The organism is Streptococcus agalactiae (assembly GCF_949788565.1).
Classification (GTDB): domain Bacteria; phylum Bacillota; class Bacilli; order Lactobacillales; family Streptococcaceae; genus Streptococcus; species Streptococcus agalactiae.
The window spans coordinates 1,212,400-1,673,772 of sequence record NZ_OX460931.1 but is presented as its reverse complement, the minus strand read 5'-3'; the positions used below and the strand labels follow the sequence as shown (position 1 = coordinate 1,673,772).

Sequence of the window (461,373 nt, the reverse complement as noted above, 5' to 3'; positions counted from 1 at the left end):
GAAGAATGTGTGGAAAAGAATAGTAAAGGCGTTACAGTTGTTAATCGTGATGGCTTGATTAAATTGGAAGAAATCTATAAAAAAACTATTTTGGAAGAGGAACCAATTGACGAAGAAGCATCAAGACGAGAACTTTTAGAAATTCTTGTTGATGAGAAGAATACTGAAATCACACGTTTATATGAACAGTTAAAAGCAAAAGATATTCAGATTGCTTCAAAAGACGAGCAGTTACATGTAAAAGATATTCAAATAGCAGAGAAAGATAAGCAATTAGATCAACAACAGCAATTGACTTTAACTGCTATGGAAGATACGCAACGTCTGCAACTTGAGTTAAATGAAGCTAAAGCAGAGGTTGAAGAGATTCAAGAAGCCAAAGAAGAAAAAATTCAAGAATTAGAAGCTGTTAAAAAAAGTTTCTTTGGACGTTTCTTCAATAAAAAATAGAATAAAAGCGTAAGGAGTTTCCTTGCGCTTTTTAGGAGAAATAATGAAACAATTACAAGAATATATAGCTTTTGATTTAGAGTTTAACACGGTTGGTGAGCATAGCCATATTATTCAAGTATCGGCCGTTAAATATTCTAATCATCAAGAGATTGCTTTATTTGATACTTATGTTCACACAAAAGTTCCATTACAAAGCTTTATTAATGGTTTAACAGGTATTACAGCTAGAGATATTATAGGGGCTCCTAAAATTGAGATAGTTTTGACAGACTTTCAGAGTTTTGTTGGAGATACACCACTGATTGGTTATAATGGGTATAAATCGGATTTACCCCTTTTAGTTGAAAATGGTTTGGATCTAACTAGTCAATATCAGGTGGACTTATATGATGAAGCTTTTGTGAGACGCAGTACAGATTTAAATGGTATTGTCAACCTTAAATTGACTACTGTTGCTGACTTTTTAGGAATAAAGGGTAAAGCACATAATAGCTTAGAGGATGCCCGTATGACTGCGCGTGTTTATGAAAAATTTCTGGACTTGGATGAAAATAAAATCTATTTAAAACAGCAAAAAGAGGTAGCAGTTGATAGCCCATTTGCGACTTTAGGAAATTTGTTTGATTAATTGTTGTAGTTTTATTTAAAGTTAAAAATACTTAGCGTTATTACTTGCTTATTACCTTAGGTCATTTGATATAGTAAAGGTGTTTCTGATAAAGAAGTGTTTACTATATTAAAGGAGGTGTGAAACATGTCAGAAAAATATTCCACTGGTGACTTAGCTAAAGAAGCAGGAGTTACTGTTCGTACTGTTCAGTACTATGACAAAAGAGGAATTTTATCCCCATCAGAACTATCTGAAGGAGGTAGGAGGGTTTATAGTATTGCTGATTTAGAAAATCTTAGACAAATTATTTATTTACGAGATTTAGATTTTTCAATTGATAATATCAAAAATCTATTTACTGAAGACAATGCTAGTCAGGTTTTAGAGCTTTTTTTACAAGTGCAGATAAGAGAATTAAGGCTATCTATTGATAGTAAAAAAGACAAACTTGACAAAGCTGTCAATCTACTAAAAACTGTAGAAAAACAAGACAGTAAAACATTAGGCTATCTTTCTGACATTGTGCTTATGGAAGAAAACAAAAGAAAATGGGGTAAACTACAAAAAAGCATAGTGCTACAAGTCATTATGATTATTATGGTCTATATTACGTTAATAATAGCAGCGGTTTCTCTAAATCAAAGATGGCTTATGTGGATAGCAGTAATAGTATTCTTAATAGCTATGAATGGTATGGTTTGGTATTTTAAACAACAGGTTGTTTATCTTTGTCCAAATTGTCACCAAACCTTTACACCGACATATCAAGCATTTAATCTAGCGAAACATACCCCTAAGACGCGAAAAGTATTCTGTCCACATTGTCACCAAAAGTCATATTGTATAGAGTTAGCCAGAGAAGAACGTTAAAGAACTCCCTTGAATTCAAGAGAGTTCTTTTTATTTAGAATAAGTTGGAATACTATAATATTAACTATATCAATTAGCAGAATACATATAATCGCGTGTCATAGGCATAGTGTCTTTTGAAACACCTTTTGAAAGCAAGTATTGAAAAATATCAATATTGCCAGATTCAAAAGAGGCCGCACAAGATTGAAGATAGAGGTCCCACATATTGATAAAACGATTATCATGAGTTTTCCGAACTTCAGGAAGGGCATTGTGGAAATTTTTTGTCCATAATTCGAGAGTCTTTTGATAGTGACGACGAAGCGGTTCTAAGTCAGCAATTTGAAGTCCAGCACTAGCTATATGATTTAAATTTTCAGTTAAACGAGGGATATATCCTCCTGGGAAGATATACTTATTAATCCAAGAATTAGTTCCACTACCATGATTACCACCCACTTGTCCAGTAATACCATGAATAAGAGCTAGACCATTGATGTTGAGTCTTTTAGAAATGGTTTGGAAGTATTGAGATAAATTTTCTTTTCCTACATGTTCAAACATACCAACACTAGTGATATAATCGTATGTTTCATGAATGTCACGATAATCTTTAATGAGGACTGTTACTTTATTTTCCAACCCTTCTTCCTTGATACGCTTAGTAATGAAAGAAGCCTGCTCTTCACTTAAGGTGATACCTGTCGCATTTAAGCCATATTCTTTAGCAGCAGTAATGATAAGTGTCCCCCAGCCACAACCGATATCTAGTAATTTCCCTCCCGGATGAGCATTTAATTTATTAAGAATATGGTGTACTTTGTTTAGTTGAGCTTGCTCTAGACTGTCATTTTCATGTTTAAAATAGGCGCATGAATAAGTCATGGTATCATCAAGCCAAAGTTTATAGAAATCATTTCCGATGTCATAATGCTTTTGAATGTCGGATTTACTGTGTTTTTTATCATGAAATTGTTTAGGAATCAATTTGCTAAATTTACTATTACGTAGAAAGCTGTCTCCACAGCGGTAAGCTGATAAAATTAATTCTTGTATAGAACCATAAATTTCAATGTCTCCATCCATAACAGCTTCACCCAATACTATAGAAGGATCTTTTGATAGCTCCGAGACGGAGAAATTTTTGTTTAGTTTAAGTTTGACGTGGGGATTGTTACCATTATAAGTTTCAATATTCCCATTTGGATAAGTGACTTGTAAGGGTATATCAAATGTACTCTTAATCAACTGTTTTATGATTAGACTATCCATAACCATGGTTAGTCACCTTCTCTCTAATATTTTCAATGTTATTATACCTCTCTGCTGATTTTTTGCAAATATTTTTTTGAAAATAAAACTTGTTTTCGTGAAAGATGAAAGTGATTTGAAATAAAAAAACACATTTACAGGTGATTCAGTAAATGTGATTTATTTTTTAGAATGGCATTTTACCCGCAAATGCTCCCATAATTTTTTTTGTAGCATCGTCAACTTGGCTTAAAGCGTCATTGATAGCTTGAGTTGTCATGTCTTGTAGTGTTTCAATATCTTCAGGGTCTACCACAGCTTCTTTGTAATCAATTGAAATTAGCTTTTTATCGCCTGTAAATGTCACAGTAACGAGCTCTTGAGCAGATTTTCCAGTAAACTGGCTAGCTGCTAAATCAGCTTGCTTTTGTTCCATTTGTTTTTGAAGCTTTTGTGCTTGACGCATCATATTTTGCATATTCATCATAAGATTAATAAATTCCTTTCATATCAAGGGATTAGTCCTTGTTGTTAATTTATAATTGCCTTACACTGCCTTATTGTTAAAAATGATCAAAAGCAGATGCAATCTTTTTTTGTACGACATTCATTATATCATTTTCACCTAATAACTCAATTCTAGGTTGCTTTTTAAAAATATATAAAGGTGTTTGTTTTATTCACTTTTTGAAACATATCTGAGAAATAAGAGGTTATATCTTTTTTGATTCAACTTCAAAATTGACTGTTGGGAAGTTTGACACATGCCTGATTATTATTTTCTAAAAGCATCCAATTCATCTTGGGCTTCCTTAGTTGTTCCGACTAATTGTTTCATGAGTTGATCTAGTTTGGCATTTGTTTTGGCAATTTCTTGATCAATATCACTGAGTTGTTTAGCTAATTCTGGAAGTGGCTTAACAGGAACTTCCTCAAAAGTATCGACATAGCGTGGGATATTTAAGTTATAGTCATTTTCAATGATTTCATCAAATGAGGCTAAATATGAAAACTTATCAGAATTATCACGACTCTTATAAGCATCAAGAATCTTCTTGATATGAGCATCTGTCATTGTGTTTTGATTTTTGCCCTTATCAAACTCTTTTGAAGCATCTATAAAGAAGACATCTTTGTTGGTTCTGTTTTTCTTTAATATGATAATAGTCGTAGGGATGCTTGTATTATAAAAGATATTTGATGGAAGTCCGATAATAGTATCGATAGCCCCTTGTTCGAGTAGTTTTTGGCGGATCTTACCTTCTGCAGCTCCACGGAAAAGAACTCCATGAGGTAAGACAATTGCCATAGTTCCGGTATTTTTTAAATGATAGAAACCATGAAGTAAAAAGGCAAAATCGGCTTTTGATTTTGGTGCTAATACACCATAACTTGAAAAACGTGGATCCGTTAAGAAACCAGCAGTCGCTGACCATTTTAAAGAATAAGGTGGGTTCATCAACACCCCGTCAAAGTTGGTTGGTTCATCTGTTGGCCAGTCCGCATCCAAGGTATCAGCGTTACTTAAGTGTTGGTTTTCGATGGCAACACCATGAAGCATCATGTTCATGCGAGCTAAGTTATAAGTAGAAGTATTGATCTCTTGACCATAGTAAGAAACGGTATCGGATTGATGACTATATTTTTTAGCATTTAGAAGGAGTGATCCAGATCCCATAGCGGGGTCATAGAGGGTCATTCCTTTTTGATCTTCACGACCTGAAAAGACAATCTGAGTCATTAAGTGAGAGACAGCTTGTGGGGTATAGAACTCACCTGCTTTTTTTCCTGACTCACTGGCAAATTCACCAATCAAGTACTCATAAGCATCGCCTAAAGTATCCCCATCTATTGACTCAAAGTCAATCTCATTTAATGTTTTCATGACATTGGCAATGGTTTGGTTTTGTTTTTGAGGCGTTGAGCCTAGTTTTTTAGAGTAAAGATCAATATCTTCAAATAAGTTTTCAAAGTCTTCACCACTTTGTTCAATATCGCGAAAACCTTGAGCTAATGATTCTAATTGGAAAGTATTGTGATAAATATCTTGGATTAGCTTTTCAAAGGTCAGTGTCGGTTCGATAAAGTAGCCTAAATCACCAGTAACAACAGAAATGAGGTCATCTTTTAGGTCTTCATCTTGATAGGCATCTTCAAAGATTTTTTGAGCATCTGTAAAGGTATTAAAGTGTTGATCTAAATTATCACAAACAGATAAGAGTAATTTATCAGATAAGTGTTTGTAAAAGATGAGTCCAAGTAGATAGTTCTTATAGTCATTGGCATCCATTTGACCACGTAATTGATCGGCCGAATTCCATAGTGCTTGCCGTAGTGAAGTTGTTTTCTCTGCCATGTGAGTCCTTTCTTATACGAATAAACGATTGAGTAATGTTTGTTTGAGTGCTTTAAGTTCTGTTAGTTTTTCTTCCGTTTGACTCATTTGTTGGTCTAAGGTTTGGAAGAAGTCACCGATGGCTTCTTGTTCGGAGAGAGAAGGGAATAAAAATAGGCGTTCTTCTATCATACTTTTAGTTACATGAACCATAGTTGTTCCATTGGTATTTTGCTTGATTTTTTCTTTATCAAAATATAACCAGGTAAATAAAAAGTTTTTATCTAATGATTTATTATTTTTAATATTCAACTTCCAAATATGATAATGATAAATAATTTTTTCGCCATACCAAAATTTTGGACCAAAATTTGTAGCCCATAAGTAGAGTAAATCACCATTATTTGCATACTTATCTTGGTCTAATTCTAAGTTAGAATAATACCATGTTTCATTTGTATTAAAATTACCTACTCTAACAACTTTATACTTACCCGATTTAAGTAATTCATTTTGCTTATAAGCTCGACCATTTAAAAATGTTACTGCTTCCCCCAATTTCTTCTCTTCCCACTCACCATCAAAACCTTGTAAACGGATTTCAGGGACTTTTTGTCCTTGGGCTGGGAACATCTTTCTGAGGAAGGTTTGCTTTTGTGCTTTCAGGGTTGCTAGCTTTTGATCCTGTAACTGAAGCAGTTGATCAACCGTTTGGAAGAGTTGGCCAATTGATTCTTGTTCGGGGAGGGAGGGGAGATTGATAACTTGATTTCGAACTATTTCAGAATTCAGATTCACTTGGCTTCCTGGTTGACCATATTTATTCCAATATGGTCTGAACATATCTAACCACTGAAACATAAATTCACGGCTGAATTTAGGATCTAAAAAAACAAGAAATCCATCGTGTATTCCAGTCTTAACATAATTGATAACTGGTTTACCTACTGTAGCTGCAATACTTAATAGTAAATGTGAATCTTTTAACAATCTAGTCTTTTCTTGACCAAGCTTAGATATTCTTTGTTGTAAATAAGTAATACGACCTTCTTGTTCAGTAACATCAGAAATTCTTAACCAACCTACATCACTTTCGGTATCAAACCATTTTGGATCTTGTATTGGTCTAGGACTGGCACCACGAACTATATTAGAAAGTTCTCCTAATTTCTTCTCTTCCCACTCACCATCAAAACCGTCAAATCGATATTGGGGTTGTTTTTGTTTTGTCATCTCTTTCCTTTCTTAGTGTCCTTTTAAGGGTTGGATTTGATTTCTAATGAATTGGACTAATTCCCGTTCAAATTGACTCTTGTATTTGAGTTTATTCATGGCAGAATCACCTTGTTTTTCTTTATAGGCTTTGTAGTCTAAGGATTCTTTTAAGGTTGACATGCCCACTTGTTTAGTCGTGTTAGCACTATGATAATTTGTCGCCACAAAGGCTAATTTATCAGGGTCTGCCTTCCATTGGTCCGCAAAATGTTCAATGGCTCTTTGAATCTTGTCATCAATGAGGCTATCCAACTCATAAGCAATGTTTTTCCCTTCATAGGCTTTGGGGTCTTTCTGGATATCGTGCCATAATTCAGCTAGGGAGTTAGCCATAGCAGGATTTGATTTTGCCAAGTCCTGGATGTATTGATCCAAGGGATTGTCATTAAGCCTTTCTTGAAGGGCTTCTTGTTCTTGATCGACAAAGGCTTGGATTAAGGTCAAAATATAGTGATAGTTGATATCATCCATCTGAACACTTTCTAGCTCATAGTCGATATTGATTTCTTGAATACCTTCGTCAACCGGTTTTCGTTTTCGTAATTCTGCGATGACATTTTGGTAAGTGCCTGTATAAGAATTAATCACTTCATCTGATAGCCCAATCTCACTCAAGAGTGTTTCATTAAAGTCGCTATAGACCTGTACAGATGCATAGAGCTTATCAAATGCTTGATAGGCTTTGGCAAATTGTTTGAGGAAGAGGTCGTCTGCACTCTCAATGGTTGGAAAAGTATTTGGATCTGGTGCAATCACTTGTAATGCGCTGACAGTTTCAAGGAATCTTGCTTTTTCTTCTTCCCAAGAAGGTGCTAAAACATCATTTTGACCACCATTGGAGTATAGACTTAGTGCCGTATCAACAGCTTCTTTAAAGTGAATGGGTGTTTGGAAGGTTACGATTTGGCCGTAGTTTTTGCCATTTTCAAAGATACGGTTGGTTCTTGAAAAAGTCTGGATAATGTGTTGTGGTTTCATCGGCTGACGATCAATAAAGATCGTTGATAAACATGGCGCATCAAATCCCGTTAGAAGACGATCAACCACAATCACGAGGTCTAATTGTTCATGCCGGTCTTTGAATTTATCTTTTTTACGGGCTAAGCGATCATTTAAATCTCTGTTATAGCCTTGTAAGTTATCAATGGCAAAGTTGGTGCCAAAGAGGTTGTTATAATCTTCAAGATTTTCAGTCATTTTATCTTGCCGGCTGACTGAATCATTCTCATTTTCAGTGACGGAATAAGTAATAGCGACCTTTGGAAAGTCTGGCAGTTTTTCTTTGACCTTCTTAGAAATGACTAAATCCGTTTCACCAGCTTTGACTTTCTTAATCAGATCATAATAGGCTTGGGCACGAGCAATACTCTTAACGGTTAATAAGCCTTCGAATGTCTGACCAATCCCATTATTAAAACCAAGCTTCTTACGTGATTGATTAATGATACTATCTAAGACAGCTAACATGTGTTCTTCATGATCATAAGCTTCTTCAGGAATACTGTCTTCAGACATATCAGGAATGGTTGTCTTATACTCAACTTGGAAGCCTAGAACCGCTTTATCGTGAATGGCTTCTTTAACGGTGTATTGATGGAGACATTTGCCGTATTGTTGTTCTGTTGTTTGGGCTAGATCACCTAATTGTGTCCGTTTATTTTCCGCAAAGATTGGAGTACCTGTAAAGCCATACCAGAGACTGTTTCGAAAAGTATTGGTAAGATGACGTTGCCGTTCTGGTGTGACAGCACGGTGACATTCGTCTACAACAAAGACGACATTTAGGTGTGCAAGACGCTCTTTTAGTTTCTTGAATTTTGGGGTGTCATAACTTTCCATCTGACTGATCATAGCATTGAGTTTTTGAATGGTGGTAACCACAACACGACGATCACTGGATTCTAAATTTTTGATGAGTTGCCTCGTATCTTCCGTTTCATCGATATCAAAGATATCATTTTGGGCATAAGATTGAAAAGCAGAAGTGGTCTGATCATCTAAATCTTTTCGGTCAATGACAAAGATGGATTTTTCAACGGCCGGTATTTGAAGGATATTGCGAGCTACTTTATAGGAAGTTAAGGTTTTTCCAGAACCAGTTGTGTGCCAGATATAACCAGACTTGTGTTGCCGACTCGCTTCAGCGACAGCTTCGATTGCATGAATCTGATAAGGGCGAAGGAGAATTAGTGCTTTTTTATCATCATCAATGACAGAGTAAGTCATGACCATTTGGTGAGCACGAGGGATAGACAAGGCTTCTTTGGCAAAGGCAAAGAGATCTTTTTGTGGCTTGTTGTTTTGATCTACCCATTGTGTCAAGAAGTTTGGATTTAATTTATTTTCTTTAGCTGCAGCGATATACCTTGTATCTGTTTTATTTGAGACCACAAACATTTGTAAGGTTGAAAAGATACCTCTAAATTGCCCTTCTTTATCATACTTTTTGACTTGGTTAAAAGCTTCAATGAATTGATGATTTTGAGATTTTAATTCAATTTGGATCATAGGTAAGCCATTGATGAGAAGTGTCACATCACCTCGTCTATCACGAGAACCAGAGAAAGCAACTTGATTGGCAATCTCATAAACAGAAGTTCCACCAGCCACATTGTCTGCTTTAACGACTTCTAAACGAATCGTTCCTAGTTTTGCATCTTCTCTTTGAACTTGTACTTTAGCAATCCCATTTTCTCCAGCTAACCATTTAGCCGCTTCATAGTAATTGACAAAGTTAAGTTGATTCTTAATCTGCTCTTTTTCGCTAGCTGTTAAAGGCTCCTCATTCAGATATTGCGTGTTATTTTGCGCTAAGATCTTAAAAAAATTATCCCATAAAGCATCTTCAGTTTTTAATTCTTTACGATATGTCCATTGACTTTCACCTGTTTCTAAGAGATGGATCAACTCTTTTTCAAGTTCAAGTTCTTTTTGTGTTCGACTTCCCATTTTTAATCCCCATTCCAATGATATAGTAGTATTATATCATTGAAATGATTAGTTTAAATAATCTATTTGAAGAAATAGGATTTTTTACCAAAGGATAATATAGTATTTTCATGTCTACGTTTATATTTGTCGTTTGTTAAACAAATATCCTATTTTGTAGGAATCATTATAATACACCAGGGCTAATTCCAAACTAGATGCAAATATAATTTATTCATTACTAGCTCAGAAGTAAAAGCCTTTATTCTACCTTTACTTTTGATCTAGATAGCCAATTTTTTGTTAGTGTATGATTTTATGGTTTCCTAAGAATGACTTAAGAATTATTTTATATTTAGTTTAACCTTACTTTATTTCTTGTTGTTATACTTAGTTCATAAAATAAATAACCCAAAAGAAAGAGGTAATTCTTATGAAAAAACTTATTACAGAAAAAAAAGTCAACAACGTCTCAACTGTTAACTATTTGAAACTCGGTCTTGTCTCAGCAATGTTTGCTGGAGGAGCATTCGTAGCTCTTGGTTCTACACAAGGTGTTTCAGCTTCAACTTTCACAGCACCGCAAGCAACACCTCCAAAAGCAGAACGTCAGTTAACAGATTCAGAAATCTATGAACGTGCCCAAAAACAAGTATTACCAAAATATATCCAAGGTTCTCTCTCAGGTATCCTTAACCAACATTCAACACTTTACAAACAACAAAACGCAGCAGTGACACCGCAAGTATCAAGCCCCAAAGCAGAACGTCAGTTAACAGATTCAGAAATCTATGAACGTGCCCAAAAACAAGTATTACCAAAATATATCCAAGGTTCTCTCTCAGGTATCCTTAACCAACATTCAACACTTTACAAACAACAAAACGCAGCAGTGACACCGCAAGTATCAAGCCCCAAAGCAGAACGTCAGTTAACAGATTCAGAAATCTATGAACGTGCCCAAAAACAAGTGTTGCCAAAATATATTCAAGGTTCTCTCTCAGGTATCCTCAACCAACATTCAACACTTTACAAACAACAAAACGCAGCAGTGACACCGCAAGTATCAAGCCCCAAAGCAGAACGTCAGTTAACAGATTCAGAAATCTATGAACGTGCCCAAAAACAAGTATTGCCAAAATATATCCAAGGTTCTCTCTCAGGTATCCTTAACCAACATTCAACACTTTACAAACAACAAAACGCAGCAGTGACACCGCAAGTATCAAGCCCCAAAGCAGAACGTCAGTTAACAGATTCAGAAATCTATGAACGTGCCCAAAAACAAGTATTACCAAAATATATCCAAGGTTCTCTTTCAGGTATTCTCAACCAACATTCAACTTTAAATGTTTAAATAGATAAAGTAGATTAATGATTAAATAGTTAAGCTATTTAAAACAAATTGGAGCTAGTGTTACACTTTTCAAAGTGTAACACTAGTTTTTTTAGTATGCTGATGGCTCTTAGAGACCATACAGCTGATGAAAATACTAACTAAGCAGTGCAATCAGAGGACTTTCAAAGGCTGGTGCCAACATAAGGAGTAATTGAAGGTTGCAATACTATTTTTCCGAATATTACATGGCATAGTATGATGAATAGGACTCCTCAAAATAGTATTTAGTGTTCTAAGTGTGATTAACTCATTTTAAGAAAAATTTTTTGTATTTTTAATCAAAAATCAAGCCCTATTGTTTTAAAAATGGTAGAAATTGCATTATAATAGTATTGTTGAAGATTATGTATAGAGAGGACTTTAATAATGACATTACCAATCTTTCTAGAGTTGGTAGAAATGAAAGCCAAAACAGCTAGTGTTTTACCATTTTTGATTGGTTTGTGTTTTAGTGCTTATTACTACAATTCAGTACACCCTGTATATGTCGGTTTATTCTTCGTTGCTATGTTTTTATTCAATATGTTCGTTGACATTTGGAATAATTACAATGATTATCGGAATGCTGTGGATTTGGATTATAAGAATGACACTAACATTATTGGTCGTGAGAACCTATCCCTACGCCAAATAGAAGTTATTATGGCAAGTTTAGTCATTACTTCTAGTATGATTGGTTTAGTTTTAGTTTCCCAAGTCGGTCTGCCTCTTTTATGGATGGGACTTTTTTGTTTTGGAATTGGTGTTTTATATTCCTTTGGTCCAAGACCTTTATCTAGTCTGCCCTTAGGAGAAGTATTTTCTGGCTTGACAATGGGATTTATGATTAGTTTAATTTGTGTATATCTAAACACTTATCAAAACTTTTCGTGGGATATCCTCAACTTAAGCAAAATTTTCTTGATTTCCTTGCCGAACACCTTATGGATTGCCAACCTAATGTTGGCGAATAATCTGTGCGACAAAGAAGAAGATGAAAAAAATCATCGCTATACCCTTGTACATTATACAGGGATAAGAGGTGGACTCTTGCTGTTTGCTATTTCTAATAGTATAGCTTTATTGGCAATTGTTTTTGAATTTCTTTTTGGACTTGCGCCTGTTACAGTACTCTTGAGTTTGTTATTAATACCATTTATTTATAAGCAGACAAAACTATTGTGGCAAAAACAGGTTAAGAGAGAAACATTTGTTTGTGCGGTACGTATTCTAGCACTGGGATCTGCAACCCAAGTCTTAACGTATCTAATTGGAATCATTTTTTAGAGGAGTTTTATCATGAAAGAAATCCTAGTTTTAGGTGCTGGTTATGCCGGTTTGAAAGCAGTTCGTAATTTACAAAAACAATCAGGTGATTTTCATATTACCCTTGTTGACATGAATGATTATCACTACGAAGCTACAGAATTACATGAAGTAGCTGCAGGCTCTCAGCCAAAAGAAAAAATTACATTCCCAATTAAGGATGTTATCAACACTAATAAGGTTAACTTCATGCAAGATGAGGTGCTTAGAGTCGATGCTGAAAATAAAACAGTAACAGTTAAAAATAACGGTGAACTCCATTATGATTATGTCGTAGTTGCCTTAGGCTTTGTATCTGAAACTTTTGGCATCAAGGGTGCTATGGAGAATGCTTTGCAGATGACCAATATTTCGCAAGCAGAAAACATCCATAATCACATTGTTAATACAATGAAGTTGTATCGTGAGACAAAAGATGAAAATCTTCTCAAACTCTTAGTATGTGGTGCTGGTTTTACAGGTATTGAGTTAGCCGGAGCTATGGTTGATGAGCGACCAAAATATGCTGCTTTAGCGGGTGTAAAACCTGAACAAATTGAAATTATTTGTGTAGAGGCAGCAACTCGCATCCTACCAATGTTTGATGATGAATTAGCGCAATATGGTGTCAACTTAATTAAGGATTTAGGTATTAATTTGATGCTTGGAAGTATGATTAAGGAAATCAAACCGGGTGAAGTTGTTTATGGTACTAGTAAAGAGGATGAAGAACTCAAATCTATTACCGCAGGTACTATCATTTGGACAACAGGTGTTAGTGGAAGTCCGGTTATGGGAGAATCAGGATTTGATCAACGTCGTGGACGTGTAATGGTCAACAGTGATTTGCGTGATCCAAAATACGATAATGTTTATGTTATCGGTGATGTGTCTGCATTTATGGACACTGAGTCTGGTCGCCCATTCCCAACAACAGCTCAAATTGCAACTCGTATGGGAGCTCATGTTGCTAAAAACCTTTTACATCAAATCAAAGGTGAGGCTACAGAAGACTTTTCGTATAGTCCGCAAGGCACAGTTGCTTCAGTAGGAAATACGCATGGACTTGGTGTTGTTGGAAAAACTAAAATTAAAAAATACCCTGCGTCGGTTATGAAGAAGATTATCATGAACAAATCACTTGTTGATATGGGTGGACTTAAAGAACTTCTAGCTAAGGGACGTTTTGATTTATATCATTAAGATATTAAAGTAAGTTATTTACCAATTGTTACGAAGCTAGGAAACTAGCTCTTGCAGATATTTCTATAAAAGAAATGATTAAAACAAAATAAGAGGTTTTGTATGACAATTGAAACTTTAGCTCGTTTTCAATTTGCGATGACTACAGTTTTCCACTTTTTCTTTGTACCATTTACAATTGGTACATGCCTAGTGGTTGCTATTATGGAGACAATGTATGTTATCACAAAAAATGAAGAGTATAAAAAATTGACAAAATTTTGGGGTAATATCATGCTCCTTAGTTTTGCAGTTGGTGTTGTGACAGGTATCATTCAAGAGTTCCAATTTGGAATGAACTGGTCAGACTATTCACGTTTCGTAGGTGATATTTTTGGAGCTCCATTGGCTATTGAAGCTTTATTAGCTTTCTTTATGGAATCTACTTTCCTTGGTTTATGGATGTTTACATGGGATAACAAGAAAATTAGTAAAAAATTACATGTGACATTCATTTGGCTAGTGGTTTTTGGCTCATTAATGTCAGCGATGTGGATTCTTACTGCTAATAGCTTCATGCAACATCCTGTTGGTTATGAAGTTGTAAACGGTAGAGCGCAAATGACTGATTTTCTTGCACTTGTAAAAAATCCACAGTTCTTCTATGAATTTACCCATGTTATTTTTGGTGCCATTACGATGGGCGGTACAGTGGTTGCTGGTATGTCAGCCTTCCGCCTCTTAAAATCAGAACAGCTGAAAGATACAACGGTTGAACTTTATAAGAAATCAGTTCGTATTGGTTTAGTAGTAGCACTTCTTGGTTCAATTTCAGTTATGGGAGTTGGGGATTTACAAATGAAAGCCTTGATTCACGATCAACCAATGAAATTTGCTGCTATGGAAGGTGATTATGAAGATTCGGGTGATCCTGCAGCTTGGAGTGTAGTTGCTTGGGCAAATGAAGCAGAACACAAACAAGTTTTTGGGATCAAGATTCCCTATATGTTGAGTATTTTATCTTACGGGAAACCATCTGGTTCTGTGAAAGGTATGGATACAGCTAATAAAGAATTGGTTGCTAAGTATGGTAAAGATAACTACTACCCAATGGTTAACCTACTTTTCTATGGTTTCCGTACAATGGCGGCGATGGGAACAGCTATTATGGGTGTTTCTGTTTTAGGACTCTTTTTAACTCGTAAGAAAAAACCAATTCTTTATAAACACAAATGGATGCTTTGGATTGTTGCTTTAACAACCTTTACACCTTTCTTAGCCAATACATTTGGTTGGATTGTGACAGAACAAGGACGATACCCTTGGACTGTCTATGGTCTTTTCAAGATTAAGGACTCTGTCTCTCCAAACGTTTCAGTTGCATCATTATTTGTTTCCAATACTGTGTACTTCTTGTTGTTTGGTGGTTTAGCGGTGATGATGATAAGCCTAACAATAAGAGAATTGAAGAAAGGGCCAGAGTATGAAGATGAACACGGACATCATGGTGCATATACTTCAATTGATCCCTTTGAGAAAGGAGCATACTAAATGAGTGCTTTACAATTCTTTTGGTTTTTCCTAATCGGCCTCCTATTTTCAGGATTCTTCTTCCTTGAAGGATTCGACTTTGGGGTTGGGATGGCTGTTCAAACTTTAACACATAATGAGCATGAAAAAGACCAAGTAGTAGAAACTATTGGCCCAGTTTGGGATGGTAATGAAGTTTGGCTTCTTACCGGTGGTGGAGCAATGTTTGCTTCTTTTCCATACTGGTATGCTTCACTATTTAGTGGTTACTATTTGATTCTCCTTACGATTCTCTTTGGATTAATTATTCGTGGTGTTTCCTTCGAATTTAGACATAAAGTTCCTGCAGAGAAAAAGCAGTTTTGGAACTGGACCTTAACAATTGGTTCCGCTATTGTTCCATTCTTCTTTGGGATTATGTTTATAAGTTTGATTCAAGGTATGCCACTTGATGCCAGTGGTAACTTATCAGCTCAATTCAGTGATTACTTTAATATATTCTCGTTGGTGGGTGGAGTTGCAATGGTATTGCTAGCCTATCTTCATGGTTTAAACTACATTGCATTGAAGACAGAAGGGCCGATTAGAGAGCGTGCCCGTAATTATGCTCAGTTGCTTTATTGGGTACTCTATCTTGGTTTAGCCTTGTTTGCAGTTCTCTTGTATCTCAAGACAGATTTCTTCAGCAATCATCCGATAGTTACGACAATTATGGTTTTGGTTATTGTTGTATTAGCTGTATTAGCGCATGCTTCAACTTTTAAAGGAGCAGAGATGACAGCATTTTTAGCGAGTGGTCTCAGTCTTGTTTCAGTGGTTGTTCTGTTGTTCCAAGGTCTATTCCCACGAGTTATGATTTCATCAATTAGCCCTAAATATGATTTGCTGATTCAAAATGCGTCCTCAACGCCATATACTTTAAAAGTAATGTCGATTGTCGCAATTACTCTAGTTCCCTTTGTTCTAGCTTATACAGCATGGGCATATTATATCTTTAGAAAACGTATTACCTTGCCAGTGATTGTGACAGGAGAAAAATAATGCTAGATAAAGCGGTTATGCGCTTGTCAGGTATTCATAAGTTGTTAGGATTGCTTGCGGGACTTGATGTTCTTCAAGCAATCTTTATTATCGGACAAGCTTATTATTTGAGTCTTTCTATAACTGGTTTGTGGGAAGGGCAAAAACTTTCTTCTCAAACGGTTTATATTTTGTTATTTATGGTCTCATATTTAGGCCGTCATGTTATTGATTACATCAAAAATAGAAAACTTGATGACTTTTCAACAGCACAATCTAGTCTTTTGAGACGTCAATTATTAGATAAGTTATTTGATCTAGGTCCTAAAGTCGTTCAAGAACAAGGAACTGGTAATGTTGTTACAATGGCATTAGATGGCGTTTCTTTAGTTGAAAATTATTTACGTTTAGTCTTGAATAAGATGATTAACATGTCTATTATCCCATGGATTATTCTAGCTTATATTTTCTATTTAGATATTGAATCAGGTGCAATTTTACTTATCGTTTTTCCTTTAATTATCATCTTTATGATTATTTTAGGCTATGCGGCTCAAGCTAAAGCAGATAAACAATATGAATCCTATCAAGTACTTTCTAATCATTTTTTAGATTCATTACGAGGCATTGATACTCTCAAATATTTTGGTCTTAGTAAACGTTATGGTAAAAGCATTTATCAAACTAGTGAATCTTTTCGTAAAGCAACAATGAGTACTTTGAAAATTGGTATTTTATCAACGTTTGCTTTAGACTTTTTTACAACTTTATCCATTGCTATCGTTGCTGTTTTTCTAGGTTTACGATTATTAAATGAGCAGATTTACCTTTTACCGGCTTTAACAATTTTGATTTTATCCCCTGAATACTTTTTACCCGTAAGAGATTTTTCTAGTGATTATCATGCAACGTTAGACGGGAAAAATGCATTTCAAGCGATTCAAAAAGTTCTAAACAAAACTGGTATTAAAGGTGAGCAATTAGTCATAGATGATTGGTCTAAAGAGAGTCATTTGGATTTAGAAAACATTGCTATTGCGTACGACCAAAAACGTGTTGTTGAGGATGTAACCTTACGATTTAGAGGACATCAAAAGGTTGCTTTAGTAGGAGTTAGTGGTTCAGGTAAGTCTAGCTTAATTAACCTTCTGAGTGGTTTTTTAGGGCCTGATAAAGGTTCTTTAAAAGTGGATGGTAGAGAAGTGGTTAACCTTGATCAAGAAGATTGGCATAAACAGATGATCTATATTCCTCAAACTCCTTATGTTTTTGAAATGTCATTACGTGATAATATTACCTTCTATACTCCCAATGCTAGTGACGAAGAGGTGATAAGAGCGATTCATATGGTAGGTTTAGATAGCTTACTAAGCGAGTTACCCGATGGTTTAGAAACGCGTATTGGTAATGGAGCGCGTCCACTTAGTGGAGGACAAGCCCAGCGTATAGCTCTGGCTCGTGCTTTTCTTGATCAAAATCGTCGTATTATGGTTTTTGATGAACCAACTGCTCATTTAGATATTGAAACAGAGTTAGAATTAAAAGAGAAAATGTTGCCACTGATGTCAGATCGTTTAGTTATCTTTGCAACTCATCGTCTTCACTGGTTGAACCAAATGGATGTTATAGTCGTTATGGAGAAGGAGAGAGTTGCAGAAGTAGGCTCTTATCAGGAATTATTAGCTAAAAAAGGATATCTCTATCAACTGAAGCATGCTATGGGAGGAAATAATGTTTAAAATCCCTTTGTTTAAAGAATTAAAGACAGATCAATGGGTAAAACCATTTTTCAAACAATATAAAGTTTCCTTAGTAATTGCTCTTTTCCTTGGTTTTATGACTTTCTTTTCTGCCAGTGCTCTTATGTTTAATTCGGGCTATCTGATTAGTAAGTCAGCTTCACTACCGAGTAATATTCTTCTAGTGTATGTTCCAATTGTACTAACACGTGCTTTTGGTATTGGACGTCCTGTTTTTCGTTATATAGAACGCCTAACGAGTCACAATTGGGTATTACGAATGACTTCACAACTGCGCTTGAAGCTTTACCATTCCTTAGAAAGCAATGCTATCTTTATGAAGCGTGATTTTCGTTTAGGAGATGTTATGGGGCTTTTAGCGGAGGATATTAATTATTTGCAAAATTTGTATCTTAGGACAATATTTCCAACGATTATAGCGTGGTTATTATATAGCTTTATTATTATTGCAACAGGCTTCTTTTCTCTATGGTTTGCTTTAATGATGTTGCTTTATTTAGCTATTATGATTTTTGTTTTTCCACTTTGGTCGATTTTAGCTAATGGTGCTCGTCAGACTCGTGAAAAAGAATTAAAAAATCATCTTTATACTGATTTGACGGATAATGTCTTAGGTATTTCAGACTGGATTTTTAGTCAACGTGGTCAAGAGTACGTCGCCTTGCATGAGCGTTCGGAAAGTGAACTCATGGCTGTTCAGAAAAAAATTCGTTCCTTTGATAATCGTAGAGCTCTTATTGTGGAATTAGTTTTTGACTTTCTAGCTATTTTGGTTATTATTTGGGCTAGTAATCAGTTTATTGGTCACAGAGGTGGCGAAGCTAACTGGATTGCAGCATTTGTTCTAACAGTATTTCCCTTGTCAGAGGCATTTGCTGGTTTGTCTGCTGCTGCTCAAGAAACAAATAAATATTCTGATTCAATTCATCGTCTTAATGAATTATCAGAAACGTATTTTGAAACAACTCAAAATCAATTGCCTAATAAGCCATACGATTTTTCCGTCAAGAATTTAAGTTTCCAGTATAAGCCACAAGAGAAATGGGTTTTGCATCATTTAGATCTGGATATTAAAGAAGGAGAAAAAATTGCTATTTTAGGGCGTAGTGGTTCTGGCAAGAGTACCTTAGCTAGTCTACTTCGTGGCGACTTGAAAGCAAGTCAAGGGGAGATTACCCTAGGCGGTGCTGATGTTTCAATAGTTGGTGATTGCATTTCTAACTATATTGGAGTGATACAACAAGCGCCCTACCTTTTTAATACAACCCTGCTAAATAACATTCGCATTGGAAACCAAGATGCTAGTGAAGAAGATGTATGGAAAGTTCTTGAACGAGTTGGATTGAAAGAGATGGTCACTGATTTATCAGATGGTATCTATACAATGGTTGATGAAGCTGGACTTAGGTTTTCAGGTGGCGAAAGGCATAGAATTGCTTTGGCTAGAATCTTACTAAAAGATGTCCCAATTGTTATCTTAGATGAGCCAACTGTTGGACTTGATCCTATTACTGAACAAGCCTTACTAAGGGTATTTATGAAAGAATTGGAAGGTAAGACCTTAGTTTGGATTACACATCACTTAAAAGGTATTGAACATGCTGATCGTATCTTATTTATAGAAAATGGGCAATTAGAGTTGGAAGGTTCTCCTCAAGAATTGTCTCAAAGTAGCCAACGTTACCGTCAGCTGAAAGCCGCTGATGATGGTGATCTATGATAATTGATAGGTGCGATAAATAAATGATAGTAAAAAAACATTCCCTAACTGCTTTTCTAGCATTGTGGAATGTTTTTTTATTATTTAAATTTTGCGTTTTAAAAGGTAATTAGTTAATTGTAGCAACTGTTTTTTTGCAGAGCTCTGGGGTAGCTTATTTATGTCACTAATAGCTTTTTCAGTAAATTTACGAGCTAGATGGCGAGCTTTGTCAACACCTCTATGGGAAACGACGAGATAAGCAATTTTTTCCATATCTTCAGTAGCCATATCTGTTTTTTTATCTAAAATAGGTTTGAAAATATCAGGATTTTCTTCAATGGCAAGAAGTAGAGGAAGGCTGTAAACGCCTTGTGCTAAATCCTCTAAGACAGGCTTGTTAAATGTTTTTTTATCTGCAGTATAATCCAGGATATCATCCAAAATTTGGAATGTCATACCAATGTTAAAGCCAATATGGCCTGCTAGACGAACAACCTCCTTCTCTGCACCACCAAAGTAAGCTCCTTCTTTGCTAGCTAATTTAAAGAGTTCGGCTGTCTTACCTGAAATCGCACGTAAATAGTGATGGATACCTTGTTGTTGATTGTAACGAAGGTGCATCTGGTCCAATTCTCCCATGAGAATTTTACGCATAGATTTTGCATTAATCCTCATAAATGGTGTATCAGCCATAGATTCTAAAATAAGATCGAAAAAGACTGTGAAAAGTAAATCCCCAGTATAAACTGCGATGTCTTTGCCAAACTTGCTTTGAATGGTCATATTTCCACGTCTTAGTGGTGAGTCATCAATGACATCATCATGGATTAATGTAGCAACGTGAAGGATTTCTAAAGAAGCAGCGATTTTCTTTAGTTGCTGAGTATCTTGATTCTCCTTATTACCAAGTTGAGAAAAAAGGTAAAAGAATGCTGGTCTGAGCTGTTTTCCTCCCGCAGCTGTGAGTTGGCTTAGCGCCGCTTCAATATCTTTATTTCTGACCTGTATTCTTTCTTGAATTAGTTGATTGGTTTCATCAATATTTTTTTTAAGTTCAGGATAGTTATTCCAATAAGATGACATTAATCAGTCTCCCTCGCGTTGCTTTGTCACTCCATTCTACCTTATTTATTGAAATATTGCTAGGGTATCGTTTAGAGCTTCAAGTTGAGTTTGGAGGAGACTCTTCCAATTATTTATAGCTATTAAATTGAGTGCAAAGTCAAAGTCCTTTAAATTAACCTGAATATAGAATTTTCGATTTAAATGAGCAATCATAAGGATGGAAGTATCAGTAGTATTGCCAAAATACCAGAAATGATTCGAACTTCCAGAACCTTGTAAATCATCAACAATAGTTGCAACAACCTGTGGAATGTTTTTATTATCATGGTCAAAAACTGCTCCGAAGTTACTCTCTTGTAATAAATTGATCTGGTACCAAAAGTGTTGAGAATCATCAAACCGTTCTTTAGTGAGAAGTTTCATAAGTTAATTTCCTTGATTAGTTGGGATAGTTAAATAAGATTGACTCAAATCTACTGTTATAGAGTAACTAGCATTATCTCGAATGGTATGTTCAAAATCAGTTGTATAAAGGATAATCCTTAGATTATCACCTTTACTCAATTGATATATACTTGGTTGGAGGCTAAACTCGATATCAAACCATTGTTCTGGCTCGATAGCCTCAATTGTAAGTAAGTCTGTACGATTTTGAAGGTTCAAGACACCTTTACTGATGACACGATAATGATCTTTAGTAAACGGGAGTTCACGTAAAGCTTCTCTGGCAAAATTTTTACCATTATCAAGGCTGTTTAAGAATTTGATGGTTGGTGTATCTTTGAATCGTTTTTTAGGACCATAGTCTAAGATTTGGGCTGATAAAATAGCCTTTTTGTCACTAGTTTTAACACGTAGATGGAGTTTGCACTGTCCATTCAGGAGATAATTTTTCTTTAGAGGAAGATTAATAGTGATTTGATTGGTTTTATTATTTCCCTTGAAAAGATCATTTTTGAACACATTGAAGTCTTTACAATAAGTATCAAAGGCTTCTTTGTCATAATGGTTATCAATAAGTTTTTTACTATCACCTAAGCCAATTTGCTCTTGATGGTTTCCTCCGAAAGCATCTAAAACTTGCCAAGTTTGCTCAGTAGTATTATCTTGCCAAATGACCTCTTCTAATTGGAAATGATTGTCAATGCCAAGTAGTTCTTGGCTTAGTAAGGCATTCATGCTTTCACGAAAATCAATCGACTGCCAATTATGCATATACACATGTTGACCTTGATGTAAAAAAAGGTGTTTTTTGATGGTTTGAGGCAATGCATTGAAAATTTTGTAGACATGTCTTGGCTTAACATTCCAATCCTGTAGTCCATGAGTGTAAACTACTCGACTTTTGACATTATTGACGTGAGTTAGGTAATTACGGTCATGCCAGTATTGGTTGTAATCCCCACTTTGACGGTCAATTGTTTTTGATTGTTCATTTAACAATGCTTGATAGCAATCGTTGTTTTTGATGTAATCACCAGCTAAGAGGTTTCGTGAGTATGTTAATTCTGTTAAAACGTCTAAATCTTCACCGGGGTAGCCGCCTGGACTACACACAAGCCCATTTTCTCGATAATAATCATACCATGTGGAGATTGCGGCTTCAGCGATAATGACTTTCAACCCCTCAACGCCAGTTGTTGCTAAACCAGTTGACATGGTACCGAGATAAGATTTACCTGTGGTTGCTACAAGGCCATTTGACCAATCAGCCTTGACTTGTTTATCTCGTTTATGACTTGTGAATGCAGTAACCTTACCATTTAACCAATCAATGACTGCTTTAAAGCTTTGTATTTGTTGGTAATCCCCACTGGTCATGAAACCCGTAGAGCCAGCAGTACCCACACCTGAAACGTATATATTAGCAAAACCACGAGAAAGAAAATAGTCATTGAGACTATAACTGTCAATGTGTGTGAAGCTTTCAGTTGCAGGGCTGATGGGTAATTTTGAAGGATGTTTTACTTCTTCTTTAAATGGTTTTGTGTCAACTTGTATGTGTTTAGGTTGTTTAACTGCTAGCGCACCCTCCATTTGGTATGTTTTTTGATCTGCGGCAGGATCATTGATACCTTGATGATAGGGGCTAGCTGTCATCATCGTAGGGATAGTATGCTCGGTAGTGGGTCTGATAATGTTAACTTTTACTAAATCATGTTCACCACTAGACATAGTATCTAAGGATGTTTCAACATAGACAACTTCGCGAATCAATTGGTTAGTATTGAAAGTGGCCAGAGACTTTCCATTGAAAAAATGGTAGTGATTATCTGCATGAAGTAAACCATCAGCAACTAATTGGTCGATTAATGTATTGCCAGATTTTCCACGACAGGCGAGTAAGTGATGTAGACTTTGAAAAATATTGTCATATGAGACTGGGAAGTTAATATCTTGTAAGAAAGCTTTAGGGTCTTTAAAGTCTACAAAGGGGACAAAGCCTAATAACTGTAAATAAATCCATTGTAAATTTTCTAGTGTTAAGTCACTATTTGATTTAAAAAAGGTTAGAGCATCGGTTTTTGCATCAACGATAAGGAGACTAAGAGCGTAATCAGTATCAGTTTGATTTAAAAAAGAATGTCTGAGAAAAGCTTCCAAATTAGCTTTATCAGAATTCTTTTTGTTTAATGGAAGACCTAGTCCTTTTAGCTCTTCAAAAGCTTCGTTAGGTTTAGTTGGAATGTAGCTGAATTGATTATAACGCATAATATATCCTTTCTATTGTTATATTAAAATACAATATGATCTTTTAATTTCTCAACATTTGTAATAATGATATGTTGTTTTTCAATACGAATAATATGATCGTCTTTTAGTTGTTTCAAAATGCGGCTCACGCTACTTCCTGTGGATATACCGCAAAATTTGCCAAGTTCTTCGTTCGTGATAACAAAATTAATATAGATATCACCGTTATCTCGTTCTTCACCAAACATCTTACTGAGGTCATATAATTGTGTGGATATAGCACCAATTCGACCATTAGTGAGCATGCACTGCATTTTTTTCATAGATTTTTCAAGGCGGTTATGATAGAAATCTTTCACATATCCTTGCAGTTCAATATCATTATTGATATCTTTTAGGAAGGTAGAGCGACGTACTTTGTAAAAGTGGGCAGTTTCGGATTCGATCCGAACGTTGTAAGGTTCTCCCATGTGTTGGGAGTAGTCTGTATTTAGGATAGAAGTGATTTCTAAGCCTGTCACATAACGCAGATTGAACTCAGTACCATATTTAGAGAGAACACTTTGTTTAACAATACCATCTTTTAGGATATAAGTATAGTCTTCTTCTAAACTTTCAAATGTAAGGTATTTATGGTAGTCTTTTTCGATAATTGGAAGATTATGACTATTAATGTAATTTTGTAAAATTTGATGATTCATGACTTCCTCCAAATGTTTTAGGTTTGATAGACCACCTTAACATTTGTTAATGCAGTCTGATACTAGCACTTATATTATACCATTGAAATATCGTATCTTCTAATATTTTTGTAAAATGTTTATGAAAATGAAATTGAAAAAAGGAGCCATTTGCATTGGAAGACAAATTATTCAACAAACATTTTATAGGCATTACTATTTTAAACTTTATTGTTTATATGGTCTATTATTTGTTTACCGTTATCATAGCTTTTATTGCGACTAAAGAGTTAGGTGTTAGCACTAGCCAAGCAGGATTAGCGACGGGGATTTATATTGTAGGGACTTTGATTGCTCGTCTTATATTTGGCAAGCAATTAGAAGTTCTAGGACGTAAGTTAGTTTTACGTGGAGGGGCTATTTTTTACTTACTAACAACTTTAGCTTATTTTTATATGCCAAGTATCGGAGTAATGTATTTAGTTCGTTTCCTAAATGGTTTTGGTTATGGCGTCGTGTCAACAGCAACTAATACTATTGTAACAGCTTATATACCAGCTGATAAAAGAGGTGAGGGGATTAACTTTTACGGTCTATCAACAAGTTTAGCCGCAGCTATTGGTCCTTTTGTAGGAACATTTATGCTAGACAACCTTCATATTAACTTTAAAATGGTTATTGTATTATGTAGTATTTTAATTGCGATTGTAGTGTTGGGAGCATTTGTTTTCCCAGTCAAAAATATTACTTTAAATCCAGAACAGTTAGCTAAATCAAAATCATGGACTATTGATAGTTTCATTGAGAAAAAAGCAATTTTTATCACAATTATTGCATTTTTGATGGGTATCTCCTATGCTTCCGTGTTAGGTTTCCAAAAATTATATACAACAGAAATTAATTTGATGACAGTAGGAGCTTATTTCTTTATTGTTTATGCACTTGTCATCACTTTAACCAGACCATCTATGGGAAGATTAATGGACGCTAAGGGAGATAAGTGGGTGCTTTATCCAAGTTATCTGTTCTTAACTTTGGGACTTGCTTTATTAGGGAGTGCTATGGGAAGTGTTACCTACCTTCTATCAGGTGCTTTGATTGGTTTTGGTTATGGCACCTTTATGTCTTGTGGCCAAGCAGCATCAATCAAAGGTGTTGAGGAACATCGTTTCAATACAGCCATGTCAACTTACATGATAGGTCTTGATTTAGGGTTAGGTGCTGGACCTTACATTTTGGGACTTGTTAAAGATGGTTTTCTTGGAGCTGGTGTGCAATCCTTTAGAGAATTATTCTGGATAGCAGCGATTATTCCTGTTGTTTGTGGTATTCTATATTTCTTAAAATCATCTCGACAAGTTGAAACTAAAACTATATAAAAGGGAGGAATTAAGCTATGACACAAAAATATGAGCGTATTCTTATTGCTATCGATGGGTCTTACGAGTCAGAATTGGCGGTAGAAAAAGGGATAAATGTTGCTCTTCGTAATGATGCTGAATTACTGCTAACGCATGTTATAGATGCTCACGCTTACCAAAGTGAGGGAGTCTTTAGTGACTATGTTTTTGATAGGCAAGAACAAGAGTCAGCAGATGTGCTAGCCTATTTTGAGAAATTAGCACATTCAAAAGGCCTTACAAAGATTAAAAAAATTACTGAAATCGGAAATCCTAAGACTCTTTTGGCAAAGGATATCCCCATAAGGGAAAAAGCAGATTTAATTATGGTAGGCGCAACAGGATTAAACACTTTTGAAAGACTATTGATCGGCTCAACTTCAGAATACATTTTACGTCATTCGAAAGTTGATATGCTAGTCGTTCGTGATAGTAAGAAAACCTTATAAACTAAATAAAATAGAGTACTAGGTAGTCCGAACCTAGTACTCTATTTTTTTATCAAATATATTTGGTTAAAAATTTTATTAATTTTATTTTGTGATAAGCTTTACAATATTAAGCTTACTTGGTAGAATGGTTAATGTTGTAAATATTTTTTTGGGAGGAAACAAGGATTGATCGAAATCACTTGGACTGTGAAGTATATCACAGAATTTATCGCAACCGCTTTTCTTATCATCTTAGGAAATGGGGCTGTTGCTAACGTTGACTTAAAAGGCACAAAAGGAAATAATTCAGGTTGGATTATTATTGCAATTGGTTATGGTTTAGGTGTTATGATGCCAGCGCTTATGTTTGGTAATGTCTCTGGAAACCATATTAACCCAGCTTTCACACTTGGATTGGCATTTTCAGGTCTTTTCCCTTGGGCACACGTTGGACAATACATTCTTGCACAAATTTTGGGAGCAATGTTTGGACAGTTAGTTGTCGTTATGGTTTATCAACCTTACTTTGTTAAGACAGAAAATCCAAATCATATTCTTGGATCATTTTCAACTATTTCTGCATTAGATGATGGACAGAAATCAAGTCGTAAAGCGGCTTACATTAATGGTTTCTTAAATGAATTCGTTGGTTCTTTTGTTCTTTTCTTTGGAGCTTTGGCTTTAACGAAGAACTATTTCGGTGTAGAACTTGTTGGTAAACTTGTTCAAGCTGGTTATGACCAAACGACAGCGGCGACAAGGATTTCACCATACGTAACTGGTTCACTTGCTGTAGCTCACTTAGGTATTGGTTTCTTGGTAATGACTCTAGTTGCTTCTTTAGGTGGACCGACTGGACCTGCATTGAACCCTGCGCGTGACCTTGGTCCACGTATTGTTCACCGCTTATTACCAAAACAAATTCTTGGACAAGCTAAAGAAGATTCAAAATGGTGGTATGCATGGGTGCCAGTTTTAGCACCAATCGTAGCAAGTATACTCGCTGTAGCCTTGTTCAAACTATTATATCTTTAATAGTTAAGGAAAGATCGGTTTGCCGGTCTTTTTTGTTTTAAATATAAAAATCAGCCAGTCTTGCTAGCTGATTTTGTTTAATGATGACTTTTGGGCATAGTTTTTTTAAAGGAAGAACGTATTAACATTGCTCCAGTAAATAAAACAATACCTACAACCAGTGTCTTCAAGCTATTAAGGTCAAGGTTAGTTAAGAAGAGAACAGCGACAATAACGCCTAATATTCCCCCAGTAACCAGACCGGCAAAGCCGTTCCAATTAACACGACCACTCTTGATAAATTGTGTACTAGAAGCTGTCATTATCATAGCTGCATCTAGCATCATGACAGGCATAGCAACTGCAGGACTCAGTCCCATTAGGGAGAAGAAGATAAGTTCAGGAGCATAATTACCTAGTCCCATAGTCATTAATACACCAATAATAAAATTGAAGACGATACCAACAAATAACCAAATGCCGTGTAGACCATGCACTGAATCTGAAATACCAGCTCCAGGGTTAGTGATCATACGATAGAGCATAATAATAGCAGCTGTGATGAGCAGTGTTCCTAGAATACGTTGAACAGTAGGAGCGTGCCAATTTTTAGTCATTTTAGCTCCAACAAAAGCCCCAATAAAAGCTGCACCAGCCATTGTTATTAGTGTTAAAGCCTCTACTTTTACAACAAAAATAAAACAGAGTGACTGCAACAAAACTGGAAGTACGTGTGCAGCTGTCATTGTTGCGGGTATCTTACGATCGTCTTCAACAAGCTTAGTTAGTTTAAAAAATGTGGTCGTTGTTGCAAAAGAGCCGATACCAAGAGTATCGAGAGCATCAGTTACAAAACCGATCCACAAACCAGTGAAAAATCGTTTGAAAGGATTTATTTTTTGAGACCTAATATGTCTAACAATCTGATAAAAAGTGATAATCATGGCGATAATCAGAATAAGCTGAATCCCATGTAATAGTAGTGTTTCATTCATAATATCCAGTCTACAAAAAAATAGTGAAACTGTCAATTTGACTTTATGGTATTGAGAGCACAAAGATTCTTGCTAAATTATCTAAAATTATCTAAAATAGACTAGACTGAACAAGGAGGAATTTATGACGTTATTTCATTCATTGACATTTAAACACCCAGTATTACGTGTTAATAATAGAGACTTGAATATTGCATTTTATCAGGAATCTCTTGGATTTAAATTGATAAGTGAAGAAAATGCAATCGCAGTTTTCTCAGCATGGCAGAACAAAGAGGCTAGCTTTATTATTGAGGAATCCCCAACTTATCGTACTCGTGCGGTGAATGGTACTAAGAAGTTAGCAAAGATTATTGTTAAGTCTCAAGATGCAAAAGATATTGAAAAGCTTTTGGCAAATGGTGCGCAAGCCACTCAAGTATATCAAGGTCAAAATGGTTATGCCTATGAAACAGTTTCGCCCGAGGGAGATCTTTTCTTACTTCATGCCGAAGATGATTTGTCACAATTAGTAGCAATTGAGCGCCCAGAGTTAGAAAAAAATGATGACACTACAGGTCTATCAAACTTTGTTTTCCAATCTATTAGTTTGAATGTACCTGATGCCGTGAAAGCTGAAGCTTTTTACGATAAAGTATTTGCTAGGAAGTTCCCAATTAATTTATCTTTCAAAGAAGCACAAGGACAAGATTTGCAAATTGCTCCAAATGAAACTTGGGATATTGAGATACTAGAATGCTGTGTTAATGAAGATACTAATTTAAATGACTTGAAATCAACTTTTGAATCATTGGAACTTGGTGTTTACCTTGATTCTAAAGAAAAGATTTTAGTCATCTCTGACACTAGTAATATTGAGATTTGGATTTCAAAAGAATGATTAAAACTAATACCGTTTTAGAACTCATTAAAGAGCAAATCAAAGATAATCTTTATCATGGTGCAAGCTTAGCTATTTATGAAAATGGAGAGTGGCACGAACATTACTTGGGGACAATTGATGGCAATGAGAAAGTTAAAGCGGGATTAGTCTATGATCTAGCCAGTGTATCAAAAGTTGTCGGCGTGGGAACTTTACTAGCAAAGTTAGTTTATCACGGGACTATTGATATTGATAAGCCATTAAGGTATTATTACCCTACGTTTCATCATCAGACGTTAACTGTAAGGCAACTAGCTACACATAGCAGTGGGATTGATCCTTTTATTCCAAATCGTGATCAGTTGAATGCTACTCAGCTGAAAGATGCCATTAATCATATCAAGGTTTTGGAAGATAAATCGTTTAAATACACTGATATTAATTTTCTTTTACTTGGTTTTATGTTAGAAGAGGTATTAGGGGATAGTTTGGATAAACTTTTCAAACGTTATATTTTTACTCCTTTTCAGATGAAAGAAACCTCTTTTGGTCCTAGAGTAGAAGCTGTTCCAACTGTAGCTGGTATTAACGATGGTATTGTACATGATCCTAAAGCGAAGGTATTAGGAAAGCATACTGGTTCTGCAGGTTTATTTTCAACTATTGATGATTTACAAAGATTTTCTATTCATTATTTAAAAGATGATTTTGCGAAGCCTTTGTGGAATAATTATAGTTTGAGTAAATCAAGATCATTAGCTTGGGATATAGATAAGGATTGGATAAACCATACTGGTTATACTGGTCCTTTTATTGCACTAAATTATCAAAAGCAGGCAGCAGCTATTTTTTTGACAAACAGAACCTTTTCCTATGATGACCGTCCACTTTGGATTAAGAAACGACGACATATACAAGGGGCGATAACATCGTACTTTGAATAAAAAACTTCTCCTAGAAAATTCTAGGAGAAGTTTTTTATAAAAGTTGGATAACATTTATGGGAGTTACTTCCAATACTTTACGCAGAAAAGGGTATTTTTCTTTAACAATTTCAAAATCGCTTCCGGCTTCTAATAGCTTAGCAGTTCCTTCAATTCTAAAGCCTGTACCTTGATAACCATCACGCCCCTCGACTTCACGGCTGCCCAGAGTCATAATAATTTTAGAATTATTATTGAGATCATTTTCAAGATGAGTCATTCCTGCTGCAGGAGCTAATATACGCTGGTCATCTGTAATAGTCAGGTAACTATTCCAAGTGTTTGTAACGTGAGGAGCTAATTCAGTCCAGCTTGTTATCGAAACGACACCCTCATATTTTAGAACTTGAAGAAATTTGTGATTTAACATTGTCCCCTCCTTGAGGTTATATAAAGAAGTAATTAGTACTATTGATAATATAGATAAAAGTAGGTTTGATTATATCAAACCTACTTCATCGAATACAAACTAGTTAGTTAATGCATCGTCCATTGAAAGTACTTCATGGAAGACACGTTGTGTTAACTCAGTTTTTTGCTCAGGAGTTAGATATTTAGTATTGACACAGTAACCTGAGATACGAACGATAACATCTTCACCATTCATAATCTTGTCATAGACATCTTTAAGGTCCATGACATTCAAGTTAACGTGTTGACCACCGTTTTCAAAGTAACCATCAAGGACTGTTACCAAGTTATCAACTTGTTCATCAAATGTTTTACCAAGAGCGCGTGGAGAAACTTGAGTTGTCAATGAAATACCATCATTTGCATGAGCGAAATCAAGTTTAGAAAGTGAATTCAAGTTTTGTAACCAGCCACCTTTAGCTTTGTTAGAAGGGTTAGCACCTGGTGAGAAGAATTCTACTTTAGAAAGGTTTACACTACCATCTTCATTGAGATATACTCCTTTATGTACCGGTGAGTTACCAGTTTGTTTAGAGTAAGCAACGTTTGATGTGATTGTAAGAAGAGAAACAGTTGCTTCAGCATCTTTATAAAGTTTGTGTTTAGCAAGGCGTCCATGGAAGGCTTCAAGTAACCATTCAGCGATTGAGTCAACACGATCATCATCTTCACCATAACGTGGGAAGTCACCAACTGTTTCGTAGTCGTAGATGTAACCATCTTCGTCACGGATTGGTTTAACAGTAGCGTATTTAATTGCAGATAATGAATCGACAGTATTTGCAAAACCACAGATACCAAATCCCATATTAGCACGTACATGTGAAGGTAAGAATGCCATTTGTACAGCTTCATAGTTGTATTTATCAGTCATGTAGTGGATGATATTCATCGCATCAACATAAGTATCAGTCAACCAGTCAAGAGATTTTTCAAAGTTAGCTTTTACAGTGTCAAAGTTGAGTACTTCGTCACGAATTGGGTCGATGTCAAATACTTTGTAATCTTTATGAACATCATCATAACCACCGTTAAGACCAGTAAGAAGTGCTTTCATAACGTTAACACGAGCACCAAAATATTGAAGGTTGTGACGTTTGTCTTCGTTTTCTGGATCAAGTGGAGATACACAACATGAAATACATGACATTTCACCGTAGCCTTCTTTAGCCATTGTTGATACACCTTCATATTGGATTGAAGAGTGTTTATGACTCATTGACATACAGTAGCGACGGAAAGCATATGGTAATTGGTCTGACCAAAGAACAGTTAAGTTTGGTTCTGGTGAGTTACCGATATTGTCAAGTGTATTTAAGAAACGATAGTCCATTTTGGTAACACGATGACGTCCATCAGCTCCCATACCTGCCATTGAAGTTGTGATAAAGGTTGGGTCACCTGAGTAAAGGGCATCATAAGCTTTAGTACGAGCAAATTTTACAGTACGGAGTTTAAGGACAAAATCATCAACAAATTCTTGGATTTCTGATTCTGTGAATGTACCGCGAGCGAGGTCACGTTCTGCAAAGATATCAAGGACAATAGGAACACGTCCAAGTGATGTTGCAGCACCATTGATAACACGACATACAGCCATGAAAGCAATGTTCACCCATTGAATGGCTTCTTTAGTGTTCATGGCTGGTTTACGAACATCTACGCCGTAAAGGTCACCAAGTTTTACAACTTCACCAAGAGCTTGGTATTGAAGGTTGATTTCTTCACGAAGACGAATTGACTCTTCATCAATATCATTCAATGCATTCCAGTCATTAACTTTTTCTTGCATCAAGTAGTCAGCACCGTAAACAGCTAGACGAGCATATACACCAATGATACGTCCGCGTGAATAAGCGTCTGGAAGACCAGTAACAGTGTGTGCATGGCGAGCACGACGAATGTTAGAAGTATAAGCGCGGAAGATACCATCATTTACTGTTGTAGCGTACTTAGTGAAGATTTCGTGAACAGCTGGATCAGGTTCATAACCATTTTCTTTAAGTGTAGTTTCCGCCATACGGATACCACCTTTAGGCATGAAGTTCAATTTGAAAAGCTCGTCGTTTTGAATACCAAAGATAAGCTCGTTATCTTTGTCGATAAAACCAGCTGGTAATTCAGAAATTGAAGCAACACGAGTATCCATTGGGAAGCGAGTTTCTTCATAGTGAGCTTTTGTTTCTTCAATCACTTTTTTGATGTGAAGTGAACGTTCAGTTGCTCCAGCTAAGAAGCTTTCATCTCCATCGTAAGGTGCATAGTTTGCTTGAACGAAGCGAGCAATACTTGCTTTTTCTTTCCAATCAACACCTTTAAAGCCTTCCCAAGCTTGTTCAAAGATATCTGTGTTTGTTTTAACTGTTGCCATAGTTTTCTCCTTAAACATTGTGACAGATTTAATTTTGTTTACATATCCATTTTAGGAAAAAGTAAACGTTTTCGCAAGCATATTTCTTGACAAAATTATTATTCTTTTATAATACAGTTTTTTTAATCTGTATCATTAAGTTGTAATCTGTTATAATGGAGTAGAGAGAATGGGGGAGAGAACAATGTTAATTTTTCCTTTAATAAATGATACGTCGCGTAAAATTATCCACATTGATATGGATGCTTTTTTTGCATCTGTGGAAGAGCGTGACAATCCCTCTCTTAAAGGAAAGCCTGTTATTATTGGTTCTGATCCCAGAAAAACCGGCGGCAGAGGGGTTGTTTCTACTTGTAATTATGAGGCTCGAAAGTTTGGAGTTCATTCAGCTATGTCTTCAAAAGAAGCGTATGAACGATGCCCTCAAGCTATCTTTATTTCGGGAAATTACCAAAAATATCGCCAAGTAGGAATGGAAGTACGAGATATATTTAAAAAGTATACGGATTTGGTTGAACCGATGAGTATAGACGAAGCTTATTTAGATGTAACTGAAAATAAAATGGGAATAAAATCTGCTGTTAAACTTGCTAAAATGATACAATACGATATTTGGAATGATGTCCATTTGACCTGTTCAGCGGGTATTTCCTACAATAAATTTTTGGCAAAATTGGCTTCTGACTTTGAGAAACCAAAAGGACTTACCCTCATCCTACCAGATCAAGCTCAAGATTTCTTGAAGCCCTTACCAATAGAGAAATTTCATGGTGTTGGTAAACGCTCCGTCGAAAAATTACATGCTTTAGGGGTTTATACTGGTGAGGACCTCCTTTCCTTGTCTGAAATTTCTTTAATTGATATGTTTGGTCGTTTCGGGTATGACCTTTATCGTAAAGCAAGAGGGATTAATGCTTCCCCGGTAAAACCTGATAGAGTTCGTAAATCAATAGGAAGTGAGAAAACCTATGGGAAATTACTATATAACGAAGCAGATATCAAAGCTGAGATTTCAAAGAACGTTCAGAGAGTTGTTGCTTCTCTGGAGAAAAATAAGAAAGTTGGTAAGACAATCGTTTTAAAAGTTAGATATGCGGATTTTGAAACATTGACGAAACGTATAACATTAGAAGAGTATACTCAAGATTTTCAAATCATTGATCAAGTTGCTAAAGCGATATTTGATACCTTAGAAGAGTCAGTTTTTGGCATACGACTCTTAGGTGTTACAGTAACGACCCTGGAAAATGAACATGAAGCTATCTATTTAGATTTTTAAAAGTTGGGACGATGACTATATTTAACTCTCTTTGAAAAGAAAAAAGCACTAGATTCTAGTGCTTTTACTTTTAGTTAGTCTCTTCAAGATCACGTTCGTTGAGTTTTTGTGCTTTTTGATAAGCATGGAAATAAAGAAGACCGAAAATAGCTTGGAAGACGATATTTATAGCTATTGCCCATGGTGCTTTAGTAGTTAGAAAACCCAAAATAACAAGTCCTACAGTAATGGCGAAGCCAAGGTAATAAGGAAGGTAATTAACCATTTGATTTCTTTTAATTGCTCTTAAATTTTTAATACAGAAAATAACAATGGCAATGTTGACTAATACTATTAAAGCAGTGACAAATAGCATAAATGGTGTTGTGGCGCTCAAGACTGCTTCGATATGTTCTTTAGGAAGATTCCCTGTGTTCCCTTTATTAATTTCAGTTTTGGCTAGCTGCACTGAAATTCCTGTAAACAATCTGAATACTAAAGACAAACTATTTAATACAATGATAGTGATTGTAGCTGTGCGCAGAGAGCGGCGGACTTTTTCATATGAAACCATAATATCTCCTTTTTCTAAATAAACCTTAATAAAAGTATTAAATTTGAACTACGTTCTTAATACAATGATATTATAACATATTTGGAAGAGTTTTCAAGATTTTATGAAAAAATTTATTTACTATCAAAAATTGCACTTATATCTTGTTGATTAATACCAATCATTGGATCGATTGTTAAATAATTTTCTTCAGTTAGGCGATAAGTTATTTTTGAAAGATTAGTCTGCTCAATTGGCGTTGCTGTTTTTGGAATGGACGTATTAATTATTGTGCTGTCAATCTTTTGATCTATTGAGCTATCTTCAATTTTTTGAGAATTAGCTATTTCTTGCTTGTTTTCAAATCTTTCTATCAGATAAGTATTGCGCTTTGCCCCCTCGTTTTTAACAGCGAAATCAAATGCACCAATTTCTCCTAAAAGTATTAGTTTACTTTTAGATCTCGTAATAGCTGTATAAATAAGGTTTCGCTGTAACATTCGACCACTCTGTCTCGTTATTGGCAGAATAACAACTTGAAATTCAGACCCCTGTGATTTATGAATACTCATAGCATAGGCTAGTGTTATTTTAAGCCATTCTTTGCGTTGATAGATAACTTCTTGACCATCAAAAGTCATATAAATCTCATCTTGCTTGCTCTCAGTATATTTGGCTGGTATAAGATCCGTTATGTAACCAATATCCCCATTAAAAACATTAAGCTCTGTATCGTTGACTAAATGTAACACTTTATCTCCTATTCGGAAATTTATATCATTAAAAGTAAATTGGTTATTATCTTTTAATGGATTGAGAAGATTTTGCATGATAAGGTTAAGATTATTAATACCTGCTTGGCCGCGATACATAGGAGCTAAAATTTGAATTTCATGAGCTTCAATACCGCTCTTAAGTGCAGATTGAACAATTTTAGAAATCATATTTGGGATGATATTAGCAGATGCTTCAAAGTATGAGCGATCGGCTTTTTTAGCTGTAAAGTCCTCTGGCAAAAAGCCCTGTCTCATTTGATTAGCTAAAGTCACAATAGTTGATTCTTCTGATTGTCTAAAAATCTTTTCAAGTTTAACGTGTGGAAGTGCATTTATATTTAAAAGATCTGCTAGAACTTGTCCTGGACCTACAGACGGTAATTGATCACTATCTCCGACAATAATAACTTGTGTGTGCGAGTCCAAAGCGTCAAATAATTGATTAGCAAGCCAAGTGTCAACCATTGAAAATTCATCAATGATAATTAAGGAACAATCTAGATAGTCATCTAGACTTTGATAGTCACTATCTCCGTTTAATCCCAAATGCCTATGAATAGTAGCACTCGGTAAACCGGTAAGTTCATTCATGCGTCTAGCAGCACGACCTGTAGGAGCAGCAAGTACAATAGGAATATCATTTTTGTTTAAATCAATATGATGTAACTCGGAATAGGCTTCAATAATACCATTTATAACTGTTGTTTTACCTGTTCCTGGGCCACCAGTCAAGATAAATACCTTACTTAGTAAAGCTTCTCTAATAGCTTTTTCTTGGATATTATCGTAGTGGATATTTAAAGATTTTTGAATATCTCTGATTTCATGGTCAATATCTTTGTGACTTAGTTGTTTATCAAGGGGCTGATTTAGTATTCGTTGTAAGTTTTTTTTGATGCCTTCTTCGGCAAAAAATAGAGTATTACTAAAAATTTTAGTTCCAATATGTTGCACTTTATCTTCTGCAATTAAATTTGTCAATTCCTTAGCAACAATTGAAGGATCTAGTTCGATTTGACGAGCTTCTTCAAGGAGAGTAATGGTTTTTTCCAAGAGAGTACGAGCCTCAATATAGGTATCACCTTGCTCCATAGAAGACTCAACTAAAGTATGAATAATAGCAGCACGAAAGCGTTTAGGAGAATCACTTTCAATACCGACTTGTTCAGCAAGTTGGTCAGCTATTTTAAAACCGATACCTTGGATATCCTCAACAAGTTGATAAGGATTTTCGTTTATCACTTCAAGCGATTCTTCTTTATAGTGATCAAATATTTGAATAGCATCACGATTGCTTAACCCATATTCAGCGAGTTTAGCTAAAACTTGCTCTGTTCCATAATTGAGTTTCAGTTTAGCGATGAATGCTTCTCTATTAATTTTTGATAGTCCTGAGATTGTACTTAACTGTTCAGGGGATGCAAGGATTTTATCAATGGTATTATCTCCATAGAGTTCTACGATGCGTTGGGCAGTCTTTTTACCAATTCCTTTAAATTGTTCGCTAGAAAAGTATTTCACAAGGCCACCTGAAGTAGGCTTGGCTCTTTCATAGCGTACACTTTGTAGTTGCTCGCCGTATTTTGGATGTTGGGTTAGTGTTCCCCAAAAAGTATATTCTTCTCCCTCTATAACGTCGGCCATAGTACCAGTAATAATTACTTCTACATCATCAAAATCGCTATCCGTATCTTCGATTTCCAGAAGTAATATTTTAAAAAAATTGCTGGCATTTTCAAATATAATGCGTTCAATGGTTCCTGTAAAAAATACTTCCATTGTACCTTCCTTTTTAATAAACAGTTAAAGGGAGTGATTGTAAATCCCTATTTTAAATGGATTTGTCACTCCCTATTTTCAATATAATATGCTATTTCAACTTTTGTCAGGTGAATTTTTAATTTCCTTTAGTTGATAGTTCCAAAACGACGAATTGGCCAGAAGCGGAATTTAACCTCTCCCACAATCGTTGATTTTTTGAAGGGACCGACGGCACGACTATCTTTAGAGACAATTCGGTCATCACCAACAAGATAGTAGTGGCCTTTAGGCACGACAGTAGTAAATTCGCTGCTGCCATTGCTGTCAGTAGTGAAAGCGGTAGAGCTTTGTGCTAGGTCTTGGAAAAGTGGGTTATACGAATATTTTTCCTGTAATTTATCCTTTTTAAATAATTTAGTATATTCCTTGAGGTAAGGTTCTTCTGTTTTTTTATTGTTAATAGTTAAGGTGTCATTTTTATATTTGATGACATCACCTGGCATACCAATGACACGTTTAACAATTTTTTTCTTTTGGCCGCCTTCTTCTTCGTTAGCCACTACAATATCGAATCGATTGATTTTTGTTTGTTTGAGAACTACTAGCTGTTCCTTGTCAGCTAAAGTTGGATCCATGGAGTGTCCGTCAACTTTAACGAATTGCCATAAAAAGATACGCGATAGTAAAAAAAGTGAGAGGATGAGGATAAAGACACCCCATTCTTTAATAAATTCTTTCATAATTTTCCCTGCTATTTATTTTAATAATGCTTGTGCTTTTTTGGTGTTGGCAAAATGAAGTTTTGCGCAGTGTTCAAGCGAAGAGATACCATAAGCTTTGAGCAATTGGGTAGCGACCTTATCAGATTGGTGACCAGCTCCACTTGGAAGTTTATATCCAACGTCGTCGCTTAATTTGTTAAGATTTTCTAAGAATAGATTACGTGCAATAATAGAACTGACCGCTACAGCTAGATATTTATTTTCAGCTTTTTCTTCCAGAGTAATCGTTTGTTTAAATTGATTCTTTTCATTTTTCAAATAGTTTTGATAGTTTTTGGAGCTAGTAAAAGCATCAATAACGATTTTTTCTGGTTCAAAACCATCTTGAAGAAGAAGGAAGATAGCTTGATTGTGTAAAGCAACTTTTACGGAGACAGCATTATGTTTGTTATTTGGACCAACCACTTGATTATATTTTTGAGGCGATAACAATAATGCTTTGTGTGGAATTGCTTTTTCCAAAAGGGGCGCGATTTGCTTAATTTTTTGATCAGTAAGTGTTTTTGAATCACCAACACCTAATTTTTTGAGGTAAGCATGGTCCTTAGGAGTTACAAAACTAGCTACCACTGCCAGTCCACCAAAGTAAGAGCCATTTCCCACTTCATCAGTACCAATTATGGGAATATCTTGAGTCTCAGAGGAACAACTTTCTTTTCGCTCAATATAACCATACTTTTGGGCGATATGTGAAGCGTTAGAACCCTGGAAGACAAGTTTTCCAGAAGTATATAAAAGAACAGTAGTTCCTGATATTTTAGCTGAAAATACCACATAAGGATTATTATTACTTATATGATGTTGAGCTAAATCGGTTCTTATCTTTTCTTGCAATTTTTTATCTGCTTGCATGACGATTGTGTTCATAGACAATATTCTATCATAAAAAAGAGGAATAAGGGAATAGACAAGTAATGATAAGGGGTAGAATTTTACGAAAGCCCTATTTTACGGTATAATGCTAGCAGAGGTATAGTATGGAAACAAAAATAAATAATAGTCAGAAAAATCGTTATAAATTTGTCTTTGGAGATAAGCCTCTCACATTGACGACAGATAAAGACAACCTTTTTATGGAAGAGATTGAGCGTGTAGCTACAGAAAAGTATGAAGCTATTAAAGAAAAATTACCTAATGCTGATAATGAAACGATTGCTATTCTCATGGCAATTAATGCTTTATCAGTGCAACTAAGTCGAGAAATTGACATTGAAAAAATGGAAGATGAGCTCAATAAGTTACGCTCCAAAACGATTTCGGACATTAAAGAAAAAGTGAGTGAGGATTAATCATGCTATCATTGCTTTTGCTGATTATTGTTATTTGGCATTTTTATATTGGCTACAGTAGAGGTATTTTTTTACAAGTCTTTTACGTGTTAATGTCAATGGTATCTTTGATGATTGCTAGTCAATTTTACCAAGAATTAGCTAGTCAGATTACGTTATGGGTACCGTATTCTAATCCTGTACAAGGAGTGGAAGTTTACTTTTTTAAAGATATTAGCAAATTTCAATTGAGTCATGTTTATTATGCAGGTGTTGCCTTTGTTTTTATCTACAGTTTATCTTACTTAGTAGGTCGCTTGCTAGGTGTTTTACTACATTTAGCACCAGTTGAACATTTTGATAGCTTGCAAAATAATATTATTAGTGGTTTTTTAGCCGTTCTGGTTTGTCTCTTATTTATGAGTATGTGTTTGACTATTCTGGCAACAGTCCCTATGTCATTTGTTCAAGAAAAGTTATGGAATAGTCTGTTTGTTAGATTTTTAATTAACGACTTACCATTCTTCTCTCAGTTTTTGGTAAGGACTTGGGCGGTAGGTCTTTGAATATAATGTTTAGTAAGGTTGGAGTAAGAGTTCCAACCTTTTTAACGTTGTCATTTTGTGATAAATTTAGGTATAATGAAGAGTATGAATAACAAGATTTTAGAACAGTTAGAATTTAACAAAGTTAAGGAATTGATATTACCTTATCTCAAGACAGAACAATCACAAGAAGAATTATCAGAGCTGGAGCCGATGACGGAGGCTCCTAAAATAGAAAAAAGTTTTAATGAAATTTCTGACATGGAACAGATTTTTGTTGAACATCACTCATTTGGCATAGTCAGCCTAAGTTCAATCTCTGAGAGTTTAAAACGCTTAGAGCTTTCAGCTGATCTTAATATTCAAGAACTTTTGGCTATCAAAAAAGTTTTACAGAGTTCTTCGGATATGATTCACTTTTATTCTGATTTGGATAATGTTTCTTTCCAATCTTTGGATCGTTTGTTTGAAAATTTGGAACAATTCCCTAATCTGCAAGGGTCTTTTCAAGCTATCAATGATGGTGGTTTTTTAGAACATTTTGCGAGTCCAGAATTAGAGCGTATCCGTCGTCAATTAACAAACAGTGAACGACGGGTTCGTCAGATTTTACAGGATATGCTTAAGGAAAAAGCAGAGCTTTTATCAGAGAATCTAATCGCTAGTCGTAGTGGACGAAGTGTCCTACCAGTAAAAAACACTTATCGGAATCGTATTTCTGGTGTGGTTCATGACATCTCTTCTTCAGGAAGTACTGTTTATATTGAGCCTCGTGCTGTAGTTACACTAAACGAAGAGATAACGCAGCTTAGAGCTGACGAACGTCATGAAGAAAGTCGTATTTTACACGCATTTTCAGACTTGTTAAGACCCCATGTCGCCACTATTAGAAATAATGCATGGATTCTTGGGCATCTTGATTTTGTAAGGGCTAAATATCTTTTTATGTCTGATAATAAGGCGACGATACCTGAGATTTCTAATGACAGCACGTTAGCACTAATCAATGTTCGTCATCCTCTGTTAAGTAACCCTGTGGCTAATGACTTACATTTTGATCAAGATTTAACTGCAATTGTCATCACTGGTCCCAATACTGGTGGTAAGACGATTATGCTAAAAACACTCGGTTTAGCACAATTAATGGGACAGTCTGGTTTGCCAGTATTAGCGGATAAAGGTAGTAAAATTGCAGTATTTAACAATATCTTTGCAGATATTGGCGATGAGCAATCTATTGAACAAAGTCTATCAACTTTTTCTAGTCATATGACGCACATAGTTAGTATTTTAAACGAGGCTGACCACAATAGTTTAGTTCTCTTCGATGAACTGGGAGCAGGAACGGATCCTCAAGAAGGTGCTAGTTTGGCTATGGCTATTTTAGAACATCTTAGGTTAAGTAATATCAAAACGATGGCGACCACACACTATCCAGAATTAAAAGCTTATGGGATTGAGACAAATTTTGTAGAGAATGCGAGCATGGAATTTGATGCCGAAACGCTTAGCCCTACGTATCGCTTTATGCAAGGAGTTCCTGGACGATCAAATGCATTTGAAATTGCTTCTCGCCTTGGTTTAGCTCCATTTATTGTTAAACAAGCTAAGCAGATGACAGATTCTGACTCAGATGTTAACCGTATTATTGAACAGTTAGAGGCACAGACACTTGAGACACGTAGAAGACTGGATCATATTAAAGAAGTTGAACAAGAAAACCTCAAATTCAATCGTGCGGTTAAGAAACTCTATAATGAATTTTCGCATGAGCGCGATAAAGAGTTAGAAAAAATCTATCAAGAAGCTCAAGAAATTGTAGATATGGCTTTGAATGAGAGTGATGCTATCTTAAAAAAACTCAATGATAAGAGCCAATTAAAACCTCACGAAATTATAGATGCTAAGGCACAAATAAAAAAATTAGCACCTCAAGTTGATTTATCAAAAAATAAAGTCTTAAATAAGGCTAAAAAAATCAAAGCAGCTCGTGCCCCTAGAATTGGTGATGATATTATAGTGACTAGCTATGGACAGCGAGGTACCTTAACTAGTCAATTAAAAGATGGACGTTGGGAAGCACAAGTGGGAATTATCAAAATGACATTAACACAAGATGAATTTACCCTCGTTAGAGTCCAAGAAGAACAGAAAATCAAAAGTAAACAGATTAATGTGGTTAAAAAGGCTGATAGTTCTGGACCAAGAGCTCGACTTGATCTTAGAGGTAAAAGATACGAAGAAGCTATGCAAGAGTTAGATAATTTTATTGATCAAGCATTGCTTAACAATATGGGACAAGTTGATATCATTCATGGTATTGGTACAGGCGTTATCCGTGAGGGAGTGACAAAATATCTTCGTCGTAATAAGCACGTTAAACATTTTGCTTATGCCCCACAAAATGCAGGGGGATCTGGCGCCACAATTGTAACGTTAGGGTAAATTATGGAATCATATGAACAATTTTATGCCAAACTATCTCAACCTTTTAGAAAAAAACCACAGTTAATAATTCTTTTAAATTTTTTACTAAAAATAGTCACAGGAATGATGTACATACTCTATCCATCTTTTCTGATATTTACTCTTTGGCAAGGGATGACATTTCAATTATGGTTAAGGCTATTAATTATCCCTGCTGTTGGCTTTATAGCTTTGTCTTGCATTAGGAAACGCCTTGATTTTCCACGACCATATGAAAAATGGAATATTAAACCTTTAATTTATAAGGATACTGAGGGAAGGTCAATGCCTAGCAGACATGTTTTTTCAGCTACGATGATTAGTATGTGTTTGTTACGATATTATGTTTACTTTGGAATAGTTTGTTTAATATTATCGGTTCTATTGGCAATTTGCCGTGTGATAGCAGGTATTCACTATCCTAAGGATGTTATTGTAGGTTACCTTATTGGCTTGATTTTAGGGCTTTGTTTATTTATTTAGCGAGTTCGTAGCAAATAGTTTCAAAAACAACTAAATTCTTGTACAATAGGCTTATCATTAAGATGAAATGGAGAAAAAAGATGGCATTAGAAGTAACAGATGCTACATTTGTAGAAGAAACTAAAGAAGGTTTAGTACTCATTGATTTTTGGGCAACTTGGTGTGGTCCATGTCGTATGCAAGCACCAATCTTAGAACAGTTATCTCAAGAAATCGATGAAGATGAACTCAAAATTTTGAAAATGGATGTTGATGAAAATCCGGAAACTGCCCGTCAGTTTGGTATTATGTCAATTCCAACATTGATGTTTAAAAAAGACGGAGAAGTGGTTAAACAAGTTGCAGGTGTTCATACTAAAGACCAACTGAAAGCTATTATTGCTGAATTGAGTTAAATAAAATAAAGCCCAGTGTCACGCTGAGCTTTATTTTATTATCTACTAACTTAAATGGAATAACCATGTAAAAATAAAACGACTTGCAAAAAAGGTGGCAACAGTAATGAGGAAAAATACAGTGACAATAAGGGGTTTCTGATAAGGAAGTTTTGCTCTTTCTTCCCGTTTTTCGATTTCGTCTAATAATTTTCCACTTGAAACAGCTAGGATTTCCTTATAAGTTTGCACATCATATTTTTTCTTAAAACGTTCCACACGATTAGCATAAGTCATAGTAATTATCGATAATAAAACAAAAATGCCAAGTCCTAGCCACTCTAAGAAATAGACTAATGGATAACTTGAAATCATTAATAGTATCATCAATGTTACCATTACTTTGGTATCTCGTTCAAAATTCTTTTTATCAACCTGAGTGATGGTATATTTCATTTTCTCAATGTCTCCTTTAATTAGTTGGTCTAAGCTCACTTGAAAAAATTGACTTAGGAGTAAGAGGCTATGGATGTCTGGGTAGGTTTTGTCATTTTCCCAGTTAGATATGCTCTGACGGCTTACATAGACTTTCTCGGCTAATTCTTCTTGCGAGAGCGCTTGTTGTTTACGGTAGCGAATAATTTGCTGACCAATTTCCATAAATATCTCCTTTCATAATATTAGTATAAGGATGATAAGCTAACGGGTCTATCAAATGTATTTGACATTAGGGATAGACCACTATTTATAGGGTATTAAAAGATAATCTGAGGAAAACTTTACAGCGACGTAAAGGAATTGTAAACAAAAAGTGAACCGTCATAGTTCACTTGTGATTAAGCATTTTTATGTTTTAAGTAGGTCTCTAGCATTTTCTTTTGTGGTGTTGCAAAGGGATACAGAGAAAAGTCCTCAATTGCTACCCACTTTAGGTGAGGAGCATTAGGTAAATCTGTTGCTTTGACCACCCCCTCTATGAGTTCTATTGTCCACTTCTGGTGACTAAAAGTGTGCTTAATATTTGGAAAGTGATTATCAGTCCATTGGGGCTTTAATTGATATTCTCTTTGGAAAGTTTCATTTTGGGTTTGCCAGATTATGGGGTTGGATTGATTGTCATCAAATAAATCTAATTGTTGAGAAAGAGGTGACGTTTCGATAATAGGAAATGACCAAAACCCTCCTAGAAGTCTCCCTTTAGTATTTTTCTCCAGTAGATATTGGCCATTTTGGTTACGAATGACAAAAGCCTGAATTCGCATTAGTTTAGGCTTTTTCTTAGGATTTTTTATGGGATATTTACCATAAGTACCATTCAAATAAGCAGCATTAAAGAAACGAATAGGGCTTTCATCAGGTCTAGGTGTCTTAGCGGATTCGATGTCTGTACCCAGATCCATAAGTGCTTGGTTAAAATCACCGGGTCTGTCAGGGTCAATTAGTATTTCCATAATAGCTTGAAAAATTTTACGATTTTTAGGGTCACCGATGTCATAATTAACTTCAAACAAACGAGCCATGACACGCATCACATTGCCATCAACGGCAGGCTCTGGTAAGTTGAATGAGATGCTGGCGATAGCACCTGCAGTATAAGGACCAATCCCTTTTAATGAAGCAATATCATCATAAGTGTGAGGAAATATGCCACCAAAATCAACCATCACTTGCTGTGCAGCCTTTTGCATATTACGCACCCGAGAATAATAGCCTAGTCCCTCCCATGCCTTTAGTAATTGTTCTTCAGGAGCGTCTGCCAAATCTTTTATTTGAGGAAACCACTCTAGAAAACGTTTATAATAAGGGATTACCGTATTAACTTGTGTTTGTTGCAACATGATTTCAGAAACCCAAATATAGTATGGATTAGTAGTTCTTCGCCAAGGGAGATCACGTTTTTCTTGGTCATACCACCCTAAAAGTGTGCGACGAAAAGAAGCGATTCTATCTTTAGGCCACATCTCAATTCCATAGTCTTTTAAATCTATCATAGATTAATTGTATCAAAGAAAGAGGATTTGACAAAGAGGTATGTTGACTAGATCGTAATTAATGATGAAGAAAAATGTTGCATCAATATTTTTTTCTTGACTTAAGGAAGCGTTTACACTATAATTAAATTATAAAGATAAAGTTTAAATCAAGGAGGTTATCCATGATCTATTACAATATCTCTAGGTATAAGAATGGAGACTAGTCTCCAAAAGAAAGATTGGTAGGCAAGCTAACTTTAGTTAATGGAGGTAGCGCTTATGTTAATTTTTAATATGGGTCGCTATAAGAATGGCGATACGCTAAAATTGTTATCAATGCATTGATGTTGCAAACAGTCACAAGGATTTGAAGTTTTCTTCATTTCCTAGAAATAGTTGGAGGGGCACTTATGTTAGGTTTAGATGTAGGTCGCTACAGTAACGGTGACACATAAGTCCTTATATAATTTAAGGAAGACAGACAATGTGGTAATAGTTCATTACCATTAGCGCATGCTCGCTTGAGGTAATCATGAACAAATATAAACTAGGGTATACCCCTAGATGTGTTAGTAATTTTTGTTAGTCAAGGAGGTATTGCTAATCAAATATCTCAATATGAAAGATGTAAAATGGTAACACATATGAATAAAAGTTCGTGTATGTTTTGGTGTTACCAAAGGTAATAAAAAATAAAGAGGGACTCCCTAAATAGTATTTTAATATTTAAAAATATAAAATCGGAGACACTGAATTTTTCTCCAACGAAAACTTAAACCAATAAAGAATTCTTTAAATAATATGTTGAAGGTGAGGTGTAAACCTCGCCTTTTTATTTTTTAATTGAATTATAGAATGGGGATTGAACATAAGTCAGTAAAAGAAAATGGCTACATAGGTTTGATATAAGGCATATTTCAATAAAGAAAAATAAAAAATGTCTTTAAATGATATCAGGGAAATAAAAACATAAAAACCTTGCATTATTAACTTATTTCTACTATAATAATATCTTGTGAGCATAACCTCACTTACTCATGAAAAATTCATGAGTCATTAGACCAAAAGGAGGAACATATCAATGGCTAAATACGAAATTCTTTATATTATTCGTCCAAACATTGAGGAAGAAGCTAAAAACGCTTTGGTAGCACGTTTTGATTCTATCTTATCTGACAACGGTGCAACTGTTGTTGAATCAAAAGATTGGGAAAAACGTCGTCTTGCATACGAAATCCAAGATTTCACTGAAGGACTTTACCATATCGTTAACGTTGAAGCTGAAGATGCAGTAGCTCTTAATGAGTTTGATCGTCTTTCAAAAATCAACGGTGACATTCTTCGTCACATGATCGTTAAAGTAGACTAAGAAGGTAGTTTATGATTAATAATGTAGTACTTGTAGGTCGCATGACCCGTGATGCAGAACTTCGTTATACACCAAGTAATCAAGCGGTAGCCACTTTTTCACTTGCAGTTAATCGTAATTTTAAAAATCAATCTGGCGAACGTGAGGCTGATTTTATTAACTGTGTTATTTGGCGCCAACAAGCTGAAAACTTGGCTAACTGGGCAAAAAAAGGTGCTTTGGTTGGAATTACAGGTCGTATCCAAACACGTAATTATGAAAACCAACAAGGTCAACGTGTCTATGTAACAGAAGTTGTTGCGGAAAGTTTCCAATTATTGGAAAGTCGTGCTACACGAGAAGGTGGTTCACCTAACTCTTATAATAACGGTGGCTATAACAATGCTCCGTCAAATAATAGTTATTCAGCTCCTTCTCAACAAACACCTAATTTTAGTCGTGATGAGAGTCCGTTTGGTAACTCAAATCCAATGGATATTTCAGATGATGATCTACCATTCTAATATAATAGATGGACAGAATTTAAAACTATAAAGGAGAAATAAACATGGCTCAACAACGTCGTGGCGGATTCAAACGCCGTAAAAAAGTTGATTATATCGCAGCTAACAAGATTGAATATGTTGATTACAAAGATACAGAGCTTCTTAGCCGTTTCGTTTCAGAACGTGGAAAAATTTTACCACGTCGTGTAACAGGAACTTCAGCTAAAAACCAACGTAAAGTAACAACAGCAATCAAACGTGCTCGTGTTATGGCTCTTATGCCTTACGTAAATGAAGATTAATATAAAATAGCCCTAGCGGCTATTTTTTTATTCTTTTTACCATTATTATTGGTATTTACGAGTCAAATAATAGAAAAATTTAGGATACCACCGTATTAACCGTGCAAAACAAATGGTTTTCCTGTATAATACTAAGGTATGGATTTTTTATAACAAAGGAGGAATCGCCATGAAGCAAATGTTTCTTTCAACGGCAATTGAATTTAAAGAAATTGAAACATTCGAGCCAGGTGCTTGGATAAATCTGGTTAATCCCTCCCAGGAAGAATCCGAACAAGTAGCTAATCAATTTGGTATTGATATTGATGATTTACGTGCTCCCCTCGATGTGGAAGAAACTTCCCGTATCTCGGTTGAAGATGATTATACTTTAGTTATTGTTGACGTTCCTACCTATGAAGAACGCAATAACAAAAGTTATTATATGACTATTCCTATGGGCATTATCGTTACTGACAACGCTGTTATTACTACTTGCCTAGAACATTTGACGCTGTTTGATCACTTTTATAGACGACGTGTCAAAAATTTTTATACCTTTATGAAGACACGTTTTGTTTTCCAATTGCTTTATCGCAATGCCGAATTATACTTACAGGCTTTGCGTACTATCGATAGGCAGAGCGATAAAATTGAAGCACAACTAGAGAGTGCAACTCGAAATGAGCAATTGATCGACATGATGGAATTGGAAAAATCTATTGTCTATCTAAAGGCCTCTTTAAAATTTAATGAGCGAATCGTCAAAAAATTGACCAGTAGTACCAGTAGTTTAAAAAAATACATTGAAGATGAAGATCTGCTTGAAGATACATTGATCGAAACTCAGCAGGCTATTGAAATGGCAAATATCTATGAAAATGTCTTAAATGCCATGACAGAAACGACTGCTTCAATCATCGGTAATAATCAGAATACCATTATGAAAACCTTAGCCCTAGTAACCATGACATTGGATATTCCAACGGTTATTTTTTCGGCGTATGGGATGAACTTTCAAAATAATTGGATGCCTTTGAATGGTCTCGCACATGGCTTTATCTATGTTGTTCTTTTGGCCTTTTTGATGAGTTCATTTGTTGTATTTTATTTTATTCGTAAAAAATGGTTTTAATAGTATATTAATCAAGGAGTTCACATGACTTTACAAGACTTAACTAAAAAGAATCAAGAGTTTGTTCATATTGCAACTAATCAACTTTTAGCTGATGGAAAATCAGATGCAGAAATCAAAGCTATTTTAGAAGAACATCTCCCAGAGATTATAGATAATCAGAAAAAAGGAATTACCGCACGCTCACTCTTAGGAGCACCAACTACTTGGGCAGCCTCATTCACTGAGCGACCTGAGGATAAAGCTAGAGTATCTGTACAAAAAAATACCAATCCTTGGTTGATGTGGTTAGATACTTCCTTACTATTTCTTGGCTTAGTAACTGCTTTGAATGGTTTAATGTTGCTATTTGGTCAATCTAATGTCAATACAGGGCTTATTTCAATTTTAACTCTTGGTTTTGGTGGTGGTGCGGCCATGTACGTTACTTATTACTATATTTATCGCCATATGGGTAAACCAAAATCTGAAAGACCAGGCTGGCTTAAATCTTTCGCAGTACTGGCACTAGTTATGTTAGTTTGGTTTGCCTTATTTGCAGTAGTACCTCTTCTACCTGCAACTATTAATCCTAAACTTCCTGAGGTTGTTTTGTTTATTATTGCTTTAGCATCGTTTGGTTTGCGCTTTTATTTACAACGTAAATATAATATTCAAAGCTCAATGGCACCAGTGGCACCACAACAAAGAAGATAATAACAAAGAGTATGAACGTATTAGTTCATCTCTTTTTTCTATGAAATTTAAAACTAAAAAAATACTGACTTTATTAAAATTTGATATAATAAGTCAACACTATTCAAAAAGGAGTGCTGAGGCACAACATTATGCAAGATAAATTAATGATAAGAGGAGCAAGAGCTCACAATTTAAAAAATATAAGTGTCGACATTCCACGAGACAAGTTAGTTGTCGTTACGGGACTATCAGGATCAGGTAAGTCTAGTTTGGCCTTTGACACTATCTATGCAGAAGGACAACGTCGTTACGTTGAAAGTCTTTCTGCTTACGCGCGCCAATTTTTGGGAAATATGGAAAAGCCTGATGTAGATTCTATTGATGGCCTTAGTCCAGCTATTTCTATTGATCAGAAAACAACAAGTAAGAATCCTCGCTCTACTGTTGGGACTGTAACAGAAATTAACGATTATTTACGTTTGCTTTATGCTCGTGTTGGAACTCCATATTGTATCAATGGTCACGGAGCCATCACAGCATCTTCTGTAGAGCAAATTGTGGATAAGGTACTAGCGCTTCCAGAGCGAACAAAGATGCAAATTTTAGCCCCAATTATACGTCGAAAAAAAGGACAACACAAATCAACATTTGAGAAAATACAAAAAGATGGTTACGTTCGTGTTCGTATTGATGGTGATATTTACGATGTTACTGAAGTGCCTGAATTATCAAAAAGTAAGATGCACAATATTGATATTGTAGTAGATCGATTAATTAATAAAGAGGGCATTCGTTCCCGCTTATTTGATTCCGTTGAAGCGGCTCTACGTTTGTCGGATGGTTATGTCGTTATTGATACAATGGATGGCAATGAGTTATTGTTTTCAGAGCATTATTCTTGTCCTGAATGTGGTTTTACTGTTCCTGAATTAGAGCCACGCCTTTTTTCTTTTAATGCTCCCTTTGGTTCTTGTCCGACCTGTGATGGCTTAGGAATTAAGTTAGAAGTAGATATAGATTTGGTTATTCCAGATAAAAGCAAGACCCTTAGAGAAGGGGCCTTAGTTCCTTGGAATCCAATTTCATCAAATTATTATCCAACGATGCTAGAGCAAGCTATGACTCAATTTGGTGTTGATATGGATACGCCATTTGAAAAATTAAGCAAGGCGGAGAAGGATCTAGCTCTATATGGTTCAGGCGAACGAGAGTTCCATTTCCATTATATTAACGATTTTGGAGGTGAGAGAAATATTGATTTGCCTTTTGAAGGGGTTGTCAATAATATTAATCGTCGTTACCATGAAACTAATAGCGATTACACACGCAATGTTATGCGAGAATATATGAACGAGCTAAAATGTAACACTTGTCATGGTTATCGTCTAAATGATCAAGCACTTTGCGTAAGAGTTGGGGGAGAAGAAGGTCTTAATATTGGCCAAGTCTCAGATTTATCGATAGCAGACCATTTAGAACTTTTAGAAACGTTGCGTTTATCTTCAAATGAACAATTAATTGCTCGACCAATTATCAAAGAAATCCATGACCGCCTAAGCTTCTTAAATAATGTTGGGCTTAATTATTTAAATCTGTCACGTTCTGCAGGAACGCTTTCCGGGGGCGAGAGTCAACGTATTCGTTTGGCTACTCAAATTGGGTCTAATTTATCAGGTGTCCTTTATGTACTTGATGAACCGTCCATTGGACTTCATCAGCGAGACAATGACCGTTTGATTGATAGTCTTAAGAAAATGCGTGATTTGGGTAATACGCTTATTGTTGTTGAACATGATGAAGATACAATGATGGCAGCTGATTGGTTAATCGATGTGGGACCTGGCGCTGGTGCGTTTGGTGGTGAGATTGTGGCCTCTGGCACACCGAAGCAAGTAGCTAAAAATACTAAATCTATTACAGGACAATATTTGTCAGGTAAGAAAGTGATTCCTGTACCATCTGAACGAAGAGTAGGCAATGGTCGCTTTTTAGAAATCAAAGGTGCGGCAGAAAACAACCTACAAAATTTAGATGTCAAGTTCCCTCTCGGTAAATTTATTGCCGTAACTGGTGTCTCAGGTTCTGGAAAATCAACCTTAATTAATAGTATTTTGAAAAAAGCTGTTGCGCAGAAGCTTAACCGTAACTCAGATAAACCAGGTAAATATGTTTCTTTAGAAGGCATTGAATATGTTGATCGATTGATTGATATTGACCAAAGTCCAATTGGTCGGACTCCACGTTCTAATCCCGCAACCTATACAGGTGTTTTTGATGATATTCGTGATCTTTTTGCTCAAACTAATGAGGCAAAAATTCGAGGTTATAAAAAAGGACGCTTCTCATTTAACGTCAAAGGTGGACGTTGTGAGTCTTGTTCTGGCGATGGTATCATCAAAATTGAGATGCATTTTTTACCAGATGTCTACGTTCCTTGTGAAGTATGCCATGGCACGCGCTATAATAGTGAGACTCTGGAAGTACATTACAAAGAAAAAAATATTGCACAAATTCTTGATATGACAGTGAATGATGCAGTTACATTTTTTGCAGCTATTCCTAAAATTGCTCGTAAGTTACAGACTATTAAGGATGTTGGTTTGGGATATGTCACTTTGGGGCAACCAGCTACAACCTTATCAGGAGGAGAAGCTCAGCGAATGAAGCTGGCAAGTGAATTACATAAGCGTTCGACAGGTAAGAGTCTTTATATATTAGACGAACCAACAACGGGGCTTCATGCAGATGATATTGCTCGTTTACTTAAGGTTTTGGATCGTTTTGTAGATGATGGTAATACAGTGCTTGTTATTGAGCATAACCTTGATGTTATTAAAACTGCTGACCACATTATTGATCTTGGCCCTGAAGGAGGTATTGGTGGCGGACAAATTGTAGCTATCGGAACACCAGAAGAAGTTGCTGAAAATCCTAAATCCTATACAGGATATTATTTAAAAGAGAAGTTAGCAAGATAGTTTATCGGGAGCTGAGTAATATTACTCAGTTCCTTTTTGTAAGCTAACATTGCGTAGAAGTCATTAAATGGAGAACGCTTTATTAGGAAAAATAGTGGGGAGATATTTTAGAAAAAGGAAATAATGATGTTTTGAAAAAAATAGTTTCTATGAGAATCTTTTTCTTGACAATAAAATTTAGCTATTATAAAATAGTTCTCACGATAACTAAAATAATGATTTTTTCAGAAAATAATATTTTTTCTTGATTAAAAAATCAAAAAATAACCTTATAAGACCTATTTGTTATTCTTAAAAGATATTAGTTAAAATCAGAAATAGAGATTGGAGATAAAATGACTACAAAAGCAAAACATGATATTCATGGCAAACCATATAATCGTACAGCCATGATCACCTTATTGTTGATTGCTACATTTGCAGGGGTGTTAAATCAGACAAGTTTGGGAACGGCTATTCCAACTTTGATGAATAGCTTTAACATTTCGTTGTCAACGGCTCAACAAGCAACAACATGGTTTTTATTAGCGAATGGGATTATGATTCCTGTTTCAGCTTATTTAGCGACACGTTTTTCAACAAAATGGTTGTATGTGACATCCTACGTTGTTTTACTTATTGGACTGTTAATGACAACGTTAGCACCTACATCTAACTGGAACCTTTTTTTAGTAGGGCGTATTATTCAAGCGATTTCTGTAGGGATTTCTATGCCTTTGATGCAGGTTGTTATGGTGAATGTTTTTCCTCCAGAGCAGCGTGGTGCCGCTATGGGACTTAATGGTTTAGTGGTTGGTCTTGCCCCAGCTATTGGACCTACATTAGCAGGGTGGATTTTAAAACAAGAATTTCATTTTGCAGGGCATGATTTGACATGGCGTGCAATTTTCCTTCTTCCTTTACTAATTTTAACGGTCACTACAATTTTATCCCCCTTTGTTCTAAAAGATGTGGTTGATAATAAGTCAGTTAAATTGGAAGTGCCTTCCCTTATCCTTTCAATAATTGGTTTTGGTAGCTTTTTGTGGGGCTTCACAAATGTGGCAACTTATGGATGGGGAGATATTGGATATGTTATTTCTCCTATTGTGGTTGGTATTATTTTTATCGCCTTATTCATTCATCGTCAATTAAAACTAGAAACACCGTTCTTAGATATCCGTGTTTTCAAAAATAAACAATTCTCAGTAACAACAGCAGCTATTGCACTTTCAATGATGGCGATGATGGGTGTTGAAATGATGCTACCGCTTTACTTGCAAAACGTTCATGGTCTCTCTGCACTTGATTCTGGTTTAGCTTTATTACCAGGTGCCTTGATGATGGGGATAGTTAGTCCAATTTCTGGAGCTGTATATGATAAAGTTGGTGCAAGACGTATGGCTATGATTGGTTTTACAATACTAGGTGTAGCGACGTTACCTTTTGTTTTCTTAACGACTACAACACCAGATCATTTTATTACCCTCTTATATGCAGTACGTATGTTTGGTATTGCTATGGTTATGATGCCATTGACAGCAAGTGCGATGAGCGCACTTCCACCACATGAGGCCGCACATGGAACAGCAGCTAATAATACTGCTCGTCAAATTGCTTCAGCAGTTGTAGTTGCATTGCTTTCAAGTGTTGCTCAAAATATTATCACCAACAATAAACCATCAAAAGATTTGCTAACAATGAATCCTTTAAAATATGCAAATCAGATGTTGAATGCTAGTCTTGATGGCTTCCATGTTTCTTTTGCCATTGGTTTTGTATTTGCGGTTCTTGGTTTACTGGTATCTCTTTTCCTGAGAAAAGGGAAAATTATTGAGACGGAAAAGGAGGTATAGCATGATTATTTTGATTATTGCACTGGCAACTATTTTGACATTTGTCACATGGATGTTGATTCGTCCAAAAGCTCTACGGTATACTCTAGGTTTTCTCTCACTAGCTCTGTTGTTTGCCTCAGTTTGGATGTTAACGGATCACTTTGTTAATCATACAGGTATGACTATTGAAACTAAGACAAAGACACGTGAGATTTATAGTGCGGGTGATAGTAACGCTCCATTTGGTCTCATGATTTATAAAGAGATTGGTACTCATTCGAGTAATAATGTTTTAGTTTATCGAACAGATTTAAATCAAAAAGAAGCAAAAGCTCACTTTGTTCCAAATACAAAAGAAGTGACAAGTGCTGTGAAAAAATCTGCTAGCTACCAATTAGCTGATGTGAAAAAAGCCACAGTAACAACAAAGACTAAACGTTATGTGTGGAAAGATAGTCTTTCGAAACTACTTTATGGCTTTGCAGGTGAAAATGGAGAATTGATTTCTCAGAAATCAGTTGCTAAAATACCACGAAAAACTTGGTTAGTTTTGACTAAAGAGCAGTCTGAACACTTAGAATCGGCTGCGGCTAAACTAAAAGAACAGATGACTTTGCAAGCAAAAGTAAACCCAGTGAAAGCTATGGAGATAAAGGCATTAGCTAAGACAAATCCAGAAGCTTATGCTGAGATGCAAGTTAAAGCATTAAAAGAAGCTCTTAATATAAAAGAATAGTGAAGTAAAAGCAACTGAAATGAGTTGCTTTTCTTATAGCTAAATGTTTTAAAAGATGATAAAATTAACCTAATTAAGGTTAGAATAGCGAGGTTTCTTATGGGTTTTGAACAACGTCTAACTAGATGTCAAACAGCAATTTCACAATTATCATGTGACGCACTCTTAATAACAAATTTAACAAATATTTTTTATTTGACTGGTTTTTCAGGAACTAATGCAACGGTACTCATTAGTCCAAAACACCGGATTTTTGTTACAGATTCACGATATGCCTTGATAGCAAAGAATACTGTAAGAGAGTTTGATATTATCATTAGCAGAGAACCACTTGCGGCTATTTTGAAAATTATTCGCGATGACGCCTTGAAGGCGATTGGTTTTGAAACTGATATCTCTTATCATATGTACAAACATATGGTGGAAGTTTTTGAAGATTATCGCTTGATAGAAGCTCCATCTGTTGTTGAAAAGTTACGTATGATTAAAGATGCAACAGAACTTGCGATCATCCGTCAAGCCTGTCGTATTTCGGACCAAGCTTTTTTAGATGTGTTGGATTTTATAAAACCTGATCGAACAACTGAATTGCAAGTTGCTAATTTTTTAGACTTTCGCATGAGAGAATTAGGAGCAACTGGTCCTTCATTTGATTTTATTGTAGCATCTGGACATCGATCAGCGATGCCACATGGGGCTGCGAGTCAGAAGACTATTCAATCGGGAGAAACTCTGACTTTAGATTTTGGTTGTTACTATCAGCACTATGTTAGTGATATGACACGTACGATTCATATCGGTCATGTCACTGATCAGGAACGCGAGATTTACGATATCGTTTTGAAAAGTAATCAAGCTATTATTGATAATGTAAAATCAGGAATGAAGCGTTGTGATTATGATTACTTGGCGCGACAAGTCATTGAAAATTCTGGATACGGTAATCATTTTACCCACGGTATAGGGCATGGTATGGGGCTTGATGTTCATGAAATTCCTTATTTTGGCAAGTCAGAGGGAGTGATTGCATCTGGGATGGTAGTGACTGACGAGCCAGGAATATATCTCGATAATAAATACGGTGTTCGTATTGAAGATGATTTATTAATAACGGAAACAGGTTGCGAAGTATTGACATCTGCACCTAAAGAATTAATTGTACTTTAAAGGAAAATAGAATGAATAGACTTTCTTGGGAAGATTATTTTATGGCAAATGCAGAGTTGATTTCTAAACGTTCTACCTGTGACCGTGCTTTTGTTGGAGCTGTTTTAGTCAAAAATAATCGCATCATTGCTACAGGTTATAACGGAGGAGTCTCTGAGACAGATAACTGTAACGAAGTGGGACATTATATGGAAGATGGTCACTGTATTAGAACTGTTCATGCTGAGATGAATGCCCTTATTCAGTGTGCTAAAGAAGGTATTTCTACTAATAATACAGAAATTTATGTGACGCATTTTCCTTGTATCAATTGCACCAAGGCGCTCTTGCAAGCAGGGGTTAAGAAAATTACTTATAAAGCTAATTATCGCCCACACCCATTTGCTATTGAACTCATGGAAGCAAAAGGAGTTGCTTATGTTCAACATGATGTTCCAGAGGTAACACTAGGGATGGAAGAGTAAAGAGGAAGATAGAGTATATGCCTATCTTCCTTGAAGGTTTTATCGTTTAATCTAAGGGCCAGTTATGTTAAATATATTGAACGAGATAATTCTCAAAATTGGTCAATTGTTAGTTATGGGACTGCTGAAAATGGCCTAAAAAGGTGATCACCAGTTAATAGTCATTATTCCTAATGATTTTTCACAGAAAGTTTTAGATGTTGATAATAGAACAGCTGATCCCTCTATTATCAACATCTAAAATTAGTACTGCTGGGAATCTCGAATTGCAAAAATAATTTACAAAAAAGAGAAAAGATATTGTTGCTGACCTCAATAGATGTAAATCCAGTTTATGCTAATATGGCATTTGATTGGGTGTATGATAACTATAAAGATGATATCATCAATATGGACAAGGAACTATCAAAAATATTGGTAAGTCCATTTCAACTAATAATAGTTTAGGTACTTTATATAATTAAGGAGCAAGATTTGAAAACGGAAATAGAAACAAATAATCTTATTAATTTAGGATGGTTTTATGATAATGCTGTTTATTATGATATGAAAACGAAAAAATTATATAAATCTAATCTAAAAAAAATAGCACAGGTATAATGCTACTAACTCCTATTATTTCAACTATTATTGGAAAAATAATTCAAAGTATAAGTGAAAATCTAGAAATTTCAAGTTTTTCAATTTTATTTTCTATTGTATATTTATCTTTATTGATACTAGTTTCAGGATTTACAGTAAAATTGATGAGAAGAAAAAATGATTATGAAGAGCTAGAAATTTTCCCTGGACAGTTAAAAAAATTTATTAAAGATGCTAAAGTACATAATATATTAATAATTTCAATCTCTTTCATATTAAGTTTTAGTATCCTACTTTTATTTAAATTATTTCTACAAGTTTTAGATTTCAATTTATTCATTATTTTGGGAATACTTTTTGTGTCTGTACTAATACTAATATTGGAATATAGACCTTATAAAAAAAAGGTATTGATCGAATTAGAAAAAAATAGTAATAGTGGAACCAATATATAAAAGGAGTTGTGATTAAATAAGATATTAGCAATTGGTACTGAAATAGCACCTGTGATAGGAGCAGTTGCTTCGATTGGTGTAAAAGCATTATATAATAATTCTAAATCATTTAGAAATGTTATAAGTAGTACAGGAAATGTAATTAACAATATTGGTAAACATTTTACAAAAATAAATAGTTAGGTACGTGAACTAATGGGAATAAAAAGTTATAGACGGGTTGAGCTTGTAGCAAAACTTAATTTTAGATATTATCTAGTTAGTATTAGTGGACGTTATTACATTATTGATTATGCCAATCCTAGTGATATAAAAGATTATTTTATAGGTATTTTTCCAGAAAGAGTAGAAAAATATCAAATTTATGATGTGACTGCGGATTATAAGACTTTTTTTAGTAAACAAAAAAAGTCGCCTTTATCTTTAAAAACTTTTACAATTTTATTTTTATTTTATTTAGTTCATATCTCAATTTTTCCAAAAAATATAAATATTGCATACTTAACAAGATCGCATTTAATATTAGAACATTTTTATCTTTTTATTTTATTGAGCATATTTAGTCTTGTTTTAGCTATATGTATATTAAATCGGAGAAATAAAGCATTAGATCTTTCCAAATATAAATCTAGTTTTTTGAAATATAATAATCAAAAATGGAAGAGCCCATTTATAGTAATATTATCAATCATAATTTCTTATATCATTCTATGGGGAATGGCATTGTGGGACGAAAACTTTTCAAACTTATTTTTATTTGGATTTATTTTTTCAAACAGTTTATTTTTTATAAAGTTCATTGAGTTTCAACCATCGTTAAATGGGAAAAATTATTATATTGGGGAGAACTGAAGTATGTTATTACCAGTAGGGAGTGTTGTCTATCTTATTGATGGCAATCAAAAATTAGTTATTGTAAATAGAGGTGCAATTGTTGAGCAAGAAGGACAAGAAGTTTATTTTGATTACCTAGGTGGAATTTTTCCTGAGGGTTTAAATCTTGAACAAGTTTACTATTTTAATCAAGAAGATATTGATGAGGTTGTTTTTGAAGGTTACCATGATGAGGAGGAAGAAAGAGTTTCTCGTCTCATTGAAAAATGGAAAAATAAAGAGGGAAAGAATCTTCCAAAGGGAAAGACTAGTGTAGAATAGAAATAATCTAAAAAGTAAATTCTACTCAAAAACAAATCAATATGCTACTAGTGTGAATATGCTATTGATAGATGTCATGATACACTTATCAGAAGAAAACGAAAAAGGCTTTACTAAATTACAATTCTTTACTCGACAAATTGTGGTTGGTGTAAACTGGTATGTACTTCCCAAAATTGATAACTATTTCAACCCCTAAAAGATAAGAAAAAATACTTTTGAAAATAGACTGTACTTTAGGAAAATCCCGTATAAAAGAATAGCTAATAAAGCCAGCGCAGGTATCTGTACGATTAGAAAACGACATAGTTGTAACTTTCTATAATGAGACATATTAAAATTCATTATTCCACCTCCTAAATTAGTAATTCAATGATCAGTGGACTAGAGCTCCTTCAATACCAATGACAGCTCTTATTCCAATTGCATATGGCACTAAAACAGAGAGCTACCTGATGTAGTAAGCAAGATTGGTATCATCAAAATCAGTACCAATGCTTAGCGCACGTCCACCAACACCCCCTGATTTCCTTTACAGCTTCAATAGAGCAAATTAAGTTCGTATCTAAAACTTATATCGAGAATAGCTACATTTTCATACGAATAGCTCCGTAGGTGATTTATTTTATCTGTTTCAATAAGACAACTATAGTTTACTACCTTTATCAAAATTTACTAAAAAGTCACTAAAAACACCTAAACAGTCTTTCAATTTTAGTCAAGATATCGGTATAATATTAAAACTGTTATCAAAACTGAAGTAAGAGGAAAGTGTCAAGTGCTTCAGTCTTATTTACGCCCTCTTGGTGATTTTATTTATTTATCAAGAAATCAGACACATACCAAATCAATAAACTATTTGAGAAAGCAGGTTATTTGTGATAAAATGAGTTGATAAATAATTTTTACAAAGAGGTATTAATAAATGATTGAAGCAAGTAAGCTTAAAGCAGGCATGACTTTTGAAACGGCTGATGGGAAATTAATCCGTGTTCTTGAAGCTAGCCACCACAAACCAGGTAAAGGTAATACAATCATGCGTATGAAATTGCGTGATGTTCGTACTGGTTCAACTTTTGATACAAGTTACCGTCCTGAAGAAAAATTTGAGCAAGCTATTATTGAAACTGTACCTGCTCAATACCTTTATAAAATGGATGATACAGCTTACTTCATGAATAATGAAACTTACGATCAATATGAAATTCCAACTGTTAACATTGAAAATGAATTACTCTACATTCTTGAAAACTCAGAAGTCAAAATTCAATTCTATGGAACAGAAGTTATTGGTGTTCAAATTCCAACAACTGTTGAATTGACAGTTGCTGAAACTCAACCATCAATCAAAGGTGCTACTGTAACTGGTTCAGGAAAACCTGCAACTATGGAAACAGGACTTGTTGTTAACGTTCCAGACTTTATTGAAGCTGGACAAAAGTTAGTAATCAATACAGCAGAAGGAACTTACGTTTCACGCGCCTAATGACTCTCAAAAAAGTGTTAAGTAGATTCATGATGAATTTACTCTACTAAGGAAAAACCTTAGTAAACACTAAAAGAAAGGATAAGCTATGACAACTGAAAATCTTGGAGAAATTGTCATTTCACCACGTGTACTTGAGGTAATTACAGGTATTGCTGCAACTAAAGTTGATGGTGTTCATTCGTTACGTAACAAAGCGGTAACGGATAGCCTTAGTAAGAAATCTCTAGGTAGAGGTGTCTACCTTAAAAATGAAGAAGATGATACAGTAGCTGCAGATATTTATGTTTACTTGCAGTATGGTGTAAATGTACCAGCAGTTTCAATTGCTATTCAACAAGCTGTCAAAACAGCTGTATATGACATGGCAGAAGTAAAAATTTCTTCGGTCAATATCCATGTTGAAGGTATTGTTCCAGAGAAAACACCAAAACCAGACTTGAAGTCATTGTTTGATGAGGATTTCTTAGATGACTAGTGTATTTAAAGATTCAAGACGTGATTTACGTGAACGTGCTTTTCAAACACTATTTAGCTTAGAAACTGGTGGAGAGTTTATTGATGCGGCTCACTTTGCTTATGGTTATGATAAAACAGTATCTGAAGACAAAGTTTTAGAGGTTCCAATCTTTTTACTTAATCTTGTTAATGGTGTTGTAGATCACAAAGATGAATTAGATACTTTGATTTCTAGTCACTTAAAATCAGGATGGAGCTTAGAACGTCTAACATTGGTTGATAAATCTCTCTTACGCTTAGGCCTCTATGAAATTAAATATTTTGATGAAACGCCTGATCGTGTAGCTCTAAATGAGATTATCGAGATTGCTAAAAAATATTCAGATGAGACGTCAGCAAAATTTGTCAATGGTTTATTAAGCCAATTTATAACAAATGAAAATTAAAAATGTGGAAGAAGATTCTTCCACATTTTTAATTTGCTTTGAAAAATAACTATCGGTGCTAAAAATTATTTTATAAATATGATTTCCTAAACGCTACTACCAGGGATGAGACTGACTGGTAAAATATAATCCTTATTTGTCTTTTGCCCCTCAATCTTAGCTAGGAGTATTTCAACCATCAATTGCGCAATTTCTCGAATAGGTTGTTTAATAGTGGTTAGATGTGGGACGTAATCTTGAATGAAACTTGTACCATCATATCCAATCACTTTGATATCTTCTGGAATGGACAACCCTAGTTGGCTGATAAGTTTGATTACTAATAAAGCAGTTAAGTCGTCTGATGTAAAAATACCATCTGGTTTGTGAGTTGAGATAATTGATTTTAATTCCATCTCACGTCTCATGTTAGATAGCCCATTTGTGACTGTGATAACTTTGGATTCCTTTGATTCATAGGAAAAACCTAGCCGCCTAAGTCCAGTAGGAGAATCTGAATTATCATTCCCTGTAATCATAATCATCTTTTGACAGCCATGTTTTTTAAGGGTTTGAGCAGCCATTTTTCCTCCAAAGAAATTATCAGATGAGACGATAGGGATGTGTGGAGCTAAATTTCTATCGAATGCTACTATGGGAGCCTCAACTTTCTCGTAATCATCAATTCCTAGGTTGTGACTACTTGAAATGATACCGTCTACTTGATTTGCTCCTAGCATTTCGAGGTATTCTTTTTCTTTGATAGGATCCTTTTCACTATTACATAAGATAGTTTTATAACCATGCTTAAACAACTCAATTTCAAGGTGTTCAATTAATTCAGCGTAAAAAATGTTACGGATGTTGGGGAAAATGAGTCCAATTAATTTAGCGGACTTTCCCTGTAAGCTACGTGCTAAATTATTAGGTTTATAACCAAGGGTTCTCATGGCTTCATTGACTTTGGTGACTGTTTTTTGAGATAAATAGCCTTTTTTGTTAATAACGCGTGATACAGTCGTTGGGCTAACACCGGCAAGTGCAGCAACATCTGTTAATTTTGCAACCATATTAATATTTTAATTCAAAATATTTACCATGAACGTGTCCTTCTTTTAGTTGAATTCCTGATTGTTCTGCATCTGGAAAGACTCGTCCCGTAAATACTTTTTCTCCTTTATTTATAAAGATTTCAAAGATGGACTTATCGACAAAAATATTGACACTAGTAGCATCTTTTGGAATGTCACACTGGCGACTAGTACCAAATTCTGTGGCGTACTGCTGTCCGGCTTGTGAGCGGTCAACGATAACTTTCCCCTTTGCAGTATCAATAGTAATGGATAGTCCTTGTCCTTTCGGATTAGCAAAGAGAATAAATGAAGAAAGATCATTTCTAGGAACCAGTAATTCTAATTCATAGGTGTTGTTAGTTTGAAGTTGTGTTTTAAATTCTGCTTGATGTTGACGAAGATTTTTCATAGCAGGAACGGGATATTGATAAAGGTTCCCATTTTTTATACTTAACTCTTTAACTAAACTCATAGCTCCTTGATAATCAAATTGATCGCTAGGATAATCAATATCTGGCAAGCCTATCCAACTCACGATAAAGGCACGACCATCAGAAGTGTTAAATCCTTGAGTAGCATAGGCTTCAAAACCATAATCTAAATTATAGATAGGGGATGGTTCAACTATCTTAGATGAGTTAGCATCGAAATATTGTCCGATTTTGTAGGTATTTGGATAAATGTTTTGGTAGTCCAATTCGTTTTTATCTAGTCCTTGAGGACTATAAAGTAATACAGGTTTTCCTTTGACAAAAATAATATTTGGACATTCAATCATATACTCAGATCCAGTACCACCAAAATCTAAATCTCCCACAAACTCCCAATGATGGATGTCATTATTAAGTGCTTTATATAATTTAATGAATCCGCATTTTTTACTATTTTGTGCCCCGATAACAGCATAGAATTGATTATCATAATTGAAAATCTGAGGATCACGAAAATGCTCAGTAACATCATTTGGTTGTGAAATAAGGACTTTATCAAATTTTGTAATCTTGCCATCACTTGTCATCCATGCTCCAATTTGGCGGGGGTCACGGTTCCATTTCATGTCACGGACATTACCAGTATAAAAAAGAAAAAGCTTATCGTCAATGGCTAATGCAGAACCGGAGTATGCACCATGGCTATCATTGACATGGTCAGGTTTAAGCTTGATTCCTGTTTCTTTGAAATGAACTAAATCATCTGATTCTGTATGTACCCATTGTTTTAAACCATGTGCAGCTCCAAAGGGCCAATTTTGATAAAAAAGATGGAATTTTCCATTAAAGTAAGAGAAGCCATTTGGGTCATTTAAAAGCCCTGTTTTAGCTTCTAAGTGATAAGTTGCTCTCCAAGGGGATTTTGAGACATTCTTTACAATATTTTCCTTATCTTCTTCAGTCCATTCATCATAAGGACGATAGCGGATTTCAGTGGGTAAATTCATTTGATACTCCTTGACTGTCTTAATATCTAATAACTATATAGTAAACGTTTTCTCTTTTGAAATCAACTCTTAATATCAAAAAATATTATTTTATGTCAAACGCTTGACATATATTTATGAGACGTGCTAGAATATTAGAGTAAATAAAATGAAACGCTTTCAAAATATCAAAGGAGATTTATAGATGGCTTCAAATACAGAAATTGCTAAACAAGTCATTAATGCGATTGGTGGTGCTAGTAATGTGCGTAGCGTAGCACACTGTGCCACTCGTCTTCGTGTTATGGTAAAAGATGAGACAGTCATTGATAAAAATACTGTTGAAAATATCGAAAAAGTTCAGGGAGCATTTTTCAATTCAGGTCAATATCAAATTATTTTTGGAACTGGTACTGTTAATAAGATTTATGATGAAGTAGTGGCTCAAGGTTTGCCAACTTCGTCAACCTCTGATCAAAAGGCAGAAGCGGCTAAACAAGGGAATGCTTTTCAACGAGCTATTCGTACTTTCGGTGATGTTTTTGTTCCATTGTTGCCAGCCATTGTTGCTACTGGTTTATTTATGGGGATTCGCGGTGCGATTAATAATGATACAGTTTTAGCTTTATTTGGGACGACTTCAAAAGCATTTTCAAGTTCTAATTTTTATACCTATACTGTCGTTTTGACTGACACGGCCTTTGCTTTTTTTCCTGCCTTGATTTCTTGGTCAGCTTTTAGAGTTTTTGGTGGAAATCCTGTTATCGGTCTCGTATTAGGATTGATGATGGTCAACTCTGCCCTTCCAAACGCTTGGGCAGTAGCCTCAGGTGATGCCCATCCCATAAAATTTTTCGGCTTTATTCCAGTAGTTGGTTATCAAAATTCAGTATTGCCGGCATTCTTTGTAGGTTTACTTGGTGCTAAACTTGAAAAATGGTTGCATAAGAAAATCCCAGATGTTCTTGATTTACTATTAGTGCCGTTCCTAACTTTTACAGTTATGTCAATTTTAGCACTTTTTGTCATTGGTCCTATTTTCCATTCAGTTGAAAACTATGTTTTAGCAGGGACAAAATTTGTCCTTAATTTACCTCTTGGCCTATCAGGTCTTATTTTAGGTGGTGTTCATCAGATAATCGTTGTTACAGGTGTTCATCATATCTTTAATTTACTTGAAGCTCAGTTAATTGCTGCTGATGGGAAAGATCCATTTAATGCTATTATTACAGCTGCTATGACAGCACAAGCAGGTGCTACTTTGGCAGTTGGTGTTAAAACAAAAAATAAAAAATTAAAAGCCCTTGCTTTTCCAGCAGCACTTTCAGCTGGACTTGGTATTACAGAACCGGCTATATTTGGAGTAAACTTACGTTTTGGTAAGCCATTTATTATGGGATTAATTGCAGGAGCAGCAGGTGGCTGGTTAGCTTCAATATTGAAATTAGCAGGAACTGGTTTTGGTATTACCATTATCCCAGGAACATTACTTTATTTAAATGGTCAAATTGTTAAGTACCTTATTATGGTGATTGGAACTACGGCTTTGGCTTTTGTATTAACTTATATGTTTGGATATGAAGATAAAGATGAAAAAGTAGTAGCTGAAGTTAGTCCTTTGGTTGAAGAAACAGATGACAATCCAACAATTACTCAAACTAGCCAATTAAGGGCAGAAACGATTGTTAGCCCTCTTGATGGACAGGTTATTGCTCTTGATACAGTAAGTGACCCAGTCTTTTCATCAGGTATTATGGGAGATGGCCTTGCTATTAAACCAAGCGGTAATACAATTTACTCACCTGTTGATGGTTTTGTCCAAATTGCTTTTGAAACAGGTCATGCTTACGGTATCAAATCAGATAAAGGTGCAGAAATTTTGATTCATATAGGTATTGATACTGTCACCATGAATGGCACAGGGTTTACTTCTAAAGTAAAGGCAGACCAAAAAGTGAAAAAAGGTGATATTCTTGGCACCTTTGATTCAGCCAAGATTGCAGAAGCAGGTCTGGATAATACAGCTATGATTATTGTGACTAATACAGCTGATTTTGCTGATGTTATACCATTGGTAAAAGAGGGTGTTGTTACTACAGGTGACATGATTATTGATGTTAAGTGAGGATTAAAGGTTGGGATAATTATCCCAACCTTTGTCTTTGAGATAGAGATTATAGATAGGAAAAAAGATGACAAAGTTATATGGTAGTATTGAAGCAGGTGGGACAAAGTTTGTTTGTGCAGTTGGTGATGAGGAATTAAAAGTTGTAGAAAAAATGCAATTTCCAACAACGACGCCTCAAGAAACGATTAAAAAGACTGTTGATTTCTTTAAAAGATTTGAAAAGAAGTTAGAGGCAGTTGCTATTGGTTCTTTTGGCCCCATTGATATTGATAAAAAATCAAAGACATACGGTTATATCACAACGACCCCAAAGTTACATTGGGCTAATGTTGATTTACTCGGCTTAATTTCTAAAGATTTCAATGTTCCATTTTATTTCACAACAGATGTTAATAGCTCTGCCTATGGTGAAGTTATAGCTCGTAACAATATTGATTCACTTGTTTATTACACCATTGGTACAGGAATTGGTGCAGGAGCTATACAAAAGGGTGAATTTATAGGAGGAACTGGTCATACTGAAGCAGGTCATACTTATATGGCGATGCATCCGCAGGACCAAGCAAATGATTTTAAAGGTATCTGTCCGTTTCATAATAGCTGTTTAGAAGGTTTGGCATCTGGTCCAACTCTAGAAGCTAGGACTGGTATTCGTGGTGAATTGATTGAAGAAAATTCAATGGTTTGGGATGTTCAAGCCTATTATATTGCTCAGGCTGCGATGCAAGCAACTGTATTATATCGTCCACAAGTCATTGTATTTGGTGGAGGCGTCATGGCACAAGAACACATGTTAAGACGTGTTCGCCAGACATTTGCAACTTTATTAAATGGGTATTTACCAGTTCCCGATTTGTCTGATTATATTGTGACACCAGCTATAGAAGAAAATGGTTCTGCAACGTTAGGAAATTTTGCTTTAGCAAAGAAGATATCAAAAGGTTAATAAAACCCTTAAGTCACTACTTAGTTTAGTGAGCAAATAAAAGATTAAAAAAAGTAAGCGATATGATGGATAAAATGCTATAATAGGCTTGAATTTTACAAAAGATAGGGGATTCTTATGTCGGAACCATTATTTTTAGAAGCAAGCATGCACGATAAAATCTGGGGTGGAACAAAGTTAAGAGATGAATTTGGCTATGATATTCCAAGTGAAACAACAGGAGAATATTGGGCTATTTCAGCTCATCCTAACGGTGTCTCAAGAGTTAAGAATGGTCGCTTTAAAGGTTGTTTTTTAGATAAGCTGTATCAAGGTGAAAAAAGCTTATTTGGCAACCCTGATGATACTGTCTTTCCTTTACTAACTAAAATCTTAGATGCTAATGACTGGCTTAGTGTACAGGTACATCCGGATGATGCTTATGCTCTTAAACATGAAGGTGAACTTGGTAAAACAGAATGTTGGTATATTATTTCTGCTGATGAAGGATCTGAAATTATCTATGGTCATAATGCTAAAACTAAAGAAGAACTTCGCCAAATGATTGAATCTGGAGATTGGGAACATCTTTTAACCCGAATTCCTGTTAAATCAGGGGATTTTTACTACGTTCCAAGTGGGACAATGCATGCTATAGGTAAAGGGATATTAATTTTAGAAACACAGCAATCTAGTGATACTACTTATCGTGTTTATGATTTTGATCGTCCAGATGCTTTAGGAAAATTACGTGATTTACACATTGAACAATCAATAGATGTTCTTACGATTGGTAAACCTGCCAATACTGTTCCTGCCAATATGAAGTTAAAACATCTATCTTCAACTTTATTAGTTTCAAATGATTTCTTTACAGTTTATAAATGGGAAATTTCTGGTGTTACCAACTTTAAACAATTTGCACCCTACCTTTTGGTTAGTGTCTTAGACGGAGCGGGTCACATTACAGTAGATAACAAAGTTTATACACTTAAAAAAGGTGACCACTTTATCTTGCCAAATGACGTTGTCAAATGGGATATTGATGGACAGTTAGAAATTATAGCAAGTCATGTTAAAAAATAATGAGAGTGGGGATACCACTCTTTTTAATCTCGATTAAAACGACCATTTATTGAAAGACAACATTATTTATGGTAAAATGTGGTGATAAGAGTATCGAAAGGAATTAGAATGGCAAATATTCTACGCACTGTTATTGAAAATGACAAGGGTGAATTAAAAAAATTAGATAAAATAGCTAAGAAAGTTGACTCTTACGCAGATCATATGGCTGCGTTATCAGATGAAGCTTTACAAGCAAAAACTCCAGAATTTAAAGAACGTTATCAAAATGGTGAAACTTTAGATCAATTGTTACCGGAAGCGTTTGCGGTAGTTCGTGAAGCTTCTAAACGTGTATTAGGTTTATACCCATACCATGTCCAAATTATGGGGGGGATCGTTCTTCACCATGGTGATATTCCAGAAATGCGTACTGGTGAGGGAAAAACTTTAACAGCGACAATGCCTGTTTATCTAAATGCTATCTCAGGATTAGGTGTTCATGTTATTACTGTTAATGAGTACTTATCAACACGTGATGCGACCGAAATGGGTGAGGTTTATAGTTGGCTTGGATTATCTGTAGGGATTAACTTAGCAGCTAAGTCACCATTTGAAAAACGCGAAGCTTACAATTGTGATATCACATACTCAACTAACGCAGAAGTCGGATTTGACTACCTCCGAGACAATATGGTTGTTCGCCAAGAAGATATGGTGCAACGCCCACTCAACTATGCTTTGGTTGATGAGGTTGACTCTGTATTAATCGATGAAGCTAGGACGCCATTGATTGTTTCAGGTCCTGTAAGCTCTGAGATGAACCAACTGTATACACGTGCGGATATGTTTGTAAAAACGCTTAATAGCGATGATTATATCATTGATGTTCCAACAAAAACAATTGGTTTATCAGATACAGGTATTGACAAGGCTGAAAACTATTTCCATCTAAATAACTTGTATGATCTCGAAAATGTTGCCTTAACTCACTACATTGATAACGCTCTTCGAGCTAACTATATTATGTTGTTAAATATTGATTATGTGGTTAGTGAAGAACAAGAGATTTTAATTGTGGACCAATTTACCGGTCGTACGATGGAAGGACGTCGTTTCTCAGATGGCTTACACCAAGCTATTGAAGCAAAAGAGTCAGTGCCAATCCAAGAAGAATCAAAAACGAGCGCTTCAATTACTTACCAAAATATGTTCCGTATGTACCATAAATTAGCAGGAATGACTGGTACTGGTAAGACTGAGGAAGAAGAGTTTCGTGAAATTTATAATATGCGCGTTATTCCTATCCCAACAAATCGTCCTGTTCAACGTATAGATCATTCAGATCTACTTTATCCAACTCTTGACTCTAAATTTAGAGCGGTGGTAGCAGATGTCAAAGAACGTTATGAACAAGGACAACCTGTACTGGTTGGTACAGTAGCTGTTGAAACGTCAGACTTAATTTCTAGAAAATTAGTTGCTGCTGGAGTACCACATGAAGTTTTGAATGCTAAAAATCACTTTAAAGAAGCTCAAATCATTATGAACGCTGGGCAACGTGGTGCTGTTACAATCGCAACCAACATGGCTGGTCGTGGTACTGATATCAAGCTTGGTGAAGGGGTTCGTGAACTTGGTGGTTTATGTGTTATTGGTACAGAGCGTCATGAAAGCCGTCGTATCGATAACCAGCTTCGTGGTCGTTCAGGTCGTCAAGGAGATCCGGGTGAGTCACAATTCTACCTTTCGTTAGAAGATGATTTGATGCGTCGCTTTGGTACGGATCGTATTAAAGTGGTTCTTGAGCGAATGAATTTAGCTGAAGATGATACAGTTATTAAATCAAAAATGTTGACACGACAAGTTGAATCAGCTCAACGCCGCGTTGAAGGTAATAACTATGACACACGTAAACAAGTCTTGCAATACGATGATGTTATGCGTGAACAACGTGAGATTATTTATGCTAACCGTAGAGAAGTGATTACTGCTGAGCGTGATTTAGGACCAGAGCTCAAAGGGATGATTAAACGTACAATTAAAAGAGCAGTTGATGCACATAGCAGAAGCGATAAAAATACTGCAGCAGAAGCTATTGTTAATTTTGCAAGATCTGCGTTATTAGATGAAGAAGCTATCACAGTTTCAGAACTTCGTGGTCTAAAAGAGGCTGAAATTAAAGAACTTCTTTATGAACGTGCCTTAGCTGTTTATGAGCAACAAATTGCTAAATTAAAAGATCCAGAAGCTATTATCGAATTCCAAAAAGTCTTAATCTTGATGGTAGTGGATAATCAATGGACAGAGCATATTGATGCCTTAGATCAATTACGTAACTCTGTTGGACTTCGTGGTTATGCTCAAAATAACCCAATCGTTGAGTATCAATCAGAAGGTTTCCGTATGTTCCAAGATATGATTGGTTCGATTGAGTTTGATGTGACACGTACATTGATGAAAGCTCAAATTCATGAACAAGAGCGTGAACGTGCTTCTCAACATGCTACGACAACAGCAGAGCAAAATATCTCGGCACAACATGTACCTATGAATAATGAATCACCAGAATACCAAGGGATTAAACGTAATGATAAATGTCCTTGTGGCTCTGGCATGAAGTTTAAAAATTGTCATGGTCTGAGATGTTTACAATAACAATGATTTTAAAATAAAAATAAAACAGTCTGAGAAGACTGTTTTATCATTACTTGTCTAATAGTATGACGACTATATTGTATAGCAGAGCTTATTAATAGACTTAGGTTGTATTAGGAAAAAACATGGGATTTCATCAGTTAAGTGATAAAGTTAATATTGAAATATTGAAGCAGAAAACTAGCTTAGATCTAGAAGTTAGCCAAAAAAAATTAGCTAAAGAAGAAGAGTTAAAAAATATCATAAAAGGTGAGGATCAGCGGTTTCTAGTAATAGTAGGTCCTTGTTCTGCGGATAATCCAAAAGCGGTGCTAACTTATGCAAAGCGTTTAGCTAAATTGGAAGCTGCCTTTAAAGATAAAATGTTTTTGGTCATGAGAGTTTATACCGCTAAGCCAAGAACGAATGGTGATGGTTATAAAGGCTTAGTTCACCATTCTGACAAACTAGGAGCTTTTTTTCAAGCACGTAAGATGCACTATGATATCATCAGAGAGACTGGACTCCTGACAGCTGATGAATTACTTTATCCAGAGATGCTATCAGTGATGGATGATTTAGTTTCTTACTATGCTATTGGTGCGCGTTCAGTGGAAGATCAGGGTCACCGTTTTATATCTTCAGGTATAGATGCACCAGTAGGTATGAAAAATCCAACGTCTGGTAATTTAAGAGTCATGTTTAATGCGGTCTATGCAGCACAAAATCAACAGGAATTATTCTATCAAAATAAGCAAGTTAGAACAGATGGTAATTTGCTATCACATATTATTTTGAGAGGATATCATAATGCCGACTATCGAAGTATCCCTAATTATCATTATGAAAACCTTTTAGAAACTATTACTCATTATGAAGAGACTGATTTGCAAAATCCCTTTATTGTTGTTGATACAAATCATGACAATTCAGGTAAGCAATTTTTAGAACAAATTCGCATTGTGAAATCAGTACTTGCAGACCGACAGTGGCATACTAAAATTAGAAACTATGTTCGTGGTTTTTTGATAGAATCTTATTTAGAAGATGGAAGACAAGATAAACCAGACGTTTTTGGTAAGTCTATCACAGATCCATGTCTAGGTTGGGATAAAACAGAAATGCTAATTAGAGATATTTACAATAGTTTGTAAGTATCGAACTTATAGGAGTTACACATGATTGTTGGACACGGAATTGATTTACAAGAGATAGAGGCGATTACCAAAGCATATGAGCGTAATCAACGTTTTGCAGAACGCGTTTTGACCGAACAAGAATTGCTTCTTTTTAAAGGAATTTCCAATCCCAAGCGTCAGATGTCTTTTTTAACAGGGCGATGGGCAGCAAAAGAGGCTTATAGCAAAGCACTTGGAACAGGAATTGGGAAAGTTAATTTTCATGATATCGAAATTTTATCGGATGATAAAGGAGCGCCTTTGATTACAAAAGAACCGTTTAATGGGAAATCTTTTGTTTCAATATCTCATAGTGGTAATTATGCACAAGCTAGTGTTATTTTGGAGGAAGAAAAATGATTTCAAGTTATCATAGACCAACCAGAGCCTTGATAGATTTAGAGGCGATTGCAAATAACGTTAAATCTGTACAAGAGCACATTCCAAGTGATAAAAAAACATTTGCTGTAGTTAAGGCTAATGCTTATGGGCATGGTGCTGTTGAAGTTTCAAAATACATTGAGTCTGTTGTAGATGGTTTTTGTGTATCCAATTTAGATGAGGCTATTGAGCTACGTCAAGCAGGAATTGTAAAAATGATATTGGTATTGGGTGTTGTTATGCCTGAGCAGGTTATACTAGCCAAAAATGAAAATATTACTCTAACAGTTGCTAGCTTGGAGTGGTTACGTTTATGTCAGACATCAGCAGTAGATTTATCTGGTCTAGAAGTACATATCAAAGTTGATAGTGGAATGGGACGTATAGGTGTTCGCCAGTTAGATGAAGGAAATAAGATAATTTCTGAATTGGGGGAAAGTGGTGCCTCTGTCAAGGGGATTTTCACTCATTTTGCAACAGCTGATGAAGCCGATAACTGTAAATTCAATCAACAACTTACTTTTTTTAAAGACTTTATTTTAGGATTAGATAATTGTCCGGACCTTGTTCATGCTAGTAATTCTGCTACAAGCCTTTGGCATAGTGAGACAATTTTTAATGCCGTTAGATTGGGTGTTGTTATGTACGGCTTAAATCCAAGTGGGACTGATTTAGATTTACCTTACCCTATAAAACCTGCTTTAAGTTTAGAGTCTGAGCTAGTACATGTTAAACAACTACACGATGGTTCTCAAGTTGGCTATGGCGCAACCTATCAAGTTACTGGAGACGAATTTGTTGGAACAGTACCGATTGGCTACGCTGATGGATGGACACGAGATATGCAAGGATTTTCAGTTATAGTAGATGGAGAACTTTGTGAAATTATTGGGCGTGTCTCGATGGATCAAATGACTATCCGTTTACCTCAAAAATATACTATTGGAACCAAAGTAACCTTGATTGGTCAACAAGGTAGTTGTAACATTACAACTACGGACGTCGCTCAAAAAAGACAGACGATTAATTATGAAGTACTTTGTCTTTTAAGCGATCGTATTCCGAGATATTATTAAAAACAAATGACACAGTAGTTAACTGTTTTAAAAAATTTAAAAATATGTTAGACTAATCAGTGACAATTTTTATAGAAGGAAATCATTAGTATATGTCAAAACAAAAAGTAATGGCAACTTTGTTGTTATCCACTTTAGTCTTATCGCTATCATCACCTATAGTGACCTTAGCAGAAACTATTAATCCAGAAACAAGCCTGACAATGGCAACAGCATCAACAGAAAGTTCTTCTGAAGCAGAGAAACAGGAAAAAACACAACCTACAGATTCAGAAACTGCTTCACCTTCAGCCGAAGGAAGTATCTCAACAGAAAAAACAGAGGTTGGTACGACAGAGACATCATCAAGCAATGAATCATCATCAAGTTCATCACATCAATCTTCTTCCAAGGAAGATGCTAAAACATCTGATTCTGCTTCAACAGCATCTACTCCTAGCACTAATACTACAAACAGTAGTCAAGCAGACAGTAAGCCAGGTCAATCAACAAAGACTGAATTAAAACCTGAGCCTACCTTACCATTAGTAGAGCCTAAAATAACTCCCGCTCCGTCTCAGATAGAAAGTGTTCAGACAAATCAGAATGCTTCTGTTCCTGCTTTATCCTTTGATGATAACTTATTATCAACACCGATTTCACCAGTGACAGCAACGCCATTCTACGTAGAACACTGGTCTGGTCAGGATGCCTACTCTCACTATTTGTTGTCACATCGTTACGGTATCAAAGCTGAACAATTAGATGGGTACTTAAAATCTTTAGGGATTCAATATGATTCTAATCGTATCAATGGTGCTAAGTTATTACAATGGGAAAAAGATAGTGGTTTAGATGTCCGTGCTATTGTAGCTATTGCTGTCCTTGAAAGTTCATTGGGAACTCAAGGAGTGGCTAAGATGCCAGGTGCTAATATGTTTGGTTATGGTGCCTTTGATCATGACTCTAGCCATGCTAGTGCTTATAATGATGAAGAAGCAATTATGTTGTTGACAAAAAATACAATTATTAAAAACAACAACTCTAGCTTTGAAATCCAAGATTTGAAAGCACAGAAATTATCTTCTGGACAACTTAATACAGTTACTGAGGGTGGTGTTTATTATACAGATAACTCTGGAACTGGTAAACGTCGTGCCCAGATTATGGAAGATTTAGACCGCTGGATTGATCAACATGGAGGGACACCAGAAATTCCTGCTGCCTTGAAAGCTTTATCGACAGCAAGTTTAGCAGATTTACCAAGTGGTTTTAGCTTATCAACAGCAGTTAACACAGCTAGCTATATTGCATCAACTTATCCATGGGGTGAATGTACATGGTATGTCTTTAATCGCGCTAAAGAGTTAGGTTATACATTTGATCCATTTATGGGTAATGGTGGAGATTGGCAACATAAGGCTGGTTTTGAAACAACACATTCACCAAAAGTAGGCTATGCTGTATCATTTTCACCAGGACAAGCTGGTGCTGATGGCACTTACGGTCACGTAGCTATTGTTGAAGAAGTTAAAAAAGATGGTTCAGTTCTCATTTCAGAATCTAATGCAATGGGACGTGGTATTGTCTCTTACCGTACTTTTAGTTCAGCACAAGCTGTACAATTAACTTATGTTATTGGCCATAAATAATTAGACATAATAAAGGCGCTCTTGAGGCGCCTTTTTGGTGATCTTTTAGTATAATAAAAGATATTAGAAGGAGAATCTTATGCTATTACAATCACCAATTTCTAATCTTAAGGGATTTGGACCAAAATCAGCAGAAAAATTTCAGAAATTAGATATTTATACAGTAGAAGATTTACTTCTTTATTATCCGTTTCGCTATGAAGATTTTAAATCAAAATCTGTTTTTGATTTAGTGGATGGTGAAAAAGCAGTCATTACAGGCTTAGTCGTTACTCCAGCTAATGTACAATATTATGGTTTTAAACGTAACCGTTTAAGTTTCAAATTGCGTCAAGGGGAAGCTGTCTTAAATGTTAGTTTTTTTAATCAACCCTATTTAGCTGATAAAATAGAACTTGGTCAAGAGGTAGCTGTCTTTGGTAAATGGGATGCAACTAAATCAGCTATTACTGGGATGAAGGTTTTAGCTCAAGTTGAAGATGACATGCAACCTGTTTATCGCGTATCTCAGGGAATTTCACAGTCTACTTTGATTAAAGCTATTAAGTCAGCTTTTGAAATCAATGCGCATTTGGAATTGAAGGAAAATTTACCAGCTACTTTATTGGGAAAATACCGATTGATGGGTCGTAGTCAGGCTTGTTTAGCCATGCATTTCCCAAAAGATATCACAGAGTATAAGCAAGCGCTCCGTCGGATTAAATTTGAAGAATTATTTTACTTTCAAATGAACCTTCAAGTTTTGAAAGCCGAAAATAAATCTGAAACAAATGGTTTGCCTATTCTTTATAGTAAATATGCTATGGAGACAAAGATTTCCTCTTTACCTTTTATTCTAACGAATGCTCAAAAGCGCTCTTTAGATGAAATATTATCTGATATGTCATCGGGAGCTCATATGAATCGTTTATTGCAAGGAGATGTAGGATCAGGAAAGACAGTCATTGCTGGTCTATCAATGTATGCAGCTTATACAGCAGGTTTTCAATCGGCTTTGATGGTCCCAACGGAAATCCTAGCTGAACAACACTACATTAGTCTGCAAGAATTATTTCCAGATTTATCAATTGCTATATTAACTTCGGGTATGAAAGCAACTGTCAAGCGTACGGTTTTAGCAGCTATTGCAAATGGCTCGGTTGATATGATTGTAGGAACTCATGCTCTTATCCAGGACTCGGTACAGTACCATAAACTGGGGCTTGTAATTACAGACGAGCAACATCGTTTTGGTGTTAAACAGCGTAGAATTTTCCGTGAAAAGGGAGAAAATCCTGATGTTTTAATGATGACAGCCACCCCAATTCCCCGAACTCTAGCAATCACAGCTTTTGGAGAAATGGATGTTTCTATTATTGATGAATTACCTGCCGGTCGTAAACCTATTATTACACGCTGGGTGAAGCACGAGCAGATAGGTGCTGTGTTGGAATGGGTAAAAGGTGAATTGCAAAAAGATGCTCAAGTGTATGTCATTTCACCGTTGATTGAAGAATCAGAAGCTTTAGATTTAAAGAATGCAGTAGCATTGCATGCTGAATTATCTACTTATTTTGAAGGAATTGCTAAGGTTGCTCTTGTACATGGACGTATGAAAAATGATGAAAAAGATGCTATAATGCAAGATTTCAAGGATAAAAAAAGTCATATTTTAGTATCCACAACAGTTATTGAAGTAGGGGTAAATGTCCCAAATGCAACGATCATGATTATTATGGATGCCGATCGTTTTGGATTAAGCCAGCTACATCAACTTCGTGGGCGTGTTGGTCGTGGATATAAACAATCATACGCTGTTTTAGTGGCTAATCCCAAAACTGATTCGGGGAAAAAACGAATGACAATCATGACAGAAACGACAGATGGTTTCGTTTTGGCTGAGTCGGATTTAAAAATGCGTGGTTCTGGTGAAATCTTTGGTACTCGTCAGTCTGGAATTCCAGAATTTCAAGTAGCTGATATCGTTGAGGATTATCCTATTTTAGAAGAAGCCAGACGTGTTGCTAGTGATATTGTCAAAGATAATAATTGGAAAGAAAATACAGAATGGGCACTTATTCTAGATAATTTACGCCAACATTCAGATTTTGATTAAGCTTCTACTAAGGCTGTGCTAAGCTCAGTTTAAGCTTGATGTCATATGATATTCCTATCACAGAAGTGGAGGTATGTTATGACAATAACGATTACTGTAATTTATAATAGTACTTTTCAGAATAGATTTTTCTTACCGACTTATTTAGTCAATAATGAGTATCAGAAAAAAAGTTGAGTTAAATTTACTCAGCTTTTTGCATTTGTAATAGTAAGCCTTTTCATAGAAATTTTGTTATAATGAATTGATTAATCTTTCTGTTAATACAAACAGATTAGAATGGGGTGCATATGTTACAAAACATTGGACAAACAGGTATTCAAGCAACTCGAATTGCTTTAGGTTGTATGAGAATGAGTGACTTGGAAGGAAAACAAGCTGAAGAAGTAGTTGGAACAGCATTAGATTTGGGTATTAATTTTTTTGATCATGCTGATATTTATGGGGGAGGGCTATCTGAATTACGCTTTCGAGATGCAATCAAACATTTAAATGTCAATCGTGACAAAATGATCATTCAATCTAAATGTGGGATACGAGAAGGTTACTTTGATTTTTCTAAAGAGTATATTTTATCATCAGTAGATGGTATTTTAGAAAGATTAGGGACAGAATATTTAGATTTTCTCATTCTTCATCGTCCAGATGTATTAGTTGAGCCTGAAGAAGTAGCTGAAGCATTTACCAAACTAAGGGCAGAAGGTAAAGTAAAACACTTTGGTGTTAGCAATCAAAACCGGTTTCAAATGGAGTTGTTACAATCCTACCTTGACGAGCCCTTAGCAGTGAATCAACTTCAGTTATCGCCAGCACATACACCAATGTTTGATGCAGGGTTAAATGTTAACATGTTAAATAAAGCTTCAATTGAACATGATGATGGCATTGTTGATTATTGTCGTCTTAAAAGAGTTACCATTCAAGCTTGGTCTCCATTTCAAATTGATTTATCTCGTGGTTTATTTGTTAATCATCCGGATTATAAGGAATTAAATGAAACCATAGCTAAACTGGCAAAAAACTACAATGTTAGCAGCGAAGCTATTGTGATTGCATGGATTTTACGTCATCCTGCCAAAATACAGGCGATTGTTGGTTCAATGAATCCATCTCGTTTAAAGGCAATTGATAAGGCTAATGATATCGCTTTAACCCGTGAAGAATGGTATGATATTTACCGTAGTGCAGGTAATATATTGCCTTAAACTAAGGGAGAGAGTATAAATTACATACTCTCTTTTTAATTGAGTCAGTTTTTGGTAAAATGAACTGAAATAAATTGTTAAGAAAGAAGATTATACAATGAATTCATTAAATGGGGAAACTTTACTAACTGGTCTAATTGCCAATCCTGCACGCCATTCTCTATCCCCGTTAATGTGGAATACCTCTTTTCAAGAAAAAAACATGAATTATGCCTATCTGACATTTGAAGTAGAAGAGGGTAAATTAACAGAAGCTGTTCGAGGTGTCAGGGCATTGGGTATTCGTGGTGTTAATGTTTCAATGCCATTTAAACAGAGTGTTATCCCTTTGCTAGATGATTTATCTCCTCAAGCTAAATTAGTGGGTGCTGTAAATACTATCGTTAATCAAGGTGGAACCGGACGTTTAGTAGGCCATATGACAGATGGCATTGGTTGTTTTAAAGCTTTAGCAGCTCAAGGTTTCAGTGCTAAAAATAAAATAGTTACAATAGCTGGTATTGGTGGTTCAGGTAAAGCAGTTGCAGTTCAAGCAGCTATGGAGGGAGTTGCGGAAATTAGATTATTTAATCGTAACAGCTCAAATTACGATAAGGTCATTGACTTATCAGATAAAATTAAAAAACAGTTTCAAATAAAGGTAGTCGTTGATTATCTAGAAAATAAGACAGCATTTAAAGACGCTATTAGAACTAGTCATTTTTATATTGATGCTACTAGTTTAGGAATGAGGCCATTAGATAATTATAGTTTAATTAACGATCCAGAAATTTTAACACCCAATTTAGTAGTTGTCGACTTGGTTTACAAGCCTAAAGAAACAGCATTGTTGCGATTTGTTAGACAAAATGGAGTGAAACATGCTTATAATGGTCTAGGGATGCTGATTTATCAAGGAGCAGAAGCGTTTCAATTAATAACGAATCAAGAAATGCCTATTAGCAGTGTTGAGAGAGTATTACAAACTGAAAATTAATAAAAAACTCTAGAAATATTTCTAGAGTTTTTTATCAACCTTCAATATAGTCTTTTAGATTTTGCCCTGTGAGACCTGCATTGAGTGCAATGAGTAATTTGAGTCTGGCTTTGGGAGCGTTTAGTTCTTTAACAAACATGACACCAGATTCTTGTAATCTTGCTCCGCCACCTTCATATCCGTAAACCGGCTCAGCAATACCGTTAAAACAGCGAGACACTAGAACAACAGGGACACCTTGCTCAATTAATTCTTCGATTTCTTGTGCAGCTTTTGGGGGCATATTCCCTGCACCGAGTGCTTCAATAACTAATCCGCTAATATTTTGAGAATTTAAAAAGCTAATGATACCACTATCACCCATGCCAGCATATGCTTTCACGATAGGAACAGTTCCTGTAATTTTATCTAAATCAAAACGAACTCTCTCTTCAGTTGCTTTAAAGAAAAGCAGGTCTTGTTTCATAATAATCCCAAGGGGCCCATGTGTAGGGGTTTGGAAGGTCGAAACGTTTGTTGTATGTGTTTTTGTGACATATTTAGCAGCATGTATCTCATCATTCATGACAACTAGCACCCCCTTGTCGGCAGCTTTAGTACTATTAGCGACACGGAGGGCTGATAGGTAATTATAAACGCCATCGCTACCAAGTTCATTTGTGCTTCTCATAGCACCGGTAATGATGATTGGGATTTTAGGGAGTATCATTGTATCTAAAAAATATGCTGTTTCTTCTAAGGTGTCAGTCCCATGCGTAATGACAACACCATCAAAATTACTGGCATGTTGTTTCAGATAGTGATAGATATCAAGCATATGATGAGGGGTGATTTGGGGACTGGGAAGATTTAGAAAATCTACAACAGTCAAATCAAGGTCATCTAATGATAAATCAACGTATTTCATTGGGTTATCGACGCTGGACATGACCTGTCCCTTCTCGTTAGCATTCATGGAAATCGTTCCACCTGTGTGTAGAACAAGGATTTTTTTCATTGATTTTATACTTCTTTCAAGTTGTGATATAATTTATTTTATCATAAAAAAGAGGGGATGTTGACCCAGTGGCAATTAAGGCAGTATTTTTTGATATTGATGGTACACTTCTTAATGATCGTAAGAATGTACAAAAGTCAACAATTAAAGCAATTCGAAATTTGAAAGACCAAGGAATACTAGTCGGTTTAGCAACGGGGCGAGGTCCTAGTTTTGTACAACCTTTTTTAGAAAACCTTGGTTTAGATTTTGCTGTAACCTATAATGGTCAATATATCTATAGTAGAAGTGAAATTATTTATACCAATCAATTATCTAAGACAACTGTCTATCGTCTGATTCGTTATGCTGGAGCAAGAAGAAGAGAAATTTCATTAGGAACAGCCTCAGGATTACTCGGTTCAGGTATTATTGGTCTAGGAACTAGCCGTTTGGGGCAGATTGTATCTAGCCTTGTTCCGAGAAAATGGGCAAAAGCGATTGAACGAAGCTTTAAGCATTTTATTCGTCGGATTAAACCTCAAAATATTGATAGCCTCATAGTTATCTTACGAGAACCTATTTATCAGGTCGTTTTAGTTGCAACAGAGGGCGAATCAGAGCGAATTCAAAAACAATTTCCTCGTGTTAAATTAACAAGAAGCAGTCCTTACTCAATGGATGTCATTTCTGAAGGGCAGTCAAAAGTTAAGGGAATTGAACGTGTTGGTCAACGCTATGGTTTTGATTTATCAGAAGTGATAGCATTTGGAGATTCTGATAATGATATTGAGATGTTATCTCAAGTTGGCATTGGTGTTGCCATGGGGAACGCTAGTCAGCAAGTGAAAGAAAATGCACGTTATACAACTGCTGACAATAATGATGATGGTATCTCTAAGGCATTAGCCCATTATGGACTTATTCAATTTGAGATTGAAAAAACATTCAGTAGTCGTGACGATAATTTCAATAAAGTAAAATCCTTCCATCTATTAATGGATGGTGAAACTATTGAAACGCCACGCTTATATGACAGTAAGGAAGCTGGTTTCAGGTCAGACTTTAAAGTAGAAGAAATCGTTGAGTTCTTGTATGCTGCTAGTCAAGGTAACCAAAAAGTATTTGACCAATCTATCCGTAATTTACACTTAGCTATTGATAAAGCAAGAGATAAGGTTATTTCTAAAGACCATCCAGAAACACCATTAGTGGGAGAAGTGGATGCCTTAACAGATTTACTTTATCTGACTTATGGCTCCTTTGTTCTTATGGGAGTCGACCCAAAACCTCTTTTTGATACAGTACATGAGGCCAATATGGGTAAAATCTTTCCAGATGGCAAAGCTCATTTTGATCCTGTTACTCATAAAATTTTAAAACCAGACGACTGGGAAGAACATTTCGCTCCTGAGCCATCAATTCGACGTGAATTAGATAGCCAAATTCAGAAATCCTTAAATCGAAAATAAAAATATCCTGAGTTAATATAACTCAGGATATTTTAGAAAGTGAGCGTATTTAAATTTACATTGTCTTATTAGGGTCACGTACAATGAGTAAATCTACTTTAGCGTGACGAAGGATGTATTCTGAGGAAGATCCGATAAGGAAACGTTCAAAGGTATTAAGACCTGTTGCACCAACCATAATCAAGTCTACTTTTTCTTTTTCTGGAATATCATGTGCAAGTAATGTTTTGGGATTACCAAATTCAATGACTTGTCTAACTTTATCTGCTCCTTTTTCACGAGCTTGTTTTTCATATTCCTCAAGGACATCTTTTGCTTCTTTTTCTAATTTTTCATAGATATAAGTATCAAATGTCGCAAAGCTTTGTAGAGCACGTGTATCTATAACATGTGTCAAGATTAATTCAGAATCATTGCGAAGAGCAACGTTAACTGCCTTTTCAAAAGCAAGTTCAGATTCTGTTGATCCATCAATAGCGACAAGGATGCGTTCATATTTTTGTGACATAAGCCTGTCCTCCTCTAAATATAACCAAAAGAGATAACCTCTTGCACTCAACTAGCAATCTTATCAGAAGGAGTGAGTGATGAGTAAGTTAGATATGTTGGTTATTCATTTTATAGCTATATTATAACGTTTTTTCTAGAAAAATGAAAGCGTTTTATGTTAGTTTTCTGAAATAGCTTAATATTAACTTAATCGCTTGATAAACCGCAGTAAATGTTTCAATTTTGAGAATATTTGTTTTATAATGGAAGATACGAGGTATTTTTATGAAGATATTTGATAAATCAATGAAGCTGGAACATGTGGCTTATGATATTAGAGGCCCTGTTTTAGAAGAGGCGGACCGCATGAGGGCAAATGGTGAAAAGATATTGCGGTTAAACACTGGAAATCCAGCTGCCTTTGGCTTCGAAGCGCCAGATGAAGTCATTCGTGATTTAATTACGAATGCGCGTGAATCAGAAGGTTACTCTGATTCGAAAGGTATTTTTTCAGCTCGTAAGGCTGTTATGCAGTATTACCAGTTACAAAACATCCATGTTGACATGGATGATATATACATTGTTAATGGTGTTAGTGAGGGAATCTCTATGTCAATGCAAGCTTTGCTTGATAATGATGACGAGGTTCTAGTTCCAATGCCAGATTACCCGTTATGGACAGCTTGTGTTAGCCTTGCTGGTGGAAATGCTGTGCATTATATTTGTGATGAGGAAGCTAATTGGTATCCTGATATTGATGATATCAAATCAAAAATCACATCCAAAACAAAAGCAATTGTCCTCATTAATCCAAATAATCCAACTGGAGCAGTCTATCCGCGTGAAATTCTGCAAGAGATTGTGGATATCGCTAGACAAAATGACTTGATTATTTTTTCAGATGAGGTTTATGACCGTTTAGTTATGGATGGAATGGAGCATATCCCAATTGCTTCTATTGCAGAGGATATTTTTACAGTTACTTTATCTGGCTTATCTAAATCACATCGCATCTGTGGTTTCCGCGTTGGTTGGATGGTATTGTCTGGTCCGCGACAACATGTTAAAGGTTATATTGAAGGTTTGAATATGTTAGCTAACATGAGGCTGTGTTCAAATGTTCTTGCTCAACAGGTTATTCAAACATCGTTAGGCGGACAGCAATCTATTGATAGTATGTTGTTGCCAGGAGGTCGTATCTACGAGCAACGTAATTATATCCATAAAGCAATTAATGAAATACCCGGTCTATCTGCTGTAAAACCAAATGCTGGGCTGTATCTTTTCCCTAAAATTGATACAGATATGTACCGTATTGATAATGATGAAGAGTTTGTGCTTAATTTCTTAAAACAAGAAAAAGTATTACTAACACACGGTAGAGGATTTAATATGAATACCGCTGACCATTTTAGAATTGTTTACTTACCACGTGTTGATGAATTGGCTGAACTACAAGAAAAAATGGCTCGCTTTTTAAGCCAATACAAGCGCTAGAATGAATTTTTATTAGATAAACATTAAATTAATAATAGAAGTTCTTAAAATGTACTGATATCGATTTGCAAAAGCTAAAATGCTTTGATATAATTGTAACGCAAAACATACAAAGGATGAAGGAAATGCCGAATTTATTAGAAAAAACTAGAAAAATTACATCCATCTTACAGCGTTCCGTAGATAGCTTAGATGCCGAATTACCATATAATACAATGGCGGCTCAATTAGCTGATATTATTGACTGTAACGCATGTATTATTAATGGTGGTGGTAACTTACTTGGCTATGCCATGAAATATAAAACAAACACTGACCGTGTGGAAGAATTTTTTGAAACAAAACAATTCCCAGATTACTATGTTAAATCTGCTAGTCGTGTTTATGATACAGAAGCTAACTTATCAGTAGATAATGATTTGTCAATTTTCCCAGTTGAGACAAAGGAAAACTTCCAAGATGGTATTACAACAATCGCTCCAATTTATGGTGGTGGAATGCGCTTGGGAACATTTATTATCTGGCGTAATGATAAAGAATTTAGCGACGATGATTTGATTTTAGTTGAAATTGCAAGCACCGTTGTTGGTATTCAATTACTTAACCTTCAAACAGAAAATCTAGAAGAAAATATTCGTAAACAAACAGCGGTGACAATGGCTATCAACACTCTATCTTATTCAGAAATGAAAGCTGTAGCTGCTATCTTAGGAGAATTAGATGGACTTGAAGGACGCCTAACGGCATCTGTTATTGCAGACCGTATTGGGATTACACGTTCCGTTATTGTAAATGCTCTTCGTAAATTGGAGTCTGCGGGAATCATTGAGAGTCGCTCACTCGGTATGAAGGGAACATACCTCAAAGTTATTAATGAAGGTATTTTTGACAAATTAAAAGAATATAATTAATCATAGCATGGGACTGGGAGTAGCTTTCAGTTCCTTTTTTGAAATCAAGAGGAGATAAGAAGAAAAATGACAAAAGCACTCATCTCAATAGACTACACATATGATTTTGTGGCAGATGATGGGAAATTAACGGCAGGTAAACCAGCGCAATCTATCGCTTCGGCTATAGCTGACGTTACAGAGAAAGCATACCGGTCAGGGGATTATATTTTTTTTGCGATTGATAATCATGATATTGGAGATGTTTTTCATCCAGAGACCAATCTTTTTCCTGAGCATAATATTAAAGGGACTTCTGGTAGAAAACTATATGGTCCTTTGGGAACTCTATATGAAACTATTAAGGAAGATAGTCGTGTTTTTTGGATAGATAAGCGCCATTATTCTGCCTTTTCTGGCACTGATTTAGATATTCGCCTACGTGAAAGACGAGTAGATACTTTGATATTGACAGGAGTACTGACAGATATTTGTGTATTACACACAGCAATTGATGCTTATAACTTAGGTTATAAAATTGAGGTCCCAGCAGCTGCTGTAGCCAGCTTAAATGATAGTAATCATCAATGGGCTTTAAATCATTTTAAAACTGTTCTTGGTGCAACTATTCTTTAGTTGAATTATAAAAGAGGTTAGATTTTTATCTAACCTCTTTTATAATTTAGTCGTAATCATAAAATCCGTGTCCAGCAGCTTTACCGGTACGTCCTTTATCAATGAATTCTTCTTTAAGCATTTTTGCAAGGTGAGCATGTAAACTATTAGGATCGCTGGTGGTATCTGAATAATTCTTCATGATATTATAAGCGGTATCGATGCCAATAATATCTAAAATTTCTAAAGGTCCCATCGGTGCTCCTGTTCCTAACTTCCAGGTTTTATCAATAGTTTCAGAATCAGAAACCTTATTATAGTACAATGCTAATGCACTCTCTAAGAATGGAACTAGTATTGAATTAAGAATATAACCAGGTTGTTCTTTATGAATATGTAAAGGTACCATACCAATATCTTTTGAGAATGCCAAAGCTTCTTTGACAACCTCGTCGTCAGTTCCCTTATGTCCCATAATTTCAACAATATTATTTTGCCAAATATTGTTAGCGAAATGCATTGCTAAAAATTTGTCAGGCCGTCCTGTTATATCAGCAAACTGACTTGGAACAAGTGTTGAAGAATTTGTTGCAAAGATTGTCTTTGAAGGTGCCACTTTAGCTAATTGTTTGTAAAAATCTTCTTTTATACTAACTGTTTCTGGGACAGCTTCGATTACTAAATCGGCGTCACTTACAGCTTGGTCTAAGTTTTTTGAAAAAGTAATTTGGTTTGGTAAATCAGCAATCAAGTCTAATGAATCGGCAACTTTTGAAAGAAAAATATGGTCTAAGCTAGGCAATAAGTTTTTATTATACTTGATACTTTTAGCTTTATCACTATATGCTTCTTTTGCTGTTTCAATTTCTGATTGATAGACTTTAGCTAATTTTTTGATGCGTTCTTTTCCCTTATTTAAAGCTTCATCGTTAATGTCATAGATGGTGACAGACATTCCTTTGTAAGCTGCTTGAAAGGCGATTTGACTACCTAGAACGCCACTTCCTGCAACAGTGAGATTTTTAATTGTCATATTACAACCTCCGATACTTATATTCGAAAACGTTTTCGAAGAAAGTTTAACAAAAGATATGTCTAAAAGCAAATATATAGTATGATTATTTTTAAAATAGTATCTTTTTTTACTTGATTTCAGTAAAAAAAGATATATAATATAACATATAAAATAAATAGTATACAATATATAAAGAAGGTGATCTTATTCAATTAAATCAAAGGCAAGAAAGAATTATTGATATTATCAAACAGTTTCAGCCCATTACTGGTGAGCTAATAGCTGAGAAATTAGGAGTAACAAGAGCAGCACTAAGGTCTGATTTGGCGGTTTTAAGTATGCTAGGTATCATAGATGCAAAACCTAAGGTTGGTTATTTTTATTTAGGACAGTATCATGCTTCAATAGGGACAAGTCATTTTGAAAAGATGACAGTTTCAGAAATTATGGGGATCCCTCTGACAGTTCATCAAAAAGATTCAGTTTATGATGTTATTGTACATATTTTTATGGAAGATGCTGGTTGTGCTTTTATCTTGGATGATGATGATTTTCTCTGTGGAGTCGTGTCACGTAAAGATTTACTAAAAACCAGTATTGGCGGAGGAGATCTTTCTAAAATGCCAATAGGAATGGTGATGACACGTATGCCACACGTGACAACTGTTTTAGAAAATGAAAGTCTTTTTGCGGCAGCTGATAAATTAGTGAGCAGAAAAGTGGATAGTCTCCCTGTCGTTCGTCATGATAAGCAATATCCCGAAAAATTTAAAGTGATCGGGAAATTATCTAAAACAATCCTCGCTAGTTTGTTTTTAGAAATAAGAGATTATTAGGAGGAAACTGATGGAAGATCAACTCACTATATTTATTATTTCAGATTCTTTAGGGGAAACAGCCAAAGCTATTGCGAAAGCATGTTTGTCACAATTTCCAGGACATGATGATTGGCATTTTCAACGTTTTTCCTATATTAACAGTCAGGAACGCTTAGAACAAGTTTTTGAAGAGGCTAGCCAGAAGACAGTATTTATGATGTTTAGTTTAGTTGATGTTGCTTTGGCTTCCTATGCACAGAAACGATGTGAAAGTGAACATTATGCTTATGTTGACTTATTAACAAATGTTATTCAAGGAATATCAAGGATATCGGGTATAGATCCTTTGGGAGAACCAGGGATTTTACGACGCTTAGACAATGATTATTTCAAAAGAGTAGAATCAATAGAATTTGCAGTAAAATATGATGATGGGAGAGATCCGCGAGGTATTTTACAAGCAGATTTAGTTATTATAGGAATTTCAAGAACTTCCAAAACGCCATTAAGTATGTTTTTAGCAGATAAAAATATTAAAGTTATTAATATTCCTTTGGTTCCAGAGGTTCCTGTTCCTAAAGAATTACGTATGATTGATTCTAGGAGGATTATCGGACTAACTAATTCGGTTGATCATCTTAATCAAGTCCGAAAAGTTCGATTAAAGTCCTTAGGTCTTTCTAGTACGGCAAATTATGCCAGTTTAGAACGGATTTTGGAGGAGACGAGGTATGCTGAAGAAGTTATGAAAAATTTAGGTTGCCCAATCATTAATGTATCTGATAAAGCAATCGAAGAAACAGCAACGATTATTTTAGAAATCTTAAAAACAAATGGACAAGTAGCTAAAAATCTGTAAAAGGAGACGCTGATGGAAACTAAGTTTGTGTATCATTTTGATGAAGGTTGTAAGGAAATGAAGGAACTGCTAGGTGGTAAGGGGGCTAATCTAGCTGAAATGACGAGTATTGGGTTACCGGTACCACAAGGTTTTACTATTACAACACAGGCTTGTAATGATTATTATGATAATGCTTGCCATATCCGAGAGAGTATTCTTAGTCAAATTGATCAAGCAATGGCACAATTGGAGGTTGAACAGAACAAGCAATTAGGAAGTGTTGATGATCCTTTGTTGGTGTCAGTTCGGTCAGGATCAGTTTTTTCAATGCCTGGTATGATGGACACAGTTTTAAATTTAGGGTTAAATGATCGTAGTGTCCAAGGTTTAGTGAAAAAAACAGAAGACGAGCGTTTTGCTTATGACAGTTATCGTCGTTTTATCCAAATGTTTGCAGATGTGGTTACAGGCATTCCAAAATATAAATTTGATACCATTTTAGATCGACTTAAGACAGATAAAAGTTATCAAGATGACACAGAACTAACTGGTTCAGATTTAAAGAGACTTGTTGAATTTTACAAAGAACTATATCAAAAAGAAGCAGGAGAAAAATTTCCGCAAGACCCTAAAAGGCAGCTTTTGTTAGCAATTGAGGCAGTTTTTAAATCATGGAATAATCCAAGAGCTAAGATTTATCGTAAATTAAATGATATTTCGGAGACGCTTGGAACAGCCGTTAATATCCAAGCTATGGTTTTTGGGAATATGGGAAATAACAGCGGAACGGGAGTTGCTTTTACACGAAACCCATCAACTGGAGCAGCAAATTTATTTGGTGAGTATTTGATTAATGCACAAGGAGAAGATGTTGTTGCAGGTATCAGAACACCACAATCCATATCAAAATTGGCAGAACAAATGCCTATTATTTACCAAGAGTTTGTAAGCGTTACCCAAAAGTTAGAAGCTCATTATCGCGATATGCAAGATATGGAGTTTACAATTGAAAATGGTAATCTTTATATGCTTCAGACGAGAAGCGGTAAGCGTACAGCGAAGGCAGCTATTAAAATAGCAGTAGATCAAGTAAATGAAGGCCTAATTAGTAAAGAAGAAGCTATACTACGTATCGAGCCTAAACAATTAGATCAGTTATTACACCCTTCTTTTGACTTGAAAAGTTTAAAGAAAGCTATTCTTTTGACGACAGGACTTCCAGCCTCTCCTGGAGCTGCTTATGGGAAAGTTTATTTCCATGCAGAAGATGTTGTTCAAGAGATGAAAAAGGGAAATCCAGTGCTATTGGTCAGACAAGAGACATCACCTGAAGATATCGAGGGGATGGTTAGTGCAAACGGGATTATAACAGCAAGAGGCGGAATGACCTCCCATGCGGCAGTAGTAGCCAGAGGAATGGGGAAACCATGCGTTGCAGGTTGTAGTCAATTATTGGTTGATGAAGTAAGACGAGAAATTTCTATTGGGCATCAAACGATAAAAGAAGGTGAGATGTTATCAATCGATGGTGCTACAGGAAATGTTTATATAGGACAAGTTCCGATGGCAGAGACTAGCGTAGATCGTGATTTTGAGATATTTATGAAATGGGTAGATGAAAATCGAGATATGATGGTGTGTTCAAATGCAGATAATCCGAGAGATGCTCAAAAGGCCTTGGACTTTGGAGCCGAAGGAATAGGTCTTTGTCGCACGGAACATATGTTTTTTGACGATGAACGTATTCCAGTCGTTAGAGAAATGATTTTAGCAGATGATGTATTGAGTCGAAGGAAGGCTCTAGAAAGGCTTTTATCTTTCCAAAGAGACGATTTTTATCAAATTTTTAAAGTATTGAAAGGTAAAACTTGTACGATTCGTTTGCTTGACCCTCCTTTACATGAATTCTTACCCCATGATAAAGAGTCTATAGAATCTATGGCAAGACAAACGGGGATATCTACTTTAGCTATTGAAAAACGGATTCAAACATTAGAAGAATTCAACCCTATGTTAGGTCATCGTGGTTGTAGACTTGCGATTACCTATCCGGAAATTTACCAAATGCAGGTGAGAGCTCTTGTACAAGGCGCTATACTTGCAATGAAAGAGGGATATGAGGCAAAGCCAGAAATTATGATTCCTTTAGTGTCAGCGCATGAAGAAATCTCTATAATACGTGATCTGATTGAAGAGACAATTGTTGAGGAGAGTAAATCTAAAAAAATTAACTTATCATTCCCTATTGGGACAATGATTGAAACACCAAGAGCTTGTATGATAGCGGATGATATTGCAAAGTTTGCGGATTTCTTTAGTTTTGGGACCAATGATTTAACACAAATGAGCTTTGGATTTTCACGAGATGATGCTGGAAAATTCTTAGGAGAATACGTTGATAAAGGACTTCTAAAAAAAGACCCTTTCCAAGTTTTAGATCAAAAAGGAATAGGAAAGTTTATTGAGCAGGCAGTGAGGTTAGGAAAAGAAGTTAAGCCAAACCTTAAAATAGGTATCTGTGGAGAGCATGGTGGAGAACCATCATCTATTGAGTTCTGTTACCAACAGGGGTTACATTATGTATCGTGTTCGCCGTTTAGGATTCCTATTGCTAAATTAGCGGCTGCACAGGCTAAAATCAAACAAAGCAGAAATGATATAACAATAGATAAATAAACAGTAAACGCTTCTTATCATAGGTAAGAAGCGTTTATTATGAAAAGCTAGGATAATGTGATAACATTGAGAGTTTAATATGCTATAATAGTAGAGACTATCTTAAAACGAAAATGATACAGAGATAAGGAGAACTCATGAAAATTTCTGAAGAAGAAGTGCGTCATGTTGCCAATCTGTCAAAATTGCGCTTTTCTGATCAAGAGACTAAAGAATTTGCGTCAAGTTTGTCAAAGATTGTTGATATGATTGAACTCTTAAATGAAGTTGACACAGAAGGTGTACCAGTAACAACGACCATGGCAGATCGCAAAACCGTGATGCGTGAAGATATTGCTCAACCAGGCAATAATCGTGATGACTTATTTAAAAATGTACCACAGCATCAAGATTATTATATTAAAGTACCTGCAATTCTTGAGGATGGAGGAGATGCCTAATGTCGTTTAATAATCAATCAATTGATCAGTTGCATGATCTTCTCGTTAAAAAAGAAATTTCAGCAACTGAATTAACAAAAGCTACATTGGAAGATATTCATGCGCGTGAACAAGCGGTTGGATCTTTTATTACTATTTCTGATGAGATGGCAATAGCTCAAGCCAAAGAAATTGATGATAAAGGAATTGATGCTGATAATGTTATGTCAGGTATTCCCTTAGCAGTTAAAGATAATATTTCAACAAAGGGGATTCTTACAACAGCTGCTTCTAAAATGCTCTATAACTATGAGCCGATCTTTGATGCTACGGCTGTTGAAAAGTTATATGCTAAAGATATGATTGTGATTGGTAAAGCAAACATGGATGAATTTGCCATGGGAGGCTCTACAGAAACATCTTATTTTAAAAAGACAAATAACGCTTGGGACCATAGTAAAGTTCCGGGAGGATCATCAGGTGGTTCTGCAGCAGCAGTAGCTTCAGGACAAGTACGTTTGTCATTGGGCTCTGATACAGGTGGTTCAATTCGCCAACCGGCTTCATTTAATGGAATCGTTGGTATGAAGCCAACTTACGGACGTGTATCACGCTTTGGTTTGTTTGCTTTCGGTAGTTCGCTTGACCAGATTGGACCGATGTCTCAAACAGTAAAAGAGAATGCACAGCTTTTGACAGTTATTTCTGGACATGATGTAAGAGATTCAACTTCTTCTGAGCGTACTGTAGGCGATTTTACTGCTAAAATTGGTCAAGATATTCAAGGAATGAAAATTGCTTTACCAAAAGAATATTTGGGAGAAGGAATAGCGCCAGGAGTTAAAGAAACGATTATTAGGGCCGCAAAACATCTGGAAAAACTAGGTGCAGTTATTGAGGAAGTTAGTTTACCGCATTCTAAATACGGTGTTGCTGTTTATTATATTGTTGCTTCATCGGAAGCTTCTTCAAACTTACAACGTTTTGATGGTATTCGTTATGGATACCGTACAGAAAATTATAAAAACTTGGATGATATCTATGTCAATACACGATCTGAAGGTTTTGGAGACGAAGTTAAGCGTCGCATTATGCTGGGCACGTTCAGTTTATCTTCTGGGTATTACGATGCTTATTATAAAAAAGCAGGTCAAGTTCGTAGTTTGATTATTCAAGATTTTGAAAAAGTTTTCGCAGATTATGACTTGATTTTAGGTCCAACAGCTCCAACAACAGCCTTTGACTTAGATTCTTTAAATCACGATCCAGTTGCAATGTACCTAGCTGATATTCTAACAATACCAGTTAATTTGGCTGGTTTACCAGGTATTTCAATCCCTGCTGGTTTTGATCAAGGCCTACCGGTTGGTATGCAGTTGATTGGTCCGAAATTCAGTGAAGAAACAATATATCAGGTTGCTGCTGCTTTCGAAGCAACGACAGATTATCATAAACAACAACCTAAAATTTTTGGAGGTGAGAACTAATGAATTTTGAAACAGTCATTGGACTTGAAGTCCATGTTGAATTAAATACGAACTCTAAAATTTTCTCACCTTCTTCCGCTCATTTTGGTCAGGAACAAAATGCTAATACAAATGTAATTGACTGGTCTTTCCCAGGTGTTCTTCCGGTTATGAATAAAGGAGTTATTGATGCAGGAATCAAGGCGGCACTTGCCTTGAATATGGATATCCATCAAAACATGCATTTTGACCGTAAAAATTATTTCTATCCAGATAATCCTAAAGCTTATCAAATTTCACAGTTTGATGAGCCTATTGGTTACAATGGTTGGATTGAAATCGAATTAGAAGATGGTACACGAAAAAAAATTCGTATTGAGCGTGCCCACCTCGAAGAAGATGCAGGAAAAAATACACATGGGACAGATGGTTATTCCTATGTTGACCTTAATAGACAAGGTGTTCCACTGATTGAAATTGTATCAGAAGCTGATATGCGTTCTCCTGAGGAAGCTTATGCTTATTTGACAGCTCTCAAAGAGATTATCCAATATACTGGAATTTCTGACGTTAAAATGGAAGAAGGTTCTATGCGTGTAGATGCCAATATTTCACTTCGTCCTTATGGTCAAGAAGAGTTTGGTACTAAAGCAGAACTTAAGAACCTTAACTCATTCAATAATGTACGTAAAGGTTTGATACATGAAGAAAAACGTCAAGCACAAGTTTTACGATCTGGTGGTCAAATTCAGCAAGAGACTCGTCGTTTTGATGAAACAACAGGCGAGACTATTTTGATGCGTGTCAAGGAAGGCTCATCAGATTACCGCTATTTCCCTGAACCAGATCTACCACTATTTGATATCTCGGACGAATGGATTGATCAAGTTCGTTTAGAATTACCAGAATTTCCACAGGAACGTCGTACGAAATATGTATCGTCTTTTGGTCTATCATCTTATGATGCTAGCCAATTAACAGCTACAAAAGCAACTTCTGACTTCTTTGAAAAAGCTGTTGCTATTGGGGGTGATGCAAAACAAGTTTCCAATTGGTTACAAGGAGAAGTGGCGCAATTTCTTAACAGTGAATCAAAATCAATCGAAGAAATTGGTCTGACTCCTGAGAATTTGGTTGAGATGATTGGCTTGATTGCTGACGGTACAATTTCATCCAAAATTGCTAAAAAAGTTTTTGTGCATTTAGCTAAAAATGGTGGTTCAGCTGAAGGATTCGTTAAAAAGGCTGGTTTAGTTCAAATTTCAGATCCTGAAGTATTAATCCCAATTATTCATCAAGTCTTTGCAGATAATGAAGCTGCTGTGATTGACTTTAAGTCAGGAAAACGCAATGCTGATAAGGCCTTCACAGGTTATCTAATGAAAGCAACAAAAGGACAAGCTAATCCACAAGTTGCTCTGAAGCTGTTAGCGCAAGAATTAGCAAAATTAAAAGAAGAATAGAAATCAGCCTTTTGGCTGGTTTTTATTCGCTAATTTAGCACGAACACCTAGGGATAAATAATTAAGAAGCTAAGATATTTATCAGATGACTTTAACTACAGTGTTTAAGAAATAAAAATGAGGGGAAAAATGACTAAAAAAGAAAAAGGAACAATGATGACCTTAGCTGCCGGACTAGCATGGGGCATTTCTGGAATTAGTGGTCAATACTTGATGTCGCACGGAGTACACGTTAACCTTTTGACTTCTTTACGATTGTTGATAACAGGTATCTTTCTCTTGTCTTTAGCTAGATCAAAACAAAAGGAACATTTAGTAGCAGCGTGGAAACAGCCAAAATTTTTAAAGCAGGTTTTACTTTTTTCTATATTTGGTTTAGTTTTAAACCAATATGCTTTTCTCAGAGCGATTCATTTAACAAATGCTGGAACTGCAACGGTTTTGCAATATATGGCACCAATACTTATTTTGAGTATTGTTTGTATCCTAAACAGACAAAGACCAACATCTTTTGAAATAATAGCAATTGCTATGGCAATTTTAGGAACCTATATGATTGCAACGCATGGAAAGTTAGGAAGTTTAGCTATCACACCGAAAGGATTAATGTGGGGGCTTGGTTCAGCCATTACTTATTCTATTTATATTTTATTACCTGTAAAACTTATTCATGAATGGGGAAGTACGATTGTTATTGGTTCAGGAATGTTTATAGGTGGGATTTTATTTAGTTTGGTGACAAAAGCGTGGCAATACCCCTTACAAATTAATGTGATGAGTATACTTGCTTATATTGGCATTATTGGTATTGGGACTATTTTTGCTTACACTTTTTTCCTTAAAGGGGTTAGTATTGTAGGTGCTGTCAAGGGTAGCTTATTAGCATCGGTAGAGCCAGTTTCTTCGGTATTTTTGACAGTACTTGTTTTAGGAGAAATTTTTTATCCAATAGATTTACTTGGGATGCTGTTTATTTTTCTTGCTGTAACTCTAATATCTTACAAAGATTTAATTGCATTGAAGAAAATGAAACGAGTAAAATAGTATCTTTTGGGGTTGAAACCCTAATTTAAAGGTCTTTAAAGACCTTTTTTCTTTACTCGCTATCTCTTGAGAATTATGGTAGAATGAATAGTAAAATATATTTTTTGGAGATGAAATTGAGTATAGATGATTATAGGCCGACCTTCGTGGTTGAGGCAGTTTATGATTTAAGAGCAGAAGATTTATTACGTCATGGCATTCGTGCGGTTTTAGTTGATTTAGATAATACACTCATTGCTTGGAATAATCCAGATGGTACTGCTGAGGTGCGTGCATGGTTAGATGAGATGACAACAGCGGATATTTCAGTTGTAGTAGTGTCTAACAACAATCATGCTCGCGTAGAACGTGCAGTATCACGTTTTGGTGTGGATTTTGTAAGTCGTGCGATGAAACCATTTACTCGTGGTATAAACATGGCAATTGAGCGTTATGGCTTTGATCGTGACGAGGTGATTATGGTTGGAGATCAATTGATGACAGATATTCGTGCTAGTCATCGCGCAGGAATAAAGTCCGTATTGGTAAAACCAATTGTTAAATCTGATGCTTGGAATACCAAGTTCAATCGCTTACGTGAACGTCGCGTTTGGAAAAAAATAGAAGAGAATTACGGTAAAATCGTATATCAAAAAGGAATTTAATGGAAGAGTTATTTTGTATTGGCTGCGGAGCCAGGATTCAAACTGAAAATAAAGATGCTGCTGGCTATACACCTCGTGCAGCACTTGAAAAAGGTTTAGAGACAGGAGAATTATACTGTCAGCGTTGTTTCAGATTGCGCCACTATAATGAGATTACTGACGTTCATATCACTGATGATGAATTTTTGAAATTACTACATGAGGTTGGAGATAGTGATGCCCTTGTGGTGAATGTCATTGATATTTTTGATTTCAATGGTTCAATTATTCCTGGTCTTAGTCGTTTCGTTGCAGGAAACGATGTTCTTTTAGTAGGAAATAAAAAAGATATTCTTCCCAAATCGGTTAAAGATGGAAAAGTAACACAATGGTTAACTGAAAGAGCTCATGAAGAGGGCCTTCGTCCTGTTGATGTCATCTTGACAAGTGCCCAAAATCATCATGCTATTAAGGATTTGATTGATACGATTGAAAAGTATCGTCATGGTCGAGATGTTTATGTTGTTGGGGTTACTAATGTTGGAAAGTCAACTCTTATTAACGCTATTATTCGTGAAATCACTGGTAGTCGTGATGTTATTACGACCTCACGTTTCCCAGGTACAACATTAGATAAAATAGAAATACCTCTTGATGATGGTAGCTATATTTTTGATACTCCGGGTATTATTCATCGTCATCAAATGGCTCATTATTTGACAGCAAAAAATCTTAAATATGTTAGTCCTAAAAAAGAAATAAAACCCAAAACTTATCAGCTTAATTCAGAACAAACATTATTCTTGGCTGGCCTAGCACGTTTTGATTTTATTTCTGGTCAAAAACAAGGTTTTACGGCATATTTTGATAATAACCTGAATTTACACCGCACCAAACTAGTTGGAGCAGATGAATTTTACACTAAACATGTTGGAAAATTATTGACACCACCAACAGGTAAGGAAGTTTCAGATTTTCCTAAATTAGTTCGTCATGAATTTACAATCAAAGATAAAATGGATATTGTTTATTCGGGTCTTGGTTGGATACGTGTGAAATCAGAAGCAGAAAATCCAGTAGTAGTAGCTGCTTGGGCTCCAGAAGGCGTGGCAGTTGTTTTACGCAAAGCTTTAATTTAATAACTAAATTAACCAGCAACATATGACGATTTTTCATCTAATTTAACTGATGATACAGTCATAACCCTATAATAGATAAAAAGGAAACTAATATGTTAACATCTAAACAACGTGCTTTCTTAAAATCAGAAGCACATTCTATGAAACCCATTATTCAAATTGGGAAAAATGGGTTAAATGATCAAATCAAAACAAGCGTACGTAATGCACTCGATGCACGTGAGCTAATCAAAGTAACCCTTTTACAAAATACCGATGAAGATATCCACGATGTCGCTGAAGTTCTGGAAGATGAAATTGGCTGCGATACTGTCCTTAAAATAGGACGTATCTTGATTCTTTATAAAGAGTCAGTGCGCAAAGAAAATCGTAAAATTTCAGTTAAAGTAAAAGCAGTAAAATCAAACTAAACTACAATAGATTAAGAAATAGAGTATAGAACTAAAAAACGATTTACCTAAGTTACACTTCCGTATGATAGCTGATCATGATAATCAGTGTTTGTTTTTTTAGAGATACTACTTGTTCATGGAGGAATTATGGCACTCGAATTGCTAACACCATTTACAAAAGTTGAATTAGAAGAGAAAAAGCGAGATACTAACCGAAAACAAATTGGAATTATGGGAGGAAATTTTAACCCTGTTCATAACGCCCACCTTGTTGTTGCAGATCAAGTACGTCAGCAATTGTGTTTAGACCAAGTTCTGTTGATGCCTGAATTTCAGCCACCACATATTGATAAAAAAGAGACAATTGATGAACAGCATCGTCTCAAGATGCTTGAATTAGCAATAGAAGGCATTGATGGTTTATCTATTGAACCAATTGAAATTGAACGTAAAGGTATCAGCTATACATACGATACGATGAAGCTTCTAATTGAAAAAAATCCAGATGTTGATTATTATTTCATTATTGGGGCAGATATGGTGGAATATCTACCTAAGTGGCATCGTATTGATGAACTTGTTAAAATGGTGCAGTTTGTTGGTGTTCAACGTCCAAAATATAAAGCTGGTACATCATATCCCGTTATTTGGGTGGATCTGCCATTGATGGATATCTCATCAAGTATGATTCGTCAATTTATTAAAAGTAATCGTCAGCCCAACTATTTACTGCCTAGAGAGGTATTAGATTATATCAGGAAAGAAGGTCTTTACAAATGACCTACAAAGATTACACAGGTTTAGATCGGACTGAACTTTTGAGTAAAGTGCGTCATATGATGTCCGACAAACGCTTTAATCATGTGTTAGGAGTAGAGCGTGCTTCAATAGAGTTAGCAGAACGGTATGGTTATGATAAGGAAAAAGCGGGTCTAGCTGCTTTATTACATGATTATGCTAAGGAACTATCTGATGATGAATTTCTTAGATTAATTGATAAATACCAACTAGATCCCGACCTAAAAAAATGGGGTAATAATATTTGGCATGGTCTTGTTGGTATTTATAAAATACAAGAGGATCTAGCTATCAAAGATCAAGATATTTTAGCTGCTATTGCAAAACATACTGTTGGTTCAGCTCAAATGTCCACATTGGATAAAATCGTTTATGTAGCAGATTACATTGAACACAATCGAGATTTTCCAGGAGTTGAAGAAGCTCGTGAGTTAGCGAAAGTTGACCTTAATAAAGCAGTAGCTTATGAGACTGCTAGAACAGTCGCCTTTTTAGCAAGTAAGGCTCAGCCTATCTATCCTAAAACGATTGAAACCTATAATGCTTATATACCTTATCTCGACTAATTCTTTTATTGAAATAATGGTCATGATAGGTTTGGCGATGCAGTGGTCATTTTGGAGGAAAGTATGACTTGTGCACTTTTACTAATTGATATCCAACAAGGTATTATGGATAAGAAACCAAAGCATTTAACAAATTTTGCAGAGCTTTTAGATGATTTACTTTTAAGTGCCAAAGGTTCTAATTGTGAAGTGATATGGATAAGGCATCATGATAAGGAATTGCCTCAAGGTTCTCCACAGTGGGAGATTTGGGAACAGCGACATCTTGTGACGCATCACAAAATAATTGATAAAACTTACAATAGTTGTTTTAAAGATACTCATTTACATGATTACTTGCAAAGTAAGCATATTAGTCAATTAATCATGATGGGGCTTCAAACAGAATACTGTTTTGATACATCAGTAAAAGTTGCTTTTGAATATGGTTATAATATCTTTATTCCATAAGGTGGACACCTAACATTTGATACACCAACTTTAAGTGGGGATTCTATTAAAAAACATTACGAGAATATTTGGCATCATCGTTTTGCGACAATGGTAGCAAAAGATAGCTTATTGAAATTAATAAACGAGGAATAAAATGACAGAAAAAGACTTACTACAGCTAGTCGTTAAGGCTGCAGATGAAAAACGAGCAGAAGATATTGTAATTTTAGATTTACAGCCTGTAACGAGTGTTGCAGATTACTTTGTGATTATGAGTGCAAGTAATAGTAGGCAGTTAGAAGCAATCGCAGACAATATCCGTGAACAAGTAAAAGGAAATGGTGGGGATGCTAGCCACCTTGAAGGCGATAGTAAAGCTGGTTGGGTACTTCTTGACCTCAATAGCGTCGTGGTTCATATCTTCTCTGAAGATGAGAGACAGCACTATAACCTTGAAAAACTTTGGCATGAAGCACCATTGCTTGATGCTGAAGACTTTATGACAGAATAAAGCTAAGCAGTCTTGGGACTGCTTTTTGAGAGATGTAATATCAAGAAAGATTTGAGAACTATTATATGGCAACGTATGAAACTTTTGCAGCTGTTTATGATGCTGTCATGGATGATACTTTATATGATAAATGGACTGATTTTTCACTTCGTCATTTTCCAAAAGGTAAGAAAAAACTTTTGGAATTAGCATGCGGTACAGGAATTCAGTCTGTTCGATTTGCACAAGCTGGTTATGCTGTTACAGGACTTGATCTTAGTGGCGATATGCTGAAACTTGCCAAAAAACGTGCAACTTCTGCTCACCAAAGTATCCAGTTTATTGAAGGAAATATGTTAGATTTATCTAATGTAGGTAAATATGATCTCATCACGTGCTATTCAGACTCTATTTGTTATATGCAAGATGAAGTCGAGGTTGGTGATGTTTTTATCGAAGTCTATAAGGCCTTAGAAGAAAATGGCGTCTTTATTTTTGATGTTCATTCGACTTATCAAACAGATAAAGTATTTCCTGGTTATTCTTATCATGAAAATGCAGATGACTTTGCTATGGTGTGGGATACTTATGAAGATGATGCACCTCATTCTATTGTCCATGAATTAACATTTTTTGTTCAAGAAGAAGATGGTCGATTTACACGTCATGATGAAGTTCATGAAGAGCGTACTTATGATATTTTGACTTATGATATTTTACTTGAACAGGCAGGTTTTAAAGATGTTAAGGTGTATGCAGATTTTGAAGATAAAAAACCAACTGCAACTTCTGCTCGCTGGTTTTTTGTAGCTCATAAATAAGTAATAATTTGGAGGTAAAAAGATGATAATATTCTTATACGCTTGTCTGATGATATTTGGGATACTTTATATTATTGAACGTCGGGTAAGTCAGAAAAAGTCTAAAGTTATTTTGGAATTATTGATGAACCCTAAACTTCATTTGGATTTATTATCGGCATTAAAACCATTTGAAAAAGAAACAGATCGTCTCATATACCTTCGTAAAACTTATCACCTAGATATTATTGATGCTGTTACTTTAAATAATCAATTGAAAGAGAAAGAAGTATGACAGTTACAGGAATTGTTGCTGAATTTAATCCCTTTCATAATGGCCATAAGTACCTTTTAGAACAAGCTCAAGGAATAAAAGTAATAGCCATGTCGGGTAATTTTATGCAACGTGGTGAGCCGGCGATTGTAGATAAATGGACCCGTGCCCAGATGGCACTAGAAAATGGTGCTGATTTAGTGGTTGAACTCCCTTTTCTGGTTTCGGTACAGTCAGCGGATTATTTCGCTAGTGGAGCTGTGTCTATCCTGGCACGATTAGGTGTGGATAACTTATACTTCGGTACCGAAGAAATGCTTGATTATGACCGTATTGGGGATATTTATGTGAATAAAAAAGAGGAGATGGAAGCTTTTTTGAAAAAACAATCGGATTCTCTTTCCTATCCACAAAAAATGCAAGCTATGTGGCAAGAATTTGCAGGGATTGCATTTTCGGGACAAACCCCAAATCACATTTTAGGTTTAGCCTACACCAAAGCAGCTAGCCAAAATGGTATTCGATTAAATCCGATACAACGTCAAGGAGCTGGTTATCATTCATCAGAAAAAACAGAGATATTTGCTTCTGCAACAAGTCTTCGTAAACATCAATCTGATCGTTTCTTTGTAGAAAAAGGTATGCCTAACAGTGACTTGTTTTTGAATAGTCCACAAGTAGTTTGGCAAGATTATTTTAGTTTACTCAAGTATCAGATAATGACGCATTCTGATTTGACACAAATTTATCAAGTGAATGAAGAGATAGCCAATCGTATAAAAAGTCAAATTCGTTATGTGGAGACTGTGGATGAGTTAGTTGATAAAGTCGCAACTAAACGGTATACCAAAGCAAGAATTCGACGTTTATTAACCTATATCTTGATAAATGCTGTGGAAAGTCCTATACCAGATGCTATTCATGTCTTAGGTTTTACACAAAAAGGTCAACAGCATTTAAAGTCTGTGAAGAAGTCTGTGGATATCGTGACGAGGATTGGTTCACAAACGTGGGATAGTTTGACACAACGAGCAGATTCTGTTTATCAGATGGGAAATGCTAATATAGCAGAGCAAACATGGGGACGTATCCCTTTTCATCAACCTGTTAGTCAAAGTGACCTTTGATTTAAGCTTTATAAATTAATCATCACAAAATAATATTTTTCTCTTGACCCTTACTTAACGTTATACATTATACTCTTTTTAGAGAGGTTATTATGAAAACAGTTAAAGAAATAAGTCACATTTCTGGTGTTAGTGTGCGCACACTTCATTATTATGATGAAATAGATTTGTTACCTCCTTCATTTGTAGGAGAGAATGGTTATCGTTACTATGATGATGAATCACTGATTAAGTTACAAGAAATTTTGTTATTTAAGGAACTGGAATTTCCTCTTAAAAAAATAAAAGAGATAATGGATAGTCCAAATTATGATCGTAATCAAGCACTTCTTGATCAAATTAGGTGGCTGGAAATAAAGAAACAGCGACTAGAAGAAGTAATTGAACATGCAAAGTCTATCCAGAGGGGTAAAAATATGTCAGATTTTACAGCTTATAATCAAGAAGAATTAGAAGCATTTCAAGAGGAAGCTAGAACACGCTGGGGGGATACAGATAGTTACAAAGAATTTGAAAATAGCCATAGTAAGAATGATTTTTCAATGATTTCACAAGCTATGAGTCAGATTTTTAAAGACTTTGGACAGTTGAAAGAACTTTCTCCGACAGATGAGAAAGTTCAAAAACAAGTTCAGATTTTACAAGATTATATCACAGCTCAGTTTTACAACTGCACTAACGATTTATTAGCAAGTCTTGGAATAATGTACATCCAAGATGAGCGTTTCCAAAAGTCTATTGATAATTGGGGAGGCCAGGGAACAGCATTATTTGTTTCTAAAGCTATAGATAGCTATTGTCATTAGGCTATATTTTAGGTTTGCAATGAAATGATAGGAATCAAGGAACAGTAGATATTATTAAAAATGTCAGACTCTTATCTAAATTTTTGACAGTAAGGAGCAAAAAGAGTAGACTGTAGGCATAGAAAGGTAGGTATCGTTATGAAAGGATTTCATGGGAATATCGAAAAATTGACACTAGGAAATACAAATTTCCGCCAAGTCCTCTATACCGCAGAACATTGTCAACTCGTTTTAATGACACTGCCTGTTGGTGGAGAAATTGGTAGCGAGATTCATGCAGAAAATGATCAGTTTTTCCGTTTTGAAGCTGGTCATGGTAAGGTTGTCATTGATGGTAATGAATATGAAGTTGCAGATGGAGACGCTATAATAGTTCCGGCAGGTGCTGAACATAACGTAATTAACACTTCTGAAACTGAGATGTTAAAACTCTATACAATTTACAGTCCAGCTCATCACAAAGATGGTATTATCCGTGCCACAAGAGAAGAAGCCGAAGAAAATGAAGAAGATTTTGATGGAGTTACTACTGAAACTAAATAATACTAGACTAAAAAGCGCTATGTCAATAGCGCTTTTTAGCTTAATAGTAGTCATTTCTTGGAGAATATAAATAGTAATTTAGGAAGTAATGTTAATAACCGAGCTTTTAAGGAAACGTTAAGTAAGGGCGGTTATACTATAAACATCCTAAACTTTTTTCATAAAATCTCCAGAAAGAACACTAAGTATTTTGGTGTTTTTTCTATTTTGAAAGCATACTGCAACTACGAAAAACCAGAAAGTTAATACTTTCTGGTTTTTTAGTTAAATTAAAGTTAAAGCAATATTGTATAAGATAGCCCCAAGGACACCGCCGATAATTGGACCTACAACTGGAATCCAAGCGTATGACCAATCTGAGTCACCCTTATTTTCAATAGGTAAGATAGCATGCATAAGACGAGGCCCTAGGTCACGTGCAGGGTTAATAGCATAACCAGTTGTTGGACCAAGAGAGAATCCTACTGCGAAAATAACTATACCAACGATAATTGGACCAAGACCTGCTGCAACTTTACTAGGACCAATTGCCATAATTGTAATCACAAGAATAGCAGTACCGATAATTTCACCAAGGAGATTCGATGGTGTATGGCGGATAGCGGGTCCGGTTGAGAAGCTGGCAAGGATAAGTCCACTATCTTTTGTTTCTTTCCAATGAGGATAATAGTGTAACCATAAAATAGTTGCCGCAACCATTGCTCCTAACATCTGTGCAATGATAAAGGGGATAACTTGTCCCCAAGAAATTGCTCCAATAGAAGCCATTGCTAATGTGACTGCTGGATTTAGATGAGCGGGACTGAATAATCCAGAAACATAAACAGCAACGGTACAAGCAATTCCCCAACCAAAAACAATAGCAGTCCATCCAGTTCCTTCTTCTTTGGTTTTACTGAGCACATTTCCTGCAACTACGCCATCCCCAAGAAGAACCAAAATAAATGTTCCTAAAAATTCCCCAAGAAATTGAGTCATAATATCTCCTTATTTATTGATAGTTAATTCAGCTAATTGTGATTGAATACTATCCAGGTCAGCACCTGCCTGTAGAAGAGCAGCAGCGGTGTAAGCTCCCTCCACTACTGGGACAGAGTTAATGATAATATTTTTTTCTGAAAAATCAGCTACTAACTCTAAATTCATTTTTGCTGAACCTAAATCAAAGAAAGCTAATAACGTCTTTTTATCATTTTGCTCTACAATCTGTTGAACTTGATCAAAAGAAGTACCAATCTCACCATCTTCTGTTCCACCCACGTAAGTTATTGAGACATCCTTTGCTACCTCTGAAATAAGATCAACAACTCCTTGAGCAATATTTTTAGAGTGAGAAACAACAATAATACCAATATCAGACATTAGACACCTCCAACTTCTAGTAATGCTTTAAATAATAATCCTGAAGAAAATGATCCTGGATCAATGTGTCCTACTGAGCGTTCTCCAACATAAGAAGCGCGTCCTTTTGTTGCTTTCATCCCTTTTGTAGCATCTACTAAGGAATCGATACGGTCTTCAGTCAATTCATTTTTTTCAATCGCTTCAATAACACCGTGCCAAACATCAACCATTGTTTTTTCATTAAGTTCAGCTTTACCACGTTTTTGAATCATTTCAAGTCCTGCGCCAAGTGCCTCTGAAATGGTACTTTCACTCTGTTCAGCTTTTGTAATTCCCATAAATGCAGAACCATAGAGTGGTCCAGATGCTCCGCCTACTTTGCTTAAAAGTTGCATAGATACGGTTTTGAAAACATCGGCAGCACTACTAAATTCATTGTTATCAAGGTTTTCAATAACAGCAGTCATACCACGCGCCATATTGCCACCATGGTCGCCATCACCTATTGGAGTATCTAGTTCGGATAAATAGTCCTTGTTAGATTGAATTTTTTGGTTAAAAGTGTGCATCCATTCTATTGCAGTTTTTACTTCCATAAGAGTTCCTTTCTTTTATTCTAATTAACAGGAATGATTACCAAGCAATGGTTGTAACGTCACTATTAAGTGCTTCTAACCACTCTTGATTTTCCAGTTTAATCAAGGTTAGTGATAAACCAGCCATATCAATTGAAGTCATATAGTTACCAAGTTTTTTGTAATTCACTTCAATGCCTTTATCCTCAAGGAGTTTGGCAACATCGTTAGCAAAGACATATTGTTCCATAAGTGGGGTTGCACCCATACCGTTAATAAGGACACCATATTTTTCGCCAGATTTAGCATCGAACGATTCAATTAATTTATCAACTAATTCTGTCGCTAAAGCCTTTGAAGGTTGCATTTTTTCTTTACGATAACCTGGTTCACCATGAATACCGATACCAAATTCAATTTCATCTTCTGCAAGAACAAATCCTGGCTTGCCTACTTCAGGAACAGTAGCCCCGCTTAGTGCAAGTCCAACAGTGTGAATGTTTGGTACTAATTCATCAGCAATAGCTTTGATTTCCTGAAGTGATTTGCCATGACGAGCAGCATGTCCTAGAATTTTATGGACAAGTATCGTACCAGCTACACCACGTTTTCCTTGTGTGTAAAGACTGTCTTCGACTGCAATATCATCATCAACGACCACACTTGCAACGTCAATGCCTTCCATTTCAGCCATATCTTGTGCCATTTCAAAGTTCATGATATCTCCTGAATAATTTTTGATAACCATGAAAACTCCAGCTCCCTCATCAGCTTCTTTAATTGCTTCAAGAACTTGGTCAGGAGTTGGAGAAGTAAATACTGCACCACACACAGCTGCAGATAACATTCCTTCGCCTACGAAACCAGCATGTGAAGGCTCATGTCCACTTCCTCCGCCAGAAATAAGAGCCACTTTTCCTGACTTCTCTTCATTGCGAGCAATGATATCAAAACCTTCTACGCGATGTACTAAATCATTATGAACATATGCTAATCCATCTAGCATTTCAGTAACAACATCAGTTGGTTGATTGAGAATTTTTTTCATTTGGAAACTCCTTTTATGTTTAATTCTCTTTTATTATAAAATTTGTAAGCCTTTTCCGGAATGGACAGATTTTCTTGTTTGTCCGCTTTGTTAGGGTTTTCAATAATCATAAATCATGTTACACTAAACCATAATAAATCATCAGCAATTCAATATAAAATAAAGGAGAAATTATGACTTCTTCGCTTATTACTAAGAAAAAAATAGCCAAGTCATTTAAACGTTTATTTATTTCGCAAGCTTTTGACAAAATATCGGTGAGTGATATTATGGAAGATGCAGGTATTAGACGTCAAACATTTTATAATCACTTTGTTGATAAATATGCTTTATTAGAATGGATTTTCCAAACAGAATTAAGCGAACAAGTTACGGATAATTTAGACTATATCTCAGGTTTTCAGTTGTTATCAGAGTTGTTGACTTTTTTTAAAATGAATCAAGAATTCTATATTAAATTATTTCAAATTGAAGATCAAAATGATTTTTCTTCGTATTTTGAGTCTTACTGTGAGCAGTTAGTAGATAAGCTTCTTTCTGATTATAGTAAATCTAACTTTAATCAGAAAGAAAGAGTTACATTTATCAATTATCATAGTAAAGCCCTCTCTTATTTTATAAAATATGAGTTAATAAATAACTCAAAAGAAGAATTATTTAATAGGAAAGTCATTGAAAAAATTATCAGAACATCAATAGAAAATTATTAGGACAAAGATATGAGAAAAACAGAACATCATAAAATGGAATATGTTTTTGAAACAATAAAAGCAATCACTAAAACTAACCCTAAAGTAGAGCAAATAAAAGATTTGCCCGCTATTCATTATTTAGGGCAATCCGAACAAGTAATTCCGATTTTATCAGGAGGAGGCAGCGGACATGAGCCAGCTCACTTTGGATATGTTGGTGAGGGAATGCTATCGGCAGCGATTAGTGGTCCTATTTTTGTACCACCATGTGCTAGCGATATTCTAGAGACTATTAGATTTATCAATCGAGGCAAAGGTGTTTTTGTTATTATCAAAAATTTCGAAGCTGATTTGGAAGAATTTTCCCAAGCGATTGAACAGGCTCGTCAAGAAGGCATTCCAATCAAATACATCGTTTCTCATGATGACATCTCTGTTGAAACATCAAATTTTAAAATTCGTCATCGAGGCGTTGCTGGTACTGTGTTGCTACATAAAATTATTGGACAAGCTGCTTTAGAAGGAGCAAGCTTAGATGAATTAGAACAGCTAGGACTATCTTTGACAACTTCAATGGCTACTTTAGGTGTAGCAAGTAAGTCAGCCACTATTTTAGGTCAGCATCAACCTGTTTTTGATTTAGAAGAAGGTTACATCTCATTTGGAATCGGTATTCATGGTGAGCCAGGATACCGGACAATGCCTTTCGTGTCCATGGAACATTTGGCAAACGAACTAGTTAACAAATTGAAAATGAAATTACGTTGGCAAGATGGAGAAGCATTCATTCTATTGATAAATAATCTTGGAGGAAGTTCTAAAATGGAGGAATTACTTTTTACAAATGCTGTCATGGAATTTCTGGCTTTAGACGATTTACAATTACCTTTTATTAAAACAGGCCACCTAATTACAAGTTTAGATATGGCTGGTTTATCAGTTACCTTGTGTCGTGTAAAGGATAGTAGATGGATTGATTACTTAAAACATAAGACAGATGCTAGAGCTTGGTGATAGAATTTCCATTTTACCAATTGCTATCAAAGTGCTATAATAATAGAGTTAAAATTAAGATTGCTTGCCAATATGAGCCAGCAGGTTATTAAAAATGAAATCAAAGGAGATTTTCCAATGGGACGTAAGTGGGCCAATATTGTTGCTAAAAAGACTGCTAAAGATGGTGCTAACTCAAAAGTATACGCTAAATTCGGTGTTGAAATATATGTTGCTGCAAAGCAAGGTGAACCAGACCCCGAGTCAAACTCAGCTCTAAAATTCGTTTTGGACCGTGCTAAGCAAGCACAAGTTCCAAAGCATGTTATTGATAAAGCGATTGATAAAGCTAAAGGAAACACAGATGAAACTTTCGTAGAGGGACGCTATGAGGGTTTTGGTCCAAATGGTTCAATGATTATTGTGGATACTTTGACATCAAATGTTAACCGTACGGCAGCAAATGTACGTACTGCTTACGGTAAGAACGGTGGCAATATGGGAGCCTCAGGATCTGTATCCTACTTATTTGATAAAAAAGGTGTCATCGTTTTTGCTGGTGATGATGCTGACACTGTCTTCGAACAATTACTTGAAGCGGATGTAGACGTAGATGATGTTGAAGCAGAAGAGGGAACAATAACAGTTTATACCGCCCCAACAGATCTTCATAAAGGTATCCAAGCACTTCGCGATAATGGTGTAGAAGAATTCCAAGTTACTGAACTTGAAATGATTCCTCAATCAGAAGTAGTATTGGAAGGTGATGACCTTGAAACTTTTGAAAAGCTTATTGACGCACTCGAATCAGATGATGATGTTCAAAAAGTTTATCATAATGTAGCAGATTTCTAAAAAATAAAACCGTAGTATTAATACTATGGTTTTTATTTTTGTGAGAGTTGATAGGTATTGTTAAAGAAGTGATAGGTAAAAAATATTATTCAAAAAGTTTTTTTAGGTGTAAAATGATAATTATTAGACAGTTATTGGTTGATGAGGGAGCAAAATGTTAACAAAGCCTATTGTTGGTATTACAGGAAATGAAAGAGAAATGTCAGATATTCCAGGTTATTATTATGATTCGGTATCTAGGCATATTTCGGAAGGGGTTAAAAATGCAGGCGGGTTACCAGTTATTCTACCAATAAGTGAAGCAGAAAGTGCCAAAGCTTATGTTGAGATGATAGATAAGCTGATCATATCTGGTGGCCAAAATGTTTTACCATCCTATTATGGTGAAGAGAAGATAATTGAGAGTGATGATTATTCACTTGCGCGTGATATTTTTGAATTTGCATTAGTCGACGAAGCGTTGAAACAAAATAAACCAATCTTTGCGATTTGCCGTGGCATGCAGTTAGTAAATGTGGCACTTGGTGGTACACTTAATCAATCTATTGATAATCACTATCAAGAGCCTTACATTGGATTTGCTCATTATTTAAATGTGGAAAAAGGGAGTTTTCTAGAAGGCTTTATATCAGGTGATTTTAAGATCAATTCTCTTCATAGACAAAGTGTTAAACTGTTAGCTGAAGGTCTGATAGTTAGTGCTAGAGATCCTAGAGATGGGACAGTAGAAGCTTATGAAAGTCGAACAGAACAATGTATTATAGGTGTTCAATGGCATCCAGAATTAATGCTTCACCAAATTGAAAACCAAACCTTATTTGGTTATTTTGTTAATGAAACGTAGCATCCATATAATAGCAAAAACTCTCAGATGCTAGAAGATAAGTGTTAGTTAAAAACTTAAAGATGTTATGATGTCGTGTACAATTAAAGAGGAGAAAAAAGATGACAATAAAAAAAGTGTTAAGTGTAACAGGAATTATTTTAGTGACAGTAACGTCTCTAGCTGCGTGTAGCTCAAAATCTCATACTACTAAGACGGGCAAAAAAGAAGTTAATTTTGCAACTGTCGGAACAACGGCACCTTTTTCTTATGTAAAGGATGGGAAACTGACTGGCTTTGATATTGAAGTAGCCAAAGCTGTTTTTAAAGGTTCAGATAACTATAAAGTCACTTTTAAAAAAACAGAGTGGTCATCGGTATTTACCGGTATTGATTCAGGAAAGTTTCAAATGGGTGGAAATAATATTTCTTATTTATCAGAGAGATCTCAAAAATATTTATTTTCATACCCAATAGGCTCTACTCCTTCAGTTTTAGCAGTTCCTAAGAATAGTAACATCAAAGCTTATAATGATATTACTGGTCATAAAACACAGGTTGTCCAAGGAACGACAACTGCCAAGCAATTAGAAAATTTCAATAAAGAGCATCAGAAAAATCCTGTTACTCTAAAATATACTAATGAAAATATTACACAGATTCTAACGAATTTGAGTGATGGAAAAGCTGATTTTAAACTTTTTGATGGACCAACTGTTAACGCTATCATAAAGAATCAAGGTCTCACGAATTTAAAAATCATCCCTTTGACTATGAGAGATCAGCCTTATATTTATTTCATCTTTGGTCAGGATCAAAAAGACTTGCAAAAGTATGTGAATAATCGCCTTAAACAATTACGTAAAGATGGGACACTTTCAAAAATAGCTAAAGAATACCTTGGAGGTGATTACGTACCAAATGAGAAAGATCTCGTTACTCCTAAGGAGAAGTAGTAATAAAAAACTAAGGAGATGTCAATCCTTAGTTTTTTTGTTATATAGTTTAAAACTATAACAAGAGACAGTTTATAACAATTTGATTCTAATAACTTCCTATGGGATAATATCTTTATCACAAAAATTGAGGGAATTTATTATGAAGTTAAAACATATTGTCTTAGGATTAGCCTTAACAACACTTTTAGGAGTCACATTTAGTAATCAAGAAGTTTCAGCAAGCTCAACTTCAAGTAAAGTTGTTAAAGTTGGTGTTATGACCTTTTCTGATACTGAAAAAGCACGTTGGGATAAAATTGAAAAGCTAGTAGGCGATAAAGCTAAAATCAAATTCACAGAATTTACAGATTATACACAACCAAATCAAGCAACAGCTAATAAGGATGTGGATATCAATGCCTTTCAACATTACAATTTCTTAGAAAACTGGAATAAGGAAAATAAGAAAAACTTAATTCCACTTGAAAAGACTTACTTAGCTCCAATTCGTATCTATTCTGAGAAGGTAAAATCTCTTAAAAAATTGAAAAAAGGAGCCACTATTGCAATTCCAAATGATGCAACAAATGGTAGCCGTGCATTGTATGTCCTTCAGTCAGCAGGTTTAATCAAATTGAATGTTTCTGGTAAGAAGGTTGCAACAGTTGCTAATATCACATCTAATAAAAAGGATATTAATATTCAGGAGTTAGATGCGAGTCAAACACCACGTGCACTCAAAGATGTAGATGCAGCTATTATTAATAATACATACATTGAGCAAGCTAATTTAAAACCTTCAGATGCTATCTTTGTTGAGAAATCAGATAAAAATTCAAAACAATGGATTAATATCATTGCGGGACGTAAAAATTGGAAAAAGCAAAAGAACGCTAAAGCTATCCAAGCTATCTTGGATGCTTATCACACAGATGAAGTGAAAAAAGTTATCAAAGATACTTCAGCTGATATTCCACAATGGTAACGTGAATTGACTGTATAAGTTTAACAGGGAATCCTAATAGGATACAACTTATCAGCCATATAGCCATAAAGGGCCTGGGACGAATACAATGTGCCAGGCTCTTGGATTGTTTTTGAAAGAAGGTGGTTGAAAGATGACTTTAACAAACGAAGAAAATCAAATTCAAAAGTTTCTATCTGATACTATTGTTCAGGATGATATCAATATTTTAAGAGATTTAATTGCAATTAAGTCAATTTTTGCTCAGAAAGTTGGTTTAAATGACTTAGCAAGCTATCTTGGAGAAGTTTTCAGAAAAGCTGGCGCAGAAGTCATTATAGATGACAGCTATAGCGCTCCCTTTATCGTGGCAAATTTCAAATCATCAAAAGTAGATGCTAAGCGTATTATTTTTTACAATCATTATGATACTGTACCAGCAGATGAGGTAGAACAGTGGACTGAGGACCCTTTTACACTTTCACTTCGATATGGTAAGATGTATGGACGTGGTGTAGATGATGATAAAGGTCACATTACCGCACGTTTATCAGCAGTTAAAAAATATTTATCAAGACACAAAGGGGAACTTCCTCTAGATATCACTTTTATTGTGGAAGGAGCGGAGGAATCAGCTTCAGTAGGCCTTGATTATTATTTAGAAAAGTATCAAGAGCAGCTACAAGGAGCTGATTTGATCGTGTGGGAAGATGGCCCTAAAAATCCTAAAGGACAGTTGGAAATTGCTGGTGGAAATAAAGGCATTGTCACTTTTGATTTATCAGTAAGTTCAGCGGATGTTGATATTCATTCATCCTTTGGTGGGGTTGTTGATTCCTCGACATGGTATTTAATTCAAGCCCTCAATACGTTAAGGGATAACAAAGGTCATATATTGGTAGAAGGTATTTATGATAAAGTTATTCCGCCTACTAAGAGAGAGTTAGAATTAGTTGAAAAATATTCTTATAGATCTGCAAAGGCGCTAGAAGATGCTTACCAATTAGTTTTGCCCAGTTTAGCAGATAGTCATAAAACTTTTTTGAGAAAGCTTTATTTTGAACCTTCTATAGCCATTGAAGGTATAACCTCAGGTTATCAAGGTGAAGGCGTCAAAACAATTTTACCTGCTTATGCTAAATGTAAAGCAGAGGTTAGGTTAGTGCCAGGGTTAACCCCGAAAGGTGTACTAGATTCAATACAAAATCATTTGAAAGAGAATGGCTTTAATGACATTGAGCTAACCTATACCCTTGGTGAAATGTCTTATCGTAGTGATATGTCAGCGCCATCTATCCTAAAAGTTGTTGATTTAGCTGAGCAATTTTATCCAGAAGGGGTATCTCTGTTACCTACCTCACCAGGTACAGGACCAATGTATTTAGTTCATCAAGCTCTAAGAGCGCCAATTGCAGCTTTTGGCATAGGACATGCCAATAGTCGAGACCATGGCGTTGATGAAAATGTTAGTATTGCTGATTATTACACCCATATTGAATTAGTGGAGGCTTTAATAGAATCATATGAGTAAAGAACCAATTATTAAATTAGACAACATTGATGTTACTTTCCACCAAAAGAAACGTGAGATTAATGCTGTTAAAGATGTTACTATCCATATTAATCAAGGTGATATATATGGAATTGTCGGTTATTCAGGAGCCGGAAAATCTACCCTTGTTCGTGTTATTAATTTGCTACAAGAACCTTCAGCAGGTAAAATTACTATTGATGACCAAGTTATTTACGACAACAAGGTGACACTGACTAGCACACAATTACGCGAACAGCGCCGTGAAATTGGAATGATTTTTCAACATTTTAACCTAATGTCACAGTTGACAGCAGAACAGAATGTAGCTTTTGCTCTTAAACATTCAGGTTTATCAAAAGAGGCGAAAGCAGCTAAGGTTACTAAATTATTAGAACTTGTTGGATTATCCGATCGTGCTCAAAACTATCCTTCACAATTATCAGGAGGGCAAAAACAGCGTGTTGCCATTGCGCGTGCATTGGCTAACGATCCTAAAATCTTAATTTCAGATGAGTCTACCTCTGCACTTGACCCTAAAACAACAAAACAAATACTTGCCCTTCTCCAAGATCTGAATAAAAAATTGGGACTTACGATTGTTTTGATTACACATGAGATGCAAATTGTCAAAGACATTGCTAATCGCGTTGCTGTTATGCAAAATGGTAAATTGATTGAAGAAGGATCAGTTTTAGACATTTTTTCACATCCTAGAGAGAGTCTTACACAAGATTTTATAAAAATAGCTACTGGGATTGATGAGGCAATGCTTAAGATTGAGCAACAAGAAGTTGTCAAAAATCTACCATTAGGTAGCAAATTAGTTCAACTGAAATACGCTGGGCATAGCACGGATGAGCCGCTTTTAAATCAAATTTATAAAGAATTTGAAGTAACTGCTAACATCCTCTATGGGAATATTGAAATTTTAGATGGTATTCCAGTTGGAGAAATGGTAGTTATCTTATCAGGTGACGAAGAAAAATTAAGACAAGCCTGCCAAGCAATTACAGATTCGCAAGTTCAATTAACGTTATTGAAAGAAGGTGGTAAAGCATGATAGAGTGGATTCAAACACATTTACCAAATGTATATCAAATGGGTTGGGAAGGTGCTTACGGCTGGCAGACAGCTATTGTACAAACCCTTTATATGACTTTTTGGTCGTTCCTTATTGGAGGTTTAATGGGATTGTTAGGAGGTTTATTCCTTGTTTTAACTAGTCCTAGAGGAGTTATTGCTAATAAATTAGTATTTGGAGTTTTAGATAAAGTTGTTTCTGTTTTTAGAGCTCTGCCCTTCATTATTCTTCTTGCTTTGATTGCGCCAGTAACTCGCGTAATTGTAGGAACAACACTTGGTTCACCAGCAGCTTTGGTACCTCTTTCTTTGGCAGTTTTCCCATTTTTTGCTCGTCAAGTTCAAGTTGTTTTAGCTGAACTTGATGGTGGAGTTATTGAAGCTGCACAAGCCTCAGGTGGAACACTTTGGGATATTATTGTAGTTTATCTTCGTGAAGGTCTACCAGATTTAATTCGAGTATCAACGGTTACTTTGATTTCTTTAGTAGGTGAAACAGCTATGGCTGGCGCTATTGGTGCAGGAGGATTGGGTTCTGTTGCTATTACTAAAGGATATAACTATTCTCGTGATGATATTACTTTAGTAGCGACTATTCTGATTTTATTATTAATTTTCTTTATCCAATTTTTAGGTGATTTTTTAACACGTCGTTTGAGTCATAAATAAAAATGTGAGAAGGCTATTCTTCTCACATTTTCATTTGTTTAAAAATTATCAGGCTGGAGTAATATCGTTTTCGATGATAACTTTAAGAGTATTGTTTTCTTCAGCAGCTTTAAATACCTTATAAGCTTCCTCGATTTCAGATAGCTTGAAGTGATGTGTTACTAGTTGTGTTGCATCGATTTTGCCTGTCTCAAGAACTTCAAGGAGCATTTCAGTTGTATTAGCATTAACTAATCCAGTATTAAGGGTTATATTTTTTATCCATAAATCTTGGAGGTTAAATTCAACAGGTTTACCATGAACACCAACATTTGCGATATGTCCTCCAATAGAAACTACATTTTGACAAATATCAAATGTTGCAGGATAACCAACACATTCTAATACGACATCAACGCCACGGCCTTTGGTAATTTTATCAATTTCTTCTTTAACTTCTTGAGTAGACGTTGATAGAATGGTGTGTGTTGCACCAAATTTTTTAGAGGCTTCAAGTCGTTTTTGAGATAAATCAACCATAATAATTTTGGCAGGAGAATAGAATTGTGCAGTTAGTAAGGCAGATAGTCCAATTGGTCCAGCACCTACAATACAAACAGTATCACCTGGTTTAATGTGAGATGGTAAGACGCCGATTTCGTATGAAGTTGGTAAAATATCAGATAACATAACCAATGCATCGTCACAAACACCTTCAGGTGCATGATAAAGGCTACCATCTGCATGTGGAATATGAACATATTCTGCTTGAGTACCTTCAATAAGATGTCCTAAAATCCACCCGCCATCTTCACAATGTGAAGGCAACTGGTGCTTACAGTAATAGCAAGTATTACAGGCAGTGACACAAGAAATAATTACTTTATCTCCGACTTTAAAATGATTGACAGCAGAACCAACTTCTTCGACGATACCAATGCCTTCATGACCTAAAGTTGTTCCTGGTTTACAAGCAGGAACATCGCCACCAAGGATATGTAGATCAGTACCACAAATGGTTGTTTTGACAAGTCTTACAACCGCATCTGTGGGTTTTATTACTTGAGGTTTAGCCTTATCAGTAAGTGATAATTCATTAGCTGAAAGATAAGTTGCAGCTCTCATATTAGAGTTCCTCCAAAAATTATTTATTTTCAAGGCTATTATACCACCAAAAGAAAGCGGTTACAATAATTATTTTAAAATAAAAGCAGTAATTTTCGTACTGCTTTAAATTATTATGCTTTTACTTTTTTTAGAATAAGACCAACTAAGACACCACAAATTGCAAAACTAATCCATCCCATAGAATATTCACCTAAAGGAACAACTTTAGTAAAGAATGTGGTCAAAGCGGATGGAATGGTAAATAAACCAGTCATTTCGCCGAGTTTTGATAAGGCATCGTATAAAGCAGCGACAGCAGTGGCGGCAATAGAAGTTTGGTAGACAATGCGGCTACTTTCAAATTTTTGATCAAAAAAGACTAAGAAAATTAAGACTATAGTTAATGGATAGAGAAGGTAGAGAACTGGTAGTGACCAACGGATAATCTCTGATAAACCACCAAAATAGAACGTAATAGCAATTAAAGTAAAGAGTGTAGCCCAAGTAATGTGACTAATCTTTGGAAGTAATTTGTGGAAGTATTCCGCACAAGCAGTGATTAATCCAGTAGCTGTTGTTAAGCAAGCAAGGAAAATAGCCGTACCTAAAATAGCTTGTCCCACAATTCCTAAATAGAAGTTAGCTGATTGACTAAGAACATGCCCACCGTCTATTGGAGTATTATGAAGTAAGAAGGAACCATTTGCAAATTTAAACAAGCTTTGTGAAGTTGCACCAATACGTCCTACAAAAATATAAATAAAAGCTAAAAGAAATGTAGCGATAGCACCAGATTTAAGTGTCATAGAAGTAATTTCTTTTTTGGTAATTGCTCCGTACTGTTTACTTGCTTGAATAACGATAATAGCAAAAGCAATTGATGCAAGGGCATCCATTGTACCATAACCTTGAATCAGTCCTGCTAGGAATGGTAAATCCTTGAAAGCATCGCTGACATTCGTTGAAGCGTTATGTGGTGTTCCAACGATAGCAGCTGGATGGATGAGTGAGGCAATAATTAAAATACTAATAACAGTTAGTAAAAAGGGAGTTAGATATTTACCAATACGATCTACAATCTGACTAGGTCTAATAGCTAAGAAATAAGAAATACCAAAGAAAATTAAACCATAGATAATTTTGACTAAGGAGCTGTCGCCTAAGATAGGTTGAATACCAACTGAGAATGAGGTTGCCCCTGTTCGAGGAATGGCAAAGAAAGGTCCAATAGATAGGTATAGTGCTACTGCAAATAAAATAGCATATGTTTTAGAGACAGGTTTGGTGAAGCTTTCAACATCGGTTGCTCCTGAGTACGCCACAGCTGCAACACCAAGTAGGGGTAAAGTTACGCCTGTTAAGCAGAACCCAATGATAGCCCACGCCCAATTAGAACCAGAGTAGATACCTAAGTAGGCTGGATAAATAAGATTACCGGCTCCAAAGAACAGCGCAAAAAGCATCAAGCCGATAATGATATAAGTGTTTTTTAGTTTCATCAATGTACCTTTCTGTACAAAAAAATATTTTATTTTCGAAATTGATTGAATATTTCAAAAAGTAATTATATCAGAAAAATTTAGAATTCGTCAACCTCTAAAAAATAAAAAAGGTATTTGACGAATCTTTTTTTTTATCATATCATAGAGTTTAAGAATTTTTTAGGAGTTTAGTTATGAAACGATTTTTAAAAGCTTGGAGAAAAACAAGCTTGATAAAAAAAATAGCAATTGGAGTCGTTATTGGCTTATTCTTGGGTATTTTAGTCCCTAAAGCCTCTGCGATTGGTTTACTTGGTCAACTTTTTGTAGGAGGGTTGAAAGCTATTGCCCCTCTTTTAGTTTTCACTTTAGTTATTAGTGCCTTGTCGCAACATCGTGAGGGCGGTAAGACCAATATGTCAACGATAATTGGTTTGTATATCACTGCAACTTTTGCAGCGGCCCTAATCGCTGTTGTTGTGAACTATATTTTCCCTTTGACACTGATATTGAAAACGCCAGCAAAGACAGACTTATTACCTCCCAAGGGGATTTCAGAAGTCTTTCAATCTCTTTTATTGAAAATTGTTGATAATCCCATTCATGCCATCACCGAGGCCAATTATATGAGTATTCTATTTTGGGCGGTTATTTTTGGTTTGGCGATGCGAAGCAGTAATCAGCGTACAAAAGATTTAATGCAAACTTTTGCTGATGCTACTTCACAAGTTGTCAAATGGATTATCAATTTGGCCCCAATTGGTATTATGGGGTTGGTTTTCACTAGCATTTCAGAAAACGGTATTGGTATACTAGGTGATTATGGTCTTTTAATATTAGTTTTGGTGGGTACGATGTTATTTGTAGCTCTTGTCGTTAACCCAATCATTGCTTTTGTTATGATGCGTAAAAATCCTTACCCTCTGGTATTACGATGCTTGAAGGATTCAGGTATTACAGCTTTCTTTACACGTAGTTCTGCGGCGAATATTCCTGTTAATATGAGACTATGTGAGGATTTAGGATTAGATAAAGACACTTACTCAGTATCTATTCCGCTTGGTGCAACTATCAATATGGCTGGGGCAGCTATTACAATTAATATCCTGACTTTAGCAGCAGTAAATACTTTAGGAATTACTGTTGATTTTCCAACAGCTTTCTTATTAAGTGTGGTTGCTGCTGTATCAGCATGTGGAGCTTCTGGTGTAACTGGTGGTTCACTTTTATTGATTCCGGTGGCATGTAGCTTATTTGGTATTTCAAATGACGTTGCAATGCAAGTCGTAGGAGTTGGTTTCATTGTAGGGGTGATACAGGATTCGTGTGAGACAGCCTTAAATTCATCGACAGATGTTCTGTTCACGGCTGTAGCTGAAAAATCAGTTTTTGGAAAAAAATAAACTAATGAAGGTCTTAGGTATTCTATCTGAGATCTTTTTTTGGTATTTAATATTATTTTCAATCGTTTTTCAGTTCTTCTTGTCAATAAGGTTTCAAATCAGCTTGAAATATGATAAAATAAAACAGATTGTAAGTGACTGTTTAAGCTTGTTTTTCAGAGAGGTTTTTATGAATACAAACACAATAAAAAAGGTTGTAGCGACTGGAATTGGAGCTGCACTTTTTATCATTATAGGTATGCTAGTTAATATACCAACACCAATTCCAAATACTAATATTCAATTGCAGTATGCGGTTTTAGCATTATTTGCAGTTATTTATGGACCAGGAGTTGGTTTTTTTACTGGTTTTATCGGACACGCATTGAAAGATTCGATTCAATATGGTTCTCCGTGGTGGACTTGGGTTTTAGTTAGTGGTCTTTTAGGTTTGATGATAGGCTTTTTTGCTAAAAAATTAGCTATTCAATTATCTGGCATGACTAAGAAGGATTTGCTTCTATTTAATGTAGTTCAAGTTATTGCTAACCTTATAGGTTGGTCTGTCGTTGCACCGTATGGTGATATTTTCTTTTATAGCGAACCTGCAAGCAAAGTTTTTGCACAAGGTTTCTTATCAAGCCTTGTGAATTCCATTACTATTGGAGTAGGTGGTACGCTTTTGTTGCTAGCATACGCTAAATCACGACCACAAAAAGGTAGTTTATCCAAAGATTAGGATAAGAGAGTAATCTATGAAAGATTTTATTGAATGGAAGGATTTTACCTTTCAATATGACGTTCAATCTGAACCAACTTTAAAAGGGATTAACTTAAGCATTCCTAAAGGTGAAAAGGTCTTGATATTAGGACCTTCAGGGTCGGGGAAGTCAACGCTTGGTCATTGTTTAAATGGTATTATCCCAAATACTCATAAAGGCCAATATAGTGGTATTTTTACGATTAACCATAAAAATGCTTTTGACTTGTCAATATATGACAAGTCTCATTTAGTTTCTACGGTTTTACAAGATCCAGATGGCCAATTTATAGGATTGACAGTAGCAGAAGATATTGCTTTTGCATTAGAAAATGATGTTGTAGCACAGGAAGAAATGGCCTCTATCGTTGAAATGTGGGCAAAACGTTTAGAAATAGCTCCTCTTTTATCTAAACGTCCACAAGACTTGTCGGGAGGACAAAAACAACGGGTTAGTTTAGCTGGAGTTTTAGTAGACGATAGCCCAATTCTATTATTTGATGAGCCTTTGGCTAATCTAGATCCACAATCGGGACAAGATATCATGGCATTGGTTGACCGTATTCATCAAGAGCAAGATGCGACCACTATTATTATTGAACATCGATTGGAAGATGTTCTTTATGAGCGAGTAGATCGTGTAGTTCTTTTTAGTGATGGACAAATTATTTATAATGGGGAGCCGGATCAACTTTTAAAAACTAATTTTTTATCTGAATATGGTATTCGAGAACCACTGTATATTTCTGCCCTCAAAAATTTAGGATATGACTTTGAAAAACAAAATACAATGACGTCTATTGATGACTTTGATTTCAGTGAACTATTGATACCTAAAATGCGAGCATTAGATTTAGATAAACATACAGATAAATTATTATCAGTACAGCATTTGTCGGTGTCATATGATTTAGAGAATAATACTTTAGATAATGTTTCGTTTGATTTATATAAAGGTCAGCGGTTAGCTATCGTTGGGAAAAATGGTGCAGGTAAATCTACTTTAGCTAAAGCGTTATGTCAATTTATCCCTAATAATGCTACTCTAATTTATAATAATGAAGATGTCAGTCAAGACTCTATAAAAGAAAGAGCAGAACGAATTGGCTATGTTTTGCAAAATCCCAATCAGATGATAAGTCAAGCGATGGTTTTTGATGAAGTTGCTCTGGGTCTCCGTTTAAGAGGTTTTAGTGATAATGATATAGAAAGTCGAGTCTACGATATATTAAAGGTTTGTGGGCTCTACCAATTTAGGAATTGGCCTATATCGGCTCTATCATTCGGTCAGAAAAAACGTGTTACGATTGCTTCGATACTGATTTTAAATCCAGAAGTTATTATTTTGGATGAACCAACAGCTGGTCAAGATATGAAGCATTATACTGAAATGATGTCTTTCCTTGACAAACTAAGTTGTGATGGACATACCATTGTTATGATTACACATGATATGCAGCTTATGTTAGAGTATACAGATCGTGCAATTGTAATCGACAATGGTCTTATTGCTGCAGATGATCATCCTATTAATATCCTTTCAAATACAGAGCTTTTGAAAAAGACTCATTTAAAGAAAACGAGTTTATTTGCTTTAGCAGACAGATTAGGGATATCTCCACAGAAACTAACACAATGGTACATTGATAATCAAGGAGGTAAGAATGGCTAAACAATTAATTGGTTATCAAGAGGGTTATGGCTTTCTATACAGACTATCAGGTGCCAGTAAGTTACTATTTTTTATTTTAGTTTCTGTTGCTTGCATGACCACTTATGATACAAGATTTTTAATTCTTGTTTCATTGGGATCGCTAGTCTTATTTAGATTAGCAAAAATCAAATGGCAACAGGTGTCCTTTGTTATGACTTTAGTTGTTGTATTCGCTGTTTTAAATATTATAATGGTCTATCTTTTTGCTCCCCATTATGGTGATAAGATTTATGGTAGTTCTTCTTTATTGTTAAAAGGAATTGGCCCATATGATGTGACTAGCCAAGAGTTGTTTTACCTCTTTAATCTGATTTTAAAATACTTTTGTACAGTGCCTTTAGCTCTTTTGTTTTTGATGACAACTAATCCTAGTCAGTTCGCATCAAGTTTAAATCAATTAGGTTTATCATATAAAATAGCTTATGCTGTTAGTTTGACCCTTAGATACATACCTGATGTTCAAGAAGAATTTTATAAAATACGTCGAGCACAAGAGGCAAGAGGAATAGAATTATCAAAAAAATCGAACTTAGTGGCACGCATTAAGGGGAATTTACAGATTGTCACACCATTAATTTTTAGCTCTCTAGAACGTATTGATACAGTAGCAACTGCTATGGAACTTCGACGATTTGGTAAAAATAAAAGACGTACTTGGTACTCTAAGCAATCTTTGGAAAAAAGTGACATTGTCTTAATCATACTTGCTCTAGCTAGTCTGTTTGTAAGCCTTTATTTAATTCACCTTAATCATGGACGTTTCTATAACCCATGGCAATAAAAAACTGACCTTAATAGTCAGTTTTTTATTTTCTTTAGTTAAAGTATCCTAAATAGTCATAGCGTTGGAAGGCATCTGAGTTAGCGATAGCCACTAGAATAATACCTTCTTCAAGTGGACTATTGATTGGAACTTCGGTATCGACAGGTTTGTTTTTAGCTTTTCTGATACCTATGAGGTTAAGATCAAACTTGTGACGGATATTTAATTGTTCGACGGTTTTCCCTACCCATGATTTGGGAATTTTAAATTCAATGACAGAAATATCAGATTCAATCTGGAAGACATCTGTAATTTTATTTCTCATGAGGTTTGCAGCAACATTTTGCCCAGATTCTCGCTCCGGAGAGATAACCAAATCAGCACCAATTTCATAGAGTACTTCTTCGTATACAAGGTTTCGAGCTTTAGCAATAACTTGAGGGACGCCTAACTTTTTACAGTGCATTACGGCCAATACTGAGCTCTCTAAACTGTTTCCTGTAGCAATAATAACAGTATCACAGTCACTGATCCCAATGTGTTTTAGGAAAGCTAAATCAGTAATGTCTCCGATAGCTGCTTTTGTAACAACTTCAGCGACAGCTTGTACATTTTCAGGATTGCTGTCGATAGCAATAACATCTTGTTCAAAGTTACTTAGTTCTTGTGCGAGTGTTTGTCCAAATATTCCTAGACCAAGTACACCAATAATTTTTGTTTTCATAAAAGACCTTTTCTAACCTAGAATAATTTCTGTTTCAGCATAGTGAATTTCCTTCTCTTTTTTCTGAAGAATTGATAGCAGTACGGTAATTGGACCGACTCGACCAATAAACATGAGGAACATAATTACAATTCGACCGCCCAGAGTTAATTGATTGGTAGTATTCATTGTTACACCCACGGTTGCTAAGGCACTAGATGCCTCAAAGAAAAGAGAAAAAGGATCTATATGGGGATTGAGTTCCAGAAGAAGGAGATAGCCACTAATAAGTATGATAAAAAAGAAAGTTAAAATCGATAGTGTTTGTTTAATAATACTGGAAGGAATTGTTCGATAATGAAAAGTCACTTGGCTTTGGCCACTCAATTCAGCTTTAAATAATAAGAGTAAAATGGCGATAACAGTGACTTTAAATCCCCCTGCCGTTCCACCAGGAGCTCCTCCAATTAACATTTGGATAATATAAACAAGATTGGTTGCGAAATCAGTTTGGGTATAATCAATAGTTGAAAATCCAGCGGTACGCATCGTAACTGTTTGGAAAAAGCTGACCATTAGTTGTTTAGGTAGAGATAAATTAGCAATTGTTCTAAAATTTCCAAACTCTAATAACCAAGAAAGCAAAGTTCCTGTTAGTAAAATAATGGTTGTTGTTTTTAAAACCAGTTTAGAATGGTTGCTGAGGCGTTTTGGAAATGTCTTGATTAATTTTGGTCCCTTGTGAGATGTTTGTATAGTAGCTTCAATTAAATCTTTCCATACGGCAAATCCAAGTCCTCCTGAAATAATCAAGAAACAAACGATAATGTTAACCAAAGGATTTAGTTTAAATTGAGCTAAGCTCGTTGCCCCTAGATTATCAAAACCGGCATTACAAAAGGCTGAGACAGCTAAGAATATACTATTAAAGATACCATGACCCAAACCAAATCGAGGAATAAAATCTATGGCTAAAATGCTGGCTGCTAAAACTTCTAAAGTTAAAGTTACTTTAAAAATCATATAGAGATATTTTTTTAAATCTGTCGAACTGTTATAAGTTATCGCTGACTGCAAAAGGGTCTGATCATTTAACGACATTTTACGTCTTAGGGTATAGTAAGACAATGACATTAGTGTTACTAAACCAAGTCCCCCTGTTTGCATGAGTAAAATAGCTACAATCTGCCCCCAACCGTTATAAACCTTACTGATAGGAAAAACAGATAAACCAGTTACACATACCATTGAAACAGTCGTGAAAAGGTGATCAATGTAATGTGTTTTAGGGGCGTTAGCATATTGAAAAATTGGAAGTGAAAGTAAAATACTTCCCAATAGGATAACAGCGATAAAACTAATGCTGAGTTTACGTGCGACAGACATTGTCTTGTAATCAAAGAAATGTTTCATACTAGCTCCCAACTTTACAAAGGCTTCTTGTTTGGAGTACCAGCTTTACGAGGGTATTTATTAGGCGTTTCTTTTTTCTTGCTAACGATTGTGATATTTCGGTCATCACCATTAGGTAACTTATAATTTTTATTTACAGTTACTTGTGAAAATAGTGTTTTCAAAGCTTTTTCTGCAGAAATTAATTCCTCTTCAGCAGCTGCAGCTTTCAGTGCAATCAAGCGACCATTAACTTTAAGAAAAGGTATTGTCAATTCTGCTAGAACCTGCATTCTAGCTACTGCACGAGCTGTTACGATATCAAATTTAGCTCGAAATACTTTATCTTGACCAAAGTCCTCAGCGCGCCCGTGGAAGAAGTGAACTCCTGAAAGTTCAAGTTCATTAGCTAATATGTTTAGAAAATTAATGCGTTTATTCAGTGAATCAATAATAGTAATATCAATTTCAGGATAAAGGATTTTCATAGGAATACTAGGAAAACCTGCACCAGCACCAATATCTAAAATGCTAAGAGGACTATTGTCAATATAACCTTGTAAAATCGGTGCAATAGAATCATAGAAGTGCTTTAAGTAAACCTCTTCTTTATCTGTAATAGCTGTTAGGTTAATTTTCTCATTCCATTCAACAAGAAGTCTAAAATAAGTTTCAAATTGTTTTTTCTGTTTGTCAGTAAGTGTAATACCATGCTCTATCAGAACTTGATAAAATGCTTGGGGTGTCATAGTAAACCTCAATTTCTATATCGTATAATGACTCTATTTTATCACAAATACTAATAATGGGAATAACAGGACTTTCCTAATCTAAAGAAAATTGCTATAATGGAAAAAATGTAAAGGAGCTACTACTATGGGAACTATGATTTTAATAGCAATTATTGCTTTGTTTGTTATTTGGTTGATTGTTGCTTATAACAGTTTAGTTAGAAGTCGCATGCATACTAAAGAATCATGGAGTCAAATAGACGTTCAATTGAAACGTCGTAACGATTTAATTCCAAACCTAATCGAAACTGTTAAAGGCTATGCTGCGTACGAAGGGAAAACACTTGAGAAGATTGCAGAACTGCGTGCTCAAGTTGCTAAAGCTAACACACCTACTGAAGCAATGACAGCAAGTAATGAGCTAACAAGACAGCTTTCAAGTATTTTAGCGGTTGCTGAAAATTACCCAGATTTAAAAGCCAACAATAGCTTTGTTAAACTTCAAGAAGAACTAACTAATACGGAAAATAAAATTTCTTATTCACGTCAGTTATATAACACAACAACATCCAATTATAATGTGAAATTAGAAACTTTCCCAAGTAATATTGTTGGAAAACTATTTGGGTTCAAACCAAGCCAATTCTTAGAAACTCCTGAAGAAGAAAAAGAAGTGCCAAAAGTTTCCTTTGACTTTTAATTGAGAAGGGAGAGAGGCTTTTGCTGTATCAACAAATTGCAAGTAATAAGAGAAAAACAGTTGTCTTGTTAATTGTCTTCTTCTGTCTTTTAGCAGCTATTGGAGCAGCTGTAGGTTATTTGGTATTAGGCAGCTACCAATTTGGGCTTGTTCTAGCTCTAATTATTGGGGTTATCTATGCAGTAAGTATGATTTTTCAATCAACTAATGTTGTTATGTCAATGAACAATGCGCGTGAAGTTACAGAAGATGAGGCGCCAAATTATTTTCATATTGTTGAAGATATGGCAATGGTAGCTCAGATACCTATGCCACGCGTTTTCATTGTTGAAGATGACTCCCTAAATGCCTTTGCCACAGGATCTAAGCCAGAAAATGCTGCTGTTGCAGCAACAACGGGCCTATTAGCTGTTATGAACCGCGAAGAGCTAGAGGGTGTTATTGGACATGAGGTTAGTCATATTCGTAATTATGATATCCGTATTTCAACCATTGCAGTAGCTTTAGCGAGTGCTGTAACTCTAATATCAAGCATTGGTAGCCGTATGTTATTTTACGGTGGAGGTCGTAGGCGTGACGATGACAGAGAAGATGGTGGAAACGTCTTGGTTTTGATTTTCTCTATTTTATCACTAATCCTTGCACCGTTAGCCGCTAGTTTAGTTCAATTAGCTATTTCAAGACAGCGCGAATACTTAGCAGACGCTAGTTCTGTTGAGTTAACAAGAAATCCACAAGGAATGATCTCTGCTTTAGAAAAACTTGATCGTTCTGAACCTATGGGGCATCCAGTAGATGATGCTAGTGCGGCTCTCTATATCAATGACCCAACGAAAAAAGAAGGGTTAAAGTCTTTATTTTATACGCATCCACCAATTGCAGATCGTATTGAGCGTTTGCGTCATATGTAGCTGTTAACAAAACGTAGGGTAGTTATGCCTTGCGTTTTGTTTTTTTAAGACAAAGCCTTTAAAACTTGATATAATATGACATATACTATAAAGGGAGATGGCACGTGTTACTTACAGAAATCAAAAAATCACCAGAGGGGCTTTATTTTGATAAAAAAATAGATATCAAAGAGTCGCTTATGGAGCGTCATTCAGAGATAATGGATATTTCTGATATTCAAGTTTCAGGTCATGTGGTGTATGAAGATGATCTCTATCTACTTGACTATAATATGGCTTACGATGTTACATTACCGTCTAGTCGTTCTATGAAACCAGTTGTTTTATCTGAAAAGCAAACTATTAATGAGGTCTTTATTGAAGCTGAAAATATTAGCACTAAAAAAGAGCTTGTTGATCAGGATTTGGTCTTAATATTAGAGGAAGATGATATTAATTTAGAAGAAAGCGTTATCGATAATATCTTGTTAAATATACCTCTTCGTGTTCTGGCAGCTGATGAGGTTGGGGTAGAAGCGGATTTATCAGGTAAAAATTGGTCGTTAATGACTGAAAAGCAGTACGAAGAAAAACAAGCTAAAGAAAAAGAAAAATCTAATCCTTTCGCAGCCTTAGAAGGTATGTTTGATAGTGATTAGATAAAAATTATTAATAACATCAGTTGATATTTTAATTTTTTTTTAGTAGAATTGAAAAGTGACAGAGGACACTACTCAATAATAAAAATTAAGTCTCGCTATCGAACAATTGTTTGGGATGGCGATTTATTTATTTAAAGAAACGTTAGTAAAATGTGGGCTATCTTGTTTTTTATCTAGATATTCTAAAAAATAATTGATAGTGTTAAGTAAAGAATAAGAAGGTTGGTGTAGATGGGTAAAAAGATCTTAATAATCGAAGATGAGAAAAATTTAGCTCGCTTCGTCTCGTTAGAACTACTACATGAAGGATATGATGTTGTTGTTGAAACAAACGGTCGTGAAGGATTGGACACAGCATTAGAAAAAGATTTTGATTTGATTTTACTGGATTTAATGCTTCCAGAGATGGATGGTTTCGAAATCACACGTCGCCTGCAGGCTGAAAAAACAACCTATATCATGATGATGACAGCACGTGATTCTGTTATGGATATTGTAGCTGGTCTTGATCGTGGAGCAGATGATTATATTGTTAAGCCGTTTGCAATCGAAGAATTATTAGCACGTGTTAGGGCGATTTTCCGACGCCAAGAAATTGAAACGAAGACAAAAGAAAAAGGTGATAGCGGTAGTTTCCGTGATTTATCATTAAATACTCATAATCGTTCAGCGATGCGTGGTGATGAGGAAATTTCACTAACAAAACGTGAATTTGATTTGTTGAATGTCTTGATGACAAATATGAATCGTGTTATGACACGAGAAGAGTTGCTAGAACATGTTTGGAAATACGATGTGGCAGCAGAGACAAACGTTGTTGATGTTTATATCCGTTACCTAAGAGGTAAAATTGATATCCCAGGTCGTGAATCATATATTCAAACTGTTCGCGGAATGGGCTATGTGATTCGTGAAAAATAAAAAAGATCAGTTTATAGGGGTAAAACAACCTCTGTCAAAAAAATTATCGCAATTAGTTTTTATCTTATTTTTTAGCCTATTTACAGTATTTTCTGTTTTAGTTTATACTTCGGCAACAAGATACGTCCTTCACAGGGAAAAAATTAATGTCGGTAGGTCATTAGAAAAAACTAGAGTTCGTTTGTCGCAAGCGAACTCTAGTTTGACATCCGATGATATTTTAGAGATCCTGTACAACCAGGTTTTTGCGGATGACATCTATCCTCATAAGCGTCAAAATGGAATTGTTAGAACGGGCGAGTCAATCGATAGTATTCTTTATGTTAATCAAGAAATGACCCTATACGATGTCAACAGGAAACCAGTTTTTTCTACACTGAGAACGGGTATGCCAACTATTGGTAAATCCATGGGAAAAGTTATCATCTCTAAAGTTGCAGATATGGAAGGTTTTGTTGGTACAAAAGCAATCTACTCTCAAAAAACAGGACAGTTGCTTGGATACGTTCAAATTTTCTATAATTTAGGTCGTTATTATAGTATGAGGCAAAACATCATTGTTTTCTTGATTATGATGGAAGTTTTAGGGACTGTTTTAGCCTTGGTCGTGATTAATAGTGCTACTAAGCGTATTGTTCGTCCGGTTAAAAATTTACACGACTTAATGCATCAGATATCTGAAAATCCTAGTAACTTAGAAATTAGAAGTAAGGTCCGTTCAGAAGACGAAATTGGAGAATTGTCTAGGATTTTTGATGGGATGTTGGATCAGTTGGAAGACTATACTCGTCGACAATCACAATTCATTAGTGATGTTAGTCATGAATTAAGAACGCCTGTCGCTGTTGTAAAGGGTCATATTGGTTTATTACAACGTTGGGGGAAAGATGATCCAGAAATTCTTGAAGAAAGTTTAGCAGCGGCATACCATGAGGCAGATCGTATGTCCTTAATGATTAATGACATGTTAAATATGATCCGTGTCCAAGGAAGCTTGGAACTTCATCAAGATGAAGTGACAGATTTATCAAGCTCTATATCAGTTGTTATTGAAAATTTCCGTATTTTGAGAGAAGATTTTCAATTTATTTTTGAAAATAATATTTCAGATATCGTCTGGGGAAAGATATATAAGATACATTTTGAGCAAGCTCTCACGATCTTAATTGATAACGCTATCAAGTACTCTCCTAGTTATAAAGAAGTCAGTGTTGTTTTATCAGTAGACAATGATTTTGCGACAGTAGTTGTAAAAGATAAAGGAGAAGGTATCTCAGATGAAGATATTGAGTTTATCTTTGATCGTTTTTATCGAACTGATAAATCACGTAACAGAGAAAGTACACAAGCTGGTTTAGGTATCGGGCTTTCAGTGTTTAAACAAATTATGGATGCTTACCATTTAAAGGTGGATATTAAAAGTGAACTAAATCAAGGGACTGAATTCATTGTTCGCATTCCTATAAAAAAATTTGAAGAAACTAAAGAAATATAAGAAAAATCCTTATGCTTAATGATAAAAGGCATAAGGATTATTTTGTGTTTTGATATGATGAGGTGATAAGAGAGGCGCTTCTTTTGTTATTACTGAATTTGTGTTAAAATAAGATGATTAAATGATATGATAGAATAGGGGTGTTGACATGCGTTGTCCAAAATGTGGCTATAATAAATCTAGTGTGGTTGATAGCCGACAAGCTGAAGAAGGTACGACTATCAGACGCCGGAGAGAGTGCGAAAAATGTGGCAACCGCTTTACAACATTTGAACGTTTGGAAGAATTGCCTCTTTTAGTCATAAAGAAAGATGGTACTCGCGAGCAATTTTCTCGAGATAAAATTTTGAATGGTATTATTCAGAGTGCTCAAAAACGCCCTGTTTCGAGCGAAGATATTGAAAATTGTATCTTACGTATCGAACGTAAAATTAGGAGTGAGTATGAAGATGAGGTTTCTAGTATCACTATCGGAAATTTAGTGATGGATGAACTCGCCGAATTAGATGAGATTACTTATGTGCGCTTTGCTAGTGTTTATAAATCTTTTAAAGATGTAGACGAAATTGAAGAACTGCTTCAACAAATTACAAAGCGCGTACGGAGTAAAAAGAGTGGTAGCGTGTGATGAGTCCAATAGATGAGTTTACATATATTAAGCAAAATAAGATTGTTTATGATAGTAATAGTTTAATACAATTGTATTTCCCAATTATGGGAAGTGATGCCATGGCACTCTATGATTATTTTGTTCATTTTTTTGATGACGGAATACGACGTCATAAATTTTCAGAGGTTCTCAATCATCTGCAATACGGGATGCCAAGATTTCAAGATGCATTGGTAATGTTAACAGCTTTGGATTTGTTGACTGTTTACCAAGCCACAGGTACTTACCTTGTTAAGTTGAATCAAGCTATGTCAAATGAGTTATTTTTATCTAATCCCATCTATCGTCGTTTGTTAGAAAAACGTATAGGAGAGGTAGCAGTGGCAGAATTAGATATGAAAATACCTAAAAATGCTAGAGATATCTCTAAAAAATTTACAGATGTTTTCTCAGATTTAGGACAACCAAAACAAGAGGTAAACCGGAGTAAAAATATTTTTGACTTGGAAAGTTTCAAACGTTTGATGACGCGAGATGGCTTACGCTTTAACAATGAAAAAGATGATGTCTTAGGTATTTATAGTGTATCAGAACTTTATCATTTAAATTGGTATGATACCTATCAATTAGCAAAACAAACAGCTATCAATGGAATGATTGCGCCTCAGCGAATGAAAGTTCAACAAAATGAGGGGCAGCATATTAAAGATAATCAGAGTTTTACAAATAATGAAAAGGTCATACTAAGGGAATCTAAAAATGATAGTGCTCTAGTGTTCCTTGAAAAAATCAAGAGAAGCCGTAAGGCAGTGACAACAAGTGGTGAGAAGACTTTACTTGAGGATTTGGCAAAAATGAATTTCCTAGACGAAGTCATTAATGTTATGGTTTTATATACCTTGAATAAGACAAAATCTGCTAACTTAAATAAGGCCTATATCATGAAAGTTGCTAATGATTTTGCCTTTCAGAATGTTATGACGGCCGAAGATGCTGTGCTTAAAATTCGTGATTTTTCAGATCAAAAAGTAAGGACTAAAACAGAAACGAAGAAGAAACAATCGAATGTTCCTGAATGGAGTAATCCTGATTATAAAGATGAGGTTAGCCCAGAAAAAGAAATTGAATTAGAACAGTTTAAAACAGATGCCCTCAAGCGTTTAGAACGATTAGGAAAGGATGGTGAATCATGAAATCAGTGGGACAAGCATTAGAAAATCAAGGGAGAGTGCCTCGTAATACAAATGATGAGCTTATTCAAATGATTTTAGCAGATGCTCAGGTAGCGGAGTTCATTAAAATCCACCAACTTTCTCAGCGTGAAATAAATATCAGCATGTCTAAATTTAATCAATTTTTGATTGAGCGTCAGAAATTTAAAAATAAGGATAGTCAATATATTGCTAAAGGCTATGAGCCTATTTTGGTTATGAATGAAGGTTATGCAGATGTTTCTTATTTAGAAACACGAGAGTTAATTGAAGCACAAAAAAAACAAGCTATCAGTGATCGTATTAATTTAGTTAATCTACCCAAGTCCTATCGGAATATCAGAATGACTGACTTTGATATTAATAACGAGAGTCGAATGAAAGCTATGTCACAACTGCTTGATTTTGTAGAGACTTATCCTTCATATAATCATAAGGGGCTTTATTTATATGGAGATATGGGGGTCGGGAAATCCTATTTAATGGCAGCAATGGCGAGGGAATTATCAGAGAGAAAGGGTGTGTCAACGACTCTTCTTCATTTCCCTAGTTTTGCTATTGATGTCAAAAATGCTATTTCAAGCGGGACTGTAAAAGATGAAATTGATGCTGTGAAAAGTGTTCCAATTTTGATTTTAGATGATATTGGGGCTGAACAGGCAACGTCTTGGGTTCGTGACGAGATTTTACAAGTTATATTACAACATCGTATGCTAGAAGAGTTACCCACTTTCTTTACGTCAAATTATAGTTTTAACGATTTGGAAAGAAAATGGGCTAATATAAAAGGAAGCGACGAAACTTGGCAAGCGAAACGAGTTATGGAGCGCGTACGATATTTAGCGATAGAATTCCACTTAGAAGGACCGAATCGCCGTTAATAAAATAGAATGGAATTGGGAGTATTCCCAATAGTGAGAGGAGAATTATGGTATTACCTACAGTTGCTATTGTTGGTCGTCCGAATGTTGGAAAATCAACATTATTTAACAGAATTGCAGGAGAACGTATTTCCATTGTTGAGGACGTTGAAGGAGTCACTCGTGATCGTATCTATACAACGGGTGAGTGGCTAAATCGTAAGTTTTCATTAATTGATACTGGTGGGATTGATGATGTTGATGCACCGTTTATGGAGCAAATTAAGCACCAAGCAGACATTGCTATGACAGAGGCTGATATTATTGTGTTTGTTGTGTCGGGTAAAGAAGGTGTGACTGATGCAGATGAGTATGTCTCACGTATTCTTTATAAGACCAATAAACCGGTTATTTTAGCTGTTAATAAGGTAGATAATCCTGAGATGCGTAATGATATTTACGATTTCTACTCTCTTGGTTTAGGGGATCCTTATCCCTTGTCATCAGTTCATGGTATTGGTACTGGTGATATATTGGATGCTATTGTGGAAAATCTTCCGGTAGAAGAGGAAAATGAAAATCCAGATATTATTCGTTTTAGTTTGATTGGACGTCCAAATGTTGGGAAATCTAGTTTAATTAATGCCATCCTTGGGGAAGACCGTGTTATTGCTAGCCCAGTTGCTGGTACTACGCGCGATGCTATTGATACTAATTTCGTTGATAGCCAGGGGCAAGAGTATACCATGATTGATACTGCTGGTATGCGTAAATCTGGTAAGGTATATGAAAACACAGAGAAATATTCTGTTATGCGTTCTATGCGCGCCATCGACCGCTCAGATGTTGTTCTTATGGTGATTAATGCAGAGGAAGGTATTCGTGAGTATGACAAGCGTATTGCAGGGTTTGCACATGAAGCTGGTAAAGGTATTATTATTGTAGTTAATAAATGGGATACTATCGAAAAAGACAATCATACTGTCAGTCAGTGGGAAGCTGATATACGTGATAACTTCCAATTCTTGTCTTATGCGCCAATTATCTTTGTTTCTGCAGAGACAAAACAACGTTTGCACAAGCTACCAGATATGATTAAACGTATTAGCGAAAGTCAAAACAAACGTATTCCGTCTGCTGTATTAAATGATGTGATTATGGATGCTATTGCTATTAATCCAACACCAACTGATAAAGGAAAACGTCTTAAGATTTTCTACGCAACTCAAGTTGCTGTTAAACCACCAACTTTCGTTGTTTTTGTTAACGAAGAAGAATTGATGCACTTTTCATATCTTCGTTTCTTAGAAAATCAAATCCGTGAAGCATTTGTTTTTGAAGGAACACCAATTAATCTAATAGCACGTAAACGTAAATAACATCTTATTGTTGAAATTGAAATAGAAGGTTAGGACAGTTGTTTTAGCCTTTTTTTATTTGTTACTGTATCAAAAAACAATCAATTTAGTATTTTTACAAGAAATTGGACTTGAATTTTGTTATAATTAAGGGATAAGATGAAGGTGGTAGCATAATGAGTAGAATGATTCCAGGACGTATTCGAAATCAAGGTATAGAACTCTACGAACAAGGTTTGGTGTCCTTGATTTCTCAAGAAGGTAATCTATTAAAAGCTAAAGTTGGGGATTGTCAGATTGAATATTCATTAGTAACAGAAGAAACAAAATGTTCTTGTGATTTTTTTGCAAGAAAAGGCTATTGTCAACATTTAGCTGCTCTGGAGCATTTCTTGAAAAACGATCCAGAGGGTAAAGCAATCTTATCTAAAGTTCAAGTTCAACAAGAAAGTCAACAAGAAACTAAGAAGAAAACCTCTTTTGGTAGTGTTTTTTTAGATAGTCTAATTATTAATGAAGATGATACTATAAAATATCAACTATCGGCTCAAGGAGAACAAAATCCTTATGCTAATGATATCTGGTGGACTTTAAAAATTAGACGACTGCCTGATGATAGAAGTTATGTTATTCGTGACATCAAAGTCTTTTTAAATACTGTTCGAAAAGAAGCTTATTATCAGATTGGAAAACAATACTTTGAAACTTTGTCTTTGATACAGTTTGATGAGACCAGTCAAGAATTGATAGAATTTTTATGGAGGCTCATTCCAAGTCATTCAAGCAAAATTGATCTAGAGTTTATTTTACCAAATCAAGGTCGTCACCTTAGTCTCACTCGTGGTTTTTTTGAAGAGGGTGTTACTTTGATGAATGCTTTAGAAAATTTTTCATTTGAAAGTGATTTTCATCAATTTAATCACCTCTACTTTAAGGAATTAGAAGGTGAGGATCATCTTTATCAATTTAAGGTTATTGTCCATAGGCAATCAATTGAATTAGAAATCAAAGAGAAAGACTTAAAACCACTATTTGCGAATTCTTATTTGTTTTATCGCGATACTTTCTACCATCTTAATTTGAAGCAAGAAAAGATGGTAACGGCTATTCGTAGTCTTCCCATTGAGGGAGATTTAGCAAAACATATCCATTTTGATTTAGATGATCAAGATAAGTTAGCAGCTCATTTACTGGATTTTAAGGAGATTGGACTAGTGGATGCTCCACGGAGCTTCTCTATTCATGATTTTAAGGTAAATTTTGAGTTCGATATTAATAGTCAAAATGAAATTTTATTGCAAATGGTATTTGATTATGGTAATGATTTAACTGTTCATAATCGTCAAGAACTAGAACAGTTAACATTTGCTAGTCACTTCAAACATGAAGAAAAAATATTTAAACTCTTAGAAAGATATGGCTTTGCACCCCACTTTTCAACCAGCCATCCAGCATACAGTGCACAAGAATTATACGATTTTTATACCTATATGCTTCCACAATTTAAAAAAATGGGAACAGTAAGCTTATCCGCAAAATTGGAAAGTTATCGTCTCATAGAACGACCGCAAATTGATATTGAAGCTAAGGGAAGCCTGCTAGATATTTCTTTTGATTTCTCTGATTTACTGGAAAACGATGTTGATCAAGCTCTGGTAGCCTTGTTTGACAATAATCCTTATTTTGTGAATAAATCAGGGCAATTAGTTATTTTTGATGAAGAGACTAAGAAAGTAAGTGCCACTTTGCAAGGGTTGAGAGCTAGACGAGCAAAGAATGGGCATATTGAATTAGATAATATTGCAGCATTTCAATTATCAGAACTGTTTGCAAATCAAGATAATGTTAGCTTTTCACAACATTTTTACCAATTGATTGAAGATTTGAGACACCCAGAAAAGTTTAAAATACCTAGTCTATCTGTTTCAGCTTCCTTGCGCGATTATCAGCTTACAGGTGTCCGTTGGTTAAGTATGTTAGATCATTATGGCTTTGCAGGGATTTTAGCTGATGATATGGGGCTTGGAAAAACACTTCAAACGATTTCATTTTTAAGTACAAAACTAACTAGAGATTCTCGTGTGCTTATTTTATCACCATCAAGTTTAATTTATAATTGGCAAGATGAATTCCACAAATTTGCGCCAGACGTAGATGTAGCAGTTGCCTATGGTTCTAAGATTCGTAGAGATGAAATTATTGCTGAACATCATCAAGTAATCATTACAAGTTATTCATCATTTAGGCAGGATTTTGAGACTTATTCTGAAGGAAATTATGATTATTTAATTTTGGATGAAGCACAGGTTATGAAAAATGCTCAAACTAAAATAGCCCATAGCTTGAGATCTTTTGAGGTCAAAAACTGTTTTGCATTATCGGGAACACCTATTGAGAATAAACTGTTAGAAATTTGGTCCATTTTCCAGATCATTTTACCTGGTTTATTACCTGGTAAGAAAGAGTTTTTGAAGTTGAACCCTAAACAAGTTGCTCGTTATATCAAACCATTTGTGATGAGACGTCGAAAAGAAGAAGTTCTCCCAGAATTACCGGATTTGATTGAAATGAACTATCCAAATGAAATGACAGACAGTCAAAAAGTTATCTATTTGGCGCAATTACGCCAAATTCAAGAAAGTATCCAACATTCTAGTGACGCTGACTTAAATCGTCGTAAAATTGAAATTTTATCTGGCATCACACGATTACGTCAAATTTGCGACACTCCACGTCTTTTTATGGATTATGATGGTGAAAGCGGTAAGTTAGAAAGCCTACGTCAACTTTTAACACAAATTAAGGAAAATGGACATCGTGCTCTGATTTTTTCTCAGTTCAGGGGTATGTTAGATATCGCAGAACGTGAGATGGTAGCTATGGGGCTTACAACTTATAAAATCACTGGTTCTACACCAGCAAATGAACGTCATGAAATGACCAGAGCATTTAATGCAGGATCAAAAGATGCTTTCTTGATTTCTTTAAAAGCTGGTGGCGTTGGTCTCAACCTTACAGGAGCTGATACCGTTGTTCTGATTGACTTGTGGTGGAATCCAGCTGTTGAGATGCAGGCGATTAGTCGCGCACATAGGTTGGGGCAAAAAGAGAATGTCGAGGTTTATCGCTTGATTACTAGAGGCACAATCGAAGAAAAAATTCTAGAAATGCAAGAAACTAAAAAACATTTGGTTACAACAGTTCTGGATGGAAATGAAACCCATGCTAGCATGAGCGTAGATGATATTCGAGAGATACTTGGAGTTTCTAAATAAATATGATAATGTGACTATAATATAAAAAAGAAAGTGGTCTCTCGCTTTCTTTTTTATATAAATGAATGAAAAATACCAATCTGATAAGCTTTACTTAGTTGAAAACTTTGAAAAAACAGAAAAATTAGTTTATAATAGGTCTGTTGTAGAAAGGAAGTGATAATGTGAATAGAGGCTCTAGACGATTTCCGTTGATAGCAGATGATGAACCAGTAATGTCTTCGCTTGTAAAGATGAATCTTTATGATAATGAAGATTTAATTAACAACATTCGAGGCTTTTATCAAGAAAAAACATATCAAAGCATGGTCAAAAGCAATTATGAACATGAAGAAATATCACATCCTAAGGTAATTGAAAATGATCCTGTACCACCGCAGAGTTTTGTAAAAAAAGCGACAGAGTTGAGCAAATCTCGACAAGAGGCAAAGAGGTCTGTTCGGGAGAAACGACAAGCTTACTATGCGAAACAGGAATTTAAGGCGCCATCAAAGGAAGCTTTTCAGCAACAATTGAAGGCAACAGTACCGAAAAAACAAACTCAGCGAAAGGTGACTGAACTAAGTCATCTTTCTGATCGTTTACAGCAGGAAAGCTATATATTAGCAGAAATTCCAATCATATTTCAAGAACCTGATAATACACCGAACCCAAAAACAAAGAAAAATAATTTTGATTTTTTGAAACGCAGTCAAGTTTACAATAAACAAGACAATCAGTTTCACAAAGAAAGAGCCAAGGCTCAAGAATTAAATCTGACACGTTTTAAAGACATTAATTAAGGAGAGACCATGTCAAAAACTTATCATTTTATTGGTATTAAAGGATCCGGAATGAGTGCCCTAGCACTGATGCTTCATCAAATGGGACATAACGTCCAAGGAAGTGACGTTGATAAATATTATTTTACCCAACGTGGTTTAGAGCAAGCAGGTGTAACTATATTACCTTTCTCACCGAATAATATCAGTGAGGATTTAGAGATTATTGCAGGAAATGCTTTTCGTCCAGATAACAATGAAGAGTTGGCTTATGTTATTGAAAAGGGCTATCATTTTAAACGATATCATGAATTTCTCGGAGATTTTATGCGTCAGTTCACTAGTCTAGGTGTAGCTGGGGCACATGGAAAAACCTCAACGACAGGTTTATTAGCTCATGTTTTAAAAAATATTACAGACACTTCTTTCCTAATTGGAGATGGTACAGGACGTGGTTCTGCTAATGCTAATTACTTTGTGTTTGAAGCTGATGAATACGAACGTCATTTTATGCCGTACCATCCAGAATACTCAATTATTACCAATATTGATTTTGACCATCCTGATTATTTTACAGGCCTAGAGGACGTATTCAATGCTTTTAATGACTATGCTAAGCAAGTTCAAAAAGGTTTATTCATTTATGGAGAAGATCCAAAACTTCATGAAATCACTTCTGAGGCACCAATATATTATTATGGTTTTGAAGATTCAAATGATTTTATAGCAAAAGACATCACTCGAACTGTTAATGGTTCTGACTTTAAGGTTTTCTATAACCAAGAAGAAATTGGTCAGTTTCATGTACCAGCATACGGTAAACATAATATCTTAAATGCAACTGCTGTTATTGCTAACCTTTACATAATGGGAATTGATATGGCATTAGTAGCTGAGCATTTGAAGACATTTTCAGGGGTAAAACGTCGTTTTACTGAGAAGATTATTGACGATACTGTCATTATTGATGACTTTGCTCACCATCCTACTGAGATTATTGCGACCTTAGATGCTGCTCGACAAAAATACCCGTCAAAAGAAATTGTAGCTATTTTCCAACCGCATACGTTCACTCGTACGATAGCTCTTTTAGACGAATTTGCCCATGCTTTGAGTCAAGCGGATAGCGTTTATCTTGCTCAAATATATGGTTCTGCTAGAGAAGTAGATAATGGTGAGGTGAAGGTAGAAGATTTAGCTGCTAAGATTGTCAAACACTCAGATTTAGTGACAGTCGAAAATGTCTCACCTTTACTCAATCATGATAATGCTGTCTATGTCTTTATGGGTGCTGGAGACATTCAATTGTATGAGCGCTCTTTTGAAGAATTATTAGCTAACCTAACTAAAAATACACAATAAGTTGATAGTAAGGGCTGAGAGAAGTTTCTCAGTCCTCTATCTGACTTTATCAAGAGAATTTCATAAAGAAATTAAGGAGATGAGTATGATTATTAGAAATGGTTGCCTAGAGGATTTACAGCAAGTCATTAGTATTGAACGAATAAATTTTTCAGAAGCAGAGGCTGCGAGTAAAAAAGCAATGCAAGAACGTCTAACGATAATGACTGATACTTTTTTAGTTGCAGAGATTAATGGTCGTTTAGCAGGTTACATTGAAGGACCGGTTATTAAAGGTCGGTACTTAACGGACGATTTATTCCATAAAGTTTCTGAAATCCCTGTAAGGGTAGGTGGTTTCATAGGAATTACTAGTCTATCAATACATCCTGATTTTAAAGGTCAGGGGATTGGTACAGCATTATTAGCAGCGATGAAAGACCTGGTTGTTTCTCAAGAACGAGATGGTATAAGTTTAACTTGCCATGATGATTTAATTTCCTTCTATGAAATGAATGGATTTAAAGATGAGGGAGAATCTGACTCCCAACATGGTGGTTCGCTCTGGTATAATATGATTTGGAATAATCCAACACGATCAATTTGTTAAAAGTAGATAACATTGTCAAAGTTTTGTTGATTTTATAGACTATTTAAGATATAATTGCCTGTGATTATTATTAGGAGGAAATCTCTTTGACCGAATTTAATGACGATCAGCATTCTAACCATGATCAGAAAAGTTTTAAAGAACAAATTCTGGCAGAGTTAGAAGAAGCTAACCGTTTGAGAAAGTTGCGTGAAGAAGAACTCTATCAAAAAGAGCAAGAAGCCAAAGAAGCTGCTCGCAGAACAGCACAATTGATGGCAGATTATGAAGCGCAACGTTTGAAAGACGAACAAGAAGCTAGAGCAAAGGCGCTAGAGACTAAGCAACGCTTAGAAGAACAAGAGAAAGCTCGGATTGAGGCGAGACTTCAGGCAGAAGCTGCTCGAGAAGAAGAAAGACGTCAGGCGGAACAAGCATTAGCTTCCCAAGAAGAACAAGTTATCAATCAAGGGATGGAACCTTCAAGAGAGCTTGATGGCGGCTCCAAATCTGGTGAATTCAGGATAACTAAAAATGTACCTGAAATAGATTTAAAAGCAGATAAGACTGATGTTGCAACTGCTGTGCCTAATCAAGAAACGGAAGAAATCTTTCTTGTGAGAGCAACAGATATTCCTACAGAAGGTGAAACTGTAAAACTTGGTGAGACATCAGAGTTAGAGCCCGTAGCAAAGGAACCTATCCGAGTAGAGGATTTGCCAAAAGAAGAAGAGGGTATAGCTTTGTCAGCCAAGAAGAAACATAACAAGCGTGAAAGACGTCAGAAAGCAGATAATGTGGCAAAACGAATTGCACGTATTCTGATATCAATTATCATACTTGTATTGCTCTTGACAGCATTTGTAGGTTATCGTTTTGTAGATAGTGCTATTAAACCTGTTGATTCCAATTCAAATAAATTTGTACAAGTTGAAATTCCGATAGGATCTGGGAATAAATTAATTGGTCAAATTTTAGAAAAAGCAGGAGTCATTAAGAGCGCCACAGTCTTTAATTACTATTCCAAGTTCAAAAACTATAGTAATTTTCAAAGTGGATACTACAATCTTAAAAAAAGTATGACTTTAGATCAGATTGCTGCTGAATTGGAAAAAGGCGGAACTGCAGAACCGACAAAACCAGCTTTAGGTAAGATATTAATTACCGAGGGTTACACTATTAAACAGATTGCTAAAGCTATTGAGTCTAATAAAATTGATACAAAGACTACAAGTACACCTTATAAAGCTGATGATTTCTTGAAACTTGTTCAAGATGAAACGTTTATTAAAAAAATGGTAGCTAAATATCCAAATTTACTAGGAAGTCTACCTGATAAATCAAAAGCTATTTATCAATTGGAAGGATATTTATTCCCAGCTACTTACAACTATTATAAAGATACAACCTTAGAAGGACTTGTTGAAGATATGATTTCAACAATGAATACTAAGATGGCACCTTACTATAACACTATTAAAGCGAAGAATATGTCTGTAAATGATGTTTTGACATTATCATCTCTTGTTGAAAAAGAGGGATCAACAGACGAAGATCGCCGTAAAATAGCAAGTGTCTTTTATAACCGATTATCAGCCGGTCAAGCTCTTCAAAGTAACATTGCAATTTTGTATGCTATGGGAAAATTAGGTGATAAAACAAGTTTAGCTGAAGATGCTCAAATTAATACTTCAATTAAATCACCATACAACATCTATACTAATACTGGTTTGATGCCTGGACCAGTTGATAGTCCAAGTATCTCAGCAATTGAAGCGACTATAAAACCTGCTTCAACAGATTACCTTTATTTTGTCGCTGATGTGAAGACCGGAAATGTATACTACGCTAAAGATTTTGAAACACACAAGGCTAACGTTGAAAAATATATCAATAGTCAAATTAACTAAGCTTATAAACATGGTGCGAGTCATCATGTTTATATCTTTGACTTGAAAAAATGAAAAGAAAAGAGAAATAAAATGGCAGAAAAAACTTACCCAATGACACAAGTGGAAAAAGATCAACTTGAAAAAGAACTTGAAGAGTTAAAATTAGTTCGTAGACCAGAAGTTGTAGAGCGTATCAAGATTGCTCGTTCTTATGGTGACTTATCAGAAAATAGCGAATATGATGCAGCAAAAGACGAACAAGCATTTGTTGAGGGCCAAATTCAAATTTTAGAAACAAAAATTCGTTATGCTGAAATTATTGATAGTGATGCAGTTGCTAAAGATGAGGTTGCAATTGGTAAAACTGTCCTTGTCCAAGAAGTTGGTACAAATGATAAAGATACTTACCATATCGTTGGTGCTGCTGGAGCTGACATTTTTTCAGGAAAAATTTCGAATGAAAGCCCAATTGCTCATGCTTTAATTGGTAAAAAAACAGGAGACTTAGCTACAATTGAATCACCTGCTGGTAGCTATCAAGTTGAAATCATTAGTGTTGAAAAAACAAATTAATAGTATAAATCATAGAATAATATCTAGAGTCTAGACGTTATTCTATTTTTTTTAAGTATTTTTTGTTATCTTATAATAAAAATACATTTTATGAGGTGTTTATATGGTTTTTAAAGATGCTACCGCTATGGCACAAGCGATAAAACAGCATAAGATTTCGTCGCAAGAATTAGTAGAGCAAGCAATCTACAAGATCGAGGAACAGAATGTAAGCGTTAATGCTGTTGTCAGCAAGCAATATAATGAGGCGCGTCAAGCAGCCAAATACGCAAATGAATCAGATGCTCCTTTTGCAGGAGTTCCTATTCTTCTGAAAGATTTGGGACAGAATCAAAAAGGACAACTCTCAACCTCAGGTTCACAATTATTTAAACACTATCATGCTAAACAAACGGACTATTTAGTGCAGTCCTTTGAAAAATTAGGGTTTATTATTTTAGGAAGAACAAATACCCCTGAATTTGGTTTTAAGAATATTAGTGATAGTCAACTTCACGGGAATGTTAATCTTCCATTTGACCATTCAAGAAATGCTGGAGGCTCTAGTGGTGGTGCAGCCGCAGCTGTTAGTTCAGGAATGGTTCCAATTGCAGGAGCTAGTGATGGAGGAGGGTCAATCAGAATTCCAGCAAGTTTTAATGGTTTGATTGGTTTAAAACCGAGTCGAGGACGTATACCTGTTGGACCTTCATCCTATAGAGGTTGGCAAGGGGCTTCTAGTCATTTTGCTTTAACAAAGTCAGTTAGAGATACAAAACGACTATTATATTATTTACAATCATATCAAGTAGAAAGTCCATTTCCCCTGAAAAAACTCAGCAAAGAGAGTCTTTTCGAGTTTAGCGTTAGTAAACCCCTAAAAATAGCAGTATTGATGGATTCTCCCTTAAAAACAAAGGTATCAAGTGAGGCTAAAGCAGCTATTAAAGAAGCCGCAGATTTTTTGTCTCAAAAAGGGAATCATTTAGAATTAGTAGAACAACCTTTAGATGGTATTCATTCTATGAAAACTTATTGTATGATGAATAGCGTTGAAACAGCAGCAATGTTTGATGACATCGAAAAGAGTTTAGGGCGTTCAATGGAATTTAGCGATATGGAATTAATGACCTGGGCTATGTATCAGAGTGGACAAAGGGTATTGGCTAAAGATTACAGTAAACTCTTAGATTCATGGGATCAATTTGCAGCTACCATGGCGAGGTTTCATGAAAATTATGATTTAATTTTAACAGCAGCAACTAATCAACCAGCTCCTTTTCATGGACAATTTGATTTAGACGAGACACTCCAGAAACAATTGAGGCATATGGGAGAATTCTCAGTAAGTGAACAACAGGATTTAATTTGGAAAATGTTTGAAGACTCAATGGCCTGGACACCTTTTACACATCAGCCAAACTTGACTGGGCAACCTTCTTTAGCCATACCAACTCATCTAACTAAAGAGGGGCTACCTTTAGGTGTACAATTGACAGCGGCTAAAGGGAGAGAAGATTTATTACTTGCTGTTGCAGAGTTGTTTGAAAAAGAGAAGCAATTCAAAGGGCCTGTTTACCATTAATTTGAAAAGTAAACAATATTTTTGCGAAAACGGATACAATATGGTACTCTTAACAATGGTTGTATTATTATCGTAAATTTATGTATTAATTTTCATTAAATTTAATTTTCGATAGAGTACGCCAAACCATTTTAATATAATTTAATCTACAGGAGTACTTATGAAAAAGACAATTTTACTTGGTTTAGTCGGTTTATCTGCAATGACATTAGCAGCTTGCTCAAATGGTCAATCTAGCAAAGAAACAACATGGGACAATATTAAAAAAGATGGTGTCCTTAAGGTTGCTACCCCTGCAACGCTTTATCCAACAAGTTATTATGATGACCATAAAAAATTGACTGGTTATGAGATTGATATGATGAAAGCGATCGCTAAAAAACTTAAGATAAAAGTTAAGTTTGTTGAAGTTGGAGTTGCTGAATCATTTACTTCTGTAGATAGTGGCAAGGTGGATGTTGCTGTCAATAACTTTGACACGACTCCCGAGCGTTTGAAAAAATACAATTTCTCTCAACCTTATAAATATTCTGTTGGAGGTATGATTGTACGTGCAGATGGTTCTTCAAAGATCACAGCAAAAGATTTATCTGACTGGAAGGGTAAAAAAGCTGGTGGTGGAGCTGGAACGCAATATATGAAAATTGCAAAACAGCAAGGCGCTGAACCTGTTATTTATGACAATGTAACTAATGACGTTTACCTTCGAGATGTATCAACTGGACGTACAGATTTCATTCCGAATGATTACTACACACAAGTCATTGCTGTAAAATATGTAACAAAACAATATCCAGATATCAAAGTAAAAATGGGTGATGTGAAGTATAATCCGACTGAGCAAGGTATTGTGATGAGTAAAAAAGATAAGAGCCTCAAAACAAAAATTGATGCAGCTATCAAAGATATGAAGAAAGATGGTTCTTTGAAAAAAATCTCTGAAAAATATTATGCTGGTCAAGATCTCACAAAAGAACCTGCTGGAACAGATAAAATTCCAGTAATTAAAGTTAAATAAAATATTTCGAGAGGAGTAGATAAGTGATAAACTGGGATGCCATTTTTAATTTGGAACTAGCTGTTAAGGCTTTTCCAAGTGTTATTCAGGGATTACCATATACCATTGGATTATCCTTGGTTGGCTTTATTTTAGGAGCTATCGTAGGATTCTTTGTAGCTCTAATGAAGATGTCTCATTTCCGCTTACTGAGGTATTTAGCTAATATTCATATTTCCTTAATGCGTGGGATTCCTTTAATGGTTCTACTCTTTCTTATCTACTTTGGTTTGCCTTTTATAGGGATACAGTTAGATGCTGTGACTGCTTCTATCGTAGGTTTTACCATGATGTCTAGTGCATATATATCAGAAATTATCAGAGCAGCTCTTTTAGCTGTTGATCATGGTCAGTGGGAAGCTGCTAGAGCTTTAGGGTTAAAAACACCGACGATTTATAGAGGCATTATTATTCCACAAGCAACAAGAATTGCACTCCCTTCTTTAAGTAATGTTTTACTAGATATGGTCAAAGGTTCCTCATTGACTGCGATGATTACGGTACCTGATATCTTTAATAATGCTAAAATAGTTGGGGGAACCTACTCCGACTATATGACTGCCTATATCTTAGTAGCCCTTATCTATTGGGTAATTTGTACGCTTTATGCAATTATTCAAGACTGGTGGGAAAAACGATTACTTTATTAATAAGGTAGTTTGTTAGCTAGATTACTTGCACTTTAAAAGCTAGATTTTTATCTGACTTTTAGGGTGCTTTTTATATAGTGTTGACTAAAAAGTTAGGCAAAAATAAAAAGACTTAGCTATGTAGGACATAGAACTAAGTCTTTTTTACTTGAATTACATAATAATCTTTAACTGTTTAAAACAATACACTATTATTTAGTGTGTTTATTTTATCCCCGTCTTTTTTGTTTTCCGGCGTTACGGTTTGTTTTTTTAGATGTAATAATTGCTTGATTAGATTCAGTAGCTTTAGTTGAATTTGTAACATCTTTTCGTGCGTTATTAGCTTTGTAGGCTTTAGGAGGATTTTTAGTATATTCTTCTTCTACTTTTCGGCGTAGTTTAGGCTTAAGTACATAAGTGGTAACTAGCTGCTGGATAATACTGAAAATACCACCAATAAACCAATAAAGCGCAACACTAGCAGGTAAAGTAATTGACATGAATACCATCGCTATTGGCATCACATACATCATTGTTTTCATTTGCTGACGTTGTTCATCTGGAACACCTTGCATTGACAACCAAGATTGTACAAAATAAAGAATGGCGATAATGACAGTAAGTGTCAGACTCTTTTGACCTAAGTTAAGTCCCAAGAAGGTTGCACTAGAGACTCCAGGAGTATAGCGTGCAGCAAAGAAAATAGCTGAGAAAAATGGCATCTGAATGAGTAATGGCAAGCAGCCAATACCGCCAAACATGCTAAGGCCATTCTCACGTTGAGCTGTCATTAATTCTGTCTGAGCTGCTAATTTTTCTTCTTGTGTTTTAGCATTGCGTAGTCGTTCATTAATAGGTTCAAATAAAGGCTTAAAGTACGCCATTTTTTCAGCTTGATAGCTAGCTTTCCAAGACTGATAAAGTCCAAGTGGTAAGATAATGACACGTACGATGATGGTTACAATAATGATAGCGACACCAAAACCAAGCCCTTGGTGTTGAGCGAAATAAGTAATGAGGTTGGCCATAGGCACTCCAAGAGTATTCCAGATAACTCCATAGGGTTTTCCAGCCTTATCAACGCTAACACATCCTGTCAATAATAATAACATAGACAAAGATAAGCTAGAGAATAAGATACGTTTCAATGTTTTTTTCAATGTTTTTAGTTCCTCTAATTTTTAATATACCTATCTATTTTACTTTTTTTTTAAGAATTAAACAATACTTCCGCAGAATGATTTTTAATTCCTCATTTTAAAGTCGTTAAAATCATCGAAGTTATCTAGTTTAATATCAACATAAGTTACTTTAGACCATTTTGAAGGTCCTTTTCGAATTTTTTGAATAAATTGTGTCATTTTATTTGAATCTGTGGATTGTGCTAAAATTTCAACAGTTCCATCATCGTTATTCCAAACGCGACCGTAAATATCACCTATTTCTAAAGCTAAGGAATAAGTTGCATAGCGAAATCCGACTCCTTGAACGCGCCCTGAGACAATTAAATGAACTTTTTTCATAACTTGACCTCTTTTCTGATATAATAGGTTTATGACTACTATTATAACTTCAAAATCAAATAATCTCATTAAAAAAACGAAAAAGTTGTTACAAAAAAAATATCGGAAATCTTCATATCTTATTGAAGGCTGGCATTTATTTGAGGAAGCTGAAAAATATGGTGCACAATTTTTAAATATTTTTGTGACAGAAACGGCAATAGATCGTTTGAGAAAACCCGAGAGAGCTATTGTTGTTACAGATGATGTTTTGAAAGAATTAACTGACTCACAGACTCCTCAAGGGATTGTAGCTGAGATTGCCTTTCAAGAGACAAGATGGACAGATATTAAAAAAGGACGTTTTCTTGTATTAGAAGATGTGCAGGATCCAGGAAACCTAGGAACAATGGTTCGAACTGCAGATGCAGCGAATTTTGATGCTGTTTTTTTATCTCAGAAATCTGCTGATTTGTATAACCAAAAAACACTTCGTTCTATGCAAGGCAGTCACTTTCATTTACCAGTATTTAGGGTAGAAATAGAGCAGTTTGTTAACTTTTGTAAAGCAGAAGGGATAACTATGATTGCGACAACTTTATCTGAACAATCGGTAAATTATAAAAATCTCCCTAAGTATGATTATTTTGCTTTAATCATGGGAAATGAGGGACAGGGAATTTCCAAAACTATGACAGAAGAAGCAGATGTTTTAGCACATATTGAAATGCCTGGACAAGCAGAAAGTCTTAATGTAGCAGTAGCTGCGGGAGTAGTCATTTTCAGCTTAATTTAAGTTCATATGTTATAATATCCCCAGAGGGGTGATTATAATGAAAAAGTATCAAGACGATAAGGACTTCATGGATTTGGTCGGTCACCTTATTGACCATCCACGTTTCCAAAAACTCGAAGCTATTGTCCAACATCATCACTCAACTCGCTTAGAGCATTCTATAAATGTTAGTTATACAAGTTATAAAATTGCTAAGAAGTTTGGTTGGGATGCGAGTAGTACTGCTCGAGGTGGTTTACTACATGATTTCTTTTATTATGATTGGCGTGTAACGAAATTTAACAAGAGCCATGCTTGGGTTCATCCAAGGATAGCGGTTCGTAATGCGCGAAAATTAACTGATTTAAACGCTAGAGAAGAAGATATTATTTTGAAGCACATGTGGGGAGCGACTATTGCACCACCACGTTATAAAGAAAGTTATATTGTGACTATGGTTGATAAGTATTGGGCAGTACGAGAGGCTTCTCGTCCACTCAAACGTATTTTTAAGAAACCTATCCGTTTTAGTCGCAAATTCTTAGGTAGTCACAATCATTAAAATTTAGAATAGGAAAATACATATGAATGATAACGTCATTTACACACAATCTGATTCAGGGCTGAATCAATTTTTTGCTAAGATTTACGGTCTTGTAGGGATAGGAGTAGGTTTGTCAGCTGCTGTTTCTGCTATTATGCTGTATATGTTTCCACAAAATATGATTGCCATCATGCAAAAAATGCCAGGGTTGTATTTTGGAGCAATCATATTAGAATTGGTTTTAGTCTTTGTTGCTAGTGGAGCGGCGCGTCGAAACACACCAGCTGCATTACCATTATTTTTGATTTATTCAGCTTTGAATGGGTTTACTTTAAGTTTCATTATCGCAAGGTACACGCAAACAACAGTTCTTCAAGCTTTTATAACATCTGCAGCTGTTTTCTTTGCAATGGCTTTGATTGGAGCTAAGACTAAAAAAGATTTATCAGGTATGCGTAAAGCGTTAATGGCTGCTTTAATTGGGATTTTAATTGCAAGTCTTGTTAATTTATTTATCGGTAGTGGGGGTATGAGTTATATCATTAGTATCGTATGTGTCATCATCTTTTCTGGATTGATTGCTTACGATAACCAAATGATTAAATATGTCTACAATAGCCAAGGCGGCCAAGTCGCAGATGGTTGGGCAGTTTCGATGGCACTAAGCCTTTATCTTGATTTTATTAATCTATTCTTAAATATTCTTCGTCTTTTTGCACGAAATGATTGAGGCTAACTGGTTAGATATTCTAGCCAGTTTTTAATTGTGAAATAACACCAAAGAAGGAATTTCTTATATGAAGGCACAGGAGCGTCGAGAAAATATTTTAACGACTTTAAAAGGAACAAAAGAAGCTGTATCGGCAAGCACATTAGCAAAGATTTTTAGTGTTAGTAGGCAGGTGATTGTTGGAGATATTGCCTTATTGCGTGCACAACAATGTGATATTATTTCTACCCCAAAAGGATACCTTATGTCCAGTGCTCTAAGTACTCATCAATTCACAGCTAGATTGGTTTGTCAGCATGGCATAGAACAGACAGAAGAAGAACTGGAAATTATTTTGCGGTATCAAGGAATCATTATGAATGTGGAGGTAGAGCACCCTATTTATGGGATGCTGACTGCTCCCTTAAACATTCAAAGCCAAAAAGACATTGATAATTTTACTGCTAAATTAAAAGTTTCCAATGCAGAATTGCTATCCTCTTTGACAGATGGTTTACATACACATATGATTTCTTGTCAAGATCAGTCAGTTTTTGACCAAATATGTGAGGCTCTAAAAAAAGCAGGAATCTTATACATAGACAAATAACCTTACAGGTGTCTTTACACCTGTAAGGTTATTTTGTATAATAGCTTCAAAGGAGATAAAAATGTCAAAAAAAACAACACAAATGGTTTCTTATACTTCTATTTTAGTAGCTTTTGCAATCATGATTCCTATAATCATGCCTGCTAAAATAATTATTGGGCCTGCTTCTTTCACCTTAGCAAGCCATGTACCTTTATTTTTAAGTATTTTTATATCTGTTCCAGTTGCAATATTGGTAGCTTTAGGGACAGGACTTGGATTTCTACTAGCTGGTTTTCCGATTGTAATCGTTCTTAGAGCTTTATCACATATCGGATTTGCATTAATTGCGGCTTTCTTGATTAAGTCAAAGCCCTCTTTATTGATGAGTAAATGGCAAACATTGTTATTTGCTGTAGCTATTAACATAATTCATGGTCTGCTCGAATTTATTACTGTTTATATAATCACAATGACTTCTAACAGTAGTTCAACTTATTTATGGTCACTATTTTCTTTGATAGGGCTAGGCTCTTTGCTACATGGATTGGTAGATTTTTATATAGCTCTCTTCATTTGGAAATGGATGGCACAAAAGTTGGGGAAAATACTTAGGATAAGATAAAGGAATCGGCTATATGCTTAATCATGCTCTAGTGAAAATTTAATAGTGTATTGACGTGACAAGGACGATAGAGGCTTTGATTTTGTTTACATATATTTGTAAACTCTTTCTTTTTTTGCTATAATGAGTCATGTAAATAAATGAGGAGAATGAATAGATGTCAACAACTATTTGGATTTTATTAATTATCGTCGCTTTGTTTGGTGGTCTCGTGGGAGGCATTTTTATTGCTCGTAAACAAATTGAAAAAGAGATTGGAGAGCACCCTCGTTTAACACCGGATGCTATTCGTGAAATGATGAGTCAAATGGGACAAAAACCTAGTGAAGCTAAAGTTCAACAGACATACCGTAATATTGTAAAACACGCAAAAACAGCTATCAAAACTAAAAAATAAGAGTGTTTTAGCGTTGAAGCGTTTAGTGATGAAATAGTGAGTGATAGTCCATCAGATTTCTAGACAAGATTTGGGCAAACTTGGTCAAGTGTAGATTTGACTGATTGGTTATTGTATAGAGAGGCTAGGACTGTTGTCCAGCCTCTTTTAGTCACTAATATTGGAGGAATAAAAATGGATAGTAGGCCTATTGGCTTTCTAGATTCTGGTGTAGGTGGTTTAACGGTTGTTAAGGAAATGTTCCGTCAACTTCCAGAAGAGGAAGTAATCTTCATTGGAGATCAGGCTAGAGCTCCGTATGGTCCTAGACCTGCTCAACAGATTAGAGAGTTTACCTGGCAGATGGTTAATTTCTTATTGACTAAAAATGTTAAGATGATTGTTATAGCTTGTAATACAGCAACTGCAGTTGCCTGGCAAGAAATTAAAGAAAAACTAGACATCCCTGTTTTAGGCGTTATTTTACCAGGAGCTAGCGCAGCTATCAAATCAACTAATTCAGGGAAAGTTGGTATTATAGGTACTCCCATGACTGTTAAATCAGATGCTTATCGTCAAAAAATTCAAGCTTTGTCTCCAAATACTGCTGTGGTATCCCTTGCTTGTCCGAAATTTGTTCCAATTGTGGAATCAAATCAGATGTCTTCTAGTTTAGCCAAAAAGGTGGTTTATGAAACATTGTCCCCATTAGTTGGTAAATTAGATACTTTAATTTTAGGTTGCACGCATTATCCCCTATTACGTCCCATCATTCAAAATGTTATGGGGGCTGAGGTTAAATTAATTGATAGTGGCGCAGAAACCGTTCGTGATATTTCTGTTTTATTGAACTATTTTGAGATAAACCATAATTGGCAAAATAAACACGGTGGTCATCACTTTTACACAACCGCCAGCCCAAAAGGTTTTAAAGAAATTGCAGAACAATGGCTTAGTCAAGAAATAAATGTGGAGCGTATCGTATTATGACAAAAACAATTTTTGAAAGTAAAACTGAAGGCAATTGGTTTTTAGGTAGTTTCCAAGCTTTTAATTATTTTACTTGTTTTGGTAATGATGAATCTTACGAAGCTATCCAAGATGTTTTTCATCGTCTATTATCAACTTTGAAAGTTGAAGGTCTACAGCTTCACGTTGTGCAGATGACTTCGGATTTTCAATTATTAGCATTCCTCGTTGATATGATTAATCAAGAGTATTCAAGGCATATCAAAGTGACTCAACATAAAGGGGCCATCTTAGTTAGTGAAGATGATCAGTTGTTCTTAGTTCACTTACCTAAAGAGGGCACTTCTTTAGAAAAATTCTTTGATTTAAAGAATGATAATAATTTTGGGGATACCATATTAATTGCGACTCACAATGAAGGAAAAACGAAGGAATTTAGAGAATTATTTGGGAAATTAGGACTCAAAGTTGAAAATTTAAATGATTACCCAGATTTACCAGAAGTTGAAGAGACTGGTATGACCTTTGAAGAAAATGCTCGACTTAAAGCAGAGACTATTTCAAAATTAACTGGAAAAATGGTAATTTCAGATGATTCCGGATTAAAAGTAGATGCTTTAGGTGGTTTGCCAGGGGTATGGTCTGCTCGTTTTTCAGGTCCTGACGCGACAGATGCTCGTAATAATGCCAAATTATTGCATGAATTAGCCATGGTATTTGACAAAGAAAGACGTTCAGCACAGTTTCATACAACCTTAGTCGTGTCAGCTCCAAATAAAGAAAGTTTGGTAGTTGAAGCAGAGTGGCCAGGTTATATTGGTACGGAACCTAAGGGGGAAAATGGCTTTGGTTATGATCCGCTCTTTATTGTCGGAGAAGGTAGTAGGACAGCAGCTGAATTGAGCGCACAAGAAAAAAATAATCTATCACATCGTGGGCAAGCTGTCCGTAAATTGATGGAGGTATTTCCAAAATGGCAATTAGAAAATTAGTTGTAATGAGTGATTCTCACGGAGATCGTGACATTGTAAAAGATATAAAGAATCATTATTTGGGAAAAGTGGATGCTATTTTTCATAATGGGGATTCCGAACTTCCTAGCTCAGATCCTATATGGGAAGGCATTCATGTGGTCACAGGAAATTGTGATTATGATTCAGGTTATCCGGAAGTTTTGGTTACAAAAATAGATAATGCTGTTATTGTTCAAACCCATGGTCATCTCCATCAGATTAATTTTACTTGGGATAAATTGGATTTATTAGCTCAGCAAGAAGACGCGGATATTTGTTTATACGGTCATCTTCATCGTGCAGATGCTTGGAAAAATGGTAAAACTATTTTTATCAATCCAGGCAGTGTTTTGCAGCCAAGAGGACCAATAAATGAGAAGCTTTACGCTGTTGTAACTATAACAGATAGTAAGGTTTTGGTAGAGTATTATACTCGCCAACACCAACCCTATCCTAACTTGACAAAGGAATTTTCAAGATGATTGCTAAAGAATTTGAGTCGTTTTTGCTAAGTCATTTGGACCACTATCTGATTCCAGCTGAAGACGTTGCTATTTTTGTGGATACGCACAATGCTGACCACGTTATGCTACTATTAGCAAGTAATGGTTTTTCACGTGTACCAGTTATCACTAAAGAGAAAAAATATGTAGGTACTATTAGTATCTCAGACATTATGGCCTACCAATCTAAAGGTCAATTAACAGATTGGGAGATGGCACAGACTGATATTGTTGAGATGGTTAATACAAAAATCGAGCCGATTAATGAGGCAGCTACTCTGACAGCAATTATGCATAAGATTGTAGATTATCCATTTTTACCTGTTATCAGTGATCAAAATGATTTTAGAGGCATTATAACCCGTAAATCGATTTTAAAAGCTATTAATAGCCTCCTACATGATTTTACAGACGAATATACTATCACTCCTAAAAACAATGATAAATGATATTAATAATTTTATTGAGAGTAAGAAATTATCTCTCAATTCGCGTAAGTCCTATCACTATGATTTAAAGCAATTTTATAAAATAATTGGTGGACATGTAAATTCTGAAAAACTGGCATTGTATCAACAGTCTCTAAGTGAATTTAAGTTAACAGCTCGTAAGCGAAAGTTATCTGCAGTCAATCAATTTCTTTTCTTTTTATATAATAGAGGAACACTGAAGGAATTTTACAGACTACAAGAGACTGAAAAAATCACTTTGACTCAGACAAAGTCTCAAATAATGGATTTATCAAATTTCTATCAAGATACTGATTATCCGAGTGGTCGTTTGATTGCTTTGTTGATTTTATCTTTAGGTTTAACTCCGGCTGAAATTGCTAATTTGAAGAAGGCTGATTTTGATACAACTTTTAATATCTTAAGTATTGAAAAATCGCAGATGAAGCGTATTTTAAAACTTCCAGAAGACTTGCTTCCTTTTCTTTTGGAATCTTTAGAGGAAGATGGTGACTTAGTCTTTGAGCATAACGGCAAGCCTTATTCTAGACAATGGTTTTTTAATCAATTAACAGATTTTTTAAATGAGAAGAATGAGCAACAACTAACTGCACAACTTCTGCGAGAACAATTTATTCTAAAGCAAAAAGAAAATGGCAAAACGATGACGGAGCTCAGTCGCCTTCTAGGCTTAAAAACTCCTATCACTTTAGAGAGATATTATAGATAATGGATATTAAGTTAAAAGATTTCGAGGGGCCTCTAGACTTACTCTTACACCTCGTATCTAAATATGAGGTTGATATATACGATGTACCGATTGTGGAAGTTATTGAGCAGTACCTTGCTTATATAGCAACATTACAGGCGATGCGTCTAGAAGTAGCTGGTGAGTATATGCTTATGGCAAGTCAGCTGATGTTGATAAAAAGCCGTAACTTATTACCTAAAGTAGTGGAGTCAAATCCTATTGAAGATGATCCAGAAATGGAATTGTTGAGCCAATTAGAGGAATATAGACGTTTTAAAGTGCTAAGTGAAGAGTTAGCTAATCAGCATCAGGAACGTGCCAAATATTTTTCAAAACCAAAACAAGAAGTTATCTTTGAAGATGCAATTCTTCTACACGATAAATCGGTGATGGACCTTTTTTTGACTTTTTCTCAAATGATGTCCCAAAAACAAAAAGAATTGTCAAATAGTCAAACGGTAATTGAGAAAGAAGACTACCGTATTGAAGATATGATGATCGTTATTGAAAGACATTTTAATCTTAAAAAGAAAACGACATTACAAGAAGTGTTTGCGGATTGCCAAACAAAATCTGAAATGATAACTTTATTTTTGGCAATGTTAGAGTTGATAAAATTACATCAAATCACAGTAGAACAAGACAGTAATTTTAGCCAAGTTATCTTAAGAAAGGAAGAGAAATGACTTATTTAGGCTCAATAGAAGCTCTTCTTTTTGTTGCAGGTGAAGATGGACTGAGTTTGCGTCAAATGGCAGAATTATTGACTTTGACACCATCAGCATTAATACAGCAACTAGAAAAGTTGGCTAAACGATATGAAGAAGATGACGATTCTAGTCTATTATTGCTTGAGACAGCACAAACTTATAAATTGGTAACAAAGGATAGTTATATGACTTTGTTGAGAGATTATGCGAAGGCTCCGATTAATCAGAGTCTATCTCGAGCAAGTTTGGAAGTTCTATCTATTATTGCTTATAAACAACCTATTACTAGGATTGAAATTGATGATATTCGTGGCGTGAATTCCAGTGGAGCTATAACGAGACTGATAGCTTTTGGTTTAATTAAAGAGGCTGGAAAGAAAGAAGTGTTGGGACGTCCTAACCTTTATGAGACAACTAATTATTTCTTAGATTATATGGGAATTAATCAGTTAGATGACTTAATTGATGCCTCTTCAATTGAATTAGTTGACGAAGAAGTATCGTTATTTTCAATGGATTCAATTAATACAGAAGATAAGGAAAACAATGAGAATTAATAAATATATTGCGCATGCAGGGATTGCAAGTCGTAGAAAAGCTGAGGAATTAATCAAACAAGGAATAGTCACGATTAATGGTCAAGTGGTTAATGAATTGGCGACCCAAGTAAAGGCTGGTGATCTGGTTGAAATTGAAGGAAGTCCAATTTACAACGAAGAGAAGGTATATTATCTCTTAAATAAACCACGAGGTGTTATTTCAAGTGTCTCAGATGACAAAGGACGTAAGACAGTTATTGACTTGTTGCCACAAGTCAAAGAACGGATATATCCTGTTGGTCGCTTGGATTGGGATACAACTGGACTTTTAATTTTGACTAATGATGGTGATTTTACTGATAAAATGATTCATCCTCGTAATGAAATTGATAAAGTTTATTTAGCACGTGTCAAAGGAATAGCTACTAAAGAAAACCTTCGACCATTAACGCGTGGCGTTGTTATCGATGGTAAGAAAACAAAACCTGCTCGCTATACTATCATAAAAGTGGATCATGAAAAAAATCGTTCAGTAGTTGAATTAACTATTCATGAAGGTCGTAATCATCAAGTTAAGAAAATGTTTGAACAAGTTGGGTTATTAGTGGACAAGCTATCTCGTACACAATTCGGTACCTTAGATTTAACGGGTCTCCGTCCTGGGGAAGCACGACGATTAAATAAAAAAGAAATTAGTCAGTTGCATAATGCGGCTATTAATAAATCTTAATGCTTAAATCTTTTTTGATTTTCTTGGTTCGCTTTTACCAAAAAAATATTTCTCCAGCTTTCCCAGCTAGCTGTCGTTATCGTCCAACTTGCTCTACGTATATGATAGAAGCTATTCAAAAACATGGTCTAAAAGGTGTGTTGATGGGAATTGCACGTATTTTGCGATGTCATCCCTTAGCCCACGGAGGAAATGATCCTGTCCCTGATCATTTTAGCTTAAGACGTAATAAAACGGATATATCAGATTGATATATCCGTTTTATTATTTGTAATTATAGTTTTGACCATGTTTTAGGAATAAACATTAATAAAACAGGGTATATTTCTAAACGTCCTGCTATCATAGCAAATGAAAGAAGGAGTTTTGAGAATGGACTAAAGAATGAGAAAGTTTCATTGCTACCTAAGAGTGGGCCTATGTTGTTAAAACATGAGGCTGCAGCACTGACAACAACCAAAAAATCATTAGTATCAAGCGTTAAAACAAGAACGAGTGCCATGAAGATAGCTAAATAGATAGTTAGATATTTTAAAACGCCATGTTGTGTATTTTTATCTAGAACGCTTTTATTAATGTGTAGTGACATGACTCTATTAGGATAGAGTGTAGACAATACTTGGTTACGTGCAACCTTTGCTAGGATTAAGCTACGCATGACTTTAAAGCCCCCAGCTGTAGAGCCAGCAGAACCACCGATAAACATCAAGAATAGCAAAATAACCTGTGAAAACAAAGGCCAACGAGTGATATCAGTCACGCCAAAACCAGTTGTTGTAATAATAGCTGATACTTCAAAGAAAATATGTTCGAGGCCTTGTCGAAAATTATCATACATACCGATGACGTTTAGAGCAATCATGAAAGTTGCTATTGCCACGATGCGGAGATAGGTTTTTAGTTCCTCATCACCAAAGAATGCTTTAATTTTTCGGAGTAAAAGAAGATAGTAAAGATTAAAGTTAACCCCGAAGATAAGCATACCAATAGAAACTAAGTTAGTTATCAGAGGACTATTATAATGAGCAATGCTATCATTGTAAACTGCAAAACCACCTGTACCTGCAGTTCCCATCGCTATGATAATACTATCAAAGAAAGGCATACCTGCAAAATATAATATTACTGCAAATACTGCAAACATAAGAAGATATAACAAATACAAAATTTGTGCAGTTTTTTTAAGTTTCGAGACAACTTTACCAAATACAGGTCCAGGAACTTCAGCTCTCATAACCTCTAAATGACTATTTTTAGAATTTTCCATGATGGCAAGGGCAAATACTAAAACCCCCATTCCACCGATAAGATGGGTAAAGCTACGCCAAAATAAGAGCGCGGGGGATAAGACACTGACGTCATCAAGAATAGTTGCTCCTGTTGTCGTAAAACCAGAAGATACTTCAAAGAAAGCATCGATAATATTAGGGATTTGACCTGAAATAACAAATGGAAGGGCGCCAAAGAAGGACCAAAGTATCCAGCAGAGTGCAACAATTAACATGCCTTCTTTAGTGTAGATATGATAATTTTTAGGTTTAAAGAGAGAACCCAGTAATCCAAGGATGATTAGAATAATCATGGTAATGACTATACTCATCATGACACTTTGCGGTTCACGGTAAATAAGTCCAACAGTTAGAGGAATCGCTAGAAGAGCAGCTTCAATTAGCAAAAGTTTTGAGAGAAGGAAACGAATCATACTTTTATTCATATTCCTACCTCGCTAACATATCACTAGTTCTAGTAATATTTTTTAATAAGGTGATAACAACGATACGATCACCCACTGTTAAAACATCCTCACCAGTTGGGAAAATCGTTTTATTATTGCGGATAATCGCTGCAATTAAAATATTTTGCTTTAATTTTAAAGATGCAAGGCTACGATTTGCTAATTTGCTAGTTTCTTTTATTTCAAATTGTAAGGTTTCAATGCGATCGTTAGCAATATGATGCATAGCTTCTAGGTTGGAATCCTGAGCATTTACACGCCCGCGTACAAAGTGCATCACATGGTCTACGGCAATACGCTTGGGTGTGATAATGCTTGATAGTTGTTTATCGTCAATGATTTCTAGTAGGCTAGTTCGATTAACTTTGGTAATGTTTTTAGGAATACCGATACTTTCTAAGAACATTGAGGTAATGATATTTTCTTCATCAACACCAGTTAAAGTAGCAACTGCGTCAAAACTTGTAACGCTTTCTTCTAACAAAATATTTTTAGCAGTACCATCCCCATGAACGACAGGAACATTGGGAAATTCTTGACTAAAATATTCAGCTTGTTCTTGGTTGAGTTCAACTAGTTTGACGTGTGTATTGGTATTTTTAAGGATATTGAGTAGGTAGTAGGCGATGCGTCCTGCACCGATAACCATCAAGTTTTTGACAACTTTATTTTTAACGTAATTATGGAAAAGTATCATTTCAATACGGTTTCCAGTTACAAAGATTTTATCTTTGACTTGGATAGTTGCATCGCCATCAGGAATAATCAATTTGCCATCGCGTTCAATTGCGCAAATAACAATATTACCAAATTTTTTACGAATTTGACTCATTGAAGTATGACAGAGTTTATTTCCTTCTAAAATTTTAAATTCCATTAACATCACACGCCCGTTGGCGAAGTGTTCAACTGAAGTTGCATTTGGAAATTCTATGGTATTAGCGATATATTGTGCTGCCAACAATTCAGGGTTGACAACTGAAGAGAAGCCAAGAAAGTTTTTATCTTTGAAGTAAGGATTAGAATACTCAGGATTACGCATGCGAACAACAGTCTCTTTTGCTCCCATTTTTTTGGCAAGAACTGCTGAAATCATATTAACTTCATCTCGATCAGTGATAGCGATAAAAATATCACAATTTTTGACTTCGGCTTGTTCTAAAATTTTATAGTTTGCCCCATTCCCAACAATTCCCATAATATCATGCTGTTTAGTGACACGTTTAAGGACGTTTTCTTTTTTCTCAATTAAAACAACATCGTGCTTTTCAGCAACAAGTGAGCGACAAAGTGCGGTTCCGACTTTACCTCCGCCGACAACAATTATTCTCATTTTTACCTCCAATAATAAACTCTATGATACCTTTTTTTTAGTAAAAATGCACGAGAATTATGGTTAAAAAACGTTTTCATCTTTCTGATAAGAGTAATATGATTCTCTTATCAGAATCTGGTGAAAAATAACACAGATAAACTTGTGACAAGCCCTAAATTAGGTTATAATTAACCTTTAAGCGTACAGTAGAAATGGAGATATTATGGAGAATCATAATTCTATTAAACAGACCTATGGATTAATGACTACAATTGCTATGATTGTAGGTGTAGTGATTGGTTCAGGCATTTATTTTAAAGTTGATGACATCCTTAAATTTACTGGTGGAGATGTCTTTTTAGGCATGGTAATTTTAGTACTAGGTTCTTTTTCGATTGTTTTTGGAAGTTTGTCAATTTCTGAGCTAGCTATTAGAACGAGTGAAAGTGGTGGTATTTTTTCTTACTACGAAAAATATGTTAGCCCAGCTTTAGCAGCAACTTTAGGCTTGTTTGCGTCTTTTTTGTATCTTCCAACTTTAACAGCAATCGTTTCATGGGTAGCTGCATTTTATACTTTAGGTGAATCATCAAGTTTGGAATCACAGATTATTTTAGCTGCTGTTTATATTTTAGCGCTTAGTCTCATGAATATCTTTGCTAAGCGTATTGCAGGGGGATTCCAATCTTTAACGACCTTTGTAAAAATGATTCCTTTAGTCCTAATTGCTTTAATTGGTGCTTTTTGGTCTGATAAAGCTCCACAACTTCCACAACATTTAACAGCTATTCAACCGTCAAATGTTGGATGGAGTTGGGTGTCAGGTCTGGTACCATTGTATTTTGCATATGATGGTTGGACAATTTTTGTTAGTATTGCACCAGAAGTCAAGAATCCCAAGAAGAATTTACCACTTGCCTTTGTCATTGGTCCAGCGCTTATCTTATTATCATATTTGGCATTTTTCTATGGTTTGACACAAATTTTAGGTGCTAGCTTTATTATGACAACCGGTAATGATGCTATTAATTATGCAGCTAATATTATTTTCGGTCCTAGTGTTGGGCGTTTATTATCTTTCATTGTTATTCTATCTGTATTAGGTGTTGCCAATGGACTTTTACTTGGGACGATGCGTCTACCTCAAGCTTTTGCGGAACGCGGATGGATCAAAAGTGAGAGGATGGCTAACATAAATTTGAAGTATCAAATGTCATTGCCAGCTAGTTTGACGGTGACGGCTGTAGCTATTTTTTGGCTTTTTGTTCATTTTATGGTTACAAAATTTAACTTATTGCCGGGTAGTGATATTAGTGAAATTGCTGTGGTGTTTAATAATACCAGTTTAATCATTCTTTATGTTTTAGTACTCAGCCTTTATCTCAAAAAAGATATTAAAAATAAATTTACCGGCTTAGTTTCACCGATTCTAGCAATTTTAGGCGGTTTGATCCTCCTTATCGGGAGTTTGTTAAGTAATTTCTTTACGGTTTTAATTTTCCAATGTTTTTGCTTATTATTCTGTTTGATTTGTCATTATATCTATCAAAAAAATAATCCAAAAACTCATGAATAGGTTGACTTTGTAGACTGAAGTGCTATAATAGTGTCAACGATTTGTTAGTTTAAATCAAACCTGTTATGATTTAAGTTAACAAACCACCATAAACCACATTGTTTGCTGAGATTGACTCCGAGCAGTGTGGTTTTTTTGCGAGTCAGAATGAGTTCTAGAAAGTGATGATGAGATGAATATTGAAACATTAACGCAGAAAAATCATCGTTCCGATAGCGGACGAAATCATATTGTTTTATTTGAACCACAGATTCCAGCAAATACTGGTAATATTGCTAGAACTTGTGCGGCAACAAATGCTCCTTTGCACATCATACGACCAATGGGATTTCCTATTGATGATAAAAAAATGAAACGAGCGGGACTGGATTACTGGGATAAGCTAGATGTTAGTTTCTATGATAGTTTGGAAGAATTTATGTTGTCATGTCGAGGGAAAGTTCACCTAATTAGCAAATTTGCTGACAAGGTTTACTCAGATGAAAATTATAATGATGATCAAGACCATTATTTTATGTTTGGTCGTGAAGATAAAGGATTGCCAGAAACTTTTATGCGCGAGCATGCTGAAAAGGCCTTACGAATTCCCATGAACGATGAGCATGTGCGTAGCTTGAATGTTTCAAACACTGTTTGTATGATTGTTTATGAAGCCCTTAGGCAGCAAAGCTTTCCTAATTTAGAATTAAGCCATACTTATGAAAATGATAAATTAAAATAATAAAGAAAGTGATCGTTTAAAATGGTCACTTTTATCTTTAGAATGTTAATTAGTATATAGTATCAAAAACAAATGGTAAAATAGTCACCAAGGCGACAAGGGATATTTTTAGCTGTAGAATAGTCAGGAGTAATTATGATTACATATGATTTCACAAGTTTACCAGAACGTTTTTCAAGTAATGCCATAAAATGGAAGGCGGTTCAAAAAGATCAAGAAATCCTTCCCCTTTGGATTGCGGATATGGATTTTCCTATCTTTCCAGAAATGTCGGAGGCTATTGAAGATTTTTCACACCAAATGGTTTTTGGCTATGATAGTCCTAAAGACAGTTTATACCAAGCTATCTCTAATTGGGAAGTGCAAGAACATGGTTATCAATTTGATAAAAAATCATTATTATTAATTGATGGGGTTGTACCAGCGATTTCAGTTGCTATACAAGCCTTCACAAAGGAGGGAGATGCTGTTCTAATTAATACCCCAGTCTATCCGCCTTTTGCTAGAACTATAAAATACAATAATCGTCATTTAGTTTCAAATAGTTTACTTAATAATAATCAGTATTTTGAGATTGACTTTAAACAATTAGAAAAAGATATCATTGAAAATAATGTAAAGCTTTATATTTTTTGTAGTCCACATAATCCTGGTGGGCGTGTCTGGACAAAAGAAGAAATTCAAAAAATAGGAGATATCTGTAAACGGTATAATGTTATCCTCGTTTCTGACGAAATACATCAAGATTTGGTATTATTTGATAATGTACACCATAGCTTTAATACTGTTGATTCTAGTTTTAAAGAATTGAGTGTTATTTTATCTAGTGCAACTAAAACGTTTAATATTGCAGGGACTAAAAATAGCTTTGCAATAATTGAAAATGAAAAGTTACGCTCTGATTTTAAGAAGAGGCAAATAGCTAACAATCAACAAGAAATTTCCTCATTGGGGTTATTAGCTACAGAAGTTGCCTTTACAAAAGGGAAACAATGGTTAAAGGCCCTAAAAACGGAGTTAGAAGAATCAATAGAATACCTTTATGAGCAATTAACGCAAAAAACTCATATCAAAGTGATGAAACCAGAGGGAACTTATCTTGTTTGGTTAGATTTTTCTGCTTATAATTTAACGCATTTAGAAATTCAAGAAAAACTTCGATATGATGCCAAATTAATATTAAATGATGGTTTAACTTTTGGAAAAGAAGGGAAAAAACATGCTAGAATCAATGTCGCAGCTCCTAGGTCTGTTATTGAGGAGGCAGTTTTGCGATTAGTGACAAACTTTAGAAAAAATGACTAGACTATAAAAAAAGTCGCATGGAAAGGGTTTTTATGTTATAATACTTTGAATGTAAACAAGCGTTAGAATGTTTTTAATGCTCAAAATTAAATAGAAAGCGGTCATTATAATGGGAAAATTTCAAGTCATTTCACATCCACTTATTCAACATAAACTGTCAATCTTACGTCGCACTACAACATCTACTAAAGATTTTCGTGAGTTAGTTGATGAGATTGCGATGTTAATGGGCTATGAAGTGTCTCGTGATTTACCTTTAGAAGATGTTGAAATCCAAACACCAGTAGCGACAACTGTACAAAAACAATTAGCTGGGAAAAAGTTAGCAATTGTTCCAATTTTACGTGCAGGTATTGGTATGGTTGATGGTTTCTTAAGCCTTGTGCCAGCTGCTAAAGTTGGTCATATCGGTATGTATCGTGATGAAGAGACTTTCCAACCAGTCGAATATTTAGTTAAGTTACCTGAAGATATTGATCAACGTCAGATTTTTGTAGTTGATCCAATGCTTGCTACAGGTGGGTCTGCTATTTTAGCAGTAGATTCTCTAAAAAAACGTGGCGCAGCTAGTATCAAATTTGTTTGTTTAGTAGCAGCTCCAGAAGGAGTGGCAGCACTTCAAGAAGCACATCCAGATGTAGATATTTATACCGCTGCTTTGGATGAAAAACTCAACGAACATGGCTACATTGTTCCTGGACTCGGAGATGCTGGGGATCGCTTATTTGGTACAAAATAAGATTTGAGATGAAGAAGGCTTTTCTGAAGAACTCAGAAAGCCTTTTCTTAAAAAGGTTATTATTTGACCTTTGTTGACCAAATGATTATAATAGTGACAGTGATAAAAAGAAATGGAGAAAGATATGATTCCAGTAGTTATTGAACAAACAAGTCGTGGTGAACGCTCTTATGATATTTACTCACGTCTTTTAAAAGATCGTATTATTATGTTGACAGGCCAAGTTGAGGATAATATGGCTAATAGTATCATTGCACAGTTATTGTTTCTCGATGCACAAGATAATACAAAGGACATTTACCTTTATGTCAATACACCGGGTGGTTCAGTATCGGCTGGACTTGCTATTGTGGATACCATGAACTTCATTAAATCGGACGTACAGACGATTGTTATGGGGATGGCTGCTTCGATGGGAACCATTATTGCTTCGAGTGGTGCTAAAGGAAAACGTTTTATGTTACCGAATGCAGAATATATGATCCACCAACCAATGGGCGGAACAGGCGGAGGCACACAGCAATCTGATATGGCTATTGCTGCTGAGCATCTTTTAAAAACGCGTCATACTTTAGAAAAAATCTTAGCTGATAATTCTGGTCAATCTATTGAAAAAGTCCATGATGATGCAGAGCGTGATCGTTGGATGAGTGCTCAAGAAACACTTGATTATGGCTTTATTGATGCTATTATGGAAAATAATAATCTGCAATAATAGATTTAAAAGAGTTGAGTTTATCAACTCTTTTTTTATTTGTTGGAATTATGTTATAATCTTAGTAATTACAGATATGACGCAGAAAGGAAAAAATTATTGAATAAACAAGAGCGTTTAGGAATGAGCGTTTATCTTTACTATAATCGTGACGCTCGTAAATTATATAAATACGGAGATGTTCATTATCATTCTCGTAGATTAAGATATCTAGTCATTTATGTTAATAAAGAAGATATTGTTAGCGTTAGTAAAGAGATAAAACATTTAAAATTTGTTAAGGATGTTCGGTTATCAGCAATTGATGATATTGATCAGGATTTTGTTGGAAACTTATATCGTTAAGATATTTACTAGTAGTTATTAAAAAGAAGGAGTTCAGATGTCCTTCTTTTTTATTTAGTTTCTATAATTTTCAAAAAAATAATTTAAAAACTATTGACAATATTCTGATAATTCTGTATTATTTTAGTTACCATTTTCAAAAAAGGAGAAAAATATGGAAAAGAGACTTAGTTTAGGAGCTCTTGTTTTAGCTAGTACAGTTCTTTTAGCAGCATGTGGAAATGTCGGAGGAGGAGCATCTTCGACAGGAACAAAAATAGGGAAAGATATTAAGGTAGGATATAACTGGGAATTATCAGGAAACGTTTCTTCGTATGGAAATTCAATGAAGAACGGAGCTGACTTAGCAGTAAAAGAAATTAATGCTGCTGGAGGGGTTGGCGGCAAGAAGTTAAAAGTCCTATCACAGGATAATAAATCAGAAAATGCAGAGGCAGCAACGGTTGCCACAAACTTAGTTACCAAAGGAGCTAATGTCATTATCGGACCAGCAACATCGGGTGCAGCTGCATCTTCAACTCCAAAAGTAAATGCAGCAGCAGTTCCAATGATTGCACCTGCTGCGACACAAGACAATTTAGTCTATGGTTCTGATGGAAAAACCTTAAATCAGTATTTCTTCCGAGCTACTTTTGTCGATAATTATCAAGGAAAGCTATTGTCTCAGTATGCTACAGACAACCTTAAAGCTAAAAAAGTTGTTCTATTTTATGATAATTCATCAGATTACTCAAAGGGGGTAGCAAAATCATTTAAGGAAAGTTATAGTGGAAAAATTGTTGATAGTATGACATTCTCCGCTGGTGATACTGATTTCCAAGCGTCATTGACTAAGTTGAAAGGGAAAGAATATGATGCTATTGTGATGCCAGGTTACTATACCGAGACAGGATTAATAGTTAAGCAAGCGCGTGATTTAGGTATCTCTAAACCGGTTCTTGGGCCTGATGGTTTTGATAGTCCGAAATTTGTGCAATCGGCAACACCTGTGGGAGCTTCAAACGTTTATTATTTGACAGGTTTCACTACACAAGGATCAACCAAAGCTAAAGCTTTCCATGATCATTACGTTAAGGCATATGGTGAAGAACCATCCATGTTCTCGGCTTTATCATACGATGCCGTGTATATGGCAGCTAAATCTGCTAAAGGAGCTAAAACTTCAATTGATCTTAAAAAAGCTTTAGCTAAGCTGAAAGATTTTAAAGGTGTGACAGGGAAAATGTCTATTGATAAAAATCACAATGTTGTTAAATCAGCTTACGTTGTCAAATTAGAGGATGGAAAAACAAGTAGCGTTAACATTATTTCAGCAAAATAAGTATTCTCTAGAAAAAATGGGGGTTTAATTTTCAGCTCCCCTTTTTTAAAAAGTAATTTTTCAGAATAATTCGACAATAATATATAATAGAAAGTATGGTTATAATATGCTTCAACAGCTCGTTAATGGACTTATCTTAGGATCCATATATGCTTTACTTGCCTTAGGATATACTATGGTATATGGCATTATTAAGCTGATTAATTTTGCTCATGGGGACATCTATATGATGGGCGCTTTCATGGGCTATTATTTGATTAATCATCTTCATCTTAATTTTTTCCTAGCTTTATTAATTGCAATGCTGGGGTCTGCTTTCCTAGGTGTTGTAATTGAATATTTAGCTTATCGTCCACTGAGAAAATCAACTAGAATTGCCGCGTTAATTACAGCTATTGGTGTTTCTTTTCTTTTGGAGTACGGGATGGTATACCTTGTTGGAGCGGATACTAGGGCATTTCCGCAAGCCATTCATACTGTTAAATATAATTTAGGACCGATAACTATAACCAATGTTCAGCTCATCATTTTAGGTATTGCGCTATTACTAATGCTTACTTTACAGTTCATCGTTCAAAAAACTAAAATGGGGAAAGCTATGAGAGCTTTATCAGTGGATAGCGATGCCGCACAATTGATGGGAATTAATGTTAACCGTACCATTAGTTTTACATTTGCGCTGGGGTCTGCTTTAGCTGGAGCAGGTGGAGTACTGATTGGGCTTTATTATAATTCTGTTCAACCTCTTATGGGGGTAACTCCAGGGTTGAAAGCATTTGTTGCAGCTGTCTTAGGTGGTATTGGTATCATTCCGGGAGCGGCTATCGGTGGTTTTGTTATTGGCATTTTAGAAACTTTAGCGACTGCACTTGGTGTGTCAGATTTTCGAGATGGTATCGTTTATGCTATTTTAATTCTCATTTTCTTGATCCGTCCAGCAGGAATTCTTGGAAAAAATATTAAGGAGAAGGTCTAGGCATGAAAGAAAATATGAAATCAATTTTATCTTGGTTAGCTATAGTAGTGTTAGGTTATCTCTTGATTAGCGTGCTAATATCTATGGGTATATTTAACCTCTATCATATTCAAATTATTGAAACAATTGGGATTAATGTTATTTTAGCAGTTGGTTTGAACCTAATTGTAGGTTGTTCGGGACAGTTTTCACTAGGACATGCAGGTTTCATGGCTATTGGCGCTTATGCAGTTGCTATTATCGGCGTTAAAATGCCAACTTATGTAGGTTTTTTGATAGCTATACTTGTTGGAACTCTTGTTGCAGGAGGTATTGCCTTAGGTGTAGGAATTCCTACTTTGAGACTAAAAGGTGATTATTTAGCTATAGCTACTTTAGGTGTTGCTGAGATTATCCGTATTTTGTTGGTTAATGGAGGTGATATTACGAATGGTGCTGCGGGTATCATGGGGATTCCGCCTTTTACAACCTGGTCTTTAGTTTATGGGGTGGCAGTTGTGAGTCTTATCCTTGCAATGAATTTTTTGCGTAGTCCCTTAGGGCGTAATACAATTGCTATACGAGAAGATGAAATTGCAGCAGAGTCTATGGGTGTGGATACAACAAAAGTGAAAGTAATTGTTTTTGTTTTTGGAGCTATTTTAGCTTCTATCGCTGGTAGTTTACAGGCTGGCTACGTTGGAACTGTTATGCCAAAAGACTTTTCATTTATGATGTCTGTCAATGTTTTAATTATTGTTGTTTTAGGTGGTTTAGGTTCAATGACAGGGACAGTTTTAGCAGCAATTTTATTAGGATTATTGAATATGTTACTACAAGACTACGCTTCTGTTCGAATGATTATCTATGCTTTAGCCCTGATTTTAATTATGATTTTTAGACCTAGCGGTTTATTAGGAACGAAAGAGTTAACTCTATCTCATCTATTTCGTAAGACGAGTAAGGGAGGCAATTAGATGGCACTTCTTGAAGTAAAAAATTTAAGTAAACATTTCGGTGGCCTAACTGCTGTAGGTGATGTTTCGATGAAATTACATAAAGGTGAATTAATTGGCTTAATCGGCCCCAACGGTGCGGGTAAGACAACGCTTTTTAATCTCTTAACAGGAGTATACCTTCCTAGTAAAGGGACAATATCACTTGATGGTAAGATATTAAATGGGAGGAAACCAGCTAAAATAGCTTCTTTAGGATTAGGTAGAACTTTTCAAAATATCCGACTTTTTAAAAATATGACTGTTTTAGACAATGTACTAGTAGGACTCAGTAATCATCACTTATCACATCCTATTGCTAGTTTTTTACGATTACCCAAATACTATCATAGTGAAAAAGCCTTAAGGAAAAAGGCACTAGAGCTATTAGAGATTTTTGGTTTGAAAGCATATCAAGATGCTCTTGCTAAGAACCTCCCTTATGGAAAACAACGGCGTTTAGAAATTGTTCGTGCTTTAGCAACAGAACCAAAAATATTGTTTTTGGATGAGCCCGCGGCAGGAATGAATCCTCAAGAAACTGCAGAATTGACGCAGTTAATTAGTCAAATAAAGAGTGATTTTGATATTACTATTATGCTAATTGAACATGATATGAACTTGGTTATGCAAGTAACAGAGAGAATTTATGTATTGGAATATGGTCGTCTGATTGCTCACGGGACACCTGAAGAAATTAAAAATAATAAACGTGTTATAGAAGCATACTTGGGGGGTGAGTTATAATGACCATGTTGAAAGTAGAAAATCTATCTATTCATTATGGTGTTATTCAAGCGGTGAATGATGTCTCGTTTGAAGTTAACCAAGGTGAGGTTGTAACCTTAATTGGAGCCAATGGTGCAGGAAAGACATCAATTTTGAGGACAATTTCTGGTTTAGTAAGACCAAGTCAGGGTTCTATTTCTTTTATGGGGAAACCTATACATAAGTTAGCAGCTAGAAAAATTGTTGGCAATGGTTTAGCTCAGGTTCCAGAAGGGCGCCACGTTTTCTCAAGTTTGTCTGTTATGGAAAATTTAGAAATGGGAGCCTTTCTTCAAAAGGATCGTGAACAAAATCAAAAAATGTTAAAAAAAGTGTTTGATCGTTTTCCTCGCTTAGAAGAACGTAAAAACCAAGATGCAGCAACCTTATCAGGTGGTGAGCAGCAAATGCTCGCTATGGGGCGTGCATTGATGAGTCGTCCTAAATTATTACTTTTAGATGAACCGTCAATGGGCCTAGCTCCAATTTTTATTCAAGAAATTTTTAATATCATTGAAGATATCAAAAAACAAGGGACTACAGTTCTTTTAGTTGAACAAAATGCAAATAAAGCTCTGACGATTGCTGATAAAGCATATGTTCTAGAGACTGGGAAGGTTGTTTTATCAGGGACAGGTAAGGAATTACTAGTTTCAGATCAAGTTCGTAAAGCTTACTTAGGTGGATAATATTTAGAGGAGTCAGGTATGCCAGTGAAAGATTTTATGACAAAAAAATTAGTTTATGTCTCTCCAGACACTACAGTTGCAGAAGCTGCTGATTTATTGAGAGAACACCACTTAAGGCGTTTGCCAGTTGTTGAAAATGATCAGCTAGTGGGGTTAGTGACAGAAGGGACAATGGCAGAAGCACAACCTTCTAAAGCAACCAGTCTTTCTATATATGAGATGAACTATCTTCTTAATAAGACAAAAATTCGAGATATTATGATTAAAGATATTGTGACTGTTTCACAGTATGCTAGCCTTGAGGACGCTATTTATTTGATGATGTCTCGAAAGGTTGGCGTTTTACCAGTAGTTGATAATGGACAACTTTATGGTATTATCACGGATAGGGATGTTTTTAAAGCCTTCCTTGAAATTGCGGGGTATGGTCAAGAAGGTTATCGCTTGGTTATATTAGCTGATGACGGGATAGGGGTACTATCAAAAGTCCTAAATCGTCTTTCTAGTGCAAATTTAAGTGTTAAACGTTTAGTCATTATTGAACGAAAAGCAGGTAAGAAAGCGGTCGAGATACAACTAGAAGGATACGCTGACAAGGATGTTTTAAAACAAGAACTAGTATTTGATGATGTTATTGTGGAAACTTTAGAAAAGACCATGAAAAAACCACTTTCTTAAAAATATCAGACATGCACAATCAAGTTGTGGGTGTCTTTTTTTGATAAATTTTGATAGAATAGTAGTAATTATAAATAAAGGATGTACCATGAAAAAAGGACTAATGATTTCTTTTGAGGGCCCAGATGGTGCGGGTAAAACAACCGTTTTAGAAGCTGTTTTACCCTTGCTCAGAGAAAAATTATCACAAGATATTCTCACCACCAGAGAGCCTGGTGGCGTAACTATTTCAGAAGAAATTCGTCATATTATTTTAGATGTTAAACACACGCAAATGGATAAAAAAACAGAGCTATTGCTTTACATGGCTGCTCGACGCCAACATTTAGTAGAAAAGGTACTCCCAGCTCTAGAAGAAGGGAAAATAGTCCTAATGGATCGTTTTATTGATAGTTCTGTTGCCTATCAGGGATCAGGAAGAGGATTAGATAAGTCACATATAAAATGGCTTAATGACTATGCGACTGATAGTCATAAACCTGATTTAACTTTATATTTTGATGTTCCTTCTGAAGTAGGTTTAGAGCGTATTCAAAAAAGTGTTCAAAGGGAGGTAAATCGTCTAGATCTCGAGCAATTAGATATGCATCAACGCGTCCGTCAAGGTTACCTTGAATTGGCAGATTTAGAGCCAAACCGCATTGTGACGATTGATGCCTCCCAACAGCTAGATGAAGTAATAGCTGAGACATTCTCTATTATTTTAGATCGTATCAACCAATGAATCAGGAAGTACAAAGGTCATGGATTTAAAGCGAACACAACCCAAATTGCTGGAAAAGTTTAATACTATTTTACAGTCAGATAGGATGAGTCATGCCTATCTTTTTTCGGGAAATTTTGCAAGTCTAGATATGGCACTTTATTTAGCACAAAGTCAGTTCTGTGAAAAGCGCCAGAGTGGTTTACCATGCCAAAAGTGTAGAGCTTGTCGTTTAATCGCTAATGGAGAATTTTCAGATGTTAAAATCATAGAACCACAGGGGCAACTTATTAAGACAGAGACTATAAAAGAGCTGACTAAAGATTTTTCAAGATCAGGTTTCGAAGGGAAATCACAGGTCTTTATCATCAAAGATTGCGAAAAAATGCATGTCAATGCAGCCAACAGCCTTTTGAAATTTATTGAAGAACCTCAAAGTTCATCCTATGTCATCTTATTGACTAATGATGAAAACAATGTTTTGCCAACAATTAAGAGTAGAACGCAAATTTTTCGTTTTCCAAAACAATTGGACATGTTGGTTCATCAAGCTGAACAAGCAGGATTGCTAAAATCACAAGCTAGCTTATTAGCTCAAGTAGCAGACGATCCTAAACATTTAGAAATATTGTTGGCTAACAAAAAGTTATTAGATTACTTGAATTTAAGTCAACAGTTTGTGACGACCTTGGCAAAAGATAGGCAAACTGCTTATTTAGAAGTATCTCGCTTGACATCGCAAGTTGTAGATAAAAATGATCAGGCATTTGTTTTTCAATGGCTGACAATAATGCTGGCTAAAGAAGGCCAACTTTATGATTTAGAAAATACTTATAGAGCTCAGCAAATGTGGAAGAGCAATGTTAGTTTTCAAAATAGTTTAGAGTATATGGTGCTTTCTTAGACAAATAATACGCGCAGAGAGGAAGAGTGAATGGATAAAAAAGACTTGTTTGATGCCTTTGATGATTTTTCACAAAATTTATTAGTTGGGTTGTCTGAAATTGAGACTATGAAAAAACAAATCCAAAAATTATTGGAGGAGAATACTGTTCTACGTATTGAAAATGGTAAACTTCGTGAGCGTCTGAGCGTTATTGAAGCAGAAACAGAAACTGCAGTTAAAAATTCTAAACAAGGAAGAGAACTACTCGAAGGCATTTACAATGATGGCTTTCACATTTGTAATACTTTCTATGGTCAACGTCGTGAAAATGACGAAGAATGTGCTTTTTGTATTGAATTATTATATAGAGATTGATGGAAATGCAAGTTCAAAAAAGTTTTAAATCAAATACACATTACGGGACACTCTATCTAGTCCCAACTCCAATTGGTAATCTAGATGATATGACTTTTCGTGCCATTAGGATTTTAAGAGAAGTTGATTTTATTTGTGCAGAGGATACACGAAATACGGGACTTTTACTCAAGCACTTTGATATTACTACTAAACAAATTAGTTTTCACGAACACAATGCTTACGATAAAATCTCTGGGTTAATTGATTTGTTAAAAGAAGGGAAATCTTTAGCCCAAGTATCTGATGCAGGAATGCCCTCTATTTCTGACCCAGGACATGACCTTGTCAAGGCTGCTATTGAAGGGGATATCCCAGTTGTATCTATACCAGGAGCTAGCGCTGGTATTACTGCTCTCATCGCTTCAGGTTTAGCTCCACAACCTCATATTTTTTATGGCTTCTTACCGCGTAAGAAAGGTCAACAAATAACTTTTTTTGAAACAAAGCAAGATTACCCTGAAACACAAATCTTTTATGAGTCACCGTTTCGAGTCTCTGATACGCTAAAACACATGAAAGAGATTTACGGAGATCGCCAAGTTGTTTTAGTACGCGAATTGACGAAACTCTATGAAGAGTATCAAAGAGGAACCATTAGTCAACTTTTAGGGCATATTGAAAAGGTCCCTCTCAAAGGTGAATGCTTAATTATTGTTGATGGTAAGAGAGATACCGAGCGAGTGAAAGACAGTAGCCAACAAGATCCACTAGTATTAGTAAAAGAATATATCGCTAATGGCGATAAAACTAATCAAGCGATAAAAAAAGTAGCAAAAGAACTTAATCTCAATAGACAAGAACTCTATGCTAGTTTCCATGATTTATAAGTAATAATATAAAAAGGTTGCCAAAGTTTTCTTTGGCAACCTTTTATAATCTCCGATTTAGCTATTGGAATAAAGAAGTAAGGTGCTTCCAATTTCCTTAAGATTTTTAATTTCAGCTCTTTTGAATACCATTGCAAATTGGATTTTATTTCTGAGAGCAGGTTATAAAAGATGGTATGCTCTTATTCCGGTTCTTTCAGGTTTTACAAAACATGAAAGAACTTAGTAGTAAATATACTAAAGAAACTTATAGCCCTGTTTCGAATTTTTTATTGAGTTATTCTAGTACTATGGGCTTGTTTAACCCCAGTTTCTTGGCAAATATATTGATAGTTTTCAGCAGTCACACCGCCGCCAACCATAATTTCAATACGATTATTAGCATATTCAACTAATGCTTTGATATGTTTGATATTTTCTATAATTGGTTCGCCATTAGATGAACCATGTAGGAGGATTCTTGTAAAGCCTAAAGCAACTAACTGATCTATTGCTTTTTTTTGGTCAGATTTCGGGATAACATCAAATGCCATATGAAAAACAAGTGGCAAACCTTGGGTAGCAGGTAGAAGTTGTTCAATGGCTTCAGTATCAATATGATTATTTGAAGTTAATATTCCCAAAACAAGAGCATCTGATTCTAACTCAACAGCACGTAGGATGTCCTCTTCCATAATACGTAATTCTAAATCATTGTATACAAAATTTCCTCCACGGGGACGAATCATAACAGCGACACTAATACCTTTTTCATGTAAATATTGATTAGCTTCTTTGATAACACCGTAGCTAGGAGTAGTGCCTCCGACAGCAAGGTTATCACAAAGCTCGACACGTGAAATAATAGCTTTATCTAATCTGGTTAAGTCTGTTAAATTCTCTGCACAAAATTCCCTCAAAATCATAAATTACTCCTTTAAACTTGATTGTTCGCCTTTACCATTATATCACGAATAAAAAGCAAAATTAATCAAAAAAATCTTTACAATATTCAAAATACTGTGCTATAATCTTACACAATTATATGGAGGTGTTATATGACAATTTATAATTTTTCTGCAGGTCCTGCAGTCTTACCAAAACCAGTGCTTGTAAAAGCCCAATCTGAACTCCTTAATTATCAAGGGTCCAGTATGAGTGTTTTGGAGGTATCGCACCGCTCCAAAGAGTTTGATGATATTATCAAAGGTGCTGAGCGTTACTTAAGAGATTTGATGGGAATTCCGGATAATTATAAAGTAATCTTTTTACAAGGTGGTGCATCCTTACAGTTTAGTATGATTCCCTTGAATATTGCCAGAGGGCGTAAAGCTTACTATCATGTTGCTGGTTCGTGGGGGAAAAAAGCTTATACAGAGGCTGTAAAACTATCAAAAACAATTCCTTTTGAACCAATTCTATTAGCCTCATCAGAAGAATCAGTTTATGATTATATTCCAGAGTTTGATGAAAAAGAGATTGATCCTAAAGCTGCCTATGTTCATGTGACAACAAATAATACCATTGAAGGAACATCGCTTTATGATATTCCTAAAACTAATGGAGTGCCTGTTATTGCGGATATGTCTTCTAATATCTTAGCTGTAAAATATAAAGTAGAAGATTTTGCAATGATTTATGCAGGAGCTCAAAAAAATATTGGACCTGCTGGTGTAACGGTAGTTATTATCCGTGAAGATATGATTAATGAGGAACCAACTTTATCATCAATGTTGGATTATAAGATTCAGTCAGATGCTGGTTCTCTTTATAATACGCCGCCTGCTTACAGTATTTACATTGCTAAATTAGTCTTTGAATGGGTGAAAAGTCTAGGTGGTGTTGATGCTATGGAAAAAGCTAACCGTGAAAAATCAGGACTTCTCTATGATTATATTGATTCCTCAGAATTTTATAGTAATCCTGTCAGAGATAAAAAGAGTCGTTCTCTATGTAACATTCCTTTCATAACTATTAATAAAGATTTAGATGAAAAATTTGTAAAGGAAGCGACAGAACGTGGATTTAAAAATATTAAAGGGCATCGTTCGGTAGGTGGTATGAGGGCTAGCCTTTATAATGCCTTTCCTAAACAAGGTGTCATCGAATTAATTGATTTTATGAAAACATTTGAAGCAGAAAATGCATAGTAAATGTTATCACGAAAGAAAATTAAACCGTTATTATAGTCTATAATATATAAAAGTGGGTAATATAATGCAAATCAGATTAGCTTTTCCAAATGAAATTGACCAAATTATGCTTCTTATTGAGGAAGCGCGTGCCGAAATTGCTAAAACAGGAAGTGATCAATGGCAAAAAGAAGATGGATACCCTAATCGTAACGATATTATTGATGATATCTTGAACGGTTATGCTTGGGTTGGTATTGAAGATGGGAAGCTAGCGACTTATGCGGCTGTCATTGATGGTCATGAAGAGGTTTATGATGCTATTTATGAGGGAAAATGGCTCCATGATAACCATCGCTATCTAACATTTCATCGTATTGCTATTTCAAATCAATTTCGTGGTAGAGGACTAGCACAGACATTCCTTCAAGGGTTAATTGAAGGTCACAAAGGACCTGATTTTCGTTGCGATACTCATGAAAAAAATGTCACTATGCAGCATATTCTAAATAAATTAGGCTATCAATATTGTGGTAAAGTACCTCTAGATGGGGTACGATTGGCTTATCAGAAGATAAAAGAAAAGGGAGAAACGAGCATCTATCGTGAGATTGATGAAAGAAATCCCATGTAAGAAAAAAAGAAAGGGGTTATTTTAGTCAATGATGACTAAAGAGATAACCTTAGTGAAAAAGAATGGTTTTTAGTGTCAAAACATTTAATAATATTAATCAAATTGGTTTACAAGAGTTAGGGAATCGTTTCCAGATTGATGGGGATATGTCAGAAAATCCTGATGCCTATATTATTCGTAGTCAAAATTTGCATAATCAGGATTTCCCAAGTAACCTCAAAGCTATTGCTAGGGCGGGTGCAGGAACAAATAATATTCCTATTGAAGAGGCAAGTGCACAGGGAATAGTCGTCTTTAATACCCCAGGTGCAAATGCTAATGCTGTAAAAGAAGCGGTTATTGCTGCCTTATTACTTTCAGCTCGTGATTATTTAGGAGCTAACCGATGGGTTAATACTCTAACTGGAACAGATATTCCCAAACAAATTGAAGCAGGAAAGAAAGCTTTTGCTGGTAATGAAATTGCAGGAAAAAAATTGGGAGTTATCGGCCTTGGTGCCATTGGAGCTAGAATTGCGAATGATGCTAGACGCTTAGGAATGACAGTTCTTGGTTATGATCCCTATGTTTCAATTGAAACAGCTTGGAATATTTCAAGCCATGTTCAAAGAGTTAAAGAGATTAAGGATATTTTTGAAACTTGTGACTATATCACAATTCATGTTCCCTTAACAAATGAAACTAAGCATACTTTTGATGCGGAAGCTTTTTCAATCATGAAAAAAGGAACTACGATTATCAACTTTGCTCGTGCAGAATTAGTCAATAACCAAGAGCTATTTGAAGCGATAGAAACTGGTGTTGTCAAGCGCTATATTACTGATTTTGGAGACAAAGAATTATTAAACCAAAAAGAAATTACAGTCTTTCCTCATGTAGGCGGATCAACAGATGAGGCAGAGCTAAATTGTGCTATTATGGCAAGTCAAACCATTCGTTGTTTTATGGAGACAGGAGAAATCACTAATTCAGTTAATTTCCCCAATGTACATCAAATTCAAACCGCACCATTTCGTATTACTTTAATTAACAAGAATGTTCCTAACATTGTGGCTAAAATTTCAACTGCTGTATCAGAGTTAGGTATAAATATTGATAACATTATTAACCGTTCAAAGGGTGACTACGCCTACACACTAATAGATTTAGATGAAACGGATAATAACAAGATTTCTACTTTAATTGAAGAATTTGAAGGTGATGAGAATATCGTCCGTGTACGTTTAATTGCAAAACAACAATAAAGAACTAAAAAAGTCATGAATTGCTTTTCATGGCTTTTTAAGTTATGCTTATCATATGTTATATCAAGAATTCTATCAGTCCCCTCTTGGAGAAATTCGCCTTCTAGCAGACAATCTAGGTTTATCAGGGCTTTATTTTGTTGGGCAAAAATATGATATGCTAGCAGTCAACCAAGAGGAAATTGTTAATATGTCAAATTCCTATACTTTACTTGGTAAGAAGTGGTTAGATGCTTATTTTTCACAGCAAAATTTACCTAGTATTCCATTATCATTGAGAGGGACAGCATTTCAGACGAGAGTATGGCAGGAATTACAGAAAATCCCTTTTGGTGATACAAAAACTTATGGAGAACTAGCGAAAGAGCTAAATTGTCAATCTGCACAGGCTGTTGGAGGAGCAATAGGTAAAAATCCTATTTCTCTAATCATACCTTGTCACCGTGTTTTAGGAAGATATGGTCAATTAACTGGTTATGCTGGTGGCTTAGAAAGAAAATCTTGGTTATTAGAATACGAAAAGGAGAAATAATATGTATACGTTTTATGAATACCCCAAATGTACCACTTGTCGTTCAGCAAAAAAAGAGTTAACTGAACTCGGCTTGACTTTTGAAGCGATTGATATAAAAAGCAATCCTCCCAAAGCTTCGTTATTAAAAGAATTGTTAGAGAATTCGCCTTATGACCTTAAAAAGTTTTTCAATACTTCAGGAAATTCTTACAGAGAATTAGGCTTAAAAGATAAATTTGATGATTTAACTCTTGACCAAGCTTTGGACTTATTGGCATCGGATGGAATGCTTATTAAGCGTCCATTGCTAGTTAAAGATAATAAAATTCTTCAGATTGGCTACCGTACTAAGTATAAAGACCTCAACTTAGTATAAAAAGATGATTGAGTTATAACTCAATCATCTTTTTTTGGGTTTATAGTTCAATCTCCAAAATAATTGGTGTATGATCTTGACGATCACCAGAATGAATCATTTCTGACTTGGTAATTTTATCTGCGACACGGTTACTTGTTAGCCAATAATCAATTCTCCACCCTGTATTGTTGATTTTGGATGTACGACTTCGTTGTGCCCACCAGCTATAAACATTTGGAACATCGCCATGAAGGTAACGAAAAGTATCTGTAAAACCTTTGGCTAGTAGATTTGTAAAGCCTTGGCGCTCTTCATCTGTGAATCCAGCAGAACGACGATTACTGCTAGGATTAGCTAGGTCTATTTCCTTGTGGGCTACGTTATAGTCACCTGTTGCTAGAACAGGTTTTTGACTATCCAATGTTGCTAAATACTCAGCATACTTAATATCCCATATTTGACGGTCACCTAAGCGCTTTAGGCCATCACCTGCATTTGGAGTATAGACCTGTGTGATATAGCAGTTTTCCAATTCGAGAGTAATAATGCGACCTTCATTATCCATTGTAGTAGGAGCATCGATTTCAGGGAAGCTAACAATAGGATTTAACCCTTTACGATATAAGAACATTGTACCAGCATAGCCCTTACGAGCAGGTTCGACTGATGATCGCCAAACCAAATCATATTCTGGGAAGTAAGTTTCAAGTACTTCCAAATGTTTTTTAGTAGGTCCTTTGGCAGACAGTTTAGTTTCTTGAATCGCAATGATGTCGGCATCTTCAGCAACTAAAGTATCAATAACTTGGCGTGACATTAAAGCACGTGTTGATTCACTTGTTAATGCCGCATTGAGGGAATCAATATTCCATGAAATGAGTTTCATAATAATATCCTTTTTTATTTAGTTTAGTTCGCAATATATTATATCAAAATAGCAGGGGCGTTGCTATTTTACAGCTTTAGTGAGGTTTTGGTAATTTACCTTTCTCATTTTTAAGAATTTTTTCTGCGACATATTGGATAACTTCAGGATTATCAGGCAAGTCAGAATGTGTAGCATTATTACCAGTTACTGTTAGTTGGGTATAGTGTTTAGCGGTTTCTTGGAAAATATATTTACCAGTCTCCACACTAGCAAATGGAACAATTTTATCACCATCATATGAATTAGTTCCTGCCAAATTGTATACCATGAGACTTGATGGAATATTTCCTTTATTACTGATTAAATCTTTAAGCATTTGAGTATGATTTGAGGTGTTACTTTCTTCAAAGTTAAAAGGTGTTCCCATTGTTAACAATGATTTCATATCAAATTCATCAGAGTCGTAATAATCTTCTAGGAAAATAGTCCATGATAAGCCACCATTTGAATGACCGATAGCGTTAAAACGTTTAAATTTATATTTCTTCTGAAGATCATTCATAGCAATCTGTAGCCATTTTGTTTGTTTTTTGATGTTACTATAACCATCTTCATTATTTTCAAATCCAATGACAATGTAAGGTTTGTGGTCATTGCCGCTAATTTGTCCATTGTAGATAATGCTATTGTCTTTTTTGACAGTTAACTTTAAAACGCTATGTTTTTCTCCCATTTGGTTGAGCTGTGCTAACATGCTGTTAAATCGTTCTTGAGTAGCACTGGATCCTGGAATTAAAATAGTAGGAGTCATTCGAGAGTTATAGAGTTTTATTTTGTGAGCTGTTACTTTATTGATATAGGACTTACCTAAGATAGTCATTCCTATAAGGATAATAATGACAAGTACAGGAGGAAGCCATCTAAGTAATTTTTTCATATTGTTCCTCCTTAGCGAAAGCGATTTTGACAAACGGACGATAAATAAAGAAGCCAACAACTAGAATAATTGCAGTGACTGGAAGGTAACGCCAATCCCCATTTGAAGCAAGAAAGCCAAATAGTAGACTAGGTGTACCACTTGGGACAGTATAAACTGCAGGGTCGACAAATTTTAGGTAGAGCATAAGAGCTCCAAAAGCCTCTGCAAAGATAGTTGTTAATACCATCGGAATGAATAATATTGGTTGTAAAATGACAGGTAGACCTACTAAAAATGGTAAATTTTGATCAAAAATAAGAGGAGTTAAGGTCAGTAATGTCAATTTATAGTAATTCTTCGATTGTAGTTTTCTACTTTCATATAAAACTGCTAAAAATAAGGATAATAGGATTCCAATACCGCCAAACATAGCAAAGCTATTTTTAACAGTATAAAAGGTATACAGATAAGGGATTTTATCTGTATGCTGGCTCAAGGCAGCATTTAAATTTTCGCTAACTACTGAAAAATAGGAGTACGGACGAAATAAAATATCTGGTACAAAAAGACCTGATAAGGTTAGAAAAATAGCTAAGATAGACCAAAGCATAATAGGAATTAATTGATGTGGCCCATCACCTAGCCATTGAGAAAAGTGATTTTGTATAAGGTATTCTAAATCAATATTAGGATAACGATATAAGATATGTGACAAAATAGAAGAGATTAATAGTAGTATAGCTAACATACTATACTGGAAAATATGATGGCGATTTTGAAGCAGTCGAGTTAAAAAGATAAAAAGATACGAAATCAAAGCCAGCATAAGCCAAATGGGTTGGCTAGGATAGTGATAATCTGTACCTGGAACAACTGAAGTTAGAAGCAACCAAACAGTGGCAAAGCCAAGTAAACTTGCAGAAAAACTTTCTTTAGTTTGGTTAGATAAGCCTCTCCATACTAAACTAGCCACAAAATAACTAGCCATAAAGTAGATTAGTAAATGAGATAAATCATAAAGAGTATTGGAAACCGTATATAACCACTCGTTTTTATAAATACTGGACTTTGTTGTTTGAGCTAAAAAAGAATCATCTGATATAACGAGTTTTTGAAGGATTTCAATCCAAGAAAAAATGAGAGCAAAAGGAAAGATATCTTTAAAACTTTTATAAATTAGATAACGGCAATGATGACATTTATAAATAGTGCTGTGCATAATCTGTACTGACCTCCTAATAGGTTGTATTTATTGTAACAAATGTTAAGAATGGTGCAAGTTTTTTGGTAGTAAAATTAAAAGTAACTAATTAAACTTCAAATTAAGGGTAAATGACTCATGAGATTTTCTTTATTCTTTCATAAAGTGAGATTGCTTCAATGCTGAGGCTATGATATACTAAAACTACATTATCATTGCTTAATAATTTATTTAGAACTGTTAGGCTAGCTAGTGCTAGTATTAATACTATTTTAAACCAATCTATTAGAAAAAAAGTGCTGAGCAAGATTGCCCAGTCTTATTTTTGTTTGCCATAAAGTTAGAGGAAAATATGTCCAAAAAGTCTCACCGTCAATATCAAATATATGAAGGGCTCAGGTGTGCGGTTGCACTCTGTTTTATTTCAGGTTATATCAATGCTTTCACTTATGTAACACAAGGAAAACGTTTTGCAGGTGTACAAACTGGGAATTTGTTATCTTTTGCTATTCATCTTAGTAATAAGCATTATAGTCAAGCGCTTGCTTTTTTGCTACCTATAATGGTTTTCATGTTAGGTCAATCGTTTACTTATTTCATGAATCGTTGGGCGAATAAACATCAACTGCACTGGTACCTATTATCTAGTTTTGCGTTGACACAGGTTGCTATAGTAACAATTATATTGACTCCTTTCTTACCATCGTCGTTTACTGTGGCAGGACTAGCCTTCTTTGCTTCAATACAAGTAGATACCTTTAAATCACTCAGAGGAGCACCTTATGCTAATATGATGATGACTGGTAATATCAAGAATGCTGCTTATTTATTAACAAAGGGACTTTACGAAAAAAATTCTGATATTTTCTTAATTGCTAGAAATACGATTATTATTATTGGAGGATTTATCTTTGGTGTTGTTTGCTCGACTTATTTTTCAAGTAAACTGGGCGAATGGAGCTTATCATTAATATTAATTCCTCTTTTATATGTCAACTTGCTGTTAGGCCATGAATTTTATAACCTACAAGTAGAAAGGCACTCCTAATGTATGGCGTTTTATGTTGAAGAGCTATACTAAGGCTGATTGTTACAACAATACTTTGAAATATCATCTCTATATATTTTATAGGATAATTATGTATGGGTTTAGAACATATTTATTACCTAACCAAAGATAAAAGTGAGTAGATTTCTACTCACTTTTATGATCTTAATTTTCGAGCTAATAAAGTCGCAAACTGTAATTTTAAGCGATTACCGTTTTCATCCACCCTGTGCAATTCACCTAAATTTTCATTATATTTGATGATTTCCCAGTCATTGTAATAAGATTTCAATTGTCCTTCTTTGAAGGTAAAAGGGAATGGAAGCGGGCAAGGATTTTCAGCGGTATCCATAGCAGAAACGATAAGATTGTATCCTCCAATCTGAGTATGTGATTGCATTTGTAAAATAATATCAGAAATGCAGTCGGGATTTAAAAACATAAATACCACAGTTGATAAAATAAAATCATAGTGCCCTTCAATAGCAGCAGTATTAATATCATACCTTTTTATATTGTAAGGAAGCTCTTCTTCTAATGCCATATTTTCTAAAGCTACAAGGCTCTGTCCGTTTGAATCGACAGAAGTCACTTGATGTCCCAGCAGCGATAAATAAAGTGAGTTTCGCCCTTGACCACACCCAAGGTCTAGTATATTACTCTTCTCAGATAAGAGAGGTGCACTGGCGATAACCTCAGAATGTGTGCGCGTGAGACCATATTTTTTATGGAAGTAATCTTCTTTTTGGCAGTAAAAAGTTAGATAGCAACTTAAGTCTGGACTATTTGGTGAAACTTTATGCCAGACTTGTGGATCAACAAAAGGAATATCACTACTAGCATCAAAAATATGCCGCGAGATTTCCTCTCCATCAGGAGATAACTGGTAAAATACTAAAGAACCACTTAGAATGGTTAGTTTTGCCCAGGTGCCTTCCTTAGTATTATGCTTTTCTAAAAATGTCTTTGGAATAGACTGTGCAGTCCAAACCGGCATAGTTTTGTAGGGGAGAAGTGTTTTTGTATTAATCATATATTAACTCTCTATTTTTAATACCTTTATTATAGCAAAAGTAGATATATTATTCAGAGATATATCCAGTTGAAAAAGATTTTATGTTATAATGTATCATGATAAAAAACACCTTTCATTAGGGTGGCTTATAGGAGAAATCATGACAGAAAAAAAATCATTTTACATTACTACCCCAATTTATTACCCATCAGGTAAATTGCACATCGGTTCTGCCTATACAACGATAGCATGTGATGTTTTGGCACGTTACAAACGCATGATGGGCTTTGATGTTCAGTATTTAACTGGTCTTGATGAGCATGGTCAGAAAATTCAGCAAAAAGCTGAAGAAGCAGGCATTACACCACAGGAATATGTTGATGGCATGGCTGAAAGTGTCAAAACATTATGGGAACTTCTAGATATTTCCTATGACAAATTCATCCGTACAACAGATACTTACCATGAAGAAGCGGTTGCTAAAATTTTTGAACAATTGTTGGCACAAGGGGACATCTATCTTGGTGAGTATACCGGATGGTATTCTGTTTCAGATGAAGAATTTTTTACTGAAAGCCAATTAGCAGAAGTTTATCGTGACGAAAACGGTAATATGATTGGTGGTGTTGCGCCATCTGGTCATGAAGTTGAAAAAGTTTCTGAAGAATCTTATTTCTTCCGCATGAGCAAATATGCAGATCGTTTAAAAGCGTACTACGCTGAGCATCCAGAATTTATTCAGCCAGATGGTCGTATGAATGAAATGCTTAAAAACTTTATAGAACCAGGTTTAGAAGATTTAGCAGTGTCTCGTACAACTTACACATGGGGAGTTCAGGTACCATCAAATCCAAAACATGTTATTTATGTCTGGATTGATGCTTTGATGAACTATATTTCTGCTCTTGGTTATGGTTGGTCTGACGATCTCAGTCAATATCATAAATTTTGGCCAGCAGACATTCATATGATTGGTAAAGATATTCTTCGTTTCCACTCTATTTATTGGCCTATCATGTTGATGGCGCTGGATTTGCCATTACCAAAACGTCTAGTTGCTCATGGTTGGTTTGTGATGCAAGATGGTAAAATGTCTAAATCAAAAGGGAATGTCGTTTATCCAGAAATGTTAGTAGAGCGTTTTGGTCTTGATCCACTCCGTTATTATCTCATGCGTTCATTGCCTGTTGGTTCAGACGGAACTTTTACGCCAGAAGATTATGTTGGACGTATTAACTATGAACTTGCTAATGATTTAGGAAACCTTCTCAACCGCACTATTGCTATGGTTAACAAGTATTTCGATGGAGAAGTACCAAGGTTTGCTGTTGCAACTGACTTTGATGCCGATTTAGCTTCTGTTGCGACAGATAGTATTGAAAACTATCATAAACAAATGGAAGCGGTGGATTTCCCACGTGCCCTTGAAGCTGTATGGAATCTTATTTCACGAACTAACAAATATATTGATGAAACAGCACCGTGGGTACTTGCAAAAGACGAAACAGATTGTGATAAGTTAGCAGCTGTAATGAGTCATTTAGTTGCTAGTCTACGTGTTGTTGCTCACCTCATTCAACCGTTCATGATGGAAACTTCCGATGCCATTATGGAACAACTTGGTTTAGGGACAACATTCGATCTTGAAAAATTGACTTTTGCTGGTCTACCAGAAGGTGTTCGAGTTGTTGCAAAAGGTTCACCAATTTTCCCAAGGTTGGATATGGAAGACGAAATTACTTATATCAAAGAACAAATGAATGCTGGAAAAGCACCAGTGGAAAAGGAGTGGGTTCCTGAAGAAGTTGAATTGACATCAAGCAAAGGTCAAATCAAGTTTGAGGATTTTGACGCTGTTGAAATCCGCGTTGCAGAAGTAATTGAAGTTGAGAAAGTGGAAGGTTCTGATAAACTTCTTCGTTTCCGTCTAGATGCTGGTGACGAGGGCCATCGTCAAATCTTATCAGGGATTGCAAAATTTTACCCAAATGAACAAGAGTTAGTAGGGAAAAAACTCCAAATTGTTGCTAACCTCAAACCACGTAAAATGATGAAAAAATATGTCAGTCAAGGCATGATTCTCTCAGCAGAACATGATGGTAAATTGACAGTGTTGACGGTCGATTCAGCAGTGGCAAATGGATCAATTATTGGTTAATCAAAAAGAGCATTATGCTCTTTTTTTGTTTTCAAGAAAAAAGTGACTGAATAGTTGGAAAATTATGAAAATGACCTAGAATTTATTTTTATTTTTGATATAATAAAAGACATCGATTCTAAGCATTTAGATAGAATTTGATAAGGAGAATTTATGGAAAGGGTGTAAATAGATCATTTACACTAATGGTTGCTTATGGTAAAAAAAGGCTTTTTAACGGGATTACTCTTATTTGGTATCTTCTTTGGTGCAGGGAACCTCATTTTTCCACCAGCATTAGGTGTAGCATCTGGACAAGATTTCTGGCCAGCGATTTTAGGATTTTGTTTGTCAGGAGTTGGATTAGCTATTATTACCCTCCTATTAGGCACACTAACTAATGGTGGTTATAAGACAGAGATGTCGGAAAAATTTAGTCCGTGGTTTTCTTTAACATTTTTAGTTATACTCTACCTAACTATTGGTCCACTTTTTGCTATTCCTAGAACAGCAACGGTTTCTTTTGAAATTGGGGTTGCTCCAATTGTAGGACATAGTCCGATTGCTCTTTTGTGTTTTACAGCCTGTTTTTTTGCTGCAGCTTATTATCTCGCTATTAGACCAAATGGTATATTAGATAGTGTTGGGAAAATCTTAACGCCTGTTTTTGCCTTTTTAATTCTCTCTTTGGTTGTCGTTGGAGCTATTGCTTATGGAAACTTGGAGAGTGCTAAGGCGAGTGCTGACTATGCAGGAAAAGCGTTTGGAAGTGGTGTCTTAGCAGGCTATAATACACTTGATGCACTTGCAGCAGTTGCTTTTTGTCTAGTAGCAACAGAAACGCTTAAAAAGTTTGGTTTTAAAACTAAAAAAGAATATTTATCAACCATTTGGATTGTTGGAATTGTTACTAGTTTAGCATTTAGTATTTTATATATTGGCTTAGGTTTTTTAGGGAATAAGTTTCCTGTCCCAGCTGATATTTTAGCTGACCCAAATGTTAATAAAGGAGCTTATGTATTATCACAAGCATCTTATAAATTATTTGGAAATTTTGGTCGTTATTTCTTGAGTATTATGGTAACATTGACATGCTTTACAACAACAGTTGGGCTTATTGTGTCAGTATCTGAATTTTTTGATAAGAACTTTCGTTTTGGGAATTATAAATTATTTGCTACTGTTTTTACTTTGATTGGCTTTTTAATTGCTAATCTTGGTTTAAATGCTGTAATTACTTTTTCAGTTCCTGTGCTAACTTTATTGTATCCGATTGTTATTGTTATTGTCTTAATTATTTTGATTAATAAGTGGTTGCCGCTTTCAAAAAAGGGAATGTCTTTGACAATTGGTCTTGTCACTTTAGTGTCGTTTGTTGAGGTTCTAGCGGGACAATGGCAAGAAAAAACATTAACTCAGTTAGTTGGATTCCTCCCCTTTCATACTATTTCAATGGGGTGGCTAGTTCCAATGTTGATTGGTATAGTATTTTCTTTGGTGCTGTCAGATAAACAAAAAGGCCAAGCATTTGATTTAGAGAAATTTGAAGGATAGCACTATTTCAATTTTATAGATATGTCAAAAAGGTTAAAACTTAGTTTTAGCCTTTTTTATATCAGATTTTTTAAATGATATATAGATTGCAGTAAGGTGTGATTAAACTAAGATATAAACACTTTTTAAAAATTATTTTATAACAGCTGTGGATTGAAAATATACATTTTTCTTCTAGGTTTAAATGAGCGTAACAATCATATTTATAGTATAAAAATAAAGTTTAAAATGCCTTCGTATAAAAAAATATACATTATATATTTTCCTGTTGACAAGGTGTATAATTTCTGATATATTTATTTTTGCTTAATTTATTGTTAATATTTATATATAAATTAATATTTAATTAAACAGAGGTGAGTGATGAACGAAGTTCTTAGACAGGAAAAAAAATATTTAATATCACTTGAAGATTACTATCTTTTATCTAAGAAATTTTCCCAAGTAATGACGCTCGATTCGCATAGTTCAGACGACGGCTATACTATCCGTTCGCTATACTTTGATTCTTTAGAAGGTGTTGATTGGCAAGAAAAGGAAGATGGTGTTGAGATACGAAGAAAGATTCGTTTGCGCAATTATGGTAGTCAAAGCAATTTTGCGAAATTAGAAATGAAACAAAAACAAGGTGCTAATCAAAAAAAGCGCTCTCTAAAATTAAGCAAGACAGATGCTCAAGCGCTGATTAATGGTAACAATAGTGTTTTATTAAATTATCCGGATACATTTGCTGCGGAGTGTTATTCAAGGATAACAACGCAACTTTATCAACCTAAAACGGTTATTGAGTACCAAAGAAAAGCTTTTGTTGCTAAGGAAAACAATATCCGAATCACCTTTGACCACCATATAATAGGTACAGAGGCTAGTTATGATATTTTCTCAGAGGATTTAAATCAAAATTATTTATTAGATCCTTACCTTGTTATTTTAGAAGTTAAATATAATGGATTTTTATTGTCTTATATTAAAGAACTCTTAGATTCGGTAGATAGAAGTGAACTTTCAGCGAGTAAGTATTGTTTAGGAAGAGCTGTTAGTAAACATTATCGTTTTTAGTGAAAAAGTATATACGTTAATTATTATTAAATGTGAGAGGATAACAAAAAATGAAAGACCTATTACGAAATAGTCTAGAGCAAAGTGGAAATTTAAGTTTTCAAGATATGATTTTACATATTCTTGTAGCAGCTTTATTGAGTGTAGTTATTTATGTTTCCTATGCTTATACGCATAGTGGAACTGCCTATAGTAAAAAGTTTAATGTTTCATTAATGACATTGACGGTCTTGACTGCAACAGTAATGACCGTTATTGGTAATAATGTAGCCTTGTCATTGGGTATGGTCGGTGCCTTGTCAGTTGTTCGTTTTAGGACAGCCATAAAAGATTCAAGAGATACAGTTTATATTTTTTGGACCATAGTTGTTGGTATCTGTTGTGGTGTCGGTGACTATGTGGTAGCTGCATTAGGAAGTAGCGTTATCTTTATCTTATTGTGGGTTATGGGACGTGTTAAAAACGAGAATCGTATGTTATTGATTGTGAAGTGCGATAGAACACTAGAAGTTGATTTAGAAGGAATTTTCTTCCAATATTTTGACGGAAAAGCTGTTCAGCGTGTTAAAAATTCAACAACTAATACTATTGAAATGATTTTCGAAATCTCTAGAAAAGATTACGATAAGCAACACCATGTAGATAATCAGTTAACTGAAAAAGTTTACCAATTGGGAAATATTGATTATTTCAACATTGTTAGCCAAAGCGACGAAATCAATGGGTAGACTTATGAGAGGGAAGGTTATTTACGGCACAACCCTTATAGGTCTTTTTCTATTCTTATTTTTCTATTTTTGGATTCCTAAGCATCACATCGAGAGAATACATCATCATCGTATAAAGCAGGTAGATGCGAAGAGTGATTTAACAGGATTTAAAACCCATTTGCCCATTATCAGCATTGATACAAAGCAACAAGTTATTCCTCTTGTTACAAAAGAAGGCGGAAAATATGTCAAAGCTAGGGATAATATTAATGTTGATATCGAATTACGGGATTCTCCAAGTAGATCACATCATTTATCAGAAAAGCCGAGAATTAGGACAAAAGGGTTAATATCATATAGAGGAAATTCCTCTCGTTACTTTGATAAGAAGTCATTGAAAGTTAAGTTTGTCACTAATAAGTTAAAGGAAAAGAAGCATCGATTAGCAGGAATGCCTAAAGAATCAGAGTGGGTATTGCATGGTCCTTTTCTAGACAGAACATTATTAAGAAATTATCTGAGTTATAATATTGCCGGTGAGATTATGTCCTATGCTCCAAACGTTCGCTACTGTGAGTTATTTGTCAATGGTGAGTATCAGGGAGTATATCTAGCAGTTGAGAATATCGAACAAGGTGAGCAACGAGTTCCCATTGAAAAAAGTGATAAAAAGTTGCATAAAACACCTTATATCGTTGCTTGGGATCGTGAACATAAGGCAAAGCAAAAGTTAGATAACTATGTACATTATACACACCAGTCTGGTATCTCAGCTCTTGATGTGAAATATCCAGGTAAACAAAGATTGACATCAAAACAATTAGAGTTTATTAGTAAGGACATCAATCATATTGAAAAAGTCCTTTATTCTTATGATTTTTCACAATATCCTAAATATATTGATAGAGAATCATTTGCAAATTATTTTGTCATCAATGAATTTTTTAGAAATGTGGATGCGGGTAAATTTTCAACCTATCTATATAAAGATCTTCGTGATAGAGCAAAACTAGTAGTTTGGGATTTTAATAATGCTTTTGATAATCAAATTGAAGGACGTGTTGATGAGGCAGATTTTACCTTGACGGATGCACCGTGGTTCAATATGCTCATTAAGGACAAAGCATTTATAGACCTGGTTGTTCATCGCTATAAAGAATTACGAAAGGGAGTTCTAGCGACAGAATATTTATCTAATTACATAGACGAGACAAGGCATTTTTTAGGTCCAGCTATTGATCGAAATTATAAAAAATGGGGCTATGTCTTTGATTTAAAGAATACTGATCCAAGGAATTATTTGATTCCTACTGAACGCAATGTGACAAGTTATCACAAATCAGTAGAACAATTAAAAGATTTTATCAAAAAGCGTGGCAGATGGATGGATAGAAATATTGAGACCTTGTATCAATATAGTGCACCATCGAAAAATACTAATACTTTACTGGAGTAGAACATTATGAAAAAATATCTAAGTATTGTAGCCCTTTTAACTATTTTGTTTAGCTCTATTTATTATTTGTATTACTTTGATGGTAGTTTGTATTTACCAAAGGGCTTATTAAAAGAAAATACAAGAACTAACTTTGTTGTTAAAGGTGATACTGTACTTCACAAGCCCACCAATAAACCTTTTGTTGCTAAAGGAGTAGACGTTGAGTCTTCCTTAGCGGGTTATCATCACAACGATTTTCCTATTACTCAAAAAACGTATCGTGAATGGTTCCATTTAATTTCCAACATGGGGGCAAATACTGTAAGAGTCAAGGTACCGATGAATGTTGCATTTTACGATGCCTTATATCACCACAACAAAGCATCAAAGAGGCCACTGTATTTGTTGCAAGGAATACGTATAGATTCTTATCGCAATAATGCTTCTATAACAGCTTTTAATGATAATTATAGGGGGTATTTAAAACGAGAAGCAAAAGGCGTTGTGGATATTCTCCATGGGCGTAAGCAAGTATGGAATACTGATTTTGGTAGCCGTCATTATCATTATGATCTTAGTCCTTGGGTACTTGGTTATGTCGTAGGGGATGATTGGAATAGTGGTACTGTCGCTTATACTAATCATCAAGAGAAAAAAACGCAATATAAAGGACGTTATTTTAAAACTTCTGCGGCAGCTAATCCATTTGAGGTCATGCTAGCTCAAGTTATGGATGAATTGACACATTATGAGACAGCTAAATATGGTTGGCAACATTTGATTAGTTTTTCAAACTCACCAACAACAGACCCTTTTCGTTATCGAAAACCATTTGAGGCACAGGCTCCTAAATACGTACAACTAAATGTAGAAAATATTCAAGCTAATTCAAATGTTAAAGCAGGTATGTTTGCAGCATATAAAGCTATTGATTTCCATCCTCGATACAAGGATTATCTATTATTTGATAAAGAGAATATCAGTAAAGAAGATAGACAAAAGATTAAAGAACTTTCTTTGTCACAGGGATACGTTAAACTGCTAAATGCTTATCACAAAATCCCTGTTCTAGTCACGGGTTATGGCTATTCGACAGCGAGAGGTATTGCCCAAAAAGAAATTGACAAACGTCCTCTGCCGATTAATGAAAAAGAACAAGGTCAGCGTTTACTAGAAGATTATGAATCTTTTATATCATCCGGTAGTTTTGGAGCGACTATCAATGCATGGCAAGACGATTGGAATGCAAGGGCGTGGAATACATCCTTCGCCACAAATAAACATAGTCAATTCCTATGGGGGGATGCACAAGTATTTAATCAAGGTTATGGTTTATTAGGCTTTAAAAACGCAAAACATCATTATCAGGTTGATGGTAAAAGAGGCAAAGGAGAGTGGAAACATCCTCTGATGACTAGTGCAACAGGAGATGACTTATATGCTAGCAGTGATGAAAGCTATCTCTATCTTGCGATTAAAACAAAACCTGAAAAACTAAAAGAAAAACGATTATTACCAATAGATATTACACCAAAATCTGGTAGTAGAAAAATGAATGGTAGTAAGGTCACATTTTCTAAATCTAGTGACTTTGTATTGTCTATTGATCCAAATGGCAAGTCTGAATTATTTGTCCAAGAGCGCTATAATGCCTTAAAAGCGAACTATCTTCGACAGCTTAACGGTAAAGATTTTTATGCTTTCCCACCAAAGAAGAACAGTAGTAATTTTGAGCAGATAAATATGGTATTGAGAAATACAAAGATTGTTGAAGACATGGAAAAAGTAAAAGCAACAGAGAGGTTCTTACCAACTCATCCTGCTGGTCTTCTCAAAACAGGAACAACTGATAGGCACCAAAAAACATTTGATTCACAAACAGATATTTCGTTTGGAAAGGACTTTATAGAGGTCAGAATTCCGTGGCAGTTGTTGAATTTTTCTGATCCATCATCTCAAAAAATTCACGATGATTACTTTAAACATTATGGTGTGAAGGAGTTAGAAATTGAGAGCATTGCTTTAGGATTAGGTGCTAATAGCAAAGAAAACACACTGATAAAGATGGCAGATTATCGTTTGAAAAATTGGGAGAGACCCGATACTAAAACCTTTTTAAAAGACTCCTATTATAGTATTAAGAAAGAATGGTCTAAAGAAAGAGAGAGAACATATGGTACATAACATTTTATATTTTTACATTTTGATTTGCTTAGCAATTATTGTTTTTAACATTCACTATATCTTAAGACAACGATTAGATAAGCTTAGTTGGCTTCGTATTCGGAAAAAGGATATAAATATCAAATAAAGGGGATTTTCTATGGCATTATTTTTTACCTTCCTAAAGGTATCTCAAGTCATTTTCTTAGTATTATTGATTGCCTATGCCAGCTTTTTAGTGATTTCATTAGTCATTGGAGGTGTTCATCTCTATGAAAAAAATGAGCGCAAAAAAAGTTTAACTAGAAATAAAGAAAAAATTCCAATTTCAATTATTGTACCAGCCTATAATGAATCAACAACCATTGTGAGTTCGATTGATTCGTTATTGCACCTTGATTATGAAGCGTATGAAATTATCGTTGTGGATGACGGTTCCAGTGACAATACTTCAGATGTTCTCAAGGAAGAGTTTGCATTAATGAAAATCTCGAATACGATTGATTCAATTATTGCTACTCAAACTTGTAAAGATGTCTTTCAGAGACAGGTTGGTAAGGTTAAACTGACACTCATTGTTAAAGAAAATGGTGGCAAAGGGGATGCCTTAAATATGGGGATCAATGCTGCTAATTACGATTATTTTCTATGTCTAGATGCAGATTCTATGTTGCAGGTAGATTCTTTGAGTCAAATTAGCAAATCCATACAGGTAGATCCGACAGTTATAGCAGTGGGAGGGCTCGTCCAAGTTGCTCAAGGTGTTAAGATTGAGCAGGGGAAAGTAGCATCTTATCGTTTGCCTTGGAGAATTATTCCTTGTACACAAGCACTTGAGTATGATTCATCATTTTTAGGAGCTCGAATCTTTTTAGACTATTTAAAAGCTAATTTAATTATTTCGGGGGCTTTCGGTCTTTTTAAGAAAGATCTTGTTAAAGCGGTGGGAGGATATGACACCCAGACTCTAGGAGAAGATATGGAGTTGGTGATGAAATTACATTTCTTCTGTCGTAATAATAATATTCCTTATCGTATTTGTTATGAAACAGATGCTGTTTGTTGGAGCCAAGCACCAACGAATTTAGGGGATTTACGTAAACAGAGACGCCGATGGTATCTTGGCTTGTACCAATGTTTAAAAAAATATAAAAGTATTTTTGCCAATTATCGCTTTGGAGCTGTAGGATCAATTTCTTATATTTACTATATTTTATTTGAATTACTGACCCCTTTTATAGAATGTTTTGGTATTGTCATTATATTTTTGTCCTTATTATTTAATCAATTAAACATCCCATTCTTTATATCATTGGTGAGCCTTTATATCTTTTACTGTGTTTTAATTACATTAAGCTCTTTCTTACACCGTATTTATTCTCAGCAACTAGTAATAGGAATTTTAGATATTGTTAAAGTATTTTATATTGCTGTTTTTAGGTATCTTATCCTACATCCTGTATTAACTTTTGTTAAGGTTGCAAGTGTTATTGGCTATAAAAATAAAAAAATGGTTTGGGGGCATATTACGAGAGAGAAACAAATGAAGGATTTTGAAACAAGTGTTACTTAGAAGTTATAGCGATCCATATATATATAAAATAATCACTAAAAGAGCGTAGATAACTACGCTCTTTTAGTGATTATCAATAATTGGCCTAATCTGAGGTTAATGTTTAAAATCATCTAAAATTTTAGAAATATAATGATAAATGAGAACTAGAACTGTTCAAAATAAAAATTAATATCACGAAAATGGTATAATTGGAGTAGTTATCAGACAGTTAAGAATAATTTTTGAAAGGATTTTAGTTATGGCTTGCATAATCAGGAGAGCAAGATTAGGAGATGAAGTCAATTTAGCTTATATTCAAACGGAGAGCTGGAAAGCTGCTTTTGGTAAGATACTACCTGAGGATATCATTCAAAAAACTACGGAAATAGAACCTGCCATAACAATGTATCAACAGCTACTACACAAGGAGGTTGGTAAGGGTTATATATTGGAAGTAGATAGCAATCCTCATTGTATGGCTTGGTGGGATAAAAGTAGAGAAGATGATATGCTTGATTATGCAGAACTCATTTGTATACATAGTCTTAAAAAAGGTTGGGGAAAAGGTTATGGGTCTCAAATGATGAATCATGTACTATCAGAGATACAGCAAGCAGGTTATAATAAAGTGATGCTTTGGGTATTTACAGAAAATACACGCGCAAGGAAATTTTACGATAGATTTGGTTTTTCTTTTAAGGGTAAATCAAAAACTTATTTTGAAAAGGAAGAAATGTGTTATGAGAAGATTTTGCACCAGCGAGATAAAGCATCCGATAACACAATAGTATAAACATCCTATTTTGAAAAACAATTTCCTTTAAGAGGAACAAATTTGTAAAAGAAAATTGTTATAGGTATAATGAAGATTATGAAGGTAAAGTTTTCTGAGTGAAAAACAGTGTATCAATTTTAGGTTCTCTAGTCTACAAAAAGATAATTAGATTTACTGTTTCATTTTATAAAAAATTCACCCAACAAGTTTCAGAAATCATTTACACAAATTGTTATGCTAATTATATGGAAGAATGGAGAAAATTATGAATGATTTTGAAAAAATTATAGTTGTGCTAAATCAACTAAATATCTCATATGAATTAGTGGAACATGAACCTGCTTTATCGACGGAGCAAGCAGACAGCTTTATTGTGGGAATTGAAGGAGTAAGAACAAAAACAATGTTCTTGACCAACAAGAAAAAGACGAAATATTATTTACTAATAATGGATGACCAGAAACTGTTAGACATGGAACATTTTAAAGAATTAGTTGGTGCTAATCGCATTCGAATGGCTTCTGCGGACAGTCTCCATCAGAAAATGCTTTTACCTTCTGGTGTGGTTTCCCCCTTTGGTTTAATTAATAATCATGATAAAGATATCCTTGTTTATTTTGATCAAGAAATCGTCAAAGAAGAAAGAATGAGTTTTCATCCTAACACTAACGATAAGACTATTTTTATCCAGACCACGGATCTTTTTACTTTCTTAGAGCAACTCGGGTATGAAGTTAATATCATAGAATTATAGTTTGCTTTACCCAATGTGTTTTCATGTGTTATTACTTGCTCCAACTGAGTGAAAGTTATTATCTGTGTTTCGTTAATTGTATTGAGTAAAGGAGGATTTCTTTGAAGAAAAAAGCTAAGTAAGTATTTTTAATACCATGTAGCTTGGCTGTTTCAATGGTAGGTATTGATTTGCTATTATCGGAGAGTATCTAAGAGGAATAATCAAAGTAAAATAAGACAGAAACTATGAAAACAATAAATAGCATCTAGGTGAACAAAAAGGCGAAGAAACTTAAAATTATGATTTTAAATAAGCAATAAACCTTGATATATCAATGGTTAAAGACAATAAAGGAGATAAACATGACATTTGAAGAAATTTTACCAGGTTTAAAAGCAAAGAAAAAATATGTACGTACAGGTTGGGGGGGCGCTGAAAATTATGTTCAGTTATTTGATACCCTTGAAGTTAATGGGAAAGTACTACAGGCTACACCTTATTTTCTTATTAATGTTACTGGTGAAGGTGAAGGTTTTTCCATGTGGGCACCGACACCATGTGATGTTTTAGCAGAGGATTGGATCGAGGTCAATGACTAAAGTTGTTTTAGTGACGGGCTGTGCTAGTGGGATTGGTTATGCACAGGCTCAATATTTTTTGAAACAAGGGTATCAAGTATATGGTGTGGATAAGTCGGATAAACCGAACTTAAACGGTAATTTTAACTTTATAAAGTTGGATTTATCCTCTGATTTATCCCCACTATTCACAATGGTACCGAGTATTGATATTTTGTGTAATACTGCAGGTATTCTAGATGCCTACAAGCCACTTCTAGAAGTAAGTGATGAAGAAGTGGAAAACCTATTTGATATTAATTTTTTCGTGACTGTTAGGCTAACACGTCATTATCTTAGACGTATGGTGGAAAAGAAGTCAGGTATTATTATCAATATGTGCTCAATAGCAAGTTTTATAGCGGGTGGCGGTGGAGCTGCATATACTAGTTCTAAACATGCCCTTGCGGGATTCACACGTCAATTGGCTTTGGATTACGCAAAAGATTGTATTCAAATTTTTGGTATAGCGCCAGGTGCTGTACAAACTGCTATGACTGCTAGTGATTTTGAACCTGGTGGATTAGCAGAATGGGTAGCTAGTGAGACGCCAATTGGTCGTTGGACTAAACCAAGTGAAGTTGCTGAATTAACTGGATTTCTTGCTTCAGGAAAAGCGAGATCAATGCAAGGTGAAATTGTCAAAATTGATGGTGGCTGGAGTTTGAAATGAGAAAATATATTGAATTTGGTTATGGTAATACTTGGTTATTACGTACGGAATTTGAAGCATCGGATGGTACTGAGTGGGAAGTTAAAGGAATATCAGGTGATATTTTAATAAAATCTGTTTATTTACGTGTTTGGATTGGTCAAACTGTTTATATTTTAGATGTTAAAGAAGGATTTAAAAGACAAAGAAAAATGAGTAACGCAACTAAGTTTGTTGTGGGAGTTGCTTCGGAGGTAATATGAAGGCACAAGAATTATGGAATAAGTTTAAATCTTTGAATCCTTCAATCGGTGATGAGATAGACGCATGGCAATTTGGAGCAGAACCAGATCTTCTGGCAAAGTTAGTTGTAGATGGGACAAAAACTGCAACGGCCTCTGCCTATGATTTATATGAATTAGATGAGGAAGAGTTACCACAAGTTGGTTCATATGATATTGTTTTGGATAGCAATGATGAAGCTATCTGTATTATTGAAATAACTAAAGTTGATATTGTCCCTTTTAAAGATGTCTCTGCAGACCATGCTTTTAAAGAAGGAGAAGGAGATAAAACATTAGAATGGTGGAGAAGAGCTCACATTGATTTCTTTAAACCTTATTTTGAGGAGTTTGGTTTAATGTTTAGTGAGGACTCTAGGATAGTTTTAGAGGAATTCCAAGTGGTTTACCCAAAGGAGATTAACGAATGAAATTAGCGGTTTTGGGGACAGGTATGATTGTGAAGGAAGTTTTGCCTGTCTTGCAGAAAATTGATGGCATTGATTTAGTTGCTATCTTATCAACAGTTAGAAGTTTGGAGACAGCTAAAGATCTAGCTAAGGAATATAACATGTCTCTAGCTACGAGTGAATATAAGGCTGTTTTGGACAATGAGGAGATTGATACAGTTTATATTGGACTGCCGAATCACTTGCATTTTGACTATGCTAAGGAGGCACTCTTGGCAGGAAAACATGTCATTTGTGAGAAGCCATTTACATTAGAAGCAAGTCAATTAGAAGAACTTGTATCTATTGCCAATACTAGGCAACTGATATTACTCGAAGCAATTACAAATCAATATTTACCTAATTTTGACCTTGTAAAAGAACATTTAAGCAACCTTGGTGATATTAAAATTGTAGAATGTAATTATTCCCAATATTCATCGCGTTATGATGCCTTTAAACGTGGGGAAATAGCACCAGCTTTCAATCCTGAAATGGGTGGAGGTGCGTTGAGAGACCTTAATATTTATAATTTACATTTAGTAATTGGACTTTTTGGAGAACCTATAACAGCACAGTATTTACCAAATATAGAGCGTGGTATTGATACTTCAGGAGTTCTAGTTCTAGACTATGGGCACTTTAAGACAGTCTGTATTGGAGCAAAAGATTGTAGTGCAGAAGTAAAATCTACTATTCAAGGTGATAAGGGGTCTATAGCGATTTTAGGGCCAACTAATACTATGCCTAAAATTTCATTAACTATGAATGGACAAGAAAGTCATGTTTATCAATTAAATGGTGATAGGCATCGCATGCACGATGAATTTGTTATTTTTGAAGGTATTATTAGCAATTTAGATTTTAAGCGTGCTGCTCAAGCTTTAGAACATAGTAGAACGGTGATGAAAGTTCTAGATATGGTAACGAAATAAGTAAATGACTCTTTTGAGTCATTTTTTACTTATTTTAAATACTGTATGTTATACTAATTAGTAATAAAACCGAAAGTGAGATAATAAAATGATTTCATCAATTGGACAGGTAATGCTCTACGTTAGCAATGTTGAAGCATCAGCAGATTTTTGGAAAAACAAGGTGGGTTTTGAGCGTGTTGAAAAACAGACACAAGGAGATTATGTAACCTATATAGTTGCACCGAAGTTGGATAGTGAAGTTAGCTTTGTCTTACATGACAAAGCAATTATAGCTCAAATGAGTCCTGAGCTAGATTTAGCAACTCCCTCTATTTTATTTGAAACTACTGATATTGACAGTACATATCAAGAATTAACAGCAAATGAGGTTATGACAAATCCTATTGTTGATATGGGGAGTATGAGAGTTTTTAATTTTTCCGATAATGACAATAATTACTTTGCAATCCGTGAAGTAAAATAAAAAGGAGAACTTATGGTTAAAGCACTAGAAACATACATCGTAACAAATGGAAATGGGCGACAAGCGGTTGATTTTTATAAAGATGTCTTTCAAGCTGATTTAGTGAATATGATGACATGGGAAGAAATGGACCCCAACTGTCTTGAAGACCGCAAGGATTTAATCATTAATGCTCAGCTTATTTTTGATGGCATTCGTCTTCAAATCTCGGATGAAAATCCAGATAATGATAGATTTATAAAAATACTGATTGCAAACAGAGCAGAAAAAATTAACGGATTTCATGTATTGAATAGCTACCTTTTGGTAGCTATTTTATTCTTAATTGAAGTAAGCTATTTTAGCTAAAGTCTATTGTAATAGGGATTTAAAGGGGTATTAGTGATAAGTTGAAGGCATTATGATATAATAGGTTGAATTATATTCAGAGATAGAGGAATTAATATGTCAAATTATGCCATTATTTTAGCTGCGGGTAAGGGAACTCGCATGAAATCTGATTTACCAAAAGTTATGCATAAAGTATCTGGTATTACCATGCTTGAGCATGTTTTCCGTAGTGTGCAAGCTATTGAGCCAAGTAAAATTGTTACTGTTATTGGACATAAGGCGGAGCTTGTACGTGATGTTTTAGGTAACAAATCAGAGTTTGTAATGCAAACAGAACAGCTAGGGACTGGCCATGCTGTAATGATGGCGGAAGAAGAATTAGCGACATCAAAAGGACATACACTAGTTATTGCAGGTGATACACCCCTGATTACTGGAGAAAGTTTAAAAAACTTAATTGATTTTCATGTCAATCATAAAAACGTTGCAACAATCTTAACAGCCGATGCTGCAAATCCATTTGGATATGGTCGTATTATCCGTAATTCAGATGATGAAGTTACTAAAATTGTAGAACAAAAGGATGCTAATGACTTTGAGCAGCAGGTTAAAGAGATTAATACTGGAACTTATGTTTTTGATAATCAAAGTCTATTTGAAGCACTTAAAGACATTAATACAAATAACGCTCAAGGAGAGTATTATCTAACTGATGTTATTGGAATTTTCAAAGAAGCGGGTAAAAAGGTAGGTGCCTATAAACTTCGTGACTTTGACGAAAGTCTAGGAGTTAATGATCGTGTAGCACTTGCAACTGCTGAAAAAGTGATGCGTCACCGAATTGCACGTCAACATATGGTTAATGGGGTCACAGTGGTTAATCCTGATTCCGCTTATATTGATATTGATGTTGAGATTGGAGAAGAATCTGTAATTGAGCCTAATGTGACTTTAAAAGGACAGACGAAGATTGGTAAAGGTACTTTCTTAACCAATGGTAGTTATTTAGTAGATGCTCAAGTCGGAAATGATGTTACCATCACTAATTCGATGGTTGAAGAATCCATTATTTCTGATGGAGTAACCGTAGGCCCTTATGCGCATATTAGACCAGGAACAAGTCTTGCAAAAGGTGTTCATATTGGTAATTTCGTTGAAGTAAAGGGTTCTCAAATAGGTGAGAATACGAAGGCAGGTCATTTAACTTATATCGGCAATGCAGAGGTAGGTTGTGATGTTAACTTTGGCGCAGGGACGATTACTGTCAATTATGATGGACAAAATAAATTTAAAACAGAAATCGGAAGTAATGTCTTTATCGGAAGTAATTCTACTCTGATTGCACCACTTGAAATTGGTGATAATGCTTTAACAGCAGCTGGATCTACCATCACAGATAATGTTCCAATTGATAGCATAGCTATTGGAAGAGGACGTCAAGTCAATAAAGAAGGATATGCCAATAAAAAACCACATCATCCTTCACAAAAGTAACACTTATTTGGGAGGTTCTTATGGATTTTGAAGAAAAAACAATCAATCGTCAAACTGTTTTTGATGGACAAATTATCAAAGTAGCTGTTGATGATGTAGAGTTGCCAAATGGATTGGGACAATCCAAACGTGAACTTGTTTTTCATGGAGGAGCTGTTGCTACTTTGGCGGTAACTCCTGAGCATAAAATTGTTTTAGTGAAACAGTATCGTAAGGCTATTGAAGGTATTTCTTACGAAATTCCAGCAGGGAAACTTGAGACGGGTGAGTCAGGTTCTAAGGAAGAAGCTGCCCTTCGGGAATTAGAAGAAGAGACTGGCTACACAGGGAATCTTGAAATTCTTTATAGTTTCTACACTGCTATTGGTTTTTGTAATGAGAAAATCGTCCTCTATCTAGCTACTGATTTACAAAAAGTTGAAAATCCTAGGCCACAAGATGATGACGAGGTCCTTGAGCTTCTAGAGTTAAGTTATGAGGATTGTATGCAAATGGTAGAAAAAGGCATGATTCAAGATGCGAAAACGATCATTGCTTTACAATATTACGGTTTAAAAATGGGAGGTCATTCTTAATGGGAAAACCATTGTTAACAGATGATATGATTGAACGTTCAAATCGAGGTGAAAAAGTTTCAGGTCAAACAATCTTAGATCAAGAAACTAAAATTATTTCTACAGAAGATGGCATGGAGCAACTAACTGACGAGAACGGTAAACATATCTACAAGAGTCGCCGGATTGAGAATGCAAAACGAAATGAATTTCAACGTAAGTTGAATTTAGTTTTATTCATTTTGCTTATTTTGTTGGCTCTCTTGTTTTATGCAATTTTTAAATTATAAGGAAATATCATGAAAATTGGAATTATTGCAGCCATGGAGGAAGAGTTAAAACTCCTTGTGGAAAATCTTGAGGATAAATCTCAAGAGACAGTATTATCAAATGTATATTACAGTGGACGTTATGGTGAACATGAGCTTGTTTTAGTACAGTCTGGTGTTGGGAAAGTCATGTCAGCGATGAGTGTTGCTATTTTAGTAGAAAGCTTTAAAGTTGATGCTATTATTAATACAGGATCAGCTGGTGCAGTAGCAACAGGATTGAATGTAGGAGACGTCGTTGTCGCAGATACATTAGTTTATCACGATGTAGATTTAACCGCCTTTGGTTATGACCATGGACAAATGTCAATGCAGCCACTTTATTTTCATTCGGATAAGACTTTTGTTTCCACTTTTGAAGCAGTTTTATCTAAAGAAGAAATGACTAGTAAAGTTGGTTTAATTGCAACTGGGGATAGTTTTATTGCTGGCCAGGAAAAGATTGATGTTATTAAGGGGCATTTTCCACAGGTTTTAGCTGTCGAGATGGAAGGTGCAGCAATTGCCCAAGCTGCTCAAGCTACAGGAAAGCCCTTTGTGGTGGTACGTGCTATGAGTGATACTGCAGCTCATGATGCCAATATCACATTTGATGAATTTATCATTGAAGCTGGTAAACGCTCTGCCCAAGTATTAATGGCATTTTTGAAAGCATTATAAAAAAGCCCGTGTATCTAATGAATACACGGACTTTTTTATTTATGTAGCAGATACATATATTTGGCTTGCGATACGCTCAGGGATTGTTAGATTTTCATCGTTATAGGTGATGTGATAAGTTTTTGCATAAGGGTCAATTTGTGTCAATTCAATGGTATCGTTGATATGCAAACGGTGTTGTTCTAGGTATTTCAGTAGCTGAAAATCATCATGAACACGACTGATAACATATGTGCCAAGCTGACTAATTTGGTCCAATGTCATTTGGTTAATTTCTACTAAAAACTCTCCCTTTTTAGGAATAGTCCCACCGTGTGGACAAAATTGTGGAAAGTCTAACAACTTCTCTAATTGATCAACAAAAGTTGTTGATACAGTATGTTCTAAAACTTCCGCTTCTTCATGAATATCATCAGCAGTATAGTGCAAATGGTTAACTAAAAATACCTCTACTAGACGATGTTTACGGTAAAGGTCAGAAACAACTAATAAACCTTGTTTAGTAAGATAATATCCCAAATCTTTATCTTTAACAATCAGTTGTTCACTTATCATTTTTTTAATCATTTCTGACACGGCAGGAGCCGAGACTTGCATCATTTCAGCGATTTTCTTATTGGAAATTTTGTTGTTTTTTTCACCTAATTCATGAATGCATTTTAGGTAATCTTCTTTATTTGGAGTCATATTCAGTCTTTCTTATACTTCTTAAAATCTATTTTTCTAAGACCATTATATCAAAAAATACTGAAAAAGTATTTGACAAATACTTTATAATAGGTTATGCTAATATCAAAATTAAGTTAACTTAATTTAATACATAACTTATATTAATTTTAAAAGGAGCATTTTGATGAAAAAGTGGTTAGTTATTGTATCATGTTTTGTAGCATTTTTAGGCTTAGGTGCCTGTGCTAACAAGCAGGATCAAGCCAAAAACGAAAAATTAAAAGTAGTTGTAACCAACTCTATTTTGGCAGATATAACAAAAAATATAGCCGGTAACAAAATCGACTTACATAGTATTGTACCTGTTGGTAAAGATCCTCATGAATATGAGCCATTACCAGCAGACGTTGAAAAAACAACTCAAGCAGACCTTGTTTTTTACAACGGAATTAATCTTGAAACAGGCGGTAATGCTTGGTTTACAAAATTAATAAAGAACGCTAAGAAGAAAGAAAACAAAGATTACTTTGCGGTTAGCGATGGAGTTGATGTTATTTATCTAAATGGTCAAAGCGGAAAAGGTAAAGAAGACCCACATGCTTGGTTGAACCTTGAAAATGGTATTATTTACTCAAAAAATATTGCTAAGCAATTAATTGCTAAAGATCCAAAAAACAAAGCTACTTATGAGAAAAACAGAGATGCTTATGTAGCTAAATTAGAAAAATTGGATAAAGAAGCAAAATCTAAATTTAATGCCATTCCAGCTAATAAAAAATTAATTGTTACTAGTGAAGGTTGCTTTAAATATTTCTCAAAAGCTTATGGAGTTCCATCAGCATACATCTGGGAAATTAACACTGAAGAAGAAGGTACACCAGATCAAATTACTAGCTTAGTTAAGAAATTAAAACAAGTAAGACCTTCAGCTTTATTCGTTGAATCAAGTGTTGACAAGCGTCCTATGAAATCTGTTTCAAGAGAATCAGGTATCCCAATTTACGCAGAGATCTTCACAGACTCAATTGCTAAAAAAGGTCAAAAAGGTGACAGCTACTACGCTATGATGAAATGGAATCTTGATAAGATTGCAGAAGGTTTAGCAAAATAAGAGTGAGAATCGACATTGAAATCATAATGAAATCAATGATGTAGTATTCTCGCTTAAGGCTGAGTTGTAACAATGTCGAAATCCTAATCTAAAAACTGACTTAGCCTTAATAAATACAGAGAAGTGGAGTCTGGTTTTATAACCAGCTCCATTCTACTTTTGGAGGAAAAATGATTATTAGTAAACACTTAAGCGTAAGTTATGATAATAATTTAGTGCTAGAAGATATTAATTTACGCTTAGAAGGCTCCGGAATTATTGGTATTTTAGGGCCTAATGGGGCGGGGAAATCTACGCTTATGAAGGCCCTTCTTGGTTTGGTTGATTCTACTGGAGAATCAGGGATTGGGGAAGATTTGCTACCTTTAATGGGGAGAGTAGCATATGTTGAACAAAAAACTAATATTGATTACCAATTCCCTATAACTGTTGGAGAATGTGTTTCTTTAGGATTATATAAGGAACGAGGCCTCTTCAAGCGACTATCAAAAACTGACTGGGAAAAAGTGTCCCGAGTGATTGATCAAGTTGGTTTGAGAGGGTTTGAAAATAGACCAATTAATGCCTTATCAGGTGGACAATTTCAACGTATGCTTATGGCAAGATGTCTTGTTCAAGAAGCGGATTACATTTTTTTAGATGAGCCGTTTGTAGGGATTGATTCCATTAGTGAACAAATCATAGTCAATTTACTAAAAAAATTAAGTAAGGCCGGAAAATTAATTTTAGTCGTCCATCACGATTTGAGTAAAGTTGATCATTATTTTGATCAAGTAATTATTTTGAACCGTCATCTAATTGCTTGTGGACCAATAGATCAGGCATTTACCCGTGAGAATTTAAGTGCTGCTTACGGTGATGCTATTTTGTTAGGACAAGGAGACTAGAATGTTTACGAAATTTTTTGAAGGCTTATTGACTTATCATTTTTTGCAAAATGCTTTTATAACTGCAATTGTGATTGGTATTGTAGCGGGTGCAGTAGGCTGTTTTATTATCTTGCGCTCAATGTCTTTGATGGGTGATGCTATTTCTCACGCTGTTCTACCAGGTGTTGCTATATCTTTTATTTTAGGGATTAACTTTTTTATAGGTGCTATTGTCTTTGGTTTGTTGTCTTCGATTATCATTACTTATATTAAAGAAAATAGTGTCATAAAAGGAGATACTGCTATTGGAATTACTTTTTCGTCCTTTTTAGCCTTAGGTATCATTTTAATTGGACTTGCTAATAGTACAACTAACCTCTTTCAAATTCTTTTTGGGAATATTTTGGCAGTACAAGATAGTGATAAATATATGACTATTATTGTGGGATTAATTGTACTGACTCTGATTACTATCTTCTTTAAAGAATTATTATTGACTTCTTTTGATCCTGTTTTAGCAAAATCAATGGGAATGAGAGTTTCTTTTTATCATTATTTATTGATGATTTTGTTAACATTAGTTGCAGTAACAGCTATGCAGAGTGTGGGAACAATATTGATCGTAGCACTTTTAATTACACCAGCTGCAACAGCATATCTTTATGTTAAAAGTCTCAGAACAATGTTGTTTTTATCATCTGCATTAGGAGCAGTAGCATCTGTTCTGGGGTTATATATCGGTTATACATTTAATATTGCCGCAGGATCAAGTATTGTTTTAACATCTACTTTTATGTTTTTACTTGCTTTCCTATTTTCTCCTAAACAAAGTTTGTTTAAAAAGAAACAATAGTGTTGTTAAAAAATGAGACTAGAAAATGTTCTAGTCTCATTTTTGATAGAATTATTTAAATTTGTAGTCTTTAATAACTTTGATACTTGTAATAGTAATTTTTTCTTTTGGTTGATCTGATTTTGTAACTTCTACCGAAGCAATTTTATCCACAGTTTCCATGCCAGAGATTACTTGTCCAAAGACGGTATAACCACCATCTAAACTTGGATTTCCTCCCTCTGAATAGGCTTTAATAATCGCCTTAGGAACTTTTTTATCTGACAGTTGTTTGGAATGATCTTGCTGGCTTTGATTGATAAAGAATTGGCTACCATTAGTGTCAGCTCCAGCATTTGCCATTGCTAAACTTCCCCTGATATTGTAGAGGTAAGGGGATATTTCATTAACAAAGCCATTTCCAGAATCTTTCTTTTTATCTTTGCCATTCCATATAGATTTTCCACCGGTTCCGTCTCCATTAGGGTCACCAGATTGTATCATAAAATCTTTGATAACTCTGTGGAAACTTAACCCATTATAGTATCCTTCTTTTGCATGTGTTAGAAAATTTTCAACAGCTAAAGGAGCATATTTTGGAAATAACTTGATATTTATATCACCTTTAGAGGTTTTTATAAGCACTTGTGCCTCGTTTTTGGCAACAGCCTTGTCCAATTGAGGAAAAGCTTTTTTATCAGCTTTTAAGGCTTGCTTAGTTTCTTTGTTTAGTTGTTCAGTAGCTTCCTTTGAAGAGCTTTCAGCTAGTTTTTGGTCAACATAACGGTCACCTTTTAGAGAACGCTCAATTGACTCGCAACCACTTAAAGTTAATATGCTGACACAGGCTAAACCAAGATAAATAATTTTTTTCATACATACTCCTTGATTAAGTTATTAAGATGATTATATTTTATCATAAATTTTTAAATAATTTATAAAAGTAAATAGTAAACCTATTGGGGGACTTGTTGAAATTATGATAGAATAGTATAGCATGAGTTGATAGAGAAAGTGAGGAACAAGTATTTCACTTGAAATATGGTATTTATGGCAAATAAGAAAAAAACAAAAGGAAAGAAAACCAGAAGACCTACTAAGGCAGAAATAGAGCGTCAAAGAGCTATTCAAAGGATGATTACTGCTCTTGTTTTAACAATTATTCTCTTCTTTGGTATTATCAGATTAGGTATTTTTGGTATTACAGTCTATAACGTCATCCGTTTTATGGTAGGTAGCTTGGCTTACTTATTTATTGCGGCGACTTTAATCTACCTTTATTTCTTTAAATGGTTGCGAAAGAAAGATGGCTTAGTAGCAGGTTTTTTGATAGCTTCTTTAGGCTTATTGATTGAGTGGCATGCTTACCTTTTCTCAATGCCTATTTTGAAAGATAAAGAAATTTTGCGTTCAACTGCTCGATTAATTGTATCTGATTTAATGCAATTTAAAATCACTGTTTTTGCCGGTGGAGGTATGTTGGGTGCTTTGATTTACAAGCCAATTGCTTTTCTCTTTTCTAATATTGGTGCCTATATGATTGGTGTTCTCTTCATCATTTTGGGTCTCTTTTTAATGAGTTCTCTGGAAGTTTATGACATCGTCGAATTTATTAGAGCTTTTAAAAATAAAGTGGCAGAGAAGCACGAGCAAAATAAAAAAGAGCGTTTTGCTAAGCGAGAGATGAAAAAAGCAATCGCTGAACAAGAGCGCATAGAGCGTCAAAAAGCTGAAGAAGAAGCTTATTTAGCTTCGGTTAATGTAGACCCTGAAACGGGTGAGATTCTAGAGGAACAAGCTGAGGAAAATTTGGATCATACGCTACCACCTGAGGTAAGTGAAACATCAACTCCGGTATTTGAGCCAGAGATTCTTGCTTATGAGACATCGCCTCAAAATGATCCTTTACCAGTAGAGCCGACAATTTATTTAGAAGACTATGATTCGCCGCTTCCTAATATGAGAGAAAATGACGAGGAAATGGTTTATGATTTAGATGATGATGTAGATGATAGTGATATAGAAAATGTCGACTTTACACCTAAAACGACACTGGTTTATAAATTACCAACGATAGATTTATTTGCACCAGATAAGCCTAAAAATCAATCCAAAGAAAAGGATTTAGTCCGAAAGAATATCAGAGTTTTAGAAGAAACATTTAGAAGCTTTGGTATTGATGTAAAAGTAGAACGTGCTGAAATTGGACCATCAGTTACTAAATATGAAATTAAACCAGCAGTTGGAGTTCGTGTGAATCGTATTTCAAATCTATCTGACGACCTAGCTCTTGCTCTTGCAGCAAAAGATGTGCGTATAGAAGCACCAATTCCTGGAAAATCATTAATAGGTATTGAAGTTCCTAACTCAGAAATTGCAACGGTTTCTTTCCGCGAACTTTGGGAACAATCTGATGCCAATCCTGAAAATCTTTTAGAAGTACCACTAGGAAAAGCTGTTAACGGCAATGCTCGCAGTTTTAACTTAGCTAGAATGCCGCATCTTTTGGTAGCTGGTTCAACTGGTTCAGGTAAATCTGTGGCAGTTAATGGAATTATTTCAAGTATTTTGATGAAGGCACGTCCAGATCAAGTTAAGTTTATGATGATTGATCCCAAAATGGTTGAATTATCTGTTTATAATGATATTCCACATTTATTAATCCCTGTTGTAACCAATCCGCGTAAAGCAAGTAAGGCACTCCAAAAAGTTGTTGATGAAATGGAAAATCGATACGAGTTATTTAGCAAAATTGGTGTGCGTAATATAGCAGGCTATAATACAAAGGTTGAAGAGTTTAATGCTTCTTCTGAGCAAAAACAAATACCTTTGCCTTTAATCGTTGTCATTGTAGATGAATTGGCTGACTTGATGATGGTTGCTAGTAAAGAAGTTGAAGATGCTATTATTCGTTTGGGGCAAAAAGCACGTGCTGCAGGTATCCATATGATTCTTGCAACTCAACGTCCATCCGTAGATGTTATTTCTGGTTTGATTAAAGCAAATGTTCCGTCGCGTATTGCATTTGCTGTTTCAAGTGGTACTGATAGCCGTACGATCCTTGATGAAAATGGTGCTGAAAAGCTCTTGGGACGGGGTGACATGCTCTTTAAGCCTATTGATGAGAATCATCCAGTACGACTACAAGGTTCCTTTATTTCAGATGATGATGTTGAAAGGATCGTTGGTTTTATCAAAGACCAAGCCGAGGCTGACTATGATGATGCCTTTGATCCTGGAGAAGTATCTGAAACAGATAACGGCTCTGGTGGTGGCGGCGGAGTACCTGAAAGTGATCCTCTTTTTGAAGAAGCCAAGGGACTCGTTTTAGAGACGCAAAAAGCAAGTGCCTCAATGATTCAACGCCGATTGTCTGTTGGTTTCAATAGAGCAACAAGACTAATGGAAGAGTTAGAAGCAGCGGGGGTTATTGGTCCAGCAGAAGGAACCAAGCCACGAAAAGTTTTAATGACTCCAACTCCGAGTGAATAAGAAAAAACTAATCTGACAAGAAATTGTCGGATTAGTTTTTTATGTTATAATGAAGCAAATAGATGAAGAAGAAGGTTACGAATGCATATTGAGACTGTTATTGATTTCAAAGAATTAGGAAAAAGATATCGTTTTAAAAATCCTACAAAAGAATTAATAGCTGATACTTTAGAACAAGTCTTAGAAGTGATAAAAGAAGTTGATTATTATCAATCTCAGAATTATTATGTTGTTGGTTATTTATCTTATGAAGCATCTGCTGCTTTTGATTCACATTTTAAGGTTTCTCATCAGAAGTTGGCTGGAGAACATCTAGCTTATTTTACAGTACATAAAGATTGTGAGAACGAAGCTTTTCCTTTAAGTTATGAAAATGTTAGATTAGCAGATAATTGGACCGCTAATGTTTCTGAGCAAGAATATCAAGAGGCAATTGCTAATATTAAAGGACAAATTAGACAAGGAAATACTTATCAAGTAAATTATACACTAGAGCTTAGCCAACAATTATGCTCGGATCCCTTTAGCGTTTATGAACGCCTAATGGTAGAACAAGGAGCAGGATATAATGCTTATATTGCCTACGATGATAAAAGGATTTTATCTGTAAGCCCGGAATTGTTCTTTAAGAAGAAGGGTGAAGTCTTAACAACTAGACCAATGAAGGGAACAAGCGCTAGAAAGCCTACTTATCAAGAAGATGTGGCGGAGCGAGATTGGTTGGCAAATGATCCCAAAAATCGTTCTGAAAATATGATGATTGTTGATTTATTAAGAAACGATATGGGCCGTATCTGTGATGTTGGAACAGTTAAGGTAAAAAAACTATGTCAAGTGGAGCAGTATGCAACTGTGTGGCAAATGACATCAACTATTGAAGGAGTTTTATCGCCAGAAGTGACACTTACGTCTATTTTTCAAGCTCTATATCCTTGTGGATCTATCACTGGAGCTCCTAAGATATCAACAATGGCTATTATTAATGAGTTGGAAAAACGCCCAAGAGGTATTTATTGTGGGACGATAGGGCTTTGCATGCCAGACGGACGAGCTATTTTTAACGTTCCTATTCGCACAGTACAAATGAAAGGTCAACAAGCCTATTACGGCGTGGGTGGAGGTATTACGTGGGAGAGTCAGACAGATTCTGAATATGAAGAAACCCGTCAAAAATCAGCTGTTTTAACACGTGTCAATCCAAAATTTCAATTAATAACTACAGGAAGAGTGACTGAAAATAAACTTCTTTTCTCTCAACAACATGTCGAGAGATTAGTTGAATCAGCGTCTTATTTTGCTTATCCTTTTGATAAAAGTAAATTCGAAAGGGAACTGAAAAAATACCTTCATCAGCTAGATGAGAAGGATTACCGCTTGAAAATAATGCTTGATAAAACTGGTAAGGTAACGTTTGAGGTAAAACAACTAGTGAATTTATCAAAAAAGTTTTTAACGGCAGAGGTGGTCGTACAAGACTACCCTATTAAATTATCCCCGTTTACTTATTTTAAAACTTCTTATCGCCCACATATTATTGAAGGCCAGAATGAAAAGATATTTGTATCTCCTGAGGGGTTGCTATTGGAAACAAGTATAGGGAATATTGTTTTAGAAAAAAATGGAAGGTTTTTAACCCCAGATTTATCAGAAGGAGGGGTGAATGGGATTTATCGTCGTCATCTCCTTAAAAACCAAAAAGTAATTGAAGCGCCACTAACTTTAAAAGATTTAGAATCAGCCGATGCTGTATACGCCTGTAATGCTGTTAGAGGGCTTTATCCTCTAAACCTAAAGTAAAAAGAGCTGGAAATTTATCCAACTCTTTTTATTGTACTTTGATAAAGATGATAACCAATAATCCTAGGTAAAAAAGGAAAGTTAGAATAAAGCCAGATCTCCAAAATAATTTTAAAAAACGTTTATAAGAAAAAAGAGTCTTTGTTCGTAGAAGCTTTATTGTAATTCCGATTGCCAGTAATGAAATGAGAATCAGATAGTAAGGTAAAAGATTTTGTTTTAACAGACTAGATGATATTAATGGAATTAAAAAAACAAAAATAGGAAAAGCAACATCTGGAAACATAATGTTAAATTTTTTAAGTTTAAATATTTTGACAAGAACCTGTGAAAATATAGGGATTAAAACAAGAAATAAAGAAGCAATAATTTTGTATATCATAGGTCTATTTTATACCGATTTTGGTAAGATGTAAACTGATTTTCAATAGAATTAGCGAAACTACTTGGTTAAAAAAGCTTTATAAAGTAGGAGAGCAATTCCAGATAATTCAACATCTTTTTTATAAATCATAATGTACTCTGAAAATAACTTATTTTTATGAAAATGGTAGACATTGCACTCTTTATCCAAATAGCGATGAATGAGAGTTTGTGGAACAAATGTTGCTCCCATCCCTGACAAAGATAGGCTAGCTGCTGTAGGAACGGTACTAGTTGTAATCATCTGATTTAATGACATGTGGTGAAGCTCATAGAATTGTGCAATTGTTTTGCCAATTCCGTACTCTAGTGGTGTTAGGATAAGAGGTTCATTGTCTAGAACTGAAATAGGATATTCAAAAGGAATAATCTGTCCACGTTTTTCAGCGTTGTAGAGTTGGCTGGTGGTAGGTATCATTAAAAACAATTCGTCGCGGTAAATAGTGGTTGATGTAATTCCATCTTTATAAAGGATAGGAGCCATCCCAACAGCTAGGTCAATATCACCACTCGCTACCAATTGTTCAGAAATATTTTGATTGTTTTCGAGTAATTTGACAGAAATTTCTGGGTGCTCCAAGTTAAATTTTGGAAGTACATTTGCCAGAATAGAACTTGCTAAGCCAGAGTTAATCCCAAGTGTGATTTCTCCTTTTTTATCAGAACGGATGAGATATAGTTCTTTGGTCATTTGACGCTCAATCATATCAATTTCTTTTAGGTAGAATAGATATCTTTGTCCAGCATAAGTTAAAAAGGTTTGGTGTCCTTGGCTCTGGATGAGTTTTATTTCTAACTCATTTTCTAATTGCTTGATCACTTTGCTTAGGTAAGGTTGAGAAATAAAAAGGTGTGCAGCGGCTTTAGTGATGTTTGAGTATAGTTCGATACTCTCTAGATACATTAATTTTTGTTGATTTTTCAAGACTTTATAACCAGTTTGATATCCTTAGATTAATAATAAGTTATGATACGTTATGGCTATAAGTTTACTATCATTTTGAGCTAAAATCAATCTATTTTAATTTAGTAGTATAACATGATATATTCATAACTATTTAGTTATAGAAATATCTAAAAAAATTTATTTGTAAAAAATTATTTTCAAAAGTAGACTATATAAGAGCAGATTGTTAGAATAATAGCCTTATTTTAACTGTTCATATTTTAAGGAGGAAAGCAAATGGCCAATGCATCTTTGCGACATCAATTATTTGAAAAACTTGACCAAAAATGTGATCAAATGGTTGCTATTCGTCGCTATTTACATGAAAATCCCGAATTATCATTTAAAGAGACAAAAACAGCAGCTTATATTTCAGATTTTTATAAAGGTAAGGACTGTCATGTTCAGACACAATTTGGTGGTATGAATGGCGTCGTAGTTGATATCTATGGTGATAAAGCGACAGATAAGCCTATCAAACACATTGCTTTGAGAGCCGACTTTGATGCTCTTCCAATTCAGGAAGAGACAGGGCTTTCTTTTGCTTCAAAAACAGCGGGCGTCATGCATGCTTGTGGACATGATGCCCATACAGCTTATTTATTAATTTTGGCTGAGAGCTTGATTGAATTAAAATCAGAATTTTCAGGTCATATCCGTATCTTACATCAACCGGCTGAAGAGGTGCCACCGGGCGGAGCAAAAGCAATGATTGAAGCAGGATGTTTAGATGGCATTGATGCTGTTCTTGGTATCCATGTTATGTCAACGATGGAAGAGGGGACGGTACAATATCACGCAGGTCCCATTCAAACAGGGCGTGCCACTTTTAAAGTTATTTTGCAAGGTAAGGGTGGACATGGTTCCATGCCACATCGTGCAAATGATACAATTGTTGCAGCTTCTAGTTTTGTTATGGCAGCGCAAACGATTGTCAGTCGTCGAGTTAATCCATTTGACACAGCAGTAGTTACTATCGGATCTTTTGATGGTAAAGGTTCCGCTAATGTGATCAAAGATAGTGTAACCTTAGAAGGTGATGTGCGCGTGATGTCTGAAGAGACACGAGGTGTTGTTGAGGAGGAATTTAAGCGTATTCTAGATGGAATAGCACAAACTTATGGTGTTAGTTATCAGTTAGACTATCAGAATGATTATCCTGTTTTAGTTAATAACAGTGAAGTGACACAGAAAGTTGCAAATAGTTTAAAATCTGTTGCTATAAAAGAAATTTTAGATGTCATTGATTGCGATCCTCAAACGCCGTCTGAAGATTTTGCCTATTATGCTCAAACAATCCCAGCTTGCTTCTTCTATGTTGGAGCACACGAAGAGGGGCAACCATATTACCCACATCATCATCCAAAATTCCAAATTGCAGAATCATCATTGATGGTATCTGCTAAATCAATGGCAACTGCAGCGCTTGCTATGCTTGAAGAAGGAGAATAGATAACATATGTTAACGACAAAGGAAAATTTCAAAGGAAATAACAAATTATTGGTGGGAATTGTACTCGCTGTACTATCATTTTGGTTATTTGCACAGTCTATTTTAAACATGGGACCAGATGTTCAGTCATCATTAGGTATTTCATCTGGTGCAATGGATATTGGTGTCTCAAGTACGGCATTGTTTTCAGGTTTATTTATTGTTGTAACTGGTGGTTTAGCAGATAAACTTGGTCGAGTTAAATTTACTTTTATTGGTCTTTGCTTAAATATTATTGGTTCTCTACTAATTGTTTTAGCTAATGGAGCAGTACTATTTATTATGGGACGTATTTTTCAAGGATTGGCAGCAGCTTTTATTATGCCATCAACAATGGCCTTGGTTAAAACGTACTATGATGGTAAAGATAGACAACGTGCAGTTAGTTTCTGGTCAATCGGATCATGGGGTGGCTCAGGTCTATGTTCTTATTTTGGTGGAGCGGTGGCAAGTACTCTAGGTTGGCGTTATGTCTTTATCTTTTCAATCATCGCATCAGTAGTTAGTTTTCTATTAATTTTAGGAACCCCAGAAAGTAAAAATGTTGGACAAAAAACTCACTTTGATTACCTTGGTTTAATTATTTTTATTATTTCAATGTTATCGTTAAATATTGGGATATCTATGGCTCAAGAACATGGCTTGATGAACGTTATTCCATTGAGTCTTTTTACAGTAATGCTTATTGGATTTGTTCTGTTTTATTATGTTGAAACACGTAAATCTAATAGTTTTATTGACTTTCATCTGTTTGAAAATCGATTTTACTTAGGTGCGACAATATCAAATTTCTTATTGAATGCAGTTGCAGGAACTCTGATTGTTATTAATACTTACATGCAACAAGGTCGCCAGCTAACACCAAAGGTTGCAGGTGAAATGTCTTTAGGTTATTTGGTTTGTGTACTAATTGCTATCCGAGTTGGTGAGAAAATTTTACAACGCTTTGGTGCCCGTAAGCCAATGCTTTTGGGAGCTATGAGCACATTTGTTGGGATATTTTTAATGACTTTGGTCAATATTCAAGGCCCATTGTATCTTGTGTTAGTCTTTGTTGGTTATGCTTTATTTGGGACAGGCTTGGGGATCTATGCGACACCATCAACGGATACAGCTATTTCTAGTATTCCTAATGAAAAAGTAGGTTCTGCATCTGGAATTTACAAAATGGCAAGTTCACTAGGTGGTGCAATTGGTGTAGCAACCTCAATTGCGATTTATCATGCTTTTTCTGGTAATGCAGATTTTCACAAAGCTGCTTTGTGTGGATTAATTTTAAACCTAGTTTTTTGTAGTCTATCGATCTTATCAATTCTTTTTGTTATCCCTAAGAAAATTGAGGATAAATAAATAACAATACTTGAGATTTTGAATCTCAAGTATTGTTATAATAATGTTAAAGGAATTGGGAAAGAAATTTAAAATATAATAAAATTAATAGCTTAAAACTATTGCTTTTATTTATGATTATAGTATAATGGTAAGGTATGTTATAAACATACCTGTGGGAGGTAAAAATTTCTAATTACCGCCAAAACCACAACAGGAGGATTTTTAAAAATGGCTAAAAAAGTTGAAAAACTTGTAAAACTTCAAATTCCTGCTGGTAAAGCAACTCCAGCTCCACCAGTTGGACCAGCACTTGGTCAAGCAGGAATCAACATCATGGGATTCACTAAAGAGTTTAACGCTCGTACAGCTGATCAAGCTGGTATGATTATTCCAGTTGTTATCTCAGTATATGAAGACAAATCATTTGATTTCATCACTAAAACACCACCAGCTGCTGTTCTTTTGAAAAAAGCTGCAGGTGTTGAAAAAGGATCAGGTGAACCTAACAAAACTAAAGTTGCAACAGTTACTCGTGCGCAAGTACAAGAAATTGCTGAAACTAAAATGCCAGATTTAAACGCTGCAAACCTTGAGTCTGCAATGCGTATGATCGAAGGTACTGCTCGTTCTATGGGATTCACTGTTACTGACTAATCAGAAACACCCACATAACCCGCAAGACTTCATCGTAGTTTGATGAGTGACGTGGGAGATTTTAAATCAAATCGATTGACCACATTACAAGGAGAATTTTAAAATGGCTAAAAAAAGTAAAAACTTACGTGCTGCTCTTGAGAAAATTGACAGCACTAAAGCATACAGCGTAGAAGAAGCTGTAGCTCTTGCAAAAGAAACTAACTTTGCTAAATTTGATGCAACTGTTGAAGTTTCTTATAACCTTAACATTGACGTTAAAAAAGCTGACCAACAAATCCGTGGTGCTATGGTTTTACCAGCAGGTACTGGTAAAACTTCACGTGTTCTTGTTTTTGCTCGTGGTGCTAAAGCTGAAGAAGCTAAAGCAGCAGGTGCAGACTTTGTTGGTGAAGATGACTTAGTTGCTAAAATCCAAGGTGGATGGCTTGACTTTGATGTTGTTATCGCAACACCAGATATGATGGCACTTGTTGGACGTCTTGGACGTGTCCTTGGACCTCGTAACTTGATGCCAAACCCTAAAACTGGTACAGTAACTATGGACGTTGCTAAAGCAGTTGAAGAGTCTAAAGGTGGTAAAATTACTTACCGTGCTGATAAAGCAGGTAACGTCCAAGCCCTTATTGGTAAAGTTTCATTTGATGATGCTAAATTAGTTGATAACTTCAAAGCATTTAATGATGTTATTGTTAAAGCTAAACCAGCTACTGCAAAAGGAACTTACATCACAAACCTTTCAATTACAACAACACAAGGTGTTGGTATCAAAGTTGATCCTAACTCACTTTAATCAATAAATAAAACTAGGAATTCCTTCCTAGTTTTATTTATTCTATATACTTAACCAGTTAAGATATATTTTAATAATCAAAGGATATTATATGTGTTTCTTTTGAAAAATAGCTTTTTATCTGTATTAACCTTCTTAAAGACTAATGAATGTGCGATGTATTTTAAGTGACAGACAAGAATAAGGAAAATGAAATTGGCGATATAGTATGTGACTATTATGATTATTCTTTAGCAATAATCTATTAAAATGAGTTCGCAGGGAATAAGTAAATTTTGTATCGTTGTAGATTTTTTATTTTAAGATTCTTGACAAGACATTCCTAAAATGATTTAATTAACTTTGCTTAAAAAAATAATTAATTAAACTTAAAAGAAAGTTGGTAAAAATGAGACGTAACATATTATTGAGCATTACTTGTTTATTGATGGTGACTCTGACTGCATGCCATTCACAGGATAGCAAAAGTCATAAACTAAACAGTGATAAACTCACGCTTGCTTGGGGAGAAGACTTTGGTGATGTTAATCCGCATCGCTATAACCCTGATCAGTTTGTTATCCAGGATATGGTTTATGAGGGGTTGGTACGATATGGTGACAATGGGAAAATTGAACCAGCTTTAGCGGAAAGCTGGAGCATTAGTCAAGATGGAAAAACCTACACTTTTAAATTGAGAAATGCTAAATATTCTGATGGCAGTAACTTTAATGCTGCGAATGTCAAACGTAATTTTGATAGTATTTTTTCGAAGTCTAATAGAGGTAATCATAATTGGTTTAATTTAACGAATCAATTGGAAAATTATCGTGCCTTGAATCAAAGTACTTTTGAAATTAAACTGAAACAAGCTTATAGTGCTACTTTATATGATCTCTCTATGATTCGTCCAATTCGCTTTTTATCTGATAGCGCTTTCCCTAAAGGTGATGATACAACTAAGAAGAATGTAAAAAAACCAATTGGAACGGGTCAATGGGTTGTGAAAAGTAAAAAGCAAAATGAATATATTACCTTCAAACGTAATGAGAATTACTGGGGAAAGAAACCAAAATTAAAAGAAGTAACCGTAAAAGTTATACCCGATGCTCAGACGCGTGCTTTAGCATTCGAATCAGGTGACGTTGATTTGATCTATGGGAATGGCATTATTGGTTTAGACACTTTTGCCCAATATACGAAGGACAAGAAATATGTCACAGCTATTTCTCAACCTATGTCAACAAGACTTTTGTTGCTAAATGCTAAGGAAAGTATTTTCCAAGATAAAAAAGTTCGTCAGGCAATGAATCATGCTATTGACAAGGTTTCTATTGCTAAGAACACTTTTAGAGGAACGGAAAAGCCAGCAGACACTATTTTTTCAAAATCAACACCTCACTCAGATGCTAAGTTAAATCCTTATAACTATAATGTTGATAAAGCAAATCAGCTATTGGATCAAGCTGGTTGGAAGATGGGAAAAGATAAGGTTCGTGAAAAAGATGGTAAAGCTCTAACCTTACGTCTTCCTTATATCGCCACTAAGGCAACTGATAAAGACCTGGTAACTTATTTCCAAGGAGAATGGCGTAAAATCGGTATTAATGTTTCTCTTATTGCTATGGAAGAAGATGATTATTGGGCTAATGCTAAAAAGGGTAATTTTGATATGATGTTAACCTATTCTTGGGGAGCACCATGGGACCCTCATGCTTGGATGTCGGCATTAACTGCCAAGGCAGATCATGGACATCCAGAAAATATAGCTTTAGAAAATCTAGCAACTAAAACTGAAATGGATAGACTTATTAAGTCAGCTCTAGTAGATCCTAAGGAAGAAAATGTTGATAGAGACTATAAGAAGGTTCTTGAATTATTACATGATGAGGCTGTATATATCTCATTAACTTATCAATCGGTGATTTCTGTTTATAGGAAAGGTGATTTTAAAACCATGCGTTTTGCGCCAGAAGAAAATTCATTCCCATTACGCTATATAGAAAAAAACAATGTATCTAAGTAGTTCGATCATCAAAAAAATATTGTCAGCTTTTTTGGCATTGTTTTTCATATCACTTCTAACATTTATTCTTATCAAACTATCAACAGTTAATCCAGCAGAAAATTACCTTCGTTTATCAAAAATAAGTGTTAGTCCAGAAGCGCTAAAAGAAGCAGAGCACTATTTAGGTTTAGATAAGCCATTATGGAAGCAATACTGGCTGTGGTTCCAAAAAGCATTAACAGGAGATTTTGGATATTCTTATGTGCTCAGGTTGCCGGTATTAGATTTGGTTTTACAACGGTTTTTGGCTACTTTATTTCTAGGCACGAGTGCCTTCTTGCTAATTGTTACCATTTCTACCCCGTTAGGTGTGTGGGCTGGCTTACATGAATCTGCTCGGAGTGATCACTTGATTCGATTTTTGAGTTTTTCTAGTGTGTCTATGCCAAGTTTTTGGGTTGCTTACTTGTTGATGCTGCTATTTTCGGCAAAATTAAATCTTCTGCCTGTTTCAGGAGGTAACGATTTACAAAGTTTAATTTTGCCAAGTATTACCTTAAGTTTTTCTACCGTAGGTCAATATATAGCCCTTATTCGAAAAGCTATTAGTCAAGAAAATAGAAGTTTAAATGTGGAAAATGCTCGATTAAGAGGAGTAAAAGAACGTTATATTGTCACACATCACCTCCTTAGAAATGCCTTACCTGCGATAATGACGGCACTTAGCTTGACTTGGGTTTACTTATTAACAGGATCAATTATTGTTGAAGAAATTTTTTCATGGAATGGAATAGGACGTTTATTTGTGACCAGTCTAAGGACTTCAGATCTTCCAGTAATACAAGCTTGTATGCTAATTTTTGGAACCTTATTTTTAGCTAATAATTTTATGACACAGTGTCTTATGAATTGGGTTGATCCTCGGTTACGAAAGTCAAGGGAGAAATAATGTCAAAAAGAATTTATTTTTCGAGTAGCTTACTGGTATTGTTAGTGATTAGTGCCATTTTTGCCCCTATTCTATCTAGCTTTGATCCACAATACGTAGATTTATCACAAAAATTATTGGCTCCCAATAATGTTCATTTGTTAGGAACTGACCAATTGGGTAGAGATGTGTTATCACGCTTGCTTTATGGTGCTAGATATTCACTGTTTTTAGCTATTATTATTAGCTTATTGGAATTAACGATTGGTATGTTTGTGGGTCTTATTGTTGGTTGGTATCAAGGAAAGTTAGAAAACCTCTTTTTATGGATAGCTAATATTATTTTAGCTTTTCCGAGCTTTTTGCTCTCTCTTGCAACCGTGGGGATCTTAGGTCATGGTCTAGGGAATTTAATTTTTGCAATTGTCTTTGTGGAATGGGTTTACTATGCTAAATTAATGACCAATTTAGTTAAGAGTGCAAAAAAAAGAGCCTTATGTGATAAATGCGCAAATTATGGGACTTTCGGTCTGGCATATTTTAAGAAAACATATTTTTCCTTTTGTGTATCAGCCAATTCTCGTTATGGTCCTTATGAATATAGGAAATATTATTTTAATGATTTCTGGCTTTTCTTTCTTAGGGATTGGTGTGCAACCTAATGTCACAGAATGGGGAATGATGTTGCACGATGCTAGAGGATATTTTAGGACAGCTACTTGGATGATGTTATCTCCTGGAATTGCGATTTTTTTAACAGTATTTTCCTTTAATACTTTAGGCGATGCCATAGATAAAAAAGATTGGAAACGACAATGGAACAGTTAGAAATAAGGAATTTGTCATTACAGATAGGAGAGGTCCCTGTACTAAGAGATTTTAGTTGTAAAATAGATATGGGAGAATCGCTAACTATTATTGGTGAGAGTGGTTCAGGGAAAACCCTCTTGGCAAAATTGTTGGTTGGTCATATTCCACAAGGTATGACAGTTAGAGGAAACATATTTTTTAAGGGAGCTGATTTAGGTAAACTAACTGTAAAACAGTGGCAGAAATTAAGGGGACGAGATATTGCCTATTTAGTGCAAAATCCCATGTCTATGTTTAATCCTTTTCAAAAAATTGAAGCGCATATTTTGGAAACAATCCTTAGTCATGAGAAATGTTCAAAGAGAGTAGCCTTATCTAAAGCGTTGGAATGGATGAAACGTTTAAATTTAGATGATGCGATATCCCTGTTAAAAAAATACCCCTTTGAGCTTAGTGGAGGAATGCTACAAAGAATTATGTTAGCCACTATATTATCTCTTGATCCTCAGGTAATCATATTAGATGAGCCGACCTCAGCGGTTGATTGTCATAATTGTTCTACTATATCAGCTATTTTGCAGGAATTGCAAAATAATGGAAAAACCTTGATTACTGTAACGCATGATTATCAGTTAGCTAGAGACCTGGGGGGACAATTATTAGTTATAAGTGAGGGAGAAGTTGTTGAACAGGGACAAACCCAAGCTATTTTAAGCAATCCTCAACATAACTATACGAAAGCACTGACAGTGCAAATGGAGTATGAAGGAGATATTCTTAATGTTGGTTTGTAATCATGTCGGAAAAACATTTGGACGACAAGAGGTTTTAAAGGACTGTCATTTTCATCTTAAAAAAGGAGAAATAATTGGTATAATGGGTAAAAGTGGCAGTGGTAAAAGTAGCCTTGCCCGACTCATTATAGGACTAGATAGTCCTACTTGTGGTTCGATATATTTTCAAGGAAAAATTTACACACCTAAAGATGGTAAGGCGCAGATTATCCTTGTTTTTCAAGATGCGCTTAGTTCGGTCAATCCATATTTTAGTATTGAGGAAATTTTGAATGAAGCTTTTTATGGAAAAAAAACAACTTTTGAATTATGCCAAATATTAGAAGCGGTGGGTTTAGATGGAACTTATCTAAAATATAAAGCTAGACAACTTAGTGGTGGTCAGCTACAGAGAGTTTGTATCGCTAGAGCTTTACTCTTAAAGCCTAAAATTATTATTTTTGATGAATCCTTAAGTGGATTAGACCCAGTAACTCAAATTAAAATGCTACGTTTATTACAAAAAATAAAACGCCGTTATGAATTAAGTTTTATAATGATTTCTCATGACCCTAAAATTTGTCAAGCTATCTGTAACCGGGTCTTTCTGATAAAAAATGGTTATTTAGTAGAAGATAATGAATTCTTGAAGAGAGCGTGTTCTACTAACTGTTTGACCAATCTCTGAATTATTATGTTTTTCTTATTTTAGGAGTTGATAAAGAAATCAACTTACTAGTGTCATTGCTCTATTAAAATTTTGCCTTTTATGGTAAAATAATAAAGACAAAATAAGGAGAACATAGTAGTGGAACCTAAATATCAACGTATATTAATTAAGTTATCTGGCGAAGCATTGGCGGGAGATAAGGGTGTCGGTATTGACATTCCTACCGTTCAATCTATTGCAAAAGAAATTGCCGAAGTACACAATTCAGGTGTTCAAATAGCACTTGTCATTGGTGGAGGTAATCTTTGGCGTGGAGAACCTGCAGCAGAAGCAGGGATGGATCGTGTTCAAGCTGATTATACAGGGATGTTAGGGACAGTAATGAATGCTCTTGTAATGGCTGATAGCCTTCAACAATATGGGGTAGATACTAGAGTTCAAACAGCTATTCCAATGCAAACTGTTGCTGAGCCTTACGTACGTGGTCGTGCTTTACGTCATCTAGAGAAGAATCGTATTGTTGTCTTTGGAGCGGGTATTGGTTCGCCTTATTTCTCAACTGATACAACAGCAGCGCTTCGTGCTGCTGAGATTGAGGCAGAAGCAATTTTAATGGCTAAAAACGGAGTAGATGGTGTTTATAATGCTGATCCAAAGAAAGATGCCAATGCTGTCAAATTTGATGAATTAACTCACGTTGAAGTAATAAAACGAGGGTTAAAAATCATGGATGCAACCGCATCAACTATTTCAATGGATAATGATATTGACCTTGTTGTTTTCAATATGAATGAGACTGGTAATATTAAGCGTGTTGTTCTTGGAGAACAAATCGGAACAACTGTTTCAAACAAAGCATCTGAATAGGAGTGTATAAAAAATATGACTAAGGAAATCGTTACAAAAGCTCAAGAGCGTTTTGAGCAATCACACCAAAGTTTATCAAGAGAATTTGCAGGGATTCGTGCAGGACGTGCTAATGCTAGCTTGCTTGATCGTATTCAAGTTGAGTATTATGGAGCGCCAACCCCACTTAACCAATTAGCTTCTATTACTGTACCTGAAGCTCGTGTTCTTTTAATTTCACCATTTGATAAATCATCAATCAAAGATATTGAGCGTGCTATTAACGAATCAGATTTAGGTATTAATCCTGCAAATGATGGTTCAGTTATTCGTCTTGTTATTCCAGCTTTGACAGAAGAAACACGTCGTGATTTAGCTAAAGAAGTGAAAAAAGTCGGAGAAAATGCTAAGATTGCTATCCGTAATATTCGCCGTGATGCTATGGATGAAGCTAAGAAGCAAGAAAAGAATAAAGAAATTACAGAAGATGACTTGAAATCTCTTGAAAAAGATATTCAAAAGGCTACTGATGATGCTGTAAAACATATTGATGAGATGACTGCTAATAAAGAAAAAGAATTGTTGGAAGTTTAATAGTAACGTTTGCTATCTTTATTATGATTGGCAAGTAATAAAATGATTATGGAGGTAACTGATAGAATCAAAACCAGATGGATTTGGTTTGTCGGTTACCTTTTTAAAAGGAGAAAAATGAATACATTATTAGCGACAGTCATAACAGGCTTAGTAACTGATGAAAACAAAGATTTTTACTTTATCCAAAAAGATGGCTTTACCTTTGCATTATCAAAGTCAGAAGGAGAGCATCACATTGGTGAAATGGTTAAAGGATTCGCCTATACAGATATGCAACAAAAAGCACGTCTTACAACTAAAGAAACATTTGCGACTCGAGATCATTATGGTTGGGGGACAGTTACTGAGGTACGTAAAGACTTGGGAGTATTTCTTGATACTGGTCTTCCAGATAAGCAAGTGGTTGTTTCTTTGGATGTTCTTCCTGAATTGAAAGAACTTTGGCCTAAAAAAGGTGATCGCCTCTACGTTTGCTTAGATGTTGATAAAAAAGATCGTCTCTGGGCTCTCCCTGCAGATCCTGAAGTGTTTCAACGAATGGCAACCCCAGCATATAACAATATGCAAAATCAAAATTGGCCAGCAATCGTTTATCGCTTAAAATTGTCAGGAACTTTTGTTTATCTACCAGAAAATAATATGCTCGGCTTTATTCACCCTAGTGAACGTTACAGTGAACCTCGTTTAGGGCAAGTGCTGGATGCACGAGTTATTGGCTTTAGAGAAGTTGATAGAACCTTAAATTTATCATTAAAGCCTCGTTCTTTTGAAATGTTAGAAAATGACGCACAAATGATTTTAACGTATTTAGAAAGTAATGGAGGATTCATGACTTTAAATGATAAATCTTCTCCAGAGGAAATTAAAGCTACTTTTGGAATTTCCAAAGGTCAGTTTAAAAAAGCACTTGGAGGACTCATGAAAGCTAAAAAGATCAAACAAGATCAGCTAGGTACAGAATTATTATAAACTTTTGAACTTTTAAAGTTTTCTCACGAGGTCATTTTAGTTATAGCTAGAATTAATGGCTAATTATAGAAAAAAGCTGAGAGGAAATTTTGGCTTTTTTTGTTATAATGTATCTATTAAAAAGAATGGAGAACGATATGGAACGTGTGATTTTTGCTGGAGGTTGTTTTTGGTGTATGGTACAACCATTTGAAGAATTAGATGGTATTGAATCTGTTTTATCAGGATACACTGGAGGACATGTTGAGAATCCAACTTATAAAGAAGTTTGTAGTAAAACTACTGGACATACAGAAGCTGTTGAAATTATTTTTAATCCTGAAAAAATCTCATATGCAGATTTAGTTGAGTTATATTGGGCACAAACAGATCCAACAGACGCTTTTGGTCAGTTTGAAGATCGTGGGGATAATTATCGTCCTGTCATCTTTTATGAGAATGAAGAGCAACGTCAGATTGCTCAAAAATCAAAAGATAAGCTACAAGCTTCGGGTAGATTTGATAGACCAATTGTAACCAGCATTGAGCCTGCTGATACTTTTTACCCAGCAGAAGACTATCATCAAGCATTCTATCGGACTAACCCTGCTCGTTACGCCTTGAGTAGTGCCAGAAGACATGCATTTCTAGAGGAGAACTGGCATTGAGAAAATCATTTTACAGTTGGTTGATGACACAAAGAAATCCAAAATCAAATGAACCAGTAGCAATCCTAGCAGATTACGCTTTTGATGAAACCACTTTTCCAAAACATAGTTCGGATTTTGAAACAGTTAGTCGTTATTTAGAAGATGAGGCCAGTTTTTCCTTTAATTTAACAGATTTTGATGATATTTGGGAAGATTATCTCAATCATTAACAATAATATAGAGATTGTATTTTCAATCTCTTTTTTAGGTTATAGAAATTGGACACATTGTCTAAGACTGTCTGAAAAGCAGGTTTTTTAATGGCAATCGTTTTCACAAAGGAGTAGAATATAGTCATCTAAAATATAGCCCTAGGGAGGTTGTTTATGAGATATACAAATGGAAATTTTGAAGCCTTTGCAAGACCTCGAAAACCTGAAGGTGTGGATAAAAAATCCGCTTATATTGTTGGTTCTGGTTTAGCAGGATTAGCTGCCGCTGTCTTTTTAATACGTGATGGTCAAATGGATGGTCAACGTATTCATATTTTTGAAGAACTACCTCTTTCTGGAGGATCACTTGACGGTGTCAAACGACCTGATATCGGTTTTGTAACGCGTGGTGGTCGTGAAATGGAAAATCACTTCGAATGTATGTGGGATATGTACCGTTCCATCCCCTCTCTCGAAGTTCCAGATGCTTCTTATCTAGATGAATTTTATTGGCTTGACAAGGATGATCCCAATTCATCTAACTGTCGCCTCATTCATAAACAGGGGAATCGCTTAGAATCTGATGGTGATTTTACACTCGGAACACATTCCAAAGAGTTAGTTAAGCTAGTCATGGAGACTGAAGAGTCTTTAGGTGCTAAAACGATTGAAGAAGTCTTTTCAAAAGAATTTTTTGAAAGTAATTTTTGGACTTATTGGGCTACTATGTTTGCCTTTGAGAAATGGCATTCAGCGATTGAAATGCGTCGATATGCTATGCGCTTTATCCATCATATCGGTGGTCTGCCTGATTTCACTTCATTAAAATTTAATAAATATAATCAATATGATTCTATGGTGAAACCAATCATCAGTTATTTAGAGTCTCACAATGTGGATGTTCAATTTGATAGCAAGGTAACTAATATCTCCGTAGACTTTAAGAACGGTCAGAAGCTTGCAAAAGCTATTCATCTCACAGTTGGTGGTGAAGCAAAAATAATTGATCTTACTCCAGATGATTTTGTTTTTGTAACGAATGGTTCTATCACTGAAAGTACGAACTATGGTAGTCATGATACTGTAGCTAAACCTAATACCGATTTGGGAGGTTCTTGGAATCTTTGGGAAAACTTAGCTGCTCAATCTGATGAATTTGGACATCCTAAAGTCTTCTACAAAGATATTCCAAAAGAGTCATGGTTTGTTTCTGCTACTGCAACAATAAAAGATCCAGCTATCGAACCTTATATAGAGCGTTTAACACATCGTGACCTCCATGATGGTAAAGTAAATACAGGAGGCATTGTTACAGTTACAGATTCTAATTGGATGATGAGTTTTGCTATCCATCGCCAACCGCATTTCAAAGAGCAAAAGGAAAATGAAACAATTGTTTGGATTTATGGACTCTATTCAAATGTAGAAGGTAATTATATTAAAAAACCAATTGAGGAATGTACTGGTCGAGAAATCACAGAAGAGTGGTTGTATCACTTAGGTGTTCCTGAAATGAAGATTCATGATTTATCTGATAAACAATATGTAAGTACAGTTCCTGTTTATATGCCTTACATTACTAGTTATTTCATGCCACGAGTTAAAGGTGACCGACCAGATGTTATCCCACAAGGATCTGTTAACCTAGCCTTCATTGGTAATTTTGCAGAATCTCCATCCAGAGATACAGTATTTACAACGGAATATTCTATTAGAACTGCTATGGAAGCTGTTTATACTTTCTTAAATATTGAACGTGGTGTTCCAGAAGTCTTTAATTCAGCATTTGATATTCGTGTCTTGTTGCAATCTTTATACTATCTCAATGATAAGAAATCTGTTGAAGATATGGATTTACCAATACCTGCCTTAATGCGTAAAGTAGGCATGAAAAAAATTAGAGGAACTTATTTAGAAGAATTACTTCGAGAAGCTCATCTTTTATAATGTAAAATAAAATCGAGAAAACTTGTTTTTCTCGATTTTTTAGTTTTACAACGACTAAAATCACCAAAGAAAATGAAATTTTGTTATAATGTAGTCACTTACTGTACGAAAAGGAAGAATAATTTGCAAGAATACTCTATCGAAATTACTTTACAACATCCAGATGATATGATGTCACTCTTTGGCAGCAATGAGCGCCATTTAAAATTAATCGAAGAAAATTTAGATGTTATCATTCATGCTAGAACTGAACGTGTTCAGGTATTAGGTGACTCTGAAGAAGCAGTAGAAACCGCTCGGTTAACCATTGAAGCATTATTAGTGCTTGTTAACCGTGGGATGACTGTGAATACTTCAGATGTTGTAACAGCCTTATCCATGGCACAAAATGGTTCAATTGATAAATTCGTTGCCCTTTATGAGGAAGAAATTATTAAGGATAGCTATGGTAACCCTATCCGTGTTAAGACTTTAGGGCAAAAAATATACGTTGATAGCGTTAAAAATCATGATGTTGTTTTTGGTATTGGGCCTGCTGGAACGGGAAAAACTTTTTTAGCAGTCACTCTAGCAGTAACGGCACTAAAGCGTGGTCAAGTTAAACGAATAATCTTAACGAGACCAGCGGTTGAAGCTGGTGAAAGCCTTGGCTTCTTGCCTGGAGATCTCAAAGAGAAAGTTGATCCTTATTTGAGACCAGTTTATGATGCCCTATATCAAATTTTAGGTAAAGAGCAAACAAGTCGCTTAATGGAGCGTGAAATCATCGAAATTGCTCCATTGGCTTACATGCGTGGTCGTACTTTAGATGATGCATTTGTCATATTAGATGAAGCGCAAAACACCACTATAATGCAAATGAAAATGTTCCTAACACGTCTTGGCTTTAATTCTAAAATGATTGTAAATGGCGATGTTAGCCAAATTGACTTACCAAAGAATGTTAAATCTGGTTTGATTGATGCTGTTGAGAAATTACGAAATATCAAAAAGATTGACTTTATTCATTTATCAGCAAAGGATGTTGTAAGACACCCTGTCGTTGCTGAAATAATAAATGCTTATTCAGATTCAGAAAGTAGTCACAAGCTATAACCTGATAATGACTGATGTTTGCCACTAGGAGACGTTGTTAGAGAGTGTGCCAATATGTAAAAAAACGCCTAATGCTTTAGGCGTTTTTATGATGGTGTACTTCAACTTAATCTATAAAGTGTTGAAAATTTTCTTTAAGCATGACGTCGAGATGCATTATTATATCGTTTAATGTTTCTTTAACAGTGTGTTCGTTGGAGTTGAGATGACATAGTTTAATGATATTTTCTTCGAAATGTTTAGGAAGCAATGTAGCATTCTTCTTAGCATAGGAAATCATTCTTTTTTCGCCAGGATGTGTCAACTTATTAAGTGCAAAGATAATATCAAAGTAGGAATCTAAGAAAGCAGTAGTTCTATGGTGAATACTAACAAAGTCTTGGCGTTTAAGGGCTTTTATAATTTGTTTATCGTAAGAGGGAAGCTTGCCAGTTAATAAGTTACGATTTTGAATGATAATTTGTTTTTGTAACTGACTGGGATAAGAAACTTCGAATCTCTCTTTGAGTGATTGTAATTGATCTTCAGGATCATAGAGTATTTGGCAATTGATGAGGTTATGCCAAAAACAAGTGGTGTATCCAATTCGAGAATTGTGGTGTTCAACAACATCTTCTAAGTCTGATAAAAAGTTATCTATGTTACGATAGAGAATATCAATATCAGTTCCGTCGTTTAAAGTACCATTATCTTCAAGCTCCCAGTAATGATTGTTAAGTTCAATGTAATGACAGTGCTTGTTAAGGATACGTTTACGACTAGTGATATCAGGAGTTGCTGCACAATAAACATACAAATCATAATCGGAAGATTGGTCAAAACTGTCACCAGAGCGTGAGCCTCCGAGTGCTACAGCAACAACATTTGGAAGTTTAGAGAAATCTTGCCAGAGTTTTGTGAAATGGTCCATAAATGCTCTCCTAAAGATGTAAAATATTGATGTGTCTCCATTCTACAGGGCTATCTCTTTTTAGTCAATAATTAATAGTAAGTTAATAAAAGAGGTAACAGTTCTCATATTCAAGAAGTGTATATGAGTGATTTGAAAAGGAGATGTTTTATGCTACAATACGTACATATTAGTTTAAACAAGGTGATAGAATGAAACAAGATTATATTTCCTACATTAGGTCAAAAGTTGGACATGAGACTATCTTTTTAACATATTCTGGTGGTATTTTGACAGATGGTAAGGGACGTGTCCTACTCCAATTAAGAGCTGATAAGAATTCTTGGGGAATTATTGGTGGATGTATGGAGTTAGGTGAGTCATCAGTAGATACATTGAAAAGAGAATTTTTCGAAGAAACTGGATTGAGAGTGGAACCAATTAGACTGTTAAATGTTTATACTAACTTTCAAGACTCTTATCCCAATGGCGATAAAGCACAAACCGTCGGTTTTATTTATGAAGTAAGCTGTCCAAAACCAGTTAATATAGAAGGTTTTTATAATGAGGAAACATTGCAATTGGACTATTTTTCTAAAGAAGACGTCAAAAATATTACGATCGTAAATGAACAACACCAATTAATTTTAGATGAATATTTTTCACAAACATTCCAAATGGGGCATTAAAAGGATAGGAAATACTAGGTGTGACTTTAAAGAATTTCTAACTTCTATTGATATATTGTTAGGCATGCTTGTAGAAATAAATGTTAAGAAAATAAGGAGTTCTCATTTGTATATTTTATAATTATTAAAAAGAAAAACAGTAGCTTGCAATAATTTAGTGACTGTTTTTTTAGAAAGCATAAGAAGTACAGAAAAAGAAAATTATGGAATATAGGATGGTGGGGATATGCTTTACTTACGGTATTGGAATGATATACTTAAAGAAATCCAGTTTTAGAAATCCATATTTATAAGTAAAATAGCATAAAGGAGAGTAGATGAATGAAGATAACATTACACGGCGTTGCTGAAACGTTATTAATCACCTTATATATTAGGGCTAAAGATGCGATGGCTAAACATCCGATACTTAATGATCAAAAATCCTTAGCAATCGTTGAACAGATAGAATATGATTTTGATAAATTCGATAATTCAGAAGCTTCTTTTTATGCAACATTAGCTAGAATTCGCGTTATGGATAGAGAAATCAAAAAATTTATTAGAGAAAATCCAAATAGTCATATCCTTTCTATTGGTTGTGGACTTGATACAAGGTTTGAAAGAGTCGATAATGGACAAATTAGGTGGTATAACCTTGATTTGCCAGAGGTTATGGAGATAAGAAAATTATTTTTTGAAGAGCATGAAAGAGTTACTAATATAGCAAAATCAGCCCTAGATGAAACTTGGACACAGGAGGTAAATCCCCAAAATGCCCCTTTTCTGATCGTGTCAGAAGGTGTTTTAATGTTTCTAAAAGAAGATGACGTAGAGACTTTTCTTCATATCCTGACAAATTCATTTAGCCAATTTATGGCACAATTTGATTTGTGTCAGAAGGAAATGATTAATAAAGGAAAGCAACATGATACAGTAAAGTATATGGATACAGAATTTCAGTTTGGTATCACAGATGGTCATGAAATTGTGGATTTAGACCCTAAATTAAAGCAAATAAATCTGATTAACTTTACAGATGAGATGAGCAAATTTGAGTTAGGCACACTTCGCTCTTTACTTCCAACAATTCGTAAATTTAATAATTGTTTAGGTGTGTACGAATATAAAGTATCTGAGAAAAAGTAGCAAAATCTATTTATATAAAGAGACATTCTAAGTGTAAATTTGTCATAATCGTTATAGCATTTGTAGCTTTGTTTATTTAGGAATTAGTTTTACGTAAGTTAGGTGCTCTAAAGTTTGTATCTTGAAGTAAATACTAATTCATAAGTCAGAATTTTATTGAAATGGATTATAAGTGTGTAATAGTGATTATTAGCTTTCTCTCCCTTTTTTAATACTCTTATGGTATAATGATGTGAAAGAATAGCTTGAAGGAAGGAAGAGAACGCACTTTTATTTTGAGAACTAGTTTTAGATAAAAGTGAAAAACTTAGGAAAGTAGATGTGTCGATTATTTAGAATTATGCAGTACACTTTATCTTTTCTAAACGTTTTGGGTCGTTCTTACTATATAAGATGTACGTTGAAATGATTGATGAAACTGGACAAGTTTCAGAAGATATCAAAAAGCAAACTCTTGATTTGTTAGAGTTTGCAGCACAAAAAACAGGTAAAGAGAATAAAGAAATGGCTGTAACGTTTGTCACTAATGAACGTAGCCATGAATTGAATTTAGAGTATCGAGATACCGATCGTCCGACTGATGTTATCAGTTTAGAATATAAGCCTGAGGTTGATATTTCTTTTGATGAAGAAGATCTGACTGAAAATCCTGAACTTGCTGAGATGCTAGAAGATTTTGATTCTTATATTGGTGAACTTTTTATTTCTATTGATAAAGCTAAAGAACAAGCAGAAGAGTACGGTCACTCTTATGAACGTGAAATGGGTTTTTTAGCTGTGCATGGTTTTTTGCATATTAACGGTTATGATCATTATACACCCGAAGAAGAAAAAGAGATGTTCAGCTTACAGGAAGAAATTTTAACTGCTTATGGACTTAAACGACAATAATCAAAAAAAATGGAAAAATCGCACCTTAACATCAAGCATGGAATTTGCTGTTACAGGGATTTTTACAGCTTTTAAAGAAGAAAGAAATATGCGTAAGCATTTGGTTTCTGCCATTTTAGTAATACTTGCTGGTCTTACTTTTCAAGTATCTATGGTGGAGTGGTTATTTCTTTTATTGAGTATTTTTTTGGTAATTACTTTTGAAATTATCAATTCAGCTATTGAAAATGTAGTTGATTTGGCAAGTAATTACCACTTCTCGATGCTGGCTAAAAATGCTAAAGATATGGCAGCAGGAGCGGTTTTAGTTATTTCCTTATTTGCCGTATTGGTGGGATTGATTATTTTTATACCCAAGATACTTGCTTTACTTTTATGATGAGAAGTATTACGAATAAATTGAATGGAGAAAGAAAAGAAATGACATTTAAGTCAGGATTTGTAGCAATTTTAGGTCGTCCAAATGTTGGAAAATCAACCTTCCTAAACCATGTTATGGGACAAAAAATTGCTATCATGAGTGATAAAGCTCAAACAACACGTAATAAAATTATGGGGATTTATACAACAGAAACTGAGCAAATTGTTTTCATTGATACCCCAGGAATTCATAAACCAAAGACCGCCCTTGGTGATTTTATGGTTGAATCTGCTTATAGTACTTTACGTGAAGTTGAAACGGTTCTTTTCATGGTTCCTGCCGATGAAAAGCGAGGTAAAGGCGATGATATGATTATTGAACGTCTTAAGGCTGCCAAGATTCCTGTTATTTTAGTAATCAATAAAATTGATAAGGTTCATCCAGACCAACTTTTGGAACAGATTGATGACTTCCGTAGCCAAATGGATTTTAAAGAAGTGGTGCCAATTTCTGCCCTTCAAGGAAATAATGTGCCAACCCTAATCAAGTTATTAACTGATAATCTTGAAGAAGGTTTCCAATATTTCCCAGAAGATCAGATTACTGATCATCCGGAACGATTTTTAGTATCAGAAATGGTTCGTGAGAAGGTACTTCATTTGACGCAACAAGAGGTTCCTCACTCAGTAGCTGTTGTTGTCGAATCCATGAAACGTGATGAAGAAACTGATAAAGTGCACATTCGTGCAACTATCATGGTTGAACGTGATAGTCAAAAAGGCATTATCATTGGAAAACAAGGTGCTATGCTCAAGAAAATAGGAAAAATGGCGCGCCGTGATATTGAACTTATGTTAGGTGATAAAGTTTACCTAGAGACTTGGGTAAAAGTCAAGAAAAACTGGCGTGATAAAAAGCTTGATTTAGCTGATTTTGGCTATAACGAAAAAGAGTATTAATGAGTTTATTTTGAGATTCGCAAGTTAGTGGGGAAGAGTTAGATAAGTTCACCGTGAGACTTGATTCGCACAGGAAAAGCAATTCACGAGGATAAAACCAACTAGTCATAACTTTACGATTATATTCACAAATCAATCAAAGGGAGCCAAACATGCTTGTTGGCTCCTTCTTAAATAAAGGAGAACACATGACTCAAGATTATATTTGCTACCGATAAAGTAGAGGAGGTGAGGATATGCATAATATACTAAGATTTTTAGGCATTGTTATTATTTCTGCAGTGATTCTATTTAGTATAGGTAGTTTCTACGATTTATCATTAATGAAAAATATACTACTTATCTGTTGGAGTTTTCTCTTTGATCTATTGGTTTTTGTCTTCAAACAAAGACAAACGACAGAAGTACTCACATGGTATCAAGTTGTTAAGCAATTTTGGTTATTTATTAAGTGTACTATTCTTATTCCTATCTTAGTTGCTTTTATTATAATGAAAGGATGTTTGACAAGTATATCAGATATATTAATTTACTTTTATTTACACCTTGTCGTTGTTTATTATACGATAGGAATGATTTTATCATTAGGTCGTATCATTTCTCCTGAACACTCTATGTTTAATAAACTTAGAAAGTGAAATGAATTATATTTAAAATTTGTTTTCAACAGAGCGGATTTGGCCATCTGTTGTTTGCCATGCCTTTCATAATTTCTCAGTAATTATGATAGTTGTTCTGTTCTCCCAATCATAAAACTTTAAATAAGATTCTATTAGTTCTTGCCTCACTCTCCTTAAGTCTCTGGTAAAAATCGAAAAGTTACCAGACTTTAAAGGGGAGTTTTTTATCTGTCAACAGTTAGTAGAAAAACGATATATTGCTCCATTTAGATTAATTATGGAGATAACCAAATAATAGCTTGTGATAAGAAGATACCTTTGAAGTTTCAGAAACAATCTGCTTTCTATCCTGCTATATTCATCTTTGCCAAAGTTGCAACAACACAATAATAACAATTGCTTGGGCATTGGGTGATTAGTTTACTATCAATAGGGTTAGAGTGGAGTTGGAGTATATGGATTGGCATTAATCTTATAATGATGATTCTGTTGAGTTATGTGCTAACAAAAACTGAGCCAATCAGTAACTACCAAGAGTCATCATCTAAGCTCAAAAAATGGCTATTTGCAATAGGTGCTTTTAGCGTTTTATTTTGCTGGGCACTACTAGTAAAAACATTTTTCCCAATAAGGCAAAACCAGAAGAGATTAATAGCTGATATGAATCAGATCAATCACTACTTTCGAGTTGTCTTATTATTGACTATCTATCTTATTGCCCCAATTTAAGAAGAGATAACGTTCAGGTTGTTTGTCATGAGAACATTTGGGAACTCCCTGAGTGGTCCCTTGGTTGTGATCTTATCTTCTATACTATTTAGCTGGTCTCACTTACATGGTCTATCTGTCGTCGACTTTGTTGTCTATTTTGGTATGGGTTTGATTTTCGCTAGTTTGCACCACTATACAAAATCCATTCATTATTCGATTGGCGAGCATATTGTTTGGAATAGTTTGTCATATATTTTTTATTTTCTAGCATTTTTGCTTGATTTACTCTAAGTAATAAGATTGAGAGACTAATCATTACTAAGACATTTTTGTCAGTTTAAAAGAGCTTTTTGGCTCTTTTGTTATTCGTTTTTTTAATGAATAAAATGTTATTATTTTATTGTTAACTAAATAAAGTTCGTAATTTTATATGATTTATATAGAATTACGAGTTTTTTTTGTTAGACTAATATGAGAAATATAGTATGACGAATTCCTAAATAAAAAATAATGAAAGGAACACGATGTTAATTTTGGAATGAGTCATTTATTAGTTAGAGGTGCTATTATTCTAGTAGTAGGGATTGTTTTTTCTGTTGCAACAGATTCAATAAGTACTTCAAGTGGGAGCTTTGGAATAGGTTATCGAGAAGAAAAGACCCAGACGTCCTTTTTGGATCAGCTGTCCCAAATGCTTTTGTATTGCGGGGAGCACAATACTGTTAGATTTACTTATACAAATAGCTTCTATATAATGAAAGATATTTATATCGCTCTGGATGGTGCTGGTAGCTCTTTGACCACTCATGATCATGCTATTCCTAATGATTAAACCAGATTATATAAGGTATTCAAAGTCATTGACGATATGCATGATACCATGTACTAACAGACTGTTTTTCATGTTCAACTGCAAGCTTGGAAATACACCATGAAATCGATTGATCAATTAGTTGTAGATGATTTGAATCATATCAGTAATGAGAAAACCACTTTGGTTAAATAAAAAGAACACTGTCAAAAATGGCAGTGTTCCTTTTTATTTTAGGAGAGAGCTAAGATTGGTCATCTAATGGGATTTCCACATGTTCAACTGTCATAGTAATGACAGGTTTGATAACACAATCTCTATCTTTAGGGATAGTCTCCTGTTGCAGAGGCTCCTCATCGCTCCAAATTTTCTTGTCAGAACAATTGGAATGTAGATAATTTGAATCAGTCTTTTTAGACATTTCATATCCTTTCCAGGCTCAATACAATTTTTGAGTTATGCACCTTGATGGCGATCAGCTGGAATATCTTTAGCTAATGCATTGTATTGACTATCCAAAAGATGATCAGCATCCATTATTGTTTTACCAACAAGGAAATATTTATTGCTTTTTATATTATTATCCCATGTTGTATCAACATAATATTTAACGCCATTAATAGTAACAATGTTCCAAGCGTGATTTCCACCTCCAGCTTGACCAGTTACATACCATACTGATAAGCCAGCAGCAGCAGCCATATCTTTAAACATTACTGCAAAGGCTTGACAAACACCACGTTTATCTTTGTAGAGTGCTTCAGGAGCATGGATACTGATACCACTAGCAGTTTCACGAGTGGTTGCCAGTTCTTCAGTCGCGTAAGTGTAATTATTAACCAAGTGGTCATGAATTACTTTAGCTTTTTCATAATCACTTGTGATATTTTTGTTAGTAATATTTTCTTTGACAAAAGAATCTACAAACTGTTTATATTCTTTATGTAATCCTACCATGTCACCTTTAAGAGTATAGGTGATTGTGATATCGCTTTTTACAATAATGCGTTGGATTTGTCCACCAAGAGTATAAGTGCTAATGTTACTTTTGGCATTGAATTCAGTTGCTGTTCCAAGTGTATCTCCAATTTCCCGGATGATGCTTCCAAGGTTTTTTTGGTATTCGTCAACTTGCTCTTGAGTTTTAAACTCCATTTGAACACTGATGTGTGGTACTTGGTTACTAATATTATTTCGTAAAACTTCTTTTAAACTATCGTAATCGGCAATATTAGCTGACTCAGGCTGTGATGCCTTTGCATCAGAGGTAGCCTGTTTTTCCTCACTCTTAGTTACTTCTTGTTTATTGCCTGACGCTTCTGATTGAGTAGTTTTTTCTTCTACTTTGTTTGCAGGAACAGAAGTATTTTCGCTAACTTTGAGAGTAGCAAGTTTAGAAGTCTCAGTTTCAATAGCCGCTGTTGATAGGGCATCTACTTCTTGTTGAAGGGTTGCCATAGCAGCTTTGTAATTATTAACTTCAGCTACAAGAGGTTCAATTTGATTTCTGAGTGAATGAAATAAATTTTCAGCTTCTTGTATAGAATTCACAGAGTTGTAGTTTACAGTTGCTAAAATAGCTTGAATTTTGTTAACAACCTGATTACGTTGCCCCACGAGCTGAGCTGCTTTATTTTGACTTGCCTGAAGCTTATTATGATTTTGGTCAATCAGATTTTGAACAGTTTGGTTAATGACATTACGTTGATTAACGATAGCATTATAGTTACTGGGAGAGAGATGACTAGCTTTCACCTGGTTAAATAATTGCTCATCTTTTTGTTTAAATAATGTTATAGCTCTATTTAACTGTTCAATAGTTGGATTAGCATTTAGTTGAGTGAATGAGTTGACATTATCAACAACAAATTGATTGAGCAAACGATGTTGTTCCTTGATGTAACTAATAAGCTGCTCTTCATTATTTTGCTTACTGATATAGTGATACTCACTGGTGGTGTCATCAGCTTTAACCTCATAGCTAATAGTTGATAGTGAACTGATAATTAAAGCTGCGGCAAGGCCACTAATAATTTTTTTAATCTTCATTAGTTCTCCTGTTATAAACTAAATAAAATGGGATTCCATAACAACCATTTGTGGGGAGTTTTATCCACCAACGATAATTAGGATATCCATGATTAATGTGAACAACAAAGCTTTGTTAATTTTTTTCATGACTATCTCCTTTCTGATTTTCTATTTTGTACTTGTATTATATAATGGATTTAAAGGGTCTTTTAAATTGTTGTGAAAGTGGGAAAAATGGAAAAAGAATTAGGAAAAACACTAAGAAGATTACGTAAAGGAAAAAAAGTTAGTATTTCTTCTTTAGCAGATGAGCACCTATCCAAGTCACAAATCTCAAGGTTTGAGAGAGGAGAGTCAGAAATTACTTGTAGTCGTTTGCTTAATATTTTAGATAAACTCAACATCACTATTGATGAATTTGTGTCGATTCATTCTAAGGCGCACACTCATTTTTTTATCCTTTTAAATCGAGTAAGAAAATATTGTGCTGAAAAAAATGTAACTAAATTAGTGGCTCTCTTAGAGGATCATAACCATAAAGACTATGAAAAGATTATGATTAAGGCTCTTATTTTTTCAATTGATCAATCAATAGAGCCTAATCAAGAAGAATTAGCACGCTTAACAGACTATCTTTTTACGGTGGAGCAGTGGGGATATTATGAAATTATTCTCTTAGGAAATTGCTCACGTCTCATTAATTACAATACTTTATTTTTATTGACCAAAGAAATGGTTAATTCGTTTGCTTACTCAGAACAAAATAAAACCAATAAAATCCTAGTTACACAATTAGCAATTAATTGTCTAATCATCAGCATTGATCACTCTTGCTTTGAGCATAGCCACTACTTAATTGATAAGGTTAGATCATTGTTACAGGATGAAGTTAATTTCTATGAAAAAACTGTTTTTTTATATGTAACTGGATACTATCATTTAAAACTTGGTGATACTTCTTCAGGAAAAGAAGATATGAGGAAAGCTTTACAGATTTTTAAATATTTAGGTGAAGATTCATTTTACAATACTTATAATGAACATTATTGTCAAAAAGTACTTGGCAATAATAAAGAATGCTGATGAGTGCAAGTTTATGAGTAGTTTTTAAAGCTTTTGTCTCAAAATGATAATAAGAAAGGAAAATAGAAATCGAATGGTCAGGTGACACCAAGAACGTTTGGAAATTATTTTTCTAAGCAATGACTATTGATTTTTAGACTATATATTTATGCCAGAATTACCAGAAGTAGAAACCGTTAGAAAAGGACTAGAAAGACTTGTAGTTAATCAAGAAATAGCTTCTATAACGATTAAAGTCCCTAAAATGGTGAAAACTGATTTGAATGACTTCATGATAAGTCTACCAGGAAAAACAATTCAACAGGTATTGAGACGAGGGAAGTATCTTCTTTTTGATTTTGGTGAAATGGTTATGGTATCACATTTACGCATGGAAGGAAAATATCTACTCTTCCCAAATAAAGTACCAGATAACAAACATTTTCACCTTTATTTCAAATTGACTAATGGCAGCACATTGGTTTACCAAGATGTCCGTAAATTTGGGACATTTGAGTTGGTTCGTAAATCATCTCTCAAAGATTATTTTACTCAAAAAAAATTAGGTCCTGAGCCAACTGCTGACACATTTCAATTTGAGCCTTTTTCAAAAGGCTTAGCAAACTCCAAAAAACCAATAAAACCTTTACTATTAGATCAGAGATTAGTAGCAGGACTTGGAAATATTTACGTAGATGAAGTCTTGTGGGCAGCAAAAATTCACCCACAGCGTTTGGCTAATCAATTGACCGAATCTGAAACAAGCTTATTACACAAGGAAATTATTCGCATTTTAACTTTAGGCATCGAAAAAGGTGGCTCCACGATTAGAACATATAAGAATGCTCTTGGAGAGGACGGTACGATGCAAAAGTATTTACAGGTCTATGGTAAAACTGGGCAACCGTGTCCAAGGTGTGGTTGTTTAATTAAGAAGATAAAAGTAGGAGGGAGAGGGACGCATTATTGCCCTCGGTGTCAATGCTTATGACAAAAATAATAGGACTGACAGGAGGGATAGCTTCTGGAAAGTCAACGGTAACAAAAATAATACGAGAATCAGGTTTTAAAGTCATAGATGCGGATCAAGTGGTTCATAAATTGCAAGCTAAGGGTGGGAAACTTTACCAAGCTTTATTAGAATGGTTGGGTCCCGAGATACTTGATGCTGATGGTGAGTTGGATAGACCAAAGCTTTCTCAAATGATTTTTGCTAATCCAGACAATATGAAGACATCAGCTAGGCTACAAAATAGTATCATTCGTCAAGAGTTAGCATGTCAGCGCGACCAATTAAAACAAACAGAAGAGATATTTTTCATGGATATTCCTTTATTGATTGAAGAAAAGTATATAAAATGGTTTGATGAGATTTGGTTGGTATTTGTTGATAAAGAAAAACAATTACAACGATTAATGGCCCGTAACAACTACAGTCGAGAAGAAGCAGAATTACGACTTTCACACCAAATGCCTTTAACAGATAAAAAAAGTTTCGCTAGTCTTATTATTGACAATAATGGTGATTTAATAACTTTAAAAGAGCAAATATTGGATGCTCTTCAACGTTTATAGAACTACTAAATGGATAATGTATTTATCCATTTTTTGTCTTTATTACACTAGTTTTAAAAAACTTGCGATTAAACCACAGTAATAGTACAATGATATAAAAGGTTTACTTTCAAAGGAGTTTTTATGGAGTTAGTAATTAGAGATATTCGTAAGCGGTTTCAGGAAACAGAGGTCTTGAGAGGAGCAAGTTACCGATTTTATTCAGGTAAAATAACAGGGGTCTTAGGTAGGAATGGTGCTGGGAAAACAACTTTATTTAATATACTTTATGGGGATCTTGCAGCTGACAACGGGACCATTTGTTTATTGAAGGATAATCACGAGTATCCTCTTACCGATAAGGATATTGGTATTGTTTATTCCGAAAACTACCTTCCAGAATTTTTAACAGGGTATGAATTTGTAAAATTTTACATGGATTTACATCCTTCAGATGATTTAATGACAATAGATGATTATTTAGATTTTATGGAAATAAGACAAGCAGAGCGTCATAGAATTATCAAAGGATATTCTGATGGAATGAAGAGTAAGCTCTCATTAATTTGCCTGCTGATTTCTAAGCCAAAAGTAATTTTACTAGATGAGCCACTGACTGCAGTTGATGTTGTGTCAAGTATTGCAATAAAACGCCTTTTGTTGGAATTAAGTGAGGATCATATTATTATATTATCAACTCATATAATGGCCTTAGCAGAAGATCTATGTGATATTGTGGCTGTATTAGACAAAGGAAAACTCCAAACATTAGATATTGATCGTAAACATGAACAATTCGAAGAGCGTCTTCTTCAAGTGTTGAAGGGAGATGAATATGACAAGTAAAGCATTAATATGGTCTATATTACAGATTGATAGTGCTAGAGCTTATAATAGTTTTTTATATTACCTCCAGAAAATCCCCTGGTTAGGAAGAAAAATCCCCAACCGATGGTTTAAAACCGATGATATAAAAGGTGTAGTACTATTTATTCGTATCATTATCTTTTTCTTAAGAGGTTTTGGTCGTTCCATAGGTTACGTACTATATTGTTATGTTTTATCATTTTTTGTTAGAAGTGGCATGAAGCAGTTAAATATTTTGCCGCAAGAAGGTTTTACCCTAACTTTAACATTGATGGTGATTACCTCTCTTTTAATTGTCATAAATTTCTATATAAAACTTATAGAACCTAATGATATGCAACAAACTCATATGATTCGCCTTTTCAGAATTGAGCCATCGAGGTATTTCCAATCCGCTGAACTTTTAGAAGCCAGTAGTGAACTATTTTTTAGAAGTTTGAGCTTTGGCATATTTTTCCATTTAAATCACTTTGCTTTTTGGCATGGTTTGACTTTTGCTTTATTTTTAGCAGGTAGTCGCCTTGGAATCAAGGTGCTCTGTTTGCCTTTATATGGTAGAGGTAAAGGCCAAGAGAATCCAGAGTCTTTACTAAATATTTTATTTTACTTAGGGATTGGTATAGGAGTCTTCCTTTCTCTCTTTTTCCTTCTTCTTGGCAAACAGTTCTCTCCATATCCATTTTTTTCATGGTACACCGGTATTGCAGGACTTATCATATGGTTAGTTAGTTACTATCGATTAAAGACTTATTCTAAACTTAATCACTTGACCTACCTTACCCTAACGCATGAGACGATGAAGGAGAAAATTGCAAAGATTGATAATATAGAGCTGCTTGGGATTGAAATGAAAGATAGGGATATAAATGTCAGTGAACTTTCTCCCCTGCTATTTGAAAATTTATCAGGTATTTCATATTTAAACGCTATCTTTTTAAAACGGATGAGTAGATACTTGCAAAGGAAAATTTTGGTACGCTTAGCTATTTTAAGTGTTCTGTTTGGAATAGAACTCCTTTTCCTGCTATTTTTTAAAGAAAAGATAAATATTCCGATGAATGAGCATAGTTTTTCAAAATTCCTATTTTTGAGTGCAGTTCCAGGATATCTAATATATATCGGTGAATCCTATTCAAAATTTTGTTTCTATCATTTGGATCGTCCATTATTAAGATACAATTTCTATCGTGAAAGAGAAAATATCTTAGCAACCTTAAAAATACGTTTCCTTTATAGTATAAAACTTAATTTCCCTATTTTTGTAGCTCTAAACATATGTTTTGGAACCTATTATTTTAATTTTTTCACCCCTAAGATTGATCAGATTATCATATTAGTAATTACACAAGCTATATCAATGATTTTATTTAGTTTTTACTTTTTGTATCTTTATTTCTTATTACAGCCTTTTACAGAAGGATTAAAATCAAAGAGTGCTATGTATAATATTTTAACCTTTATTATATACTATATGGGATATCAGCTATTTACCTTTACTAAATCTATAACGATGCCAATATTATTGGTAAGCCTAGGAATTATAGTTGTTATTTTAATTATTGGCTATTTAGCAGTTGTAGTATTTGCTCCAAAAACTTTCCGTTTAAAAAGTTAATTTTAATTGTGGTATAATAACAGAGGAATGTGATAACATAGGTTTAGTTACATAAAGGAAATTATAATGAAAATAACATCTCAAATAGATGTTAAATTTCAATAAAACTGCTAAGATAGTTAGTGGTAGAAAAGTTTAGAAAGAAGATGATGTTTTATCTCAGTTGAAACGGTTAACTGGAAGCAAAATTTAAAAGTGGCTTGGCTCGGTAATTTTTTTACTGGGGCAAGCTTTTCACTTGTTATGCCTTTTATGGTATTATATGTAGAACAATTAGGAGCACCTAGCAACAAAGTAGAGTGGTATGCAGGCTTATCAGTATCCTTATCAGCCTTGTCTTCAGCTTTAGTTGCCCCATTATGGGGGCGCTTAGCTGATAAATATGGTAGAAAACCGATGATGGTAAGAGCAGGGTTGATGATGACTTTTACTATGGGAGGCCTTGCTTTCATTCATAGTGTTACAGGACTTCTGATTTTACGTATATTAAACGGCATTTTTGCAGGCTATGTACCTAACTCTACAGCTTTGATAGCAAGTCAAGCTCCTCAAGAGGAATCAGGATATGCCTTAGGAACCTTAGCGACAGGAGTGACTGGAGGTATGTTAATTGGTCCACTTTTAGGGGGACTTTTAGCAGAGTGGTTTGGTATTAGGGAAGTTTTTTTATTAGTGGGAACCATATTGTTAATATCTACTTTAATGACCATTTTTATGGTAAAGGAAGATTTCAAACCCATTTCTAACGAAGAAACCATGCCAACTACAGAAGTGTTCAAAAGCGTTAAAAGCTTACAAATTTTAATAGGGCTGTTTGTAACAAGCATGATTATTCAAATTTCTGCACAATCCATTGCACCTATTTTAACACTTTACATTCGTCATTTAGGACAGACTGAAAACTTGATGTTTGTTTCCGGATTAATTGTTTCTGGTATGGGATTCTCTAGTATTCTGAGTAGTCCAAAGCTAGGAAGAATCGGGGATCGCATAGGCAATCATCGTTTGCTATTATTAGCTCTACTGTATAGTTTCCTCATGTATGTCTTATGTTCATTGGCACAGACTTCATTACAGTTAGGGGTTATTAGATTCCTGTATGGTTTTGGAACAGGTGCCTTGATGCCGAGTATTAATTCAATCTTGACTAAAATTGCTCCAAGACAAGGTTTATCAAGGATTTTCAGTTATAACCAAATGTTTAGCAATTTAGGACAAGTATTAGGTCCTTTTGTCGGTTCAGCAGTTTCTATTCATTTAGGATTCCGATGGGTTTTCTTTGTGACTAGCTTCATCGTTTTAGCTAATTTTGTTTGGTGTTTTATTAATTTTAGAAAATATATTAGAGTTAAGGAAATTGTGTGAGAGTTAAAATTAATTTAAAGTGTAGCTCTTGTGGTAGTAAGAATTATTTAACCAGTAAGAATAAAAGTAATCATCCCGATAAAATCGAGGTTCCAAAGTATTGCCCAAAGGAGAGAAAAGTAACACTACATATTGAATCTTAATAAGTTTTATGTTAGAATGTACTTTGACCATAGTGGAGGAATTAACATGTATAACCTATTACTCACCATTCTACTTGTTTTATCAGTATTATTGATTATCTTAATTTTCATGCAACCACAAAAGAATCCAAGTAGTAATGTTTTTGATAGTAGCGGTTCTGAAGCCCTTTTTGAACGTAGTAAAGTTCGAGGATTTGAAGCTTTTATGCAACGTTTTACAGGTGTTTTAGTCTTTTTCTGGCTACTAATCGGCTTAGTATTATCTATTTTATCAAGTCATTAATGATAGCTAAATACAGATAAGTGAGGATGGGGGATAGCCCAACCTCACTTTTTGTTAGTAGAATGGTTGTAGAGTAATAATAAAGTGACTAAAGTTACTAGAAAAGGAAATAATGAAAGAAAAAATTATAAAATATTTGGAAGAACACGGTAAAACCAGCGTTAATGATTTAGCTGCTGCCCTAGATATGGCAGGCGCAAAAGCATTTCCAAAATTAATCAAAATAATCTCAAATTTGGAGAGCCACAGGCAATTAAGATTTGACGATAATGGAAGTCTTTCTCTTCGAAAGAAAGAAGCTAAGAAAAAGGAAATCACAGTAAGGGGTCTTTTTAGAGCAAATAAAGCAGGATTTGGTTTTCTTAGTATTGATCAAGACGAAGATGATATGTTTATCGGAAAAAATGATATTGCTTATGCTATTGATGGTGACACGGTAGAAGCTGTTGTAAAGAAACCAGCGGACCGTCTTAAAGGGACTGCAGCAGAAGCGCGTGTTGTTAATATTGTTGAACGTAGTTTAAAGACGCTTGTTGGTAAGTTTGTCTTAGACGATGAGCGTCCTAAATACGCAGGATATATCAAATCGAAAAATCAAAAAATCAATCAAAAGATTTATATACGCAAAGAACCGGTCGTTTTAGACGGAACAGAAATTATCAAAGTAGATATTGATAAATATCCGACACGAGGACATGATTACTTCGTAGCAAGTGTTCGTGATATCGTTGGACATCAAGGAGATGTTGGTATTGATGTTTTAGAAGTCTTGGAAAGTATGGATATCGTCTCAGAATTTCCTGAGGACGTTATTGCAGAAGCTAATGCTATCCCAGATGCTCCAACGGAGAAAGATTTAATTGGGCGTGTTGATTTACGTCAAGAGGTCACTTTCACTATTGATGGAGCGGATGCCAAAGATTTAGACGATGCTGTGCATATTAAATTACTGGATAATGGTCATTTTGAACTTGGAGTTCATATCGCAGATGTATCATACTACGTTACTGAAGGCTCTGCCTTAAATCGTGAAGCACTTAGTCGTGGTACGTCCGTATATGTCACAGATCGCGTTGTACCAATGTTACCAGAGCGTCTATCTAACGGTATATGTTCATTAAATCCAAATCTTGATCGTTTAACGCAGTCTTGTATTATGGAAATTGACCAAAATGGGAAAGTTGTTAATCATCAAATTACACAGTCAGTGATTAATACCACTTATCGTATGACTTATACCGCTGTAAATGATATTATTGCTGGCGATGAGGAAATCTGCTCAGAATATGAGTCTATTGTGCCCTCAGTACAGCATATGGTTACTTTACACCATATTTTGGAAACTATGCGTACGCGTCGTGGAGCGCTGAATTTTGATACATCTGAAGCAAAAATTATGGTTAATGATAAGGGAATGCCAGTTGATATTGTTATTCGCAACAGAGGCATTGCTGAACGCATGATTGAGTCATTTATGTTGGCGGCAAATGAAACGGTTGCTGAACATTATGCTCGTCTAAAATTGCCATTTATTTATCGTATACACGAAGAGCCTAAAGCTGAAAAATTACAAAAATTCATCGATTATGCTTCTATTTTCGGTGTTCACATTCAAGGAACAGCAACTAAAATCACCCAATCTGCTTTACAGGACTTTATGAAAAAAGTACAAGGGCAGCCAGGAAGTGAAGTGTTATCTATGATGTTATTGCGCTCGATGCAACAAGCTAGATATTCTGAACACAACCATGGACATTATGGACTTGCTGCGGAATATTACACTCACTTTACTAGCCCCATTCGACGTTATCCAGACTTGTTAGTTCATCGTATGATTCGTGATTATGGTGATAAAGCGATGGATAAAGCTGATCATTTTGCTAACCTTATCCCAGAAATTGCAACTCAAACGTCTAGTCTTGAGAGACGTGCCATTGATGCTGAACGTATTGTAGAGGCAATGAAGAAAGCCGAATATATGGAAGAATATGTTGGTGAGGAATTTGAAGGTGTGGTTGCAAGCGTTGTTAAATTTGGTATGTTTGTAGAATTACCAAATACTATTGAAGGATTGGTTCACGTAACGACCTTGCCTGAATATTTTCACTTTAATGAACGTACGCTGACGCTTCAAGGTGAGAAATCTGGGAAAGTTTTCCGTGTTGGTCAACAAATTAAGGTTAAGTTGATTCGTTCTGATAAGGAAACTGGTGATATCGATTTTGATTATTTACCATCAGATTTTGATATTGTTGAAAAGGTAAGTAAAAGTTCGCGTGAGGGTCGTCCTAATCGAAGTTCTAAACGAGAACATCAGCATAGAATTTCTGATCGTGATAATAAGAACAAAAATACATCTAAGAAAAAAGCATCTCGAAAACCCAAAAGGAACTCGGATAGCAAATCACATCATCACAAAGACGATAGAACAACAGGTTCAACCAAGAAAAAAACGAAAAAACCTTTCTATAAAGGCGTCGCTAAGAAAGGTCAGAAACGGAAATCTAAGAAAGGTTAAGTATGGTTAAAGGTCAAGGAAACGTTGTAGCACAAAATAAAAAAGCGCATCACGACTATACTATCGTTGAAACAATAGAAGCAGGAATTGTTTTGACAGGAACAGAAATCAAAAGTGTCCGCGCAGCGCGTATTACATTGAAAGATGGATATGCACAAATAAAAAATGGTGAAGCGTGGTTGATTAATGTTCATATTACACCATACGATCAAGGTAACATATGGAATCAAGATCCTGATCGTACACGAAAGTTATTACTAAAAAAACGTGAGATTGAAAAAATATCAAATGAACTGAAAGGGACTGGTATGACTCTGGTACCTCTAAAAGTTTACTTAAAAGATGGTTTTGCTAAAGTTCTATTGGGTTTGGCAAAAGGAAAACATGATTATGATAAGCGAGAGTCTATCAAACGTCGTGAGCAAAACCGTGATATTGCCCGTCAGTTAAAAAACTATAATTCACGATGATTATCAAAAGGTTAGGCAATTGCCTAACCTTATTTTGGACGAAAAAAGTGAAGTTGATTGACCAACTTCACTAGTAATATAGACTTAATGTGATTTATGTTTGAAGTGACTATATAAACCAAAACCAATAATCCAGATGGTTGCTCCAATAGCCCCGATGTATGTTGAATCTTGCAAGAAGAGAGAAACGAATACAAAGAGGAAGAAGAGAAGTGTGATTGGTGAAAGGATTTTGTAGGCAGGCATTTTATAACCATCTTCCATAAAATCAGGTGATTTACGATATTTCCAATGTGCAATCATAATAAGAACATAGATAGAAATGTAAACACCAGAAGATGATGCAGTAATTAAGGAGAAGGCATCTGAAATACCAGGTAAAACACTGATAAGTGCTGAAGCTCCAACGATTACAGCTGATGCAATAATAGCTCGACTTGGAACGCTTTGACGAGATAATTGGTCTAATTTTAACGCTTTTGTAAGAGCATTTGGTGATTCATTAGCCAATTGGAATAAATGACGCCCTGTTGAGTACAAAGTAGAATTAAGAGCAGATGCTGCAGACGTTAGGACAACAAAGTTAATCAAAGCGGCAGCCCACTTAATCCCAGCTAGTTTGAATACTGTAACGAAAGGTGACTCATTAACTGGTAACTGTTGCCATGGGAAGATGGCCATAATTGCTAATAATGAACCTGCGTAGAATAAAATAATACGCATCGGAATTTCTTGGATTGCTTTTGGTAAAACTTTACGTGGATTAGCTGTTTCAGAAGTTGTTACTCCGACAAATTCAATAGCTAAATAAGCAAAGAATACCATTTGGAAAGCCATGAAGAAATTCAATTTACCTTTAGGGAACCATTCAAAATGATTGGTGATATTTGAGATTGAAGCATGGTATCCGTGACCGGTGTCAAAGTTTGTCAATACCATAAAGATACCGGTTGCTATTAAACCAAGAATTGCAATAACTTTTATCATAGCAAACCAAAACTCGGTTTCTCCGAATGCTTTTACAGCAATTAAGTTGATAGAACTTAGGATAGCTAAAAAAACAATTTGGATAATCCAGGATGGCCATTCAGGGAACCAAAATTGAACATACTCTCCTACGGCTGTAATCTCTGCCATACCGATAAATATTAGGGAAATCCAATAAGAAAGTGTTGAGAAAAATCCCCAACCGGGTCCTAAATATTTGGTAATGAAATTAATAAAAGTATGCTGATTTGGATCTTGATAAAGCATCTCTCCAATAGCACGCATCATGAAGAACATGAAAGCGCCAGTGATAGCATAGACAAGAACTATTGAAGGACCCGTCAGGCTAATTGAACGACCTGCACCAAGAAAAAGCCCAGTTCCGATTGTCCCTGCAATCGCAATTAACTGTACGTGACGATTTTCTAGGCCGCGTACCATACCATTCTCAGATTTTTGAGTGTGGTCATTATTATTTTTTGACATTATAAATACTCCATCTATTTTTGAAAAACTCCTTTATTATATAATTTTTTTGCAAAATTCGCAATAATTACTATACAATATTTTTCTATGATAAAATCTCCTAGCTAAGTGAGCTAAGAGATTTGAATTCATCCCTCTTCCTTGACAATATAGACTGGGCGTTTTTTAGTTTCTAGGAAAATCTTAGAGATGTATTTGCCTATAATTCCTAGCGACAATAACTGAATACCACTCATAAAAAGCACAATGGTAACTGTGCTTGCCCAACCTGAAACGGGATCCCCAAATAGTAATTTTCGAATTATAATAAAAATGATAGCTAAAAGTGATAGTACTGAACTAAGGGTTCCAATCCAGGTAGCTATAGCTAATGGAATTTCTGAGAAGTTGATGAAACCGTCTAGAGAGTATTTTAAGAGATTAAAGAAACTCCATGAGGTCTTACCCGCAATTCGTTCTCGATTCTCATAACTAATATAAGCGACATCATATCCAATCCAGGAAAAAATCCCTTTTGAGAAGCGATTCACTTCATTTAGCTCGAGAATACTGTCAACAACTTGTTTTGTCATGAGACGAAAATCACGCGCACCATCAACCATTTTAGTATCTGACACTTGATTGATTAATTTATAAAAAAGCTTGGCAAAAAGAGAGCGTATCAACGGCTCCCCTTTACGATCTTTTCGCCTTGTAGCGACAATATCATAACCTTCTTGAAGTTTTAGGTACATTTCTGGTAATAAAGTGGGTGGATCTTGCAAGTCAACATCCATAACAGTGATAAAATCACCAGTAGTATGTTCTAAACCAGCCAATAAAGCAGCATCTTTACCAAAATGGCGTGAAAATGAAAGGTAATGAACATTGTCAAATTGTTTAGCTGCTTTCTTAAGAAGTTCGAGTGTACGATCGGTAGAACCATCGTTTACGAAAATGTATTCAAAATGGGTGTAACGAGCCATTTCGGATTCAACTTTTTTGATTTCTGTTAAAAAAGTTGAGACAGTCTCTTGTTCATTATAACAAGGGACAATAACTGATAATAAAGCCATTTGTAATTCTCCGTATCATTCTTGCTTAAATTTTAACATAATATGGGAAAAAATAGAAAGATTATAAGGTAATCATAAAAAGGACTAGGTTTTTGCCTCAGTCCTTAACTTAATATGATGAGATGTTATTAGTCAGCTTTAAATTGACTGAGTCGAATAACTTCAATTTTATAGCCATCTGGATCTTGAATAAAGTAGAACATATTAGGTTTACCTGGTAATCCAGAAATTTTTGTTACAGAGTAACCTGCTTTCTGATGGGCATCATAAGTAGTTTCCAAATCGTCTACACCAACAGCAATATGACCATACCCATTTCCTAAATCATAAGCTTCGTGATCATAGTTATAGGTTAACTCTAATTCGTAACTAGGGTCGTCCTCTAGGGCCATATAGACTAAAGTAAATTGATTTTCAGGAAAGTCATTACGACGAACTTCCTTAAAACCAAGTGCTTCTTGATAAAAAGCAATTGAGGCGTCCAAATCTTTAACGCGAATACAAGTATGTAAAAATGGCATAGTCTCTCTCCTATTTCTTTATTAAACGTATTATGTCAAAATAAAATTGTCTTTTCAAAAATATTGATTATAAATTAGGCTGTCTATTTACTCAACCCAAGTAATGACTTCTTGGCGTTCTTTCCTAGCACGGGAATGCTTAGGTTCACGCAAACGATAACCAAATGAAACCATACAAGAAATAGCTTCTTTCTTATCGTCTATTAATCCTTCTTTACTAAGGATATTATTGACCTTTTCATAGTCAAATCCTTCAATTGGGCATGAATCTACGCCGATCATAGCAGCAGCCGTCATCATATTACCGAGTGCGATATAAGTTTGTTTTGCTGTCCAATCCCAAAGAGAACGTTCAGAATCAATTTTCATATCGTTTTCTTGGAAGGATTTGTAGAGAGGTATCCTACTCTCAAGGGCGGCTGGATCACCTAGACCACGTCGAACGAGACTGTTGATCATGCTATCAGCGTTATAATAAGCACCTTTTTCAGCTAGTAGTAAAACAAAGTGACTAGCAGTATCTAGTTGATATTGTGCTCCCCAAGCAACTTCCTTAAGTTTATCTCGAAATTTTGCAATTGTTTGTCTATCTAGTACTAAAAATCGCCAGCCTTCTAAACCGACTGAAGAAGGACTCAACCAAGCAGTGTCTAAAATATACTCCATATCTTCTTTAGGAATATCATTATTATTATAAACACGAATCGCCATACGAAAATCAAAAGCTCTTCGAACTTGTTTTTTGATATCTTCTTTTGTCATTTTAGATCCTCCTGTTATTAATGCTATCATATCACAATTTAGAAAAAATCTCAGCAGGCGGTATCGTGGCAAAGTAGAGCTACAAAATTCTAATGACTGTCAGAAAAATAAAGGGAATGAACAAAATGATAGGGTTTTGATGAAGAAAGTTATATAATTTTACATAAGGAGGGGATAATACCATATATCAAACTATCATTTAGATGTTTAAAATAGATGTTTTTCACTATGAAATTCATTTTTGTCACATAGAAAAGGAGATTGTTATGGAAACATATACTCTATCGAATACTCTTAACATTCCTAAAATTGGTTTTGGGACATGGCAACTAACTGAAGGTGAAGAAGCTTATAAAGCAGTGACTCATGCTTTAAAAGTTGGTTATACTCATATTGATACTGCTCAGATTTATGGCAACGAACACAGTGTTGGACGTGCTATAAGAGACAGTGGTTTGGCACGAGAAAGTATCTTTTTGACAACTAAGATTTGGAATGACAAACATGACTATCATTTAGCCAAAGCTTCTATTGATGAATCTCTGCAGAAATTAGGTGTTGATTATATTGATCTTCTTTTGATTCATTGGCCAAATCCAAAAGCTCTTCGTGAAAATGATGCGTGGAAAGCTGGGAATGCAGGCACTTGGAAAGCGATGGAAGAAGCTTATAAAGAAGGAAAGGTAAAAGCTATTGGTGTTTCGAATTTCATGAAACATCACTTAGAGGCTTTATTTGAAACTGCCGAAATAAAACCTATGGTTAATCAAATTATCCTAGCACCAGGTTGTGCTCAAGAGGATTTGGTTCGCTTCTGTAAAGGAAATGATATCTTATTAGAAGCTTACAGTCCATTTGGAACAGGTGCTATTTTTGAAAATGAATCTATAAAAGCTATTGCTGAAAAATATGGTAAATCAGTTGCACAAGTAGCTCTTCGCTGGTCACTTGATAATGGCTTTTTACCATTACCTAAGTCAGCGACTCCCAAAAATATTGAAGCAAACCTTGATATTTTTGATTTTCAATTAAACGAAGATGATATTGCTACCTTAATACAACTAGATTCAGGTATTAAACCCAAAGATCCAGATAATGTCTCATTTTAATAAGAAAAGATGGAAATGTATTTCCATCTTTTTTATGTGGGATAGTTCCTTAAAGTTAAGAGAACCATTAAGACCTCCATTGACGAGGAGAATATATTAATGATAGTATTACTAGAAAAGTAGTAATAAAGGATGAATATGGTAAAATCCTTTACAATATATCATTATCGAAAGAGGTTATAACATCTAAATGAGACTTGATAAATTTTTAGTAGAATGCGGACTTGGTTCACGTACTCAAGTCAAATTAATATTGAAAAAAAAGCAGATTAGTGTTAATGGTAATAGCGAGACATCTCCAAAAGTACAGGTAGATGAATATAGAGATGAGATTAAATATAATGGAACTCTAGTGTCATATGAAAAGTTTGTTTATTATATGCTTCATAAACCCAAAGGTGTTATATCAGCAACGGATGATCCTTCGCATAAAACCGTGTTAGATTTGCTAGACAAAACTGCTCGAGATAAAGCTGTTTTCCCAGTGGGGCGTTTAGATATTGATACAACAGGCCTTTTGTTATTAACTAATAATGGGGAATTAGCGCATAAAATGTTATCACCTAAAAAACACGTTGATAAATGCTATGAGGCAAAAATCTCAGGGATAATGACAGAAGACGATATTTTGGCATTTGATAAAGGGATTATTCTGAAAGATTTTACTTGTTTACCAGCATTATTAGAAATTGTGGAAGTAAATCAGGTGAAGAAGCAGAGTCTTGTTAAAATCACTATTAAGGAAGGAAAATTCCATCAAGTTAAACGTATGGTTGCTGCGTGTGGTAAGGAAGTTTTAGAGCTAAAGCGTCTGAGTATGGGAAATCTACAATTAGATAAACAGCTAGAAAGTGGACAATGGAGACGGCTAACAATAAAAGAAATAGAAAAATTAGAAAAACATATGCAATAATATAAAATAACAGTTAATATTTTAGCAATTTGATAACACTTAGATTATAATGTAAACGTATACTTTTTTAGATTGGAAGATGAAATGAAACGTAAATACTTTGTTCTTAATACGGTGACGGTTTTAACGTTAGCTACTGCAATGAATACTAGCAGTATCTATGCTAATAGTACTGAGACAAGTGCTTCAGTAGCTCCTACTACAAATACTATCGTTCAAACTAATGACAGTAATCCTACCGCAAAATTTGCATCAGAATCAGGACAATCTGTAATAGGTCAAGTAAAACCAGCTAATTCTGCGGCGCTTACAACAGTTGACACGCCTCATATTTCAGCTCCAGATGATTTAAAAACAACTCAATCAAGTCCTGTCGTTGAGAGTACTTCTACTAAGTTAACTGAAGAGACATACAAACAAAAAGATGGTCAAGATTTAGCCAACATGGTGAGAAGTGGTCAAGTTACTAGTGAGGAACTCGTCAATATGGCATACGATATTATTGCTAAAGAAAACCCATCTTTAAATGCAGTCATTACTACTAGACGCCAAGAAGCCATTGAAGAGGCTAGAAAACTTAAAGATACCAATCAGCCGTTTTTAGGTGTTCCCTTGTTAGTCAAGGGGTTAGGGCACAGTATTAAAGGCGGTGAAACCAATAATGGCTTGATCTATGCAGATGGAAAAATTAGCACATTTGACAGTAGCTATGTCAAAAAATATAAAGATTTAGGATTTATTATTTTAGGACAAACGAATTTTCCAGAGTATGGGTGGCGTAATATAACAGACTCTAAATTATACGGTCCAACGCATAACCCTTGGAATCTTGCTCATAATGCTGGTGGCTCTTCTGGTGGAAGTGCAGCAGCCATTGCTAGCGGGATGACGCCAATTGCTAGCGGCAGTGATGCTGGTGGTTCTATCCGTATTCCATCTTCTTGGACGGGCTTAGTAGGTTTAAAACCAACAAGAGGATTGGTGAGTAATGAAAAGCCAGATTCGTATAGTACAGCAGTTCATTTTCCATTAACTAAGTCATCTAGAGACGCAGAAACATTGTTAACTTACCTAAAGAAAAGCGATCAAACGCTAGTATCAGTTAATGATTTAAAATCTTTACCAATTGCTTATACTTTGAAATCACCAATGGGAACAGAAGTTAGTCAAGATGCTAAAAATGCTATTATGGACAACGTCACATTCTTAAGAAAACAAGGATTCAAAGTGACAGAGATAGATTTACCAATTGATGGTAGAGCATTAATGCGTGATTATTCAACCTTGGCTATTGGCATGGGAGGAGCTTTTTCAACAATTGAAAAAGACTTAAAAAAACATGGTTTTACTAAAGAAGACGTTGATCCCATTACTTGGGCAGTTCATGTTATTTATCAAAATTCAGATAAGGCTGAACTTAAGAAATCTATTATGGAAGCCCAAAAACATATGGATGATTATCGTAAGGCAATGGAGAAGCTTCACAAGCAATTTCCTATTTTCTTATCGCCAACGACCGCAAGTTTAGCCCCTCTAAATACAGATCCATATGTAACAGAGGAAGATAAAAGGGCGATTTATAATATGGAAAACTTGAGCCAAGAAGAAAGAATTGCTCTCTTTAATCGCCAGTGGGAGCCTATGTTGCGTAGAACACCTTTTACACAAATTGCTAATATGACAGGACTCCCAGCTATCAGTATCCCGACTTACTTATCTGAGTCTGGTTTACCCATAGGGACGATGTTAATGGCAGGTGCAAACTATGATATGGTATTAATTAAATTTGCAACTTTCTTTGAAAAACATCATGGTTTTAATGTTAAATGGCAAAGAATAATAGATAAAGAAGCGAAACCATCTACTGGCCTAATACAGCCTACTAACTCCCTCTTTAAAGCTCATTCATCATTAGTAAATTTAGAAGAAAATTCACAAGTTATTCAAGTATCCATCTCTAAAAAATGGATGAAATCGTCTGTTAAAAATAAACCATCCGTAATGGCATATCAAAAAGCACTTCCTAAAACAGGTGATACAGAATCAAGTCTATCTCCAGTTTTAGTAGTAACCCTTTTATTAGCTTGTTTTAGCTTTGTAACAAAAAAGAATCAGAAAAGTTGATTGTAATGTAAAATAATTCCTATTTTTCACTTTTTAGTATCATATTTTCGATTTTTATGTTGTAATAAATTATAATGAAGGTGTAAGGAATTATAAAATAGGAAATAATATGAAAGTGAAAAATAAGATTTTAACGATGGTAGCACTTACTATCTTAACATGTGCTACTTATTCATCAATCGGTTATGCTGATACAAGTGATAATAATACTGACATGAGTGTCGTGACTACGACCTTATCTGAGGAGAAAAGATCAGATGAACTAGACCAGTCTAGTACTGGTTCTTCTTCTAAAAATGAATCGAGTTCATCAAGTGAACCAGAAACAAATCCGTCAACAAATCCACCTACAACAGAACCATCGCAACCCTCACCTAGTGAAGAGAACAAGCCTGATGGTAGCACGAAGACAGAAATTGGCAATAATAAGGATATTTCTAGTGGAACAAAAGTATTAATTTCAGAAGATAGTATTAAGAATTTTAGTAAAGCAAGTAGTGATCAAGAAGAAGTGGATCGCGATGAATCATCATCTTCAAAAGCAAATGATGAGAAAAAAGGCCACAGTAAGCCTAAAAAGGAACTTCCTAAAACAGGAGATAGCCACTCAGATACTGTAATAGCATCTACGGGAGGGATTATTCTGTTATCATTAAGTCTTTACAATAAGAAAATGAAACTTTATTAAATATAAAAAAGGAGGACTAACCTCCTTTTTATATTTAAATAGCCCATTCGCCATTTCTAAAGATTGGGACAGCAGTTCCATCTGCACGAATACCATCAATATCCATTTGTTCTGAACCAATCATAAAATCAACATGTGTTGAAGAACGATTTAAACCAGCTTCATCCAATTCTTGACTTGTCATTTCTGTTCCTCCTTCTACATTGAAGGCATATGCAGATCCAATAGCGAGGTGATTAGAGGCATTTTCATCGAATAAAGTATTAAAGAAAATTAGTCCAGACAGTGAAATTGGTGTTTTATGTGGGACAAGTGCAACTTCCCCAAGCGATCTTGCCCCATCATTTTCCTCGATTAAGCGTTGGATTGTTTCTTGCCCTTTTTCTGCAGTGACATTGATAATTTTACCGTCTTTAAAGGTAAACGTCATATTTTCGATAATAACGCCAGCATAACTGAGAGGTTTTGTACTTGTCACATACCCATTTGCACGACGGTAATCAGGTGCTGAAAAGATTTCTTCAGTAGGCATATTAGCGATAAAAGTCTCTCCCTGAGCGTTGAGACTACCGGCTGCCTCCCAAATATGATTTTTAGGCATACCAAGCGTTAAATCTGTACCTGGTGCGGTATAATGAAGAGCATCAAATTGTTCTTGATTTAGTCTAGTAGCTTTTTCTAATAATTTAGCTTCATGTGCGTCCCAAGCACCAATAGGATCATCTTCATAAATACGATTTAATTTGAAAATGGTATCCCAAAGAGCATCAACTTGTTGGTCGCTTGTTTTTAATTCTGGGAAGACAAGTGCAGCCCATTCTCTACCAGCAGCTGCAGCTACGTTCCAAGATACTTTATTAGCTTGTATTGCTCTACTTTGTTCCTCTAAGGCAATAGCGGTTGCTCTAGTTGTTTCAGATAAACGTTTAGGATCAACAGTAGCGAAAGCGTTAGGGTTAGAAGATTTCACAACTAATCGACTAGCCTTCTTATTTAATAGCGCTAAAGATTTATCAACGGTATACTGTGGAACATTCGTGAGAACTTCATCTGAAGCATGAAGTAGTCGCTGGCGCGTGATAAAATCATCTGTATAATCAACAATAACTTCACTTGCTCCCTTTTCATAAGCGGCTTCAGTTAAAAGCCTTGCTAAGTGGACTTGTTCCACATCGATTGTTAAAGCGAGAGTGTGCCCTTTTTGGACATTTAAACCTTTAGAAATAATTAATTGGGCATATTTTTTTAAAAGGTTGTCGAAATCTTGTAAAACCATACTAGCTCCTTTAAATTTACTATTTTTTATAATTTATCATAAACTCTTATAAAGCACAAGGAAATATGGAAGCGATTTAATAAAGATATATTTAAGCTAACGGTTTGTAGTTTGCGAAATAAGACATTTCGTGTTAATATAGACTTAACTATATATTCAGTAAATGAGGTGACATGAGTGGCTTTTGGAGATAACGGACAACGAAAAAAAACTGGGTTTGAAAAACTGACTCTTTTTGTTGTTATTTTGATGGTACTAGTAACAGTTGGTGGTTTGGTATTTGGTGCTATTAGTGCAATCATGTAATGAGAAACGCTGTAAAGCGTTTTTTTATACTGAATAGAATAAAGAATAGGAATTTTAGAAATGAGTATGTTTTTAGATACTGCCAAAATTAGTGTTAAGGCAGGTCGCGGTGGTGATGGCATGGTTGCTTTTCGTCGTGAGAAATATGTCCCCAATGGAGGCCCGTGGGGCGGTGATGGCGGTAAAGGCGGATCGGTCATTTTTAAAGTAAACGAAGGTTTACGAACTTTGATGGATTTTCGATATAACCGTAATTTTAAAGCAAAAGCTGGTGAAAAAGGGATGACTAAAGGTATGCACGGTCGAGGTGCAGAAGACCTTATTGTGTCATTACCACCTGGAACAACTGTTCGTGATGCTAATACAGGTAAGGTTATTACCGACCTTGTGGAGCATGATCAGGAATTCGTTGTAGCCAGAGGTGGCCGCGGTGGTCGTGGAAATATTCGCTTTGCAACCCCACGTAATCCAGCTCCTGAAATTGCTGAAAATGGGGAGCCTGGTGAAGAACGTGAATTACAATTAGAATTAAAAATTTTGGCTGATGTTGGTCTCGTTGGTTTCCCATCAGTTGGGAAGTCGACGCTACTTAGTGTTGTTTCAGCAGCAAAGCCTAAAATTGGTGCCTATCATTTTACGACAATTGTCCCTAATTTAGGGATGGTTCGTACAAAATCAGGTGATAGCTTTGCAATGGCTGATCTTCCTGGTTTGATTGAAGGGGCTAGTCAAGGTGTCGGATTAGGAACTCAGTTTCTTAGACATATTGAGCGTACACGTGTTATTCTACATGTTATTGATATGTCGGCAAGTGAAGGACGAGACCCTTACGATGACTATGTTTCAATTAATAATGAGTTGGAAACTTACAATCTTCGATTGATGGAACGTCCGCAAATTATTGTTGCCAATAAAATGGACATGCCTGATTCAGAAGAGAATTTGGCAGCATTCAAAGAAAAATTAGCTGCAAACTATGATGAGTTTGATGACATGCCTATGATTTTTCCAATTTCAAGTTTAGCACATCAAGGACTAGAGAACCTTATGGATGCGACGGCCGAATTATTAGCCAATACAGAAGAGTTTCTTCTTTATGACGAAACTGACATGCAAGAAGATGAAGCATACTATGGATTTAACGAAGATGAACGTCCATTTGAGATTACACGTGATGATGATGCAACGTGGGTATTGTATGGTGATAAGCTAGAAAAACTCTTTGTTATGACAAATATGGAACGCGATGAATCAATAATGAAATTTGCTCGTCAGTTACGTGGTATGGGCGTTGATGAAGCACTTCGAGAGCGCGGAGCTAAGGATGGAGATATTGTTCGTATAGGTAACTTCGAATTTGAATTTGTAGATTAATGCAGTACTTGATTGGAGGTTTTTTATGGGAGATAAACCGATATCATTTCGTGATAAAGATGGGAACTTTGTTTCAGCGGCCGATGTCTGGAATGCTGAAAAATTAGAAGAACTCTTTAACACATTAAATCCTAATCGTAAACTTCGTTTAGAACGCGAAAAATTAGCAAAAGAAAAAGGATAGTTAAGTAACTATCCTTTTTAGTTATTTTGGGTATGAAAAAAGACTCTAAAACATAATTGATAGAGTGTTAAGGTACAGATTACTTTATTATTTTAAACGTTTTTGAGCTTTTTGATATACTGAAGAGCATTTTTTACAATGGTTGGAGTATAAGTAATAAATTTATAAGCAAAATAAAAAGCACAAACTAAAGTTATAAAAAATAGTAAGTAAATAATAGGGTTTTGCGTTAAGAATCCTTGAAAAAGAAGTACAAGGTTAAGAATTACGGTAGAGATACTTAAGATAAAAATAACTAGATAAGCAATAATAGTTGTCCAAAACCTTAAATGGATGTTACTCACCTTTTCCCATTTAGTATCTAAAAAGTCATCTATAAAGTTGACATGATAAGTCATATGTTCTTTAATAAAGTGCAATATTCTGTTAATATAGTCTTTCATACTGCTATATTATCATACTGAAAGCCCTTGTGCAACATTATTCAAACATTCTAGCTGATGTTTTGCTAATTTTAGAAGAAAACTTATCCTATTATAATTTGTTTGTGATTAGGATATAAAAAAAGATGACACGAAGTCATCTTTTTTTATTAAACGTTTAAAACTTTATTAAGGAAGTCTTGGAGACGTGGGTGTTGAGGTGTATCAAAGATTTGCTCAGGTGTCCCATCTTCGAGGAAACGACCACCATCTGTAAAGATAACACGATTGGCAACTTGACGAGCAAATCCCATTTCGTGTGTCACAATTAACATAGTCATACCTTGTTCAGCTAAATCTTTCATAACATTGAGAACATCTCCAACCATTTCTGGATCAAGTGCAGAAGTTGGTTCGTCAAAAAGTAAGATATCTGGATTCATCGCTAAGCTTCTTGCGATAGCTACACGTTGTTTTTGTCCTCCAGATAAACTATCTGGTTTGGCATTAGCTTTATCGGCTAAACCAACTTTTTCAAGTAATTCCATCCCATGCTTTTCAGCTGCTTCTTTAGATTCTTTACCAAGTTCAATAGGAGCAAAAGTGATGTTTTCAAGAACTGACATATGTGGGAAAAGATTGAAGTGTTGAAATACCATTCCGATATTTTCACGTGCTTTGTCTATGTCTGTTTTTGGATTTGATAACTCAAAGCCGTCCACAACAACTTTTCCACTTGTGATTGATTCAAGTAAGTTCAATGTGCGAAGGAAAGTTGATTTTCCTGAACCAGAAGGTCCAATAATACAAACAACATCACCTTCATAAAATTTAGCATCAATACCTTTTAAAACTTCATTTTGCCCATACGACTTGTGTAAATCTTGGACATCAATTTTTAATTCTGCCATTATTTAAGCCTCTTTTCTAAACGTTTTGCTAGACGGGTGAGAAGGGTAATGATTACAAGATACATAATTGCAAGGATAGCATACATACGGAATGATTGATAGTTACGTGCAATTATGATTTTACCAGTTTGGAAGAGTTCCACAAGTCCGATTGCTGATACAATTGTTGTATCCTTTAATGAGATGACAAATTGGTTGATAAAGTTTGGTAACATAAGGCGTACTGCTTGAGGTAAGATAACCTTTTGCATAGTTTTGCCGTAAGAAATACCTAAACTACGACTTGCTTCCATTTGACCAGAAGGAACAGCTTCGATACCACCACGTACAATTTCAGCAATGTACGCACCACCATTTAAAGAAAGAGCGATAGTAGCAGCAACGAAGTCATTAATTGGACTTTGGTGACCTGTGATGCTTTCGATTAAATTAGGAATACCCCAGAAAATAAAAGCGGCCACAATCATGAGTGGAATACCACGGACAATATCAACAAAAATCATTGAAATTGTGCGGAGAGTATTACTTGGTGATACGCTCATCATACCAAAGATAATACCAATAACCATAGCAATCGCAAATGAGATAAGAGTTAAACTTAAAGTAGTTCCAATACCAGATAGCAATTGTTTGTAGTTATTAGAAATTAATCCTAAAATAGTTGATTCATCTACAGGTTTAGCAGCTTTATCGTTTGAAGAAGTGCTGGCTGTGGAAAGGTATTTTTTAACAAGTTTATCGTACTCACCTGATTTTTTGAGTGAAGCAAGACCGTTGTTAAACATTTTAATTAATTCTGGATTTGCCCCTTTTTTCACTGCAAATCCGATATCGCCTGATTTTTCACCTTTGATAGGTGTTTCAAATTTACGACCTTGATTAATAGCGTAAGCAAGAACTGCTTCGTCATCCATTAGAGCATCAATTGAACCTGAGTTCATACTATCATACATTGTAGATGCTTCATCAAATGCTTTAACATGATAGTTGTACTTATCTGCGTGGTCTGATAACCAAGTATATGAGGCAGTACCATTTTTAGCACCAACTGTTTTTCCTTTTAAATCTTGGTATGATTTGACATTGCTTCCTTTTTTAACCGCTAAGATAACGCTAGATGTGTAATAAGGATCAGAAAAATCAAAGATTTTTTGGCGTGCTTCTGTGATTGTGGCTCCTGCAATAACACCGTCAGCTTGTCCAGATTGGACAGCATTTAAAGCAGCATCAAAACCTGGATTTGAGATATCAAGTTTAAAACCTTGCTGTTTAGCAATTTTCTTGATTAATTCCATATCAAAACCAGTATATTTCCCTTTACCGTTTTGATATTCGAATGGTGCGAATGAAGAATCAGAAACAATTTTATAACTTGGCTTTACAGGAGTTGCTTTTTCATTGGCATTACCTGTTGCTTTGCCGCTTGTTTTTGTAGCGTCTTTCCCAAGCCATTTATCCATGATGTCATTATAAGTGCCATCTGATTTCATTTGTGCAAAAGCTGTGTTAAATTCTTTAATTAGGTTATCGTGTCCACTACCTTTTTTGACAGCAAATGCAAAGCTACCAACTGCCTCGCCTTCCATGTTAATGGCGTAAGCTTTTCCTTGATTTATCGCAAATTGCACAACTGGTTGATCGTCCATAGCGGCGTAAATAGAACCAGAATCAAGGCTGTTATTCATTAGGTCGCTTGTATCAAATGTTTTAACTTTATAGCCGTATTTAGATTTATTTTCCTCTAAGAAGCTTTGAGCAGCTGTTCCATTTTTTACACCGACTACTTTTCCTTTTAGTTGTTTGTAGTTTGTGACTTTATTATTATTTTTAGTATAAAGAATAACGGAAGTATCGTAATAAGTATCTGAGAAATTAAAGACTTTTTTACGTGCTTCAGTAACAGTAGTTCCGGCCATTAGCGCGTCTGCCTGTCCAGATTGAACAGCGTTAACTGCGGCATCAAAACCTGGATACGTCATGTTAACATTCCAGCCAGCACGCTTAGCGACTTCGTTAACGATGTCAACATCGATTCCTTTATAAGTTTGATCAGAATCTTTAAATTCGAATGGAGCGTATGCTGTATCAGAAACAATATTCACAGTCTCTGCACTGACCTTTCCACCAAACACAAAGAATATTGAGAGTAAAGCAAGCGTAAAAGCTTTTAACTTGTGCTTCATGTAAATCTCCTTTTTATAAATATGTGTTTTATTATATCAAAATAAATAAGATAGAGCAACAAAATGTCATTTCTATGTTAGAAAACGTAACATGTATGTTATGTTAATTTTATATATATCTTTAGTTAGTATTATGATATAATTGTTCTAGTGTCATCACACAAAAAGGATTTAGGATTATTATGAATAAAAGGATTTTAAATAGTCAGTTCGCTGTCTATAAAAACTGGCCGTCATGGCTATTATTGTTATTTGCTTGTTTTATGGTATACCTATTTTTTTTCGTTGGTCTAACTCTAGGTGGTGTGGGAATTGTTCTAGTATCTTCTGTACTCTATAAGTTTTCTTCCTATACTTTTTTTGAGTTTATTAATTTATTTAATAATATCTATGGAGAATTAGGAACCTTTAGTTTTTCAGCATTCCTTTTGCTTATTTGGGTAAAATTCGTAGAAAAAAGACCTTTTTCAGAACTGGGGTTTTCTACAAAGTTTAAAAGAACTCTGTGGTCACTTATAAAAGGCTGGAGTATAGGTTTTATTCTATTTTCAATTTCTGTCATCACTGCTTATATATTGGGAGGAATTGACTTTCATAGCTATGATGTTTCTAAGGCAACGATTTTCTATGTTGTAACTCTCCTTCCTTTTTGGCTTATTCAAAGCGGTACGGAAGAATTGCTAACACGAGGGTGGCTTCTTCCTCTAATTAATCATCGTTTTCATTTAGCTGTTGCCATAGGGGTCTCATCCACTTTATTTGGCATTTTGCACTTGGTAAATGCCCATGTCACTTTTCTTTCTATTGTAAGTATTATATGTTCGGGAGTTTTAATGTCCTTGTATATGATTAAAAGTGGTAATATTTGGAGCGTTGCAGCCTTACATGGAGCTTGGAATTTTAGCCAAGGTAATCTCTATGGTATTGCCGTAAGTGGTCAGAAAGCAGGAGCATCTCTTTTGCATTTTACCGTTAAAGAAAACGCACCAGACTGGATATCAGGTGGTGCATTCGGAATAGAAGGAAGTTTGATTTCTATTTTTGTTCTCTTAGCTGCAATTATATACCTTCTATGACTAATTAAGACTGAAGAAACAGATTGAGTGTTGCAGCTCAGTCTTTTTCTTTTTTCTATGTTAAAATAAAGTAATCGAGGTAAAGAAATGATAGATAGAAAAGATACTAACCGATTTAAATTAGTTTCCAAATATAGTCCTTCGGGAGATCAACCTCAAGCTATTGAAACGTTGGTTGACAATATTGAAGGAGGAGAAAAAGCTCAGATTTTAAAAGGTGCTACTGGTACTGGTAAAACCTACACAATGAGCCAAGTTATCGCCCAAGTTAACAAGCCAACCTTGGTGATTGCACATAATAAAACCTTAGCAGGTCAACTTTATGGAGAGTTTAAAGAATTTTTTCCTGACAATGCCGTAGAGTACTTTGTTTCATATTATGATTATTATCAACCAGAAGCTTATGTGCCTTCTTCGGATACTTATATTGAAAAAGATAGCTCAGTCAATGACGAAATTGACAAATTACGTCACTCAGCGACTTCTTCGTTATTAGAAAGAAATGACGTTATTGTTGTAGCATCTGTTTCTTGTATTTACGGTTTAGGTTCTCCTAAAGAGTATGCAGACAGTGTTGTTAGCCTTAGGCCAGGTCAAGAAATTTCACGTGATCAGTTATTGAACAATCTCGTTGATATTCAATTTGAGCGTAACGATATTGATTTTCAACGTGGAAAATTTCGCGTTCGTGGCGATGTTGTAGAAGTTTTTCCTGCGAGTCGTGATGAGCATGCCTTTCGAATTGAATTTTTTGGTGATGAAATTGATCGTATAAGAGAAATAGAAGCGTTAACAGGGCGTGTGCTAGGAGAAGTGGAACATTTAGCTATTTTCCCAGCAACACACTTTATGACAAATGATGAACATATGGAAGAAGCTATTTCAAAAATACAAGCTGAAATGGAAAATCAAGTAGAACTCTTTGAAAAAGAAGGGAAATTGATTGAAGCGCAACGTATTCGACAAAGGACAGAATATGATATTGAAATGCTTCGTGAAATGGGATATACAAATGGTGTTGAGAACTACTCACGTCACATGGATGGCAGAAGTGAAGGTGAGCCGCCTTTTACTTTGTTAGATTTCTTCCCAGAAGATTTTTTGATTATGATTGATGAGAGTCACATGACAATGGGGCAAATCAAAGGGATGTATAATGGAGACCGTTCGCGTAAAGAAATGTTGGTTAATTACGGTTTTCGTTTACCATCTGCCTTAGATAACCGTCCACTTCGTCGTGAAGAATTCGAAAGCCATGTCCATCAAATTGTCTATGTATCTGCAACGCCAGGAGACTATGAAATGGAGCAAACAGATACGGTTGTTGAGCAAATTATCCGGCCAACAGGACTTCTTGATCCAGAAGTTGAAGTTAGACCAAGTATGGGGCAGATGGATGACTTGCTTGGTGAAATCAATTTGAGGACTGAAAAAGGTGAGCGTACCTTTATTACAACATTGACAAAGCGTATGGCAGAAGACTTAACAGATTATCTCAAAGAAATGGGAGTTAAAGTTAAGTATATGCACAGCGATATTAAAACCCTAGAACGTACAGAGATTATTCGTGATCTACGACTTGGTGTGTTTGATGTTTTAATTGGTATTAATCTCTTACGTGAAGGAATAGATGTTCCTGAGGTTTCCCTTGTTGCAATCTTAGATGCTGATAAGGAAGGTTTCCTTCGTAATGAGCGTGGTCTTATCCAAACAATAGGACGTGCAGCACGTAACAGTAATGGTCATGTTATTATGTATGCTGATAAAATAACAGATTCTATGCAAAGAGCTATGGATGAGACCGCTCGCCGTCGTCGTTTACAAATGGATTATAATGAAAAGCATGGAATTGTGCCACAAACAATTAAAAAAGAAATCCGTGATTTAATTGCCATTACTAAAAGTAATGACAGCGATAAACCTGAAAAAGTTGTCGATTACAGTAGTTTATCTAAAAAAGAAAGGCAAGCTGAAATTAAAGCTCTTCAAAAGCAAATGCAAGAAGCAGCTGAATTATTGGACTTTGAGCTAGCTGCACAAATCCGAGATGTTATCTTAAAACTAAAAGCAATCGATTAATACGATGAACAGAATTAATAAAACGACTAGAGTAGTTAATGAAGTGCTCTAGTCGTTTTATTAATAATTGAAATCAAAAGAATACAGTAGGTGGATGTTATATTTTATCAAAGATTTTTCGATATTTTTCTTCTTTAATATTAGAAATAATAGTTTGGATATTACTGATTTGAGAGGGTGTATCGTTGTAATCAATATGAGCGACTAAACTATTTGTAGCTAATTCCTTTGTGACATATGGAACTAGTTTTTGATCGGTAATGATTAAATCAGGTTTTAGAGTTGATACTTGACTAACATTATCTCTTAATAAGTAATAGGAATGAAAGTTTATTTTCTCTAAGGAAAGAGATTGTAATAGATAGTCTTTGAAGATTTGATTATTAATGAAATCAGTTGTTAACAACACAACTCTTATAGGAGGCATATTATTTTTTATCACCCTTTCCAGATGAGCACAGAATAAGAAAAAGTGCTGTTTTTTTAAAGTTGATTCCCCAATTTCAGTTAGCCAATGTGTGACTATTGGTTCGATAATGGGTATTAGTTTAGGATTTCCAGGATAGAATGTTGAAGGAAAACTAATTGTTTCAGGAATTAATTGATTCAGACCAACTATGAAGTTTCGAGAAAAGTAAATAGTGACTTTCACTAGCTCATCGTAGTAGGTGTCAGAGTATGGAAGAGCTGCTTTCAAAGGTAGTAGTAGCATTTGGAATTTAGGAAGACTTTCAAAAATAGCTAACACTTCATCGACATGTGTTTCAGTCCATTTTTGAGCAGCAAAAGAGTTAGCGCTTGTAAGATAGATAAGAAAAATATAATCCATGTCTTCTGAATTAAAAATAACATTCAAGTAAGGTTGAACGATACTTTTTACACATGTATTCAGCTCCTCATAAATAAAGATTTTTTTAAGAGAAGAGAAAAGTTTGGAGTTTGGAATTTTAACTTTATGATGGTGACGTTTCCAGGTTAAAATGAAAAGCGTATCAAAAAAAATAAAGATATCAGAAAGGTGCGTAGTAGGTCTTATATTAGTACCACTCTCAAATAAAAATTGTCGAATAATCTTAATATCTAGAGCAGACAGATCGTAAATTTTAATACCAAATTTAGTAGTGAGGTATGCGATGAGATATCTAATGCGATATTCGTCACCTACTATGGTATTTTTAGATAAGGATAATCCTAAATATTTAATTAAAGGAATTAAATTTTCTCGCAGACGATAGACAGAAGAACGAGATAAGAAGAGATCATTTCCAAAAGCTACTAGAGATTTTTTATCAGACGAGTCATCAATTAAAAATTTAAGAAGTTGTAAAGTGTTTGACTCATTATAAACTATTTTTAAGGCATCTTCTTGAGTAAGTTTATTTAGCTTACATAAAATCCGTTCTTTTTGGATATGGATAGAAAGTTTATGACCAAATAAAACATTTAATTTATGACAATAGTTTTTAAGCTCAACTGGTGATAAGTGGAGTCGGTTACAGGCGGTATCTAAGGATAGTGAGGGGGTATCATAACATAAAGTAAGTAATTTAACTTTATTAAGGATATTTTTTTCTAAAAAATTTTCTATCATATTACGCAACTCCTTTCACTCATTAATACTATAATAAGGAATAATATAAAATGTTTCAAATATTTTAACCTTATAAAATAATAATTCTCAAAAAACAAATATTTTAAATACCTTTTTGGGAAAATGAGTTATAAAAGTATATTTATTTTAGTCATAATTAGTGATATTCTCGTAAAGGTTTATTAAGCACCAGTTGAGATTCTTATGAAATCATACTAAAAATCAATTGTAAGGTTTATATCTGTATAAAAATGATGTATCTACGTGCTTAACGGTATCATTATTTTTGTGTTTAATAAGATAGATTTCTAATCACTTAATTTTACTGTTATGTTTTTAAACCAAAACAAAATATAAAAAAATATTTAAATATGGAGGAAACATGTCCAAAAAGACTTTTGGCAAGCAGTTAACAGTTGTAGATTCTAAGAGTAGAGTCAAGATGCATAAATCAGGGAAAAACTGGGTAAGAACAATAATGTCGCATTTTAATCTATTTAAAGCGATTAAAGGGAGAGCAACTGTTGAAGCAGATGTGTGTGTTCAAAATATTGAAAAAGAAGACCGACTATCTTCAGGAAATTTGACCTATCTCAAAGGATTACTAGCTGCTGGAGCTCTGCTAGGTGGAGCGAGTTTAACCAGTCGTGTTTATGCAGATGAGACTCCAGTTGTTCAAGAACAATCGAGTTCTGTACCAACACTTGCAGAACAAACGGAAGTGACTGTTAAAACAACTGCTGTTCAAAATTATCAAGATGGGACAGTATCGAAAAACATCATCGACTCCAATAGTGTATCTATGTCAGAGTCAGCCTCAATAAGTGTTAGTGAATCTATCAGTATGTCTATGTCAGGGTCAATATCAACAAGTGTAAGTGAATCTGTAAGTACATCTACCTCAGAAAGTACTCTATCAAGTCTTTCAGAATCAGCTTCAACAAGTGCTTTAAAATCTACAAGTGTAAGTGAGGCTTCAAATATTCTTAAAACTCAGGCTTCTTTAACTGATAAAGGAAGAGAGTCGTTTTCGGCAAACCAGATAGTAACAGAAAGTAGCTTAGTTACTGATGCTGGTAAAAATGCTTCAGTATCTAGCCTAATTGAAATTACAAAACCAAAATCGGAGTTACAGACTTCCAAAATGTCAAATGAGTCGCTTATAACTCCAGAGAAACCCCAAGTAATGATTGCAAGCGATAAAACTGGGAATGAGACTCTAACTCCGACAATTAGATTAAAATCAGTTATTCAGCCAAGGAGTATGAACTTGATAGCTTTGAGCTCGGAGATGGACTTGATACCACTAGAAGAAGTGTCTGATACTGAAATGTTAGGTAAAGACGTATCAAGTGAGTTTCAGAAAGTTAATATTGCGTTAAAAGATAACACTCTTAGTGAGCCTGGAACAGTTAAATTAGATAAATCAGAAAACCTTGTTTTGAACTTTAACTTTTCAATCGCTTCTGTTAACGAGGGAGATTTCTTTACTGTAAAGCTTTCTGATAATCTTGATACACAAGGGGTTGGTACTACTCTAAAAGTTCAAGATATAATAGATACAAGTGGTCAGTTATTAGCAACGGGATCATATAGTCCTTTAACACATAATATTACATACATCTGGACAAAATATGCTTCTACATTGAATAATATTAATGCTCAAGTCAAGCTGCCAGTTTGGCCTGATCAGAGAAAAGTTTCCAAAACGACTTCAGATAAGCAGCGCTTTACTGCAACATTGAACAATCAAGTTGCTTCAATTGAGGAACGTGTTCAGTATAATAGTCCTTCAGTGACAGAACATACTAATGTTAAGACAAATGTAAGATCTCGGATCATGAAGATTGATGATGAAAAACAGACAGAAACTTATATTACTCAAATTAATCCTGAAGGTAAGGAAATGTATTTCGCATCAGGACTTGGGAATCTATATACTATTATCGGTTCAGATGGAACATCAGGTTCACCAGTTAATTTATTAAATGCGGAAGTAAAGATTCTAAAAACTAATTCAAAAAATCTTACAGATAGTATGGATCAAAATTATGATTCGACTGAGTTTGAAGATGTGACTTCCCAGTATAGTTATACTAACGATGGTTCTAAAATTACCATAGATTGGAAAACAAATTCTATTTCTTCCTCTACATCTTATGTTGTTTTAGTCAAAATACCTAAACAAAGTGGTGTATTGTATTCGACTGTTTCTGATATAAATCAAACAAATGGTTCTAAATATTTTTACGGATATACTCAAGTAGATGGAGAATCAGATGCGAATGCTGAAAAAAAATTTTTATCCGAAAGTGCTTCTACGTCAGCTAGTACCAGTGCTTCAACTTCGGCAAGCACTAGCGCTTCAATGAGTGCATCGACATCAGCAAGTACCAGTGCTTCCACAAGTGCAAGTATGAGCGCCTCAACGAGTGCGTCGACGTCAGCAAGTACTAGCGCTTCCACAAGTGCCTCCACGTCAGCCAGCACTAGCGCTTCCACATCAGCAAGTACTAGCGCCTCAACAAGTGCTTCCACAAGTGCTTCGACATCAGCAAGTACCAGCGCTTCCACAAGTGCCTCAACGTCAGCCAGCACCAGCGCCTCAACGAGTGCATCAATGTCAGCCAGCACAAGTGCCTCAATGAGTGCATCGACATCAGCCAGCACTAGCGCTTCAATGAGTGCCTTGACGTCAGCCAGCACTAGCGCTTCCACATCAGCAAGTACCAGTGCTTCCACATCAGCAAGTACTAGCGCCTCAATGAGTGCATCGATGTCAGCCAGTACAAGTGCTTCAATGAGTGCCTCAATGTCAGCAAGTACTAGCGCCTCAACAAGTGCTTCAACAAGTGCTTCGACATCAGCAAGTACCAGCGCTTCAACAAGTGCAAGTACGAGTGCTTCCACGTCAGCAAGTACCAGCGCCTCAACGAGTGCATCAATGTCAGCCAGCACCAGCGCCTCAACGAGTGTATCAATGTCAGCCAGCACCAGTGCTTCAATGAGTGCATCGACGTCAGCCAGCACAAGTGCCTCAATGAGTGCATCGACGTCAGCCAGCACTAGCGCTTCCACAAGTGCAAGTACGAGTGCTTCCACGTCAGCAAGTACTAGCGCCTCAACAAGTGCTTCAACAAGTGCTTCGACATCAGCAAGTACCAGCGCTTCCACAAGTGCCTCAACGTCAGCCAGCACCAGCGCCTCAACGAGTGCATCAATGTCAGCCAGCACAAGTGCCTCAATGAGTGCATCGACATCAGCCAGCACTAGCGCTTCAATGAGTGCCTTGACGTCAGCCAGCACTAGCGCTTCCACATCAGCAAGTACCAGTGCTTCCACATCAGCAAGTACCAGCGCCTCAACGAGTGCATCAATGTCAGCCAGCACCAGTGCTTCAATGAGTGCATCAATGTCAGCAAGTACTAGCGCCTCAACAAGTGCTTCAACAAGTGCTTCGACGTCAGCCAGCACTAGCGCTTCAACAAGTGCAAGTACGAGTGCTTCCACGTCAGCAAGTACCAGCGCCTCAACGAGTGCATCAATGTCAGCCAGCACCAGCGCCTCAACGAGTGTATCAATGTCAGCCAGCACCAGTGCTTCAATGAGTGCATCGACGTCAGCCAGCACAAGTGCCTCAACGAGTGCATCGACGTCAGCCAGCACTAGCGCTTCAACAAGTGCAAGTACGAGTGCTTCCACGTCAGCAAGTACTAGCGCCTCAATGAGTGCATCGATGTCAGCCAGTACAAGTGCTTCAATGAGTGCATCAATGTCAGCAAGTACTAGCGCCTCAACAAGTGCTTCAACAAGTGCTTCGACATCAGCAAGTACCAGCGCTTCCACAAGTGCCTCAACGTCAGCCAGCACCAGCGCTTCAACGAGTGCATCAATGTCAGCCAGCACCAGTGCCTCAATGAGTGCATCGACATCAGCCAGCACTAGCGCTTCAATGAGTGCATCGACGTCAGCAAGTACCAGCGCTTCCACAAGTTCTTCAAGCTCAGTGACTTCTAATTCATCAAAAGAGAAGGTGTATTCTGCCTTACCTTCTACGGGTGACCAAGATTATTCTGTAACTGCTACTGCCTTAGGTTTAGGTTTAATGACTGGGGCAACTCTTTTGGGAAGGAAAAAATCTAAAAAAGATAAGAACTAGACGTACTGTGAATCCTTAAAGTACTAAATGACATGGTAGAAGGCATATCTCTTAATATTTTTAGAGAGATATGTCTTTTTGTTATAGAAGTTCGTAAAAAGCCTTGTAAATCTGTATTTATCAAGTGACAAGCAATGTTTTTCTGCGAAAATATGATAAAATTAAGAAGTGGAATTTATTTCTAAAAATAAGTTTATCAGTTACGATAAACTCAAAAATAATGTAAAAAAGTTTTGGATCATTTTAGTACAATGAGTGTTAATAAAACTATTATTTAACTGGTATGATATGGTCTGGATAAGAGAGAGTTTTAAAGAGAGATTAACTAAAATGCGAGTACATATTACAAGTATATATGGGCAGTCACCGCGTAGCATTGCTCTTATATCACAAAAACTAGTTAAGGATGTCGGACGTCAACTTGGTTATGATGAAATGGGAATCTACTTTTATAATGATCATGCTGAAACGCATGGTGAAAGAAGTACTAGGATGGATGGTATCATTGCGGGATTAGGCAGAGGGGATATTGTTGTTTTTCAAGTACCTACATGGAATTCAACAGAATTTGATGAACTTTTTCTAGATAAATTACAGGCATACGGTGCTAGAATTATAACTTTTGTACATGATATTGTTCCCTTAATGTTTGAGTCTAATTTTTATTTATTAGATAGAGTAATTGATATGTATAATCGTTCGGATGTTGTTATTCTACCTACAAAAGCGATGCATGATTATCTAATTGAAAAAGGGATGACTACTTCTAAAGTTCTTTATCAAGAAGTATGGGATCATCCAATTAATATAGACCTCCCTCGTCCAGAATATCAAAAAGTCCTTAGTTTTGCAGGCGATATTCAACGCTTTCCCTTTGTCAATGACTGGAAGGAAAATATTCCGCTCATCTATTATGGAGACGGAAGCAGACTCAATTCTGAGGCAAATGTTCATGCTCAGGGATGGAAAGATGATGTGGAATTGATGCTAAGTCTTTCTAAGCGGGGAGGATTTGGCCTGTGTTGGAGTGAAGATAGAGAGGAGTTGGTCGAGCGTCGTTATTCGAGGATGAATGCCTCGTATAAATTATCTACTTTCTTGGCTGCTGGACTTCCAATTATTGCTAACCATGATATTTCAAGTAGAGACTTTATCAAACAACACGGATTAGGATTTACAGTTGAAACGCTAGAAGAAGCTGTTGAAAAAATTAATAATATGGAAAAAGAGACTTATGACAGCTATGTGGAAAATGTTGAGAAGATAGCAACTCTCTTACGAAATGGTTATATCACTAAAAAATTATTGATAGATGCTGTGCATATGCTTTATAGATAGAGGTAGCGATGAAGAAAACAATTGTTTTAGGTGCAGATTTCCAATATCGTGATCAAGTTATGACAACTATAAAATCTATTGTTAGTCATAATCAACATTTAACTATTTATATCATTAACACAGATTTTCCTGTAGAATGGTTTAATATCCTTAACCATTCTTTAGAACAGTTTGACTGTAGAGTAAAAAATATTCCCATAAGTTCAGATGTCTTTGAGGGGATACCTACCCTGAGCCATATCAGTGTGGCGGGATTTTTCAGATGGTTTATTCCAATTCACCTTGAAGAAGAGACAGTTTTATATTTAGATAGTGATGTAATAGTTAGGGGTTCTTTGGATCCTCTATTTGACATAAACCTTGAAGAGAATTTATTAGGAGCTGTAGCAGATCATTTTTCAACGCTTTACTATGGAAATACAGCACCAGTTAGTTTTAATTCAGGTGTTATGCTAATCAATAATTCATTATGGAAAAAAGAAGAAATTTATAATAGCCTTATGAGGATTGCAGATAAGGGTTCTGCTGTTGGGGTAGGAGATCAAGAATACCTTAATATTTTGACTCAGAATCGTTGGATAGATATCGGTAAACAATATAATGTTCAGATTGGTCAAGATGTCAATATTAATGCATATGGGCGACTAGATTTGTATCATTTTTATGATGATTGCGAACCTGTTGTTGTTCATTATAATAGTCAAGATAAACCGTGGAATAAATATAGTCAATCGCGATACCGTTCAGAATGGTGGTATTATTTTGGTTTAGAATGGTCAGTTATTTATGCTCAACAACAAAAAAATTTGAACAGGTTAACAGGTAAAACACTGAATTTATTTACATTAACAGCCTCAGATACATTAGAACATATTGAAGTACTTGCAAAAGCTCTACCAGATTATCAGTTTCATATTGCAGCACGTAGTGATATTTCAGAGAAATTAGCTAATCTAGAAACTTATAGCAATATTAAAGTTTATAAATTAGTTATCAACCCTATCTTGGAAGAGCTTATACGTAACTGTGATGTGTACTTGGATATTAATCATTCTTACGAAGTAGAAGGTATTCTAGATAAAATAAAAGAAGAGAATAAACCGATTTTAGCCTTTGATTCTACAGCACATACGACAAAAAATATAGAAGTTATCTCAGAAACAATGCCTGAATTGATGGTTAAAAGAATAAGGGAAGTAGGTCCTCTTAGATGAAAAATAGAAAAGCTATCGCGTTAGCGGCGGATTTTGGCTATCGAGAGCAAGTTAAGACTATAATTAAATCAATATGCTTTCATAATCAATTTATTGATTTTTATATCTTAAATGACGATTTTCCAGTTGAATGGTTTCAAATGATGGAATATCATTTATCTAAAATGGATTGCACAATATCTAACACTAAAATTTTTAATGAAGAAATTAAACATTTTAAATTTCAAAAACCGATGCCCTATCCTACTTACTTTCGATACTTTATACCTGAAGTTATTCATGAAGATAAGGTACTATATTTAGACTGTGATATGATTATCACCAGTGATTTAACATCGATATTTACTCTTGATATTTCAAAATATGGTGTAGCGGCTGTTCGAGATGATTTGCTCGAAGAATATGATGGTAAAGAAGATTATTTTAATTCAGGTTTGCTATTAATTAATAATATTTTTTGGCGAGAACAAGGGATTAGTCAGCGACTGTTAGATTATACTAGAGAAAACCAAGGGGTTCTTCAATATCATGACCAGGATGTTTTGAATGATGTACTGTGCGATAATTGGCTAGAACTTGATGAAACTTATAACTATCATACAGGAGCAGATATGTTATATAACCTATTCCAACAGTCTGAACGTCAATTAAATCGCAGAAAAGATTTACCTAAAGTTATTCATTATACAGCGACAAAACCATGGAAATACCTTGAAACATCTGTTCGTTGGCGCGATATATGGTGGGAATATAATAGACTTGAATGGAGCGATATTTTTACAAGATGGCAAGTCAATGATGGTGTAGAAGTTTCATTGAAGAAAGTGTTACAGCCTATCCATCGAGCTTTCATTTTTACTTACTCAGATTCAATTGAAGGAATTGAGAGGTTGGCTAAGGATTTACCAAACTGGCAATTTCATATTGCTGCCTATACTCAAATTTCAGAAAAATTGAAACAATTGGAAATGTATTCAAATATAAAACTTTATCCACTTGTTTATCGTTTCAAATTAAATGAGCTAGTTGAAAATTCAGATATTTACCTTGATATTAATCATGGTGCTGCAGATACTCAGGTTCTGGAGCAAGTGAAGAAATTAGGTAAAGATATTTTATCCCTTTCTACAACTTATCATGGTCAAGGCAAACAATTTGAGAGAGTTACGGATATTATTGATTATTTAAAGAATGAACGATTTAAAGAACATATTAGAAAGGAATATTGTGAAAAATAACGTTATTTGTTTGGCAGGTGATAATAAATCTTTAAATCAGATCCAAACAGTTATAAAATCGATTTTATGTCACAATGATAGAGTAAGTATTTATATTTTAAATCAAGATATAGCTTCAGAATGGTTTAGAAATATTCAAAGACGTTTATTAAATAGTCATAGTTGTATTTTTGATATAAAACTCTTTGATGATACTTTTAAGGAATTTAAAACGCCCCGTGCCCATATTACCTATATGGCTTATGCAAGGTACTACATTCCGCAACTTATTGATGCAGAGAAAGTTCTTTATTTAGATATTGATACTTTGGTTGTTGATAACTTAGATAAGTTGTTTGAGATAGAATTAGGGGACTACCCGATAGCAGCTATCTTAGATGGAGACGGTATTCATTTTAACTCAGGTGTTATGCTAATAAACTCGCTTTACTGGATGAGATATCGAGTAACAGAAAAACTTCTGGAAATAACAGAACGAGAATTGGATAATGGAATTTTTGGAGACCAAGGGGTTCTCAATCTTCTTTTTGATAATAATTGGCTTAAGTTAGAAGATAAGTATAATGCTCAAGTTGGAAATGATTTAGGTGCCTTTTATGAAAATTGGCAAGGGTATTTTGATCGTAACTTTGAATCGCCTACTATTATCCATTACTGTACTCATGATAAACCATGGAATACTTTTTCTTCTTCAAGGTTTAGGGAGACATGGTGGCAATATGAGCAACTAGATTGGAATGAGGTGTTTAATTTTGAAACGTATCTGTTACCTGAGCCAACATTTGAAAAACACTTCTTTACTTTCACAACGTCCGTGGATTTGCTTTATATTGAAGAATTGGTTGAACTATTCCCCAATAGTTGCTTCCATATAGCTGCTTGGACCTCTTTTGGCCCAAGATTACTTAAGTTAGCCACAAACTCTAACGTTCGTCTGTATCCTTCAATAACCAGCCCACTTTTTGAACAACTAATGACTAAAGCAAATTATTACCTTGATATCTCAACTTCTTGGAAGGAAATACAGTTTTGTCAAAAAGCTATTGAGAAATCAATTCCGATATTGAGTTTTAATGAAACAGTGACAATTGAATATAGGGAGTTAAGTCATTGCTTTATTAATTTGGAGGATATGCGACAGTTTTTATGTAAAAATGGAGGCAATAGTGACTGATAAATTAGTTTCTGTTATTATTCCAGTCTATAATGCAGCACCATATTTAGAGGGGTGTGTAAATACCATTTTAGGACAAACATACCAAGTTTTTGAAATTCTACTGATAGATGACGGTTCTACAGATACATCTGCTAGTATCTGCGATCAATTATCCCTAAGAGATAACCGTATTAGAGTTTTCCATATCGAAAATGGCGGTGCTTCTAAAGCTAGAAACTTTGGATTAGCACGAATTAGTCCAGAGAGCCAATTTGTTACGTTTGTTGATTCGGACGATTGGGTAAAGGAAAATTATTTGGAAGTACTGCTAGCTCAGCAAGAAAAATATAATGCTGATATTGTTATCAGTAATTACTATATCTACAGAGAAACAGAAGATATTTTTGGTTACTACATCACTGACAAAGATTTTGTTATCGAAGAAATCTCTGCTCAAACAGCTATTGATAGACAAGTGCATTGGCATTTAAATAGTTCAGTATTCATCGTTATTTGGGGGAAATTATATCGAAGAGAACTATTTGATACCATCACCTTCCCAATAGATAAAGTATTTGAAGATGAGTTGGTAAGTGTTTTACTTTTTATAAAAAGTAAAAAAACAATTTTAGTTAATGGAAGCTATTATGGCTATAGAATTCGTCCAAATAGCATTATGACATCGGCGTTTTCATCCAAAAGAGCAGAAGATCTTATTTATATTTTTGATAGTAAATTGTCGGAGATTATACTATCAGGATTGGATTCAACTGCAACTGTAGAGAGATATTTTTGGTTAATGCGTGACTATAAACAGCGCTTAGAACAAGAAAATTTACAGAAAACAATAATATATAAAGTGATATCAAATCGGTTATCAAGGTAACAGTAAATACCATTTTATTTGTCATAATCTTGCAAAGAGAGTTGAAAAGAACTAATAGTTATGAGAGTTATTAAAGTAAAAACAATTTCGGAAACTTTAGATTATATTTCTAAACATACTGCTTCGGTAGCGCGTTTTGGTGATGGAGAAATTGATATTATTGCGGGGAATTCTATTCCTTACCAGGTTTATGATTCTGAACTTGCTAAGCGACTAAAACGTTTATTAAATCGACAGAGTAATGAGAAGCTAGTTATCTGTGTAAGTGATGTTTTTGATAATTTAGGTAGATACAACGATTTTTCACAACAATTTTGGAGAGGGCATCTATATCAGTATAATGATTTGTACCAAAAAAATTGTCAGGCTGAATGGTATGGTTCAACTTTTATTTCTAGACCCTATATGGATTTACTAGATAAGAGTTTGTCAGTAACGTACTTTGAACAGCTAAAAGCATTATGGAAAAATAAAGATATTTTAATTGTCGAGGGTGAGACTTCTCGTTCAGGCGTTGGTAATGACTTATTTAATGATGCCAATACTATTTCGCGTATCATTTGTCCTTCGAAAGATGCATTTTCATCTTTTTATGAAATCAAGGAAACTATACTTGAACATAGTAGAGGTAAGCTAATTTTACTTATGCTTGGTCCAACTGCAAAGCTATTAGCTGAAGATTTATCGCAGCTAGGACATCAAGCTATTGATTTAGGTCATATCGATTCAGAATATGAGTGGTTTAAGATGGGAGCAGTTTCTAAGGTGAAACTTTCTCATAAACATACGGCAGAACATAATTTTGACGAAGATATTACTTTAATAGAAGACAATAGTTACGAAAATCAAATTGTATCAAAAATTGGTACATCAGATAGACAGTACGCTTTGACAGTGACATTAACAGATGATATATGGGAGCTAGAACATTTATTACAAAGATGTCCTAATACTGATTTTCATATTGCTGCCCCAGTTTATTGTTCGGATAGACTTAAGCAGTTAGTAGGTTATCCAAATTATTACCTACATGAAGCTATTACTGAAGAGCAATTCGAAGTACTCCTATTAAATAGCGATATATATTTAGATATTAATCATGGTGAAGAAGTTTGGAATGTTGTTGATAGATGTATAACTGAGGGTAAAACTATATATGGAATCAGACGGGCAAGAAAAGATAATCAATATATTTCTTTTGAGCGAACCATGGATGATTTTGAATATTTGTGTGACACTATTAAACAAAATAGATAGTCAAGAAGAGTAATGGTTACTTGAATATTGAAATCAATTTTTTTGATTTTAAAATTAACGAAGTTGACGATATAAAGTTACTTATCTTGAAGAGAACAAATTGATAGAGAAAGAGAAATTCCATTGAAATTACTATATATTTTTGAAAAAAATATTATTCTTCGTAAAATATTGATAACATTTTCATTAATAATCATTTTTTTACTTGGTCGCTATGTTCCAATACCTGGTGTCTTGATTTCTGCTTATAAGGGACAAGACAATAACTTTGCGACGCTTTATTCAACAGTAACTGGTGGTAATTTGTCTCAGGTTGGGGTCTTTTCATTGGGTATTGGTCCTATGATGACCACAATGATTTTACTAAGACTATTTACGATTGGTAAATACTCTAGTGGAGTATCTCAAAAAGTTCAACAGTTTCGCCAAAATGTGGTGATGCTTGTCATAGCAACTATTCAAGGGCTAGCCATAGCCATATCTTTTCAATATCATAATGGTTTTTCTCTGACCAAATTATTACTCGCGACAATGATACTTGTGACTGGTGCATATATTATTTCCTGGATTGGTAATCTAAATGCGGAATACGGGTTTGGTGGAATGACTATTTTAGTGGTGGTAGGTATGCTTGTTGGGCAATTTAATAATATTCCTCTTATTTTTGAATTATTCCAAGATGGTTATCAACTTGCTATCATCTTATTTCTTTTGTGGACACTAGTAGCAATGTACTTAATGATAACTTTTGAACGTTCAGAATACCGTATACCAGTAATGCGTACTTCAATCCATAATCGTCTCGTTGATGATGCCTACATGCCAATAAAAGTAAATGCTTCGGGGGGGATGGCATTTATGTATGTTTATACCTTACTAATGTTCCCCCAGTATATTATTATTTTACTAAGAAGTATTTTCCCAACTAATCCAGATATCACATCATACAATGACTATTTTAGTTTATCTTCTATTCAGGGAGTGGTTATTTATATGATTTTAATGTTTGTTTTATCAGTTGCATTTACTTTTGTGAATATTGATCCGACTAAAATTTCTGAGGCAATGCGAGAAAGTGGTGATTTTATTCCTAATTATAGACCTGGTAAAGAAACACAAAGTTATTTATCGAAAATCTGTTATTTATTTGGAACTTTTAGTGGTTTTTTCATGGCTTTCTTAGGAGGGGGACCATTATTATTTGCTCTTGGAAATGATGATTTTAGGACAGTTTCATCTATGACAGGGATTTTTATGATGATCACAGGGATGTCATTTATGATATTGGATGAATTCCAAGTTATTCGTATTCGTAAACAATACACTTCTGTATTTGAAAATGAGGAGAATTAATGTTTCATTTTATTCCATCTTGGTATAATGAAAATCGTACCTGGTATGATAATAATTACTTGTGGTATTTCAAGCCGACTAATGTCGGTTTTGATGATACTATCAACCAAATGAAGATGTTTGATTATGCTGGAAAAGAGAGTAGATTAGTTGTCTTAAACTATATGCCCAATTTACGTTATTATTTACATCGCTATGACTTGTTAGAATCAGGTTATTATTCAGTTTTTGATGATATTCAAGAAATCGGAAATGTAAGACAGCAAATGATTGACTTCCGACAACTCAATTGGCCTGAAGGGGTAGACTTTACCTATACTCCGTTTATAGTTTTGGTAAAAAAGTCAGGAGATTTAATTGCTAAGGTTCAATTTGGTGAAGAAGGAAATTTAACGCATATTGATTATTTTGCAAATGAACAAATAGCTAAGAAATACCTCTTTGATGATAGAGGATTTCTATCTAGTATTCTCTATTATGATAATGGTGGTGAAGCCTATCAAGATTATTTAGCACCATCAGGGGAAAGGATCATGAGAGAATACCTAAGAGAAGGTGACCACCATGTTGAAATTAATCCTAAGAAAGCTATTCATTTTTTTAAGTTATCTTACTCCGACATTGACGAGTTGATTAGAGAGAAATATCTGACCTATCTCCATAAAGAAGTTAGTAAATCAGATACTATCATTGCTAGCTTTAATCAAGTTCATAACGCATTTATTGTTGGGAACACTAGTAAAGGAAATTTAATATTATCTGTTTTTTCAGAGAGGAATAATGCTCACAATGTATTGGAGGATTACTCTTCCTTATCTCGAGCAGACGCTATTATTTGTGATAGACTAGATATTGCTGCACAATTGAAAGAAAAAATAGATAAACCAGTTGTTCATGTTTCTCCCTTTGATACGCGTTTAGCTTTGGGAAAAAGTAATCAAGTTAGAGATTTAGAAATATATTTTGTCGTAGATAGACTTTCCCATAAAGAATTGCAAAAGTCTTTAACGTCCTTATATAAGGTTATGCTCAAAAATAATGATATAAAAGTAACATTTGTCAGCTACGAACGAGAATTTGAAAGTCGGCAATTGATGTATGACTACCTTAAAGAAGCAACAAAAGTTTTTGAACAGAAATTCTTTAGTTTATCAGGCGATGATGCCAATCAAGTTCTTATGCAACCTGATGAAGTAGAAAAGGAAAAAACACGCCTTTCTTTTATCCATCCTTTGTCAGAAACAGATATCATAAACCGGTTAGAGTATGTCCGTTTGATTATTGATATCTCGAAAATACCAGACTTATACACACAAATTGCAGGGATAAGTTCAGGTATCCCTCAGATAAATACAGTATTAACAGAATTTGTTGAACACAGGAAAAACGGTTACGTTATTGAAGAGATCCAAGAATTGGAAAAGGCAATTCCTTATTATTGTGAACAATTAACTAATTGGAACCGTTCTTTAATTTATTCTGTTGATAAAATCAATGACTATACAGGTGGTCAATTGGTAGAAAGAATTATAAATAGTTATTAAATAAATATGTCAAAAATAAAACTTACAATTCTTCAAGTTGGTGAAGAGAACTGGGCAACTAAAGAGAATATCCCTAATGATATGGAATGGCTCTTTATTAAACCAGATCAAATTTCTGACTTTGTAACTACAGAAAATAATTATCTTACATCGTCAAAGTTATTACAAAAACTACCTCGAAAAATATCTGCTCTTTTGTTGACAGAGCAAACTTATGGACCAGAGTTATCTAGTTTATCGTCATTCTTTGAGGTTTATGAAGTATTTTATCCTAAAGATAAACATGCTACGGGGATAACAGAAGAGTTTTTACGCTCGAAAATGGCCCAACGATATGATAGTAGCTCTCCAGCTCAGCTAATTCGTCAATTTTATAAAGGGCTTTTTATAGGACAATACGGAGAGAAACTTCAAGTTTCACAAATACAAATTAGAAATGATTTTGAAGGTGTAGTAAACTATCAGGGAAATAACTATCTTGAATTAGAAGGGCAATTTGGTGAGGACTATAGTTTTTTGCTTAATTTTGCTTACAATATTCCATTTTCATCGGATTTTTATAATGAGTTATTTTTAGAACACATTATAGAGGGTGATATAGATATTCGATTGGTTATCTCGTTGATTGTTGATGGCTCTGTTGATGATATTGCTAAAGAGTGGTACTTTGAGAAGGAAGACCTAAATCAACTTATTTCTTTAGAGTCCGATATTAGTGGTAGCCTTGCAGTTAAACTTTTTGCTAAGGGAAAGGGTATCATTAAGTTAGGTCCATTGCACCGTCGTAATGGTAGAGGAGGATTGGGCACATTTCTACTAGGAGGAGAACGTCACATAGATGCTATAGGTCATGAATTTATGACTTATTTTGATCCAGTAGATTTCAAACCACCTCTAACTGTTTATTTTTCGGGATTTCGTTCAGCTGAAGGCTTTGAGGGATTCTGGATGATGAAGAGTATGAAGACACCATTCATGTTAATTTGTGATCCACGATTACAAGGTGGTGCCTTTTATATAGGAAGCAAAGAATATGAACAAAAAATAGTTGACGCTATTCAAGAAAAACTGGCCTTTTTAAATTTTAGTTCTGATCAGTTAATTTTATCCGGACTTTCAATGGGGACTTATGGTGCTACTTACCATGGAGCTAAGCTAAATCCTCATGCTATTATTATTGGTAAACCAATATTTAATTTAGGAACAGTTGCTCAACGTGAAAGATTAGAGAGACCAGATGGATTTGCTACTTCATTAGATATTCAACTACTCAATCAAGGTGATTTGACCAGAGCCTCTTCTGAGAAGTTAAATAACCATTTTTGGAAATCCATAGAAGAAGGAGATTTTTCAAATACGACTTTTGCCTTAGCCTATATGAAAAACGATGACTATGATGCGACTGCCTTTTCTGATTTATTGCAATATTTTAGAGGAAAGAAGCATAAGATATTAGGCAGAGGTTGGGATGGCCGACATGGTGATTGTTCTGCAGAAGTTGGTGCATGGTTTACAAGTCAGTATAGGCGAATGCTATCTAATGATTTTGGAAGGAAGGAAGAATGAGTACGATAAGCTATATTTATTGGGATGATTTTTCAAGATTTTCTTATAATTTTGGAACAAAATTACAATTTTTGGGAAAATCAGTATGCTTTGAAAATCCATTAGCTCCTTCTAGCACAAACTTGTATACATGGAGCTCCCAGACTAATTATCAGTCAAAAAGAATTTCTCCTAACTTACCTTTATTAAGAAAGGGAACTCGTTATAGCTTGTCATTAAATGCAGAACTCGATTTAGTTGGCTCTCTTTTTGTTCGCATTGAATTTTACAATCGCTTTAATGAGTCTGTTGGTTTTGAACTATTAAAAAAAGATAGTATTATTTTTATCTATCCTAAAGAGGCTTATACCTATACCATTAGTTTGATTAATGCAGGTTGTAGCGATTTTACTTTTCATTATTTAAAACTTGAGGAAGTTACAGATAGCGTTATTCAGGAGAAAAATCTATCGACAGAGTTTACTATTGAAGAACATCAAGACGTTTTAAATCTTCTTTTGGTCGAGAAAAAAGATAGTGTATATATTAATAAAATAGAAAGCATTTCTCAATTGCAACAGAAAGTCGAGTTGGTCAGCAATCCCTCATTAAATTCTGATAGTTTGATATTACCTGAGTTGGAAAAGGGGTTAGAAGATGCATTAAAAGTTTTTCCTAACATTAAGATTAATGTCATTGCATATGGAACACAAGGTAATTTTGCTGCTTTATATTATGCTAAAAAATTTTCCAGAATAACTGCCTATATTAATGATTGTTTTGCTCCTTTCGGAATTTTACTTAAATCCTTACCACACTTGACTGCCAAACAACAAATATTTCTTAGAGAAGTCTGGGATACGAGAGAGATGTCTCCAAATGTAAAACACTATGGATTGGTTTCAGAAAATTCCTCTTTAAATTTAGTATCAATGATCTTATCTGGTAGTGAACATCTACCTTACCTCACACTTTTAAAAAAGCAGGACGACAATTATGACAGCCTTTAATAGTTTATTTTCGTTAGATAAGAAACGTTTAAAAAAACTTCAGCGTACTTTAAATACTATCAATAGTTTAAAGGACCAAATGGCAACACTATCAAATGAGGAGTTGCAAGCTAAGACAACTGAATTTAGAAAACGTTTAGTTAATGGGGAAACACTAGATGATATTTGTGCTGAAGCTTTTGCTGTTGTTAGGGAAGCTGATAAGCGCGTATTAGGTCTATTTCCGTATGATGTACAGGTAATCGGTGGTCTTGTTCTGCACCAAGGAAATACTGCTGAGATGAAAACTGGTGAAGGAAAAACATTAACTGCCACTATGCCTTTGTATCTCAATGCTTTAGAAGGGAAGGGGGCAATGTTGCTGACTAATAATTCCTACCTTGCTATTCGAGATGCGGAAGAAATGGGAAAAGTATATCGTTTTTTAGGATTGAGTGTCGGTGTGGGAGTTTCTGATAATGAGGAAGAGGAGAGAGATGCTGCGACTAAGCGAGCTGTTTATAGTTCGGATATTGTCTATAGCACAAGTAGTGCACTAGGCTTTGATTATTTAATTGATAACCTAGCTTCATCTAAATCTCAAAAATATATGCCCAAGTTACATTATGCTATTGTAGATGAAGCTGACGCAGTTCTTTTAGATATGGCCCAGACTCCTTTGGTTATTTCAGGTTCACCCCGAGTACAATCTAATCTCTATAAAATAGCAGATGAATTAATTCTTAGTTTTGAAGAACAAGTTGATTATTATTTTGACAAAGAGCGTCAGGAAGTGTGGATAAAAAACCAGGGTGTTCGTGAAGCTGAGAGATATTTTAGAATCCCTCATTTTTATAAACAGTCTAATCGAGAACTTGTGCGACATTTGAACTTATCTTTAAAAGCACATAAATTATTTGAACGAGGAAAAGATTATGTGGTTGACGATGGTGAAATCAAGTTGTTAGATGCGACTAATGGCCGTGTTTTAGAAGGTACTAAACTTCAAGGAGGTGTTCATCAAGCTATTGAGCAAAAAGAGCATCTTAATGTCACACCAGAGTCTCGAGCAATGGCTTCCATTACCTATCAAAATCTTTTTAGAATGTTTACTAAATTAGCTGGAATGACAGGAACTGGAAAAACTGCTGAAAAAGAGTTTATTGAGGTCTATGATATGGAAGTGGTTAGAATTCCAACTAATTCTCCTGTTAGACGAATTGACTATCCTGATAAGATTTATACAACCTTACCAGAGAAAATCCATGCAACTATTGAATTTGTTAAACAGGTTCATGATACAGGACAACCAATCCTACTAGTTGCTGGTTCTGTGAGAATGTCAGAGCTATTCTCAGAATTATTATTACTAAGTGGTATCCCTCATAGCCTGTTAAATGCTCAAAGTGCGGTTAAGGAAGCGCAGATGATTGCAGAAGCAGGGCAAAAAGGAGCGGTCACTGTTGCAACGAATATGGCTGGTCGTGGTACAGATATTAAGTTAGGTAAGGGAGTATCAGAATTAGGTGGTCTTGCGGTTATTGGAACGGAGAGAATGAAGAGTCAAAGAATGGACTTACAATTAAGGGGACGTTCGGGTCGACAAGGGGATATTGGTTTTAGTCAATTTTTTGTATCATTTGAAGATGATCTAATGATAGAATCAGGTCCTAAATGGGCGCAAGATTACTTTAGGAAAAATCGTGACAAAGTTAATCCAGAAAAACCTAAAGCTTTAGGTCAGAGAAGATTCCAGAAGTTATTCCAGCAAACTCAGGAAGCTAGTGACGGTAAGGGAGAGTCTGCACGTAGTCAAACGATAGAGTTTGATTCGAGTGTACAGCTTCAGCGAGAGTATGTTTATCGTGAGAGAAATGCTTTGATCAATGGAGAAAGTGGACATTTTAGTCCAAGACAGATTATTGATACAGTGATTTCTTCCTTCATTGCTTATTTAGATGGCGAAGTAGAAAAAGAAGAACTCATTTTTGAAGTAAATCGTTTTATATTTGATAATATGTCTTACAATCTTCAAGGGATTTCTAAAGAGATGTCACTTGAAGAAATTAAAAACTATTTATTCAAAATAGCCGATGAGATTCTTCGAGAAAAGCATAATTTGCTTGGTGATAGTTTTGGTGACTTTGAACGTACTGCTGCTTTAAAAGCGATTGATGAAGCTTGGATTGAAGAAGTAGATTATCTACAACAATTACGTACTGTGGCAACAGCTCGTCAAACGGCACAGCGTAACCCGGTTTTCGAATATCATAAAGAAGCATATAAATCCTACAATATCATGAAAAAAGAAATTCGTGAACAAACTTTTAGAAATCTACTTTTGAGTGAAGTATCCTTCAATGAGAATGGAGATCTTCAAATTTATTTTATATAAGAGATGAAAGATAATGACAGTTTATAATATAAACCATGGAATTGGTTGGGCAAGTAGCGGTGTTGAGTACGCTCAAGCATACCGAGGTTCTGTTTTGAGAAAACTTGGAATTGATGCTAAGTTTATTTTTACAGATTTTTTTTCAGCTGATAATATTATTAGCCTCACGCGAAATATAGGTTTTCAGGATAAAGAAATTATTTGGTTATATAATTTCTTTTCAGATATTGAGCTTGCACCGACAACTTTTAGTATAGAAGATTTGCAAAAACAATATCTTGGAAAACTTGTTCGAAAAGAAGATAGAGGTCGGGTAATCAAGTTTTTCTACGAAGATGAAAATATCTATTTAACAGTTTACCTTGATAACTTTAACAAGGATAAAGTGCATCGTGTAGAAATCGTTTCAAATAACAACCTTATCAGAAAAGATTATTATAGTTATACACGTACTTTCTCAGAGTATTACTATCCTAAAGATGGTGTAGCTCACCTTTATCAACGTAGATTCTACAATGAAGATGAAAGTACAGCCTTTTTGGAGATGGTAGAAAATAGCTCAAGTCGTTTTATTATCAATGGCAGACTTTTACCATCCAAAGTAGCTTTTTTTGATTATTTTTTGGAATCAATGACTTTCACTTCAAAAGATATTATTCTTTTGGATAGAGGAACTGATACCGCTCAGAGTCTTTTGCGCCATGGTAAACCCGCTAAGCTAGGGACTGTTGTTCATGCGGAACATTTTAGTGAGAATGCTGTGACTGCTGACACTATTTTATGGAATAACTATTACGATTATCAGTTTACTAACGCTAATAGATTTGATTTTTTTATTACCTCCACTGATAAACAAACAGAACTTTTGGAACAACAATTTAAACAATTTACAAATCATAATCCTAGAATTATAACTATCCCGGTAGGCTCAATTGACAATCTTAAAATGCCAATGGATAATCGCCGTCCATACTCTATTTTGACAGCTTCACGTCTAGCTAGTGAAAAACATGTAGATTGGTTAGTACGTGCAGTTATTAGGATAAGAGAAATTCTTCCTGAAGTGACATTTGATATCTATGGATCAGGTGGAGAAGAAGAAAAAATTAGAAGTATTATAAATGCAGCCAATGCAACGGAATACATTCGATTGATGGGACATAAAAATCTCTCGAATGTTTATCAAAATTATGAGTTATATTTGACAGCTTCTAAAAGTGAGGGGTTTGGCTTAACTTTACTTGAAGCTATTGGCGCAGGACTTCCTTTGATTGGGTTTGATGTTCGTTATGGTAATCAAACTTTTATCAAAGACGGAGAAAATGGTTATCTAATTCCTCGATTTGATATGGATGATGAGGAAGCTATTGTAGAAGCTTTTAAAGAGAAAGTGTTACAATTATTCCAACAGGGTCAAAAGGCTTTACGAGAAGCTTCTTACGCCATTGCCGAAGGATTCTTAACAAGTGAAGTAGAAGGAAAATGGTATAACTTAGTTAAGGAGTTGGTACAAGATGATTAACTTATTTGATAGTTACACTCAATCAAGTTGGGATTTACATTTTTCCTTGATAAAATCAGGTTATATTAACCCTACTATAGCTTTGAATGATGATGGTTTTTTACCAGACGACGTAACATCACCCTATTTATATTACACTGGTTTTGCAAAGATAGATGCTGGCCGCCCGCTTTACTACAATGAACTTAGAGTTCCTGATACATGGGAAATTATTGGTTTTAGTAGTGGTGCTGATATTGTTGACTTAGGTGTCAAAAAGGGCAGGATTATTTATGCAAACCCAAATCATAAGCGTCTAATAAAAGAGGTAGACTGGTTTGATGAGCAAGGTAGAGTCATTTTAAAAGATCGCTTTAATAAGTTTGGGTTCTGTTTTGCACAAACCTTTTATAACGCGGATAGTCAAGCGATTCAGACGTCATATTATAATAAGGATGGGCAAGAGGTTATATCAGAGAACCATATGACAGGGGATTATATTTTAAATGATAATAATCAGTTTAAGGTTTTTAGATCTAAAGTTGAATTTGTCATAAATTACCTTCAAGAAGCAAAATTTAACTTAGATAGAATCTTCTATAATTCTCTGTCAACACCATTTTTAGTAAGCTTTTACCTTAATCGTCTAGAGAGTAAAGATGTTCTCTTTTGGCAGGAGCCTCTCGTAGATGATATTCCAGGAAATATGCGCTTATTATTGAACAATCCTTCCCCAAACACTAAAATTGTAATTCAAAGTTATGAAGCTTATGCTAATGCTATGAGGTTATTAACTGACGAAGAACAAAAACAAGTTAGCTTTTTAGGATTTATGTATCCTCTTAAAGAGACAGAAAAATTACATAACCAAGCTCTTATTTTGACGAATTCTGATCAAATCGAAGCATTAGAAAGTTTAGTGACTTCTCTTCCTAATTTGACTTTTAACATAGGTGCTTTGACCGAGATGTCTAGCGATCTCATGAATTTTGGCAAATATGATAATGTTGTACTCTACCCAAATATCACAACAAATCAAATACAATATTTATCAAATATTTGTGCTTTTTATCTTGATATTAATCATCATAATGAGATATTATCAGCAGTTCGCTCTGCTTTTGAACATCAACAGTTAATTTTTGCTTTCGAAGAGACTAGTCATCAAATTCGTTTTGTATCACCTAAAAATATTTTTCCAAAAAAAGATATTTTTACATTTATTTCGCACTTGCAGCCACTAATTGGCAATAAATGTAATATAGAAAAAGCATTAAAACAGCAGCTTGAAGATTGTCATGTTTCAAGCTCTACTCAGTATCAATCTGTAATTAATTAAGGGGAAAATTTTGAAAAAAAAGAATTTACTTCAGGAGAGTATTAATAAACGTCTATCTGAAGAGCGATATCAAATTCCTAAAGAAAAAAGAGAGAAAAAACGATTTGACATGCAGCTTATTCTGATTATTTCTATTTTAATAGGGTTAATCATGTCTATTATAGGAATTATTCGATTTTTCTTAACTTACAGTAGTTAAGTTACTATCCTTTATTTTGTAGAAAAATTGATAAATAAATGGTATTGTAACTCTATCACTAAATTTATATACTAGAGGAAATAATGTCACGCAGTCAAAAAGTTATTTTAACTAATATGTGTCTTATTGAAGATAATAAAGGACGTATTGTGATGCAAATCCGTGATCCTAAACGTTATTCTTGGTCAGGAGCTGCTCTACCAGGCGGCCATATTGAAGAAGGAGAAAGCTTGTATGATGCTCTCGTTCGAGAAGTTCGCGAGGAGACAGGCTTAACAATAAGTAATCCCAAATTAGTTGGTATGAAGCATTGGTACACAGATGAAGGCATCCGTTATTTGGTATTCCTTTATAAAACATATGATTTTTCAGGTGAATTACAATCGTCAGATGAAGGTGATGTTATATGGATTGAACGTTCACAACTTGATAAGATTGAACTAGCATATGATATGCTTAACCTTTTGAGAGTATTTGACGAAGATGACATCTCAGAGATGTTTTATAGTAAGCGACTTGAAGATGGTTTTATAAGAAAATTTTATTAAACAAAAAAGAACTAGGAATGTAACCTAGTTCTTTTTAGATGTCTTTATTTAACTCCAGACATTAGTTTTTCAATGCGTGGAACATAAAATAAGAGGATAAATCCAAATACAACTGTTATACCACCAACAACACCATAATAAAGAATTTGAGTATCAGGTGTGTACAATTTAACGATTTGAGCGTTAATAGCTTGTGCTGCAGCATTACTTAAGAACCAGATGCTCATCATTTGAGCTTGGAATGCTTTAGGTGCGAGCTTACTAGTTGCTGATAATCCAACTGGTGAGATTAGCATTTCCCCAACGATGACAATAGCCCAACTCATTGTTAACCAAAGAGGGCTTACTTTAGCGTTAACTCCAAAGAGTAAACCTGGTAGCATCATCCATAAGAATGAAGCTCCAGCAAAGAAAAGTCCATACGCAAATTTTTTAGGTGATGAAGGTTGCTTACTTCCCCATTTAGCCCATAACCAAGCAAAGAATGGTACATAAAGCATAATGAAGAGAGGGTTCATACTTTGGAAATAACTTGATGGGAAATTAATATGATGCCCAAAGAAGTTAAGGTAAAGTTTTGTTTGTTCATCTGCAAATAAGGCTAAGACAACTGAACCTTGTTCTTCAATTGACCAAAATAGAATTGAGGCGATAAAGAGAGGGATATATGCCCACACTCGAGAACGCTCAACAGAAGAAATCTTTTTACTACTTAAAATCTTGATAAAATAAATAATTGGGATGGCGATTGCAATAATACTAAAAATATCGATAATTACTTCAATTGTTAGCATATGCATCAAGTGAAGTAGAATAAGTACAATAACAATACCAATAAGGATAAGCCCAACTTTTTTATATAGAGAGGACTTTTCTTCAGGACTTAAAGGATCGTTTGGTCTGAGACTCTCTTCAGTCAAATATTTTTTTCCATCTAAGGTATATTGGAGGAGACCAAAGAACATACCAATAGCGGCAAGTGAGAAACCAAGATGGAAATTTACTTCTTGTCCGAGGTACCCCACTACAATGGGTGAAATAAAAGCACCAAGGTTAATACCAAAAACAAAGATACTAAAACCAGCATCACGACGAGAATCATTTTCTCCGTATAAATTACCAACCATCTCTGATACATTTGGTTTTAATAGTCCAGTACCAAGGATAATTAGAGCAATCGAAATGAATAGAGCTGTTTGACCAAATGGCGTAGCTAGAGCAATATGACCTAGCATGATTAGAATACCACCATACAGAACAGTTTTACGACTACCTAGAATACGGTCGCTGACAAAACCACCAATTACTGATGAGAGATAAACCAGTGAACCATAGACAGCCATGATTGATGCAGCGACAGTCTTGTCCATACCAAGGCCACCTTGAGAAACACTATAGTACATATAGTACAGCAAAATAGCACGCATACCATAGTATGAGAACCTTTCCCACATTTCAGTAAAGAAAAGAGTGGACAATCCACGAGGATGTCCAAAGAATGATTTTGTTTTTTCCATGAAAAACGCTCCTTTTGTAGATAACACTATTAATAATATAGTAAATAGAAGCAACTGTCAAATTACTTAGCCCTATCAAGTTATTTTTTTGTAGAGGTTAACACCCTTGGTAAACCAAGTTTTTTAACTATCTAGCTTAGAAAAAGGCTTGAATTCAATAGAACCCAAGCCTTTTTTAGAAAAGAAACCACAGTGAAATAAAAATATCGTGTCTTTAAATTATCTGAAGATTATTTTACAGACCCACCTGTAATACCTTCAACATAGTATTTTTGCATGAACATGAAAAGTATTGTGATTGGAATTGCAATAATAACAGATCCTGCTGTGAATGACATGAACCACTGGTTGATGGTATCTTGTTGCAACATTGAAAAGAGACCAATAGCGACTGTGTACTTGCTCGTAGCATCACCTAAAATAACTTTTGCAAAGATGAAGTCCATCCAAGGCCCCATAAAAGCGATTAATGCAGTATAAACGATAATGGGTTTTGACAATGGTAGGGTGATTTTAAGGAAAATATCCAAACGGGTCGCCCCATCAATCATAGCAGACTCATCCAAAGAGTATGGAATAGTATCAAAGAAACCTTTTGCGATGTAGAAGGTTAATGCTGCTCCTGCAGAATAGACAAATATTAAAGCGGTTAATGTTTGGTCTAGATTTAGAGCTTTTAGGATGTAGTAAACTGCAATCATTGACATGAACCCAGGAAACATATTCAAGACTAAAGCTAGTTTTAGGAAACCATTACGGTGTTTGAATTTGATTCTGCTGAGAGAATAAGCCATTGCTACAGTGATTAAAGTTGATAGTATACAAGTACATGTAGCGACAAATAATGTATTTAAGAACCATTGACCAAATGGGAATGTGTTTTGGGTGAAGAGTTTAGCGTAGTTGTCTAATGTCCAAGTTTTAGGAATAAAGTAGTTGACAAAGGCACTTCCTTCACCACGGAAGCTTGTGAGAACGACCCAAACAATGGGAAAGAGCCACATAATTGATAGTACTATCAATAAAATATAAACAAAAGTAAGGTTAAGACGTTTTTTCTTATTCATTATTTAGCTGCCCCTTCCTTGTAAGAATTTGTTCTTGTGTAAGCTAGTAAACTAAATACTGCTGAAAGAATAAAGATTAAGATACCAACAACAGATGCTAAGTTATAATCTGCAGCAGTTACTGTCAAATTGTATAGCCAAGTGACAAGTAAATCGGTGCTACCTGCTTGGTAGTATGTTGAGTTTGTTGGTCCACCTTGAGTGAGTAGGTAGATAACGTTGAAGTTGTTAATATTTCCGATAAATTGTTGAATTAAAGTAGGAGTCATAATCAACAAAATTTGTGGGAAAGTAATTGATTGAAAGACTTGGAACTTATTTGCCCCATCAATTTCAGCAGCTTCAATTTGTTCTGCAGGTAAATTCATGATGATACCAGTAGCAACAAGCATTGTTACAGGAATACCAACCCACATATTAACAAAGATGATTGAGAATTTCGCCCAGACCGGATCAGAAAGGAATGGAAGGGGATGTGCTGAAGAAATAAGTCCCCATTTTATTAACAAGGCGTTAACCGGTCCAGCGTCACTTAAGAGGTTTCTCATGATTAAGAGAGAGATAAATTGAGGGACAGCCATGGTAATAACAAAAATAGTACGCCACATCTTTTTGAATTTCAAACCTTTTGTATTAATTAGTAAGGCAAGAATAATACCAAAGAAGAAATTCGTTACAGTAGCGAAAACAGCCCAAATTAATGTCCAAGATAGAACAGGGAAGAAAGTACTGGCCATACGCCCGCTAAAGATATTACCGAAGTTAGCAAAACCAACCCAGTCAAATAAACTTTTTGGCGGTAAGTGGTTATGATCATAGTTAGTAAATGCCAAACAAATCATATAAACTAACGGAAGGATTGTAAATAGAAGCACCCCTATTAAAGGAATAGACATTAAAGTCATATGGAAGCGTCCATCTGTCAAGCTTTTAATATCTTTTTTGAAGGATGGAATTTCTCTTCCTTCTTCTTTCAAGGTCAATAAATGTGCTGCGCTTTTAATGTTTGACCAGTAAATATAGGCAAATACGCAACAGAAGATAAGCGAAGCTAATCCAAAAATTAGCATTAACATAGAGTTATCACCTTGTGTCGCAACTTGGATTTTAATACCATCCACAGTTTTAGTTGTCATACCTTGTTCTTGGGTCCCTAAGGAAATAAGACCTTTTACAGCTGGGATAACTTGGTAAACAAAGGTAATTAAAAACAGAATTTCACTGATTAAAAATAAAAGTCCCTTGACAATTTGTTTATTTTTGAGGTTAGCAAGTCCCATAATTAAGAATGATAGTTTAGTTGCTAAATCACCTTTTTGAAAGACCTCTTTTAGGGACATACCATCAAGTGAGATCAGTTTTTTATTCATAATGGTCTCCTTTAATTGTTATTTTACAAAATAAGAGATGGGAAGCACTCTCAATTGAAAGGAAGAGTACTCACCTCATCTCATTACTCTAGACGTACTATTTTGTTTTAGCGATGTCTTTATCGAATTGTTTTAGACGTTTAAGGTAATCGCTAGATTTGATTTTACCACTGTAAGTATCGCTAAGAATAGCAGCACTTTCTGTCCAGAATGTTGACATTTGACTCAACTTAGGCATAACCGTTGTATATTTATCTGAGCTACCCATTTCGATAACTGCTTTTGCAAGTTCATCTTTTTGGACGCTATCAGAAGATTGAATTGATGAGTTAGCAGGAACGATATGACGTTTTTCGAATTGAATTTTTTGACTTTCAGCATTAGTTAGATATGCAGCGAGTTTGTAGCTAGCTGAGATTCGTTTAGTGTTTGAACCAGCAGGTGCTTGGTTAACGGCATAAAGTTTAACGCCCAAGAATGCTTTTTGTTGAACTTCTTTGTCACCGATTTTCATTGTTGGGTAAACAGCAACACCGATTTTATCTTCACCGACAGCTTTTTTAGCAGCGTCGTAATCCCATGGTCCACTTTCAAAAGCATGAACAGAACCATCGCCAAATTTAGACATTGTATTTTCAGCTGTCAAGTTGACAAAACCATCATTTTTCTTTTGATCTGCAATCCATTTAAGGACAGAAACACCTGCTTCATTACCCCAGTTAGTGCCTTTAGCATCTTCACCAGATTTACCAAATAAAGTGTCGCCTACAGAAAGGAAAAGAGGACCTGTTACATATGAGTTAGCTGCTTTAAGCTGTTGACCGAATTTCCCTTTGCTTGTAATTGTTTCGTATGATTTAACGTCGTCAGCAGTTAACTTTGTTTTATTATAATAAAGAACTTGAGATTCAATACCAAATGGGAATGCATAAGTTTTCCCTTTATATTGTGCACCAGTAAGTGATTGTTTAGTGTCGTTTTTAGCAATTTCTTTTGAGTATTGCTCTGGAATTTCTTGGATAACACCAGATTCTACTAATTGACCAAGTTGGTCATGTGGAAGTGAGAATACATCGGCTGCCTTGCTTGGGTCTTTTTTAACGTTTTCTTGAGCTTTGGAGTCATTAGACTCAATCATTTTTACAGTAACGCCTTTGTTTTCCTTCTCGAATTTTTTAACAATTGCTTTATAAGACGCTTTTGAATCTGTTGGGACCCAAAGTTTGATAGTTGTTTTTGAAGCAGCATCAACTGAGTTAGAGTGAGTAGCAGCAATTGCTCCTCCTGCAACTACTGAAAGAGCAGCAGTACTAACAAGTAATTTTTTCCAAGTATTTTTTTCCATTTTGGTTCTCCTCCTAGAGAATATTTTAATTACACCTATATTATGCAACCGTTTGCAAAAAAAGTCAAGTCTTTTTTTAAAAAAAATAAGAAAAATAAAAAAATAATATCAATTAATACTAAATGAGAAGATTATTTTAGTGAGAGTATTACATTTGTAGAGAAGGCAAACGTTTGTTTTTTTCTTAGATTAGAGTATAATAGGTAAAGGACTATACCAAAAGGTATAAAATGATTAGAATGAAGAGGTCGTAGGATGGTAACTATAAAAGATGTTGCTGCCAAAGCTGGTGTTAATCCATCGACAGTAAGTCGTGTACTAAAAGATAATGCATCTATTTCAAGTAAGACGAAAGAGCGCGTGAAAAAAGCTATGGAAGAGCTGGGCTATGTTCCTAATGTTGCAGCACAAATGTTGGCTAGTGGTTTAACGCAAAATATTGGAGTTATTTTTCCTCCACTTGTTTTACCAGACCGCTTAAGTGAACCCTTTTTCATGGAGATTCTTTCTACGTTAACTAATGAAGCAAAAGAGCATGGATTTACAGTTTCTATTGCAACAAGTATGTCTTCTGAGGAGTTGTTAGAACAAGTAAAATTAATGCATCTACAAAAACGAGTGGATGGTTTTATTGTTCTCTATTCGGATCAAAAAGATCCTATCAGAGAGTATTTATTAAAATATAAACTGCCCTTTGTGGTTGTTGGTGCTGCTAATGGCTATGAAAATGAGATTACTTATATTGATAATGACAATCAACTGATGGGGAAATCTGCTATTGATTATCTCTATAAAAAAGGACATAAAAGCATCCAGTTTGTTACAGATGATTTAAATTCAGAAGTATCAGAAGAACGCTATTTAGGGTATTTTAAAGGTGCTAGAAAGTTAGGTTTAAACCAAAAGCCAGCTCTTTTATTTGACAGAGGCAATCCGCAGGTTTTAGAGGAATTTATAAATAGAGTCAAAGAAGAAGAGACAACTGCTTTAATTGTTATTGGTGATACTGTCTCTGTTAGAGTAATGCAATTTCTTTCTTTCTATAAATTAAAAGTTCCAGATGACATTTCTATCATGACCTTTAATAATTCTCTCTTCTCACATCTGATTCATCCTTACCTAAGCACATTTGATATTAATGTTAATAATCTAGGAAGGACAAGCGTTCGTCGTCTGATTGATATTATTAAATCTCCAGACAAAGTCTTTAGTGAGACTATTATTGTGCCTTTTACTTTAGAAGAGCGTGAAAGTGTCCGAGATATTTCTAAAAAATAATAATTAAGCTATGATATAAAGACTTCTATCAATTTTCGATAGAAGTTTTTTAAAATTATGCTTGACTTATGCAATCGCTTGCGTTAAGATGGAGAAGTAAAGTAAGTAATCGAAAAGGAGAATCAATATGAAAAAACGTGCAAGTGGTGTCTTAATGCACATCACTTCTCTACCAGGTGATTTAGGTATTGGAACATTTGGACGAGAAGCCTACGCTTTTGTTGATTTTTTGGTCGAAACTGATCAAAAATTTTGGCAAATTCTACCCTTAACAACAACAAGCTTCGGGGACTCTCCTTACCAGTCTTTTTCTGCAGTAGCTGGTAATACACATTTAATTGATTTTGATTTGCTAACGCTTGAAGGTTTTATTTCGAAAGATGACTACCAAAATATTAGTTTTGGACAGGATCCAGAAGTTGTTGATTATGCTGGTCTGTTTGAAAAACGCCGTCCAGTTTTAGAAAAAGCAGTTAAAAACTTCTTGCAAGAAGAGAGAGCAACGAGAATGCTATCTGATTTCTTGCAAGAAGAAAAATGGGTAACTGATTTTGCTGAATTTATGGCGATCAAAGAACATTTTGGTAATAAGGCGCTTCAAGAATGGGATGACAAGGCTATTATACGCCGCGAAGAAGAAGCCTTAGCAGGATATCGTCAAAAGCTTAGTGAAGTGATAAAATATCATGAAGTAACGCAATATTTCTTTTACAAACAATGGTTTGAGTTAAAAGAATATGCTAATGATAAAGGGATTCAGATTATCGGTGATATGCCAATCTACGTTTCTGCCGATAGTGTAGAAGTTTGGACAATGCCTGAACTGTTTAAATTAGATCGCGACAAACAACCACTTGCTATTGCTGGTGTACCAGCGGATGATTTTTCTGACGATGGTCAGCTTTGGGGCAATCCTATTTACAATTGGGATTACCACAAAGAGTCAGATTTTGACTGGTGGATTTATCGTATTCAATCTGGTGTTAAGATGTATGACTATTTGCGTATTGATCATTTTAAAGGTTTTTCAGATTATTGGGAAATTCGAGGAGATTATCAAACAGCTAATGATGGCTCATGGCAACCAGCTCCCGGTCCAGAATTATTTGCAACTATCAAAGAAAAATTAGGTGATTTACCTATTATTGCTGAGAATTTAGGCTATATTGATGAGAGAGCAGAGAGATTACTGGCTGGAACAGGGTTCCCAGGTATGAAAATCATGGAATTCGGTTTTTATGATACAACAGGAAATAGTATTGATATTCCTCATAACTACACAGAAAATACAATTGCATATGCTGGAACTCATGATAACGAAGTTATTAATGGCTGGTTTGAAAATCTTACAGTCGAACAGAAAGCTTATGCAGAAAATTACATGCGTCGTTTGCCAAATGAGCCCATTACTGAGACTGTACTACGTACCTTGTATGCAACCGTTAGTCAAACAACGATTACATGTATGCAAGATCTACTAGATAAACCTGCAGATAGCCGTATGAACATGCCAAATACCGTTGGAGGTAACTGGCAATGGCGTATGAGAAAAGAAGACTTAACAGAAAATCGCAAAGCATTCTTAAAAGAGATTACAACTATTTATAATAGAGGGAATAAATAAGGAATATTATCATGACAAGAAATTTTACAACTTACGTTGGACAACAAGGAAAAGTATTATCAGAATTAACAAATGAAGAGATTTACGTTGAATTGTTAAATTTTGTAAAAGAAGAAGCTGCCGCTAAATCAAAAAATAGCTCTCAACGTAAGGTATACTATATTTCAGCTGAGTTTCTAATTGGTAAATTACTTTCAAATAATTTGATTAACTTAGGGATTTATAAAGATGTCAAAAAAGAGTTAGAACTTGTAGGTAAATCAATTGCTGAAATAGAAGATGTAGAGCCAGAACCATCACTTGGTAATGGTGGTTTAGGGCGTTTAGCATCATGTTTTATTGACTCGATTTCTTCTTTAGGTATTAATGGAGAAGGTGTTGGTTTAAACTATCACTGTGGGCTTTTCAAACAAGTATTTCGCAACAATCAACAAGAAGCAGAAGCTAACTACTGGATTGAGAATAATTCTTGGTTAGTACCAACAGATATTTCTTATGATGTTCCTTTCCGTGACTTTACTTTAAAATCACGCCTAGATAGAATTGATGTATTAGGTTATAAGAAAGATACTAAAAATTATTTGAACCTTTTTGATATTGATGGACTTGATTATAACCTTATTGAAAAAGGTATCACTTTTGATAAGACAGAAATCAAGAAGAATTTAACCTTGTTCTTGTATCCAGATGATTCAGATAAAAATGGAGAATTATTACGTATCTATCAGCAATATTTCATGGTCTCAAATGCTGCTCAATTATTAATTGATGAAGCGATTGAGCGTGGTTCAAACCTTCATGATTTAGCTGAATATGCTTATGTTCAAATTAATGACACTCACCCATCTATGGTCATCCCTGAGTTAATTCGTTTATTGACAGAAAAGCATGGTTTTGAATTTGACGAAGCTGTGTCAGTTGTTCGCAATATGGTTGGCTATACAAACCATACCATTCTTGCAGAAGCTCTTGAAAAATGGCCTTTAGAGTATCTTAATGAAGTAGTACCGCACCTAGTAACAATCATTAAAAAATTAGATCAAATGATTCGTGAAGAGCAAACAAATCCAGAGGTTCAAATTATTGATGAAGCTGGACGTGTTCACATGGCGCATATGGATATCCACTTCTCAACAAGCGTTAATGGTGTAGCAGCATTGCATACAGAAATCCTTAAAAATAGTGAATTAAAGGTTTTCTATGATATTTACCCAGATAAGTTTAACAATAAGACAAACGGTATTACATTCCGTCGCTGGTTGGAGTTTGCTAACCAAGATTTAGCAGATTACTTGAAAGAACTAATTGGGGATAGCTATCTTACTGATGCGACTCAGCTCGAAAAATTGTTAACTTATGCTGATAGCAATGAAGTTCACGATAAATTAGCTGCTATTAAATTTAAAAACAAACTGGCTCTTAAACGTTACCTTAAGGAAAATAAAGGTATTGAATTGGATGAATACTCAATTATTGATACACAAATCAAACGATTCCACGAATATAAGCGCCAACAAATGAATGCTTTATATGTTATTCATAAATACTTAGAAATTAAACGTGGGCATTTCCCATCACGTAAATTAACAGTTATTTTTGGTGGTAAAGCTGCTCCAGCCTATACTATTGCACAGGATATCATTCACTTAATTCTCTGCTTATCAGAATTAATTAATAATGATCCAGAAGTTAATAAATACCTTAATGTCCATTTAGTAGAAAATTACAATGTGACAGTAGCGGAAAAGTTAATCCCTGCAACAGATATTTCGGAACAAATTTCATTGGCTTCCAAAGAAGCATCTGGTACAGGTAACATGAAATTTATGTTGAATGGTGCTCTTACTCTTGGTACTATGGATGGGGCAAATGTTGAGATAGCTGAATTAGCCGGCAAAGAGAACATCTACACATTTGGTAAAGACTCTGACACTATCATTAATCTTTATGAAACATCTGGTTATCGTTCAAAAGATTACTATGATAAAGACAAAGTAATTCGTGAAGCTGTTGATTTTATCATTAGTGATGATATAGTGTCACTCGGTAATGCAGAACGACTAAAGAGATTGCATGATGAATTAGTAGGTAAAGATTGGTTCATGACATTGATTGATTTGAAAGAATACATTGCTGTTAAAGAACAAGTGCTTGCTGATTATGAAGATTATGAATCATGGAATAAGAAAGTTATACACAATATTGCTAAAGCAGGGTTCTTCTCATCAGATCGTACAATCGAACAATATAATCAAGATATTTGGCATTCAAATTAAAAAGTCCCTAAAAGTAAGGTTTTCAACCTTACTTTTTTGTTGTCTAATAACACTATAAGTATTTATTTTTGTCCGTAGACTTTAAAAATAGAACTGAGCAGAACTTATTCTAAATATTTAATTGTATGAGTATTTATATTCTCTACAATATAAAAATATGCACCCTGTGATACTTGGTTGTAGGGTGTTTTAATTTTTGAAATATAAACTAAAATTAAAAAATATAATTTGATTTCAAAATACAGAAAAATCAGATAAAAGCTTTGTAATATAGTATTTTCCACACTTTGAAGAGTATTATCCACATTTAAAAAAATAAGATAAAATGATAAAAAATAAATTATTAATTAATTGACAGTGTGAATTCATAGTTGTATAATTAAACACATCTAAAAATCGGAAAGGTAATTTGCTATGTTGAAAAAACTATTTGCACCCCCTCAGAAAAGAGAACGTTTATCAGCTGAGGAAATTAAGCATAAATATCCTCGTTATCGTGTACAAGTCCTTATTTCTATTTTTGTAGGTTATATGGGATACTATTTTGTTCGTAATACGACTTCAATTTTATCTGGTATCCTTAATATGTCTGCTACTGAGATTGGTATTATTACCTGTGCTAGCTACATTGCTTATGGTCTCTCTAAATTTATTTCTGGTTTGATTTCAGATGAATCGAATTCTAAAATTTTCCTTCCAGTTGGTTTGTTTCTTACAGGATTAGTTAATGTGTTAATCGGTGTTATTCCATCTGTAATTACTAGTATCTGGCTCTTTACTATCATGTATCTTATTAATGGTTGGTTACAAGGGATGGGATACCCTCCTGGAGCGCGTACATTAGTCTATTGGTATGATAATAAAGAAAGAATTAAATATGCCACTATTTGGAATTTATCTCACAATTTTGGTGGAGCAATAGCGCCGATTTTAACTGGTGTAGGTCTAGCTCTTGCTGGTAATGATTCTCTTAATCAAGCGCGTGCTGCTTATTGGTTTCCAGGGGTGGTGGCTTGTCTTTTGGCTGTTCTTGTTTACTTTTTACAAGAAGATACTCCAGAATCTATCGGACTTCCGCCTATAGAAGAGTATCATAAAGAGCAATATACTAATGTTGTGGATTCAAGTGACATTTTAGAAGAGCCTGAAGTTTTGGGTATGGGCGAAATTATAAAAAAATATATTCTACCAAATACTAAGCTGATGTGGGCATCCTTGTATTCAATATTTGTATATATTTTACGTTACGGTATTGTCTCATGGACTCCTAAGTTTTTAGCGACGAGTGTGCAAGATGGTGGAAAAGGTATTACTGCAACAGCTGGTATGGGTGGTTTTTCACTTTTTGAAATAGGTGGTATTATTGGGATGCTAACAGCAGGATATCTATCTGCCAAAGTGTTTAAAAACTCTAAACCTTTAACCAATGTAGCCTTCTTAGTTGTAGCAATCTTATTACTAGCTGCCTATTGGTTTATTCCAGCAGGACCTCAATATATGGCATTAGACTTCATTATTTTACTAGGTTTGGGTGCATCAATCTACGGTCCTGTTATGATGGTTGGCCTGTATGCTATGGAGTTAGTTCCAAAAGCAGCAGCTGGAGCAGCTTCAGGATTGACTGGCACATTTAGTTATGTCGGAGGAGCAACGATCGCTACTCTAGCTATTGGTATTATTATTGACCACTTTGGTTGGGGAGTAGCATTTATAATATTTGCTATTTCTGGATTTGCGGCTATTGTCTGTACCTTGCTTTCAAGAGATAAGAGTCTAGAGTATTGGTGATATTATTTGGTAAAAGTATCATTTAATATTTAATAGTAGTTATGAAAAAAGGCCTCTTGAAAGAGACCTTTTTTGTTTTAGATAATCTATTTGTTGAAGTAATTAGTGATATCGATTGTTTTTAATAGATAGTTTCTACCTAGTTAAAATAAAACTACCCCATTAATAGTGATTCAATTTTAATGTCATATTCAGGGTAGTGTATGCTTAAATGTTCGATAATCACATGATAAATTTGTGTGATTTTTGCTCTTTTTTCTGGGAAGTCATGACCAATATAGTGGAAGGAACATTCTATCGTTAAAAAGAGCTCATGGAATAAGGTATTGACTTCTTCTAAAAGTTCTAAAAGTTTTTTATCTTCAGTAATAAACGCAGGTGCAGTATTGATTTCATCAGCCCAAGCATCTACAGGTCTAAGTGGATAAGTACCGTATTCTAGACATAATTCATAAGTCATAAAAGTCCTCCTAGTCTTTTACTATTTTAACATATGTGTGTTCTTAAGAAGAATAATTTGTCTTTAAAGCAAAGAATATGTCCTAAGCGTATTTTTTGCTATGTTGTAAGGAGTCGTTATATAATGAAGTATACTAACTTATTTTGCAGATGAGGAGAAAAAATGTCAGAAAAAATCAGAGTTTTACTCTATTATAAATATGTTTCAATTGAAAATGCGGAAGAGTACGCTGCGAAACATCTAGAATTTTGTAAATCTATTGGACTTAAAGGTCGTATTTTGATTGCGGATGAGGGGATTAATGGAACTGTTTCTGGAGATTATGAAACAACTCAGAAGTATATGGATTGGGTCCACAGCGATGAGCGTTTTGCTGATCTTTGGTTCAAGATTGACGAGGAAAATCAACAAGCTTTCCGTAAAATGTTTGTTCGTTATAAGAAAGAGATCGTACACCTTGGGTTAGAAGACAATAACTTTGATAGTGATATTAATCCTTTGGAAACAACAGGTGAGTATTTAAATCCTAAACAATTTAAAGAAGCCTTGCTTGATGAAGATACTGTTGTTTTAGATACACGTAATGATTATGAGTATGACTTAGGTCACTTCCGTGGAGCAATTCGTCCTGATATTCGCAATTTCCGTGAGTTACCACAATGGGTACGTGACAACAAAGATAAGTTTATGGAAAAACGTGTTGTTGTGTACTGTACTGGTGGTGTTCGTTGTGAGAAATTCTCGGGTTGGATGGTTCGAGAAGGTTTTAAAGATGTTGGACAATTACACGGTGGTATTGCAACATATGGAAAAGATCCGGAAGTTCAAGGTGAACTTTGGGATGGTGCGATGTATGTTTTTGATGATCGTATCTCGGTGCCAATTAATCATGTTAATCCAACTGTCATTAGTAAAGATTATTTTGATGGAACACCTTGTGAACGTTATGTCAATTGTGCAAATCCGTTTTGTAACAAACAAATTTTTGCTTCAGAAGAAAACGAAGCGAAGTATGTTCGAGGGTGCTCGCCTGAATGTCGTGCACATGAACGTAATCGCTATGTGCAAGAAAATGGTTTATCACGTCAAGAATGGGCAGAACGTTTAGAAGCTATTGGAGAATCCTTACCTCAAGTAGCAAATGTTTAATATTAAAAAATCGCTAGCAATAAAGCTAGCGATTTTTTAGCAATCACAATTGACATCGCAACAAGCTAGGTTATCAAGGTACATTTGATTTTCTTTAAAGAATTCAAGGGTATCTTCGTCTAATATAATCCCTTCTCGTTGTGCGATATGATTAATAACAGGGACAAAGCGCTGTCTGAATTTATAAATATAGCAGAAAATAGTATCTCTTTGTCGTAAGCTTGGACCAATTAAGAAACAGTTATTAACGATAGTAGATTCGTCATCTTCAGTAACTATTGGCAACTGATTTTTATCGTATTCAAATAAAGCGATTCCGTCAATGAGATGACAGGTATTTAGAAAACCTGTGGAAAGAATAGGTTTATGGAAAGACTCCGCAGTACTACCGTCATCAAAAGTAACTTGATATTGTTTTCCAATTTGTTTAATCTCAATGGCTTTCTTGCCTTCAGAGATACTATAATATTCTTTTTTGTGGTCTTGTATATGTTTTAAACGTTCTTTAGTTATGGGGGATAAAGAGATGCTTGGATCGGGATTGCTCTCTTTACGACCAAACGTATCTGTATATAATTCGACTTGATTTCCCAAATATACTAGATGTGTTAGTGCATCACAAGCACTTTCGTTTCCACCAATGATGATAAATGGATTGTCAGATTTGATATGGAAATTATCAACTTGACCATAGTGCATTCCTAGATCTGCACCTTTAATATCAATGGTATTTGGATTTTGAAATTCTCCTGTTGCCATAATAAGATAATCAGCAGAAAAATCTCCCTTTGAAGTTTTAATAACAAAAAGGCTATCTCGTTTATCAATAGATAGAACAGATGTTTCGTTTTGGATAGGGAGATTATAATGAGCAGCAACTAATTGTAAGTAGCGTGCATATTCCACTCCAGAAAGATGTTCTTTTTCAAATGAGAAAGCAGGAGAAGTATCTGGAATAACAGCGTTTAGATCTGGAAAACCAAAGCCATTGGTAGTGAAGGAAGGTGTGATAAATTGTGTTGTTCTGGGCCATCTTAAAAAAGATTCTCCAATGTGCCCTTTTTCAATGATAAGAAAATTTGTAAGTCCTAATCGTTGCATGGCAGAACCAAAACCGATTCCTGCAGCGCCTGCACCTATAATTATGGTTTGATAATGTTTCATGTCTTCTCCTTGACAAAAATAAATGTGTAAGATAAAATACTTAACCAGTTAACAATAATACAGTTTAACAAATAAAAGAGTGTTTGTAAAGAAAGGACTATTTGTGTTTTTACTATTATGTATTTTATCGATGTGGCTCATGATTTTTGGGGTTGCATTCTATTACTTTGGGTCGCTACATCAATCATTGACTTCAAGGATTATTTATCAGTTTGTACTTACTGTTTTGATAACGACAATAGCTTGGTTCATGGGTGCCTATTTTTTAGGATTTGAAGGTCATTTTAAAACTGTCTTTCAATTCCAAGAAGCAGATGGTAAACAAATTGTAAATTGTTTATTTCAACTTTGTTTCGCCCTTTACGCAGTAGTAATGCTTATTGGGTCAATTATTGATAGAGTTCAGACGAAGCGACTTTTATTAGCTGTTGTTTCTTGGCTTTTCTTGGTGTATACGCCCTTAGCTTATTTAATTTGGAATTCAGAGGGTGTTTTTGCAAAGATGGGAGTACTTGATTTTTCAGGCGGAATGGTCGTTCATTTATCTGCAGGACTTTCTTCGTATATTTTAGCTCATGTTATTGGCAAGAGTGAACATCAGCACAATAAGGTTAAAAATGATAATCTCTTTTTAGGAATGATACTTATTACATTTGGTTGGTTTGGATTTAATATGGGTCCAGTTGGTGAGTGGAATTCACAAGCCATTATGATACTTTTAAATACTATATTTGCTATTATAGGTGGTGGTTTAGCGTGGACGTTGGCTGCTAAGTGGAATGGTGAGGAAGAGAAAACAGGAAGCTTATTGAATGGCATTATTGTTGGTCTTGTGACGAGTACAGCAGGAGTTGGGTATCTCTTAACTTGGCAATTATTAGCTGTAACATTCTTTGCATCCCTCTTCACCTACTTTGTAACGGATTACGTTGCGAAAGCTTTTGCCATTGATGATGTCGTTTCCTCCTTTGGAATGAATGGTATTGGGGGATTGTTGGGAAGTTTAGGAGTTGGTCTCTTTAAATTATCACATATGCCAGTTCAACTGTTAGCATTAGCTACCACAATTCTTTTGTCAATTATAATGACCTATATCATATCTAAAGCGATTTTTAGAAAATAATAAATAAGGTTGAGATGTACATCTCAACCTTATTTATTATTTTAGCAAGGAGAGTGACTAAATCGAATTATTATCATTTTCTTACTAGACAGCAATTGTACAAGGTTCTGAAAGTTAGTTGATTATTAATGGTAGTTAGCATTTTTTAAGAATTGGAGTACTTTTAAAAGGTGATTGTTTTAATTAGTTATAGTTGTTATTAAAAATCGTCTAACAGCAAGCATAGTTATTAGTGTAATTTACTGAATTTTTATTCAAAAAAACTTGACTTATGTATAAAGATGATTTATACTTGTTCCTATCATAATAAAAGGAAGATAGTTTATGTCAAAAAAAATAATATTAGGAATTTTATCTCTTTTATCTGTCGTTACTTTGGTGGCGTGTGGTTCATCAGACAAACAACTACAAGATAAAGTTGAGAAAAAAGGGAAGTTAGTTTTAGCAGTGAGTCCAGATTATGCTCCCTTTGAGTTTAAAGCGCTTGTTAATGGGAAAGATAAAGTTGTCGGTGCAGATATTGAGTTAGCTCAAGCTATTGCTGATGAGCTTCATGTCAAACTAGAGGTATCTCCTATGAGTTTTGACAATGTTTTATCAAGTTTACAAACAGGTAAGGCTGATATGGCTATTTCTGGATTATCATATACTAAAGAGCGTGCTAAAGTCTATGATTTTTCAAAACCTTATTACACTACAGAAAATGCGGTTCTTGTTAGGAAGTCTGATTTAGGAAAATATACTTCAATCGAAAGCCTTAAAGGTAAAAAAATAGCAGTACAAAAAGGAAGTATCGAAGAGGGAGTTTCTAAGAAATCATTCAAAAATTCTCACGTCGTGTCACTGACAGCGATGGGAGAAGCGATTAGTGAGTTAAAATCAGGCAAGGTAGAAGCTGTTGATTTAGAAAAACCCGTAGCTGAAGGTTACTTGGCCCAGAATCCAGACCTTGTTCTTGCTAAGTTTGCCCTTAAAACAGGAGAAGGAGATGCTAAGGCTGTAGCTTTACCTAAAGACAGTGGAAAAATGTTGAAGACTGTTAACAAAGTGATAAAGAGACTTGAAAAAGAAGATAAATATAAAGTTTATATTTCAGATGCGGCTAAATTAACTGGCAATCAAGTTGAATAATATTAAAAAGCCTAGTCATAGGCTTTTTTGGATGTATAATATGGCTTGACTAAGAATAATAGCATAAAGGCAGAGGAATATATGGTTCAGGGTTCAATTAATATTGAAAAATATAAAGATTTGGCACTCCAAAAACAAGGCGAGCATCGTAAATTTTTAGCAAGTTTAAAAAAGAAAGCTCCTAAAAACTTAGATAAAATAGTCCAACAGATACATCAAGAGGTTTTTCAAGAAATTGATTGTACAGCATGTGCTAATTGTTGTAAAACTTTGGGTCCTCTATTTACAGAAGCTGATATTTCTAGGATTTCTAAACATTTCCGGATGAAGTTATCGGCTTTTGAAGATTTATTTTTAGAAGTAGATGAAGATGGAGATAAAGTATTTAAAGCGATGCCTTGTCCGTTTTTAGGCGATGATAACTTATGTAGTATATACGATGTCAGACCTAAAGCTTGTCGTGAATTTCCACATACTGATCGTAAGAAAATCTATCAAATTAATAACTTAACGATAAAAAATACTCTTACTTGTCCAGCGGCATACCTTTTTGTGGAAAAATTGAAATTACGTATAGGGAAATAATAACCCAGAGAAAGTATCATAAAAATATTGACAATCTGCTTTTATTTGGGTATCCTAGTAAGTGAACGTGAAAATGTTACAATATCTTGAGGAGGTGAAACATATGTCAAAAACAGTAGTACGTAAAAACGAATCACTTGACGATGCACTTCGTCGTTTCAAACGTTCTGTGACTAAAGCTGGTACTCTTCAAGAATCACGTAAACGTGAATTCTACGAAAAACCTTCTGTAAAACGTAAACGTAAATCAGAAGCAGCTCGCAAACGTAAAAAATTCTAATTAGATAGAATATGAAAAAACAGTTCAGAATTGAGCTGTTTTTTTCATATATTATAACTATAAGTTAATAAAAAACTCGGTAATCCGAGTCTTTTATTATTTGTTAGCGAGTAAGTCGCGGATTTCAGCAAGTAATTGCTCTTGTGTTGGTTCAACAACTTCAATAATTTCTTCTTCAGCAGGTTTCTTAGCCATAACCTTGTTAGCAGCTTTAACGATGAAGAATAAAGTAGTACCAACGATTAAGAAATTAATAACTGCACTTAAGAAATTACCGTAAGCAACACCATTCCATGAAAGCTGTGCAATATTTGAAACGCCAGCAGCTTTTAATACAGGATTAAGGATAAGCGGTGTAATAACGTCTTTAACAAGTGAAGTGATGATAGCATTAAAAGCTGCACCTAAAATAACAGCAACAGCAAGGTCTAAAACATTACCCTTAAATAAAAATTCTTTTAGTTCTTTAATCATGTGAACAAGCTCCTTAATATTATTTAATTCACGTTCATTATAGCAGATTTCTTTTGAGAAATCCAAGTAATAGGTTTCAAATTATCTGTAAATTTTTATATTAAATCAGTGAAGAAGAAATCCTTGAAAAAGCTTTTGAAAAAATTTACACAGAAAAGAAAAAATGATATAATCAAATGTAAAACTATAATGGGTTATTTCTGTGGAGGTCATGACTTGGCAATTGATAAAGAAAAAATTTCTGAAATCAAGAACAGTGTTAACATTGTTGATGTCATCGGTGAAGTTGTCGGTTTGACAAAAACAGGACGCAATCATCTTGGTTTGTGCCCATTTCATAAAGAAAAAACGCCATCTTTTAATGTTATCGAAGATAGGCAGTTTTTTCATTGTTTTGGTTGTGGTCGCTCTGGTGATGTCTTTAAATTTGTGGAAGATTACCAACATATTAGTTTTTTAGATAGTGTACAAGTTCTAGCTGAACGTTCAGGAATACCTCTAGATACTAATTTTAAGGGGCAAGTTCCTAAAAAACCTAAAGCTAATCAGTCGCTTTTAGATATTCATAGAGTTGCTTCGGGATTTTACCATGCCTATTTAATGACAACTAATGATGGTGAACGCGCTAGACAATACCTTGCCGAGCGCGGAGTGACAGAGGACTTAATTAAACATTTTCAAATAGGATTATCGCCGGGAGGGCAGGATTTTCTATATCGTCGTCTGGCAAAAGAGTTTGATGAAAAAACTGTGATGTCTTCTGGTTTGTTCAATTATTCAGAAAATAGCAATCAGTTTTACGATTCATTTAATAATAGAATTATGTTTCCGTTGACTAATGATATCGGTGAAGTCATTGCGTTTTCAGGACGAGTTTGGACCCAAGAGGACATTGATAGAAAACAAGCTAAATATAAAAATTCTCGTGCCACCCCTATTTTTAATAAGTCTTACGAGCTTTACCATTTAGATAAAGCGCGTGCTGTAATTAATAAAGCACATGAAGTTTACCTAATGGAAGGCTTTATGGATGTTATTGCAGCTTATCGTGCAGGAATTGAGAATGTTGTTGCTTCTATGGGGACCGCTTTAACCAATGAACACGTTAGACATCTTAAGAGATTTACTAAGAAAGTTGTTCTGACTTATGATGGTGATAGAGCTGGTCAAAACGCAATTGATAAGTCTTTAGAACTGCTATCAGATATGACTGTTGATATCGTTAGGATACCTAATAAAATGGACCCTGATGAATTTCTACAAGCAAATTCAGCAGAAGATTTTAAACAACTCTTAGAAAAAGGGCGCATCAGTAATACAGAGTTTTATATCCACTACTTAAAGCCTGAAAACACCGATAATTTACAATCTGAAATTGCTTATGTTGAAAAAATAGCGAAATTAATTGCTAAATCTCCATCGATAACAGCACAAAATTCATATATTACAAAAGTGGCTGAACTCTTGCCAGATTTTGATTATTTTCAAGTAGAACAATCGGTTAATAACGAACGATTGCATCATAGAAGTCAACAGCAAGCTTCATCTTCAGTACAAACAAGTGCTACAGTACAATTACCACAGACAGGTAAGTTATCAGCTATCACTAAAACAGAAATGCAATTGTTTCATCGATTGTTGAATCATCCCTACCTGTTAAATGAATTCCGTAATAGGGATAATTTTTATTTTGATACAACAGAAATACAAGTTTTATATGAGTTGCTAAAAGAAAGTGGTGAGATCACGTCTTATGATTTATCACAAGAAAGTGACAAAGTTAACCGTACTTATTATATGATTTTAGAGGAACAATTACCTGTAGAAGTATCTATTGGAGAGATTGAAGCCGTCGAAAAGGCACGTGACCGTTTATTGAAAGAACGTGATTTAAGAAAACAAAGCCAGTTAATTAGACAATCTAGTAATCAAGGTGATCAAGAAGGAGCCTTGGCTGCATTAGAAAATTTAATTGCTCAAAAAAGAAATATGGAATGAGGAACCTATGGCAGAGAAAAAAGGAAATACAACTTTTAATGTTCAAGTTGCGGATTTTATTCGCAATCATAAAAAACAAGGTACTGCAATTGATGATGAGGTAACAGAAAAACTTGTTATTCCTTTTGTTTTAGATGCAGATCAAATTGATGATTTGTTAGAACGATTGACAGACGGTGGCATTTCAATCACAGATAAAGAAGGCAATCCTTCAACAAAGTATGTGGTAGAAGGGCCAAAACCTGAAGAATTGACTGATGAAGAGCTCATAGGAAGTAATTCTGCTAAAGTCAATGACCCAGTACGTATGTACTTGAAGGAAATTGGTGTTGTTCCTCTTTTAACGAATGAAGAAGAAAAAGAATTGGCTGTTGCGGTTGCTGAGGGAGATTTAATGGCTAAACAACGTTTAGCTGAAGCAAACCTTCGTCTTGTTGTCTCAATTGCAAAACGTTATGTTGGACGTGGAATGCAATTTCTTGATTTAATTCAAGAGGGTAACATGGGACTCATGAAAGCTGTTGATAAATTTGATTATTCAAAGGGATTCAAATTTTCAACTTATGCAACATGGTGGATTCGTCAAGCTATAACACGTGCAATTGCAGATCAAGCACGTACGATTCGTATTCCTGTTCATATGGTTGAAACGATTAATAAATTGGTCCGTGAACAACGTAATCTTCTTCAAGAACTTGGTCAAGATCCAACTCCTGAGCAAATCGCAGAACGCATGGATATGACACCAGATAAAGTACGCGAAATCCTAAAAATTGCTCAAGAGCCGGTATCGCTAGAAACGCCAATCGGTGAGGAAGATGATAGCCATTTGGGTGATTTCATTGAAGACGAAGTTATTGAAAATCCAGTAGATTATACTACACGTGTTGTTCTTCGTGAGCAATTAGATGAGGTTTTAGATACTCTTACTGACCGTGAAGAGAATGTTCTTCGTTTACGCTTTGGTCTTGACGATGGTAAAATGCGTACGTTAGAGGACGTAGGTAAAGTATTTAATGTTACTCGTGAGCGCATTCGTCAGATTGAAGCTAAAGCCCTTAGAAAACTTCGCCATCCTAGTCGTAGCAAGCAACTTAAAGATTTCATGGAAGATTGATTGCTTCTCGATAATCGTTTTTAGAATAGGAAGTTTAGTTTCTAATAAAATGATTTGCAAAGGAGTTATCTTAAAGACGGTATTAATATTTTCAGAGAGGTATTATAATGTCAGAAGTAAAGCAATATAGCGAAGAAGAAGTTGGAAAAATAAAAGATCGTATCCTAGAAGCTTTGGAGATGGTTATCGATCCTGAATTGGGAATAGATATTGTTAACCTTGGGTTAATTTATGAGATTCGCTTTGAAGATAACGGTCGAACTGAAATTGATATGACTTTAACGACTATGGGATGTCCGTTAGCAGATTTATTGACAGATCAAATTCATGATGTTACGAAAACAGTCCCAGAGGTAACTGAAACTGAGGTGAAATTGGTATGGTACCCAGCCTGGTCTGTTGATAAGATGAGTCGTTATGCTCGTATCGCTTTGGGAATTCGTTCATAAGGTAAAGAGTAAAGGGATGAAATATTCCCTTTTTTAGTGTACAATAAACGAAGAATTAAAAGTTAAACTTATTTTTAAAGGAGCAAGGAATGATTTTAATTACAGGGGCAAACGGGCAATTAGGTAGTGAATTACGTCACCTTTTAGACGAACGAACTCAAGAGTATGTTGCTGTTGATGTAGCTGAAATGGATATTACAAATGCCGAGATGGTGGACAAAGTCTTTGAAGAGGTGAAGCCATCTTTAGTTTACCATTGTGCAGCTTATACAGCTGTTGATGCGGCAGAAGATGAAGGAAAAGAGCTAGACTTTGCAATCAATGTCACTGGTACAGAGAATGTCGCTAAGGCTGCTGCTAAACATGATGCAACACTTGTTTACATTTCGACGGACTACGTGTTTGATGGTGAAAAACCAGTGGGGCAAGAATGGGAAGTAGATGATCTGCCTGATCCCAAAACAGAGTACGGTCGTACAAAACGTATGGGTGAAGAGTTGGTTGAAAAATATACTTCAAAATTCTATACCATTCGCACAGCGTGGGTATTTGGTAACTATGGTAAAAACTTTGTCTTTACGATGCAAAACCTTGCAAAAACACACAAAACTCTAACTGTTGTTAACGACCAACATGGACGACCAACATGGACACGTACTTTGGCTGAGTTTATGACTTATTTAGCTGAAAATCAAAAAGATTTTGGTTACTATCATTTATCAAATGATGCTAAAGAAGATACAACATGGTATGATTTTGCGGTTGAAATCTTAAAAGACACAGATGTGGAGGTTAAGCCTGTTGATTCTAGTCAATTCCCAGCAAAAGCAAAACGTCCTTTAAATTCAACTATGAGTTTGGAAAAAGCGAAAGCAACAGGATTTGTGATTCCTACTTGGCAAGATGCTTTAAAAGAGTTCTACAAGCAGGAAGTTAAAAAATAAGATCAAAACAAAGAGTAGTAAGGCTAGAGAATCCTTTTAGCTTACTGCTCTTTTTAGCTAACTTTTCTAATTTATGGTATAATTGTATGGATTGTTTAGCTAGAATGGAGAAGATGATGCAAGATGTTTTCATTATAGGAAGTAGAGGGTTGCCAGCTCGTTACGGTGGTTTTGAAACTTTCGTTTCAGAATTGATTAATCATCAAAAAAGTTCCGACATAAAATACCATGTTGCATGCCTTAGTGATAAAGAACATCATACTCATTTTAACTTTGCTGACGCTGATTGTTTTACTATAAGTCCTCCCAAATTAGGGCCAGCACGCGTGATTGCTTATGATATTATGGCCATTAATTATGCCCTTGACTTGGTTAAGACACATGATTTAAAAGAGCCTATTTTTTATATTTTAGGAAATACAATTGGTGCCTTTATTTGGCATTTTGCCAATAAAATACATAAAGTCGGTGGGTTATTGTATGTTAATCCGGATGGTTTAGAGTGGAAGCGATCAAAGTGGTCTCGTCCCATACAGCGTTATTTAAAATACGCCGAAAAATGTATGACTAAAAATGCAGACCTAATTATTTCTGATAATATTGGTATTGAAAATTACATTCAATCTACCTACTCTAATGTGAAGACAAGGTTCATTGCTTACGGTACAGAGATTAATTCTAGAAAATTATCGTCAGATGATCCACGTGTCAAACAGTTGTTTAAAAAATGGAATATTAAGTCTAAGGGTTACTATCTAATCGTTGGTCGATTTGTCCCTGAAAACAATTATGAAACGGCTATTAGGGAGTTCATGGCTTCAGATACTAAGCGTGATTTAGTTATTATCTGTAACCATCAAAATAACCCCTACTTTGAAAAGTTGTCTTTAAAGACAAACCTTCAACAAGATAAAAGGGTTAAGTTTGTAGGTACGCTCTATGAAAAAGATTTGCTGGATTATGTTCGTCAACAAGCCTTTGCTTATATTCATGGGCATGAAGTTGGGGGTACTAATCCAGGACTGCTTGAGGCTTTAGCTAATACTGATTTGAATCTTGTTCTAGATGTTGATTTCAACAAATCAGTAGCAGGTCTCTCAAGTTTTTACTGGACTAAAAAAGAGGGGAATTTAGCTAAGCTTATTAACGATAGTGATCAACAACAGGATTTATCTACTTACGGTGATCGAGCAAAAGCCATTATTCAAGAAAACTACACTTGGAAAAAAATTGTTGAAGAATATGAGGATTTGTTTTTAAATGAAAGTTAATATTTTAATGGCCACCTACAATGGAGAGAAGTTTCTGGCGCAGCAAATCGAAAGTATCCAAAAGCAAACCTTTAAAGAGTGGAACCTCCTAATCAGAGATGATGGTTCAAGTGACAAGACATGTGATATTATTAGAAACTTTACTGCTAAAGATTCTCGAATTCGTTTCATTAATGAAAATGAGCACCATAATTTAGGAGTTATTAAATCATTTTTTACGCTAGTTAATTACGAAGTTGCAGATTTCTATTTTTTTAGTGATCAAGATGATGTATGGTTGCCAGAAAAGTTATCTGTAAGTTTAGAGGCAGCACAGCATAAAGCATCTGATGTGCCATTACTTGTTTATACTGATTTGAAAGTTGTTAATCAAGAATTAAATATTTTACAAGACAGCATGATTCGGGCTCAATCGCACCATGCCAATACGACATTATTACCAGAACTAACTGAGAATACTGTTACTGGTGGGACTATGATGATAAATCATGCATTAGCTGAGAAGTGGTTTACTCCTAATGATATCTTAATGCATGATTGGTTTTTAGCACTCTTAGCAGCAAGTTTAGGAGAAATCATTTATTTGGATTTACCAACTCAACTATACCGTCAACATGACAATAATGTTTTGGGGGCGAGGACAATGGATAAGAGGTTTAAGATACTTCGTGAAGGTCCTAAATCTATATTTACAAGGTATTGGAAACTTATCCATGACTCACAAAAGCAAGCTTCCTTAATTGTTGATAAGTATGGTGATATTATGACGGCTAATGATCTTGAGCTCATTAAATGTTTTATAAAAATTGACAAACAGCCTTTTATGACAAGATTAAGGTGGTTATGGAAATATGGTTATAGCAAAAATCAATTTAAGCATCAAGTTGTGTTTAAATGGTTGATTGCAACAAATTATTACAATAAGAGATAAGATGATGAAAAAAATTTTACTAGTGATACCTGCTTATAATGAAGAAGGTAGTATTGCAAAGACAGTCCAGACGATTGTAGATTTTAAGGCGTCTCGCTCGCTACCTTTTGAGCTGGATTATATTGTTATTAACGATGGGTCAACCGATGGTACTCCAGAGTTATTAGATAGATTGGGGTTAAATCATATTGACCTTGTTCAAAATCTAGGTATTGGTGGCTGTGTGCAGACAGGATACTTATACGCTAATCGTAATCATTACGATGTTGCCGTTCAATTTGATGGTGATGGTCAACATGATATTAGAAGCATTGAAGATGTTGTTATGCCAATCTTAAATGACGAGGCAGATTTTGTTATTGGTTCTCGCTTTGTTGATAAAAAACATCAAAATTTTCAATCGACAGCAATGAGGCGTCTTGGCATAAATTTAATATCTGCTGCTATAAAATTAACGACGGGACACAAAGTCTATGATACAACAAGTGGTTATAGGGCAGCTAACGCGGCGCTAATAGCTTATTTATCGTGTCATTATCCAGTACAATACCCAGAGCCTGAATCAACTGCTCGGATTTTGAAAAAAGGCTATCGTTTGAAGGAAGTCACAGCTAATATGTTTGAACGTGAGGCAGGTACTTCAAGTATAAGTTCCCTAAAATCGATTTTTTATATGACGGATGTTTTAACGTCAATTATTATTGCAGGGTTTATTAAGGAGGATGATAAATGAGTTTAGCATTGCAAATTGAAATGTTTATTTTAGCCATTGTCCTACTTTATATGATTATAAGAATGGTTAATAAAAACACATTTTCTGTTAAACGTTCTTTACCTTGGCTATTAGTTGGTTTAATTCTAGTCTTTATTAGTGTATTTCCTGGGGTGGTCTCATTTATCGCTCATCACCTTGGATTCGCTTTAACGATGAATTTCTTGTTATTTGGCGCTATTTTATTTCTGTTTTGTTTAGAATTATTTGATACTAGTAGCAATACCAAAAGAGATGAGCAAATTAAACGCCTGATTCAAGAGGTTTCTTTGTTGAAAAAAGAGATAGAGGATAGCACTTTAGATGAGTAAAAAACATATTTTTATTTGTCTGTTTTTCATGCTTTTTTTAGTAGGTTGCCAAAATAATAAAAAAGTAAAAACAGATAAAAAAGTAGATATTACAGCTTATTATTATCATAATAATACCCCGCAATACAGTGTTCAGATTAATGCTATTCATTTACAAACAGCATTGGATAAAGTGAGGACGGGGGAGTTTGAGAGCAAAGACTTTACACACTATACTTTTGATAGTATCAAGCGGAAGTACCAAGTTAGTGGTAAAAAAGTCCTTATGGATAATAACTATAGATTTGGTTCTGGTATAAAAAATACTAGACAGGATGCTATTGCTATTGTAAGGTTACTGCTTGAAAAGAATAAAGATTATTTAATTTACATGAATGGCTTAGAAGAGCCAAGTGTTTTATATAATCCAGAAAATAAACGTTATAAGTTCACAAATAACAAAGGAAAAGCAATAGGTAATATTCCAGTTGGTTTAACTGCTTTTGAAAACAGTGCAGAAACTCAAGAATATGTGTTGAAAAATATTCAGAAAAACGAAACGATTTATCTTGGTAATACCCGAGTAGATAATCCTCGAGTAACTGTTAATAACAAAAAAAGAGATACTATAGGAGTTGAATACGGTAAACGTGTTACTTATAGGATTCCAATTTATTCAAAGCAGCTGACTGTCAGAGTTAGCCCTAATTTTGTAGTAGATAGTACTAATTATAATTACCGACTTTCTCAAGCGCCTATTATTGCGGAAGAAGGTAAAGAGGGACGTTTGTATCCAATAGATAGCAGTATTAGTGTCGATGGTGATAAAATTGTTTTAAATAGTAGTGGTGATGAAACAGAGCAAAAAGAATTATTACAAAATAGCCTGCATAAGCTTCACTCTATTGATAAGTTAGACTTTGATTTGACAAATGCTGATATTAAAGAGCTAGAGATTACAGGACATGTTGCTTCAAAAAGAGATTATAATTTGTCTGTTGCTCAGGAAAAGAAAGGCGTCATAGAGACTAAACGGAGTCTAATTTCTGTTGATAATCAAAAACAAGATCAAGGGATTTTTGTCGAGGATTCTAAAGGCTATATAAAGACACCTAGTTTGAGCAGTTATGGTATAAATTTTACCATGTATGACGACAATCAAAATAGATTATTGCAAGGTTCAGAGTATATTTTAGGAAGATTGAATGCAGATAAAAAAGTATCTCTATACCAACCTAATGGCTCTTGGATAAATACTCAAAAAACGATTAAGAGTTTAAATAAAGAATATCTTAACCAAAATGCTTACCATATTAGAGGAAATAACATTATAGGTATTGATGGCTATTCAAATGACATAGACTTGAATCCTAGGTTATGGGCTTATAACTATAAAAAACAAGTGAAAAGTAACCAATCATTATTTAAATTACGAGGTTTGTCTAATAAGTATAAGTATTTCTTAATACAGACAAAATCTCCCAAAGGCTACTTACAAAGCAATAAACCATTTTATTTTACAGTAAATAAAGATAGTGTTTCTAAAGCACAATTTGGTAACTATAATATAAATGGTTATATAATGGACATGCAGTACAACAAACAAGAATACAATGCACTTGCAAACACTCCAAAAGGTCAAAAAACAAAGAAAACTTTCAAACCCATGACCCTAGTGATTCTTTTTGCGGTAGCTTTATTTATTTTCTATATTACAGCTATAAGATTTGTATTTAAAAGAATGTGAGTTAACTGTTAGACAGAGGTAATTATGAAAGAAATGACGGTCTCAGAAATAAGAGAAGTTCAACTTGAAATGTTAGCTTATATTGATAAAGTTGCGCGTGATAATAAAATTGAATATTCTTTAGGCGGAGGCAGCCTACTGGGAGCAATGAGACATAAAGGATTCATTCCATGGGATGACGATATTGATTTGATGCTAGAAAGAAGCCAGTATGAGCGTTTGATGAAAGCATTAGCTGATGCTAATAATAGCGATTTTAAATTGCTACATCATTCTGTTGAAAAAAATCTATGGCCATTTGCCAAGCTATACCACACAAAGTCAATGTACTTAAGTAAAACAGATAGAATTCATCCTTGGACAGGGATTTTTATTGATATCTTCCCACTTGACCGATTACCAGAGAGTGCAGAAGAACGTCAAAGATTCTTTAAAAAAGTTCACTCTGCTGCTGCAAATTTGATGTGTACGACTTACCCCAATTTTGCTAGCGGTTCCCGAAAGCTTTATGCAAATGCAAGGCTAATTTTGGGGCTACCCCGATTCATCGCTTATCACGGCCAAGCTAAAAAACGTGCTGAAATTGTTGATCAAGTGATGGAAACATATAATAATCAAGAGGTTCCTTACATGGGTTATACCGATTCAAGATATCGCTTGAAAGAATATTTTCCAAGAGAAATTTTTTCTGAGTATGAAGATGTTGTGTTTGAAAACATTAAAACCCGAAAAATTAAAAATGAGCATGCTTATCTGAATCAATTATATGGGGGTAGTTATATGGAATTACCTCCAGAAAGTAAGAGAGAAAGTCATAGTTATTACACTTGGTACTGGAAAGAAGGTTAATGATGAATATTGGAGTTATTTTTGCAGGTGGTGTTGGTCGTCGCATGAATACCAAAGGTAAACCAAAGCAATTCCTAGAAGTGCATGGTAAACCCATTATTGTGCATACAATTGATATTTTCCAAAATACAGAAGCTATTGATGCTGTAGTAGTTGTCTGTGTATCAGACTGGCTAGATTATATGAATAATCTGGTAGAGCGTTTCAACCTTACGAAAGTAAAAGCAGTTGTTGCAGGTGGAGAAACTGGCCAAATGTCAATTTTTAAGGGGCTTGAAGCCGCTGAACAGCTGGCTACAGATGATGCCGTTGTTTTAATTCATGACGGAGTACGTCCATTGATTAATGAAGAAGTCATTAATGCTAATATACAGTCAGTAAAAGAAACAGGAAGTGCGGTAACTTCAGTTCGTGCTAAAGAGACAGTTGTTCTAGTCAATGATTCTTCTAAAATATCTGAAGTTGTTGATCGTACTCGTTCCTTCATTGCTAAAGCGCCACAAAGTTTTTATCTATCAGATATCCTTTCTGTTGAACGTGATGCCATTAGCAAAGGGATTACTGATGCAATTGATTCTAGTACTTTGATGGGTATGTACAATCGTGAACTCACTATTGTTGAGGGACCATATGAAAACATCAAGATAACAACACCAGATGATTTTTATATGTTTAAAGCTTTGTATGATGCTAGAGAAAATGAACAAATTTATGGGATGTAATGATGATTAAATTTAGTAATAAAATTGTACAAGAAGATTTAGCACTTATTAGTGACCAAAATTATATTAATTGGGAAAGACTTGCTAATAAAGCCGTTTTAATAAGTGGTTCTAATAGTATGTTAGCGAGTTATATGGTATTTTTACTAGCCTATCTCAATGAGACAAGAAATTACCAAACGCAAATTATTGCGACAGCAAGAAACATTGAAAAAGCCCGTGATAAATTTTCAGATTTAGTTGGGAAAGATTATTTCACCTTAATTCCTTATGATGTAGAAGAACGCCTAGAGTATGATGGAAAAGTGGATTACATTATCCATGCAGCAAGCAATGCTAGTCCAACTGCTATTTTGAGTAATCCTGTTAGCATCATAAAAGCTAATACAATTGGTACATTGAATTTATTAGACTTTGCAAAGGAAAAAACAATTGAAAACTTCTTGTTCTTATCAACGCGTGAAGTATATGGAACATCTATTAAAGAAGTGATTGATGAAGAAGCTTATGGTGGATTTGATATTTTAGCTACTAGAGCTTGTTACCCAGAAAGCAAACGTATGGCTGAAACTCTACTGCAAAGTTACTATGATCAATATAAGGTACCCTTTACTATTGCCCGTATTGCACATTCATTTGGTCCTGGTATGGAGCTTGGTAACGATGGTCGCATTATGAATGATCTTTTATCGAATGTCATTGATGGCAAAGATATTGTTTTAAAAAGTAGTGGTACAGCAGAGCGTGCTTTCTGTTATTTAGCAGATGCTGTATCAGGGTTATTTACCATTTTATTAAATGGTGAAGTTGGTCAAGCTTACAATGTAGCAAATGAAGATCAACCCATTATGATTAAGGATTTGGCACAAAAGTTAGTTGATCTCTTTTCTGATAAAAATATTTCAGTAGTATTCGATATTCCTAAAACTATGAGTGCAGGTTATAGCAAAATGGGGAGAACACGTCTCACTATGGCCAAATTAGAAGCGTTGGGATGGAAACGGGAAGTTTCTCTTGAATCTGGAATATTAAAAACAGTACAAGCATTTGAGGAGTAATATGGTAAAGACAGCAGTTTTAATGGCGACATACAATGGCGAAAAATTTATATCTGAACAACTTGATTCAATTCGCCAACAGACATTAAAACCAGATTATGTATTATTGAGGGATGATTGTTCAACGGATGAAACAGTCAATGTCGTCAATAACTATATCGCAAAACATGGGTTAGAAGGCTGGAAAATTGTTAAAAACGACAAAAACTTAGGCTGGCGTTTAAATTTTCGTCAATTACTTATTGATGTGTTAGCCTATGAGGTTGACTATGTCTTTTTTAGTGATCAAGATGATATTTGGTATCTTGATAAAAACGAACGACAGTTTGCCATTATGTCAGATAACCCTCAAATTGAGGTTTTGAGTGCAGACGTTGATATCAAAACGATGTCTACAGAAGCCAGTGTTCCACATTTTCTAACTTTTTCTTCTAGTGATAGAATCAGTCAGTATCCTAAAGTATATGATTATCAAACTTTCCGTCCCGGATGGACCATTGCTATGAAGAGAGATTTTGCGCAAGCTATCGCTGATAATTGGACTTTTGGAGCTAATATTTCGCACGATAACCTTATCGAGACAACTGCCAGTATTATTGGAAATGGTTATAACCTTAACGAAAGCGTAGGAGTTCATATTCGATATGGAGGAAACGCAAGTGGTAATAGCAAATTTGTTTTGAATTGGAAGTCGCCTAAAACACAACATATCACAGGATTAAAAACATTTGTTGATTTTTACGAAACCATGCAGAAGGTTGTCAACAAATATCAAAATGATGTCGCTTTAAATCAACGCTTAGCCTTTGAAAAAGAAAGATTGGCAGCTTCTAAATTGTCATTAATTCATAATAGTGCTTTTGTGATTAAAAATTGGCGACTCTATAACTCTAATAGTGGACGTATGAGAGATTTATTATTTGCGTTTAAAAAGTAAGGAATAATATGGTAAAAACAGCAGTTTTGATGGCAACATATAATGGTCAAGGTTTCATCCACGATCAGCTAGATTCAATTAGAAATCAAACGTTGAGACCAGACTATGTCTTAATGAGGGACGATGGCTCTACTGATGATACTGTAAAGGTGGTTGAAGACTATATAAAAGAGCACCGTTTAGATGGTTGGTCAATAACTAGTAATGATAAAAATTTAGGTTGGCGTTTGAATTTTCGTCAGTTGCTTTTAGACGCTAAGCGTCTTTCTGTAGATTATTTATTTTTTAGTGATCAAGATGACACATGGTATCATCATAAAAATAAGATGCAAGTTGATATTATGGAAGAACGCCAAGATATAAACCTTCTTAGCGCCGATATTGATATCAAAAAGTTATCAGAAGAGGCTACTATTCCCAATAATTTTAAGTTCAATGGTGAGGAAACAATTTCTAAGTATCCATTAGACTTTTCATATCATAACTATCGTCAAGGTTGGACTTTTTGTTTACGCAAGTCGTTTGTTGATCAAGTAATGACTTTTTACAGTGATAATTTAATTTTGTCACATGATAATCTTTTTGCAGGGATATCTGGTGTCATTGGTTCAGGTTACAATTTAAACAGAAGTGTTGGTGAACATAAGCGACATGCTGAGAATGCAAGTGGGAATATCTTGAATATAAGCTCAAGTTACGAAAGGCATTTACAAGAACTGTATTTTGTTTTGAGTTACTATATCATCCTTGTACCATTTTTAGAAAAAAGTAGCTCTAGTCAATTAAGGGAAGCTAAAGCTTATCTGGATTTTAATCAGCAACGTTATAAAAATGCTCAAAATAAAGATTTTGTAGCAATACTTAAACAAATGATGACTAAAAAACGGTTCTATGATAGCTTTTCAAATCGCATTCGTGACTTGGTGTTTTTATTAAAAGATATAAAAAGGAGTTAATATGAACCTCAAAAAAGTTCGTCTATTTGAAAAGTTTTTTCTAGACAAGAACTTGCATAAAACATATTTTATATTAGGCTTAACGATTACTATTGTATTGAGCCTATTAATGCCATTTTTCAATGAACCTGATGGACAATACCATTTAGCTGTGTCTGGTCGTATTTCAAATAACATTATTGATACTTCTTACTATGGAGAATATAATATTGATTCAGGTATGAGACGACAATCGACCTCCTATAGAGATGGTACTAGATTTGAAAAATACTATTTAAATAAAGCCAATTTTGTTGATGGTAATCATTTGCCTCGTGAGATAAACTATTCTAAACATAACTTTGTTTTTTGGGGTCATCTTGTGCCAGCAGTTGGCTTATTTTTAGGCAAATTTGTGTATCCTTCTATGGGGGTAATGATTACAGTAGCAAGGTTATTTAGTTCCTTTGTCTCAATCACCTTGGTTGCCCTCATTATCCGGTATGTGAAAAAAGGAAAGTTAATCTACTTTGCTATTTTCCTCAGTCCCGTAGTTCTAAATTCATTTGCTAGTCTATCTTATGACTCGACTGGATACATTGTATTTGGAGCATTTTTATCGCTTTTGATAAATCTTTTAGTTGATAAATCGTTGACTAAAAATCGTAGCGTTGCTCTTATAGGATTGATTCTTTTAGTCATTGTTGCATGTAAGCAGAATTACTGGCTGTTTTTATTGCTAGTAATACCGGTATTATTGCAGGTTAACAATCCTAAATTAATGGGCTATAATCAGAAGCTATCACATTTATTTCAAGGTCTTAAATCTAAAAAGCTATTTTGGCTATGTCTAACCTTTTTGTCACTTGCTATAGTTTATGTTTTGACCGCAAGACATGGTGGTGTCCTTGCTGTTTTAAGACGTTATGTAATGACATTTGGCTATAATTACGCTGGTATCAATATTTTAAGTAATGACATTACTTCCTGGCTTGCCTCTCCATATCCAAGTCAGAACTTTATTCCCACTTGGGTGTCATCAATATGGTATCTCATGGTCTTTCTAGTATGGTTTTCTGAAGAAAAATTTGTTAAGTCAAAAAATATGGGATTTCTTTTCTTAGCTAGTTTCTTTGTGGGAATTCTTGGTGTCTTTTTTATCATGTTAGAATATCGTGGAGCGCCAACAAGCTACATTGAAGGAGTTCAAGGACGTTACTTTACTGTTACATTGCTTTTGGTACAAGTTTTTGCATCAAGTATTCCAGCGCGTCTAAATGAGGCAGGAAGAAAAGTGGTGCCGTATGCGTTAACTGGCTTGGTAATTGTATCAAATGCCTTATTGTTATTTGATACTGTTATTAGTTTAATTATGAGGAGAAACTAATGAAACTTTTGAAAAATATGTTTTATAATACCTCATACCAGTTATTGACTTTGTTGTTACCTTTAGTAACAGTTCCTTATGTTTCCCGTGTACTATCTCCTCAAGGCATCGGTATTAATGCCTATACGAGCTCCATTGTCATGTACTTTACTTTATTTGGTGCTTTAGGGATATCTTTGTACGGTAATCGTGAGATAGCTTTTGTGCAGTCAAATAAGTATAAGAGAAGTAAGATATTTTGGGAATTAGTTGTATTAAAACTTGCCTCTGTATCTATAGCAACGTTATTATTCTTTGGATTTGTCTTACTTACAAACGAATGGCAATTATTCTATTTAATTCAAGGTATTAATTTATTAGCGACTGCAACTGATATTTCGTGGTATTTTATTGGAGTTGAAGACTTTAAGATAATTGTCATTCGTAATACCATTGTTAAGCTTATTACAGTTGTTTTGACCTTCTTAGTTGTGAAGACGCCAGATGACCTAGCACTTTATATGTTTTTAATTGCATTTGCATCATTACTCGGAAATTTAACAGTCTGGCATCATTTAAAGCATGAAATCATCAAGATACCATTTAGTAGATTAGATGTCTTAGTACATCTAAGACCAACTTTAATGTTATTTTTACCCCAAATCACCATGCAGATTTATCTCTCTCTTAACAAGAGTATGCTGGGAGCAATGGATAGTGTGGTCAGTGCTGGATATTTTGATCAATCTGATAAAATTATTCGTATTTTATTTACCATTGTTTCAGCAATCGGAGGAGTTTTCTTACCAAGGCTCTCCAGTCTATTTTCTTCAGGAAAAGAAAAGCAAGCTAAGGCTTTACTTTTGAAACTTGTTGATTTAAGCAATGCTATCTCAATGTTAATGATTGCGGGAGTGGTAGGAGTTTCGTCGACATTTGCCGTCTTCTTTTTTGGGAAAGGGTATGAAGCTGTCGGTCCGCTAATGGCTGTTGAGTCTTTGATGATCATTTGCATTTCTTATGGTAACGCTTTAGGGACACAGTATCTACTGGCTTCAAGACGTACAAAAGCTTACACAATGTCTGCAGTTATTGGACTTGTGGCAAATGTTGTGCTTAATATACTTTTAATACCAATTTTAGGTGCTATGGGAGCTATTATCTCTACAGTTATTACTGAATTTATTGTCTCCCTCTATCAAGCTATCTCTTTAAGAGATGTATTTACTTTTAAAGAATTAACAAGAGGAATGCTGCGCTATTTAATTGCTGCTACTCTTAGTGGAGCTGTACTCTATTATATCAATACTCAAATGTCAGTATCATTGGTAAATTATGTCATTCAAAGTTTAGTAGCAGTAATTATCTATGTCGGTATCGTTTTTATAACCAAAGCACCAGTTATTCAGTTATTTAGAGATTTTAGAAAAGAGCATAGAACATGAAATATTTAGCGGGTATTGTCACCTTTAACCCCAATATTGAACGCTTAGATCAGAACATTCGAGCAATTTATCCTCAAGTAAGCCACATCTATATCGTAGATAATGGCTCGAAAAATAAGGAAGAAATTTCTCAATTAGTGGCCGATTATAATGAAGAGGGGCACCTAACTGTTGATTATTTAACAGAAAATAAAGGGATTGCATATGCTTTGAACTGTATCGGTCAATTTGCAGTAGCACAAGAATTTGATTGGTTCTTGACTTTAGATCAAGATTCGGTTGTCCTAGGTGATTTGATAGATAATTATGAAAATTACCTTCATTTACCTAAGATCGGTATGTTATCTTGTTTGTATCAAGATATGAACCGTGAAGATTTGGTTATGCAAGAATTTGACTATAAAGAAATTGAAGAGTGTATTACTTCGGCTGCTTTAATGAAAACGAGCGTTTTTGAAGAAACATCTGGCTTTGCAGAAGAGATGTTTATTGATTTTGTTGACTCTGAAATGAATTATCGTCTGTCAGAGATGGGATATAAGACTTATCAGGTTAATTTTATTGGTCTTTTACACGAAATTGGACACTCTTCACGAGTTAAAAAATTTGGCCATGTTTTTCATGTATTGAATCATTCATCATTTCGAAAATATTACATGATACGCAATGCGATCTATATTATAAAAAAATATGGTAAGAAGAAGCGACACAAATATTTAGTATTTATGCGAAATGAATTTGTTCGAGTGTTGGTAGCAGAAGAGCAAAAGAGCAAAAAATTAGTTGCTATGATTAAAGGCTTAAAAGATGGCTTATTGATGAAAGTGGATAAATATGGAAAATAAGGTAAAAACAGTTGCTGTTTTCTCAGGATATTATCTACCCTTCCTCGGAGGTATTGAACGTTATACAGATAAAATGACAGCAGATTTGGTTAAGCGTGGCTACCGTGTTGTTATTGTAACAACTAATCATGGTGATTTACCGATTATAGATGAAGACAAGGGTAGAAAAATTTACCGTTTACCGACCAAAAATATTGTCAAGCAGCGCTATCCTATTATTAACAAAAATCGAGAATACAACACGCTGATGAAATATGTTTCAGATGAAAATATTGATTTTGTGATTTGTAATACACGTTTTCAGTTAACAACGCTAGAAGGGCTATCTTTTGCAAAGAAACACCGTTTACCTAGTATTGTTTTAGACCATGGGTCAAGTCATTTTTCTGTCAATAATCGTTTTTTAGATTTCTTTGGAGCTATCTATGAACATCTTCTCACAGCGCGTGTTAAGCATTATCGTCCAGATTTTTATGCGGTATCCAAGAGAAGCGTTGAGTGGTTAAAACATTTTAATATAGAAGCTAAAGGAGTTATTTATAATTCGGTATCTGAAAGTCTAGGCTCTGATTTTGCTGACACGGCTTACCTTGAAAAATCTGCTGATGATATTTTCATCACTTATGCTGGTAGAATTATTAAAGAAAAAGGCATTGAATTGCTCTTAGAAGCATTTTCGATGTCACAGTACTCTGAAAATGTTTATTTACAGATTGCAGGAGACGGACCTGAATTAGCACATTTGAAAGAGAAATATCAGTCCAAACAGATTAACTTTTTGGGGAAATTAAACTTTGAACAGACTATGTCTTTAATGGCACAGACAGATATCTTTGTTTACCCATCAATGTATCCAGAGGGATTACCAACCTCTATTTTAGAAGCTGGTCTACTTTCGAGTGCTATTATTGCAACAGATCGCGGTGGAACAGTTGAAGTTATTGATAGCCCTGAGTTAGGAATCATCATGGAAGAAAATACTCAGTCACTCCATGAATCTCTTGATTTATTAGTAAAAGATAAGGCATTAAGAGAGAAATTACAACAGAATATTGCTAAAAGAATTAAAGAACATTTCACCTGGGAAAAAACAGTTGAAAAGTTGGATTATATTATTCAAAAAGAACTTAATCTGTAATAGATTGTGTCACTAAATTGATGCTATTGTCCTATTGATTCTTTTGTTTTTAATGCCTAGAATTCGAGCTTTCAAAAAGAAAATAATTCCGATGAGATTTTTCAAAAAATTATCAAAAATGTTAATTTAGCATAGACTTTTTTGAGAAAAAACACAGGACAAAAAATGAGTTTAAAGGTTAGAACTTTGATATAATATCTAAACGATAATTTAAGGTTCAGTTAAGGAAGTAATCGCGATGGAAGATTTAAAAAAATTAAAAAGAAAAGACTTGCTAGAAATTATGTTAGAACAGCAACTTCTTATTGAAAAACAAGAGAAAGAGATTCAGCAACTTAAAGAAGCGCTAGATGATAAAAAAATCAAAATTAGCAAAGCTGGTTCTATTGCCGAAGCTTCCTTAATGCTTAGTGGTATTTTTGAGACTGCTCAGTTAGCTGCAGATACCTATTTAGAAAACGTAAAGAATTTAGTAGATAAGAGAGGCGTAGACAATGAAAAGACAGATTAGTTCAGATAAATTATCTCAAGAACTGGATCGCGTAACTTATCAGAAACGCTTTTGGAGTGTCATTAAAAATACCATATACATCTTGATGGCGGTTGCCTCAACAGCTATTTTAATTGCGGTTTTATGGTTGCCTGTATTAAGAATCTACGGACATTCAATGAATAAGACTTTAAGTGCAGGTGATGTAGTCTTTACAGTAAAAGGTTCAAATTTTAAAACTGGAGACGTTGTCGCGTTTTACTACAATAATAAGGTCCTAGTCAAGCGGGTTATTGCAGAGTCAGGAGACTGGGTTAATATTGATTCTCAAGGGGATGTTTACGTGAATCAACATAAGTTGAAAGAACCATATGTTATTCATAAAGCACTCGGTAATAGTAATATAAAATACCCATATCAAGTACCTGATAAAAAAATTTTTGTATTAGGAGACAACCGAAAAACTTCAATTGATTCTCGAAATACTTCTGTAGGAGATGTTTCAGAAGAACAAATTGTAGGTAAAATTTCTTTCAGAATATGGCCTCTAGGTAAGATTAGTAGTATCAATTAAGGTTAGGGAGGATGAAAAATGCTAAAGAAGTGTCAAACTTTTATAATCGAATCATTAAAAAAGAAAAAACACCCTAAAGAGTGGAAAATTATCATGTGGTCATTGATGATCCTAACAACTTTTTTAACGACTTATTTTTTAATTCTACCAGCAATAACAGTTGAAGAAACTAAGACAGATGATGTGGGGATTACTTTAGAAAATAAAAATTCTAGCCAGGTAACTTCATCAACATCTAGTTCTCAATCAAGTGTTGAGCAGAGCAAGCCACAGACTCCTGCTTCCAGTGTAACAGAAACATCATCTTCTGAGGAAGCTGCTTATCGTGAAGAACCATTGATGTTTAGAGGTGCAGACTATACTGTAACAGTGACTTTGACCAAAGAAGCTAAGATTCCTAAAAATGCTGATTTAAAGGTGACGGAATTAAAAGACAATTCAGCTACTTTTAAAGACTATAAGAAAAAAGCATTGACAGAAGTTGCTAAACAAGATAGTGAAATCAAAAATTTCAAACTCTATGACATTACTATTGAGTCAAATGGTAAAGAAGCAGAACCCCAAGCCCCAGTAAAAGTAGAGGTCAACTATGATAAGCCATTAGAAGCTTCAGATGAAAACCTTAAAGTTGTTCACTTTAAAGATGATGGTCAAACAGAAGTATTAAAATCTAAAGATACTGCAGAAACTAAGAACACTAGCAGTGATGTTGCTTTTAAAACAGATTCATTCTCCATTTATGCAATTGTTCAAGAGGATAATACAGAAGTTCCTAGGTTAACTTACCATTTTCAAAATAATGACGGAACTGATTATAATTTCCTGACAGCTTCAGGTATGCAAGTTCATCATCAAATTATAAAAGATGGAGAATCTCTAGGAGAAGTTGGGATTCCGACGATTAAAGCAGGAGAGCATTTTAATGGTTGGTATACCTATGATCCTACTACTGGAAAGTATGGTGACCCTGTTAAATTTGGTGAGCCAATAACTGTAACTGAGACAAAAGAAATTTATGTTCGTCCATTTATGAGTAAAGTGGCGACAGTAACTTTATATGATGATTCTGCTGGTAAAAGTATTTTGGAGCGTTATCAAGTACCATTGGATAGTTCAGGAAACGGAACCGCGGATCTAAGTTCATTTAAAGTTTCACCACCCACTTCAACATTGTTATTTGTAGGTTGGTCTAAAACTCAAAATGGAGCTCCACTTTCTGAATCAGAAATTCAAGCATTACCTGTATCTTCAGACATAAGTCTTTATCCTGTCTTTAAAGAATCGTACGGTGTTGAATTCAACACAGGCGACTTATCAACAGGAGTTACCTATATTGCACCTCGTCGTGTGTTAACAGACCAACCTGTTTCGACAATTAAGCCTAATGATCCAACAAGGCCAGGTTATACTTTTGCAGGGTGGTACACAGCTGCTAGTGGTGGGACAGCCTTTGATTTTAATCAAGTCTTGACCAAGGATACGACGCTATATGCACATTGGTCGCCCGCACAAACAACCTACACGATAAACTACTGGCAACAATCAGCAACGGATAATAAAAATGCTACTGATGCGCAAAAGACATATGAGTACGCAGGGCAAGTAACACGATCAGGCCTATCTTTATCTAATCAGACGCTAACACAACAAGATATTAATGCAAAATTGCCGACTGGCTTTAAAGTTAATAATACGAGGACAGAAACTTCTGTCATGATAAAAGACGATGGTTCAAGTGTTGTTAATGTTTATTATGATAGAGAACTTGTGACTATGAGATTTGCGAAGACGGGCTACTCTGAGGTTTATTATCAAAGTTCTTCGTTTCCTTGGACTAGTGCATCATATGCCGAAACCTATACTGGACTATATGGTACGACTTTAGCTGCGAATGGCTATCAGTGGAAGACAGGTGCGTGGCGTTACCTAACTTCAACTGGAGTATCAGGAATGAGTTATTTGGGTGAGTTTATACTTCCCAGTGGAGTACGTGGAACAAATCCTTATGAAATAAAATTGTATCCTGTTGGTCAGCGAATTCAAAATTATGCTTTCTATAAACAAGGACTAGATGGCAAATACTTTTTATCAGATGTAGGGGGAGGTGCTGGAGCAGACGAGTTTACCTTTACAGAAAAATACTTAGGATTTAATGTTAAATACTATCAAAGGTTGTATCAAGATAATTACTTATTTGATGCTAAACCACTACAAACTAGCGCTAATACAACTGTGTCAGTCGCTGATCAATATTACGATCAGTATGGATATTATCACAAAGATTATCTAAACCTTAGAGTATGGTATGAACGTAATTCATACAAGATTAATTATTTAGATCCGCTTGATAATACAGAGCTTCCTAATTTTCCAGTAAAGGATGTTTTATATGAGCAAAATTTATCCTCTTATGCCCCCGATACGACAACGGTTCAACCTAAACCTAGTCGACCAGGGTATGTTTGGGATGGTAAATGGTATAAAGACCAAGCACAAACACAAGTATTTGATTTTAACATGACTATGCCTCCTCATGATGTTAAAGTCTATGCAGGTTGGCAAAAGGTAACATATCGTGTCAATATTGATCCAAATGGAGGTCAATTATCAAAAACAGCTGATACTTATTTAGACTTGCATTATGGTGATCGTATTCCGGAATATACAGATATTACAAGGGATTATATCCAAGATCCTTCAGGTACATATTATTATAAGTATGATTCACGAGATAAAGATTCCGACTCAACTAAAGCTGCCTATTATACGACAGATAATAGTCTCTCAAATGTCGATACAACAACTAAGTACAAGTACGTAAAAGACGCTTACAAATTAGTCGCTTGGTACTATGTTAATCCAGATGGTAGTATTAGACCTTATAACTTTTCAGGTGCTGTAACTCAAGATATCAATTTAAGAGCTATTTGGCGAAAGGCTGGAGATTATCATATTATATACAGCAATGATGCTGTTGGTACAGATGGAAAGCCAGCATTGGATGCTTCTGGTCAGCAATTACAAACAAGTAATGAGCCTACTGACCCTGATTCCTATGACGATGGCTCCCATTCAGCCTTACTGAGACGTCCGACAATGCCAGATGGCTATCGTTTCCGTGGCTGGTGGTACAATGGTAAAATTTATAACCCATATGATTCCATTGATATTGACGCCCATTTAGCAGATGCTAATAAAAATATCACCATAAAACCTGTCATTATTCCAGTAGGAGATATCAAATTAGAAGATACCTCAATCAAATATAATGGTAACGGTGGTACTAGAGTAGAAAATGGTAATGTGGTAACACAAGTGGAGACACCGCGTATGGAGTTGAATAGCACAACTACAATTCCTGAAAATCAATACTTTACAAGGACAGGTTACAACCTTATTGGTTGGCATCATGATAAGGATTTAGCTGATACAGGACGTGTGGAGTTTACAGCAGGTCAATCAATAGGTATTGATAACAACCCTGATGCAACAAATACCTTATATGCTGTTTGGCAACCTAAAGAATACACCGTCAGAGTAAGTAAAACTGTCGTTGGACTAGATGAAGATAAGACGAAAGACTTTTTGTTTAATCCAAGTGAAACGTTGCAACAAGAGAGTTTTCCGCTGAGAGATGGTCAGACTAAGGAATTTAAAGTACCTTATGGAACTTCTATATCAATAGATGAACAAGCCTACGATGAATTTAAAGTATCTGAGTCAATTACAGAAAAAAATCTAGCAACTGGTGAAGCTGATAAAACTTATGATGCTACCGGCTTACAATCCCTTACAGTTTCAGGAGACGTAGATATTAGCTTTACCAATACACGTATCAAGCAAAAAGTACGACTACAGAAAGTTAATGTCGAAAATGATAATAATTTTTTAGCAGGTGCAGTTTTTGATATTTATGAATCAGATGCTAATGGGAATAAAGCTTCACATCCTATGTATTCAGGGCTGGTGACAAACGATAAAGGCTTGTTATTAGTGGATGCTAATAACTACCTCAGTTTGCCAGTAGGAAAATACTACCTAACAGAGACAAAGGCCCCTCCAGGGTACCTACTACCTAAAAATGATATGTCAGTATTAGTGATTTCTACGGGAGTTACCTTTGAACAAAATGGTAATAATGCGACACCAATAAAAGAGAATTTAGTAGATGGAAGTACAGTATATACTTTTAAAATTACTAACAGTAAAGGAACAGAATTGCCTAGTACTGGAGGTATTGGAACACACATTTATATCCTAGTTGGTTTAGCTTTAGCTCTACCATCAGGATTAATATTATACTATCGAAAAAAAATATGAATTAATCATTCATCAATATGATTTTAGGAGAAAGATTTCAATGAAAAAGAAAATGATTCAATCGCTGTTAGTGGCGAGTTTAGCATTTGGTATGGCTGTATCACCAGTTACGCCGATAGCTTTTGCCGCTGAGACAGGGACAATTACAGTTCAAGATACTCAAAAAGGCGCAACCTATACCCCATATAAAATTTTTGATGCAGAAGTAGCAGATTCCTCAATGACTGATATTGGCAAAGATGGCGTATCTTATATGATTCCACAAGGTAAGGAGACAATGTATCAGTCATCCACAGGTTTCACTGACTTATTTACGACCTCAACTACAGGAGGGCGTACATACGTTAGTAAAAAAGAAGGAGTGAGTGATGTAGCAATTGCAACGTGGGCCAAAACAATTTCTAGCAGCATCACCGCGGGAAATTCAGTTACGGAATCAGGCGTTGATGGTACTGAGATAATTTCAGGTCTAGATTATGGCTATTATTATATAAAAAGCTCTATAAATAATGGTTCTACGGTAATGGTAACATCTGTTTCTCCTAATGCCACTATCCATGAGAAAAATTCGACTGCAGGTTGGGGACAGAACGGAGGAAAGACTGTTGATCGTACCTCTTACTCAGTTGGTGATAAAGTTACTTATACAATAACCTATGAAAATGCAGTAAATTATAATGGTAGCAGTAAGGTTTATCAATATGTATTAGATGACACAATGCCTGCCCAAAATGTTGTAGATTTAGATGAAGGAAGTTATACTGTTACTGTTACTAGTGCAGATGGAGTATCAAAAACTCTTAGTAAGGATAACGGTACAATAAGTGATAAAAATGGGACATATACTGTTTCAGAATTAAATAATAACTTTAAATTAACAATTCCTTGGGCGGCTACAAAACTTCAATCCTCAGATAGTAATACAGGTGGAAAAGATGATTTTTATTATTCAGGAGTTAACAAAATTATAGTTACTTATACGGGAGTATTAAAAAGTAAGGCTACGCCAGGGTCTGGCACTATAGAGGAAAATACTAATACTGCTAAAATAAATCCAAATGAAGAAAATTCAGATTCGGGTCAAAAAGTCAGTGTAAATGATGGTAAAATTACAATAAAAAAAATAGATGGAGCTGATAGCAATAAGGTCTTGGAAGGAGCAACCTTTATTGTGAAAAACTCTCAGGGAGAATTTCTTGACTACAGTGACAGTGAGAATGTAAAATGGACAACTGATCAGTCTAAGGCTACGCCATACAGAACTGATTCAAGTGGTACAGTGAGCATTTTAGGACTTGCTTCAGGAACATATAAATTAGTTGAAACGAAGGCTCCTGCAGGTTATAATTTAATGACTGATGAAACACCTGTTGAATTAAAGCTAGGAGCTGAAGGAAATCAAGATACTCTTTTAGTAACATCAACTGTAAAAAATAACAAAGGTACTGAGTTGCCTTCAACAGGTGGTATTGGTACAACAATTTTCTACATTATAGGTGCAATTTTAGTAATAGGAGCAGGTATCGTGCTTGTTGCTCGTCGTCGTTTACGTTCTTAATAAGATGGGCTAGCAAAGTGGTACAGATTTAAAATATATGAAAAAAATAAGACAACATTTAGTATCCATTTTGCTTGTCACTATAATTGCAGTGGGGGTAGGCTTAATGGCTTATCCTTCACTTGCTAATTATTGGAATTCATTTCACCAATCTCGAGCGATTATGGATTACCAAGACCGCGTAACGCATATGGATGAAAACGATTATAAAAAAATTATTAACCGAGCCAAAGAATATAATAAGCAATTTAAAACTTCAGGAATGAAGTGGCACATGACTGACCAAGAGCGTTTGGATTATAATTCACAACTGGCTATAGATAAAACGGGTAATATGGGTTATATTTCAATTCCAAAGATAAACATAAAATTACCACTTTATCATGGTACAAGTGAAAAAGTGCTTCAAACTTCTATTGGTCATTTAGAAGGAAGTAGTCTTCCAATTGGAGGAGACTCAACTCATTCTATTTTATCAGGACATAGAGGTTTACCCTCTTCAAGGCTTTTTTCTGATTTGAATAAGTTAAAAGCTGGAGACCACTGGACAGTCAGTATCTTAAATGAAACATATACTTATCAAGTGGATCAAATCAGAACAGTTAAACCGGATGATTTGAGGGATTTACAAATTGTTAAAGGTAAAGACTACCAAACTTTGGTGACGTGTACACCATATGGCGTTAATACCCATCGGTTACTAGTGAGAGGACATCGTGTACCAAACGATAATGGTAACGCTTTGGTGGTAGCAGAGGCAATACAAATAGAGCCTATTTATATCGCACCATTTATCGCTATTTTCCTTACTTTGATTTTACTTTTAATCTTTTTAGAAGTAACTAGGAGAGCACGTCAACGTAAGAAAATTTTAAAACAAGCAATGAGAAAGGAAGAGAACAATGATTTATAAAAAGATCCTAAAGATAACTCTTCTCTTATTATTTAGTCTAAGTACTCAACTTGTGTCTGCTGATACCAATGATCAGATGAAAACGGGTTCTATTACTATACAAAATAAGTATAATAATCAAGGTATCGCTGGCGGTAATTTACTTGTTTACCAAGTAGCACAAGCTAAAGATGTTGATGGTAATCAAGTTTTTACTCTGACTACCCCATTTCAAGGTATTGGGATAAAAGACGATGATCTAACACAAGTAAACCTTGATAGTAACCAAGCCAAATATGTCAATCTACTAACAAAAGCTGTTCATAAAATTCAACCTTTACAAACGTTTGATAATTTACCGGCTGAAGGTATTGTTGCGAACAATCTTCCTCAAGGGATTTATCTATTTATTCAGACTAAAACAGCTCAAGGTTATGAACTAATGTTTCCCTTTATACTATCAATACCTAAGGATGGGAAGTACGATATTACAGCATTTGAGAAAATGAGCCCTTTAAATGCTAAACCTAAAAAAGAAGAGACGATTACTCCTACAGTAGCACATCAGACAAAGGGAAAGCTCCCGTTTACTGGACAAGTATGGTGGCCAATACCTATACTAATTATGTCAGGACTTCTGTGTTTAATAATAGCCCTAAAATGGAGAAGAAGACGTGATTAGAAGATATTCAGCAAATTTTTTAGCTATACTTGGAATCATTCTGGTAAGTTCTGGAATCTATTGGGGTTGGTATAATATTAATCAGGCGCATCAAGCTGATTTAACTTCTAAGCATATTGTCAAGGCGCTTGATAAATCTATTACGCATCAAGTAAAGGGTTCAGAAAATGGAGAATTACCTGTAAAAAAGTTGGATAAAACAGATTACTTGGGAACTCTGGATATTCCGAACTTAAAACTGCATTTACCGGTAGCTGCTAATTATAGTTTTGAACAACTGTCTAAAACGCCTACAAGGTATTATGGTTCTTATTTAACTAATAACATGGTGATTTGTGCGCATAATTTTCCTTATCATTTTGATGCTTTAAAAAATGTAGATATGGGAACGGATGTTTATTTTACAACTACAACAGGGCAAATCTATCACTACAAAATCAGTAATAGAGAAATTATTGAACCAACAGCGATTGAAAAAGTTTATAAAACTGCCACATCAGACAATGATTGGGACTTAAGCCTGTTTACTTGTACAAAGGCAGGAGTAGCTAGAGTATTAGTGCGCTGTCAATTAATTGATGTTAAAAATTAATATTATACAATCTACTACTAATTAGTGATTAAAAAACTTGCAATTGCAAGTTTTTTTTGTTATGCTATAGGTGTCTTCAGGGCAGGGTGTAATTCCCGACCGGCGGTAATCGCTTCCAACTTATTTGTCAGTTGTGAAGCATCAGTCCGCGAGCGAAAGCTGATGTGGTGAGATTCCACAACCGACAGTAAAGTCTGGATGGGAGAAGACAAAGGTTTTTTTCGCGTACCTACGCTTACCTTTGGAGCTTCTTTCAATTTATTTAAATTGGAGGAATTTTTTTATGACAAATACACGTAAAATGGTGACAATCGCCATTCTTTCTGCCTTATCTTTTGTATTGATGATGGTTTCATTTCCATTAATACCAGGAGCAGAATTTTTAAAGGTTGATTTTTCAATCCTTCCGATGTTAGTTGCTTTTATTTTATTTGATTTGAAATCAAGTTATGGTGTACTCTTATTAAGATCACTTTTAAAAGTTATACTTGCTAATCGTGGTCCAGAAACCTTTATCGGTTTACCGATGAATATGGTTGCTCTAGCTCTATTTTTAGCAAGTTTCGCTATTTTCTGGAAAAATAGAGAGAGTGCAAAAGATTTTATTAAAGCTAGTTTATTTGGTACAGTTAGCTTGACTGTATCTATGGTAGCTCTCAACTATGTCTTTGCGATTCCTTTGTATGCTATATTTGCTAACTTTGATATCAGAACATTTATTGGTGTAGGCAATTACCTTTTAACAATGGTTATTCCATTTAATATCGTTGAGGGAATTTTAATTTCGATTGTTTTCTATCTAACTTACGTGGCTTGTTTGCCAATATTAGAAAGATATAAAAAGACTAATGTTATCTCGTCAAAATAGTAAACTTATTCAAGCATTTATTGCTATTATCTTATTTTTCAGTTTAGGATTGGTCATCAAATATTGGCCCGACACTGTAATCGCATTTGACCAAACTATTCAAGAAAGTGTTAGAGGACAGTTGCCAAATCTTTCTACAAGATTTTTCAAGTTAATCACTGTGGTTGGTAATACTGTAAGCCAGATAGCTATTGCGATTATGAGCGTCACTTTCTGTTACCTTAAGAAGTGGTATCCTCAAGCTAGATTTATCGCAGTAAATGCTATTATCTCTGGTATATGTATACTTTCTTTAAAACTTATTTTTCAAAGAGTGAGACCAACTTTAACCCATTTAGTATTTGCAGGTGGCTATTCGTTTCCCAGTGGGCACTCGATGGGAACATTTATGATATTTGGGAGTATTATTATTTTATTGCAGTACTATATGCCTAAGAGTATATGGAAACTGTTGTGCCAAGGTATTTTGGGTTTGCTCATTTTTTTAATTGGGTTATCTCGTATTTACCTAGGGGTTCATTTTCCGACAGATGTTTTAGCTGGTTTTATACTTGCTTATGGTATTTTGAATCTAACTGCGTATATCTTTTTAGCCAAGGATTGGTTAAAGAAAGTGAAGTAAATAAAAGATTGGGACTAACTGACGTTCCAATCTTTTTTAGTTTTATTGTAGTAGTGAGGTTATTTTAGTTAAAATTGTGATACAATTATCCTATGAAAAAACGTTATCGTGCGATTAATGATTATTATCGAGAACTCTTTGGAGAAAAAATATTTAAATTACCTATAGATGCTGGTTTTGACTGTCCTAACAGAGACGGAACAGTTGCTAGAGGAGGATGCACTTTTTGCACAGTTTCTGGTTCAGGGGATGCTATAGTTGCTCCAGAAGCTCCTATTCGTGAACAATTCTATAAAGAAATTGATTTCATGCATAGAAAGTGGCCTGAGGTTAATAAATACTTAGTCTATTTTCAAAATTTTACCAATACCCATGCTAAGTTAGAGATAATTAAAGAGCGTTACGAACAGGCTATTAATGAGCCAGGAGTTATCGGGATCAACATCGGAACAAGGCCGGATTGCTTACCTGATGAAACTATATACTATCTCGCTGAACTTTCTGAAAGAATGCATGTGACTTTAGAATTAGGCCTTCAGACAACTTATGAAGCAACTTCTGCATTAATAAATAGAGCACATTCATATGACCTTTACAAAAAAACTGTTAAGAGAATACGAGAATTAGCTCCTAAAGTAGAAATCGTTTCTCACCTAATAAATGGTCTCCCAGGGGAGACACATGATATGATGGTGGAAAATGTTCGTCGATGTGTTACGGATAATGATATTCAGGGTATAAAATTACACCTTCTGCATCTTATGACTAATACAAGAATGCAGAGAGATTACCATGAAGGTCGTTTACGTTTGTTAAGTCAAGAAGACTATATTTCGATTATTTGTGACCAACTGGAGATTATTCCAAAACATATTGTTATTCACCGAATTACTGGTGATGCGCCACGTCATATGTTAATTGGACCGATGTGGAGCCTTAATAAATGGGAAGTGCTTAATGCTATTGACAAAGAAATGGAGAAAAGACAGTCATATCAAGGATGTAAAGTTGAGGTAAAACATGATTAAAAGACCAATTCATCTTTCTCATGATTTTTTAGCAGAAGTTATTGATAAAGAAGCAATAACGCTTGATGCAACTATGGGAAATGGGAATGATACTGTTTTTTTAGCGAAAAGTTCTAAAAAAGTTTATGCATTTGATATTCAAGAAGAAGCAATAGCAAAAACGAAAGCAAAGCTCACGGAGCAAGGGATCTCTAACGCTGAACTTATCTTGGATGGGCATGAAAATTTGGAACAGTATGTTCATACACATTTAAGAGCGGCTATATTTAATCTAGGATACTTACCCTCAGCGGATAAAACAGTTATTACAAAACCTCACACAACTATCAAGGCAATCAAAAACGTTTTAGATATTTTAGAAGTAGGTGGACGTCTATCGCTTATGGTTTATTATGGTCATGATGGTGGAAAAAGTGAGAAAGATGCGGTGATAGCATTCGTGGAACAATTACCACAGAATAATTTCGCTACAATGCTTTATCAACCACTCAATCAAGTTAATACGCCCCCTTTTTTAATTATGGTAGAAAAGTTACAATCATATGAAAATGAGGTGTAACTATCTTTAGGCAATTAGCAAAAATGATAATTGCTATAAAATGCCATAAACAATATTATCGACTATGCGCTCAGTGCTATTATATGATATAATGATAGCATTATCTAATAGAAGAACAGTTGGTAGAGTTAATCGCTATCAGCTAAATTCAAATAATTTTTATTTAGGAGTAATTTTCCATGGAAGACCCTGGCAGTCAGAGTTTGTTACTACAATTTGTTATTTTATTAATATTAACCCTATTTAACGCCTTCTTTTCAGCATCTGAAATGGCTTTAGTATCGCTAAACCGCTCTAAAGTAGAACAGAAAGCTGAAGAAGGGGACAAAAGGTATCGACGTCTTTTGGACGTTCTTGAAAATCCCAATAATTTTTTATCAACAATTCAAGTTGGTATTACTTTTATTAGCCTTTTGCAAGGGGCTAGTTTATCTGCCTCACTAGGACATGTGATTTCAGGGTGGCTAGGAAATTCAGCAACAGCCCGTACAGCAGGGAGTATTATTGCGCTAATCTTTTTAACATATGTCTCTATTGTTCTAGGAGAATTATATCCTAAGCGTATTGCTATGAATTTGAAAGATCGTCTAGCAATTGTTTCAGCTCCCATTATTATCTTTCTAGGGAAAATCGTAAGCCCCTTTGTATGGTTGCTTTCAGCTTCAACTAACTTATTGAGTAGAATCACTCCGATGACTTTTGATGATGCTGACGAGAAGATGACACGTGATGAAATTGAATATATGTTGACGAATAGTGAAGAAACTTTGGATGCTGAAGAAATTGAGATGCTGCAAGGGATTTTCTCGCTAGATGAAATGATGGCGCGTGAAGTTATGGTTCCGCGCACTGATGCTTTCATGATTGACATCAACAATGATGCACAATCAAATATTGAAGGAATTTTATCACAAAACTTTTCTCGTGTCCCTGTTTATGATGACGATAAAGATAGAGTTGTTGGTGTTTTACATACCAAGCGCTTATTGGAAGTGGGCTTTAAAACTGGTTTTGATACTATCGACTTGCGAAAAATACTTCAGGAACCTCTTTTTGTTCCAGAAACGATTTTTGTAGATGACCTTTTAAAAGCATTACGCAACACTCAAAATCAAATGGCCATTTTACTAGACGAATATGGTGGCGTTGCTGGTTTAGTAACTCTAGAGGATTTATTGGAAGAAATTGTCGGCGAAATTGATGATGAAACAGATACAGCTGAACAATTTGTCAGGGAAATCGATGAGAATATCTATATTGTTCTAGGAACTATGACGCTTAATGAATTTAATGATTATTTTGAGACAGAGTTAGAAAGTGATGATGTTGATACAATTGCGGGTTATTATTTAACAGGTGTGGGTAGTATTCCAAACCAAGAGGAAAAAGTAGCTTACGAAGTAGACAGCAAAGATAAACACATCACTTTGATTAATGATAAAGTTAAAGATGGTCGTATAACAAAATTGAAAGTGCTATTGTCTGATATAGAACAGAATATTGAAAAAGACTAAGATTACTTAGTCTTTTTTTCATGAAAATGATATAATAAAGTCATAAAAACGGTTACAAGGTGATGAAATGGCAGAAATAGACTATAAAAAAGTAACAGGAATGATCCATTCTACAGAAAGTTTCGGCTCTGTGGATGGGCCAGGTATTCGTTTTATCATTTTTATGCAAGGATGTAAAATGCGTTGTCAATACTGTCATAATCCTGATACTTGGGAAATGGAAACTAACAATTCAAAGGAACGTACCGTTGAGGATGTTCTAAAAGAAGCTCTTCGTTATAAACATTTTTGGGGAAAAGATGGAGGTATCACAGTTTCAGGTGGTGAAGCAATGCTGCAAATTGACTTTATTACAGCCCTCTTTATTGAGGCTAAGAAACTAGGTATTCATACAACGCTAGATACTTGTGGTTTTGCTTATCGAGCAACACCAGAATACCATGCTATCCTTGAAAAATTGTTAGATGTTACTGATTTGGTACTCCTTGACTTAAAAGAAATTGATCCAGAACAACATAAAATTGTAACTCGTCAGTCTAACAAAAATATTTTACAGTTTGCTAGATACTTATCTGATAGAGGTACTCCGGTATGGATTCGTCATGTTTTAGTTCCTGGATTGACTGATATTGATGACCATTTAAAACGTTTGGGTGAATTTGTCCAAACACTTGATAATGTCGATAAATTTGAAGTATTGCCTTATCATACTATGGGAGAGTTCAAATGGCGTGAATTAGGAATTCCGTATCCATTAGCTGGTGTGAAACCACCAACTCCAGAACGTGTTAAAAACGCTAAAGATATCATGAAAACAGAATCCTATACAGAATATCTAAAAAGGATTCAAAATTAGTTTTAAGTTGAATTTTATTCAACTTTTTTAGTTGCAAAGGGCTTCCTAGTAAGATTTTTTGCTAAGTTATTCAATTTTTGCTACAATAAGGTGAATATAAAAGAAGAGGTAAAAACATGTCTAAAATTTTAGTCTTTGGTCACCAAAATCCAGATTCAGATGCTATTGGATCATCAGTTGCTTTTGCATATCTAGCTAAAGAAGCTTGGGGGCTTGACACAGAGGCCGTTGCTTTAGGAACTCCAAATGAAGAAACAGCATATGTTTTAGATTATTTTGGTGTTCAAGCACCTCGAGTAGTAGAATCTGCAAAAGCAGAGGGTGTAGAGACAGTCATTTTAACTGACCATAACGAATTCCAACAATCTATTTCTGATATTAAAGATGTGACAGTTTATGGCGTTGTTGATCATCATCGTGTTGCTAACTTTGAGACTGCCAATCCGTTATATATGCGTTTGGAACCAGTTGGCTCAGCATCATCGATTGTTTACCGTATGTTTAAGGAAAATGGAGTATCAGTACCCAAAGAGTTGGCTGGTTTATTATTATCAGGTTTGATTTCAGATACTCTTCTTTTGAAATCACCAACAACTCATGCTTCAGATATTCCAGTTGCAAAAGAACTAGCAGAGCTTGCAGGTGTAAACTTAGAAGAATATGGTTTAGAAATGCTTAAAGCAGGTACTAACCTCTCAAGTAAGACTGCAGCGGAGTTGATTGATATTGATGCTAAAACATTTGAATTAAATGGAGAAGCTGTTCGTGTTGCACAAGTTAATACTGTGGACATTAACGATATTTTAGCACGTCAAGAAGAGATTGAAGTTGCTATTCAAGAAGCAATTGTCACAGAAGGTTATTCTGATTTTGTATTGATGATTACTGACATTGTTAATTCAAATTCAGAGATTTTAGCTCTCGGTTCAAATATGGCTAAAGTTGAAGCAGCTTTTGAATTTACACTTGAAAATAACCACGCTTTTCTTGCTGGGGCAGTATCACGCAAAAAACAAGTTGTTCCTCAATTGACAGAAAGCTACAATGCTTAATTAATCATGTAAAACGGGCTACGTCCCGTTTTTTTAGTCATACATTTAGGAGCGCTTTTATGATATTAACGTTTAATCCAGGAAAGTTAGAAAGACAAGAGTTTTTTAAGGAGCTTATTAACTATCTTTGGATACATGATGATGTAACACTAAGACAAATAAAGTCCCACTTTACAGACTATTCTAAAATTGACCGTTTGTTAGAAGAATATATTAATCATGGATATATCCTTCGCCAAAATAAACGCTACAGCCTTAATCTTCCTTTTCTGAGTTCGCTAGATGGATTAGTATTAGATGATTTGGTTTTCATAGATTCTGATAGTCAAATCTATCAGTTATTACAGAAGCGAAAATTTGTGACAAATTTAGATAACCCAACCAATCACTTGGTATTTGTAGAAGAGACAGATTTTGAAAGAAACACTTTGACTCTTTCTAATTATTTCTATAAACTAACTAACGGTTATCCACTTTCAAGAGAACAAAAAAAGCTTTATCAACTTTTAGGAGATGTTAATTCGGAATATGCTTTAAAATATATGTCAAGCTTTATATTGAAATTTCTTCGCAAGGATAGTGTTAAGCAAAAACGTACAGATATTTTTATCCAAGCTTTAGAATTACTTGGATATATTAGCTTAAACCAAGATACTACCTATCGTTTAAATGCTAAACTTGATGTTGAAGCTTTAAAGATTTACTTAACATAAAAAAGACTGGAAGTTTGTCCAGTCTTTTTTAGTCAACTTTTGTCATCAACCAGAGAAAATAGGGGGCACCAATTATTGATACAACCAATCCAGTGGGAATACCTGTACCAACTAAGAGGATACGACCTATAGTATCTGATACCAATAGGATAATAGCACCAATAAGAAGACAGCTAGGTAGTATAATTTTATGGTTATTTCCTAATAGTCGTCTACTTAAGTGCCCAGCGAGTAAGCCTATAAAAGTAATATTACCAATTAAGACGACGCTAATAGCAGCGAGGCTACTTGCCAGCATCAAAGTATATATTCTTTCCTTTTTTAAATGAAGTCCTAGAGCGAGAGCAGTCTGCTCGTTTAGGTTCATAATATTAAGGTGGCGACTGCGACTATATGCTAATCCCCATAACAAAATGAGAATCGGGATAAAAGTGATAATGGTAGTCCAGGAACTAATTGTAATTTTTCCACTAAGCCATTCAACGATCATATCCATTTTTTGATTATTAGACTGACTAATAATAGAAATCATAACGCCTGAAATCATTGTAGATATTCCGATACCAGTGACGATTAATCGTGTAGGGCTAATATTGTGATTTCTTCTGTATGACATAAGATAGACAAGAAAAATAGTTACCAACCCTCCAAACATAGCAAATAGGGGTAAAAAGTATAATATAGTTGGATTGCTAACATTAAATGTTCCTATGGTTAGAGCGATTACTAATCCAGCTCCAGCATTGATACCAAGAATACCGGAATCAGCTAGTGGATTTTTGGTTAACGTCTGTAATAGCAACCCAGCAATTCCTAAAGAAGCTCCCCCAAAGATACAGACAATAATACGAGGTAAACGAATGTTAGTAATGATAAAAAGGAAGGCATCATCAGATTTTCCACTTATTAGTTTTAAAACGTCAATAACGGAAGTATTAGCATAGCCAAGTGAAATTGATACTAGTATTAATAATAGTAGGATAATGACAGATGATATTAAAACAAAAGGAGCTTTATTTTTTTGAATCATAGATTTTTCCCTTTTCTAATTAACCATAGGAAACATGGAAGCCCTACGATACTGATTATAGAACTAATTGGTGTCTCTGAAGGGGGATTTATAATACGAGATGATAAGTCTACCCAGATCATGAAAGTAGCCCCTGAAAATCCTATTAAAGGTAATAACAGACGATAATCTTTGGGAATAAAAAGCTTAATAAAATGTGGAATAATCAATCCAATGAAAGAAACGGTTCCTATCAAAGCGACTGATGAAGCTGATAAAAACAAAACAATAAGTAATAGAAACGCAGTCATTAATTGAGTTTTTTGTCCCAATGCTTTGGCCACAGATTCATTAAGGCTCAAGATAGTTAATTGATGTGCTAGGAGTTGTGAAATAAGTAAACCTAAAATAATGATAGGTGCTATTATGATTAGCATTTTCCAGTTAATTTGGGATAAACCACCTGCTTGCCAACCGATAACAGTTCGATTGAGTTTAAAGTATAATGTAACCACTTGTCCAACAGACGTAAAAAGTGTGGAGATCATCGCTCCGGCTAAAATGAGTCGTAGTTGGTGGTAACCCTTTTGCTTTGTATAAGAGAGTGTGAAGACTAAAAGACAAGAAATGACAGACCCTAGTAAGCAGACTATGAGAATCGTACTATAGTGCATGCTCCCTAAAAAAGCATATGCAACAACAAGGGCTAACCCAGCTCCGGCGTTAATACCTAGTAGTCCAGGATCAGCAATGGCGTTTCGAGTGACCCCCTGCATAATAGCACCTGCTTGTGACATAGCTGCACCTACTAAGATAGCTGCAACTATGCGTGGTAGTCTAATGTCAAAAATAACATCCTGAGCATTAGAGTTTTTTAAGGGATTTTTTAAAACAGTTATTAAATCACTAGTCTTGAAATTGATAGCACCAAATCGTAAGCTGGCGTAACAACCAATAAGAAATAGTATAAGTGTTATGAAAAAAACAAGCCAAAAATGATTTGACTTATTTTTTTGAACGAGTTTTTTTGAAGCTTTAAACATAAGAGGAGCTTTCTTTTAATTTGTATTTTCTTTGATAGCCTTTGTAAATGATTTTAATTGAGCTTCTAAAGATAGAGGGTCAGAGAAATAAAACACGTCGTAGTTACTTTCTATGATGTGCCCTTTTTTGACAGCTGGTAAATTCTTCCAGACATCACTTTCTTTAAGTGATGAAGCTGCTTTTTTAGTCGTTTTGTTTATATTAACAAGGGCATAATCTCCAATGTAATCACCGATTGCTTCTTGCGAAACGGTAAACCACCCTTTTTTAAAGACATCTTTTTTGACTTTTTCTGGGGCAGCATAACCTAGTGAATCATAGATTAGTTCTCCACCGCGTCCAAAATTATTACCATATAAATAGATATTTTTATCATAAAAATCCATAATGGTAAAAGTAGTGTTAGGCTTTAAGATATGGTGTAAATCTTTTTTGGCAGCGAGAGTTTTAGTTTTCCATTGGCTAACCCACTGATTAGCTTCTTTTTCTTTACCGAATACTTTCCCCAAAGCTGGCATCATATCTAAATAATTTTGTGCACCATATTTAATAACTAAAGTTGGTGCAATTTTTTTCAGAGTATTGATGTTTGGATCTTGATCAAAAACCATGATTAAATCAGGTTTTTGTGCGGCAATAGCTTCTGTATCATCAGCAGTTAATTTTTTAGCTTCTTTCAGTTGCTTACCAAAAACGGGGCTATCTTTTTCTAAGTCTAAACTGTAACTTGAAACATTAACACCTAGTTTTAATAAATACCCAGTGTAAGAATATGTAAAATTAATTACTTTTTTCGGATTTTCAGGAATTTTTCCATAATAGGTGAAGCCTTCAATTTTAGGCATTTTAGAAATAGTTGTTTTAGTGCTTTCTTGTTTAGTTTGTTGTCCGCAAGATACCAAAAAGAAGGTCAGTAGTGTGAGGACAATAATTCCAATTTTTTTCATAAGATAACATCTCCTAAATAATATTAATTTTGATCAGTTGATAATTGATAAGATAACAAAACAGGTTGTTTACTAATAGGGTCCTGAATGATATGAGCATCAATCTTAAAAATATCTTTGATAATATCTTTAGTCATGATCTGACTAGGACTACCTTCATAGATAATTTTACCGGTTTTCATTGCAACTAGATAATCAGAATAGCGCGCAGACAGGTTTAGGTCGTGTAGGACCATAATAATTGTTTTTTGCGTTTCGTTATTAAGTTTTTTGAGCAATTCTAAGACTTCTAATTGATGATTCATGTCAAGATAAGTTGTAGGTTCGTCTAAAAAGATAGTATCTGTATCTTGTGCTAAAGCCATAGCAATCCATACTTTTTGCCTCTGACCTCCTGAAAGGTCATCAACATCTCTATTAGCAAATTGCGCTACGTTAGTCATTTCCATCGCCCAATGGACTTTACTACGATCGTCATTTGTCAAATTGCCAAGGTATTTTTGGTGTGGGAACCGTCCATAAGATATTAGTTCATAAACTGTGATCCCTTCAGTTGCTTCTAACACCTGTGGGAGAAGTGCAATCTTCTTAGCAATTTCCTTTGTGGGTAAATGTGCAATATCATGACCATCAATAGTGATAGTACCATCTTTTATTTTATGGATGCGTGTGAGAGCCTTCAAAAGAGTAGACTTTCCACATCCATTGGCACCAATAATCGTTGTTATTTTTTGGTTAAGTATACTGAGGGAAAGATTATTGATGATTTCTTTCTGATCGTAAGATACAATAATGTTTTCTGCTTTTATGTGAGACATAGAGAACCTTTCTAGCAAAAAATTAAGTTCATTATAACATAGAAAAAAGGCTTACAAAAGCCTTTTTTAGCATTAATTAAGAAAAATGTGAACAAAATGATAATTATTTAGAATGATTCAAAATAGTATCAATAATCATTATTGTTTAGCTTTTTTTATCGTTTAAGGTATTTTTTCGCAACTTCTAAATCTCCAGAGTAATTGTCACGATTTCCTTTGATAATTTGATAAGCATCTGCTCCTTTACCAGCGATAATAATTGCATCTAGTTTGCAATTAGTAAGAGTACTGGCGTTAGCAATTGCTTCTTCTCGATCAATGATGATAGTAACCGGACGATTAATATGGCTTGCTATTTCTTGTGAGATAACTAAGGGATCTTCAAAATTAGGATCATCTGCAGTGAGTATCACTTGTAGATTAGGATGTTGATTAATGACATCTCCGAAGTCTTTACGACGGCTTTGACCTTTATTACCAGGAGCTCCGAGCACTAATATAATATCCCCTTTTTGGTGTTCCTCAACAACAGATAATAATTTCTTCAAACTGTCTCCGTTGTGGGCATAGTCAACGAAAATCTTTGCGCCGTTGGTTTGTGTTAGGACTTCCATGCGGCCAGGGACGGTAGTTTGTGCAATTCCGTTTTTTATATCTTCAATTGAAACACCAAGTCGAAGACAAGCAAGTCCAGCTGCGATAGCATTTTCTTGATTGAATTTTCCAATCAGCTTGATATCGTAGGTGTTCTCCAACTTTCCTTTGACATGGAAAGAAAAGGCCTGTGATTCTGTGATAACATTTTCAGAATAATCTCCATAGAAATCATGAGGAATATATTCTACCTGTTCTTTGACAATATTAAAATGATCCATCTGACTATTTACAACAACAGCATTGCTATTCTCCATCAAGAGCCGTTTGTGGAAAAAATAATCTTCGAATGTAGGGTGCTCGATAGGACCAATATGATCGGGACTAATATTTAAGAAAACGCCAACGTCAAAGGTTAAACCATAAACACGTTTGGTTAGGTATGCTTGGCTTGATACTTCCATAACTAAGTGTGTCATTTGATTCTCAACGGCTGTAGCCATCATCCGAAATAAATCAAGACTCTCGGGGGTTGTGAGATGTGATTTAAAGAAAGATTTACCATCTAATGTTGTGTTCATAGTTGAGAGCATAGCAGGACGATGGTTTACTTTTAACATATGATAAGCAAAGTAAGCCGCAGTTGTTTTTCCTTTTGTTCCGGTAAAAGCTAGAAGTTTAAGTTTGTTTTGTGGGTTATTATAGAAAGACATAGATATCAAACTCATGGCTTTTTTGATATCATTGACTAATATCACTGGAATATCGGCGCCGTAATCTATCTCAGAAACGTAAAAAGAAAGGCCTGCTGTGATTGCAGAATCTAGATATTCTTTTTTAAAAGTGGCACCCTTAGCAAAAAATAAAGTATCAGATGAAATTTGACGACTATCATATGATAAGGCATTAAAAGTTACATTTTGTGTCCAGTTATAATAATAATGCTCATGAAACAAAATCTCTCTGAAATTATGGTCATTTTTTAAAATTTCTAAAATTTTATCTATTGTAATCATACTCCTTATTTTAGACTTTATGTTCTCGTTTTACAAGTCTAAGGTAAAAGTTTATAATAAAGTGATATTTCTGAGATTTTTGTCTTTTAAATGCTAAATAATATTGAAAATAGAAAGTTTACCATGTCACAAAAAACAATAAAAGTTAGTCAGCAAGAACAAATGGTCAAAGGGACGGCTTGGTTAACAGCAGGGAATTTCATTAGTCGCTTGCTGGGAGCCATCTATATTATCCCTTGGTATGCTTGGATGGGAAAGCATGCTGCCGAAGCAAATGCTTTATTTGGGATGGGATATGAAATCTATGCTTTATTTCTTTTGATATCAACTGTTGGAATTCCAGTAGCAGTTGCAAAACAGGTATCTAAGTATAACACTTTAGGTAAAGAAGAGATGAGCATTTATCTGGTTCGGAAAATCTTGCAGTTTATGCTGATTTTAGGTGGAGTTTTTGCATTAATTATGTATATTGGTTCACCTCTATTTGCTTCACTTAGTAAAGGAGGGCAAGAACTCGTTCCAATATTGCGTAGTCTAACTCTAGCTGTTTTAGTTTTTCCTTCAATGAGTGTTTTACGTGGTTTTTTTCAAGGTTTTAATAATTTAAAACCGTATGCCATTAGTCAAGTCGCTGAGCAGATTATACGTGTCATATGGATGTTATTAACTGCTTTCTATATTATGCGTCTAGGATCAGGAGATTATATTGCCGCTGTGACACAGTCAACATTCGCCGCCTTTGTCGGTATGTTTGCTAGTATAGCTGTGCTGCTTTATTTCTTATGGCGTTATAATATGCTATCTGCCTTGATTGGTAAAACTCCAGAGCACATTAAATTAGATACTAAAGAAATACTAATTGAGACTGTTAAGGAAGCAATCCCTTTTATTATTACTGGTGCAGCAATTCAAATTTTCAAATTGATTGATCAGTTTTCATTTGGGAATACGATGGCGCTCTTTACGAATTATTCAAGTGAAGAATTACGGGTTATGTTTGCTTACTTTTCAAGCAACCCTGGTAAAGTTACGATGATTCTAATTGCTGTTGCTACCGCAATTGCTGGAGTTGGTATTCCATTGTTAACAGAGAATTTTGTTAAGAATGATAAAAAAGCCGCCGCTCGTTTGGTTGTTAATAATTTACAAATGTTACTAATGTTTTTACTGCCAGCTGTTGCAGGATCCGTTATTTTAGCAAAACCTTTGTATACAGTCTTTTATGGGTTACCGCAGGGACAGGCTTTAGGGCTTTTTGTCATATCTCTTATTCAAACAATTATTTTATCTATTTATACTGTTTTAGCACCAATGCTACAAGCATTGTTTGAAAATCGTAAAGCTATTATTTACTTCCTATATGGTCTGGTGGCAAAAGTTATTTTACAAGTTCCCTCCATTTTCCTTTTCCATGCCTATGGACCACTTTTCTCAACGACAGTAGCTCTTTGTATCCCAGTAATTCTTATGTATTTGAAAATACATGAAATTACAGGATTTAAACGCCAAGCTATTCGTCGTACAAGTGCTTTAGTCCTTATTCTAACGCTATTAATGAGCTTTATTATTTCTATGATAATATGGTTAATGAACCTGGTTATTGTACCCGATAGTAGACTGGTAAGTCTAGTTTACATTATCGTTATCGGTGCAATAGGTTTAGGGGTATATGTCTTTATGGCACTGGCCACCCATCTACTTGATAAGATGATTGGTAGCCGTGCTCAAGACTTACGCCGAAAGTTGCACCTTAACTAATGAAAAACTAGGTTAGACAGAATTGTTTAACCTAGTTTTTTGACGACCAAAATTATTTGTGAAATTTTAAGGTAGTCACAATATAGTGAGCTTATTTTTATGTTATAATTAAATGGAGAAATATGAGGTGAAAGATGTCTTACGAAAAGCTTTTAGAACGATTTTTAACATACGTCAAAATAAATACAAGAAGTAATCCTAATAGTACACAAACGCCAACAACTCAAAGTCAAGTTGACTTTGCTTTAACAGTTTTAAAACCAGAAATGGAAGCAATTGGTTTAAAAGATGTTCATTATTTACCTTCTAATGGGTATTTGGTTGGAACCTTACCTGCTACAAGCGACCGCTTACGCCATAAAATAGGTTTTATATCCCATATGGATACAGCTGATTTCAATGCTGAAAATATTACTCCACAAATTGTTGACTATAAAGGTGGAGATATTGAACTTGGAGACTCAGGTTACATTTTAAGTCCAAAAGATTTTCCAAATTTAAATAATTACCATGGGCAAACATTGATTACAACAGATGGTAAAACCTTACTGGGAGCAGACGATAAGTCTGGTATAGCAGAAATCATGACAGCTATGGAATATTTGGCTTCGCATCCAGAAATTGAGCATTGTGAAATTAGAGTTGGCTTTGGACCAGATGAAGAAATTGGTATAGGTGCAGATAAATTTGATGTTAAAGATTTTGATGTTGATTTTGCCTATACAGTGGATGGTGGACCACTAGGAGAATTACAGTATGAAACCTTTAGTGCAGCTGGTTTGGAGCTTACATTTGAAGGACGAAACGTTCACCCTGGAACTGCAAAAAATCAAATGATTAATGCTTTACAGCTTGCTATGGATTTTCATAGTCAATTACCAGAAAATGAACGTCCTGAACAAACAGATGGCTATCAAGGATTTTATCACTTATATGATTTAAGTGGAACAGTTGATCAAGCTAAAAGTTCATATATCATTCGAGATTTTGAGGAAGTTAATTTCTTAAAACGTAAGCAATTGGCTCAAGATATCGCTGATAATATGAATGAAGCATTACAATCTGAACGTGTAAAGGTTAAACTATACGATCAATATTACAACATGAAGAAAGTTATTGAAAAAGACATGACACCTATCAACATTGCTAAAGAAGTAATGGAAGAGTTAGACATCAAGCCAATCATAGAACCGATTCGTGGTGGTACAGATGGCTCTAAAATTTCCTTTATGGGAATCCCTACTCCTAATCTTTTTGCAGGTGGTGAAAACATGCATGGACGCTTTGAATTCGTTAGTCTACAAACAATGGAAAAAGCAGTTGATGTTATTTTAGGCATCGTTGCTAAGGATTAGTAAAGAAATATCAGATTGGAGTGGTTAAATGATAAAATTATTTGGGAAGATACGTTATCACTGGCAACCTGAACTTTCTTGGGCTATTATTTATTGGTCAATAGCCATTGCACCAATTTTTATTGGTTTATCTCTGCTATATGAAAGAACTGAGATTCCGAGTCAGGTATTTGTTCTATTTGCCATCTTTATTGTTTTAGTGGGCATTGGATTTCATCGCTATTTTGTTATTGAAGAAGATGGATATCTTAGGATTGTATCTTTTAACTTTTTAAGACGATCTAAGTTTCCAATTGAAGATATTGCTAAAATTGAGGTCACTAAATCAAGTGTCACTATCAAATTTAATAATAACCATGAGCGGATTTTTTACATGCGAAAATGGCCTAAAAAATATTTTTTAGATGCACTAGCTATTGAACCTAAATTTAAGGGAGAAGTGGAGCTTCTCGATAATTTGATTAAAATGGATTATTTTGAATGTTATCGCTACGATAAAAAAGCTCTTACAAAATCGTAAGAGCTTTGGTGGGACATGATTTAACTGCTAAAACAGTATCTTGATCAGAATTTGGAACCTCTTTTTCTAGGTTATCTGTATCGGAAAATTTAACGATACCATCATCTTGATAATCAAAAATATTTGAATATGTTTGGCAAAGCCCACAGGCAATACATTTTTCTGGAATTAGTGCAACTTTCATAGTATTATTGTAATACTTATTGATACGATTAACAAGGGGGAAGTCATGGCGAAAAAACCATGGGAAAAAAAAGTTGTGGAAAACAATAGTCATAGAAAAGACAAAATTACAAGAACGAGTAGAGGTGTGGTGTCAAGTACTCCTTGGATTACCGCTTTCTTGAGTGCATTCTTTGTTATTGTCGTTGCTATTTTATTTATAGTATTTTATACTTCAAATAGAGGAGAAGACAGAGCAAAAGAAACTTCTGGTTTTTATGGTGCTTCAAGTCAAAAAGTTAATAGTTCTAAAACGAAAAAAGCATCTACAAGTAAGAAAACAACGTCATCATCAAAAACTAAAACTAGTGATAAATCAACAACATCTTCTAGTACAGTAGCAAGTTCGAGTGAGACATCGACATCATCTTCAGTAAACGGTGGAACAATCGTAGTTCAACCAGGTGAGGGAGCAGCCTCCATAGCTGCTCGTGCAGGTATCTCAGTTGCTCGTTTACAAGAACTTAATCCCGGTCATATGACCTCAGGGTATTGGTATGCTAATCCAGGCGATCCTGTGGTTGTAAATTAAGGGGAGGATTATGAACTCAATTAATATTGCTATTGATGGACCAGCATCAAGTGGAAAAAGTACTGTCGCTAAGATTATTGCTAAAAATTTGAATTACACTTACCTTGATACAGGTGCTATGTATCGTTGTGCTACTTATCTGGCTTTACAGCATGGATATGAAGCACAAGATGTTTCGAAAATTCTAGGACTCCTAGCTGAAAGACCAATTTCTTTTGGTAAAGCAGAAGATGGCAGCCAGACAGTCTTTCTTGGCACAGAAGAAGTTACTTTAGCTATCCGTCAAAACGATGTTACTAACAATGTCTCGTGGGTTTCTGCTATCCCAGAGATTCGAGAAGAGTTAGTAAACCAGCAGCGTCGTATAGCCAAAGATGGTGCTATTATAATGGATGGTCGTGACATAGGAACAGTTGTTTTGCCAGATGCAGAATTAAAGATTTTTTTAGTGGCTTCTGTTGATGAAAGAGCTGAGCGTCGCTTTAAAGAAAATCAAGAAAAAGGCATTGAGAGTGATTTTGAAACACTGAAATCAGAAATTGCTGCTCGTGATTATAAAGATAGCCATCGAGAAGTTTCACCATTAAAGGCAGCAGAAGATGCTATTGAATTTGATACTACAGGAGTATCAATTGAAGGTGTTGTAACTTTTATCCAAGAAAAAGCAGAAAAAATAATTGACATGAAGAATTAGTCATGATATACTAGTTGCAATGAGAAAAGTAGAAGTGAGAACTTCTCGCCTTGCGACTTAGGTTGTCTGGCCCAACATGTCAAGATTCCATCTAGGAAGATTATATGTGCGGGCTTGATTTATCAAGTCCGCTTTCGTTTTTCTCTAAAAAAATAAAGAGGTGAAGATCATAGCTAAAAAAGATCTATTCATTAACGATGAAATTCGCGTTCGTGAAGTTCGTCTGGTTGGTCTCGAGGGTGAACAATTAGGTATTAAACCATTGTCTGAAGCTCAAGCAATTGCAGATGATGCTAATGTTGATTTGGTTTTAATTCAGCCACAAGCTACACCACCTGTTGCGAAAATTATGGACTATGGTAAGTTCAAATTTGAGTATCAAAAGAAACAAAAAGAACAACGTAAAAAACAAAGCGTTGTTACTGTTAAGGAAGTTCGTCTTAGCCCAGTTATTGATAAAGGGGATTTTGAAACAAAACTTCGTAACGGTCGTAAGTTCCTTGAAAAAGGTAACAAAGTTAAAGTTTCTATCCGATTCAAAGGACGTATGATTACTCATAAAGAAATTGGAGCAAAGGTATTGGCGGAATTTGCTGAAGCGACACAAGATATCGCTATTATTGAGCAAAGAGCTAAGATGGATGGTCGCCAAATGTTTATGCAGCTTGCACCAATTCCAGACAAGAAATAATTGTCGACTTTATAGTATTATTTAAGAGGAGAATTTAAAATGCCAAAACAAAAAACACACCGCGCATCAGCTAAACGCTTTAAACGCACAGGTTCAGGTGGATTGAAACGCTTCCGCGCGTTTACTTCACACCGTTTCCACGGTAAAACTAAAAAACAACGTCGTCATCTTCGTAAAGCTACTATGGTTTCATCAGGAGATTTCAAACGTATTAAAGCAATGCTTACTCGCCTTAAATAATAAGGTCTCTGTAAACATTTACTACATATTATAAAGGATTATTTGGAGGAAATATAAATGGCTCGTGTTAAAGGTGGAGTTGTTTCACGTAAACGTCGTAAACGCGTACTTAAATTAGCTAAAGGTTACTATGGTGCAAAACATATCTTGTTCCGTACTGCAAAAGAACAAGTAATGAATTCTTACTACTATGCATACCGTGACCGTCGTCAGAAAAAACGTGACTTCCGTAAATTATGGATCACTCGTATCAATGCGGCTGCTCGTATGAATGGTTTATCATATTCACAATTGATGCACGGTTTGAAATTAGCTGAAATCGAAGTTAACCGTAAAATGCTTGCTGATTTAGCAGTTAACGATGCAGCAGCTTTCACAGCTCTTGCAGATGCAGCTAAAGCTAAACTTGGTAAATAAGAAATAAAAAAAGTTGGGTCTGCCTAACTTTTTTATTTCTAGAAAGAAAGTACCTATATTATAATTTAAGTGAAAAGTTTCGTTCTATATATGTAGAATGAAACTTTTTTTCTTTTATTCCGATACCTTTATTATTGTTATAATTTTCCTTTTTGATTTTTATTGTTTTGTAGTATTATTCCATATAAAAAGCACCTCAATCGTTGGATTGAGGTGTGGATTAAACTTTAAATGGCAAAGATTATTTTTTAGATGTTTTATGTGTCTTATTAGGATCTTGCAATTCCAAGTAACTTGGAGCGTGGAAGAGATCAACTGTCGATTTGTTGTTATGTTTGCTATATATGCTTGTTGAACGATCTTTCAATTTACGTTCTTTAGCTTTGAGTGCTTTAAGAGAATGTGTGTAATTGAATTTTTCAACTTCTACAGTTTTCAAACCATTGTTTTCATCAAATCGTAGTAAATCTCCAGTTTGAATCGAATCACTTGTAGATAATTGTTTATTAGTAGCATCTCGAATAGCTTTTATTTCAGCTTTAGTTGTTTCATCAGGATTTGTGATTTCTTGTCCTGAATCAGTGTAATAGAGATGTCCACTATAGTTAGTGTATTTAGGAGTAATATACTGACCAGTTGTTCTCATAGCGACCATTTGTTTATTATCTTTAGATAATAAGTCTTGTCCTAACTGAGTATATTTAGACGTGTCTATCCCTAGAATATGAAGTAAAGTTGGTAAATTATCTACCTCACCACCGTATGTATTACTGATAAAACCTTTTGAATAGCCAGGAATGTGGATCATATATGGAACACGTTGTAACATAGCGTTGTCGTATTCAGACCATGTTTCAGGGTCTTTACCTAATAATTCAGCTAAGCTAGGATTACGTGTATTAGAAATACCGTAGTGATCCCCATACATTACAATAATAGAATTATCATACACACCAGCAGCTTTTAGATATTCAAAAAATGATTTAAGAGCTGTATCAAGGTAGTTTGCTGTGGCGAAATAACCGTTAATCGTTTCATCGTTAGTCTTTGCAAGTGGGAATCCCTCTTCGTCAGACTCTCCCTTCAAACTTGTGTAAGGGTAATGGTTACTTACTGTAATAAATTTAGTATAAAACGGTTGTTGCATGTGCTCTAGATATTTGATAGAGTCAGCAAACATATATTTATCATTCAAACCGTATTGGAATGAATTATCTTTGGTTTGTTTTGAGAAGTAGCTAGAGTCAAAGAAGTAGTCATAACCCCACTGTTTGTAAGCATTATTTCTATTCCAAAATGTTCCGACGTTTCCGTGGAAGACCGCACTACTGTAACCTCCATTTTGAGCTAAGATATGTGGAGCAGCAAATTGTGTATTTTCACCACCATAATTAACCATGAATGAACCACTACTTAGACCAAAAAGTGAGTTTTCCATGAGTGTCTCAGCATCGGATGTCTTACCAGCTTTGACTTGATGGAAGAAGTTAGAGAAGGAGATAGTCTCTTTCGAATGATAAAGGCTGTTAATAAATGGAGTAACCACATGTTCTTTACCATCAACATTTAATTTATAGTCAATCAAGAATTGTTGAAAACTCTCCAAGTGAATCATGATAACGTTTCGCCCTTTTCCGATACCATAATATTCTGGATTGGGTTTGGCATAATGCTCTGCTACATATTTTTTGGCAGTCGCTAATTCTTGTGCAGTGGCACCATTTCTTTCTTTCTGTGCTTGATAAGTTTGATTACCACTATAAATCGAAAATGATGGCAAGCCAAGAGCTTTAACAATATAGGTGTTTGAAAAACCACGACTTAGTAGTTCTGGACGATCAATTTCAGCTAAGAATAAGTTAATTGAAAAGAGTAAACCAGACAAAGCTGTGATAGAAAAACTAGCACGTTTATTAAATGGACGATCATCTAAGTGGATTTTCTTGGTTGCAAATAAGAAAATAAGGATAATGAAATCGAAAACGTAGACAAGATCCCAAATTCTCAATAGATTAAGAGCAGAGTCTCCAAGGCCAGCCGAAGTTTTACTACTAGCCAAGACGGCGCTAACTGTAATGAAATCGGAAAACTCTCTATAGTAGATTGCGTTTGCAATTAGAAGAATATTTACGATAGCATAGGTAATAAAAGCGGTAATATAAAAAGCTTTGGTTCGCTTAACATATAAGGCCAAACCTATGATTAAGAGTCCTAAGGGGATGGGGTTTATAATGGTCAAAAACAACTGATAGGAATTTTCTAAACCTAAATTAAAATCAGTATGGTAAGCCCAAATTGTCTTTAACCAATATATAACTACTAACAATAAAATAAAGCCGAGTCGTGTATTGATCGCACGGCTAGCAAAATCTTTAATTTTTTTCACAGTAGGAACTTCCTTTAATTTTTTTCCTAAAGATAAAATCTCAGATTAAATTATAACATAAAATTTTGTAACATACGGTAAAGAAAGGTCGAATTCAGTATGAAAAAAGATAAAAATTTGTTATAATACTGTTTATGAATAAACTTAAAGTGAATTCTGTCGTTGAAAGAAAAATCAAATCAGGTGCTCAGTTACTGGAAAAAAAAGATTTTGATACCAGTTTAGTTAACCAGTTGGTTCAACTTTTTTCACAGTCAAATCAATTCTTAGGGATGGCCTATCTTTCACCACAAAATAAAGGGATTGGTTGGTTACTATCAAGACAAATTTTTGATTTTAACCATGATTACTTTGTATCGCTATTCAAAAAATCTAGAGAGAAGCGTCAAAAATTTGAAAAATCCAGTCAAACAACAGCCTACCGCTTGTTTAATCAGGATGGAGATAACTTTGGTGGCCTAACTATAGATTTTTATAGTGACTATGCTCTTTTTTCGTGGTACAATGAATTTGTTTATACTAATCGACAAATGATTGTTGCAGCCTTTAAGCAGGTCTATCCTAATATTAAAGGGGCATATGAAAAAATTCGTTTCAAAGGTTTAGACTTTGAAAGTGCTCATTTGTACGGTCAAGAGGCTCCTGAATCATTTTTGATTTTAGAAAATAATATCAAATATAGTGTCTTTTTGAATGATGGATTAATGACAGGTATTTTCCTTGACCAACATGATGTCAGAAAAGCCTTAGCAACTAATCTATCAGAAGGTAAAAAAGTTCTAAATATGTTTTCATACACCGCGGCTTTTTCTGTAGCTGCAGCTGTTGGAGGAGCATTAGAGACAACTTCTGTTGATTTAGCAAAACGCTCGCGTGAACTTTCAAAAGCACACTTTGATGCTAATCAGATTGTCACAGATAACCATCGATTTATTGTTATGGATGTTTTTGAATATTATAAGTATGCCAAAAGAAAACATCTATCATATGATGTGATTGTTATTGATCCACCAAGTTTTGCTCGAAATAAAAAACAAACTTTTTCGGTTACTAAAGATTACTATAAATTAATTGAACAAGCTTTAGATATTTTAACCCCTGGTGGAACTATCATTGCATCAACTAACGCAGCTAATCTAACCGTATCACAATTTAAGAAACAATTGGAAAAGGGGTTTGGTAAAGCTTCACATAATTACATTAGCTTACAGCAGTTGCCTGAAGATTTCACTGTAAATGATAAGGACCAACAAAGTAATTATTTAAAAGTATTTACAATAAAGGTAAAATAATGAAAATAGTAGTACCAGTAATGCCTCGCAGTCTTGAAGAGGCTCAAGAAATAGATTTATCAAAATTTGATAGTGTTGATATTATTGAATGGCGAGCTGATGCCTTACCAAAGGATGACATTATTAATGTAGCTCCAGCTATTTTTGAGAAATTCGCAGGTCATGAAATTATTTTTACTCTTCGTACAACGCGTGAAGGTGGTAATATTGTCTTATCTGATGCTGAGTATGTTGAGTTAATCCAGAAAATTAATTCTATCTACAATCCAGATTATATTGATTTTGAGTATTTTTCACATAAAGAAGTTTTTCAAGAAATGCTAGAATTTCCAAATTTAGTCCTGTCTTATCACAATTTTCAAGAGACACCGGAGAATATTATGGAGATATTTTCAGAATTGACAGCCCTAGCACCACGAGTTGTAAAAATCGCAGTAATGCCAAAGAATGAACAAGATGTCTTAGACGTTATGAATTACACTCGCGGTTTCAAGACTATTAATCCTGATCAAGTTTATGCGACGGTATCTATGAGTAAAATTGGACGTATTTCTCGTTTTGCTGGTGATGTAACTGGATCTAGTTGGACATTTGCATATTTAGATTCATCTATCGCACCCGGACAAATTACTATTTCAGAGATGAAGCGTGTCAAAGCATTGCTTGACGCTGACTGATACGAGATAACAAAATGTAAATATACTGATGAGATCCCTAGCAATTGCTTAGGGTTTTTGTCTTATTAAAACAAACATGAGAGGACATTAGAATGCAGGTTGAAGTTGACTTACCGAATCACCCTTATCATATCAAAATTGAAGAAGGATGTTTTTCTAAGGCTGGTGACTGGGTATCACATTTATGGCAGAAACAAATGATAACTATTATCACAGATAGTAACGTAGAAATATTATACGGGGAGTCGCTTGTCAACCAGTTAAAAAAACAAGGTTTTACAGTACATGTTTTTAGTTTTGCTGCGGGTGAAGCTAGTAAAACTTTGGAAGTTGCTAATCGTATTTATGGTTTTTTAGCAAAGCATCATATGACCAGAAGCGATGGGATCATTGCACTTGGTGGAGGCGTTGTCGGAGATTTAGCAGCGTTTGTTGCTTCTACTTATATGCGGGGAATCCATTTTCTTCAAATTCCAACTAGTTTAACAGCACAGGTTGATTCTTCCATTGGCGGAAAAACAGGAGTCAACACTTCATTCGCTAAAAATATGGTAGGTACTTTTGCACAACCTGATGGTGTACTGATAGATCCTGTTACTCTAAAAACATTGGGCAATCGTGAATTAGTTGAAGGTATGGGAGAAGTCATCAAATATGGCTTGATTGATGATATAAAACTCTGGCATATTCTAGAAGAGATGGATGGGTCTATTGATAGTATCCTTGATAATGCATTAGCTATTATTTATCACTCTTGTCAAGTTAAACGAAAGCATGTTTTAGCTGATCAATATGATAAAGGGTTAAGGATGCATTTAAATTTTGGCCACACTATCGGTCATGCTATCGAAGTACATGCTGGCTATGGAGAAATAATGCATGGAGAAGCTGTTGCAATTGGAATGATCCAGCTTTCTCGTGTGGCTGAGCGTAAAAATCTTATGCCAAGAGGTATCAGTCAAGATATTTATAATATGTGTTTAAAATTTGGCCTTCCGGTCCACTATGCGGAATGGGATAAGGACGTCTTATTTGACATATTGAGTCATGATAAAAAAGCAAGTGGACAATTTATTAAAATTGTTATACTGCCTCAATTAGGTAGTGCAACAGTCCACCAAATACCTTTAGAAGAAATGAGAGATTATTTGGAGAAATAGATGAGATATTTAACTGCTGGTGAGTCACATGGACCGAGTTTAACAGCTATTATCGAAGGGATTCCTGCGGGACTGAAATTATCTGCTAAAGATATTAATGAAGATTTAAAACGCCGCCAAGGTGGTTATGGTCGTGGGAATCGAATGAAAATTGAAAGTGATCAAGTGATCATTAGTTCTGGTGTGCGCCATGGAAAAACCTTGGGTTCACCTATTACACTGACAGTAACTAATAAGGATCATAGCAAATGGCTGGACATCATGTCAGTCGAAGACATTGAAGAACGTCTAAAGCAAAAACGTCGTATTAAGCATCCTAGACCTGGGCACGCAGATTTAGTAGGTGGAATCAAATACCGTTTTGATGATTTGAGAAATGCTTTAGAGCGTTCTTCGGCTCGTGAGACCACAATGCGAGTAGCTATTGGTGCGATTGCTAAACGTATCTTGAAAGAAATTGGTATCGAAATTGCTAACCATATTGTAGTTTTCGGTGGCAAAGAGATTACTGTCCCTGATAAGCTAACAGTTCAACAAATCAAAGTGTTATCTAGTCAATCGCAAGTAGCTATCGTCAATCCATCATTTGAACAAGAAATTAAGGATTATATTGACAGTGTGAAAAAGGCTGGAGATACTATCGGAGGAGTGATTGAAACTATCGTTGGAGGAGTTCCTGTTGGTTTAGGCTCTTATGTACACTGGGATAGAAAGTTAGATGCTAAGATAGCGCAAGCAGTTGTATCTATCAATGCTTTTAAAGGTGTTGAATTTGGTCTAGGTTTTAAGTCAGGTTTTTTAAAAGGAAGTCAAGTAATGGACTCCATATCATGGACAAAGGACCAAGGTTATATACGTCAGTCAAATAATTTAGGCGGTTTTGAAGGCGGTATGACTAATGGAGAGCCTATTGTCGTTAGGGGAGTAATGAAGCCAATTCCTACGCTTTACAAGCCACTAATGTCAGTTGATATTGATACTCACGAGCCTTATAGAGCTACAGTGGAACGTTCTGACCCCACGGCACTTCCGGCTGCAGGTGTCGTTATGGAAGCTGTAGTAGCCACCGTCCTGGTGACAGAAGTGCTAGAAAAATTTTCTTCAGATAACATGTATGAACTAAAAGAAGCTGTAAAACTATATCGCAATTATGTTAATCATTTTTAAGTGAAAACTAGTAGCATTCAATTGCAAAAAAAGGTATAAAAGTCTACAATAGTAGTAAGTTCAAGTAGAAAAAGGAGTAACTTATGGCTAATGTATATGATTTAGCAAATGAATTAGAACGTGCTGTTCGTGCTTTACCAGAATACCAAGCAGTTTTAACTGCAAAAGCAGCTATTGAAAATGATGCGGATGCACAAGTGCTTTGGCAAGACTTTTTGGCTACCCAATCAAAAGTTCAAGAAATGATGCAATCTGGCCAAATGCCAAGTCAAGAAGAACAAGATGAAATGTCTAAACTTGGGGAAAAAATTGAATCCAATGACCTTTTAAAAGTTTATTTTGACCAACAACAACGGTTGTCTGTCTATATGTCTGATATCGAAAAAATTGTCTTTGCACCCATGCAGGACTTAATGTAATAGTATAAAAGAGAGAGCTCCTCGAGTTTTCTCTTTTGTAATATTTCAATTTATGATAGCCTACTGAACTAGTATTGCCCACATTATATTGGTTTTGCATTCTACGTAGCAGAAAATTGTGACTGTAAACACTTTGTGATAGAGTATAGGTATCAATGATTCAAGGAGAGAGTAATGTCAAAGCAATATGATTATATCGTTATTGGTGGAGGTAGTGCAGGCAGTGGTACCGCTAATAGGGCAGCCATGTATGGAGCAAAAGTTCTGTTAATTGAAGGTGGACAAGTAGGTGGAACTTGTGTTAACTTAGGTTGTGTACCGAAGAAAATCATGTGGTATGGTGCACAAGTTTCTGAGACACTCCATAAGTATAGTTCAGGTTATGGTTTTGAAGTCAATAATCTTAATTTTGATTTTACTACTCTAAAAGCTAATCGCGATGCTTACGTGCAGCGGTCTAGACAGTCGTATGCCACTAATTTTGAGCGTAATGGGGTCGAAAAGATTGATGGATTTGCTCGTTTTATTGATAACCATACTATTGAAGTGAATGGTCAGCAATATAAAGCTCCTCACATTACTATTGCAACAGGTGGATACCCTCTTTACCCTGATATTATTGGAAGTGAACTTGGTGAGACTTCTGATGATTTTTTTGGATGGGAGACCTTACCAAATTCTATATTGATTGTTGGGGCGGGCTATATCGCGGCGGAACTTGCTGGAGTGGTTAATGAATTAGGCGTTGAAACCCATCTTGCATTTAGAAAAGACCATATTCTACGCGGATTTGATGACATGGTAACAAGTGAGGTTATGGCTGAAATGGAGAAATCAGGTATCTCTTTACATGCTAACCATGTACCTAAATCTCTTAAACGCGATGAAGATGGCAAGTTGATTTTTGAAGCTGAAAATGGGAAAACGCTTGTCGTTGATCGTGTAATATGGGCTATCGGCCGTGGACCAAATGTAGACATGGGACTTGAAAATACCGATATTGTTTTAAATGATAAAGGTTATATCAAAACAGATGAATTTGAGAATACTTCTGTAGATGGCGTGTATGCTATTGGAGATGTTAATGGGAAAATTGCCTTGACACCGGTAGCAATTGCGGCGGGTCGTCGCTTATCAGAAAGACTTTTTAATCATAAAGATAACGAAAAATTAGATTACCATAATGTACCTTCAGTTATTTTTACTCACCCTGTAATTGGGACGGTAGGACTTTCAGAAGCAGCAGCTATCGAGCAATTTGGAGAAGATAATATCAAAGTCTATACATCAACTTTTACCTCTATGTATACGGCTGTTACCACTAATCGCCAAGCAGTTAAGATGAAGCTCGTAACCCTAGGAAAAGAGGAAAAAGTTATTGGGCTTCATGGTGTTGGTTATGGTATTGATGAAATGATTCAAGGTTTTTCAGTTGCTATCAAAATGGGGGCTACTAAAGCAGACTTTGATGATACCGTTGCTATTCACCCAACTGGATCTGAGGAATTTGTTACAATGCGCTAATGCTATCAAAGAATACAAAAAAAGCTAGGGAACCTAGCTTTTTTTAAGGTGTTGTTGTATTTCCAATAGTTGAGGTATCGGTAGTAGTATTATTTGTTTGATCATTGTTAGTACTAGATGATGTTTGATCATTATTGGCAGCAGAATTTGAACTGCTACTCGGAGTACTACTAGCAGAGGAATTTTCTAGTGTTTGGCTGGATGATGCCCTTGTCTCATCTTTTTCAGTAGAAACTTGGTTACTAGAATTTTGTCCACTTTCTCTTATAATGACGGTTTTTGAAGTAGAAGAATCAGTCTTACTAGAGTCTTTGTGATTATTAATCGCATTAGTAATAGTAATAGAGGCAACAATAATACTTAAAACACTACCGACTAATGCAATTGTTTTTTGAAGTGCAGAAAAACCTGTTTTTATATGCTTAGCGGGTGATTGAGTTGAATCAGTATTAGTCTTAGTAGACTTTTTCTGTTGTCTTGAATATCCTTTTGCCATGACGCCCTCCTTAAATGTACATCAACTATTATATGATTTTATCCTAAAAAAAGCTAAAGAAAAAATAATTTAAAACATTTAAATAAGCAACCTAGGTTATTAAGCTAAGCTATGTTAGTGTAATAGGTAGTGAGTTTTGTGATAAATTATGAGAATTATCATAAATATTGTTTTGGGATGTTCACAAACTAATATAAATAGTAGGGAAATTATGCTATAATAATACTGATTGACTTTAGAAGGACAGATTTATGATTTATTTTGATAATTCGGCAACTACTATTCCCTATCCAGAAGTTTTAAGGACTTATCAAGAAGTAGCTAGTAAAATCTATGGAAACCCCTCAAGTTTACATGAGCTAGGAACAACATCTTCTCGGATTTTAGAGGCTAGCCGTAAACAAATTGCTAGTTTACTTGAGCTTAAAGCAAATGAAATTTTCTTTACCTCTGGTGGTACAGAGGCTGATAATTGGGTTATTAAGGGTCTTGCGTTTGAGAAACAACATTTTGGAAATCATATTATTGTTTCTGATATCGAACACCCAGCTGTTAAAGAGTCTGCTAAATGGCTTGGAGAGTATGGGTTTGAGATTGATTATGCGCCAGTAGATGATAAAGGATTTGTAGACGTAGAAGCACTGGTCAAATTAATTAAACCAGAAACGATTCTTATTTCAATTATGGCAATAAACAATGAAATTGGTTCTATTCAGCCAATAAAAGCTATTTCAGACTTGTTGTCAGATAAACCTACTATATCGTTTCATGTTGATGCTGTTCAAGCAATAGGTAAGATACCGACTAAAGATTATTTGACTGAGCGAGTTGATTTTGCATCTTTTTCTAGTCATAAATTTCACGGCGTTCGTGGGGTTGGCTTTCTATATATTAAAGAAGGAAAACGTATTTCACCATTACTAACAGGTGGTGGACAAGAATCTGATTTACGTTCAACTACTGAGAATGTCGCAGGGATTGCAGCTACTGCTAAAGCTTTACGAATGGTTATGGACAAGGAAGTAGTAGCTATTCCTAAAATAAGTAAAATGAAAACCATTATTCATGATGAATTAGCCAAATATGAGGATATTACGTTATTTTCGGGTAAGGAAGGTTTTTCACCTAACATTATCACGTTTGGTATCAAGGGTGTCCGAGGAGAAGTTCTTGTCCATGCCTTTGAGGGACATGATATTTTTATCTCGACAACTAGCGCTTGCTCTTCTAAAGCAGGTAAACCAGCAGGAACTCTTATAGCAATGGGAATTTCAACTAAGTTAGCCCAAACTGCTGTACGTATCAGCTTAGATGATGACAATGATATGGGACAAGTAGAGCAATTTTTAACTATTTTTAAACAAGTTTATGAAAAAACTAAGAAAGTTAGAGGATAAGATGCAGTATTCAGAAATTATGATTCGTTATGGAGAACTCTCTACTAAGAAGAAAAACCGTATGCGCTTCATCAATAAGTTAAAAAATAATATGGAGCATGTACTCTCCATTTATCCAGATGTTTCAGTAAAAACAGATCGTGATAGAGGACATGTATATCTCAATGGTACAGATTATCATGAAGTTGCAGAGTCCTTAAAAGAGATTTTTGGTATCCAAGCTTTTTCTCCATCTTTTAAAGTAGAAAAAAATGTTGATACATTGGTAAAAGCTGTCCAGGAAATTATGACTTCCATTTATAAAGATGGGATGACTTTTAAAATTACCGCAAAACGTAGTGACCACTCATTTGAATTGGATAGCCGTGCTCTAAATCATACTTTAGGAGATGCCGTTTTTTCAGTCTTGCCAAATATTAAGGCTCAGATGAAGCAACCAGATATCAATCTTAAAGTCGAGATACGAGATGAGGCTGCTTATATTTCATATGAGGATATTAGGGGTGCAGGAGGATTACCGGTAGGAACATCTGGAAAAGGGATGCTGATGTTGTCTGGTGGGATTGATTCTCCGGTAGCAGGTTACCTAGCGTTAAAACGTGGTGTAGATATAGAAGCAGTCCATTTTGCAAGTCCTCCTTATACTAGCCCAGGTGCATTGAAAAAAGCACATGATTTAACACGTAAATTGACAAAATTTGGTGGTAATATTCAATTTATTGAAGTTCCATTCACAGAAATTCAAGAGGAAATTAAGGAAAAAGCTCCCGAAGCCTACTTGATGACGTTAACACGTAGGTTTATGATGCGTATTACAGATCGTATTCGTGAGAACCGAAATGGTCTTGTTATTATTAACGGTGAAAGTTTAGGGCAGGTGGCAAGCCAAACGCTAGAAAGTATGCAGGCTATTAATGCTGTCACTGCAACACCGATTATTCGTCCTGTGGTCACGATGGATAAGCTAGAAATTATTGATATTGCTCAAAAAATAGATACTTTTGATATTTCAATTCAACCATTTGAGGATTGCTGTACGATTTTTGCACCAGATCGCCCAAAAACTAACCCTAAAATTAAGAATACAGAACAGTATGAGAAACGTATGGATGTAGAAGGTCTGGTAGAGAGGGCAGTTGCAGGGATTATGGTAACTACTATTCAACCTCAAGCAGATAGTGATGATGTTGATGACTTGATTGACGATTTATTATAATGAATTTTTAAACTACAGATTTACTCTGTAGTTTTTTATTAAAATGATTGCGCTGTCATAAGGTTATAAAAAATGCTATAATACGAATAAAGGAGGCAAGTATGGCAAGAATCCCTTATCAGAAAACACTTATTTTTTGTGTAGCCGTTATTATTGCTATTTTTATTTTGGGATTATCTAAGGATTTAGCACAATCTAAAGGGCAAAAGGTTGCAAATAATAATACTGTAAAAACAGCACGTGTGGTTGCAAACGGAGATATTTTGCTGCACGATGTACTATATGCCAGTGCGCGCCAACCCGACGGCACTTATAATTTTACTCCTTATTTTAAAGAGGTAAAATCTTGGATTGAGAGCGCTGATTTAGCGATTGGTGATTATGAAGGGACGATTAGTTCAGAGTATCCTTTAGCGGGCTATCCTTTATTTAATGCTCCTAATGAGATTGCAACTACTATGAAAGAAACTGGGTATGATGTCGTTGACTTAGCACATAATCATATTCTGGATTCACAACTGGCAGGTGCTATCAATACTGTCAAGACCTTTAATCGTCTGGGATTGGATACTATTGGGGTTTATTTAAAGGATAGAAATAAAGAAGATATCTTAATTAAGCGTGTAAATGGTATTAAAATTGCTATTTTAGGTTATTCGTATGGCTACAATGGCATGGAAGCTAATGTTTCAAAGAGTGACTATGAAAAACATATGTCTGATTTAGATACTAAAAAGATTAAGCAAGATATTAAAAAGGCTGAAAAAGAAGCAGATATCACCATTGTCATGCCACAGATGGGGATAGAATATCAAAAAAAACCTACTACAGAACAAGTAATGCTTTATCACAGTATGATTAAATGGGGGGCAGATATTATATTCGGAGGACACCCTCACGTTGTTGAACCGTCTGAAGTGATAAAAAAAGATGGCCAGAAAAAATTTATTATTTACTCTATGGGAAATTTTATTTCAAATCAGCGTTTAGAAACAGTTGATGATATCTGGACAGAAAGAGGATTATTAATGGATGTAACCATAGAGAAAAAAGGTCAAAAAACAGTAATTAAAAAAGTTAAGGCGCATCCAACACTAGTAGAAGCAAAAGCAAATGGCCGTTATGTTGAAGAAGGCTTTCCAGCTTATGATTATAGGACGCTAGTTTTAGAGGATTATATTGAAGGTGGTAAGAAACGTTCTACGATTGATCAGACTATGAAAGATAAAGTTGATAAAGCATATAAGGAAATGAATGAGTTAGTTAATTTGAAGTGGTAAAGTTGATAATTTTATTTTGTTTTATCTTGCATAAAAAAAGAGTTTATGATAAAATTTGAATGTTGACTAAATGCACATCCGGTGCAACCGCGCGAAAATCGTTAGATTAAGTAGGGCAAGTCTCTCACGATTTATAGGCGAGTCTTCACAGAGGGAAACCTCACAAGAAATTTTTATAGGAGGTGCATCATGAGCACATACGCAATCATCAAAACTGGTGGTAAACAAGTTAAAGTTGAAGTAGGACAAGCTATCTACGTTGAAAAACTTGACGTTGAAGCAGGAGCAGAAGTTACATTTAACGAAGTTGTTCTTGTTGGTGGTGAAACAACTAGAGTTGGTACTCCAGTTGTTGAAGGAGCTACTGTTGTTGGTACTGTTGAAAAACAAGGCAAACAAAAGAAAGTTGTTTCTTACAAATACAAACCTAAAAAAGGTAGCCACCGTAAACAAGGTCACCGTCAACCTTATACAAAAGTTGTTATCAACGCAATCAACGCTTAATTTTTCATGATTAAAGCAACTTTTACTCGTAATCAATCAGGCTATCTTTATAGTGCTGAAATCAGCGGTCATGCTGGTAGTGGCGAGTACGGCTTTGATGTGATTTGTGCAGCTGTTAGTACTTTATCAATTAATTTTATTAATTCATTAGAGGCTTTAACGACCTGCCAAGCGCAATTGATTATCAATGACGTTGAAGGTGGTTATATGAAGATAGATTTATCTTCTATACCACAACATAAAGAGGATAAGGTTCAATTATTATTTGAGTCTTACCTTCTTGGAATGACTAATCTGTCTAAAGATTCTTCTGAATTTGTTAGTACAGTAGTCATGACACACTAATTTAAGAGAGGACACAACATTATGTTAAAAATGAATCTTGCTAACTTGCAACTTTTCGCCCACAAAAAAGGTGGAGGTTCTACATCAAACGGACGTGATTCACAAGCAAAACGTCTTGGAGCTAAAGCAGCTGACGGACAAACAGTATCAGGTGGATCAATTCTTTACCGTCAACGCGGTACACACATCTATCCAGGTGCTAACGTTGGACGTGGTGGGGACGATACACTTTTTGCTAAAGTTGAAGGTGTTGTTCGTTTCGAACGTAAAGGACGCGATAAAAAACAAGTGTCTGTTTACCCAATCGCAAAATAATGCCTAGTTAAGACTTTATGACTATTCATAAGGTCTTTTATTATTGTCAGAGCTTTCATTTTGTAACAAAAGACAATATGTTAAGAGATTTATCATTAATACTCATAAACTTTGTTGTTCTTTTATAGTGAAATAGTCCTAATTCATGAAGAATTTTCCGCAAGGATAGTTATTTTTTGGTATAATGAAGGGTACTAAAATGAGGAAGTGATAAAATGAATATTCAACAACTGCGTTATGTTGTTGCTATCGCAAATAGTGGTACTTTTCGTGAAGCAGCTGCAAAACTATTTGTTAGTCAGCCAAGTTTATCTGTTGCCGTTCGTGATTTGGAAACAGAATTAGGGTTTCAGATTTTTACGCGTACAACTACTGGTGCAGTGTTGACCAATCAAGGCATGACTTTTTATGAGAATGCTTTAGAAGTTGTGAAAAGCTTTGATTCATTCGAAAAACAGTTTTCACAATCTGAAGCTACAGAGCAAGAATTCTCAATAGCAAGTCAGCATTATGATTTTCTACCTCCTTTAATCACAGCGTTTTCAAAATGTAATGATAATTTTAGCTATTTCCGTATTTTCGAATCAACAACAATACGTATCTTAGATGAAGTTGCTCAAGGGAATAGCGAAATAGGTATCATTTATATCAATAGTCAAAATAAAAAAGGTCTACTTCAGCGGTTGGACAAATTGGGGTTAGAGTTTGTAGAGCTTATTCCTTTTAAAACTCATATTTATCTTGGGAAAGACCATCCCTTGGCTAGTAAAACATCTCTGATAATGACAGATTTAGAAGGATTACCAACCGTACGTTTTACACAGGATAGAGATGATTATAGGTATTACTCGGAGAATTTTGTGGAAGTACTTGATAGTTCTGTTACCTATAATGTTACTGATAGAGCAACATTAAATGGTATTTTAGAAAGAACCCAAGCTTATGCGACGGGCTCAGGATTCTTGGATAGCCGCAGTGTGAATGGTATCACTGTTATTCCATTAGAAGATCATCTAGATAACCAAATGATTTATATCAAACGAAAAGATCGTAATTTATCTCAGATGGCTTTAAAATTTGTTGCTGTTATGGAAGAGTATTTTAAGGGATTTAATTCATAGGAGAAGTAATGAGAAAGATTATTATACCAATAATAACTATTTTGTTGATTGCTTTAGATCAACTATCTAAGTTATGGATTGTTAAACATATTGAACTAAACCAAATTAAGGAATTCATTCCAAATATCGTTAGTCTAACTTATCTGAGAAATTATGGTGCTGCATTTTCTATTTTGCAAAATCAACAATGGCTTTTTACCTTAATTACAATCTTTGTTGTTGGTGTTGCTATTATTTATTTGATGAAACATATTAATGGAAGTTATTGGTTATTAATTTCTCTAACCTTAATCATCTCTGGTGGATTAGGAAACTTTATAGATCGCTTAAGATTAGGTTATGTCGTTGATATGGTGCATTTAGATTTTATTAATTTTGCTATCTTTAATGTAGCAGACTCATATCTGACAATTGGTATTATTTGCTTAATGATTGCACTTTGGAAAGAGGAAAGTAATGGAAATCACAATTAAAATAGCAGGAGTTAGGCTAGATAAAGCTTTAGCTGATAATTCTGAACTGTCGCGTAGTCAAGCTAATGAAGAAATTAAAAAAGGGATTGTGTTAGTAAATGGACAAGTAAAAAAAGCGAAATATACTGTTCAAGAAGGAGATCGGATTACTTTTGATATTCCTAAAGAGGAAGTACTAGATTATCAAGCTGAAAATATCCCTTTAGATATTATCTATCAAGATGATGACGTTGCTGTGGTTAATAAGCCGCAAGGAATGGTTGTTCACCCTTCTGCAGGTCACAGTTCGGGCACCTTAGTTAACGCCTTGATGTATCATATTAAGGATTTATCATCAATTAATGGCGTTGTTCGCCCAGGAATCGTTCATCGTATTGATAAAGATACTTCTGGTTTATTGATGGTTGCAAAAAATGATAGAGCTCACCAAGTGTTGGCTGAAGAGTTAAAAGATAAAAAATCGCTTCGTAAATATTTAGCAATTGTGCATGGTAATTTACCAAATGATCGAGGTGTGATTGAGGCTCCGATTGGTAGAAGCGATAAAGATCGTAAGAAGCAAGCCGTGACTGCTAAAGGTAAGCCAGCAATAACTCGTTTTCATGTTTTAGAACGTTTTGGTGATTATACCTTAGTTGAATTGTCATTGGAGACAGGTCGAACGCACCAAATTAGGGTTCATATGGCTTATATTGGCCATCCTCTAGCCGGTGATCCTGTCTACGGTCCCCGCAAGACTTTAGGGGGTAAAGGACAGTTTTTGCATGCACAAACACTAGGTTTTACGCACCCTAGTAACGGAGAGAATTTGATTTTTTCAGTAGAGGTTCCGGAAATTTTTCAGACAACCTTAGACAAGTTGAGAAAAAATTAAGTTTTTCTTGAAAAATACTTTTACCATTTGCTATAATATAAGCAAATCATTCCTTTAACCTTATCCAGTGAGATAGTTAAGGAGAAACTTCAGACTAAATCAATGCCTGAGCGGCTTTGTCATTCTAGAGAGTCTCCTTTTGAAGGGGCTCTTTTATCTTAGAGAGGATACTGCAATGAAAAGAAAAGAAATTATTGATGATGTGACCATGAAACGTGCTATTACACGTATTACCTACGAAATTATAGAACGTAACAAAAATTTAGATAATATTGTCTTAGCAGGCATTAAAACAAGAGGTGTTTTTTTAGCCAAACGCATTCAAGAACGTTTGAAGCAATTAGAAAATTTAGATATTCCCGTTGGAGAATTGGATACTAAACCTTTCCGTGATGATATGAAAGTTGAAGTTGACACCACAACTATGCCAGTTGACATCACTGATAAAGATATTATATTAATTGATGATGTTCTCTATACAGGTCGCACTATTCGAGCTGCTATTGATAATCTTGTTAGTTTGGGGCGTCCGAGTCGTGTTAGTTTAGCTGTATTAATTGACCGTGGGCATCGTGAACTACCCATTCGTGCAGATTATGTGGGGAAAAATATTCCAACAAGTCAATTTGAAGAAATTCTAGTTGAAGTGATGGAACATGATGGTTACGATCGTGTGAGTATTATTGATCCGAGTTAAGTAGACGACTATTATTTACGATGATTTTATAGAAGGGGAAGAACCATAATGGCAAAAAAATTGTTAATTCTAGAGGATGGTACGGTTTTTGAAGGGCTATCCTTTGGTTCATCTCTTGATGTAACTGGCGAATTAGTTTTTTGTACGGGGAATACCGGCTATCAGGAAATAATAACGAATCCTTCACATAATGGAAAAATTTTAGTTTTTACCTCACCGCTAATAGGAAATTATGGTATTCATCGCAGTTACTCTGAAGCCATTATTCCCACTTGTTTAGGAGTTGTTGTTGCAGAGTATTCCAGATGTGTAAGTAGCGATACTAGCAAGATGAATCTAGATGAATTTTTGAAAATGAAAAAGGTTCCTGCAATGTCGGGGGTCGATACAAGGTATTTGATGCAAGTTATTAAAGAAAAAGGATTTGTAAAAGCTACTTTAGCAGAAGCAGGTGATGTTTTATCACATTTACAAGATCAATTAATAGCGACAGTATTACCGACAAATAATGTGGAACAAGTTTCGACAAAAACAGCTTATCCGTCGCCTGCTAGCGGTCGAAATATTGTTGTACTTGATTTTGGCCTTAAACATTCTATTTTGAGAGAATTGTCTAAACGTCAGTGTGACGTGACTGTCATTCCCTACAATACGTCTTTAGAAGGTATTAAAAATCTATACCCAGAAGGTATCATATTATCTAATGGTCCGGGGAATCCAGAAAAGCTTCAGGAAATCTTAAACACTATTAAAGAATTACAAAAATCTGTTCCTATGTTAGGTATTGGTTTGGGGCACCAATTAATTGCCATGGCAAATGGTGCAGAAATTATGAGACTCCCAGTTGCTAAGAAGGGGCCAAATTATCCCATGAGAGATATTGCTACGGGTCGTTTAGAAACAGTTAGTCAGTTTAATCATTTTACCGTTAACCGGCTAAATCTTCCGCATGATTTACTGGTAACACACGAAGGTTTGAATGATCAAGAGATTGTTGCTCTAAGGCACCGCTCATTTCCAGTGATGTCTGTGCAATTTTACCCAGAGGCTGCTCCAGGCCCTCATGATGTGACCTATTTTTTTGATGAATTTTTAGAAATGATTGGATCACGCGCTTAAACATAAGGTATTATTTAAAGTCAGTCGGTGAGCTGATTAATAAGGAGGTGCGTATATGCTAAATACAAAGGATAAACAGCCTATTTTGCTTATTATTTTCGGACAGAAAATGAAAGAATATGACGATTTAATTAGATCAACTGTTGAGAGGTTATCTAAAAGGGATAGACCTGTTAGTATTCTTATCTCGAAGGAGCTAAACCATGTGATTCACCATTATGATGCACAATTTGAAAATCTTGAGACGCTTGTGGGGTATATAAATACACATGAAGATAGTTTGATTTACCCCCTTTGCTTAGATAAAAATCATGAGCTATTTCAAGAGTTTTTAGTGTGGCAGAGTCATTATTCAAGGCAGTATATCAGCGATAATTTATCAGAGAAAAGTGTTCAGGCAATAGACAATAATCAAGACTTCGTGCAAGTAGATTGTTTAATAATGAGAGACTCTTTGAATAATTGTTTATATGTCTCTGATTTAGAATATATTGAATTTAATAAAACAACTGGTAAGTCTATAGCGATTGTACCAAGTCAAACTTTATCCGATGCTGCTAGGCAAACAATTCGAGATGTTGCATTTGATGTGTGTCGAAAGGCAAACATTATTGGAGTGTGTTATTTTAGTTTCTTAATAGATTTGAACAGTTTGGATTATCATATAATTAGCTTATCATCTGGTTTGTCTCATCAAAGCATTTTATTTGAGACTATTACGACCTATCCTGTTTTAGAGATAGCAACTAAATTGACAGTGGGATATACTTTTAGTCAACTGAAGCATTCTTATTACCCAAATACCTCTGCCTTTTTAGAGCCACAATTAGATTATGTAGCTGCCGTATCTTTTAGTTTTGAAAAAGTTGATTATATCTTTTTTGCTCGTAATATAGAGCAATTATTTTTAAATTTACTCGAGGCTAGCAGTCATGATCATTTTTTATTTCTGAGTGATATTAGCGAGGAAGATTTGATGTTTGCTTTGATTCAGAAAAAAGAAAATCGTCTAGCTTATCTTTTAGAGGCTTTTAGACGTGGCTTTGATTTGTATGATTTATCCTCAGTTACTAAAATCAACCCTTTTTACTTAGATAAATGTTTACATATTGTAGAGTTGTATGAAAACCTGAATAAAAGCCAATATAATGTAGATATTTACAAGGAAGCTAAAAGGTATGGTTTTTCGGATGACTATATTGCTAGTAGTTGGCAAATCTCTTTGATAGACATGTTAGAATATCGAAAAAAACATAGTGTTGCACCTGTTCTAAAGCAAGTCGAACAAAGTTCTGGTGTTCTAACTGGCCATCAAATTCAGTATTTTCGAAGCTATGATTGGCATTCAGACTACATTTCTAGCGGTTGTCAAAAGGCTTTGATAATGGTAGACAAAGGTTATTCCCTAGTAAAATTAAATGAGTTAATTAAGCAAATCAAACAAACTCATTTAGAATTATTAATTGTTACCAATCAACCTCTCCTCATAGAACAATTAAATGATACATCTATAATTTTTGACACTATAGGTATTGAGACCATATTAACAATTATGGGTATAGAAGAGGTGGAAGAAGTGTATTTATTGGGAGAAAGTCAAGCAGACATGTTTTCAAAAATGAAAAATTTTTCTATCTCTTGTCAGTCTATTTAGCAATTCTTAATAAAAAATAAAAGCTGAGATATAGATCTCAGCTTTTATTTGTGGTAAAAAGTAAAGTACTTTCAATTTTGTAAGTTCTTTCTATGAGCAAAATAGTATACTTAATGAGTAAAAATATTATTTTTAAAGAATTTTCTTGACAATATTATTTAAAAATAATACACTTGTTCTATATTAATAATACAAACAGGAGATGGACATGAGTAAACGACAAAATTTAGGAATTAGTAAAAAAGGAGCAATTATATCAGGGCTCTCAGTGGCACTAATTGTAGCAGTAGGTGGCTTTTTATGGGTACAATCTCAACCTAATAAGAGTGCAGTAAAAATTAATTACAAAGTTTTTAATGTTAGAGAAGGAAGTGTTTCCTCCTCAACTCTTTTGACAGGAAAAGCTAAGGCTAATCAAGAACAGTATGTGTATTTTGATGCTAATAAAGGTAATCGAGCAACTGTTATAGTTAAAGTGGGTGATAAAATCACAGCTGGTCAGCAGTTAGTTCAATATGATACAACAACTGCACAAGCAGCCTACGACACTGCTAATCGTCAATTAAATAAAGTAGCGCGTCAGATTAATAATCTAAAGACAACAGGAAGTCTTCCAGCTATGGAATCAAGTGATCAATCTTCATCATCATCACAAGGACAAGGGACTCAATCGACTAGTGGTGCGACGAATCGTCTACAGCAAAATTATCAAAGTCAAGCTAATGCTTCATACAACCAACAACTTCAAGATTTGAATGATGCTTATGCAGATGCACAGGCAGAAGTAAATAAAGCACAAAAAGCATTGAATGATACTGTTATTACAAGTGACGTATCAGGGACAGTTGTTGAAGTTAATAGTGATATTGATCCAGCTTCAAAAACTAGTCAAGTACTTGTCCATGTAGCAACTGAAGGTAAACTCCAAGTACAAGGAACGATGAGTGAGTATGATTTGGCTAATGTAAAAAAAGACCAGGCTGTTAAAATAAAATCTAAGGTCTATCCTGACAAGGAATGGGAAGGTAAAATTTCATATATCTCAAATTATCCAGAAGCAGAAGCAAACAACAATGACTCTAATAACGGCTCTAGTGCTGTAAATTATAAATATAAAGTAGATATTACTAGCCCTCTCGATGCATTAAAACAAGGTTTTACTGTATCAGTTGAAGTAGTTAATGGAGATAAGCACCTTATTGTTCCTACAAGTTCTGTGACAAACAAAGATAATAAACACTTTGTTTGGGTATACAATGATTCTAATCGTAAAATTTCCAAAGTTGAAGTCAAAATTGGTAAAGCTGATGCTAAGACACAAGAAATTTTATCAGGTTTGAAAGCAGGACAAATCGTAGTTACTAATCCAAGTAAAACTTTCAAGGATGGGCAAAAAATTGATAATATTGAATCAATCGATCTTAAGTCTAATAAGAAATCAGAGGTGAAATAATCGTGACAACTAATCGAAAAGAACTGATTAGATTGCATCAGATTGTTAAAAGTTATCAAAATGGGGATCAAAAACTTCAAGTCTTAAAGAACATTGATTTGACGGTTTATGAAGGTGAATTTCTTGCAATCATGGGGCCATCTGGCTCAGGGAAATCCACACTAATGAATATTATTGGCTTGTTGGATTCCCCAACTTCAGGAGATTATAGTTTAAATGGTAAACATGTCGAAGAACTAAGTCAAACGAAATTAGCTCAAGTTCGAAATAAGGAAATCGGTTTTGTCTTTCAACAATTTTTCTTGTTATCTAAACTAACGGCTTTGCAAAATGTTGAATTACCCTTAATTTATGCGGGTGTAGCTCCTAAAAAGCGTAAAAATTTAGCAAAACAATTTTTAGATAAAGTTGAATTGAGAGAGCGTATGAACCATCTGCCAACAGAATTATCTGGGGGACAGAAGCAACGTGTAGCAATCGCGCGTGCTTTGGTGAATAGCCCATCTATTATTCTAGCAGATGAGCCGACTGGTGCCTTGGATACAAAGACGGGTGAGCAAATTATGCAGTTCCTAACGGAATTAAATCAAGAAGGTAAAACCATCATCATGGTAACTCATGAACCAGAAATCGCCGATTATGCGACTCGTAAAATTGTTATTCGTGATGGCGAAATTACAGCAGATACTACTGATAGTATTAGAATTGATTAAGGGGAGATTCGATTATGGAAAATTGGAAATTTGCCCTATCATCGATTCTAGGGCACAAGATGCGTGCTTTTCTGACCATGTTAGGGATTATCATTGGGGTTGCATCAGTTGTGTTAATTATGGCCTTAGGTAAGGGCATGAAAGATTCGGTTACAAATGAGATTACAAAGTCTCAGAAGAATCTTCAGATTTATTATAAAACAAAAGAAGACCAAAAAAATGAGGATAACTTTGGAGCTCAAGGGGCTTTCATGCAAGGTAGTGATACCAACCGTAAGGAACCAATTATTCAAGAATCATGGTTAAAAAAGATTGCTAAGGAAGTAGATGGTGTTAGTGGCTACTATGTAACCAATCAAACAAATGCTCCAGTAGCTTACCTTGAAAAAAAGGCAAAGACGGTTAATATAACAGGAATTAACCGCACTTACCTTGGTATCAAAAAGTTCAAAATTAAAAGTGGTCGTCAATTCCAAGAGGAGGATTATAACCAATTCTCGAGAGTTATTTTACTAGAAGAAAAATTAGCTCAGAGATTATTTCAGACAAATGAAGCAGCGTTAAATAAAGTGGTAACTGTAAAAAATAAATCTTACTTAGTAGTGGGGGTTTATTCGGATCCAGAATCTGGTTCAGGCTTATATGGAAGTAATTCTGATGGGAATGCTATTTTAACCAATACACAGTTAGCTTCGGAGTTTGGTGCTAAAGAAGCAGAAAACATATATTTTCATCTTAATGATGTATCGCAATCCAATCGCATTGGTAAAGAAATAGGCAAACGTTTAACAGACATTAGTCATGCTAAGGATGGGTACTATGATAATTTTGACATGACATCTATAGTTAAATCTATCAATACCCAAGTTGGTATTATGACAGGTGTTATTGGAGCGATTGCAGCAATTTCTCTCCTAGTTGGTGGTATCGGAGTGATGAATATTATGTTAGTCTCTGTAACTGAGCGCACGAGAGAAATTGGCCTTCGTAAAGCCCTTGGGGCAACTCGACGTAAAATTTTAGCTCAATTTTTAATTGAATCAATGGTCTTAACAATTTTGGGTGGATTAATTGGGTTATTACTAGCCTATGGAGGTACGATGTTAATTGCTAATGCGCAAGATAAGATTACTCCTTCTGTGTCACTTAACGTGGCTATAGGCAGTTTAATTTTCTCAGCATTTATTGGAATTATATTTGGTTTATTACCTGCTAATAAAGCTAGCAAATTAAACCCAATTGATGCTTTACGATATGAATAAAAAAACATGTGCTCTGTCAAGATTTTTTCTTGACAGAGTTTGTATTTATGTTATACTTAGTAAGGTAAAGTTGTTAGTTAAGCTATCAACGACCAAATATAAAGAAAAGAGACTATTTAAAAATGGCAGTAAAAATCCGTTTAACTCGTATGGGTTCTAAGAAGAAACCTTTCTACCGTATCAATGTTGCAGATTCACGTGCACCACGTGACGGACGTTTTATTGAAACTGTTGGAACATACAACCCATTAGTTGCAGAAAACCAAGTTACAATCAAAGAAGAACGTGTTCTTGAATGGTTATCAAAAGGTGCACAACCTTCAGATACAGTTCGTAACCTTCTTTCAAAAGCTGGAGTTATGACTAAATTCCACGATCAAAAATTCTCAAAATAATAAAAGCCTATGGATACCATTGAAAATCTCATTATTGCTATTGTGAAACCTTTGATTTCACAACCAGATCAGTTAACCATAAAAATTCAGGATGGCCCAGAATTTTTAGAGTACCATCTTGATTTAGATACCCAAGACATCGGTCGTGTTATCGGCAAAAAGGGTCGTACAATTACAGCGATAAGGTCGATTGTCTATTCGGTACCAACACAAGGGAAAAAAGTAAGACTCATCATTGATGAGAAAGAATAATTTATTCTAAAAGATAGGAACTTCCTGTCTTTTTTGTTATATCTACACAAAAATTGTGAGTTTTTTAGTCTTTTAGAATATAATGGATGTGAAAGGGAATTTTTTGATTTTTTATTAAGGAGGATAAGATATTGCTATTTGATTTTCTCGAAGAAAAAATAAAACTGAAAGCATACCTGATGACCGCCTTACTCGATGATGGAGAAATTAACCTTGATCATTTTAAAACAGAATATGCTTTGAGTGAAAAGATTTTACAAGGTCTTATTTCGGAACTACAAATACTTTATTCTGATTTCTACCTTGTTGTCAAAAGTAGAACGATGGTATTGTTCCATTACGAAACACTTTCTAAGCTAGAGACTTTACATACCATTTATCGAGAGTCTAATATGTTACAGTTTTTGGCATATTTTATTGCTCCTCAAAATGTCAGTTTTTCTGAATTCACGGCTAAGAAATTCATATCCGTTGCAAGTGCCTACCGAATAAAGAAAAACTGTAAACTTTATTTGGAGAGTGTTAAGTTATCAATACAAAAAAATAAAGTGACAGGTCCAGAATATCAGATTAGGCTGCTGATTGCTTTGTTACAATATCATTTTGGTTTTATTATTTATCCTTTTGATGCTACAAGTGAGGTAATGATAAGGGATTTTATTGAATACTCGAATTTTAAAGGGTGTGACTACGACCTTAAAGACTTATCTGAAGAATATTACTATTTTTATATTTTGGTGAATTTAGCTTGGAAAAGAAAAGAATATAAAGTAGAAATTCCTCAAACAGAATCCTTTAATCAATTAAAAAAATCGATTCTCTACATGGAGTTATCCAAAGCAGCTCAAAAAAGTATTGCTATACATCTTGGTATAGAGTTGAATGAAGGTTTACTTGATTATCTATATTTAGTGTTTTGTATCAGTGATGGTCCTCTATTTAGCAATCGAGATGATATCAATATCAACGAAGAATTTATTTTTGCTTCTTATAAGATATCAAAGTCTAAAGCCTTTAAGAATTTTTGTGGTCGATTATTGGGTAGAGAATTTATTGACTCGCAGCATTTTAAAGATATTAATGCCTATTTTTTGAGACATTTTATTTGTTATTGTTATTATTTTATTCCTGATTTTTATTTTTTAAATACATCAAGGCTGAGCTATTCTAAGGATTTATATCACCTATTAGATAGAGGTCTGGCTGATATTTTTAACCTGAAGGGAGGGAATTTAACTTTTTCAAAACATGAGACAGTGCTACTAACAATGCAATTATCTAACTTAATAGAGACTTTCTTAGCTCCTCTTTCTGTATATGTAATTTCATCTAGTAATATTAGATTACAAACCTATCAAGTAATGTTAAACCAATATTTTACATCTAAGATAGCGGAATTCTTTTTTGTAAACTATCAAACGACTGAGATAGATGAAAAATTACTAAAAAAAGCAGATATCATTATTGCTGAGAGACGCTATATATCTTCTTTAAAAAATGACTCAGGTGTGGCTATACAAGATATATTAGAAATTGGGATGAATAATAAGCAGTACCATGAACTACTTTTACAAGCTATTATCGAAAAAAGGGACCAAAAAGTTTTTGAATATATTTCAAAAATGAAACATAAAATACTTTGATAGACTCTATATGAGCTTTATTAAAAGGGATAAAATCGAAATTTAAAATTTAATTCGAAAAGATATTGACAGTAATCTAGAATTTCGATATACTAGATTTTGTCTTTTGGGGTATAGCCAAGCGGTAAGGCAAGGGACTTTGACTCCCTCATGCGTTGGTTCGAATCCAGCTACCCCAGTTTCACATGGTCCGTTGGTCAAGGGGTTAAGACACCGCCTTTTCACGGCGGTAACACGGGTTCGAATCCCGTACGGACTATCGTGGCCAGTTGCATTTTAGCGGCTGGTTTTTCTTTTATTTTCAAAAATATCGGAGTTACTATGGAATACTTTAACGTTGGAAAAATTGTCAATACACAAGGATTACAAGGCGAAATGCGTGTATTAAGCGTGACTGACTTTGTAGAAGAACGCTTTAAAAAAGGTCAAGTGTTAGCTTTATTCGATGAAAAGAATCAGTTTGTTATGGATATTGAAATTGCTAGTCATCGTAAGCAGAAGAATTTTGACATTATAAAATTCAAAGGAATGTATCATATTAATGATATTGAAAAATATAAAGGTTTCACACTGAAGGTGGCAGAGAATCAACTGAGCGACCTTAAAGATGGTGAATTTTATTATCATGAAATTATTGGCTTAGATGTCTATGAAGGGGAAGAGCTGATTGGAAAAATCAAAGAAATTTTACAACCAGGAGCAAATGACGTTTGGGTTGTGGAACGTCATGGAAAACGTGATCTTTTATTACCCTATATCCCGCCAGTAGTATTAGAAGTGGACCTTTCTAATCAGCGTGTTCAAGTTGAATTGATGGAAGGTTTAGATGATGAAGATTGATATTTTAACTTTATTTCCTGAAATGTTTGCCCCTCTGGAACATTCTATAGTTGGTAAGGCAAAAGAAAGAGGACTTCTTGAAATTAATTATCACAATTTCAGAGAAAATGCTGAGAAGTCTCGACATGTTGATGATGAGCCTTACGGTGGGGGGCAAGGGATGCTTTTACGTGCTCAACCTATTTTTGATACAATTGATAAAATAGATGCTCAAAAAGCACGTGTTATTTTGCTAGACCCAGCGGGCAGAACATTTGATCAGGATTTTGCAGAAGAACTATCCAAAGAAGATGAATTAATTTTTATTTGTGGTCACTATGAAGGTTATGATGAACGTATAAAATCATTAGTAACAGACGAAGTATCTTTGGGAGATTTTGTTCTTACGGGAGGAGAATTGGCGGCTATGACAATGGTCGATGCTACCGTTCGTCTGATTCCAGAAGTTATAGGTAAAGAAACAAGTCATCAGGATGATTCATTTTCATCGGGCCTATTAGAATATCCTCAGTATACGCGCCCATATGATTATTTAGGCATGACAGTTCCTGATGTTCTCATGAGTGGTCATCATGAAAATATCCGAAAATGGCGTTTAGAACAAAGTTTGCGAAAAACACTAGAACGTCGACCAGACTTGTTAGAAAATTATGCAATGACGGATGAAGAGAGACTTATCTTAGAGAAAATTAAAACAGAAATAGAAAGAACAGATACAGTAAATGAACAAAACAATTTATGATATCACTATTGTAGGAGGCGGACCGGTAGGTCTCTTTGCTGCTTTTTATGCTGGACTACGCGGAGTATCCGTTAAAATTATTGAAAGCCTTTCGGAATTAGGAGGCCAGCCAGCTATCCTTTATCCTGAGAAAAAAATCTATGATATTCCTGGTTATCCGGTGATTACTGGACGTGAGTTAATTGATAAACATATTGAACAATTAGAGAGATTTAAAGATTCTATTGAAATCTGTTTAAAAGAAGAAGTTTTATCATTTGAGAAAGTAGATGATGTTTTCACAATTCAAACAGATAAAAATCAACATTTGTCACGTGCTATTGTTTTTGCCTGTGGTAACGGTGCTTTTGCTCCGCGTTTATTAGGTTTGGAAAATGAAGAAAATTATGCAGATAATAATTTATTCTATAACGTTACAAAGTTAGAACAGTTTGCAGGTAAACATGTTGTTATTTGTGGTGGAGGCGACTCAGCTGTTGATTGGGCCAATGAATTAGATAAGATTGCAGCTAGTGTAGCGATTGTTCATCGTAGAGATGCTTTTAGAGCGCATGAGCATAGTGTGGATATACTAAAGGCATCAGGTGTTAGAATTTTAACCCCTTATGTCCCAATTGGTTTAAATGGAGATAGTCAGAGAGTTAGCAGCTTGGTCGTTCAAAAAGTTAAAGGTGATGAAGTAATTGAATTACCTTTAGACAACTTGATTGTTAGTTTTGGCTTTTCTACTTCTAATAAAAATTTACGTTATTGGAATTTGGATTATAAACGGTCTAGTATCAATGTTTCTTCACTTTTTGAGACGACTCAAGAAGGTGTGTATGCTATTGGAGATGCTGCTAATTATCCAGGAAAGGTAGAATTGATTGCAACAGGATATGGGGAAGCACCGGTCGCTATAAACCAAGCTATCAATTATATTTATCCTGATCGAGATAACCGTGTAGTCCATTCAACATCATTGATAAAATAACTATAAATAAAACTGATAAGTTTATAAAAAAGGATTATATATATTGTTAAAAAAATAACAAAGCTTCTATTTATTTTGTGATATAATTAACTTTGTCGTTATGAATGATATTAAATAAATAAAGCGAGGTATTTTATGACAAATACGGTAACACCAAAAGAGACGGCTGGCTCTTTTATCAATAAAGTGTTAGGTGGGACAGCAACTGCAATCGTTGTAGCACTCATCCCAAATGCTATCCTAGCCACTTTTTTGAAACCATTTTTATCTTACGGACTTGCTGCAGAGTTCTTACACATCGTGCAGGTATTCCAATTTTTTACACCAATTATGGCAGGATTTTTGATTGGTCAACAGTTTAAATTCACCCCAATGCAACAGCTTGCTGTTGGAGGTGCTGCATATATTGGTTCTGGTGCGTGGGCTTACACAGAAGTTATTCAAAAAGGAGTTGCTACTGGTAGTTTCCAATTGCGTGGGATTGGTGATCTCATCAATATGATGCTAACAGCAGCTTTAGCAGTTTTAGCAGTTAAGTGGTTTGGTAATAAATTTGGTTCCCTAACCATTATCTTGTTACCTATTATCATAGGTACAGGCGTAGGCTATTTAGGATGGAAATTACTCCCTTACGTTTCATATGTGACAACACTTATTGGTCAAGGAATTAATTCTTTTACTACTTTACAACCAATTGCGATGTCAATTCTAATTGCGATGGCTTTTTCAATGCTTATTGTAAGTCCTATTTCAACAGTAGCGATTGGTCTAGCGATTGGTCTTAATGGTATGTCAGCGAGTGCAGCTTCAATGGGAGTTGCTTCAACAACAGCAGTACTAGTTTGGGCAACGATGAAGGCTAATAAGTCTGGAGTTCCAATTGCTATTGCTTTAGGTGCAATGAAGATGATGATGCCAAATTTCCTAAAGCATCCAGTAATGGCGATTCCAATGCTTATGACTGCTACAATAAGTTCTCTAACAGTCCCATTGTTTAAATTGGTGGGGACACCAGCTTCGTCTGGTTTTGGGCTTGTTGGTGCAGTAGGTCCGATTGCTTCATTTGAAGCAGGAGCAAGTATGTTGATTGTTATCTTATCTTGGCTCGTTATTCCTTTTGCAGTAGGTTTTGTATCACACAAAATTTGTAAAGATATTCTGAAACTTTATAAAGACGATATTTTCGTTTTTGAAGGTCAAAATTAATTTGGAGGTTGTATGTTAGTTTATATTGCTGGTTCAGGCGCTATGGGATGTCGTTTTGGATATCAAATTTCTAAAACAAATCATGATGTTATTTTACTTGATAATTGGGCAGACCATATTATGGCTATTAAAGAAAATGGCTTGAAGGTAACAGGTGATACAGAGGACCTTGTTAAACTTCCTATCATGAAGCCAACTGATGCGACAGAAGAAGCAGATTTAATTATTTTGTTTACTAAAGCAATGCAGTTGCCAAAGATGCTTCAAGATATTAAAAAAATTATTGGTAAGAAAACAAAGGTTTTATGTCTTTTAAATGGATTAGGACATGAAGATGTCATTCGTCAATATATCCCTGAACACAATATTTTGATGGGAGTAACAGTTTGGACTGCAGGGTTGAAAGGACCAGGACATGCTCATCTGGAAGGAGTTGGTTCTGTAAATCTTCAAAGTATCGACCCTAACAATCAAGAAGCAGGTCATCGCGTTACTGAATTGCTTAATGAAGCAAAATTACAGGCTACTTATGACGAAAATGTTTTGCCAAATATTTGGAGAAAAGCTTGTGTTAACGGAACAATGAATTCAACTTGTGCCTTGCTAGATTGTACAATTGGTCAATTATTTGCTAGTGAAGACGGCGTAAATATGGTACATGAAATTATCCATGAATTTGTTACTGTTGGAAAAGCAGAAGGTGTAGAGCTTGATGAAGAAGAAATAACAAAGTATGTTATGGATACATCTGTTAAAGCAGCCCATCATTACCCTTCAATGCATCAAGACTTAGTTCAAAATCAGCGCTTAACTGAAATTGATTTCTTAAATGGCGCAGTGAATAAAAAAGGTGAAAACCTAGGCATTGATACACCCTACTGTCGATTAATCACACAATTAATTCACACTAAAGAAAATGTACTTAGCATAAAATAATAATCAACCGGGAGAATAGTGCCCGGTTTTTTGATATGCTTAATGAGAATGATTTTGTTATACTAAGAATAATAAGAGTTGGCTATTTTTTTCGAGAAGTATTTACAATATAAAATATTACGTTTATGTTACAAATATTTCTAAAAGATGTTGACATGTTACAAAAAGGATATTATAATAGTGGTGTAAATAAATAAGGAAGTAGGTGTTTATGATGAAAAAAGGACAAGTAAATGATACTAAGCTATCTTACTCTCTACGTAAATATAAATTTGGTTTAGCCTCAGTAATTTTAGGGTCATTCATAATGGTCACAAGTCCTGTTTTTGCGGATCAAACTACATCGGTTCAAGTTAATAATCAGACAGGCACTAGTGTGGATGCTAATAATTCTTCCGATGAGACAAGTGCGTCAAGTGTGATTACTTCCAATAATGATAGTGTTCAAGCGTCTGATAAAGTTGTAAAGGGTCAAAATACGGCAACAAAGGACATTACTACTCCTTTAGTAGAGACAAAGCCAATGGTGGAAAAAACATTACCTGAACAAGGGAATTATGTTTATAGCAAAGAAACCGAGGTGAAAAATACACCTTCAAAATCAGCCCCAGTAGCTTTCTATGCAAAGCAAGGTGATAAAGTTTTCTATGACCAAGTATTTAATAAAGATAATGTGAAATGGATTTCATATAAGTCTTTTGGTGGCGTACGTCGATACGCAGCTATTGAGTCACTAGATCCATCAGGAGGTTCAGAGACTAAAACACCTACTCCTGTAACAAATTCAGGAAGCAATAATCAAGAGAAAATAGTAACGCAAGGAAATTATACATTTTCACATAAAGTAGAAGTAAAAAATGAAGCCAAGGTAGCGAGTCCAACTCAATTTACATTGGACAAAGGAGACAGAATTTTTTACGACCAAATACTAACTACTGAAGGAAATCAGTGGTTATCTTATAAATCATTCAATGGTGTTCGTCGTTTTGTTTTGCTAGGTAAAGCATCTTCAGTAGAAAAAACTGAAGATAAAGAAAAAGTGTCTCCTCAACCACAAGCCCGTATTACTAAAACTGGTAGACTGACTATTTCTAACGAAACAACTACAGGTTTTGATATTTTAATTACGAATATTAAAGATGATAACGGTATCGCTGCTGTTAAGGTACCGGTTTGGACTGAACAAGGAGGGCAAGATGATATTAAATGGTATACAGCTGTAACTACTGGGGATGGCAACTACAAAGTAGCTGTATCATTTGCTGACCATAAGAATGAGAAGGGTCTTTATAATATTCATTTATACTACCAAGAAGCTAGTGGGACACTTGTAGGTGTAACAGGAACTAAAGTGACAGTAGCTGGAACTAATTCTTCTCAAGAACCTATTGAAAATGGTTTAGCAAAGACCGGTGTTTATAATATTATCGGAAGTACTGAAGTAAAAAATGAAGCTAAAATATCAAGTCAGACCCAATTTACTTTAGAAAAAGGTGACAAAATAAATTATGATCAAGTATTGACAGCAGATGGTTACCAGTGGATTTCTTACAAATCTTATAGTGGTGTTCGTCGCTATATTCCTGTGAAAAAGCTAACTACAAGTAGTGAAAAAGCGAAAGATGAGGCGACTAAACCGACTAGTTATCCCAATTTACCTAAAACAGGTACCTATACATTTACTAAAACTGTAGATGTGAAAAGTCAACCTAAAGTATCAAGTCCAGTGGAATTTAATTTTCAAAAGGGTGAAAAAATACATTATGATCAAGTGTTAGTAGTAGATGGTCATCAGTGGATTTCATACAAGAGTTATTCCGGTATTCGTCGCTACATTGAAATTTAAAGCTAAATCTTTTTAGATTTAGCTTTACTAATATTATGTGTGTTGGAAAAAACAGTGGAGATTTACGTCAAAATTATATTATTTGGATAGTATCGAATAGATAGAATGTGGAGAAAAGTAGGAAATAGTTAAGAAAGGTATTTATGACGCTTCGAGAATTAACAATAGAAGAATTTAAAGAACATTCAGGAAATTATGATTCACAATCATTTTTACAAACACCTGAGATGGCTAAACTTTTAGAAAAACGTGGCTATGATGTTAGGTATTTGGGATATCAAGTAGAAAATAAACTAGAGATAATCAGTTTATCTTATATTATGCTAGTCACTGGTGGTTTTCAAATGAAAATTGATTCAGGACCAGTTCATTCAAATTCTAAGTATCTAAAACAATTTTATAAAGCATTACAAGGCTATGCCAAATCCAACGGTGTTCTAGAATTAATAGTTGAGCCTTATGATGATTACCAATTATTCACTAGTTCGGGAGTTCCTAGTAATCAGGGAAATGATAATCTGATTGAAGATTTTACCAGTTCAGGTTATCACCATGATGGTTTAACAACTGGTTTTACTGGTAAATATTTATCTTGGCACTATGTTAAAAATTTAGAAGGTGTCACTTCTGAAACGTTACTATCTTCATTCTCTAAGACAGGACGAGCTTTGGTTAAGAAAGCAATGTCTTTTGGAATCAAGGTTCGCGTTCTTAAACGTGATGAGCTGCATTTATTTAAAGAGATAACAACTTCTACGTCAAATAGACATGATTATATGGATAAGTCCTTAGATTATTATCAAGATTTTTACGATAGCTTTGAAGGCAAGGCTGAATTTGTGATTGCCACTTTAAATTTTAGAGAATACGACCATAACTTGCAAATAAAAGCTGAAGCATTGGAAAATAAGCTTAAATTGCTTGATGAACGTTTTAGGGAAAATGCAGACTCTCCTAAGTATCATAGGCAACGCTCTGAAATAATTAATCAACTGGCTAGTTTTGAAACACGACGACAAGAAGTTCAGTCATTTATTCAAAAGTATGATAACCAAGACGTTGTTTTAGCTGGTAGTCTATTTGTTTATAGTCTTAAGGAGACAGTTTATTTCTTTTCAGGATCCTACACAGAATTTAATAAATTTTATGCACCAGCAGTTCTTCAGGAATATGTTATGCAAGAGGCTCTCAAAAGAGGTTCTACTTTCTATAACCTCCTAGGTATTCAGGGAACTTTTGATGGTTCAGATAGTATTCTTCGCTTTAAACAGAATTTTAATGGTTATATCATTCGTAAAATGGGAACTTTTAATTATTATCCAAGTCCTTTTAAATACAAAGGAATTCAGCTTCTTAAAAAGGTTTTGAAGAGAAATTAAAGTATTTGTAAAAGCTAATCTTTAGATTAGGCTTTTTTAGTTTATTGATAGTTTTTGGAAGAAAATGCTTGACATTGAAAGAAAAAGAGATATAATTAAATCGCAAACGATTTCAATTCAAGGAGGGACTATGCTAAAGTCAAAGAGAAAAGAAATTATCTTATCACGACTTGAGCAAAATAAGAGTGTTACTTTAGATGAATTAACGTCTATCTTAGAGACTTCTGAATCTACAGTTCGCAGGGATTTAGATGAACTTGAATCTGAAGGTTTTTTAAAAAGGGTGCATGGTGGTGCTGAATTACCATACTCACTCGGCCAGGAATTAAGTAATCAAGAAAAAGCTATCAAAAACGTTCAAAAAAAATTGGATATTGCTAGACAAACTGCAAAGCTGATAGCAAAGCAAGATGTTATATTTATTGATGCCGGAACTACGACAGAATTATTAATTGATTTTCTCCCTCACGAGCAATTAACGGTGGTGACGAATTCTATTCATCATGCTGCAAAGTTAGTTGATAGAGGGATAAAAACAATCATTATCGGAGGAGCGGTTAAACATTCAACAGATGCTAGTATTGGCCAGGTAGCCATTAATCAGATTAGGCAGATAACGGTTGATAAAGCTTTTCTGGGGATGAATGGTATAGATGAAGTTTATTTAACTACACCAGATTTAGAAGAAGCTGCTATTAAAGAAGCTATTATTAATAATAGTCAACAAACCTTTATTCTAATGGATTCATCTAAAATTGGACAAGTTACATTTGCTAAAGTGAAAGAGATAAATGACATTAATTTAGTGACTAATAAGACTGATTCAGAACTTATGACAATAATAAAAGAGAAAATGAAGGTGATTCAAGTATGATTTATACAGTAACATTAAATCCATCGATTGATTTTATTGTTCGTCTAGATACACTATTGTTGGGTAGTGTTAACCGTATGACTAGCGATGATAAATATGTAGGTGGTAAAGGAATTAATGTTAGTCGCATATTAAAACGCTTAAAAATTGACAATACTGCTACAGGTTTTATCGGTGGATTTACAGGACGTTTTGTTGAAGATGGACTTGTATCAGAAGGTATCAAAACTGACTTTGTTTCTGTTAATGAAGATACACGTATCAACGTTAAAGTAAAAGCAAAAATTGAAACTGAAATCAATGGCGGGGGCCCTAGGATAACAAATGAACAACTTCATCGTCTAGAGAAACTTCTTTCGAGACTAACACCTGAGGACACAGTAGTCTTCGCAGGTTCAGCACCAGCTAGTCTGGGGAATAAGGTCTATAATACATTGATTCCAATTGCTAAAAAGACAGGAGCGGAAGTTGTTTGCGATTTTGAAGGTCAGACACTTTTAGACGCTCTTGCTTATCAGCCTCTTTTAGTAAAACCGAATAACCATGAATTAGCAGACATTTTTGGCGTAGAGCTAGAAGGTTTGCCTGATATCGAAAAATATGCACATAAGATTCTAGATAAGGGAGCTAAGAATGTTATCGTTTCTATGGCTGGGGATGGTGCATTGTTAGTAACTCCAGAAGCTTCATATTTTGCAAAACCGATTAAGGGTGAAGTGAAAAATTCCGTTGGGGCCGGTGATTCAATGGTAGCTGGCTTTACAGGAGAATTTGTTAAGTCAAAAAATCCAGTAGAAGCACTAAAATGGGGCGTAGCTTGTGGTACGGCAACCACTTTCTCAGATGATTTAGCAACAGCTGAGTTTATCCAAGATATTTATAATAAAGTTGAGGTAGAAAAATTATGAAAATCCAAGACCTACTAAAAAAAGAAGTTATGATTATGGATTTAAAAGCAACCAGTAAAGAGGCTGCAATTGATGAAATGATTACAAAATTAGTTGACACAGGTGTTGTGACAAACTTTGCTATTTTTAAAGATGGTATCATGAAGCGTGAGGCACAAACATCAACTGGATTAGGTGATGGTATCGCTATGCCACATAGTAAAAATGCTGCCGTTAAAGAAGCTACTGTCCTTTTTGCAAAATCTGCATCAGGTGTTGATTACGAAGCACTTGATGGACAGCCAACTGATTTATTCTTTATGATTGCTGCGCCAGATGGTGCTAATGATACGCATTTAGCTGCCTTGGCAGAACTATCTAAATATCTTTTAAAAGAAGGGTTCGCTGATCAATTACGTCAAGCAAAAACGCCAGATGACATTATTGCTACTTTTGATAGTAATAGCATTTCTCAAGAAACAGTAGCTCCACAAACAGTACAATCAACAAGTAAAGGTTCAGATTATATTGTTGCAGTAACAGCTTGCACTACGGGAATTGCCCATACGTATATGGCAGAAGAAGCTTTAAAGAAAAAAGCAGCTGAAATGGGTGTAGCTATTAAAGTTGAAACAAATGGCGCTTCTGGTGTAGGAAATAAGTTGACTTCAAGTGATATTGCAAGGGCTAAGGGTGTTATTATTGCAGCAGATAAAGCTGTAGAGATGGATCGTTTTGATGGCAAACCTTTGGTATCACGTCCGGTAGCTGATGGTATTAAAAAAAGTGAAGACTTAATTAACATTATTCTCGATAATAAGGCACAAACCTATCATGCACAAAATCAAAATGATAAACAATCAGGTGAATCTGATGGAAAATCAGGCTTAGGCTCTGCTTTTTATAAACACCTTATGGGTGGTGTATCACAAATGTTACCATTCGTTATTGGTGGTGGTATTATGATTGCGATTGCTTTCCTTTTTGATAACATGCTTGGTGTACCAAAAGACCAATTAAGTAATTTAGGTTCATACCATGAAATTGCAGCCTTATTCAAAAATATCGGTGGCGCAGCATTTGCATTTATGTTACCAGTATTGGCAGGTTATATCGCTTATTCAATAGCTGAAAAACCAGGACTAGTAGCTGGCTTCGTAGCTGGTTCAATTGCATCAAGTGGACTGGCATTCGGTAAAGTACCTTTTGCAGAAGGTGGGAAAGCAACCTTAGCATTAGCAGGTGTGCCATCAGGTTTCTTAGGGGCTTTAGTAGGTGGTTTCTTAGCTGGTGGAGTTATCCTACTACTTAGAAAATTACTTTCAGGTCTCCCAAAATCGCTTGAAGGTATTAAATCAATTCTTCTATACCCATTGTTAGGTGTTTTGATTACAGGTTTCTTGATGTTGCTCGTAAACATTCCAATGGCAGCTATCAACACAGCTCTTAACACTTTCTTACAAGGTTTATCTGGTAGTTCAGCAGTCTTGATGGGCTTACTAGTTGGTGGTATGATGGCTGTAGATATGGGTGGGCCTGTTAATAAAGCAGCTTATGTTTTTGGTACAGGTACTCTTGCAGCAACTGTTGCAAATGGCGGCTCTGTTGTTATGGCAGCTGTAATGGCTGGAGGAATGGTTCCACCGTTAGCAGTATTTGTGGCAACTTTATTATTTAAAGATAAATTTAATAATGAAGAACGTCAATCTGGTCTAACAAATATCGTTATGGGGTTATCTTTTATCACTGAAGGTGCTATTCCGTTTGGTGCTGCTGACCCAGCGCGTGCAATCCCTAGCTTTATTGTAGGTTCAGCCTTAACTGGAGCACTTGTTGGTTTAGCTGGTATCAAGTTGATGGCTCCTCATGGAGGGATTTTTGTCATCGCATTAACAAGTAATCCTTTACTTTATATTCTATTTATTCTAATTGGAGCGGTAGTCTCAGGTGTACTCTTTGGCTTGTTCCGTAAAACAAAATAGTTAATGTCAACTTATCCAAATTTACATTGAATAAAAGGTGAATAAACTATCGTTATTGGGTCTATTCGCCTTTTTATGTTGTAAAAGAATGGTAGATTAATCATTGATAATTGCTAATCTTTTTTCAATAGGATATGATTTATTTAAGCAAAAAAATGGATAATATGATTGAGGAAAGGAGGTAAGCAATGATTAAATGGAATGAAAAAGAAACAAAACTAGTTGATACAAGTTTTTCAATTATGTTGTATCTAAAAACGCTATTTGCAGTCGGACAAGTAGTAGCTGGCGTTTTATTATATTATTTTAAACCTACACAAATAAAACATCTCCTATTTCTTTTAACTGAAGGTGAAGTTCACGGTGGGATTCATGGTTTTATTTCTGCTCATTTCTTGAAAATAAGCAGTTATATTAATGATTCGGCTAGTCATTTAGCCGCTATCTATCTATTAATTCATGGCGGTATCAAATTAGTAGCACTTATTTTATTACATAAAGAGAAATTATTTGCTTACCCTTTATCAATTTTAGTTTTTGTTGGGTTTATCATTTTCCAACTAAGGGAATATTTTTCTAGTCATAGCATTTTAATGATTTTTCTATGTGTATTTGATGTTATCATGATAATTTTAACATGGTTAGAATATCAGAAAATGAAATTGAATTTTTTAAAAAGGTGACTTCCCCCATGTCTTGGCGCTTGTTTTTATAAGCGCTTTTTTGCTACAATATGATTATGAAAACTATTGAAGAAATTTACAAAAATTATCCTAATATCCCCTATATCTCACCTGAAAGAGACTTGGCTGGAATTAATTTTAGTAAAGTTGTTCCTAGGAAAAATATGGAAGAAACTAGTGAAGGACTCTTGCCTGGAGACATTATCTTATTATGGCGTATACAGTTTGGAACTTTCACAACTGAAACAAGTTTTTCAAAATATTTTGAATACATTTATGGTATAAATGGAAAAGAACACCTAGAATTTTTAATAAAAAATGGATTTGTAAGAATGGAGTCACCGCTTGATTCTTTAGATCACTTATCTGCGCCACTTTTAAAACTATTCTTAAAAGAAAAAAACGTAAAAGGCTTGTCAAAGATGAAACGCTCTGATTTAGATCAGGCAATAGCTATTGCTTTTACAGAAGAGGAATTAGGGAAGTTGTTTGTTGTCAGAGGGTTGGCACTTACAGAAAAAGGTTTAGCAGCCTTGAGTAACAATCAAGAAGTGATTGATAGACATCCTAAGAAGAAGTTCTAGATTCCCACCTGCTTTAAGAATCTACAAATTTATGCTATAATAATACATATTGTCTATCAAGGAGAAAATACATGGAAGTCATTCGTGAACAAGAATTTGTCAATCAATACCACTATGATGCGCGCAATTTAGAATGGGAAGAGGAAAATGGTACCCCAAAAACAAATTTTGAAGTTACTTTCCAATTAGCTAATAGAGATGAAGCAGCAAAAGTAACGAGCATTGTAGCAGTGTTACAATTTGTTATTGTACGTGATGAGTTTGTTATTTCTGGTGTCATTTCACAAATGGCTCATATCCAAGGGCGCCTCATCAATGAGCCTAGTGAGTTTAGTCAAGATGAAGTTGAGAATCTAGCAGCTCCTCTTTTAGAAATCGTTAAACGTCTGACTTATGAAGTTACAGAAATTGCTTTGGATAGACCAGGAGTAACATTGGAGTTTAATAGTTAATGAAATTAGCACTTATTACTGATACCTCAGCTTACTTGCCCGAGGCTATCGAAAATCATGAAGATGTCTATGTTTTAGATATTCCAATTATCATTGATGGTAAAACTTATATTGAGGGACAAAATCTGACATTAGACCAATATTATGATAAGCTAGCGGCATCAAAAGAATTACCTAAAACAAGTCAGCCTAGCTTAGCTGAACTAGATGATCTCTTATGTCAATTGGAGAAAGAAGGGTATACACACGTCCTTGGTTTATTCATTGCAGCGGGAATATCAGGTTTCTGGCAGAATATTCAGTTTCTTATTGAAGAACATCCAAATTTGACAATTGCTTTTCCGGATACTAAAATAACTTCAGCACCACAGGGCAATTTAGTTAGAAATGCTTTGATGTGTTCACGTGAAGGGATGGATTTTGATGTCATAGTTAACAAGATACAATCACAAATTGAAAAAATTGAAGGATTTATTGTTGTTAATGATTTGAATCATCTAGTAAAAGGTGGTAGATTGTCAAACGGTTCAGCTATCATTGGTAACCTTTTAAGTATCAAGCCGGTCTTACATTTTAATGAAGAAGGTAAAATCGTTGTCTATGAGAAAGTGCGTACAGAGAAAAAAGCCTTAAAACGCTTAGCTGAGATTGTCAAAGAAATGACAGCAGATGGTGAATATGATATTGCTATTATTCACTCTAGAGCACAAGATAAGGCGGAGCAATTATATAATTTGTTAGCTAAAGCTGGTCTTAAAGACGATTTAGAAATTGTATCATTTGGTGGCGTTATTGCAACTCATCTTGGTGAAGGTGCGGTTGCCTTTGGTATTACCCCAAAAAATTGATGTGTGATAAAAAGAGTTGCTTGGAGGTTGATCCTTATTGCAGATATCAAAGAAGAAGTTAGGAGATTCTTCTTTGATAATTTGAGTAGGTAGGGAGTGTCCCTTAGGCAGTTCTTTTTGTTTCTGAATCCATTTATAAGAAATAATAATGCGACTTTAGTTCGTTTAGATTTGGAATAGTATGATGAGATTAAATTATTTGCCTTCTGAGTTTCAGAAGGCTTTACCAATATTAAAAAAGATAAAAAAAGCCGGTTATGAAGCATACTTTGTAGGTGGTAGTGTTCGGGATGTTTTACTTGACCGTCCAATTCATGATGTTGATATAGCAACGTCATCTTATCCAGAAGAAACAAAGCAGATTTTTAAAAGGACAGTTGATGTTGGTATTGAACATGGAACAGTCTTAGTATTGGAAAAAGGTGGTGAATATGAGATTACCACTTTTAGGACTGAGGAGGTTTATGTTGATTATAGGCGTCCGAGTCAGGTCAATTTTGTTAGGTCGCTAGAAGAAGATCTAAAACGTCGAGATTTCACAGTTAACGCCTTTGCTTTAAATGAAGATGGAGAAGTTATTGATCTCTTTCATGGATTGGATGATTTAGATAATCACCTCCTTAGAGCAGTCGGACTCGCCAGTGAGCGTTTTAATGAAGATGCTCTTCGAATTATGCGAGGTTTGCGTTTTTCTGCTAGTCTAAATTTTGATATCGAAACAACAACTTTTGAGGCAATGAAAAAGCACGCGCCATTATTGGAGAAAATATCTGTTGAGCGTTCTTTTATTGAATTTGATAAACTTCTATTAGCACCTTATTGGCGTAAAGGAATGCTAGCACTAATAGATAGTCATGCTTTTAATTATCTACCATGCTTAAAAAATAGGGAGTTACAATTAAGCGCCTTTTTGTCCCAGTTAGATAAAGATTTTTTATTTGAGACATCAGAACAAGCTTGGGCATCACTCATCTTGAGTATGGAAGTTGAACACACAAAGACTTTTTTAAAAAAATGGAAGACATCAACTCACTTTCAAAAAGATGTTGAGCATATAGTGGATGTTTATCGTATTCGTGAACAAATGGGATTGACTAAAGAACATCTTTATCGTTATGGAAAAACTATAATAAAACAAGCGGAAGGTATTCGTAAAGCAAGAGGCTTGATGGTTGATTTCGAAAAAATAGAACAACTAGATAGTGAGTTAGCTATCCATGATAGGCATGAGATAGTTGTCAATGGTGGCACCTTAATCAAGAAATTAGGAATAAAACCTGGTCCACAGATGGGAGATATTATCTCTCAAATTGAATTAGCCATTGTTTTAGGACAACTGATTAATGAAGAAGAGGCTATTTTACATTTTGTTAAGCAGTACTTGATGGATTAGAGAGGATTATATGAGCGATTTTTTAGTAGATGGATTGACTAAGTCGGTTGGTGATAAGACGGTCTTTAGTAATGTTTCATTTATCATCCATAGTTTAGACCGTATTGGGATTATTGGTGTCAATGGAACAGGAAAGACAACACTATTAGATGTTATTTCGGGTGAATTAGGTTTTGATGGTGATCGTTCCCCTTTTTCATCAGCTAATGATTATAAGATTGCTTATTTAAAACAAGAACCAGACTTTGATGATTCTCAGACAATTTTGGACACCGTACTTTCTTCTGACTTAAGAGAGATGGCTTTAATTAAAGAATATGAATTATTGCTTAATCACTACGAAGAAAGTAAGCAATCACGTCTAGAGAAAGTAATGGCAGAAATGGATTCTTTAGATGCTTGGTCTATTGAGAGCGAAGTCAAAACAGTATTATCCAAATTAGGTATTACTGATTTGCAGTTGTCGGTTGGTGAATTATCAGGAGGATTACGAAGACGTGTTCAATTAGCGCAAGTATTATTAAATGATGCAGATTTATTGCTCTTAGACGAGCCTACTAACCACTTAGATATTGACACTATTGCATGGTTAACGAATTTTTTGAAAAATAGTAAAAAGACAGTGCTTTTTATAACTCATGATCGTTATTTTCTAGACAATGTTGCAACACGTATTTTTGAATTAGATAAGGCACAGATTACAGAATATCAAGGCAATTATCAGGATTATGTCCGACTTCGTGCAGAACAAGACGAGCGTGATGCTGCTAGTTTACATAAAAAGAAACAGCTTTATAAACAAGAACTAGCTTGGATGCGTACTCAGCCACAAGCTCGTGCAACGAAACAACAGGCTCGTATTAATCGTTTTCAAAATCTAAAAAACGATTTACACCAAACAAGCGATACAAGCGATTTGGAAATGACATTTGAAACAAGTCGAATTGGGAAAAAGGTTATTAATTTTGAAAATGTCTCTTTTTCTTACCCAGATAAATCTATCTTGAAAGACTTTAATTTGTTAATTCAAAATAAAGATCGTATTGGAATCGTTGGAGATAATGGTGTTGGAAAGTCAACCTTACTTAATTTAATTGTTCAAGATTTACAGCCGGATTCGGGTAATGTCTCTATTGGTGAAACGATACGTGTAGGTTACTTTTCACAACAACTTAATAATATGGATGGCTCAAAACGTGTTATTAATTATTTGCAAGAGGTTGCAGATGAGGTTAAAACTAGTGTCGGTACAACAAGTGTGACAGAACTATTGGAACAATTTCTCTTTCCACGTTCGACACATGGAACACAAATTGCAAAATTATCAGGTGGTGAGAAAAAACGACTTTACCTTTTAAAAATCCTGATTGAAAAGCCTAACGTGTTACTACTTGATGAGCCGACAAATGACTTAGATATTGCTACATTAACTGTTCTTGAAAATTTTTTACAAGGCTTTGGTGGTCCTGTGATTACAGTTAGTCACGATCGTTACTTTTTAGATAAAGTGGCTAATAAAATTATTGCATTTGAAGATAACGATATCCGTGAATTTTTTGGTAATTATACTGATTATTTAGATGAAAAAGCATTTAATGAGCAAAACAATGAAGTTATCAGTAAAAAAGAGAGTACCAAGACAAGTCGTGAAAAGCAAAGTCGTAAAAGAATGTCTTACTTTGAAAAACAAGAATGGGCGACAATTGAAGACGATATTATGATATTGGAAAATACTATCACTCGTATAGAAAATGATATGCAAACATGTGGTAGTGATTTTACAAGGTTATCTGATTTACAAAAGGAATTAGATGCAAAAAATGAAGCACTTCTAGAAAAGTATGACCGTTATGAGTACCTTAGTGAGTTAGACACATGATTATCCGTCCGATTATTAAAAATGATGACCAAGCAGTTGCACAATTAATTCGACAAAGTTTACGCGCCTATGATTTAGATAAACCTGGTACAGCATATTCAGACCCTCACTTAGATCACTTGACCTCATACTACGAAAAAATAGAGAAGTCAGGATTCTTTGTCATTGAGGAAAGAGATGAAATTATTGGCTGTGGCGGCTTTGGTCCGCTGAAAAATCTAATTGCAGAGATGCAGAAGGTGTACATTGCAGAACGTTTCCGTGGTAAGGGGCTTGCTACTGATTTAGTGAAAATGATTGAAGTAGAAGCTCGAAAAATTGGGTATAGACAACTTTATTTAGAGACAGCCAGTATTTTGAGTAGGGCAACTGCGGTTTATAAGCATATGGGATATTGTGCCTTATCGCAACCAATAGCAAATGATCAAGGTCATACAGCTATGGATATTTGGATGATTAAAGATTTATAAGTTGAAAGTGGATTAGTGAACATGGATTAATTATTTTGAGATAAGAGGAAAGAAAAGGAGACATATATGGCATATATTTGGTCTTATTTGAAAAGGTACCCAAATTGGTTATGGCTTGATTTACTAGGAGCTATGCTTTTTGTGACGGTTATCCTAGGAATGCCCACAGCCTTAGCGGGTATGATTGATAATGGCGTTACAAAAGGTGATCGGACTGGAGTTTATCTGTGGACGTTCATCATGTTTATATTTGTTGTACTAGGTATTATTGGGCGTATTACGATGGCTTACGCATCTAGTCGCTTAACGACAACAATGATTAGAGATATGCGTAATGATATGTATGCTAAGCTTCAAGAATACTCCCATCATGAATATGAACAGATAGGTGTATCTTCGCTAGTGACACGTATGACAAGCGATACTTTTGTTTTGATGCAATTTGCTGAAATGTCTTTACGTTTAGGCCTAGTAACTCCTATGGTAATGATTTTTAGCGTGGTTATGATACTAATTACGAGTCCATCTTTGGCTTGGCTTGTAGCGGTTGCGATGCCTCTTTTGGTAGGAGTTATTTTATATGTAGCTATAAAAACAAAACCTTTATCTGAAAGACAACAGACTATGCTTGATAAAATCAATCAATATGTTCGTGAAAATTTAACAGGGTTACGCGTTGTTAGGGCCTTTGCAAGAGAGAATTTTCAATCACAAAAATTTCAAGTCGCTAACCAACGTTACACAGATACTTCAACTGGTCTTTTTAAATTAACAGGGCTAACAGAACCACTTTTCGTTCAAATTATTATTGCAATGATTGTGGCTATCGTTTGGTTTGCTTTGGATCCCTTACAAAGAGGTGCTATTAAAATAGGGGATTTAGTTGCTTTTATCGAATATAGCTTCCATGCTCTCTTTTCATTTTTGCTATTTGCCAATCTTTTTACTATGTATCCTCGTATGGTGGTATCTAGCCATCGTATTAGAGAGGTGATGGATATGCCAATCTCTATTAATCCTAATACCGAAGGTGTTACGGATACGAAACTCAAAGGGCATTTAGAATTTGATAATGTAACATTCGCTTATCCAGGAGAAACAGAGAGTCCCGTTTTGCATGATATTTCTTTTAAAGCTAAGCCTGGAGAAACAATTGCTTTTATTGGTTCAACAGGTTCAGGAAAATCTTCTCTTGTTAATTTGATTCCACGTTTTTATGATGTGACACTTGGAAAAATCTTAGTAGATGGAGTTGATGTAAGAGATTATAACCTTAAATCACTTCGCCAAAAGATTGGATTTATCCCCCAAAAAGCTCTTTTATTTACAGGGACAATAGGAGAGAATTTAAAATATGGAAAAGCTGATGCTACTATTGATGATCTTAGACAAGCGGTTGATATTTCTCAAGCTAAAGAGTTTATTGAGAGTCACCAAGAAGCCTTTGAAACGCATTTAGCTGAAGGTGGGAGCAATCTTTCTGGGGGTCAAAAACAACGGTTATCTATTGCTAGGGCTGTTGTTAAAGATCCAGATTTATATATTTTTGATGATTCATTTTCTGCTCTCGATTATAAGACAGACGCTACTTTAAGAGCGCGTCTAAAAGAAGTAACCGGTGATTCTACAGTTTTGATAGTTGCTCAAAGGGTGGGTACGATTATGGATGCTGATCAGATTATTGTCCTTGATGAAGGCGAAATTGTCGGTCGTGGTACCCACGCTCAATTAATAGAAAATAATGCTATTTATCGTGAAATCGCTGAGTCACAACTGAAGAACCAAAACTTATCAGAAGGAGAGTGATTGTATGAGAAAAAAATCTGTTTTTTTGAGATTATGGTCTTACCTAACTCGCTACAAAGCTACTCTTTTCTTAGCGATTTTTTTGAAAGTTTTATCTAGTTTTATGAGTGTTCTGGAGCCTTTTATTTTAGGGTTAGCGATAACAGAGTTGACTGCTAACCTTGTTGATATGGCTAAGGGAGTTTCTGGAGCAGAATTGAACGTTCCTTATATTGCTGGTATTTTGATTATTTATTTTTTCAGAGGTGTTTTCTATGAATTAGGTTCTTATGGCTCAAATTATTTTATGACTACTGTCGTTCAAAAAAGTATCCGTGATATCCGTCATGATTTGAATCGTAAAATCAATAAAGTTCCTGTATCGTATTTTGATAAGCACCAATTTGGAGATATGTTGGGACGTTTTACAAGTGATGTTGAAACGGTCTCAAATGCTTTACAACAGAGCTTTTTACAGATTATCAATGCTTTTTTAAGTATTATTCTAGTAGTCGTTATGGTACTTTATCTAAATGTACCATTAGCCATGATTATCATTGCTTGTATTCCTGTAACTTATTTTAGTGCACAAACGATACTAAAAAGATCCCAACCTTACTTTAAAGAACAGGCAAAGATTCTGGGAGAACTGAATGGTTTTGTACAAGAGAAATTAACTGGTTTCAATATCATAAAATTATATGGTAGAGAAGAGGCATCTAGTCAAGAATTTCGTGATATAACGGATAATCTACGTCATGTAGGTTTCAAAGCTAGCTTCATTTCAGGAATTATGATGCCAGTATTGAATGGTATCTCTGATTTTATTTACCTTATCATTGCATTTGTTGGCGGTTTACAAGTTATTGCTGGTACCTTAACAATTGGTAACATGCAGGCATTTGTGCAGTATGTTTGGCAAATTAGTCAACCCGTTCAAACCATTACACAATTAGCAGGTGTTTTGCAAAGTGCAAAATCTTCCTTAGAACGTATTTTTGAAGTCTTAGATGAAGAAGAGGAAGCCAATCAAGTCACTGAAAAATTGAGCCATGACTTAACCGGTCAAGTCAGCTTTCATGGTGTCGATTTTCACTATTCTCCGGATAAGCCACTTATCCGCGACTTTAACTTAGATGTAGAACCAGGGCAAATGATTGCAATTGTAGGGCCAACAGGTGCAGGTAAGACAACACTTATAAACTTACTCATGAGATTCTACGATGTTAGTGAAGGTGCTATCACCGTAGATGGTCACGATATTAGACACCTGTCACGCCAAGATTTCCGCCAACAATTTGGCATGGTGTTGCAAGATGCTTGGTTATATGAAGGTACAATAAAAGAAAATCTTAGATTCGGTAATCTTGAAGCCAGTGATGAGGATATAGTTGCTGCTGCCAAAGCTGCGAATGTTGACCACTTTATTCGAACGTTACCTGGTGGCTACAATATGGTGATGAATCAAGAATCAAGCAATATCTCCTTAGGACAAAAGCAACTGTTGACTATTGCACGTGCTTTATTAGCAGATCCTAAAATTTTAATTTTAGATGAAGCGACTTCATCTGTTGATACAAGGTTGGAATTGCTTATCCAAAAAGCTATGAAAAAATTGATGGAAGGAAGAACTAGTTTTGTCATTGCACACCGTCTATCAACGATTCAAGAGGCGGACAACATTTTAGTTCTAAAGGATGGTCAAATCATCGAACAAGGTAATCACCAGAAACTCCTAGCAGATAAAGGATTTTATTACGAATTATATAATAGCCAATTTTCAAATAGTAAATGACGTCATCAATAGATAAAAAAAGGACACGAAACATGTCCTTTTAATAATTAATACGAGTAAAAGTGTAAATAGCCGAAGCTCCAATTGCTATTAATATAAAGGCTACAAATCTTCCAATGATGGCTGCTGATAAGGTAGGTTGAATCAGTAAAATAATACCTAAAATGAGTGCAATATAAGCCGAACGTTTATAGGATTTGGCACCTGGGAAATTAATTTTTTGCATTTGGAAACCACCCAAAAGTCGTAAAATACCAGATACCAGTAGCCAGTATGCTAAAATAGTCATGACAGTATTTGAAAGTGACATTGCTGAGCTGGATAGTAAAATGATACCAAAAATAATAGCAAGGATACTCTGAACCAGATACCAAGGGCTACGGTGATAAGAATCAGCTTGCAAGTAGCGTACTAAATTTGAAATGCCATAAATAAAGATAAATAAAGCAATGAACCAACCCAGAGTTGCTACAACCGTTACAGGATTTATAAAGAGATAGCAGCCAGCTAATAAGGCAATTATACCTCCAACAAGTGGGAACCATTTCATATAGATACTCCAATCAAATATTTGTCTCATTATAGAACGAAAGTCAGTAAAAGTCAAAGAATTACCTTTAAAGTTGCTCCTAAGAATGATACTATAGCAAATAGTTGACAAGAAAATTCTGACAATTTATAATGCTAACTATATTAAAACAATACGGAGGAAAATAAATGACAAGCGGAAAGACATATGTAGCAAGTGTTTTAGAGAAAGTGAAGAAGCAAAATGAGCATGAGGAAGAATTTCTACAAGCGGTTGAAGAGGTTTTTGAGTCACTAGTACCAGTTTTTGATAAATATCCTCAGTACATTGAAGAAAATCTTTTAGAACGTTTGGTTGAGCCTGAGCGTGTGATTTCTTTTAGAGTTCCATGGGTAGATGATAAAGGCCAGGTTCAAGTTAACCGAGGATATCGTGTACAATTTTCATCAGCTATTGGTCCTTATAAAGGTGGTTTACGTTTTCACCCTACAGTAACACAATCTATTGTCAAATTTTTAGGATTTGAACAAATTTTTAAGAATTCACTGACAGGTCTACCAATTGGTGGTGGCAAAGGAGGGTCGAACTTTGATCCAAAAGGGAAATCAGATAATGAAGTGATGCGTTTCACACAAAGTTTTATGACCGAACTTCAAAAATACATTGGACCAGATTTAGATGTGCCAGCTGGCGATATTGGAGTAGGTGGACGTGAAATTGGTTACCTTTATGGTCAATATAAGCGTTTAAATGGTTATCAAAATGGGGTTTTAACCGGAAAAGGACTGACTTATGGTGGCTCTTTGGCTCGTACAGAAGCAACTGGTTATGGGGCAGTCTATTTTGCTAAAGAAATGCTAGCAGCGCGTGGTCAAGATTTAACTGGCAAAGTTGCACTGGTTTCGGGATCTGGTAACGTGGCTATTTATGCTACTGAAAAATTACAAGAGTTGGGTGCAACCGTTGTAGCTGTGTCAGATTCTTCAGGTTATGTTTATGATCCAGACGGTATTGACCTTGAAACTTTGAAACAGATAAAAGAGGTTGAAAGAGCACGTATTGTTAAATATACGGAGAAACATCCAAAAGCTAATTTCACACCAGCAGATCAAGGTAGTATCTGGTCTATTAAAGCAGATTTAGCTTTCCCGTGTGCTACTCAAAACGAATTAGACGAAGAAGACGCTAAGTTATTAGTTGAAAATGGTGTCTTGGCAGTAACAGAAGGAGCAAATATGCCATCTACCTTGGGTGCTATTAAAGTTTTCCAAAAGGCAGGGGTTGCTTTTGGTCCTGCTAAAGCTGCCAATGCAGGAGGAGTAGCTGTTTCAGCGCTTGAAATGGCACAAAATTCTAGTCGTAGGCCATGGACTTTTGAAGAAGTTGATCAAGAATTGCAACGTATTATGAAAACTATTTTTGTGAATGCTTCCGAAGCGGCTGATGAATTTGGCGATAGTGGTAACCTGGTTCTAGGTGCTAACATTGCAGGCTTTTTAAAAGTTGCTCAAGCTATGTCTGCACAAGGTATTGTTTAATCTCTTATCATAGTCCTTAGCTAACCTATGGTATACTAGTATTATCATAATAGAGTTAGGTTAAAATAAATGATAAAACCAATTGTTAGAGATACTTTCTTTTTACAACAAAAATCACAAATGGCTAGTAGAGCAGATGTGAGCTTAGCAAAAGATTTACAGGATACTTTGCATGCTAATCAAAATTATTGTGTAGGTATGGCAGCAAATATGATTGGTAGTCTGAAGCGTGTCATTATCATCAATGTGGGTATTACAAATTTAGTAATGTTTAACCCTGTAGTAGTTGCAAAATCGGATCCATATGAGACAGAAGAATCTTGCCTTTCTCTCGTAGGTTGCAGAAGTACACAACGATATCGTCACATTACGATTTCTTATCGTGATATCAATTGGAAAGAACAGCAAATCAAGTTGACAGATTTTCCAGCTCAAATTTGTCAACACGAGTTAGATCATTTGGAAGGCATATTGATATAAAAATAGGTTTGGATAAAATATCCAAACCTATTTTTATTATTTCATATGTTTTTTCTTTGTATTTAAAGCAATTCCTATAAGTCCAACACCAAAGACAGACATAAGGAATGATTGTCCATATTCAGAGTTTGTTTTTGGTAATTGTTTTGATTTTACGGTAGTAGAGTTTGATGGTTTGCCATAATTTCTCACAGGGTTAATAGCTGTAAATTGGTGTAATTGTTTTTTGTGAATTTTAGTTACAGGGTTGATTTTTGTAGATTTTGATTTTGTTTGGTTTAAAGTGTCTAATACAATCTCTTGTGCTACAATATTTCCTTGTCGATCTAAATAAAGTTTCTTAATAATGCTATGTGTACCATCATTTTGTGTAATAGTTTCATTAACCATCTTCATAGTGACATAGATTTTAGGTTTATTATTTGGAACGCTCACTTTTTTACCAGCTTTTTCTAAATCAGTGATATAGGCCATAAATACCTCTGTATCGGGATTAATGGCTCCTAGAAGTTTGGCATTTCTGAAGCTTGCAAAGCCATCACCACCACCGAATAAAAAGTCATTGATAACTAATTTGTATTTTGCATCAGGATTGATTTCTTCACCATTTGATTTATAAGCTTTTACAACTTTAAATGGTGTTTCTTCTCCGCCCTCTTTATTATCTGTGTAAGTGTATCGCAGACCAGCTATTTGAAGGAAGAAATTTTGTTTTTGGTCGTATTGTTCGTTGAGTGCTTTATAAAGATCTCTACCAGTAATTTCGACGACTTGTAAGATATTACCAAAAGGTTGAACTGCTTGTGCAGCTCCCCAGGTGATTGTTCCATCTGGTTTGATGAGTAAGTCAGCACGAATGCCACCATTATTTGTCATGGCAAAATCGATATCTGGCCAGCTTTTTCGAGCAATTGCTAGTTGAGCCTCTGTGATGAGGCTGCCTACCGGACTAACATTATCTTGATCAACAGAACGCGTAATCATGCCACTTACCTCGGCAGTACCAATTTTAGCTTCTGTTACTTGTTTAACGATAGTATTAGCTTGGTCAACAATGGCTTGAATATCGGCACTACCTGTTTTTTTACCAGGAGCAACTGCAACTACTTTAGCTGAAGGGGTTTCAATGAAATCTTGTGTATCAGTATCTAGGACACCACGTACGTCAGCATAGGCTTTTCCTTGAGAGAGCGCTTGTACAATGCGAGTTTTACCAACAAGACCATTTGTATATTGATGATTGTGTCCAGCAAAGACAATATCTACGCTATTTTCAGGGAAGAGTTGATTGACTTTTTTCATCATTTCTGCTGCTTCACCTTCAGCAATATCATCCTTGCTTGTTGCAGGTACATGAGCAAGGACTACAATAGCCTTGACATTTTTAGCTTGTAATTCTTTGGCGTATTTAACGATTGTTTCAGCTTCATCTAAAAATTCATATTGTTCATAATTTTTACGTAAGACAAGGTTTGGGATGTCTTTGGTAACGATTCCGATAAAGCCAACGTTCACACTTTTGTTATTTACAGGAATATTTTTAATAGCGTAAGGTTTCCAATTGTAAGGGATTTGTTTGTTAACTTTATCAATAACGTTTGCCACTACAATTTCTTGTTTTGCAGCTTCGTGTGGGTATGATTTCGTAATATTATTTATATTAGAATCTGGAGCAGGGGCCTTTCCAGTAACGATACGATTGTATTCTGCCAAACCTTCATCAAATTCATGGTTACCTAATGTGCCATACTCAACATTCATTGCATTAAATGTTTTAACGGTTGGTTCATCTTGAAGAAGCCCTGAGTTAGCTGGACTTGCTCCAACCATATCACCAGCTTGAACTCTAATGCTTTCACCATTAGGGTTAGTTTGTTTGAAATCTTTTTGAGCATCATCCATATAAGCATCTAATTGAGCAGCAGTGCCAGCATTAGTAACTTTTCCGTCAGGCATATTTGCTGTTCCAGTATTATCAAGTGCACCATGAAAGTCATTGACGCCTATAACTTGGACGCCTACTTGGTCAGCGAATACGCTTGAGAACATAATAGAAGTCCCAGCGACTAAACCAAGGACACTACTTTTCAAAATAATTTTCTTTTTCATTTAAATCTCCTGTAAATTAAATAAATATTACATTTGTATTTTACTATCATTTACATTAAAAATCAATATAAATTTATAATTAAAAATATAAAAAGCGAACATATATTTTTAATATTAAAAAGTAAGCGAAATCATTTTTTATTTGACGAATGATAGGTTTTTTTAGAAATATTAATGTAAAAATAGTTCTCACGGTAACTTTTAATTGACAATTAATAAAGGTTGTTTTAAAATAGTTCTCACGATAACTATTAAAGGAGTATTATTATGGAGAATCCTCTTCAAAAAGCACGAATACTTGTTAATCAACTTGAAAAGTATTTAGATCGTTATGCAAAAGAGTATGATGTTGAACATTTAGCGGGTCCACAAGGACACTTAGTGATGCATCTCTATAAACATCCTGACAAGGATATGTCTATAAAAGATGCTGAAGAAATTTTACACATTTCTAAGTCTGTAGCTTCTAATTTGGTAAAACGGATGGAAAAAAATGGATTTATTGCGATTGTTCCATCTAAGACAGATAAGCGTGTGAAATACCTTTATTTGACTCATCTAGGTAAACAAAAGGCTACACAATTTGAAATTTTCTTAGAAAAATTGCACAGTACCATGTTAGCAGGTATTACTAAAGAAGAGATACGTACTACCAAAAAGGTTATTAGAACATTAGCTAAAAATATGGCGATGGAAGATTTTGATTAACTATTTTAGGATAATAGGATAAATATGAAAGTAAAAGGAGTTTGCGATGTTTAATATTTTCAAGCGACTCAATGGTAAAGAATGGTTGATGATTGTGGCGAGTACTATATTAGTGTGTCTAGCGGTTTGGATGGACTTAAAGACTCCAGAATATATGTCTGATATTACACGTATGTTGCAAACTAAAGGTACAAAGGTAGAGGCTATTTGGGATCCTGGACTAAAAATGCTTGCCTTTTCATTTGGTAGTTTTTTAGTAGCAGTAATGGTAGGTTTTTTAGGTGCTAGGACAGCAGCTAGTTTTACTAGTCGATTACGTTCAGATATTTTTAACCATGTGATGGATTATTCTGATGCAGAAATTAAGCGATTTTCTATCCCCTCTCTATTAACGCGCACAACTAACGACTTGACTCAGCTACAGATCCTTATTGTAATGGGAATGCAGGTTGTTACCCGTGGACCAATTATGGCAATATGGGCTTTGACTAAAATTTGGGGTAAAAGCGATCAATGGACTGGGGCAGTTGGAGTAGCGGTTATTATCGTTATGATATTACTTAGCGTTCTACTCTTACTCGCTTTTCCGAGACAACGGCAAATCCAAGGTTTTACAGATGCGCTTAATGCAACTACTAGAGAGGCACTCTCTGGTGTTAGAGTTATTCGTGCCTACAATGCTGAAAAGTATCAAACAGATAAGTTCAAACGTGAAAATGACGATTTAACAAAATTGAACCTTTTTGTTTATAGATTGATGTCGCTTATGAATCCTGTGATGACAGTGGTTTCATCTGGATTGACTTTAGCTATTTATTGGATTGGCTCTTATCTGATTAATGATATTTCTGTACCTAAAGTTACAGGAACAAGTGTATCTGTTTTGGCTGCTAAATCAGCTATCACTGATCGAGTGGATCTTTTTTCAAACATGGTTGTTTTTTCATCTTATGCTATGCAAGTTGTTATGGGATTTATGATGATGGTAGCTATTTTTATCATCATGCCTCGTGCTTTAGTATCGGCTAGACGTATTAATGAGGTACTAACTTTAGCCCCAACAGTAACTTTTAAAGAAAATAGTCATATCCAAAGTGCACAAAAAGGTCAAATTGAGTTTCAAGATGTGTCATTTCATTATAGTAAAGATTCTGAAGCGGTTATTGAACATGTATCTTTCAAAGCAGATACTGGTCAGACAGTGGCATTTATTGGGTCTACAGGTTCTGGAAAATCCACTTTAGTCAATTTAGTTCCACGTTTTTATGACGCCACAGAGGGGTCAATTAAACTTGATGGCATTGATATAAAGAAATACTCTCACAATGATTTGAATAATAAAATTGGCTATATTCCACAGAAAGCTGTTCTCTTTAGTGGGACAGTACGTTCTAATATGGTTTTTGGAGAGAGCGGCAGGAAGGAACTTAGTGATGAACAAATTTGGCAAGCACTCGAATTAGCGCAAGCTAAAGAATTTATCGAAGCTAAAGAAAAAGGATTAGATATAGAAGTCGCTCAAGGTGGTAGTAACTTTTCAGGAGGACAAAAACAACGCTTGGCAATCGCACGTGCTTTAGCACGTCACCCTGAAATTCTCATTTTTGATGACTCATTTTCAGCGTTAGATTATAAAACAGATCATATTTTACGCCATGAGCTGAAAGAAAAAACAGCTGCTATGACGAAATTAATTGTCGCTCAACGCATTTCAACTATCATGGATGCTGATCTCATTTTAGTGCTAGATCAAGGTAAAGTTGTTGGGCAAGGAACACATAAGGAATTGTTATCAAATAATGAAGTGTATCAAGAGATAGCCTATTCTCAATTGTCTAAGGAGGAATTGGAAAATGAAAACTAAATCCCAAAAAACGTCTTTTTTCTCTAATTTGTCTCCGTACCTCAAAGGTTACAAACTTCTTTTTGCGTTAGCAATTGTGTTAGCAACTTTATCAAGCTTGACAACAGTTATAGGACCAGACCGTCTTAAAGAGATGACGGATCTTATGGTAAAAGGCTTGGCTGGTAATATTGACTTAGCCAAAATCGGTCATATTGCAGGGCAATTGGCAGTATTATATGTTTTAGGTGCATTAGTATCCTATCTAGCAAGTTTTATTGTGACGACTATTATTCAAAAATTTGCTCAAGGCATGCGCAATGCTATTGCTGATAAAATCAATAAAATACCTTTGAGTTATTTTGATAGCCATACTCAAGGTGATACTTTATCTCGTGTTACAAATGATGTGGATTTGATGACACAGTCTTTTAACCAAAGTTTAGTTACTATGGTTGCATCTACAGTGTTATTGATTGGTTCATTAATTATGATGTTCAAAACAGATTGGCATTTAGCAACAACGGCGATTATATCGGTATTTTCAGGATTCGCTCTTTCTTCAATCATTATGGTGAAGAGTCAGCCTTTATTTAAAAAGCAACAGGTGAATTTGGCTAATATATCTGGATATGTAGAAGAAATTTACTCAGGACACAACATTGTTACTAGTCATAATGCAAGACAGCAGGCTAAGTCAGATTTTCAACTATTAAATGATAAACTTCACAGTTCCATGTGGAAATCACAATTTTTCTCTGGAATTATGATGCCTCTGATGCAGTTTATTGGTAATTTTGGTTATGTGATGGTGTGTGTGGTTGGTGCCATGTTAGCTATCAAAGGAACAATTACTATGGGTACAATTGTTGCTTTTATGACCTATGTTCGTATTTTTACACAGCCTATTGGTCAGATTGCTCAAGGAATTACACAATTACAGTCTGCTAGTGCAGCCATGGGACGTGTTTTTGAATTTTTAAATGAAACAAATATGCAAGAGGATAAGCACAAAGTGTTAAATCTTCCTAAGTTTAAGGGGCATGTGTCCTTTGAACATGTCAAGTTTGGTTATAGTGATAACAAGACTATTATTCATGACTTTACTTCGGAGGCACAGCCTGGTCAGAAAGTTGCTATTGTAGGACCAACTGGCGCAGGTAAAACGACAATTGTTAATTTATTGATGCGTTTTTATGATGTTAATTCAGGTAGTATTTCCATAGATGACATCAATATCCAAGACATGAAACGTAGTCAAGTCCATGATGCTTTCTCGATGGTTCTTCAAGATACATGGTTGTTTGAGGGAACTATTAAAGAAAATTTGATTTTTAATCAGACGACAATCAGTGATGACGAGGTTCAAGAAGCTGCTAAGGCAGTCGGTGTACATCATTTTATAATGACACTACCTAAAGGGTATGATACTGTCCTTGATGACGCTGTGACATTGTCAGTTGGACAAAAGCAATTATTAACCATTGCTCGAGCTCTTTTGAAAAATTCTCCCTTACTTATCTTAGATGAAGCAACTTCATCTGTTGATACACGTACAGAAGAGTTAATTCAAAAAGCTATGGACAAACTTATGGAAGGAAGAACATCATTTGTTATCGCACATCGTTTATCAACGATTAAAAACGCAGATTTGATTTTGGTCATGAAAGATGGGAATATCATTGAGCAAGGCAATCATGATGTTTTGATGTCTCAAAGTGGTTTTTATGCTGATCTGTATAATTCTCAATTCGAATCAGCTTAACATGAACATTTTAGAAGGAAATGGGAAGAAAAAATTCTCATTCCTTTTTAGTTTGCCTTAAGTTTCTATGATATAATGGAGCTTAAGAGAGAATAGGAAGGTTTCTTATGGAAACAAATATTTATGGAGATTATGGTCGATATCTACCATTAATTTTAGAAGATTTCAGCCAGCGTATACAATTAGAAAATGATAAAGCTAAGGTTGAAACAGGCTATAAATTGTACGAACATATCATTGGTCGTATTAAGACATCAGATAGTATGATAGAGAAATGTCGTCGTAAACAGTTACCTGTAACAGTAGATTCTGCACTAAAAGCTATTAGAGATAGTATTGGAGTTCGTATTATTTGTGGTTTTGTTAACGACATTTATCAAATTGTAGAACGTATTAAGTCATTTGATGATTGTCGTATTGTAGTTGAAAAAGACTATATCCAGCATGTTAAGCCAAATGGGTATCGCTCTTACCATGTGATTTTAGAAATTGATACTCCCTATCCGGACTGTTTGGGTAATTCAAAAGGTAAATATTACATTGAGATTCAGTTGCGTACAATTGCGCAAGATTCTTGGGCTAGTTTAGAACATCAGATGAAATACAAGCATGATATTGAAAATCCCGAACGAATTGTAAGAGAATTAAAACGTTGTGCTGATGAAATGGCATCTGTTGATTTAACGATGCAAACGATTCGTCAATTGATAGAGAGTGGAACAAAGAAGGAATAAAATGAGAGTATTAATTGCAGAAGATGAAGAACAGATGTCACGTGTCCTTAGTACGGCAATTAGTCATCAAGGTTATGTTGTTGATGTCGCCTACGATGGTCAGACTGCTATTGATTTAGCTAATCAAAATGCATATGATGTCATGGTTATGGATGTCATGATGCCTGTTAAAACAGGTGTTGAGGCTGTCAAAGAAATTAGACAATCAGGAAATAAATCTCACATTATTATGCTAACAGCCATGGCAGAAATTGATGATAGAGTAACAGGTCTAGATGCTGGTGCAGATGATTATTTAACAAAACCCTTCTCTCTAAAAGAATTATTAGCAAGGCTTCGCTCTATGTCCCGAAGATTGGAAGATTTCACACCTAATGTATTGTCATTGGGAAGAGTAACCTTATCAGTCGGTGAACAAGAGTTGCAATGTGAAAACACTATTCGTCTAGCGGGTAAAGAAGCTAAAATGTTAGCATTTTTCATGTTGAACCATGATAAAGAATTATCTACACAACAACTTTTCGAACATGTCTGGGGAGCAGATAAGGACCAAGAAGATGTAGATGAGGGATATGTCTTTATCTATGTTTCTTATTTGAGACAAAAATTGCAGGCAATTGGTGCTAACTTGGAGATTATTGGTCAAGAAAGTAGTAGCTATAAATTAAGTGAAATAAATGGTGGCTAATGTTTAGAAATTTACGACTTCGTTTTATCGGAATAGCTGCGCTAGCTATTCTTGTTGTCTTATTTTCAGTAGTCGGTGTCCTCAACTCTGCTAATCACTATCAAACGAAGAATGAAATTTATCGTGTGTTAACTATCCTTGCAGACAACAATGGACGTATACCGAATAAACTTGAATTTAGTAAAGAATTAGGTGATGACCTATCAACGGACGCTATTTTCCAATTCCGTTATTTCAGTGCGCGAACAGATGCAAAAGGTAACGTGACTAGTTTTGATTCTAGAAATATCTTTGAAGTAAGCGATAGGCAAATAAAAAATTATGCCAAGCGTATCGTATCACAAAATAGTCATTCAGGTCATATTACCTATAATTTTAGTACTTATTCTTATCTACTAAAAAAGGTTGGTAAAAATGATTATTTAGTGGTATTTTTAGATACAACCAACCAATATCTTGATAATCAAAGATTATTGCAACTTTCAATATGGATGTCCTTGGCAAGTTTTATCGTCTTCATGGTAATTGTTTCAGTTTTATCAGGGAGAGTTATCTTACCATTTGTTGCTAACTATGAAAAGCAAAGGCGTTTTATTACCAATGCAGGACATGAACTAAAAACTCCACTTGCTATCATCTCCGCTAATAATGAATTGGTGGAAATGATGAGTGGTGAATCAGAGTGGACTAAATCTACAAATGATCAAATCCAACGTTTAACGGGTCTAATTAATGGCATGGTCAGTCTTGCCCGCTTTGAAGAACAGCCTGATATAAGTATGGTTGACTTAGACTTTTCACATATTACAAAAGATGCTGCAGAAGATTTTAAAGGTCCAATCATTAAAGATGGTAAAGATTTTATAATGAGTATCCAACCAGGTATTCATGTCAAAGCTGAAGAAAAATCATTATTTGAATTGGTTACATTATTGGTTGATAATGCTAATAAGTATTGTGATCCGATGGGGACTGTGACAGTTAAGTTATCACGTTCAAGTCGTTTGAGACGAGCTAAGCTTGAAGTTTCAAATACTTATAAGAATGGTAAAGATATAGACTATAGCAAGTTTTTTGAACGATTTTATCGAGAGGATGAGTCACATAATAACAAAAAATCGGGATATGGTATTGGTCTTTCTATCGTAACTAGTTTGGTGCATCTATTTAAAGGAAGTATCGATGTGAATTATAAACATGGTACCATTACCTTTGTCATTTACATTTAAGATTAAAGGGGCTGCAATTGTAGTTCCTTTAATTTATGTTATTATCACGTTAAAGTCGCTTTTTTTAAGGATTTATATTAAAATAGTAAGGTAATAGAATTGTAAAGAGAAAAAGATGAAAGAAAAGTTTGGTATAGGAAAGGCTCATAGCAAGATTATCTTGATGGGTGAGCACTCAGTAGTATATGGTTATCCAGCCATTGCTATTCCTTTAAAAAATATTGAAGTAACTTGCCTTATTGAAGAGGCTCCTCAATTAATAGCATTAGATATGACTGATCCTTTGTCGACAGCCATTTTTGCTGCCTTGGACTATTTAGGTAAAACTTCTTCTAAAATTGCATATCATATTGAGTCACAAGTCCCAGAAAGACGTGGTATGGGATCATCAGCTGCAGTTGCTATTGCAGCTATTCGTGCAGTTTTTGATTATTTTGATGAAGATTTGGAGGCAGATTTGTTAGAATGCCTTGTTAATCGAGCAGAAATGATAGCACATTCAAATCCGAGTGGATTAGATGCAAAAACTTGTCTTAGTGAAAATACTATTAAATTTATCCGCAATATTGGTTTTTCAACAGTACCCATGCATTTGAATGCTTACTTAGTTATTGCTGATACAGGAATTCATGGGCATACTAAAGAAGCAGTAGATAAGGTGAAATCAGCTGGCGAGGCAGTGCTACCCTTTTTAAAAGAATTAGGTTATTTAGCAGAGGCATCAGAGGATGCTATTCATAAAAGTGATTCCAAACAACTTGGTAGCTTGATGACTAAAGCGCATCAAAGTTTAAAACAATTGGGTGTCTCAAGTTTAGAAGCTGATCATCTGGTAGAGGTAGCTATTAGTTGTGGTGCTCTAGGCGCTAAAATGAGTGGCGGCGGATTAGGTGGTTGTATTATCGCACTTGTAAAAGAAAAAAGAGAAGCTGAGCGCTTAAGTCAGCAATTAGAAAGAGAAGGAGCTGTCAACACATGGACGGAAAAAGTATAAGTGTTAAGTCTTATGCTAACATTGCTATTATCAAATATTGGGGAAAAGCAGATGCTGAAAAAATGATTCCAGCTACCAGTAGTATTTCTCTAACACTTGAAAACATGTACACTGAAACACGTTTGACTGCCCTTGGTAAGGATGCTAAGAAAGATGAATTTTACATCTCTGGTGTTCTTCAAAATGATCATGAACATGACAAAATGTCAGCTATCCTGGATCGCTTTCGACAAAATAAGTCCGGCTTTGTAAAGATTGAAACAACTAATAATATGCCAACAGCTGCAGGCTTATCATCGTCATCAAGTGGTTTATCAGCCTTAGTAAAGGCTTGCAATGATTTTTTTGGTACTAACCTTAGCCAATCACAGTTAGCTCAAGAAGCCAAGTTTGCTTCAGGCTCCTCTTCACGCTCTTTTTTTGGACCTGTTGCTGCTTGGGATAAAGATAGTGGTGATATCTATAAAGTTCACACTGATTTAGATTTAGCTATGATTATGCTGGTCTTAAATGACAAAAAAAAGCCGATTTCAAGCCGTGAAGGTATGAAAATCTGCACTGAAACCTCAACTACTTTTAATGAATGGGTAAGGCAATCTGAACAAGATTATCAAGATATGTTAGTATACCTAAAAAATAATGATTTTCAAAAGGTAGGTCAACTGACAGAGCGTAATGCACTTGCAATGCACTCAACAACTAAGACAGCAACTCCAGCCTTTTCCTATTTGACAGAAGAGACATATAAAGCTATGGATGTTGTGAAGAAACTTCGCGAAAAAGGCCATGAATGTTATTATACGATGGATGCGGGTCCAAATGTTAAAGTACTTTGCTTACGTCAAGACCTTGAGGCATTAGCTACTATCTTGGAGAAAGATTATCGTATTATTGTTTCAACGACAAAGGAATTAGCAGATGGTTAAGGTGCAAACAGGCGGCAAATTATATATTGCAGGTGAATACGCGATACTGTATCCTGGGCAAGTAGCTATTTTAAAGAACGTTCCTATTTATATGACTGCATTAGCTACTTTTGCAGATAACTACAGCCTTTATTCTGATATGTTTAACTATACGGCAAGCTTACAGCCTGATAAGCAATATAGTCTCATTCAGGAAACGATATTGCTTATGGAAGAATGGTTGATTAATTTTGGCAAAAACATAAAACCGATTCACCTCGAAATTACGGGAAAATTAGAGCGCTATGGACTTAAATTTGGTATAGGCTCTAGCGGAAGTGTTGTCGTTTTGACTATTAAAGCTATGGCTGCGCTTTATGAGATAGAGATGCCAAGCGACTTGCTTTTTAAATTATCTGCCTATGTTCTCTTAAAAAGAGGTGATAATGGCTCAATGGGAGATATTGCTTGTATTGCTTATGAGCATTTAATTTCTTATTCAGCTTTTGATCGTAGGGCTGTTTCAAAAATGATTGAAACAAAACCTTTGGAACAAGTATTGGAAGCTGAATGGGGTTATCGTATTACCAAAATACAAGCTTCATTGGAGATGGATTTTTTAGTGGGATGGACAATGCAACCGTCCATTTCAAAAGAAATGATAAATATAGTTAAATCAACTATTACGCAGCGTTTTTTAGATGATACAAATTATCAAGTTGTCCAGTTACTTTCAGCCTTTAAAGAAGGAGATAAAGAAGCGATTAAGAGATGTTTAGAAGAAATTAGCTTGCTATTATTTAATCTTCATCCATCTATTTACACCGATAAACTTCAAAAGCTTAAAGAGGCAAGCAAAGGCCTAGATATAGTCACAAAATCTTCAGGATCTGGAGGAGGCGATTGTGGTATAGCCATATCCTTCAATAAAAATGATAATCAAACTCTAATCAAGCGCTGGGAGAGTGCTGGTATTGAACTACTTAGTAAGGAGACATTGTCATGACAAATCGAAAAGATGATCACATAAAATATGCTCTTAAATATCAGTCGCCTTATAATAGTTTTGACGATATTGAGTTAATACATTCATCCTTACCAAAATATAATGTCAATGATATCGATTTATCAACACATTTTGCTGGTCAAAGCTTTGAATTTCCTTTTTATATCAATGCTATGACAGGCGGTAGTGAAAAAGGGAAAGCAGTCAATCATAAATTGGCACAGGTTGCTCAAGCTACAGGGATTGTTATGGTGACAGGTTCATATTCGGCAGCTCTCAAAAACGATGAAGATGATTCCTACCCAACAACAGACTTGTATCCTGATTTAAAACTGGCGACAAATATAGGGTTAGACAAGCCTTTACCAGCAGCAGAGTCAACCGTTAAGGCTATGAACCCCATTTTTTTACAAGTTCATGTTAATGTGATGCAAGAACTTTTGATGCCTGAAGGAGAGCGTGAATTTCACATGTGGCGTTCTCACTTAAAAGAATACGTCGACAATATCCAATGCCCACTTATTTTAAAAGAGGTTGGTTTTGGGATGGATTTACAATCAATAAAGGATGCTTACGATATAGGTATCACAACTGTAGATATTTCGGGGCGTGGGGGGACTAGTTTTGCTTACATCGAAAATCAACGTGGACGCGACCGTTCGTATCTCAATACCTGGGGGCAAACAACAGCTCAATCCTTAATAAACGCTCAATCTATGATGGACAAAATGGATATCCTAGCATCTGGTGGCATTCGTCACCCTTTAGATATGATAAAATGTTTAGTGTTGGGTGCTAAAGCTGTTGGACTTTCTAGAACAGTTTTAGAATTAGTTGAGCGTTATCCTGTAGATGATGTTATTGCAATTCTCAATTCTTGGAAAGAAGATTTAAGAATGATAATGTGTGCACTGAATTGTAAAAAAATAACTGATTTACGACAAGTCAATTATATATTGTATGGTCAATTGAAGGAAGGCAATGCTAAATGATATTATTTTTGTGAAGTAGATATAGCTTCCTGTCAAAGTTTCCTTGTAAAACGTCAGAGGTAATAAGATGATTAAACTGTATTATAAAGATGCTTACGACACTGAACGATGCCAAGTTTTTGAAAATCCAAATGATTTTATTCGAGTTTTAATGGGATGTGTTACTGTTCCTGATAATTATCCTATTACGAAAATGACTTATAAAGATAAAGATATTGCTTATAGTGGTACTTATGGAGATCTCTTCAAGACTTTTATTGAATTTGATTGGTCCACTTTGGACTAGTAAAGCTAAAAAGCTAAGGCTGTGAATCGCCTTAGCTTTTTAGCTTTATTTTTCCCATTTTGCCATATTTGGACCTGTTGGTACGATGGTATGATAACGAACAGCTCTTCCAAATTTGCCTAAGTAATAGTTATTTTTTATGGATTGTGGATTGGTTAATGTTTTTAAATTAAAGTCATTGTATAAAGTTTTAGCCCAAGAAAAAATATTTGGGTAGTCTTCTAGCGCTTTCTGATTAAGTAGTAGAAGATCACGCCCAGCAATATCCCATCGGACTAATGGTGTAAAGAAATGAATATCAACCTCACTTAGATTATCTCCGAGCAAGAAAGGACGTTGTCCTAGTAAGTGTTCTTTTTGATCTAGAAAAGTGAAGAATTCCTTACTATAAGTATCATAATCTGCTTGTTTATCAAGAAAAGCTAACTTATACATTAAACTTTGGAAGTTATTATTAATGTCTTTAATATCATTATCAATAAGTGAAGCAGTTTCTTGGCTGAAAAGGACAGGAGCATCCTCTTGATGCAAATCAGAGAAATCTGTAGTAAAAAGTCGAAGCATATCTGCAGATTCCTTACAGACAATACGATTATCAGTCTTGTCAATTAAAATTGGGATAGTATAAGGACCTTTGTAGGTCGGGTCAGTCAAATGATAAATATCACGAAGCGACTTAGCACCAGTAACCTGTTCTGGTTGGCTAAAAATAAGTCCTATATCACTTGGAACATCATCCACAAAACTGATAGAAATATGTTTATCCAAACCAAGCAGTTGGCGCGCAATCTGCGGACGTTGTGCATAAGGACAAAATTCCCCAACAATCATATGGTAGCGACCTGATTCTACTGGGACTTTCCACTCTTGGTCAATAAATTTAGCAGTAAATGTTGTCATCGTATACTTCCTTTCAATGATATTTATTGCTTTAAGTATAACAAAAAAGAACCTAGACAGATAGTATTTACTCTAATACTTATGTTTAGGTCCTTTTATATTATGGTAATGAGTTAGGAATGATAAACTTTAAGGCTTTAGGGATGACTTCAACTTTTACAGGTAATTGGTCACCTGGATCGCCATCAATACGAACTTTAGGGATAGCTGATTTTTTACGTTTAAAAGTTGAAATAGTCAGATTATTGGTATGAAAATGTTTTATCTCCTTTGCTTGACTAAAATCTCCCTTACGAAATTGTCTTAGATGCAACAATAATTTGAAGAAGTGAATATGTTCCATAGTGTAGACTCTAAAAAGTCCATCATCAATTGTTGCTTCTGGAGAGAAGGCTGGCATACCGGCAATCGAATTGGTCATGGTAATAAGGAGTAACCGCGTGCGTAAAGACCGTACATTATTATAGTAAGCAAGAGTAATGGAATATGATCGATTACGCTTCAATATACGGTAGGCATCACCTAAGAAAGCAAAAGGTCCTAATTTACGCTTCATTTCAGAAGTGACATTAGCAGCAATATCAGCAAGGAGACCAAGTGTTAAACTGCTAATCATGTAATCGTCGTTAACTTTACAGATATCTACGGACTTTACATGACCGTTTAGAAGGTTTTCAAGAGCGAGATTCCTCTCTTGTGGGATGTTCAAAGCTTTTGAAAAGTTATTGACGGTCCCGGCAGGTACTAGTCCGATAGTAGGATAAGCACCACCAGCGTAGACACCACCACAGATTTTATTAATAGTGCCATCTCCCCCTAAAGGAATAACCAAGTCGATATGGTCTTCTGATGCTTTTTTTGCTAAGGCGACAGCTTCCTCAACAGATGAAGGTGTAATGATACGAACATAATCGTCTTGAAAATCATGTTCTATTAAATAAGATTTTACTTCTTGTGCCAATGCTTGTTCATCTTTACCAGATTTTGGATTAAAAAAGATATAAGCACTTTTCATATGTCCACGCCTTCTCTCTAAGATTTAGATTATTATTATTATATCATGGTTTAGCAAAAAAATAATCAATAAAATGTAGTTAAATTTTATAGCATGAAGTAGACAATTCCAATGTATTGTAAAATAGAAGCTAATAGAATAAAAAGGTGCCAAATCATGTGATCATAAGGACGTTTGCGAGCATAAAAGAGTGCACCGATAGTATAGCAAATACCACCAGCCAAGAGTAATCCCCAAAAAGCTGGTCCAGTTTTTGTGATAATAGCAGGGAAAATAAAGATAACCAGCCATCCCATAATGAGGTAAAGTACAAGGCTAAATTTATCATTGATTTTGGGAGCGAAGATTTTATAAAGGATACCAAATAATGTAATCCCCCATTGTAAAAAAATGATGAGATATCCTAACCAGCCGCCAATAAGTGACAATGCGACAGGAGTATAACTACCTGCAATAGCAATATAAATCATAGAGTGATCAATCATGCGTAGAACATATTTTTGAAGACTGTTATAAGTCATGGAGTGGTAAATACTTGATGATAAAAACATCAAAAATAAAGAAGTGACAAATATTGAGGTACCAAGTGCTGCTTGTAATCCGAAGTGGTTGTGACTATAGACAGCGGTGATTGGTAATAGGATTAGCATAAGCAAAGCTCCTACAGCGTGAGTGATACTATTTGCAAGCTCTTCGCCAAAGGAAAGTTGAGGACTTAATTTGATAGACATTTCTTTAAGCATTTTTATTTTTTCCTCCTAGTTCTAAAACTAATTTTTGTGTTTCTTGATAAAGGTTCAACGTCTGACAGGCACTAATGACAACTGGTGGTAAATCGTGAACCTCTTCTTTGTTCATACAAGCAGCAAATCCGTTATATGCTTCTTCAGAATGATTGTCAGCTGTCAGAAGTTCTAACGTTTGACTGATTTCTTGAATAGCAAAAACTTGTTTAAAAGCTGTAATAACAATCAATCGTGCTACTTGACGGCGATTGTATTTTTTTTTAATAGGTTTGGATATATAATTATGTTTGACATAATTGTTGATCATAGAAGCGGTGAGTAGTTTATCGTTAGTTATTGTTTTAGGATTAATTAATTGATTCACATAGAGAAGTACTTGGTCAAGATACAGATCTAGTTCAGGTAATTCTTCCCATTTTGGGTATTGATTTTTATTCATTTTAAAACTCCATATAATCTAGTCTTTATAACTAGATTATACACTTATGGAAATTCAAGTCAAGTAAAAAAAGAATTTGAGATGATTTTTCTCAAATTCTTTTTTTACTTTTAGTAAGTTTATTGACAATTTTCTGTGCTGTCTCTAGATTCATGTGTTTAGAGCCTAGAAGCTGTTTAACGACTTCTGAAATTTGCTCTTCCTTAGCTCCAGCAAGTAGTGCCAACGACTTTGCTTGAAGTTTCATGTGACCAGCTTGAATTCCTGTGCTAACCAATGCCTTAAGAGCCGCAAAATTTTGAGCTAGTCCAATCGAAAGAATAATACTTGCCAACTCTTTAGCATTAGGACGACCTAGTAGATTGTGAGCTAGTTGGACACTAGGGTTAATACCAATGGATCCACCTTTTGTTGCAACAGGCATCGGTAGCGTCAGAGTACCTTCTAGGCAATTATCATCAACCTTATAAGACCATCTAGATAATCCTCGATATTGCCCATCTTTGACAGCATAGGTATGCGCTCCAGCTTCAATAGCTCGCCAATCATTTCCAGTAGCTAAGACAATAGCATCAATGCCATTAAAAATACCTTTATTATGTGTGCTAGCACGATAAGGGTCTATTTGAGCTAATTGACTTGCCATCGTCATTTTTTGAGCTAACTTGATGGCCTCCTCTTTTTGGCGACTTAGAAATCTTAAATCAACTCGGCATGTAGCAGTCACTAAAGATTCAGTAGCATAGTTAGATAAAATTGACATTAAGCTTTTGCCTTTTGAAATGTCTTCTAATGGCGAAGATAATGCTTCCATCATGGTGTTAACCATATTAGCACCCATGGCTTCTTTTGTATCGACCATAAGGTAAACAATCAAAAAGTCTTCTTTAATCTCAAGAGTTAGGTCGCAAGCACCGCCTCCACGCTTGACTATTGATGGATGAGCAGCGTTGGCTATTTCTAATAATTGTTGTTTTTGATTTAATATAGATTCTTTAGCGTGTTGACTATCTTGTACATCATAAAGGGCTACTTGTCCAATCATTTTACGATTATGGACGGTTGTCAGAAAACCACCAGATCGTTTTATAATTTTAGCAGCAAAACTTGCAGCAGCAACAACTGACGGTTCTTCAGTGACATATGGGACTTGATAGACTTTACCGTTAACCAAAACATCTGGGACAAGTGAAAACGGTAAGGCTATTCTACCGATGACATTTTCAGCCATTTGATTGGCTAGTGATAAAGAGAGTAAGTCCTGATTCGTCACTATTTCTAGGGAAGAATCAGCTAAAAAATCTTGTTCTTCAAGGTAATGAATGCGTTCTTCAGGGGATTTTTTTGAAAATCCTGTCCAGGAAATTTTTGTCATATTAATTATTAATTTTCTTGTAGATACGTTGATGTTCGCAAATAGAGTCTAGAGAAAAAGTGCCAGTACGGTAGGTGTTGAAGTTGGCATTTCCATTTTCGTCTAGTATTGCTTTTTCAAAGAAGAGTTTCTCATACTCAGTTACTGTAATTTTTTGACGTTTATTGAGTTGAACCATACGATCGCTCTGAAGTTTATTTTGGTAGCCGTCTACTAACTGACCGGTAAAAATTTCAGCAACAGCTCCGCTACCGTATGAAAAGAAGGCAATTTGATCACCTGCTTTTAAATTTTGACTATTTTCTAGTAACGATAGAAGTCCTAGATACAATGAGCCAGTATAGCAATTTCCAATTTTCTTACTATAAGTAATAGAGTGCTCAAAATTTTCTTGTAGTTCAGCTTTCTTTTGTTCATCTAGGTTATTATCTAGAATTTTATTAAAGCCCTTTAAAGCTAATTTTGGAAAAGGAATATGGAAACAAAAAGCAGCGTAGTCACTTAGACTAGTATTAAAACGTTTTTGATATTCTTTCCAAGTAGTTTTTAGCATATCTAGATATTGTTTTGTTGAAAACATGCCATTAACATAGGGAACATCAGAATAATTTGGTCGCCAAAAGTCCATAATATCACGGGTTTGCGCTAGACGGTCCTCTTTAAGCTCTAGAATGGATGGGTTTTGACTAATAAGCATAGCGATACTGCCTGCACCTTGAGTGGATTCTCCAGTAGATTTTATGCCATATTTAGCAATATCTGAAGCTATCACTAATACTTTAGAATCTGGATGTTTTTCTACATGTAATTTAGCGTAATCAAGAGCAGCAGTTGCGCTATAGCATGCTTCTTTCATCTCGAATGACCTTGCGAAAGGTTGAATCTCTAAAAGTTGATGTACATAGACAGAAGCCGCCTTACTCTGATCGATACTTGATTCTGTAGCGACAATCACCATATCAATAGTTTCTTTGTCCTCATCAGATAAAATATCATTAGCTGCAGAAGCTGCAAGTGTAACGATATCTTCTGTAACTGGTGTAATACTAAGTGAATCTAACAATAATCCCTTGCTGAATTTTTCAGGGTCAACTTGGCGAGCAATAGCCAAATCAGTCATTTCAAGGACATATTGACTGGTTGCAAAACCAATCTTATCAATTCCTATTTTCATTGGTAAACCTTTCTGAATAAAAGTCATTTTTGCTAAATTCCATTTTACCATAAAGAAGCTAAAAATATGAAAAAAAGCTTTAACCTTCAAAGTCTTGTTTCTCACTAGAATATCTTTTTAAAATCTGATAAAATAAGACTTTGGAGGTATCTCATGACAAAAGCCGATTTATTATTTAAAGACAATATCACGAAAATTATGTCTGAAGGTGTATTTAGCGAGCAAGCCAGACCTAGATATAAAAATGGGGAAATGGCTAATTCTAAGTATATTACAGGTGCCTTTGCAGAGTATGATTTATCAAAGGGTGAATTTCCTATTACAACTCTACGTCCAATTCCAATAAAATCTGCTATTAAAGAAATTTTCTGGATTTATCAAGATCAGACAAATGATTTAGCAGTTTTGAATGATAAATATGGTGTGACATACTGGAATGATTGGGAAGTTGGCCATACTGGCACGATAGGTCAGCGCTACGGTGCAGTTGTTAAAAAACATAATATTATATCAAAACTCTTAAAACAGCTTGAAGATAACCCTTGGAATCGTCGTAATGTTATTTCATTATGGGACTATGAAGCATTTGAAGAAACAGAAGGCCTACTACCTTGTGCTTTTCAAACGATGTTTGATGTGAGACGCGTTAATGGTGAACTTTATTTGGATGCCACATTAACACAACGTTCTAATGACATGTTAGTTGCACATCATATTAATGCTATGCAGTATGTAGCACTTCAGATGATGATTGCAAAGCATTTTGGTTGGAGAGTTGGGAAGTTTTTCTATTTTATCAATAATCTTCATATTTATGATAACCAGTTTGAACAAGCTCAGGAACTCTTAAAACGCCAACCGTCTGAGTGTAACCCCAAACTAGTATTGAATGTTCCAGATGGAACAGACTTTTTTGATATTAAACCAGATGATTTTGCGTTAGTTGATTATGACCCAATTAAACCTCAATTACGTTTTGATTTAGCAATCTAACTATCTCATGTTTTTTAACAAGCAATTTGAGGTAAAATTTGTTAGAATATCTAGAGATAAGTTAGTGAGGAAAAAAGTCATGACAAAGCAAATAATTGCCATTTGGGCTGAAGATGAAGACCATTTGATTGGAGTTAATGGCGGTTTACCATGGAGGCTTCCTAAAGAGTTACATCACTTCAAAGAAACGACCATGGGGCAGGCTTTGCTTATGGGACGAAAGACCTTTGATGGAATGAACCGTCGTGTTTTACCTGGTAGAGAGACAATCATCTTAACAAAAGATGAACAATTCCAAGCAGATGGAGTGACAGTCCTAAATAGTGTTGAACAAGTTATAAAATGGTTTCAGGAACATAATAAGACCTTATTTATTGTAGGTGGTGCAAGTATTTATAAAGCATTTCTGCCTTATTGTGAAGCAATCATAAAAACTAAAGTTCATGGAAAATTTAAAGGTGATACCTATTTTCCTGATGTTAATCTATCTGAGTTTAAAGTTATCTCTAGAGATTATTTTGAAAAGGATGAGCAGAATGCTCATGCTTTTACTGTGACATATTTTGAAAAATAAGGAAGGAATACTATTCAATGCAACGTAGCCTTTTTGGGGTCTTTACCGCATTTTTAGCTGTGATTTGTGTTTTATGTGCAATTCCTGCTATAAAGAAAAAAAGATATGGATTAGGAACGGTTTTTTTGATGAATGCTTTCACTAACCTTGTCAACACAATCCATGCCTTTTATGGAACATTATTTTAAATTAAATGAATAGAAAAGTTGAGGAAAAAATGGCTGGGAATCGTAATAACGATATGAATGTCTATTGTTCATTTTGTGGCAAAAGCCAAGATGAAGTAAAAAAAATTATTGCAGGTAATGGTGTTTTCATTTGTAATGAATGTGTGGCCTTATCACAAGAAATTATTAAGGAAGAATTAGCTGAGGAAGTACTTGCTGATTTAGCAGAAGTACCAAAACCTAAGGAACTATTAGAAATATTAAATCAATATGTTGTAGGGCAAGATCGTGCTAAACGTGCTTTAGCAGTTGCTGTCTACAATCATTACAAGCGTGTTAGTTATACCGAGAGTAGTGATGATGATGTAGATTTGCAAAAATCCAACATTTTGATGATTGGTCCAACTGGCTCAGGAAAAACCTTCTTAGCACAAACACTAGCTAAAAGCCTTAATGTACCGTTTGCTATTGCAGATGCGACTTCATTGACCGAAGCAGGATACGTTGGAGAAGATGTTGAGAATATTCTTCTTAAATTGATTCAAGCTGCTGATTATAATGTCGAACGTGCTGAGCGTGGTATTATCTACGTTGATGAAATAGATAAAATTGCTAAGAAAGGCGAAAATGTTTCTATCACACGTGATGTATCTGGTGAAGGTGTACAGCAAGCCCTTCTTAAAATTATTGAGGGTACGGTAGCAAGTGTTCCCCCACAGGGTGGGCGTAAACATCCTAACCAAGAAATGATTCAAATTAATACCAAGAACATCCTTTTTATTGTCGGTGGTGCTTTTGATGGTATTGAAGACCTTGTGAAGCAACGTTTAGGCGAAAAAGTTATTGGTTTTGGACAGACAAGCCGCAAAATTGATGACAACGCTTCTTATATGCAAGAGATAATTTCTGAGGATATTCAAAAGTTTGGACTGATTCCAGAGTTTATTGGCCGTTTACCAGTAGTTGCAGCGTTAGAACTTCTTACTGCAGAAGATCTGGTTCGTATTCTGACAGAACCACGCAATGCTTTGGTTAAACAATACCAAACCTTATTATCTTATGATGGTGTAGAATTGGAATTTGATCAGGATGCTCTATTAGCTATCGCTGATAAGGCTATCGAGCGCAAGACTGGTGCACGTGGTTTACGTTCTATTATTGAAGAAACGATGCTTGATATCATGTTTGAAATTCCAAGCCAAGAAGATGTAACAAAAGTTCGTATCACAAAGGCTGCTGTTGAGGGTACTGACAAGCCTGTTTTAGAGACGGCTTAGGGAGATAGAGATGGCAGAAGAATTTTTAAATACTCATAATGCGTCTATTTTATTGAGTGCAGCTAACAAGTCACATTATCCTCAGGATGATCTCCCAGAAGTTGCTCTCGCTGGTCGTTCAAATGTTGGTAAATCAAGTTTTATCAACACGCTTCTTGGTCGTAAAAACCTAGCGCGTACGTCGAGTAAGCCAGGTAAGACACAACTGCTCAACTTTTATAACATTGATGACAAACTGCGTTTTGTCGATGTCCCTGGATATGGCTACGCTAAGGTGTCTAAAACTGAGCGTGCTAAGTGGGGCAAGATGATTGAAGAGTACCTTGTAACACGTGATAACCTTCGTGTTGTTGTTAGTTTAGTTGATTTTCGTCATGATCCAAGTGCGGACGATATTCAAATGTATGAATTTCTTAAGTACTATGAGATTCCAGTCATTATTGTAGCGACAAAGGCAGATAAAATACCTCGTGGCAAGTGGAATAAACATGAATCGTCTATTAAGAAGAAATTAAACTTTGATAAAAAGGACCATTTCATCGTCTTTTCATCTGTTGACCGCACAGGTCTTGATGAATCATGGGATACTATTTTATCTGAGTTATAATTTGAGAGTTTATGACAAAAAGAGCTTTGCAGTAGCTGTTGAGACTACTGCAAAGCTCTTTTTAATTTTTTAAATGATTGATAATATCGAAGGAAACTTGAGTTAATACTTCGATACTTGTTTGGCAGTCCTGATGAATCCACTCAATTAGAACACTGAAAATACCACCAATCGCAAATCGCTGAGCATAGGTATTGGTAGATAAATCACCACGACCTAACTCTATCAAATCAATATGTCGGAACCAGGATTGTTGAAATTGAGGAAGTAGGTCATTCTTTCTAAGAATGAGAAGAAGGGATTTATAATCAGACCAATAACTAAAAAAATTCTGGAAAACTTGGCTAAAAGTAGGTTGCTCCAATTGACCAAGTTGCTTAAAGAGATTTAATGTTAGTCTTTCGATGAAAAGGGTAAGTAGGTCATCTCGACTGTCAAAGTGTCGGTAAAAGGTTCTTCTAGCATAGCCAGATTTCTTGGCAATTTGGCTAATCTGAATTTTTTCATAGGGATATTCTTCCAAAAGTTGGCCAAAAGCTGTTAAGATATCCTCTTGTGTTTGAGTGATTTGTTTTATTCTCTTTTTATTAACTGTCACACTTTCAGTCATTTGTGCATAAAACCTCCAAAGATATTGATATTATAGGTTCACTTGATTATACTATATGGTATCAAATGTCACAAATATTGGAGGTCATCTTATGAAAGCATTGATAACAAAATGGTACCTTTTTTGTCCCTATCTTGCCTCTCTTTTTGCCTTAGCATTATTTTTTGGAAATTGGGATTTACGAGTGCAGTCACTACTTATTTCGGGACTTTTTATTCAATTACACTTTTTCGAGGAATTTGGTTTCCCTGGAGGTTTTCCGCTTATCGCTATGCTAGTTGAACTTAAATCGGTTGAAACTGATACTAGTAAGTGGGACTTAAACCATCTATCAGCCTTTTTCGGGAATCAGTGGTTTGCAGTGATTGTTTATCTTTTGCCGATTTTTTGTCCCAATATACCATTTTTAACACTTGCAGTCATGATTTTTGCCTTTGCAGAACTTGCTATGCATCTTTTCTTTTTTAACCTTTCCTTGAAGAAGTGGTATAATCCAGGACTTCTTACGACCTTAGTCGGTCTTGTCCCTGTTTCTGTCTATTATTTAGCTCATTATTGGAACTTGTATTCTGGACTTGATTGGTTTTTAGCGCTGATATGGATTGTTCTTAACTACTTTATAGCCTTTCGTTCCTCAATCTATAAGCGTTTAGGTCGATATTCAAATTACGCATTTAATGATGTTGATCTTTCACGCTCAAAACCATTTTTAACACATTTTCGTGAAACACAGTTTAAATAGGAGGTATTATCATGTCATATTTTAGAAATTACTGGTATCGTTTTGGAGCAATTTTATTTATTATTTTAGCAGTAATATTGCTTGTTTTTAGACCTGACTGGTCGATGCTTCACTATCTATTGTATTTTAACTTTATGGCGCTTCTTGCCCATCAATTTGAAGAATATCAGTTTCCTGGTGGGGCATCACCTATCATTAACTATGTTGTTTATGATGAAGAAGAGCTGATGGATCGTTTTCCAGGTAATACTCAGTCTATTATGTTGGTTAATACTATTGCTTGGTTGCTTTACATTGCTAGTATTGCTTTTCCTCAAGCTTATTGGCTTGGATTGGGAGTCATGTTCTTTAGTCTAACGCAGCTCTTGGGTCATGGTTTTCAGATGAATATTAAACTTAAAACTTGGTATAATCCTGGTCTAGCAACGACAGTATTTCTCCTAGTACCAATAGCTTGCGCATACATCTATCAAGCTAGTGCAGAAGGAATACTCACTTGGGGAGATTGACTAGGTGGTTTTATCATGTTGATTGTCTGTGTACTAACTAGCATTATTGCACCTGTACAGCTATTGAAGGATAAGGAGACCAATTATATTATTAGTCCTTGGCAAATGGACCGTTTTCATAAGGTCGTTAATTTTGTAAGGCTAAAAAAATAAGGTTACCGCTATTTATGATTCGCTGATTTTTTGTAATAGTTTTTCTTTATCATATATGATAGCTAATACCTATTCCCCAATACGACTAGATTGTGGTAGGATAAAAGTATTAGTTTCTTGGAGGTTGTTATGGAAAATCATCGTTATGAAGATGAAGGTAAATTCCAACGTAAGATGACCAGTCGTCATCTCTTTATGTTATCGCTAGGTGGTGTTATCGGGACTGGGCTTTTCTTGAGTTCAGGTTACACCATTGCACAGGCTGGTCCACTTGGAGCGGTGCTATCTTATTTGATTGGTGCCGTTGTGGTTTATTTGGTCATGCTATCACTTGGGGAATTGGCGGTTGCCATGCCGGTGACGGGGTCATTCCACACTTATGCCACTAAGTTTATCAGTCCTGGAACAGGTTTTACTGTTGCCTGGCTATATTGGATTTGTTGGACGGTCGCCTTGGGGACTGAATTTTTAGGTGCTGCCATGCTGATGCAGCGCTGGTTCCCAAATGTGCCGGCTTGGGCATTTGCTTCCTTTTTTGCCCTTGTGATTTTTGGTTTAAATGCTCTTAGCGTACGCTTTTTTGCAGAAGCAGAGTCTTTCTTCTCAAGTATTAAGGTTATTGCTATCATTATCTTTATTATCTTGGGCTTAGGTGCTATGTTTGGTCTAGTTTCCTTTGAAGGTCAGCACAAGGCTATTCTCTTCACTCATCTGACTGCCAATGGTGCCTTTCCAAATGGTATCGTTGCAGTTGTCTCAGTCATGTTGGCTGTTAACTATGCTTTCTCTGGTACTGAGTTAATTGGTATTGCGGCTGGTGAAACGGATAATCCCAAAGAAGCTGTGCCAAGGGCTATTAAAACGACAATCGGTCGCTTGGTTGTTTTCTTTGTACTGACAATTGTTGTCCTAGCTTCGCTATTGCCAATGAAAGAGGCAGGCGTATCCACAGCACCATTCGTTGATGTCTTTGACAAGATGGGAATCCCTTTTGCGGCGGATATCATGAACTTCGTTATCTTGACAGCCATTCTGTCTGCTGGTAACTCAGGTCTCTACGCATCAAGCCGTATGCTCTGGTCCCTTGCTAATGAAGGTATGTTGTCAAAATCTGTCGTGAAAATCAATAAACACGGTGTCCCAATGCGTGCTCTTCTCTTGTCAATGGCAGGAGCAGTGCTGTCGCTCTTTTCAAGTATTTACGCTGCAGACACAGTTTATCTAGCCTTGGTTTCAATCGCGGGCTTTGCTGTTGTTGTCGTATGGCTAGCCATTCCGGTCGCACAAATCAATTTCCGCAAGGAATTCTTGAAAGAGAATCGACTAGAAGATTTGTCTTACAAAACACCTTTTACACCAGTTCTCCCTTATATCACAATCATTTTGCTTTTGATTTCGATTGTGGGGATTGCTTGGGATAGCTCACAACGTGCTGGGCTTTACTTCGGTGTTCCATTTATTATTTTCTGCTATATTTATCACAAACTACGTTACAAGAAATGGTGATCTTATGGGAAGATTTAAAGAATTTTTAGAGAGTAAAAAAACTCTCATCCTACATGGTGCCTTGGGGACCGAGCTTGAGAGTAGAGGTTGTGATGTTTCTGGGAAACTTTGGTCAGCCAAATATCTGATTGAGGATCCAGCAGCTATTCAGACCATTCATGAAGATTATATTCGTGCTGGCGCTGATATTGTGACGACATCAACTTATCAGGCGACTTTACAAGGGCTAGCTCAAGTTGGTGTCTCTGAAAGTCAGGCAGAAGACTTGATTCGCTTAACTGTTCAGTTGGCAAAAGTTGCGCGTGAGCAAGTTTGGAAAAGTTTGACAAAAGAAGAAAAATCAGAAAGAATCTATCCTTTGATTTCTGGGGATGTTGGTCCCTACGCTGCCTTTTTGGCGGACGGTTCTGAGTACACAGGGCTCTACGATATTGATAAGGAAGGTCTCAAAAATTTCCATCGCCATCGTATTGAGCTTCTTTTAGATGAGGGCGTTGATCTTCTGGCACTTGAAACCATTCCAAGTGCTCAGGAGGCTGAGGCTCTTATTGAGCTACTTGCCGAGGATTTCCCTCAGGTTGAGGCTTATATGTCATTCACCTCTCAAGATGGTAAGACTATCTCAGATGGTAGTGCTGTTGCAGACTTGGCGAAAGCTATTGATGTTAGCCCACAGGTCGTGGCGCTGGGCATTAACTGTTCAAGTCCATCGTTAGTTGCTGATTTCTTGCAAGCAATAGCAGAGCAGACTAACAAGCCTCTTGTGACCTATCCAAACTCTGGAGAGGTTTATGATGGGGCAAGCCAATCTTGGCAATCTAACCCAGATCATTCACACACCCTACTTGAAAATACAAGTGACTGGCAAAAACTTGGCGCCCAAGTTGTCGGAGGTTGTTGCCGAACTAGACCAGCTGATATTGCTGACCTCTCAGCACATTTGACATAAGTAAAGTGAATTAAAAAAGATTTTGATAAGTTCTGATTCCCTTTTTCAATCCACTAGAAAACCCGCTTGGATTCTTCCAAACGGGTTTTGTTTTTATCTTTCAGAAATGTCGATTTGGCCATCTTGCAAATTAGCTTTTAGGTGTTTAACATCTGTATGATCGAGATAGTAGTCTGTGATGCGATCTCGAATCTCTTGCTCGATGACACGGCGCAATGGACGTACTCCCATTGCTTCGTCATAACCCAGTTCAATTAAGTGTGATTTAACATTTTCATCTACCACAAGGTCAATTCCTTTTTTGCCAATTGTTTGGTTAACTTCATCAAGCATCAAATCTACAATTTCGCTTAAGTCATCTTTGCTTAGGTGAGAGAATTCAATAACACCATTGAAACGATTTAGAAATTCTGGACGGAAATATGGAGAAATTCGTTCCATAATTTTCAAGTCTTTATCGCTGTCACCTGTAAATGCTTCGTTTCCAAAACCTGCATTTGAGGTTGCAATGATAACAGTATTTTTAAAGTTAATAGTGTTTCCTTGACCATCAGTTAAACGGCCATCATCTAGAACTTGAAGGAGAAGCGTGATAACTTGCGGGTCAGCTTTTTCGATTTCATCAAGAAGAACAATAGAATAAGGGTTTCGACGGATACGTTCTGTTAGTGTATTACTATTGTCGTCATAACCAACGTAACCAGCAGTCGCTCCAATTAGCTTAGAAACTGCTGTACGATCATTATATTCAGACATATCAAGTCTAACGATAGCATCCTTTGATCCGAACATATCAAAAGCTAATTGCTTTGCTAGCTCAGTTTTACCAACTCCAGTTGGTCCAACAAATAGAAAGCTACCAATCGGACGATTACCATCATCGAAACCAGCACGATTTCGGCGAATAGCTCTCGCAACTGCCTCAACAGCATCATTTTGACCAATGACTTTACCTTTTAGACGATTGCCAAGTTCTTTTAAGCGTTCAATATCACTAGCACCCATATTTGATACAGGAACTCCAGTTAGACGCTCAATTGACATAGCGATATCGTTGATAGTTGCAGTGACTTTTTGTCCTTCGGTATGATTATCAATCTGGTTTTGTAACTCTTCAATGCGTGTCTTGACCTTAAGAGCTTCTTCAAAATCTTCAGTATTGACAGCTTTTTCTTGCTTGTCTCTTTGCTCAGCGATTTCTTTTTCTAAGGATTTAAGGTCAGTTACGGGATGTTGCGCAGCTAGGTGTGCAGCAGTCATATCAATAAGGTCAATTGCTTTATCAGGGAGACTTCTTTGTGGGATGTATTGAATAGATAAATCTACAGCTGCTTTCAAAACAGAGTCAGGTAAAACAACATTATGATGTTGCTCATAGAGATTTCTTATCCCCATAAGGATATTGAAAGTATCTTGTGCGGAAGGTGCATTGACTTTAACTTCGTTAAAGCGACGTGCTAAGGCAGCATTCTTGAGAATGGTGTTACGATATTCATCTTGAGTAGTTGCACCTATAACCGTTAACTCACCACGTGAAAGTGCAGGCTTAAGTATATCTGCGAGCCCCTTAGAGCCACTATCACCACCAGTTGAACCGGCTCCTAATATTTGGTGTATTTCATCAAAGAAGAGAATAATATTTCCTGTTTCCTTAACTTCTTTTATGATATTTTGAATATTTTCTTCAAAACTACCCCTATATTGGGTGCCAGCTTCAAGGCTAGAAATATCTATCGAAATAATTTCTTTATTTTTGATAGCAGCAGGGACATCACCATTTATAATTGCTTGTGCCAAACCTTCAATAACAGCTGTTTTACCAACACCTGCATCACCAACCAGAACAGGATTATTTTTAGTACGACGAGCTAGAATTTCTGCAGTTTCCTGAATTTCTTTGTTTCGTCCAATAACTGGATCTAGCAAATGCTGACGTGCTTGATCGGTTAAATTAGTTCCTAATTTAGTCAAAACACTATCTTCAGAGACTTGGTTTGTAGGAGTGTTTTGGTTATTTAGCTCTTGACCGGGGAGCTTTCCAGTTTGACGATATTGACTGAATTCTTCAGGAGTAACTTCCCGTCCATTGATTAAGTATCGCTTATTCTCACTGTTATAGCCCCCCATATTTCCCATTAGAGAATTAAAAATATCATCCATATTTCCAAAAGGGTCACGATTATAAAAATTATTATTTGCCATATATCAAATACCTCAATTGATTTTAATTTTTGAAAGTTAATTATTTATTCCTATACTTTAATACATATAGAGAGGTCTAATTTAAATATTTAATTATCTTTCTGGTACTATAATACACCTTTAGTCAGTAAAGGTCAATAAATAAATACTAAAATATTATTTTTTTGATATAAAGATAACTATTTTAGTATTTTTTGGTACTATAAAATTATTTCAGAAAAATAATAAAAATTATTGACAATGCTAGAATTATAAGTTATACTATTTAAAGTTTCTGATGAAACTGACCTAAGACAGTAGGGGAGCAGTGCTCATAATATTCCTACCGAGGCACAAAACGTCATTATAAAATAACGTATTGTACTTTCGTGTCTAGGTTTAGGTGCGATTTTTTTGTGCCTATCCCAAAAAATAAAAACGGAGGTAAAACTAATGAGTGAAGCAATTATTGCAAAAAAAGCTGAACAAGTTGAACTTATTGCTGAGAAAATGAAAGCAGCAGCAAGTATCGTTGTTGTTGATTCACGTGGTCTTACTGTTGAGCAAGATACTAACTTACGTCGTTCACTTCGTGAAAGCGATGTTGAGTTTAAAGTTATCAAAAACTCAATTTTAACTCGTGCAGCTGAAAAAGCAGGTCTTGAATACCTTAAAGAACTTTTTGTTGGTCCATCAGCAGTTGCGTTTTCTAACGAAGATGTTATTGCACCAGCTAAAGTTATTAGCGATTTCGCTAAAGATGCAGAAGCTCTTGAAATCAAAGGTGGTTCAGTAGACGGTAAATTCACTTCAGTTGAAGAAATTAACGCTCTTGCTAAATTACCAAACAAAGAAGGTATGCTTTCAATGCTCCTTTCAGTACTTCAAGCGCCAGTACGCAACGTTGCATATGCTGTCAAAGCAGTTGCAGAAAAAGACGAAGAAGTGGCATAAGCACTCTTCAAGTAGCCTAGCTACATAATTTTATATTAAAACATATTTTTGGAGGAAATAACAATGGCATTAAACATTGAAAATATTATTGCTGAAATTAAAGAAGCTACAATTCTTGAACTTAACGATCTTGTAAAAGCTATCGAAGAAGAATTTGGTGTAACTGCTGCTGCTCCTGTAGCTGCTGCCGCTGCTGGTGGTGAAGCTGCTGCTGCTAAAGACTCATTTGACGTTGAATTAACAGCTGCTGGAGACAAAAAAGTTGGCGTTATCAAAGTTGTTCGTGAAATCACAGGCGAAGGTCTTAAAGAAGCTAAAGCTATCGTTGACAACGCACCATCAGTTATTAAAGAAGGTGCTTCAGAAGCAGAAGCTAACGAAATCAAAGAAAAACTTGAAGCTGCAGGTGCTTCAGTTACTCTTAAATAAGAAGCTTATAGCAATTTGAGAGCGGAATCCCGATTTACCAGTCTTTTAGAGCCTATAGCGATTTGAAGAAACTGATAAATTGATTTAGTTTCCTGCCAAAAATCCTGCCAAAAAATTTTTGGCAGGATTTTTGTTTTATATTGATTTATTACCTAAACTTTGGGCGAGAACATTTTATAAGTGTTCTCGTCTTTTTTATTTTCAGGAGAAAATCATGCAAAAGAAAAAACAATCATCACGTCAAATTGTGATGTGTCAGCTTGTGACAATCTTGGTATTTGATATTGAGAAAGCGACTCAGCTAATTAATGAAATGGAACAAGTAGGTTTAATTTAATTTGATGAATTCGGAAATGTTGGACTTTTAGTCTTGGAGGGATAATCATGAAACGAATTACCGCTAATCAATATCAGACATCAGAGCGTTATTATAAACTCCCAAAAGTCTTGTTTGAGAGTGAACGTTATAAGGATATGAAGCTGGAGGTTAAGGTAGCCTACGCGGTTTTAAAAGATCGGTTGGAGTTGTCTTTGAGTAAAGGCTGGATTGATGAGGATGGGGCTATTTATTTGATTTATTCCAATTCAAATCTGATGGCACTATTAGGCTGTTCAAAGTCAAAACTACTCTCTATCAAGAAAATATTACGCGAATATGGCTTAATTGATGAAGTCCAACAGTCCTCTAGTGAAAGAGGTCGAATGGCAAATAAAATTTACTTGGGGGAATTAGAACATGAAACTACCCCAGTCTTACATACAGACGGGGCTAGTGTTAAAAAAACACTAGGGGGGGCTCAAAGAAAGACGGGGCCGGTCTTATATTCAGCCCCTAGTGAGACTGAAGGAAGTGAGACTAAATATAGTGAAACTAAAGGGAGTGATTTCCTTATTGAGGACGAGGAGGAGAGGCAGCTAGTAGATGAGAAACAAGAAGAAAACTTTACTTCAAAAGTCGATGGCGTGACCAAGTACGATCGAGACTATATTTGGGGTTTGGTTCATGACCAGTTAAGACAGACAGGTCTATCTCAGTCGGCTAGTGACTATGCCATGATTTATTTTAGTGACCGTTATCAGTATGCATTGGAACATATGCGATTTGCTCGGTCAGCGGAAGTAATAGCTGAATACGTATTTAATGGTGTGCTGTCAGAGTGGACCAAGCAACTGAGACGACAAGAAGTAAAAGGAGGTGAATAAGGTGATTTGGTGGATACTAGGTGGAATCTATCTGATTTCTATCATCATTTTGATTGTTGAAATCATCCGTGCACCAGAAATGGATGATCATATATAAGCAAGAGTTTTACAAGTGTAAGGCTCTTTTTTAGTTGGAAAGAGAGGAAAAATGAAATTTTTAGATTTATTTGCTGGAATAGGCGGTTTTAGGCTAGGAATGGAATCACAGGGCCATGAGTGTTTGGGCTTTTGTGAAATTGATAAATTCGCCAGAACATCTTATAAAGCCATGTTTAACACAGAAGGAGAAATAGAATACCATGACATTAAAGAGGTCACAGACCATGACTTTAGACAATTTAGAGGGCAAGTGGACATCATCTGCGGGGGATTTCCTTGCCAAGCATTTTCACTCGCAGGCAGACGATTGGGATTTGAAGATACTCGAGGGACTCTCTTTTTTGAGATTGCTCGAGCGGCCAAACAAATCCAACCACGTTTTCTATTTTTGGAAAACGTCAAAGGCCTACTCAATCACGACGAGGGACGGACGTTCGCCACTATCCTCTCCACGATGGATGAATTGGGGTATGATGTCGAATGGCAGGTGCTTAACAGTAAGGACTTCCAAGTCCCGCAAAACAGAGAGCGGGTCTATATTATCGGACATTCTAGAAGATACCGTCCCAGATTCATATTTCCTCTCAGAAGAGAAAACAGCCCAGCTCATCTTGAAAGGCTAGGAAATATCAATCCCTCTAAACGTGGTTTGAATGGTGAAGTCTATCTGACGAGTGGACTTGCTCCTACACTAACAAGAGGTAAAGGAGAGGGAGCTAAAATCGCCATTCCAGTCTTAACACCAGATAGACTAGAAAAACGGCAACATGGTCGTCGATTTAAGGACAATCAAGACCCTATGTTTACTTTGACCAGTCAAGACAAACACGGGGTTGTTGTCGCAGGAAATCTGCCGACTAGCTTTGACCAGACCGGTAGAGTATTTGACATTTCTGGCTTGTCACCGACTTTGACCACCATGCAAGGTGGAGACAAGGTGCCAAAGATTTTGCTGAGGGAGGAGCTGCCATTTCTGAAAATCAAGGAAGCCACAAAAACAGGCTACGCAAAGGCAACTCTTGGAGACTCTGTCAATCTGGCTTATCCAGACTCAACCAAACGTAGGGGACGTGTGGGAAAGGGAATATCTAATACTCTAACGACTTCAGACAATATGGGAGTGGTGGTTGCTGCTCTGGAATATCGACAGGATAAGTGGTATGAAGTCACAGGCATTGTCTTAGAGGGGAAACTTTATCGCCTGAGAATAAGACGACTGACACCAAGAGAGTGTTTCAGACTTCAAGGCTTTCCTGACTGGGCTTATGAAAGAGCAGAGAGTGTTTCTAGTAAGAGCCAACTATACAAACAGGCCGGCAATAGCGTGACTGTCACAGTTATTGAAGCCATTGCCAGAGAATTTAGAAGAATGGAAGAGGAAGAAAAACATGAACCTACTACATAAGAAAAGTATCCTAGAGTGTACTGAATTAGAAGAACGTATTCACCAAGCTGAAACCAATCAGCTATTACAAAAGATACTGTCGCTCCCCAATTTTGATTGTGACTTTGAGGTGACTTTTGAAGATGATTACCACAAAGAGATGAATGATCCCCTATTCTACGAATCCAATCTTCATCGGATTTCGGATTTTTTGGAAGCTAGGGATATTAAAAATGGTGTAGATACACTATTGACGAAAGACAATCACCTGGCCTTTCGTGCCTTTGGTGAAAATTATTCTGCTAGAGGAAAGGATGGCATATTAACGACTTTAGTGACGGTCAAGTGCTTTGGTGAAGGACGGATGCCCATTGATATGAGTCGCTATTTCTCAACTCCTGAACCAACAGTTGAAAATAGCCTAACCCTATAAGGAGGTGCCTATGCTTGAGGTATATCTAGGAAATAATGCCAATACAAATCAAGATTTACTAACCATTTTGACGACCTATGGTGTGACTTATCGTTGTATAAAAGCGTGTGATGTAAACCGTGAAATCTTACTGTCACTCTTTGCCAAAACAATGGATTGTTTTGAGTTATTGTCGCCACGATTTCTTCGCTTTAAGCGTCAATATTCGATAAGTTTGAATGAGATGATTCAGCTTATTCTCCAAAAGCCAGACCAGAATCTTCGGTTGCCACTCATTGTTTGTCAGAATCATGTCTATCCAGCTATTGGGCTAGACGAAGTGCGTACCTTTCTTCCCAGACAAGTAAAAGAAGAGCTGTTTCAGGCCAGCCTGATGAAACAGGTGACAGGGTAGGTGTGAAGATGAATGAACGATTTTGGGACAATTTAGAGATCATTCTGGCCGAAAAAGAACTCACTTGGGCAGAACTAGCACGTAAAGTATTCAACGGTCAATATGTTTATCCAAGTGAGTTTAATCGTCTCTATCAAAAACTGCGACATTACAAATCCAATCGTCTGATGCCACAAACAAGATGGGTTGAGCGTATTGTTCTAGTCTTAGACATTGATTATGAAGATTTATTTAAGAGGTGACAATGATAAGGATAGTGGTGTTTTATTTAGCTATACAGCTTAACGGTCTTCTGGTGAGTTTATACCTGAAAGAGTATCTGACAATAGAGGGTATAGTCTTGCTACAATTGGTCCTATTAAGTGTGACTTGCTTAGAGATTGCCCGTCATAAAACTGTTCAAGCAAAAAATATAACCTTGAGAAATCGCCTAAGATGGTTTCTTCTTGGCTTTGTGGCTATGGTTGCTTTTGCAATCTTCATCAGCTTCCTATTTCCAGGTCAGACTAGGAATCAAGCGGTATTGGTACAAGTAGGAAAACAGGTTCCTCCTATTATCTTTTTATTATTTCTAATAAATGCAAGTGTCCTTGAAGAGATTGTTTATAGGCAACTGCTGTGGGAAAAATTGACATTCCCTTTTGTACAAGTAGTCGTGACCAGTTTTCTCTTTGTTCTATCCCATGGCCCCAATCAGTTAGGGAGTTGGCTCATGTATAGCTGTCTTGGCTTGACCTTGGCTGCTGTTCGATTGAAAACTGATTGTATGACGGCAATCGCCTTACATTTACTTTGGAATAGTTTGGCTTATGTCGTAACTTTCTTGTGATACCAAAATCAAGAGTGTTTCCGTATTATGGAAACACCTTATGTTTGATAGGGAATCGAAAAAAGAGGAGGTCACCATGTCATCTGAACAACAAGAACGTCAAGCGATGCAATACGTGGAAAGAAGTAGTTTATTGACAGTTAGAACCCTCTTAAAGCTCTTAGAATGGTCGGCTAGACAAGCCTTAGCTCAAGATTCAGCTTATAAGATTGGAGTTCAAAAACTGGAAGAACTCCTTCAAAGCCCTTACGCAATTGAAGCGATTGATGTTAGTAAAGACATACTGGATAAGCCAATCGATGTGGAGAAATTTAAGGAGTTGATGGAGTCAGAAAAACTGCCAATTGCAATTAGTTGGCAAAAAGGCTATCTCTACTTTTATGCCAAGGATAAGACCTTGCTCGATCATCACTTGGATGAATTGTTGAAGAAACTGATGTCTAACCCAGAAAAGTTAGATGGTCTAACTTTTGATAAAACCTTGGACCAAGAGATAGAACTGGCCAAAGAGAAAATTAGAGTGACAGAACCTTCGGCAGTCAAAACCAAGGAGGTGACCTTGTAATGTATTCCAGGCAAAAAGCATTTGTCTTTGGTCTCTTGGGTCTCGCCTTTGGCTATTTCTGCCATCGTCTAACTCTACTCTATGATAGTTTAACCAATGCCCCACCTATGGAACGATTTGCCTACCTCTTAGGAGAGGGGTTAAATCAGGTTTTCAATCCTTTATGGCTATTTTCCTTTACTCAAAAATCTCTTCTTGCCTTTATCCTTGGGGTTCTAACGATGACACTAGTCTATCTTTATGTATCGACAGGACAGAAGGTCTATCGAGAAGGGGAAGAATACGGTTCTGCACGATTTGGAAACAGTAAGGAAAAGCGGAACTTTTACAGTAAGAATCCTTTTAATGACACGATTTTGGCTCGTGATGTTCGTCTAACCTTGTTGGAAAAGAAGAAACCACAGTTTGACCGAAATAAAAATTTGATTGTCATTGGGGGTTCTGGTGCAGGTAAGACCTTTCGCTTTGTGAAACCCAACCTTATCCAACTTAATTGTTCCAATATTGTCGTTGATCCTAAAGACCATTTGGCTGAGAAGACAGGTAAACTCTTTTCAGAAAACGGTTATCAGGTCAAGGTTTTAGACTTGGTTAATATGACCAATTCAGACGGTTTTAATCCCTTTCTTTATGTAGAAACAGAGAATGATTTGAACCGCATGTTAACGGTCTATTTTAATAATACCAAAGGAAATGGTTCTCGCAGTGATCCATTTTGGGACGAGGCTTCCATGACATTGGTGAGAGCTATTGCCTCTTATTTGGTGGATTTTTACAATCCTCCAGGAAGTTCCAAGCAAGAGCAGGAAGCAAGACGTAAGCGTGGCCGTTATCCAGCCTTTTCTGAGATTGGGAAACTCATCAAACTCTTATCAAAGGGAGACAATCAGGACAAAAGTGTTCTTGAAGTTCTGTTTGAAGATTATGCTAAAAAATATGGTCTCGAAAACTTTACCATGCGAAACTGGGCGGATTTTCAGAACTACAAGGACAAGACCTTGGATTCGGTGATTGCGGTCACAACAGCTAAATTTGCCCTTTTTAATATCCAATCGGTGATTGATTTGACGCAAAGAGACACTATGGATTTGAAAACGTGGGGCACTCAAAAGACTATGGTCTATCTTGTTATTCCAGACAATGATACGACCTTTCGTTTCCTATCTGCTTTATTTTTCTCTACGGTTTTCTCCACTTTGACCAGACAGGCTGATGTTGACTTTAAAGGGCAACTGCCTATTCATGTTAGAAGCTATCTGGATGAGTTTGCGAATGTCGGAGAAATTCCAGACTTTGCCGAACAAACCTCAACAGTTCGCTCTAGGAACATGAGTCTAGTTCCAATCTTGCAAAATATTGCTCAACTCCAAGGACTTTATAAGGAAAAAGAGGCTTGGAAAACTATACTGGGGAACTGTGACAGCCTCCTCTATTTGGGTGGAAATGACGAGGAAACTTTCAAATTTATGAGTGGTCTTTTAGGCAAACAAACCGTTGATGTCAGAAGCACCAGTCGTTCTTTTGGGCAGACTGGCTCAAGTTCTACCTCTCACCAGAAAATTGCCCGTGACTTGATGACGGCTGATGAAGTCGGGAATATGAAACGAGATGAGTGCCTCGTACGCATTGCAGGGATTCCTGTTTTTCGAGCCAAGAAATATTTTCCTCTCAAACATAAGAATTGGAAATGGCTTGCGGATAAGGAAACCGATGAACGCTGGTGGCACTATCATATCAATCCCCTAACCGCTGAGGAAGAGGTAGATTTGTCAGGCCATAAAATAAGGGATTTAAGCACAGAAACGACACTACATTAATAGAAATGAGGAATTATATGAATCAAAAACTATCAGGCTTTGTTTACGGAGTGGACGCCAGCTCCATGTTCTCTCAAGCCATGTCTCTATTACAAAAAGGCTTAATTGCAGTAGGAGCCTTTCTTGTTGTCATGGGCATAATCAACCTTTCAACCAACATTAAAGATGGTGGGCCAGGTGTCCGAAATGCCATTCTAGAAATTGTTGGTGGGGTCATGGTGGGAGCCGCTGGTGCTTTTGTGACTCAGATTACCATTTAGGGGAGGACAGCACATGACATGATAATGAATGTTACGTCACCTTTTGTATTTCTAGCCTCTGAAAAAGTATCTAGCGATAGCCTTTTTGAAGGGTTTCAAGTGGATTTAGAATCAACCGCCAACTTGGTTAAGTCACTAGCGGACTTTAATCCGACGGTTTGGTCTTACATGACAGCCATTACCAAGGGGATTATGCAGCCCTTGGGAGTAGCTATTCTTGCGGTAGTTCTTGTACTCGAATTTTCAAAAATGGCCAAGAAAATCGCAAACTCAGGCGGTGCAATGACCTTTGAAGCCATAGCACCTATGATTGTCAGCTACATCATGGTCGCGGTCGTGATTACCAATACGACGGTTATTGTGGAAGCCATTATTGCCATTGCCTCTTATGTTATTGAACAAGTGGCAAGTCTTGTCACGAATGGTGGTGCTAATTATGATACCATCTCAGACATTAAGGGATCTGGAATTGTAGGAAAAATGATTATTGGCTTTTTTGCGATTCTCATTTGGTTGGTACGAATGGCCAGCATCATGGTTGTCAATATCTTGATTACCATTCGCTTTATCCAACTCTATCTGATGATTCCTTTTGCCCCTGTTACCATTCCGACCTTCCTTAGTGATGACTGGAGAAGTGTTGGGATTGGTTACCTTAAAAACATCATGGTATATGCCGTTCAAGGTATTTTGATTTTTCTAATTGTATCTCTTGTTCCCTTGTTTGAATCGGCTGGAAAGATTGCCGTATCAAATGGAGCTGGAGTTATGGAATCACTCGCCATTATGTTTGGTGGCTTGGTACAGGCCATATTGTTAATCATTGCCTTAGTAGGTAGTCAACGAACCGCCCGAAGTATTTTGGGGATGTAGGAGGAAGGGAGTCACTATCTCGCCTCCTCTTTTTATAGCTTACTTAGATTGGAGAACATTTATGAACACACGTGTCTTTAAGGACATCTCAAAGGTTCAACACAGGGCATGGCTGGGATTTACAACTAGACAGGTTATTTTTGTATTTCCAGCCGTAGCCCTAACCATTTTGGTATTGGGCTTGAACCTATTTTACTGGCAATTTGGGGATTGGTTTGTTTATGGTTTTATTTTTAGCTTTACCATTCCACTCATGTTATTTGGGGTCTATCGCCCTAATGATTTACCATTTGAAATCTACCTCAAGTACCGTTTTCATTATGAACTAACGGTGCCAGACCGCACATTTACTGGAAGAAAAGGAGACCAACGTGAAAAAATTAAAACACTCAATGAAACCAAAGACCTCTTCTAATGACAAAAAGCAAAAGACGAAAACACAGAAACAGGAGATCAGACCTTCTACCGTAAATACGTTAGCCTATCAAGGGCTTTTTCAGAATGGCCTTATGCAGGTCAGTCCAAGTTATTTCTCACAAACCTATCTTTTAGGAGATGTTAATTATCAAACAGTTGGCTTAGATGATAAGGGAGCTATCGTGGAGAAATATTCCGATTTAATCAATTCACTGGATGATCAGACCAATTTCCAACTGACTATTTTCAATCAAAAAGTTAATTTGGAAAAATTCCGTAAGAGTATTCTCTATCCCTTGCAGGAAGATGGGTTTGATGCTTATCGTGATGAATTGAATCGCATGATGGATGCCAACTTAGAGGCGGGTGAGAACAACTTTTCAGCCGTCAAGTTTCTTTCATTTGGCAAGAGCGACCAAACACCAAAAGTAGCTTTTCGTTCTCTGTCACAGATTGGGGAATATTTCAAGAGTGGCTTTTCAGAGATTGATGTATCTCTTGGTTTACTCGGTGGAGAGGAGCGAGTGAATGTCCTTGCGGATATGTTGCGTGGTGAAAATCATTCACCGTTCTCTTACAAGGATTTGACCCTCTCAGGTCAATCCACCAAACACTTTATTGCCCCAACCTACCTTTCCTTTAAACATAAGAATCATATTGAATTGGACGATCGATTATTACAGATTGTCTATGTTCGTGATTACGGTATGGAACTAGGGGATAAATTTATTCGTGACCTCATGCAGTCAGATTTGGAAGTGATGATGAGCCTACATGCTAAAGGCTCTACCAAGTCTGAAACCATGACCAAGCTACGAACCAAGAAGACCTTGATGGAATCGCAAAAGATTGGGGAACAACAAAAGATGGCTCGGACTGGAATCTATTTGGAGAAGGTCGGCCATGTTCTTGAGAACAACATCAATGAAGCAGAAGCTCTTCTTCAAACCATGACCCAGACAGGAGATAAACTGTTTGACACCGTATTTCTAATTGGCGTGCTGGCGGATACTGAAGATCAACTCAAACAATCTCTTGATATTATCAAGCAAGTGGCAGGGTCTAATGATATGATTATTGATAATTTGACCTATATGCAAGAAGCTGCTTTTAATAGTCTCTTGCCATTTGGGAAGAACTATCTCGAAGGTGTTTCTCGGTCTCTATTGACTTCAAACATTGCCGTGAATGCCCCTTGGACTTCCGTAGATATTCAGGACAAGGGTGGGAAATTTTATGGCATCAATCAAATCTCAAGTAATATCATCAGTATTGACCGTGGCAAGTTAAATACTCCGTCAGGTTTGATTTTAGGGACTTCTGGAGCTGGCAAAGGGATGGCGACAAAACACGAAATCATCTCAACTAAGCTCAAGGAAGCAGATAGTGATACTGAAATTATTATTGTTGACCCAGAAAATGAGTATAGTATTATCGGTCAAGCCTTTGGCGGGGAGAGTATTGATATTGCCCCAGATTCCACTACCTTCTTAAATGTCTTAGATCTATCAGATGAGAATATGGATGAGGATCCAGTTAAGGTCAAGTCCGAATTTCTCTTGTCTTGGATTGGAAAGCTCTTGGACCGCAAAATGGATGGTCGTGAGAAGTCCTTGATTGACCGTGTGACACGACTCACCTATAAGCATTTTGTCACACCATCCTTGGTCGAATGGGTCTTTGTCTTAGCTCGACAACCTGAACAGGAAGCTAAGGACTTGGCACTGGATATGGAACTCTATGTGGAAGGGTCGCTGGACATATTTTCACATCGAACCAATATTAAAACAGACAGTCATTTCCTGATTTACAATGTCAAAAAGTTAGGCGATGAATTAAAACAGATTGCCCTCATGGTTATCTTTGACCAGATATGGAATCGGGTGGTCAAAAACCAAAAACTAGGGAAGAAGACCTGGATTTACTTTGATGAAATGCAGCTTCTCTTATTAGACAAGTATGCCTCTGATTTCTTCTTCAAACTTTGGAGTCGTGTCCGTAAGTATGGTGCGATACCGACAGGCATTACTCAGAATGTAGAAACGCTTCTTTTGGATGCCAATGGCAGACGCATTATTGCCAATAGCGAGTTCATGATTCTTTTGAAACAGGCTAAGAGCGATCGAGAAGAATTGGTGCATATGCTTGGGCTTTCTAAAGAGCTGGAGAAGTACTTAGTTAATCCTGAAAAAGGGGCAGGCTTAATTAAGGCCGGTTCCACCGTTGTCCCATTCAAGAATAAGATTCCACAACACACCAAGCTCTTTGACATCATGAGTACGGACCCTGAAAAAATGAGGACATGAGATGAAAGAGGATAAAAAGCTAGTCAAACAGGCTAGGCAAAACTTTCGAAGTAACTTAAAATCAGCCCGTATGCATTATCGGAAAGAAGTTAGGTCCTTAAAGCAGACTGTTCCTAAAAAAGGACGATTTCGAAAACAAGCCCAAAATTCTCTGTTTCAGGAAAAGAAAACAGAGTTAAAAGGAAATCTACTCAGTAACCAAAAGGAAGCAGAAGAGAAGTTCCTAAAAGAAATTACCTATGTGTCTCCTAGACTGTTGAAGGTAAAGGAAATCAAGAACTATCGACTTCCTCAAGCTCAAGAGCGTTTGCGGACGGCAAGAAAACATCTGTCAGAAGTGAAACTAAGTGAGAAACAACAGGCAGTTGAGTCCAAGTTTCCTTTCCAAAAAGAAAATCCTTCCCTGAAGTCTCGCTTTCAGTTTCACCAAGAAAAATCATTTGATCGGCTAAGTGCAGAAAAAGACGTAAGTTCTGCCAAGCGTGAGGTTAAGCAACTCAAGAAAGTCCAAAAGACTAAGAAAAACTCTACCAAATTCAAAGTTGGATTAGGCTTAGCTGCATCCGAATCGTTTGACTTGGTATCACAGGAGGATGATTTAGATGGTCTAAGAACCATGAAAGATACTAGCCTGAAAGCCAGACGCTATGGCAGGTTTACTTATCAAGCAGGTAAAGTGGCTGTGAAAAGTGGTCAGACTGGTGTGCGGATTACCAAAACAAAATTTTCTCATGGAAAGGAACGATTCCAGAACTTCAAAAAGGGAAAAGGATTCACACGCCAGAAACCTCTTAAACCAAGAAGACGCTACCAAACCTTTTTAAAGCATGTGAGAAAACAAAGTGTCGCAGGTATCAAAGGAATCGTCCAAGCCATTAAGGGAAGTGTGACTTTCTTTTCTGTCCTTGCGGGAAATCCTTTGACTTGGATTGTCTCAGGCATTCTCTTGATACTCCTTTTGATGATGAGCTTTTTCATGAGTGTTTCAGGTAGTAGTGTCATTCAACAAGATGAGATGGAGTTGACCAAGGCCTATACCCACATGACGTGGGAAGATGCGGAACATACGAGAACCAACGAAAAAGGGATTGCCTACTACACCAAGATTGATGAGATTATGGTTTACATGAATCATCAATACCAAGACTACAAGCTTGACGATTTCATGGAAACAGGTGGTGTGACCTACAAAGCGTTTCTCAGTCAAGTGTGGACAGACTTAAATGGTGGAGATTCTATTAAATCCATGTCTGACTTATATAAAGAACCTACTTACAAGCTGTCTGATGAGGACCAGGAAGAGTTAAAGGAGTTGACAGAAGGAGGCAACTATCTAGCCCTTCAAGAATTGGACAATCCCTTTCAGGGACAGACCGATGAGGATAGCTTAAGCATGACCTACCGATATGGGTATGAGGTCATTGATGAGAAACCAACGCTTCATCACCATATCATCTTAGAAGCGAAAGAAGGTCAAGTCATTGTAGCTCCGATGGATGGCAAGGTATCTCTTGATGGAGAGAACGTTGTTTTGACATCTGGTAAGGGAGTGAATAAGACTAAACTAACCTTGTTTGGCATTCATTCAGGCCGAGTGAGTGAAAATCAACATGTCTTGGCAGGAGATATTATTGGTCAGACCAAAGACGGAACGGGTCTAAAAGTCACCTATCAAAAAGTTGATGATGACACGGATAAGTTGGTCTATGTCAATCCAGCTTTCTACTTTCCAAAAGTGATTCAGGTTCAGACCACCATTCTTCCAACTATCGGTCAGTTTGGCGGTGATGAGTTTGAGAGAGCCAAGGCAATTTATGACTATCTTAAAAGCAAAGGTGCGACCAATCAAGCTATCGCAGCTATTTTAGGAAATTGGTCGGTAGAATCTTCCATTAATCCAAAAAGAGCTGAAGGCGACTATTTATCTCCGCCAGTTGGTGCGACTGATAGTTCGTGGGATGATGAGGGCTGGCTCTCAATCAATGGTCCAACTATATACAATGGACGTTACCCAAATATACTTAAACGTGGTTTAGGCTTAGGCCAATGGACAGATACCGCGGATGGGTCACGCAGACATACTTTATTGTTGGAATATGCCAAAGGAAAACATCAAAAGTGGTATGACTTGGGGTTACAACTGGATTTCATGTTGCATGGGGATAGTCCTTATTACACCAACTGGTTAAAGGACTTTTTCAAAAATTCAGGAAGTCCAGCTAGTCTTGCCCAACTCTTTCTCATTTACTGGGAAGGAAATAGTGGAGATAAGCTACTTGAACGTCAAACACGAGCAAGTGAGTGGTATTACCAAATTGAAAAAGGCTTTAGTCAACCTAACGGTGGGACAGCACAAAGTGATCGAAAAGCACTTGAAGCTGTACGAGGAGACCTTTTTGAAAACTCTGTTCCAGGAGGTGGTGACGGTATGGGGTATGCCTACGGCCAATGTACTTGGGGAGTTGCAGCCCGTATCAACCAACTGGGTCTAAAACTCAAAGGTAAAAACGGTGAGAAGATTCCAATTATCAGTACCATGGGCAATGGCCAAGATTGGGTACGAACAGCCGCAAGTCTAGGTGGAGAGACAGGGACAAGTCCGCAAGCAGGAGCTATTCTTTCCTTTGCGGGAGGAGGACATGGTACACCAACAGAATACGGACATGTGGCTTTCGTCGAAAAAGTTTACCCAGATGGCTCATTCCTTATCTCCGAAACCAACTACAATGGCAATCCCAACTACACCTTCCGTAAATTATCTGGAGTGGATAGTAGTTTGAGTTTTGCTTATACGACGAAATAAAAAAAGGATATGCTAACAAAATGAATAAATGTTAGCATATCTTTTGTGTTTTTTTGTCACGATTAATCAGAATTTATAGAAATGAGAACTGTTATGAGACGAATCATCTCATCAAGAACATCTGCAAGTGAAATGCCTTTTGTATAGCTATATTTTTTTGAATAATTTTGCCATTGTTTATTCTGAATAGGGTCAGATTTGAACCTCTCGAGTAGTTCAATAATCTTTACAAAATCGAGTTCTGTTTCGCGATATGAAAATGTTCTCTGACAGGCATTTCTCAACTGAATGAAGTCAATGTCTTCTTTCTTCAGTTTTGAAAGAATATAAACATCGTAAAAATCTTTGCTTCTACTGTTCAAGAAGTTACGTGAATAGATGGTTTGAAGTTTTTCAGCTAGAATTGTTTCAATTGTATAAGCAATGATTGGAAAATTGTCTTCATCAAAAATAGCTTTATAGTCGTATGTAATCGGCTGAGGAGTTACAACATCACCTGTCGCAATATCCAAATGGATAACTTGTTTAATATTCTCAAGTTGGCACGAAATTGTTGCTCGATAGCCACCATAGTCATCACTTTCTTTAATAGCTGTGACTGATTGAATCACAAAAGATATACCTTCTTCGGAATCTGCTAAAATTTCCTTGAGTTGCTGCTTCACAGTATCTTCTGAAAGTGTCATTTGATGGAACAAAAAATCAATATCAACTGTGCTACGAGATTCAACTCCAATAACATTTGACAGTAGGAATCCTCCTTTGAAGATATAGTGATTTGAGTAGGTACTCTGACTTAATTTTTTCAAAATCACTTCTAAAAAGTAATAGGTCATCACGGAATTAAAGGTTAATCCAGTATTCTTTGATATTTTATGACAGAGTGCTGTTAGCTTAGCTTTATTCATACTAGGACCTCCAGAGTTTGTTTGACCTTGTCCAAGGTGTTCATTTTTGTCGCATATTCATAGAGTTTTGTAAGATTTTTTTTAGGATAGTTTCCGTAATGTTGAAGTGTTTTGACAAAAAGCTCAGTATCTATTTTTTCTCGATGAATCACAAAATCACAGATAATACGTTCAAAATCATACACTCTTACCTCGTTTCCCATAGGGGTTTTTACAAGTGTAATTCCTAGTTCGCTATATTCCTTAGAAACGGAATGAATGTTCAGATTCGCTGGAGGAGTATTAAAACGGTAGCCTCTAGGAATGGTTACGTCAAAATATTGAGGAATTTCATCTGTAAATTGTTGGAGGTAAAGCGCTGAGATATATGAGAAAACAGCCTTGGGATATCGGTACTGAAAGAAGTAGTATTCGTCGTAGTCTCCATTCTGGGTTAGGAAAATTCCTTTTTCGACGCGGTATAGAATTCCTTCTTTTTCTAGTCTTGTCAAATATATTGTTGGAATATTTAGAGCTTTACAATCTTTATAGGTGATAATGCCATTGTGGTTTTCTATAAATTCAAGTAGAATCTCTTTTTTTGACATGCTTACTCCTTCCTATGTTGCTTTTACACTACAATTTTATAACATTTGTGGTGTAAAAGCAACATTTTCTTTTCCATGATCTGATTGTGATAACAAAATCAAGCCTTCTTTTTTATGATGGTATTGAACTTGGGCTACGAGCTGTACAAAAAAGAGATTTTCTCCTAGAACAGAAAGTTCTTCGTCAAAACTCCTATTTTTATCGTGCTCGCTTAACGCCCTCGTATCTAATAAAGAGTGACAGTTTGTTGCTAAAGAAAAAAGAAAAGAAGGACACTTTATGACCAAAACATGTAATCATCACTTTCTTGTCAATCAAGAAAAAGGCGAGAAACACGTCTTTCGCAAGAGTAAAAAATATCGCACTCTATGTTCCGTTGCCCTTGGAACCATGGTGACGGCTGTTGTTGCTTGGGGAGGAACGGTTGCACATGCTGATGAAGTCACATCATCAGTTGACACCACCATTCAACGAACGGAGAATCCAGCTACGGATTTACCAGAAGCACAACCAAACCATGTTTCTGAACAAACTGAAAGTTTAGGGTCAACTGGACAATCTAACGGAGCGATTGCTGTTACCGTACCACATGATACGGTAACACAAGCAGTTGAAGAAGCAAAGGCTGAAGGTGTTTCTACGGTTGAAGATAGTCCAATGGACTTAGGAAATACAACTTCTGCGGCAGAAACCAACCAACAAATTTCAAAAGCTGAAGCAGATGCCCAAAACCAAGTTGTGGCTATCAATGAAGTTACTGAAACCTACAAAGCTGACAAAGCGACATACGAATCGAATAAAGCCCGCATTGAACAAGAAAACAAGGAGCTGTCACAGGCCTACGAGGGGGCCAACCAAACTGGGAAAGAGACAATTGCTTGGGTTGATACCAAAGTCAATGACCTAAAATCCCAGTATGCAGATGTTGATGTGACAGTAATTGAACAAGTAGTTTCATCAGGAAATGGGACATCTGTACTTGACTATACAAACTATGGCAAGGCTGTTGAAACCATTCAATCAACTAACGAACAAGCTGTAGCAGATTATCTAACAAAGAAAACAAAGGCAGATGATATTGTTGCGAAAAATCAGGCCATTCAAAAAGAAAACGAAGCTGGACTTGCTAAGGCAAAGGCAGATAATGAAGCCATTGAAAGGCGTAATCAGGCTGGTCAAGCAGCTGTTGATGCTGAAAACCGTGCAGGTCAAGCCGCAGTAGATCAAGCTAATCAGGAGAAACAACAATTCGTTTCAGATCGGGCAGCCGAGATTGAAGCTATTACAAAACGTAATAAAGAAAAAGAAGCCGCAGCCAGAAAAGAGAATGAAGCGATTGATGCCTATAATACCAAAGAATTGGAACGCTATCAACGTGACTTAGCCGAGATTTCAAAAGGTGAAGAAGGTTATATTTCTGAAGCCCTTGCTCAAGCCCTCAATCTCAATAACGGTGAACCCCAAGCACAACATGGTGCCATTACCCGAAATCCTGATCAGATTATTTCAACTGGCGATGCTATGCTGGGTGGCTACTCAAGAATTTTGGATTCAACAGGATTCTTTGTCTATGACAGCTTCAAAACAGGTGAGACCCTTAGTTTTAACTATCAAAATCTTCAAAATGCACGATTTGATGGTAAAAAGATTAGTCGAGTGACTTACGATATTACCAACCTTGTATCACCAGCTGGAACCGATGTCGTGAAATTAGTTGTGCCAAATGATCCAACCGAGGGCTTTATTGCCTATCGAAATGACGGAAACGGTGATTGGCGAACAGACAAGATGGAGTTTCGTGTAGTTGCCAAGTATTTCTTGGAAGACGGTTCACAAGTTACCTTCTCCAAAGAAAAGCCAGGTGTCTTCACGCATTCTTCCCTCAATCATAATGACATTGGTCTAGAATATGTCAAAGATACTTCTGGGAAATTTGTGCCGATTAATGGTTCTACCGTTCAAGTGACTAATGAAGGTCTGGCCCGTTCGTTGGGTTCAAACCGTGCAAGTGATTTGAATTTACCTGAGGAATGGGATACCACATCAAGTCGTTATGCTTATAAAGGAGCTATTGTCTCAACGGTTACATCAGGCAATACCTATACAGTCACCTTTGGCCAAGGCGATATGCCACAGAATGTTGGCTTGTCATACTGGTTCGCCTTAAATACCCTACCAGTTGCACGTACAGTAACACCGTATAGTCCCAAACCTCATGTAACGGTGGAGCTTGAACCCATTCCAGAACCTATTACGGTAACACCAGATGTCTTTACTCCTAAAACATTTACACCAGAAAAGCCTGTGACCTTCACGCCAAAGCCTTTGGATGAAGTAGTGCAGCCTAGTCTGTCCTTGACCAAGGTAACCTTACCTGTCAAACCTATCCCAAAAGAACTTCCAACGCCACCACAAGTACCGACAGTCCATTATCATGCATACCGTTTGACCACAACTCCAGAGATTATGAAAGAAGTGGTCAATAGTGACCAAGCTAATCTTCATGAGAAAACTGTCGCAAAAGATTCAACGGTGATTTATCCCTTAACAGTTGATGCCTTATCGCCCAATCGTGCCCAAACGACTAGTCTCATTTTTGAGGACTACTTGCCTGCTGGTTACCTATTTGATAAGGAAACAACACAAAAAGAGAATGGAAACTATGTCCTTAGCTTTGATGAGACTAAGAATTTTGTGACCTTAACCGCAAAGGAAAACTTGTTGCAGGAGGTAAATAAAGATTTAACCAAGGTTTATCAACTGAACGCTCCAAAACTCTATGGTTCTGTTCAAAATGATGGGGCCACCTATTCCAATAGTTACAAACTCCTTTTGAACAAGGGCACAACCAATACTTACACAGTCACTTCAAATGTTGTAACGGTTCGTACACCAGGTGATGGGGAGACAACTACACTCATTACACCAGATAAAAACAATGAAAATGCGGATGGTGTCCTCATTAATGACACGGTCGTAGCCCTTGGCACAACCAACCACTACCGATTGATTTGGGATTTGGACCAGTATAAGGGAGATCGTTCTGCTAAAGAGACAATTGCACGAGGCTTCTTCTTTGTGGACGATTACCCAGAGGAAGTGCTAGATGTGGTGGAAAATGGCACGGCTGTTACTACCCTTGACGGTCAGAAGGTATCAGGAATAACGGTTAAAAACTATGCTTCCCTAAATGAAGCTCCTAAAGACCTTCAAGATAAATTAGCTCGTGCTAAGATTTCACCGACAGGTGCCTTTCAAGTCTTTTTGCCGGATGACAACCAAGCCTTTTATGACCAGTATGTTCAAACAGGAACTTCTTTAACTCTTTTGACCAAAATGACGGTGAAAGATAGTCTCAACGGTCAGACAAAGACCTATACAAACAAGGCCTACCAAGTGGATTTCGGCAATGGCTATGAAACCAAGGAAGTGACTAACACGCTTGTTTCTCCAGAACCCAAGAAACAAAATCTAAACAAGGATAAAGTGGATATCAATGGGAAGCCCATGCTAGTGGGAAGTCAAAATCACTATACTCTTTCATGGGACTTGGACCAATACCGAGGGATTAAAGCAGACAACTCTCAGATTGCACAAGGTTTTTACTTTGTGGATGATTATCCAGAAGAAGCTTTATTGCCGGATGAAGCAGCTATTCAGTTTGTCACATCTGGTGGCAAAACAGTTTCAGGAATCACGGTGAAGTCTTATTCTCAATTATCAGAAGCTCCTAAAACGCTACAAGCAGCCCTTTCGAAACAAAAAATTCAGCCTAAAGGAGCTTTTCAAGTTTTTATGCCTGAGGACCCACAAGCCTTTTTTGAATCTTATGTGACCAAGGGGGAGAATATTACCATTGTCACTCCGATGACGGTTTTGGAAACCATGCTTAATTCAGGGAAGTCTTATGAAAACGTGGCTTATCAGGTGGACTTTGGGCAAGCCTATGAAACCAACACGGTGACCAATTTTGTCCCTAAAGTAACTCCACACAAGTCTAATACCAATCAAGAAGGCATTTCAATTGATGGAAAGACTGTTCTTCCGAATACGGTCAATTATTACAAAATTGTATTGGATTACAGTCAATACAAGGATGTGGTCGTGACGGATGATGTTCTTGCCAAGGGATTCTACATGGTAGATGATTACCCAGAAGAAGCTCTTACCCTAGATCCTGATGGCATTCAAGTTTTGGATAAGGATGGCAATCGTGTATCTGGTATCTCTGTCAGCACCTACGCTAGTTTGTCAGAAGCTCCGAAAGTCGTCCAAGATGCCATGGCTAAACGTCAGTTTGCACCTAAAGGAGCCATTCAAGTTCTTAGTAGCGATGATCCAAAAGCCTTTTATGAGACCTATGTGAAGACTGGTCAAACCTTAGTTGTCACGCTTCCGATGACGGTAAAAAATGAGTTGACCAAAACAGGTGGTCAGTATGAAAATACAGCCTATCAGATTGATTTTGGCTTGGCCTATGTCACGGAAACAGTGGTTAATAATGTTCCCAAACTAGACCCACAAAAAGATGTGGTGATTGACTTGTCTTATAAAGATGAGAGCCTTGACGGGAAAGAAGTGGCCTTGCATCAAACCTTTAACTATCGCTTGGTTGGAGCATTGATTCCAAGCAATCGTGCGACTGATTTATTTGAATATGGTTTTGAAGATAACTATGATGAAAAGCATGATGAGTACAATGGTGTTTACCGCAGCTATCTGATGACGGATGTCACCCTCAAAGACGGTTCTGTCTTAAAAGAGGGAACAGAAGTCACGAAATATACCTTGCAACAAGTGGATACAGAAAATGGCCTAGTGTCAATTTCATTTGATAAATCCTTCTTAGAGACTATCTCTGATGATTCAGCCTTTCAGGCAGATGTTTACCTGCAGATGAAACGGATTGCGACAGGTCAGGTGGAGAATACCTATCTCCATACAGTGAATGGCTATGTCATCAGTTCAAATATAGTTGTAACACATACACCTAAACCTGAAGAACCAAGTCCAAATCATCCCACACCACCTCAACCACCGATTGAGTCTCTTGAACCACCTGTTCCAGCAAGCATTTTGCCAAATACAGGGGAACAGGAATCCCTTTTGGGCTTGATTGGAGCTGGTATTCTACTTGGTACGGCTTATGGACTGAAGAAAAAGGAGGAGAAGTAGATGAATCCAAAAACTATTTATGAAAAGGATTCAGACCAAGATGGTTTGACAGATGCTCAGGAACTGGCTTTGGGAACCAATCCGCAGTCTGTTGACACAGATGGTGATGGTCAAGCTGATTTAGAGGAGCTACAATCTGGACATTCACCACTAGTCCCACAAAAGGAGTTGTGTGATGGCTTGGAACTTTGACACCATGAAAGAGGCTTTGTCTGAAATGGAGAAGGTCGATTACCAAGAGTTTATCAAGGCCTTTCTCTCTTTGGAATTAAGTATTTCTGATAGAACAATCCTCAATCAGGTTTATCAAGATTATATGGATGAAGATGACCTATCCTTGATTAGTGATGAGCTACGAGTTAAAGTTGATAGTTATCAGGATGAAGTACAGGCAGATATGACTGACATTCTAGAAAAGTTGTACCGAACAGGGGAAGGCTCTAGTTTTATTATGGATCTGATGTCTTCAAATAGTCTTTCAGACACCTTGGAACAGTATGAGGTTTTGGATAGTGACGATTATTCACCACTTAGCCTTGAAACCTTACAGGACATGATTCAACAGGACTTGGCTATTTCCAGCCAGGATTATTTTGGAGATTTGGTTCACCTTGCCTTGCAAAAAGATTTACTAGACCAGAAAAGTCATTTCTTACAACACTATGTGGCAACTGTAATTGAAGGTATTCCACAAGAAAGAGACCAACGAGCCTTGGTCCTAGATTAACGCAAAGGGCTGAGAAAAACTCTCAGCCCTTTTAAAATGGGAGGGAAAAATGAATCAAGAAGTCTTACTACAAATGATGAGAGCCACCATTCCTCGTGATAGAGCCCTGCTTGAGGCATTTTTATATTACCAAGCAGAGCATTTTGATGAGGAGTGGGATAGTCTCGTTTATCAGTTTATGACCAATAGGCAGGAATTCAAAAGACATGTTCAGGTACTTCACTTTGAGACAGATGTTTCAGCTTTTGTTCAGGCTAGTCCTTATGATACCGCTCATGATCTATTGACCTATACACAAGTATTCGGCCAAACTGGTCTCCAAAAACTAGACAAACTATCGCCGTCTGAAAAAAACTTGGTGATAGAAGTGGCCTTGTTCAATCTGGCCACTCGTTTTCAACTTTTAGACTCAAATGGACACTACCAAACTATTTCACCAGATTCTCTATTACAAAAGAGTAGGGGAGCTAATTTGGTCAATGTGTATCGTGTGGCTAATAATTTAGCGGATCGGATCAGCCGAGATATTGAACAGTTTCTCTTGACCTACGAACCTGAGCTTGAAACAAGAGTTGATGAAACAGTTCTAGAAAATGAAGAAACTGTTGATGAGCACAAAGTGAGTAGTAATCAAGCAATATCTTTTAGAGAAGAGGGCTCTTTGATTATTGCTAGTTTGGATGTAGATTTGTCTCAACTGAATGTTCAAACAGGAAAAACCAGTCATCTGCCAGCTTATGAAGAGTTATCTTTACGACGTAAATTTGAGATTCTAACATATTTTGACCAAATTCGTAATGAAGGTTCCAAAGTCCCAAGTTTTAAACGAGGTGATTTTGACACTGAAATGGAAATGACACCAATCTTTGAGGGTGAGGAGTTACTTACCTATCTAGAAGCTGATGGCAGTCCCTATGAGCTGAAACGAACGCTGACTACAGTCGAAGAAAAGGAATTAGAAAAAATTGGACAAGCTATTAGGATAGAAAATCAAAAAAAATTGACTCAGCTAGGGATTGATTTATCTCAGTTTGACCCAGACCGAGTCGGTATTTTATTGGATGCGGCAGGTCGTTTTCGTTTAAAAAATGCGGACCTTGCTTTATTAGGTGGTTATCCCAAAGCCTCGGTAACTCAACTAGCCCTTGCGACAGAACTACTCCAAATGGGACTAAGTCATGAAATGGTTGAATTTTTCTTTGGTAGTCAGCTTTCCATTGAAGAGTTGCGACAAGTTGCCTACGCCTTTTTACACCAAGAACTCAGCAGAGAAGATGCGGAACAATTTGAAAAAGATAAGGGCAACCAGCCAGATTTAACCCTCAGAGATTGGAAGAGCAAGCTAGAGAAAGTTGAGGGAAAAGAAGTAGTTGATGAAGAATTTGCGGAAAATCCACTAGTCCAGAGAGTATTGGACACTTATCCTCTGGGGTCATTGGTTTCCTATAAGGGACAGGACTTTGAGGTCATGTCGGTCAGCGATGCTCGATTGAACGGTTTGATTCGGATTGAGTTAGTCAATGATTTTTCGGATATCATTGAACAAAATCCAGTTCTTTATGTGAGGACCTGGGAAGAAGTCAGTCAGGCACTTCATCAGCCAAAGGCAGAACCACAAACAGAGTTAGAAGAAGCGGACCAAGAACTAAATCTTTTTTCATTTCTGGAAGAGGAGCCAGTTCAGAGTATTGGACTATTGGAACCAAGTAGTGTAGAGGAACCTAACAATGATGTTGTTGACCAACCAAACAACCAAGGTCCTATTGAGAAGTTAGGGGAAACAATTCCAGAGATTCCAGTAACGGACTTTTATTTTCCAGAAGATTTGACGGACTTTTATCCTAAGACTGCTAGAGATAAGGTTGAGACAAACATCGCGGCCATTCGTTTGGTAAAAAATTTGGAAGTGGAGTACCGCAATGCTTTACCAAGTGAACAAGAACTCCTTGCCAAGTATGTAGGCTGGGGTGGACTAGCCAATGAATTTTTTGATGACTATAATCCAAAATTTTCTAATGAACGAGAAGAACTGAAAAGCCTAGTCACAGATAAAGAGTATTCGGATATGAAACAGTCCTCTCTGACAGCCTATTACACAGACCCAGCCCTGATCCGTCAGATGTGGGATAAGTTGGAAAGAGATGGTTTTACAGGTGGCAAAATCCTAGATCCTTCCATGGGAACAGGGAATTTTTTTGCGGCTATGCCCAAACACTTAAGAGAAAAGAGTGAGTTATATGGTGTGGAATTAGATACTATTACAGGAGCTATTGCCAAACACCTTCATCCCAATAGTCATATTGAAATTAAGGGTTTTGAGACGGTGGCTTTTAACGACAATAGTTTTGATTTGGTGATTTCAAATGTGCCCTTTGCCAATATACGAATTGCGGATAATAGGTACGATAAGCCTTATATGATTCATGATTACTTTGTCAAAAAATCTCTTGATTTGGTACATGATGGTGGACAAGTAGCGATTATCTCTTCCACAGGAACTATGGATAAGCGAACAGAAAATATCCTCCAAGATATTCGTGAGACAACTGAATTTCTTGGTGGGGTTCGACTGCCTGATTCTGCCTTTAAGGCCATTGCAGGAACGAGTGTCACAACGGATATGTTATTCTTCCAGAAACACTTAGACAAGGGATATGTGGCAGACGACTTAGCCTTTTCAGGTTCTATTCGCTATGAGAAGGATAGTCGCATTTGGCTCAATCCTTACTTTGATGGAGAATACAATAGCCAAGTGCTAGGAACCTACGAGGTCAGAAATTTTAACGGCGGAACACTTTCTGTTAAGGGGACTAGTGATGACTTGATTGAAAGTGTTGAAGCAGCTCTACATCAAGTAAAAGCCCCAAGAGAGATTCATAGAAATGAAGTCATCATTAACCCAGATGTGTTGATTAAACAAGTCATTGATACCTCCATTCCAGTTGAAATGAGGGAGAATCTGGGTCAGTACAGTTTTGGTTACCAGGGTGCTACGGTCTACTATCGAGATAATAAAGGCATTCGAGTCGGAACCAAGACGGAAGAAATCAGTTACTATGTCGATGAAGAGGGCAACTTCAAAGTATGGGACACCAAACATTCTCAAAAGCAGATTGATCGCTTTAATGCCTTAGAAGTGACTGATAACACTGCTCTAGATGTCTATGTGACCGATGATACAGCCAAACGTGGTCAGTTTAAGGGTTATTATAAAAAGACAGTTTTCTATGAAGCTCCTTTGTCTGATAAAGAAGTGGCACGAATCAAAGGAATGGTCGATATTCGCAATGCTTACCAAGAGGTCATTGCCATTCAACGCCATTATGACTACGATAAGGGGACCTTTAACCATTTGTTAGGCAAACTCAATCGTACCTATGATAGCTTTGTCAAACGCTATGGGTATTTGAATAGTGCTGTGAACCGCAATCTTTTTGATAGTGATGATAAGTATTCGCTTATTGCTAGTTTGGAAGATGAAAGTCTGGATCCAAGTGGAAAGTCTGTTATCTATACTAAATCCCTTGCCTTTGAGAAGGCTCTAGTGCGTCCTGAAAAAGAGGTTAAAAAGGTGCATACTGCCCTTGATGCCTTAAATTCGAGCTTGGCTGACGGACGAGGTGTTGATTTCTATTATATGATGTCTATCTATCAGGTTGAATCGCAGATGACCTTGATTGAGGAGTTAGGTGACCTCATTATGCCTGATCCTGAGAAGTATTTGAATGGAGAATTGACCTATGTTTCTCGCCAAGACTTTCTGTCAGGGGATGTCGTTAGCAAGTTAGAAGTGGTAGATCTATTCGTCAAACAAGACAATCAGGACTTTAACTGGCCGCATTATGCAGGACTTCTAGAAACAGTCAAACCAGAACGCATTACTTTAGCAGACATTGATTATCGAATCGGTTCACGCTGGATTCCTTTGTCTATTTACGGAAAATTTGCCCAAGAAACCTTTATGGGGAAAGCATATGAACTGTCAGACCAAGAAGTAGCGACAGTCCTAGAAGTCAGTCCCATTGACGGGGTTATCACTTACCAATCTAAGTTTGCCTACACCTATTCCAACGCAACGGATAGGAGTTTAGGTGTCCCTGCTTCACGCTATGATAGTGGTCGAAAAATCTTTGAAAATCTCCTGAATTCCAATCAACCAACCATCACAAAACAAGTTGTCGAAGGGGATAAGAAAAAGAATGTGACAGATGTGGAGAAAACAACGGTCCTACGTGCCAAGGAAACACACCTACAAGAACTCTTTCAAGGTTTTGTAGCAAAGTATCCAGAAGTCCAACAAATGATTGAAGACACCTATAATAGGCTCTACAATCGTACAGTATCAAAGTCCTATGATGGTAGTCATTTAACCATTGATGGACTTGCCCAGAATATCTCGTTACGTCCTCACCAAAAGAATGCCATTCAACGAATTGTCGAGGAAAAACGTGCTCTACTAGCCCACGAGGTAGGGTCTGGAAAAACTTTGACCATGCTTGGAGCTGGTTTCAAGTTGAAAGAATTAGGGATGGTGCATAAACCTCTCTATGTGGTTCCTTCTAGTTTGACTGCTCAGTTTGGTCAAGAAATCATGAAATTTTTCCCAACCAAGAAAGTCTATGTGACCACTAAGAAAGACTTTGCCAAAGCCAAACGTAAGCAGTTTGTGTCTCGGATTATTACAGGGGACTATGATGCCATTGTCATTGGGGATTCACAATTTGAGAAGATACCGATGAGTCGTGAAAAACAGGTCGCCTATATCAATGACAAACTCGAGCAACTCAGAGAAATCAAGCTAGGAAGTGACAGTGATTATACGGTGAAAGAAGCGGAACGTTCGATTAAGGGATTGGAGCACCAGTTGGAAGAACTCCAAAAACTAGAGCGAGATACCTTTATCGAATTTGAAAACCTTGGCATTGATTTTCTTTTTGTGGATGAGGCTCATCACTTCAAGAATATCCGTCCAATCACTGGACTTGGAAATGTCTCTGGAATCACCAATACAACTTCTAAAAAGAACGTGGATATGGAGATGAAGGTGAGACAGGTTCAGGCAGAGCATGGAGATAGAAATGTCGTTTTTGCGACAGGAACACCAGTTTCTAACTCTATTAGTGAACTTTTCACCATGATGAATTACATTCAACCCGATGTCTTGGAACGATACCTGGTATCCAATTTTGATTCGTGGGTTGGGGCTTTTGGGAATATCGAAAACTCCATGGAACTAGCCCCGACAGGTGATAAGTACCAACCTAAGAAACGGTTTAAGAAATTTGTCAACCTTCCTGAACTCATGCGAATCTACAAGGAAACTGGCGATATTCAGACCTCAGACATGCTTGATTTACCAGTACCAGAAGCTAAGATTATTGCGGTGGAAAGCGAGTTAACGCAAGCTCAGAAATACTATTTGGAAGAGCTGGTAAAGCGTTCAGACGCTATCAAGTCAGGTAGTGTTGATCCAAGTAGAGATAACATGCTTAAGATAACAGGTGAAGCCAGAAAACTAGCTATTGATATGCGGTTGATTGACCCTGCTTACTCCTTATCGGATAATCAGAAAATCCTTCAAGTAGTGGATAATGTCGAACGAATCTACCGTGATGGAGCTGAAGACAAATCCACTCAGATGATTTTTTCTGATATTGGAACTCCTAAAAGTAAGGAAGAAGGCTTTGATGTTTACAATGAACTGAAAGCTTTGTTGGTCGATCGAGGGATTCTAAAAGAAGAAATTGCCTTTGTCCATGATGCCAATACTGATGAGAAGAAAAACTCACTGTCTAGAAAGGTCAATAGCGGAGAAGTACGGATTCTCATGGCTTCTACGGAAAAAGGTGGAACGGGTCTAAACGTGCAATCACGCATGAAAGCTGTCCACCACTTAGATGTTCCCTGGCGACCCTCTGATATTATCCAGCGAAATGGACGACTGATTCGACAAGGAAACATGCACCAGGAAGTAGATATTTATCACTATATTACTAAAGGGAGCTTCGACAATTACCTCTGGCAGACACAGGAGAATAAGCTCAAATACATTACGCAGATTATGACCTCAAAAGATCCTGTGAGATCAGCAGAAGACATTGATGAACAAACCATGACCGCCTCAGACTTTAAGGCATTGGCAACTGGAAACCCCTATCTCAAACTCAAAATGGAATTGGAAAATGAACTGACAGTGTTAGAGAATCAAAAACGAGCCTTCAATCGCTCCAAAGACGAGTATCGCCATACCATTTCCTATTGCGAGAAGCACCTCCCTATCATGGAAAAACGGTTAAGTCAATATGATAAAGATATTGCTCGATCTTTGGCAACAAAGTCGCAAGATTTTGTCATGCGATTTGACAATCAAGTGATGGATAATCGTGCCGAAGCTGGGGACTATCTGCGAAAACTCATTACCTATAACCGCTCAGAGACCAAGGAAGTCAGAACACTTGCCAACCTTAGAGGATTTGATTTAAAAATGACTACACGAGGTCCTAGTGAGCCCTTACCAGAAACCATTTCTTTAATGATTGTTGGTGACAACCACTATACTGTTACCTTAGATTTGAAATCAGACGTGGGAACCATTCAACGAATTAGTAATGCCATTGACCATATTTTGGATGACCAAGAAAAGACAGAAGGGCTGGTAAAGGATTTAAAAGATAAGCTACAAGTAGCCAAAGTTGAAGTTGAGAAAATTTTTCCCAAGGAAGAGGACTATCAGCTTGTAAAGGCTAAGTATGATGTTTTGGCTCCCTTGGTTGAAAAAGAAGCAGAAATTGAGGAAATAGATGCCGCTTTGGCCAAGTTTAGTGAAGATACAACACCCCAAAAGAAGCAACAAATAGCACTCGAGATATAAGAA

439 protein-coding genes, 2 tRNA genes, 7 pseudogenes, 1 riboswitch and 3 other annotated features (1 of these 452 only partly in view) are annotated in these 461,373 nt (G+C 35.4%); of the genes and pseudogenes, 362 read left to right on the top strand and 86 right to left on the bottom strand.

The window, feature by feature from the left end; genetic code table 11:
- From QOR44_RS08530 to QOR44_RS08520, 3 genes are all read left to right on the top strand, one after another.
- Positions 1–450: the 3' portion of a DUF536 domain-containing protein gene (locus tag QOR44_RS08530; protein WP_000215421.1), read on the top strand. 87 nt of this gene lie to the left of the window's left edge; the window shows 450 of its 537 coding nt (coding positions 88–537); the start codon falls outside the window, past its left edge; it ends in the stop codon at positions 448–450.
- A gap of 43 nt (positions 451–493) precedes the next feature.
- The gene (locus QOR44_RS08525) at positions 494–1,081 is read left to right on the top strand and encodes a 3'-5' exonuclease (protein ID WP_000811662.1); all 588 of its coding nucleotides are present in this window, start codon (positions 494–496) and stop codon (positions 1,079–1,081) included.
- A 126-nt stretch (positions 1,082–1,207) separates the two neighbouring features.
- Positions 1,208–1,933 carry a MerR family transcriptional regulator gene (locus tag QOR44_RS08520; RefSeq protein WP_001292015.1) on the top strand — a complete coding sequence of 242 codons (726 nt, stop codon included), beginning with the start codon at positions 1,208–1,210 and terminating at the stop codon, positions 1,931–1,933.
- Positions 1,934–2,002: 69 nt separating this feature from the next.
- Here the strand turns inward: QOR44_RS08520 and QOR44_RS08515 are convergent, their stop codons facing one another.
- The 5 genes from QOR44_RS08515 to QOR44_RS08495 all read right to left on the bottom strand — a co-directional run bounded on the left by QOR44_RS08515 (position 2,003) and on the right by QOR44_RS08495 (position 9,725).
- Positions 2,003–3,193, bottom strand: coding sequence for an SAM-dependent methyltransferase (locus QOR44_RS08515; protein ID WP_000244922.1), 1,191 nt, complete (start codon positions 3,191–3,193; stop codon positions 2,003–2,005).
- Positions 3,194–3,353: 160 nt separating this feature from the next.
- The gene (locus QOR44_RS08510; protein WP_000981511.1) at positions 3,354–3,653 is read right to left on the bottom strand and encodes a YbaB/EbfC family nucleoid-associated protein; all 300 of its coding nucleotides are present in this window, start codon (positions 3,651–3,653) and stop codon (positions 3,354–3,356) included.
- Between the two features lie 288 nt (positions 3,654–3,941).
- A complete protein-coding gene (locus tag QOR44_RS08505) occupies positions 3,942–5,522 on the bottom strand; it encodes a type I restriction-modification system subunit M (protein ID WP_000818745.1) in 1,581 nt (526 codons plus the stop codon).
- A gap of 12 nt (positions 5,523–5,534) precedes the next feature.
- Entirely contained in the window at positions 5,535–6,734 is a 1,200-nt protein-coding gene (locus QOR44_RS08500) for a restriction endonuclease subunit S (protein WP_283572695.1), read from the bottom strand.
- 12 nt (positions 6,735–6,746) lie between these two features.
- Positions 6,747–9,725 (bottom strand): type I restriction endonuclease subunit R, encoded by a 2,979-nt coding sequence (locus QOR44_RS08495; protein ID WP_000535702.1) that lies wholly within the window; start codon positions 9,723–9,725, stop codon positions 6,747–6,749.
- A gap of 607 nt (positions 9,726–10,332) precedes the next feature.
- Between QOR44_RS08495 and QOR44_RS08490 the strand changes: the two genes are divergently transcribed.
- From QOR44_RS08490 to cydC, 7 genes are all read left to right on the top strand, one after another.
- A complete protein-coding gene (locus QOR44_RS08490) occupies positions 10,333–11,061 on the top strand; it encodes a hypothetical protein (RefSeq protein WP_430523817.1) in 729 nt (242 codons plus the stop codon).
- A 408-nt stretch (positions 11,062–11,469) separates the two neighbouring features.
- Positions 11,470–12,369: a prenyltransferase gene (locus QOR44_RS08485; protein ID WP_000174552.1), complete on the top strand. Its 900-nt coding sequence runs from the start codon at positions 11,470–11,472 to the stop codon at positions 12,367–12,369.
- A 12-nt stretch (positions 12,370–12,381) separates the two neighbouring features.
- Complete coding sequence (locus tag QOR44_RS08480; RefSeq protein WP_000659003.1) at positions 12,382–13,590, top strand: NAD(P)/FAD-dependent oxidoreductase; 1,209 nt, start codon at positions 12,382–12,384, stop codon at positions 13,588–13,590.
- Positions 13,591–13,692: 102 nt separating this feature from the next.
- A complete protein-coding gene (locus QOR44_RS08475; RefSeq protein WP_000151501.1) occupies positions 13,693–15,120 on the top strand; it encodes a cytochrome ubiquinol oxidase subunit I in 1,428 nt (475 codons plus the stop codon).
- A complete protein-coding gene (gene cydB / locus QOR44_RS08470) occupies positions 15,121–16,140 on the top strand; it encodes a cytochrome d ubiquinol oxidase subunit II (protein WP_001275292.1) in 1,020 nt (339 codons plus the stop codon).
- On the top strand, positions 16,140–17,858 hold the full coding sequence (cydD, locus tag QOR44_RS08465) for a thiol reductant ABC exporter subunit CydD (RefSeq protein WP_000884533.1): 1,719 nt from the start codon (positions 16,140–16,142) through the stop codon (positions 17,856–17,858). Before cydB ends, cydD begins: the two co-directional genes overlap by 1 nt.
- Positions 17,851–19,599 carry a thiol reductant ABC exporter subunit CydC gene (cydC, locus tag QOR44_RS08460; RefSeq protein ID WP_283572694.1) on the top strand — a complete coding sequence of 583 codons (1,749 nt, stop codon included), beginning with the start codon at positions 17,851–17,853 and terminating at the stop codon, positions 19,597–19,599. Before cydD ends, cydC begins: the two co-directional genes overlap by 8 nt.
- Positions 19,600–19,683: 84 nt before the next feature.
- On the opposite strand, the gene QOR44_RS08455 is transcribed toward cydC, so the two are convergent.
- From QOR44_RS08455 to QOR44_RS08440, 4 genes are read right to left on the bottom strand one after another with little or no spacing between them, the layout of a single operon-like run.
- On the bottom strand, positions 19,684–20,664 hold the full coding sequence (locus tag QOR44_RS08455) for a polyprenyl synthetase family protein (protein WP_000100666.1): 981 nt from the start codon (positions 20,662–20,664) through the stop codon (positions 19,684–19,686).
- Between the two features lie 45 nt (positions 20,665–20,709).
- The gene (locus tag QOR44_RS08450; protein ID WP_000771943.1) at positions 20,710–21,069 is read right to left on the bottom strand and encodes a hypothetical protein; all 360 of its coding nucleotides are present in this window, start codon (positions 21,067–21,069) and stop codon (positions 20,710–20,712) included.
- A gap of 3 nt (positions 21,070–21,072) precedes the next feature.
- The gene (locus QOR44_RS08445; protein WP_001270185.1) at positions 21,073–23,358 is read right to left on the bottom strand and encodes a Xaa-Pro dipeptidyl-peptidase; all 2,286 of its coding nucleotides are present in this window, start codon (positions 23,356–23,358) and stop codon (positions 21,073–21,075) included.
- 23 nt (positions 23,359–23,381) lie between these two features.
- Positions 23,382–24,041, bottom strand: a complete 660-nt coding sequence (locus tag QOR44_RS08440; protein ID WP_001016380.1) for a Crp/Fnr family transcriptional regulator — start codon at positions 24,039–24,041, stop codon at positions 23,382–23,384.
- A 155-nt stretch (positions 24,042–24,196) separates the two neighbouring features.
- On the opposite strand from QOR44_RS08440, the gene QOR44_RS08435 reads away from it, so the two are divergent.
- The 3 genes from QOR44_RS08435 to gla all read left to right on the top strand — a co-directional run bounded on the left by QOR44_RS08435 (position 24,197) and on the right by gla (position 26,886).
- A complete protein-coding gene (locus tag QOR44_RS08435) occupies positions 24,197–25,399 on the top strand; it encodes an MFS transporter (RefSeq protein ID WP_000389617.1) in 1,203 nt (400 codons plus the stop codon).
- Positions 25,400–25,416: 17 nt separating this feature from the next.
- Complete coding sequence (locus tag QOR44_RS08430) at positions 25,417–25,869, top strand: universal stress protein (RefSeq protein ID WP_000192462.1); 453 nt, start codon at positions 25,417–25,419, stop codon at positions 25,867–25,869.
- Between the two features lie 168 nt (positions 25,870–26,037).
- Entirely contained in the window at positions 26,038–26,886 is an 849-nt protein-coding gene (gla, locus tag QOR44_RS08425) for an aquaglyceroporin Gla (RefSeq protein ID WP_000570239.1), read from the top strand.
- Positions 26,887–26,963: 77 nt separating this feature from the next.
- Here the strand turns inward: gla and QOR44_RS08420 are convergent, their stop codons facing one another.
- Positions 26,964–27,860 carry a sulfite exporter TauE/SafE family protein gene (locus tag QOR44_RS08420; protein WP_001006192.1) on the bottom strand — a complete coding sequence of 299 codons (897 nt, stop codon included), beginning with the start codon at positions 27,858–27,860 and terminating at the stop codon, positions 26,964–26,966.
- 124 nt (positions 27,861–27,984) lie between these two features.
- On the opposite strand from QOR44_RS08420, the gene QOR44_RS08415 reads away from it, so the two are divergent.
- A complete protein-coding gene (locus tag QOR44_RS08415) occupies positions 27,985–28,740 on the top strand; it encodes a CppA family protein (RefSeq protein WP_000171844.1) in 756 nt (251 codons plus the stop codon).
- Positions 28,737–29,666: a serine hydrolase domain-containing protein gene (locus QOR44_RS08410; protein ID WP_000598172.1), complete on the top strand. Its 930-nt coding sequence runs from the start codon at positions 28,737–28,739 to the stop codon at positions 29,664–29,666. Before QOR44_RS08415 ends, QOR44_RS08410 begins: the two co-directional genes overlap by 4 nt.
- A 34-nt stretch (positions 29,667–29,700) precedes the next feature.
- On the opposite strand, the gene QOR44_RS08405 is transcribed toward QOR44_RS08410, so the two are convergent.
- Together QOR44_RS08405 and pflB are read right to left on the bottom strand one after the other, a co-directional pair.
- Positions 29,701–30,075 carry a pyridoxamine 5'-phosphate oxidase family protein gene (locus tag QOR44_RS08405; RefSeq protein WP_000931879.1) on the bottom strand — a complete coding sequence of 125 codons (375 nt, stop codon included), beginning with the start codon at positions 30,073–30,075 and terminating at the stop codon, positions 29,701–29,703.
- A 99-nt stretch (positions 30,076–30,174) separates the two neighbouring features.
- A complete protein-coding gene (pflB, locus tag QOR44_RS08400) occupies positions 30,175–32,487 on the bottom strand; it encodes a formate C-acetyltransferase (RefSeq protein WP_000246708.1) in 2,313 nt (770 codons plus the stop codon).
- 184 nt (positions 32,488–32,671) lie between these two features.
- Between pflB and dinB the strand changes: the two genes are divergently transcribed.
- Positions 32,672–33,766, top strand: a complete 1,095-nt coding sequence (dinB, locus tag QOR44_RS08395; RefSeq protein WP_000904559.1) for a DNA polymerase IV — start codon at positions 32,672–32,674, stop codon at positions 33,764–33,766.
- A gap of 70 nt (positions 33,767–33,836) precedes the next feature.
- Here the strand turns inward: dinB and QOR44_RS08390 are convergent, their stop codons facing one another.
- The 4 genes and pseudogenes from QOR44_RS08390 to rnhC form a co-directional block, all read right to left on the bottom strand.
- Positions 33,837–34,319: a hypothetical protein gene (locus QOR44_RS08390; RefSeq protein WP_000255475.1), complete on the bottom strand. Its 483-nt coding sequence runs from the start codon at positions 34,317–34,319 to the stop codon at positions 33,837–33,839.
- Between the two features lie 331 nt (positions 34,320–34,650).
- Positions 34,651–36,853, bottom strand: a pseudogene (recD2, locus tag QOR44_RS08385) (SF1B family DNA helicase RecD2); the annotation flags it as partial.
- A 128-nt stretch (positions 36,854–36,981) separates the two neighbouring features.
- Entirely contained in the window at positions 36,982–37,575 is a 594-nt protein-coding gene (gene lepB, locus QOR44_RS08380; protein WP_000657514.1) for a signal peptidase I, read from the bottom strand.
- 15 nt (positions 37,576–37,590) lie between these two features.
- Complete coding sequence (rnhC, locus tag QOR44_RS08375) at positions 37,591–38,484, bottom strand: ribonuclease HIII (RefSeq protein ID WP_001092535.1); 894 nt, start codon at positions 38,482–38,484, stop codon at positions 37,591–37,593.
- Between the two features lie 110 nt (positions 38,485–38,594).
- Between rnhC and zapA the strand changes: the two genes are divergently transcribed.
- From zapA to trxA, 5 genes are all read left to right on the top strand, one after another.
- Entirely contained in the window at positions 38,595–38,906 is a 312-nt protein-coding gene (gene zapA, locus QOR44_RS08370; RefSeq protein WP_000448289.1) for a cell division protein ZapA, read from the top strand.
- A 2-nt stretch (positions 38,907–38,908) separates the two neighbouring features.
- Positions 38,909–39,451: a CvpA family protein gene (locus QOR44_RS08365; protein WP_000949954.1), complete on the top strand. Its 543-nt coding sequence runs from the start codon at positions 38,909–38,911 to the stop codon at positions 39,449–39,451.
- Between the two features lie 84 nt (positions 39,452–39,535).
- A complete protein-coding gene (locus QOR44_RS08360) occupies positions 39,536–41,875 on the top strand; it encodes an endonuclease MutS2 (protein ID WP_001060320.1) in 2,340 nt (779 codons plus the stop codon).
- Positions 41,876–41,878: 3 nt separating this feature from the next.
- Complete coding sequence (locus QOR44_RS08355) at positions 41,879–42,379, top strand: phosphatase PAP2 family protein (protein WP_000446807.1); 501 nt, start codon at positions 41,879–41,881, stop codon at positions 42,377–42,379.
- A gap of 62 nt (positions 42,380–42,441) precedes the next feature.
- The gene (gene trxA / locus QOR44_RS08350; protein WP_001932060.1) at positions 42,442–42,774 is read left to right on the top strand and encodes a thioredoxin; all 333 of its coding nucleotides are present in this window, start codon (positions 42,442–42,444) and stop codon (positions 42,772–42,774) included.
- A 45-nt stretch (positions 42,775–42,819) separates the two neighbouring features.
- Here the strand turns inward: trxA and QOR44_RS08345 are convergent, their stop codons facing one another.
- Both QOR44_RS08345 and mutY read right to left on the bottom strand, forming a co-directional pair.
- Complete coding sequence (locus QOR44_RS08345) at positions 42,820–43,413, bottom strand: helix-turn-helix domain-containing protein (protein ID WP_000402388.1); 594 nt, start codon at positions 43,411–43,413, stop codon at positions 42,820–42,822.
- A 176-nt stretch (positions 43,414–43,589) separates the two neighbouring features.
- On the bottom strand, positions 43,590–44,744 hold the full coding sequence (gene mutY, locus QOR44_RS08340; protein ID WP_161508544.1) for an A/G-specific adenine glycosylase: 1,155 nt from the start codon (positions 44,742–44,744) through the stop codon (positions 43,590–43,592).
- A gap of 1,063 nt (positions 44,745–45,807) precedes the next feature.
- On the opposite strand from mutY, the gene rpsF reads away from it, so the two are divergent.
- The 18 genes and pseudogenes from rpsF to nusB all read left to right on the top strand — a co-directional run bounded on the left by rpsF (position 45,808) and on the right by nusB (position 60,419).
- Positions 45,808–46,095 carry a 30S ribosomal protein S6 gene (rpsF, locus tag QOR44_RS08335; RefSeq protein ID WP_001151773.1) on the top strand — a complete coding sequence of 96 codons (288 nt, stop codon included), beginning with the start codon at positions 45,808–45,810 and terminating at the stop codon, positions 46,093–46,095.
- A gap of 11 nt (positions 46,096–46,106) precedes the next feature.
- Positions 46,107–46,598, top strand: a complete 492-nt coding sequence (locus tag QOR44_RS08330; protein ID WP_000609584.1) for a single-stranded DNA-binding protein — start codon at positions 46,107–46,109, stop codon at positions 46,596–46,598.
- Between the two features lie 44 nt (positions 46,599–46,642).
- Positions 46,643–46,882 carry a 30S ribosomal protein S18 gene (gene rpsR, locus QOR44_RS08325; RefSeq protein ID WP_000068665.1) on the top strand — a complete coding sequence of 80 codons (240 nt, stop codon included), beginning with the start codon at positions 46,643–46,645 and terminating at the stop codon, positions 46,880–46,882.
- 169 nt (positions 46,883–47,051) lie between these two features.
- Positions 47,052–47,996 carry a magnesium transporter CorA family protein gene (locus tag QOR44_RS08320; protein ID WP_000812124.1) on the top strand — a complete coding sequence of 315 codons (945 nt, stop codon included), beginning with the start codon at positions 47,052–47,054 and terminating at the stop codon, positions 47,994–47,996.
- A 24-nt stretch (positions 47,997–48,020) separates the two neighbouring features.
- Complete coding sequence (locus QOR44_RS08315; protein WP_000174846.1) at positions 48,021–48,692, top strand: DUF1129 domain-containing protein; 672 nt, start codon at positions 48,021–48,023, stop codon at positions 48,690–48,692.
- A 131-nt stretch (positions 48,693–48,823) separates the two neighbouring features.
- Positions 48,824–51,652: an excinuclease ABC subunit UvrA gene (gene uvrA / locus QOR44_RS08310; protein WP_001152951.1), complete on the top strand. Its 2,829-nt coding sequence runs from the start codon at positions 48,824–48,826 to the stop codon at positions 51,650–51,652.
- 335 nt (positions 51,653–51,987) lie between these two features.
- A complete protein-coding gene (locus QOR44_RS08305) occupies positions 51,988–53,487 on the top strand; it encodes an MDR family MFS transporter (RefSeq protein ID WP_017647044.1) in 1,500 nt (499 codons plus the stop codon).
- Between the two features lies 1 nt (position 53,488).
- On the top strand, positions 53,489–54,205 hold the full coding sequence (locus QOR44_RS08300) for a DUF4811 domain-containing protein (protein ID WP_000584726.1): 717 nt from the start codon (positions 53,489–53,491) through the stop codon (positions 54,203–54,205).
- Positions 54,206–54,304: 99 nt separating this feature from the next.
- Entirely contained in the window at positions 54,305–55,372 is a 1,068-nt protein-coding gene (locus QOR44_RS08295) for a M24 family metallopeptidase (RefSeq protein ID WP_000505336.1), read from the top strand.
- 11 nt (positions 55,373–55,383) lie between these two features.
- On the top strand, positions 55,384–55,836 hold the full coding sequence (locus QOR44_RS08290; protein WP_001081097.1) for a deoxycytidylate deaminase: 453 nt from the start codon (positions 55,384–55,386) through the stop codon (positions 55,834–55,836).
- A gap of 42 nt (positions 55,837–55,878) precedes the next feature.
- Positions 55,879–56,111 (top strand): annotated as a pseudogene (locus QOR44_RS10320) (YhgE/Pip domain-containing protein); the annotation flags it as partial.
- Between the two features lie 324 nt (positions 56,112–56,435).
- Positions 56,436–56,873 (top strand): hypothetical protein, encoded by a 438-nt coding sequence (locus QOR44_RS08285; RefSeq protein ID WP_161508543.1) that lies wholly within the window; start codon positions 56,436–56,438, stop codon positions 56,871–56,873.
- 195 nt (positions 56,874–57,068) lie between these two features.
- Positions 57,069–57,300, top strand: a pseudogene (locus QOR44_RS08280) (lipocalin/fatty-acid binding family protein).
- A 428-nt stretch (positions 57,301–57,728) separates the two neighbouring features.
- Positions 57,729–58,028 carry a DUF4176 domain-containing protein gene (locus QOR44_RS08275; RefSeq protein ID WP_000926392.1) on the top strand — a complete coding sequence of 100 codons (300 nt, stop codon included), beginning with the start codon at positions 57,729–57,731 and terminating at the stop codon, positions 58,026–58,028.
- Positions 58,029–58,104: 76 nt separating this feature from the next.
- Complete coding sequence (locus QOR44_RS08270) at positions 58,105–58,227, top strand: hypothetical protein (protein WP_016480118.1); 123 nt, start codon at positions 58,105–58,107, stop codon at positions 58,225–58,227.
- A gap of 726 nt (positions 58,228–58,953) precedes the next feature.
- Positions 58,954–59,514, top strand: a complete 561-nt coding sequence (efp, locus tag QOR44_RS08265) for an elongation factor P (RefSeq protein WP_000568636.1) — start codon at positions 58,954–58,956, stop codon at positions 59,512–59,514.
- An 88-nt stretch (positions 59,515–59,602) separates the two neighbouring features.
- Entirely contained in the window at positions 59,603–59,992 is a 390-nt protein-coding gene (locus tag QOR44_RS08260) for an Asp23/Gls24 family envelope stress response protein (protein WP_000206139.1), read from the top strand.
- On the top strand, positions 59,985–60,419 hold the full coding sequence (gene nusB, locus QOR44_RS08255) for a transcription antitermination factor NusB (protein WP_000204940.1): 435 nt from the start codon (positions 59,985–59,987) through the stop codon (positions 60,417–60,419). The genes QOR44_RS08260 and nusB overlap by 8 nt, the downstream gene beginning before the upstream one ends.
- A gap of 86 nt (positions 60,420–60,505) precedes the next feature.
- Here the strand turns inward: nusB and QOR44_RS08250 are convergent, their stop codons facing one another.
- Both QOR44_RS08250 and QOR44_RS08245 read right to left on the bottom strand, forming a co-directional pair.
- Positions 60,506–61,468: a LacI family DNA-binding transcriptional regulator gene (locus QOR44_RS08250; RefSeq protein WP_000225972.1), complete on the bottom strand. Its 963-nt coding sequence runs from the start codon at positions 61,466–61,468 to the stop codon at positions 60,506–60,508.
- A 1-nt stretch (position 61,469) separates the two neighbouring features.
- Positions 61,470–62,909 carry a sucrose-6-phosphate hydrolase gene (locus QOR44_RS08245; RefSeq protein ID WP_001053052.1) on the bottom strand — a complete coding sequence of 480 codons (1,440 nt, stop codon included), beginning with the start codon at positions 62,907–62,909 and terminating at the stop codon, positions 61,470–61,472.
- A 184-nt stretch (positions 62,910–63,093) separates the two neighbouring features.
- Between QOR44_RS08245 and QOR44_RS08240 the strand changes: the two genes are divergently transcribed.
- The 11 genes from QOR44_RS08240 to aroE all read left to right on the top strand — a co-directional run bounded on the left by QOR44_RS08240 (position 63,094) and on the right by aroE (position 78,185).
- Positions 63,094–65,013, top strand: coding sequence for a sucrose-specific PTS transporter subunit IIBC (locus QOR44_RS08240; protein ID WP_000157947.1), 1,920 nt, complete (start codon positions 63,094–63,096; stop codon positions 65,011–65,013).
- Positions 65,014–65,080: 67 nt separating this feature from the next.
- Positions 65,081–65,962 carry a fructokinase ScrK gene (gene scrK / locus QOR44_RS08235; protein ID WP_000164274.1) on the top strand — a complete coding sequence of 294 codons (882 nt, stop codon included), beginning with the start codon at positions 65,081–65,083 and terminating at the stop codon, positions 65,960–65,962.
- A 117-nt stretch (positions 65,963–66,079) separates the two neighbouring features.
- A complete protein-coding gene (gene manA / locus QOR44_RS08230; protein ID WP_001294259.1) occupies positions 66,080–67,027 on the top strand; it encodes a mannose-6-phosphate isomerase, class I in 948 nt (315 codons plus the stop codon).
- Between the two features lie 108 nt (positions 67,028–67,135).
- Positions 67,136–69,664 carry a preprotein translocase subunit SecA gene (secA, locus tag QOR44_RS08225; RefSeq protein ID WP_001284141.1) on the top strand — a complete coding sequence of 843 codons (2,529 nt, stop codon included), beginning with the start codon at positions 67,136–67,138 and terminating at the stop codon, positions 69,662–69,664.
- A 125-nt stretch (positions 69,665–69,789) separates the two neighbouring features.
- The gene (locus QOR44_RS08220; RefSeq protein WP_000505727.1) at positions 69,790–70,797 is read left to right on the top strand and encodes a 3-deoxy-7-phosphoheptulonate synthase; all 1,008 of its coding nucleotides are present in this window, start codon (positions 69,790–69,792) and stop codon (positions 70,795–70,797) included.
- A 24-nt stretch (positions 70,798–70,821) separates the two neighbouring features.
- The gene (gene acpS / locus QOR44_RS08215; protein WP_000635015.1) at positions 70,822–71,181 is read left to right on the top strand and encodes a holo-ACP synthase; all 360 of its coding nucleotides are present in this window, start codon (positions 70,822–70,824) and stop codon (positions 71,179–71,181) included.
- On the top strand, positions 71,178–72,278 hold the full coding sequence (gene alr / locus QOR44_RS08210) for an alanine racemase (RefSeq protein WP_000625945.1): 1,101 nt from the start codon (positions 71,178–71,180) through the stop codon (positions 72,276–72,278). Before acpS ends, alr begins: the two co-directional genes overlap by 4 nt.
- A gap of 92 nt (positions 72,279–72,370) precedes the next feature.
- On the top strand, positions 72,371–73,909 hold the full coding sequence (locus tag QOR44_RS08205; protein WP_283572693.1) for a CHAP domain-containing protein: 1,539 nt from the start codon (positions 72,371–72,373) through the stop codon (positions 73,907–73,909).
- Between the two features lie 79 nt (positions 73,910–73,988).
- A complete protein-coding gene (gene recG, locus QOR44_RS08200; protein WP_000926639.1) occupies positions 73,989–76,004 on the top strand; it encodes an ATP-dependent DNA helicase RecG in 2,016 nt (671 codons plus the stop codon).
- 290 nt (positions 76,005–76,294) lie between these two features.
- The gene (locus QOR44_RS08195; RefSeq protein WP_000939993.1) at positions 76,295–77,209 is read left to right on the top strand and encodes an aldo/keto reductase; all 915 of its coding nucleotides are present in this window, start codon (positions 76,295–76,297) and stop codon (positions 77,207–77,209) included.
- 97 nt (positions 77,210–77,306) lie between these two features.
- Positions 77,307–78,185 (top strand): shikimate dehydrogenase, encoded by an 879-nt coding sequence (aroE, locus tag QOR44_RS08190; protein ID WP_001086866.1) that lies wholly within the window; start codon positions 77,307–77,309, stop codon positions 78,183–78,185.
- Between the two features lie 34 nt (positions 78,186–78,219).
- On the opposite strand, the gene QOR44_RS08185 is transcribed toward aroE, so the two are convergent.
- Positions 78,220–79,182 (bottom strand): asparaginase, encoded by a 963-nt coding sequence (locus QOR44_RS08185; protein WP_000723063.1) that lies wholly within the window; start codon positions 79,180–79,182, stop codon positions 78,220–78,222.
- A 68-nt stretch (positions 79,183–79,250) separates the two neighbouring features.
- Here QOR44_RS08185 and QOR44_RS08180 point away from each other — a divergent pair, with 68 nt between their 5' ends.
- Positions 79,251–80,633, top strand: a complete 1,383-nt coding sequence (locus QOR44_RS08180) for an HAD-IIB family hydrolase (RefSeq protein WP_283572692.1) — start codon at positions 79,251–79,253, stop codon at positions 80,631–80,633.
- A gap of 55 nt (positions 80,634–80,688) precedes the next feature.
- Here the strand turns inward: QOR44_RS08180 and QOR44_RS08175 are convergent, their stop codons facing one another.
- Positions 80,689–81,141 carry a universal stress protein gene (locus QOR44_RS08175; RefSeq protein ID WP_000080032.1) on the bottom strand — a complete coding sequence of 151 codons (453 nt, stop codon included), beginning with the start codon at positions 81,139–81,141 and terminating at the stop codon, positions 80,689–80,691.
- Between the two features lie 266 nt (positions 81,142–81,407).
- On the opposite strand from QOR44_RS08175, the gene QOR44_RS08170 reads away from it, so the two are divergent.
- The 3 genes from QOR44_RS08170 (at position 81,408) to QOR44_RS08160 (ending at position 84,145) form a co-directional block, all read left to right on the top strand.
- Positions 81,408–82,619 carry a pyridoxal phosphate-dependent aminotransferase gene (locus tag QOR44_RS08170; protein WP_000688106.1) on the top strand — a complete coding sequence of 404 codons (1,212 nt, stop codon included), beginning with the start codon at positions 81,408–81,410 and terminating at the stop codon, positions 82,617–82,619.
- Between the two features lie 125 nt (positions 82,620–82,744).
- The gene (gene codY, locus QOR44_RS08165) at positions 82,745–83,530 is read left to right on the top strand and encodes a GTP-sensing pleiotropic transcriptional regulator CodY (protein ID WP_001133183.1); all 786 of its coding nucleotides are present in this window, start codon (positions 82,745–82,747) and stop codon (positions 83,528–83,530) included.
- 66 nt (positions 83,531–83,596) lie between these two features.
- On the top strand, positions 83,597–84,145 hold the full coding sequence (locus tag QOR44_RS08160; protein WP_000158742.1) for a cysteine hydrolase family protein: 549 nt from the start codon (positions 83,597–83,599) through the stop codon (positions 84,143–84,145).
- A 46-nt stretch (positions 84,146–84,191) separates the two neighbouring features.
- On the opposite strand, the gene QOR44_RS08155 is transcribed toward QOR44_RS08160, so the two are convergent.
- Entirely contained in the window at positions 84,192–85,172 is a 981-nt protein-coding gene (locus QOR44_RS08155; protein ID WP_256365589.1) for a 3-hydroxyacyl-CoA dehydrogenase, read from the bottom strand.
- Between the two features lie 173 nt (positions 85,173–85,345).
- Here QOR44_RS08155 and ccpN point away from each other — a divergent pair, with 173 nt between their 5' ends.
- From ccpN to QOR44_RS08060, 19 genes and pseudogenes are all read left to right on the top strand, one after another.
- A complete protein-coding gene (gene ccpN, locus QOR44_RS08150; protein ID WP_011074751.1) occupies positions 85,346–85,975 on the top strand; it encodes a transcriptional regulator CcpN in 630 nt (209 codons plus the stop codon).
- 10 nt (positions 85,976–85,985) lie between these two features.
- Complete coding sequence (locus QOR44_RS08145; protein WP_000390093.1) at positions 85,986–86,816, top strand: pyruvate, water dikinase regulatory protein; 831 nt, start codon at positions 85,986–85,988, stop codon at positions 86,814–86,816.
- A gap of 12 nt (positions 86,817–86,828) precedes the next feature.
- Positions 86,829–89,474 (top strand): pyruvate, phosphate dikinase, encoded by a 2,646-nt coding sequence (ppdK, locus tag QOR44_RS08140; RefSeq protein ID WP_000448270.1) that lies wholly within the window; start codon positions 86,829–86,831, stop codon positions 89,472–89,474.
- 137 nt (positions 89,475–89,611) lie between these two features.
- Positions 89,612–89,914 carry an Asp-tRNA(Asn)/Glu-tRNA(Gln) amidotransferase subunit GatC gene (gene gatC / locus QOR44_RS08135; RefSeq protein WP_000703033.1) on the top strand — a complete coding sequence of 101 codons (303 nt, stop codon included), beginning with the start codon at positions 89,612–89,614 and terminating at the stop codon, positions 89,912–89,914.
- On the top strand, positions 89,914–91,380 hold the full coding sequence (gatA, locus tag QOR44_RS08130; RefSeq protein ID WP_000009537.1) for an Asp-tRNA(Asn)/Glu-tRNA(Gln) amidotransferase subunit GatA: 1,467 nt from the start codon (positions 89,914–89,916) through the stop codon (positions 91,378–91,380). The genes gatC and gatA overlap by 1 nt, the downstream gene beginning before the upstream one ends.
- Positions 91,380–92,822, top strand: a complete 1,443-nt coding sequence (gene gatB, locus QOR44_RS08125; protein WP_283572691.1) for an Asp-tRNA(Asn)/Glu-tRNA(Gln) amidotransferase subunit GatB — start codon at positions 91,380–91,382, stop codon at positions 92,820–92,822. Before gatA ends, gatB begins: the two co-directional genes overlap by 1 nt.
- 129 nt (positions 92,823–92,951) lie before the next feature.
- Positions 92,952–93,866: a DMT family transporter gene (locus QOR44_RS08120; protein WP_000161967.1), complete on the top strand. Its 915-nt coding sequence runs from the start codon at positions 92,952–92,954 to the stop codon at positions 93,864–93,866.
- Positions 93,867–93,982: 116 nt separating this feature from the next.
- A complete protein-coding gene (locus tag QOR44_RS08115) occupies positions 93,983–94,510 on the top strand; it encodes a YqeG family HAD IIIA-type phosphatase (protein ID WP_000020580.1) in 528 nt (175 codons plus the stop codon).
- Complete coding sequence (gene yqeH / locus QOR44_RS08110; RefSeq protein WP_000391742.1) at positions 94,510–95,628, top strand: ribosome biogenesis GTPase YqeH; 1,119 nt, start codon at positions 94,510–94,512, stop codon at positions 95,626–95,628. Before QOR44_RS08115 ends, yqeH begins: the two co-directional genes overlap by 1 nt.
- Positions 95,629–95,720: 92 nt before the next feature.
- Entirely contained in the window at positions 95,721–96,038 is a 318-nt protein-coding gene (gene yhbY, locus QOR44_RS08105) for a ribosome assembly RNA-binding protein YhbY (RefSeq protein ID WP_000958132.1), read from the top strand.
- Positions 96,039–96,167: 129 nt separating this feature from the next.
- Positions 96,168–96,800 (top strand): nicotinate-nucleotide adenylyltransferase, encoded by a 633-nt coding sequence (locus QOR44_RS08100; RefSeq protein ID WP_001162767.1) that lies wholly within the window; start codon positions 96,168–96,170, stop codon positions 96,798–96,800.
- Complete coding sequence (gene yqeK / locus QOR44_RS08095) at positions 96,797–97,384, top strand: bis(5'-nucleosyl)-tetraphosphatase (symmetrical) YqeK (RefSeq protein WP_000221170.1); 588 nt, start codon at positions 96,797–96,799, stop codon at positions 97,382–97,384. The genes QOR44_RS08100 and yqeK overlap by 4 nt, the downstream gene beginning before the upstream one ends.
- A 63-nt stretch (positions 97,385–97,447) precedes the next feature.
- Positions 97,448–97,969, top strand: a pseudogene (locus QOR44_RS08090) (cysteine hydrolase family protein).
- 1 nt (position 97,970) lies between these two features.
- Positions 97,971–98,327, top strand: a complete 357-nt coding sequence (rsfS, locus tag QOR44_RS08085) for a ribosome silencing factor (protein WP_000136423.1) — start codon at positions 97,971–97,973, stop codon at positions 98,325–98,327.
- A 65-nt stretch (positions 98,328–98,392) separates the two neighbouring features.
- Positions 98,393–99,127 carry a class I SAM-dependent DNA methyltransferase gene (locus QOR44_RS08080; protein ID WP_000257075.1) on the top strand — a complete coding sequence of 245 codons (735 nt, stop codon included), beginning with the start codon at positions 98,393–98,395 and terminating at the stop codon, positions 99,125–99,127.
- Between the two features lie 22 nt (positions 99,128–99,149).
- The gene (locus tag QOR44_RS08075; protein WP_000583229.1) at positions 99,150–99,401 is read left to right on the top strand and encodes a hypothetical protein; all 252 of its coding nucleotides are present in this window, start codon (positions 99,150–99,152) and stop codon (positions 99,399–99,401) included.
- Positions 99,398–100,507 (top strand): nucleotidyltransferase, encoded by a 1,110-nt coding sequence (locus QOR44_RS08070; RefSeq protein ID WP_016503141.1) that lies wholly within the window; start codon positions 99,398–99,400, stop codon positions 100,505–100,507. Before QOR44_RS08075 ends, QOR44_RS08070 begins: the two co-directional genes overlap by 4 nt.
- A 92-nt stretch (positions 100,508–100,599) precedes the next feature.
- Positions 100,600–101,313 carry a MerR family transcriptional regulator gene (locus tag QOR44_RS08065; protein ID WP_000859564.1) on the top strand — a complete coding sequence of 238 codons (714 nt, stop codon included), beginning with the start codon at positions 100,600–100,602 and terminating at the stop codon, positions 101,311–101,313.
- Positions 101,314–101,451: 138 nt separating this feature from the next.
- A complete protein-coding gene (locus QOR44_RS08060) occupies positions 101,452–101,856 on the top strand; it encodes a cupin domain-containing protein (RefSeq protein ID WP_000675692.1) in 405 nt (134 codons plus the stop codon).
- 264 nt (positions 101,857–102,120) lie between these two features.
- Here the strand turns inward: QOR44_RS08060 and QOR44_RS08055 are convergent, their stop codons facing one another.
- From QOR44_RS08055 to dhaK, 4 genes are read right to left on the bottom strand one after another with little or no spacing between them, the layout of a single operon-like run.
- Positions 102,121–102,834, bottom strand: a complete 714-nt coding sequence (locus QOR44_RS08055) for an MIP/aquaporin family protein (protein ID WP_000191475.1) — start codon at positions 102,832–102,834, stop codon at positions 102,121–102,123.
- 9 nt (positions 102,835–102,843) lie between these two features.
- Entirely contained in the window at positions 102,844–103,218 is a 375-nt protein-coding gene (gene dhaM / locus QOR44_RS08050) for a dihydroxyacetone kinase phosphoryl donor subunit DhaM (RefSeq protein ID WP_001279899.1), read from the bottom strand.
- Positions 103,218–103,796 carry a dihydroxyacetone kinase subunit DhaL gene (gene dhaL / locus QOR44_RS08045; protein WP_000453281.1) on the bottom strand — a complete coding sequence of 193 codons (579 nt, stop codon included), beginning with the start codon at positions 103,794–103,796 and terminating at the stop codon, positions 103,218–103,220. The genes dhaM and dhaL overlap by 1 nt, the downstream gene beginning before the upstream one ends.
- Before the next feature lie 37 nt (positions 103,797–103,833).
- On the bottom strand, positions 103,834–104,823 hold the full coding sequence (gene dhaK / locus QOR44_RS08040; protein ID WP_000722653.1) for a dihydroxyacetone kinase subunit DhaK: 990 nt from the start codon (positions 104,821–104,823) through the stop codon (positions 103,834–103,836).
- A 173-nt stretch (positions 104,824–104,996) separates the two neighbouring features.
- Here dhaK and dhaS point away from each other — a divergent pair, with 173 nt between their 5' ends.
- From dhaS to QOR44_RS07995, 9 genes are all read left to right on the top strand, one after another.
- Positions 104,997–105,533, top strand: coding sequence for a dihydroxyacetone kinase transcriptional activator DhaS (gene dhaS, locus QOR44_RS08035; protein WP_000204281.1), 537 nt, complete (start codon positions 104,997–104,999; stop codon positions 105,531–105,533).
- Positions 105,534–105,542: 9 nt separating this feature from the next.
- Positions 105,543–106,529, top strand: coding sequence for a DhaKLM operon coactivator DhaQ (gene dhaQ / locus QOR44_RS08030; protein WP_001232461.1), 987 nt, complete (start codon positions 105,543–105,545; stop codon positions 106,527–106,529).
- A 117-nt stretch (positions 106,530–106,646) separates the two neighbouring features.
- Positions 106,647–107,363: a YebC/PmpR family DNA-binding transcriptional regulator gene (locus tag QOR44_RS08025; RefSeq protein ID WP_000532903.1), complete on the top strand. Its 717-nt coding sequence runs from the start codon at positions 106,647–106,649 to the stop codon at positions 107,361–107,363.
- Between the two features lie 154 nt (positions 107,364–107,517).
- Positions 107,518–108,207: a gamma-glutamyl-gamma-aminobutyrate hydrolase family protein gene (locus QOR44_RS08020; protein ID WP_000956423.1), complete on the top strand. Its 690-nt coding sequence runs from the start codon at positions 107,518–107,520 to the stop codon at positions 108,205–108,207.
- Positions 108,208–108,308: 101 nt separating this feature from the next.
- Positions 108,309–109,142, top strand: coding sequence for an amino acid ABC transporter substrate-binding protein (locus QOR44_RS08015; RefSeq protein WP_283572690.1), 834 nt, complete (start codon positions 108,309–108,311; stop codon positions 109,140–109,142).
- 142 nt (positions 109,143–109,284) lie between these two features.
- Complete coding sequence (locus QOR44_RS08010) at positions 109,285–110,109, top strand: MetQ/NlpA family ABC transporter substrate-binding protein (protein WP_000768250.1); 825 nt, start codon at positions 109,285–109,287, stop codon at positions 110,107–110,109.
- 133 nt (positions 110,110–110,242) lie between these two features.
- Positions 110,243–111,619, top strand: a complete 1,377-nt coding sequence (locus tag QOR44_RS08005; protein WP_000176655.1) for a M20/M25/M40 family metallo-hydrolase — start codon at positions 110,243–110,245, stop codon at positions 111,617–111,619.
- On the top strand, positions 111,612–112,682 hold the full coding sequence (locus QOR44_RS08000) for a methionine ABC transporter ATP-binding protein (RefSeq protein ID WP_000032382.1): 1,071 nt from the start codon (positions 111,612–111,614) through the stop codon (positions 112,680–112,682). The genes QOR44_RS08005 and QOR44_RS08000 overlap by 8 nt, the downstream gene beginning before the upstream one ends.
- Positions 112,679–113,371 (top strand): methionine ABC transporter permease, encoded by a 693-nt coding sequence (locus QOR44_RS07995; RefSeq protein WP_000574037.1) that lies wholly within the window; start codon positions 112,679–112,681, stop codon positions 113,369–113,371. The genes QOR44_RS08000 and QOR44_RS07995 overlap by 4 nt, the downstream gene beginning before the upstream one ends.
- A gap of 48 nt (positions 113,372–113,419) precedes the next feature.
- Here the strand turns inward: QOR44_RS07995 and QOR44_RS07990 are convergent, their stop codons facing one another.
- Together QOR44_RS07990 and brnQ (QOR44_RS07985) are read right to left on the bottom strand one after the other, a co-directional pair.
- Entirely contained in the window at positions 113,420–114,475 is a 1,056-nt protein-coding gene (locus tag QOR44_RS07990) for a zinc-dependent alcohol dehydrogenase family protein (RefSeq protein WP_001200719.1), read from the bottom strand.
- Between the two features lie 113 nt (positions 114,476–114,588).
- On the bottom strand, positions 114,589–115,956 hold the full coding sequence (brnQ, locus tag QOR44_RS07985; protein ID WP_017647040.1) for a branched-chain amino acid transport system II carrier protein: 1,368 nt from the start codon (positions 115,954–115,956) through the stop codon (positions 114,589–114,591).
- A 176-nt stretch (positions 115,957–116,132) separates the two neighbouring features.
- On the opposite strand from brnQ (QOR44_RS07985), the gene sstT reads away from it, so the two are divergent.
- From sstT to QOR44_RS07965, 4 genes are all read left to right on the top strand, one after another.
- Positions 116,133–117,341 (top strand): serine/threonine transporter SstT, encoded by a 1,209-nt coding sequence (sstT, locus tag QOR44_RS07980; protein ID WP_000819590.1) that lies wholly within the window; start codon positions 116,133–116,135, stop codon positions 117,339–117,341.
- A 169-nt stretch (positions 117,342–117,510) separates the two neighbouring features.
- Complete coding sequence (locus QOR44_RS07975; RefSeq protein ID WP_001095696.1) at positions 117,511–118,059, top strand: ECF-type riboflavin transporter substrate-binding protein; 549 nt, start codon at positions 117,511–117,513, stop codon at positions 118,057–118,059.
- 16 nt (positions 118,060–118,075) lie between these two features.
- Positions 118,076–119,752: an ABC transporter ATP-binding protein gene (locus QOR44_RS07970; protein WP_000651252.1), complete on the top strand. Its 1,677-nt coding sequence runs from the start codon at positions 118,076–118,078 to the stop codon at positions 119,750–119,752.
- Positions 119,745–120,575 carry an energy-coupling factor transporter transmembrane component T family protein gene (locus QOR44_RS07965; RefSeq protein WP_001118807.1) on the top strand — a complete coding sequence of 277 codons (831 nt, stop codon included), beginning with the start codon at positions 119,745–119,747 and terminating at the stop codon, positions 120,573–120,575. Before QOR44_RS07970 ends, QOR44_RS07965 begins: the two co-directional genes overlap by 8 nt.
- A gap of 34 nt (positions 120,576–120,609) precedes the next feature.
- Here QOR44_RS07965 and QOR44_RS07960 read toward each other — a convergent pair whose 3' ends face one another.
- Genes QOR44_RS07960 through rsmG form a run of 3 tightly spaced genes read right to left on the bottom strand, consistent with a single transcriptional unit; the run spans position 120,610 to position 123,401 of the window.
- Positions 120,610–121,281 (bottom strand): potassium channel family protein, encoded by a 672-nt coding sequence (locus QOR44_RS07960; protein WP_000850144.1) that lies wholly within the window; start codon positions 121,279–121,281, stop codon positions 120,610–120,612.
- Between the two features lie 12 nt (positions 121,282–121,293).
- The gene (locus tag QOR44_RS07955; protein ID WP_000680112.1) at positions 121,294–122,673 is read right to left on the bottom strand and encodes a TrkH family potassium uptake protein; all 1,380 of its coding nucleotides are present in this window, start codon (positions 122,671–122,673) and stop codon (positions 121,294–121,296) included.
- Positions 122,674–122,687: 14 nt separating this feature from the next.
- Positions 122,688–123,401, bottom strand: coding sequence for a 16S rRNA (guanine(527)-N(7))-methyltransferase RsmG (gene rsmG, locus QOR44_RS07950; RefSeq protein ID WP_000188792.1), 714 nt, complete (start codon positions 123,399–123,401; stop codon positions 122,688–122,690).
- A gap of 127 nt (positions 123,402–123,528) precedes the next feature.
- Here rsmG and QOR44_RS07945 point away from each other — a divergent pair, with 127 nt between their 5' ends.
- From QOR44_RS07945 to QOR44_RS07860, 18 genes are all read left to right on the top strand, one after another.
- Positions 123,529–124,083 (top strand): LemA family protein, encoded by a 555-nt coding sequence (locus tag QOR44_RS07945; RefSeq protein WP_000537056.1) that lies wholly within the window; start codon positions 123,529–123,531, stop codon positions 124,081–124,083.
- Between the two features lie 20 nt (positions 124,084–124,103).
- Positions 124,104–124,994, top strand: a complete 891-nt coding sequence (htpX, locus tag QOR44_RS07940) for a zinc metalloprotease HtpX (RefSeq protein WP_000966821.1) — start codon at positions 124,104–124,106, stop codon at positions 124,992–124,994.
- Positions 124,995–125,098: 104 nt separating this feature from the next.
- Complete coding sequence (locus QOR44_RS07935; RefSeq protein WP_000927540.1) at positions 125,099–125,632, top strand: YceD family protein; 534 nt, start codon at positions 125,099–125,101, stop codon at positions 125,630–125,632.
- A 234-nt stretch (positions 125,633–125,866) separates the two neighbouring features.
- Positions 125,867–126,556: a response regulator transcription factor gene (locus QOR44_RS07930; protein ID WP_000516681.1), complete on the top strand. Its 690-nt coding sequence runs from the start codon at positions 125,867–125,869 to the stop codon at positions 126,554–126,556.
- Entirely contained in the window at positions 126,546–128,051 is a 1,506-nt protein-coding gene (locus tag QOR44_RS07925) for a HAMP domain-containing sensor histidine kinase (protein WP_283572689.1), read from the top strand. Before QOR44_RS07930 ends, QOR44_RS07925 begins: the two co-directional genes overlap by 11 nt.
- 148 nt (positions 128,052–128,199) lie before the next feature.
- The gene (gene nrdR / locus QOR44_RS07920; RefSeq protein ID WP_001203682.1) at positions 128,200–128,679 is read left to right on the top strand and encodes a transcriptional regulator NrdR; all 480 of its coding nucleotides are present in this window, start codon (positions 128,200–128,202) and stop codon (positions 128,677–128,679) included.
- Positions 128,679–129,854, top strand: coding sequence for a DnaD domain protein (locus tag QOR44_RS07915; RefSeq protein ID WP_000074509.1), 1,176 nt, complete (start codon positions 128,679–128,681; stop codon positions 129,852–129,854). Before nrdR ends, QOR44_RS07915 begins: the two co-directional genes overlap by 1 nt.
- The gene (dnaI, locus tag QOR44_RS07910; RefSeq protein WP_000843624.1) at positions 129,851–130,753 is read left to right on the top strand and encodes a primosomal protein DnaI; all 903 of its coding nucleotides are present in this window, start codon (positions 129,851–129,853) and stop codon (positions 130,751–130,753) included. The genes QOR44_RS07915 and dnaI overlap by 4 nt, the downstream gene beginning before the upstream one ends.
- A 47-nt stretch (positions 130,754–130,800) precedes the next feature.
- The gene (gene der, locus QOR44_RS07905; RefSeq protein ID WP_000244011.1) at positions 130,801–132,111 is read left to right on the top strand and encodes a ribosome biogenesis GTPase Der; all 1,311 of its coding nucleotides are present in this window, start codon (positions 130,801–130,803) and stop codon (positions 132,109–132,111) included.
- Between the two features lie 155 nt (positions 132,112–132,266).
- The gene (locus QOR44_RS07900) at positions 132,267–135,365 is read left to right on the top strand and encodes a pilus expression-regulating Snf2 family helicase (protein WP_000089139.1); all 3,099 of its coding nucleotides are present in this window, start codon (positions 132,267–132,269) and stop codon (positions 135,363–135,365) included.
- Positions 135,366–135,529: 164 nt separating this feature from the next.
- Complete coding sequence (zapJ, locus tag QOR44_RS07895; protein WP_001079341.1) at positions 135,530–136,147, top strand: divisome accessory protein ZapJ; 618 nt, start codon at positions 135,530–135,532, stop codon at positions 136,145–136,147.
- Between the two features lie 9 nt (positions 136,148–136,156).
- On the top strand, positions 136,157–137,488 hold the full coding sequence (gene murC, locus QOR44_RS07890; protein WP_000048107.1) for a UDP-N-acetylmuramate--L-alanine ligase: 1,332 nt from the start codon (positions 136,157–136,159) through the stop codon (positions 137,486–137,488).
- 85 nt (positions 137,489–137,573) lie between these two features.
- The gene (locus QOR44_RS07885) at positions 137,574–138,077 is read left to right on the top strand and encodes a GNAT family N-acetyltransferase (protein WP_000586875.1); all 504 of its coding nucleotides are present in this window, start codon (positions 137,574–137,576) and stop codon (positions 138,075–138,077) included.
- An 86-nt stretch (positions 138,078–138,163) separates the two neighbouring features.
- A complete protein-coding gene (mltG, locus tag QOR44_RS07880) occupies positions 138,164–139,966 on the top strand; it encodes an endolytic transglycosylase MltG (RefSeq protein WP_000134322.1) in 1,803 nt (600 codons plus the stop codon).
- Positions 139,967–140,038: 72 nt separating this feature from the next.
- Positions 140,039–140,521, top strand: a complete 483-nt coding sequence (greA, locus tag QOR44_RS07875) for a transcription elongation factor GreA (RefSeq protein WP_000818772.1) — start codon at positions 140,039–140,041, stop codon at positions 140,519–140,521.
- 103 nt (positions 140,522–140,624) lie between these two features.
- A complete protein-coding gene (locus tag QOR44_RS07870) occupies positions 140,625–142,085 on the top strand; it encodes an amidase (RefSeq protein WP_000231315.1) in 1,461 nt (486 codons plus the stop codon).
- Positions 142,086–142,245: 160 nt separating this feature from the next.
- Positions 142,246–143,103 (top strand): transporter substrate-binding domain-containing protein, encoded by an 858-nt coding sequence (locus QOR44_RS07865; RefSeq protein WP_000751026.1) that lies wholly within the window; start codon positions 142,246–142,248, stop codon positions 143,101–143,103.
- A 23-nt stretch (positions 143,104–143,126) separates the two neighbouring features.
- The gene (locus QOR44_RS07860; RefSeq protein ID WP_000611497.1) at positions 143,127–143,792 is read left to right on the top strand and encodes an amino acid ABC transporter permease; all 666 of its coding nucleotides are present in this window, start codon (positions 143,127–143,129) and stop codon (positions 143,790–143,792) included.
- A gap of 209 nt (positions 143,793–144,001) precedes the next feature.
- Here the strand turns inward: QOR44_RS07860 and yidC are convergent, their stop codons facing one another.
- Together yidC and QOR44_RS07850 are read right to left on the bottom strand one after the other, a co-directional pair.
- Entirely contained in the window at positions 144,002–144,934 is a 933-nt protein-coding gene (gene yidC, locus QOR44_RS07855; RefSeq protein ID WP_000751926.1) for a membrane protein insertase YidC, read from the bottom strand.
- An 84-nt stretch (positions 144,935–145,018) separates the two neighbouring features.
- Entirely contained in the window at positions 145,019–145,297 is a 279-nt protein-coding gene (locus QOR44_RS07850; protein WP_000755489.1) for an acylphosphatase, read from the bottom strand.
- Between the two features lie 31 nt (positions 145,298–145,328).
- Here QOR44_RS07850 and QOR44_RS07845 point away from each other — a divergent pair, with 31 nt between their 5' ends.
- The 15 genes from QOR44_RS07845 (at position 145,329) to yidD (ending at position 154,809) form a co-directional block, all read left to right on the top strand.
- The gene (locus QOR44_RS07845; protein WP_000207505.1) at positions 145,329–146,072 is read left to right on the top strand and encodes a TrmH family RNA methyltransferase; all 744 of its coding nucleotides are present in this window, start codon (positions 145,329–145,331) and stop codon (positions 146,070–146,072) included.
- Positions 146,073–146,109: 37 nt separating this feature from the next.
- Positions 146,110–146,613, top strand: coding sequence for an HD domain-containing protein (locus QOR44_RS07840; RefSeq protein WP_000760496.1), 504 nt, complete (start codon positions 146,110–146,112; stop codon positions 146,611–146,613).
- A 22-nt stretch (positions 146,614–146,635) separates the two neighbouring features.
- Positions 146,636–147,325, top strand: coding sequence for a Bax inhibitor-1/YccA family protein (locus QOR44_RS07835; RefSeq protein ID WP_000999457.1), 690 nt, complete (start codon positions 146,636–146,638; stop codon positions 147,323–147,325).
- Between the two features lie 67 nt (positions 147,326–147,392).
- Positions 147,393–147,914, top strand: coding sequence for a transcription repressor NadR (locus tag QOR44_RS07830; protein WP_000647220.1), 522 nt, complete (start codon positions 147,393–147,395; stop codon positions 147,912–147,914).
- Between the two features lie 61 nt (positions 147,915–147,975).
- Complete coding sequence (locus tag QOR44_RS07825; protein WP_000039537.1) at positions 147,976–148,518, top strand: hypothetical protein; 543 nt, start codon at positions 147,976–147,978, stop codon at positions 148,516–148,518.
- Between the two features lie 157 nt (positions 148,519–148,675).
- Positions 148,676–148,915 (top strand): YneF family protein, encoded by a 240-nt coding sequence (locus QOR44_RS07820; RefSeq protein WP_000108275.1) that lies wholly within the window; start codon positions 148,676–148,678, stop codon positions 148,913–148,915.
- A gap of 174 nt (positions 148,916–149,089) precedes the next feature.
- Positions 149,090–149,884, top strand: a complete 795-nt coding sequence (racE, locus tag QOR44_RS07815) for a glutamate racemase (RefSeq protein ID WP_000378351.1) — start codon at positions 149,090–149,092, stop codon at positions 149,882–149,884.
- Entirely contained in the window at positions 149,881–150,855 is a 975-nt protein-coding gene (locus QOR44_RS07810) for a nucleoside-triphosphate diphosphatase (protein ID WP_000167813.1), read from the top strand. Before racE ends, QOR44_RS07810 begins: the two co-directional genes overlap by 4 nt.
- Positions 150,837–151,358 carry a metallophosphoesterase gene (locus tag QOR44_RS07805; RefSeq protein ID WP_001007721.1) on the top strand — a complete coding sequence of 174 codons (522 nt, stop codon included), beginning with the start codon at positions 150,837–150,839 and terminating at the stop codon, positions 151,356–151,358. The genes QOR44_RS07810 and QOR44_RS07805 overlap by 19 nt, the downstream gene beginning before the upstream one ends.
- Positions 151,355–151,828, top strand: a complete 474-nt coding sequence (cbpB, locus tag QOR44_RS07800; RefSeq protein ID WP_000560705.1) for a cyclic-di-AMP-binding protein CbpB — start codon at positions 151,355–151,357, stop codon at positions 151,826–151,828. Before QOR44_RS07805 ends, cbpB begins: the two co-directional genes overlap by 4 nt.
- Positions 151,818–152,558 (top strand): site-specific tyrosine recombinase XerD, encoded by a 741-nt coding sequence (gene xerD, locus QOR44_RS07795; protein ID WP_000606412.1) that lies wholly within the window; start codon positions 151,818–151,820, stop codon positions 152,556–152,558. Before cbpB ends, xerD begins: the two co-directional genes overlap by 11 nt.
- Positions 152,558–153,265, top strand: a complete 708-nt coding sequence (locus tag QOR44_RS07790; RefSeq protein ID WP_000351869.1) for a segregation/condensation protein A — start codon at positions 152,558–152,560, stop codon at positions 153,263–153,265. The genes xerD and QOR44_RS07790 overlap by 1 nt, the downstream gene beginning before the upstream one ends.
- The gene (gene scpB, locus QOR44_RS07785; RefSeq protein WP_000221692.1) at positions 153,262–153,846 is read left to right on the top strand and encodes an SMC-Scp complex subunit ScpB; all 585 of its coding nucleotides are present in this window, start codon (positions 153,262–153,264) and stop codon (positions 153,844–153,846) included. The genes QOR44_RS07790 and scpB overlap by 4 nt, the downstream gene beginning before the upstream one ends.
- The gene (locus QOR44_RS07780; RefSeq protein ID WP_001222203.1) at positions 153,836–154,558 is read left to right on the top strand and encodes a pseudouridine synthase; all 723 of its coding nucleotides are present in this window, start codon (positions 153,836–153,838) and stop codon (positions 154,556–154,558) included. The genes scpB and QOR44_RS07780 overlap by 11 nt, the downstream gene beginning before the upstream one ends.
- Entirely contained in the window at positions 154,558–154,809 is a 252-nt protein-coding gene (yidD, locus tag QOR44_RS07775; protein ID WP_000920196.1) for a membrane protein insertion efficiency factor YidD, read from the top strand. Before QOR44_RS07780 ends, yidD begins: the two co-directional genes overlap by 1 nt.
- Positions 154,810–154,832: 23 nt before the next feature.
- Here the strand turns inward: yidD and QOR44_RS07770 are convergent, their stop codons facing one another.
- Both QOR44_RS07770 and trkA read right to left on the bottom strand, forming a co-directional pair.
- Entirely contained in the window at positions 154,833–156,272 is a 1,440-nt protein-coding gene (locus QOR44_RS07770) for a TrkH family potassium uptake protein (RefSeq protein WP_001043412.1), read from the bottom strand.
- A gap of 4 nt (positions 156,273–156,276) precedes the next feature.
- Complete coding sequence (trkA, locus tag QOR44_RS07765) at positions 156,277–157,626, bottom strand: Trk system potassium transporter TrkA (RefSeq protein ID WP_001220338.1); 1,350 nt, start codon at positions 157,624–157,626, stop codon at positions 156,277–156,279.
- Between the two features lie 205 nt (positions 157,627–157,831).
- Between trkA and QOR44_RS07760 the strand changes: the two genes are divergently transcribed.
- The 16 genes from QOR44_RS07760 (at position 157,832) to rsmI (ending at position 171,248) form a co-directional block, all read left to right on the top strand.
- On the top strand, positions 157,832–159,184 hold the full coding sequence (locus tag QOR44_RS07760) for an APC family permease (RefSeq protein WP_000427468.1): 1,353 nt from the start codon (positions 157,832–157,834) through the stop codon (positions 159,182–159,184).
- 172 nt (positions 159,185–159,356) lie between these two features.
- Positions 159,357–159,905, top strand: a complete 549-nt coding sequence (locus QOR44_RS07755) for a tRNA (cytidine(34)-2'-O)-methyltransferase (RefSeq protein WP_001019794.1) — start codon at positions 159,357–159,359, stop codon at positions 159,903–159,905.
- A gap of 135 nt (positions 159,906–160,040) precedes the next feature.
- A complete protein-coding gene (locus QOR44_RS07750) occupies positions 160,041–161,210 on the top strand; it encodes a MalY/PatB family protein (RefSeq protein ID WP_000634082.1) in 1,170 nt (389 codons plus the stop codon).
- A 109-nt stretch (positions 161,211–161,319) separates the two neighbouring features.
- Positions 161,320–161,949, top strand: a complete 630-nt coding sequence (gene upp / locus QOR44_RS07745) for a uracil phosphoribosyltransferase (RefSeq protein WP_000514490.1) — start codon at positions 161,320–161,322, stop codon at positions 161,947–161,949.
- 124 nt (positions 161,950–162,073) lie between these two features.
- Positions 162,074–162,664: an ATP-dependent Clp protease proteolytic subunit gene (locus QOR44_RS07740; RefSeq protein ID WP_000613483.1), complete on the top strand. Its 591-nt coding sequence runs from the start codon at positions 162,074–162,076 to the stop codon at positions 162,662–162,664.
- A gap of 99 nt (positions 162,665–162,763) precedes the next feature.
- Positions 162,764–163,009, top strand: a complete 246-nt coding sequence (locus QOR44_RS07735; RefSeq protein ID WP_001041186.1) for a DUF2129 domain-containing protein — start codon at positions 162,764–162,766, stop codon at positions 163,007–163,009.
- Positions 163,010–163,163: 154 nt separating this feature from the next.
- On the top strand, positions 163,164–164,330 hold the full coding sequence (locus QOR44_RS07730; RefSeq protein WP_000415517.1) for an ABC transporter substrate-binding protein: 1,167 nt from the start codon (positions 163,164–163,166) through the stop codon (positions 164,328–164,330).
- 106 nt (positions 164,331–164,436) lie between these two features.
- Complete coding sequence (locus QOR44_RS07725) at positions 164,437–165,306, top strand: branched-chain amino acid ABC transporter permease (protein WP_000941400.1); 870 nt, start codon at positions 164,437–164,439, stop codon at positions 165,304–165,306.
- A gap of 2 nt (positions 165,307–165,308) precedes the next feature.
- The gene (locus QOR44_RS07720; RefSeq protein WP_000662328.1) at positions 165,309–166,262 is read left to right on the top strand and encodes a branched-chain amino acid ABC transporter permease; all 954 of its coding nucleotides are present in this window, start codon (positions 165,309–165,311) and stop codon (positions 166,260–166,262) included.
- Positions 166,263–167,027 carry an ABC transporter ATP-binding protein gene (locus QOR44_RS07715; protein ID WP_001185985.1) on the top strand — a complete coding sequence of 255 codons (765 nt, stop codon included), beginning with the start codon at positions 166,263–166,265 and terminating at the stop codon, positions 167,025–167,027.
- Entirely contained in the window at positions 167,027–167,737 is a 711-nt protein-coding gene (locus tag QOR44_RS07710; RefSeq protein WP_000178146.1) for an ABC transporter ATP-binding protein, read from the top strand. The genes QOR44_RS07715 and QOR44_RS07710 overlap by 1 nt, the downstream gene beginning before the upstream one ends.
- Before the next feature lie 18 nt (positions 167,738–167,755).
- A complete protein-coding gene (locus QOR44_RS07705; protein WP_001144250.1) occupies positions 167,756–168,415 on the top strand; it encodes a CBS domain-containing protein in 660 nt (219 codons plus the stop codon).
- Positions 168,416–168,503: 88 nt separating this feature from the next.
- Complete coding sequence (tmk, locus tag QOR44_RS07700; RefSeq protein ID WP_000715591.1) at positions 168,504–169,139, top strand: dTMP kinase; 636 nt, start codon at positions 168,504–168,506, stop codon at positions 169,137–169,139.
- A 19-nt stretch (positions 169,140–169,158) separates the two neighbouring features.
- Positions 169,159–170,022, top strand: a complete 864-nt coding sequence (locus QOR44_RS07695) for a DNA polymerase III subunit delta' (RefSeq protein ID WP_000364568.1) — start codon at positions 169,159–169,161, stop codon at positions 170,020–170,022.
- Positions 170,023–170,052: 30 nt separating this feature from the next.
- Positions 170,053–170,379, top strand: coding sequence for a DNA replication initiation control protein YabA (gene yabA, locus QOR44_RS07690; RefSeq protein ID WP_000358198.1), 327 nt, complete (start codon positions 170,053–170,055; stop codon positions 170,377–170,379).
- Positions 170,379–171,248 carry a 16S rRNA (cytidine(1402)-2'-O)-methyltransferase gene (rsmI, locus tag QOR44_RS07685; protein ID WP_000425861.1) on the top strand — a complete coding sequence of 290 codons (870 nt, stop codon included), beginning with the start codon at positions 170,379–170,381 and terminating at the stop codon, positions 171,246–171,248. Before yabA ends, rsmI begins: the two co-directional genes overlap by 1 nt.
- 269 nt (positions 171,249–171,517) lie before the next feature.
- Here the strand turns inward: rsmI and QOR44_RS07680 are convergent, their stop codons facing one another.
- Positions 171,518–172,153, bottom strand: coding sequence for a copper homeostasis protein CutC (locus tag QOR44_RS07680; RefSeq protein ID WP_000603274.1), 636 nt, complete (start codon positions 172,151–172,153; stop codon positions 171,518–171,520).
- A gap of 132 nt (positions 172,154–172,285) precedes the next feature.
- On the opposite strand from QOR44_RS07680, the gene serC reads away from it, so the two are divergent.
- From serC to QOR44_RS07655, 5 genes are all read left to right on the top strand, one after another.
- Positions 172,286–173,377: a 3-phosphoserine/phosphohydroxythreonine transaminase gene (gene serC / locus QOR44_RS07675; protein WP_000158399.1), complete on the top strand. Its 1,092-nt coding sequence runs from the start codon at positions 172,286–172,288 to the stop codon at positions 173,375–173,377.
- A 67-nt stretch (positions 173,378–173,444) separates the two neighbouring features.
- Entirely contained in the window at positions 173,445–173,993 is a 549-nt protein-coding gene (locus QOR44_RS07670; protein ID WP_001167084.1) for a GNAT family N-acetyltransferase, read from the top strand.
- Positions 173,994–174,055: 62 nt separating this feature from the next.
- Entirely contained in the window at positions 174,056–175,237 is a 1,182-nt protein-coding gene (locus tag QOR44_RS07665) for a phosphoglycerate dehydrogenase (RefSeq protein WP_000232151.1), read from the top strand.
- A 55-nt stretch (positions 175,238–175,292) separates the two neighbouring features.
- Positions 175,293–175,769 carry a methylated-DNA--[protein]-cysteine S-methyltransferase gene (locus QOR44_RS07660; RefSeq protein ID WP_000966772.1) on the top strand — a complete coding sequence of 159 codons (477 nt, stop codon included), beginning with the start codon at positions 175,293–175,295 and terminating at the stop codon, positions 175,767–175,769.
- A 1-nt stretch (position 175,770) separates the two neighbouring features.
- Positions 175,771–176,127, top strand: a complete 357-nt coding sequence (locus QOR44_RS07655; RefSeq protein WP_000287943.1) for an arsenate reductase family protein — start codon at positions 175,771–175,773, stop codon at positions 176,125–176,127.
- A gap of 40 nt (positions 176,128–176,167) precedes the next feature.
- On the opposite strand, the gene QOR44_RS07650 is transcribed toward QOR44_RS07655, so the two are convergent.
- The 3 genes from QOR44_RS07650 to QOR44_RS07640 all read right to left on the bottom strand — a co-directional run bounded on the left by QOR44_RS07650 (position 176,168) and on the right by QOR44_RS07640 (position 179,115).
- Complete coding sequence (locus QOR44_RS07650) at positions 176,168–176,995, bottom strand: exodeoxyribonuclease III (RefSeq protein ID WP_000767486.1); 828 nt, start codon at positions 176,993–176,995, stop codon at positions 176,168–176,170.
- A gap of 76 nt (positions 176,996–177,071) precedes the next feature.
- Positions 177,072–177,914: an alpha/beta hydrolase gene (locus tag QOR44_RS07645; RefSeq protein WP_000735439.1), complete on the bottom strand. Its 843-nt coding sequence runs from the start codon at positions 177,912–177,914 to the stop codon at positions 177,072–177,074.
- On the bottom strand, positions 177,898–179,115 hold the full coding sequence (locus QOR44_RS07640) for a PTS sugar transporter subunit IIC (RefSeq protein WP_000556340.1): 1,218 nt from the start codon (positions 179,113–179,115) through the stop codon (positions 177,898–177,900). Before QOR44_RS07640 ends, QOR44_RS07645 begins: the two co-directional genes overlap by 17 nt.
- A gap of 334 nt (positions 179,116–179,449) precedes the next feature.
- On the opposite strand from QOR44_RS07640, the gene QOR44_RS07635 reads away from it, so the two are divergent.
- A complete protein-coding gene (locus tag QOR44_RS07635) occupies positions 179,450–180,145 on the top strand; it encodes a YoaK family protein (protein ID WP_000039372.1) in 696 nt (231 codons plus the stop codon).
- Positions 180,146–180,302: 157 nt separating this feature from the next.
- Here the strand turns inward: QOR44_RS07635 and tehB are convergent, their stop codons facing one another.
- Complete coding sequence (tehB, locus tag QOR44_RS07630; RefSeq protein ID WP_000611124.1) at positions 180,303–181,178, bottom strand: SAM-dependent methyltransferase TehB; 876 nt, start codon at positions 181,176–181,178, stop codon at positions 180,303–180,305.
- A gap of 142 nt (positions 181,179–181,320) precedes the next feature.
- Here tehB and metG point away from each other — a divergent pair, with 142 nt between their 5' ends.
- The 20 genes from metG to QOR44_RS07530 all read left to right on the top strand — a co-directional run bounded on the left by metG (position 181,321) and on the right by QOR44_RS07530 (position 200,054).
- The gene (gene metG, locus QOR44_RS07625; protein WP_000136755.1) at positions 181,321–183,318 is read left to right on the top strand and encodes a methionine--tRNA ligase; all 1,998 of its coding nucleotides are present in this window, start codon (positions 181,321–181,323) and stop codon (positions 183,316–183,318) included.
- Positions 183,319–183,513: 195 nt separating this feature from the next.
- Positions 183,514–184,851, top strand: a complete 1,338-nt coding sequence (gene brnQ / locus QOR44_RS07620) for a branched-chain amino acid transport system II carrier protein (RefSeq protein ID WP_000239244.1) — start codon at positions 183,514–183,516, stop codon at positions 184,849–184,851.
- A gap of 363 nt (positions 184,852–185,214) precedes the next feature.
- On the top strand, positions 185,215–185,910 hold the full coding sequence (locus QOR44_RS07615) for a polyphosphate polymerase domain-containing protein (protein ID WP_001006716.1): 696 nt from the start codon (positions 185,215–185,217) through the stop codon (positions 185,908–185,910).
- A gap of 50 nt (positions 185,911–185,960) precedes the next feature.
- Entirely contained in the window at positions 185,961–186,638 is a 678-nt protein-coding gene (locus QOR44_RS07610) for a DUF4956 domain-containing protein (protein ID WP_000654036.1), read from the top strand.
- Positions 186,631–188,076 carry a CotH kinase family protein gene (locus QOR44_RS07605; protein WP_017647038.1) on the top strand — a complete coding sequence of 482 codons (1,446 nt, stop codon included), beginning with the start codon at positions 186,631–186,633 and terminating at the stop codon, positions 188,074–188,076. Before QOR44_RS07610 ends, QOR44_RS07605 begins: the two co-directional genes overlap by 8 nt.
- Positions 188,077–188,082: 6 nt before the next feature.
- On the top strand, positions 188,083–190,242 hold the full coding sequence (locus QOR44_RS07600) for a hypothetical protein (RefSeq protein WP_000760420.1): 2,160 nt from the start codon (positions 188,083–188,085) through the stop codon (positions 190,240–190,242).
- Positions 190,243–190,381: 139 nt separating this feature from the next.
- Entirely contained in the window at positions 190,382–191,794 is a 1,413-nt protein-coding gene (locus QOR44_RS07595; protein ID WP_001173129.1) for a glycosyltransferase family 2 protein, read from the top strand.
- A 241-nt stretch (positions 191,795–192,035) separates the two neighbouring features.
- Positions 192,036–192,569: a GNAT family N-acetyltransferase gene (locus QOR44_RS07590; protein ID WP_000752175.1), complete on the top strand. Its 534-nt coding sequence runs from the start codon at positions 192,036–192,038 to the stop codon at positions 192,567–192,569.
- A 247-nt stretch (positions 192,570–192,816) separates the two neighbouring features.
- Positions 192,817–193,305: a prolyl-tRNA synthetase associated domain-containing protein gene (locus QOR44_RS07585; protein WP_000997602.1), complete on the top strand. Its 489-nt coding sequence runs from the start codon at positions 192,817–192,819 to the stop codon at positions 193,303–193,305.
- A 344-nt stretch (positions 193,306–193,649) separates the two neighbouring features.
- Positions 193,650–193,886 carry a DUF2829 domain-containing protein gene (locus QOR44_RS07580; protein WP_000141918.1) on the top strand — a complete coding sequence of 79 codons (237 nt, stop codon included), beginning with the start codon at positions 193,650–193,652 and terminating at the stop codon, positions 193,884–193,886.
- Complete coding sequence (locus QOR44_RS07575; protein ID WP_000170238.1) at positions 193,879–194,577, top strand: 3-oxoacyl-ACP reductase; 699 nt, start codon at positions 193,879–193,881, stop codon at positions 194,575–194,577. The genes QOR44_RS07580 and QOR44_RS07575 overlap by 8 nt, the downstream gene beginning before the upstream one ends.
- Positions 194,574–194,819: a DUF3977 family protein gene (locus tag QOR44_RS07570; RefSeq protein ID WP_001233822.1), complete on the top strand. Its 246-nt coding sequence runs from the start codon at positions 194,574–194,576 to the stop codon at positions 194,817–194,819. Before QOR44_RS07575 ends, QOR44_RS07570 begins: the two co-directional genes overlap by 4 nt.
- Positions 194,816–195,268 (top strand): ASCH domain-containing protein, encoded by a 453-nt coding sequence (locus QOR44_RS07565; protein ID WP_000647213.1) that lies wholly within the window; start codon positions 194,816–194,818, stop codon positions 195,266–195,268. Before QOR44_RS07570 ends, QOR44_RS07565 begins: the two co-directional genes overlap by 4 nt.
- Positions 195,265–196,221 (top strand): Gfo/Idh/MocA family protein, encoded by a 957-nt coding sequence (locus QOR44_RS07560; protein WP_000762186.1) that lies wholly within the window; start codon positions 195,265–195,267, stop codon positions 196,219–196,221. The genes QOR44_RS07565 and QOR44_RS07560 overlap by 4 nt, the downstream gene beginning before the upstream one ends.
- A gap of 88 nt (positions 196,222–196,309) precedes the next feature.
- Complete coding sequence (locus QOR44_RS07555; protein ID WP_000625774.1) at positions 196,310–196,687, top strand: VOC family protein; 378 nt, start codon at positions 196,310–196,312, stop codon at positions 196,685–196,687.
- A 12-nt stretch (positions 196,688–196,699) separates the two neighbouring features.
- Positions 196,700–197,035 (top strand): VOC family protein, encoded by a 336-nt coding sequence (locus tag QOR44_RS07550; protein WP_000237572.1) that lies wholly within the window; start codon positions 196,700–196,702, stop codon positions 197,033–197,035.
- Between the two features lie 96 nt (positions 197,036–197,131).
- Positions 197,132–198,511, top strand: a complete 1,380-nt coding sequence (glmU, locus tag QOR44_RS07545; protein ID WP_000073777.1) for a bifunctional UDP-N-acetylglucosamine diphosphorylase/glucosamine-1-phosphate N-acetyltransferase GlmU — start codon at positions 197,132–197,134, stop codon at positions 198,509–198,511.
- Positions 198,512–198,531: 20 nt separating this feature from the next.
- Positions 198,532–199,086 (top strand): NUDIX domain-containing protein, encoded by a 555-nt coding sequence (locus QOR44_RS07540; protein ID WP_000344991.1) that lies wholly within the window; start codon positions 198,532–198,534, stop codon positions 199,084–199,086.
- Entirely contained in the window at positions 199,086–199,355 is a 270-nt protein-coding gene (gene macP / locus QOR44_RS07535; RefSeq protein WP_000517852.1) for a cell wall synthase accessory phosphoprotein MacP, read from the top strand. The genes QOR44_RS07540 and macP overlap by 1 nt, the downstream gene beginning before the upstream one ends.
- Positions 199,356–199,364: 9 nt before the next feature.
- Complete coding sequence (locus QOR44_RS07530) at positions 199,365–200,054, top strand: 5'-methylthioadenosine/adenosylhomocysteine nucleosidase (RefSeq protein ID WP_000689756.1); 690 nt, start codon at positions 199,365–199,367, stop codon at positions 200,052–200,054.
- A gap of 39 nt (positions 200,055–200,093) precedes the next feature.
- On the opposite strand, the gene QOR44_RS07525 is transcribed toward QOR44_RS07530, so the two are convergent.
- Positions 200,094–200,741: a metal-dependent transcriptional regulator gene (locus QOR44_RS07525; RefSeq protein ID WP_000188490.1), complete on the bottom strand. Its 648-nt coding sequence runs from the start codon at positions 200,739–200,741 to the stop codon at positions 200,094–200,096.
- Between the two features lie 166 nt (positions 200,742–200,907).
- Here QOR44_RS07525 and QOR44_RS07520 point away from each other — a divergent pair, with 166 nt between their 5' ends.
- The 3 genes from QOR44_RS07520 (at position 200,908) to QOR44_RS07510 (ending at position 203,556) form a co-directional block, all read left to right on the top strand.
- A complete protein-coding gene (locus tag QOR44_RS07520; RefSeq protein ID WP_000759089.1) occupies positions 200,908–201,834 on the top strand; it encodes a metal ABC transporter substrate-binding protein in 927 nt (308 codons plus the stop codon).
- 170 nt (positions 201,835–202,004) lie between these two features.
- Complete coding sequence (locus QOR44_RS07515) at positions 202,005–202,721, top strand: metal ABC transporter ATP-binding protein (protein ID WP_000587171.1); 717 nt, start codon at positions 202,005–202,007, stop codon at positions 202,719–202,721.
- A gap of 1 nt (position 202,722) precedes the next feature.
- Positions 202,723–203,556: a metal ABC transporter permease gene (locus QOR44_RS07510; protein ID WP_000494350.1), complete on the top strand. Its 834-nt coding sequence runs from the start codon at positions 202,723–202,725 to the stop codon at positions 203,554–203,556.
- A 51-nt stretch (positions 203,557–203,607) separates the two neighbouring features.
- Here QOR44_RS07510 and QOR44_RS07505 read toward each other — a convergent pair whose 3' ends face one another.
- Positions 203,608–204,411, bottom strand: a complete 804-nt coding sequence (locus QOR44_RS07505; protein ID WP_000721138.1) for a peptidylprolyl isomerase — start codon at positions 204,409–204,411, stop codon at positions 203,608–203,610.
- 165 nt (positions 204,412–204,576) lie between these two features.
- Between QOR44_RS07505 and QOR44_RS07500 the strand changes: the two genes are divergently transcribed.
- A complete protein-coding gene (locus tag QOR44_RS07500; RefSeq protein WP_000231568.1) occupies positions 204,577–207,027 on the top strand; it encodes a DNA translocase FtsK in 2,451 nt (816 codons plus the stop codon).
- 81 nt (positions 207,028–207,108) lie between these two features.
- Positions 207,109–208,824 carry an aminodeoxychorismate synthase component I gene (gene pabB, locus QOR44_RS07495; protein ID WP_000546851.1) on the top strand — a complete coding sequence of 572 codons (1,716 nt, stop codon included), beginning with the start codon at positions 207,109–207,111 and terminating at the stop codon, positions 208,822–208,824.
- Positions 208,825–208,852: 28 nt separating this feature from the next.
- Here the strand turns inward: pabB and QOR44_RS07490 are convergent, their stop codons facing one another.
- The gene (locus QOR44_RS07490; RefSeq protein WP_000639447.1) at positions 208,853–209,206 is read right to left on the bottom strand and encodes a DUF3397 domain-containing protein; all 354 of its coding nucleotides are present in this window, start codon (positions 209,204–209,206) and stop codon (positions 208,853–208,855) included.
- Positions 209,207–209,266: 60 nt separating this feature from the next.
- Positions 209,267–210,172: a LysR family transcriptional regulator gene (locus tag QOR44_RS07485; RefSeq protein ID WP_000795895.1), complete on the bottom strand. Its 906-nt coding sequence runs from the start codon at positions 210,170–210,172 to the stop codon at positions 209,267–209,269.
- Positions 210,173–210,430: 258 nt separating this feature from the next.
- Between QOR44_RS07485 and QOR44_RS07480 the strand changes: the two genes are divergently transcribed.
- From QOR44_RS07480 to QOR44_RS07405, 16 genes and pseudogenes are all read left to right on the top strand, one after another.
- Complete coding sequence (locus QOR44_RS07480) at positions 210,431–211,645, top strand: M20 family metallopeptidase (protein WP_001262294.1); 1,215 nt, start codon at positions 210,431–210,433, stop codon at positions 211,643–211,645.
- A 7-nt stretch (positions 211,646–211,652) separates the two neighbouring features.
- A complete protein-coding gene (locus tag QOR44_RS07475) occupies positions 211,653–213,035 on the top strand; it encodes an MFS transporter (RefSeq protein ID WP_000958259.1) in 1,383 nt (460 codons plus the stop codon).
- 210 nt (positions 213,036–213,245) lie between these two features.
- Complete coding sequence (rplK, locus tag QOR44_RS07470; RefSeq protein WP_001085803.1) at positions 213,246–213,671, top strand: 50S ribosomal protein L11; 426 nt, start codon at positions 213,246–213,248, stop codon at positions 213,669–213,671.
- A 103-nt stretch (positions 213,672–213,774) separates the two neighbouring features.
- Positions 213,775–214,464 carry a 50S ribosomal protein L1 gene (rplA, locus tag QOR44_RS07465; RefSeq protein WP_001085664.1) on the top strand — a complete coding sequence of 230 codons (690 nt, stop codon included), beginning with the start codon at positions 213,775–213,777 and terminating at the stop codon, positions 214,462–214,464.
- Positions 214,465–214,852: 388 nt separating this feature from the next.
- Positions 214,853–216,469, top strand: a complete 1,617-nt coding sequence (gene nikA, locus QOR44_RS07460; RefSeq protein WP_001883389.1) for a nickel ABC transporter substrate-binding protein — start codon at positions 214,853–214,855, stop codon at positions 216,467–216,469.
- Entirely contained in the window at positions 216,456–217,400 is a 945-nt protein-coding gene (locus QOR44_RS07455; protein WP_000281512.1) for an ABC transporter permease, read from the top strand. Before nikA ends, QOR44_RS07455 begins: the two co-directional genes overlap by 14 nt.
- Positions 217,400–218,207 (top strand): annotated as a pseudogene (locus tag QOR44_RS07450) (ABC transporter permease). The gene QOR44_RS07455 and the pseudogene QOR44_RS07450 overlap by 1 nt, the downstream one beginning before the upstream one ends.
- Positions 218,195–218,983: an ATP-binding cassette domain-containing protein gene (locus QOR44_RS07445; protein WP_000436154.1), complete on the top strand. Its 789-nt coding sequence runs from the start codon at positions 218,195–218,197 to the stop codon at positions 218,981–218,983. Before QOR44_RS07450 ends, QOR44_RS07445 begins: the two are co-directional and overlap by 13 nt.
- The gene (locus QOR44_RS07440; RefSeq protein WP_000959458.1) at positions 218,970–219,650 is read left to right on the top strand and encodes an ABC transporter ATP-binding protein; all 681 of its coding nucleotides are present in this window, start codon (positions 218,970–218,972) and stop codon (positions 219,648–219,650) included. Before QOR44_RS07445 ends, QOR44_RS07440 begins: the two co-directional genes overlap by 14 nt.
- A 120-nt stretch (positions 219,651–219,770) precedes the next feature.
- The gene (gene pyrH, locus QOR44_RS07435) at positions 219,771–220,499 is read left to right on the top strand and encodes a UMP kinase (RefSeq protein ID WP_000433491.1); all 729 of its coding nucleotides are present in this window, start codon (positions 219,771–219,773) and stop codon (positions 220,497–220,499) included.
- Between the two features lie 15 nt (positions 220,500–220,514).
- Positions 220,515–221,072: a ribosome recycling factor gene (frr, locus tag QOR44_RS07430; RefSeq protein WP_000159519.1), complete on the top strand. Its 558-nt coding sequence runs from the start codon at positions 220,515–220,517 to the stop codon at positions 221,070–221,072.
- A 117-nt stretch (positions 221,073–221,189) separates the two neighbouring features.
- Positions 221,190–222,044 carry an RNA-binding virulence regulatory protein CvfB gene (gene cvfB / locus QOR44_RS07425; protein WP_001094275.1) on the top strand — a complete coding sequence of 285 codons (855 nt, stop codon included), beginning with the start codon at positions 221,190–221,192 and terminating at the stop codon, positions 222,042–222,044.
- Between the two features lie 137 nt (positions 222,045–222,181).
- A complete protein-coding gene (gene msrA / locus QOR44_RS07420; RefSeq protein ID WP_141444595.1) occupies positions 222,182–222,691 on the top strand; it encodes a peptide-methionine (S)-S-oxide reductase MsrA in 510 nt (169 codons plus the stop codon).
- Positions 222,688–222,903 carry a YozE family protein gene (locus tag QOR44_RS07415; RefSeq protein ID WP_001232073.1) on the top strand — a complete coding sequence of 72 codons (216 nt, stop codon included), beginning with the start codon at positions 222,688–222,690 and terminating at the stop codon, positions 222,901–222,903. The genes msrA and QOR44_RS07415 overlap by 4 nt, the downstream gene beginning before the upstream one ends.
- Positions 222,904–223,059: 156 nt before the next feature.
- Positions 223,060–224,832: an oleate hydratase gene (locus QOR44_RS07410; protein ID WP_001270879.1), complete on the top strand. Its 1,773-nt coding sequence runs from the start codon at positions 223,060–223,062 to the stop codon at positions 224,830–224,832.
- Positions 224,833–224,955: 123 nt separating this feature from the next.
- Entirely contained in the window at positions 224,956–225,927 is a 972-nt protein-coding gene (locus QOR44_RS07405; RefSeq protein WP_001158919.1) for a PhoH family protein, read from the top strand.
- Between the two features lie 106 nt (positions 225,928–226,033).
- Here the strand turns inward: QOR44_RS07405 and QOR44_RS07400 are convergent, their stop codons facing one another.
- The gene (locus tag QOR44_RS07400; protein WP_017647035.1) at positions 226,034–226,837 is read right to left on the bottom strand and encodes a DUF4037 domain-containing protein; all 804 of its coding nucleotides are present in this window, start codon (positions 226,835–226,837) and stop codon (positions 226,034–226,036) included.
- 191 nt (positions 226,838–227,028) lie between these two features.
- On the opposite strand from QOR44_RS07400, the gene QOR44_RS07395 reads away from it, so the two are divergent.
- The 8 genes from QOR44_RS07395 (at position 227,029) to QOR44_RS07360 (ending at position 232,466) form a co-directional block, all read left to right on the top strand.
- Positions 227,029–227,505, top strand: coding sequence for an NUDIX hydrolase (locus tag QOR44_RS07395; RefSeq protein ID WP_000806809.1), 477 nt, complete (start codon positions 227,029–227,031; stop codon positions 227,503–227,505).
- Positions 227,506–227,826: 321 nt separating this feature from the next.
- Complete coding sequence (locus QOR44_RS07390) at positions 227,827–228,633, top strand: class I SAM-dependent methyltransferase (protein ID WP_000705137.1); 807 nt, start codon at positions 227,827–227,829, stop codon at positions 228,631–228,633.
- Between the two features lie 393 nt (positions 228,634–229,026).
- Positions 229,027–229,524: an rRNA maturation RNase YbeY gene (gene ybeY, locus QOR44_RS07385; RefSeq protein WP_001868390.1), complete on the top strand. Its 498-nt coding sequence runs from the start codon at positions 229,027–229,029 to the stop codon at positions 229,522–229,524.
- Positions 229,505–229,903: a diacylglycerol kinase gene (dagK, locus tag QOR44_RS07380; protein WP_000365220.1), complete on the top strand. Its 399-nt coding sequence runs from the start codon at positions 229,505–229,507 to the stop codon at positions 229,901–229,903. Before ybeY ends, dagK begins: the two co-directional genes overlap by 20 nt.
- Before the next feature lie 41 nt (positions 229,904–229,944).
- Complete coding sequence (gene era, locus QOR44_RS07375; protein WP_000143288.1) at positions 229,945–230,844, top strand: GTPase Era; 900 nt, start codon at positions 229,945–229,947, stop codon at positions 230,842–230,844.
- A gap of 236 nt (positions 230,845–231,080) precedes the next feature.
- Positions 231,081–231,482 (top strand): hypothetical protein, encoded by a 402-nt coding sequence (locus QOR44_RS07370; protein WP_000551533.1) that lies wholly within the window; start codon positions 231,081–231,083, stop codon positions 231,480–231,482.
- A gap of 459 nt (positions 231,483–231,941) precedes the next feature.
- Entirely contained in the window at positions 231,942–232,193 is a 252-nt protein-coding gene (locus QOR44_RS07365; protein ID WP_000973010.1) for a hypothetical protein, read from the top strand.
- A 27-nt stretch (positions 232,194–232,220) separates the two neighbouring features.
- Positions 232,221–232,466, top strand: a complete 246-nt coding sequence (locus QOR44_RS07360; protein ID WP_228761751.1) for a CPBP family intramembrane glutamic endopeptidase — start codon at positions 232,221–232,223, stop codon at positions 232,464–232,466.
- A 328-nt stretch (positions 232,467–232,794) separates the two neighbouring features.
- Here the strand turns inward: QOR44_RS07360 and QOR44_RS07355 are convergent, their stop codons facing one another.
- A complete protein-coding gene (locus QOR44_RS07355; protein ID WP_079263408.1) occupies positions 232,795–232,989 on the bottom strand; it encodes a hypothetical protein in 195 nt (64 codons plus the stop codon).
- Between QOR44_RS07355 and QOR44_RS07350 the strand changes: the two are divergent.
- A pseudogene (locus tag QOR44_RS07350) lies at positions 232,988–233,181 on the top strand (hypothetical protein). The gene QOR44_RS07355 and the pseudogene QOR44_RS07350 sit on opposite strands and share 2 nt — an antisense overlap.
- A gap of 49 nt (positions 233,182–233,230) precedes the next feature.
- Here the strand turns inward: QOR44_RS07350 and QOR44_RS07345 are convergent.
- The 3 genes from QOR44_RS07345 to shp2 are packed head-to-tail and all read right to left on the bottom strand — an operon-like array spanning position 233,231 to position 235,164.
- Positions 233,231–233,407, bottom strand: coding sequence for a hypothetical protein (locus QOR44_RS07345; RefSeq protein ID WP_000039432.1), 177 nt, complete (start codon positions 233,405–233,407; stop codon positions 233,231–233,233).
- A gap of 35 nt (positions 233,408–233,442) precedes the next feature.
- Positions 233,443–235,035 carry a transglutaminase domain-containing protein gene (locus QOR44_RS07340; protein WP_000694252.1) on the bottom strand — a complete coding sequence of 531 codons (1,593 nt, stop codon included), beginning with the start codon at positions 235,033–235,035 and terminating at the stop codon, positions 233,443–233,445.
- 60 nt (positions 235,036–235,095) lie between these two features.
- Positions 235,096–235,164 carry a peptide pheromone SHP2 gene (gene shp2, locus QOR44_RS07335; protein ID WP_132833258.1) on the bottom strand — a complete coding sequence of 23 codons (69 nt, stop codon included), beginning with the start codon at positions 235,162–235,164 and terminating at the stop codon, positions 235,096–235,098.
- Between the two features lie 87 nt (positions 235,165–235,251).
- On the opposite strand from shp2, the gene rgg2 reads away from it, so the two are divergent.
- The 10 genes from rgg2 to smpB all read left to right on the top strand — a co-directional run bounded on the left by rgg2 (position 235,252) and on the right by smpB (position 244,894).
- Positions 235,252–236,100, top strand: a complete 849-nt coding sequence (gene rgg2, locus QOR44_RS07330) for a quorum-sensing system transcriptional regulator Rgg2 (protein WP_000410031.1) — start codon at positions 235,252–235,254, stop codon at positions 236,098–236,100.
- A 148-nt stretch (positions 236,101–236,248) separates the two neighbouring features.
- The gene (gene mutM, locus QOR44_RS07325) at positions 236,249–237,070 is read left to right on the top strand and encodes a DNA-formamidopyrimidine glycosylase (RefSeq protein WP_001114602.1); all 822 of its coding nucleotides are present in this window, start codon (positions 236,249–236,251) and stop codon (positions 237,068–237,070) included.
- Complete coding sequence (coaE, locus tag QOR44_RS07320) at positions 237,061–237,654, top strand: dephospho-CoA kinase (protein WP_000930246.1); 594 nt, start codon at positions 237,061–237,063, stop codon at positions 237,652–237,654. The genes mutM and coaE overlap by 10 nt, the downstream gene beginning before the upstream one ends.
- Positions 237,655–237,777: 123 nt before the next feature.
- Positions 237,778–238,479 (top strand): ABC transporter ATP-binding protein, encoded by a 702-nt coding sequence (locus QOR44_RS07315; RefSeq protein WP_000424354.1) that lies wholly within the window; start codon positions 237,778–237,780, stop codon positions 238,477–238,479.
- Positions 238,469–240,115: a hypothetical protein gene (locus tag QOR44_RS07310; RefSeq protein WP_000200933.1), complete on the top strand. Its 1,647-nt coding sequence runs from the start codon at positions 238,469–238,471 to the stop codon at positions 240,113–240,115. The genes QOR44_RS07315 and QOR44_RS07310 overlap by 11 nt, the downstream gene beginning before the upstream one ends.
- Positions 240,116–240,271: 156 nt before the next feature.
- Positions 240,272–241,480, top strand: a complete 1,209-nt coding sequence (locus tag QOR44_RS07305) for a multidrug efflux MFS transporter (protein ID WP_011074748.1) — start codon at positions 240,272–240,274, stop codon at positions 241,478–241,480.
- On the top strand, positions 241,477–241,623 hold the full coding sequence (rpmG, locus tag QOR44_RS07300) for a 50S ribosomal protein L33 (RefSeq protein WP_001873241.1): 147 nt from the start codon (positions 241,477–241,479) through the stop codon (positions 241,621–241,623). The genes QOR44_RS07305 and rpmG overlap by 4 nt, the downstream gene beginning before the upstream one ends.
- A 46-nt stretch (positions 241,624–241,669) precedes the next feature.
- A complete protein-coding gene (gene secG, locus QOR44_RS07295) occupies positions 241,670–241,906 on the top strand; it encodes a preprotein translocase subunit SecG (RefSeq protein WP_283572688.1) in 237 nt (78 codons plus the stop codon).
- Between the two features lie 112 nt (positions 241,907–242,018).
- Positions 242,019–244,424: a ribonuclease R gene (gene rnr / locus QOR44_RS07290; RefSeq protein WP_000659920.1), complete on the top strand. Its 2,406-nt coding sequence runs from the start codon at positions 242,019–242,021 to the stop codon at positions 244,422–244,424.
- A gap of 2 nt (positions 244,425–244,426) precedes the next feature.
- Positions 244,427–244,894, top strand: a complete 468-nt coding sequence (gene smpB / locus QOR44_RS07285) for an SsrA-binding protein SmpB (protein WP_000238456.1) — start codon at positions 244,427–244,429, stop codon at positions 244,892–244,894.
- 84 nt (positions 244,895–244,978) lie between these two features.
- On the opposite strand, the gene QOR44_RS07280 is transcribed toward smpB, so the two are convergent.
- From QOR44_RS07280 to QOR44_RS07265, 4 genes are all read right to left on the bottom strand, one after another.
- On the bottom strand, positions 244,979–246,367 hold the full coding sequence (locus tag QOR44_RS07280; protein ID WP_000042126.1) for an amino acid permease: 1,389 nt from the start codon (positions 246,365–246,367) through the stop codon (positions 244,979–244,981).
- A 128-nt stretch (positions 246,368–246,495) separates the two neighbouring features.
- A complete protein-coding gene (locus QOR44_RS07275) occupies positions 246,496–247,422 on the bottom strand; it encodes a glycosyltransferase family 2 protein (protein WP_141444628.1) in 927 nt (308 codons plus the stop codon).
- Between the two features lie 128 nt (positions 247,423–247,550).
- Positions 247,551–247,943, bottom strand: coding sequence for a lactoylglutathione lyase (gloA, locus tag QOR44_RS07270; protein WP_001116199.1), 393 nt, complete (start codon positions 247,941–247,943; stop codon positions 247,551–247,553).
- 87 nt (positions 247,944–248,030) lie between these two features.
- Positions 248,031–248,705, bottom strand: coding sequence for an NAD(P)H-dependent oxidoreductase (locus QOR44_RS07265; protein WP_000159254.1), 675 nt, complete (start codon positions 248,703–248,705; stop codon positions 248,031–248,033).
- Between the two features lie 266 nt (positions 248,706–248,971).
- Here QOR44_RS07265 and QOR44_RS07260 point away from each other — a divergent pair, with 266 nt between their 5' ends.
- The 4 genes from QOR44_RS07260 to QOR44_RS07245 all read left to right on the top strand — a co-directional run bounded on the left by QOR44_RS07260 (position 248,972) and on the right by QOR44_RS07245 (position 253,539).
- A complete protein-coding gene (locus tag QOR44_RS07260) occupies positions 248,972–249,814 on the top strand; it encodes an aldo/keto reductase (RefSeq protein ID WP_000451355.1) in 843 nt (280 codons plus the stop codon).
- A 190-nt stretch (positions 249,815–250,004) separates the two neighbouring features.
- Positions 250,005–250,727: a pseudouridine synthase gene (locus QOR44_RS07255; RefSeq protein WP_001234925.1), complete on the top strand. Its 723-nt coding sequence runs from the start codon at positions 250,005–250,007 to the stop codon at positions 250,725–250,727.
- A gap of 84 nt (positions 250,728–250,811) precedes the next feature.
- Positions 250,812–252,851: an amidase family protein gene (locus QOR44_RS07250; protein WP_000824624.1), complete on the top strand. Its 2,040-nt coding sequence runs from the start codon at positions 250,812–250,814 to the stop codon at positions 252,849–252,851.
- 109 nt (positions 252,852–252,960) lie between these two features.
- Entirely contained in the window at positions 252,961–253,539 is a 579-nt protein-coding gene (locus QOR44_RS07245; RefSeq protein WP_001883402.1) for an LPXTG-anchored serine-rich surface protein, SAK_1503 family, read from the top strand.
- 34 nt (positions 253,540–253,573) lie between these two features.
- Here QOR44_RS07245 and QOR44_RS07240 read toward each other — a convergent pair whose 3' ends face one another.
- The gene (locus QOR44_RS07240) at positions 253,574–254,815 is read right to left on the bottom strand and encodes an aminopeptidase (protein WP_000244046.1); all 1,242 of its coding nucleotides are present in this window, start codon (positions 254,813–254,815) and stop codon (positions 253,574–253,576) included.
- A gap of 177 nt (positions 254,816–254,992) precedes the next feature.
- On the opposite strand from QOR44_RS07240, the gene QOR44_RS07235 reads away from it, so the two are divergent.
- From QOR44_RS07235 to QOR44_RS07225, 3 genes are read left to right on the top strand one after another with little or no spacing between them, the layout of a single operon-like run.
- Complete coding sequence (locus tag QOR44_RS07235; protein WP_000863865.1) at positions 254,993–255,121, top strand: DUF4044 domain-containing protein; 129 nt, start codon at positions 254,993–254,995, stop codon at positions 255,119–255,121.
- Between the two features lie 60 nt (positions 255,122–255,181).
- Positions 255,182–256,495, top strand: coding sequence for a GTPase ObgE (obgE, locus tag QOR44_RS07230; protein WP_000061659.1), 1,314 nt, complete (start codon positions 255,182–255,184; stop codon positions 256,493–256,495).
- A 25-nt stretch (positions 256,496–256,520) separates the two neighbouring features.
- Positions 256,521–256,679 (top strand): hypothetical protein, encoded by a 159-nt coding sequence (locus QOR44_RS07225; RefSeq protein WP_000502594.1) that lies wholly within the window; start codon positions 256,521–256,523, stop codon positions 256,677–256,679.
- A 92-nt stretch (positions 256,680–256,771) separates the two neighbouring features.
- On the opposite strand, the gene QOR44_RS07220 is transcribed toward QOR44_RS07225, so the two are convergent.
- From QOR44_RS07220 to QOR44_RS07210, 3 genes are all read right to left on the bottom strand, one after another.
- Complete coding sequence (locus tag QOR44_RS07220; protein WP_001883404.1) at positions 256,772–257,122, bottom strand: hypothetical protein; 351 nt, start codon at positions 257,120–257,122, stop codon at positions 256,772–256,774.
- Between the two features lie 149 nt (positions 257,123–257,271).
- On the bottom strand, positions 257,272–258,012 hold the full coding sequence (locus tag QOR44_RS07215) for an amino acid ABC transporter ATP-binding protein (RefSeq protein ID WP_000818887.1): 741 nt from the start codon (positions 258,010–258,012) through the stop codon (positions 257,272–257,274).
- Complete coding sequence (locus tag QOR44_RS07210; protein WP_000681005.1) at positions 258,012–260,195, bottom strand: ABC transporter substrate-binding protein/permease; 2,184 nt, start codon at positions 260,193–260,195, stop codon at positions 258,012–258,014. The genes QOR44_RS07215 and QOR44_RS07210 overlap by 1 nt, the downstream gene beginning before the upstream one ends.
- 182 nt (positions 260,196–260,377) lie before the next feature.
- Here QOR44_RS07210 and QOR44_RS07205 point away from each other — a divergent pair, with 182 nt between their 5' ends.
- Both QOR44_RS07205 and uvrB read left to right on the top strand, forming a co-directional pair.
- A complete protein-coding gene (locus QOR44_RS07205; RefSeq protein WP_283572687.1) occupies positions 260,378–261,271 on the top strand; it encodes a CPBP family intramembrane glutamic endopeptidase in 894 nt (297 codons plus the stop codon).
- A gap of 87 nt (positions 261,272–261,358) precedes the next feature.
- Complete coding sequence (gene uvrB / locus QOR44_RS07200) at positions 261,359–263,350, top strand: excinuclease ABC subunit UvrB (RefSeq protein WP_000567071.1); 1,992 nt, start codon at positions 261,359–261,361, stop codon at positions 263,348–263,350.
- Positions 263,351–263,447: 97 nt separating this feature from the next.
- On the opposite strand, the gene QOR44_RS07195 is transcribed toward uvrB, so the two are convergent.
- Positions 263,448–264,941, bottom strand: coding sequence for a helix-turn-helix domain-containing protein (locus QOR44_RS07195; RefSeq protein ID WP_000571942.1), 1,494 nt, complete (start codon positions 264,939–264,941; stop codon positions 263,448–263,450).
- Between the two features lie 382 nt (positions 264,942–265,323).
- Between QOR44_RS07195 and QOR44_RS07190 the strand changes: the two genes are divergently transcribed.
- From QOR44_RS07190 to QOR44_RS07115, 16 genes are all read left to right on the top strand, one after another.
- Positions 265,324–269,100, top strand: a complete 3,777-nt coding sequence (locus QOR44_RS07190) for an accessory Sec-dependent serine-rich glycoprotein adhesin (RefSeq protein ID WP_283572686.1) — start codon at positions 265,324–265,326, stop codon at positions 269,098–269,100.
- Positions 269,101–269,430: 330 nt separating this feature from the next.
- Positions 269,431–270,438 carry a sugar transferase gene (locus tag QOR44_RS07185; RefSeq protein WP_001263774.1) on the top strand — a complete coding sequence of 336 codons (1,008 nt, stop codon included), beginning with the start codon at positions 269,431–269,433 and terminating at the stop codon, positions 270,436–270,438.
- An 8-nt stretch (positions 270,439–270,446) separates the two neighbouring features.
- Positions 270,447–271,652 (top strand): glycosyltransferase family 8 protein, encoded by a 1,206-nt coding sequence (locus QOR44_RS07180; protein WP_000751412.1) that lies wholly within the window; start codon positions 270,447–270,449, stop codon positions 271,650–271,652.
- Positions 271,649–272,890, top strand: coding sequence for a glycosyltransferase family 8 protein (locus QOR44_RS07175; RefSeq protein WP_001883265.1), 1,242 nt, complete (start codon positions 271,649–271,651; stop codon positions 272,888–272,890). Before QOR44_RS07180 ends, QOR44_RS07175 begins: the two co-directional genes overlap by 4 nt.
- A complete protein-coding gene (locus tag QOR44_RS07170; protein WP_000795052.1) occupies positions 272,880–274,064 on the top strand; it encodes a glycosyltransferase in 1,185 nt (394 codons plus the stop codon). Before QOR44_RS07175 ends, QOR44_RS07170 begins: the two co-directional genes overlap by 11 nt.
- Positions 274,057–274,932, top strand: coding sequence for a glycosyltransferase family 2 protein (locus QOR44_RS07165; RefSeq protein ID WP_000130204.1), 876 nt, complete (start codon positions 274,057–274,059; stop codon positions 274,930–274,932). The genes QOR44_RS07170 and QOR44_RS07165 overlap by 8 nt, the downstream gene beginning before the upstream one ends.
- A gap of 60 nt (positions 274,933–274,992) precedes the next feature.
- On the top strand, positions 274,993–276,189 hold the full coding sequence (locus QOR44_RS07160) for an SP_1767 family glycosyltransferase (protein ID WP_001263855.1): 1,197 nt from the start codon (positions 274,993–274,995) through the stop codon (positions 276,187–276,189).
- Positions 276,190–276,312: 123 nt separating this feature from the next.
- Positions 276,313–277,542 carry an accessory Sec system protein translocase subunit SecY2 gene (gene secY2 / locus QOR44_RS07155; RefSeq protein ID WP_000772265.1) on the top strand — a complete coding sequence of 410 codons (1,230 nt, stop codon included), beginning with the start codon at positions 276,313–276,315 and terminating at the stop codon, positions 277,540–277,542.
- Entirely contained in the window at positions 277,542–279,086 is a 1,545-nt protein-coding gene (gene asp1 / locus QOR44_RS07150) for an accessory Sec system protein Asp1 (protein WP_000468344.1), read from the top strand. Before secY2 ends, asp1 begins: the two co-directional genes overlap by 1 nt.
- A 6-nt stretch (positions 279,087–279,092) precedes the next feature.
- Positions 279,093–280,652, top strand: coding sequence for an accessory Sec system protein Asp2 (gene asp2 / locus QOR44_RS07145; protein ID WP_015058668.1), 1,560 nt, complete (start codon positions 279,093–279,095; stop codon positions 280,650–280,652).
- Complete coding sequence (gene asp3, locus QOR44_RS07140) at positions 280,649–281,641, top strand: accessory Sec system protein Asp3 (RefSeq protein WP_000104401.1); 993 nt, start codon at positions 280,649–280,651, stop codon at positions 281,639–281,641. The genes asp2 and asp3 overlap by 4 nt, the downstream gene beginning before the upstream one ends.
- Entirely contained in the window at positions 281,628–284,015 is a 2,388-nt protein-coding gene (secA2, locus tag QOR44_RS07135) for an accessory Sec system translocase SecA2 (RefSeq protein ID WP_000123602.1), read from the top strand. Before asp3 ends, secA2 begins: the two co-directional genes overlap by 14 nt.
- Before the next feature lie 13 nt (positions 284,016–284,028).
- Entirely contained in the window at positions 284,029–285,537 is a 1,509-nt protein-coding gene (gene gtfA, locus QOR44_RS07130) for an accessory Sec system glycosyltransferase GtfA (protein ID WP_000219539.1), read from the top strand.
- Positions 285,530–286,855, top strand: a complete 1,326-nt coding sequence (gtfB, locus tag QOR44_RS07125; protein WP_000609037.1) for an accessory Sec system glycosylation chaperone GtfB — start codon at positions 285,530–285,532, stop codon at positions 286,853–286,855. Before gtfA ends, gtfB begins: the two co-directional genes overlap by 8 nt.
- Positions 286,856–286,865: 10 nt before the next feature.
- Positions 286,866–287,054: a hypothetical protein gene (locus QOR44_RS07120; protein ID WP_000728848.1), complete on the top strand. Its 189-nt coding sequence runs from the start codon at positions 286,866–286,868 to the stop codon at positions 287,052–287,054.
- An 83-nt stretch (positions 287,055–287,137) separates the two neighbouring features.
- Positions 287,138–287,602, top strand: coding sequence for an 8-oxo-dGTP diphosphatase (locus tag QOR44_RS07115; protein ID WP_000091521.1), 465 nt, complete (start codon positions 287,138–287,140; stop codon positions 287,600–287,602).
- Positions 287,603–287,646: 44 nt separating this feature from the next.
- Here the strand turns inward: QOR44_RS07115 and QOR44_RS07110 are convergent, their stop codons facing one another.
- The 4 genes from QOR44_RS07110 to QOR44_RS07095 all read right to left on the bottom strand — a co-directional run bounded on the left by QOR44_RS07110 (position 287,647) and on the right by QOR44_RS07095 (position 292,901).
- The gene (locus QOR44_RS07110; protein WP_000416073.1) at positions 287,647–289,119 is read right to left on the bottom strand and encodes a peptide MFS transporter; all 1,473 of its coding nucleotides are present in this window, start codon (positions 289,117–289,119) and stop codon (positions 287,647–287,649) included.
- Between the two features lie 230 nt (positions 289,120–289,349).
- On the bottom strand, positions 289,350–290,186 hold the full coding sequence (locus QOR44_RS07105) for a sugar ABC transporter permease (protein ID WP_001035401.1): 837 nt from the start codon (positions 290,184–290,186) through the stop codon (positions 289,350–289,352).
- A complete protein-coding gene (locus QOR44_RS07100) occupies positions 290,186–291,556 on the bottom strand; it encodes a carbohydrate ABC transporter permease (RefSeq protein ID WP_001035541.1) in 1,371 nt (456 codons plus the stop codon). Before QOR44_RS07100 ends, QOR44_RS07105 begins: the two co-directional genes overlap by 1 nt.
- A 97-nt stretch (positions 291,557–291,653) precedes the next feature.
- Positions 291,654–292,901, bottom strand: coding sequence for an extracellular solute-binding protein (locus QOR44_RS07095; protein WP_000414616.1), 1,248 nt, complete (start codon positions 292,899–292,901; stop codon positions 291,654–291,656).
- A 255-nt stretch (positions 292,902–293,156) separates the two neighbouring features.
- On the opposite strand from QOR44_RS07095, the gene QOR44_RS07090 reads away from it, so the two are divergent.
- The 4 genes from QOR44_RS07090 (at position 293,157) to QOR44_RS07075 (ending at position 299,867) form a co-directional block, all read left to right on the top strand.
- Complete coding sequence (locus tag QOR44_RS07090; protein WP_000256308.1) at positions 293,157–294,179, top strand: LacI family DNA-binding transcriptional regulator; 1,023 nt, start codon at positions 293,157–293,159, stop codon at positions 294,177–294,179.
- Positions 294,180–294,306: 127 nt separating this feature from the next.
- Complete coding sequence (malQ, locus tag QOR44_RS07085) at positions 294,307–295,803, top strand: 4-alpha-glucanotransferase (protein WP_000745458.1); 1,497 nt, start codon at positions 294,307–294,309, stop codon at positions 295,801–295,803.
- Between the two features lie 11 nt (positions 295,804–295,814).
- The gene (glgP, locus tag QOR44_RS07080; protein ID WP_000197731.1) at positions 295,815–298,079 is read left to right on the top strand and encodes a glycogen/starch/alpha-glucan family phosphorylase; all 2,265 of its coding nucleotides are present in this window, start codon (positions 295,815–295,817) and stop codon (positions 298,077–298,079) included.
- Positions 298,080–298,493: 414 nt separating this feature from the next.
- Positions 298,494–299,867, top strand: coding sequence for an MFS transporter (locus QOR44_RS07075; protein ID WP_000914220.1), 1,374 nt, complete (start codon positions 298,494–298,496; stop codon positions 299,865–299,867).
- 154 nt (positions 299,868–300,021) lie between these two features.
- On the opposite strand, the gene QOR44_RS07070 is transcribed toward QOR44_RS07075, so the two are convergent.
- The gene (locus tag QOR44_RS07070) at positions 300,022–300,327 is read right to left on the bottom strand and encodes a hypothetical protein (RefSeq protein ID WP_000220571.1); all 306 of its coding nucleotides are present in this window, start codon (positions 300,325–300,327) and stop codon (positions 300,022–300,024) included.
- A 162-nt stretch (positions 300,328–300,489) separates the two neighbouring features.
- Between QOR44_RS07070 and trhO the strand changes: the two genes are divergently transcribed.
- Positions 300,490–301,476: an oxygen-dependent tRNA uridine(34) hydroxylase TrhO gene (gene trhO, locus QOR44_RS07065; RefSeq protein WP_001290916.1), complete on the top strand. Its 987-nt coding sequence runs from the start codon at positions 300,490–300,492 to the stop codon at positions 301,474–301,476.
- A gap of 36 nt (positions 301,477–301,512) precedes the next feature.
- Here the strand turns inward: trhO and QOR44_RS07060 are convergent, their stop codons facing one another.
- Positions 301,513–302,640: an NAD(P)/FAD-dependent oxidoreductase gene (locus tag QOR44_RS07060; protein WP_000683740.1), complete on the bottom strand. Its 1,128-nt coding sequence runs from the start codon at positions 302,638–302,640 to the stop codon at positions 301,513–301,515.
- A gap of 103 nt (positions 302,641–302,743) precedes the next feature.
- Between QOR44_RS07060 and QOR44_RS07055 the strand changes: the two genes are divergently transcribed.
- From QOR44_RS07055 to rpsU, 4 genes are all read left to right on the top strand, one after another.
- Positions 302,744–303,763, top strand: coding sequence for an ammonium transporter (locus QOR44_RS07055; protein WP_161508535.1), 1,020 nt, complete (start codon positions 302,744–302,746; stop codon positions 303,761–303,763).
- 324 nt (positions 303,764–304,087) lie between these two features.
- Positions 304,088–304,894 (top strand): transporter substrate-binding domain-containing protein, encoded by an 807-nt coding sequence (locus QOR44_RS07050; protein WP_000037656.1) that lies wholly within the window; start codon positions 304,088–304,090, stop codon positions 304,892–304,894.
- An 81-nt stretch (positions 304,895–304,975) separates the two neighbouring features.
- Positions 304,976–305,479 carry a YkgJ family cysteine cluster protein gene (locus tag QOR44_RS07045; protein WP_000249813.1) on the top strand — a complete coding sequence of 168 codons (504 nt, stop codon included), beginning with the start codon at positions 304,976–304,978 and terminating at the stop codon, positions 305,477–305,479.
- 103 nt (positions 305,480–305,582) lie between these two features.
- On the top strand, positions 305,583–305,759 hold the full coding sequence (gene rpsU, locus QOR44_RS07040; RefSeq protein ID WP_000048058.1) for a 30S ribosomal protein S21: 177 nt from the start codon (positions 305,583–305,585) through the stop codon (positions 305,757–305,759).
- A 96-nt stretch (positions 305,760–305,855) separates the two neighbouring features.
- Here the strand turns inward: rpsU and mscL are convergent, their stop codons facing one another.
- Positions 305,856–306,233, bottom strand: coding sequence for a large conductance mechanosensitive channel protein MscL (gene mscL, locus QOR44_RS07035; protein ID WP_000588846.1), 378 nt, complete (start codon positions 306,231–306,233; stop codon positions 305,856–305,858).
- Positions 306,234–306,422: 189 nt separating this feature from the next.
- On the opposite strand from mscL, the gene dnaG reads away from it, so the two are divergent.
- From dnaG to QOR44_RS06865, 33 genes are all read left to right on the top strand, one after another.
- The gene (gene dnaG, locus QOR44_RS07030) at positions 306,423–308,231 is read left to right on the top strand and encodes a DNA primase (RefSeq protein WP_079263395.1); all 1,809 of its coding nucleotides are present in this window, start codon (positions 306,423–306,425) and stop codon (positions 308,229–308,231) included.
- Positions 308,232–308,238: 7 nt separating this feature from the next.
- Complete coding sequence (rpoD, locus tag QOR44_RS07025; RefSeq protein ID WP_000818341.1) at positions 308,239–309,348, top strand: RNA polymerase sigma factor RpoD; 1,110 nt, start codon at positions 308,239–308,241, stop codon at positions 309,346–309,348.
- Between the two features lie 107 nt (positions 309,349–309,455).
- Positions 309,456–309,797, top strand: a complete 342-nt coding sequence (locus QOR44_RS07020) for a metal-sulfur cluster assembly factor (protein ID WP_000005643.1) — start codon at positions 309,456–309,458, stop codon at positions 309,795–309,797.
- An 89-nt stretch (positions 309,798–309,886) separates the two neighbouring features.
- On the top strand, positions 309,887–310,741 hold the full coding sequence (gene rfbD, locus QOR44_RS07015; RefSeq protein WP_000600896.1) for a dTDP-4-dehydrorhamnose reductase: 855 nt from the start codon (positions 309,887–309,889) through the stop codon (positions 310,739–310,741).
- 116 nt (positions 310,742–310,857) lie between these two features.
- On the top strand, positions 310,858–312,012 hold the full coding sequence (cps2T, locus tag QOR44_RS07010) for a beta 1-4 rhamnosyltransferase Cps2T (RefSeq protein WP_001154392.1): 1,155 nt from the start codon (positions 310,858–310,860) through the stop codon (positions 312,010–312,012).
- On the top strand, positions 312,002–312,943 hold the full coding sequence (locus tag QOR44_RS07005; protein WP_000867345.1) for a glycosyltransferase family 2 protein: 942 nt from the start codon (positions 312,002–312,004) through the stop codon (positions 312,941–312,943). The genes cps2T and QOR44_RS07005 overlap by 11 nt, the downstream gene beginning before the upstream one ends.
- A 1-nt stretch (position 312,944) precedes the next feature.
- The gene (locus tag QOR44_RS07000; protein WP_000976127.1) at positions 312,945–313,676 is read left to right on the top strand and encodes a glycosyltransferase family 2 protein; all 732 of its coding nucleotides are present in this window, start codon (positions 312,945–312,947) and stop codon (positions 313,674–313,676) included.
- Positions 313,673–314,026, top strand: a complete 354-nt coding sequence (locus QOR44_RS06995; RefSeq protein WP_000050394.1) for a DUF2304 domain-containing protein — start codon at positions 313,673–313,675, stop codon at positions 314,024–314,026. The genes QOR44_RS07000 and QOR44_RS06995 overlap by 4 nt, the downstream gene beginning before the upstream one ends.
- Positions 314,019–315,752, top strand: coding sequence for a SpaA isopeptide-forming pilin-related protein (locus tag QOR44_RS06990; RefSeq protein WP_000037461.1), 1,734 nt, complete (start codon positions 314,019–314,021; stop codon positions 315,750–315,752). The genes QOR44_RS06995 and QOR44_RS06990 overlap by 8 nt, the downstream gene beginning before the upstream one ends.
- 24 nt (positions 315,753–315,776) lie before the next feature.
- Entirely contained in the window at positions 315,777–316,601 is an 825-nt protein-coding gene (locus QOR44_RS06985) for a LicD family protein (RefSeq protein ID WP_000661824.1), read from the top strand.
- Positions 316,601–317,323 (top strand): IspD/TarI family cytidylyltransferase, encoded by a 723-nt coding sequence (locus QOR44_RS06980; protein ID WP_000981011.1) that lies wholly within the window; start codon positions 316,601–316,603, stop codon positions 317,321–317,323. The genes QOR44_RS06985 and QOR44_RS06980 overlap by 1 nt, the downstream gene beginning before the upstream one ends.
- The gene (locus QOR44_RS06975; RefSeq protein WP_000972787.1) at positions 317,323–318,381 is read left to right on the top strand and encodes an NAD-dependent epimerase/dehydratase family protein; all 1,059 of its coding nucleotides are present in this window, start codon (positions 317,323–317,325) and stop codon (positions 318,379–318,381) included. Before QOR44_RS06980 ends, QOR44_RS06975 begins: the two co-directional genes overlap by 1 nt.
- A gap of 1 nt (position 318,382) precedes the next feature.
- Positions 318,383–319,318 carry a glycosyltransferase family 2 protein gene (locus QOR44_RS06970; protein WP_000241099.1) on the top strand — a complete coding sequence of 312 codons (936 nt, stop codon included), beginning with the start codon at positions 318,383–318,385 and terminating at the stop codon, positions 319,316–319,318.
- A gap of 8 nt (positions 319,319–319,326) precedes the next feature.
- Positions 319,327–320,274 (top strand): glycosyltransferase, encoded by a 948-nt coding sequence (locus QOR44_RS06965; protein ID WP_000241108.1) that lies wholly within the window; start codon positions 319,327–319,329, stop codon positions 320,272–320,274.
- 1 nt (position 320,275) lies between these two features.
- On the top strand, positions 320,276–321,640 hold the full coding sequence (locus QOR44_RS06960) for a DUF2142 domain-containing protein (protein WP_001049712.1): 1,365 nt from the start codon (positions 320,276–320,278) through the stop codon (positions 321,638–321,640).
- On the top strand, positions 321,640–323,064 hold the full coding sequence (locus QOR44_RS06955; RefSeq protein WP_000771256.1) for an oligosaccharide flippase family protein: 1,425 nt from the start codon (positions 321,640–321,642) through the stop codon (positions 323,062–323,064). Before QOR44_RS06960 ends, QOR44_RS06955 begins: the two co-directional genes overlap by 1 nt.
- Complete coding sequence (locus QOR44_RS06950) at positions 323,061–323,909, top strand: glycosyltransferase (protein WP_000875978.1); 849 nt, start codon at positions 323,061–323,063, stop codon at positions 323,907–323,909. The genes QOR44_RS06955 and QOR44_RS06950 overlap by 4 nt, the downstream gene beginning before the upstream one ends.
- On the top strand, positions 323,899–325,047 hold the full coding sequence (locus QOR44_RS06945) for a glycosyltransferase family 4 protein (protein WP_000428968.1): 1,149 nt from the start codon (positions 323,899–323,901) through the stop codon (positions 325,045–325,047). The genes QOR44_RS06950 and QOR44_RS06945 overlap by 11 nt, the downstream gene beginning before the upstream one ends.
- A gap of 238 nt (positions 325,048–325,285) precedes the next feature.
- Positions 325,286–325,558 carry a hypothetical protein gene (locus QOR44_RS06940; RefSeq protein WP_000389766.1) on the top strand — a complete coding sequence of 91 codons (273 nt, stop codon included), beginning with the start codon at positions 325,286–325,288 and terminating at the stop codon, positions 325,556–325,558.
- Positions 325,542–326,111, top strand: a complete 570-nt coding sequence (gene lepB / locus QOR44_RS06935; protein ID WP_000828634.1) for a signal peptidase I — start codon at positions 325,542–325,544, stop codon at positions 326,109–326,111. The genes QOR44_RS06940 and lepB (QOR44_RS06935) overlap by 17 nt, the downstream gene beginning before the upstream one ends.
- Before the next feature lie 18 nt (positions 326,112–326,129).
- On the top strand, positions 326,130–330,431 hold the full coding sequence (locus QOR44_RS06930) for an InlB B-repeat-containing protein (RefSeq protein WP_430523816.1): 4,302 nt from the start codon (positions 326,130–326,132) through the stop codon (positions 330,429–330,431).
- Positions 330,432–330,471: 40 nt separating this feature from the next.
- Positions 330,472–331,989 (top strand): SpaH/EbpB family LPXTG-anchored major pilin, encoded by a 1,518-nt coding sequence (locus QOR44_RS06920; protein WP_000728389.1) that lies wholly within the window; start codon positions 330,472–330,474, stop codon positions 331,987–331,989.
- Positions 331,990–332,026: 37 nt separating this feature from the next.
- Positions 332,027–332,902: a class C sortase gene (locus tag QOR44_RS06915; RefSeq protein ID WP_032458724.1), complete on the top strand. Its 876-nt coding sequence runs from the start codon at positions 332,027–332,029 to the stop codon at positions 332,900–332,902.
- The gene (locus QOR44_RS06910) at positions 332,892–333,563 is read left to right on the top strand and encodes an isopeptide-forming domain-containing protein (protein WP_000639475.1); all 672 of its coding nucleotides are present in this window, start codon (positions 332,892–332,894) and stop codon (positions 333,561–333,563) included. The genes QOR44_RS06915 and QOR44_RS06910 overlap by 11 nt, the downstream gene beginning before the upstream one ends.
- Positions 333,556–334,155 carry a sortase gene (locus tag QOR44_RS06905; RefSeq protein WP_000621244.1) on the top strand — a complete coding sequence of 200 codons (600 nt, stop codon included), beginning with the start codon at positions 333,556–333,558 and terminating at the stop codon, positions 334,153–334,155. The genes QOR44_RS06910 and QOR44_RS06905 overlap by 8 nt, the downstream gene beginning before the upstream one ends.
- A 68-nt stretch (positions 334,156–334,223) precedes the next feature.
- Positions 334,224–334,369: riboswitch (FMN riboswitch) on the top strand.
- Positions 334,370–334,438: 69 nt separating this feature from the next.
- Entirely contained in the window at positions 334,439–335,023 is a 585-nt protein-coding gene (locus QOR44_RS06900; protein ID WP_000185809.1) for an ECF transporter S component, read from the top strand.
- Entirely contained in the window at positions 335,004–335,645 is a 642-nt protein-coding gene (locus QOR44_RS06895; protein ID WP_000952712.1) for a phosphatase PAP2 family protein, read from the top strand. The genes QOR44_RS06900 and QOR44_RS06895 overlap by 20 nt, the downstream gene beginning before the upstream one ends.
- Before the next feature lie 92 nt (positions 335,646–335,737).
- Positions 335,738–336,673 carry a tRNA modification radical SAM protein MnmL/YtqA gene (gene mnmL, locus QOR44_RS06890; RefSeq protein ID WP_000747785.1) on the top strand — a complete coding sequence of 312 codons (936 nt, stop codon included), beginning with the start codon at positions 335,738–335,740 and terminating at the stop codon, positions 336,671–336,673.
- Positions 336,666–337,232 carry a tRNA 5-(aminomethyl)-2-thiouridylate-methyltransferase MnmM gene (mnmM, locus tag QOR44_RS06885; protein ID WP_000596035.1) on the top strand — a complete coding sequence of 189 codons (567 nt, stop codon included), beginning with the start codon at positions 336,666–336,668 and terminating at the stop codon, positions 337,230–337,232. Before mnmL ends, mnmM begins: the two co-directional genes overlap by 8 nt.
- Positions 337,233–337,411: 179 nt before the next feature.
- Positions 337,412–338,746: a hemolysin family protein gene (locus tag QOR44_RS06880; RefSeq protein ID WP_000389989.1), complete on the top strand. Its 1,335-nt coding sequence runs from the start codon at positions 337,412–337,414 to the stop codon at positions 338,744–338,746.
- 67 nt (positions 338,747–338,813) lie between these two features.
- Complete coding sequence (gene pflA, locus QOR44_RS06875; RefSeq protein WP_000807697.1) at positions 338,814–339,602, top strand: pyruvate formate-lyase-activating protein; 789 nt, start codon at positions 338,814–338,816, stop codon at positions 339,600–339,602.
- 116 nt (positions 339,603–339,718) lie between these two features.
- A complete protein-coding gene (locus tag QOR44_RS06870) occupies positions 339,719–340,654 on the top strand; it encodes a manganese-dependent inorganic pyrophosphatase (protein ID WP_000036019.1) in 936 nt (311 codons plus the stop codon).
- A gap of 59 nt (positions 340,655–340,713) precedes the next feature.
- Positions 340,714–341,367, top strand: coding sequence for a DUF1803 domain-containing protein (locus QOR44_RS06865; RefSeq protein ID WP_000604061.1), 654 nt, complete (start codon positions 340,714–340,716; stop codon positions 341,365–341,367).
- A 28-nt stretch (positions 341,368–341,395) separates the two neighbouring features.
- On the opposite strand, the gene QOR44_RS06860 is transcribed toward QOR44_RS06865, so the two are convergent.
- From QOR44_RS06860 to QOR44_RS06840, 5 genes are all read right to left on the bottom strand, one after another.
- Positions 341,396–342,397: a FecCD family ABC transporter permease gene (locus QOR44_RS06860; RefSeq protein WP_000615144.1), complete on the bottom strand. Its 1,002-nt coding sequence runs from the start codon at positions 342,395–342,397 to the stop codon at positions 341,396–341,398.
- Positions 342,394–343,419, bottom strand: a complete 1,026-nt coding sequence (locus tag QOR44_RS06855) for a FecCD family ABC transporter permease (protein ID WP_000471523.1) — start codon at positions 343,417–343,419, stop codon at positions 342,394–342,396. Before QOR44_RS06855 ends, QOR44_RS06860 begins: the two co-directional genes overlap by 4 nt.
- A gap of 15 nt (positions 343,420–343,434) precedes the next feature.
- The gene (locus tag QOR44_RS06850) at positions 343,435–344,367 is read right to left on the bottom strand and encodes an ABC transporter substrate-binding protein (RefSeq protein WP_000719458.1); all 933 of its coding nucleotides are present in this window, start codon (positions 344,365–344,367) and stop codon (positions 343,435–343,437) included.
- Between the two features lie 23 nt (positions 344,368–344,390).
- Positions 344,391–345,185: an ABC transporter ATP-binding protein gene (locus tag QOR44_RS06845; RefSeq protein WP_000018235.1), complete on the bottom strand. Its 795-nt coding sequence runs from the start codon at positions 345,183–345,185 to the stop codon at positions 344,391–344,393.
- A gap of 155 nt (positions 345,186–345,340) precedes the next feature.
- Entirely contained in the window at positions 345,341–346,795 is a 1,455-nt protein-coding gene (locus QOR44_RS06840) for a UDP-N-acetylmuramoyl-L-alanyl-D-glutamate--L-lysine ligase (RefSeq protein ID WP_000628275.1), read from the bottom strand.
- 123 nt (positions 346,796–346,918) lie between these two features.
- Here QOR44_RS06840 and QOR44_RS06835 point away from each other — a divergent pair, with 123 nt between their 5' ends.
- From QOR44_RS06835 to QOR44_RS06825, 3 genes are all read left to right on the top strand, one after another.
- Positions 346,919–348,553 (top strand): putative polysaccharide biosynthesis protein, encoded by a 1,635-nt coding sequence (locus QOR44_RS06835; protein ID WP_000078990.1) that lies wholly within the window; start codon positions 346,919–346,921, stop codon positions 348,551–348,553.
- Between the two features lie 134 nt (positions 348,554–348,687).
- Positions 348,688–349,908 carry a peptidase T gene (gene pepT / locus QOR44_RS06830; RefSeq protein WP_000119591.1) on the top strand — a complete coding sequence of 407 codons (1,221 nt, stop codon included), beginning with the start codon at positions 348,688–348,690 and terminating at the stop codon, positions 349,906–349,908.
- Between the two features lie 28 nt (positions 349,909–349,936).
- A complete protein-coding gene (locus QOR44_RS06825) occupies positions 349,937–350,428 on the top strand; it encodes an EbsA family protein (RefSeq protein WP_000593175.1) in 492 nt (163 codons plus the stop codon).
- On the opposite strand, the gene QOR44_RS06820 is transcribed toward QOR44_RS06825, so the two are convergent.
- A complete protein-coding gene (locus QOR44_RS06820; protein WP_000861360.1) occupies positions 350,415–350,612 on the bottom strand; it encodes a ferredoxin in 198 nt (65 codons plus the stop codon). The two genes, QOR44_RS06825 and QOR44_RS06820, sit on opposite strands and share 14 nt — an antisense overlap.
- Positions 350,613–350,657: 45 nt before the next feature.
- On the opposite strand from QOR44_RS06820, the gene QOR44_RS06815 reads away from it, so the two are divergent.
- The 5 genes from QOR44_RS06815 (at position 350,658) to rplT (ending at position 353,224) form a co-directional block, all read left to right on the top strand.
- Positions 350,658–351,182, top strand: coding sequence for an SAG1386/EF1546 family surface-associated protein (locus QOR44_RS06815; protein WP_001085534.1), 525 nt, complete (start codon positions 350,658–350,660; stop codon positions 351,180–351,182).
- Positions 351,183–351,192: 10 nt separating this feature from the next.
- Positions 351,193–351,876 (top strand): (d)CMP kinase, encoded by a 684-nt coding sequence (cmk, locus tag QOR44_RS06810; protein ID WP_001084720.1) that lies wholly within the window; start codon positions 351,193–351,195, stop codon positions 351,874–351,876.
- 20 nt (positions 351,877–351,896) lie between these two features.
- Positions 351,897–352,022, top strand: a sequence feature (ribosomal protein L20 leader region).
- Between the two features lie 14 nt (positions 352,023–352,036).
- The gene (gene infC / locus QOR44_RS06805; RefSeq protein WP_000691023.1) at positions 352,037–352,567 is read left to right on the top strand and encodes a translation initiation factor IF-3; all 531 of its coding nucleotides are present in this window, start codon (positions 352,037–352,039) and stop codon (positions 352,565–352,567) included.
- Between the two features lie 39 nt (positions 352,568–352,606).
- Entirely contained in the window at positions 352,607–352,807 is a 201-nt protein-coding gene (gene rpmI / locus QOR44_RS06800; RefSeq protein ID WP_001125940.1) for a 50S ribosomal protein L35, read from the top strand.
- 57 nt (positions 352,808–352,864) lie between these two features.
- Positions 352,865–353,224: a 50S ribosomal protein L20 gene (gene rplT / locus QOR44_RS06795; RefSeq protein ID WP_000124839.1), complete on the top strand. Its 360-nt coding sequence runs from the start codon at positions 352,865–352,867 to the stop codon at positions 353,222–353,224.
- Between the two features lie 241 nt (positions 353,225–353,465).
- Here the strand turns inward: rplT and QOR44_RS06790 are convergent, their stop codons facing one another.
- Positions 353,466–355,610, bottom strand: a complete 2,145-nt coding sequence (locus QOR44_RS06790) for an LTA synthase family protein (protein ID WP_000721261.1) — start codon at positions 355,608–355,610, stop codon at positions 353,466–353,468.
- A 134-nt stretch (positions 355,611–355,744) separates the two neighbouring features.
- Between QOR44_RS06790 and QOR44_RS06785 the strand changes: the two genes are divergently transcribed.
- The 6 genes from QOR44_RS06785 (at position 355,745) to gorA (ending at position 361,849) form a co-directional block, all read left to right on the top strand.
- Positions 355,745–356,902, top strand: a complete 1,158-nt coding sequence (locus QOR44_RS06785; protein ID WP_001037595.1) for a class I SAM-dependent rRNA methyltransferase — start codon at positions 355,745–355,747, stop codon at positions 356,900–356,902.
- Positions 356,902–357,579 (top strand): type I 3-dehydroquinate dehydratase, encoded by a 678-nt coding sequence (gene aroD, locus QOR44_RS06780; protein ID WP_000707048.1) that lies wholly within the window; start codon positions 356,902–356,904, stop codon positions 357,577–357,579. The genes QOR44_RS06785 and aroD overlap by 1 nt, the downstream gene beginning before the upstream one ends.
- Before the next feature lie 92 nt (positions 357,580–357,671).
- Positions 357,672–358,739: a 3-dehydroquinate synthase gene (aroB, locus tag QOR44_RS06775; RefSeq protein ID WP_001195731.1), complete on the top strand. Its 1,068-nt coding sequence runs from the start codon at positions 357,672–357,674 to the stop codon at positions 358,737–358,739.
- Positions 358,740–359,906 carry a chorismate synthase gene (aroC, locus tag QOR44_RS06770; protein WP_001269897.1) on the top strand — a complete coding sequence of 389 codons (1,167 nt, stop codon included), beginning with the start codon at positions 358,740–358,742 and terminating at the stop codon, positions 359,904–359,906.
- An 83-nt stretch (positions 359,907–359,989) separates the two neighbouring features.
- Positions 359,990–360,325 carry a YlbF/YmcA family competence regulator gene (locus QOR44_RS06765; RefSeq protein ID WP_000024622.1) on the top strand — a complete coding sequence of 112 codons (336 nt, stop codon included), beginning with the start codon at positions 359,990–359,992 and terminating at the stop codon, positions 360,323–360,325.
- A gap of 174 nt (positions 360,326–360,499) precedes the next feature.
- Positions 360,500–361,849 (top strand): glutathione-disulfide reductase, encoded by a 1,350-nt coding sequence (gene gorA, locus QOR44_RS06760; RefSeq protein ID WP_000043893.1) that lies wholly within the window; start codon positions 360,500–360,502, stop codon positions 361,847–361,849.
- A gap of 43 nt (positions 361,850–361,892) precedes the next feature.
- Here the strand turns inward: gorA and QOR44_RS06755 are convergent, their stop codons facing one another.
- The gene (locus QOR44_RS06755) at positions 361,893–362,345 is read right to left on the bottom strand and encodes a DUF6556 family protein (RefSeq protein ID WP_001051917.1); all 453 of its coding nucleotides are present in this window, start codon (positions 362,343–362,345) and stop codon (positions 361,893–361,895) included.
- A gap of 251 nt (positions 362,346–362,596) precedes the next feature.
- Here QOR44_RS06755 and QOR44_RS06750 point away from each other — a divergent pair, with 251 nt between their 5' ends.
- The 39 genes from QOR44_RS06750 (at position 362,597) to QOR44_RS06560 (ending at position 400,612) form a co-directional block, all read left to right on the top strand.
- Positions 362,597–363,742: a cysteine desulfurase family protein gene (locus tag QOR44_RS06750; protein ID WP_000638893.1), complete on the top strand. Its 1,146-nt coding sequence runs from the start codon at positions 362,597–362,599 to the stop codon at positions 363,740–363,742.
- 1 nt (position 363,743) lies between these two features.
- Positions 363,744–364,958, top strand: a complete 1,215-nt coding sequence (thiI, locus tag QOR44_RS06745; RefSeq protein WP_001200102.1) for a tRNA uracil 4-sulfurtransferase ThiI — start codon at positions 363,744–363,746, stop codon at positions 364,956–364,958.
- A 101-nt stretch (positions 364,959–365,059) separates the two neighbouring features.
- On the top strand, positions 365,060–366,238 hold the full coding sequence (locus tag QOR44_RS06740) for a CapA family protein (protein WP_000101234.1): 1,179 nt from the start codon (positions 365,060–365,062) through the stop codon (positions 366,236–366,238).
- Positions 366,239–366,313: 75 nt separating this feature from the next.
- Positions 366,314–366,393: a sequence feature (ribosomal protein L21 leader region), on the top strand.
- A gap of 34 nt (positions 366,394–366,427) precedes the next feature.
- Complete coding sequence (rplU, locus tag QOR44_RS06735; RefSeq protein WP_000109136.1) at positions 366,428–366,742, top strand: 50S ribosomal protein L21; 315 nt, start codon at positions 366,428–366,430, stop codon at positions 366,740–366,742.
- A gap of 6 nt (positions 366,743–366,748) precedes the next feature.
- On the top strand, positions 366,749–367,087 hold the full coding sequence (locus QOR44_RS06730) for a ribosomal-processing cysteine protease Prp (RefSeq protein WP_000588481.1): 339 nt from the start codon (positions 366,749–366,751) through the stop codon (positions 367,085–367,087).
- Between the two features lie 21 nt (positions 367,088–367,108).
- Entirely contained in the window at positions 367,109–367,402 is a 294-nt protein-coding gene (rpmA, locus tag QOR44_RS06725) for a 50S ribosomal protein L27 (RefSeq protein WP_000916503.1), read from the top strand.
- A gap of 215 nt (positions 367,403–367,617) precedes the next feature.
- Positions 367,618–368,523 carry a LysR family transcriptional regulator gene (locus QOR44_RS06720; RefSeq protein ID WP_001025683.1) on the top strand — a complete coding sequence of 302 codons (906 nt, stop codon included), beginning with the start codon at positions 367,618–367,620 and terminating at the stop codon, positions 368,521–368,523.
- A gap of 8 nt (positions 368,524–368,531) precedes the next feature.
- Positions 368,532–368,996 (top strand): signal peptidase II, encoded by a 465-nt coding sequence (gene lspA / locus QOR44_RS06715; RefSeq protein ID WP_001226253.1) that lies wholly within the window; start codon positions 368,532–368,534, stop codon positions 368,994–368,996.
- Positions 368,980–369,870, top strand: coding sequence for an RluA family pseudouridine synthase (locus tag QOR44_RS06710; protein WP_000406594.1), 891 nt, complete (start codon positions 368,980–368,982; stop codon positions 369,868–369,870). The genes lspA and QOR44_RS06710 overlap by 17 nt, the downstream gene beginning before the upstream one ends.
- A gap of 175 nt (positions 369,871–370,045) precedes the next feature.
- On the top strand, positions 370,046–370,567 hold the full coding sequence (gene pyrR, locus QOR44_RS06705; protein ID WP_000823056.1) for a bifunctional pyr operon transcriptional regulator/uracil phosphoribosyltransferase PyrR: 522 nt from the start codon (positions 370,046–370,048) through the stop codon (positions 370,565–370,567).
- Positions 370,568–370,615: 48 nt separating this feature from the next.
- On the top strand, positions 370,616–371,686 hold the full coding sequence (locus QOR44_RS06700; protein WP_001085243.1) for a carbamoyl phosphate synthase small subunit: 1,071 nt from the start codon (positions 370,616–370,618) through the stop codon (positions 371,684–371,686).
- A 55-nt stretch (positions 371,687–371,741) separates the two neighbouring features.
- Positions 371,742–373,340, top strand: a complete 1,599-nt coding sequence (locus tag QOR44_RS06695; RefSeq protein WP_001883254.1) for an ATP-binding protein — start codon at positions 371,742–371,744, stop codon at positions 373,338–373,340.
- Positions 373,341–373,548: 208 nt separating this feature from the next.
- A complete protein-coding gene (locus tag QOR44_RS06690; protein WP_000044608.1) occupies positions 373,549–374,793 on the top strand; it encodes an efflux RND transporter periplasmic adaptor subunit in 1,245 nt (414 codons plus the stop codon).
- Positions 374,794–374,795: 2 nt separating this feature from the next.
- Positions 374,796–375,506: an ABC transporter ATP-binding protein gene (locus QOR44_RS06685; protein WP_000210667.1), complete on the top strand. Its 711-nt coding sequence runs from the start codon at positions 374,796–374,798 to the stop codon at positions 375,504–375,506.
- Between the two features lie 14 nt (positions 375,507–375,520).
- Positions 375,521–376,768: an ABC transporter permease gene (locus QOR44_RS06680; RefSeq protein WP_000432857.1), complete on the top strand. Its 1,248-nt coding sequence runs from the start codon at positions 375,521–375,523 to the stop codon at positions 376,766–376,768.
- A gap of 122 nt (positions 376,769–376,890) precedes the next feature.
- Positions 376,891–377,163, top strand: a complete 273-nt coding sequence (gene rpsP, locus QOR44_RS06675; protein ID WP_000268757.1) for a 30S ribosomal protein S16 — start codon at positions 376,891–376,893, stop codon at positions 377,161–377,163.
- Positions 377,164–377,172: 9 nt separating this feature from the next.
- Positions 377,173–377,415, top strand: coding sequence for a KH domain-containing protein (locus QOR44_RS06670; RefSeq protein ID WP_000379626.1), 243 nt, complete (start codon positions 377,173–377,175; stop codon positions 377,413–377,415).
- 131 nt (positions 377,416–377,546) lie between these two features.
- A complete protein-coding gene (locus QOR44_RS06665; RefSeq protein WP_000895670.1) occupies positions 377,547–379,058 on the top strand; it encodes a M protein trans-acting positive regulator PRD domain-containing protein in 1,512 nt (503 codons plus the stop codon).
- A gap of 107 nt (positions 379,059–379,165) precedes the next feature.
- Positions 379,166–379,237, top strand: a tRNA-Gln gene (locus QOR44_RS06660).
- 8 nt (positions 379,238–379,245) lie between these two features.
- Positions 379,246–379,317, top strand: a tRNA-Glu gene (locus tag QOR44_RS06655).
- 62 nt (positions 379,318–379,379) lie between these two features.
- Positions 379,380–379,898, top strand: coding sequence for a ribosome maturation factor RimM (gene rimM / locus QOR44_RS06650; RefSeq protein WP_000455623.1), 519 nt, complete (start codon positions 379,380–379,382; stop codon positions 379,896–379,898).
- Complete coding sequence (gene trmD, locus QOR44_RS06645; protein WP_000975542.1) at positions 379,885–380,640, top strand: tRNA (guanosine(37)-N1)-methyltransferase TrmD; 756 nt, start codon at positions 379,885–379,887, stop codon at positions 380,638–380,640. Before rimM ends, trmD begins: the two co-directional genes overlap by 14 nt.
- Positions 380,621–381,613 carry an NAD(P)/FAD-dependent oxidoreductase gene (locus QOR44_RS06640; RefSeq protein ID WP_001044165.1) on the top strand — a complete coding sequence of 331 codons (993 nt, stop codon included), beginning with the start codon at positions 380,621–380,623 and terminating at the stop codon, positions 381,611–381,613. Before trmD ends, QOR44_RS06640 begins: the two co-directional genes overlap by 20 nt.
- Positions 381,614–381,748: 135 nt before the next feature.
- Complete coding sequence (locus tag QOR44_RS06635) at positions 381,749–382,819, top strand: PTS sugar transporter subunit IIC (protein WP_000185919.1); 1,071 nt, start codon at positions 381,749–381,751, stop codon at positions 382,817–382,819.
- Between the two features lie 12 nt (positions 382,820–382,831).
- Positions 382,832–383,755 (top strand): 2-dehydropantoate 2-reductase, encoded by a 924-nt coding sequence (locus QOR44_RS06630; protein ID WP_000964160.1) that lies wholly within the window; start codon positions 382,832–382,834, stop codon positions 383,753–383,755.
- Between the two features lie 211 nt (positions 383,756–383,966).
- Entirely contained in the window at positions 383,967–385,601 is a 1,635-nt protein-coding gene (locus tag QOR44_RS06625) for an SH3 domain-containing protein (RefSeq protein WP_000976022.1), read from the top strand.
- 143 nt (positions 385,602–385,744) lie between these two features.
- Entirely contained in the window at positions 385,745–386,980 is a 1,236-nt protein-coding gene (locus QOR44_RS06620; protein ID WP_000175190.1) for an aminoacyltransferase, read from the top strand.
- Positions 386,981–387,110: 130 nt separating this feature from the next.
- The gene (locus QOR44_RS06615; protein ID WP_000920253.1) at positions 387,111–387,854 is read left to right on the top strand and encodes a DeoR/GlpR family DNA-binding transcription regulator; all 744 of its coding nucleotides are present in this window, start codon (positions 387,111–387,113) and stop codon (positions 387,852–387,854) included.
- Positions 387,851–388,762, top strand: a complete 912-nt coding sequence (gene pfkB, locus QOR44_RS06610) for a 1-phosphofructokinase (RefSeq protein ID WP_000640760.1) — start codon at positions 387,851–387,853, stop codon at positions 388,760–388,762. The genes QOR44_RS06615 and pfkB overlap by 4 nt, the downstream gene beginning before the upstream one ends.
- A complete protein-coding gene (locus tag QOR44_RS06605) occupies positions 388,759–390,723 on the top strand; it encodes a PTS fructose transporter subunit IIABC (RefSeq protein ID WP_000701394.1) in 1,965 nt (654 codons plus the stop codon). The genes pfkB and QOR44_RS06605 overlap by 4 nt, the downstream gene beginning before the upstream one ends.
- A gap of 188 nt (positions 390,724–390,911) precedes the next feature.
- Positions 390,912–391,406: a DUF2127 domain-containing protein gene (locus QOR44_RS06600; RefSeq protein WP_000598908.1), complete on the top strand. Its 495-nt coding sequence runs from the start codon at positions 390,912–390,914 to the stop codon at positions 391,404–391,406.
- A 50-nt stretch (positions 391,407–391,456) separates the two neighbouring features.
- Positions 391,457–391,990, top strand: coding sequence for a hypothetical protein (locus QOR44_RS06595; protein ID WP_000605586.1), 534 nt, complete (start codon positions 391,457–391,459; stop codon positions 391,988–391,990).
- Between the two features lie 71 nt (positions 391,991–392,061).
- Positions 392,062–392,442: a DUF1149 family protein gene (locus QOR44_RS06590; RefSeq protein ID WP_000452063.1), complete on the top strand. Its 381-nt coding sequence runs from the start codon at positions 392,062–392,064 to the stop codon at positions 392,440–392,442.
- Positions 392,442–393,290 (top strand): DegV family protein, encoded by an 849-nt coding sequence (locus QOR44_RS06585; protein WP_000761620.1) that lies wholly within the window; start codon positions 392,442–392,444, stop codon positions 393,288–393,290. The genes QOR44_RS06590 and QOR44_RS06585 overlap by 1 nt, the downstream gene beginning before the upstream one ends.
- A gap of 184 nt (positions 393,291–393,474) precedes the next feature.
- Positions 393,475–394,683 (top strand): CCA tRNA nucleotidyltransferase, encoded by a 1,209-nt coding sequence (locus QOR44_RS06580; protein WP_001238954.1) that lies wholly within the window; start codon positions 393,475–393,477, stop codon positions 394,681–394,683.
- Between the two features lie 10 nt (positions 394,684–394,693).
- The gene (locus QOR44_RS06575; RefSeq protein WP_001279330.1) at positions 394,694–396,562 is read left to right on the top strand and encodes an ABC-F family ATP-binding cassette domain-containing protein; all 1,869 of its coding nucleotides are present in this window, start codon (positions 394,694–394,696) and stop codon (positions 396,560–396,562) included.
- Positions 396,559–397,032, top strand: a complete 474-nt coding sequence (locus tag QOR44_RS06570; RefSeq protein WP_000586888.1) for a GNAT family N-acetyltransferase — start codon at positions 396,559–396,561, stop codon at positions 397,030–397,032. The genes QOR44_RS06575 and QOR44_RS06570 overlap by 4 nt, the downstream gene beginning before the upstream one ends.
- A 66-nt stretch (positions 397,033–397,098) precedes the next feature.
- Positions 397,099–398,838, top strand: a complete 1,740-nt coding sequence (locus tag QOR44_RS06565) for an ABC transporter ATP-binding protein (protein ID WP_000323504.1) — start codon at positions 397,099–397,101, stop codon at positions 398,836–398,838.
- Between the two features lie 4 nt (positions 398,839–398,842).
- Positions 398,843–400,612: an ABC transporter ATP-binding protein gene (locus tag QOR44_RS06560; protein WP_001227939.1), complete on the top strand. Its 1,770-nt coding sequence runs from the start codon at positions 398,843–398,845 to the stop codon at positions 400,610–400,612.
- A gap of 40 nt (positions 400,613–400,652) precedes the next feature.
- Here the strand turns inward: QOR44_RS06560 and QOR44_RS06555 are convergent, their stop codons facing one another.
- The gene (locus tag QOR44_RS06555; protein WP_000870953.1) at positions 400,653–401,162 is read right to left on the bottom strand and encodes an HdeD family acid-resistance protein; all 510 of its coding nucleotides are present in this window, start codon (positions 401,160–401,162) and stop codon (positions 400,653–400,655) included.
- A 167-nt stretch (positions 401,163–401,329) separates the two neighbouring features.
- Between QOR44_RS06555 and gdhA the strand changes: the two genes are divergently transcribed.
- Both gdhA and QOR44_RS06545 read left to right on the top strand, forming a co-directional pair.
- A complete protein-coding gene (gene gdhA, locus QOR44_RS06550; RefSeq protein ID WP_000200443.1) occupies positions 401,330–402,679 on the top strand; it encodes an NADP-specific glutamate dehydrogenase in 1,350 nt (449 codons plus the stop codon).
- A 69-nt stretch (positions 402,680–402,748) separates the two neighbouring features.
- Positions 402,749–403,159 (top strand): peptide deformylase, encoded by a 411-nt coding sequence (locus QOR44_RS06545; RefSeq protein WP_000594937.1) that lies wholly within the window; start codon positions 402,749–402,751, stop codon positions 403,157–403,159.
- Positions 403,160–403,195: 36 nt separating this feature from the next.
- Here the strand turns inward: QOR44_RS06545 and QOR44_RS06540 are convergent, their stop codons facing one another.
- Positions 403,196–405,268 (bottom strand): surface-anchored 5'-nucleotidase, encoded by a 2,073-nt coding sequence (locus QOR44_RS06540; RefSeq protein WP_000726925.1) that lies wholly within the window; start codon positions 405,266–405,268, stop codon positions 403,196–403,198.
- 267 nt (positions 405,269–405,535) lie between these two features.
- On the opposite strand from QOR44_RS06540, the gene QOR44_RS06535 reads away from it, so the two are divergent.
- The 11 genes from QOR44_RS06535 to QOR44_RS06485 all read left to right on the top strand — a co-directional run bounded on the left by QOR44_RS06535 (position 405,536) and on the right by QOR44_RS06485 (position 416,418).
- Positions 405,536–405,976 (top strand): MarR family winged helix-turn-helix transcriptional regulator, encoded by a 441-nt coding sequence (locus tag QOR44_RS06535; protein ID WP_000431168.1) that lies wholly within the window; start codon positions 405,536–405,538, stop codon positions 405,974–405,976.
- A gap of 46 nt (positions 405,977–406,022) precedes the next feature.
- Positions 406,023–407,840: an ABC transporter ATP-binding protein gene (locus tag QOR44_RS06530; protein ID WP_000481824.1), complete on the top strand. Its 1,818-nt coding sequence runs from the start codon at positions 406,023–406,025 to the stop codon at positions 407,838–407,840.
- Positions 407,830–409,584, top strand: coding sequence for an ABC transporter ATP-binding protein (locus QOR44_RS06525; RefSeq protein ID WP_000851086.1), 1,755 nt, complete (start codon positions 407,830–407,832; stop codon positions 409,582–409,584). Before QOR44_RS06530 ends, QOR44_RS06525 begins: the two co-directional genes overlap by 11 nt.
- Positions 409,585–409,691: 107 nt before the next feature.
- The gene (locus QOR44_RS06520) at positions 409,692–410,318 is read left to right on the top strand and encodes a GTP pyrophosphokinase (protein WP_000449638.1); all 627 of its coding nucleotides are present in this window, start codon (positions 409,692–409,694) and stop codon (positions 410,316–410,318) included.
- A 1-nt stretch (position 410,319) separates the two neighbouring features.
- Positions 410,320–411,006 carry a response regulator transcription factor gene (locus QOR44_RS06515; RefSeq protein ID WP_001264420.1) on the top strand — a complete coding sequence of 229 codons (687 nt, stop codon included), beginning with the start codon at positions 410,320–410,322 and terminating at the stop codon, positions 411,004–411,006.
- Positions 411,006–412,235, top strand: coding sequence for a sensor histidine kinase (locus QOR44_RS06510; protein WP_000489523.1), 1,230 nt, complete (start codon positions 411,006–411,008; stop codon positions 412,233–412,235). Before QOR44_RS06515 ends, QOR44_RS06510 begins: the two co-directional genes overlap by 1 nt.
- A 115-nt stretch (positions 412,236–412,350) precedes the next feature.
- Positions 412,351–413,229 carry a mevalonate kinase gene (mvk, locus tag QOR44_RS06505; protein WP_000659717.1) on the top strand — a complete coding sequence of 293 codons (879 nt, stop codon included), beginning with the start codon at positions 412,351–412,353 and terminating at the stop codon, positions 413,227–413,229.
- Positions 413,211–414,155 (top strand): diphosphomevalonate decarboxylase, encoded by a 945-nt coding sequence (gene mvaD / locus QOR44_RS06500; protein WP_000348814.1) that lies wholly within the window; start codon positions 413,211–413,213, stop codon positions 414,153–414,155. The genes mvk and mvaD overlap by 19 nt, the downstream gene beginning before the upstream one ends.
- Positions 414,148–415,140 carry a phosphomevalonate kinase gene (locus tag QOR44_RS06495; protein ID WP_000241526.1) on the top strand — a complete coding sequence of 331 codons (993 nt, stop codon included), beginning with the start codon at positions 414,148–414,150 and terminating at the stop codon, positions 415,138–415,140. Before mvaD ends, QOR44_RS06495 begins: the two co-directional genes overlap by 8 nt.
- The gene (gene fni / locus QOR44_RS06490) at positions 415,137–416,132 is read left to right on the top strand and encodes a type 2 isopentenyl-diphosphate Delta-isomerase (RefSeq protein WP_000184899.1); all 996 of its coding nucleotides are present in this window, start codon (positions 415,137–415,139) and stop codon (positions 416,130–416,132) included. The genes QOR44_RS06495 and fni overlap by 4 nt, the downstream gene beginning before the upstream one ends.
- Positions 416,133–416,199: 67 nt before the next feature.
- Positions 416,200–416,418: a DUF4649 family protein gene (locus QOR44_RS06485; protein WP_000594209.1), complete on the top strand. Its 219-nt coding sequence runs from the start codon at positions 416,200–416,202 to the stop codon at positions 416,416–416,418.
- Positions 416,419–416,463: 45 nt separating this feature from the next.
- On the opposite strand, the gene QOR44_RS06480 is transcribed toward QOR44_RS06485, so the two are convergent.
- The 6 genes from QOR44_RS06480 to QOR44_RS06455 all read right to left on the bottom strand — a co-directional run bounded on the left by QOR44_RS06480 (position 416,464) and on the right by QOR44_RS06455 (position 422,067).
- The gene (locus tag QOR44_RS06480; RefSeq protein ID WP_000206691.1) at positions 416,464–417,318 is read right to left on the bottom strand and encodes a glutathione S-transferase C-terminal domain-containing protein; all 855 of its coding nucleotides are present in this window, start codon (positions 417,316–417,318) and stop codon (positions 416,464–416,466) included.
- Between the two features lie 100 nt (positions 417,319–417,418).
- Positions 417,419–418,333 (bottom strand): diacylglycerol/lipid kinase family protein, encoded by a 915-nt coding sequence (locus tag QOR44_RS06475; protein WP_000833761.1) that lies wholly within the window; start codon positions 418,331–418,333, stop codon positions 417,419–417,421.
- A gap of 86 nt (positions 418,334–418,419) precedes the next feature.
- On the bottom strand, positions 418,420–419,076 hold the full coding sequence (trhA, locus tag QOR44_RS06470; RefSeq protein ID WP_000910676.1) for a PAQR family membrane homeostasis protein TrhA: 657 nt from the start codon (positions 419,074–419,076) through the stop codon (positions 418,420–418,422).
- The gene (locus QOR44_RS06465; protein WP_001039194.1) at positions 419,069–419,518 is read right to left on the bottom strand and encodes a DUF1836 domain-containing protein; all 450 of its coding nucleotides are present in this window, start codon (positions 419,516–419,518) and stop codon (positions 419,069–419,071) included. Before QOR44_RS06465 ends, trhA begins: the two co-directional genes overlap by 8 nt.
- A gap of 91 nt (positions 419,519–419,609) precedes the next feature.
- A complete protein-coding gene (locus QOR44_RS06460) occupies positions 419,610–420,893 on the bottom strand; it encodes a hydroxymethylglutaryl-CoA reductase, degradative (protein WP_000161689.1) in 1,284 nt (427 codons plus the stop codon).
- A 1-nt stretch (position 420,894) separates the two neighbouring features.
- Entirely contained in the window at positions 420,895–422,067 is a 1,173-nt protein-coding gene (locus tag QOR44_RS06455) for a hydroxymethylglutaryl-CoA synthase (RefSeq protein ID WP_079265808.1), read from the bottom strand.
- A gap of 153 nt (positions 422,068–422,220) precedes the next feature.
- On the opposite strand from QOR44_RS06455, the gene QOR44_RS06450 reads away from it, so the two are divergent.
- The 4 genes from QOR44_RS06450 (at position 422,221) to yihA (ending at position 425,685) form a co-directional block, all read left to right on the top strand.
- A complete protein-coding gene (locus QOR44_RS06450; RefSeq protein ID WP_000158595.1) occupies positions 422,221–423,060 on the top strand; it encodes a thymidylate synthase in 840 nt (279 codons plus the stop codon).
- Positions 423,061–423,139: 79 nt separating this feature from the next.
- On the top strand, positions 423,140–423,634 hold the full coding sequence (locus QOR44_RS06445) for a dihydrofolate reductase (RefSeq protein WP_000166043.1): 495 nt from the start codon (positions 423,140–423,142) through the stop codon (positions 423,632–423,634).
- Positions 423,635–423,851: 217 nt separating this feature from the next.
- Positions 423,852–425,078 (top strand): ATP-dependent Clp protease ATP-binding subunit ClpX, encoded by a 1,227-nt coding sequence (clpX, locus tag QOR44_RS06440; RefSeq protein WP_000918415.1) that lies wholly within the window; start codon positions 423,852–423,854, stop codon positions 425,076–425,078.
- Between the two features lie 10 nt (positions 425,079–425,088).
- Entirely contained in the window at positions 425,089–425,685 is a 597-nt protein-coding gene (gene yihA, locus QOR44_RS06435; protein ID WP_000796925.1) for a ribosome biogenesis GTP-binding protein YihA/YsxC, read from the top strand.
- Positions 425,686–425,746: 61 nt separating this feature from the next.
- Here the strand turns inward: yihA and QOR44_RS06430 are convergent, their stop codons facing one another.
- On the bottom strand, positions 425,747–426,295 hold the full coding sequence (locus tag QOR44_RS06430; RefSeq protein WP_000140664.1) for a TetR/AcrR family transcriptional regulator: 549 nt from the start codon (positions 426,293–426,295) through the stop codon (positions 425,747–425,749).
- Between the two features lie 91 nt (positions 426,296–426,386).
- On the opposite strand from QOR44_RS06430, the gene QOR44_RS06425 reads away from it, so the two are divergent.
- The 4 genes and pseudogenes from QOR44_RS06425 to mmuM all read left to right on the top strand — a co-directional run bounded on the left by QOR44_RS06425 (position 426,387) and on the right by mmuM (position 430,154).
- Entirely contained in the window at positions 426,387–427,037 is a 651-nt protein-coding gene (locus tag QOR44_RS06425) for an HXXEE domain-containing protein (RefSeq protein WP_000645478.1), read from the top strand.
- A gap of 11 nt (positions 427,038–427,048) precedes the next feature.
- A pseudogene (locus QOR44_RS06420) lies at positions 427,049–427,699 on the top strand (HXXEE domain-containing protein).
- Positions 427,700–427,828: 129 nt separating this feature from the next.
- Positions 427,829–429,205 (top strand): amino acid permease, encoded by a 1,377-nt coding sequence (locus QOR44_RS06415; protein ID WP_000427484.1) that lies wholly within the window; start codon positions 427,829–427,831, stop codon positions 429,203–429,205.
- A gap of 4 nt (positions 429,206–429,209) precedes the next feature.
- The gene (gene mmuM, locus QOR44_RS06410) at positions 429,210–430,154 is read left to right on the top strand and encodes a homocysteine S-methyltransferase (protein ID WP_000532323.1); all 945 of its coding nucleotides are present in this window, start codon (positions 429,210–429,212) and stop codon (positions 430,152–430,154) included.
- A 93-nt stretch (positions 430,155–430,247) separates the two neighbouring features.
- Here mmuM and QOR44_RS06405 read toward each other — a convergent pair whose 3' ends face one another.
- Complete coding sequence (locus QOR44_RS06405) at positions 430,248–432,356, bottom strand: AAA family ATPase (protein ID WP_025195480.1); 2,109 nt, start codon at positions 432,354–432,356, stop codon at positions 430,248–430,250.
- A 269-nt stretch (positions 432,357–432,625) separates the two neighbouring features.
- Positions 432,626–432,759, top strand: a sequence feature (ribosomal protein L10 leader region).
- A 29-nt stretch (positions 432,760–432,788) separates the two neighbouring features.
- Between QOR44_RS06405 and rplJ the strand changes: the two genes are divergently transcribed.
- The 16 genes from rplJ (at position 432,789) to QOR44_RS06325 (ending at position 447,101) form a co-directional block, all read left to right on the top strand.
- The gene (gene rplJ / locus QOR44_RS06400) at positions 432,789–433,289 is read left to right on the top strand and encodes a 50S ribosomal protein L10 (RefSeq protein WP_141444551.1); all 501 of its coding nucleotides are present in this window, start codon (positions 432,789–432,791) and stop codon (positions 433,287–433,289) included.
- 63 nt (positions 433,290–433,352) lie between these two features.
- The gene (rplL, locus tag QOR44_RS06395) at positions 433,353–433,718 is read left to right on the top strand and encodes a 50S ribosomal protein L7/L12 (RefSeq protein WP_001196973.1); all 366 of its coding nucleotides are present in this window, start codon (positions 433,353–433,355) and stop codon (positions 433,716–433,718) included.
- Positions 433,719–433,932: 214 nt separating this feature from the next.
- On the top strand, positions 433,933–434,055 hold the full coding sequence (locus QOR44_RS06390) for a hypothetical protein (protein WP_017648302.1): 123 nt from the start codon (positions 433,933–433,935) through the stop codon (positions 434,053–434,055).
- 47 nt (positions 434,056–434,102) lie between these two features.
- On the top strand, positions 434,103–434,921 hold the full coding sequence (locus QOR44_RS06385; RefSeq protein ID WP_000822795.1) for a replication initiator protein A: 819 nt from the start codon (positions 434,103–434,105) through the stop codon (positions 434,919–434,921).
- A gap of 148 nt (positions 434,922–435,069) precedes the next feature.
- Positions 435,070–436,425 (top strand): DNA (cytosine-5-)-methyltransferase, encoded by a 1,356-nt coding sequence (gene dcm / locus QOR44_RS06380; RefSeq protein ID WP_141444552.1) that lies wholly within the window; start codon positions 435,070–435,072, stop codon positions 436,423–436,425.
- A complete protein-coding gene (locus tag QOR44_RS06375; RefSeq protein ID WP_141444553.1) occupies positions 436,409–436,837 on the top strand; it encodes a hypothetical protein in 429 nt (142 codons plus the stop codon). Before dcm ends, QOR44_RS06375 begins: the two co-directional genes overlap by 17 nt.
- A gap of 10 nt (positions 436,838–436,847) precedes the next feature.
- Positions 436,848–437,231: a thioredoxin domain-containing protein gene (locus QOR44_RS06370; protein WP_002935121.1), complete on the top strand. Its 384-nt coding sequence runs from the start codon at positions 436,848–436,850 to the stop codon at positions 437,229–437,231.
- A gap of 8 nt (positions 437,232–437,239) precedes the next feature.
- The gene (locus tag QOR44_RS06365) at positions 437,240–437,473 is read left to right on the top strand and encodes a hypothetical protein (RefSeq protein WP_014636955.1); all 234 of its coding nucleotides are present in this window, start codon (positions 437,240–437,242) and stop codon (positions 437,471–437,473) included.
- A gap of 2 nt (positions 437,474–437,475) precedes the next feature.
- Complete coding sequence (locus tag QOR44_RS06360) at positions 437,476–438,060, top strand: CPBP family intramembrane glutamic endopeptidase (RefSeq protein WP_043037154.1); 585 nt, start codon at positions 437,476–437,478, stop codon at positions 438,058–438,060.
- A 76-nt stretch (positions 438,061–438,136) separates the two neighbouring features.
- Positions 438,137–438,625 carry a hypothetical protein gene (locus QOR44_RS06355; protein WP_105105282.1) on the top strand — a complete coding sequence of 163 codons (489 nt, stop codon included), beginning with the start codon at positions 438,137–438,139 and terminating at the stop codon, positions 438,623–438,625.
- Positions 438,625–440,442, top strand: coding sequence for a VirD4-like conjugal transfer protein, CD1115 family (locus QOR44_RS06350; RefSeq protein WP_105105269.1), 1,818 nt, complete (start codon positions 438,625–438,627; stop codon positions 440,440–440,442). Before QOR44_RS06355 ends, QOR44_RS06350 begins: the two co-directional genes overlap by 1 nt.
- A 17-nt stretch (positions 440,443–440,459) precedes the next feature.
- The gene (locus QOR44_RS06345) at positions 440,460–440,702 is read left to right on the top strand and encodes a hypothetical protein (RefSeq protein ID WP_001072171.1); all 243 of its coding nucleotides are present in this window, start codon (positions 440,460–440,462) and stop codon (positions 440,700–440,702) included.
- Between the two features lie 18 nt (positions 440,703–440,720).
- Positions 440,721–441,575 carry a VirB6/TrbL-like conjugal transfer protein, CD1112 family gene (locus tag QOR44_RS06340; protein ID WP_105105268.1) on the top strand — a complete coding sequence of 285 codons (855 nt, stop codon included), beginning with the start codon at positions 440,721–440,723 and terminating at the stop codon, positions 441,573–441,575.
- Between the two features lie 61 nt (positions 441,576–441,636).
- Positions 441,637–441,990 carry a PrgI family protein gene (locus QOR44_RS06335; RefSeq protein ID WP_105105267.1) on the top strand — a complete coding sequence of 118 codons (354 nt, stop codon included), beginning with the start codon at positions 441,637–441,639 and terminating at the stop codon, positions 441,988–441,990.
- Positions 441,947–444,298 (top strand): VirB4-like conjugal transfer ATPase, CD1110 family, encoded by a 2,352-nt coding sequence (locus QOR44_RS06330; protein ID WP_161940620.1) that lies wholly within the window; start codon positions 441,947–441,949, stop codon positions 444,296–444,298. Before QOR44_RS06335 ends, QOR44_RS06330 begins: the two co-directional genes overlap by 44 nt.
- A 1-nt stretch (position 444,299) precedes the next feature.
- The gene (locus QOR44_RS06325) at positions 444,300–447,101 is read left to right on the top strand and encodes a phage tail tip lysozyme (RefSeq protein WP_105105265.1); all 2,802 of its coding nucleotides are present in this window, start codon (positions 444,300–444,302) and stop codon (positions 447,099–447,101) included.
- Positions 447,102–447,163: 62 nt separating this feature from the next.
- Here QOR44_RS06325 and QOR44_RS06320 read toward each other — a convergent pair whose 3' ends face one another.
- Positions 447,164–448,009 (bottom strand): nucleotidyl transferase AbiEii/AbiGii toxin family protein, encoded by an 846-nt coding sequence (locus QOR44_RS06320; RefSeq protein WP_017648293.1) that lies wholly within the window; start codon positions 448,007–448,009, stop codon positions 447,164–447,166.
- A complete protein-coding gene (locus tag QOR44_RS06315; RefSeq protein WP_017648292.1) occupies positions 448,006–448,596 on the bottom strand; it encodes a type IV toxin-antitoxin system AbiEi family antitoxin domain-containing protein in 591 nt (196 codons plus the stop codon). Before QOR44_RS06315 ends, QOR44_RS06320 begins: the two co-directional genes overlap by 4 nt.
- A 280-nt stretch (positions 448,597–448,876) precedes the next feature.
- On the opposite strand from QOR44_RS06315, the gene QOR44_RS06310 reads away from it, so the two are divergent.
- Genes QOR44_RS06310 through QOR44_RS06295 form a run of 4 tightly spaced genes read left to right on the top strand, consistent with a single transcriptional unit; the run spans position 448,877 to position 461,370 of the window.
- Positions 448,877–453,772, top strand: a complete 4,896-nt coding sequence (locus QOR44_RS06310; protein ID WP_069987820.1) for an SspB-related isopeptide-forming adhesin — start codon at positions 448,877–448,879, stop codon at positions 453,770–453,772.
- On the top strand, positions 453,773–453,964 hold the full coding sequence (locus QOR44_RS06305) for a calcium-binding protein (RefSeq protein WP_001068448.1): 192 nt from the start codon (positions 453,773–453,775) through the stop codon (positions 453,962–453,964). It begins immediately after the preceding gene.
- Positions 453,948–454,499: a hypothetical protein gene (locus QOR44_RS06300; RefSeq protein ID WP_017648290.1), complete on the top strand. Its 552-nt coding sequence runs from the start codon at positions 453,948–453,950 to the stop codon at positions 454,497–454,499. The genes QOR44_RS06305 and QOR44_RS06300 overlap by 17 nt, the downstream gene beginning before the upstream one ends.
- 49 nt (positions 454,500–454,548) lie before the next feature.
- Positions 454,549–461,370, top strand: coding sequence for a helicase-like domain-containing protein (locus tag QOR44_RS06295; RefSeq protein ID WP_138083623.1), 6,822 nt, complete (start codon positions 454,549–454,551; stop codon positions 461,368–461,370).
- The last annotated feature ends 3 nt before the right edge of the window (positions 461,371–461,373 follow it).

Coding starts and splice junctions, on each gene's coding strand:
- QOR44_RS07550 (WP_000237572.1), top strand. CDS start 196,700: ATGGTTAAAGCACTAGAAACATACATCGTAACAAATGGAAATGGGCGA.
- QOR44_RS08055 (WP_000191475.1), bottom strand. CDS start 102,834: ATGACTCAATTTCTTGGGGAATTTTTAGGAACATTTATTTTGGTTCTT.
- QOR44_RS06950 (WP_000875978.1), top strand. CDS start 323,061: ATGAAATATTTAGCGGGTATTGTCACCTTTAACCCCAATATTGAACGC.
- pabB (WP_000546851.1), top strand. CDS start 207,109: ATGCATATTGAGACTGTTATTGATTTCAAAGAATTAGGAAAAAGATAT.
- QOR44_RS08390 (WP_000255475.1), bottom strand. CDS start 34,319: ATGGTTTCATATGAAAAAGTCCGCCGCTCTCTGCGCACAGCTACAATC.
- cbpB (WP_000560705.1), top strand. CDS start 151,355: ATGATTGCTAAAGAATTTGAGTCGTTTTTGCTAAGTCATTTGGACCAC.
- gtfA (WP_000219539.1), top strand. CDS start 284,029: ATGACAGTTTATAATATAAACCATGGAATTGGTTGGGCAAGTAGCGGT.
- lepB (WP_000828634.1), top strand. CDS start 325,542: ATGAAAAGACAGATTAGTTCAGATAAATTATCTCAAGAACTGGATCGC.
- upp (WP_000514490.1), top strand. CDS start 161,320: ATGGGAAAATTTCAAGTCATTTCACATCCACTTATTCAACATAAACTG.
- QOR44_RS07810 (WP_000167813.1), top strand. CDS start 149,881: ATGACAAAAACAATTTTTGAAAGTAAAACTGAAGGCAATTGGTTTTTA.
- rgg2 (WP_000410031.1), top strand. CDS start 235,252: ATGGAAAAAGAATTAGGAAAAACACTAAGAAGATTACGTAAAGGAAAA.
- dhaS (WP_000204281.1), top strand. CDS start 104,997: ATGACTTCTTCGCTTATTACTAAGAAAAAAATAGCCAAGTCATTTAAA.
- QOR44_RS07885 (WP_000586875.1), top strand. CDS start 137,574: ATGATTATTAGAAATGGTTGCCTAGAGGATTTACAGCAAGTCATTAGT.
- QOR44_RS07565 (WP_000647213.1), top strand. CDS start 194,816: ATGAAGGCACAAGAATTATGGAATAAGTTTAAATCTTTGAATCCTTCA.
- QOR44_RS07725 (WP_000941400.1), top strand. CDS start 164,437: ATGCTTCAACAGCTCGTTAATGGACTTATCTTAGGATCCATATATGCT.
- QOR44_RS06405 (WP_025195480.1), bottom strand. CDS start 432,356: ATGGCAAATAATAATTTTTATAATCGTGACCCTTTTGGAAATATGGAT.
- QOR44_RS08300 (WP_000584726.1), top strand. CDS start 53,489: ATGATTATTTTGATTATTGCACTGGCAACTATTTTGACATTTGTCACA.
- QOR44_RS08440 (WP_001016380.1), bottom strand. CDS start 24,041: ATGAATCATCAAATTTTACAAAATTACATTAATAGTCATAATCTTCCA.
- dagK (WP_000365220.1), top strand. CDS start 229,505: ATGGACTTAAACGACAATAATCAAAAAAAATGGAAAAATCGCACCTTA.
- QOR44_RS07250 (WP_000824624.1), top strand. CDS start 250,812: ATGAAACGTAAATACTTTGTTCTTAATACGGTGACGGTTTTAACGTTA.
- ybeY (WP_001868390.1), top strand. CDS start 229,027: ATGTACGTTGAAATGATTGATGAAACTGGACAAGTTTCAGAAGATATC.
- rfbD (WP_000600896.1), top strand. CDS start 309,887: ATGATTTTAATTACAGGGGCAAACGGGCAATTAGGTAGTGAATTACGT.
- QOR44_RS07870 (WP_000231315.1), top strand. CDS start 140,625: ATGGTTTTTAAAGATGCTACCGCTATGGCACAAGCGATAAAACAGCAT.
- QOR44_RS07110 (WP_000416073.1), bottom strand. CDS start 289,119: ATGGAAAAAACAAAATCATTCTTTGGACATCCTCGTGGATTGTCCACT.
- QOR44_RS07390 (WP_000705137.1), top strand. CDS start 227,827: ATGAAGATAACATTACACGGCGTTGCTGAAACGTTATTAATCACCTTA.
- QOR44_RS06315 (WP_017648292.1), bottom strand. CDS start 448,596: ATGTCAAAAAAAGAGATTCTACTTGAATTTATAGAAAACCACAATGGC.
- QOR44_RS08275 (WP_000926392.1), top strand. CDS start 57,729: ATGTTATTACCAGTAGGGAGTGTTGTCTATCTTATTGATGGCAATCAA.
- QOR44_RS07640 (WP_000556340.1), bottom strand. CDS start 179,115: ATGCACAGCACTATTTATAAATGTCATCATTGCCGTTATCTAATTTAT.
- QOR44_RS06850 (WP_000719458.1), bottom strand. CDS start 344,367: ATGAAAAAAATTGGAATTATTGTCCTCACACTACTGACCTTCTTTTTG.
- QOR44_RS07105 (WP_001035401.1), bottom strand. CDS start 290,186: ATGAATAAGAAAAAACGTCTTAACCTTACTTTTGTTTATATTTTATTG.
- QOR44_RS08250 (WP_000225972.1), bottom strand. CDS start 61,468: ATGGTTGCAAAATTAACAGATGTTGCTGCACTTGCCGGTGTTAGCCCA.
- dhaQ (WP_001232461.1), top strand. CDS start 105,543: ATGAGAAAAACAGAACATCATAAAATGGAATATGTTTTTGAAACAATA.
- QOR44_RS07070 (WP_000220571.1), bottom strand. CDS start 300,327: ATGACTTATGAATTATGTCTAGAATACGGTACTTATCCACTTAGACCT.
- QOR44_RS06765 (WP_000024622.1), top strand. CDS start 359,990: ATGGCTAATGTATATGATTTAGCAAATGAATTAGAACGTGCTGTTCGT.
- QOR44_RS06335 (WP_105105267.1), top strand. CDS start 441,637: ATGAACACACGTGTCTTTAAGGACATCTCAAAGGTTCAACACAGGGCA.
- pflA (WP_000807697.1), top strand. CDS start 338,814: ATGGCAGAAATAGACTATAAAAAAGTAACAGGAATGATCCATTCTACA.
- rpmI (WP_001125940.1), top strand. CDS start 352,607: ATGCCAAAACAAAAAACACACCGCGCATCAGCTAAACGCTTTAAACGC.
- QOR44_RS07805 (WP_001007721.1), top strand. CDS start 150,837: ATGGCAATTAGAAAATTAGTTGTAATGAGTGATTCTCACGGAGATCGT.
- QOR44_RS07355 (WP_079263408.1), bottom strand. CDS start 232,989: ATGATCATGAGTGGTCAAAGAGCTACCAGCACCATCCAGAGCGATATA.
- QOR44_RS07410 (WP_001270879.1), top strand. CDS start 223,060: ATGAGATATACAAATGGAAATTTTGAAGCCTTTGCAAGACCTCGAAAA.
- QOR44_RS06520 (WP_000449638.1), top strand. CDS start 409,692: ATGGAAACAAATATTTATGGAGATTATGGTCGATATCTACCATTAATT.
- QOR44_RS06910 (WP_000639475.1), top strand. CDS start 332,892: ATGATTTATAAAAAGATCCTAAAGATAACTCTTCTCTTATTATTTAGT.
- QOR44_RS07370 (WP_000551533.1), top strand. CDS start 231,081: ATGCATAATATACTAAGATTTTTAGGCATTGTTATTATTTCTGCAGTG.
- QOR44_RS07705 (WP_001144250.1), top strand. CDS start 167,756: ATGCCAGTGAAAGATTTTATGACAAAAAAATTAGTTTATGTCTCTCCA.
- QOR44_RS08445 (WP_001270185.1), bottom strand. CDS start 23,358: ATGCGTTATAATCAATTCAGCTACATTCCAACTAAACCTAACGAAGCT.
- QOR44_RS07655 (WP_000287943.1), top strand. CDS start 175,771: ATGTATACGTTTTATGAATACCCCAAATGTACCACTTGTCGTTCAGCA.
- QOR44_RS08020 (WP_000956423.1), top strand. CDS start 107,518: ATGTTAACAAAGCCTATTGTTGGTATTACAGGAAATGAAAGAGAAATG.
- QOR44_RS08505 (WP_000818745.1), bottom strand. CDS start 5,522: ATGGCAGAGAAAACAACTTCACTACGGCAAGCACTATGGAATTCGGCC.
- QOR44_RS08515 (WP_000244922.1), bottom strand. CDS start 3,193: ATGGTTATGGATAGTCTAATCATAAAACAGTTGATTAAGAGTACATTT.
- aroC (WP_001269897.1), top strand. CDS start 358,740: ATGAGATATTTAACTGCTGGTGAGTCACATGGACCGAGTTTAACAGCT.
- QOR44_RS07965 (WP_001118807.1), top strand. CDS start 119,745: ATGGCTAAACAATTAATTGGTTATCAAGAGGGTTATGGCTTTCTATAC.
- asp2 (WP_015058668.1), top strand. CDS start 279,093: ATGTCAAAAATAAAACTTACAATTCTTCAAGTTGGTGAAGAGAACTGG.
- QOR44_RS06390 (WP_017648302.1), top strand. CDS start 433,933: ATGCAAAAGAAAAAACAATCATCACGTCAAATTGTGATGTGTCAGCTT.
- QOR44_RS07865 (WP_000751026.1), top strand. CDS start 142,246: ATGAAAAAGACAATTTTACTTGGTTTAGTCGGTTTATCTGCAATGACA.
- QOR44_RS06530 (WP_000481824.1), top strand. CDS start 406,023: ATGTTTAATATTTTCAAGCGACTCAATGGTAAAGAATGGTTGATGATT.
- dhaK (WP_000722653.1), bottom strand. CDS start 104,823: ATGAAAAAAATTCTCAATCAACCAACTGATGTTGTTACTGAAATGCTA.
- rpsP (WP_000268757.1), top strand. CDS start 376,891: ATGGCAGTAAAAATCCGTTTAACTCGTATGGGTTCTAAGAAGAAACCT.
- trmD (WP_000975542.1), top strand. CDS start 379,885: ATGATGAAGATTGATATTTTAACTTTATTTCCTGAAATGTTTGCCCCT.
- QOR44_RS07260 (WP_000451355.1), top strand. CDS start 248,972: ATGGAAACATATACTCTATCGAATACTCTTAACATTCCTAAAATTGGT.
- QOR44_RS06915 (WP_032458724.1), top strand. CDS start 332,027: ATGAAAAAAATAAGACAACATTTAGTATCCATTTTGCTTGTCACTATA.
- QOR44_RS07665 (WP_000232151.1), top strand. CDS start 174,056: ATGGTTTTTAGTGTCAAAACATTTAATAATATTAATCAAATTGGTTTA.
- uvrA (WP_001152951.1), top strand. CDS start 48,824: ATGCAAGATAAATTAATGATAAGAGGAGCAAGAGCTCACAATTTAAAA.
- QOR44_RS07180 (WP_000751412.1), top strand. CDS start 270,447: ATGAAGAAAACAATTGTTTTAGGTGCAGATTTCCAATATCGTGATCAA.
- QOR44_RS08405 (WP_000931879.1), bottom strand. CDS start 30,075: ATGTTAAATCACAAATTTCTTCAAGTTCTAAAATATGAGGGTGTCGTT.
- glgP (WP_000197731.1), top strand. CDS start 295,815: ATGACAAGAAATTTTACAACTTACGTTGGACAACAAGGAAAAGTATTA.
- rpsR (WP_000068665.1), top strand. CDS start 46,643: ATGGCTCAACAACGTCGTGGCGGATTCAAACGCCGTAAAAAAGTTGAT.
- QOR44_RS06480 (WP_000206691.1), bottom strand. CDS start 417,318: ATGACAACATTTACTGCTAAATTTATTGACCAAGAGTGGAAAGTCCCA.
- QOR44_RS08475 (WP_000151501.1), top strand. CDS start 13,693: ATGACAATTGAAACTTTAGCTCGTTTTCAATTTGCGATGACTACAGTT.
- QOR44_RS08240 (WP_000157947.1), top strand. CDS start 63,094: ATGGCTTCAAATACAGAAATTGCTAAACAAGTCATTAATGCGATTGGT.
- rplT (WP_000124839.1), top strand. CDS start 352,865: ATGGCTCGTGTTAAAGGTGGAGTTGTTTCACGTAAACGTCGTAAACGC.
- QOR44_RS07210 (WP_000681005.1), bottom strand. CDS start 260,195: ATGAAGCACAAGTTAAAAGCTTTTACGCTTGCTTTACTCTCAATATTC.
- QOR44_RS06415 (WP_000427484.1), top strand. CDS start 427,829: ATGGAAAATCATCGTTATGAAGATGAAGGTAAATTCCAACGTAAGATG.
- QOR44_RS08010 (WP_000768250.1), top strand. CDS start 109,285: ATGAAGTTAAAACATATTGTCTTAGGATTAGCCTTAACAACACTTTTA.
- QOR44_RS08070 (WP_016503141.1), top strand. CDS start 99,398: ATGACAGTTACAGGAATTGTTGCTGAATTTAATCCCTTTCATAATGGC.
- lspA (WP_001226253.1), top strand. CDS start 368,532: ATGAGAAAGATTATTATACCAATAATAACTATTTTGTTGATTGCTTTA.
- QOR44_RS06720 (WP_001025683.1), top strand. CDS start 367,618: ATGAATATTCAACAACTGCGTTATGTTGTTGCTATCGCAAATAGTGGT.
- QOR44_RS08245 (WP_001053052.1), bottom strand. CDS start 62,909: ATGAATTTACCCACTGAAATCCGCTATCGTCCTTATGATGAATGGACT.
- rplU (WP_000109136.1), top strand. CDS start 366,428: ATGAGCACATACGCAATCATCAAAACTGGTGGTAAACAAGTTAAAGTT.
- rpmA (WP_000916503.1), top strand. CDS start 367,109: ATGTTAAAAATGAATCTTGCTAACTTGCAACTTTTCGCCCACAAAAAA.
- QOR44_RS06485 (WP_000594209.1), top strand. CDS start 416,200: ATGATTAAACTGTATTATAAAGATGCTTACGACACTGAACGATGCCAA.
- era (WP_000143288.1), top strand. CDS start 229,945: ATGACATTTAAGTCAGGATTTGTAGCAATTTTAGGTCGTCCAAATGTT.
- QOR44_RS08295 (WP_000505336.1), top strand. CDS start 54,305: ATGGGTTTTGAACAACGTCTAACTAGATGTCAAACAGCAATTTCACAA.
- QOR44_RS06870 (WP_000036019.1), top strand. CDS start 339,719: ATGTCTAAAATTTTAGTCTTTGGTCACCAAAATCCAGATTCAGATGCT.
- QOR44_RS07340 (WP_000694252.1), bottom strand. CDS start 235,035: ATGAAGATTAAAAAAATTATTAGTGGCCTTGCCGCAGCTTTAATTATC.
- mnmL (WP_000747785.1), top strand. CDS start 335,738: ATGAAAAAACGTTATCGTGCGATTAATGATTATTATCGAGAACTCTTT.
- mvk (WP_000659717.1), top strand. CDS start 412,351: ATGAAAGAAAAGTTTGGTATAGGAAAGGCTCATAGCAAGATTATCTTG.
- QOR44_RS08290 (WP_001081097.1), top strand. CDS start 55,384: ATGAATAGACTTTCTTGGGAAGATTATTTTATGGCAAATGCAGAGTTG.
- QOR44_RS08080 (WP_000257075.1), top strand. CDS start 98,393: ATGGCAACGTATGAAACTTTTGCAGCTGTTTATGATGCTGTCATGGAT.
- QOR44_RS06630 (WP_000964160.1), top strand. CDS start 382,832: ATGTTAGTTTATATTGCTGGTTCAGGCGCTATGGGATGTCGTTTTGGA.
- QOR44_RS08320 (WP_000812124.1), top strand. CDS start 47,052: ATGAAGCAAATGTTTCTTTCAACGGCAATTGAATTTAAAGAAATTGAA.
- dnaI (WP_000843624.1), top strand. CDS start 129,851: ATGAAATCAGTGGGACAAGCATTAGAAAATCAAGGGAGAGTGCCTCGT.
- QOR44_RS06310 (WP_069987820.1), top strand. CDS start 448,877: ATGACCAAAACATGTAATCATCACTTTCTTGTCAATCAAGAAAAAGGC.
- QOR44_RS07610 (WP_000654036.1), top strand. CDS start 185,961: ATGAAAGACCTATTACGAAATAGTCTAGAGCAAAGTGGAAATTTAAGT.
- QOR44_RS06970 (WP_000241099.1), top strand. CDS start 318,383: ATGGTAAAGACAGCAGTTTTAATGGCGACATACAATGGCGAAAAATTT.
- QOR44_RS07780 (WP_001222203.1), top strand. CDS start 153,836: ATGAGAATTAATAAATATATTGCGCATGCAGGGATTGCAAGTCGTAGA.
- QOR44_RS06430 (WP_000140664.1), bottom strand. CDS start 426,295: ATGACTGAAAGTGTGACAGTTAATAAAAAGAGAATAAAACAAATCACT.
- asp3 (WP_000104401.1), top strand. CDS start 280,649: ATGAGTACGATAAGCTATATTTATTGGGATGATTTTTCAAGATTTTCT.
- QOR44_RS06985 (WP_000661824.1), top strand. CDS start 315,777: ATGAAAGAAATGACGGTCTCAGAAATAAGAGAAGTTCAACTTGAAATG.
- QOR44_RS06840 (WP_000628275.1), bottom strand. CDS start 346,795: ATGATTACAATAGATAAAATTTTAGAAATTTTAAAAAATGACCATAAT.
- QOR44_RS06595 (WP_000605586.1), top strand. CDS start 391,457: ATGATTATGAAAACTATTGAAGAAATTTACAAAAATTATCCTAATATC.
- metG (WP_000136755.1), top strand. CDS start 181,321: ATGACAGAAAAAAAATCATTTTACATTACTACCCCAATTTATTACCCA.
- QOR44_RS08420 (WP_001006192.1), bottom strand. CDS start 27,860: ATGAATGAAACACTACTATTACATGGGATTCAGCTTATTCTGATTATC.
- QOR44_RS07500 (WP_000231568.1), top strand. CDS start 204,577: ATGGTATTTATGGCAAATAAGAAAAAAACAAAAGGAAAGAAAACCAGA.
- QOR44_RS06990 (WP_000037461.1), top strand. CDS start 314,019: ATGAGTAAAAAACATATTTTTATTTGTCTGTTTTTCATGCTTTTTTTA.
- QOR44_RS06615 (WP_000920253.1), top strand. CDS start 387,111: ATGCTAAAGTCAAAGAGAAAAGAAATTATCTTATCACGACTTGAGCAA.
- xerD (WP_000606412.1), top strand. CDS start 151,818: ATGATAAATGATATTAATAATTTTATTGAGAGTAAGAAATTATCTCTC.
- rpsF (WP_001151773.1), top strand. CDS start 45,808: ATGGCTAAATACGAAATTCTTTATATTATTCGTCCAAACATTGAGGAA.
- QOR44_RS08345 (WP_000402388.1), bottom strand. CDS start 43,413: ATGGAAATTGGTCAGCAAATTATTCGCTACCGTAAACAACAAGCGCTC.
- yhbY (WP_000958132.1), top strand. CDS start 95,721: ATGTTAACATCTAAACAACGTGCTTTCTTAAAATCAGAAGCACATTCT.
- yihA (WP_000796925.1), top strand. CDS start 425,089: ATGGCAGAAGAATTTTTAAATACTCATAATGCGTCTATTTTATTGAGT.
- QOR44_RS08260 (WP_000206139.1), top strand. CDS start 59,603: ATGACAACTGAAAATCTTGGAGAAATTGTCATTTCACCACGTGTACTT.
- asp1 (WP_000468344.1), top strand. CDS start 277,542: ATGTTTCATTTTATTCCATCTTGGTATAATGAAAATCGTACCTGGTAT.
- trxA (WP_001932060.1), top strand. CDS start 42,442: ATGAAATGGAGAAAAAAGATGGCATTAGAAGTAACAGATGCTACATTT.
- gatC (WP_000703033.1), top strand. CDS start 89,612: ATGAAAATTTCTGAAGAAGAAGTGCGTCATGTTGCCAATCTGTCAAAA.
- QOR44_RS08015 (WP_283572690.1), top strand. CDS start 108,309: ATGACAATAAAAAAAGTGTTAAGTGTAACAGGAATTATTTTAGTGACA.
- QOR44_RS06670 (WP_000379626.1), top strand. CDS start 377,173: ATGGATACCATTGAAAATCTCATTATTGCTATTGTGAAACCTTTGATT.
- dinB (WP_000904559.1), top strand. CDS start 32,672: ATGTTAATTTTTCCTTTAATAAATGATACGTCGCGTAAAATTATCCAC.
- QOR44_RS06365 (WP_014636955.1), top strand. CDS start 437,240: ATGAATGAACGATTTTGGGACAATTTAGAGATCATTCTGGCCGAAAAA.
- gtfB (WP_000609037.1), top strand. CDS start 285,530: ATGATTAACTTATTTGATAGTTACACTCAATCAAGTTGGGATTTACAT.
- QOR44_RS06300 (WP_017648290.1), top strand. CDS start 453,948: ATGGCTTGGAACTTTGACACCATGAAAGAGGCTTTGTCTGAAATGGAG.
- QOR44_RS08285 (WP_161508543.1), top strand. CDS start 56,436: ATGCTACTAACTCCTATTATTTCAACTATTATTGGAAAAATAATTCAA.
- efp (WP_000568636.1), top strand. CDS start 58,954: ATGATTGAAGCAAGTAAGCTTAAAGCAGGCATGACTTTTGAAACGGCT.
- aroE (WP_001086866.1), top strand. CDS start 77,307: ATGAATTCATTAAATGGGGAAACTTTACTAACTGGTCTAATTGCCAAT.
- QOR44_RS07190 (WP_283572686.1), top strand. CDS start 265,324: ATGTCCAAAAAGACTTTTGGCAAGCAGTTAACAGTTGTAGATTCTAAG.
- QOR44_RS07830 (WP_000647220.1), top strand. CDS start 147,393: ATGAAGGCACAGGAGCGTCGAGAAAATATTTTAACGACTTTAAAAGGA.
- pfkB (WP_000640760.1), top strand. CDS start 387,851: ATGATTTATACAGTAACATTAAATCCATCGATTGATTTTATTGTTCGT.
- QOR44_RS06465 (WP_001039194.1), bottom strand. CDS start 419,518: ATGAATAAAAATCAATACCCAAAATGGGAAGAATTACCTGAACTAGAT.
- QOR44_RS07960 (WP_000850144.1), bottom strand. CDS start 121,281: ATGAAAACAAAAATTATTGGTGTACTTGGTCTAGGAATATTTGGACAA.
- QOR44_RS07580 (WP_000141918.1), top strand. CDS start 193,650: ATGACATTTGAAGAAATTTTACCAGGTTTAAAAGCAAAGAAAAAATAT.
- QOR44_RS06605 (WP_000701394.1), top strand. CDS start 388,759: ATGAAAATCCAAGACCTACTAAAAAAAGAAGTTATGATTATGGATTTA.
- QOR44_RS07540 (WP_000344991.1), top strand. CDS start 198,532: ATGGATTTTGAAGAAAAAACAATCAATCGTCAAACTGTTTTTGATGGA.
- QOR44_RS07530 (WP_000689756.1), top strand. CDS start 199,365: ATGAAAATTGGAATTATTGCAGCCATGGAGGAAGAGTTAAAACTCCTT.
- smpB (WP_000238456.1), top strand. CDS start 244,427: ATGGTTAAAGGTCAAGGAAACGTTGTAGCACAAAATAAAAAAGCGCAT.
- msrA (WP_141444595.1), top strand. CDS start 222,182: ATGGAACGTGTGATTTTTGCTGGAGGTTGTTTTTGGTGTATGGTACAA.
- lepB (WP_000657514.1), bottom strand. CDS start 37,575: ATGAAAGAATTTATTAAAGAATGGGGTGTCTTTATCCTCATCCTCTCA.
- QOR44_RS07900 (WP_000089139.1), top strand. CDS start 132,267: ATGAGTAGAATGATTCCAGGACGTATTCGAAATCAAGGTATAGAACTC.
- QOR44_RS06930 (WP_430523816.1), top strand. CDS start 326,130: ATGCTAAAGAAGTGTCAAACTTTTATAATCGAATCATTAAAAAAGAAA.
- QOR44_RS06940 (WP_000389766.1), top strand. CDS start 325,286: ATGGAAGATTTAAAAAAATTAAAAAGAAAAGACTTGCTAGAAATTATG.
- QOR44_RS07490 (WP_000639447.1), bottom strand. CDS start 209,206: ATGATATACAAAATTATTGCTTCTTTATTTCTTGTTTTAATCCCTATA.
- QOR44_RS06580 (WP_001238954.1), top strand. CDS start 393,475: ATGAGATTAAATTATTTGCCTTCTGAGTTTCAGAAGGCTTTACCAATA.
- QOR44_RS07005 (WP_000867345.1), top strand. CDS start 312,002: ATGAAAGTTAATATTTTAATGGCCACCTACAATGGAGAGAAGTTTCTG.
- aroB (WP_001195731.1), top strand. CDS start 357,672: ATGCAGGTTGAAGTTGACTTACCGAATCACCCTTATCATATCAAAATT.
- QOR44_RS07050 (WP_000037656.1), top strand. CDS start 304,088: ATGTCAAAAAAAATAATATTAGGAATTTTATCTCTTTTATCTGTCGTT.
- QOR44_RS08005 (WP_000176655.1), top strand. CDS start 110,243: ATGACTTTAACAAACGAAGAAAATCAAATTCAAAAGTTTCTATCTGAT.
- QOR44_RS06355 (WP_105105282.1), top strand. CDS start 438,137: ATGTCATCTGAACAACAAGAACGTCAAGCGATGCAATACGTGGAAAGA.
- QOR44_RS06525 (WP_000851086.1), top strand. CDS start 407,830: ATGAAAACTAAATCCCAAAAAACGTCTTTTTTCTCTAATTTGTCTCCG.
- QOR44_RS07695 (WP_000364568.1), top strand. CDS start 169,159: ATGGATTTAAAGCGAACACAACCCAAATTGCTGGAAAAGTTTAATACT.
- QOR44_RS06690 (WP_000044608.1), top strand. CDS start 373,549: ATGAGTAAACGACAAAATTTAGGAATTAGTAAAAAAGGAGCAATTATA.
- cmk (WP_001084720.1), top strand. CDS start 351,193: ATGAACTCAATTAATATTGCTATTGATGGACCAGCATCAAGTGGAAAA.
- QOR44_RS07995 (WP_000574037.1), top strand. CDS start 112,679: ATGATAGAGTGGATTCAAACACATTTACCAAATGTATATCAAATGGGT.
- aroD (WP_000707048.1), top strand. CDS start 356,902: ATGAAAATAGTAGTACCAGTAATGCCTCGCAGTCTTGAAGAGGCTCAA.
- QOR44_RS08185 (WP_000723063.1), bottom strand. CDS start 79,182: ATGAAAAAAATCCTTGTTCTACACACAGGTGGAACGATTTCCATGAAT.
- racE (WP_000378351.1), top strand. CDS start 149,090: ATGGATAGTAGGCCTATTGGCTTTCTAGATTCTGGTGTAGGTGGTTTA.
- QOR44_RS07265 (WP_000159254.1), bottom strand. CDS start 248,705: ATGACAAAAGAAGATATCAAAAAACAAGTTCGAAGAGCTTTTGATTTT.
- QOR44_RS06350 (WP_105105269.1), top strand. CDS start 438,625: ATGTATTCCAGGCAAAAAGCATTTGTCTTTGGTCTCTTGGGTCTCGCC.
- rnhC (WP_001092535.1), bottom strand. CDS start 38,484: ATGAACACAATCGTCATGCAAGCAGATAAAAAATTGCAAGAAAAGATA.
- QOR44_RS06965 (WP_000241108.1), top strand. CDS start 319,327: ATGGTAAAAACAGCAGTTTTGATGGCAACATATAATGGTCAAGGTTTC.
- QOR44_RS07090 (WP_000256308.1), top strand. CDS start 293,157: ATGGTAACTATAAAAGATGTTGCTGCCAAAGCTGGTGTTAATCCATCG.
- QOR44_RS06920 (WP_000728389.1), top strand. CDS start 330,472: ATGAAAAAGAAAATGATTCAATCGCTGTTAGTGGCGAGTTTAGCATTT.
- QOR44_RS07520 (WP_000759089.1), top strand. CDS start 200,908: ATGAAAAAGTGGTTAGTTATTGTATCATGTTTTGTAGCATTTTTAGGC.
- trhA (WP_000910676.1), bottom strand. CDS start 419,076: ATGCTTAAAGAAATGTCTATCAAATTAAGTCCTCAACTTTCCTTTGGC.
- rplL (WP_001196973.1), top strand. CDS start 433,353: ATGGCATTAAACATTGAAAATATTATTGCTGAAATTAAAGAAGCTACA.
- QOR44_RS08450 (WP_000771943.1), bottom strand. CDS start 21,069: ATGAAACTTCTCACTAAAGAACGGTTTGATGATTCTCAACACTTTTGG.
- QOR44_RS06385 (WP_000822795.1), top strand. CDS start 434,103: ATGAAACGAATTACCGCTAATCAATATCAGACATCAGAGCGTTATTAT.
- QOR44_RS07480 (WP_001262294.1), top strand. CDS start 210,431: ATGGCCAATGCATCTTTGCGACATCAATTATTTGAAAAACTTGACCAA.
- QOR44_RS06700 (WP_001085243.1), top strand. CDS start 370,616: ATGGCAAAAAAATTGTTAATTCTAGAGGATGGTACGGTTTTTGAAGGG.
- QOR44_RS06450 (WP_000158595.1), top strand. CDS start 422,221: ATGACAAAAGCCGATTTATTATTTAAAGACAATATCACGAAAATTATG.
- nrdR (WP_001203682.1), top strand. CDS start 128,200: ATGCGTTGTCCAAAATGTGGCTATAATAAATCTAGTGTGGTTGATAGC.
- yabA (WP_000358198.1), top strand. CDS start 170,053: ATGGATAAAAAAGACTTGTTTGATGCCTTTGATGATTTTTCACAAAAT.
- scrK (WP_000164274.1), top strand. CDS start 65,081: ATGACAAAGTTATATGGTAGTATTGAAGCAGGTGGGACAAAGTTTGTT.
- QOR44_RS07750 (WP_000634082.1), top strand. CDS start 160,041: ATGATTACATATGATTTCACAAGTTTACCAGAACGTTTTTCAAGTAAT.
- secG (WP_283572688.1), top strand. CDS start 241,670: ATGTATAACCTATTACTCACCATTCTACTTGTTTTATCAGTATTATTG.
- QOR44_RS08430 (WP_000192462.1), top strand. CDS start 25,417: ATGACACAAAAATATGAGCGTATTCTTATTGCTATCGATGGGTCTTAC.
- QOR44_RS07770 (WP_001043412.1), bottom strand. CDS start 156,272: ATGAATAAAAGTATGATTCGTTTCCTTCTCTCAAAACTTTTGCTAATT.
- QOR44_RS07645 (WP_000735439.1), bottom strand. CDS start 177,914: ATGAAAAAATTACTTAGATGGCTTCCTCCTGTACTTGTCATTATTATC.
- macP (WP_000517852.1), top strand. CDS start 199,086: ATGGGAAAACCATTGTTAACAGATGATATGATTGAACGTTCAAATCGA.
- QOR44_RS07660 (WP_000966772.1), top strand. CDS start 175,293: ATGTTATATCAAGAATTCTATCAGTCCCCTCTTGGAGAAATTCGCCTT.
- QOR44_RS06565 (WP_000323504.1), top strand. CDS start 397,099: ATGGCATATATTTGGTCTTATTTGAAAAGGTACCCAAATTGGTTATGG.
- QOR44_RS06895 (WP_000952712.1), top strand. CDS start 335,004: ATGTTATCTCGTCAAAATAGTAAACTTATTCAAGCATTTATTGCTATT.
- QOR44_RS07835 (WP_000999457.1), top strand. CDS start 146,636: ATGAATGATAACGTCATTTACACACAATCTGATTCAGGGCTGAATCAA.
- QOR44_RS07220 (WP_001883404.1), bottom strand. CDS start 257,122: ATGAAAGACTATATTAACAGAATATTGCACTTTATTAAAGAACATATG.
- QOR44_RS07160 (WP_001263855.1), top strand. CDS start 274,993: ATGAGAGTTATTAAAGTAAAAACAATTTCGGAAACTTTAGATTATATT.
- QOR44_RS08315 (WP_000174846.1), top strand. CDS start 48,021: ATGACTTTACAAGACTTAACTAAAAAGAATCAAGAGTTTGTTCATATT.
- QOR44_RS08415 (WP_000171844.1), top strand. CDS start 27,985: ATGACGTTATTTCATTCATTGACATTTAAACACCCAGTATTACGTGTT.
- QOR44_RS08410 (WP_000598172.1), top strand. CDS start 28,737: ATGATTAAAACTAATACCGTTTTAGAACTCATTAAAGAGCAAATCAAA.
- QOR44_RS07020 (WP_000005643.1), top strand. CDS start 309,456: ATGTCAGAAGTAAAGCAATATAGCGAAGAAGAAGTTGGAAAAATAAAA.
- QOR44_RS07850 (WP_000755489.1), bottom strand. CDS start 145,297: ATGAAAAAAGTTCATTTAATTGTCTCAGGGCGCGTTCAAGGAGTCGGA.
- mutM (WP_001114602.1), top strand. CDS start 236,249: ATGCCAGAATTACCAGAAGTAGAAACCGTTAGAAAAGGACTAGAAAGA.
- QOR44_RS06900 (WP_000185809.1), top strand. CDS start 334,439: ATGACAAATACACGTAAAATGGTGACAATCGCCATTCTTTCTGCCTTA.
- QOR44_RS07790 (WP_000351869.1), top strand. CDS start 152,558: ATGGATATTAAGTTAAAAGATTTCGAGGGGCCTCTAGACTTACTCTTA.
- QOR44_RS07845 (WP_000207505.1), top strand. CDS start 145,329: ATGACTACTATTATAACTTCAAAATCAAATAATCTCATTAAAAAAACG.
- QOR44_RS07740 (WP_000613483.1), top strand. CDS start 162,074: ATGATTCCAGTAGTTATTGAACAAACAAGTCGTGGTGAACGCTCTTAT.
- manA (WP_001294259.1), top strand. CDS start 66,080: ATGTCGGAACCATTATTTTTAGAAGCAAGCATGCACGATAAAATCTGG.
- dhaL (WP_000453281.1), bottom strand. CDS start 103,796: ATGGAAGTAAAAACTGCAATAGAATGGATGCACACTTTTAACCAAAAA.
- QOR44_RS06570 (WP_000586888.1), top strand. CDS start 396,559: ATGATTATCCGTCCGATTATTAAAAATGATGACCAAGCAGTTGCACAA.
- QOR44_RS08495 (WP_000535702.1), bottom strand. CDS start 9,725: ATGGGAAGTCGAACACAAAAAGAACTTGAACTTGAAAAAGAGTTGATC.
- gdhA (WP_000200443.1), top strand. CDS start 401,330: ATGACAAGCGGAAAGACATATGTAGCAAGTGTTTTAGAGAAAGTGAAG.
- recG (WP_000926639.1), top strand. CDS start 73,989: ATGCTATTACAATCACCAATTTCTAATCTTAAGGGATTTGGACCAAAA.
- QOR44_RS06495 (WP_000241526.1), top strand. CDS start 414,148: ATGGTTAAGGTGCAAACAGGCGGCAAATTATATATTGCAGGTGAATAC.
- QOR44_RS07590 (WP_000752175.1), top strand. CDS start 192,036: ATGGCTTGCATAATCAGGAGAGCAAGATTAGGAGATGAAGTCAATTTA.
- QOR44_RS06340 (WP_105105268.1), top strand. CDS start 440,721: ATGATAATGAATGTTACGTCACCTTTTGTATTTCTAGCCTCTGAAAAA.
- QOR44_RS06320 (WP_017648293.1), bottom strand. CDS start 448,009: ATGAATAAAGCTAAGCTAACAGCACTCTGTCATAAAATATCAAAGAAT.
- mutY (WP_161508544.1), bottom strand. CDS start 44,744: ATGATAGATTTAAAAGACTATGGAATTGAGATGTGGCCTAAAGATAGA.
- QOR44_RS07175 (WP_001883265.1), top strand. CDS start 271,649: ATGAAAAATAGAAAAGCTATCGCGTTAGCGGCGGATTTTGGCTATCGA.
- QOR44_RS07840 (WP_000760496.1), top strand. CDS start 146,110: ATGAAAAAGTATCAAGACGATAAGGACTTCATGGATTTGGTCGGTCAC.
- rsfS (WP_000136423.1), top strand. CDS start 97,971: ATGACAGAAAAAGACTTACTACAGCTAGTCGTTAAGGCTGCAGATGAA.
- dnaG (WP_079263395.1), top strand. CDS start 306,423: ATGGGTTATTTCTGTGGAGGTCATGACTTGGCAATTGATAAAGAAAAA.
- brnQ (WP_000239244.1), top strand. CDS start 183,514: ATGGTAAAAAAAGGCTTTTTAACGGGATTACTCTTATTTGGTATCTTC.
- QOR44_RS06535 (WP_000431168.1), top strand. CDS start 405,536: ATGGAGAATCCTCTTCAAAAAGCACGAATACTTGTTAATCAACTTGAA.
- QOR44_RS07670 (WP_001167084.1), top strand. CDS start 173,445: ATGCAAATCAGATTAGCTTTTCCAAATGAAATTGACCAAATTATGCTT.
- ppdK (WP_000448270.1), top strand. CDS start 86,829: ATGGAAACTAAGTTTGTGTATCATTTTGATGAAGGTTGTAAGGAAATG.
- zapA (WP_000448289.1), top strand. CDS start 38,595: ATGGAAACAAAAATAAATAATAGTCAGAAAAATCGTTATAAATTTGTC.
- QOR44_RS06305 (WP_001068448.1), top strand. CDS start 453,773: ATGAATCCAAAAACTATTTATGAAAAGGATTCAGACCAAGATGGTTTG.
- QOR44_RS06825 (WP_000593175.1), top strand. CDS start 349,937: ATGATAAAATTATTTGGGAAGATACGTTATCACTGGCAACCTGAACTT.
- rplJ (WP_141444551.1), top strand. CDS start 432,789: ATGAGTGAAGCAATTATTGCAAAAAAAGCTGAACAAGTTGAACTTATT.
- tmk (WP_000715591.1), top strand. CDS start 168,504: ATGAAAAAAGGACTAATGATTTCTTTTGAGGGCCCAGATGGTGCGGGT.
- QOR44_RS06845 (WP_000018235.1), bottom strand. CDS start 345,185: ATGTCTCACATAAAAGCAGAAAACATTATTGTATCTTACGATCAGAAA.
- QOR44_RS08480 (WP_000659003.1), top strand. CDS start 12,382: ATGAAAGAAATCCTAGTTTTAGGTGCTGGTTATGCCGGTTTGAAAGCA.
- QOR44_RS06370 (WP_002935121.1), top strand. CDS start 436,848: ATGCTTGAGGTATATCTAGGAAATAATGCCAATACAAATCAAGATTTA.
- QOR44_RS08170 (WP_000688106.1), top strand. CDS start 81,408: ATGAAGATATTTGATAAATCAATGAAGCTGGAACATGTGGCTTATGAT.
- QOR44_RS08060 (WP_000675692.1), top strand. CDS start 101,452: ATGAAAGGATTTCATGGGAATATCGAAAAATTGACACTAGGAAATACA.
- QOR44_RS06575 (WP_001279330.1), top strand. CDS start 394,694: ATGAGCGATTTTTTAGTAGATGGATTGACTAAGTCGGTTGGTGATAAG.
- QOR44_RS07400 (WP_017647035.1), bottom strand. CDS start 226,837: ATGGACCATTTCACAAAACTCTGGCAAGATTTCTCTAAACTTCCAAAT.
- greA (WP_000818772.1), top strand. CDS start 140,039: ATGGCAGAAAAAACTTACCCAATGACACAAGTGGAAAAAGATCAACTT.
- QOR44_RS06710 (WP_000406594.1), top strand. CDS start 368,980: ATGGAAATCACAATTAAAATAGCAGGAGTTAGGCTAGATAAAGCTTTA.
- QOR44_RS06640 (WP_001044165.1), top strand. CDS start 380,621: ATGAACAAAACAATTTATGATATCACTATTGTAGGAGGCGGACCGGTA.
- cydB (WP_001275292.1), top strand. CDS start 15,121: ATGAGTGCTTTACAATTCTTTTGGTTTTTCCTAATCGGCCTCCTATTT.
- QOR44_RS07945 (WP_000537056.1), top strand. CDS start 123,529: ATGGGAACTATGATTTTAATAGCAATTATTGCTTTGTTTGTTATTTGG.
- QOR44_RS06820 (WP_000861360.1), bottom strand. CDS start 350,612: ATGAAAGTTGCACTAATTCCAGAAAAATGTATTGCCTGTGGGCTTTGC.
- QOR44_RS07975 (WP_001095696.1), top strand. CDS start 117,511: ATGAATACAAACACAATAAAAAAGGTTGTAGCGACTGGAATTGGAGCT.
- der (WP_000244011.1), top strand. CDS start 130,801: ATGGTATTACCTACAGTTGCTATTGTTGGTCGTCCGAATGTTGGAAAA.
- QOR44_RS08330 (WP_000609584.1), top strand. CDS start 46,107: ATGATTAATAATGTAGTACTTGTAGGTCGCATGACCCGTGATGCAGAA.
- QOR44_RS07970 (WP_000651252.1), top strand. CDS start 118,076: ATGAAAGATTTTATTGAATGGAAGGATTTTACCTTTCAATATGACGTT.
- yqeK (WP_000221170.1), top strand. CDS start 96,797: ATGACCTACAAAGATTACACAGGTTTAGATCGGACTGAACTTTTGAGT.
- QOR44_RS07955 (WP_000680112.1), bottom strand. CDS start 122,673: ATGAAACATTTCTTTGATTACAAGACAATGTCTGTCGCACGTAAACTC.
- QOR44_RS07650 (WP_000767486.1), bottom strand. CDS start 176,995: ATGAAACTCATTTCATGGAATATTGATTCCCTCAATGCGGCATTAACA.
- cvfB (WP_001094275.1), top strand. CDS start 221,190: ATGAATACATTATTAGCGACAGTCATAACAGGCTTAGTAACTGATGAA.
- pepT (WP_000119591.1), top strand. CDS start 348,688: ATGTCTTACGAAAAGCTTTTAGAACGATTTTTAACATACGTCAAAATA.
- QOR44_RS07360 (WP_228761751.1), top strand. CDS start 232,221: ATGAGAACATTTGGGAACTCCCTGAGTGGTCCCTTGGTTGTGATCTTA.
- gatA (WP_000009537.1), top strand. CDS start 89,914: ATGTCGTTTAATAATCAATCAATTGATCAGTTGCATGATCTTCTCGTT.
- coaE (WP_000930246.1), top strand. CDS start 237,061: ATGCTTATGACAAAAATAATAGGACTGACAGGAGGGATAGCTTCTGGA.
- QOR44_RS06325 (WP_105105265.1), top strand. CDS start 444,300: ATGAAAGAGGATAAAAAGCTAGTCAAACAGGCTAGGCAAAACTTTCGA.
- QOR44_RS07560 (WP_000762186.1), top strand. CDS start 195,265: ATGAAATTAGCGGTTTTGGGGACAGGTATGATTGTGAAGGAAGTTTTG.
- cydD (WP_000884533.1), top strand. CDS start 16,140: ATGCTAGATAAAGCGGTTATGCGCTTGTCAGGTATTCATAAGTTGTTA.
- malQ (WP_000745458.1), top strand. CDS start 294,307: ATGAAAAAACGTGCAAGTGGTGTCTTAATGCACATCACTTCTCTACCA.
- QOR44_RS06620 (WP_000175190.1), top strand. CDS start 385,745: ATGACGCTTCGAGAATTAACAATAGAAGAATTTAAAGAACATTCAGGA.
- QOR44_RS07255 (WP_001234925.1), top strand. CDS start 250,005: ATGAGACTTGATAAATTTTTAGTAGAATGCGGACTTGGTTCACGTACT.
- QOR44_RS06475 (WP_000833761.1), bottom strand. CDS start 418,333: ATGAAAAGTGCTTATATCTTTTTTAATCCAAAATCTGGTAAAGATGAA.
- QOR44_RS06345 (WP_001072171.1), top strand. CDS start 440,460: ATGAATCAAAAACTATCAGGCTTTGTTTACGGAGTGGACGCCAGCTCC.
- QOR44_RS08205 (WP_283572693.1), top strand. CDS start 72,371: ATGTCAAAACAAAAAGTAATGGCAACTTTGTTGTTATCCACTTTAGTC.
- QOR44_RS06510 (WP_000489523.1), top strand. CDS start 411,006: ATGTTTAGAAATTTACGACTTCGTTTTATCGGAATAGCTGCGCTAGCT.
- QOR44_RS07710 (WP_000178146.1), top strand. CDS start 167,027: ATGACCATGTTGAAAGTAGAAAATCTATCTATTCATTATGGTGTTATT.
- QOR44_RS06995 (WP_000050394.1), top strand. CDS start 313,673: ATGAGTTTAGCATTGCAAATTGAAATGTTTATTTTAGCCATTGTCCTA.
- gorA (WP_000043893.1), top strand. CDS start 360,500: ATGTCAAAGCAATATGATTATATCGTTATTGGTGGAGGTAGTGCAGGC.
- QOR44_RS06975 (WP_000972787.1), top strand. CDS start 317,323: ATGATGATTAAATTTAGTAATAAAATTGTACAAGAAGATTTAGCACTT.
- frr (WP_000159519.1), top strand. CDS start 220,515: ATGACTAAGGAAATCGTTACAAAAGCTCAAGAGCGTTTTGAGCAATCA.
- QOR44_RS07475 (WP_000958259.1), top strand. CDS start 211,653: ATGTTAACGACAAAGGAAAATTTCAAAGGAAATAACAAATTATTGGTG.
- QOR44_RS06695 (WP_001883254.1), top strand. CDS start 371,742: ATGCTAAATACAAAGGATAAACAGCCTATTTTGCTTATTATTTTCGGA.
- QOR44_RS07505 (WP_000721138.1), bottom strand. CDS start 204,411: ATGAAAAAAATTATTTATCTTGGTTTAGCCTGTGTCAGCATATTAACT.
- QOR44_RS07440 (WP_000959458.1), top strand. CDS start 218,970: ATGTTGGTTTGTAATCATGTCGGAAAAACATTTGGACGACAAGAGGTT.
- QOR44_RS06785 (WP_001037595.1), top strand. CDS start 355,745: ATGAATAAACTTAAAGTGAATTCTGTCGTTGAAAGAAAAATCAAATCA.
- QOR44_RS06980 (WP_000981011.1), top strand. CDS start 316,601: ATGATGAATATTGGAGTTATTTTTGCAGGTGGTGTTGGTCGTCGCATG.
- dhaM (WP_001279899.1), bottom strand. CDS start 103,218: ATGTCTGATATTGGTATTATTGTTGTTTCTCACTCTAAAAATATTGCT.
- nusB (WP_000204940.1), top strand. CDS start 59,985: ATGACTAGTGTATTTAAAGATTCAAGACGTGATTTACGTGAACGTGCT.
- QOR44_RS07215 (WP_000818887.1), bottom strand. CDS start 258,012: ATGGCAGAATTAAAAATTGATGTCCAAGATTTACACAAGTCGTATGGG.
- fni (WP_000184899.1), top strand. CDS start 415,137: ATGACAAATCGAAAAGATGATCACATAAAATATGCTCTTAAATATCAG.
- QOR44_RS07205 (WP_283572687.1), top strand. CDS start 260,378: ATGAATAAAAGGATTTTAAATAGTCAGTTCGCTGTCTATAAAAACTGG.
- secA (WP_001284141.1), top strand. CDS start 67,136: ATGGCAAATATTCTACGCACTGTTATTGAAAATGACAAGGGTGAATTA.
- clpX (WP_000918415.1), top strand. CDS start 423,852: ATGGCTGGGAATCGTAATAACGATATGAATGTCTATTGTTCATTTTGT.
- QOR44_RS07515 (WP_000587171.1), top strand. CDS start 202,005: ATGATTATTAGTAAACACTTAAGCGTAAGTTATGATAATAATTTAGTG.
- QOR44_RS08455 (WP_000100666.1), bottom strand. CDS start 20,664: ATGTCATCTTATTGGAATAACTATCCTGAACTTAAAAAAAATATTGAT.
- QOR44_RS07825 (WP_000039537.1), top strand. CDS start 147,976: ATGTCAAAAAAAACAACACAAATGGTTTCTTATACTTCTATTTTAGTA.
- QOR44_RS06880 (WP_000389989.1), top strand. CDS start 337,412: ATGGAAGACCCTGGCAGTCAGAGTTTGTTACTACAATTTGTTATTTTA.
- rplK (WP_001085803.1), top strand. CDS start 213,246: ATGGCTAAAAAAGTTGAAAAACTTGTAAAACTTCAAATTCCTGCTGGT.
- QOR44_RS06455 (WP_079265808.1), bottom strand. CDS start 422,067: ATGAAAATAGGAATTGATAAGATTGGTTTTGCAACCAGTCAATATGTC.
- QOR44_RS06865 (WP_000604061.1), top strand. CDS start 340,714: ATGATATTAACGTTTAATCCAGGAAAGTTAGAAAGACAAGAGTTTTTT.
- QOR44_RS06445 (WP_000166043.1), top strand. CDS start 423,140: ATGACAAAGCAAATAATTGCCATTTGGGCTGAAGATGAAGACCATTTG.
- sstT (WP_000819590.1), top strand. CDS start 116,133: ATGAAACGATTTTTAAAAGCTTGGAGAAAAACAAGCTTGATAAAAAAA.
- cydC (WP_283572694.1), top strand. CDS start 17,851: ATGTTTAAAATCCCTTTGTTTAAAGAATTAAAGACAGATCAATGGGTA.
- rplA (WP_001085664.1), top strand. CDS start 213,775: ATGGCTAAAAAAAGTAAAAACTTACGTGCTGCTCTTGAGAAAATTGAC.
- QOR44_RS07555 (WP_000625774.1), top strand. CDS start 196,310: ATGATTTCATCAATTGGACAGGTAATGCTCTACGTTAGCAATGTTGAA.
- QOR44_RS06750 (WP_000638893.1), top strand. CDS start 362,597: ATGATTTATTTTGATAATTCGGCAACTACTATTCCCTATCCAGAAGTT.
- QOR44_RS08175 (WP_000080032.1), bottom strand. CDS start 81,141: ATGTCACAAAAATATGAACGCATCCTTGTCGCTATTGATGGATCAACA.
- QOR44_RS07195 (WP_000571942.1), bottom strand. CDS start 264,941: ATGATAGAAAATTTTTTAGAAAAAAATATCCTTAATAAAGTTAAATTA.
- QOR44_RS08075 (WP_000583229.1), top strand. CDS start 99,150: ATGATAATATTCTTATACGCTTGTCTGATGATATTTGGGATACTTTAT.
- brnQ (WP_017647040.1), bottom strand. CDS start 115,956: ATGAAACTAAAAAACACTTATATCATTATCGGCTTGATGCTTTTTGCG.
- QOR44_RS07100 (WP_001035541.1), bottom strand. CDS start 291,556: ATGAATAAAAAACTGATCTCACTTGATGGTATGTCCCTAAAAGAGGTC.
- QOR44_RS06360 (WP_043037154.1), top strand. CDS start 437,476: ATGATAAGGATAGTGGTGTTTTATTTAGCTATACAGCTTAACGGTCTT.
- rsmI (WP_000425861.1), top strand. CDS start 170,379: ATGGAAATGCAAGTTCAAAAAAGTTTTAAATCAAATACACATTACGGG.
- QOR44_RS08160 (WP_000158742.1), top strand. CDS start 83,597: ATGACAAAAGCACTCATCTCAATAGACTACACATATGATTTTGTGGCA.
- QOR44_RS07575 (WP_000170238.1), top strand. CDS start 193,879: ATGACTAAAGTTGTTTTAGTGACGGGCTGTGCTAGTGGGATTGGTTAT.
- QOR44_RS07715 (WP_001185985.1), top strand. CDS start 166,263: ATGGCACTTCTTGAAGTAAAAAATTTAAGTAAACATTTCGGTGGCCTA.
- QOR44_RS07915 (WP_000074509.1), top strand. CDS start 128,679: ATGAGTCCAATAGATGAGTTTACATATATTAAGCAAAATAAGATTGTT.
- dcm (WP_141444552.1), top strand. CDS start 435,070: ATGAAATTTTTAGATTTATTTGCTGGAATAGGCGGTTTTAGGCTAGGA.
- mmuM (WP_000532323.1), top strand. CDS start 429,210: ATGGGAAGATTTAAAGAATTTTTAGAGAGTAAAAAAACTCTCATCCTA.
- QOR44_RS06755 (WP_001051917.1), bottom strand. CDS start 362,345: ATGGCAAAAGGATATTCAAGACAACAGAAAAAGTCTACTAAGACTAAT.
- gloA (WP_001116199.1), bottom strand. CDS start 247,943: ATGCCATTTTTACATACTTGTATTCGCGTTAAAGATTTGGACGCCTCA.
- QOR44_RS07315 (WP_000424354.1), top strand. CDS start 237,778: ATGGAGTTAGTAATTAGAGATATTCGTAAGCGGTTTCAGGAAACAGAG.
- QOR44_RS08220 (WP_000505727.1), top strand. CDS start 69,790: ATGGGATTTCATCAGTTAAGTGATAAAGTTAATATTGAAATATTGAAG.
- yqeH (WP_000391742.1), top strand. CDS start 94,510: ATGGAAGAGTTATTTTGTATTGGCTGCGGAGCCAGGATTCAAACTGAA.
- QOR44_RS08270 (WP_016480118.1), top strand. CDS start 58,105: ATGATACACTTATCAGAAGAAAACGAAAAAGGCTTTACTAAATTACAA.
- nikA (WP_001883389.1), top strand. CDS start 214,853: ATGAGACGTAACATATTATTGAGCATTACTTGTTTATTGATGGTGACT.
- QOR44_RS07275 (WP_141444628.1), bottom strand. CDS start 247,422: ATGGCTTTATTATCAGTTATTGTCCCTTGTTATAATGAACAAGAGACT.
- QOR44_RS06555 (WP_000870953.1), bottom strand. CDS start 401,162: ATGAAATGGTTCCCACTTGTTGGAGGTATAATTGCCTTATTAGCTGGC.
- QOR44_RS08305 (WP_017647044.1), top strand. CDS start 51,988: ATGACTACAAAAGCAAAACATGATATTCATGGCAAACCATATAATCGT.
- QOR44_RS07930 (WP_000516681.1), top strand. CDS start 125,867: ATGGGTAAAAAGATCTTAATAATCGAAGATGAGAAAAATTTAGCTCGC.
- QOR44_RS06600 (WP_000598908.1), top strand. CDS start 390,912: ATGATTAAATGGAATGAAAAAGAAACAAAACTAGTTGATACAAGTTTT.
- QOR44_RS07525 (WP_000188490.1), bottom strand. CDS start 200,741: ATGACTCCAAATAAAGAAGATTACCTAAAATGCATTCATGAATTAGGT.
- QOR44_RS06560 (WP_001227939.1), top strand. CDS start 398,843: ATGAGAAAAAAATCTGTTTTTTTGAGATTATGGTCTTACCTAACTCGC.
- QOR44_RS06625 (WP_000976022.1), top strand. CDS start 383,967: ATGATGAAAAAAGGACAAGTAAATGATACTAAGCTATCTTACTCTCTA.
- cps2T (WP_001154392.1), top strand. CDS start 310,858: ATGCAAGATGTTTTCATTATAGGAAGTAGAGGGTTGCCAGCTCGTTAC.
- pflB (WP_000246708.1), bottom strand. CDS start 32,487: ATGGCAACAGTTAAAACAAACACAGATATCTTTGAACAAGCTTGGGAA.
- QOR44_RS07455 (WP_000281512.1), top strand. CDS start 216,456: ATGTATCTAAGTAGTTCGATCATCAAAAAAATATTGTCAGCTTTTTTG.
- QOR44_RS06945 (WP_000428968.1), top strand. CDS start 323,899: ATGGAAAATAAGGTAAAAACAGTTGCTGTTTTCTCAGGATATTATCTA.
- trhO (WP_001290916.1), top strand. CDS start 300,490: ATGTCAGAAAAAATCAGAGTTTTACTCTATTATAAATATGTTTCAATT.
- QOR44_RS07615 (WP_001006716.1), top strand. CDS start 185,215: ATGAACGAAGTTCTTAGACAGGAAAAAAAATATTTAATATCACTTGAA.
- QOR44_RS07280 (WP_000042126.1), bottom strand. CDS start 246,367: ATGTCAAAAAATAATAATGACCACACTCAAAAATCTGAGAATGGTATG.
- QOR44_RS07720 (WP_000662328.1), top strand. CDS start 165,309: ATGAAAGAAAATATGAAATCAATTTTATCTTGGTTAGCTATAGTAGTG.
- QOR44_RS07245 (WP_001883402.1), top strand. CDS start 252,961: ATGAAAGTGAAAAATAAGATTTTAACGATGGTAGCACTTACTATCTTA.
- QOR44_RS07445 (WP_000436154.1), top strand. CDS start 218,195: ATGGAACAGTTAGAAATAAGGAATTTGTCATTACAGATAGGAGAGGTC.
- pyrR (WP_000823056.1), top strand. CDS start 370,046: ATGAAAAGAAAAGAAATTATTGATGATGTGACCATGAAACGTGCTATT.
- gatB (WP_283572691.1), top strand. CDS start 91,380: ATGAATTTTGAAACAGTCATTGGACTTGAAGTCCATGTTGAATTAAAT.
- rnr (WP_000659920.1), top strand. CDS start 242,019: ATGAAAGAAAAAATTATAAAATATTTGGAAGAACACGGTAAAACCAGC.
- rpsU (WP_000048058.1), top strand. CDS start 305,583: ATGTCAAAAACAGTAGTACGTAAAAACGAATCACTTGACGATGCACTT.
- QOR44_RS08355 (WP_000446807.1), top strand. CDS start 41,879: ATGGAATCATATGAACAATTTTATGCCAAACTATCTCAACCTTTTAGA.
- QOR44_RS07045 (WP_000249813.1), top strand. CDS start 304,976: ATGGTTCAGGGTTCAATTAATATTGAAAAATATAAAGATTTGGCACTC.
- thiI (WP_001200102.1), top strand. CDS start 363,744: ATGCAGTATTCAGAAATTATGATTCGTTATGGAGAACTCTCTACTAAG.
- acpS (WP_000635015.1), top strand. CDS start 70,822: ATGATTGTTGGACACGGAATTGATTTACAAGAGATAGAGGCGATTACC.
- QOR44_RS07225 (WP_000502594.1), top strand. CDS start 256,521: ATGGGAGATAAACCGATATCATTTCGTGATAAAGATGGGAACTTTGTT.
- alr (WP_000625945.1), top strand. CDS start 71,178: ATGATTTCAAGTTATCATAGACCAACCAGAGCCTTGATAGATTTAGAG.
- QOR44_RS07310 (WP_000200933.1), top strand. CDS start 238,469: ATGACAAGTAAAGCATTAATATGGTCTATATTACAGATTGATAGTGCT.
- QOR44_RS07990 (WP_001200719.1), bottom strand. CDS start 114,475: ATGAGAGCTGCAACTTATCTTTCAGCTAATGAATTATCACTTACTGAT.
- serC (WP_000158399.1), top strand. CDS start 172,286: ATGACAATTTATAATTTTTCTGCAGGTCCTGCAGTCTTACCAAAACCA.
- QOR44_RS06815 (WP_001085534.1), top strand. CDS start 350,658: ATGGCGAAAAAACCATGGGAAAAAAAAGTTGTGGAAAACAATAGTCAT.
- scpB (WP_000221692.1), top strand. CDS start 153,262: ATGACTTATTTAGGCTCAATAGAAGCTCTTCTTTTTGTTGCAGGTGAA.
- QOR44_RS08120 (WP_000161967.1), top strand. CDS start 92,952: ATGACTAAAAAAGAAAAAGGAACAATGATGACCTTAGCTGCCGGACTA.
- QOR44_RS06635 (WP_000185919.1), top strand. CDS start 381,749: ATGACAAATACGGTAACACCAAAAGAGACGGCTGGCTCTTTTATCAAT.
- rimM (WP_000455623.1), top strand. CDS start 379,380: ATGGAATACTTTAACGTTGGAAAAATTGTCAATACACAAGGATTACAA.
- QOR44_RS08485 (WP_000174552.1), top strand. CDS start 11,470: ATGACATTACCAATCTTTCTAGAGTTGGTAGAAATGAAAGCCAAAACA.
- QOR44_RS07585 (WP_000997602.1), top strand. CDS start 192,817: ATGAATGATTTTGAAAAAATTATAGTTGTGCTAAATCAACTAAATATC.
- QOR44_RS07730 (WP_000415517.1), top strand. CDS start 163,164: ATGGAAAAGAGACTTAGTTTAGGAGCTCTTGTTTTAGCTAGTACAGTT.
- QOR44_RS07365 (WP_000973010.1), top strand. CDS start 231,942: ATGATGATTCTGTTGAGTTATGTGCTAACAAAAACTGAGCCAATCAGT.
- QOR44_RS07680 (WP_000603274.1), bottom strand. CDS start 172,153: ATGATTTTGAGGGAATTTTGTGCAGAGAATTTAACAGACTTAACCAGA.
- QOR44_RS07345 (WP_000039432.1), bottom strand. CDS start 233,407: ATGTCTAAAAAGACTGATTCAAATTATCTACATTCCAATTGTTCTGAC.
- QOR44_RS06425 (WP_000645478.1), top strand. CDS start 426,387: ATGAAAGCATTGATAACAAAATGGTACCTTTTTTGTCCCTATCTTGCC.
- QOR44_RS07510 (WP_000494350.1), top strand. CDS start 202,723: ATGTTTACGAAATTTTTTGAAGGCTTATTGACTTATCATTTTTTGCAA.
- QOR44_RS06680 (WP_000432857.1), top strand. CDS start 375,521: ATGGAAAATTGGAAATTTGCCCTATCATCGATTCTAGGGCACAAGATG.
- tehB (WP_000611124.1), bottom strand. CDS start 181,178: ATGATTAATACAAAAACACTTCTCCCCTACAAAACTATGCCGGTTTGG.
- mnmM (WP_000596035.1), top strand. CDS start 336,666: ATGATTAAAAGACCAATTCATCTTTCTCATGATTTTTTAGCAGAAGTT.
- QOR44_RS08025 (WP_000532903.1), top strand. CDS start 106,647: ATGGGACGTAAGTGGGCCAATATTGTTGCTAAAAAGACTGCTAAAGAT.
- QOR44_RS07605 (WP_017647038.1), top strand. CDS start 186,631: ATGGGTAGACTTATGAGAGGGAAGGTTATTTACGGCACAACCCTTATA.
- mscL (WP_000588846.1), bottom strand. CDS start 306,233: ATGATTAAAGAACTAAAAGAATTTTTATTTAAGGGTAATGTTTTAGAC.
- QOR44_RS08145 (WP_000390093.1), top strand. CDS start 85,986: ATGGAAGATCAACTCACTATATTTATTATTTCAGATTCTTTAGGGGAA.
- QOR44_RS06590 (WP_000452063.1), top strand. CDS start 392,062: ATGGAAGTCATTCGTGAACAAGAATTTGTCAATCAATACCACTATGAT.
- QOR44_RS08195 (WP_000939993.1), top strand. CDS start 76,295: ATGTTACAAAACATTGGACAAACAGGTATTCAAGCAACTCGAATTGCT.
- QOR44_RS07240 (WP_000244046.1), bottom strand. CDS start 254,815: ATGGTTTTACAAGATTTCGACAACCTTTTAAAAAAATATGCCCAATTA.
- QOR44_RS07760 (WP_000427468.1), top strand. CDS start 157,832: ATGGAGAATCATAATTCTATTAAACAGACCTATGGATTAATGACTACA.
- mvaD (WP_000348814.1), top strand. CDS start 413,211: ATGGACGGAAAAAGTATAAGTGTTAAGTCTTATGCTAACATTGCTATT.
- QOR44_RS07595 (WP_001173129.1), top strand. CDS start 190,382: ATGGCATTATTTTTTACCTTCCTAAAGGTATCTCAAGTCATTTTCTTA.
- QOR44_RS07635 (WP_000039372.1), top strand. CDS start 179,450: ATGTCCAAAAAGTCTCACCGTCAATATCAAATATATGAAGGGCTCAGG.
- QOR44_RS07755 (WP_001019794.1), top strand. CDS start 159,357: ATGAATATTGAAACATTAACGCAGAAAAATCATCGTTCCGATAGCGGA.
- QOR44_RS08000 (WP_000032382.1), top strand. CDS start 111,612: ATGAGTAAAGAACCAATTATTAAATTAGACAACATTGATGTTACTTTC.
- QOR44_RS06960 (WP_001049712.1), top strand. CDS start 320,276: ATGAACCTCAAAAAAGTTCGTCTATTTGAAAAGTTTTTTCTAGACAAG.
- QOR44_RS06515 (WP_001264420.1), top strand. CDS start 410,320: ATGAGAGTATTAATTGCAGAAGATGAAGAACAGATGTCACGTGTCCTT.
- QOR44_RS06585 (WP_000761620.1), top strand. CDS start 392,442: ATGAAATTAGCACTTATTACTGATACCTCAGCTTACTTGCCCGAGGCT.
- QOR44_RS08510 (WP_000981511.1), bottom strand. CDS start 3,653: ATGATGAATATGCAAAATATGATGCGTCAAGCACAAAAGCTTCAAAAA.
- QOR44_RS07075 (WP_000914220.1), top strand. CDS start 298,494: ATGTTGAAAAAACTATTTGCACCCCCTCAGAAAAGAGAACGTTTATCA.
- uvrB (WP_000567071.1), top strand. CDS start 261,359: ATGATAGATAGAAAAGATACTAACCGATTTAAATTAGTTTCCAAATAT.
- QOR44_RS07600 (WP_000760420.1), top strand. CDS start 188,083: ATGAAAAAATATCTAAGTATTGTAGCCCTTTTAACTATTTTGTTTAGC.
- QOR44_RS08500 (WP_283572695.1), bottom strand. CDS start 6,734: ATGACAAAACAAAAACAACCCCAATATCGATTTGACGGTTTTGATGGT.
- rpoD (WP_000818341.1), top strand. CDS start 308,239: ATGGCAGAGAAAAAAGGAAATACAACTTTTAATGTTCAAGTTGCGGAT.
- murC (WP_000048107.1), top strand. CDS start 136,157: ATGTCAAAAACTTATCATTTTATTGGTATTAAAGGATCCGGAATGAGT.
- QOR44_RS07570 (WP_001233822.1), top strand. CDS start 194,574: ATGAGAAAATATATTGAATTTGGTTATGGTAATACTTGGTTATTACGT.
- trkA (WP_001220338.1), bottom strand. CDS start 157,626: ATGAGAATAATTGTTGTCGGCGGAGGTAAAGTCGGAACCGCACTTTGT.
- yidD (WP_000920196.1), top strand. CDS start 154,558: ATGCTTAAATCTTTTTTGATTTTCTTGGTTCGCTTTTACCAAAAAAAT.
- QOR44_RS08365 (WP_000949954.1), top strand. CDS start 38,909: ATGCTATCATTGCTTTTGCTGATTATTGTTATTTGGCATTTTTATATT.
- QOR44_RS07820 (WP_000108275.1), top strand. CDS start 148,676: ATGTCAACAACTATTTGGATTTTATTAATTATCGTCGCTTTGTTTGGT.
- obgE (WP_000061659.1), top strand. CDS start 255,182: ATGAGTATGTTTTTAGATACTGCCAAAATTAGTGTTAAGGCAGGTCGC.
- QOR44_RS06375 (WP_141444553.1), top strand. CDS start 436,409: ATGAACCTACTACATAAGAAAAGTATCCTAGAGTGTACTGAATTAGAA.
- QOR44_RS07115 (WP_000091521.1), top strand. CDS start 287,138: ATGTCACGCAGTCAAAAAGTTATTTTAACTAATATGTGTCTTATTGAA.
- QOR44_RS06545 (WP_000594937.1), top strand. CDS start 402,749: ATGATAAAACCAATTGTTAGAGATACTTTCTTTTTACAACAAAAATCA.
- QOR44_RS06740 (WP_000101234.1), top strand. CDS start 365,060: ATGGCAAGAATCCCTTATCAGAAAACACTTATTTTTTGTGTAGCCGTT.
- rsmG (WP_000188792.1), bottom strand. CDS start 123,401: ATGACACCCCAAGCATTTTATCAAGTTCTGATAGAGCATGGTATTACA.
- glmU (WP_000073777.1), top strand. CDS start 197,132: ATGTCAAATTATGCCATTATTTTAGCTGCGGGTAAGGGAACTCGCATG.
- secA2 (WP_000123602.1), top strand. CDS start 281,628: ATGACAGCCTTTAATAGTTTATTTTCGTTAGATAAGAAACGTTTAAAA.
- QOR44_RS06855 (WP_000471523.1), bottom strand. CDS start 343,419: ATGTTTAAAGCTTCAAAAAAACTCGTTCAAAAAAATAAGTCAAATCAT.
- QOR44_RS06540 (WP_000726925.1), bottom strand. CDS start 405,268: ATGAAAAAGAAAATTATTTTGAAAAGTAGTGTCCTTGGTTTAGTCGCT.
- QOR44_RS07395 (WP_000806809.1), top strand. CDS start 227,029: ATGAAACAAGATTATATTTCCTACATTAGGTCAAAAGTTGGACATGAG.
- QOR44_RS06730 (WP_000588481.1), top strand. CDS start 366,749: ATGATTAAAGCAACTTTTACTCGTAATCAATCAGGCTATCTTTATAGT.
- codY (WP_001133183.1), top strand. CDS start 82,745: ATGCCGAATTTATTAGAAAAAACTAGAAAAATTACATCCATCTTACAG.
- QOR44_RS06460 (WP_000161689.1), bottom strand. CDS start 420,893: ATGACAAAAATTTCCTGGACAGGATTTTCAAAAAAATCCCCTGAAGAA.
- QOR44_RS08520 (WP_001292015.1), top strand. CDS start 1,208: ATGTCAGAAAAATATTCCACTGGTGACTTAGCTAAAGAAGCAGGAGTT.
- QOR44_RS08360 (WP_001060320.1), top strand. CDS start 39,536: ATGAATAACAAGATTTTAGAACAGTTAGAATTTAACAAAGTTAAGGAA.
- QOR44_RS06955 (WP_000771256.1), top strand. CDS start 321,640: ATGAAACTTTTGAAAAATATGTTTTATAATACCTCATACCAGTTATTG.
- QOR44_RS08065 (WP_000859564.1), top strand. CDS start 100,600: ATGAAAACAGTTAAAGAAATAAGTCACATTTCTGGTGTTAGTGTGCGC.
- QOR44_RS06295 (WP_138083623.1), top strand. CDS start 454,549: ATGAATCAAGAAGTCTTACTACAAATGATGAGAGCCACCATTCCTCGT.
- QOR44_RS06835 (WP_000078990.1), top strand. CDS start 346,919: ATGTCACAAAAAACAATAAAAGTTAGTCAGCAAGAACAAATGGTCAAA.
- QOR44_RS07185 (WP_001263774.1), top strand. CDS start 269,431: ATGCGAGTACATATTACAAGTATATATGGGCAGTCACCGCGTAGCATT.
- QOR44_RS06860 (WP_000615144.1), bottom strand. CDS start 342,397: ATGATTCAAAAAAATAAAGCTCCTTTTGTTTTAATATCATCTGTCATT.
- QOR44_RS08100 (WP_001162767.1), top strand. CDS start 96,168: ATGGCACTCGAATTGCTAACACCATTTACAAAAGTTGAATTAGAAGAG.
- QOR44_RS08525 (WP_000811662.1), top strand. CDS start 494: ATGAAACAATTACAAGAATATATAGCTTTTGATTTAGAGTTTAACACG.
- QOR44_RS07000 (WP_000976127.1), top strand. CDS start 312,945: ATGATGAAAAAAATTTTACTAGTGATACCTGCTTATAATGAAGAAGGT.
- QOR44_RS07095 (WP_000414616.1), bottom strand. CDS start 292,901: ATGGAAAAAAATACTTGGAAAAAATTACTTGTTAGTACTGCTGCTCTT.
- QOR44_RS07060 (WP_000683740.1), bottom strand. CDS start 302,640: ATGAAACATTATCAAACCATAATTATAGGTGCAGGCGCTGCAGGAATC.